The sequence below is a fragment of the Pseudomonas sp. M2(2023) genome, from assembly GCF_030263955.1.
Taxonomy (GTDB): Bacteria; Pseudomonadota; Gammaproteobacteria; order Pseudomonadales; family Pseudomonadaceae; genus Aquipseudomonas; species Aquipseudomonas asiatica.
Genome location: NZ_CP127114.1, coordinates 1096577 through 1549985 on the forward strand (window position 1 = coordinate 1096577; position 453409 = coordinate 1549985).

Annotated in this window: 408 protein-coding genes, 5 tRNA genes, 7 pseudogenes and 1 riboswitch (2 of these 421 cut by a window edge); of the genes and pseudogenes, 245 read left to right on the forward strand and 175 right to left on the reverse strand. The window is 62.7% G+C overall.

All coding sequences use genetic code 11. The features are described 5' to 3' along the window. Nucleotides 1-637, reverse strand: the beginning of a protein-coding gene (gene arcD, locus QN085_RS05100) for an arginine-ornithine antiporter (RefSeq protein ID WP_015269087.1). Its footprint begins 791 nt before the window's first position; the window shows 637 of its 1428 coding nt (coding positions 1-637); the start codon lies at nucleotides 635-637; the stop codon falls past the left edge of the window. A 435-nt stretch (nucleotides 638-1072) separates the two neighbouring features. On the opposite strand from arcD (QN085_RS05100), the gene arcD (QN085_RS05105) reads away from it, so the two are divergent. Then, nucleotides 1073-2500, forward strand: coding sequence for an arginine-ornithine antiporter (arcD, locus tag QN085_RS05105; RefSeq protein WP_013971114.1), 1428 nt, complete (start codon nucleotides 1073-1075; stop codon nucleotides 2498-2500). Here arcD (QN085_RS05105) and QN085_RS05110 read toward each other — a convergent pair. The 6 genes from QN085_RS05110 to gap form a co-directional block, all read right to left on the reverse strand. Then, a complete protein-coding gene (locus QN085_RS05110; RefSeq protein WP_013971115.1) occupies nucleotides 2480-2896 on the reverse strand; it encodes a YbaN family protein in 417 nt (138 codons plus the stop codon). The two genes, arcD (QN085_RS05105) and QN085_RS05110, sit on opposite strands and share 21 nt — an antisense overlap. Nucleotides 2897-2952: 56 nt before the next feature. Beyond that, nucleotides 2953-3546, reverse strand: coding sequence for a biliverdin-producing heme oxygenase (locus QN085_RS05115; RefSeq protein ID WP_013971116.1), 594 nt, complete (start codon nucleotides 3544-3546; stop codon nucleotides 2953-2955). A 221-nt stretch (nucleotides 3547-3767) separates the two neighbouring features. Further along, complete coding sequence (locus tag QN085_RS05120) at nucleotides 3768-6371, reverse strand: TonB-dependent receptor (RefSeq protein ID WP_013971117.1); 2604 nt, start codon at nucleotides 6369-6371, stop codon at nucleotides 3768-3770. A gap of 267 nt (nucleotides 6372-6638) precedes the next feature. Next, a complete protein-coding gene (locus QN085_RS05125) occupies nucleotides 6639-7601 on the reverse strand; it encodes a FecR family protein (RefSeq protein WP_031324456.1) in 963 nt (320 codons plus the stop codon). Nucleotides 7602-7672: 71 nt separating this feature from the next. Then, entirely contained in the window at nucleotides 7673-8185 is a 513-nt protein-coding gene (locus tag QN085_RS05130; protein ID WP_023661111.1) for an RNA polymerase sigma factor, read from the reverse strand. A 269-nt stretch (nucleotides 8186-8454) separates the two neighbouring features. Further along, a complete protein-coding gene (gap, locus tag QN085_RS05135) occupies nucleotides 8455-9456 on the reverse strand; it encodes a type I glyceraldehyde-3-phosphate dehydrogenase (protein ID WP_041506241.1) in 1002 nt (333 codons plus the stop codon). Nucleotides 9457-9721: 265 nt separating this feature from the next. On the opposite strand from gap, the gene edd reads away from it, so the two are divergent. The 11 genes from edd to QN085_RS05190 all read left to right on the forward strand — a co-directional run bounded on the left by edd (nucleotide 9722) and on the right by QN085_RS05190 (nucleotide 23085). After that, on the forward strand, nucleotides 9722-11548 hold the full coding sequence (gene edd, locus QN085_RS05140; RefSeq protein ID WP_013971120.1) for a phosphogluconate dehydratase: 1827 nt from the start codon (nucleotides 9722-9724) through the stop codon (nucleotides 11546-11548). Continuing rightward, nucleotides 11545-12504: a glucokinase gene (locus QN085_RS05145; RefSeq protein ID WP_013971121.1), complete on the forward strand. Its 960-nt coding sequence runs from the start codon at nucleotides 11545-11547 to the stop codon at nucleotides 12502-12504. The genes edd and QN085_RS05145 overlap by 4 nt, the downstream gene beginning before the upstream one ends. A gap of 70 nt (nucleotides 12505-12574) precedes the next feature. Continuing rightward, nucleotides 12575-13300, forward strand: coding sequence for a two-component system response regulator GltR (gltR, locus tag QN085_RS05150; protein ID WP_003257963.1), 726 nt, complete (start codon nucleotides 12575-12577; stop codon nucleotides 13298-13300). Then, the gene (locus QN085_RS05155) at nucleotides 13281-14735 is read left to right on the forward strand and encodes an ATP-binding protein (protein ID WP_023663606.1); all 1455 of its coding nucleotides are present in this window, start codon (nucleotides 13281-13283) and stop codon (nucleotides 14733-14735) included. Before gltR ends, QN085_RS05155 begins: the two co-directional genes overlap by 20 nt. A 241-nt stretch (nucleotides 14736-14976) precedes the next feature. Beyond that, complete coding sequence (locus QN085_RS05160) at nucleotides 14977-16227, forward strand: D-mannose isomerase (protein ID WP_023663605.1); 1251 nt, start codon at nucleotides 14977-14979, stop codon at nucleotides 16225-16227. A 104-nt stretch (nucleotides 16228-16331) separates the two neighbouring features. Further along, nucleotides 16332-17618 (forward strand): ABC transporter substrate-binding protein, encoded by a 1287-nt coding sequence (locus QN085_RS05165; protein WP_023663604.1) that lies wholly within the window; start codon nucleotides 16332-16334, stop codon nucleotides 17616-17618. 197 nt (nucleotides 17619-17815) lie between these two features. Beyond that, entirely contained in the window at nucleotides 17816-18724 is a 909-nt protein-coding gene (locus QN085_RS05170; RefSeq protein WP_013971125.1) for a carbohydrate ABC transporter permease, read from the forward strand. Next, the gene (locus QN085_RS05175) at nucleotides 18717-19562 is read left to right on the forward strand and encodes a carbohydrate ABC transporter permease (RefSeq protein ID WP_285689754.1); all 846 of its coding nucleotides are present in this window, start codon (nucleotides 18717-18719) and stop codon (nucleotides 19560-19562) included. Before QN085_RS05170 ends, QN085_RS05175 begins: the two co-directional genes overlap by 8 nt. A gap of 3 nt (nucleotides 19563-19565) precedes the next feature. Then, entirely contained in the window at nucleotides 19566-20720 is a 1155-nt protein-coding gene (locus QN085_RS05180; RefSeq protein ID WP_013971127.1) for an ABC transporter ATP-binding protein, read from the forward strand. A gap of 101 nt (nucleotides 20721-20821) precedes the next feature. Continuing rightward, nucleotides 20822-22114 carry a carbohydrate porin gene (locus QN085_RS05185; protein WP_230397116.1) on the forward strand — a complete coding sequence of 431 codons (1293 nt, stop codon included), beginning with the start codon at nucleotides 20822-20824 and terminating at the stop codon, nucleotides 22112-22114. 116 nt (nucleotides 22115-22230) lie between these two features. After that, complete coding sequence (locus QN085_RS05190) at nucleotides 22231-23085, forward strand: D-hexose-6-phosphate mutarotase (RefSeq protein WP_013971129.1); 855 nt, start codon at nucleotides 22231-22233, stop codon at nucleotides 23083-23085. On the opposite strand, the gene hexR is transcribed toward QN085_RS05190, so the two are convergent. Continuing rightward, nucleotides 23078-23941 carry a DNA-binding transcriptional regulator HexR gene (hexR, locus tag QN085_RS05195; RefSeq protein ID WP_169774905.1) on the reverse strand — a complete coding sequence of 288 codons (864 nt, stop codon included), beginning with the start codon at nucleotides 23939-23941 and terminating at the stop codon, nucleotides 23078-23080. The two genes, QN085_RS05190 and hexR, sit on opposite strands and share 8 nt — an antisense overlap. Nucleotides 23942-24152: 211 nt before the next feature. Between hexR and zwf the strand changes: the two genes are divergently transcribed. The 3 genes from zwf to QN085_RS05210 are packed head-to-tail and all read left to right on the forward strand — an operon-like array spanning nucleotide 24153 to nucleotide 27020. After that, on the forward strand, nucleotides 24153-25622 hold the full coding sequence (gene zwf, locus QN085_RS05200; RefSeq protein ID WP_013971130.1) for a glucose-6-phosphate dehydrogenase: 1470 nt from the start codon (nucleotides 24153-24155) through the stop codon (nucleotides 25620-25622). Beyond that, nucleotides 25609-26322: a 6-phosphogluconolactonase gene (gene pgl, locus QN085_RS05205; protein WP_024086368.1), complete on the forward strand. Its 714-nt coding sequence runs from the start codon at nucleotides 25609-25611 to the stop codon at nucleotides 26320-26322. Before zwf ends, pgl begins: the two co-directional genes overlap by 14 nt. Before the next feature lie 17 nt (nucleotides 26323-26339). Continuing rightward, nucleotides 26340-27020: a bifunctional 4-hydroxy-2-oxoglutarate aldolase/2-dehydro-3-deoxy-phosphogluconate aldolase gene (locus QN085_RS05210; protein ID WP_015269102.1), complete on the forward strand. Its 681-nt coding sequence runs from the start codon at nucleotides 26340-26342 to the stop codon at nucleotides 27018-27020. 239 nt (nucleotides 27021-27259) lie between these two features. Here the strand turns inward: QN085_RS05210 and leuA are convergent, their stop codons facing one another. The 4 genes from leuA to QN085_RS05230 form a co-directional block, all read right to left on the reverse strand. Beyond that, a complete protein-coding gene (leuA, locus tag QN085_RS05215; RefSeq protein WP_013971133.1) occupies nucleotides 27260-28933 on the reverse strand; it encodes a 2-isopropylmalate synthase in 1674 nt (557 codons plus the stop codon). Nucleotides 28934-29356: 423 nt separating this feature from the next. Continuing rightward, on the reverse strand, nucleotides 29357-30184 hold the full coding sequence (locus QN085_RS05220) for a M23 family metallopeptidase (RefSeq protein ID WP_013971134.1): 828 nt from the start codon (nucleotides 30182-30184) through the stop codon (nucleotides 29357-29359). A 3-nt stretch (nucleotides 30185-30187) separates the two neighbouring features. Beyond that, nucleotides 30188-31567, reverse strand: coding sequence for an exodeoxyribonuclease VII large subunit (gene xseA, locus QN085_RS05225; RefSeq protein WP_038408915.1), 1380 nt, complete (start codon nucleotides 31565-31567; stop codon nucleotides 30188-30190). 313 nt (nucleotides 31568-31880) lie between these two features. Next, a complete protein-coding gene (locus QN085_RS05230) occupies nucleotides 31881-32759 on the reverse strand; it encodes a LysR family transcriptional regulator (protein ID WP_013971136.1) in 879 nt (292 codons plus the stop codon). 97 nt (nucleotides 32760-32856) lie between these two features. Between QN085_RS05230 and QN085_RS05235 the strand changes: the two genes are divergently transcribed. The 4 genes from QN085_RS05235 to guaA all read left to right on the forward strand — a co-directional run bounded on the left by QN085_RS05235 (nucleotide 32857) and on the right by guaA (nucleotide 37433). After that, on the forward strand, nucleotides 32857-33612 hold the full coding sequence (locus tag QN085_RS05235; protein WP_013971137.1) for a sulfite exporter TauE/SafE family protein: 756 nt from the start codon (nucleotides 32857-32859) through the stop codon (nucleotides 33610-33612). A gap of 51 nt (nucleotides 33613-33663) precedes the next feature. Then, entirely contained in the window at nucleotides 33664-34221 is a 558-nt protein-coding gene (locus QN085_RS05240; RefSeq protein ID WP_003257977.1) for a hypothetical protein, read from the forward strand. 86 nt (nucleotides 34222-34307) lie between these two features. Then, nucleotides 34308-35777: an IMP dehydrogenase gene (gene guaB, locus QN085_RS05245; RefSeq protein WP_013971138.1), complete on the forward strand. Its 1470-nt coding sequence runs from the start codon at nucleotides 34308-34310 to the stop codon at nucleotides 35775-35777. A gap of 78 nt (nucleotides 35778-35855) precedes the next feature. After that, nucleotides 35856-37433, forward strand: a complete 1578-nt coding sequence (gene guaA, locus QN085_RS05250; RefSeq protein ID WP_013971139.1) for a glutamine-hydrolyzing GMP synthase — start codon at nucleotides 35856-35858, stop codon at nucleotides 37431-37433. A 65-nt stretch (nucleotides 37434-37498) separates the two neighbouring features. On the opposite strand, the gene QN085_RS05255 is transcribed toward guaA, so the two are convergent. Next, nucleotides 37499-38443, reverse strand: a complete 945-nt coding sequence (locus QN085_RS05255; protein ID WP_013971149.1) for a helix-turn-helix transcriptional regulator — start codon at nucleotides 38441-38443, stop codon at nucleotides 37499-37501. Nucleotides 38444-38618: 175 nt separating this feature from the next. Between QN085_RS05255 and QN085_RS05260 the strand changes: the two genes are divergently transcribed. The 5 genes and pseudogenes from QN085_RS05260 to QN085_RS05280 form a co-directional block, all read left to right on the forward strand. Beyond that, nucleotides 38619-39053 (forward strand): hypothetical protein, encoded by a 435-nt coding sequence (locus QN085_RS05260; protein WP_031325854.1) that lies wholly within the window; start codon nucleotides 38619-38621, stop codon nucleotides 39051-39053. Nucleotides 39054-39072: 19 nt separating this feature from the next. Then, nucleotides 39073-39732: a hypothetical protein gene (locus QN085_RS05265; RefSeq protein WP_013971151.1), complete on the forward strand. Its 660-nt coding sequence runs from the start codon at nucleotides 39073-39075 to the stop codon at nucleotides 39730-39732. Next, the gene (locus tag QN085_RS05270; protein WP_013971152.1) at nucleotides 39725-40390 is read left to right on the forward strand and encodes a hypothetical protein; all 666 of its coding nucleotides are present in this window, start codon (nucleotides 39725-39727) and stop codon (nucleotides 40388-40390) included. Before QN085_RS05265 ends, QN085_RS05270 begins: the two co-directional genes overlap by 8 nt. Further along, complete coding sequence (locus QN085_RS05275; protein ID WP_013971153.1) at nucleotides 40387-41835, forward strand: M48 family metallopeptidase; 1449 nt, start codon at nucleotides 40387-40389, stop codon at nucleotides 41833-41835. The genes QN085_RS05270 and QN085_RS05275 overlap by 4 nt, the downstream gene beginning before the upstream one ends. A 110-nt stretch (nucleotides 41836-41945) precedes the next feature. Next, nucleotides 41946-42115: pseudogene (locus tag QN085_RS05280) on the forward strand (multicopper oxidase family protein); the annotation flags it as partial. Nucleotides 42116-42148: 33 nt separating this feature from the next. Here QN085_RS05280 and tri1 read toward each other — a convergent pair. Both tri1 and QN085_RS05290 read right to left on the reverse strand, forming a co-directional pair. Next, on the reverse strand, nucleotides 42149-43216 hold the full coding sequence (gene tri1, locus QN085_RS05285; RefSeq protein WP_023662556.1) for an ADP-ribosylarginine hydrolase Tri1: 1068 nt from the start codon (nucleotides 43214-43216) through the stop codon (nucleotides 42149-42151). Then, entirely contained in the window at nucleotides 43213-44688 is a 1476-nt protein-coding gene (locus QN085_RS05290; protein ID WP_023662555.1) for a DUF6861 domain-containing protein, read from the reverse strand. Before QN085_RS05290 ends, tri1 begins: the two co-directional genes overlap by 4 nt. Nucleotides 44689-45025: 337 nt before the next feature. Here QN085_RS05290 and QN085_RS05295 point away from each other — a divergent pair, with 337 nt between their 5' ends. Next, a complete protein-coding gene (locus QN085_RS05295; RefSeq protein ID WP_013971156.1) occupies nucleotides 45026-46408 on the forward strand; it encodes a multicopper oxidase family protein in 1383 nt (460 codons plus the stop codon). After that, nucleotides 46408-46887: a tRNA adenosine(34) deaminase TadA gene (tadA, locus tag QN085_RS05300; RefSeq protein WP_013971157.1), complete on the forward strand. Its 480-nt coding sequence runs from the start codon at nucleotides 46408-46410 to the stop codon at nucleotides 46885-46887. The genes QN085_RS05295 and tadA overlap by 1 nt, the downstream gene beginning before the upstream one ends. A gap of 110 nt (nucleotides 46888-46997) precedes the next feature. Here the strand turns inward: tadA and mltF are convergent, their stop codons facing one another. After that, nucleotides 46998-48455: a membrane-bound lytic murein transglycosylase MltF gene (mltF, locus tag QN085_RS05305; RefSeq protein WP_013971158.1), complete on the reverse strand. Its 1458-nt coding sequence runs from the start codon at nucleotides 48453-48455 to the stop codon at nucleotides 46998-47000. Nucleotides 48456-48811: 356 nt separating this feature from the next. Here mltF and purL point away from each other — a divergent pair, with 356 nt between their 5' ends. Together purL and QN085_RS05315 are read left to right on the forward strand one after the other, a co-directional pair. Beyond that, complete coding sequence (gene purL / locus QN085_RS05310) at nucleotides 48812-52711, forward strand: phosphoribosylformylglycinamidine synthase (protein WP_013971159.1); 3900 nt, start codon at nucleotides 48812-48814, stop codon at nucleotides 52709-52711. A gap of 3 nt (nucleotides 52712-52714) precedes the next feature. Further along, nucleotides 52715-53026 (forward strand): YqfO family protein, encoded by a 312-nt coding sequence (locus tag QN085_RS05315; RefSeq protein ID WP_013971160.1) that lies wholly within the window; start codon nucleotides 52715-52717, stop codon nucleotides 53024-53026. A 103-nt stretch (nucleotides 53027-53129) separates the two neighbouring features. Here the strand turns inward: QN085_RS05315 and tatC are convergent, their stop codons facing one another. Genes tatC through tatA form a run of 3 tightly spaced genes read right to left on the reverse strand, consistent with a single transcriptional unit; the run spans nucleotide 53130 to nucleotide 54426 of the window. Then, nucleotides 53130-53891, reverse strand: a complete 762-nt coding sequence (tatC, locus tag QN085_RS05320; protein WP_013971161.1) for a twin-arginine translocase subunit TatC — start codon at nucleotides 53889-53891, stop codon at nucleotides 53130-53132. After that, entirely contained in the window at nucleotides 53888-54193 is a 306-nt protein-coding gene (gene tatB, locus QN085_RS05325; RefSeq protein ID WP_024086372.1) for a Sec-independent protein translocase protein TatB, read from the reverse strand. Before tatB ends, tatC begins: the two co-directional genes overlap by 4 nt. Beyond that, the gene (tatA, locus tag QN085_RS05330) at nucleotides 54193-54426 is read right to left on the reverse strand and encodes a twin-arginine translocase TatA/TatE family subunit (protein WP_013971163.1); all 234 of its coding nucleotides are present in this window, start codon (nucleotides 54424-54426) and stop codon (nucleotides 54193-54195) included. The genes tatB and tatA overlap by 1 nt, the downstream gene beginning before the upstream one ends. A 145-nt stretch (nucleotides 54427-54571) precedes the next feature. Between tatA and gspK the strand changes: the two genes are divergently transcribed. Then, complete coding sequence (gene gspK / locus QN085_RS05335; protein WP_023662533.1) at nucleotides 54572-55537, forward strand: type II secretion system minor pseudopilin GspK; 966 nt, start codon at nucleotides 54572-54574, stop codon at nucleotides 55535-55537. 191 nt (nucleotides 55538-55728) lie between these two features. After that, nucleotides 55729-55989 (forward strand): annotated as a pseudogene (locus QN085_RS05340) (RHS repeat-associated core domain-containing protein); the annotation flags it as partial. Between the two features lie 710 nt (nucleotides 55990-56699). Here QN085_RS05340 and QN085_RS05345 read toward each other — a convergent pair. Then, nucleotides 56700-58253: pseudogene (locus QN085_RS05345) on the reverse strand (PhoX family protein); the annotation flags it as partial. Here QN085_RS05345 and gspF point away from each other — a divergent pair. The 4 genes and pseudogenes from gspF to QN085_RS05365 form a co-directional block, all read left to right on the forward strand. Next, nucleotides 58243-59235 (forward strand): annotated as a pseudogene (gspF, locus tag QN085_RS05350) (type II secretion system inner membrane protein GspF); the annotation flags it as partial. The pseudogenes QN085_RS05345 and gspF overlap by 11 nt on opposite strands. Before the next feature lie 17 nt (nucleotides 59236-59252). After that, nucleotides 59253-59687, forward strand: a complete 435-nt coding sequence (gene gspG / locus QN085_RS05355; protein WP_013971171.1) for a type II secretion system major pseudopilin GspG — start codon at nucleotides 59253-59255, stop codon at nucleotides 59685-59687. A 3-nt stretch (nucleotides 59688-59690) separates the two neighbouring features. Then, nucleotides 59691-60128, forward strand: coding sequence for a type II secretion system minor pseudopilin GspH (gene gspH, locus QN085_RS05360; protein ID WP_024086378.1), 438 nt, complete (start codon nucleotides 59691-59693; stop codon nucleotides 60126-60128). Beyond that, nucleotides 60125-60493: a type II secretion system protein GspI gene (locus QN085_RS05365; RefSeq protein ID WP_015269126.1), complete on the forward strand. Its 369-nt coding sequence runs from the start codon at nucleotides 60125-60127 to the stop codon at nucleotides 60491-60493. The genes gspH and QN085_RS05365 overlap by 4 nt, the downstream gene beginning before the upstream one ends. A 63-nt stretch (nucleotides 60494-60556) precedes the next feature. Here QN085_RS05365 and QN085_RS05370 read toward each other — a convergent pair whose 3' ends face one another. The 7 genes and pseudogenes from QN085_RS05370 to QN085_RS05395 form a co-directional block, all read right to left on the reverse strand. Next, nucleotides 60557-61216 carry a type II secretion pathway protein GspN gene (locus tag QN085_RS05370; RefSeq protein WP_024086381.1) on the reverse strand — a complete coding sequence of 220 codons (660 nt, stop codon included), beginning with the start codon at nucleotides 61214-61216 and terminating at the stop codon, nucleotides 60557-60559. Next, nucleotides 61213-61599, reverse strand: a complete 387-nt coding sequence (gspM, locus tag QN085_RS05375; protein ID WP_023663552.1) for a type II secretion system protein GspM — start codon at nucleotides 61597-61599, stop codon at nucleotides 61213-61215. Before gspM ends, QN085_RS05370 begins: the two co-directional genes overlap by 4 nt. Next, nucleotides 61596-62135 (reverse strand): annotated as a pseudogene (locus QN085_RS25835) (type II secretion system protein GspL); the annotation flags it as partial. The pseudogene QN085_RS25835 and the gene gspM, both read right to left, overlap by 4 nt. Next, nucleotides 62136-63479: pseudogene (locus tag QN085_RS05380) on the reverse strand (filamentous hemagglutinin N-terminal domain-containing protein); the annotation flags it as partial. A gap of 27 nt (nucleotides 63480-63506) precedes the next feature. Next, complete coding sequence (locus tag QN085_RS05385; protein ID WP_013971178.1) at nucleotides 63507-65189, reverse strand: ShlB/FhaC/HecB family hemolysin secretion/activation protein; 1683 nt, start codon at nucleotides 65187-65189, stop codon at nucleotides 63507-63509. Between the two features lie 160 nt (nucleotides 65190-65349). Further along, a complete protein-coding gene (locus QN085_RS05390) occupies nucleotides 65350-65904 on the reverse strand; it encodes a L,D-transpeptidase family protein (protein ID WP_013971179.1) in 555 nt (184 codons plus the stop codon). 22 nt (nucleotides 65905-65926) lie between these two features. Next, entirely contained in the window at nucleotides 65927-66478 is a 552-nt protein-coding gene (locus QN085_RS05395; RefSeq protein ID WP_013971180.1) for an NUDIX hydrolase, read from the reverse strand. A 124-nt stretch (nucleotides 66479-66602) separates the two neighbouring features. On the opposite strand from QN085_RS05395, the gene QN085_RS05400 reads away from it, so the two are divergent. The 5 genes from QN085_RS05400 to purT all read left to right on the forward strand — a co-directional run bounded on the left by QN085_RS05400 (nucleotide 66603) and on the right by purT (nucleotide 69888). Next, nucleotides 66603-67202 (forward strand): CoA pyrophosphatase, encoded by a 600-nt coding sequence (locus QN085_RS05400; RefSeq protein WP_003252125.1) that lies wholly within the window; start codon nucleotides 66603-66605, stop codon nucleotides 67200-67202. A 44-nt stretch (nucleotides 67203-67246) separates the two neighbouring features. Continuing rightward, nucleotides 67247-67771, forward strand: a complete 525-nt coding sequence (locus QN085_RS05405) for a gamma carbonic anhydrase family protein (RefSeq protein WP_013971182.1) — start codon at nucleotides 67247-67249, stop codon at nucleotides 67769-67771. Beyond that, nucleotides 67761-67958 carry a DUF1289 domain-containing protein gene (locus QN085_RS05410; protein ID WP_013971183.1) on the forward strand — a complete coding sequence of 66 codons (198 nt, stop codon included), beginning with the start codon at nucleotides 67761-67763 and terminating at the stop codon, nucleotides 67956-67958. Before QN085_RS05405 ends, QN085_RS05410 begins: the two co-directional genes overlap by 11 nt. 204 nt (nucleotides 67959-68162) lie before the next feature. After that, nucleotides 68163-68630, forward strand: coding sequence for a 7-cyano-7-deazaguanine/7-aminomethyl-7-deazaguanine transporter (locus QN085_RS05415; RefSeq protein WP_003252131.1), 468 nt, complete (start codon nucleotides 68163-68165; stop codon nucleotides 68628-68630). Nucleotides 68631-68706: 76 nt separating this feature from the next. After that, complete coding sequence (purT, locus tag QN085_RS05420) at nucleotides 68707-69888, forward strand: formate-dependent phosphoribosylglycinamide formyltransferase (RefSeq protein ID WP_023661835.1); 1182 nt, start codon at nucleotides 68707-68709, stop codon at nucleotides 69886-69888. A gap of 114 nt (nucleotides 69889-70002) precedes the next feature. Here purT and QN085_RS05425 read toward each other — a convergent pair whose 3' ends face one another. The 3 genes from QN085_RS05425 to QN085_RS05435 form a co-directional block, all read right to left on the reverse strand. Continuing rightward, nucleotides 70003-71304 (reverse strand): MFS transporter, encoded by a 1302-nt coding sequence (locus QN085_RS05425; RefSeq protein WP_023663601.1) that lies wholly within the window; start codon nucleotides 71302-71304, stop codon nucleotides 70003-70005. A gap of 275 nt (nucleotides 71305-71579) precedes the next feature. Then, the gene (locus tag QN085_RS05430; protein ID WP_024086384.1) at nucleotides 71580-72785 is read right to left on the reverse strand and encodes a transporter associated domain-containing protein; all 1206 of its coding nucleotides are present in this window, start codon (nucleotides 72783-72785) and stop codon (nucleotides 71580-71582) included. 9 nt (nucleotides 72786-72794) lie between these two features. Beyond that, nucleotides 72795-73604 (reverse strand): cytochrome C assembly family protein, encoded by an 810-nt coding sequence (locus tag QN085_RS05435; RefSeq protein ID WP_013971188.1) that lies wholly within the window; start codon nucleotides 73602-73604, stop codon nucleotides 72795-72797. A gap of 324 nt (nucleotides 73605-73928) precedes the next feature. Here QN085_RS05435 and ffh point away from each other — a divergent pair, with 324 nt between their 5' ends. The 12 genes from ffh to QN085_RS05495 all read left to right on the forward strand — a co-directional run bounded on the left by ffh (nucleotide 73929) and on the right by QN085_RS05495 (nucleotide 83830). Continuing rightward, nucleotides 73929-75305: a signal recognition particle protein gene (gene ffh / locus QN085_RS05440; protein WP_013971189.1), complete on the forward strand. Its 1377-nt coding sequence runs from the start codon at nucleotides 73929-73931 to the stop codon at nucleotides 75303-75305. 259 nt (nucleotides 75306-75564) lie between these two features. Beyond that, nucleotides 75565-75816: a 30S ribosomal protein S16 gene (gene rpsP / locus QN085_RS05445; protein WP_003259424.1), complete on the forward strand. Its 252-nt coding sequence runs from the start codon at nucleotides 75565-75567 to the stop codon at nucleotides 75814-75816. A 5-nt stretch (nucleotides 75817-75821) separates the two neighbouring features. Further along, on the forward strand, nucleotides 75822-76358 hold the full coding sequence (gene rimM, locus QN085_RS05450; RefSeq protein ID WP_013971190.1) for a ribosome maturation factor RimM: 537 nt from the start codon (nucleotides 75822-75824) through the stop codon (nucleotides 76356-76358). A 3-nt stretch (nucleotides 76359-76361) separates the two neighbouring features. Then, nucleotides 76362-77114 carry a tRNA (guanosine(37)-N1)-methyltransferase TrmD gene (trmD, locus tag QN085_RS05455; RefSeq protein WP_003252146.1) on the forward strand — a complete coding sequence of 251 codons (753 nt, stop codon included), beginning with the start codon at nucleotides 76362-76364 and terminating at the stop codon, nucleotides 77112-77114. Nucleotides 77115-77156: 42 nt separating this feature from the next. Beyond that, nucleotides 77157-77507, forward strand: coding sequence for a 50S ribosomal protein L19 (rplS, locus tag QN085_RS05460; RefSeq protein WP_003252148.1), 351 nt, complete (start codon nucleotides 77157-77159; stop codon nucleotides 77505-77507). 94 nt (nucleotides 77508-77601) lie between these two features. After that, nucleotides 77602-78009, forward strand: a complete 408-nt coding sequence (locus QN085_RS05465) for an acyl-CoA thioesterase (protein WP_023660491.1) — start codon at nucleotides 77602-77604, stop codon at nucleotides 78007-78009. A 170-nt stretch (nucleotides 78010-78179) separates the two neighbouring features. After that, entirely contained in the window at nucleotides 78180-79076 is an 897-nt protein-coding gene (gene xerD / locus QN085_RS05470) for a site-specific tyrosine recombinase XerD (protein ID WP_013971192.1), read from the forward strand. Nucleotides 79077-79229: 153 nt separating this feature from the next. Continuing rightward, the gene (locus tag QN085_RS05475; protein WP_003259432.1) at nucleotides 79230-79973 is read left to right on the forward strand and encodes a DsbC family protein; all 744 of its coding nucleotides are present in this window, start codon (nucleotides 79230-79232) and stop codon (nucleotides 79971-79973) included. Nucleotides 79974-80056: 83 nt separating this feature from the next. Continuing rightward, nucleotides 80057-81361 carry a homoserine dehydrogenase gene (locus tag QN085_RS05480; protein ID WP_003259434.1) on the forward strand — a complete coding sequence of 435 codons (1305 nt, stop codon included), beginning with the start codon at nucleotides 80057-80059 and terminating at the stop codon, nucleotides 81359-81361. Nucleotides 81362-81419: 58 nt separating this feature from the next. After that, nucleotides 81420-82829: a threonine synthase gene (thrC, locus tag QN085_RS05485; RefSeq protein ID WP_010952565.1), complete on the forward strand. Its 1410-nt coding sequence runs from the start codon at nucleotides 81420-81422 to the stop codon at nucleotides 82827-82829. A gap of 220 nt (nucleotides 82830-83049) precedes the next feature. Next, a complete protein-coding gene (locus QN085_RS05490) occupies nucleotides 83050-83469 on the forward strand; it encodes an ANTAR domain-containing protein (protein WP_013971194.1) in 420 nt (139 codons plus the stop codon). Between the two features lie 79 nt (nucleotides 83470-83548). Then, nucleotides 83549-83830, forward strand: a complete 282-nt coding sequence (locus tag QN085_RS05495; RefSeq protein WP_013971195.1) for a DUF3509 domain-containing protein — start codon at nucleotides 83549-83551, stop codon at nucleotides 83828-83830. Nucleotides 83831-84080: 250 nt separating this feature from the next. On the opposite strand, the gene QN085_RS05500 is transcribed toward QN085_RS05495, so the two are convergent. Together QN085_RS05500 and QN085_RS05505 are read right to left on the reverse strand one after the other, a co-directional pair. Beyond that, nucleotides 84081-84956, reverse strand: a complete 876-nt coding sequence (locus QN085_RS05500; RefSeq protein WP_041506239.1) for a TIGR02285 family protein — start codon at nucleotides 84954-84956, stop codon at nucleotides 84081-84083. Nucleotides 84957-84976: 20 nt separating this feature from the next. After that, the gene (locus QN085_RS05505) at nucleotides 84977-86176 is read right to left on the reverse strand and encodes a CaiB/BaiF CoA transferase family protein (protein ID WP_013971197.1); all 1200 of its coding nucleotides are present in this window, start codon (nucleotides 86174-86176) and stop codon (nucleotides 84977-84979) included. Nucleotides 86177-86309: 133 nt separating this feature from the next. On the opposite strand from QN085_RS05505, the gene QN085_RS05510 reads away from it, so the two are divergent. Beyond that, a complete protein-coding gene (locus QN085_RS05510) occupies nucleotides 86310-86852 on the forward strand; it encodes a YaeQ family protein (RefSeq protein ID WP_013971198.1) in 543 nt (180 codons plus the stop codon). A gap of 8 nt (nucleotides 86853-86860) precedes the next feature. Further along, the gene (recJ, locus tag QN085_RS05515; protein WP_041506238.1) at nucleotides 86861-88570 is read left to right on the forward strand and encodes a single-stranded-DNA-specific exonuclease RecJ; all 1710 of its coding nucleotides are present in this window, start codon (nucleotides 86861-86863) and stop codon (nucleotides 88568-88570) included. A gap of 657 nt (nucleotides 88571-89227) precedes the next feature. Here recJ and QN085_RS05520 read toward each other — a convergent pair. Further along, nucleotides 89228-89491, reverse strand: coding sequence for a DUF3077 domain-containing protein (locus tag QN085_RS05520; RefSeq protein WP_023660495.1), 264 nt, complete (start codon nucleotides 89489-89491; stop codon nucleotides 89228-89230). 547 nt (nucleotides 89492-90038) lie between these two features. Between QN085_RS05520 and QN085_RS05525 the strand changes: the two genes are divergently transcribed. Beyond that, nucleotides 90039-91145 carry an NADH:flavin oxidoreductase/NADH oxidase gene (locus tag QN085_RS05525; protein ID WP_013971201.1) on the forward strand — a complete coding sequence of 369 codons (1107 nt, stop codon included), beginning with the start codon at nucleotides 90039-90041 and terminating at the stop codon, nucleotides 91143-91145. Between the two features lie 164 nt (nucleotides 91146-91309). Here the strand turns inward: QN085_RS05525 and QN085_RS05530 are convergent, their stop codons facing one another. The 7 genes from QN085_RS05530 to ydcS all read right to left on the reverse strand — a co-directional run bounded on the left by QN085_RS05530 (nucleotide 91310) and on the right by ydcS (nucleotide 97507). Continuing rightward, nucleotides 91310-91642 (reverse strand): type II toxin-antitoxin system HicB family antitoxin, encoded by a 333-nt coding sequence (locus tag QN085_RS05530; RefSeq protein ID WP_013971202.1) that lies wholly within the window; start codon nucleotides 91640-91642, stop codon nucleotides 91310-91312. Beyond that, nucleotides 91639-91893 carry a type II toxin-antitoxin system HicA family toxin gene (locus QN085_RS05535; RefSeq protein WP_013971203.1) on the reverse strand — a complete coding sequence of 85 codons (255 nt, stop codon included), beginning with the start codon at nucleotides 91891-91893 and terminating at the stop codon, nucleotides 91639-91641. The genes QN085_RS05530 and QN085_RS05535 overlap by 4 nt, the downstream gene beginning before the upstream one ends. Nucleotides 91894-92022: 129 nt before the next feature. Continuing rightward, nucleotides 92023-93447, reverse strand: a complete 1425-nt coding sequence (locus QN085_RS05540; RefSeq protein ID WP_013971204.1) for a gamma-aminobutyraldehyde dehydrogenase — start codon at nucleotides 93445-93447, stop codon at nucleotides 92023-92025. 17 nt (nucleotides 93448-93464) lie between these two features. Beyond that, nucleotides 93465-94271, reverse strand: coding sequence for an ABC transporter permease (locus QN085_RS05545; RefSeq protein ID WP_013971205.1), 807 nt, complete (start codon nucleotides 94269-94271; stop codon nucleotides 93465-93467). Continuing rightward, nucleotides 94261-95172 carry an ABC transporter permease gene (locus QN085_RS05550; RefSeq protein WP_013971206.1) on the reverse strand — a complete coding sequence of 304 codons (912 nt, stop codon included), beginning with the start codon at nucleotides 95170-95172 and terminating at the stop codon, nucleotides 94261-94263. The genes QN085_RS05545 and QN085_RS05550 overlap by 11 nt, the downstream gene beginning before the upstream one ends. Before the next feature lies 1 nt (nucleotide 95173). Next, the gene (locus QN085_RS05555) at nucleotides 95174-96205 is read right to left on the reverse strand and encodes an ABC transporter ATP-binding protein (protein ID WP_013971207.1); all 1032 of its coding nucleotides are present in this window, start codon (nucleotides 96203-96205) and stop codon (nucleotides 95174-95176) included. A gap of 150 nt (nucleotides 96206-96355) precedes the next feature. Then, nucleotides 96356-97507, reverse strand: a complete 1152-nt coding sequence (gene ydcS / locus QN085_RS05560; protein WP_013971208.1) for a putative ABC transporter substrate-binding protein YdcS — start codon at nucleotides 97505-97507, stop codon at nucleotides 96356-96358. A 218-nt stretch (nucleotides 97508-97725) separates the two neighbouring features. Here ydcS and QN085_RS05565 point away from each other — a divergent pair, with 218 nt between their 5' ends. From QN085_RS05565 to QN085_RS05635, 15 genes are all read left to right on the forward strand, one after another. After that, nucleotides 97726-98418 carry a tellurite resistance TerB family protein gene (locus tag QN085_RS05565; RefSeq protein ID WP_013971209.1) on the forward strand — a complete coding sequence of 231 codons (693 nt, stop codon included), beginning with the start codon at nucleotides 97726-97728 and terminating at the stop codon, nucleotides 98416-98418. 256 nt (nucleotides 98419-98674) lie between these two features. After that, nucleotides 98675-100297 (forward strand): methyl-accepting chemotaxis protein, encoded by a 1623-nt coding sequence (locus tag QN085_RS05570; RefSeq protein WP_013971210.1) that lies wholly within the window; start codon nucleotides 98675-98677, stop codon nucleotides 100295-100297. Nucleotides 100298-100302: 5 nt separating this feature from the next. Continuing rightward, nucleotides 100303-100809 carry a chemotaxis protein CheW gene (locus tag QN085_RS05575; RefSeq protein WP_013971211.1) on the forward strand — a complete coding sequence of 169 codons (507 nt, stop codon included), beginning with the start codon at nucleotides 100303-100305 and terminating at the stop codon, nucleotides 100807-100809. Then, nucleotides 100806-102080, forward strand: coding sequence for a CheR family methyltransferase (locus tag QN085_RS05580; RefSeq protein ID WP_015269157.1), 1275 nt, complete (start codon nucleotides 100806-100808; stop codon nucleotides 102078-102080). The genes QN085_RS05575 and QN085_RS05580 overlap by 4 nt, the downstream gene beginning before the upstream one ends. Then, nucleotides 102077-102739, forward strand: a complete 663-nt coding sequence (locus QN085_RS05585; RefSeq protein ID WP_013971213.1) for a chemotaxis protein CheW — start codon at nucleotides 102077-102079, stop codon at nucleotides 102737-102739. The genes QN085_RS05580 and QN085_RS05585 overlap by 4 nt, the downstream gene beginning before the upstream one ends. After that, nucleotides 102736-105033: a hybrid sensor histidine kinase/response regulator gene (locus QN085_RS05590; protein ID WP_013971214.1), complete on the forward strand. Its 2298-nt coding sequence runs from the start codon at nucleotides 102736-102738 to the stop codon at nucleotides 105031-105033. Before QN085_RS05585 ends, QN085_RS05590 begins: the two co-directional genes overlap by 4 nt. After that, nucleotides 105030-106043: a Wsp signal transduction system protein-glutamate methylesterase WspF gene (gene wspF / locus QN085_RS05595; RefSeq protein ID WP_013971215.1), complete on the forward strand. Its 1014-nt coding sequence runs from the start codon at nucleotides 105030-105032 to the stop codon at nucleotides 106041-106043. Before QN085_RS05590 ends, wspF begins: the two co-directional genes overlap by 4 nt. 51 nt (nucleotides 106044-106094) lie before the next feature. Continuing rightward, nucleotides 106095-107099 (forward strand): Wsp signal transduction system regulator diguanylate cyclase WspR, encoded by a 1005-nt coding sequence (gene wspR, locus QN085_RS05600; RefSeq protein ID WP_003258607.1) that lies wholly within the window; start codon nucleotides 106095-106097, stop codon nucleotides 107097-107099. A 111-nt stretch (nucleotides 107100-107210) separates the two neighbouring features. Next, a protein-coding gene (gene prfB, locus QN085_RS05605; RefSeq protein ID WP_108480361.1) for a peptide chain release factor 2 occupies nucleotides 107211-108306 on the forward strand; the annotation gives its coding sequence in 2 pieces (ribosomal slippage) (nucleotides 107211-107282 and nucleotides 107284-108306; 1095 coding nt in all). Nucleotides 108307-108398: 92 nt separating this feature from the next. Beyond that, on the forward strand, nucleotides 108399-109901 hold the full coding sequence (lysS, locus tag QN085_RS05610) for a lysine--tRNA ligase (protein ID WP_013971217.1): 1503 nt from the start codon (nucleotides 108399-108401) through the stop codon (nucleotides 109899-109901). A 205-nt stretch (nucleotides 109902-110106) separates the two neighbouring features. After that, complete coding sequence (locus QN085_RS05615) at nucleotides 110107-110811, forward strand: TetR/AcrR family transcriptional regulator (RefSeq protein WP_013971218.1); 705 nt, start codon at nucleotides 110107-110109, stop codon at nucleotides 110809-110811. A 29-nt stretch (nucleotides 110812-110840) separates the two neighbouring features. Next, entirely contained in the window at nucleotides 110841-111389 is a 549-nt protein-coding gene (locus tag QN085_RS05620; protein ID WP_003258915.1) for a hypothetical protein, read from the forward strand. 135 nt (nucleotides 111390-111524) lie between these two features. Then, complete coding sequence (locus QN085_RS05625; RefSeq protein ID WP_013971219.1) at nucleotides 111525-112802, forward strand: flavohemoglobin expression-modulating QEGLA motif protein; 1278 nt, start codon at nucleotides 111525-111527, stop codon at nucleotides 112800-112802. Next, the gene (locus QN085_RS05630) at nucleotides 112774-113697 is read left to right on the forward strand and encodes an alpha/beta hydrolase (protein ID WP_023661516.1); all 924 of its coding nucleotides are present in this window, start codon (nucleotides 112774-112776) and stop codon (nucleotides 113695-113697) included. Before QN085_RS05625 ends, QN085_RS05630 begins: the two co-directional genes overlap by 29 nt. Then, entirely contained in the window at nucleotides 113694-114020 is a 327-nt protein-coding gene (locus tag QN085_RS05635; RefSeq protein ID WP_003252219.1) for a PA3694 family proteiin, read from the forward strand. Before QN085_RS05630 ends, QN085_RS05635 begins: the two co-directional genes overlap by 4 nt. 161 nt (nucleotides 114021-114181) lie before the next feature. Here the strand turns inward: QN085_RS05635 and lptF are convergent, their stop codons facing one another. The 3 genes from lptF to QN085_RS05650 form a co-directional block, all read right to left on the reverse strand. Then, nucleotides 114182-114973 carry a lipotoxin F family OmpA-related lipoprotein LptF gene (gene lptF / locus QN085_RS05640; protein WP_013971222.1) on the reverse strand — a complete coding sequence of 264 codons (792 nt, stop codon included), beginning with the start codon at nucleotides 114971-114973 and terminating at the stop codon, nucleotides 114182-114184. A gap of 50 nt (nucleotides 114974-115023) precedes the next feature. After that, nucleotides 115024-115437, reverse strand: a complete 414-nt coding sequence (locus QN085_RS05645; protein WP_003258911.1) for a DUF4398 domain-containing protein — start codon at nucleotides 115435-115437, stop codon at nucleotides 115024-115026. A 275-nt stretch (nucleotides 115438-115712) separates the two neighbouring features. Then, the gene (locus QN085_RS05650) at nucleotides 115713-116057 is read right to left on the reverse strand and encodes a type 1 pili tip component (RefSeq protein ID WP_013971223.1); all 345 of its coding nucleotides are present in this window, start codon (nucleotides 116055-116057) and stop codon (nucleotides 115713-115715) included. A 283-nt stretch (nucleotides 116058-116340) separates the two neighbouring features. Here QN085_RS05650 and ppc point away from each other — a divergent pair, with 283 nt between their 5' ends. The 7 genes from ppc (at nucleotide 116341) to QN085_RS05685 (ending at nucleotide 123565) form a co-directional block, all read left to right on the forward strand. Further along, nucleotides 116341-118968: a phosphoenolpyruvate carboxylase gene (ppc, locus tag QN085_RS05655; protein ID WP_023662498.1), complete on the forward strand. Its 2628-nt coding sequence runs from the start codon at nucleotides 116341-116343 to the stop codon at nucleotides 118966-118968. Between the two features lie 257 nt (nucleotides 118969-119225). Continuing rightward, nucleotides 119226-119876: an adenylate kinase gene (gene adk, locus QN085_RS05660; protein WP_003259830.1), complete on the forward strand. Its 651-nt coding sequence runs from the start codon at nucleotides 119226-119228 to the stop codon at nucleotides 119874-119876. A gap of 171 nt (nucleotides 119877-120047) precedes the next feature. Continuing rightward, nucleotides 120048-120722 (forward strand): tRNA (adenosine(37)-N6)-threonylcarbamoyltransferase complex dimerization subunit type 1 TsaB, encoded by a 675-nt coding sequence (gene tsaB, locus QN085_RS05665; RefSeq protein ID WP_024086388.1) that lies wholly within the window; start codon nucleotides 120048-120050, stop codon nucleotides 120720-120722. Nucleotides 120723-120853: 131 nt separating this feature from the next. Continuing rightward, on the forward strand, nucleotides 120854-121144 hold the full coding sequence (locus QN085_RS05670; protein WP_013971226.1) for a hypothetical protein: 291 nt from the start codon (nucleotides 120854-120856) through the stop codon (nucleotides 121142-121144). A gap of 3 nt (nucleotides 121145-121147) precedes the next feature. After that, nucleotides 121148-122017, forward strand: a complete 870-nt coding sequence (locus QN085_RS05675) for a DUF72 domain-containing protein (RefSeq protein WP_013971227.1) — start codon at nucleotides 121148-121150, stop codon at nucleotides 122015-122017. A 28-nt stretch (nucleotides 122018-122045) separates the two neighbouring features. Then, a complete protein-coding gene (locus QN085_RS05680) occupies nucleotides 122046-122876 on the forward strand; it encodes an isocitrate lyase/PEP mutase family protein (RefSeq protein ID WP_013971228.1) in 831 nt (276 codons plus the stop codon). After that, on the forward strand, nucleotides 122876-123565 hold the full coding sequence (locus QN085_RS05685) for an extensin-like domain-containing protein (RefSeq protein WP_013971229.1): 690 nt from the start codon (nucleotides 122876-122878) through the stop codon (nucleotides 123563-123565). The genes QN085_RS05680 and QN085_RS05685 overlap by 1 nt, the downstream gene beginning before the upstream one ends. A 12-nt stretch (nucleotides 123566-123577) precedes the next feature. On the opposite strand, the gene QN085_RS05690 is transcribed toward QN085_RS05685, so the two are convergent. Next, the gene (locus QN085_RS05690) at nucleotides 123578-124198 is read right to left on the reverse strand and encodes a hypothetical protein (protein WP_023662151.1); all 621 of its coding nucleotides are present in this window, start codon (nucleotides 124196-124198) and stop codon (nucleotides 123578-123580) included. Between the two features lie 103 nt (nucleotides 124199-124301). On the opposite strand from QN085_RS05690, the gene QN085_RS05695 reads away from it, so the two are divergent. After that, a complete protein-coding gene (locus QN085_RS05695) occupies nucleotides 124302-125078 on the forward strand; it encodes a class I SAM-dependent methyltransferase (RefSeq protein WP_024086389.1) in 777 nt (258 codons plus the stop codon). 129 nt (nucleotides 125079-125207) lie between these two features. Here QN085_RS05695 and QN085_RS05700 read toward each other — a convergent pair whose 3' ends face one another. Further along, complete coding sequence (locus QN085_RS05700) at nucleotides 125208-125849, reverse strand: TetR/AcrR family transcriptional regulator (protein WP_013971232.1); 642 nt, start codon at nucleotides 125847-125849, stop codon at nucleotides 125208-125210. 193 nt (nucleotides 125850-126042) lie between these two features. On the opposite strand from QN085_RS05700, the gene QN085_RS05705 reads away from it, so the two are divergent. Continuing rightward, nucleotides 126043-127143 carry an efflux RND transporter periplasmic adaptor subunit gene (locus QN085_RS05705; RefSeq protein WP_041506236.1) on the forward strand — a complete coding sequence of 367 codons (1101 nt, stop codon included), beginning with the start codon at nucleotides 126043-126045 and terminating at the stop codon, nucleotides 127141-127143. A 6-nt stretch (nucleotides 127144-127149) separates the two neighbouring features. Continuing rightward, entirely contained in the window at nucleotides 127150-130215 is a 3066-nt protein-coding gene (locus QN085_RS05710) for an efflux RND transporter permease subunit (protein WP_013971234.1), read from the forward strand. Between the two features lie 253 nt (nucleotides 130216-130468). Here the strand turns inward: QN085_RS05710 and QN085_RS05715 are convergent, their stop codons facing one another. The 5 genes from QN085_RS05715 to plsB all read right to left on the reverse strand — a co-directional run bounded on the left by QN085_RS05715 (nucleotide 130469) and on the right by plsB (nucleotide 135406). Then, on the reverse strand, nucleotides 130469-131158 hold the full coding sequence (locus QN085_RS05715) for a DUF4197 domain-containing protein (protein ID WP_013971235.1): 690 nt from the start codon (nucleotides 131156-131158) through the stop codon (nucleotides 130469-130471). 33 nt (nucleotides 131159-131191) lie between these two features. Further along, nucleotides 131192-131590 (reverse strand): YbaY family lipoprotein, encoded by a 399-nt coding sequence (locus QN085_RS05720; RefSeq protein WP_023662357.1) that lies wholly within the window; start codon nucleotides 131588-131590, stop codon nucleotides 131192-131194. A 121-nt stretch (nucleotides 131591-131711) separates the two neighbouring features. After that, nucleotides 131712-132425, reverse strand: a complete 714-nt coding sequence (locus QN085_RS05725; RefSeq protein WP_024086392.1) for a hypothetical protein — start codon at nucleotides 132423-132425, stop codon at nucleotides 131712-131714. Between the two features lie 39 nt (nucleotides 132426-132464). Continuing rightward, nucleotides 132465-132839, reverse strand: a complete 375-nt coding sequence (locus QN085_RS05730) for a YbaY family lipoprotein (protein WP_013971237.1) — start codon at nucleotides 132837-132839, stop codon at nucleotides 132465-132467. An 80-nt stretch (nucleotides 132840-132919) separates the two neighbouring features. Next, nucleotides 132920-135406 carry a glycerol-3-phosphate 1-O-acyltransferase PlsB gene (gene plsB / locus QN085_RS05735; protein ID WP_013971238.1) on the reverse strand — a complete coding sequence of 829 codons (2487 nt, stop codon included), beginning with the start codon at nucleotides 135404-135406 and terminating at the stop codon, nucleotides 132920-132922. Nucleotides 135407-135637: 231 nt separating this feature from the next. Between plsB and QN085_RS05740 the strand changes: the two genes are divergently transcribed. Next, the gene (locus QN085_RS05740; protein WP_003252255.1) at nucleotides 135638-135847 is read left to right on the forward strand and encodes a cold-shock protein; all 210 of its coding nucleotides are present in this window, start codon (nucleotides 135638-135640) and stop codon (nucleotides 135845-135847) included. 122 nt (nucleotides 135848-135969) lie between these two features. Here the strand turns inward: QN085_RS05740 and QN085_RS05745 are convergent, their stop codons facing one another. The 4 genes from QN085_RS05745 to QN085_RS05760 all read right to left on the reverse strand — a co-directional run bounded on the left by QN085_RS05745 (nucleotide 135970) and on the right by QN085_RS05760 (nucleotide 141115). Continuing rightward, entirely contained in the window at nucleotides 135970-136344 is a 375-nt protein-coding gene (locus QN085_RS05745) for a hypothetical protein (protein WP_003257701.1), read from the reverse strand. A 17-nt stretch (nucleotides 136345-136361) separates the two neighbouring features. Continuing rightward, nucleotides 136362-137174, reverse strand: a complete 813-nt coding sequence (locus QN085_RS05750) for a putative RNA methyltransferase (protein WP_013971239.1) — start codon at nucleotides 137172-137174, stop codon at nucleotides 136362-136364. Next, entirely contained in the window at nucleotides 137174-138325 is a 1152-nt protein-coding gene (gene dapE, locus QN085_RS05755; protein WP_013971240.1) for a succinyl-diaminopimelate desuccinylase, read from the reverse strand. Before dapE ends, QN085_RS05750 begins: the two co-directional genes overlap by 1 nt. Nucleotides 138326-138523: 198 nt before the next feature. Continuing rightward, nucleotides 138524-141115 carry a glycosyltransferase gene (locus QN085_RS05760; RefSeq protein WP_013971241.1) on the reverse strand — a complete coding sequence of 864 codons (2592 nt, stop codon included), beginning with the start codon at nucleotides 141113-141115 and terminating at the stop codon, nucleotides 138524-138526. A 119-nt stretch (nucleotides 141116-141234) separates the two neighbouring features. Between QN085_RS05760 and tcdA the strand changes: the two genes are divergently transcribed. Further along, on the forward strand, nucleotides 141235-142044 hold the full coding sequence (gene tcdA, locus QN085_RS05765; protein ID WP_161795758.1) for a tRNA cyclic N6-threonylcarbamoyladenosine(37) synthase TcdA: 810 nt from the start codon (nucleotides 141235-141237) through the stop codon (nucleotides 142042-142044). Nucleotides 142045-142155: 111 nt separating this feature from the next. On the opposite strand, the gene QN085_RS05770 is transcribed toward tcdA, so the two are convergent. From QN085_RS05770 to graA, 5 genes are all read right to left on the reverse strand, one after another. Then, on the reverse strand, nucleotides 142156-142566 hold the full coding sequence (locus tag QN085_RS05770; RefSeq protein WP_013971243.1) for a SufE family protein: 411 nt from the start codon (nucleotides 142564-142566) through the stop codon (nucleotides 142156-142158). Next, nucleotides 142563-143768: a cysteine desulfurase gene (locus tag QN085_RS05775; RefSeq protein ID WP_013971244.1), complete on the reverse strand. Its 1206-nt coding sequence runs from the start codon at nucleotides 143766-143768 to the stop codon at nucleotides 142563-142565. The genes QN085_RS05770 and QN085_RS05775 overlap by 4 nt, the downstream gene beginning before the upstream one ends. 120 nt (nucleotides 143769-143888) lie before the next feature. Next, nucleotides 143889-144923, reverse strand: coding sequence for a 2,3,4,5-tetrahydropyridine-2,6-dicarboxylate N-succinyltransferase (dapD, locus tag QN085_RS05780; protein WP_013971245.1), 1035 nt, complete (start codon nucleotides 144921-144923; stop codon nucleotides 143889-143891). 31 nt (nucleotides 144924-144954) lie between these two features. Then, nucleotides 144955-145302 carry an ArsC family reductase gene (locus QN085_RS05785; RefSeq protein ID WP_013971246.1) on the reverse strand — a complete coding sequence of 116 codons (348 nt, stop codon included), beginning with the start codon at nucleotides 145300-145302 and terminating at the stop codon, nucleotides 144955-144957. Between the two features lie 126 nt (nucleotides 145303-145428). Next, a complete protein-coding gene (graA, locus tag QN085_RS05790; protein WP_004375387.1) occupies nucleotides 145429-145728 on the reverse strand; it encodes a type II toxin-antitoxin system antitoxin GraA in 300 nt (99 codons plus the stop codon). Nucleotides 145729-145914: 186 nt separating this feature from the next. On the opposite strand from graA, the gene QN085_RS05795 reads away from it, so the two are divergent. From QN085_RS05795 to QN085_RS05805, 3 genes are all read left to right on the forward strand, one after another. Beyond that, complete coding sequence (locus tag QN085_RS05795) at nucleotides 145915-146283, forward strand: hypothetical protein (RefSeq protein ID WP_031325085.1); 369 nt, start codon at nucleotides 145915-145917, stop codon at nucleotides 146281-146283. Next, entirely contained in the window at nucleotides 146284-146598 is a 315-nt protein-coding gene (locus QN085_RS05800; RefSeq protein ID WP_015269189.1) for a helix-turn-helix domain-containing protein, read from the forward strand. It abuts the gene before it with no gap. A gap of 190 nt (nucleotides 146599-146788) precedes the next feature. Beyond that, complete coding sequence (locus QN085_RS05805) at nucleotides 146789-148435, forward strand: Na+/H+ antiporter (RefSeq protein WP_285689850.1); 1647 nt, start codon at nucleotides 146789-146791, stop codon at nucleotides 148433-148435. A gap of 151 nt (nucleotides 148436-148586) precedes the next feature. Here the strand turns inward: QN085_RS05805 and dapC are convergent, their stop codons facing one another. The 3 genes from dapC to map (QN085_RS05820) are packed head-to-tail and all read right to left on the reverse strand — an operon-like array spanning nucleotide 148587 to nucleotide 153341. Next, entirely contained in the window at nucleotides 148587-149783 is a 1197-nt protein-coding gene (dapC, locus tag QN085_RS05810) for a succinyldiaminopimelate transaminase (protein ID WP_013971248.1), read from the reverse strand. A 30-nt stretch (nucleotides 149784-149813) separates the two neighbouring features. Further along, entirely contained in the window at nucleotides 149814-152516 is a 2703-nt protein-coding gene (locus QN085_RS05815) for a [protein-PII] uridylyltransferase (RefSeq protein ID WP_023662319.1), read from the reverse strand. Between the two features lie 42 nt (nucleotides 152517-152558). Next, entirely contained in the window at nucleotides 152559-153341 is a 783-nt protein-coding gene (gene map, locus QN085_RS05820; RefSeq protein ID WP_004375406.1) for a type I methionyl aminopeptidase, read from the reverse strand. Nucleotides 153342-153686: 345 nt separating this feature from the next. Here map (QN085_RS05820) and rpsB point away from each other — a divergent pair, with 345 nt between their 5' ends. From rpsB to ispD, 23 genes are all read left to right on the forward strand, one after another. Then, the gene (gene rpsB / locus QN085_RS05825) at nucleotides 153687-154424 is read left to right on the forward strand and encodes a 30S ribosomal protein S2 (protein ID WP_003252287.1); all 738 of its coding nucleotides are present in this window, start codon (nucleotides 153687-153689) and stop codon (nucleotides 154422-154424) included. A gap of 186 nt (nucleotides 154425-154610) precedes the next feature. Further along, nucleotides 154611-155474 carry a translation elongation factor Ts gene (tsf, locus tag QN085_RS05830; RefSeq protein ID WP_013971250.1) on the forward strand — a complete coding sequence of 288 codons (864 nt, stop codon included), beginning with the start codon at nucleotides 154611-154613 and terminating at the stop codon, nucleotides 155472-155474. A 180-nt stretch (nucleotides 155475-155654) separates the two neighbouring features. After that, nucleotides 155655-156398, forward strand: a complete 744-nt coding sequence (gene pyrH, locus QN085_RS05835) for a UMP kinase (protein ID WP_003252294.1) — start codon at nucleotides 155655-155657, stop codon at nucleotides 156396-156398. Further along, on the forward strand, nucleotides 156395-156952 hold the full coding sequence (gene frr, locus QN085_RS05840; RefSeq protein WP_013971251.1) for a ribosome recycling factor: 558 nt from the start codon (nucleotides 156395-156397) through the stop codon (nucleotides 156950-156952). The genes pyrH and frr overlap by 4 nt, the downstream gene beginning before the upstream one ends. A 15-nt stretch (nucleotides 156953-156967) precedes the next feature. Beyond that, entirely contained in the window at nucleotides 156968-157723 is a 756-nt protein-coding gene (uppS, locus tag QN085_RS05845) for a polyprenyl diphosphate synthase (protein WP_013971252.1), read from the forward strand. Continuing rightward, nucleotides 157723-158538: a phosphatidate cytidylyltransferase gene (locus tag QN085_RS05850; protein ID WP_013971253.1), complete on the forward strand. Its 816-nt coding sequence runs from the start codon at nucleotides 157723-157725 to the stop codon at nucleotides 158536-158538. The genes uppS and QN085_RS05850 overlap by 1 nt, the downstream gene beginning before the upstream one ends. Continuing rightward, nucleotides 158535-159725 (forward strand): 1-deoxy-D-xylulose-5-phosphate reductoisomerase, encoded by a 1191-nt coding sequence (gene ispC, locus QN085_RS05855; protein WP_024086395.1) that lies wholly within the window; start codon nucleotides 158535-158537, stop codon nucleotides 159723-159725. Before QN085_RS05850 ends, ispC begins: the two co-directional genes overlap by 4 nt. A gap of 71 nt (nucleotides 159726-159796) precedes the next feature. Next, complete coding sequence (gene rseP, locus QN085_RS05860; RefSeq protein WP_031324566.1) at nucleotides 159797-161149, forward strand: RIP metalloprotease RseP; 1353 nt, start codon at nucleotides 159797-159799, stop codon at nucleotides 161147-161149. Nucleotides 161150-161223: 74 nt separating this feature from the next. Beyond that, on the forward strand, nucleotides 161224-163584 hold the full coding sequence (gene bamA, locus QN085_RS05865; RefSeq protein WP_013971256.1) for an outer membrane protein assembly factor BamA: 2361 nt from the start codon (nucleotides 161224-161226) through the stop codon (nucleotides 163582-163584). Between the two features lie 44 nt (nucleotides 163585-163628). Further along, the gene (locus QN085_RS05870) at nucleotides 163629-164132 is read left to right on the forward strand and encodes an OmpH/Skp family outer membrane protein (RefSeq protein ID WP_015269197.1); all 504 of its coding nucleotides are present in this window, start codon (nucleotides 163629-163631) and stop codon (nucleotides 164130-164132) included. 1 nt (nucleotide 164133) lies between these two features. Then, nucleotides 164134-165189, forward strand: coding sequence for a UDP-3-O-(3-hydroxymyristoyl)glucosamine N-acyltransferase (gene lpxD / locus QN085_RS05875; RefSeq protein WP_013971258.1), 1056 nt, complete (start codon nucleotides 164134-164136; stop codon nucleotides 165187-165189). A 114-nt stretch (nucleotides 165190-165303) separates the two neighbouring features. Next, nucleotides 165304-165744, forward strand: coding sequence for a 3-hydroxyacyl-ACP dehydratase FabZ (gene fabZ / locus QN085_RS05880; protein WP_004375427.1), 441 nt, complete (start codon nucleotides 165304-165306; stop codon nucleotides 165742-165744). Then, nucleotides 165741-166517, forward strand: a complete 777-nt coding sequence (lpxA, locus tag QN085_RS05885; protein ID WP_023661474.1) for an acyl-ACP--UDP-N-acetylglucosamine O-acyltransferase — start codon at nucleotides 165741-165743, stop codon at nucleotides 166515-166517. The genes fabZ and lpxA overlap by 4 nt, the downstream gene beginning before the upstream one ends. 1 nt (nucleotide 166518) lies before the next feature. Beyond that, nucleotides 166519-167646, forward strand: a complete 1128-nt coding sequence (lpxB, locus tag QN085_RS05890; RefSeq protein WP_013971260.1) for a lipid-A-disaccharide synthase — start codon at nucleotides 166519-166521, stop codon at nucleotides 167644-167646. 1 nt (nucleotide 167647) lies between these two features. After that, the gene (rnhB, locus tag QN085_RS05895) at nucleotides 167648-168271 is read left to right on the forward strand and encodes a ribonuclease HII (protein WP_013971261.1); all 624 of its coding nucleotides are present in this window, start codon (nucleotides 167648-167650) and stop codon (nucleotides 168269-168271) included. A 251-nt stretch (nucleotides 168272-168522) separates the two neighbouring features. Beyond that, nucleotides 168523-172047, forward strand: coding sequence for a DNA polymerase III subunit alpha (gene dnaE / locus QN085_RS05900; RefSeq protein ID WP_023661472.1), 3525 nt, complete (start codon nucleotides 168523-168525; stop codon nucleotides 172045-172047). A gap of 106 nt (nucleotides 172048-172153) precedes the next feature. Continuing rightward, the gene (gene accA / locus QN085_RS05905) at nucleotides 172154-173101 is read left to right on the forward strand and encodes an acetyl-CoA carboxylase carboxyl transferase subunit alpha (RefSeq protein ID WP_023661471.1); all 948 of its coding nucleotides are present in this window, start codon (nucleotides 172154-172156) and stop codon (nucleotides 173099-173101) included. 141 nt (nucleotides 173102-173242) lie between these two features. Next, nucleotides 173243-174526 (forward strand): tRNA lysidine(34) synthetase TilS, encoded by a 1284-nt coding sequence (gene tilS / locus QN085_RS05910; protein ID WP_196183968.1) that lies wholly within the window; start codon nucleotides 173243-173245, stop codon nucleotides 174524-174526. 269 nt (nucleotides 174527-174795) lie between these two features. After that, nucleotides 174796-176424: a CTP synthase gene (pyrG, locus tag QN085_RS05915; protein ID WP_004375437.1), complete on the forward strand. Its 1629-nt coding sequence runs from the start codon at nucleotides 174796-174798 to the stop codon at nucleotides 176422-176424. 3 nt (nucleotides 176425-176427) lie between these two features. Beyond that, nucleotides 176428-177273 carry a 3-deoxy-8-phosphooctulonate synthase gene (kdsA, locus tag QN085_RS05920; RefSeq protein ID WP_013971265.1) on the forward strand — a complete coding sequence of 282 codons (846 nt, stop codon included), beginning with the start codon at nucleotides 176428-176430 and terminating at the stop codon, nucleotides 177271-177273. 153 nt (nucleotides 177274-177426) lie between these two features. Then, nucleotides 177427-178716 (forward strand): phosphopyruvate hydratase, encoded by a 1290-nt coding sequence (gene eno / locus QN085_RS05925; RefSeq protein WP_013971266.1) that lies wholly within the window; start codon nucleotides 177427-177429, stop codon nucleotides 178714-178716. A gap of 167 nt (nucleotides 178717-178883) precedes the next feature. Next, the gene (ftsB, locus tag QN085_RS05930) at nucleotides 178884-179165 is read left to right on the forward strand and encodes a cell division protein FtsB (protein WP_004375443.1); all 282 of its coding nucleotides are present in this window, start codon (nucleotides 178884-178886) and stop codon (nucleotides 179163-179165) included. Further along, entirely contained in the window at nucleotides 179162-179869 is a 708-nt protein-coding gene (ispD, locus tag QN085_RS05935; RefSeq protein WP_013971268.1) for a 2-C-methyl-D-erythritol 4-phosphate cytidylyltransferase, read from the forward strand. The genes ftsB and ispD overlap by 4 nt, the downstream gene beginning before the upstream one ends. 132 nt (nucleotides 179870-180001) lie before the next feature. Here ispD and QN085_RS05940 read toward each other — a convergent pair whose 3' ends face one another. Next, nucleotides 180002-180898, reverse strand: a complete 897-nt coding sequence (locus QN085_RS05940) for a LysR substrate-binding domain-containing protein (RefSeq protein WP_013971269.1) — start codon at nucleotides 180896-180898, stop codon at nucleotides 180002-180004. A gap of 107 nt (nucleotides 180899-181005) precedes the next feature. Between QN085_RS05940 and QN085_RS05945 the strand changes: the two genes are divergently transcribed. From QN085_RS05945 to rpoS, 8 genes are all read left to right on the forward strand, one after another. Beyond that, nucleotides 181006-182118 carry an S-(hydroxymethyl)glutathione dehydrogenase/class III alcohol dehydrogenase gene (locus tag QN085_RS05945; protein ID WP_013971270.1) on the forward strand — a complete coding sequence of 371 codons (1113 nt, stop codon included), beginning with the start codon at nucleotides 181006-181008 and terminating at the stop codon, nucleotides 182116-182118. Between the two features lie 8 nt (nucleotides 182119-182126). Continuing rightward, nucleotides 182127-182981, forward strand: coding sequence for an S-formylglutathione hydrolase (gene fghA / locus QN085_RS05950; protein ID WP_013971271.1), 855 nt, complete (start codon nucleotides 182127-182129; stop codon nucleotides 182979-182981). 176 nt (nucleotides 182982-183157) lie between these two features. Further along, nucleotides 183158-183631, forward strand: a complete 474-nt coding sequence (gene ispF / locus QN085_RS05955; RefSeq protein WP_013971272.1) for a 2-C-methyl-D-erythritol 2,4-cyclodiphosphate synthase — start codon at nucleotides 183158-183160, stop codon at nucleotides 183629-183631. Further along, complete coding sequence (truD, locus tag QN085_RS05960; protein ID WP_013971273.1) at nucleotides 183628-184686, forward strand: tRNA pseudouridine(13) synthase TruD; 1059 nt, start codon at nucleotides 183628-183630, stop codon at nucleotides 184684-184686. Before ispF ends, truD begins: the two co-directional genes overlap by 4 nt. After that, nucleotides 184674-185423 (forward strand): 5'/3'-nucleotidase SurE, encoded by a 750-nt coding sequence (gene surE, locus QN085_RS05965; protein ID WP_013971274.1) that lies wholly within the window; start codon nucleotides 184674-184676, stop codon nucleotides 185421-185423. Before truD ends, surE begins: the two co-directional genes overlap by 13 nt. A gap of 35 nt (nucleotides 185424-185458) precedes the next feature. Then, entirely contained in the window at nucleotides 185459-186097 is a 639-nt protein-coding gene (locus tag QN085_RS05970) for a protein-L-isoaspartate(D-aspartate) O-methyltransferase (RefSeq protein ID WP_015269209.1), read from the forward strand. 217 nt (nucleotides 186098-186314) lie between these two features. Beyond that, a complete protein-coding gene (locus QN085_RS05975; RefSeq protein WP_023662488.1) occupies nucleotides 186315-187172 on the forward strand; it encodes a peptidoglycan DD-metalloendopeptidase family protein in 858 nt (285 codons plus the stop codon). Nucleotides 187173-187280: 108 nt separating this feature from the next. Beyond that, a complete protein-coding gene (rpoS, locus tag QN085_RS05980; protein ID WP_013971277.1) occupies nucleotides 187281-188288 on the forward strand; it encodes an RNA polymerase sigma factor RpoS in 1008 nt (335 codons plus the stop codon). Nucleotides 188289-188904: 616 nt separating this feature from the next. Here rpoS and fdxA read toward each other — a convergent pair. Then, a complete protein-coding gene (fdxA, locus tag QN085_RS05985; protein WP_004375459.1) occupies nucleotides 188905-189228 on the reverse strand; it encodes a ferredoxin FdxA in 324 nt (107 codons plus the stop codon). 140 nt (nucleotides 189229-189368) lie between these two features. Further along, on the reverse strand, nucleotides 189369-191942 hold the full coding sequence (gene mutS / locus QN085_RS05990; protein ID WP_024086401.1) for a DNA mismatch repair protein MutS: 2574 nt from the start codon (nucleotides 191940-191942) through the stop codon (nucleotides 189369-189371). Between the two features lie 271 nt (nucleotides 191943-192213). Between mutS and QN085_RS05995 the strand changes: the two genes are divergently transcribed. From QN085_RS05995 to recX, 3 genes are all read left to right on the forward strand, one after another. Continuing rightward, nucleotides 192214-192696, forward strand: a complete 483-nt coding sequence (locus QN085_RS05995) for a CinA family protein (protein ID WP_013971338.1) — start codon at nucleotides 192214-192216, stop codon at nucleotides 192694-192696. A gap of 103 nt (nucleotides 192697-192799) precedes the next feature. Next, entirely contained in the window at nucleotides 192800-193867 is a 1068-nt protein-coding gene (gene recA, locus QN085_RS06000; RefSeq protein ID WP_013971339.1) for a recombinase RecA, read from the forward strand. Nucleotides 193868-193888: 21 nt separating this feature from the next. Then, entirely contained in the window at nucleotides 193889-194359 is a 471-nt protein-coding gene (gene recX / locus QN085_RS06005; RefSeq protein WP_015269215.1) for a recombination regulator RecX, read from the forward strand. 49 nt (nucleotides 194360-194408) lie between these two features. Here recX and QN085_RS06010 read toward each other — a convergent pair whose 3' ends face one another. Further along, on the reverse strand, nucleotides 194409-195527 hold the full coding sequence (locus tag QN085_RS06010; RefSeq protein WP_015269216.1) for an LOG family protein: 1119 nt from the start codon (nucleotides 195525-195527) through the stop codon (nucleotides 194409-194411). 162 nt (nucleotides 195528-195689) lie between these two features. Between QN085_RS06010 and QN085_RS06015 the strand changes: the two genes are divergently transcribed. Then, a complete protein-coding gene (locus QN085_RS06015; RefSeq protein WP_013971342.1) occupies nucleotides 195690-195899 on the forward strand; it encodes a hypothetical protein in 210 nt (69 codons plus the stop codon). A gap of 13 nt (nucleotides 195900-195912) precedes the next feature. Here the strand turns inward: QN085_RS06015 and QN085_RS06020 are convergent, their stop codons facing one another. Further along, the gene (locus tag QN085_RS06020; RefSeq protein ID WP_013971343.1) at nucleotides 195913-196332 is read right to left on the reverse strand and encodes a quorum-sensing-regulated virulence factor family protein; all 420 of its coding nucleotides are present in this window, start codon (nucleotides 196330-196332) and stop codon (nucleotides 195913-195915) included. Nucleotides 196333-196553: 221 nt separating this feature from the next. Here QN085_RS06020 and QN085_RS06025 point away from each other — a divergent pair, with 221 nt between their 5' ends. The 3 genes from QN085_RS06025 to QN085_RS06035 all read left to right on the forward strand — a co-directional run bounded on the left by QN085_RS06025 (nucleotide 196554) and on the right by QN085_RS06035 (nucleotide 198432). After that, nucleotides 196554-197264, forward strand: a complete 711-nt coding sequence (locus QN085_RS06025; protein WP_013971344.1) for a tRNA-uridine aminocarboxypropyltransferase — start codon at nucleotides 196554-196556, stop codon at nucleotides 197262-197264. Between the two features lie 78 nt (nucleotides 197265-197342). Further along, the gene (erdR, locus tag QN085_RS06030; protein ID WP_013971345.1) at nucleotides 197343-197993 is read left to right on the forward strand and encodes a response regulator transcription factor ErdR; all 651 of its coding nucleotides are present in this window, start codon (nucleotides 197343-197345) and stop codon (nucleotides 197991-197993) included. A 73-nt stretch (nucleotides 197994-198066) separates the two neighbouring features. Then, the gene (locus QN085_RS06035; RefSeq protein ID WP_004375479.1) at nucleotides 198067-198432 is read left to right on the forward strand and encodes a diacylglycerol kinase; all 366 of its coding nucleotides are present in this window, start codon (nucleotides 198067-198069) and stop codon (nucleotides 198430-198432) included. Here the strand turns inward: QN085_RS06035 and finR are convergent. Then, entirely contained in the window at nucleotides 198429-199355 is a 927-nt protein-coding gene (gene finR, locus QN085_RS06040; protein WP_285689891.1) for a LysR family transcriptional regulator FinR, read from the reverse strand. The two genes, QN085_RS06035 and finR, sit on opposite strands and share 4 nt — an antisense overlap. Before the next feature lie 121 nt (nucleotides 199356-199476). Here finR and fpr point away from each other — a divergent pair, with 121 nt between their 5' ends. Further along, nucleotides 199477-200256, forward strand: coding sequence for a ferredoxin-NADP reductase (gene fpr, locus QN085_RS06045; protein WP_004375483.1), 780 nt, complete (start codon nucleotides 199477-199479; stop codon nucleotides 200254-200256). A gap of 170 nt (nucleotides 200257-200426) precedes the next feature. On the opposite strand, the gene QN085_RS06050 is transcribed toward fpr, so the two are convergent. Both QN085_RS06050 and QN085_RS06055 read right to left on the reverse strand, forming a co-directional pair. Further along, nucleotides 200427-200921: a SprT family zinc-dependent metalloprotease gene (locus tag QN085_RS06050; protein WP_013971347.1), complete on the reverse strand. Its 495-nt coding sequence runs from the start codon at nucleotides 200919-200921 to the stop codon at nucleotides 200427-200429. Between the two features lie 132 nt (nucleotides 200922-201053). Further along, the gene (locus QN085_RS06055) at nucleotides 201054-201653 is read right to left on the reverse strand and encodes a Yip1 family protein (protein WP_003252385.1); all 600 of its coding nucleotides are present in this window, start codon (nucleotides 201651-201653) and stop codon (nucleotides 201054-201056) included. A gap of 262 nt (nucleotides 201654-201915) precedes the next feature. Between QN085_RS06055 and ttcA the strand changes: the two genes are divergently transcribed. Further along, nucleotides 201916-202740: a tRNA 2-thiocytidine(32) synthetase TtcA gene (gene ttcA, locus QN085_RS06060; RefSeq protein ID WP_012270926.1), complete on the forward strand. Its 825-nt coding sequence runs from the start codon at nucleotides 201916-201918 to the stop codon at nucleotides 202738-202740. Between the two features lie 4 nt (nucleotides 202741-202744). Further along, entirely contained in the window at nucleotides 202745-203416 is a 672-nt protein-coding gene (locus QN085_RS06065; protein ID WP_004375485.1) for a DNA-3-methyladenine glycosylase I, read from the forward strand. A 102-nt stretch (nucleotides 203417-203518) separates the two neighbouring features. Here QN085_RS06065 and QN085_RS06070 read toward each other — a convergent pair whose 3' ends face one another. The 3 genes from QN085_RS06070 to arsC are packed head-to-tail and all read right to left on the reverse strand — an operon-like array spanning nucleotide 203519 to nucleotide 204880. Then, complete coding sequence (locus QN085_RS06070; protein ID WP_013971349.1) at nucleotides 203519-203932, reverse strand: DUF2069 domain-containing protein; 414 nt, start codon at nucleotides 203930-203932, stop codon at nucleotides 203519-203521. Continuing rightward, on the reverse strand, nucleotides 203925-204530 hold the full coding sequence (gene wrbA / locus QN085_RS06075) for an NAD(P)H:quinone oxidoreductase (protein WP_013971350.1): 606 nt from the start codon (nucleotides 204528-204530) through the stop codon (nucleotides 203925-203927). The genes QN085_RS06070 and wrbA overlap by 8 nt, the downstream gene beginning before the upstream one ends. After that, on the reverse strand, nucleotides 204527-204880 hold the full coding sequence (gene arsC, locus QN085_RS06080; RefSeq protein ID WP_013971351.1) for an arsenate reductase (glutaredoxin): 354 nt from the start codon (nucleotides 204878-204880) through the stop codon (nucleotides 204527-204529). The genes wrbA and arsC overlap by 4 nt, the downstream gene beginning before the upstream one ends. A gap of 85 nt (nucleotides 204881-204965) precedes the next feature. On the opposite strand from arsC, the gene QN085_RS06085 reads away from it, so the two are divergent. Then, complete coding sequence (locus QN085_RS06085) at nucleotides 204966-205430, forward strand: TlpA disulfide reductase family protein (RefSeq protein WP_013971352.1); 465 nt, start codon at nucleotides 204966-204968, stop codon at nucleotides 205428-205430. A gap of 118 nt (nucleotides 205431-205548) precedes the next feature. Here the strand turns inward: QN085_RS06085 and QN085_RS06090 are convergent, their stop codons facing one another. From QN085_RS06090 to QN085_RS06105, 4 genes are all read right to left on the reverse strand, one after another. Beyond that, complete coding sequence (locus QN085_RS06090; RefSeq protein ID WP_004375489.1) at nucleotides 205549-205953, reverse strand: META domain-containing protein; 405 nt, start codon at nucleotides 205951-205953, stop codon at nucleotides 205549-205551. Further along, nucleotides 205950-206387, reverse strand: a complete 438-nt coding sequence (locus tag QN085_RS06095) for a hypothetical protein (protein ID WP_013971353.1) — start codon at nucleotides 206385-206387, stop codon at nucleotides 205950-205952. Before QN085_RS06095 ends, QN085_RS06090 begins: the two co-directional genes overlap by 4 nt. A 31-nt stretch (nucleotides 206388-206418) precedes the next feature. Then, complete coding sequence (locus QN085_RS06100) at nucleotides 206419-207408, reverse strand: 2-hydroxyacid dehydrogenase (protein ID WP_013971354.1); 990 nt, start codon at nucleotides 207406-207408, stop codon at nucleotides 206419-206421. Nucleotides 207409-207561: 153 nt separating this feature from the next. Further along, nucleotides 207562-210318 carry a response regulator gene (locus QN085_RS06105; RefSeq protein ID WP_024086406.1) on the reverse strand — a complete coding sequence of 919 codons (2757 nt, stop codon included), beginning with the start codon at nucleotides 210316-210318 and terminating at the stop codon, nucleotides 207562-207564. 193 nt (nucleotides 210319-210511) lie between these two features. On the opposite strand from QN085_RS06105, the gene QN085_RS06110 reads away from it, so the two are divergent. The 7 genes from QN085_RS06110 (at nucleotide 210512) to QN085_RS06140 (ending at nucleotide 218905) form a co-directional block, all read left to right on the forward strand. After that, a complete protein-coding gene (locus QN085_RS06110) occupies nucleotides 210512-211231 on the forward strand; it encodes a response regulator transcription factor (RefSeq protein ID WP_024086407.1) in 720 nt (239 codons plus the stop codon). Between the two features lie 3 nt (nucleotides 211232-211234). Beyond that, nucleotides 211235-212626 carry a sensor histidine kinase gene (locus QN085_RS06115; protein ID WP_013971357.1) on the forward strand — a complete coding sequence of 464 codons (1392 nt, stop codon included), beginning with the start codon at nucleotides 211235-211237 and terminating at the stop codon, nucleotides 212624-212626. Between the two features lie 159 nt (nucleotides 212627-212785). Continuing rightward, entirely contained in the window at nucleotides 212786-213685 is a 900-nt protein-coding gene (cysM, locus tag QN085_RS06120) for a cysteine synthase CysM (RefSeq protein WP_023662461.1), read from the forward strand. Continuing rightward, complete coding sequence (rlmD, locus tag QN085_RS06125) at nucleotides 213686-215044, forward strand: 23S rRNA (uracil(1939)-C(5))-methyltransferase RlmD (protein ID WP_085665681.1); 1359 nt, start codon at nucleotides 213686-213688, stop codon at nucleotides 215042-215044. It abuts the gene before it with no gap. 96 nt (nucleotides 215045-215140) lie between these two features. Next, entirely contained in the window at nucleotides 215141-217381 is a 2241-nt protein-coding gene (gene relA, locus QN085_RS06130) for a GTP diphosphokinase (protein ID WP_015269231.1), read from the forward strand. Between the two features lie 124 nt (nucleotides 217382-217505). Next, nucleotides 217506-218339: a nucleoside triphosphate pyrophosphohydrolase gene (gene mazG / locus QN085_RS06135; protein ID WP_013971361.1), complete on the forward strand. Its 834-nt coding sequence runs from the start codon at nucleotides 217506-217508 to the stop codon at nucleotides 218337-218339. 26 nt (nucleotides 218340-218365) lie between these two features. Further along, on the forward strand, nucleotides 218366-218905 hold the full coding sequence (locus tag QN085_RS06140) for a DUF2058 domain-containing protein (protein ID WP_013971362.1): 540 nt from the start codon (nucleotides 218366-218368) through the stop codon (nucleotides 218903-218905). A 45-nt stretch (nucleotides 218906-218950) separates the two neighbouring features. Here the strand turns inward: QN085_RS06140 and QN085_RS06145 are convergent, their stop codons facing one another. From QN085_RS06145 to purM, 4 genes are all read right to left on the reverse strand, one after another. Beyond that, on the reverse strand, nucleotides 218951-219133 hold the full coding sequence (locus QN085_RS06145; RefSeq protein ID WP_003257734.1) for a hypothetical protein: 183 nt from the start codon (nucleotides 219131-219133) through the stop codon (nucleotides 218951-218953). Between the two features lie 175 nt (nucleotides 219134-219308). Further along, nucleotides 219309-220019 carry a DUF3108 domain-containing protein gene (locus QN085_RS06150; protein WP_196183967.1) on the reverse strand — a complete coding sequence of 237 codons (711 nt, stop codon included), beginning with the start codon at nucleotides 220017-220019 and terminating at the stop codon, nucleotides 219309-219311. An 8-nt stretch (nucleotides 220020-220027) separates the two neighbouring features. Beyond that, a complete protein-coding gene (purN, locus tag QN085_RS06155) occupies nucleotides 220028-220681 on the reverse strand; it encodes a phosphoribosylglycinamide formyltransferase (protein ID WP_013971365.1) in 654 nt (217 codons plus the stop codon). Then, complete coding sequence (gene purM, locus QN085_RS06160) at nucleotides 220681-221739, reverse strand: phosphoribosylformylglycinamidine cyclo-ligase (RefSeq protein WP_013971366.1); 1059 nt, start codon at nucleotides 221737-221739, stop codon at nucleotides 220681-220683. Before purM ends, purN begins: the two co-directional genes overlap by 1 nt. Nucleotides 221740-222101: 362 nt before the next feature. Here purM and QN085_RS06165 point away from each other — a divergent pair, with 362 nt between their 5' ends. From QN085_RS06165 to QN085_RS06185, 5 genes are all read left to right on the forward strand, one after another. Then, the gene (locus tag QN085_RS06165) at nucleotides 222102-223169 is read left to right on the forward strand and encodes a DUF2066 domain-containing protein (RefSeq protein ID WP_013971367.1); all 1068 of its coding nucleotides are present in this window, start codon (nucleotides 222102-222104) and stop codon (nucleotides 223167-223169) included. A gap of 12 nt (nucleotides 223170-223181) precedes the next feature. Next, nucleotides 223182-224255, forward strand: coding sequence for an AI-2E family transporter (locus QN085_RS06170; RefSeq protein ID WP_015269237.1), 1074 nt, complete (start codon nucleotides 223182-223184; stop codon nucleotides 224253-224255). 294 nt (nucleotides 224256-224549) lie between these two features. Then, nucleotides 224550-225257, forward strand: coding sequence for a DnaA regulatory inactivator Hda (hda, locus tag QN085_RS06175; protein ID WP_013971369.1), 708 nt, complete (start codon nucleotides 224550-224552; stop codon nucleotides 225255-225257). Between the two features lie 125 nt (nucleotides 225258-225382). After that, complete coding sequence (locus tag QN085_RS06180; RefSeq protein WP_023663125.1) at nucleotides 225383-226036, forward strand: C40 family peptidase; 654 nt, start codon at nucleotides 225383-225385, stop codon at nucleotides 226034-226036. A 139-nt stretch (nucleotides 226037-226175) separates the two neighbouring features. Then, nucleotides 226176-226709, forward strand: coding sequence for a C40 family peptidase (locus tag QN085_RS06185; RefSeq protein ID WP_013971371.1), 534 nt, complete (start codon nucleotides 226176-226178; stop codon nucleotides 226707-226709). Here QN085_RS06185 and QN085_RS06190 read toward each other — a convergent pair. After that, nucleotides 226675-228021, reverse strand: coding sequence for a PQQ-dependent sugar dehydrogenase (locus QN085_RS06190; RefSeq protein WP_013971372.1), 1347 nt, complete (start codon nucleotides 228019-228021; stop codon nucleotides 226675-226677). The genes QN085_RS06185 and QN085_RS06190 overlap by 35 nt on opposite strands. Before the next feature lie 1172 nt (nucleotides 228022-229193). Here QN085_RS06190 and QN085_RS06195 point away from each other — a divergent pair. Beyond that, complete coding sequence (locus QN085_RS06195) at nucleotides 229194-229457, forward strand: DUF3077 domain-containing protein (RefSeq protein ID WP_112252663.1); 264 nt, start codon at nucleotides 229194-229196, stop codon at nucleotides 229455-229457. A 202-nt stretch (nucleotides 229458-229659) separates the two neighbouring features. On the opposite strand, the gene QN085_RS06200 is transcribed toward QN085_RS06195, so the two are convergent. Next, complete coding sequence (locus QN085_RS06200) at nucleotides 229660-230238, reverse strand: hypothetical protein (RefSeq protein WP_015269242.1); 579 nt, start codon at nucleotides 230236-230238, stop codon at nucleotides 229660-229662. 167 nt (nucleotides 230239-230405) lie between these two features. Continuing rightward, nucleotides 230406-230625, forward strand: a riboswitch (cobalamin riboswitch). Between the two features lie 120 nt (nucleotides 230626-230745). Between QN085_RS06200 and cobO the strand changes: the two genes are divergently transcribed. The 15 genes from cobO (at nucleotide 230746) to QN085_RS06275 (ending at nucleotide 243289) form a co-directional block, all read left to right on the forward strand. Next, on the forward strand, nucleotides 230746-231357 hold the full coding sequence (gene cobO, locus QN085_RS06205) for a cob(I)yrinic acid a,c-diamide adenosyltransferase (RefSeq protein WP_013971375.1): 612 nt from the start codon (nucleotides 230746-230748) through the stop codon (nucleotides 231355-231357). After that, nucleotides 231354-232649: a cobyrinic acid a,c-diamide synthase CobB gene (locus QN085_RS06210; RefSeq protein WP_196184208.1), complete on the forward strand. Its 1296-nt coding sequence runs from the start codon at nucleotides 231354-231356 to the stop codon at nucleotides 232647-232649. Before cobO ends, QN085_RS06210 begins: the two co-directional genes overlap by 4 nt. Then, the gene (bluB, locus tag QN085_RS06215; protein WP_085593449.1) at nucleotides 232646-233296 is read left to right on the forward strand and encodes a 5,6-dimethylbenzimidazole synthase; all 651 of its coding nucleotides are present in this window, start codon (nucleotides 232646-232648) and stop codon (nucleotides 233294-233296) included. Before QN085_RS06210 ends, bluB begins: the two co-directional genes overlap by 4 nt. Further along, on the forward strand, nucleotides 233293-234201 hold the full coding sequence (gene cbiB, locus QN085_RS06220; RefSeq protein ID WP_196184209.1) for an adenosylcobinamide-phosphate synthase CbiB: 909 nt from the start codon (nucleotides 233293-233295) through the stop codon (nucleotides 234199-234201). The genes bluB and cbiB overlap by 4 nt, the downstream gene beginning before the upstream one ends. Further along, the gene (gene cobD / locus QN085_RS06225; protein ID WP_024086410.1) at nucleotides 234194-235186 is read left to right on the forward strand and encodes a threonine-phosphate decarboxylase CobD; all 993 of its coding nucleotides are present in this window, start codon (nucleotides 234194-234196) and stop codon (nucleotides 235184-235186) included. Before cbiB ends, cobD begins: the two co-directional genes overlap by 8 nt. Then, nucleotides 235183-236637, forward strand: coding sequence for a cobyric acid synthase (locus QN085_RS06230; RefSeq protein WP_024086411.1), 1455 nt, complete (start codon nucleotides 235183-235185; stop codon nucleotides 236635-236637). The genes cobD and QN085_RS06230 overlap by 4 nt, the downstream gene beginning before the upstream one ends. Before the next feature lies 1 nt (nucleotide 236638). Continuing rightward, nucleotides 236639-237160: a bifunctional adenosylcobinamide kinase/adenosylcobinamide-phosphate guanylyltransferase gene (gene cobU, locus QN085_RS06235; RefSeq protein WP_024086412.1), complete on the forward strand. Its 522-nt coding sequence runs from the start codon at nucleotides 236639-236641 to the stop codon at nucleotides 237158-237160. After that, nucleotides 237157-238212, forward strand: a complete 1056-nt coding sequence (gene cobT, locus QN085_RS06240) for a nicotinate-nucleotide--dimethylbenzimidazole phosphoribosyltransferase (RefSeq protein WP_285689930.1) — start codon at nucleotides 237157-237159, stop codon at nucleotides 238210-238212. Before cobU ends, cobT begins: the two co-directional genes overlap by 4 nt. After that, on the forward strand, nucleotides 238209-238775 hold the full coding sequence (locus QN085_RS06245) for a histidine phosphatase family protein (protein ID WP_013971383.1): 567 nt from the start codon (nucleotides 238209-238211) through the stop codon (nucleotides 238773-238775). The genes cobT and QN085_RS06245 overlap by 4 nt, the downstream gene beginning before the upstream one ends. Nucleotide 238776: 1 nt before the next feature. Then, entirely contained in the window at nucleotides 238777-239499 is a 723-nt protein-coding gene (locus QN085_RS06250; protein ID WP_013971384.1) for an adenosylcobinamide-GDP ribazoletransferase, read from the forward strand. 225 nt (nucleotides 239500-239724) lie between these two features. Then, complete coding sequence (locus QN085_RS06255; protein WP_169775177.1) at nucleotides 239725-240840, forward strand: glycoside hydrolase family 5 protein; 1116 nt, start codon at nucleotides 239725-239727, stop codon at nucleotides 240838-240840. A gap of 60 nt (nucleotides 240841-240900) precedes the next feature. After that, nucleotides 240901-241305, forward strand: a complete 405-nt coding sequence (locus QN085_RS06260; RefSeq protein ID WP_013971386.1) for a MarR family winged helix-turn-helix transcriptional regulator — start codon at nucleotides 240901-240903, stop codon at nucleotides 241303-241305. A gap of 64 nt (nucleotides 241306-241369) precedes the next feature. Beyond that, nucleotides 241370-242572, forward strand: a complete 1203-nt coding sequence (locus QN085_RS06265; RefSeq protein WP_015269253.1) for an MFS transporter — start codon at nucleotides 241370-241372, stop codon at nucleotides 242570-242572. Next, nucleotides 242569-242691 carry a hypothetical protein gene (locus tag QN085_RS06270; protein WP_013971388.1) on the forward strand — a complete coding sequence of 41 codons (123 nt, stop codon included), beginning with the start codon at nucleotides 242569-242571 and terminating at the stop codon, nucleotides 242689-242691. Before QN085_RS06265 ends, QN085_RS06270 begins: the two co-directional genes overlap by 4 nt. 46 nt (nucleotides 242692-242737) lie before the next feature. After that, nucleotides 242738-243289 (forward strand): glutathione peroxidase, encoded by a 552-nt coding sequence (locus tag QN085_RS06275; RefSeq protein ID WP_196184211.1) that lies wholly within the window; start codon nucleotides 242738-242740, stop codon nucleotides 243287-243289. Nucleotides 243290-244072: 783 nt separating this feature from the next. Here QN085_RS06275 and QN085_RS06280 read toward each other — a convergent pair. Further along, nucleotides 244073-244333: a DUF2798 domain-containing protein gene (locus tag QN085_RS06280; RefSeq protein ID WP_013971390.1), complete on the reverse strand. Its 261-nt coding sequence runs from the start codon at nucleotides 244331-244333 to the stop codon at nucleotides 244073-244075. A 114-nt stretch (nucleotides 244334-244447) separates the two neighbouring features. Between QN085_RS06280 and QN085_RS06285 the strand changes: the two genes are divergently transcribed. Further along, a complete protein-coding gene (locus QN085_RS06285) occupies nucleotides 244448-245377 on the forward strand; it encodes a LysR family transcriptional regulator (RefSeq protein ID WP_013971391.1) in 930 nt (309 codons plus the stop codon). Between the two features lie 41 nt (nucleotides 245378-245418). Here the strand turns inward: QN085_RS06285 and QN085_RS06290 are convergent, their stop codons facing one another. The 3 genes from QN085_RS06290 to QN085_RS06300 form a co-directional block, all read right to left on the reverse strand. Next, a complete protein-coding gene (locus QN085_RS06290) occupies nucleotides 245419-246699 on the reverse strand; it encodes an OmpP1/FadL family transporter (RefSeq protein ID WP_013971392.1) in 1281 nt (426 codons plus the stop codon). Nucleotides 246700-246846: 147 nt separating this feature from the next. Next, complete coding sequence (locus QN085_RS06295) at nucleotides 246847-247329, reverse strand: hypothetical protein (RefSeq protein ID WP_003257336.1); 483 nt, start codon at nucleotides 247327-247329, stop codon at nucleotides 246847-246849. A gap of 249 nt (nucleotides 247330-247578) precedes the next feature. Next, nucleotides 247579-247803 (reverse strand): hypothetical protein, encoded by a 225-nt coding sequence (locus tag QN085_RS06300; protein ID WP_003257337.1) that lies wholly within the window; start codon nucleotides 247801-247803, stop codon nucleotides 247579-247581. Nucleotides 247804-248755: 952 nt separating this feature from the next. Between QN085_RS06300 and QN085_RS06305 the strand changes: the two genes are divergently transcribed. Together QN085_RS06305 and QN085_RS06310 are read left to right on the forward strand one after the other, a co-directional pair. Beyond that, nucleotides 248756-249175, forward strand: a complete 420-nt coding sequence (locus QN085_RS06305) for a tetratricopeptide repeat protein (RefSeq protein ID WP_024086418.1) — start codon at nucleotides 248756-248758, stop codon at nucleotides 249173-249175. Between the two features lie 292 nt (nucleotides 249176-249467). Continuing rightward, the gene (locus QN085_RS06310; RefSeq protein WP_161551463.1) at nucleotides 249468-250841 is read left to right on the forward strand and encodes a DNA recombination protein RmuC; all 1374 of its coding nucleotides are present in this window, start codon (nucleotides 249468-249470) and stop codon (nucleotides 250839-250841) included. On the opposite strand, the gene QN085_RS06315 is transcribed toward QN085_RS06310, so the two are convergent. Together QN085_RS06315 and QN085_RS06320 are read right to left on the reverse strand one after the other, a co-directional pair. Continuing rightward, complete coding sequence (locus QN085_RS06315; RefSeq protein ID WP_039614586.1) at nucleotides 250813-254289, reverse strand: hybrid sensor histidine kinase/response regulator; 3477 nt, start codon at nucleotides 254287-254289, stop codon at nucleotides 250813-250815. The genes QN085_RS06310 and QN085_RS06315 overlap by 29 nt on opposite strands. A 230-nt stretch (nucleotides 254290-254519) precedes the next feature. Then, nucleotides 254520-255698, reverse strand: a complete 1179-nt coding sequence (locus QN085_RS06320; RefSeq protein ID WP_196184197.1) for an MFS transporter — start codon at nucleotides 255696-255698, stop codon at nucleotides 254520-254522. A gap of 260 nt (nucleotides 255699-255958) precedes the next feature. On the opposite strand from QN085_RS06320, the gene QN085_RS06325 reads away from it, so the two are divergent. Further along, nucleotides 255959-257836 carry an MFS transporter gene (locus tag QN085_RS06325; RefSeq protein ID WP_013971398.1) on the forward strand — a complete coding sequence of 626 codons (1878 nt, stop codon included), beginning with the start codon at nucleotides 255959-255961 and terminating at the stop codon, nucleotides 257834-257836. Between the two features lie 9 nt (nucleotides 257837-257845). Here the strand turns inward: QN085_RS06325 and sugE are convergent, their stop codons facing one another. The 3 genes from sugE to rdgC form a co-directional block, all read right to left on the reverse strand. Next, a complete protein-coding gene (gene sugE, locus QN085_RS06330) occupies nucleotides 257846-258163 on the reverse strand; it encodes a quaternary ammonium compound efflux SMR transporter SugE (RefSeq protein ID WP_013971399.1) in 318 nt (105 codons plus the stop codon). Nucleotides 258164-258393: 230 nt separating this feature from the next. Beyond that, on the reverse strand, nucleotides 258394-259359 hold the full coding sequence (locus QN085_RS06335; protein ID WP_024086422.1) for a bile acid:sodium symporter family protein: 966 nt from the start codon (nucleotides 259357-259359) through the stop codon (nucleotides 258394-258396). 125 nt (nucleotides 259360-259484) lie between these two features. Beyond that, nucleotides 259485-260405 (reverse strand): recombination-associated protein RdgC, encoded by a 921-nt coding sequence (gene rdgC, locus QN085_RS06340; protein ID WP_013971401.1) that lies wholly within the window; start codon nucleotides 260403-260405, stop codon nucleotides 259485-259487. Between the two features lie 217 nt (nucleotides 260406-260622). On the opposite strand from rdgC, the gene QN085_RS06345 reads away from it, so the two are divergent. From QN085_RS06345 to QN085_RS06360, 4 genes are all read left to right on the forward strand, one after another. Then, nucleotides 260623-260698, forward strand: a tRNA-Val gene (locus QN085_RS06345). Nucleotides 260699-260711: 13 nt separating this feature from the next. Next, a tRNA-Asp gene (locus tag QN085_RS06350) sits at nucleotides 260712-260788 on the forward strand. A gap of 170 nt (nucleotides 260789-260958) precedes the next feature. Beyond that, nucleotides 260959-261034 (forward strand) — tRNA-Val (locus QN085_RS06355). A gap of 13 nt (nucleotides 261035-261047) precedes the next feature. Beyond that, nucleotides 261048-261124: transfer RNA gene (locus tag QN085_RS06360), tRNA-Asp, on the forward strand. A gap of 207 nt (nucleotides 261125-261331) precedes the next feature. Here the strand turns inward: QN085_RS06360 and map (QN085_RS06365) are convergent. Further along, nucleotides 261332-262180 carry a type I methionyl aminopeptidase gene (gene map, locus QN085_RS06365; RefSeq protein WP_080676024.1) on the reverse strand — a complete coding sequence of 283 codons (849 nt, stop codon included), beginning with the start codon at nucleotides 262178-262180 and terminating at the stop codon, nucleotides 261332-261334. 265 nt (nucleotides 262181-262445) lie between these two features. On the opposite strand from map (QN085_RS06365), the gene QN085_RS06370 reads away from it, so the two are divergent. The 4 genes from QN085_RS06370 (at nucleotide 262446) to pcaQ (ending at nucleotide 270774) form a co-directional block, all read left to right on the forward strand. Next, the gene (locus tag QN085_RS06370; protein ID WP_196184198.1) at nucleotides 262446-266471 is read left to right on the forward strand and encodes a bifunctional nitrate reductase/sulfite reductase flavoprotein subunit alpha; all 4026 of its coding nucleotides are present in this window, start codon (nucleotides 262446-262448) and stop codon (nucleotides 266469-266471) included. Nucleotides 266472-266775: 304 nt separating this feature from the next. Continuing rightward, entirely contained in the window at nucleotides 266776-269328 is a 2553-nt protein-coding gene (gene nirB / locus QN085_RS06375) for a nitrite reductase large subunit NirB (RefSeq protein ID WP_285689977.1), read from the forward strand. Continuing rightward, on the forward strand, nucleotides 269328-269690 hold the full coding sequence (nirD, locus tag QN085_RS06380; RefSeq protein ID WP_013971405.1) for a nitrite reductase small subunit NirD: 363 nt from the start codon (nucleotides 269328-269330) through the stop codon (nucleotides 269688-269690). The genes nirB and nirD overlap by 1 nt, the downstream gene beginning before the upstream one ends. 151 nt (nucleotides 269691-269841) lie before the next feature. Further along, entirely contained in the window at nucleotides 269842-270774 is a 933-nt protein-coding gene (pcaQ, locus tag QN085_RS06385; RefSeq protein ID WP_285689980.1) for a pca operon transcription factor PcaQ, read from the forward strand. 67 nt (nucleotides 270775-270841) lie between these two features. On the opposite strand, the gene QN085_RS06390 is transcribed toward pcaQ, so the two are convergent. Then, nucleotides 270842-272122, reverse strand: a complete 1281-nt coding sequence (locus tag QN085_RS06390) for a hypothetical protein (protein WP_280044871.1) — start codon at nucleotides 272120-272122, stop codon at nucleotides 270842-270844. A 290-nt stretch (nucleotides 272123-272412) separates the two neighbouring features. Here QN085_RS06390 and bamJ point away from each other — a divergent pair, with 290 nt between their 5' ends. The 4 genes from bamJ to QN085_RS06410 all read left to right on the forward strand — a co-directional run bounded on the left by bamJ (nucleotide 272413) and on the right by QN085_RS06410 (nucleotide 274725). Then, the gene (gene bamJ / locus QN085_RS06395) at nucleotides 272413-273177 is read left to right on the forward strand and encodes a BamJ family beta-barrel-assembly machinery protein (protein WP_003257347.1); all 765 of its coding nucleotides are present in this window, start codon (nucleotides 272413-272415) and stop codon (nucleotides 273175-273177) included. Nucleotides 273178-273469: 292 nt separating this feature from the next. Further along, entirely contained in the window at nucleotides 273470-273910 is a 441-nt protein-coding gene (locus QN085_RS06400; RefSeq protein WP_015269270.1) for a YkvA family protein, read from the forward strand. Between the two features lie 111 nt (nucleotides 273911-274021). Next, complete coding sequence (locus tag QN085_RS06405; RefSeq protein ID WP_003257349.1) at nucleotides 274022-274360, forward strand: helix-turn-helix domain-containing protein; 339 nt, start codon at nucleotides 274022-274024, stop codon at nucleotides 274358-274360. Further along, nucleotides 274357-274725, forward strand: coding sequence for a hypothetical protein (locus tag QN085_RS06410; protein WP_013971408.1), 369 nt, complete (start codon nucleotides 274357-274359; stop codon nucleotides 274723-274725). Before QN085_RS06405 ends, QN085_RS06410 begins: the two co-directional genes overlap by 4 nt. 48 nt (nucleotides 274726-274773) lie before the next feature. Here the strand turns inward: QN085_RS06410 and QN085_RS06415 are convergent, their stop codons facing one another. After that, complete coding sequence (locus QN085_RS06415) at nucleotides 274774-275754, reverse strand: EAL domain-containing protein (RefSeq protein ID WP_285689988.1); 981 nt, start codon at nucleotides 275752-275754, stop codon at nucleotides 274774-274776. 116 nt (nucleotides 275755-275870) lie between these two features. Further along, nucleotides 275871-277952, reverse strand: a complete 2082-nt coding sequence (locus QN085_RS06420) for a carboxy terminal-processing peptidase (RefSeq protein ID WP_013971410.1) — start codon at nucleotides 277950-277952, stop codon at nucleotides 275871-275873. A 144-nt stretch (nucleotides 277953-278096) separates the two neighbouring features. On the opposite strand from QN085_RS06420, the gene QN085_RS06425 reads away from it, so the two are divergent. Next, nucleotides 278097-279059 carry an NAD(P)H-quinone oxidoreductase gene (locus tag QN085_RS06425; protein ID WP_013971411.1) on the forward strand — a complete coding sequence of 321 codons (963 nt, stop codon included), beginning with the start codon at nucleotides 278097-278099 and terminating at the stop codon, nucleotides 279057-279059. A gap of 123 nt (nucleotides 279060-279182) precedes the next feature. Here QN085_RS06425 and QN085_RS06430 read toward each other — a convergent pair whose 3' ends face one another. The 6 genes from QN085_RS06430 to QN085_RS06455 all read right to left on the reverse strand — a co-directional run bounded on the left by QN085_RS06430 (nucleotide 279183) and on the right by QN085_RS06455 (nucleotide 284492). Then, nucleotides 279183-279836 (reverse strand): HAD family hydrolase, encoded by a 654-nt coding sequence (locus QN085_RS06430; protein ID WP_013971412.1) that lies wholly within the window; start codon nucleotides 279834-279836, stop codon nucleotides 279183-279185. A 14-nt stretch (nucleotides 279837-279850) separates the two neighbouring features. Next, nucleotides 279851-280840, reverse strand: a complete 990-nt coding sequence (locus tag QN085_RS06435) for an ABC transporter ATP-binding protein (protein ID WP_013971413.1) — start codon at nucleotides 280838-280840, stop codon at nucleotides 279851-279853. A gap of 1 nt (nucleotide 280841) precedes the next feature. Beyond that, nucleotides 280842-281636 (reverse strand): ABC transporter permease, encoded by a 795-nt coding sequence (locus tag QN085_RS06440; RefSeq protein ID WP_013971414.1) that lies wholly within the window; start codon nucleotides 281634-281636, stop codon nucleotides 280842-280844. After that, nucleotides 281626-282477 carry an ABC transporter permease gene (locus QN085_RS06445; protein ID WP_013971415.1) on the reverse strand — a complete coding sequence of 284 codons (852 nt, stop codon included), beginning with the start codon at nucleotides 282475-282477 and terminating at the stop codon, nucleotides 281626-281628. The genes QN085_RS06440 and QN085_RS06445 overlap by 11 nt, the downstream gene beginning before the upstream one ends. Continuing rightward, entirely contained in the window at nucleotides 282474-283280 is an 807-nt protein-coding gene (locus QN085_RS06450; protein ID WP_013971416.1) for an alkaline phosphatase family protein, read from the reverse strand. The genes QN085_RS06445 and QN085_RS06450 overlap by 4 nt, the downstream gene beginning before the upstream one ends. 147 nt (nucleotides 283281-283427) lie before the next feature. Next, nucleotides 283428-284492: an ABC transporter substrate-binding protein gene (locus QN085_RS06455; protein WP_013971417.1), complete on the reverse strand. Its 1065-nt coding sequence runs from the start codon at nucleotides 284490-284492 to the stop codon at nucleotides 283428-283430. A gap of 315 nt (nucleotides 284493-284807) precedes the next feature. On the opposite strand from QN085_RS06455, the gene phnR reads away from it, so the two are divergent. Next, nucleotides 284808-285521: a phosphonate utilization transcriptional regulator PhnR gene (gene phnR / locus QN085_RS06460; protein ID WP_013971418.1), complete on the forward strand. Its 714-nt coding sequence runs from the start codon at nucleotides 284808-284810 to the stop codon at nucleotides 285519-285521. A 100-nt stretch (nucleotides 285522-285621) separates the two neighbouring features. On the opposite strand, the gene QN085_RS06465 is transcribed toward phnR, so the two are convergent. From QN085_RS06465 to minC, 7 genes are all read right to left on the reverse strand, one after another. Continuing rightward, nucleotides 285622-287751 (reverse strand): mechanosensitive ion channel family protein, encoded by a 2130-nt coding sequence (locus QN085_RS06465; RefSeq protein WP_013971419.1) that lies wholly within the window; start codon nucleotides 287749-287751, stop codon nucleotides 285622-285624. Between the two features lie 44 nt (nucleotides 287752-287795). Next, on the reverse strand, nucleotides 287796-287963 hold the full coding sequence (locus QN085_RS06470; protein WP_003260099.1) for a hypothetical protein: 168 nt from the start codon (nucleotides 287961-287963) through the stop codon (nucleotides 287796-287798). Between the two features lie 188 nt (nucleotides 287964-288151). Further along, the gene (locus tag QN085_RS06475) at nucleotides 288152-289441 is read right to left on the reverse strand and encodes a M18 family aminopeptidase (RefSeq protein ID WP_013971420.1); all 1290 of its coding nucleotides are present in this window, start codon (nucleotides 289439-289441) and stop codon (nucleotides 288152-288154) included. 169 nt (nucleotides 289442-289610) lie between these two features. Continuing rightward, nucleotides 289611-290246: an RluA family pseudouridine synthase gene (locus QN085_RS06480; RefSeq protein ID WP_011532730.1), complete on the reverse strand. Its 636-nt coding sequence runs from the start codon at nucleotides 290244-290246 to the stop codon at nucleotides 289611-289613. Nucleotides 290247-290406: 160 nt separating this feature from the next. Further along, nucleotides 290407-290661: a cell division topological specificity factor MinE gene (gene minE, locus QN085_RS06485; RefSeq protein WP_003252572.1), complete on the reverse strand. Its 255-nt coding sequence runs from the start codon at nucleotides 290659-290661 to the stop codon at nucleotides 290407-290409. Between the two features lie 3 nt (nucleotides 290662-290664). Next, nucleotides 290665-291477, reverse strand: a complete 813-nt coding sequence (gene minD, locus QN085_RS06490) for a septum site-determining protein MinD (protein ID WP_013971423.1) — start codon at nucleotides 291475-291477, stop codon at nucleotides 290665-290667. A gap of 101 nt (nucleotides 291478-291578) precedes the next feature. Beyond that, a complete protein-coding gene (minC, locus tag QN085_RS06495; protein WP_013971424.1) occupies nucleotides 291579-292337 on the reverse strand; it encodes a septum site-determining protein MinC in 759 nt (252 codons plus the stop codon). Nucleotides 292338-292448: 111 nt separating this feature from the next. Between minC and QN085_RS06500 the strand changes: the two genes are divergently transcribed. Both QN085_RS06500 and QN085_RS06505 read left to right on the forward strand, forming a co-directional pair. Continuing rightward, a complete protein-coding gene (locus QN085_RS06500) occupies nucleotides 292449-293384 on the forward strand; it encodes a lipid A biosynthesis lauroyl acyltransferase (protein WP_024086430.1) in 936 nt (311 codons plus the stop codon). 149 nt (nucleotides 293385-293533) lie between these two features. After that, entirely contained in the window at nucleotides 293534-294682 is a 1149-nt protein-coding gene (locus QN085_RS06505) for a patatin-like phospholipase family protein (RefSeq protein WP_285690009.1), read from the forward strand. 79 nt (nucleotides 294683-294761) lie between these two features. On the opposite strand, the gene QN085_RS06510 is transcribed toward QN085_RS06505, so the two are convergent. Both QN085_RS06510 and mlaY read right to left on the reverse strand, forming a co-directional pair. Next, nucleotides 294762-295505: an MlaA family lipoprotein gene (locus QN085_RS06510; protein WP_043936071.1), complete on the reverse strand. Its 744-nt coding sequence runs from the start codon at nucleotides 295503-295505 to the stop codon at nucleotides 294762-294764. A gap of 73 nt (nucleotides 295506-295578) precedes the next feature. After that, nucleotides 295579-296877 carry a lipid asymmetry maintenance lipase MlaY gene (mlaY, locus tag QN085_RS06515; RefSeq protein ID WP_003260096.1) on the reverse strand — a complete coding sequence of 433 codons (1299 nt, stop codon included), beginning with the start codon at nucleotides 296875-296877 and terminating at the stop codon, nucleotides 295579-295581. 190 nt (nucleotides 296878-297067) lie between these two features. On the opposite strand from mlaY, the gene QN085_RS06520 reads away from it, so the two are divergent. Next, nucleotides 297068-297436, forward strand: a complete 369-nt coding sequence (locus QN085_RS06520; protein ID WP_024086431.1) for a hypothetical protein — start codon at nucleotides 297068-297070, stop codon at nucleotides 297434-297436. Nucleotides 297437-297521: 85 nt separating this feature from the next. Here QN085_RS06520 and QN085_RS06525 read toward each other — a convergent pair whose 3' ends face one another. Further along, nucleotides 297522-299087 carry a glycoside hydrolase family 17 protein gene (locus QN085_RS06525; protein ID WP_169774987.1) on the reverse strand — a complete coding sequence of 522 codons (1566 nt, stop codon included), beginning with the start codon at nucleotides 299085-299087 and terminating at the stop codon, nucleotides 297522-297524. A gap of 197 nt (nucleotides 299088-299284) precedes the next feature. On the opposite strand from QN085_RS06525, the gene QN085_RS06530 reads away from it, so the two are divergent. From QN085_RS06530 to QN085_RS06540, 3 genes are all read left to right on the forward strand, one after another. After that, nucleotides 299285-300145 (forward strand): glycine betaine ABC transporter substrate-binding protein, encoded by an 861-nt coding sequence (locus QN085_RS06530; RefSeq protein WP_054573879.1) that lies wholly within the window; start codon nucleotides 299285-299287, stop codon nucleotides 300143-300145. 242 nt (nucleotides 300146-300387) lie between these two features. Next, entirely contained in the window at nucleotides 300388-300699 is a 312-nt protein-coding gene (locus QN085_RS06535; RefSeq protein ID WP_003260090.1) for a DUF485 domain-containing protein, read from the forward strand. Continuing rightward, nucleotides 300696-302360 carry a cation acetate symporter gene (locus QN085_RS06540; protein ID WP_013971432.1) on the forward strand — a complete coding sequence of 555 codons (1665 nt, stop codon included), beginning with the start codon at nucleotides 300696-300698 and terminating at the stop codon, nucleotides 302358-302360. Before QN085_RS06535 ends, QN085_RS06540 begins: the two co-directional genes overlap by 4 nt. 55 nt (nucleotides 302361-302415) lie before the next feature. Here the strand turns inward: QN085_RS06540 and QN085_RS06545 are convergent, their stop codons facing one another. Beyond that, the gene (locus QN085_RS06545) at nucleotides 302416-302568 is read right to left on the reverse strand and encodes a DUF3309 family protein (protein ID WP_013971433.1); all 153 of its coding nucleotides are present in this window, start codon (nucleotides 302566-302568) and stop codon (nucleotides 302416-302418) included. Between the two features lie 312 nt (nucleotides 302569-302880). On the opposite strand from QN085_RS06545, the gene QN085_RS06550 reads away from it, so the two are divergent. Continuing rightward, nucleotides 302881-303690: an SDR family oxidoreductase gene (locus QN085_RS06550; protein WP_013971434.1), complete on the forward strand. Its 810-nt coding sequence runs from the start codon at nucleotides 302881-302883 to the stop codon at nucleotides 303688-303690. Between the two features lie 120 nt (nucleotides 303691-303810). Further along, on the forward strand, nucleotides 303811-303999 hold the full coding sequence (gene csrA, locus QN085_RS06555; protein WP_003259056.1) for a carbon storage regulator CsrA: 189 nt from the start codon (nucleotides 303811-303813) through the stop codon (nucleotides 303997-303999). Nucleotides 304000-304113: 114 nt separating this feature from the next. Here csrA and QN085_RS06560 read toward each other — a convergent pair whose 3' ends face one another. From QN085_RS06560 to mnmC, 5 genes are all read right to left on the reverse strand, one after another. Further along, on the reverse strand, nucleotides 304114-304341 hold the full coding sequence (locus QN085_RS06560) for a YheU family protein (RefSeq protein ID WP_013971435.1): 228 nt from the start codon (nucleotides 304339-304341) through the stop codon (nucleotides 304114-304116). Nucleotides 304342-304423: 82 nt separating this feature from the next. Beyond that, nucleotides 304424-305608, reverse strand: a complete 1185-nt coding sequence (locus QN085_RS06565) for an osmoprotectant NAGGN system M42 family peptidase (RefSeq protein WP_013971436.1) — start codon at nucleotides 305606-305608, stop codon at nucleotides 304424-304426. A gap of 128 nt (nucleotides 305609-305736) precedes the next feature. Further along, complete coding sequence (gene ngg, locus QN085_RS06570; RefSeq protein WP_047594872.1) at nucleotides 305737-307482, reverse strand: N-acetylglutaminylglutamine synthetase; 1746 nt, start codon at nucleotides 307480-307482, stop codon at nucleotides 305737-305739. 3 nt (nucleotides 307483-307485) lie between these two features. Then, nucleotides 307486-309273 (reverse strand): N-acetylglutaminylglutamine amidotransferase, encoded by a 1788-nt coding sequence (locus QN085_RS06575; RefSeq protein WP_013971438.1) that lies wholly within the window; start codon nucleotides 309271-309273, stop codon nucleotides 307486-307488. A 166-nt stretch (nucleotides 309274-309439) separates the two neighbouring features. Continuing rightward, nucleotides 309440-311404 carry a bifunctional tRNA (5-methylaminomethyl-2-thiouridine)(34)-methyltransferase MnmC2/FAD-dependent 5-carboxymethylaminomethyl-2-thiouridine(34) oxidoreductase MnmC1 gene (gene mnmC / locus QN085_RS06580; protein ID WP_013971439.1) on the reverse strand — a complete coding sequence of 655 codons (1965 nt, stop codon included), beginning with the start codon at nucleotides 311402-311404 and terminating at the stop codon, nucleotides 309440-309442. A 153-nt stretch (nucleotides 311405-311557) separates the two neighbouring features. Between mnmC and pap the strand changes: the two genes are divergently transcribed. Together pap and QN085_RS06590 are read left to right on the forward strand one after the other, a co-directional pair. Continuing rightward, complete coding sequence (gene pap / locus QN085_RS06585; RefSeq protein WP_013971440.1) at nucleotides 311558-313051, forward strand: polyphosphate:AMP phosphotransferase; 1494 nt, start codon at nucleotides 311558-311560, stop codon at nucleotides 313049-313051. A gap of 254 nt (nucleotides 313052-313305) precedes the next feature. Continuing rightward, nucleotides 313306-314268 carry a DMT family transporter gene (locus tag QN085_RS06590; RefSeq protein WP_169775072.1) on the forward strand — a complete coding sequence of 321 codons (963 nt, stop codon included), beginning with the start codon at nucleotides 313306-313308 and terminating at the stop codon, nucleotides 314266-314268. Between the two features lie 123 nt (nucleotides 314269-314391). Here QN085_RS06590 and QN085_RS06595 read toward each other — a convergent pair whose 3' ends face one another. Beyond that, a complete protein-coding gene (locus QN085_RS06595; RefSeq protein ID WP_285690031.1) occupies nucleotides 314392-315786 on the reverse strand; it encodes a class II fumarate hydratase in 1395 nt (464 codons plus the stop codon). Between the two features lie 155 nt (nucleotides 315787-315941). On the opposite strand from QN085_RS06595, the gene QN085_RS06600 reads away from it, so the two are divergent. The 7 genes from QN085_RS06600 (at nucleotide 315942) to QN085_RS06630 (ending at nucleotide 323934) form a co-directional block, all read left to right on the forward strand. Next, the gene (locus tag QN085_RS06600) at nucleotides 315942-316466 is read left to right on the forward strand and encodes a DUF2059 domain-containing protein (protein WP_003259051.1); all 525 of its coding nucleotides are present in this window, start codon (nucleotides 315942-315944) and stop codon (nucleotides 316464-316466) included. Between the two features lie 10 nt (nucleotides 316467-316476). Further along, nucleotides 316477-316773: a BolA family protein gene (locus tag QN085_RS06605; protein WP_003252644.1), complete on the forward strand. Its 297-nt coding sequence runs from the start codon at nucleotides 316477-316479 to the stop codon at nucleotides 316771-316773. Nucleotides 316774-316992: 219 nt separating this feature from the next. Beyond that, the gene (gene trhO, locus QN085_RS06610) at nucleotides 316993-317925 is read left to right on the forward strand and encodes an oxygen-dependent tRNA uridine(34) hydroxylase TrhO (RefSeq protein ID WP_013971443.1); all 933 of its coding nucleotides are present in this window, start codon (nucleotides 316993-316995) and stop codon (nucleotides 317923-317925) included. A 3-nt stretch (nucleotides 317926-317928) separates the two neighbouring features. Beyond that, nucleotides 317929-318561, forward strand: a complete 633-nt coding sequence (locus QN085_RS06615) for a DsbA family protein (protein WP_013971444.1) — start codon at nucleotides 317929-317931, stop codon at nucleotides 318559-318561. Further along, nucleotides 318554-320386 carry an ABC transporter ATP-binding protein gene (locus QN085_RS06620; protein WP_013971445.1) on the forward strand — a complete coding sequence of 611 codons (1833 nt, stop codon included), beginning with the start codon at nucleotides 318554-318556 and terminating at the stop codon, nucleotides 320384-320386. The genes QN085_RS06615 and QN085_RS06620 overlap by 8 nt, the downstream gene beginning before the upstream one ends. A 275-nt stretch (nucleotides 320387-320661) precedes the next feature. Then, a complete protein-coding gene (locus tag QN085_RS06625) occupies nucleotides 320662-323118 on the forward strand; it encodes an EAL domain-containing protein (RefSeq protein WP_044046904.1) in 2457 nt (818 codons plus the stop codon). 30 nt (nucleotides 323119-323148) lie between these two features. Then, nucleotides 323149-323934, forward strand: coding sequence for an iron-containing redox enzyme family protein (locus QN085_RS06630; protein WP_015269299.1), 786 nt, complete (start codon nucleotides 323149-323151; stop codon nucleotides 323932-323934). Nucleotides 323935-324060: 126 nt separating this feature from the next. Here QN085_RS06630 and QN085_RS06635 read toward each other — a convergent pair whose 3' ends face one another. The 3 genes from QN085_RS06635 to ubiG all read right to left on the reverse strand — a co-directional run bounded on the left by QN085_RS06635 (nucleotide 324061) and on the right by ubiG (nucleotide 326326). Further along, nucleotides 324061-324801, reverse strand: coding sequence for a YciK family oxidoreductase (locus QN085_RS06635; protein WP_013971448.1), 741 nt, complete (start codon nucleotides 324799-324801; stop codon nucleotides 324061-324063). A gap of 152 nt (nucleotides 324802-324953) precedes the next feature. Further along, nucleotides 324954-325625: an N-acetylmuramic acid 6-phosphate phosphatase MupP gene (mupP, locus tag QN085_RS06640; protein ID WP_024086445.1), complete on the reverse strand. Its 672-nt coding sequence runs from the start codon at nucleotides 325623-325625 to the stop codon at nucleotides 324954-324956. A 2-nt stretch (nucleotides 325626-325627) separates the two neighbouring features. After that, complete coding sequence (gene ubiG, locus QN085_RS06645) at nucleotides 325628-326326, reverse strand: bifunctional 2-polyprenyl-6-hydroxyphenol methylase/3-demethylubiquinol 3-O-methyltransferase UbiG (RefSeq protein WP_003260863.1); 699 nt, start codon at nucleotides 326324-326326, stop codon at nucleotides 325628-325630. Between the two features lie 111 nt (nucleotides 326327-326437). Between ubiG and mtnA the strand changes: the two genes are divergently transcribed. From mtnA to QN085_RS06785, 28 genes are all read left to right on the forward strand, one after another. Beyond that, nucleotides 326438-327514: an S-methyl-5-thioribose-1-phosphate isomerase gene (gene mtnA / locus QN085_RS06650; RefSeq protein WP_169775068.1), complete on the forward strand. Its 1077-nt coding sequence runs from the start codon at nucleotides 326438-326440 to the stop codon at nucleotides 327512-327514. Between the two features lie 366 nt (nucleotides 327515-327880). After that, nucleotides 327881-330646 carry a DNA gyrase subunit A gene (gene gyrA / locus QN085_RS06655; protein ID WP_285690045.1) on the forward strand — a complete coding sequence of 922 codons (2766 nt, stop codon included), beginning with the start codon at nucleotides 327881-327883 and terminating at the stop codon, nucleotides 330644-330646. A gap of 247 nt (nucleotides 330647-330893) precedes the next feature. Then, the gene (serC, locus tag QN085_RS06660) at nucleotides 330894-331979 is read left to right on the forward strand and encodes a 3-phosphoserine/phosphohydroxythreonine transaminase (RefSeq protein ID WP_285690047.1); all 1086 of its coding nucleotides are present in this window, start codon (nucleotides 330894-330896) and stop codon (nucleotides 331977-331979) included. Further along, entirely contained in the window at nucleotides 331979-333073 is a 1095-nt protein-coding gene (pheA, locus tag QN085_RS06665) for a prephenate dehydratase (protein WP_013971453.1), read from the forward strand. The genes serC and pheA overlap by 1 nt, the downstream gene beginning before the upstream one ends. A gap of 211 nt (nucleotides 333074-333284) precedes the next feature. Next, entirely contained in the window at nucleotides 333285-335492 is a 2208-nt protein-coding gene (locus QN085_RS06670; RefSeq protein ID WP_285691225.1) for a bifunctional prephenate dehydrogenase/3-phosphoshikimate 1-carboxyvinyltransferase, read from the forward strand. Continuing rightward, the gene (gene cmk / locus QN085_RS06675) at nucleotides 335489-336175 is read left to right on the forward strand and encodes a (d)CMP kinase (protein ID WP_280044682.1); all 687 of its coding nucleotides are present in this window, start codon (nucleotides 335489-335491) and stop codon (nucleotides 336173-336175) included. Before QN085_RS06670 ends, cmk begins: the two co-directional genes overlap by 4 nt. A 124-nt stretch (nucleotides 336176-336299) precedes the next feature. Next, on the forward strand, nucleotides 336300-337976 hold the full coding sequence (gene rpsA / locus QN085_RS06680) for a 30S ribosomal protein S1 (RefSeq protein WP_003252673.1): 1677 nt from the start codon (nucleotides 336300-336302) through the stop codon (nucleotides 337974-337976). A gap of 362 nt (nucleotides 337977-338338) precedes the next feature. Then, entirely contained in the window at nucleotides 338339-338638 is a 300-nt protein-coding gene (gene ihfB / locus QN085_RS06685) for an integration host factor subunit beta (RefSeq protein WP_013971456.1), read from the forward strand. Nucleotides 338639-338657: 19 nt separating this feature from the next. Further along, nucleotides 338658-338921, forward strand: a complete 264-nt coding sequence (locus QN085_RS06690) for a lipopolysaccharide assembly protein LapA domain-containing protein (RefSeq protein ID WP_016715026.1) — start codon at nucleotides 338658-338660, stop codon at nucleotides 338919-338921. 101 nt (nucleotides 338922-339022) lie between these two features. Next, nucleotides 339023-340444: an MBL fold metallo-hydrolase RNA specificity domain-containing protein gene (locus QN085_RS06695; RefSeq protein ID WP_285690055.1), complete on the forward strand. Its 1422-nt coding sequence runs from the start codon at nucleotides 339023-339025 to the stop codon at nucleotides 340442-340444. A gap of 279 nt (nucleotides 340445-340723) precedes the next feature. Then, nucleotides 340724-341866, forward strand: coding sequence for an LPS O-antigen chain length determinant protein WzzB (locus tag QN085_RS06700; RefSeq protein ID WP_285690057.1), 1143 nt, complete (start codon nucleotides 340724-340726; stop codon nucleotides 341864-341866). Nucleotides 341867-341914: 48 nt separating this feature from the next. Beyond that, a complete protein-coding gene (locus QN085_RS06705) occupies nucleotides 341915-343165 on the forward strand; it encodes an oligosaccharide flippase family protein (protein ID WP_285690059.1) in 1251 nt (416 codons plus the stop codon). A 47-nt stretch (nucleotides 343166-343212) separates the two neighbouring features. Next, nucleotides 343213-344214 carry a glycosyltransferase family 2 protein gene (locus QN085_RS06710; RefSeq protein WP_285690061.1) on the forward strand — a complete coding sequence of 334 codons (1002 nt, stop codon included), beginning with the start codon at nucleotides 343213-343215 and terminating at the stop codon, nucleotides 344212-344214. A 3-nt stretch (nucleotides 344215-344217) separates the two neighbouring features. Continuing rightward, a complete protein-coding gene (locus QN085_RS06715; protein ID WP_285690063.1) occupies nucleotides 344218-345243 on the forward strand; it encodes an EpsG family protein in 1026 nt (341 codons plus the stop codon). Between the two features lie 70 nt (nucleotides 345244-345313). Continuing rightward, the gene (locus QN085_RS06720; RefSeq protein ID WP_285690065.1) at nucleotides 345314-346525 is read left to right on the forward strand and encodes a glycosyltransferase; all 1212 of its coding nucleotides are present in this window, start codon (nucleotides 345314-345316) and stop codon (nucleotides 346523-346525) included. Continuing rightward, nucleotides 346518-347552: a polysaccharide biosynthesis protein gene (locus tag QN085_RS06725; protein WP_285690066.1), complete on the forward strand. Its 1035-nt coding sequence runs from the start codon at nucleotides 346518-346520 to the stop codon at nucleotides 347550-347552. Before QN085_RS06720 ends, QN085_RS06725 begins: the two co-directional genes overlap by 8 nt. Nucleotides 347553-347556: 4 nt before the next feature. Then, nucleotides 347557-348675, forward strand: coding sequence for a UDP-2-acetamido-2,6-beta-L-arabino-hexul-4-ose reductase (gene wbjC / locus QN085_RS06730; protein WP_285690068.1), 1119 nt, complete (start codon nucleotides 347557-347559; stop codon nucleotides 348673-348675). Between the two features lie 21 nt (nucleotides 348676-348696). Beyond that, on the forward strand, nucleotides 348697-349827 hold the full coding sequence (wecB, locus tag QN085_RS06735) for a non-hydrolyzing UDP-N-acetylglucosamine 2-epimerase (protein ID WP_285690070.1): 1131 nt from the start codon (nucleotides 348697-348699) through the stop codon (nucleotides 349825-349827). Nucleotides 349828-349841: 14 nt separating this feature from the next. Further along, entirely contained in the window at nucleotides 349842-351092 is a 1251-nt protein-coding gene (locus tag QN085_RS06740; protein WP_285690071.1) for a glycosyltransferase family 4 protein, read from the forward strand. Beyond that, on the forward strand, nucleotides 351092-352057 hold the full coding sequence (locus QN085_RS06745) for a UDP-glucose 4-epimerase family protein (RefSeq protein ID WP_285690072.1): 966 nt from the start codon (nucleotides 351092-351094) through the stop codon (nucleotides 352055-352057). Before QN085_RS06740 ends, QN085_RS06745 begins: the two co-directional genes overlap by 1 nt. Further along, the gene (locus QN085_RS06750) at nucleotides 352054-353064 is read left to right on the forward strand and encodes an MraY family glycosyltransferase (protein ID WP_285690073.1); all 1011 of its coding nucleotides are present in this window, start codon (nucleotides 352054-352056) and stop codon (nucleotides 353062-353064) included. The genes QN085_RS06745 and QN085_RS06750 overlap by 4 nt, the downstream gene beginning before the upstream one ends. Nucleotides 353065-353127: 63 nt before the next feature. Then, nucleotides 353128-355125, forward strand: a complete 1998-nt coding sequence (locus QN085_RS06755; protein WP_285690074.1) for a polysaccharide biosynthesis protein — start codon at nucleotides 353128-353130, stop codon at nucleotides 355123-355125. A 99-nt stretch (nucleotides 355126-355224) separates the two neighbouring features. Beyond that, nucleotides 355225-355767 (forward strand): dTDP-4-dehydrorhamnose 3,5-epimerase, encoded by a 543-nt coding sequence (rfbC, locus tag QN085_RS06760; protein WP_285691227.1) that lies wholly within the window; start codon nucleotides 355225-355227, stop codon nucleotides 355765-355767. Between the two features lie 119 nt (nucleotides 355768-355886). Then, nucleotides 355887-356957 carry a dTDP-glucose 4,6-dehydratase gene (gene rfbB / locus QN085_RS06765; RefSeq protein WP_285690076.1) on the forward strand — a complete coding sequence of 357 codons (1071 nt, stop codon included), beginning with the start codon at nucleotides 355887-355889 and terminating at the stop codon, nucleotides 356955-356957. Then, the gene (rfbD, locus tag QN085_RS06770) at nucleotides 356954-357850 is read left to right on the forward strand and encodes a dTDP-4-dehydrorhamnose reductase (protein WP_285690078.1); all 897 of its coding nucleotides are present in this window, start codon (nucleotides 356954-356956) and stop codon (nucleotides 357848-357850) included. Before rfbB ends, rfbD begins: the two co-directional genes overlap by 4 nt. A gap of 5 nt (nucleotides 357851-357855) precedes the next feature. Beyond that, nucleotides 357856-358737, forward strand: coding sequence for a glucose-1-phosphate thymidylyltransferase RfbA (gene rfbA, locus QN085_RS06775; RefSeq protein WP_285691231.1), 882 nt, complete (start codon nucleotides 357856-357858; stop codon nucleotides 358735-358737). Nucleotides 358738-359058: 321 nt separating this feature from the next. After that, nucleotides 359059-366558 (forward strand): type I polyketide synthase, encoded by a 7500-nt coding sequence (locus QN085_RS06780; RefSeq protein WP_285690079.1) that lies wholly within the window; start codon nucleotides 359059-359061, stop codon nucleotides 366556-366558. Nucleotides 366559-366567: 9 nt separating this feature from the next. Beyond that, entirely contained in the window at nucleotides 366568-367920 is a 1353-nt protein-coding gene (locus QN085_RS06785; RefSeq protein ID WP_285690081.1) for an aminotransferase class I/II-fold pyridoxal phosphate-dependent enzyme, read from the forward strand. A 10-nt stretch (nucleotides 367921-367930) separates the two neighbouring features. Here the strand turns inward: QN085_RS06785 and QN085_RS06790 are convergent, their stop codons facing one another. From QN085_RS06790 to QN085_RS06830, 9 genes are all read right to left on the reverse strand, one after another. Next, a complete protein-coding gene (locus QN085_RS06790; protein ID WP_280044700.1) occupies nucleotides 367931-368386 on the reverse strand; it encodes an REP-associated tyrosine transposase in 456 nt (151 codons plus the stop codon). Between the two features lie 2145 nt (nucleotides 368387-370531). Then, entirely contained in the window at nucleotides 370532-371575 is a 1044-nt protein-coding gene (locus QN085_RS06795) for a phytanoyl-CoA dioxygenase family protein (RefSeq protein WP_280045017.1), read from the reverse strand. A 3-nt stretch (nucleotides 371576-371578) separates the two neighbouring features. Beyond that, complete coding sequence (locus QN085_RS06800) at nucleotides 371579-373717, reverse strand: capsule polysaccharide biogenesis protein (protein WP_285690085.1); 2139 nt, start codon at nucleotides 373715-373717, stop codon at nucleotides 371579-371581. Further along, the gene (locus tag QN085_RS06805) at nucleotides 373707-374285 is read right to left on the reverse strand and encodes a GNAT family N-acetyltransferase (protein ID WP_352230951.1); all 579 of its coding nucleotides are present in this window, start codon (nucleotides 374283-374285) and stop codon (nucleotides 373707-373709) included. The genes QN085_RS06800 and QN085_RS06805 overlap by 11 nt, the downstream gene beginning before the upstream one ends. 4 nt (nucleotides 374286-374289) lie before the next feature. Continuing rightward, nucleotides 374290-375843, reverse strand: coding sequence for an LTA synthase family protein (locus tag QN085_RS06810; protein WP_352230960.1), 1554 nt, complete (start codon nucleotides 375841-375843; stop codon nucleotides 374290-374292). Nucleotides 375844-375850: 7 nt separating this feature from the next. Continuing rightward, nucleotides 375851-376627, reverse strand: a complete 777-nt coding sequence (locus QN085_RS06815; RefSeq protein WP_280045013.1) for an SDR family NAD(P)-dependent oxidoreductase — start codon at nucleotides 376625-376627, stop codon at nucleotides 375851-375853. Further along, nucleotides 376624-377943 carry a capsule polysaccharide biogenesis protein gene (locus QN085_RS06820; RefSeq protein WP_285690091.1) on the reverse strand — a complete coding sequence of 440 codons (1320 nt, stop codon included), beginning with the start codon at nucleotides 377941-377943 and terminating at the stop codon, nucleotides 376624-376626. Before QN085_RS06820 ends, QN085_RS06815 begins: the two co-directional genes overlap by 4 nt. Continuing rightward, nucleotides 377883-379904, reverse strand: coding sequence for a capsule polysaccharide biogenesis protein (locus QN085_RS06825; RefSeq protein WP_285690094.1), 2022 nt, complete (start codon nucleotides 379902-379904; stop codon nucleotides 377883-377885). The genes QN085_RS06820 and QN085_RS06825 overlap by 61 nt, the downstream gene beginning before the upstream one ends. Before the next feature lie 265 nt (nucleotides 379905-380169). Then, on the reverse strand, nucleotides 380170-381246 hold the full coding sequence (locus QN085_RS06830; protein WP_285690096.1) for a phosphotransferase family protein: 1077 nt from the start codon (nucleotides 381244-381246) through the stop codon (nucleotides 380170-380172). A 783-nt stretch (nucleotides 381247-382029) separates the two neighbouring features. Here QN085_RS06830 and QN085_RS06835 point away from each other — a divergent pair. Continuing rightward, nucleotides 382030-382962, forward strand: coding sequence for a KpsF/GutQ family sugar-phosphate isomerase (locus QN085_RS06835; protein ID WP_285691234.1), 933 nt, complete (start codon nucleotides 382030-382032; stop codon nucleotides 382960-382962). Nucleotides 382963-383161: 199 nt separating this feature from the next. Here QN085_RS06835 and QN085_RS06840 read toward each other — a convergent pair whose 3' ends face one another. From QN085_RS06840 to QN085_RS06905, 14 genes are all read right to left on the reverse strand, one after another. Then, nucleotides 383162-385114 carry a hypothetical protein gene (locus QN085_RS06840; RefSeq protein ID WP_285690098.1) on the reverse strand — a complete coding sequence of 651 codons (1953 nt, stop codon included), beginning with the start codon at nucleotides 385112-385114 and terminating at the stop codon, nucleotides 383162-383164. A gap of 107 nt (nucleotides 385115-385221) precedes the next feature. Next, nucleotides 385222-386508, reverse strand: a complete 1287-nt coding sequence (gene kdsB / locus QN085_RS06845; protein WP_285690100.1) for a 3-deoxy-manno-octulosonate cytidylyltransferase — start codon at nucleotides 386506-386508, stop codon at nucleotides 385222-385224. A 28-nt stretch (nucleotides 386509-386536) separates the two neighbouring features. Beyond that, nucleotides 386537-387379 (reverse strand): 3-deoxy-8-phosphooctulonate synthase, encoded by an 843-nt coding sequence (kdsA, locus tag QN085_RS06850; RefSeq protein ID WP_285691236.1) that lies wholly within the window; start codon nucleotides 387377-387379, stop codon nucleotides 386537-386539. A 4-nt stretch (nucleotides 387380-387383) separates the two neighbouring features. Further along, complete coding sequence (locus tag QN085_RS06855; RefSeq protein WP_285690102.1) at nucleotides 387384-389009, reverse strand: tetratricopeptide repeat protein; 1626 nt, start codon at nucleotides 389007-389009, stop codon at nucleotides 387384-387386. Then, the gene (locus tag QN085_RS06860) at nucleotides 389003-389845 is read right to left on the reverse strand and encodes an FkbM family methyltransferase (RefSeq protein WP_285690104.1); all 843 of its coding nucleotides are present in this window, start codon (nucleotides 389843-389845) and stop codon (nucleotides 389003-389005) included. Before QN085_RS06860 ends, QN085_RS06855 begins: the two co-directional genes overlap by 7 nt. Nucleotides 389846-389898: 53 nt before the next feature. Further along, complete coding sequence (locus QN085_RS06865; protein ID WP_285690106.1) at nucleotides 389899-391284, reverse strand: glycosyltransferase; 1386 nt, start codon at nucleotides 391282-391284, stop codon at nucleotides 389899-389901. Beyond that, complete coding sequence (locus QN085_RS06870; protein WP_285690108.1) at nucleotides 391275-392297, reverse strand: hypothetical protein; 1023 nt, start codon at nucleotides 392295-392297, stop codon at nucleotides 391275-391277. Before QN085_RS06870 ends, QN085_RS06865 begins: the two co-directional genes overlap by 10 nt. 44 nt (nucleotides 392298-392341) lie before the next feature. Continuing rightward, nucleotides 392342-393754: a mannose-1-phosphate guanylyltransferase/mannose-6-phosphate isomerase gene (locus QN085_RS06875; RefSeq protein WP_285690110.1), complete on the reverse strand. Its 1413-nt coding sequence runs from the start codon at nucleotides 393752-393754 to the stop codon at nucleotides 392342-392344. Between the two features lie 28 nt (nucleotides 393755-393782). Continuing rightward, nucleotides 393783-394874: a polysaccharide biosynthesis/export family protein gene (locus QN085_RS06880; RefSeq protein WP_285690112.1), complete on the reverse strand. Its 1092-nt coding sequence runs from the start codon at nucleotides 394872-394874 to the stop codon at nucleotides 393783-393785. After that, nucleotides 394867-395973 (reverse strand): KpsE/RkpR family capsule polysaccharide export protein, encoded by a 1107-nt coding sequence (locus QN085_RS06885; RefSeq protein ID WP_285690114.1) that lies wholly within the window; start codon nucleotides 395971-395973, stop codon nucleotides 394867-394869. The genes QN085_RS06880 and QN085_RS06885 overlap by 8 nt, the downstream gene beginning before the upstream one ends. Before the next feature lie 55 nt (nucleotides 395974-396028). Then, complete coding sequence (locus tag QN085_RS06890) at nucleotides 396029-396682, reverse strand: ABC transporter ATP-binding protein (protein WP_280044990.1); 654 nt, start codon at nucleotides 396680-396682, stop codon at nucleotides 396029-396031. A 13-nt stretch (nucleotides 396683-396695) separates the two neighbouring features. Then, on the reverse strand, nucleotides 396696-397487 hold the full coding sequence (locus tag QN085_RS06895) for an ABC transporter permease (RefSeq protein ID WP_280044989.1): 792 nt from the start codon (nucleotides 397485-397487) through the stop codon (nucleotides 396696-396698). Nucleotides 397488-397999: 512 nt separating this feature from the next. Then, nucleotides 398000-399361, reverse strand: coding sequence for a phosphohexomutase domain-containing protein (locus tag QN085_RS06900; RefSeq protein WP_280044988.1), 1362 nt, complete (start codon nucleotides 399359-399361; stop codon nucleotides 398000-398002). A gap of 304 nt (nucleotides 399362-399665) precedes the next feature. Continuing rightward, nucleotides 399666-400055 (reverse strand): hypothetical protein, encoded by a 390-nt coding sequence (locus QN085_RS06905; RefSeq protein WP_280044987.1) that lies wholly within the window; start codon nucleotides 400053-400055, stop codon nucleotides 399666-399668. Nucleotides 400056-400491: 436 nt separating this feature from the next. Between QN085_RS06905 and QN085_RS06910 the strand changes: the two genes are divergently transcribed. Then, nucleotides 400492-401226 carry a hypothetical protein gene (locus QN085_RS06910; RefSeq protein ID WP_285690118.1) on the forward strand — a complete coding sequence of 245 codons (735 nt, stop codon included), beginning with the start codon at nucleotides 400492-400494 and terminating at the stop codon, nucleotides 401224-401226. Nucleotides 401227-401343: 117 nt separating this feature from the next. On the opposite strand, the gene QN085_RS06915 is transcribed toward QN085_RS06910, so the two are convergent. Both QN085_RS06915 and wecB (QN085_RS06920) read right to left on the reverse strand, forming a co-directional pair. Beyond that, nucleotides 401344-401619: a DUF3077 domain-containing protein gene (locus tag QN085_RS06915; RefSeq protein ID WP_280044985.1), complete on the reverse strand. Its 276-nt coding sequence runs from the start codon at nucleotides 401617-401619 to the stop codon at nucleotides 401344-401346. Nucleotides 401620-402012: 393 nt separating this feature from the next. Next, on the reverse strand, nucleotides 402013-403149 hold the full coding sequence (gene wecB / locus QN085_RS06920; RefSeq protein ID WP_285690121.1) for a non-hydrolyzing UDP-N-acetylglucosamine 2-epimerase: 1137 nt from the start codon (nucleotides 403147-403149) through the stop codon (nucleotides 402013-402015). Between the two features lie 430 nt (nucleotides 403150-403579). Between wecB (QN085_RS06920) and QN085_RS06925 the strand changes: the two genes are divergently transcribed. Then, complete coding sequence (locus QN085_RS06925; RefSeq protein ID WP_285690124.1) at nucleotides 403580-403915, forward strand: ComEA family DNA-binding protein; 336 nt, start codon at nucleotides 403580-403582, stop codon at nucleotides 403913-403915. An 83-nt stretch (nucleotides 403916-403998) separates the two neighbouring features. On the opposite strand, the gene QN085_RS06930 is transcribed toward QN085_RS06925, so the two are convergent. Then, on the reverse strand, nucleotides 403999-404166 hold the full coding sequence (locus QN085_RS06930) for a DUF2897 family protein (RefSeq protein ID WP_280044982.1): 168 nt from the start codon (nucleotides 404164-404166) through the stop codon (nucleotides 403999-404001). 183 nt (nucleotides 404167-404349) lie between these two features. On the opposite strand from QN085_RS06930, the gene pyrF reads away from it, so the two are divergent. Further along, on the forward strand, nucleotides 404350-405051 hold the full coding sequence (gene pyrF / locus QN085_RS06935) for an orotidine-5'-phosphate decarboxylase (protein WP_084854940.1): 702 nt from the start codon (nucleotides 404350-404352) through the stop codon (nucleotides 405049-405051). Nucleotides 405052-406876: 1825 nt separating this feature from the next. On the opposite strand, the gene QN085_RS06940 is transcribed toward pyrF, so the two are convergent. After that, on the reverse strand, nucleotides 406877-407878 hold the full coding sequence (locus QN085_RS06940) for an NADP-dependent oxidoreductase (RefSeq protein ID WP_103443888.1): 1002 nt from the start codon (nucleotides 407876-407878) through the stop codon (nucleotides 406877-406879). Nucleotides 407879-408053: 175 nt separating this feature from the next. Between QN085_RS06940 and QN085_RS06945 the strand changes: the two genes are divergently transcribed. Then, entirely contained in the window at nucleotides 408054-408815 is a 762-nt protein-coding gene (locus tag QN085_RS06945) for an SDR family oxidoreductase (protein WP_103444820.1), read from the forward strand. Between the two features lie 272 nt (nucleotides 408816-409087). On the opposite strand, the gene QN085_RS06950 is transcribed toward QN085_RS06945, so the two are convergent. Then, nucleotides 409088-409831, reverse strand: a complete 744-nt coding sequence (locus QN085_RS06950; RefSeq protein ID WP_280045075.1) for a hypothetical protein — start codon at nucleotides 409829-409831, stop codon at nucleotides 409088-409090. Between the two features lie 958 nt (nucleotides 409832-410789). Between QN085_RS06950 and QN085_RS25930 the strand changes: the two are divergent. Further along, a pseudogene (locus QN085_RS25930) lies at nucleotides 410790-411269 on the forward strand (methyl-accepting chemotaxis protein); the annotation flags it as partial. A 204-nt stretch (nucleotides 411270-411473) separates the two neighbouring features. Then, nucleotides 411474-412178, forward strand: coding sequence for a methyl-accepting chemotaxis protein (locus tag QN085_RS25935; protein WP_410479880.1), 705 nt, complete (start codon nucleotides 411474-411476; stop codon nucleotides 412176-412178). Nucleotides 412179-412321: 143 nt separating this feature from the next. On the opposite strand, the gene QN085_RS06960 is transcribed toward QN085_RS25935, so the two are convergent. Continuing rightward, nucleotides 412322-413512 carry a benzoate/H(+) symporter BenE family transporter gene (locus QN085_RS06960; RefSeq protein WP_044046915.1) on the reverse strand — a complete coding sequence of 397 codons (1191 nt, stop codon included), beginning with the start codon at nucleotides 413510-413512 and terminating at the stop codon, nucleotides 412322-412324. Between the two features lie 146 nt (nucleotides 413513-413658). On the opposite strand from QN085_RS06960, the gene QN085_RS06965 reads away from it, so the two are divergent. After that, nucleotides 413659-414261, forward strand: coding sequence for a glutathione S-transferase family protein (locus QN085_RS06965; protein WP_013971500.1), 603 nt, complete (start codon nucleotides 413659-413661; stop codon nucleotides 414259-414261). Nucleotides 414262-414392: 131 nt separating this feature from the next. On the opposite strand, the gene QN085_RS06970 is transcribed toward QN085_RS06965, so the two are convergent. The 5 genes from QN085_RS06970 to QN085_RS06990 all read right to left on the reverse strand — a co-directional run bounded on the left by QN085_RS06970 (nucleotide 414393) and on the right by QN085_RS06990 (nucleotide 417107). Continuing rightward, complete coding sequence (locus tag QN085_RS06970; RefSeq protein WP_013971501.1) at nucleotides 414393-414764, reverse strand: glutaredoxin family protein; 372 nt, start codon at nucleotides 414762-414764, stop codon at nucleotides 414393-414395. A gap of 59 nt (nucleotides 414765-414823) precedes the next feature. Next, a complete protein-coding gene (gene folE, locus QN085_RS06975) occupies nucleotides 414824-415369 on the reverse strand; it encodes a GTP cyclohydrolase I FolE (RefSeq protein ID WP_013971502.1) in 546 nt (181 codons plus the stop codon). Between the two features lie 70 nt (nucleotides 415370-415439). After that, a complete protein-coding gene (locus tag QN085_RS06980; RefSeq protein WP_013971503.1) occupies nucleotides 415440-416000 on the reverse strand; it encodes a Smr/MutS family protein in 561 nt (186 codons plus the stop codon). Between the two features lie 109 nt (nucleotides 416001-416109). Next, on the reverse strand, nucleotides 416110-416430 hold the full coding sequence (locus tag QN085_RS06985; RefSeq protein WP_013971504.1) for a hypothetical protein: 321 nt from the start codon (nucleotides 416428-416430) through the stop codon (nucleotides 416110-416112). A gap of 86 nt (nucleotides 416431-416516) precedes the next feature. After that, nucleotides 416517-417107, reverse strand: a complete 591-nt coding sequence (locus QN085_RS06990) for a cysteine hydrolase family protein (RefSeq protein ID WP_015269349.1) — start codon at nucleotides 417105-417107, stop codon at nucleotides 416517-416519. 180 nt (nucleotides 417108-417287) lie between these two features. Here QN085_RS06990 and prmB point away from each other — a divergent pair, with 180 nt between their 5' ends. After that, nucleotides 417288-418196 carry a 50S ribosomal protein L3 N(5)-glutamine methyltransferase gene (prmB, locus tag QN085_RS06995; protein WP_015269350.1) on the forward strand — a complete coding sequence of 303 codons (909 nt, stop codon included), beginning with the start codon at nucleotides 417288-417290 and terminating at the stop codon, nucleotides 418194-418196. A 109-nt stretch (nucleotides 418197-418305) separates the two neighbouring features. Here prmB and QN085_RS07000 read toward each other — a convergent pair whose 3' ends face one another. Continuing rightward, nucleotides 418306-419088: a hypothetical protein gene (locus tag QN085_RS07000; RefSeq protein ID WP_013971507.1), complete on the reverse strand. Its 783-nt coding sequence runs from the start codon at nucleotides 419086-419088 to the stop codon at nucleotides 418306-418308. Between the two features lie 206 nt (nucleotides 419089-419294). Further along, a complete protein-coding gene (locus tag QN085_RS07005) occupies nucleotides 419295-420257 on the reverse strand; it encodes an alpha/beta hydrolase (RefSeq protein ID WP_013971508.1) in 963 nt (320 codons plus the stop codon). Between the two features lie 236 nt (nucleotides 420258-420493). Between QN085_RS07005 and aroC the strand changes: the two genes are divergently transcribed. The 3 genes from aroC to QN085_RS07020 all read left to right on the forward strand — a co-directional run bounded on the left by aroC (nucleotide 420494) and on the right by QN085_RS07020 (nucleotide 423520). Beyond that, on the forward strand, nucleotides 420494-421585 hold the full coding sequence (aroC, locus tag QN085_RS07010) for a chorismate synthase (RefSeq protein ID WP_003260967.1): 1092 nt from the start codon (nucleotides 420494-420496) through the stop codon (nucleotides 421583-421585). A 244-nt stretch (nucleotides 421586-421829) separates the two neighbouring features. Then, a complete protein-coding gene (locus tag QN085_RS07015; protein ID WP_015269353.1) occupies nucleotides 421830-422984 on the forward strand; it encodes an MFS transporter in 1155 nt (384 codons plus the stop codon). Continuing rightward, nucleotides 422984-423520 (forward strand): oxidase, encoded by a 537-nt coding sequence (locus QN085_RS07020; protein ID WP_024086505.1) that lies wholly within the window; start codon nucleotides 422984-422986, stop codon nucleotides 423518-423520. The genes QN085_RS07015 and QN085_RS07020 overlap by 1 nt, the downstream gene beginning before the upstream one ends. A 61-nt stretch (nucleotides 423521-423581) precedes the next feature. Here QN085_RS07020 and QN085_RS07025 read toward each other — a convergent pair whose 3' ends face one another. After that, nucleotides 423582-423854: a DUF3509 domain-containing protein gene (locus QN085_RS07025; RefSeq protein ID WP_013971511.1), complete on the reverse strand. Its 273-nt coding sequence runs from the start codon at nucleotides 423852-423854 to the stop codon at nucleotides 423582-423584. A 265-nt stretch (nucleotides 423855-424119) separates the two neighbouring features. Between QN085_RS07025 and QN085_RS07030 the strand changes: the two genes are divergently transcribed. Then, nucleotides 424120-424644 (forward strand): ankyrin repeat domain-containing protein, encoded by a 525-nt coding sequence (locus tag QN085_RS07030; RefSeq protein WP_013971512.1) that lies wholly within the window; start codon nucleotides 424120-424122, stop codon nucleotides 424642-424644. Nucleotides 424645-424704: 60 nt separating this feature from the next. Continuing rightward, nucleotides 424705-425235: a hypothetical protein gene (locus QN085_RS07035; protein WP_013971513.1), complete on the forward strand. Its 531-nt coding sequence runs from the start codon at nucleotides 424705-424707 to the stop codon at nucleotides 425233-425235. A gap of 124 nt (nucleotides 425236-425359) precedes the next feature. Here the strand turns inward: QN085_RS07035 and QN085_RS07040 are convergent, their stop codons facing one another. Continuing rightward, nucleotides 425360-426298 carry a ZIP family metal transporter gene (locus tag QN085_RS07040; RefSeq protein WP_013971514.1) on the reverse strand — a complete coding sequence of 313 codons (939 nt, stop codon included), beginning with the start codon at nucleotides 426296-426298 and terminating at the stop codon, nucleotides 425360-425362. 125 nt (nucleotides 426299-426423) lie between these two features. On the opposite strand from QN085_RS07040, the gene QN085_RS07045 reads away from it, so the two are divergent. From QN085_RS07045 to QN085_RS07060, 4 genes are all read left to right on the forward strand, one after another. After that, on the forward strand, nucleotides 426424-426615 hold the full coding sequence (locus tag QN085_RS07045) for a PLDc N-terminal domain-containing protein (RefSeq protein ID WP_012271091.1): 192 nt from the start codon (nucleotides 426424-426426) through the stop codon (nucleotides 426613-426615). A 241-nt stretch (nucleotides 426616-426856) separates the two neighbouring features. Then, nucleotides 426857-428932 carry an LTA synthase family protein gene (locus QN085_RS07050; RefSeq protein ID WP_285690159.1) on the forward strand — a complete coding sequence of 692 codons (2076 nt, stop codon included), beginning with the start codon at nucleotides 426857-426859 and terminating at the stop codon, nucleotides 428930-428932. Between the two features lie 219 nt (nucleotides 428933-429151). Beyond that, complete coding sequence (locus tag QN085_RS07055) at nucleotides 429152-429388, forward strand: hypothetical protein (protein WP_013971517.1); 237 nt, start codon at nucleotides 429152-429154, stop codon at nucleotides 429386-429388. A 176-nt stretch (nucleotides 429389-429564) separates the two neighbouring features. Then, a complete protein-coding gene (locus tag QN085_RS07060; RefSeq protein WP_023661860.1) occupies nucleotides 429565-429897 on the forward strand; it encodes a ribonuclease E inhibitor RraB in 333 nt (110 codons plus the stop codon). Nucleotides 429898-429951: 54 nt separating this feature from the next. Here the strand turns inward: QN085_RS07060 and QN085_RS07065 are convergent, their stop codons facing one another. Next, on the reverse strand, nucleotides 429952-430752 hold the full coding sequence (locus QN085_RS07065) for a c-type cytochrome (protein ID WP_024086506.1): 801 nt from the start codon (nucleotides 430750-430752) through the stop codon (nucleotides 429952-429954). 528 nt (nucleotides 430753-431280) lie between these two features. Between QN085_RS07065 and QN085_RS07070 the strand changes: the two genes are divergently transcribed. Next, on the forward strand, nucleotides 431281-432015 hold the full coding sequence (locus QN085_RS07070) for an amidotransferase (RefSeq protein ID WP_285690163.1): 735 nt from the start codon (nucleotides 431281-431283) through the stop codon (nucleotides 432013-432015). 101 nt (nucleotides 432016-432116) lie between these two features. On the opposite strand, the gene QN085_RS07075 is transcribed toward QN085_RS07070, so the two are convergent. The 3 genes from QN085_RS07075 to QN085_RS07085 all read right to left on the reverse strand — a co-directional run bounded on the left by QN085_RS07075 (nucleotide 432117) and on the right by QN085_RS07085 (nucleotide 434743). After that, complete coding sequence (locus tag QN085_RS07075; protein WP_015269363.1) at nucleotides 432117-433088, reverse strand: magnesium and cobalt transport protein CorA; 972 nt, start codon at nucleotides 433086-433088, stop codon at nucleotides 432117-432119. Nucleotides 433089-433152: 64 nt separating this feature from the next. Further along, nucleotides 433153-433872 carry a lysophospholipid acyltransferase family protein gene (locus QN085_RS07080; protein WP_003260398.1) on the reverse strand — a complete coding sequence of 240 codons (720 nt, stop codon included), beginning with the start codon at nucleotides 433870-433872 and terminating at the stop codon, nucleotides 433153-433155. A gap of 181 nt (nucleotides 433873-434053) precedes the next feature. Then, complete coding sequence (locus QN085_RS07085) at nucleotides 434054-434743, reverse strand: crotonase/enoyl-CoA hydratase family protein (protein WP_013971521.1); 690 nt, start codon at nucleotides 434741-434743, stop codon at nucleotides 434054-434056. Between the two features lie 198 nt (nucleotides 434744-434941). On the opposite strand from QN085_RS07085, the gene QN085_RS07090 reads away from it, so the two are divergent. Beyond that, nucleotides 434942-435031, forward strand: a tRNA-Ser gene (locus tag QN085_RS07090). Nucleotides 435032-435197: 166 nt separating this feature from the next. On the opposite strand, the gene QN085_RS07095 is transcribed toward QN085_RS07090, so the two are convergent. From QN085_RS07095 to QN085_RS07110, 4 genes are all read right to left on the reverse strand, one after another. Beyond that, nucleotides 435198-437330, reverse strand: coding sequence for a TonB-dependent siderophore receptor (locus QN085_RS07095; RefSeq protein ID WP_285690171.1), 2133 nt, complete (start codon nucleotides 437328-437330; stop codon nucleotides 435198-435200). 203 nt (nucleotides 437331-437533) lie between these two features. Then, a complete protein-coding gene (locus QN085_RS07100; protein WP_015269367.1) occupies nucleotides 437534-437914 on the reverse strand; it encodes a hypothetical protein in 381 nt (126 codons plus the stop codon). A 120-nt stretch (nucleotides 437915-438034) separates the two neighbouring features. Continuing rightward, the gene (locus tag QN085_RS07105) at nucleotides 438035-439222 is read right to left on the reverse strand and encodes an MFS transporter (protein ID WP_285690174.1); all 1188 of its coding nucleotides are present in this window, start codon (nucleotides 439220-439222) and stop codon (nucleotides 438035-438037) included. Between the two features lie 237 nt (nucleotides 439223-439459). Beyond that, on the reverse strand, nucleotides 439460-440209 hold the full coding sequence (locus QN085_RS07110) for a 3-oxoacyl-ACP reductase family protein (protein WP_038409113.1): 750 nt from the start codon (nucleotides 440207-440209) through the stop codon (nucleotides 439460-439462). Between the two features lie 118 nt (nucleotides 440210-440327). Here QN085_RS07110 and QN085_RS07115 point away from each other — a divergent pair, with 118 nt between their 5' ends. Then, nucleotides 440328-441266 (forward strand): LysR family transcriptional regulator, encoded by a 939-nt coding sequence (locus QN085_RS07115; protein WP_285690177.1) that lies wholly within the window; start codon nucleotides 440328-440330, stop codon nucleotides 441264-441266. Nucleotides 441267-441380: 114 nt separating this feature from the next. Here QN085_RS07115 and QN085_RS07120 read toward each other — a convergent pair whose 3' ends face one another. Next, a complete protein-coding gene (locus QN085_RS07120; RefSeq protein ID WP_013971527.1) occupies nucleotides 441381-441851 on the reverse strand; it encodes a GreA/GreB family elongation factor in 471 nt (156 codons plus the stop codon). A gap of 2 nt (nucleotides 441852-441853) precedes the next feature. Continuing rightward, nucleotides 441854-442252, reverse strand: coding sequence for a hypothetical protein (locus QN085_RS07125; RefSeq protein ID WP_038409118.1), 399 nt, complete (start codon nucleotides 442250-442252; stop codon nucleotides 441854-441856). A gap of 130 nt (nucleotides 442253-442382) precedes the next feature. Between QN085_RS07125 and earP the strand changes: the two genes are divergently transcribed. Next, a complete protein-coding gene (gene earP / locus QN085_RS07130; RefSeq protein WP_285690181.1) occupies nucleotides 442383-443510 on the forward strand; it encodes an elongation factor P maturation arginine rhamnosyltransferase EarP in 1128 nt (375 codons plus the stop codon). A gap of 48 nt (nucleotides 443511-443558) precedes the next feature. Continuing rightward, nucleotides 443559-444128, forward strand: a complete 570-nt coding sequence (gene efp, locus QN085_RS07135) for an elongation factor P (RefSeq protein ID WP_013971530.1) — start codon at nucleotides 443559-443561, stop codon at nucleotides 444126-444128. Between the two features lie 211 nt (nucleotides 444129-444339). On the opposite strand, the gene QN085_RS07140 is transcribed toward efp, so the two are convergent. The 3 genes from QN085_RS07140 to QN085_RS07150 all read right to left on the reverse strand — a co-directional run bounded on the left by QN085_RS07140 (nucleotide 444340) and on the right by QN085_RS07150 (nucleotide 446377). Beyond that, nucleotides 444340-444768 (reverse strand): organic hydroperoxide resistance protein, encoded by a 429-nt coding sequence (locus QN085_RS07140; RefSeq protein WP_013971531.1) that lies wholly within the window; start codon nucleotides 444766-444768, stop codon nucleotides 444340-444342. A gap of 141 nt (nucleotides 444769-444909) precedes the next feature. Next, nucleotides 444910-445365 carry a MarR family winged helix-turn-helix transcriptional regulator gene (locus QN085_RS07145; RefSeq protein ID WP_013971532.1) on the reverse strand — a complete coding sequence of 152 codons (456 nt, stop codon included), beginning with the start codon at nucleotides 445363-445365 and terminating at the stop codon, nucleotides 444910-444912. Between the two features lie 58 nt (nucleotides 445366-445423). Next, entirely contained in the window at nucleotides 445424-446377 is a 954-nt protein-coding gene (locus QN085_RS07150; RefSeq protein ID WP_013971533.1) for a LysR family transcriptional regulator, read from the reverse strand. Nucleotides 446378-446491: 114 nt separating this feature from the next. Here QN085_RS07150 and QN085_RS07155 point away from each other — a divergent pair, with 114 nt between their 5' ends. Further along, nucleotides 446492-447241, forward strand: a complete 750-nt coding sequence (locus QN085_RS07155) for a sulfite exporter TauE/SafE family protein (protein WP_285690187.1) — start codon at nucleotides 446492-446494, stop codon at nucleotides 447239-447241. 35 nt (nucleotides 447242-447276) lie between these two features. Here the strand turns inward: QN085_RS07155 and QN085_RS07160 are convergent, their stop codons facing one another. Further along, nucleotides 447277-448128: a LysR substrate-binding domain-containing protein gene (locus QN085_RS07160; RefSeq protein WP_285690189.1), complete on the reverse strand. Its 852-nt coding sequence runs from the start codon at nucleotides 448126-448128 to the stop codon at nucleotides 447277-447279. 96 nt (nucleotides 448129-448224) lie between these two features. On the opposite strand from QN085_RS07160, the gene QN085_RS07165 reads away from it, so the two are divergent. Both QN085_RS07165 and QN085_RS07170 read left to right on the forward strand, forming a co-directional pair. Further along, nucleotides 448225-448443, forward strand: coding sequence for a DUF1127 domain-containing protein (locus QN085_RS07165; protein WP_013971536.1), 219 nt, complete (start codon nucleotides 448225-448227; stop codon nucleotides 448441-448443). Nucleotides 448444-448588: 145 nt separating this feature from the next. Continuing rightward, the gene (locus QN085_RS07170) at nucleotides 448589-449809 is read left to right on the forward strand and encodes a winged helix-turn-helix domain-containing protein (RefSeq protein WP_285690192.1); all 1221 of its coding nucleotides are present in this window, start codon (nucleotides 448589-448591) and stop codon (nucleotides 449807-449809) included. Here QN085_RS07170 and QN085_RS07175 read toward each other — a convergent pair. Continuing rightward, nucleotides 449790-451136: a class II 3-deoxy-7-phosphoheptulonate synthase gene (locus tag QN085_RS07175; RefSeq protein WP_003247094.1), complete on the reverse strand. Its 1347-nt coding sequence runs from the start codon at nucleotides 451134-451136 to the stop codon at nucleotides 449790-449792. The two genes, QN085_RS07170 and QN085_RS07175, sit on opposite strands and share 20 nt — an antisense overlap. A 116-nt stretch (nucleotides 451137-451252) precedes the next feature. Here QN085_RS07175 and QN085_RS07180 point away from each other — a divergent pair, with 116 nt between their 5' ends. Both QN085_RS07180 and QN085_RS07185 read left to right on the forward strand, forming a co-directional pair. Continuing rightward, nucleotides 451253-452008, forward strand: coding sequence for a spermidine synthase (locus tag QN085_RS07180; RefSeq protein ID WP_285690195.1), 756 nt, complete (start codon nucleotides 451253-451255; stop codon nucleotides 452006-452008). 358 nt (nucleotides 452009-452366) lie between these two features. Continuing rightward, nucleotides 452367-453409, forward strand: the 5' portion of a protein-coding gene (locus QN085_RS07185; RefSeq protein WP_013971539.1) for a DEAD/DEAH box helicase. The gene runs 637 nt beyond the window's last position; the window shows 1043 of its 1680 coding nt (coding positions 1-1043); its start codon is at nucleotides 452367-452369; the stop codon falls past the right edge of the window.

Genomic DNA, 453409 nt, shown 5'->3' on the forward strand with positions numbered 1-453409 from the left:
CGATGAACACCCACACGGTGACCAGCATCATGTTGCGCACCTGGTTCATCACGCTGCCCAGCTCTGGCGTACCTACCGCCCAGATGTCGGCGGTGAAGATGTCGAGCTTGAAGGCGAACAGGCAGATCAGGGCGAACAGCAGCAGCGGCACCACCTTGGCCACGGTGGTGATCAGGTTGATGAATGCTGCTTCCTTGATGCCGCGCAGCACCAGGAAATGTACGGCCCACAGCAGCACTGATGCGCCGATGATGGCGGCCGGGGTGTTGCCTTCGCCGAAGATCGGGAAGAAGTAGCCCAGGGTACTGAACAGCAGCACGAAGTAGCCGACGTTGCCCAGCCAGGCACTGATCCAGTAGCCCCAGGCCGAGGAGAAGCCCATGTAGTCGCCAAAACCGGCCTTGGCGTAGGCATACACCCCGCCATCCAGGTCAGGCTTGCGGTTGGCCAGGGTCTGGAACACGAACGCCAGGGTCAGCATGCCGACCGCGGTGATCGCCCAGCCGATCAGTACAGCGCCAACCCCTGCGCTGGCAGCCATGTTTTGCGGCAGCGAGAAGATCCCGCCACCAATCATCGAACCGACGACAAGTGCAACTAACGCGCCGAGCTTTAGTTTTCCGGATGAATCAGACATTTAACAACTCCTGCCAGGAGAAAGTTGACGACAGAGTAAATCCGACGCCGCTGCCATTCGCTGACTTGGGTCAGTTCATGGCGACGTGAAGTAGGAAAATTCCTTCACGAAGCTCCTGGAGAGTGCCGACAACTTATGCCGCAGGCCCTGCATGCTGGCACCTCCATGTCCATCTAGAGCAAACGCTCTGTTCAGCCTGCGATGCTTGACGCTAGCCGTTTTTGCCGCTTTCGCAAATTTTTCACAAGAATTTCGAGTTTTATCGGATTCTTTTCTAGTTGCTCCGGAGCTGCTAGGTTTTACTCAAAAGCTGGCATAGACAAAGCAGTTATTAGTGCTATAGCTTCATTGGTCAGGATCATTATAAGTAGCAACACTTATATGGACTGCATGGCTGTTTCAAGCCCATGACAGTGCGCAAAAAAAGGAAGGCTCATGAGCGAACCGGGACAGAAGCTGCGCCTGGGCGCGCTGATCGCATTGGTGGTCGGCTCGATGATTGGAGGCGGGATCTTCTCGTTGCCGCAGAACATGGCGGCGCGTGCCGATGTGGGGGCTGTGCTGATCGGTTGGGGTATCACCGCAGTCGGCATGTTGGCCCTGGCTTTCGTATTCCAGACCCTGGCCAATCGCAAGCCGGAGCTGGACTCGGGAGTGTACGCCTACGCCAAGGCCGGCTTTGGCGAGTACATGGGTTTTTCCTCGGCCTGGGGCTACTGGATCAGTGCCTGGCTGGGCAACGTCGGCTACTTCGTGCTGCTGTTCAGCACCCTGGGTTTCTACTTCCCGGTATTCGGCGAGGGCAACACGCCAATCGCCATCGGCTGCGCTTCGCTGCTGCTCTGGGCGGTGCATTTCCTGGTGCTGCGCGGCATCAAGGAAGCGGCGTTCATCAACCAGGTGACTACCGTCGCCAAGGTGGTACCGTTGCTGATTTTCGTGGTGATCGCGGCGTTCGCCTTCCGCGCCGATATCTTCACACGTGACATCTGGGGCCTGAGCAACCCGCAGTTCGGCAGCGTGCTGGAGCAGGTGCGTAACATGATGCTGGTCACCGTGTTCGTGTTCATCGGCATCGAGGGCGCCAGTGTGTATTCCGGGCGCGCCCAGCGCCGCTCGGATGTGGGCAAGGCTACGGTGATCGGTTTTCTGGGAGTGCTGGCGCTGCTGGTGCTGGTCAACGTGCTGTCGCTGGGGGTGATGACCCAGCCGCAACTGGCCGGGCTGCAGAACCCGTCACTGGCTTCGGTGCTGGAGCATATCGTCGGGCCATGGGGTGCCTTGTTGATCAGTATCGGCCTGGCGGTTTCGCTGCTTGGCGCGCTGCTGTCGTGGGCGTTGCTGTGTGCCGAGATCCTCTACGCCACGGCGCGGGACAAGACCATGCCGCGTTTCCTGGCCAAGGAAAACGCCAACCATGTACCGGCCAACGCCCTGTGGCTGACCAACTGCATGATCCAGGGCTTCCTGCTGATCACGCTGTTTTCCGCCGGTACCTATACCAGCCTGATCTACCTGGCCTCGTCGATGATTCTTGTGCCCTACCTGTGGTCGGCGGCCTACGCCGTGCTGTTGGCGGTACGTGCAGAAACCTACGACGAGCAGCCGGCCCTGCGCCGCAAGGACCTGCTGGTGGCGCTGGTTGCCCTGGTATATGCCGTGTGGCTGTTGTACGCCGGCGGGCTGAAGTACCTGCTGCTGTCGGCGCTGCTGTACGCCCCGGGCGTGATCCTGTTCGCCAGGGCCAAGCATGAGCAGGGTAAAACCTTGTTCACCACTTGGGAAAAGCTGATTTTCGCTGCCGTGCTGGCAGGTGCCGCGCTGGCGGCCTATGCCCTGTACTCAGGGCTGCTGAGCTTGTGACGGGGCAGGGCAGGGGGCGTGCTCGGGGCGGGACCAGATCCACAGGTTGCCCAGGGTCATGCCGGCAATGGCCAGGAACACCGGCCAGCGGTGTTCCAGGAACGTCAGCATCAGGCCCGCGCACAGCAGCATGCTGAGGGTCGCGCTGACCTTGGCCCGGCGCTGGATCACCTTGCCATTGCGCCAGTTGTGCAATATCGGCCCGAAGAGCCGATGGTTCTCCAGCCAGGCAGACAGGCGCGGCGAACTGCGTGTGGCCGCCCAGGCAGCCAGCAGGATGAATTCGGTGGTCGGCAGGCCGGGAATGACGATCGCGACCAGGCCCACGCCCAGGCTCACGTAAGCCAAGGTCGCATACAGCAGGCGGGCGAGTTTCGAACGGGCGGGTCGGGTCATGGTCTCACTGCATGGAAGCGGTTCGGCCACCGGTAGGGTGGCCGGGGTATGGCGTGTCAAACCAGCGCGGCATCTGCAGCATAGGCATGCTTGAGCAGCTTGGTGAAGCGCTCGAAGGCAGCAATTGCGCCGCGTTCGGCAGCGGCTTCCTCTTCGGCCGACAGGGCCAGGCCATCAAGAATGCGGGTGAACTGTTTCCAGCCTTCGGCACGGCCACCGGCCGGTTCGCCCAGGTGTCGGGCACCGAAGCTGTCGGACAGTTCCAGGGCCACGGCACGCTTGATCAGAAACGCAGCGCCCAGTTTGGAGCCTTCGGAGACGAAGATCCAGCCCATTGCCTCGCCCAGGCTCGGGTTGCGCAGGGCGCCCGGCACGGCTGGTGGTATTTCGGTGTCAAGGTCGGCGAGGTCCAGACGGGCCTGTTCGGCACGGCAGCGCTCGGCAAGGTCGGGGATGATGGCGATCAGTTGCGGGTCGTTGTACAGGGCCTGCAGCTCGGCCTGGAACAGGTACTGGGCGACCACGAAGCGGGCGAAGCTTTCGCGGCTGTCGAAGGGCGCGTGGGCTTTGACCAGGGCATCAAGTTCGGCGTGGGGGGCGTGGGTGATCTGGTTGAGGCGCTGGGAGCGCAGGGCTGGGCGGTCGGTCATGGGGCAGTCCTTGGAAAAGGGGCGTCTAGAGACAAGACGAAATAGCGGGGGCGGGACAGTAAAAAAAGCTGGTATTTGTGCTGGTAGTGCTGGCCTCTTCGCGGGTAAACCCGCTCCCACAGGGACATCACAGGCCCGAGGTCTGCGCGATACCTGTGGGAGCGGGTTTACCCGCGAAGAGGCCGGCACTGACGAAACAAACCTGTCAGCGATAATCCAGGTCAGATATCCCAAACCACATTGATGCCGAAGTTGCGCCCCGGCATGGTCAGGCGGTCGATGTTGGCCGGCTGAGTCACGGCCGCTTCACCCTGGCCGTCGTAGCTGCGTACCGAATCCCACTGCCAGTACTTCTTGTCGGTGAGGTTGTACAGGCCGGCGTTGATGGTCACGTCGTCGGTGACCTTGTAGTAACCGGTCAGGTCCAGCACCCCGTAGCCCGGGGTGCGGAACTTGGAGCTCGAACCGTCGGGCGAGTAGAAGGTGCTGTCGTCGACGCGGGTCTTGCGCTTGACCAATGTCCAGCTCAGCAGGCCGCCGTAGTGTTGTTGTTCGTAACCCAGGCCGAACACGCCCTTGAGCGGGTTGACGCTGTTCAGTGGCTCGCCGGTGTCATCGTTGCGGCCATAGGTGTAGGCGATCGAGCCCTGGGTATACAGGCCCTGCGGCGCACCGAAGTGGTCCAGGTTCAGGCGGCCCTTGACCTCGGTACCCTTGATGGTGGCGTGCTTGATGTTGTTGGCCTTGAAGGTCTGCTCCAGGTTGGCGCTTTGTACGGCATCTTCGTCGATGAAGTCGCGGTACTTGTTGTAGAACACCGCCACGTCGAAATTACCGGCGTCGAAGTTGCCACGCAGGCCGGTTTCATAGCTTTTGCTCTTTTCGGGTTCGAGACCCGGGTTGCCTTCGACGCGGTAGCCTTGCTCGATGTTCTCAAACTTCCCGTACATGGATTTGGCAGTCGGGGTGCGGAAACCTTCGGCGTACTGGCCATACCAGGTGTAGTTGTCGTTGAAGGCGTAGGTCAGGCCGAACTTGGGCGAGACGCGATGCCACTTCTTGTCCGAGTCGTCCTGGGAGATAGGTGCGGTACCGCTGGACTCCAGGCCACGCAGGAATTCCTCGGTGAACCTGGGCTCCATGCGCGTGTAGTCGTAACGAGCACCAGGCATGAAGGTCCAGTTGTTCCAGCGGATTTCATCCTGCACGAACAGGCTGTAGGTGTTCACCGTCGGGTCCGGGAAGTCGCTGACCAGGGCCTGGCCGTCTGCCGGGCGCTCGGCGCCAGCGCCAGAACAACCTGAACCAACGGCCAGGCAGGTGCCAGTGCCGCTGCGCGAACCGGTGACCTTCTCGTGCTTGAGGGTGGTGCCGTAGGTCAGCAGGTGGTCGGTGGCGCCGAGGCTGAAGGCCTTGTCCAGCTGGGCGTCGAATACCCACTGGCGGTCCTTGTACAGAGTGTCTCGGGTACGCAGTACCTGACGGCCAGGCGGTGCGTAGACTTCCTCGGTGTGCTGGTCGGTCTTGGCGATCTGGTAGTTCAGGCTCCACTTCACATGGTCGGCGACCAGCGAATCCAGGCCGAACTCATGGTTGATGCCAAGGCGTTCGCGGGTGACGGTGTCGTTGCCGTTACGCGCCTTGTAGTAACCTGGGGCACCAAAGCCAGGAATGAAAGGCCCGCCCACCGCACTGAGGATGTTCTGGTCGCGATCATCCTTGTAGCGCTCGTAGGTGAAGCCCAGGCGCGCTTCGTCGGCGTAGTTCCAGCCCAGCTTGGCCAGCACGTTTGTGGTGCGCACGTCCATCGGGTTGGCTTCGGTACGCGCCAGGCCGTCACCGCTGTGGCCGCCGTGGGTCTCGGTTTCGTGACCGTTGCGCTGGCTCAGGTGCAACAGGCCGTCGAAGTCGCCCTGGCGGCCGGCGACGGTGGCGGAGGTCAGCCAGCTTTCGTCGGCCGAGCTGTAGCCGGTCTTCAGGCGGGCACCGGCGTCCTTGCCAGGCTTGATGATGTCGTCCGGGTCGAGGGTGAAGTAGCTCACCGCTCCGCCGATGGCGTTGCTGCCATACAGCACCGAGGCCGGGCCGCGAAGGATTTCCACACGCTTGACGATCTCCGGGTCAACGTAGTTGCGCTGGGTCTGGGCGTAGGGGCCGAAGAAGAAGCTGTCGGGGATCGACACGCCGTCCACCTGGGTGAGGATGCGCTCGCCATCGATACCACGGATGTTGTAGCCGTTCAGGCCGCTGCGCTGGCCGGTGCCGGCTACCGACACACCTGGTTCGTAGCGCACCAGGTCCTGGATGTTGTTCACGTTCTGCCGGTCCAGTTGCTCGCGGGTCTGCACGCTGACGGTGCTCGGCACCTGGCTGACGTCCTGGGCGCTGCGGGTGGCGCTGACGGTCACCTGCTGCAGGGCAATCACATTGGCGCTGGCCTGGCGTTCGAGCACCACATTGCCGTTGCTGATCTTGCGAAAGCCCAGGCCGGTGCCGTGCAGCAGGCGCTTGAGCGCGGCTTCCGGCGGTAACGAACCCTGCACCCCTGGCGATGCCACGCCGTCGGCCAGTTCGGCGCTGAAGCCGACCTGCCAGCCGGTGACCTGGCTGAAAGCATTGATGGCCGAAACCAGCGGCTGCTGGCCGATGCTGAAGCGGTAGTCGCCCATGCGCGGGCTGCTGGCCTGTGCCGGTTCGGCGGCCAGTGCCGGCAGGCTGATGGCGCCGCTGGCGAGCAGGGCGAGGTTCAGTAGGGAAAGGCTCAGGAGGGACAGTTGCCCTCCATGGCGAGGAAGGGTGGAGGGGCGGGTAGGACCTGTGGACATCGGAAGCGCTCCCTGACGCGCGGACTGTTATAGGTGATGGCTGTCCTCGTTTTCAAACGAGAATCAGTTGCATTGGCTATAACGAGACGGGCGGGGTAGCGTGACTGCGTAAAAAAAGTTGGATTGCGGTTTGGCGGTCTGTATCGCGATTTCTGTGGGAGCGGGCATGCCCGCGAAACAGGCACCGCGGTGGATGGCACGGGCGTTGCCCGTGTTCGCGGGCACGCCCGCTCCCACAGGGACCGTGTCGGGTTTCAGATTTGCGGATCAGTTCAGAATGACCAGCGCCGGGTACTCATGCAGCTGTGCCGAGGTGATGTGGGCCAGCGCACGCAGGGTTTCCAGCGGTTGGTCGAGGCGGTAGTTGCCGGTGACCGCCATGTCTTCCAGCTGCGCATTGCGGTTGATGATCCAGCCCGGGTAGTAGCGCTGCACCTCGGCCAGCACCTGGCTCAGCGGGCAGTTCTCGAACACCAGGCGGCCGTCGACCCAGGCCAGGTCCTTGTGCATGTCGGGGCGCTGGCGCTTGCCGAATCCCTGGGGGCCGACGCTGATGCTGTCGCCGGCGCTCAGGCGGATGCGCTGGTCGCGGGCCCCCTGCAGGTCGACATCGCCGCGCTGCACCCGCACCTGTGCCTCGCCGTCGAGGTAGCGCACGGCAAAGTCGGTGTCGCGCACCTGCGCGCGCAATGGCCCGGCCTGCACTTCCAGTGGCAGCAGCGCGCCCTCGGGGACCTGAAAATAGGCCTCACCCTGCAATAGGCGGGCGACCTGGCGACCATCACGCTGCTCGCTGGCAAATGCCGAATTGGTGTTGAGCAGCACTTTCGCCCCATCTTCCAGCTGCAGGCGCTGGCGTTCTCCCACCACTGTCAGGTGGTCGGCCTGCAGGCGCATGGGCAGGTTGCCGAGGGTGAACAGCCCGACCAGCAGCAGCGCTGCCGTGGCCAGGGGTTTCCAGTGGCTGCGCAGGCGCCCGCGCCACGAGCGGCGCTGTTGCTTATGCATCTGTACGGCCACCTGGTGCAGCGGTGTGCCGTTCCACAATGCTTCTGCCTCGACATAGGCCTCGGCATTTTCCGGCGCTGCGCTCAGCCAGGCTTCGAAGGCCTGGGTGTCCTCGGCGTCGGCGCATTGCAGGCGTACCAGCCAGTCCAGCGCCTCGTCCATGGCACGAGCACGGGCGCTGGGCCCGGCGGGTGACGGGCGAGGGGCAGGGCTGTTGGTCACGGTGAATCCTTGAATGGTTTTTTTCGAATGATCAAGGCTGAGGCGGAGTGTGGCAAGGGCTTTGGGTTGCCTCACTTGAGGCGGTCGGCGACACCCATGCAGATCGCCATGATCAGTTTCAGTTCCTTCTGTACCGTGCTGGGCGAAACATTCAGTTGTCTGGCGATTTCCAGGTAGGTGGCGCCATGCAGCCGGCTTAGTATGAAGATGCGCTGCTGACGTTCGCTCAGCTGTTTGAGGCTGATACTCAGGTGCTTGAGCAACTGCTCGGCATGGGCCGCATCCTCGCTGCTGGTGGCCGGCGCGGCCACGCTGTGCAGGACCTCGTCGGGCACGTCGTCGACCAGCATGCGCGATTGCACCCGGCGCGCGCGCAGATGGTCGAGGGCCAGGTTGCGCGCGGTCTGGAACACGAACGGCTCGATGTGTTCGATGGGCCGCTCACCGAGCGCGCGGGAAACCCGCAGGTAGGTTTCCTGCAACAGGTCCTCGGCCGTATTGGGGTTGCCCACCATGCGTTGCAGGGTGCGCAGCAGGGTAAGACGCTGGACGAGGAAGATAGAGTTGAACCGGGACTGACTCACAGGGGGACCTGGCCGACGAAAGGTTAATGATAATGCTTATCATCCTCCTCGAAGGTCAAGCCTGGAAATGTTAGGAAAAGGTAAAGATTGTGAGTGGCAGGCGCCGGCATGCTTTTTGTGGGAGCGGCCTTGCGTCGCGAAAGGGCCGCAAAGCGGCCCCGGAGGTCTCAGCACCACCGCTGAGGTCCGAGGGCTGCTTTGCAGCCCTTTCGCGACGCAAGGCCGCTCCCACAAGGGGCACACCCACATTGGCCGCCAGGCTGAGAAGCTCAGCGGGCGCGGCACAACGCCAGGCAGTTATCCAGCATGCGGTTGGAGAACCCCCACTCGTTGTCATACCAGGCCAGCACCTTGAGCATGCGCCCGTTGGCCCGGGTATGGTTGGCATCGAAGATCGACGACAGCGGGTTGTGGTTGAAATCGCAGGAAACCAGCGGCAAGGCGTTGTAGCCCAATACCCTGGAATGCTTGCTGGCCTCGAGGAACAGCTGGTTGACCTGTTCGGCCGTGGCCTCGCGCTTGAGGTTGACCGTGAGGTCCACCAGCGACACGTTGATCACCGGCACCCGTACCGCCATGCCGGTCAGCTTGCCGGCCAGCTCCGGCAATACCAGGCCCACGGCCTCGGCAGCGCCGGTCTTGCTCGGGATCATCGACTGGGTTGCCGAACGCGCACGATACGGGTCGCCGTGGTACACATCGGTCAGCACCTGATCGTTGGTATAGGCATGGATGGTGGTCATCAGGCCCTGTTCGATGCCGAACTCGCGGTGCAGCACCTGGGCAATCGGTGCCAGGCAGTTGGTAGTGCAGGAGGCATTGGAGATGATCTGGTGCGAGGCCCGCAGGATGTCATGGTTGACCCCGTACACCACGGTGGCATCGGCGCCTTTGGCCGGTGCCGAGACAATCACCTTGCCAGCCCCCGCAGCCAGGTGGGCGGCGGCCTTGGCACGCTCGGTGAACAGCCCGGTGCATTCGAACACCACGTCGATCGCCTCGGCCTTCCAGGGCAGTTCGGCCGGGTTGCGGATGGCACTGACCGCGATACGGTCACCATTGACCGTGAGGCTTTCGTGGTCGGCCTCGACACTGGCGTCGAAGGTACCGTGCACGCTGTCGTACTTGAGCAGGTGGGCATTCATGGCGCTGTCGCCCAGGTCGTTGATGGCGACGACCTGCAGGTCCTGGCGGTAGCCTTGGGTATACAGTGCGCGCAGGACGTTGCGCCCGATGCGGCCGAATCCATTGATGGCGATGCGTAGGGTCATGGCAGTACCTCTGGCAGTCCGAGTGAAAGCTGTGGCACAAAGGAGCTTCACTGAAACGGTTTTGTTGTTGGAATTACAAGATTATTCACCTGACGATAGAAAACAAGCCTTTTTAGTGGCAGTATTTTGTTTAAATATACAACGAGTGGTTGGGCGACGTGCCTCCACCGATGCAGCGGGCTCCTCTACCTTGAGCCTAGGCCGCAATCGTTTGGAGGGGAAATGCCCGGCAAACCGCCCTTACAATTAGCCTGGAGTCCAGTACATGCATCCGCGCATCCTTGAGGTCACCCAGCGGCTGGTCGAACGTAGCCGTGCCACCCGCGAACGCTACCTGCAACTGATTCGCGGCGCGGCCAGTGACGGCCCCATGCGTGCCAGCCTGCAGTGCGCCAACTTCGCCCATGGCGTGGCCGGTTGCGGCAGCGACGACAAGCAGACCCTGCGCCTGATGAACGCGGCCAACGTGGCCATTGTCTCGGCCTACAACGACATGCTTTCGGCGCACCAGCCGTATCAGCACTTCCCCGAGCAGATCAAGCAGGCCTTGCGTGAAGTCGGCTCGGTCGGCCAGTTCGCCGGTGGCGTGCCAGCCATGTGCGATGGCGTGACTCAGGGCGAGCCGGGCATGGAGCTGGCCATCGCCAGCCGCGAAGTGATCGCCATGTCCACTGCCGTGGCCCTGTCGCACAACATGTTCGACGCCGCGCTGATGCTGGGCATCTGCGACAAGATCGTCCCCGGCCTGATGATGGGGGCGCTGCGCTTCGGCCACCTGCCGACCATCTTCGTTCCGGGCGGGCCGATGGTCTCCGGCATTTCCAACAAGCAGAAGGCCGATGTGCGCCAGCGCTACGCCGAAGGCAAGGCCAGCCGCGAAGAGCTGCTGGAGTCGGAGATGAAGTCCTACCACAGTCCTGGCACCTGCACCTTCTACGGCACTGCCAATACCAACCAGTTGGTGATGGAGGTGATGGGCCTGCACCTGCCGGGCGCCTCGTTCGTCAACCCGTACACACCGCTGCGCGACGCGCTCACCGCCGAGGCCGCGCAGCAGGTCACGCGCATGACCAAGGCCAGCGGCAGCTTCATGCCGCTGGGTGAAATCGTCGACGAGAAGGCGTTGGTCAACTCCATCGTCGCCCTGCATGCCACCGGCGGCTCGACCAACCATACCCTGCACATCCCGGCGATTGCCCAGGCTGCGGGTATCCAGCTGACCTGGCAGGACATGGCCGACCTGTCCGAGGTGGTGCCGACCCTGTCCCACGTCTACCCCAACGGCAAGGCCGACATCAACCACTTCCAGGCCGCTGGCGGCATGGCCTTCCTGATCCGCGAGCTGCTCGATGCCGGGCTGCTGCACGAAGATGTCAACACCGTGGCCGGCCATGGCCTGCGCCGCTACACCCAGGAGCCGTTCCTCGACAACGGCAAGCTGGTGTGGCGCGAAGGGCCGCAGCACAGCCTGGACGAAAGCATCCTGCGCCCGGTGGCGCGGCCGTTCTCGGCCGAAGGCGGCCTGCGGGTGATGGAGGGCAACCTCGGCCGCGGCGTGATGAAGGTGTCCGCTGTTGCCCCCGAGCACCAGGTGGTCGAGGCCCCGGCGCGGGTGTTCCACGACCAGCAGTCGCTGGCCGATGCGTTCAAGGCCGGCGAGCTGGAGCGTGACTTCGTCGCCGTGGTGCGCTTCCAGGGCCCGCGCTGCAACGGCATGCCGGAGCTGCACAAGCTCACACCGTTCCTCGGTGTGCTGCAGGACCGTGGCTTCAAGGTGGCGCTGGTCACCGACGGTCGCATGTCCGGTGCCTCGGGCAAGATCCCGGCGGCCATTCACGTTTGCCCCGAGGCTTATGACGGCGGCCCGCTGGCACGGGTGCGCGATGGTGATATTGTGCGGGTCGATGGTGTCGAAGGCACGCTGCGGGTAATGGTGTCGGCTGAAGAATTGGCCAGCCGCGACCTGCCGCCAGCGCCACAGGGCAACGACCTGGGCTGCGGGCGCGAGCTGTTCGGCTTCATGCGCATGGCGTTCAGCCCGGCAGAGCAGGGCGCCAGTGCGTTCACCTCGGCCCTGGAGAACCTCAAATGAAGGACCTGCTGGTTGGCGACATCGGCGGCACCAATGCCCGTTTTGCGTTGTGGCGTGACAACCAGCTGCATGAAGTGAAGGTCTTTGCCACCGAGGACTACACCAGCCCGGAACAGGCCATCGAGGCTTACCTCGAAGGCTTGGGCATTCCCCGCGGCGGCGTGACTGCTGCCTGCCTGGCGGTGGCCGGGCCGGTCGATGGCGATGAGTTCCGCTTCACCAACAACCACTGGCGCCTCAGCCGCGTGGCCTTCTGCCAGACATTGCAGGTCGAGCGGCTGCTGCTGATCAACGATTTTACCGCTATGGCGCTGGGCATGACCCGCCTGCGCCCCGGCGAATTCCGCGAAGTATGCCCAGGCCAGGCGGACCTGTCTCGGCCGGCATTGGTCATTGGCCCGGGTACCGGGCTGGGCGTTGGCGCGTTATTGCGCCTGGGCGAACAGCACTGGCATGCCTTGCCGGGAGAGGGCGGGCACGTCGACCTGCCGGTGGGCAATGCCCGCGAAGCGGCGATTCACCAACAGATTCACGGGCAGATCGGCCATGTCAGCGCCGAGACCGTGCTCAGTGGCGGTGGCCTGCTGCGCCTGTACCAGGCAATTTGCGCGCTGGACGGCGACACACCCCGACACAAGACCCCGGCACAGATCACCGATGCCGCGCTCGGCGGCGAGCCGCGGGCGCTGGCGGTGATCGAGCAGTTCTGCCGGTTCCTCGGCCGAGTCGCTGGTAACAATGTTCTGACGCTGGGCGCACGGGGTGGGGTCTATATTGTCGGCGGCGTGATCCCGCGCTTTGCCGAGCTGTTCCTGCGCAGCGGGTTTGCCGCGAGTTTTTCCGACAAGGGCTGCATGAGTGGCTATTTCGCTGGCGTGCCGGTTTGGCTGGTGACGGCGGAGTTTTCCGGGTTGCTGGGGGCCGGGGTGGCTTTGCAACAGGCGCAGGTTCACTGACTGGGGCCGCAAAGCGGCCCCAATAAAAACAGGCAACAAAGACCTGTAACTAACAAAAGGACGGACCACCTTGAGCACTGCCGGCAAATCAATCCTGATGGTCGACGACGACCAGGAAATCCGCGAACTGCTGCAAACCTACCTGAGCCGCTCCGGCTTCCAGGTGCATGCCGAAGCCGACGGAAAGGGCTTTCGCCGCGCGCTGGAAACCACCCCCTGCGACCTGGTCATCCTCGATGTCATGCTGCCCGACGAAGACGGCTTCAGCTTGTGCCGCTGGGTACGCCAGCACCCGCGACAGGCACGGGTACCGATCATCATGCTCACCGCCAGCTCCGACGAAACCGACCGGGTCATCGGCCTGGAGCTGGGCGCCGACGACTACCTGGGCAAGCCATTCAGCCCCCGCGAACTGCAAGCGCGGATCAAGGCCCTGCTTCGCCGCGCCGAGTTCGGCCAGGCGGCGCCGGGCAGTGCGGTGCTGGCCTTCGACGACTGGCGCCTGGACACGGTCAGCCACCGCCTGTTCCATCGCGACGGTGAGGAAGTGATTCTCTCCGGCGCCGACTTCGCCCTGCTCAAGCTGTTCCTCGACCACCCACAGCAGATCCTCGACCGCGACACCATCGGCAACGCCACCCGTGGTCGCGAGCCGATGCCGCTGGACCGCATCGTCGACATGGCGGTCAGCCGCCTGCGCCAGCGCCTGCGCGATACCGACAAACCACCCCGGCTGATCCGCACCGTACGCGGCAGCGGTTACCTGTTGGCTGCCCATGTCTGCAATGCGCCCTGAGCGGCGCTGGCGTCTGCTGCCGCGTTCGCTACTGGGGCGCATGCTGCTGCTGACCCTGCTGGTAGTGCTGCTGGCCCAGGGGTTGTCGAGCATCATCTGGGTTGCCCAATTGCGCGCCAGCCAGTTGCAGGGCCTGCGTGCCAGCGCCAGCAGCCTGGCTCATTCGATGAGTGCCAGTGTCAGCTACTTCCGCTCGTTGCCGGTGGCCTACCGGCCGATGGTCCTCGACCAGCTGCGCAGCATGGGCGGCACGCGCTTTTTCGTGTCCCTCAACGCCAAGCCGCTGGACATGCCGCTACTGCCCGTTACCCCACGCAAGCAGGCGGTGATCGATGTGTTCCAGCAAGTGCTGCATGAGCGCCTGGGTTCGCAGATGGAAATTTCCGTGGAGTTCGTGGGGCCGGACGACCTGCGTATCTTCAACAGCGGGCTGAAGCTCGACGAACTGCCACGGTCCTGGGCCCATTACTCGCTGACCCTGGAGCCACTCAACCCGCCGGTGCTGGTAACCCAGATCCGCCTGGGCGAGGGTGAGTGGCTGTACATCGCCTCGCTGCTGCCCGAACCCTACACCAGCCTGGAGGCCGAGCGCCTGCCGCGTCAACAGATCGGCTTCATCGTGCTGACCACGGCCTTGCTGCTGTTGTTCATCGGCTTGCTGGTGCACTGGCAAAGCTGGCCGCTCAAGCGCCTGGCGCGGGCTGCGCGGGAGATGTCGCTGGGCGCCGATGTAGCGCCGGTGGCCGAAGGCGGTGGCAGCGAGGTGGTCGAGGTGGGGCGTGCGTTCAACAGCATGCGCGAGCGCATCAGCCGATACCTGACCGAGCGCAGCCAGCTGTTCAGCGCCATTTCCCACGACCTGCGCACACCGATCACCCGCTTGCGCCTGCGCGTCGAGCTGCTGGAGGACGAGCGCCTGCAGGCCAAGTTCAGCCAGGATCTGGACGAGCTGGAACTGCTGGTCAAAGGCGCGTTGCAGTGCGTGAAGGACACCGACATCCACGAGAACATCGAGCCGGTCGATCTCAACCAGGTGCTGGAAATCCTGGCCGAGCCTTACCTGGGCGATGGCCGCATAACGCTCGAAGGCCGGGCGCTGGCGCCGTACCCGGGCAAGCCGCTGGCGTTGCGGCGCTGCATCGGCAACCTGATCGACAATGCCATCAAGTACGGCGAGCGGGCACGGTTGCGCATCATCGACAATGCCGAGGGGTTTGTCCTGCAGGTGGATGACCAGGGGCCGGGGGTGCCGCAGCAGCAGCTGGAGCAGGTGTTCGAGCCGCACTTCCGTCTGGCCGGGAAGCAGCAGGGGTACGGGCTGGGGTTGGGGATTGCGCGCAACATTGCCCATAGCCATGGCGGGGAGGTGAGCTTGCTGAACCTGCGTGAGGGCGGGTTGCGGGTGACCTTGTATCTGCCGCGGGGCATGGACTGAAGGGTTGTATTGCCTCTACCGGCCCCTTCGCGGGTAAACCCGCTCCCACAAAGACCTCACAGGTCCATACAGACTCCGAGGCTAACGCAAAAACTTGTAGGAGCGGGTTTACCCGCGAAGAGGCCGGCACAGGCAACACAAATGTCACTGGCTGGTGACAAACCCACCCTCCTTGGTGACATTCCCATCCAGGCCCGCTCACTAGAATTCGCAGACGACTGGCAAGGATCAAGCTGGCCCCATGAGCACCTCCAACCTGGCTTCCACCCGCTGGCTCGACGCCCCGGCCCACAACGCCTGGCGCATGGCAGAAGGGCAACGCCTGCTGGCCTTCGCCACGGCTTCGAAACTGCCCGATGGCTTCGGTAGCCTCGACGCCGCAGGCCTGCTTGCACCCGGTGCCCGCGCCGAAACCCTGATCACCGCCCGCATGACCCACTGTTTTGCCCTGGCCCACCTGCAAGGGGTGCCCGGCTACCTGGCCTATGCCGAACACGGCGTGGCCGCACTGCGTGGCGCGCTGCAGGATGCCACCTACGGCGGCTGGTTCGCTCACCCCGGTGGCCATGACGACAGCGGCAAGGCGGCTTACCTGCATGCCTTTGTCGCCCTGGCCGCCAGCTCGGCGGTAATGGCAGGTGCTGGTGGTGCACCAGCCCTGCTGGCAGACGCGGTGCAGGTGCTCGAAGCGCATTTCTGGAGCGAAGAGGAGGGTGCCCTGCGGGAAGCCTTCTCCCGCGCCTGGCAGTTGCCCGAGCAGTACCGTGGCGCCAACAGCAACATGCATGCGGTCGAGGCCTTCCTGGCCCTGGCAGACGTAACTGGCGACAACCTGTGGCTGCAACGCGCCTTGCGCATCGCCGAACGCATCATCCATACCCATGCCGCCGCCAACGGCTACCGGGTCATCGAGCATTTCGACGCCCTCTGGCAGCCGCTGCCGCACTACAACCAGGCGTACCCGGCAGACCACTTCCGGCCTTATGGCTCCACGCCCGGGCATGCCCTGGAGTGGGCGCGGTTGCTGCTGCACCTGGAGGCCAGCCTGGAACGGTCCGGCCTGCAAGCCCCGCGGTGGCTGCCAGACTGCGCCCGCGCATTATTCGACACAGCCTGCCAGCAGGCCTGGAACGTCGATGGCGCGCCCGGTTTCGTCTACACCCTGGACTGGGACGATCGCCCGGTGGTGCGCGCACGCCTGCACTGGGTACATGCCGAAGCCTGCGCCGCCGCAGCAGCACTGTTGCAGCGCACGGGCGACAGGCACTACGAACAGTGGTACCGCCGTTGCTGGGACTTCATCGCCAACCATTTCATTGACCATGGCGCTGGCAGCTGGCACCACGAACTCGATGCGCACAACCAGCCGGCCGCGACCATCTGGCCAGGCAAACCCGACCTCTACCATGCCTACCAGGCGCTGCTGCTGCCGGGCTTGCCACTGGCACCCAGCCTGGCCTGCAGCTTTGCCGGCAATGTAACCAAACGATGACATTCACGCATCGCTTCGTTACCTGGCGAGGCGAGCACGCTGTTTAGACTTCATGCAACGCAAGCGATCGACTTGCACGGCATAACAACAAGAAAGGTGCTTCGATGAATTCCACGCTCCGTCTCGCTGCCGCAATCTCACTGGCCTCCTTGTTCCCGCTGAGTGCCTTGGCTGCCGATGCCAAAGGCAGTGTCGAGGTCGTGCACTGGTGGACCTCCGGTGGTGAAAAAGCGGCGGTCGATGTGCTCAAGGCCCAGGTCGAAAAAGATGGCTTCACCTGGAAGGACGGCGCCGTCGCCGGTGGTGGTGGTGCCACCGCCATGACCGTACTCAAGAGCCGCGCCGTGGCCGGCAACCCGCCGGGTGTCGCGCAGATCAAGGGCCCGGACATCCAGGACTGGGCTGCCACCGGCCTGCTCGACGCCGATGTGCTCAAGAATGTGGCCAAGGAAGAAAAGTGGGACTCACTGCTCGACAAGAAGGTCGCGGACACCGTCAAGTACGACGGTGACTATGTCGCCGTGCCGGTGAACATCCACCGCATCAACTGGCTGTGGATCAATCCCGAGGTCTTCAAGAAGGCCGGGATCGACAAGGCGCCAGCCACCCTCGACGAATTCTATGCCGCCGCCGACAAGCTCAAGGCCGCCGGCTTCATCCCGCTCGCCCATGGCGGCCAGCCGTGGCAGGACAGCACCGTGTTCGAAAGCGTGGTGCTGGCGGTCATGGGGGCCGATGGCTACAAGAAGGCCCTGGTCGACCTCGACAGCACGGCCTTGACTGGCCCGCAGATGGTCAAGGCGCTGACCGAACTGAAAAAGGTCGCCACCTACATGGACCCGGATGGCAAAGGCCAGGACTGGAACCTGGAAGCGGCCAAGGTCATCAACGGCAAGGCCGGCATGCAGATCATGGGCGACTGGGCCAAGAGCGAATGGACCCTGGCGAAGAAGACCGCCGGCAAGGACTACCAGTGTGTGCCGTTCCCCGGCACCGAAAAGGCCTTCCTGTACAACATCGACTCGCTGGTGGTGTTCAAGCAGAACGACGCCGGCACGTCTGCCGGCCAGCAGGACATTGCCCGCAAGGTGCTGGGTGAGGACTTCCAGAAGGTCTTCAGCAGCAACAAAGGCTCGATCCCGGTGCGCAACGACATGCTGGCCGACATGGGCAAGTATGGTTTCGACGCCTGCGCGCAGACCTCTGCCAAGGACTTCCTGGCCGATGCCAAAAATGGCGGCCTGCAGCCGAGCATGGCGCACAACATGGCCACCACGCTGGCCGTGCAGGGCGCGTTCTTCGATGTGGTGACCAACTACATCAACGACCCCAAGGCCGACCCGGCCGATGCGGCGAAGAAGCTGGCGGCGGCGATCAAGGCTGCCCAGTAAGCAGCTCGGAGGCTAACGCAGCCTGACTGTGGGAGCGGCCTTGCGTCGCGAAAAGGACCGCAAAGCGGTCCCAGAACCAGGCAGCGCAGTCCTTCCAGAACAGTTTCGTTCATCAGGCCCCCGGGGCTGCTTCGCAGCCCTTTCGCGACACAAGGCCGCTCCCACAAAAGCGGGCCGTTGTGCCTTTGAGGTGAACCATGACCACAGCAACCGCCCAACTGCGGGCCTCACCCCTGGACGCGCTACAGCGCTGGCTGCCCAAGCTGGTGCTGGCGCCTAGCATGTTCATCATCCTAGTGGGCTTCTACGGCTACATCCTCTGGACCTTCGTTCTGTCCTTCACCACCTCGACCTTCCTGCCGACCTACAAATGGGCCGGCCTGGCGCAATACGCCCGGCTGTTCGACAACGACCGCTGGTGGGTGGCAAGCAAGAACCTGCTGCTGTTCGGCGGCCTGTTCATCGCCATCAGCCTGGTCATCGGCGTAGTGCTGGCGGTCTTGCTGGACCAGCGCATCCGTCGCGAAGGTTTCATCCGAACCATCTACCTGTACCCCATGGCGCTGTCGATGATCGTCACCGGTACCGCCTGGAAGTGGCTGCTCAACCCCGGCATGGGCCTGGACAAGCTGCTGCGTGACTGGGGCTGGGAGGGCTTTCGCCTGGACTGGCTGATCGATCCCGACCGGGTGGTGTACTGCCTGGTGATCGCCGCCGTGTGGCAGGCCTCGGGTTTCATCATGGCAATGTTCCTTGCCGGCCTGCGTGGCGTCGACCCGTCGATCATCCGTGCCGCGCAGATCGACGGCGCCAGCCTGCCGCGCATCTACTGGCGCGTGGTACTGCCCAGTCTGCGCCCGGTGTTCTTCAGCTCGCTGATGATCCTCGCGCACATTGCCATCAAGAGCTTCGACCTGGTGGCGGCCATGACTGCCGGCGGCCCAGGCTACTCGTCCGACCTGCCGGCGATGTTCATGTATTCGTTCACCTTCAGCCGCGGCCAGATGGGCATGGGCTCGGCCAGCGCCATCCTGATGCTCGGGGCGATCCTGGCGATCCTCGTGCCTTACCTGTACTCGGAGCTGCGGAGCAAACGCCATGCATAGCCCTCTCGACAAAGCGGTGCTGAGCCCGAGCCGCATCGCCATCCACGCCGTGCTGTTGCTGGCGGTGCTGCTGTACCTGGTACCGCTGGTGGTGATGCTGCTGACCAGCTTCAAGACCCCGGAAGACATCAGCACCGGCAACCTGCTGAGCTGGCCGGCAGTATTTACCAGCATCGGTTGGGTCAAGGCCTGGAGCACGGTCAGCGGTTACTTCTGGAATTCGATCATGATCACCGTGCCAGCGGTGCTGATCTCCACTGCCATCGGCGCGCTGAACGGCTATGTGCTGTCGATGTGGCGCTTCCGCGGTTCGCAGCTGTTCTTCGGCCTGCTGCTGTTCGGCTGCTTCCTGCCGTTCCAGACTGTACTGCTGCCGGCCTCGTTCACCCTCGGCAAGCTCGGCCTGGCCAGCACCACGACCGGCCTGGTGCTGGTACACGTGGTCTACGGCCTGGCCTTCACCACGCTGTTCTTCCGCAACTTCTACGTAAGCATCCCCGATGCGCTGGTCAAGGCCGCGCGTCTGGACGGTGCCGGGTTCTTCACCATCTTCCGCCGCATCATCCTGCCGATGTCCACGCCGATCATCATGGTCTGCCTGATCTGGCAGTTCACCCAGATCTGGAACGACTTCCTGTTCGGCGTGGTGTTCTCCAGCGGCGATTCGCAACCGATTACCGTGGCCCTGAACAACCTGGTCAATACCAGCACCGGGGCCAAGGAATACAACGTCGACATGGCGGCGGCGATGATCGCCGGCCTGCCAACCCTGCTGGTCTACGTGGTGGCAGGCAAATATTTCGTCCGCGGGCTGACTGCTGGCGCGGTAAAGGGGTAAGTCATGGCAACGCTCGAACTTCGCAATGTGAACAAGACCTACGGCAGCGGTTTGCCGGACACCCTCAAGGACATCCAGCTGTCGATCAAGGATGGCGAGTTCCTGATCCTGGTCGGCCCCTCGGGCTGCGGCAAGTCGACCTTGATGAACTGCATCGCCGGGCTGGAGCAGATCACCGGCGGCGCGATACTCATCGACCAGCAGGACGTCAGCGGCATGAGCCCCAAGGACCGCGACATCGCCATGGTGTTTCAGTCCTACGCGCTGTACCCGACCATGAGCGTGCGCGAGAACATCGAGTTCGGCCTGAAGATCCGCAAGCTGCCGCAAGCTGCAATCGACGAGGAAGTGGCGAGGGTGGCCAAGCTGTTGCAGATCGAGCACTTGCTGGCACGCAAGCCGGCGCAGCTGTCCGGTGGCCAGCAACAGCGCGTGGCCATGGGCCGGGCGCTGGCACGGCGGCCGAAGATCTACCTGTTCGATGAACCGCTGTCCAACCTCGATGCCAAGTTGCGCGTCGAGATGCGCACCGAAATGAAGCTGATGCACCAGCGCCTGAAGACCACCACCGTGTACGTCACCCATGACCAGATCGAGGCCATGACCCTGGGCGACAAGGTGGCGGTGATGAAGGACGGCATCATCCAGCAGTTCGGCACCCCGCAGCAAATCTACAACGATCCGGCCAACCAGTTCGTCGCCAGCTTCATCGGCTCGCCGCCGATGAATTTCATCCCGGTGCGCCTCACGCAACAGGACGGGCGCCTGCTGGCCGTGCTCGACAGCGGCCAGGCGCGTTGCGAGCTGCCCTTGGGAATGGCCGCGGACGAGATGGATGGCCGCGAGGTGATCCTCGGCATCCGCCCCGAGCAGATTGCCCTGGGCGCAGCCGAGGGCAATGGCCTGCCCGGCATTCGCGCCGAGGTGCAGGTGACCGAGCCCACCGGGCCAGACCTGCTGGTATTCGTCACCCTCAACCAGACCAAGGTCTGCTGCCGCCTGGCGCCGGATGTGGCGTGCCGGGTCGGCGATAACCTGAACCTGCAATTCGACCCAGCCCGGGTGCTGCTGTTCGACGCCGCCAGCGGCGAGCGCCTGCACCTGGCCACCACTGCTGCAACCATGAAAGACAACGTGGCGCACTTCAAGGGCCGATAACTCGTCTACACCATCAAATAAGAAAAAGAGGACGCAAAGGGATGGAACAGCGCAAACGCATCAGGACATTGGGCTCGCTGGCCTTGCTCGCGCCACTGGCGATGGCTGTTGGCAGCAGCGTTCAGGCTGCCGAAGCTTTCTCCAGCGAATCGAAGTGGATGACCGGCGACTGGGGCGGCACCCGCACCGAGTTGCTGGAAAAGGGCTATGACTTCACCCTCGATTACGTCGGCGAGGTTGCCGGTAACCTGCACGGTGGATACAACGACGACAAGACTGCGCGCTACAGCGACCAGTTCGCCCTCGGCGCGCACCTGGACCTGCAGAAAATCTTTGGCTGGCACGACGCCGAGTTCAAGCTGGCGATCACCGAGCGCAGCGGCCGCAACCTGTCCAACGACCGCATCAGCGACCCGCGCGCCGGGCAGTTCAGCTCGGTGCAGGAGGTGTGGGGCCGCGGCCAGACCTGGCGCCTGACCCAGATGTGGGTCAAGCAGAAGTACTTCGACGGCGCACTGGACGTGAAATTCGGCCGCTTCGGCGAGGGCGAGGACTTCAACAGTTTCCCCTGCGACTTCCAGAACCTGGCCTTCTGCGGCTCGCAGGTGGGCAACTGGGTTGGCGGCATCTGGTACAACTGGCCGGTCAGCCAGTGGGCGCTGCGGGTGAAATACAACATCACCCCGGAATTCTTCGTTCAGGTCGGTGCCTTCGAGCAGAACCCTTCCAACCTGGAAACCGGCAACGGCTTCAAGCTCAGTGGCAGCGGCACCAAAGGCGCGATCCTGCCGGTGGAAGCGGTGTGGTCACCCAAGGTCAATGGCCTGCCGGGCGAGTACCGCCTGGGTTATTACTACAGCACGGCCAAGGCCGACGATGTGTTCGATGACGTCAACGGCAACCCGCAGGCGCTGACGGGCGAGGCCTTCAAGTCGCACTCCAGCAAGCATGGCTGGTGGGTGGTGGCACAGCAGCAGGTCACTGCCCATGGCGGCGATGTAAACCGTGGCCTGAGCCTGTTCGCCAACTTCACCGTGCACGACAAGGCCACCAACGTCGTCGACAACTATCAGCAACTGGGCTTGGTCTACAAAGGCGCATTCGACGCCCGGCCCAAGGACGATATCGGCTTCGGCGTGGCGCGCATTCATGTGAATGACGATGTGAAGAAACGCGCCGAACTGCTCAACGCCCAGAGCGGCATCAGCGATTACGACAACCCAGGCTTCGTGCCGCTGCAGCGTACCGAGTACAACGCCGAGCTCTACTACGGCTTCCACGTCACCAACTGGCTGACCGTGCGGCCCAACCTGCAGTACATCAAGAGCCCCGGCGGCGTGGATGAGGTGGACAACGCGCTGGTCGCAGGGTTGAAGATTCAGTCGTCATTCTGAGAGCAATTGTTGTAAATTTACGCCAATCCACTTCGGTACCCGGCAACCACTGGTCTTCAGTGGTTGTCGGGGATAGGCCGAGACAGCGCTATCTCAAACAACAAGAGCTCTGAACCATGCCCGAACATCCGCTCCATCGCTTCTTCACCTCGCAGCGGCCCCGGCCGACATTCGAGTGGGAGCGTTACCAGCAGCGCGATGTGCTGATCATCGACCATCCCCGTTGTCAGGCGGTGTTCAGCCGCCAGGGTGCGCAACTGCTGCATTTTCAACCAGCGGGTGAACGGCCCTGGCTGTGGTGCGCCGAGCAGTGGCCGCAGGTGGGGGCGATCCGCGGTGGCGTGCCGGTGTGCTGGCCATGGTATGGCCGCCACCCCAGCGAGGACTTGTGGCCCGCCCATGGCTGGGCGCGCCTGCTCGACTGGAAGCTGGTGGACAGCCGTGAGGACGAGGAGGGCGTAACCCTGAAATGGCGGCTGGACCTGTGCGACTGGCAGGTCGACCTTCATGCCCGGTTGGGTAGCCGCATGGAGCTGAGCCTGAGCACCGAGCACCAGGACAGCGAACCCTGTCAGCTGAGCCATGCCCTGCTGGCCTACTGGCGCATCAGTGACGTGTCCGAGATAGCGCTGTCCGGGCTGGAGGATATCGAAGGCTACGACCGTCTGAACCGCCAGGCCTGCCGTGAAGATGGCGCGCTGAAGCTCAAGGGCGGTTGCCAGAAGGTCTACCCCGGCACGCCGCGGGTGCAATTGCAGGACCCGGCCTGGCAGCGCGAGCTGTGCATCGATACCGGTGACAGCGACGACACGGTGGTGTGGCACCCGGGCAACCGCCCGCTGATGGGCGTGACCGGGCGTGAATGCCAGCGCTTCGTCTGTGTCGAGGCCGCCAGCGGCAGTGGCGAGGGCCTGAGCCTGGCGCCGGGGCAGCGTGCACACCTGCGCCTGCAGGCACACCGGCTCAGTTGAGCTCGTCGTCCTCGATCGGGTAGCGGCTGGCGTTGAGGCTTTCCTTGATCTTGCGCAGGTGAGGCTGGAAGTCCACGCCGCGACGCAGGGTCATGCCGGTGGCCAGCACATCGAGCACGGTCAGCTGGATGATCCGCGAGGTCATCGGCATGTAGATGTCGGTGTCTTCCGGCAGCGGAATGTGCAGGCTCAGGCTGCAGGCATTGGCCAGTGGCGAACCGGCAGCGGTCAGGCCCAGTACCGAGGCGCCGTTTTCCCGGGCCAGGCGGGCCACCTCGACCAGTTCGCGGGTGCGCCCGGTGTAGGAGATGATCACGAACAGGTCGCCGGTGTGCGCCACCGAGGCCAGCATGCGCTGCATCAGCACGTCGGCGTGGGCCGATACTGCCAGGTTGAAGCGGAAGAACTTGTGCTGGGCGTCCAGCGCCACCGGGGCCGAGGCGCCCAGGCCGAAGAAGTGGATCTGCCGGGCCTGGATCATCATGTCCACGGCACGGCTGACCTGTTGCGGGTCGAGCTGCTGGCAGGCGCTGTCGAGCGAGGCGATGGCACTGGCGAAGATCTTCTGGGTGTAGGCTGCCGGGTCATCGTCAGCCTCCACCGCGCGGCTGACGTAGGCGGCGCCGCTGGCCAGGCTCTGCGCTAGCTGCAGCTTGAGCTCGGGGTAGCCGCTGACGCCGAATGAGCGGCAGAAGCGGTTGACGGTCGGTTCGCTGACCTTGGCCGCCTGGGCCAGCGCAGCGATGCTGAAACGGGTGGCTTGTTGCGGATTGAGCAGGATGACTTCGGCGACTTTGCGTTCGGCCTTGTTCAGCTCGTCGAGGCGGCCCTGGATCTGTTCCAGGAGGTTTCGCACGCGGTCCATGGGTGTGTCCTTGGGTCGGGAAGACAGCCGGCTGTTGGAGCAGCAGGCTTTTTGCACGGTCGTCTATCGTACTGTCGGCGCGGTTGACGTACCACTTGTCTGTAACACTTGTGTGTAATGTTGTGGTTTTTACTACATTATCCCTTGAAAACCGTATGTGAAAGCGGTATTCCTAGACCAACTTTAGGAAAGAACCAACATCATGGCTGCGATCAGTGTCGAACCTTGCACCTTTGCCCTGTTTGGCGCCTTAGGCGACCTGGCATTGCGCAAGCTGTTTCCTGCCCTCTATCAGCTCGACCGGGCCAACCTGCTGCACCCGGAAACCCGCCTGCTGGCGTTGGCCCGCGAGGCCGGTAGCGCGCAGGGTCACCTGGACAGCATCGAGGCGCACCTGCGCCGGCATGTGCCCGAGGCCGATATCGAGCCCGCCGCACTGGGCCGTTTCCTCGCCAGGCTGAGCTACCAGCACCTGGATTTCCTCCAGCCCGAGGGCTATCAGGCCCTGGCCGAGCAGTTGCCGGACGAGCTGCCGCTGATTGCCTACTTCGCCACCGCTGCGGCGGTGTACGGGGCCATCTGCGAAAACCTCGACAAGGCCGGGCTGGCCGCACGCACCCGAGTGGTGCTGGAGAAGCCCATTGGCCACGACCTGGAGTCGTCGCGCCGGGTCAATGATGCTGTGGCTCGGTTCTTCCCAGAGAGCCGGGTCTACCGCATCGACCACTACCTGGGCAAGGAAACAGTGCAGAACCTGATCGCCCTGCGTTTCGCCAACAGCCTGTTCGAAACCCAGTGGAACCAGAATTCCATCTCCCATGTGGAGATCACCGTCGCCGAGAAGGTCGGTATCGAAGGCCGCTGGGGCTACTTCGACAAGGCCGGCCAGCTGCGCGACATGATCCAGAACCACCTGCTGCAGCTGCTGTGCCTGATCGCCATGGACCCGCCCAGCGAACTGTCGGCCGACGCCATCCGTGACGAGAAGGTCAAGGTACTCAAGGCCCTGGCACCGATCACCGGCGAAGGGCTGAGCACCCGTGTGGTGCGCGGCCAGTACATCGCCGGCTACAGCGATGGCAAACCTGTGCCCGGTTACCTGGAAGAAGACAACGCCAACGCCCAGAGCGACACCGAAACCTTCGTCGCACTGCGTGCCGACATCCGCAACTGGCGCTGGTCGGGGGTGCCGTTCTACCTGCGTACCGGCAAGCGCATGCCGCAGAAACTGTCGCAGATCGTCATCCACTTCAAGGAAACGCCTCACTACATCTTCGCTCCGGAACAGCGTTTGCAAATCGGTAACAAGCTGATCATCCGCCTGCAACCGGACGAAGGCATTTCTTTACGGGTTATGACCAAGGAGCAGGGCCTGGATAAAGGCATGCAACTGCGCAGCGGCCCGTTGCAGCTGAATTTCTCCGATACCTGGCGCAGTGCAAGGATCCCGGATGCCTACGAGCGGCTGTTGCTCGAAGTGATGCGCGGTAACCAGAACCTGTTCGTGCGCAAGGATGAAATCGAGTATGCCTGGAAGTGGTGCGACCAGCTGATTGCTGGCTGGCGTAACGCAGGCGATGCGCCCAAGCCGTACGCCGCAGGCTCCTGGGGGCCGATGAGCTCGATTGCACTGATCACACGCGATGGGAGGGCGTGGTATGGGGATATCTGAACTGAAACTGCCAGCGACTGTGACGGTACATGAGCTGGCGGATGCCAAGGCTCTGGCCGCAGCCCAGGCCCATGACGTGGCCGAGCGCCTGCGCGCAGCCATTGCCGCCAAGGGCCAGGCCTGCGTGGTGCTATCCGGCGGCCGTAGCCCGGTACCGTTTCTCGAGAAGCTGGCCAGCGAAAACCTCGACTGGGCCAAGGTCACCGTCAGCCTGGCCGATGAGCGCTGGGTGCCGGTGGAGCATGCCGACAGCAATGCCGGCCTGCTGGCGCGCCACCTGTTCAAGGGCGCGGCGGCCAAGGCCCGCTTCGTTGGTCTTTACCAGCAGGCGGAGAACCTTGATGCCGCTGCAGGCAAGGCCGATCAGGCCTTGGCCGAGCTGCCGCCAATTGACGTACTGGTGCTGGGCATGGGGGATGATGGCCATACAGCTTCGCTGTTCCCCGCCAGCCCCAACCTGGAAGCAGGCCTCGACCTGGCCAACCCACGCCGCTGCCTGCCTTTGCTGGCACCGAGCGTACCGCGCCAGCGCCTTTCGATGACCCGCTCGCTGCTGGCCAGTTCCGCCTTTACCGCGCTGTCCCTACAAGGGCAGGGCAAACTCGCTACCCTGCGCGCCGCGCTGGCTGGCACCGACCTTTCCGAAATGCCGATACGCGCTTTTCTTCACGCCCCCCTGGACATCTACTGGTGCCCATGAGCCAAGGATCCACAGTCATGACCACCCTCGAACGCCCACAGCCCAAGCTCTCGATGGCCGACAAAGCCGCACGGATCGACGCCATTTGCAAAGAGGCGCGCATCCTGCCGGTGATCACCATCGCCCGTGAGGAAGACATCCTGCCGCTGGCTGACGCCCTGGCCGCCGGCGGTATCCGTACCCTGGAAGTGACCTTGCGCTCGCAATATGGCCTGAAGGCCATCCAGGTGTTGCGCGAGCAGCGCCCGGAGCTTTGTGTCGGTGCCGGCACCGTGCTCGATCGTGGCATGTTCGCCGCGGTTGAAGCTGCGGGTGCGCAATTCGTCGTTACGCCAGGCATTACCCAAGACATTCTCGAAGCTGGTGTGGACAGCGAGATCCCGCTGCTGCCAGGCATCAGCACGCCGTCCGAAATCATGATGGGCTACGCCCTGGGCTACCGCCGCTTCAAGCTGTTCCCGGCGGAGATCAGCGGCGGGGTAGCGGCGATCAAGGCCTTTGGCGGCCCGTTCGGCGATATTCGTTTCTGCCCTACGGGCGGGGTGAACCCGGCCAACGTGCGCAACTACATGGCGTTGCCCAATGTGATGTGCGTGGGTGGTACCTGGATGCTCGACAGCAGCTGGATCAAGAACGGCGACTGGGCGCGGATCGAAGCGTGCAGTGCGGAAGCGATGGCGCTGCTGGACGCCAACTGAATTTGTTGTGTGCTTTACGGCTTGTGGGGCGCTTGGTCGGCGCCCCTTTTTTTTGCCTGGAGATCTTGCAGCGCCTGTACCGGCCCTTTCGCGGGTGAACCCGCTCCCTCAGGTACTGTACAGATGCTAAGTGCAGCGCGATCCCTGTAGGAGCGGGTTCACCCGCGAAGAGGCCGGCACAGGCCAACAAAAAAGCCCGCATCAAACGATGCGGGCTTTCTCATTCATTGCGGTACGGCTCAGGCCGCCTTGGCTTCCTGCTGGCTCAGCGAGCGATTCAGCGCGCTGAACAATGCCTTGAAGCTGGCCGTGGTGATGTTTTCATCGATACCCACACCATGCACCGGGCGGCCACCGGCCACGCGCAGTTCGATATAGGCCGCGGCCTTGGCATTGGTGCCGGCGCCAATGGCATGCTCGTTGTAGTCCATGATCTCCACGGCAATCGGCAGGCCGGCCACCAGTGCTTCCAGTGCACCGTTGCCCTTGCCGCGCCAGTGCAGGGTGGTTTCGCCTTCACCAGCGACTTCCACTTCCACGGCGCTGTGGCCGTTCTCTTCCTGCAGACGGTGGCTGACCAGCGCATACGGGGAGTTGGCCTGCAGGTATTCCTTGTGCAGCAGGCTGTAGATCTGCTGGGCGGTCATTTCCAGGCCCAGGCGGTCGGTTTCGCCCTGTACTACCTGGCTGAATTCGATCTGCATGCGGCGCGGCAGGCTGATGCCGTATTCCTGCTCGAGCAGGTAGGTGATGCCGCCTTTGCCCGACTGGCTGTTGACGCGGATTACCGCCTCGTAGCTGCGACCGATGTCGGCCGGGTCGATCGGCAAGTAAGGTACTTCCCACAGTTCGCCTTCCTGCTGCTTGGCGAAGCCCTTGCGGATGGCGTCCTGGTGCGAGCCGGAGAACGCGGTGTGGACCAGGTCGCCCACGTACGGGTGGCGTGGGTGTACCGGCAGCTGGTTGCACTCTTCGACCACCTTGCGCACGCCGTCGATGTCGGAGAAGTCCAGCAGCGGGTCGATGCCCTGGGTGTAGAGGTTCAGCGCCAGGGTCACCAGGTCGACGTTACCGGTACGCTCGCCGTTGCCGAACAGGCAGCCCTCGGCACGATCGGCGCCGGCCATCAGGCCCAGCTCGGTGGCGGCAATGCCGGTGCCACGGTCGTTGTGGCAGTGCAAGCTGATGATCACGCTGTCGCGACGGCTGACATTACGGCAGAACCACTCGATCTGGTCGGCGTAGATGTTCGGGGTGGACACTTCCACGGTGGCCGGCAGGTTGAGGATGATCTTGTGCTCGGGGGTCGGGTTCCACACCTCGATGACCGCGTCGCAGACTTCCTTGGCGAACTCCATCTCGGTGGCGCTGAAGGTTTCCGGCGAGTACTGGAAGGTCCACTGGGTTTCCGGCTGCTGGGCGGCATACTTGACGAACAGCTTGGCCGCGTTCACCGCGATGTCCTTCACGCCTTGCTTGTCCTGGTTGAAGACGATGCGGCGGAACGACGGGCTGGTGGCGTTGTACAGGTGGACGATGGCCTTCTTCGCCCCGCGCAGCGACTCGAAGGTACGGGCGATGAGGTCTTCACGGGCCTGGGTGAGCACCTGGATGGTGGTGTCGTCCGGGATGTGGCCGTCTTCGATCAGCATGCGCACGAAGTCGAAATCGGTCTGCGAGGCGGATGGGAACGAGGCTTCGATTTCCTTCACGCCAACCTGCACCAGGGTCTTCCAGAAGCGCAGTTTCTTCTCCGAATCCATCGGCTCGATCAGCGACTGGTTGCCATCACGCAGGTCGGAGCTGCACCAGATTGGCGCGGCGGTGATGGTCTTCGACGGCCAGGTACGGTCAGGCAGGTCGATGGTCGGGAAAGCGCGGTATTTCTTCGAAGGGTCTTTGAGCATGGTCATGGAAGCAATCCTTTTGTGTGCGGCCGAGATCGGGCCTGCCGAGCGATAACGAGATAAAAGGCGAGGCGACGCGATTCAGCCTGGTAGTCGGGCGCTGACCAGGCAGAGGCTGCGATGTTGTCGGAGCAGGATGAGGGTGCTGTAGGTTTTCATGCCTTCAACCCTAACCAGTGGGGTGGGTGATGGCAAGCGTTCAGAAAAAATTGAGAGGAATGCTTAAAAAAAGCTGAAAGGCGAGATTTTATGGCATGAAAGAAAGGCTGGCTTATTGATTGTTGCGCAGTATTTTTCGATGGCGCAACACAGTTGAACTGATGTCGACTGTGCTGGCCCTTTCGCGGGTGAACCCGCCCCCACAGGTGCAGCGCCATCCCTGTGGGAGCGGGTTTACCCGCGAAGAGGCCGGCACAGGCAGTACCGCTCTCAGGGTTGGAACGCACCAATGAAAATCGCCGGATCCACCCGTGCATCGTTCAGGCTGACGTTCCAGTGCATGTGCGGCCCGGTAGCCCGCCCGGTCGAGCCCACGCGCCCGACCACCTCGCCCCGGCGCAGTTGCTGCCCCACTTGCACATCGATCTTCGACATATGGCAGAACATGCTGATAAAGCCCTGCCCGTGGTCGACGAACACCGTGCGGCCGTTGAAAAAGTAATCGCCCACCAGGATCACCTTGCCATTGGCCGGGGTCTTGATTGGCGTGCCGGCCGGCACCGCGAAGTCCAGCCCGGCATGCGGGTTGCGTTCTTCGCCATTGAAGAAACGGCGCACGCCGAACTTGCTCGACAGCGGGCCACTGACCGGCTTGTCGAGAATCAGATTGCTGGGCAGGGTCGGGCTGAAGCTGCGGTAAGCCTTGATCTGCTCGGCCAGCTCACGATCGATGCGCTTGAGGTCGGCCGGGTTCGGGTTGACCTGGCGGGTGTTCTTCAGGGTGATGCGCTGCTCGGGGTATTTCTTGCTACCGACCGTGAAGGGCAGGGTACGGCCGCCCTGGCTCAGCGTCGCGGTGCCGGGCTTCTGGGTCAGCGGGATGCCGACGATGGCCAGCCAGTTGTCCTGCTCCTTCACCACCAGCACCGGTTTGCCGTCGAAGCGGGCGCTGGGCGCGCTGGCGGCGGGGCCGAGGTCGACCACCGCCACGCCGCCGGGTACCGGCTTGTTCAGCGTGCGGGTGATGTAGCTGGCCTGGGCGCCGCCGGCCAGCAGCAGGATGCAAAGGGCAAGCAGGGGCGCGAGCAGGCGGGGCATGTGTCAGTCCAGAAGTGAGAGGGTGACCGGGGTCAGGTGGTTGTCTTCGACCCGCACCAACAGCTCGCCTTCGTTCAGGCGGGCGGTCAGGCGCTGGCCATTTCGGGTCTGTTCGGCGCTGCGGATGGCCTGGCCCTGTTCGTCCAGCAGGATGCTGTAGCCGCGGGCGAGGGTGGCCAGCGGGCTGACCACCTGCAGCGTCTGCAACTGGGCCTGGAAGCGCTGGCGGCGGTCCTTGAGCACCTCGCGCATGGCCCGTGGCAGGCGCTCGGCCAGGCTGTCCAGGCGTTGGCCCAGCAGTTTCAGGGTTCGCCCCGGGTGCTGCGCGGCGAGGCGGGTGTCCAGGCGTGCCAGGCGCTCGTGTCGCTGGTTGAGGTTGAGCATGAACGCGCGGCGCAAGCGCATGTCCAGGTCGTCCAGGCGTTGGGCCTGCTGGCGCAGGCGCTCGCCCGGGTGGCGCAGGCGCCGGGTCAGCGACTCCAGGCGCAGGCGGTCGTGGGTCAGGCGGTTCTGAATGCGCAGCAGCAGGCGCCGTTGCAGGCCATCCAGACGTTGCTGCAGGCCACTGTTGTCGGGGGCCAGCAGCTCGGCAGCGGCAGAGGGTGTGGGCGCGCGCACGTCGGCGACAAAGTCGCTGATCGAGACATCGGTCTCATGGCCCACGGCGCTGACAATCGGCGTGACACAAGCGGCCACGGCCCGCGCCACGGCTTCTTCGTTGAAGCACCACAAGTCTTCAAGCGAGCCGCCGCCCCGGGCCAGGATCAGCGCATCGAACCCCAGGCTATCGGCCAGGCGGATCGCGCGCACGATCTGTGCAGTGGCTTCGCGGCCCTGTACTGCGGTGGGGATCAGGTTCAGTTCCACTTGCGGGGCGCGGCGACCGAACACACTGATGATGTCGCGGATCACTGCGCCGGTGGGCGACGTAATGATGCCGATGCGCTGCGGGTGGGCCGGCAGCGGCTGCTTGCGTTCGGCGCTGAACAGCCCCTCGGCACCGAGCTTCTCTTTCAATGCCTCGAAGGCCAGGCGCAAGGCGCCATCACCGGCCGGCTCGACGGTGTCGAGAATCAGCTGGTAATCGCCACGCCCTTCGAACAGCGAAACCTTGCCGCGTACCCGCACCGCCAGACCGTCGCGCAGGGCCTGGCGCACCCGCGTGGCGTTCTGCCGGAACAGCGCGCAGCGTACCTGTGCGCCGCTGTCCTTGAGGGTGAAGTACATGTGGCCGGACGCCGGGCGGGCGAGGTTGGAAATCTCGCCTTCCACCCACACGCTGCGGAACACGTCTTCCAGCAGCACGCGGGCGCGGCCGTTGAGTTGGCTGACGGTAAGGACCTCGCGGTCCAGGCCGAGTCGTTCGAAAGGGTCTCTGATCATGGCGGGCATCATAAAGGACATCGGCCCCGGTTGTCTGTCCCGGCCCTATCGCCGGCAAGCCGGCTCCCATAGGTATCGCGCTGGCTTGGGCCTCATGCTGTCCCTGTGGGAGCCGGCCCAGCCCTTTGGGCTGCGCTGTCGCGTAGATAACTGAAAGTGCAAGCAGTCCGCATACCCTGTGGGAGCGGCTTTAGCCGCGAAGAATCCAACGCGGTGCATGGCACCGGCTGCGCCGGTGTTCGCGGCTAAAGCCGCTCCCACAGGGCCCCTGCTAATTCAATGAGTTAAGTGCAGTTCTATGGGGGCCGGCCTTTCAAGCCTGCATCGCCGTCACGAACTGGCGCACCATCGAACCTGCGTCACGCCTGCAAGCCATCGCCACAGTACTCTCACACCCTCCTTCCAGTGCCACGAAGCTGACTGAGGCTGGCGCAATCTCTCGCATGCATTCCGGCAACAACGCCACCCCAAACCCCGCCTGAATCAACTGCAACTGGGTGGTCTTGCGCGACAGCACCTGCGCTGCTCGCGGGAAAAAGCCTGCCTCCATGCACATCGAGGCCGACAGGTAGCTCAGCCCGCCACGGTCCCGGTGCGGAATGGAAATGAAGCGCTCTTCCCGCAGTTGTTCCAGTTTCACCTGTGGCGCGCTGGCCAAGGGATGCGCGGCGGCGACCGCCAGTAGCAGGGGTTCGCTGAACAGTTCATGCAGCACCACCCCTTCATGCTGGCGCAGCACCGGCAAGCGCAGCAGGCCGATATCCAACCGCCCGGCAGCGATATCCTCCAACTGCGCCTCCGACGACTGCTGGGCAATTTCCAGCGAAACACCTGGGTTGTCGCGCAAGTAACCGCCCAGGCGAGCCAGCAGCGGGCCGGTCAGCGGCACTGTACTGGAGTGGTTCAGGCGCAGACTGCCCTGCAGCCCTTCGCCAATGTCGCGGGTTACACGCTCGGCCTGCGCCAAGTCGGCCAGCAAGCGCCGCGCCCGTTCCAAAAAGGCCTGGCCAGCCAGTGTCAGGCGCGGGAGGCGCGCGGTGCGTTCGAACAGCGGCGTGCCCAGTTGCTGCTCCAGTTCCTTGATCTGCCGGCTCAGCGCCGACTGGGCGATGTACAGCCGCTCGGCGGCAGCGCTGAAGCTGCCGCATTCGGCGATTTCCACGAAGTAACGCAATTGGCGGATCGACGTCATGTCATGCCTTTTCGAGATGAGTGTGGCGACAAAGGCATATTAGTCGGCATGGCTCATGGCTGGCTAACCTTTGCCTGTCTTCCCAGGAACTGCTGTCATGCTCGCCCAACTGTCGTTTTCCGGCCTCGACTGGCTGCCTATCCTGCTTGGTGTCGGCGCTGCCTACATCGTCTTCGGCATCGCCGGTTTCGGCACCGCGCTGGTGGCCGGCCCAGTGCTGATCCACTTCATGCCGCTGTCGCGGATCATTCCGCTGCTGGTGCTGCTGGACTTCGTCGCCGCCTTCGGCAACCTGCTGCCCTCGCGCCGCGATGTCGTGCGCGGCGAACTGTTGCGGCTGCTGCCGTTCATGGCCATTGGCTGCGCGCTGGGTGTGGTATTCCTGCTACAGCTGAAGTCAGACCTGTTGCTGCTGCTGATGGGGCTGTTCGTCACGGCGTATGCCCTGTACGGGCTGGCGGTGAAGGTACGGCCGGCCAGTCTGTCGGGTTTCTGGGCAATGCCGATGGGCACGGCAGGCGGGCTGTTCGGCGCCTTGTTCGGCAGCGGCGGCTTCCTTTATGCGCTGTACCTGAGCGCGCGGCTGGAGGTGAAGGAGCAGGTGCGCGCTACCCAGAGCGCGCTGATCAGTTGCAGTACGGTGGTGCGGCTGACGCTGTTCCTTATCGCAGGCGTCTATGCCGACCAGAGCCTGCTGTTGCTCGCCGCCTGCCTGTTGCCGGTCATGCTCGTCGGCCTCTGGGCAGGGCGCAGGCTTACCCATCGGCTGTCTCGCGAAGCCTTTGTGCGCCTGGTCACCTGGCTGGTGCTGGCCAGCGGCCTGGCGCTGATCGGTCGCTACCTGAGCGCCTGAGCAGGCGGTAGAATTGCGCTATTACCGCAGTTTTTCAGGCTTGTCCCGTTCATGAACACCCAGAGCATCATCGTTCCCAAGCTGTCTACCGTCCCGGTGCACGAAGCCCGTGCCCGCGCCATCCTGCGCTGGCTGGTGCGCGAGAAAGTCGTCGAGGAACAGCTGACCACCTGTGGCCGCACCGGCAACCGCATGGGCCATGCCCTGGCCGAAGGTGCCCGCAAAGTGGCCCTGCATCCGGAGAAACTGCCCTTCGGCGAACAGGTCAACGGCCTGGAGGTGATGCTCAAGCGCTGCATCTATACCCCTACCGAAGGTTTCCTCGAAGAGGCCGGTTGCCCCGAGTGCCGGCGCGAGGTGGGTGAGCCGCTGTTCGAAAGCCTGGAAGAATGGATGCCGGCAGTTAGCGACAACTTCACCTGCCCGTTGTGCGGCTTCGAAGATGACATCAATGGCTTCATTTACCTGCAGCCATGTGCCTTTTCCAACCTGGGGTTCATCTTCAACAACTGGGGCGAGGCCGGGTTCACCCAGGCCTTTCTCGACAGCTTCGCCGACTGGCTCGACCAGCCGGTGGCCGTGGTACAGGTAAAACTGCCACAAGGCTGACCGAAGGCCCTTATTTTGCATTGAGCGGCGCGCCGTGCATGAGTATAATGGCGCGCTTCCATTTTTCCCGCCCGGGAGCCCCCGCGATGCTGCGTATCAGCCAAGAAGCCCTGACCTTCGACGATATCCTCCTTGTACCTGGCTATTCCGAGGTACTGCCTAATGAAGTCAGTCTCAAGACCCGTTTGACCCGTGGCATCGAGCTGAACATTCCGCTGGTATCCGCTGCCATGGATACCGTGACCGAAGCGCGCCTGGCCATTGCCATGGCCCAGGAAGGCGGCATCGGCATCATCCACAAGAACATGACCATCGAACAACAGGCCAGCGAAGTCCGCAAGGTCAAGAAGTTCGAGGCTGGCGTGGTCAAGGACCCGATCACCATCGACGCCGATGCCACCGTGCGCGACCTGTTCGACCTGACCCGCCTGAACAACATCTCCGGCGTTCCGGTGCTGGCGAATGGCGACCTGGTCGGCATCGTCACCTCCCGTGACGTGCGCTTCGAAAGCCGCCTGGACGCCAAGGTCCGCGACGTGATGACCCCCAAAGAGCGTCTGGTCACCGTCCGCGAAGGCGCCGACAAGAACGAAGTCCGCGAGCTGCTGCACAAGCACCGCCTGGAAAAAGTCCTGATCGTTGACGACAAGTTCAACCTCAAGGGCATGATGACCGTCAAGGACATCGAAAAGGCCAAGGCCTACCCGCTGGCCAGCAAGGACGACCAGGGTCGCCTGCGCGTCGGCGCCGCGGTCGGCACCGGCAAGGACACCGGCGAGCGCGTTGCCGCCCTGGTGGCTGCTGGCGTTGACGTGGTGGTGGTCGACACCGCCCACGGTCACTCCAAAGGTGTGATCGACCGCGTTCGCTGGGTCAAGGAAACCTACCCGCAAGTGCAGGTGATCGGCGGCAACATCGCCACCGGCGCTGCCGCCAAGGCTCTGGCCGAAGCAGGCGCTGACGCGGTCAAGGTCGGTATCGGCCCAGGCTCGATCTGCACCACCCGTATCGTTGCCGGCGTAGGCGTGCCGCAAATCAGCGCCATCGCCAACGTTGCCGCTGCACTGGAAGGCACTGGCGTGCCACTGATCGCCGACGGCGGCATCCGCTTCTCGGGTGACCTGTCCAAGGCCATCGTTGCCGGTGCTTCCTGCGTGATGATGGGTTCGATGTTCGCCGGTACCGAAGAGGCTCCGGGTGAAGTCGAACTGTTCCAGGGCCGTTCCTACAAGGCCTATCGCGGCATGGGCTCGCTGGGGGCCATGGCACAGGCGCAAGGCTCGTCCGACCGCTACTTCCAGGACTCCTCGGCCGGCGCCGAGAAGCTGGTACCGGAAGGCATCGAAGGCCGTGTTCCCTACAAGGGCGCGCTGGCCGCGATCATCCACCAGCTGATGGGCGGCCTGCGTTCGTCCATGGGCTACACCGGCAGCGCAACCATCGAAGAGATGCGCACCAAGCCGGAATTCGTGCGCATCACCGGTGCCGGCATGGCCGAGTCCCACGTGCATGACGTGCAGATCACCAAAGAAGCCCCTAACTACCGCGTAGGCTGAGGCTTCCAGCTACAACAGAAAGCGGGGCTGTCATGACAGCCCCGCGTCGTTTCCGATTTCCACTGACGAGATTGAGTCATGGCCCTCGACATTCACGCTCACCGCATCCTGATCCTCGATTTCGGTTCCCAGTACACCCAGCTGATCGCCCGCCGCGTGCGCGAAATCGGCGTGTACTGCGAGCTGCATCCGTTCGACATGGACGATGAAGCGATCCGCGAATTCAACCCGCGCGGCATCATCCTCGCCGGCGGCCCCGAGTCGGTCCACGAAGCCAACAGCCCGCGCGCCCCGCAGGCGGTGTTCGACCTGAACGTACCAGTGCTGGGCATCTGCTACGGCATGCAGACCATGGCCGAGCAGATGGGCGGCAAGGTCGAAGGTTCCGACCTGCGTGAATTCGGTTATGCCCGCGTGGATGTAGTCGGCAAGAGCCGCCTGCTCGACGGCATCGAAGACCACATCGACGCCGACGGCGTGCTGGGCCTGGACGTGTGGATGAGCCACGGCGACAAGGTCACCCAGATGCCGGGCAACTTCCACGTGCTGGCCAGCACCCCGAGCTGCCCGATCGCTGGCATGTTCGACGACGCGCGCGGTTACTACGGCGTGCAGTTCCACCCGGAAGTGACCCACACCAAGCAGGGCGGTCGCATCCTGTCCCGCTTCGTGCAGGACATCTGCGGCTGTGAAGCCCTGTGGACTCCGTCCAACATCGTCGAAGACGCCATTGCCCAGGTGCGTGAGCAGGTCGGTTCGGCCAACGTCCTGCTGGGCCTGTCCGGCGGCGTCGACAGCTCCGTCGTTGCCGCACTGCTGCACCGCGCCATCGGCGACCAGCTGACCTGCGTATTCGTGGACAACGGCCTGCTGCGCCTGCACGAAGGTGACCAGGTGATGGCCATGTTCAAGGAGAACATGGGCGTCAAGGTCATCCGCGCCGACGCTGAAAAGCAGTTCCTCGACAACCTGGCCGGCGAAGCCGACCCGGAGAAGAAGCGCAAGATCATCGGCCGCACCTTCATCGACGTGTTCGATGCCGAAGCCAGCAAGCTGGAAAACATCCAGTTCCTCGCCCAAGGCACCATCTACCCGGACGTGATCGAGTCGGCGGGCGCCAAGAGCGGCAAGGCCCACGTGATCAAGTCGCACCACAACGTCGGTGGCCTGCCGGAGGAAATGAACCTCAAGCTGGTCGAGCCGCTGCGTGAACTGTTCAAGGACGAAGTGCGCAAGATCGGCCTGGAGCTGGGCCTGCCGTACGACATGGTCTACCGCCACCCGTTCCCGGGCCCGGGCCTGGGCGTGCGTATCCTGGGTGAAGTGAAGAAGGAATACGCCGACATCCTGCGTCGCGCCGACCACATCTTCATCGAAGAGCTGCGCAAGGCCGACTGGTACCACAAGACCAGCCAGGCATTCGTGGTGTTCCAGCCGGTCAAGTCGGTAGGCGTCGTCGGCGACGGCCGTCGCTACGCCTGGGTCGTGGCCCTGCGTGCCGTCGAGACCGTGGACTTCATGACCGCGCGCTGGGCGCACCTGCCGTACGAGCTGCTGGAAACCGTCAGCGGCCGTATCATCAACGAAATCGACGGCATCTCGCGCGTTACCTACGACGTGTCGAGCAAGCCGCCGGCGACTATCGAGTGGGAATGATCCCTACCCGCCGCTGAACGAGAAGGGCCTGCATTGCAGGCCCTTTTCATTTGCGCGAGGAAAACCTATTCGCTACCCGGAGGGTGGCCGAAATAGGCCTTGTAGGCATGGCAGAAGTTGGCGGGGTTGGCATAGCCGACATGGTAGGCCACCTGCGAGACCTGCCAGAGCCGCTGCAGCAGCAGGCTGCGGGCCAGTTCCAGGCGTTGTTGCCGCACGTATTGCAGGATAGGCCGGCCAAATTCTTCGCGGAAAGCACGGCGCAACGTGGTCTCGCCCACGCCCAGCTGGCGCGCCAGGCTGGCGGCGGTTGGCGGGGCGCTCAGTTGCGCGTCGAGCAGGCGGCGCGCTTCGATGGCCAGGTCGCGTAGCCCGCGATCCGGCCTGCTCGTGGCTTGCGCAGGGCCGATCAGGTGGCGGGCCAGTTCCAATACGATGGCCAGGCTCAGGCTTTCGCAATGCAGGCGCCTGAGACCGCCGGTATAAGGTGACAGATACAGCTGCTGCAGCAGGCGGCTTACTGCCGGGCAGTGTGGTAACTGATCGAAACGCATGCCGTCTGCCGTCAAGGCCAGCAGGGGTATCAGCTGCGCTTCGTCCCGGGCCAGCTCATGCAGGTAGTCACCGGCAATACGCACGCCCGCCATGCGCGCATGGCTATCGGCAGGCAACTGGTCCTGCGCCTCCAGACTCTCGCCGAGGCCTAGCAGGTGCAGCTGGCCTGGCGTGTAACGGTTCAGTGTGCCATCGACCTTGTGCTGCCAGGCGCCATCGAACAGTTGCACGATGCACAGGCTCTGCGGCAGCACCTTGTCGATCTTCAGCGGCTCCGGGAACTGCAGGTTGCAATCGAAGTACTGCAACCCTGTGTGTACCGTCTGCGCCCGATAGTGCCCGGTTGCGCTACCCATTATCCGCGCCTTGCGGCTGTCCAGCACACCGGCTTCGGCGAGCGACCCCGGGCTGTCGAAGGAGAAGTCGGTGTCCAGGTAGGGGCTGGTCGATGGCATGAGCGCTAAGCATCCTTGGTCGGCGGCGGCATGAGCACAAATGGTAACCCGCGCACATTTTCGGCAACAGCCATTGTGCGCGACGGGCCGTCTTTTGTGCGAACCGGCCATGGGGGTTGGCAGTGACGGCGGTGCTGTTTTCAATGGTCGATCGTTTCGCATCAGGATGGAAAAGATGTTCGCTTATCGCAAATGGGTTGCCTTGCTGGTGGCCTCGCTCATCTTCTGGCTGAGCCAGGCCCACGCAGAACAACGGCCGGATGTGGCCGAGCAGGTTGTCGCCTACATGGGGACAGAGGGCGTCAAAGTGTGGACGCTGCGCATTGGCGAGCGCGCCGCCAATGAAGCACTGGTTCAGATCGAAGGGGTTGATCACGACTGGGACATGCGCATCCAGAAGATGCAGGTGGAGAAGACCACAAAGGACACCCGTTACTCGACGACGGTTGACGGCAAGAAGTTCGTGGTACTGGTCGTTCAAAGCGGCTGGGGCGGTGAACTGTACCTGCCCGGCGAGCCGCAACCGATGCAGGTTGGCTATTCCGAGGGGCTGTCGCGTCAAGGCAATGCCCAGGCATTCCTGACCGATTACCTGGCCAAGCAGCAATGAGCAGGGAGAACGACTGACCATGGTTGAACCTAACGATCCGCTGTCCGAGCTTTCCGGCTCGCTCGGCGAAGCCTATGACCAATCCCGTGCAGCCCAGCGCGACCGGGTAATCGCCGAGCTCAAGCAGGTGATCGAGCGCGTACCGCCGCAAAGCGAGTTCACCAATTCCCGCCGTTACAAGGTCTGGGGGCCGATAATCCTGGTGGGCGCCCTGATCTTGCTGGGCGTCACCTTCAATCTGCAACGCATGGGTGCGGTCGCCGCGGGTGTCTTCATCGTCTGCATTGCTGCCGCGGTGACCTGGCAGCACCGCAATGCTGGCACCCAGGTGTTCATGCGCCTGACACGTCGGCAGTTGTTCGTCGATACGCTGGATGCTCCGGTTGATATGGCCGAAGTCGAGGACATCGCGGTCAAGGATGAAGGCCTGGTCATGGTGCAGACGCTGGAAATGAGCAGCGACGCCGCGCTGCCGAAGCATCGTGTGGTCAAGCTGCAGTTCTTCGGTAACCAGGCGATGGCACTGAAAAAACCACGACCGCAGATCCGTATCATGTCCGCCGGCCTGGCCTGCAATGGTCGCAAGCTGGACAACGAGGAAGTGCTCGCAATGCTGGCGGCCTACCGCGATGCGGCCCACGCGCAGCGGCAACTGGAACTGATGCAGGCAGATGGATAATGCCGAGCGCGAAGCGCATCTGGCGTACCTGCAGGCACAGGCCGACGGTCCCCACGACAGCTTCGAACTGCTGGAGCGTTCGTTCGGCAAAGCGCTGACTTGCGCCCTAACCGGCCTGTTGCTCTGCGGCCTGGGCGCCTGGCTGGTCTGGTTGGCGTTGCTGTTCGGCGCTCAGGCCAGCAGTGGCGCGCTGTGGCTGCTTGCGGGCTGCGGCCTTGGCCTGCTCGCTGTGGGGCTGGCCGCTCTGGCCTGCTCCGCCGCGCTGTACCGCCGGCAGGGCAAGCGGGTATTGAGCGTGACACCCGATACCTTGTGCTTTGCCAACGCCCAGGCACCGACCCCCTTGCATGCGTTCGACGGCTTCGAGGTCCAGCAGGGTTATTCCAGCACCCGCCTGATCTTCACACTAGCGGCTTCCAGCCTCGCGCCCGCGCTGCTTCCGGCCAGTTTCAATGGGCTGGCTTCGCCTGACGCGATCACTGTGGCCGGTGGCTTGCGCGTGCGTGTGTGGCTGTGCACGCCGGTAGTGAACGGGCGTCGCCTTGACCTGCAGGAACTGGTGGACATGCTCTTTGCCTACCTGCAAGCCGCGCAGGCCAGGCACACCCTGGCACAGTTGTTTCCGGGCGTGGCACGGCTGGGCGTAACGGCTCCATGAAGCGCCTGGGGTGGGGCCTGGTCATGCTGCTGTTGCCGCTGGCGCTGTTCGGCTGGGCCACTGTGCAGCACTGGCGGGCGGAGACGGCGCAAGAGCAGGCGCGGATCACCCGGCAATGGCTGGCGGCACCCAGCGATACCCTGCTGCAGGCACTGCCTTGGGCTGCACGCAAGCAATTTGCCGGGCGCGTCGACACGCGTGAGGTGCTGCAGCGGCAGTTGGACGAACTCGACAGCGACCGTCACTGGTCGAGCATGCGCAAATCCATGGCCTGCCTCGGCGGCTGGCTGGCGCTGGGCGCTCTGGTCGCCGGCATTGGCGCCTGGCTCAGGCTCAGGGTCGACGCCTGGCGCGCCTTGCGCTCGGCGCACTACCTGCATCAACGCATGACGGCCAGCTGGCGGGTGCTGGTGTGTTGGCTGAGCGCCTACATGGGCATGCTCGCAGGCTCGCTTTGCCTTTTACTGCTCTATGAAACCAGCGCCGGCTTGAGTCACGCTGCGCAGGGCGGCTTGACCGCACTGGTCGTGGTACTGCCGCTGGCTTCAGTGCTGGCCGTCTGCCTGCGTACCCTGCAGCGAATGCGCCAGCAGTGGCCGCGCATGGGGGCTTCCACTGCTGGCTTTCTCGGCCGTGAGCTTGAACGGCAAGGGGCTGTGGCGCTGTGGCAATGGGTCGAAGGCCTGGCTGCGCACCTGCAGGCGCCGGTGCCGGACCATATCGTGGTCGGGATCGACCAAGGCTTTTTCGTCACCAGCGTGCCGATTGTGCTGCAGCCTGGCCAGTCGGCGCTCAGCGGACGAACCTTGTACTTGTCATTGCCGTGTCTCAGCGTCTTGAGCCAGCAAGAGGCCGCCGCGCTCATTGGTCATGAGCTTGGCCATTTCCGCAGTCGAGATACGGAGCAGGGCAGTGAAATCAATGCGCGCTTCAGCATGATGTGCGCACAGTTCTCGGCCATTGTCGACGCCGAGCGCGCCGTGGACTGGGTGGCCCGGCCAGTGGTGTGGATGGCCGGGCAGTTCCTGCATCACTTCCAGATCGCGGTGCATCACTGGGGGCGCGCGCAGGAATTGTTGGCGGATCGGGCCGGGGCCGAAGTGCATGGTCCGAAGCTGTTCGTTCAGGCGCTGCTGCGGGCAATTGCCTTGGGCAGGGTGGTCGATGCATTGCTGCTCGAACGCGGTGGCGAAGGGCTGCTTGCAGCGCTGACCCGGTACCTGCAGCAGGTGCCGTTGCACTTGGGCGAGGAAGTGCTCGGGCTGACAATGCCCCATCCCTTCGACACGCACCCACCCATCGCCGCGCGCCTCGACAATCTGAACGTGATGCTTGACGCGGCGCTGGTGCAGGCCGCCATGCGCGAACCCTCTGGCCATGACCGGCAGTGGTTCAACAAGCTCTGCGGGGCTCCTGCAGCCAAGGTATGGACAGACTTCACTTAATATTTCCCATTTGCAGGTGTATCGTATTCGCCCTTCATCGCCAGCCGTGCTGGCAGCTTGATTGCGCAGAACGCGAGGTACCCGCACCGATGTCCTTCACCCGTCGATGAATGCTCAAGGGCCCGACCGGCCTGGTTGTGGTTGGCCTGGGCGCTGGTGGCGCGGCGCGTTACTGGCTGGGCAAGGTCCAGGACGAAACGCCGGGCATGACTACGAACTGATCGCCGCGCCGCTTGACGTCGAGCTGGTGCCGGGGTTCAAGACCGAGGCCTGGGCCTTTATCATTCAGCTGTCTGCCCCGACGGGCGCATCATCACAGCGAATAGAACGGGTCGTTTTCAGGCGCCTGGTCGTGCAACGCTTGGGCGAGGTCCTGGATGTGTTCAGACCACGCCACTGTCTTTACCCATTCCTCGGGCATGCCGGATACCCCGTACAACGCTCCGGCCAGCTGCCCAGCCACGGCTGCCACGCTGTCGGCGTCATCTGCCAGGTTTGCCGCCAGTAGCACTGCGTCTCTGAAATTGTCGGTATTCCAAACCGCCCATAGCGCAGCTTCCAAGGTGTCGATGACATACCCTGAGGAGCGGATCTGGTCGCGGCTTTTTTCCTTGTATTCGCCAGCGTTGATGATGGTGGCGCGGGGCTGTAGCGGGCGGACCATCGGGCGGCACATTTCATCCTTGTCGGCGCCGTTCAGGGCGAGGTGCAGCTGCGCGCCCAGCAGTTCGCAGCCACTCACTGCTTCGGGCGCCCGATGGGTGGCCCGACTCTGGCTTTGGGCTTCGCGCCACGTGGATGGCAGCATGTGGCGCCTGAATATGGCGGTGGGGGCGAGCCGGATGATGGAGCCATTGCCGGCCGTATTCGGCTCTGTGTTGCCTATCCAGTCCAGGCCATGGCGTAGCCACCCTTCCAAGGCAAGGCGTGTAGCATTGCCGATGTCGAAACAGACACCGTTTGCGCTGTTTTCCCCTCGCTTGTACCACCTGCACAGTCGCTCGAGATAATCTGCATGGTCGAATCGCATGCAAGCCAGGTACGAGTCCGCCAGGCAAAGCGCCATGCTCGTATCATCGGTCCACTCACCTGGCTTGAGCCTGAACGGCCCGCCGCCGACCATGTCATCGACGTGTGCTTTATCGCGAGGCAGGAACTCCAGGGTGGTGCCTACGGCATCGCCAATGGCCAAACCCAGCAACGCACCTTTGGCTCGGTCGAGCGATTGTTCGGGGGTTAATGTGCAAGCGCGCGATTCTTGCCATTGCGGGTGCACGTAGGCACGGCCTGCGGACTCGCGTGGGGTGGGCGCTGGTAGCAAGTGGTTGTACCGGTAGGCATACTCGGTAACTTCAAGGGTAGGGCTGTGCAGGTCGATCATAGAACTTCTTCTAATAAGAGATGAGTCGTGGGGCCTTGCTCAATCCGGTTCAGTACCCTGAAAGAAGTACCCGGCGGGTACAGTACTTCCGCCTCGGGAATTTGCGTCAGGAAACTGATGTCCTTGCCGGATACGCCGCGTACGACCATCTGGGTATTGCCTGCGAATGGTGTTGTCGCGGATGAGCTGAAGAATGCCATGTCGGTCTCCACTGCGCCCATTTGCATCCGATTGAGCACATCCAGTGGCAGATCCGTTCCACGGTAGGTTTCAGCGCCAACGTAGCGAGGCAAGCGTGCCAGACCTTCGGTTGCATGCTCGGCAAAAGCCATGATTTCAGGCGTGGCTGTGCCTTGGCGCATCGCCAGGTTATACGCCTTGTACACATCGTTGGTAGAGTAACCGTAAAGTGCGCCTATTTGATCGTCGCTGAGCAGTTTCGAAAGCTCCGGGGCCCGAACATCTGCCCGGGCGCGGCCTTCGGCAATCCATCGCTCTGCCATGTCCTTGCCCACTGCCTCTCGCAGGCTCATGAGCTTCTTGGGCGCCGCCGCAATGTTTTTTTCAGTGGCTTGCTTTGCTGGCGGCAGCTCTGGCTCGGCTTTCTGCAGCGGTGTCGCGGCCTTCATCTGCAACTCAGGTTCAGCCAGCAGCCTGCTTTCGTTCTTCGCCAGCCAGTTGGCCAACTGTTTGTTGGAGATTTCGGCCTGAAGCTTGGCACTACGGCTGGCGATGCTTTCCACGCTGCTCATCACGCCGGCTTTCATCTGCCCGCGGGTCAGGTAGGTCACAATTGCCATCAGCAAAAGCATCACCAGCTGCTCTTGCCCACGGGCCAGTTGCTTTGCAGCGTGTTCGGTACGCTCTTGAACCAGCGCCGCCGAGCCGCCCGAAGGGTCGAGACCGGAGGGTTTCAAGCCGTCTTCGGCAGTCCACGCGGTAGCAAGCCCCTCTTGCATGGAGGCCAGGCACGCGGGAAGCCCTTGATAGAAATACTCCGCGATGGCGGCCAGGCCCAGCGCCATCAGGATCAGGTTGCCGACCTGCAGGCCGATACCGCTGCCTGCGACCACCCCAGGTGCCGCACCGACGCCAAAGGCGAGAGAACCCACGGCGCCGCCGATAGCGCCGCCTAGCGCGACGCTGCCGCCGAGAATCATCACCACTTCCTGCACGAGCTTGAGCAGTACGGGCAAAATCTGGTCGATATTGATGGACGCCCATTTGCGCGACAGATTTGACTGCATCATGGGATAGGACAAAGCCATCGCCTGCCGGACATTGTCTATCCGGTGTCCGCCTACAGCGCCATAAGCCTGGCTGGCGCCATCGCTTACGCGGCGGGTGAAGCCGTCCCAGCTGTCATGGACATTGCGCAAGCCGCTGCTGACGCTTTGATTGAGGACGCTGAATTTTTGGTCCAGGTTGCGTTCGATGTCGCCCCAGCTAGGGACGTGAGTTGATAAGTCCATTTACCATTGCATTCCTTTAGAGAAGGCAGGTGAGTGTGCGGGCGGCAGGCGATTCTTTCCCATGCACCACGCTGACGGTCAAGCCAGCCGCCAATCGAGCTGCCGATTGCATTGCGAGGCATTTTCTCATCTGAGGTGCCTCTGGCAATGGTGTCAATTTGATCTCGTGCTTGTCGGTCAGTTCCGTTAAGTCTGCCGAATGGCCAATAGAGTGGCTAAAGCAAACGATGGCTGGATACTTCACTTAATATTTCCCATTTGCAGGTGTATCGTATTCGCCCTTCATCGCCAGCCGTGCTGGCAGCTTGATTGCGCAGAACGCGAGGTACCCGCACCGATGTCCTTCACCCGTCGACAAATGCTCAAGGGCCTGACCGGCCTGGTTGTGGTTGGCCTGGGCGCCGGTGGCGCGGCACGTTACTGGCTGGGCAAGGTCGAGGACGACAACGCCGGGCATGACTACGAGCTGATCGCTGCTCCCCTGGACGTCGAGCTGGTGACGGGCTTCAAGACCGAGGCCTGGGCCTTCGGCCCTTCGGCGCCAGGCACCGAGTTGCGTGTGCGCCAGGGCACCTGGCTGCGGGTGCGCTTCATCAATCACCTGCCGGTGGAAACCACCATCCACTGGCATGGCATTCGCCTGCCGCTGGAAATGGACGGTGTGCCCTATGTGTCGCAACTGCCAGTCAAGCCGGGCGAGTACTTCGACTACAAATTCCGTGTGCCGGACGCCGGCAGCTACTGGTACCACCCGCATGTCAGCAGTTCCGAAGAGCTGGGCCGTGGCCTGGTCGGCCCGCTGATCGTCGAGGAGCGCGAGCCGACCGGCTTCCAGCATGAACGCACGCTCAGCCTGAAGAACTGGCACGTGGACGAGCAGGGCGCCTGGTTGCCGTTCAGCATCCCGCGTGAGGCGGCGCGCAACGGCACCGCCGGGCGCCTGATCACCATCAATGGCCAGGCCGATTCGGTCACCGAGTTGCCAGCCGGCCAGGTTGTGCGGGTGCGTCTGCTTAACCTGGACAACACCTGGACCTACCGCATCAACCTCAAGGGCAACTGCGAGGCAAAAATCTATGCTCTGGACGGCAATCCGGTAACCCCGCGCCCATTGGACGATGACTACTGGCTCGGCCCAGGCATGCGTATCTGCCTGGCTGTCCGTATTCCTGTGGAGGGTGAGGAGATCTCCCTGCGCGACGGTTTCGTGCGCCTGGGCACCCTGCGTTCGGTTGCCAGCAACGACGCGCCAAGTGACTGGCCGCCGGCGCTACCGCCCAACCCGATCGCCGAGCCGGACCTGGAGAATGCCGAAAAGCTCAACTTCAATTTTGAGTGGGCGGCGAAAGTCTCGGTCACTACGGACCAGGATAAGCCGTCGAGCATGTGGCAGATCAACGGCCAGGCCTGGGACATCACCGACAAGACCTGCGCCGAGCGCCCCATTGCCACGTTGCAGAAGGGCAAGAGCTACATCTTCGAGCTGAAGAACATGACCCAATACCAGCACCCGATCCACCTGCACGGCATGAGCTTCAAGGTGATCGGCTCCAACCGTCATGACATCAAGGAGCCGTGGTTCACCGATACCTACCTGCTGGGCAAGAACGAGCGCGCCCAGGTGGCGCTGGTGGCGGATAACCCGGGCACCTGGATGTTCCACTGCCACGTCATCGACCACATGGAAACCGGCCTGATGGCCGCGATCGCGGTGGTCTGATGCGCCCGCAGATCATCGATCGCAGCCGCGATCAGGAATTCATGCGTCTGGCCCTGGCCCTGGCCGCCGAAGGTGCGGCCATGGGCGAGGTGCCGGTGGGCGCAGTACTGGTGCAGCATGGGCAGGTGATCGGGCAGGGCTTCAACCGGCCGATCATCGACAGTGACCCCAGTGCGCACGCCGAGATGGTGGCCATTCGCGCGGCGGCGAAATCCGCCAGTAACTACCGGCTACCCGGCAGCACCCTGTATGTGACCCTGGAGCCGTGCAGCATGTGTGCGGGGTTGATCGTGCATTCGCGGGTGATGCGGGTGGTATTCGGTGCGCTGGAGCCCAAGGCGGGGATCGTGCAGAGCCAGGGGCAGTTCTTCGGGCAGGGTTTCCTGAACCACCGGGTGATGGTGGAGGGCGGGGTGCTGGCGGAGGAGTGCGGGCAGATCCTCAGTGACTTCTTCAAGGCTCGCCGAGCCAAGTCTTGACCTGTTCCGGCCCCTTCGCGGGCACGCCCGCTCCTACAGGTACACCGCAGGCCTGAGGAGATTGATATTCCTGTGGGAGCGGGCGTGCCCGCGAAGAGGCCGGTGCAGGCCTACATCGGCGGCGACTGCTCCGCCGGCTTGTCCTTGTTCACCCCGGGCACATGCAGGCTGCCCTCGGCCACCTGGCCTTCGAGCTGCGGCTGGGTCACCCAGGTGAGGATGTCGTAGTAGCGACGGATGTTGGCCACGAAATGCACCGGCTCGCCGCCACGTGCATAGCCGTATTTGGTCTGGCGATACCACTGCTTCTGCGACAGCCGCGGCAGCATCTTCTTCACGTCCAGCCACTTGTTCGGGTTGAGCTTCTCGCGCTTGGCCAGGGTGCGGGCGTCTTCCAGGTGGCCGGTGCCGACGTTGTAGGCAGCCAGGGCGAACCAGGTGCGGTCCGGTTCCTGGATGCTGTCGTCGAGCTCTTCCTTGATCTTCATGAAGTACTTGGCGCCGCCCTGGATGCTCTGCTTCGGGTCCAGGCGGTTGGACACGCCCATGGCCTGGGCGGTGCGCTGGGTCAGCATCATCAGGCCGCGCACGCCGGTCTTGGAGGTGACCTCGGGCTGCCACATCGATTCCTGGTAGCCGATGGCGGCCAGCAGGCGCCAGTCCACCTGCTCAACCTTGGCGTAGCTCTTGAAGTGCTTCTCGTACTTGGGCAGGCGCTGCTGCAGGTGCTGGGCGAAAGTGTAGGCACCCACATAGCCCAGGACGTCGACATGGCCGTAGTAGCGGTCCTTCAGGCGTTGCAGGGTGCCGTTCTTCTGCGCCTTGTCGAGGAACTCATTGACCTCGTTGAGCAGGCTGTTGTCTTCACCGGCCGCCACCGCCCAACGCTGGTCGCGGGTGTCGCCAAGGTCGAAGGCAACCCGCACGTTGGGGAAGTACACCTGGTTCATCGCCAGCTCGTTGGAGTCGACCAGGGTCAGGTCGATCTGGCCTTCATCGACCATGCGCAGCAGGTCGACCACCTCGACGGCGTCGGATTCCTCGTATTCCAGGCCCGGGTACTGCTTTTTCAGCTCGGCCAGCTGGTCGGCATGGCTGCTGCCCTTGAGCACCATGATCTTCTTTCCGACCAGGCCCTTGGCGTTGGTGGGGCGCGTGCGGCCGTTGCGGTAGATGACCTGTGGGGTCACTTCCAGATAAGGGTGGGAGTACCTGACCTGGGCCTTGCGCCGTTCGCTGGTGACCAGGCCGGCCGCTGCCAGCACCGGGCCGGAGGGCTTGCCGAGGCTGTCATACAGCTCGTCGAGGTTGTCGGCGGTCTCGATCTGCAGCTTCACGCCCAGATCTTCGGCGAAATGCTGGACCAACTCGTATTCGAAGCCGGTTTCGCCGTTGCGGTCCTGGAAGTAGGTGGCCGGGCTGTTACGGGTGATCACGCGCAGCACGCCATCCTCCTTCACGCGCTCGAGGGTGCTGGGTTTTTCAACGCAGGCACCGAGCAGCAGAAAGAGTCCGGTTGCGAAAAGCCATCTGGCGCAACGCTGGCGCAAAGCAGTGTGGGCGAACATAGGTTGCAGTATACGCAAAGGACTGGCCCAACCATATCTCGACAACTGTTAGCTTGTCTGGTAGCGCTTTATGTGCAATGGCGGCCCAGTCCCCTTGTAGGAGCGGCCTTGTGTCGCGATGGGGCGCGCAGCGGCCCCCAGATTTTAAGCTCCGCCGCAGATATCCCTGGGGTCGCTGCGCGCCCCATCGCGACACAAGGCCGCTCCTACAGGGCGCTAGGCAGGTGTATTTTTTTTGACCCGCAAGTCCGGTTCCGCCGCCCGGCAGCCGTGGCTTAGAGCGGGTGCCGAAACCCTTCGAATTAGGCTAGAATGCACGGCCTCTAAGCACACCCCTTCCTGAGGCTGTCCCGACGATGTTGATCCTGCGCGGCGCTCCTGCCCTTTCTGCCTTTCGCCACGGTAAATTACTCGAGCAACTGAGCCAGAAAGTCCCCGCTGTTACTGGTTTGTATGCCGAATTTGCCCATTTCGCCGATGTCGACGGCGAGCTGACTGCCGACCAGCAGCAGGTGCTGGGGCGTCTGCTCAAGTACGGCCCGAGCGTGCCGGTACAGGAGCCGAGCGGCCGCCTGTTCCTGGTCGTGCCGCGCCTGGGCACCATTTCGCCGTGGGCCAGCAAGGCCAGCGACATTGCTCACAACTGCGGCCTGCAGTCGATCCAGCGCCTGGAGCGCGGTATTGCCTACTACGTTGCCGGCAGCCTGAGCGAAGCCGACGCCGAACTGATCGCCGCCGAGCTGCACGACCGCATGACCCAGCGCGTGCTCGGCCAGCTGGAGCAGGCCGCTGACCTGTTCAGCCATGCCCAGCCCAAGCCGATGACCTCGGTGGACATCCTCGCCGGTGGCCGTGACGCCCTGGCCAAGGCCAACATCGACCTGGGCCTGGCCCTGGCCGAAGACGAGATCGACTACCTGGTCAACGCCTTCCAGGGCCTCAAGCGCAACCCGAACGACATCGAACTGATGATGTTCGCCCAGGCCAACTCCGAGCACTGCCGCCACAAGATCTTCAACGCCAGTTGGGACATCGACGGCCAGGCTCAGGAAAAGAGCCTGTTCGGCATGATCAAGAACACCTACCAGATGCACAACGAAGGCGTGCTGTCTGCGTACAAGGACAACGCCTCGGTGATCGTCGGCAACGTTGCCGGCCGTTTCTTCCCGAACCCTGAAACCCGCCAGTACGGCGCGGTGCAGGAGCCGGTGCACATCCTGATGAAGGTCGAGACGCACAACCACCCGACCGCCATCGCCCCGTTCTCCGGCGCCTCCACCGGCTCCGGCGGCGAAATCCGCGACGAAGGCGCGACCGGCCGTGGCGCCAAGCCCAAGGCTGGCCTGACCGGCTTCACCGTGTCCAACCTGCGTATCCCGGGCTTCGAACAGCCGTGGGAGCAGGCCTACGGCAAGCCTGAGCGTATCGTCGACGCCCTCGACATCATGATTGAAGGCCCACTGGGTGGCGCTGCGTTCAACAACGAATTCGGTCGCCCGGCCCTGACCGGCTACTTCCGTACCTTCGAGCAGGCCATCAACACCCCGCACGGTGAAGAAGTTCGCGGCTACCACAAGCCGATCATGCTGGCCGGTGGCATGGGCAACATCCGTGAAGACCACGTGCAGAAAGGCGAGATCACTGTCGGCGCCAAGCTGATCGTGCTCGGCGGCCCGGCCATGCTGATCGGTCTGGGCGGCGGCGCCGCTTCGTCGGTGGCGACCGGTGCCAGCTCGGCTGACCTCGACTTCGCTTCGGTACAGCGCGAAAACCCGGAAATGGAGCGCCGTTGCCAGGAGGTCATCGACCGCTGCTGGCAGCTGGGCGACAACAACCCGATCGCCTTCATCCACGACGTTGGCGCCGGTGGTATCTCCAACGCCTTCCCAGAACTGGTCAACGATGGTGGCCGTGGTGGCCGCTTCGAACTGCGCAACGTGCCCAACGACGAGCCGGGCATGGCCCCGCACGAAATCTGGAGCAACGAATCGCAGGAGCGTTACGTGCTGGCCGTCAGCGCCGTCGACTTCGAGCGCTTCAAGGCAATCTGCGAGCGTGAGCGTTGCCCGTTTGCCGTAGTGGGTGAAGCGACTGAAGAGAAGCACCTGACCGTAAGCGACAGCCATTTCGGCAACACGCCGGTAGACATGCCGCTCGACGTACTGCTGGGCAAGCCGCCACGCATGCACCGTTCGGTTACCCGCGAAGCCGAGCTGGGCGATGACTTCGACCCGAGCAAGCTGGACCTGGACAACGCCGTTCAGCGCGTCCTCAGCCACCCGGCCGTGGCCAGCAAGAGCTTCCTGATCACCATCGGCGACCGTACCATCACCGGCCTGGTAGCCCGTGACCAGATGGTCGGCCCGTGGCAGGTACCGGTGGCCGACTGCGCCGTCACCGCCACCAGCTTCGACGTCTACACCGGTGAAGCCATGGCCATGGGCGAGCGCACCCCGCTGGCTCTGCTGGATGCCCCGGCGTCCGGCCGCATGGCAATTGGCGAGACACTGACCAACCTGGCTGCCTCGCGCATCGAGAAGCTGTCCGACATCAAACTGTCGGCCAACTGGATGTCTGCCGCCGGCCACCCAGGTGAAGACGCCCGCCTGTACGACACCGTCAAGGCTGTCGGCATGGAGCTGTGCCCGGAGCTGGGCATTACCATTCCGGTCGGCAAAGACTCGATGTCGATGAAGACCAAGTGGAGCGACGAGGGCGTAGAGAAGAGCGTTACCTCGCCAATGTCGCTGATCATCACCGGCTTCGCCCCGGTCACCGACATCCGCAAGACCCTGACCCCGCAACTGCGCATGGACAAGGGCGAGACCGACCTGATCCTGATCGACCTGGGCCGCGGCAAGAACCGCATGGGCGCTTCGATCCTGGCACAGACCTACGGCAAGATCGCTGCCCAGGCACCGGACGTCGACGACGCCGAAGACCTGAAGGCGTTCTTCGCCGTGATCCAGGGCCTGAACGAAGATGGTCACCTGCTGGCCTACCATGACCGTTCCGACGGCGGCCTGGTCACCACCGTGCTGGAAATGGCCTTCGCCGGCCACTGCGGCCTCGACCTGCACCTCGACCCGCTGACCGACAGCAAAGGCGACGTGCCGGCCATCCTCTTCAACGAAGAACTGGGCGCGGTCATCCAGGTTCGCCAGGATGCCACCCCGGACGTACTGGCACAGTTCAGCGCCGCTGGCCTGGGTGAAGGCTGCGTCGCGGTGATCGGCAAGCCGGTCAACAACGGTGAAGTGTCCATCAGCCTGAACGGCGAAGTGCTGTTCGACGACGACCGCCGCATGCTGCAGCGCCAGTGGGCCGAGACCAGCTACCAGATCCAGCGCCTGCGTGACAACGCCGACTGCGCCGACCAGGAATTCGACCTGCTGCTCGAGGAAGACAACCCGGGCCTGTCGGTCAAGCTGGGCTTCGACGTCAACGACGACATCGCCGCCCCGTACATCAAGAAGGGCGTGCGTCCGCAAGTGGCCATCCTGCGCGAGCAGGGCGTCAACGGTCAGGTCGAGATGGCAGCCGCCTTCGACCGCGCCGGCTTCGCCGCCATCGACGTGCACATGAGCGACATCCTCGCCGGCCGTGTCGACTTCGAGGCCTTCAAGGGCCTGGTCGCCTGCGGTGGCTTCTCCTACGGTGACGTGCTGGGTGCCGGTGAAGGCTGGGCCAAGTCGGCGCTGTTCAACAGCCGCGCCCGTGACGCCTTCCAGGCCTTCTTCGAGCGCACCGACAGCTTCGCCCTGGGCGTGTGCAACGGTTGCCAGATGATGTCCAACCTGCACGAACTGATCCCGGGCACCGAGCACTGGCCGCACTTCGTGCGCAACCGCTCGGAGCAGTTCGAGGCGCGTGTGGCCATGGTCGAAGTGCAGAAGTCCAACTCGATCTTCCTGCAGGGTATGGCCGGTTCGCGCATGCCGATCGCCATCGCCCACGGTGAAGGCCATGCCGAGTTCGCCAGCGAAGAGGCACTGCTGGCTGCGGACATGTCCGGCTGCGTGGCCCTGCGCTACGTCGACAACCACGGCAAGGTCACCGAAGCCTACCCGGCCAACCCGAACGGCTCGCCGCGTGGTATCACCGGCCTCACCAGCCGCGACGGCCGCGTGACCATCATGATGCCGCACCCGGAGCGTATGTTCCGTGCCGTGCAGAACTCCTGGCGCCCGGATGAGTGGCAGGAAGATGCCGCGCTGATGCGTATGTTCCGTAACGCACGGGTGTGGGTGAACTAAGGCGTGTACAAGCTCGCCTTCTTCGTCCCCGCCAGCCACGTCGAAGTGGTCAAGGCCGCTGTGTTCGCCGCTGGTGGCGGGCGCATCGGTGACTATGACCACTGCGCCTGGCAGACGCTGGGCCAGGGCCAGTTCCGCCCGCTGGACGGCAGCCAGCCGTTCCTCGGGCAAACCGGCCAGGTCGAGGCGGTGGAAGAGTGGAAGGTGGAGCTGGTGGTGGCTGACGATCTGATTGCCCAGGTCGTCGCTGCACTCAAGCAGAGCCACCCGTACGAGACGCCAGCCTACGAAGTCTGGCGGCTTGCCGAGTTCTAGACTGCATCAAGGCTATTCGCGGGCAAGCCCGCTCCTACAGGAATATCGCAGTCATAAGAACCTGTGATATCTCTGTGGGAGCTGGCTTGCCGGCGATAGGGCCCTACAATCCAGCCACAATCTCCTTGCCCTGCCCAGGCCGCTTCAACCACCCACAAGCCAGCAACCCCACCTCGAACAGCACCCACATCGGCACCGCCAGCATCGTCTGTGAAAACACATCCGGCGGCGTCAGGATCATCCCCACCACGAAGCAGCCGACGATCACGTAGGGCCTGCTGCGCCGCAATGTAGCCACATCGGCCAACCCCACCCAGACCACGATAAACGTCGCTACCGGGATCTCGAACGCCAGCCCGAACGCCAGAAACAGCGCAAGGATGAAGTCCAGGTACTGGCTGATATCGGTCATCATCGCCACCCCCTCCGGTGTCACGCTGGCAAAGAAGCCGAACATCATCGGGAACACCAGGAAAAAGGCGAAGGCCATGCCGGCGTAGAACAGCACGATGCTCGATACCAGCAACGGCAGGGCAATGCGCCGTTCACGGCGGTACAGCCCCGGCGCCAGAAAGCCCCAGGCCTGGTGCAGCAGTAGTGGCATGGCGATAAACACTGCGCACATCGCAGTCAGCTTGAACGGCGTCAGGAACGGCGAAGTGACGCTGGTGGCGATCATGCTCGCACCTTCCGGCAAGAAGCGCCGCAGCGGTTCGGAGATCAGCGTGTACAACGTCTGGGCGAAGGGGAACAGGCCGGCGAACACCAGCGCCACCAGCGCCAGGCAACGCACCAGGCGTTTGCGCAGGTCGCGCAGGTGTTCGGTCAGCGGCATGCTCGCCACCGGATCCATGGCAATGCTCATGAAAGGTTTTCCTTGGGGGGCGCGACCGTGGCCGCATCATTGGCCGGCTCCGCTTTCAGGCTGATGCCTTGGCGGATCTCCTGTTCCAGGCGCTGCAAAGGCGTACTGTCGAGATTGGGTAGCTCGACAGCGGGCAGTTCGATCTCCCGCTCCACCTGCCTGCGCAGGGCGTGCATGGCCCTGCGCGCCTGGCCCAGGCCGCGCCCGAGGGTGCGTGCCGCCACCGGTAGGCGCTCCGGGCCTAAAACCAACAGCGCGACGATGCCGACCAGCAGCAACTCGCTGAAGCCTACCTCGAACATCAGGGCTGACGATCCGCTTGCGGTTGCTGCGTACCCTGACCTGTCAGCGGGCACTGTTGCTGCACCTGCGTATGCGCTGGGGGAGTGGCGTCGGTGTCACCGCCCATGGACTTGCGAAAACCCTGGATCGCCTCGCCCACATCGCTACCCAGGCCCTTGAGGCGCTTGGTACCAAACAGCAGGAATACGATCAGCAGTACGATCACCAGTTGCCAGATTCCAATGCCACCCATTGCGACCACTCCTCTAAGGTCATGAAAAGGAAAGACAATCCTGCCGCGCGCAGATGACGTACACATGACGAACGGTCACTGCCATCTACCTGCAACACCGGGCGTGTTGACTGGCGTCTTTATTCGGCGACAGAGGCAGGCAAGGATGGGTGGCAGGCAACAGCAGGGCGCGGCCCTGTTGATGGTGATGGTTGTGCTGGCGATGCTGGCGGCGGGCATGGCCTGGCTGGTGGAAGATGGCCGACGCCAGGTCGATGATGTGCGCCTGTTGCACCAGCGGGTGCAGGCGCGCGCGATGGAGCAGGCCGGCCTGGCCTATGCCGAGCAGGCCCTGCGTGACCCCAGCTGGCGGCTTAGCCCGCTGTTCTGGCAGGCCTTGCGCGGGCAGCCGTTGAACTACGATTTTGGCGCCGGCCAGGCGCAGTTGCGGGTGCGCGACCAGCACAGCTGTTTCAACGTCAATGCGCTGCTTGGCGCTGACGGCGAGCGTGCTGCGCGCCAGTTGCGTTACCTGCTGGGCGACGACATGGCTGCCGAGCGCCTGGTCGATGCCCTGGCCGACTGGCTGGATGCCGACAGCGATGCCCGCCTGCAGGGCGCCGAGAGCGCCCAGTACCTGCGCCAGCAACCACCGCGCCTGGCTGCCAACCAGCCGATGCTCGATACCAGCGAGCTGAATCTGCTACTGGAGCCGGACGCCAGCCGCCAGGGCCGTTACCCGATGCTGTGCGCCTTGCCGCAGACCACCGGCTGGCGGCTGAATGCCAATGCCCTGGGGTTGGAGCATCTGCCGTTGCTGGAGGCGCTGTATGAAGGGCGTTATCCGCGCTCGTTGCTCAGCCGCATCATCAGCGGCCGGCCGGCGTCGGGGTATGTGGATGCAACTGCGCTACGCCAGGCCCTGGGGGCGGTGGATGACGAAACCTTCGAGCGCTTGAGCGAAGGGCTGCTGCTGAACAGCGGGTATTTCCTGTTGCAGTTGTCTTTCGCGGAGGAGGGGCGGGTGATACGCAGCGAGTTCCAGGTGGAGGCATTGGGGGTGGTGCAATGGCATGCCCGGGTACCGGCGCAGCAAGTGCGGGTGCGTAGCCGCGAGCCGATAGCCTGGTAAGGGCTGCTCTGCAGCCCAATCGCCGGCAAGCCAGCCACATACGGGAATTGCACGGTATTCAGGACCTGTGATCGTGAGCTGAAACCAGCCGCGTGTACTGATAATCTTGCTAGTTGCGCCTGGCCTCGGAAAGACCAAAACTTTCAGCTCGCCGTCTTGCGAGGCCAAACTTTGTGTCAGTAGCTCTGCGTGCCTATTGCCCTTACGGGCACCACCAAAACCAAGGTAGCTCGGCATTCATGCTTGGCTACAATGGTGAGCGAGAAGACTGCCGTTCCGGCACCTACCTGCTAGGCAATGGTTATCGGGCTTACAGCCCAGCCCTGAGGCGATTTCTTTCACCTGATGGCTGGAGCCCTTTTGGTGCAGGCGGACGAAATGCTTATAGCTATTGCTCAGGAAATCCAGTCATGGGGTCGGATCCAAGTGGTCACGCGGATCTAAGCGGTCTGCGTAAAGTACCGCAAAAGCTATTGAAGCAACCGCGAAGGGCAGGGGCCCAACACGCTCAGCGGCAGACTGCAGCACAGCGTGTGGAGGCACTACGTGCCAGACTACAGCGGCAACAAACACAAGCCGATATGCCCACACAAGCTGTTACGCAAACACTGAGAAACCCTATGGCTCAGCGGGGTACAGAGTATCTGGCTAACCGTCGTGCACCAGCAGGTAGTACAGATCAACAGCTGCCATCGGCCAACGGGGTTCGAACTCCGCCCCGCCATGAAACTGCGGGACCACAGCTACTTGACCTCGATCAGGCAGAGATTCTGTATCAGCAACTTATTGACATTAATCGGCACGAACAAGTCTTTAGTCAGAATATTTCATATGTGGCAGAAGGCACCGAACTACGTTTAGATTATGAGCGAACCATGTCCAATATCAGAGAGCGCGCAGACCAAATCCGTAGTCGACTTGGTGTTGACGCACTCAGTTGGTTTCACTTCTGAGGAAATGGTTTGCCGGTGATTGGGCAGTTCCACGGGTACCGCGCAGCAAGTGCGGGTGCGTGGCTCAAATCCAATAGCCTGGTAGGGTAGCCGGGGCTGCTTTGCAGCCCATCGCGACACAAGGCCGCTCCTACAGGGGAATGCGATCCCTTGTAGGAGCGGCCTTGTGTCGCGATAGGGCCGCAAAGCGGCCCCCGTGCGCAGATCGATCAGGCGGTGCCGATCTCCCCGCCATCGATACGCTGGATCACCACGGTCGCAGCCCGCGGCCTTACCGTGGCACCTGCCGGGGTGGCATCGGTGGCCTTGTCGGTATACGGCCAGTTATCCGGGTGCTGGATGTTGACGAACAGCGTCTTGTTGTCCGGCGTAAAGGTAATCCCGGTCACTTCGCAGCCATTCGGTCCGACGAAGAAGCGGCGCAGGTCCACCTGGTTCTGCGCGTTCACCGGCACCTGCTTGCCGCTGGCATCCACCAGATTGGTGGGGATCACTGCCAGCAGCTGGTCGTTGGTGTAGTCGGTCACGGTGCTCTCGCCGTTGTCGGTCTCGAACCACAACACGCCACGGCTATCGAAGCTCATGCCGTCCGGGCTGGCGAACTGGTTCAGTTCGGTCAGGCCGGAGCGGTTGATGTCGGCGGTGCCCGCAGCGTTGGCGCCGAACACGAAGATGTCCCAGGTGAAGCTCAGCTGGTCGTCGCTGTCGTGCCAGCGGATGATGTGGCCCTGACGGTTCGGGCCGCGCGGGTTGGCTGCATCGACCTTTTCCGGGGTGCGCGCGCTGTTGTTGGTCAGGGTCAGGTACACGTCGCCGTTCAGCGGGTTGACCGTGGTCCATTCCGGGCGGTCCATCGGCGTTGCGCCCACCGCATCGCCAGCACCACGGGTGTTGAGGATGATGCCCGGCAGGTCGCCATACAGCGCACCCAAGGTGCTGCCGCCAGTGGTCGCAGTGCCTACGTCCAGCAGCAGCCAAACGCCAGTGCCGTCGGCATTGAAGCGGGCCACGTACAGCTTGCCCTGGTCAAGGTACTTGGCGCCGGTGGCCAGGCGGTCGGCCGGGTTGGCGTCGGCGGCGTCCCACACCGCGGTGGAAACCCACTTGTACAGGTACTCGTTGTTCGAGTCGTCACCCATGTACCAAACCAGCGGCTTGCCAGCGACGGGCAGGCCCGGGGCGCAGCCTTCGTGGCGGAAACGGCCCAGCGCGGTGCGCTTGGTGGCCAGTGTGGCGCTGTTGTACGGATCGATCTCGACGATGTAGCCGTAGGTGCTGGCTTCGTTGCGGTAGTCGTCGGTAGCGCTGGCGCCTTTTACGGTGACGTCGAAACGGGCGAACTCATCTGCCACTTCGCTGCTGTCACCGGCTGCGGTTTCCCACTTGTACTGGCCGCTGGAGGTACCCACGCCAATGCGGCGCTGGTCTTCAGGGCGGGTACCTTTGTTGACGAAGATGCCTGGCCAGTTCTCTTCACAGGTCAGGTAGGTACCCCAGGGGGTGTAGCCGTTGCCGCAGTTGTTGTTGGTGCCGCGGCAGTGGGTGCCGTCCGGCGAATACTTGGTCTTCACGTGATCGGTGCCGCGCAGGGGGCCGGTTATTTCCATGCGCGAGGCGGTAGTGAAACGGCGGTTGAGCGGGTCGTTGTCGACCACCTGCCAGCGGCCGCCGATTTTCTGCAGGCGCACCACGCCGGCGCCGTGGGCGTTGATTTCCTTGCGCACTTCCTCGACCGGGCGCTTGCCGTTCACATCGGTGACCGGTGCCGGTATCCCTCTGGTCGACGCCCTGGCTACCCTGGAACGGCAACTGCGCCAGCCCGCCCTGCACAGTGTGCTGGTGGCCTTGTGCGGCTCGTTGGCCGAAGGCCTGGGCCTGGCTCGCAGCCTGGCACGTCAGGGGGCACCGTTTACCGGCCTGTACTGCGCGCTGGTCGAGGCCGGCGAGCGGTCCGGCCGCCTGGCCCAGGTGCTGACCCGCCTCGCCGACCATCTGGAGCAGGTTCAACGACAGCAGCACAAGGCACGTACCGCGCTGATTTACCCCGCCGTGTTGATGGGGGTGTCGCTTGCCGTGGTGGTAGGCCTGATGACCTTCGTCGTACCCAAGCTCACCGAACAGTTCGCCCATGCCGGGCAAAGCCTGCCGCTCATTACCTCGTTACTGATCGGCCTGAGCCAAGGGTTGGTGCAGGCCGGGCCCTGGCTTTTGGCGCTGGCCCTGTTGCTTGGAGCGCTCGGCGGCTGGTTGCTGCGCAAGCCGCACTGGTGCCTGCGCCGTGACCAGCTGCTGCTACGCCTGCCACATATAAGCAACCTGCTGCAGGTGCTGGAAAGCGCGCGCCTGGCACGCAGCCTGGCAATCCTCAGCGGCAGTGGCGTGGCCCTGCTCGAAGCCCTGCAAGTGGCCACCGAAACCGTCGGCAACCGGCGTATCCGCCTGGCCATGGAGCAGGTGCGCCAGCAAGTTCAGGGCGGCACCAGCCTGCATCGCGCGCTGGATGCCAGCCAGCAGTTCCCGCCGCTGCTGGTGAACATGGTCGGCAGCGGCGAGGCCAGCGGCACCCTGGCCGACATGCTCGAGCGCGTGGCCGATGACCAGGAGCGCGGTTTCGCCCGCCAGGTCGATACCGCCATGGCGCTATTCGAACCCCTGATGATCCTGGTGATGGGCGCCGTGGTGCTGTTCATCGTGCTGGCGGTGCTGTTGCCGATCATGCAACTCAACCAGGGCCTGCAACTGTGACGACAAGGAGTACTGCCATGCAGCATCGACGTAACCGCCAGCGCGGTTTCACCCTCATGGAAATCATGGTGGTGATTTTCATCATCGGCCTGCTCATCGCCGTGGTCGCGCCCAGCGTGCTGGGCAACCAGGACAAGGCCATGAAGCAGAAGGTGATGGCCGACCTGGCCACCCTGGAGCAAGCGCTGGACATGTACCGCCTGGACAACCTGCGCTTCCCCAGTAGCGAGCAGGGCCTGGCCGCGCTGGTGAAAAAGCCGGCCCAGGAGCCGCTGCCACGGGCCTGGCGCAGCGACGGCTACGTGCGCCGCCTGCCGGAAGACCCGTGGGGCACCCCTTACCAGTACCGCATGCCCGGCGAACATGGCCGGGTCGACGTGTACTCGCTGGGTGCCGACGGGCTGCCGGGCGGCGAAGGCCAGGATGCCGACCTGGGTAACTGGGAACTGTAACGGGTGCGTCGTCAGCGGGGCTTCAGCCTGATCGAATTGCTGGTGGTGCTGGCCATCGCCGGGCTGATGACCGGATTGGTGGTGGCCGGGTTCGGCAACAGCCAGGCCAGTGTCGACCAGGCGCTGCAACGGCTGGCGAGCGAGGCCCGGTCGCAGGCTGCGCTGGCCCGGCATGCCGGGCAGCTGCGCGGGCTGCGCTGGAATGGCCAGCGTCCGGAGTTCGTCCGGCGCGAGGGTAATGGCTGGGTGGTCGAGGCAGTCGCCCTTGGTGACTGGCCCAAGGGGCTGCGCCCGGACTGGCCGGCCAGCCCGCAGCCGCGCCTGTTGTTCACTCCGCATGGCTGGGCGCAACCAGGCAAGGTGTGCTGGCGTTGGGCCGATGGCAGCCAGCAGTGGGCCTGGAGCCGCGATGGCCGCTTGCAGGTGGTGGTCGCCCCATGAAGCGACATCAGCGTGGCTTCACCCTGCTGGAGGTGACCGTGGCCCTGGCGATTGCCGCGGTGCTGGCGGTGATCACCAGCCAGGTTTTGCGCCAGCGCCTGGCGGTGCAGGACAACCTGCAGCAACACCGCCTTGGCCTGCTATGCGCGCGAGAACTGCAAACCCGCTTTGCCGTCGAGCAGTACTGGCCGGCGGAAAACCAGGTTGGCGGTGAACTGAGCCAAGGCGGCCAGCGCTGCCACTGGCAACTGCAACTGCGCCGCACCGGCGTACGCGACCTGCGTCGTGGCGAGCTGCTGTTGTTCGCCGACCGCGACCAGCGCCTGCCGCTAGGCCAGTACACCGTGTTCCTGGAGCGGCCATGAGTTACAGAAACCGTGAAGCTTGTGCGGTCCCTGTAGGAGCGGGTTGCCGGCGATAACACCTGTCTACCAGCGCAAATCCCGCTGCCCTGCCAGCGCCTGCGGTCCAAGCCACTGCACCCCACGCAGCAAAGGCGTCAGCGCCGCCTCCGGCTGCAACTCGACCACCACCTGCGCCCGGCGCGCGGGCAGGTCAGCATCCACGGCCAACTGATGCTGCCCCTGCTGCGCCAACTGCCCGCGCAGGTGCCAGCCGCTGCGGCAGTCCATTTCCAGCCAGCCCTGCCCCAAGCCCAGTGACCAAGGCTCGCTCAGGGCAAGGTCGGTTACCGTCATGCGGCCTTCGCTGGCACGGCATTGCCGCCCTGCCCCCTGCACCCGCAACGTGCCCTGCCACTGGCCGGCCAAACGGTAATCCGTCGCCACCGTCGCCTGGGCCCCCATGGCCGTCGCCTCCAGCCGCCAACGCCATGGCCAGCCTTCGGCGCGCAACTGCCAGGCCTGGCTCTGGAAGCCGAGCTGCGCGTTCGCCTGCATGCGCCAGGGCTGCACCACCCAACGCAATGGCCCGACCGGCCCCAGTTGCTGCGCCTGGCCTTGCCACAGGCTGCCGCTGACCTCACGCGCAGGCAGGCCTATCCCGCGCACCACCCAGCTAGCCGGTAGTTCCACCAGCAATGTCACGGTGAATACCAACAGCACCCACGCCACACTTCTTCGGCTCATGGCCGCACCACCAGGTCGAAGCGCAATCTCTTTTCATGCTGTTCCAGCCCCCACTGCAATGGCTGTACGCCTTCTGCACGCAGGGTCTGCAACCAGCCCTGCAGCACTCGCTCGTCGGCCACCTGCCCACGCAGTTGCCAGGTCTTGCCCTGCGCATCGACCTCGGCCAGTTCGATCTGCCGCGCCTGGGCCGACTGGCGTAGCCGCTCCAGGCTCAACCCCGGGCCGCCTTGAAGGCTGGCCGCCTGTTCGGCCAGCCCGCGCCACTGGCTGAGCTCGCGCCATTGCTCAAGGCCTGCGCGCAGGGACAGGAAGGCCAGCAAAACAGCAATCAGTAGCCAGGCGAACTTCAAACGGTGACGCTGTATCCAGTCCCGGTTCATGAGGCTGCTCCCAGGTCGAACACCACTTGGCCGTCCTGCACCTGGACAGAGGCCCCGGCGGCTGTCGCCATGTCGCTCCATGGCGGCGCACCGCCCTCGCCTTCCAGCCGCAAGTGCCAGCGCTGGCCATCGAAGCGCACCGCTTGCAGGCGCCAGCCGGGGTGGTCACGCAGCCAGGCCTGCAACGCAGCCTGCAGGTCTTCGAGCTGGCGCGTGCGCAGCTGCTGTTGCAATTCACTTTCGCGCAGGCGTTTGAGGGCCTGCGCGGCGTGCCGGGGGCTGGCCTGCTCACCGGTCACGGCGATGACCTGGCTGCGCCAGAGTTGCGCCTGGGCCCACTGCTTGCTCAACCACAGCCCGCCCCAGACGGCAGCCAGTACCAGGCAGGCCGCAAGCAACCGTTGCTGCAGCCGGGACACCACCGGCAGCGAACGCACCTTGCGGGTACGCTCGAACAGGCCGGGCAATGAATCGAGCGGTGCCAGCGTACTGGGCCAGTCGCCGCTCAGCGAAACCTTTTGCAGCTCCGCCCACGGTTCCTTGTACTGGTCGGTATCACTGTCACCGCGCCACAAGTCCTTGCGGTGGCGAACCTGCTCTTCGGTGTGCTGGCTGTCGATGCCGGCAGCGATGGCCAGGTTGGCGCCGCTGTCGAGGGTCAGCTCATTGCCAGCATCCACCTTGGCAGCCACCAGGCGCATGTCGTCAGCGGATTGCAGCAGCACGCTGTCCTTGCCTTGCAAGCGGCTGCCCTGTTGCTGCTGCTGGGTGGTGGTAGTTTCGCGGTTGTAGGTTTCGCGGGTGACGAACAGGAACTTCTTGTTCCAGCTGTCGCTGTCGCGCTCGATGTTCTCGCGGGTTGTGGCATCCAGAGTGAGCTTCTTGCCCGCCTTGGCCTCGATTCGCCGAGCCTGCCCATCGACGGCTTCGAGTGTCAGGTCATCGGCAGCGGTCAGCCGCAGATCGCCCTGTTCGCTATGCAGTTCGACGGGGCTGTCGGCCTTGCCGCTGACCTGCAGGGCGCCGGCCGACTGGATGTCGACCCCGTCGATGCCAAGCAGCTGCGATGCCCCCACACGCACACCAGCACCTTCTGCGGTGCTCACCACGCGAATGCGCCCGGCGCGCATGGCACCGAACAGGCTGGCATCGATGCTGGAAGGGGTGCCGGGCAGGTGCTCGACAATTTCGCCGCTGCTGCTGTCGATACGGTTGCGACCCACTGTGATATCGATGGAGTTGCGCGCCATCAGCAGCCCTTTGCTGTCCACGCGCGGGGCAATCAGCTCGAGGGCGCCGTTGGGGTTTCGCTGGCCGCCCTCGAGCACTTGCAGGGTACCGCTGGCGTTGAGCGTGTCGAGGTACTTCAGTTGCTGGCCCTCGAACTCGGGGGTACCCACCACGAAGCCGGCGCGTGTGGTGTTGATGAAACTGCCGCCGTTGAGGGTGATGCCATTGGGGTTGGCCAGTATGTAGTCGGCCGGGCGGCCGAAGATTTCCTGCGGCCCTTCGATCAGCGAGGCGTTGCGGCTGACCACCTCGTTGAGGATGGTCGAGGCGGCCTGGCCCTGGAATTGCGGGTTGGCCGCCAGGGCACCGGCCAGTTCCGACTGCCCGGCCTGGGTGGCATTGTTCAGCACCAATCCTGAACGGTCGACGTTGTAGTCGAGGAACTGGTTGTGCGACAGCCCGTTGGCGTTTGGCGCGACAATATCGATGACCGGGACGCCGTGGCCGTCGTTGATGACCGGTGTACCACCGGGGCCGCTGGTTGCTGCCAGGCCGCCCTGGGCCAGTGCGGCGCCGGGCCCGAGCAGGGCGAGGAAGATGGCCCAGCGCAAGGTATCTGGGCGGGAAGACGACTGCGAGAGTGTTTGCATGTTCTCGTTCTCTTTGTTGTGGGTGAATCAGATGTTCAGGGCCAGTTCCACTACCCAGAAACCGGGTTCCAGCAGCGGGCGGGGCGAGTCGCTGGCGTACAGTGCCCGTTGGTAGCCCAGGCGCAGGTGGCTGCCGGGCAGGCTCAGTTCGGCACCGGCAGTGGCCCCGGCGAGGCGTTGTGAAGGCTTGCCTTCGGCAGTGCGGGTCCAGCCCAGGTCCAGGCCGATGTAGGGGCGTACCTGCAGGGGAGCCGTCCAGCGCTCCGGCAGCGGCTGACTGACGGTGTTGCGCCAGACGGCGCTGCTGGCACCTGAGTAGGTACGCAGGCGAAACCCGCGCACGGCCGAATCGTCGCTGGCCAGCAACTGCTCGACGGCGGGTAGCGGGTCACTGCTGTATTGCAGAGCCAGTTCGCTCTGCCAGCGCCATGGGTGGCTGGCCGGGCCCTGGCGCAGGTGCAGCAGGTTGGCGCGGTACTTGCGAAAATCCGGGCGCAGGCGTTCCGCTCCCAGCGGTGAGCGGTCGGCGCCGAAGGCATCGACGCCCTGGGCGACACCGAGGTAGCCATTCCACAGGCCGCCCTGGAGCCACAGCAGGTTGATACCCGCTTCCAAGGAGACCAGGGTGGGGCTCTGCTGGACGATCACCGCGCCCGCGCTGCGGTTGACCATCTGCTTGCGGTCCAGCCGGGCGCTGGCGCTGAGCATGCCTTGCTGGTTGCGCCACAGCACCCGCTCGACGCTCAGGCCCTGGTAGCTGCTGCTGCCGTCGGCTACCTGGCGGCTGTGGGGGAGCGGCGCCTCGTAGCGCAGCTCGCTGGCGCTGAGCGCGAAGGTCCAGGCGCCGTAGGGGATGCTGTAGTACAGCGAGATGCCTTGGCTTTGCCCGGGCGCATCAAGCACCGTGCCGTACAGCGACAGGCGCAGGTCATCATTGAGGCCCAGCGGGCTGTCCAGGCCGAAGCCTAAGTTCAGGCGATGACGCCCGGTCAGGTCGCTGCCGCGGTTGTCGAAGCGGCTGTCCAAGTGCCCGCGCGAGGCCACCTTGCGCGGCTGCACGACAACCCGGGTGCCGCCCTGCAGTTCGCCGGGCAGCAACTCTGCGGACAGGTCATAAGCGCGCAGCCGGTTGAGCTGGTCGAGGCCTTGCTCCAGGGCTGGCAGGAACAGTGGCTGCCCGAGCAGGCCGGGAAACGCGCCGGGGAGCGACAGGGGCAACTCGGGGCCGGCCATTTCGATGGACTCGACGAACCCCTCGACGATGACCAGATTCAGCGGTGCGCCGTTTTGTGGAGGTTGCTGCAGGTAGGGCCGGCTGGTCGGGTATCCGGCTTGCACATAGCGCTGGGTGATGGCTTTCAGCAGCCCGTTGATTTCCGCGATACCCATGCACGGGGTAATGAACCTGCGGAGGGTTGGCGTTAGCGCCGAGTCGGAAAGCTCGCGGTTGCCGGCCACGCGTACGCCGGTGATGGCCCAGCAGCGCTGGTCGTGCGGGAGGGGGGCGGTGGTGTCGTGGCTTTCAGCCGGGGCGGGCTGGCGCTGCCAGCGTTCCAGGCGCTGTTGCTGTTCCAGCTGTCGCAGCCCGCGCTGCTGATCGCGCAGTTGCTGGCTGGCCGGGTCGTCGGCCAACGCCTGTGGTGCGGCCAGCAAACCTGACAGGCAGCAGGTGAGCGCCCAGCAGGTGGCGCGATGAATGTGGAACGGCATTGAAGCACCCCGCAAATGATGTACGGATTTCGTACTCGTCTGCGTGGATGCTAAAAATTAAGGGGTTCGCCTGGATGCAGTACCCGGCCTAAGCGCTTGTAGGGCGCGTTCTTGCCTGATGGTGGGAAGCTTCCTACAGCATCAGTTGAAAGGCCCGCTATCAGGGCCGAATTTCGATCAACGTGCCATCCCGCACCAGGTCCCACACTTCCTGCATGTCGCGGTTACGCATGGCAATACACCCATCCGTCCAGTCCAGGGTGTGGAAGTACCACTCCGGATACTCGTCGTTGATCGGCGTGCCATGGATCATGATCATGCTGCCGGCACTCACCCCTTCACGAGTGGCACGGGCCGCGTCGTTGATGTTCGGGTAGTTGATGTGTATGGCCAGGTTGAAACGGTCGCTTTGCTTACGCCAGTCCAGCCAGTAAAGGCCCTCGGGGGTTTTCTTGTCGCCTTCGCGCTCCTTGGCACCCTTTGGCTGCTTGCCCAGCGAGATGCGGTAGGTCTTCAGCGGTTCGCCACGGCTGATCAGTTGCAGACGGCGCTCGGACTTGATCACCAGCACCTTGTCGATCAGCGGTTGCATGGCCTGCTGCGAAGGCGACGGGGTTTGCACTGCCGGCTGGGGCTTGCGGATGATGGTCTCGGTGAAGGCCGCCTGGGACACCGAGGTAACGCAAAGGCAGAAAAGGGCAAGCAACCAGCGCATGTAACGGTATCCCTAAAGGCTTCTAGGTGGTGGGCGAGACGTTCATCGGCGGCAGGTATTCATGGCCTATGGGGTAGTGCTGCCCGATGCGATCGCGATAGTAGCATTCTAGTGTGCGAGTGACGGTGCGGAAAGCCAGCTCGCCCCACGGAATCTCATGTTCCTCGAACAGCCGCACCTCCAGGCTTTCGACACCGACAGCGAAATCAAGGTCCGCAAGCTCGGCGCGGAAGAACACGTGCACCTGGTTGATGTGTGGCAGGTCGAACAGCTGGTACAGGCTCATGCTGCCGACCCGGGCGCAGGCCTCCTCGACGGTTTCGCGACGGGCGGCCTGGTCCAGGGTTTCGCCGTTTTCCATGAAACCGGCGGGCAGGGTCCAGAAGCCGCGGCGTGGCTCGATGGCGCGCCGGCACAGCAACACCTGGCTGCCCCAGGTCGGCAACACGCCGGCGACGATGTTGGGGTTCTGGTAGTGGATGGTCTGGCAAACCCCGCAGACATACCGCAGGCGGCTGTCGCCCTCGGGGATCCGCTGAGTGACCGGCTGGCCGCACGCGCTGCAGAATTTCATGTGTCGTTCCTTTTGCTTCGGGCTATCTTGGCGCGCCGGCCGTGCCGTCGCAAGCGCACGGGGCTTGGGTGCTTCGCGCCTTTGGTGCATCATGCAAGGCAGGCCTTGGATATGAGCGTGCGCAATGCTGGACGAGCTACTTCGCCGAATGAGCAACCACCAACCCGCATCACTGGAAACCGACCGGCGGTTCCCCGAAGCGGCGGTCCTCTTGCCCATTACCCGCAGCGAAGCGCCCGAGCTGGTCCTGACCCTGCGCGCCAAGGGCCTGTCCACCCACGGCGGCGAAGTGGCCTTTCCCGGTGGCCGCCGCGACCCGGAAGACCCGGACCTGGTGTTCACCGCGCTACGTGAAGCCGAAGAAGAAATCGGCCTGCCACCAGGCCTGGTGGAAGTGATCGGCCCGCTCAGCCCGCTGATTTCGCTGCACGGCCTGAAAGTGACGCCATTCGTCGGGCTCATCCCCGATTTTGTCGAATACCGTGCCAATGATGCCGAGATCGCGGCAGTATTCACCGTGCCGCTGGAATTCTTCCGCCAGGACCCGCGCGACCATACCCACCGTATCGATTACCAGGGGCGCAGCTGGTATGTGCCCAGCTATCGCTATGGCGAATACAAGATCTGGGGGTTGTCGGCGATCATGATCGTCGAACTGGTCAACCTGCTGTTCGATGCCGGCATCAGCCTGCACCAGCCCCCTGAGCGTTACATCGAAAACTGAGCGGGGCCAACCCCGTCGTCTGCGTTGCAGCCTGAGGAGCAAGCATGAAATACCGCCTGGGCGACCTGCGGGTCGAGAGCCACCCCACCAGTTGGGCCGCACCCAACGCCACGCTGATCGGCAAGGTGCGCCTGCAGGCCGATGCCAGCGTGTGGTTTGGCGCGGTGCTGCGCGGGGACAACGAGCTGATCGACATTGGCGAAGGCAGCAACGTGCAGGATGGCACGGTGATGCACACCGACATGGGCTCGCCGTTGACCCTGGGCAAGGGCGTGACCGTTGGCCACAACGCCATGCTGCATGGTTGCACGGTGGGCGACTACAGCCTGGTTGGTATCAATGCGGTGATCCTTAATGGCGCGCGCATCGGCAAGCATTGCATCATTGGCGCCAATGCGCTGATTGCAGAAGGCAAGGAGATCCCCGACGGTTCGCTGGTGGTGGGTTCGCCGGGCAAGGTGGTGCGCGAGCTGACCGAACAGCAGAAACGCATGCTCGAAGCCAGTGCCGCGCATTACGTGCACAATGCCCAGCGTTATGCACGGGAGTTGGTGGTTGATGATGAGTGATGTAGTGGAGCGCCCGGTAGCCTCGCCGTGCGTGAGTATCTGTGCGTTGGACGAGCAGGATATCTGCACAGGTTGCCAGCGAACCGTGGCCGAGATCGGCCGCTGGGGGCGGATGGACAACGACGAACGCCGGGCGGTGCTCAAACTTTGCCATGAAAGGGCAGTAGAGGCCGGCCTCATCCTGTAGGGCTGACTCGCCCCCCCTGTGGGAGCGGGTTCACCCGCGAACACCGGCGCAGCCGGTGCCATCCACCGTGTTGGATTCTTCGCGGGTGAATCCGCTCCCACAGGTACTGCGCAGCCCTCGAACCTGAAGCTGTACCTTTGAGAGCGGGTTTACCCGCGAACCAGCCAGCGGTAATCTGTGCGGCTTGCCCACAGACTACCCGCCATGTTCTATCTGATTGCCTACATCAGCAGCGTAGTGCTGATCAACTACGCCTTCTCCAGCGCGCCACACCTGGACATCATCTGGTCCGCCTGGGGCGGCCTGGTGTTCATCCTGCGCGACATGGTGCAAACCCGCTTCGGCCATGGCGCTCTGGTCGCCATGCTGGCGGCGCTGGTGCTGTCCTACGTCACCTCGGAACCGGCCATAGCCCTGGCCAGCGCCACCGCCTTCTTCATTTCCGAACTTATCGACTGGCTGGTGTTCAGCATCACCCGCCGACCGCTGCGCGACCGCCTGTGGCTGAGCTCGGCGCTGAGCATCCCGGTCGACACCTTCATCTTCTTCGGCATGATCGGTGCCCTGACCCCAGCCGTGATCGGCACCGCCATGGCCTCGAAATTCGCTGGTGTCACCGCCGTGTGGCTGGCCATGGCATTTCGCGCCCGGCGGGCCGCCGTGGCGGGTTGATGGTGTAGAATAGCGCTCCTTTTTCAGCGGGCGGCGCCAAGCCTGGTGCGGCCCCGGACGCCTTCGAGGACCTGAAATGACCCGTATCGGAACCCCCTTGTCGCCCACCGCGACCCGTGTACTGCTCTGCGGCTGTGGCGAGCTGGGCAAGGAAGTGGTGATCGAGCTGCAGCGCCTGGGCGTCGAAGTGATCGCCGTCGACCGCTACGCCAATGCCCCGGCAATGCAGGTGGCGCACCGCAGCCACGTGGTCAACATGCTCGATGGCGTGGCCCTGCGCGCGGTGATCGAGGCCGAGAAGCCGCACTACATCGTCCCTGAAATCGAAGCCATCGCCACCGCCACCTTGGTCGAGCTGGAAAACGAAGGTTTCAACGTGGTGCCGACCGCCCGCGCCACCCAGCTCACCATGAACCGTGAAGGCATCCGCCGCCTGGCTGCCGAAGAGCTGGACCTGCCAACCTCGCCGTACCACTTCGCCGACACCTACGAAGACTACGCCAAGGCCGTGGCCGATGTCGGGTACCCGTGCGTGGTCAAACCGGTGATGAGCTCGTCGGGCAAGGGCCAGAGCCTGCTGCGCAGCGATGCCGACTTGCAGAAGTCGTGGGCCTACGCCCAGGAAGGCGGCCGCGCCGGCAAAGGCCGGGTCATCGTCGAGGGCTTCATCGACTTCGAATACGAAATCACCCTGCTGACCGTGCGCCACGTCGGTGGCACCACCTTCCTCGAGCCAGTCGGCCACCGCCAGGAGAAGGGTGACTACCAGGAATCGTGGCAGCCGCAGGCCATGAGCCCGAAGGCGCTGGCCGAATCGCAGCGGGTGGCCAAGGCGGTCACCGATGCCCTGGGCGGTCGTGGCCTGTTTGGCGTGGAACTGTTCGTGAAGGGCGACCAGGTGTGGTTCAGCGAAGTCTCGCCACGCCCGCATGACACCGGCCTGGTGACCCTGATTTCCCAGGACCTGTCGCAGTTTGCCCTGCATGCCCGTGCCATTCTTGGCCTGCCGATTCCGGTAGTGCGCCAGTTCGGCCCTTCTGCTTCGGCGGTGATCTTGCCCGAGGGGCAGTCGCAGCAGACCAGCTTTGCCAACCTGGGTGCGGCGCTGAGCGAGCCGGATACCGCCATTCGCCTGTTCGGCAAGCCGGAAATCAACGGTACCCGCCGCATGGGCGTGTGCCTGGCGCGTGATGAGTCGGTCGAAGCGGCGCGTGCCAAGGCGACCCATGCTTCGCAGGCGGTCAAGGTCGAGTTCTGATCCGATTGGGGCTGCGTTGCAGCCCTTCGCGGGCACGCCCGCTCCCACAGGTTTCGGCGCTACCCCTGTGGGAGCGGGCGTGCCCGCGAAGGGCCGCAACGCGGCCCCAATTACTTACAGCTGCGTATTGCGGGTCTCTTTCAGGCACAGCACGGCAATCAAGCTGATCAACGCCGCCACCGACACATAACCCCCCACCCAGCTCAACCCACCCATGCTCACCAGCTTCTGGGCAAAGAACGGTGCCGCCGATGCGCCGACGATGCCGCCCAGGTTATAGGCCGCCGAAGCGCCGGTATAACGCACGTGGGTCGGGAACAGTTCAGGCAGCAGTGCCCCCATCGGCGCAAAAGTCACGCCCATCAGGAACAATTCGATGGCCAGGAACAGCGCCACACCTGCGGTCGACCCCGAAGTCAGCAGCGGCTCCATGGTAAAGCCCGAGGCCACTGCCAGCAGGCCGCCGACGATCAGCACCGGTTTGCGCCCGTAGCGGTCGCTGAGCCAGGCCGACAGTGGTGTGGCCAGGGCCATGAACACCACCGCGAAGCACAGCAGGCCAAGGAACGTTTCGCGGCTGTAGCCCAGCGTGGTCACGCCATAGCTCAGCGAGAACACCGTGGAGATGTAGAACAGCGCGTAGCACACCACCATCGCCGCTGCGCCCAGCAGGGTCGGCAGCCAGTATCTGGAAAACAGGTCGACCACCGGCATTTTCACCCGCTCGTGGCGGGCGACGGCCTTGGCGAACACCGGGCTTTCTTCCAGCTTCAGGCGCACATACAGGCCCACCAGGACCAGCGCGGCGCTGAGCAGGAACGGAATGCGCCAGCCCCACTCGCGGAACTGCTCGTCGCTGAGCACCAGGGCCAGGGTCAGGAACAGGCCGTTGGCGGCCAAAAAGCCGATCGACGGGCCCAGCTGCGGGAACATGCCGAACCAGGCGCGCTTGCCTTCGGGCGCGTTCTCGGTGGCCAGCAAGGCCGCGCCACCCCATTCGCCACCCAGCCCCAGGCCTTGGCCAAAGCGCAGCAGGCAGAGGATGATCGGCGCCCATACACCAATGCTTTCATATCCTGGCAGCACACCGATGGCCGTGGTGGACACGCCCATCAGCAGCAGCGAGGCGACCAGGGTCGACTTGCGGCCGATACGGTCGCCAAAGTGGCCGAACAGTGCCGAGCCTAGCGGGCGCGCCAGGAAGGCGATACCGAAGGTGAGGAAGGCCGCCAGCATCTGCGCGGTGCCTGACCCGGACGGGAAGAACACCGGGCCGATCACCAGGGCGGCGGCAGTGGCGTAGACGTAGAAATCGTAGAACTCGATGGCGGTGCCGATGAAGCTGGCGGTGGCTACCCGCGCGGGCGAGTTGACCGGCGCGGCAGGCGCTTCGGCATAGGTGCTGCTGGTTGTCATTGAATAGGTCCCTGACAGTCTGGTCCGGCTCCATTGGGATAAGCCCCGCGGCGTGCAATGCAAAAGGGCAGGCACGGTGGCGCGGGCGCCGGAGCGTTTTGTTGTTGTGTGCGCCCGACTGACGATAGCCCAAGGGGGATAGGGGCGGGGGCGGGCACTGTTCGGGGTGTTGAAGCAGGACCGCGGGGCGTGTCAGTGGAGCGGACTGGCCGTGGAGCGCCGGGTGCGGGTAGCAGGCGGGACGGCGGGGCTGGGTAAGCGTGACCCGAGTATAGCTATCGGGTCACGGTCCACACCAGTACCTTGCTGGCACAATTGTCCTCTGTTTCGAGGATTTCCAGGCGATAGCGGCCGATCTTCAGGCAAACGGCGCTTTCCGGGATACTTTCCAGCGCTTCGGTGACCAGCCCGTTGAGGGTTTTCGGCCCGCCGTCGCAGGGCAGGTGCCAGCCCAGACTGCGGTTGATTTCACGCAGCGAAGCGGTGCCGTCAATGACGAAAGTGCCATCGGGCTGTGGGTGCACGTGGGGGTTGTCCAGGCTGTGTTCATCCTCGAACTCGCCAACGATCTCTTCGAGGATGTCTTCCAGGGTGACGATGCCCAGCACCTCGCCGTATTCGTCCACCACCACGCCCAGGCGGCGCTGCTGCTTGTGGAAGTTCAGCAGCTGCATTTGCAGGGGCGTGCTCTCGGGTACGAAATAGGGCTCGTAGCAGGCGCCGAGCAGCATCTCCAGGGTCAGCTCGGCCTTGGGCAGCAGGTGGCTGATCAGCTTGGTATTGAGGATTGCTTCAACCTGGTTGATGTCGCTGTGGTACACCGGCAGGCGGGTGTGGCGGCTGACGATCAGTTGCTCGATGATGCGCTCGATCGGCTCGTCGAGGCTGATGCCGTCCACTTCGTTGCGCGGTACCAGGATGTCGTTGACGGTCATCTTGTCCAGTGACTGCAGGCCGTCGAGCAGGCCGTGGCGCGGTGCTTCGTGTTCCTCATCCTCGTCGAATTCGTCGGCTTCCTGCGGGTGCAGGGCCACGGCCGTGGGTTGCACGCGGAACGGACGCAGGATCAGCTTGGCCATGCCATCCAGCAGGCAGGCCAGCGGTTGCAGCAGGGCGAGGGGTACTTTCAGCAGGCTGGTGCCGAGGCTGACGAACGCTTGCGGGTTGCGCCGGGCCAGGCGCCGCGGCAGGTATTCGGCAAACACCAGCAGGACGAGGGTGGCGGCCAACCCGGCCAGCCAGAAGCCGTGCTCGCCGCTATGGCGCTGGCCGAGCAGGCAGGCCAGGCCCAGCACCAGCAGCTTGCCCAGGCTGGCGCACAGCACCAGGGCCTGGGCCGGCAGCACGGGCTGGCCGTCCTCGCCGGTGCGCAGCGTGCCATTGAGTTGCAGGCGGGCGGCGTCCACCGCGGTGAACAGCGCCGACCACAACAGGGCCAGTGCCAGGGTGCCGAATAGCGGTGCGTACGGCAGGGTATCCATGGGCGGCCGTCAGATATGCAGGATGAATTCGCGAACCAGCTTGCTGCCGAAATAGGCCAGCATCAGCAGGCAGAAACCGGCCAGCGTCCAGCGGATGGCCTTGTGGCCACGCCAGCCCAGGCGGGTGCGGCCCCACAGCAGCACGCTGAACACCACCCAGGCGATACAGGCCAGCAGGGTCTTGTGTACCAGATGCTGGGCGAACAGGTTGTCGAGGAACAGCCAGCCGGAGATCAGCGACAGCGACAGCAGGCACCAGCCAGCCCAGAGGAAGCCGAACAGCAGGCTTTCCATGGTTTGCAGCGGCGGGAAGTTGCGGATCAGCCCGGACGGGTGCTTGTTCTTCAGTTGGCGGTCCTGCAGCAGCAACAGCAGGGCCTGGAACACCGCAATGGTGAACAGCCCATAGGCCAGGATCGACAGCAGGATATGCGCGAGGATACCGGGCTCTTCGTTGACCAGCGGCACCGTGCCGGGGGGCGCGAACTGGGCCAGCAGCGCGGTCACCGCGCCCAGCGGGAACAGCAGCACCAACAGGTTTTCCACGGGTATGCGCAAGCAGGCCAGCAGGGTCAGGGCGATGACCGCCACGGCGATCAGGCTGGCGGCACTGAAGAAGTCCAGGCTCAGGCCCAGCGGGGTGATCAGCTGGAAGAACAGCGCACCGGCCTGGGCGAGTACCGCGAAGGCACCCAGCAGGGCAAGCAGGCGCTTGTCGGCCTTGCGGTTCTGGGCAAGGTAAGAGCCCTGGTAGATGGCCGCAGCTATATATAGGCCGGCGGCGATCAGGTTGGGGATGAGGCTGGGTGAGGAGAACATAAGTCCTGGTTGGCGAGCCTTAAAGAGACGGAGTTTGGCATAGATCGCGCTGGTCTAGGAAGACTGGCGGACCGCGGTACGGCATTCGCGGGTGAACCCGCTCCCACAGGTACGGCGCCGGTTTCGAATGTGGTGCAGGCCCTGTGGGAGCGGGTTCACCCGCGAAGAGGCCGGCACAGCCACCGAATATCTACCAGGCCGCCAGCAAGGTGTGCGCCGCCGCCGCACTTCGCTATAATCGCCGCCTTGCTGTGCCCGGCGGGTATGCATTCCCCCCTGGGCGCCTGACAAACCTCGGCTTTTACTGGGCCTGAAAGGATCACCATGTTCGAAAACCTGACCGACCGCCTGTCACAGACGCTGCGCCATGTCACCGGCAAGGCCAAGCTGACCGAAGACAACATCAAGGACACGCTGCGCGAAGTGCGCATGGCCCTGCTCGAGGCCGACGTTGCCCTGCCGGTGGTCAAGGATTTCGTCAACAGCGTCAAGGATCGTGCAGTCGGCACCGAGGTGTCGCGCAGCCTGACCCCGGGTCAGGCGTTCGTGAAGATCGTCCAGGCCGAGCTGGAAAGCCTGATGGGCGCGGCCAACGAAGACCTCGCACTGAACGCCGCTCCGCCAGCCGTGGTGCTGATGGCCGGCCTGCAGGGTGCCGGTAAGACCACCACCGCCGGCAAGCTGGCGCGCTTCCTCAAGGAGCGCAAGAAAAAGAGCGTGATGGTGGTGTCCGCCGACGTCTACCGCCCGGCGGCGATCAAGCAGCTGGAAACCCTGGCCAACGACATCGGCGTCACCTTCTTCCCGTCCGACATCAGCCAGAAGCCGGTGGCCATCGCTGAAGCGGCCATCCGCGAAGCCAAGCTGAAGTTCATCGACGTGGTCATCGTCGACACCGCCGGCCGTCTGCACATCGACGCCGACATGATGGACGAGATCAAGGCACTGCATGCCGCGGTCAAGCCGATCGAGACCCTGTTCGTGGTCGACGCCATGACCGGCCAGGACGCCGCCAACACCGCCAAGGCCTTTGGCGAGGCGCTGCCGCTGACCGGCGTGGTGCTGACCAAGGTCGACGGTGACGCCCGTGGCGGTGCCGCGCTGTCGGTGCGTGCCATCACCGGCAAGCCGATCAAGTTCATCGGTATGGGCGAGAAGACCGAAGCCCTCGAACCGTTCCACCCCGACCGCGTCGCCTCGCGCATCCTCGGCATGGGTGACGTGCTCAGCCTGATCGAGCAGGCCGAGCAGAACATCGACAAGGCCAAGGCCGACAAGCTGGCCAAGAAGCTGAAGAAGGGCAAGGGCTTCGACCTCGAAGACTTCCGTGACCAGCTGCAGCAGATGAAGAACATGGGCGGCCTCGGCGGCCTGATGGACAAGCTGCCGAGCATCGGCGGGGTCAACCTGTCGCAGATGGGCAACGCCCAGGGCGCCGCCGAGAAGCAGTTCAAGCAGATGGAAGCGATCATCAACTCCATGACCCCGGCCGAGCGCCGTGATCCGGAGCTGATCAGCGGCTCGCGCAAGCGCCGCATTGCCATCGGTTCCGGCACCCAGGTGCAGGACGTCGGCCGCCTGATCAAGCAGCACAAGCAAATGCAGAAGATGATGAAGAAATTCTCCGCCAAGGGCGGCATGGCCAAGATGATGCGCGGCCTTGGCGGGATGCTGCCGGGCGGCGGCATGCCGAAGCTGTAACCCCTATTCCGGGGGCCTGCCGTTTGTCCGGCAGGCGTCCAGAACCCCCGCCGTGGCGGGGCAATGGCCGCGGATTTCGCGGCTCAACCGGCAGATCTGGACGGCAGGGCAGGGCCTTGCCGAAAAAGTCATTTGCAAATGTCCGTGTATTCCCCGAGAATATGCGGCCTTTTGGGCACCCGTGTGCCTATTTGGCATTCAGATTTGCAGTACCAGCTGCTGTATCAACTGCAGCACCGACTATAGGAACGATGTTCACATGGTAACCATTCGTCTGGCCCGTGGCGGCTCGAAAAAGCGCCCATTCTACCACCTGACCGTGACCAACTCGCGTAACGCCCGTGACGGCCGTTTCGTTGAGCGCGTAGGTTTCTTCAACCCGATCGCTGCTGGCGCCGAAGTCAAGCTGTCGGTCAACCAAGAGCGCGTCAACTACTGGCTGAGCCAGGGTGCACAGCCGTCTGAGCGCGTTGCTCAGCTGCTGAAGGACGCTGCCAAGGCTGCTGCCTGAGTAGTATGAACGCGACGCCAGAAAAGGCTGACGACCTCATCGTCGTTGGCAAGATTTTTTCGGTTCACGGCGTTCGCGGCGAGGTGAAGGTGTATTCCTTTACCGATCCGATTGAAAACCTGTTGGATTATCCGCGCTGGACGCTTCGGCACGAAGGCAAGGTAAAGCAGGTCGAGCTGGTCAACGGTCGTGGCTCCCAGAAGGGCCTGGTCGTGAAGCTGAAAGGCCTCGATGATCGCGATGAAGCCCGTCTTCTGAGCGGTTACGAAATCTGCATTCCGCGGAGCCTTTTGCCCAACCTGGCTGCTGACGAGTACTACTGGTACCAGTTGGTCGGCCTGAAGGTCATCAACCAGGACGAACAACTGTTCGGCAAGGTCGATCACCTGTTGGAGACCGGTGCGAACGATGTAATGGTGGTCAAGCCCTGCGCAGGCAGCCTGGATGATCGCGAGCGTCTGTTGCCCTATACGGCGCAATGCGTGCTCGACGTCGACCTGGAAGCAGGCGTGATGCGGGTTGAATGGGACGCGGACTTCTAAACGATGGGTAACCTTCGCGTAGACGTCATCACGTTGTTCCCCGAGATGTTCTCGGCCATCACGGAGTACGGCATTACCAGCCGCGCGGTGAAACAGGGGTTGCTTCAGGTGACTTGCTGGAACCCGCGGGACTACACCACAGATCGTCACCACACGGTGGATGATCGGCCGTTTGGCGGTGGTCCGGGCATGGTAATGAAAATCAAGCCTCTGGAAGACGCCCTGGTTAGCGCCAGGCAAGCGACCGGAGCAGCGGCGAAGGTGATCTACCTTTCGCCACAAGGCCGCAAGCTGACTCAGCAGGCGGTCAAAGGCCTGGCCGAACAGGAATCGTTGATCCTGATCGCCGGTCGTTATGAAGGCATCGACGAGCGCTTTATCGAGGCTCATGTCGATGAGGAGTGGTCGATTGGCGACTATGTGCTTTCCGGTGGCGAGCTGCCGGCCATGGTACTGATCGATGCGGTTACACGGCTGCTGCCCGGAGCTTTAGGGCATGTGGACTCGGCGGAAGAAGATTCCTTCACCGACGGTCTGCTCGATTGCCCGCACTACACCCGACCTGAGGTGTATGCGGATCAGCGTGTTCCCGACGTGTTGCTAAGTGGCAACCATGCACACATCCGGCGTTGGAGAATGAAGCAGTCCCTTGGTAGGACCTTCGAACGACGCGCCGATCTTCTGGAAAGTCGCTCGCTTTCTGGAGAAGAGAAGAAGCTGCTCGAGGAATATCTCCGCGAGCGGGACGATAGTTAAACGTATCGATGGTGGATCACGTATCCATCTTAGGAGCACAGCATGACCAACAAGATCATCCAGCAGCTCGAAGCCGAGCAGATGAGCAAGGAAATCCCGACCTTCGCACCAGGCGACACCGTTGTCGTTCAGGTTAAAGTGAAGGAAGGTGAGCGTTCCCGTCTGCAGGCGTTCGAAGGCGTCGTTATCGCCAAGCGTAACCGCGGTCTGAACAGCGCCTTCACCGTGCGCAAGATCTCCAGCGGCGTTGGCGTAGAGCGTACCTTCCAGACCTACAGCCCGCAAATCGACAGCCTGGCCGTGAAACGTCGTGGTGACGTGCGTAAAGCCAAGCTGTACTACCTGCGCGACCTGTCCGGCAAAGCCGCTCGCATCAAGGAAAAACTGTCCTGAGTGCAGTTTGCCCGGTGGCCGAGGCCGCCTAGCGAGAAAAAAGCAGCCTTCGGGCTGCTTTTTTGCGTTTTGACCCCCCGAAGATGTGATTGCCATGACTACCCGAGACCAGGAAATCCTGCGCCGCACAGAGCTGTCGGTGACCCGCGTGACCAAGGCGGTGTTCCCCAACACCACCAACCACCACAACACCCTGTTCGGCGGCACCGCCCTGGCCTGGATGGACGAAGTGTCGTTCATTGCTGCCACGCGCTTCTGCCGCCTGCCACTGGTGACCGTGTCCACTGACCGCATCGACTTCAAGCACCCGATACCGGCGGGCTCGATCGTCGAGTTGGTGGGGACGGTCATCAAGGTGGGTAATACCAGTTTGCAGGTGCAGGTGGATGTGTTCGTCGAGAACATGTACCTGGATGGGCGCGAGCGAGCGATTCACGGGGTGTTCAGCTTCGTCGCCATCGACGAGGACAAGCGGCCGGTGCCGGTTTTGCCCCAGGCCTGAGTTCTCCTGCACTGGCCCTTTCGCGGCTAAAGCCGCTCCCACAGGGATCGCACATACCTCAAGGGCGGTGATATCTCTGTGGGAGCGGCTTTAGCCGCGAAGAGGCCAGTACAGACAACAATTATGCTGCTGTGAAACACTAAGCCACCTCCAACACCCAGCAGCCCCGAATGCCCGCCCTAGACCACCCCCTGATCGACCAGTTCCTCGACGCCCTGTGGCTTGAAAAGGGCCTGTCCGACAACACCCGCATGTCCTACCGCAGCGACCTGGCCCTGTTCAACGGTTGGCTGCAGGAACACGGCGTCAGCTTGCCCGACGCCGGCCGCGACCTGATTATCGACCACCTGGCCTGGCGCCTCGACCAAGGCTACAAGCCGCGCTCCACGGCACGCTTCCTGTCCGGCCTGCGCGGTTTTTTCCGCTACCTGCTGCGGGAAAAGCTGGTGGCCATCGACCCGACCCTGCAAGTCGACATGCCGCAACTGGGCAAGCCGCTGCCCAAGTCGTTGTCCGAAGCCGACGTCGAAGCCTTGCTGCAGGCCCCGGACCTGGGCGAAGCCATTGGCCAGCGTGACCGCGCCATGCTCGAAGTGCTTTACGCCTGCGGCCTGCGGGTCACCGAACTGGTCAGCCTGGCCCTCGACCAGGTCAACCTGCGCCAAGGCGTGCTGCGGGTGATGGGCAAGGGCAGCAAGGAGCGCCTGGTGCCCATGGGCGAAGAGGCGGTGCTTTGGTTGCAGCGCTACCTGCGCGATGGCCGCGCCGAACTGCTCAATGGCCGTCCCAGCGATGTCTTGTTCCCCAGCCAGCGTGGCGAGCAGATGACCCGCCAGACCTTCTGGCATCGCATCAAGCACCATGCCCGGGTCGCCGGTATCGACAAACCGCTGTCGCCGCATACCCTGCGCCATGCCTTCGCTACTCATCTGCTCAACCATGGTGCCGACCTGCGCGTGGTGCAGATGCTGCTGGGCCACAGTGACCTTTCGACCACGCAGATCTACACCCATGTCGCCAAGGCCCGCCTGCAGCAATTGCATGCCCAGCACCACCCGCGTGGATGAATGTTTTTCATGTTCCGCCGACCGGTCCTTGCAAGGCCCTTCACCGGCGGTGTGATGTGGTAGGCTTGAGCGGTTTGCACCAAGGGCCGCACGGTCACCGCGTATTTTCCGCAGGTGGCGCCCTCCGGCCCCTGTCCGCCTTCAGGAGTTCCCATGCGCGTGACCCAGTTTTTCGCCGCCGCCGCGTTGGCGCTGGCCAGTACCTTTGCCGCTGCCGCGGCAACCGATAGCAATGCTGCTGCCGAGCAGGCCATCCGTAAGTCATTGCAGAACCTTGAGCTGGAAGTGCCCGTCGAAAGCGTGGCCAGCAGCCCGGTCAGCGGCCTCTATGAAGTCAAGCTGCAGGGCGGCCGCGTGCTGTATGCCAGCGGCGACGGCCAGTTCGTGATGCAGGGCTACCTGTTCCAGATCCAGGACGGCAAGCCGGTCAACCTCACCGAGAAGACCGAGCGCCTGGGCATTGCCAAGCTCATCAACGGCATTCCAGCCGCCGAGATGGTGGTTTATCCTGCCAAAGGCGAGACCAAGTCGCACATCACCGTGTTCACCGACACCACCTGCCCGTACTGCCACAAGCTGCACGCCGAGGTGCCCGAGCTCAACCGCCGCGGTATCGAAGTGCGCTATGTCGCCTTCCCGCGCCAGGGCCTCGGTTCGTCGGGTGACCAGCAGTTGCAGGCTGTCTGGTGTTCCAGCGACCGCCGTGCGGCGATGGACAAGATGGTCGAGGGTGAGGAAATCAAGGCCGCCAAGTGCGCCAACCCGGTCAGCAAGCAGTTCCAGCTGGGCCAGTCGATCGGCGTCAATGGCACGCCGGCGATTGTCCTTGAAAGCGGCCAGGTCATTCCGGGCTACCAGCCGGCACCGCAGGTCGCCAAGCTGGCACTGGCCAAGTAATCCAATTCAGTACGCCGTCGTCATGGGGTGACGGCATGTTTCACGGTCGGCATAGGTGCCGGCCGTTCAATGGGGAGTTCACAGTGAAACCGGTCAAAGTAGGCATCTGTGGGTTGGGGACCGTCGGTGGCGGAACCTTCAATGTACTTCAGCGCAACGCCGAGGAGATCGCCCGCCGTGCCGGGCGCGGTATTGAAGTGGCACAGATTGCCATGCGCTCGCAGAACCCGAACTGCCAGATTACCGGTACCCCCATTACCGCTGATGTGTTCGAAGTTGCGAGCAACCCGGAGATCGACATTGTCATCGAGCTGATCGGTGGCTACACCGTGGCCCGCGAACTGGTGCTCAAGGCCATCGAAAACGGCAAGCACGTGGTCACCGCCAACAAGGCGCTGATTGCCGTGCACGGCAACGAAATCTTCGCCAAGGCCCGCGAGAAGGGCGTGATCGTCGCCTTCGAAGCGGCCGTGGCCGGTGGCATCCCGGTGATCAAGGCCATCCGCGAAGGCCTGTCGGCCAACCACATCAACTGGCTGGCCGGCATCATCAACGGCACCGGCAACTTCATCCTCACCGAAATGCGTGAGAAGGGCCGCGCCTTCCCGGACGTGCTGGCCGAAGCCCAGGCGCTGGGTTACGCCGAAGCCGACCCGACCTTCGACGTTGAAGGCATCGATGCCGCGCACAAGTTGACCATCCTGGCCTCGATCGCTTTCGGCATCCCGCTGCAATTCGACAAGGCCTACACCGAAGGCATCACCCAGCTGACCACTGCTGACGTGAACTATGCCGAGGCCCTGGGCTACCGCATCAAGCACCTGGGTGTGGCCCGCCGCACTGCCGAAGGTATCGAGCTTCGCGTACACCCGACGCTGATCCCGGCCGACCGCCTGATCGCCAACGTCAACGGCGTGATGAACGCCGTCATGGTCAACGGCGACGCCGCTGGCTCCACCCTGTACTACGGCGCCGGTGCCGGCATGGAGCCTACCGCTTCGTCGGTGGTCGGTGATCTGGTGGATGTGGTCCGTGCCATGACCTCCGACCCGGAAAACCGCGTGCCGCACCTGGCCTTCCAGCCGGATTCGCTGTCGGCCCACCCGATCCTGCCGATCGAAGCCTGCGAAAGTGCCTACTACCTGCGCATCCAGGCCAAGGATCACCCTGGCGTACTGGCCCAGGTGGCCAGCATCCTCTCGGAGCGTGGCATCAACATCGAGTCGATCATGCAGAAGGAAGCCGAGGAACAGGACGGCCTGGTGCCGATGATCCTGCTGACCCATCGCGTGGTCGAGCAGCGCATCAACGACGCCATCGTCGCCCTGGAAGCCCTGCAGGACGTCATCGGCAAGGTCGTGCGCATTCGCGTCGAGCAGCTCAACTAACAATAGTGCCGTGGGGCCGCCAGCGCGGCCCCGGCCCCAGTATCGAAGGTTTGCACCCATGCGCTATATCAGTACCCGCGGCCAGGCTCCGGCCCTCAATTTCGAAGACGTCCTGCTGGCTGGCCTGGCCAGCGACGGCGGCCTGTACGTCCCGGAAAACCTGCCACGCTTCACCCAGGAAGAAATCGCCTCGTGGGCTGGCCTGCCGTACCACGAACTTGCTTTCCGGGTGATGCGCCCGTTCGTCGAAGGTAGCATCGCCGACGCCGACTTCAAGAAGATCCTCGAGGAAACCTACGGCGAGTTCGCCCACGCCGCGGTTGCCCCGCTGCGTCAATTGAACAGCAACGAGTGGGTGCTGGAGCTGTTCCACGGCCCGACCCTGGCGTTCAAGGACTTCGCCCTGCAACTGCTCGGCCGCCTGCTGGACCACGTGCTGGCCAAGCGCAACGAGCGCGTGGTGATCATCGGCGCCACCAGCGGTGACACCGGTTCCGCCGCCATCGAAGGTTGCCGCCGTTGCGACAACGTCGACATCTTCATCCTGCACCCGCACCAGCGCGTGTCGGAAGTGCAGCGCCGGCAGATGACCACCATCTTCGGCGACAACATCCACAACATCGCCATCGAAGGCAACTTCGACGACTGCCAGGAAATGGTCAAGGCCAGCTTCGCCGACCAGTCGTTCCTCAAGGGCACCCGCCTGGTTGCGGTCAACTCGATCAACTGGGCGCGGATCATGGCCCAGATCGTCTACTACTTCCACGCTGCCCTGCAGCTGGGTGGCCCGGCGCGTTCCGTGGCGTTCTCGGTGCCGACCGGCAACTTCGGCGACATCTTCGCCGGTTACCTGGCACGTAACATGGGGCTGCCGGTCAGCCAGCTGATCGTCGCCACCAACCGCAACGACATCCTGCACCGCTTCATGAGCGGCAACCAGTATGTCAAGGAAACCCTGCACGCGACCCTGTCGCCGTCGATGGACATCATGGTCTCGTCCAACTTCGAGCGCCTGCTGTTCGACCTGCACGGCCGCAACGGCGGCGCCATTGCCGAGCTGATGGCCAACTTCAAGCAAGGTGGCGGTTTCAGCGTCGAGCAAGACCGCTGGACCGAAGCGCGCAAGCTGTTCGACTCGCTGGCAGTGAGCGACGAGCAGACCTGCGAAACCATCGCCGAAGTGTTCGCCGCTACCGGCGAAGTGCTCGACCCGCACACCGCTATCGGCGTCAAGGCCGCCCGCGAGTGCCGCCGCAGCCTGGACACGCCGATGGTGGTGCTGGGTACCGCGCACCCGGTCAAGTTCCCGGAAGCGGTGGAGAAGGCCGGTGTTGGCAAGGCGCTGGAGCTGCCAGCGCACCTCAGCGACCTGTTCAGCCGTGAAGAGCGTTGCACGGTGCTGGCCAATGACCTGAAGGCCGTGCAGGGCTTTGTCAGCCAGCATGGTAACCGCGGCAAGCCTTTGTAAGCATCGGGGCCGCACTGCGGCCCATCGCCGGAAAGCCAGCTCCCACCCCGACCACATAGACCCAAGGTCATGTGCAATCTCTGTGGGAGCTGGCTTGCCGGCGATGGGCTGCGGAGCAGGTCTAATTATCCGAATCTTCCCACTGCTCCATCAGAAACATCCTATTCAGGTCGCCCAGCGCAACGCCTAAATTAGCCGGTCCTCCCATCAGGAGCGGCTCATGCACCAGCCCTACGTGTTGATCCACCAGGCTCGCCCATCCCATCAGATCCTCCTGCACCAGGCCCTCAACGCTCAGGGCATGTTCCATGTGCGCATCAGCGAAACCAGTGCAGACCTCGACGCCTGCCTGAACGCCGATCACCGCCCCGATCTGCTGATCCTTGACCACGCCATGCCAACCCGGGCCGGCCTTGCCTTGCTCGAACAGCAGCACCGAACTCGTGCTTTGCTGTTCGTCGGCCAGGCTACCCCCGAGCGCCGCAACCTTGCCCAAGAGGCCAGAAACCGGGGCCTGTGGGTGCTCGCCGAACTGCCCTGGCCGCTGTCGATGCCAAGCCTGCAGCGCGCTCTGCAGGCACTGCAGGTGCGCCCGTGGCGGCGTATTCAAACTGTCACGTCCGCCCCGCATGCTCACTGAAGCAGCCGCGGTGTAACGAACTTTCCGCTGCGTCTGTTGGTCAGTTCCTCTATATCCCACCACGCAGCGAGTGATCCGGATGGAAAGAATCTGCAGACTGCTCAACGAAGCCCTGACCCCTTATCAGACCCACCTCGGCATAGCCGATGCCCAGGGTAATCGCCAACTGACCGTTCATGACCGCCTCGCCGGCATTACCTTGCGACGCACGGTGAGCGAACGCCAGTTGCAGGAACAACGCCTGTTGGTCGACCTGGTGGATGGCCTTCACCGTGACCTGCAGATCGCCGAAGGGCGTTTGCAGCCCTGTGTGATCGCGGCATTGCAGCAGCGCCAGCAACCCCATGGAACCTTTGCCTGAGTGGTTTATCAGACACTGTAGGGGCAGCCGGGCCAGTGCTTTGCTCCGGCGCTGGCAAGGCTGCACGGGAAGCCCCCAAGGGCTTTCGCTTGGCCCCGGGCGTGTTTCCCCAGCGTCCGGGGTTTCTTTTTGAGTTGCCTGCACCGGCCCTATCGCCTGCAATCCATCTCCCACAGTTACTGCACATGGCTTGAGGTTGATGCGGTCGAGGTGGGAGCTGGCTTGCCGGCGATAGGGCCGGTGCAGGCAATCAGCGGTCTTCGAAGAAGCGCTTGCTCTCTTCCAGATAGTCTTCCTGCAACGCCGGGTCCAGCCAGCGTGCATACAACTCCGGCAACACATCCCGACGCAGGGCAGGCAGCAGCTGGTCGATGTGCGCAATGGCTTCATGCCCCAGCTCGCTGTTTGAACAGCCCACATGCAGAAACTGGTAGCGGTTTACCCCTTTCACAGGGTGAAACTGGTAGTCAGCCAGTGCCCCGCCTTGCAGGTCGACCAGGTAGCGCACCTCGGGCCAGTAGCCGAGCACCATGCGCAGGCGCCCGAGCTGTTGCATCTGCAGCAGGTTGGCGGTGGCGTCGTTGCCGTAGTGGCGGCTGAACGCGGTGTCGGGCAACTGGCGCAGGATGGCGTCGATCTGTGTGCCATAGCTGCGCTCGGCGACAACACCCAGCTTCAGTGGGGTCTTGCTCAGCAGGTTGAGCAGGTCTACCTCCTGGCCGTCGAGGTAAGGCGCCACCAGCGCCTCGCTGTCCTTGCGCAGCACCAGGCCGCCACTGAGCACGCCCAGGGAAGGCACGGAAAACCTCACATATTCGGCGCGTTCCGGCGTCCACAGCAGGGTCGGGTCGCAGGTGAAACTTTTCGGGTCCTGCAGCATCTGGATGCCGCGGGCGCGGTTGACCCGCAGGATGCTGTGGTCGTACTCGGGCATCTGCCTGATCAGCAGGGGCAGCAACTGGTCGATCACCCCTTGGCCTTTTTCCGGCCCTTCTAGAATGGTAAACGGCGGCAGGTCGCGCACCAGCCAGAAGAGGCGCTCCTTGGCGCTGGCAGGCTGCAACAGCAATGCGGGCAGCAGCCCGCACAGCAGGGCCAGGTGGCGTAGGCAACGGGCAGCGCGCATGGACCAGGGCCGCGCCAGGGTCAGACCGTGCCTGCTTCGCGCAGGCTGGCGATGGCCGCCGCGTCGTAGCCCAGGTTGCCGAGCAGTGCCTCGGTGTGTTCGCCCAGCGCCGGGCCTACCCACTCGGTGGAGCCGGGGGTGTCCGACAGCTTGGGCACGATGCCCGGCATGCGGAATGGCTTGCCGTCCGGCAGCTTGGCCTGCAGGAACATTTCGCGTGCCAGGTACTGCGGGTCGTTGAACATGTCCTCGGCCGAATAGATGCGGCTGGCCGGCACTTCGGCGGTGTTCAGCACCTGTATCAGTTGCTCCAGCGGCAGGCTGTTGGCCCAGCGGTCGATTACCCCGTACAGCTCGTCACGGCGCAGGTCCCGGCCATCGTTGGTGGCCAAGGTCGGGTCGTCGGCCAGGTCGGTGCGGCCAATGGCTTGCATGAAGCGCTTGAAGATCGCATCGCCGTTGGCGCCGATCTGCACATGCTTGCCGTCGGCGCTGGTGTGAATGGAGGAGGGCGTGATGCCTGGCATGATGTTGCCGGTACGTTCGCGGATAAAGCCGAACACATCGAACTCCGGGACCATGCTTTCCATCATGGCGAATATCGCTTCGTACAGGGCCACGTCCACCACCTGGCCCTGGCCGCCGTTGACTTCCCGGTGTCGCAGCGCCATCAGTGCACCGATCACACCCCACAGGGCAGCAATCGAGTCACCGATGGAAATGCCCGTGCGCACCGGTGGGCGGTCGTCGAAGCCGGTGATGTAGCGCAGGCCGCCCATCGACTCGCCCACGGCGCCGAAGCCCGGCTGGTCCTTCATCGGCCCGGTCTGGCCGAAGCCCGACAGGCGCACCATTACCAGGCGCGGGTTGAGCGCGTGCAGCACGTCCCAGCCCAGGCCGAGTTTTTCCAGCACGCCTGGGCGGAAGTTCTCGATCAGGATGTCGGCGTCGGCCAGCAGGCGTTTTAGAATCTCGCGCCCCTCTGGGTGCTTGAGGTTGAGGGTGAGCGACTGCTTGTTGCGGGCCTGCACGAACCACCACAGCGAGGTGCCCTCGTACAGCTTGCGCCATTTGCGCAACGGGTCGCCGCCATCGGGCGATTCGACCTTGATCACCTCGGCGCCGAATTCGGCACAGATACGCGAGGCGAACGGGCCAGCGATGAGGGTGCCGAGTTCGACAACCTTGAGACCGGCGAGGGGTTTGCTGGGCGTAGTCATGGGGCATCCGTGGCAGCTGGGCAGATGCGTGGTTTTATCATAGGTCCGAAGCGGCAGATACTGCTGCGGGGCAACGAAGGGCAGTATCGGTTAGACTGTGTCACTTTTTCTCTGCGCAAGAAGCCCGTCGACCATGGCCCAGCCGTCCACCACCTACAAATTCGAACTGAACCTGACCGACCTCGACCGCGGCGTGTACGAAAACGTCCGTCAGACCATTGCCCGCCACCCTTCGGAAACCGAAGAGCGCATGGCCGTACGCTTGCTGGCCTACGCCCTCTGGTACAACGAAAACCTGTCGTTCGGCCGTGGCCTGTCCGACGTGGACGAGGCGGCGCTGTGGGAAAAGAGCCTGGACGATCGCATCCTGCACTGGATCGAGGTAGGCCAGCCGGACGCCGACCGACTGACCTGGTGCTCGCGCCGCACCGAGCGTACCAGCCTGCTGGCCTACGGCAGCCTGCGCGTATGGCAGAACAAGGTGGTAGACGCGGTCAAGGGGCTGAAGAACCTGAGCATCGCCGCCGTGCCGCAGGAGGTGCTGGAAACCCTCGCCACCGACATGCCCCGCACCATCAAGTGGGACGTGATGATCAGTGAAGGCACGTTGTTCGTCACCGACGACCGTGGCCAGCACGAAGTGCAGCTGGAGTGGCTGCTTGGTGAGCGTGGCTGAAGCCCCTCATGCGTATCGAACCTCGCCCGCTGCCGCCCACCCTGCCATTCCTGGGTAACCTGCCACCCTTGCTGACCCGCCTGTACGCCGCGCGCGGCGTGCAGAGCGAGGCCGAGCTGGACAAAAGCCTCGCGCGCCTGCTGCCGTACCAGCAGCTCAAGGGCATCGAGGCCGGCGTGGATCTGCTGGTCGAGGCTATCGACCAGCGCCAGCGCATCCTCATCGTCGGCGACTTCGATGCCGACGGCGCCACTGCCAGTACTGTCGGCGTGCTGGGCCTGCGCCTGCTGGGCGCGGCCCACGTCGACTACCTTGTGCCCAACCGCTTCGAGTACGGCTACGGCCTGACCCCGGAGATCGTCGAGGTGGCGCTGCAACGCCAGCCGCAGCTGCTGATCACCGTGGACAATGGGATTTCCAGCGTCGACGGTGTGGCAGCCGCCAAAGCCGCCGGGCTCAAGGTGCTGGTCACCGACCACCACCTGCCGGGCGCGGAGTTGCCCGACGCCGACGCCATCATCAACCCCAACCAGCCGGGCTGTAGTTTCCCGAGCAAGGCGCTGGCTGGGGTAGGGGTGATCTTCTACGTGCTGATGGCCCTGCGTGCGCGTCTGCGCAGCCTGGGCCGCTATGAAACGCAGCCGCAGCCGAACATCGGCGAATTGCTCGACCTGGTGGCCCTGGGCAGCGTCGCGGACGTGGTGCCATTGGATGCCAACAACCGCATCCTGGTGCACCAGGGCCTCGAACGCATTCGTGCCGGCCGCGTCCGACCGGGGCTGAAGGCCATTCTTGAAGTGGCCCGTCGCGATCATCGGCGCATCACCTCGACTGACCTCGGCTTCATCCTTGGCCCGCGGCTGAATGCTGCCGGGCGCCTGGACGACATGAGCCTGGGCATCGAATGCCTGCTGTGTGAAGACGCGGCCCTGGCCCAGGACATGGCCCAGCAGCTGGACGACCTGAACCAGGACCGCAAGTCCATCGAACAGGGCATGCAGCGCGAGGCCCTGGCCCAGCTCAAGGACCTGCCTGTCGAGTCGATGCCATATGGCCTGTGCCTGTTCGATGCCGACTGGCACCAGGGGGTTATCGGTATTCTGGCTTCGCGCCTGAAGGAGCGTTACCACCGGCCGACCATCGCTTTCGCCGACGCTGGCGAGGGCATGCTCAAAGGGTCGGCGCGTTCGGTGCCGGGGTTCCATATTCGCGATGCGCTGGATGCGGTGGCGGCGCGCCACCCGCACCTGATCAGCAAATTCGGCGGCCACGCGATGGCGGCGGGGTTGTCGTTGCCCGAGGCCAATTTCCCGGCATTTGCCGCGGCGTTCGATGAAGAAGTACGACGCCAGCTACGCGAAGAGGACCTGACCGGTCGGCTGTTGTCCGACGGCAGCCTGGCGGTGGAGGAGTTCCACCTCGACCTGGCCAAGGCCCTGCGCCATGCCGGGCCCTGGGGGCAGCACTTCCCCGAGCCGCTGTTCCATGGCGTGTTCCAGCTGGTGGAGCAACGCGTGGTGGGCGAGCGGCACCTGAAGGTGGTGCTCAAGAGCGAGTGCGGCTCGGTGCGGTTGGACGGCATTGCCTTTGGCATTGACCGCGAAGTGTGGCCGAACCCGACGGTGCGTTGGGTCGAGTTGGCATACAAGCTGGATGTGAACGAGTTCCGTGGCAATGAAAGTGTGCAGTTGATGATTGCCCACATGGAGCCGCGCTGACGGTAGATACCGCCGCTGCTGACGGCCTGGCGCTGACCCGTTGTGGGAGCGGGTTCACCCGCGAACACCGGCGAACCCGGTGCCATCCACTGCGTCGCCTGCTTCGCGGGTAAACCCGCTCCCACAGGGCCTGCGGCGGGCTTGAAACTTGCGCTGTACCTGAGGGAGCTGGCTTGCCGGCGATCACCGGCGAAGCCGGTGCCATCCACCGCGTCGCTGCTTCGCGGGCATGCCCGCTCCCACAGGGCCTGCACCGGGCTCAAGGCTTGCGCTGTACCTGTGGGAGCGGGTTTACCCGCGAACACCGGCGAAGCCGGTGCCATCCACCGCGTCGCCTGCTTCGCGGGTAAACCCGCTCCCACAGGGCCTGCGGCGGGCTTGAGACTTGCGCTGTACCTGTGGGAGCTGGCTTGCCGGCGATCACCGGCGCAGCCGGTGCCATCCACCGCGTCGCTGCTTCGCGGGCATGCCCGCTCCCACAGGGCCTGCACCGGGCTCAAGGCTTGCGCTGTACCTGTGGGAGCGGGTTTACCCGCGAACACTGGCGAAGCCGGTGCCATGCACCAAGTCGCATTCTTCGCGGGTAAACCCGCTCCCACAAGGCTCTGCGGCGGGCTGGCTAATGTGCTCCATGTGCGATCGATGATCACATCAAACTCAGCGCGCCATACCTAACTCGGCATCATCCATCAGTGCCTTGGCCATCGCACTGAGATAGTGCGCAGCCCAGATCATCATGGGTTTCTCATCCATTAGCCCGACGATGGTCAACTCCCGCACATAGCCCATCAATTCCGAAGCCTGATCACGGGCGTCTCGGCACGGAATGCCCGCTTCGATGCGAAATAATGGGTGAGTCTGGTTTTCACCCTGAAAGAAAGTGGTCTTGCCGACGGTGAACTGGGTGTCTTCTGTAATCATTTTTCTAGCAATTCCTTGAAGGTTAAAGGAGTTGCCACCGCCGTTTCCACACGAAGGGCGGCAACTGTATGCAGGGTGGAAAACCGGCCTTCAAGGAACCCGGTAGGCCAAACGGCCTCCCGCACACAGCTGCCATTACGACAGGAACTTGAAGGTTGACCGAGTTTCCACACCCGCATCGCTGGATTTCAGCGACTCAGAAAGCCTAAGTGGCAGTGTTTCCAGGAACAATCAGACGCCTGTCGACAGAACATGTAGGGTATTTCCTCAGGCCAGGTATCACCAGATCCAACTCGTAGGGGATATCTGAAATGCCTGTCAGAGTGCTTGCCTGTAGCGGAGCTCAGGGCTGCCAGGTACCTGCCTTGAGAGCGATCTCATAGGCGACATCACCCTCGATCCAAACCCCCGCACCCCACGCGAAATCCCATGGAACCTCCCCCCCAACCATTCTGGTCTAGTCTGAAGTTATGACCGGACCTGGGCCAGGGACGTGCAATTGAGTGTCCGGGCCGGATCACCATTGGAGTCCTTGGGAGGTGCCCTCATGAGCCTGCTGCTCGAGCCTTACACCCTGCGTCAGCTGACCCTGCCCAACCGCATCGCCGTTTCGCCGATGTGCCAGTATTCCGCCGTCGATGGCCTGGCCAACGATTGGCACCTTGTCCATTTAGGCAGCCGCGCCGTGGGCGGCGCTGGCCTGGTAATCACTGAAGCCGTGGCGGTGACCGCCGATGGCCGCATCACCGCCGAAGACCTCGGCCTGTGGGACGACGCTCAGATCGCCCCGCTGCAACGCATCACCCGTTTCATCACCGCCCAGGGGAGCGTGCCCGGCATCCAGCTGGCTCACGCCGGGCGCAAGGCCAGCACCTATCGCCCATGGCTGGGCAAGCAAGGCAGCGTCAAGCTCGAGGAGGGCGGCTGGCAACCGGTGGGCCCGTCGAAAATCGCCTTCGACCCGCAACACACGACGCCGCACGAGTTGAACCACAATGAGATTCAGGCTGTGATCTCCGCCTTTGTCGCCTCTACCGAGCGCGCCCTGAAGGCCGGTTTCAAGGTGGTCGAAATCCACGCCGCCCACGGCTACCTGTTGCACCAGTTCCTGTCGCCGCTGAGCAACCAGCGTCGCGACGAATACGGCAGTTGCTTCGAAAACCGCATCCGCCTGACCCTGCAGGTGGTCGAGGCCGTGCGCAAAGTCTGGCCTGCCGAGTTACCGCTGTTCGTGCGGGTGTCGGCGACCGACTGGGTCGAGGACGGCTGGAACCCGGATGAAACCGTCGAACTGGCCCGCCGCCTGCGTGGTTTGGGCGTCGACCTGATCGATGTGTCCTCCGGCGGCACCTCGGTCAACGCCGAAATCCCCACCGGCCCGGGCTACCAGACGCGCTTCGCCGAGCGTGTGCGCAAGGAATCGGAAATCGCCACCGGCACCGTGGGCATGATCACCGAACCGGCCCAGGCCGAGCACATTCTGCGCACTGGCCAGGCCGACATCATCTTCCTCGCCCGCGAACTGCTGCGCGACCCGTACTGGCCGCTGCACGCCGACGACGACCTGGGCGGCAACAAAGCTACCTGGCCTGCGCAGTACCAGCGCGCCACCAGCCGGGCCAACCCGATTCACGAGTCGGACCTGCGGGATTGACCTGACCCAAGCATTACACGGTCGTTATAGGAGCGGCCTTGTGTCGCGAAAGGGCTGCGAAGCGGCCCCAGGTTTCCAGCTCCGCCGCTGATATTGCCGGGGCCGCTTTGCGGCCCTTTCGCGACACAAGGTCGCTTCTACAACGACCGCGTCGGCATCTCAATTCAGCTATAGGCAGCCTTGCTGAGAATATCGCTTACCCACTGGTTGATACTTTTCTCGGCCAACTCGGCCTTGGCCGCCACACTGGCATGAAGGGTAGGCTCCAGGCGCAGGCTGAGCTTGCCGGAGTAGGTTTTCTGTGGCTCACGGCCCAGGCGTTGGCAAGTCTCAAGATAATCGTCCACGGCGTCTTCGAATGCTTGGCGCAGCTCACTGATCGATTCGCCATGGAAACCGATCACATCGCGAATACCTGCGACATGGCCGATCAGTAACTGGTCTTCGTCGCTGTATTCGATACGAGCGGCGTAGCCGCGGTAGGTCATGACATTCATGGTATTACTCCTGCCTGCTCGAGGAACTGGCGGGCGTCTCTTAGTTGATAGGGCTTGGCGTGCCTGTCCGGATGAGGGCGATGGAAGGTTGCTACTGCGCCATTGAGTTCAAAGCGAACCCGTGACCCTCTTCCTTCGATGATCCGGGCACCCAGTGATACCAACATTGACTCCAGTCGCACCCATTCCAGCGTCCTGGGAACCGGCTTTTTCAGTACTGCTTCAAGTGTGGCTTGCTGATGGTTATTCATGGTATCAGATTATGATACCAATGAGAGGGGCTCAATGGATGCGTAGTAGGATGGAGGGGATCGTGCTTGAAGGAAATGTCTGAGATGTTGATCGAGGGGATGCAAAAGCCCCTCGATCAACACGACCGCTCAATGCTTGATCATCACATGCCGCACACAGGTGTAGTCCTCCAGCCCATACATCGACATGTCCTTGCCATACCCCGAATGCTTCTGCCCGCCATGGGGCATTTCGCTGACCAGCATGAAGTGGGTGTTCACCCAGGTGCAGCCATACTGCAGGCGCGCCGCCAGGCGGTGGGCGCGGCCGGTGTCGCGGGTCCATACCGATGAGGCCAGGCCGTAGTTGGAGTCGTTGGCCCATTCCAGCGCCTGCGCTTCGTCGTTGAAGCGGGTCACCGACACTACCGGGCCGAACACTTCGTTACGCACGATTTCGTCGTCCTGCAGGGCGTCGGCCAGCACTGTCGGCTCGAAGAAGAAACCGTCGCCATCAATCGCCTTGCCACCGGTCACCAGGCGAATGTGTGGCTGGGCAATGGCCCGTTGCACCAGCCCTGCGACCTTGTCACGGTGTTGGGCACTGATCAGTGGCCCCAGTTCGGTGTCCTCGGCTTCCTGCAGGCCCGGTTTGAGGCTGGCCACCGCGGCCCCCAGGCGTTCGACGAAACGCTCGTAGATGCCATCCTGCACGTACAGCCGACAGGCGGCGGTGCAGTCCTGGCCGGCGTTGTAGAAGCCGAAGGTACGGATGCCGTCGATGGCGGCATCGATGTCGGCATCGTCGAACACCAGCACCGGGGCCTTGCCGCCCAGTTCCATGTGCATGCGTTTCACGCTGTCGGCGGTGGCGCTGATGATGTGCGCGCCGGTGGGGATCGAGCCGGTCAGCGACACCATGCGCACCTTGGGGTGGTTGACCAGCGGGTTGCCGACCGTCTGGCCACGGCCGAAGAGGATGTTCAGCACCCCCGGTGGCAGCAGGTCCCGGGCCAGGTCGCCGAGGCGCAGGGCGGTCAGCGGGGTCAGCTCGGAGGGCTTGATCACCACCGTGTTGCCGGCGGCCAGGGCCGGGGCGATCTTCCACGCCAGCATCATCAACGGGTAGTTCCACGGCGCGATCGAGGCCACCACGCCCAGCGGGTCGCGGCGGATCATCGAAGTATGGCCCGGCAGGTACTCGCCAGCTGCCGAGCCGCCCAGGCAGCGCGCCGCACCGGCGAAGTAGCGGAACACGTCGGCAATTGCCGGGATCTCGTCATTCAGCGCGGCGCTCAGCGGCTTGCCGCAGTTCTGCGATTCCAGTCGGGCCAGTTCGTCGCCATGGGCTTCGATAGCGTCAGCCAGTGCCAGCAAGGCTTGCGAGCGTTCCTTGGGGCTGGTTTGCGACCAGCTGTCGAAGGCCTGGTCGGCGGCGCGCACGGCGCTGTCCACCTGGGCCTCGCTGGCTTCGTTGATCTGCGCCAGGGCACTGCCCAGCGCCGGGTTGAGCACCGTCCAGGCCGGGCCTTCGCCAGCGACCAGCTGGCCATTGATCAGCATCTGCGTTTGCATCGGGGACTCCTCCAGGGTCATTTGCCGCTGCCCGCGACGCTTTCGCCGCCACGGGTCAGGTAATAGGCGCCAAGTATCGGCAGCATGGTCACCAGCATCACCAGCATGGCGACCACGTTGGTCACCGGCACGTCGCGCGGGCGGCTGAGCTGGTTGAGCAGCCAGATCGGCAGGGTGCGTTCGTGGCCGGCAGTGAAGGTGGTGACGATGATTTCGTCGAACGACAGGGCAAAGGCCAGCATGCCACCGGCCAGCAGCGCCGAACCGAGGTTGGGCAGGATGATGTAGCGGAAGGTTTGCCAACCGTCGGCACCGAGGTCCATCGAAGCTTCGATCAGGCTCTGCGAAGTGCGCCGCAGGCGGGCGATCACGTTGTTGTAGACGATAACCACACAGAACGTGGCGTGGCCGACCACGATGGTGAACACGCCGGGCTCGATCCCCAGGCTCTTGAACGCCGAGAGCAGGGCGATGCCGGTAATGATGCCAGGCAGGGCAATAGGCAGTATCAGCATCAGCGAAATGCTCTCCTTGCCGAAAAAGCTGCGCCGGTACAGCGCCGCCGAGGCCAGCGTGCCGAGCACCAGGGCGATCAGCGTGGCCAGGCAGGCCACCTGCAGCGACAGCTTTATCGCTTCCAGCACATCGGGCCGGGCAAAGGCCACGGCGAACCACTTCAGGGTAAAGCCCTTGGGCGGGAAGCTGAACGCCGCGTCTTCGGTGTTGAAGGCATACAGGAAGATGATCAGGATCGGGAAGTGCAGGAACAGTAACCCGCCCCAGGCCGCCAGGCGCAGCCCGGTCGAGGCTTTTTCAGAGTGCATCGAAGGCTCCCAGTCGCTTGACGATGGACAGGTACACCGCGATCAGCACGATCGGCACCAGGGTGAACGCGGCGGCCATCGGCATGTTGCCGATCGCCCCTTGCTGGGCATAGACCATGCTGCCGATGAAATAGCCGGGCGGGCCGATCAGCTGCGGCACGATGAAGTCGCCCAGGGTCAGCGAGAAGGTGAAGATCGAACCGGCGGCAATGCCCGGGATCGACAGCGGCAGGATCACCTGCACGAAGGTCTGGCCGGGCCTGGCGCCCAAGTCTGCCGAAGCTTGCAGCAGCGACGGCGGCAAGCGTTCCAGCGAGGCCTGGATCGGCAGGATCATGAACGGCAGCCAGATGTACACGAACACCATGAAGCGCCCCAGGTGCGAAGTCGACAGCGTGCTGCCGCCCACGCCCGGGACCGCCAGCACCATTTGCAGCAGGGCATCCAGGTGCAGCTGCTGGACGAACCACTGGGCCACGCCGCCCTTGGCCAGCAGCAAGGTCCAGGCGTAGGTCTTGACGATGTAGCTGGCCCACATCGGCATCATCACTGCGATGTAGAAAAATGCCTTGGTCTTGCCGCTGGTGTAGCGCGCCATGTAGTAGGCGATGGGGAAGGCCAGCACCGCGCTGGCCAGCGACACCGCCAGCGCCATTCCCAGGGTGCGCAGGATGATGTCGAAGTTCGACGGGTTGAACAGCGCGGCGAAATTGCCCAGGGTCAGGTCCGGGGTCACCGCCATGGTGAAGTCGTCGAAGGTATAGAAGCCTTGCCACAGCAGGTTCAGCAGCGAGCCCAGGTAGATCGCGCCGAACCAGGTCAGCGGTGGGATCAGCAGCAGGGCCAGGTACAGGTTGGGGCGCCGGTACAGCAGGTTGGACAGGCCGCGCAGCGTGCTCATGTCAGCGGCCCTCCGTTTCCTGCAGCACCGTCATGGCTTCGCGGGGCCAGTGCGCCTGTACTCGTTGCCCGGGTTGCCAGGCCTGTGCCTGGGCCTGCCAGCGGTCGTTGGCCTGGCTCACCGCCAGCAACTGGCCGCTGTCCAGTTGCAGCTCGTAGCGGGTGGCACTGCCCTGGTACTGGATATCGCGCAGCTGGCCGCTGACCTGGACGTGCTGGCCGGCTGTGGCCGGGTCGCCGAGGCGGATGTGTTCGGGGCGAATGGAGAAGGGCGCCGGGCTGCCATTGAGCAAGGTGGCCAGTTCGCCGCGCACAACGTTGGAGGTGCCGACGAACTCGGCTACGAAGGTGGTGGCCGGCTGCATGTACAGGTTGCGCGGGGTGTCGACCTGCTCGATACGGCCGCGGTTGAACACTGCGACGCGATCGGACATCGACAGCGCCTCGGTCTGGTCGTGGGTGACGAAGATGAAGGTGATGCCCAGCTGGCGCTGCAGCTTTTTCAGCTCGCCCTGCATCTGTTCGCGCAACTTCAGGTCCAGCGCGCCAAGCGGCTCGTCCAGCAGCAGTACTCGTGGCCGATTGACCAGCGCGCGGGCCAGGGCCACGCGCTGGCGCTGGCCACCGGACAACTGCGCCGGCTTGCGCGCGCCGTAGCCGGCCAGGGCCACCATCGCCAGGGCTTCTTCGGCGCGGCTGTGGCGTTCGGCCTTGGCAACGCCTTTTACCTTCAGGCCGTAGGCGATGTTGTCCAGTACGTTCATGTGCGGGAACAGGGCGTAGTCCTGGAATACGGTGTTGACGTCGCGCTGGTAGGGCGGTACGCCCGCAGCCTCGACACCGTGGATGCGGATCGAACCGCTTGTGGGTTGCTCGAAGCCGGCGATCAGGCGCAGGCAGGTGGTCTTGCCCGAGCCAGAGGGGCCGAGCATGGAGAAGAATTCGCCATCGATGATGTCGATGCTGACCTGGTCGACGGCCTTGACCTCGCCGAAGGTGCGGGAAACGTGGGTGAACTGGACGGCTAGGGGCATGCGTGTGCTCCGGACAACTGGCTTACTCCTGTGCCTGCCTCTTCGCGGGTGAACCCGCTCCTACAGGTTCATCACCGCCTGTAAGGGTGGTGCTCTACCTGTGGGAGCGGGTTCACCCGCGAAGAGGCCGGCACAGGCATTCAGGCAACCTCAGCGCCCGCCCATGATCGCAATGTAATCCTGGGTCCAGCGGCTATACGGCACGAACTTGCCGCCCTGGGCCTGCGGGGTTTTCCAGAAGGCGATCTTGTCGAAGTTGTCGAAACCGTTGGTCTTGCAGCCCTCGGCCCCCAGCAGCTCGTTGCCGGTGCAGGCCGCCGGCACCGCCGGCAACGAACCGAACCAGGCCGCCACGTCACCCTGTACTTTCGGCTGCAGCGACCAGTCCATCCATTTGTAGGCACAGTTGGGGTGCTTGGCCTCGCTGTGCAGCATGGTGGTGTCGGCCCAGCCGGTCGCGCCTTCCTTGGGAATGGTCGAGGCCACGGGCTGCTTTTCGGCTTTGAGGCCATTGACCATGTAGCCCCAGGAGCTGGAGGCAACCACGCCTTCGTTCTTCACGTCGCTCATCTGCACCGTGGCGTCATGCCAGTAGCGGTGGATCAGCGGTTGTTGCTGGCGCAGCAGTTCCAGCACGGCCTTGTATTGTGTTTCGCTCAGCTCGTACGGGTCCTGGATGCCCAGTTCCGGTTTGGCCGTCTTCAGGTACAACGCCGCATCGGCGATGTAGATCGGCCCATCGTAGGCCTGCACGCGGCCCTTGTTCGGCTTGCCGTCGGGCAGGTTCTGCGGCTCGAACAGCACACCCCAGGTGGTGGGCGCCTGCTTGAACACGTCGGTGTTGTACAGCAGCACGTTCGGGCCCCATTGGTACGGGGTGCCGTAGACCCGCTTGTCGACCACGTACCAGCCACCGTTCTGCAGCCGTGGGTCGATGTTCTTCCAGTTGGGGATCAAGTCGGTGTTGATCGGCTGTACCCGCTTGCCCGCGATCAGCCGCAGCGAGGCATCTCCCGAGGCGGTGACCAGGTCGTAGCCGCCCTTGGTCATCAGGCTGACCATTTCGTCCGAGGTGGCGGCGGTCTTGACGCTGACCTTGCAGCCGGTTTCCTTCTCGAAGCCGGTCACCCAGTCGTAGGCCTTATCGCTTTCACCGCGCTCGATGTAGCCGGGCCAGGCGACGATGTCCAGGCGGCCCTCGCCGGGCCCCAGGGCCTTGGGCGGTTCGGCAGCCTGCAGGCTGGCGCTGGCCAGCACGGCGCAGGCGGTTGCGCCGAGCAATGCGGTCTTGTGCACTGACATGGTGTTCCCTCTTCTTGGAGATTTTGGTCGGGGCAGTCATCAAGCAAGCCGTGAAGCGAGCGTTATAGGCGTAGTGCGGTTTACGCGCGGTATTGGCGATATCGAGTCTAGTTGGCTTTTTGCCAGCCAATGCAACATCCGGAAGCAAATCCCCCCATGGCGATCGAGCGGGCAGGGCTTAACCTGACGGTTCCCTTGGCCAACGTGGAGACCGTTTGATGAACACCCGGGGATTGCTCGACCAGTTGCTCAAGTCCGGCCAGGACTTGCTCGCCAGCCAGGCCGGCAAGGGCAGCTCTGGCAAGCCAGGCGCCAGTGCCGGCGGCCTTGGCAGCCTGCTTTCCGGTGCCGGTGGTGGTGCCCTGGCAGCGGGTGCCATGGGTTTGCTGCTGGGCAACAAGAAAGCCCGCAAATATGGCGGCAAGGCCCTCACCTATGGCGGCCTGGCCGCGCTCGGTGTGCTGGCCTACAAGGCCTACGGCAACTGGCAGGCGCGCCAGCAGGTGGCCGCCACCGAGCCACAGACCGTCGACCGCCTGCCGCCGGCCCAGGCCGAGCTGCACAGCCAGGCGGTACTGCGGGCGCTGGTGGCGGCGGCCAAGTCCGATGGCCATATCGACGAACGCGAGCGTGCGCTGATCGAGGGTGAATTCACCCGCCTGGACAACGACCGCGAGTTGCAGCACTGGCTGCATGCCGAGCTGAACAAGCCGCTGGATCCGGCCGAAGTGGCCCGTGCCGCGCAAACGCCGGAAATGGCCGCCGAGATGTACCTGGCCAGCGTGATGATGGTCGACCAGGAAAACTTCATGGAGCGCGCCTACCTGGACGAACTGGCCCGCCAGCTGCGCCTGGACCCGGCCCTGCGCCAGGAGCTGGAAAGCCAGGCAAGGCTTGCCGCCGGCCAGTGATGGGGGCTGCGTTGCAGCCCATCGCCGGCAAGCCGGGTCCCACATGGATCACACATGACCTGAGGTCATGCGGTCGAGGTGGGAGCCTGGCTTGCCGGCGATGGGCCGCACAGCGGCCCCAATGGCGTTGGGCACAAATGACCGGTCTGTCGGCAAGGTTACCTGGTCACCCCACATTTCAGCCGCATGAGCACTGGGCGCCTGGGCTATACTTCGGCGATTTTTCCCGCTCGTTGTGAATTCCTGAGGGCTGAATGTGAAGAACTGGACCTTGCGCCAACGGATCCTGGCAAGTTTCGCCGTGATCATCGCCATCATGCTGCTGATGATCGTGGCCGCCTACTCGCGGTTGGTGACCATCGCATCCGCCGAACAGGCAGTGGGGACCGACAGCATTCCCGGCCTCTACTACAGCTCGATGATCCGCAGTGCCTGGGTCGACGGTTACGTGGCTAGCCAGCAGTTGGTAGGCCTGTCCAACCAGCGTGAATTCACCTCGGCCGATGCGGAACTGTTCAAGAGCTTCCAGGACCGCCTGAAAGAGCACATGGCCAGCTACCAGGGCACCATTCAGGATGATGACGACCAGGCGCGGTTCGATGCCTTCATCCAGATGGAGGTTGCCTACCTCAAGATCATCGAGCAGGTGCTGGAAGCCTACCGAAAGCACGACTATGCCGAAGCCCAGCGGTTGATCACCGATGTGCTGACCCCGGCCTGGGTGGACGGCCGCAAGCTTCTGAACGAAGTGATCGAGCACAACCGTGCCGCTGCTGACGCCGACACCAACGAGATTGTCGGTGCCGTGAGCACCGCCAAGGGCAGCATGATGGTTTCGCTGCTGCTGGCGATCATCGCCGCCGGTATCTGCGGCCTGTTGCTGATGCGCGCCATCACCGCGCCCATGCAACGCATTGTCCATGCCCTCGACAAACTGCGCTCCGGCGACCTGAGCATGCGCCTGAGCCTGGACCGCAAGGACGAGTTCGGCGCCATCGAAAGCGGCTTCAACGAAATGGCCGAGGCCCTGGCCAACCTGGTGGCCCAAGCCCAGCGTTCGTCGGTGCAGGTGACCACCTCGGTGACCGAAATTGCCGCAACCTCCAAGCAACAGCAGGCCACCGCCACCGAAACGGCTGCCACCACCACCGAAATCGGCGCCACCTCGCGGGAAATCGCCGCCACCTCGCGTGACCTGGTGCGTACCATGACCGAAGTCACCTCGGCCGCCGACCAGGCCTCCAGCCTGGCCGGCTCCGGCCAACAGGGCCTGGCACGCATGGAAGAAACCATGCACCAGGTGATGGGCGCCGCCGACCTGGTCAACGCCAAGCTGGGCATCCTCAACGAAAAGGCCAGCAACATCACCCAGATGGTGGTGACCATCGTCAAGGTTGCCGACCAGACCAACTTGCTGTCGCTCAATGCTGCCATCGAAGCGGAAAAGGCCGGCGAGTACGGCCGCGGCTTTGCCGTGGTGGCCACCGAAGTGCGCCGCCTGGCCGACCAGACCGCCGTTGCCACCTACGACATCGAGCAGATGGTGCGCGAGATCCAGTCGGCGGTGTCGGCCGGGGTCATGGGCATGGACAAGTTTTCCGAAGAAGTGCGCCGCGGCATGTTCGAGGTGCAGCAGGTGGGCGAACAGCTCAGCCAGATCATCCACCAGGTGCAGGCTCTGGCGCCGCGCGTGCTTATGGTCAACGAAGGCATGCAGGCCCAGGCCACCGGTGCCGAGCAGATCAACCAGGCGCTGGCCCAGCTCAGCGATGCCAGCACCCAGACAGTCGAGTCGCTGCGCCAGGCCAGTTTCGCCATCGATGAGCTGAGCCAGGTGGCCGCTGGCCTGCGTGGCGGCGTATCGCGCTTCAAAGTCTGACCGCGATGAACGACTTGCAACCGCGCGCCGCGCGGACGGGCAACGCCAAGGGGGCGTTGTACCTGCAGTTTCGCATTCGGGAGCAACGCTTTGCCCTGAGCGTGCACGAGGTGATCGAGGTGCTGCCGCGCCAGCCGCTGAAACCGATCGCCAAGGCACCTGCCTGGGTCGCAGGCATCCTTGCGCACCGAGGCCTGTTGGTACCAGTGGTCGACCTGGCGGCATTGAGCTTCGGCCAGCCGGCAGCGCAGCGCACCAGTACCCGCCTGGTTCTGGTGCACTACCGAGTCGGCCTGCAGCTTGGCCTGATACTGGAGCAGGCCACCGAAACCCTGCGTTGCCACCCCGACGAGTTCCAGCCGTATGGCGTGGACAGTGGCGAGGCCCCGTACCTGGGCCCGGTGCGTCAGGATGAGCAGGGCTTGTTGCAGCGCATCGAAGTCAACGACCTGCTCCCCGATGCCGTGCACGAGTTGCTGTATGCGGGTGATCCGACAGGGATGCCGACATGAACGAACAGCATTTCTTCCGCTACTTGCGCGAGCGCATAGGCCTGGACGTGGAGTCGGTGGGCGCGCCCATGGTCGAGCGTGCGCTGCGCCAGCGTTGCGTGGCCGTGGACGCCGCGGACCTGGATGATTACTGGCTGCATCTGCAGCAGTCGACGGATGAGCAACAGGCGCTGATCGAAGCGGTCATCGTCCCGGAAACCTGGTTCTTCCGTTACCCCGAATCCTTCACCGCCTTGGCCAGCCTGGCGCACAAGCGCCTGGCCGAGCTGGCCGGGGCGCGCCCGCTGCGCTTGCTCAGCCTGCCTTGCTCGACCGGCGAGGAGCCCTATTCGCTGGCCATGGCCTTGCTCGATGCCGGTATCGCGCCGGGGGCGTTCATGATCGACGGCATGGACATCAGCCCCAGTTCCGTGGCCAAGGCCGGGCAGGCCGTGTACGGGCGCAATGCCTTCCGTGGCAGTAACCTGGGCTTTCGCGAGCGTTACTTCGATGCGCTCGACGAAGGCCACCTCCTGCATGAGCGGGTGCGTGACCAAGTCAGCCTGCAGGTGGGCAACGTACTCGACCCGGCGCTGGCCAGCCGCGATGGCCTGTACGACTTCGTGTTCTGCCGCAACCTGCTGATCTATTTCGACGTGCCGACCCAGCAACGGGTGTTCGAAGTGCTCAAGCGCTTGCTGCATCCACAAGGCGTGCTGTTCATCGGCCCCGCCGAAGGCAGCTTGCTGGCGCGGTTGGGCATGCGCCCGCTGGGGATTGCCCAGTCGTTCGCCTACGTGCGCCAGGAGGGCGGTAGCGCTGCGCTGGCTACGCCCCCGGTCCAGCCCTTGCGGCGCACGTCGCCAGCACCTGCCAAGCCAGGCTCTCCGTTACCGAGCGCAGCGTTGCCGCGCCCATTGCGGGTGCTCCCCTTTGCCGCCAAGCCAGCACCGGCGCGCGAGCACAAACGCGAGGATGCAACTGAGTTGCTGGCCAGCATTGCCCGGCTTGCCAACGCCGGTGCCAGCGAGCAGGCCCGTGCCGAATGCCAGCGCTACCTGGGCCAGTTCGCGCCTTCGGCGCAGGTTTACTACTGGCTGGGGCTGCTCAGCGACACCGAAGGCGATGCGCAGCAGGCTCTGACCCACTATCGCAAAGCCCTGTACCTGGAACCGCAGCACTCCGAGGCGCTGGTACACCTGGCTGCCTTGCTGGCAGCCCAGGGTGACCTGGCCGGTGCCCGGCGCCTGCAGGAGCGCGCCGCGCGGGTTGGCCGGGAGTCTGAACGATGAAGGAATCCGCGATGCAATTGCTCGCCGAGGCTGACACGCACGTCGATGACTGCTGGAACCGTATTGGCGTGCACGGCGACAAGCAGTGCCCATTGCTGGAGCGTCATGTTCACTGTCGCAACTGCGAGGTATATGCCGCAGCGGCCACACGCCTGCTCGACCGCTACGCACTTATGCAGGACCACCAGGCAGCCGTGGCTGCGCCGGTGGAGGAAAACACCGGCCGCTCCATGCTGCTGTTCCGCCTTGGCGAAGAATGGCTGGCGCTGCCCACCGCCTGCCTGGCCGAAATTGCCCCGCTGCAGGCGGTGCATTCGCTGCCGCACCAGCGCTCGCGGGTGCTGCAGGGGGTGGCCAACGTACGTGGTGCGCTGGTGCCGTGCCTGTCACTGGCTGACTTGCTGGGTGTGCAGGCCAGCGCTGCCGAGCAACGTGGCGGCCGGGCGATGCCACGCATGCTGATCCTGGCCGCGGAGGGCGGGCCGGTGGTGATGGCGGTCGAGGAAATCGACGGCATTCACCGGCTCGACCCGCTGCTGCTGAACAGCGGGCAGGACGCCTCCCACTTCACCGCAGCGGTCCTGCAATGGCGTGGCCGCAGCGTGCGGGTGCTGGACGATCAACATTTACTGTCTGCCGTGCAGCGGAGCCTGTCATGACCCCAGAGCAAATGCGCGACGCATCGTTGCTCGAACTGTTCAGCCTGGAGGCCGAGGCGCAGACCCAGGTGCTCAGTGCCGGCCTGATGGCGCTGGAGCGTAATCCCACGCAGGCCGACCAGCTCGAGGCTTGCATGCGCGCGGCCCACTCGCTGAAGGGCGCGGCGCGGATCGTCGGAGTGGACGCTGGCGTCAGTGTCGCCCATGTCATGGAGGACTGCCTGGTGGCAGCCCAGGAGGGTCGCCTGCGGCTGAGCGCCGAGCATATCGATGCCCTGTTGCAGGGCACCGACCTGTTGATGCGCATCGCCACGCCTGGCGATGCCGGGGCGCAGGCGACCCTGCCGGTGTTCCTTGCGCAAATGGCCAACCTGCTCGACCCGGGGGCGGCAGCCTTGCCCCCCGCGCCGCCAGCCGTGCCAGCGCTGCCGGAAGCGCCGGCGCAAACCGTGCAAGCCAAACCGTTGCCGCTGCCCGTCGAACCCTTGGAGCCTGAGCCCGAGCTGGCCCCGCGTCGCAAGGCCGGCAAGCGCACCGGCGAAGGTACGGAGCGGGTGCTGCGGGTCACCGCCGATCGCCTCAACAGCCTGCTCGACCTGTCCAGCAAGTCGCTGGTGGAAACCCAGCGGCTCAAGCCTTACCTGGCCACCCTGCAGCGCCTCAAGCGCATGCACGGCCAGGGCATGCAAGCGCTTGATGGCCTGCGCATGCAACTGGAGGACAGTGGCCAGAGCAGCGAGGTGCTCGAGGCCCTGGCACAGACCCAGCGCCTGCTGGCGGAAACCCAGCAGATCCTGCAGCAGCAGGCTGCCGACCTGGACGAGTTCGGCTGGCAGGCCAGCCAGCGCGCACAATTGCTGTACGACACCGCGCTGGCCTGCCGGATGCGGCCGTTTGCCGATGTGCTGACCGGCCAGAGCCGCATGGTGCGCGACCTTGGCCGTTCGCTGGGCAAGCCGGTGCGGCTGCTGGTGGAAGGGGAGAAGACCCAGGTCGACCGTGATGTGCTGGAAAAGCTCGAGGCACCGTTGACCCACCTGTTGCGCAACGCGGTCGACCACGGCATCGAGCTGCCCGAGCGGCGCCTGCTGGCGGGCAAGGCGGAGGAGGGCGTGATCCGCCTGCGGGCCTCGCACCAGGCCGGTATGCTCAGCCTGGAACTGATTGACGACGGTGCCGGCATCGACCTCGAACGCCTGCGCAGCAGCATTGTCGAGCGCGCCCTGTCGCCCGCTGACACGGTGGCGCGCATGAGCGAGGAAGAGTTGCTGACATTCCTGTTCCTGCCCGGTTTCAGCCTGCGCGACAAAGTCACCGAGGTGTCTGGGCGCGGTGTCGGCCTGGATGCGGTGCAGCACATGATCCGGGAGCTGCGCGGTTCGATAGAGCTGACCCAGCTGGCCGGGCAGGGCTGCCGTTTCCATTTGCAGGTGCCACTGACCTTGTCGGTTGTGCGCAGCCTGGTGGTCGAGGTGGGTGGCGAGGCCTATGCCTTCCCGCTCGCTCATATCGAACGCACGCTCGAAGTAAGTGCCGAAGAGATCGTGCAGATCGAGGGGCGCCAGCATTTCTGGCACGAAGGCCGGCACATAGGCCTGGTCGCGGCCAGCCAACTGCTCAATCGCCCGGCCGGGCAAACGCAGGAGAGCAACCTGCGCGTGGTGGTGATCCGCGAGCGCGAGCAGCTGTACGGGGTAGCCGTGGAGCGACTGATGGGCGAGCGGGTGCTGGTGGTGATGCCGCTCGACCCACGGCTGGGCAAGGTGCAGGACATCTCTTCCGGCGCCCTGCTCGACGACGGCTCGGTGGTGCTGATCGTCGATGTGGAGGACCTGCTGCGTTCGGTGGAGAAGCTGCTCAGCACTGGCAGCCTGGAACGCATTGACCGCGGCAGCAGCGGCACCCGTGGCGTGGCGCGCCAGCGCATCCTGGTGGTCGATGATTCGCTGACCGTGCGTGAACTGCAGCGCAAGCTGCTCGGCAACCGTGGCTACGACGTGGCCGTTGCGGTGGATGGCATGGACGGCTGGAATGCCTTGCGTGGCGAGGACTTCGACCTGCTGATCACTGACATCGACATGCCACGCATGGACGGCATCGAGCTGGTCACCCTGGTACGCCGCGACCAGCGCCTGCAATCGCTGCCGGTGATGGTGGTGTCCTACAAGGACCGTGAGGAAGACCGACGGCGGGGCCTGGATGCCGGCGCCGACTACTATTTGGCAAAGGCCAGTTTCCATGACGATGCGTTGCTGGATGCTGTGGTTGAGCTGATCGGAGGTGCTCAGGGATGAAGATCGCCATCGTCAACGACATGCCCATGGCCGTCGAGGCGCTGCGCCGGGCGGTTGCCCTCGAACCGGCGCACCAGGTGGTGTGGGTGGCCAGTAATGGCGCCGAGGCGGTGCAGCGCTGCACCGAGCAGCAGCCAGACCTGATCCTCATGGACCTGATCATGCCGGTCATGGATGGCGTCGAGGCCACCAGGCGGATCATGGCCGAAACCCCTTGCGCCATCGTCATCGTCACGGTCGATCGCAAGCAGAACGTGCACCGGGTATTCGAGGCCATGGGCCACGGCGCCCTCGACGTGGTCGACACGCCGGCGCTGGGGGCGGGCGATCCGCGTGAAGCGGCAGCGCCACTGCTGCGCAAGATCCTCAACATAAGCTGGTTGATTGGTCAGCAGCGCGCACCGGCCGCACGCCCGGTCGCCGCACCCGTGCGGGCGGCGTCACAGCACCGCGGGCTGGTCGCGATCGGTTCGTCCGCTGGCGGCCCGGCGGCCCTCGAAGTACTGCTCAAGGGCCTGCCGGCGGCGTTTCCGGCGGCCATCGTGCTGGTCCAGCATGTGGACCAGGTATTTGCCGCGGGCATGGCAGAATGGCTCAGCAGCGCCGCCGGCTTGCCGGTGCGCCTGGCCCGTGAGGGCGAGCCACCACAGCCGGGGCAGGTATTGCTGGCCGGCACCAATCACCACATCCGCCTGCTACAGAACGGCCAACTGGCCTACACTGCCGAACCTGTCAATGAAATCTACCGGCCCTCGATCGATGTGTTCTTCGAGAGTGTGGCGCGCTATTGGACCGGCGATGCGGTGGGTGTGTTGCTTACCGGCATGGGCCGCGATGGTGCCCAGGGCCTGAAGCTGATGCGCCAGCAGGGTTTCCTGACCATTGCCCAGGACCAGGCCAGCAGCGCGGTATACGGGATGCCCAAGGCCGCTGCGGCCATCGATGCCGCAGTGGAGATCCGCCCGCTGGAACGCATAGCCGGGCGCTTGATGGAATTTTTCGCAAAATGACGAAGTGTATTGAATCACGCCGCCAGGCCGGCAGTGATCGGGTGAACAGGTATGAATGATTTACCGATCGAAGGTTTCACGACCCCCAACGAGAACTCGGCGATGGTGCTGCTGGTCGACGACCAGGCCATGATCGGCGAGGCGGTGCGGCGTGGCCTGGCCAACGAAGAGAACATCGACTTCCACTTCTGCGCCGATCCGCACCAGGCAGTGGCCCAGGCCGTGCGAATCAAGCCTACGGTGATCCTCCAGGACCTGATCATGCCTGGCCTGGACGGGCTGACCCTGGTGCGTGAATACCGCAACAACCCGGCGACCCAGGATATCCCGATCATCGTCCTGTCGACCAAGGAGGACCCGCTGGTCAAGAGCGCAGCCTTTGCTGCCGGGGCCAACGATTACCTGGTCAAGTTGCCGGATACCATCGAGCTGGTGGCGCGCATCCGCTATCACTCGCGTTCCTACCTTACCCTGTTGCAGCGCGACGAGGCCTACCGTGCTTTGCGCGTCAGCCAGCAGCAACTGCTCGATACCAACCTGATGCTGCAGCGGCTGATGAACTCCGATGGCCTGACCGGGTTGTCCAACCGCCGCCATTTCGACGAGTACCTGGAACTGGAATGGCGCCGGGCCATGCGTGAGCAGCAGCAGTTGTCGCTGCTGATGATCGACGTGGATTACTTCAAGGCCTACAACGACAGCTTTGGCCACCTGGCCGGTGACGAGGCCTTGCGCCAGGTGGCCGAGGCGATCCGCGGCTCGTGCTCGCGGCCGACCGACCTGCCGGCGCGCTATGGCGGCGAGGAATTCGTCCTGGTATTGCCCAACACCTCGCCGGGTGGGGCACGCCTGGTGGCCGAGAAGCTGCGCCAGACCGTGCTCGGCCTGGGCATCCCGCACACCGCGCCGGTGCCCGACTCGTATCTGACCGTGAGCATTGGCCTTGCCACCCAGACTCCGTCCATCGGCAGCCATAGCCGGCAACTGATCTCGGCTGCGGACAAAGGCCTGTACCAGGCCAAGAATGGCGGGCGCAACCAGGTTGGCATCGCCTGACAGGGCCTGCACGGTAATTGCGGCCATTCGGCGCCCGGCGGGTCTGCCGCCCTGCGGCGGACTCGGTTATACTCGCAGGCTTTTCACCGAATTCGTGCGAGTAGCCAGCCCATGGAAATCCAACCGATCCTGAACACCATCAAGGACCTCACCGAGCGTTCCCAGTCCATTCGGGGGTATCTTTGACTACGATCACAAGCATGACCGCCTGATCGAAGTCAACCGCGAGCTGGAAGACCCCAACGTCTGGAACAAGCCCGAGTACGCCCAGGCCCTGGGCCGCGAGCGTGCCATGCTGGCACAGGTTGTCGAGACCCTGGACAAGCTGTCCGGCGGCCTGGCGGACTGCCAGGACCTGCTCGACATGGCCGTCGAGGAAAATGACGAAGGCGCCGTCGGCGACGTCGTGACCGAGCTGGAAGGCCTGGAAGAAAAACTGGCCCAACTCGAGTTCCGTCGCATGTTCAGCGGCGAAATGGACATGAACAACGCCTACCTGGATATCCAGGCCGGCTCCGGTGGTACCGAGGCGCAGGACTGGGCCAACATCCTGCTGCGCATGTACCTGCGCTGGGCCGACAAGCGTGGTTTCGATGCCACCATCATCGAGCTTTCCGAAGGTGAAGTCGCCGGCATCAAGGGCGCCACCGTGCATATCAAGGGCGAGTATGCCTTCGGCTGGCTGCGCACCGAGATCGGCGTGCATCGCCTGGTGCGCAAGAGCCCGTTCGACTCCGGTGCCCGTCGCCACACCTCGTTCTCGGCGGTGTTCGTGTCGCCCGAGATCGACGACAAGGTCGAGATCGAGATCAACCCGGCCGACCTGCGTATCGACACCTATCGTTCCTCCGGTGCCGGTGGTCAGCACGTGAACACCACCGACTCGGCGGTGCGTATTACCCACGTACCGACCAACACCGTGGTGGCCTGCCAGAACGAACGCTCCCAGCACGCCAACAAGGACACCGCCATGAAAATGCTGCGGGCCAAGTTGTACGAGCTGGAAATGCAGAAGCGCAACGCCGCCTCGCAGGCGCTGGAAGATAGCAAGTCGGACATCGGCTGGGGCCACCAGATCCGCTCCTACGTGCTGGATGACTCGCGTATCAAGGACCTGCGTACCGGTGTAGAGCGCAGCGACTGCCAGAAGGTATTGGACGGCGACCTCGACCAGTACCTGGAAGCGAGCCTCAAGCAAGGGCTGTAAATCGCACACAACCGCCGCGGTACCTGGCATGGGCCGGTACCGCGTGCCCTGCCCGAAAGGGGCACCGAACACCTGATGGAAAGAATGACGAAATGAGCGACCTCAAGACCGAAGCGCAAGACCTGCAACAGGAAGAAAACGCCCTGATCGCCCTGCGCAAGGAAAAGCTTGCCGCCGAGCGCGCCAAGGGCAATGCCTTCCCCAATGACTTCCGTCGCGACAGCTACTGCAACGACCTGCAGAAGCAGTATGCGGACAAGACCAAGGAAGAACTGGAAGCTGCAGCGATTCCGGTCAAGGTTGCCGGCCGCATCATGCTCAACCGCGGCTCGTTCATGGTCATTCAGGACATGACCGGCCGTATCCAGGTCTACGTCAACCGCAAGACCCTGCCGGAAGAAACCCTGGCCGCGGTCAAGACCTGGGACCTGGGCGACATCATCAGCGCCGAAGGTACCCTGGCCCGTTCCGGCAAGGGCGACCTGTACGTCGAAATGACCAACGTGCGCCTGCTGACCAAGTCGCTGCGCCCGCTGCCCGACAAGCACCACGGCCTGACCGACACCGAGCAGCGCTACCGCCAGCGTTACGTCGACCTGATGGTCAATGAAGAAACCCGCCACACCTTCCGTGTGCGTTCGCAGGTGATCTCGCACATCCGCAAGTTCCTCATCGAGCGCGACTTCCTCGAAGTCGAGACGCCGATGCTGCAAACCATCCCGGGCGGTGCCGCGGCCAAGCCGTTCGAAACCCACCACAACGCCCTGGACATGGCCATGTTCCTGCGCATCGCGCCGGAGCTGTACCTCAAGCGCCTGGTGGTTGGTGGCTTCGAGAAGGTGTTCGAGATCAACCGCAACTTCCGTAACGAAGGCGTTTCGACTCGTCACAACCCTGAATTCACCATGCTCGAGTTCTACCAGGCCTACGCCGACTATCGCGACAACATGGACCTCACCGAGGAACTGTTCCGCGAGCTGGCGCAGCTGGTACTGGGCACTACCGACGTGCCGTATGGCGACAAGGTGTTCCACTTCGGCGAGCCGTTCGCCCGCCTGTCGGTATTCGACTCGATCCTCAAGTACAACCCGGAGCTGACCGCTGCCGACCTGCAGGACGTCGACCGCGCCCGCGACATCGCCAAAAAGGCCGGTGCCAAGGTGCTGGGCCACGAAGGCCTGGGCAAGCTGCAGGTGATGATTTTCGAAGAGCTGGTCGAGCACAAGCTGGAGCAGCCGCACTTCATCACCGAGTACCCGTTCGAAGTATCGCCGCTGGCCCGTCGCAACGACGACAACCCGGCTGTTACCGACCGTTTCGAGCTGTTCATCGGTGGCCGCGAGATCGCCAACGCCTACTCCGAGCTCAACGATGCCGAAGACCAGGCCGAGCGCTTCCTGGCCCAGGTGGCCGAGAAGGACGCCGGTGACGACGAAGCCATGCACTACGACGCCGACTTCGTTCGCGCACTGGAGTACGGCATGCCGCCGACTGCAGGTGAAGGTATCGGTATCGACCGCCTGGTGATGCTGCTGACCAACTCGCCGTCGATCCGCGACGTGATCCTGTTCCCGCACATGCGTCCGCAGGCCTGAGTGAATTGAATGAGCCGCCTTTCGAGGCGGCTTTTTCTTGCCTGAAGCTTTATGTTGTCAGTACCGGCCTCTTCGCGGCTAAAGCCGCTCCCACAGGGATCCCACTACCCTCAGGCTGGTGCGGTCCCTGTGGGAGCGGCTTTAGCCGCGAAGAGGCCGGCACTGACGAAACACTGTCCATGAGGTACCCCCCGTGACACCCGCAATGCCTCAACAGGGCGCCGCCGGCATCGCCACCGCCGTCGCCGAAAGCGTGCAATACCAAGGCCGCAAGACTGCCCGGCAGGGCAGCGAGCAGCGCCGCCAACTGATCCTCGACGCCGCCATGCGCATTGTCGTGCGCGATGGCGTACGCGGTGTGCGCCATCGCGCCGTCGCCGCCGAGGCCGGTGTGCCATTGTCGGCCACCACCTACTACTTCAAGGATATCGAGGACCTGCTGACCGATACCTTCGCGCAGTACGTCGAACGCAGCGCCGCCTACATGGCCAAGCTGTGGGCCAATACCGAGGTGGTGTTGCGCCAGTTGCTGGCCCAGGGTGACGGCAGCCCGCAGGCGCGGGCGCGGTTGGCTGACGAGGTAGCACGCATGACTGCCGACTACGTGCAGCGACAACTGCTGAATCGCCGCGATTTCCTGATGGCCGAGCAGGCCTTCCGCCAGGAGGCGCTGCTGTGCCCGCGCCTGGCTCAACTGGTGTGCGCCCATGACCAGATCCTGCTGCATGGCACCCGCCAATTGCTGCAGGTGGTGGGCTCGCAGCAACCGGAACAGGACGCCCAAATGTTGACGGCGATTATCGAGCAGATGGAATATCAGGGCCTGCTCAAGGATGCGAACGCGCAAGCCGATGGGCAGATGCTCGCTATGCTTAGCCGATACCTGCAGCTGGTGCTGGCATCGGCCTGAGCCGAGACCGACTTTTCAAGGAGAACCTGATGAAAGCCTGGCGTGTGGTGTTGTTGACTTTGTCATTCCTGCTGCTGGGCGGTTGTCTGGTGACCTTCCACGAGCCGTTGCCGAGCAACCAGGCGGCGCCCAAGGCCCTGCTGGGCAAGTGGAGCAGCAAGGACGCCTGGGGCGAGCCGCTGAAGCTGGTGATCAGCCGTAGCGGCGGTGATGCCTACAAGGCGGTGGCCACGGCCAAGGGCAAGGCCCCTGAGGAATACGTGTTCACCGTGTCGCGCCACGGTAACCGCTGGTACCTGTCGGCTGGCGTGCCGAAGCGCCTGGGTGGCAACTTCCTGATCGGCGGTTTCGATATCGTCGATGGCAAGGAACTGGTGGTCTACAACCTGGATGTCGAGCAGGTGCAGCAGGCGGTGGACAAGAAGGAGCTGACCGGGCGCAGCACCGAAGTGCCGGAAGACAACGGCGACGGCGTGCTGATCGACAGCCCGTCGGCGCGGGTGCTGGCGTACCTGGACGACCCGGCCAACTCCGACCTGTTCGTTGAAGTGGCACGGTTCCAGCGCTCCGGCAAATGACCGTGCTGGCTTCTTCGCGGCTAAAGCCGCTCCCACAGGGACCGCACCGGTTTCGAGCCTGATGCAGTACCTGTGGGAGCGGCTTTAGCCGCGAAGAGGCCGGTACAGGTTTCTTGTACTAGAAAGGAGTCCCCGGTGGACGAATACCAGCAAACCATCCGTGCCCTGTCCGACCGCATCGTTGCGGCGCAGACCCCGATCCGGGTTCTGGACGCGGTGAAGTGGGACGACAACATCCGCCAGGGGTTCCTCAAGGCCAAGGGCAAGGAGCCGCCGGCTGTCGACCGTGCCTACTACCAGTCGCGCCCGCTGGCGTTCGATTCCAGCGCGGTAAAGGCCGAGTTTCAGGGCATCGAGCGCGACATCATTCGCCAGCTCGGCCAGTTCAACCCGGTCGGGCAGATCATGAAGCGCATGTGCCGCGAATACCGCATGGTGGTGCGCATGCTCGAAGCGCGTGGCACCGAGGATTTCGGGCTGATCTCCCAGGAACTGTACGGCGCTGCCTCGGATGCCTTCCACGCTGGTGATCCGACCTTGGCCGACCTTGGCCTGATGCTGTCGGACTACCTGAACAACATCGATGGCCGTGGCGACCTCAAGGACGAGCCGAAGAACCTCACTGCCAAGGAAGCCGTGGAAATCCTCCAGCACCGGTTGAACAAGGTATTCGGCGAGGCCGAGGAGACCATCCGTGTGTTCGAGTCCGACGGTATCGTCGCCGATGCCGCGGCCGGGGCCGACTACATCAAGGTGCGTGCCGACGCCATGTTCAACTCCCGTGACGTGCGCGCCCTGGAGGTGCACGAAGGGCTGGTGCATGTCGGCACCACGCTCAACGGCCTGAACCAGCCGATCTGTACCTTCCTGGCCAAGGGCCCGCCCTCGTCGACGGTCACCCAGGAAGGCCTGGCCATCCTCATGGAGGTGATCGCCTTCGCCTCCTACCCCAGCCGCCTGCGCAAGCTCACCAACCGCACCCGCGCCATCCACATGGTCGAGGAGGGTGCCGATTTCATGCAGATCTACAACTTCTTCCGCGAGCAGGGGTTCGAGATGGCGCAGAGCTACAGCAACGCCAGCCGTGTGTTCCGCGGGTCGGTGCCCAATGGCCTGCCATTTACCAAGGACTTGTCCTACCTCAAAGGCTTCATCATGGTTTACAACTACATTCAGTTGGCCGTGAAGAAGGGCAAGCTCGAACAGATCCCGTTGCTGTTCTGTGGCAAGACCACCCTGGAAGACATGCGTACCCTGCGACAGCTGGTCGAGGAAGGCCTGGTCGAGCCGCCCAAGTATCTGCCCGAGCAGTTCCGCGACCTCAATGCGCTGTCGGCCTGGATGTGCTTCTCCAACTTCCTCAACCACCTGAGCCTGGACCGTATTGAAGCCGATTACGCGAACATTCTCTGAGTGCTGCCGCCTGCTGGCCCTGGGTTTGATCCTGCTGGGCCTGTGCGGTTGCAGCAGCCTGCTGTTCTATCCCGAGCGCGGCCAGCCGTTCACGCCCGAGCGGGCCAGGCTCGAGTACCGCGATGTCACCTTGATCACTGCTGATGGTATCCGCCTGCACGGCTGGTGGTTGCCGGCCAAGGCCGGGGTGGAGGTCAAGGGCACGGTGCTGCACCTGCATGGCAATGGCGGCAACCTGCCTGGGCACCTGGGCGGCAGCTACTGGCTGCCGGAGCAGGGCTACCAGGTTTTGATGATCGATTACCGCGGCTATGGCCTGTCCCAGGGCGAGCCGAGCCTGCCCGAGGTGTACCAGGACATCGCCGCGGCCATGGCCTGGCTGGAGCAGGCGCCCGAAGTCAAGGGCAAGCCGCTGGTGCTGCTGGGGCAGAGCCTTGGCGGGGCCATGGCCATTCACTACCTGGCGGCCCACCCGGAGCAGCGCCAGCGTTTCAGTGCTTTGGTATTCGACGGTGTGCCGGCCAGTTACCGTGCGGTCGGGCGCTTTGCCCTCAGCACCTCGTGGATTACCTGGCCGCTGCAGGTGCCGCTGTCGTGGCTGGTGCCGGACGGTGACAGCGCGATCCGCTCGATCGAGCAGCTGAGCAGCCCGCCCAAGCTGTTCTTCCACAGCATCGACGATACCCTGGTGCCGATGGACAACGGCATCCGCCTGTACCAGCACGCGCCAGCGCCGCGGGTGCTGCAACTGACCCGTGGTGGCCACGTGCAGACCTTCGCCGACCCGACCTGGCGCCAGGTGATGCTGCGTTTCCTCGACGACCCCAGCCATTTCAACGGCCTGCGGCGGCTGGCCGAAGTGCCCAATTACCCTGACGAGAAGAACAAGCAATGAGTGAAGAACGCAACGCCATCCCGCTGATCCTGACCGGTGTCGGCAGCATCATCGTGACGGTGGGGGCCTTGTGGTACTACGGTTACCTGCATTTCGCCAAGCCCGAAGATGCCCTGTTGCTGCAGGACTTCACCATGCTCAAGACCATCCCCGGCGAGGACTACAAGGTCTCGCTGGACCCGGCGCCACAAGTGGCTCAGTGCGTCGACGGCGTGTTGGTGCTGTTCGATACCCAGCAGAAAGGCCTGACCGGGGTGCTGGTGGACAACCGCAAGCGTGCTGTGCGTTGCATGGGCGAGGAAACGCCGCAGCAGGTGCAGTGAGCCATTATCTCTGCTGCCTGTGCTGGCCCTTTCGCGGCTAAAGCCGCTCCTACAGGGACCGCGCCAGTCCCTGTGGGAGCGGCTTCAGCCGCGAAAGGGTCGGAACAGGCAAAAGAAAGCCCCGCTTCGATCGCGGGGCTTGTCAGTTCAGCTAGCCAGCCTTACCGCTGTACCTGGCTCACAGAGCGAGGTGCCACCGGCTGGTTGTCGTTGGAGATGGTCACCTCCACCCGGCGGTTCTGCGCACGCCCCGAATTGCTCGAGTTGTCCGCGACCGGGTACTCCTTGCCATAGCCCTGGGCGACGATGCGCGCTGGGTCGACGCCGGCACGTACCAGTGCCATGCGTACGCTGTTGGCGCGGCGCTCTGACAGGCCCTGGTTGTAGTTGGCCGAGCCGACGCTGTCGGTGTAACCCTCGACGATCACCTTGCGTTCCGGGTTTTCCTGGAGGAATTGCGCCAGCTTGGTGACGTTCGGGTAGGCGTTGCTCTTTAGTTCGGCCTTGTTGAAGTCGAACAGCACGTCTCCGAAGGTGACCAGCGTGCCGCGGTCGGTCTGCTTGGCGTTGAGGCTGTCCTGCAGCTTGGCGATCTGTGCGTCGCGTGCGTCAAGCTTGGCCTGGGCGCGCTGGGCTGAAGCGTTTTTCAGTTCGCTTTCGGCAGTGCGCAGGGCGATGGTCTGCTTGGCCACTTCGACGCGCTGGTTGGTCAGGTAGGCCAATTGGTCGACCTTCTTCTCGTCTTCACGGTCCATGTAGGCCTTGTCGGCCTTGTTCAGCCAGTCCTGTGCGTCCTTGGTCTCCAGCGCCGCAACCTTGCTCGATTGCGGGTCGCTCTGCAGCGAGGAGAAGTTGGTGCGGGCCGATTCGAGGTTGGCGTTAGGGTCGTGCGAGCAGGCGGCAAGGCCGACGCTCAGGGCCAGCAGGGCGGGAATCATGACGTAGTTGCGCATAGTGTTCATCCTTTGATCGTGTGCGAAGACCGAGGTGGGCAGGGCAGGGCTCACTGAGCGCTGCGCAGGCCTTCCTCACGTACGTCCTGAACGCCCTGGCGGGCATCCTGCACGGCCTTCTGGGCCTTGGCCGCCTGGGCCTTGCGTTCGGCGAGGCGGGCGTCCCATTCGGCCTGTTCGGCCAGGCGCCTGGCGTCGTCGTACTTCTTGTCATGCATGGCGATCTCGGCCTGCTTGAACTTGTCCTGGGCCGCTTTCATTTCCACGGCGGCGAACTCGGTGCCGCCAGCGCTGACGGCCGAGTTCACGGCGGACTGGGTGACTGCATACTGCTCGGTGGGCGGGTTGCCCGCACAGCCGGCCAGGACCAGGCTGCTGCCCAAGGCCAGCGCTGCCAGCTTGAACCCGCGCACATGAGTGGATGAGGGTTTGTAGATGCGGGTGTTCTTGGTGGTCAGTTCCATTGGATCACTCCTGTTTACGACGTTGTCCGTAGCAGTCCATCGCTCGTTCCCTGACACGTGCACGCGCTTCAGCTCAACGGTGCACAACGGCAGGTGTGCAGGGTTTTAGCGTGATGGCTATTGGCTGTGACTGACGCGTTTTTCGGATAGTTCAGAAAAAATCATCTTGAGCGGATAACTATTTCTGACTAATCGGTCAGTGCGATTCGCCTGGAACTTTCGCGGGGCGTAGCGGTATTCCGGGCCTTTGCCAGGCCCGGAGCGGGGGCGGCCGGTTACTTCTCGCTGTCGGCTGCTGGGTTGCTCAGGGCGTGCAGATGCTGTCGCGACAGTGACAGAAAGCGCGGAGTAGGGCCGATGTCCTCGTACAGCGGGTCGCCTTCCTCGTCGGTGGCAATGACCTGGCGGCCTTGCACATAGGGGAAGCTGGCTTCCAGTTCCTCGAGGGCTGCCGCGACGAGCTCACCGAGCAGTTCCTCGGCGGTGCGCTTGGGGTACATGTCGATCAGCGCGGCCAGGCGCGCTTCGGACTCAAGGTCCAGATGCAGGACATGGCCCGTGGGGCTGAGGGTGCCGGCGGCATTCTGTTCCCAGTGCTGGGCGAGTTCACGGATTTTCATGCTGACCTCTGTTGACGCCTGAAAGGGCTGCAATGCATGGGAGTGTCGTGCTTTCACTTTAGTTTGCTTTGGCCGATCACGGCTTGCCATCGGCGCCTGGCTGTGGGCACTCTTGGAGCGAATACCGAGCCCCCCTGTGGGAGCGGGTTCACCCGCGAACACCGGCGCAGCCGGTGCCAGGCACCGCGCTGGATGCTTCGCGGGTGAACCCGCTCCCACAGGGGATCGCGTAAGGGCTGAAAAAGGGATGCAATGCGCCAGAGCCGCGCCGGAGAGAGGGCCAATGACCGATATCGATGTGCGTTTGCGTGAAGATGTCCATGTGTTGGGTGAACTGCTTGGCGATACCATTCGCCTGCAGCATGGCGAGGCGTTCCTGCAGAAGATCGAAGACATCCGTCACAGTGCCAAGGCCGACCGCCGTAGCGCCGGCGAGCAACTGAGCTCGACCCTGGCGGACCTGGCCGATGAAGACTTGCTGCCCGTGGCCAGGGCCTTCAACCAGTTCCTCAACCTGGCCAACATGGCCGAGCAGTACCAGTTGATCCGCCGCCGCGACGCCGACCACCCCGAGCCGTTCGAGGCCCGGGTGCTGCCCGAGTTGCTGGCGCGCCTGAAGCAGGCCGGGCACAGCAATGATGCCCTGGCCCGGCAATTGGCCAAGCTCGACATCCAGCTGGTGCTCACTGCGCACCCCACCGAAGTGGCCCGCCGCACCCTGATCCAGAAGTACGACGCCATCGCCGGCCAACTGGCTGCCCAGGACCACCGCGACCTGACCCCGGGGGAGCGCCAGCAGGTGCGCGAGCGCCTTCGCCGGCTGATCGCCGAGGCCTGGCACACCGAAGAAATCCGCCGCACCCGACCGACGCCGGTAGATGAAGCCAAGTGGGGCTTTGCGGTAATCGAGCATTCGCTGTGGCACGCCATTCCCAGCCACTTGCGCAAGGTCGACAAGGCCCTGCTGGAGGCTACCGGCCTGCGCCTGCCGCTGGAAGCGGCGCCGATCCGCTTCGCCTCGTGGATGGGCGGTGACCGTGATGGCAACCCCAACGTGACCGCAGCGGTCACCCGCGAAGTCCTGCTGCTGGCGCGCTGGATGGCTGCCGACCTGTTCCTGCGCGACATCGATGCGCTGGCTTCCGAGTTGTCCATGCAGCAGGCGGACGATGCGCTGCGTGAGCAGGTCGGCGACAGTGCCGAACCCTACCGCTCCCTGCTCAAGCAACTGCGCGATCGCCTGCGAGCAACGCGCGCGTGGGCGCATTCGGCATTGACCAGCAGCCAGCCGGCCAGCGCCGAGGTGCTGGTGGACAACCGCGACCTGATCGCGCCGCTGGAGCTGTGCTACCAGTCCCTGCACGCCTGCGGCATGGGTGTGATCGCCGAAGGCCCGTTGCTCGACTGCCTGCGCCGCGCCGTGACCTTTGGCCTGTTCCTGGGCCGCCTGGACGTGCGCCAGGACGCCGCTCGCCACCGTGATGCGTTGAGCGAGATTACCGACTACCTGGGCTTGGGGCGTTATGCCGACTGGGATGAAGAGCAGCGCATCGAGTTCCTCCAGGCCGAGCTGAAAAACCGCCGGCCACTGCTGCCCGCGCACTTCAAGCCGCAGGCCGATACCGCCGAGGTACTGGCCACCTGCCGGGAAATTGCCGCTGCGCCGGCCGCCTCGCTGGGCTCTTACGTCATCTCGATGGCCGGTGCTGCCTCGGATGTGCTGGCGGTGCAGTTGCTGCTCAAGGAGGCCGGCCTGACTCGGCCCATGCGCGTGGTGCCGCTGTTCGAGACCCTGGCCGACCTCGACAATGCCGGCCCGGTGATGCAGCGCCTGCTCGGCCTGCCAGGCTACCGTGCGAACCTGCGCGGCCCGCAGGAAGTGATGATCGGCTATTCCGACTCGGCCAAGGACGCTGGTACCACGGCTGCGGCCTGGGCGCAGTACCGGGCCCAGGAAAACCTGGTGCGTATCTGCGCCGAGCACCAGGTCGAATTGCTGCTGTTCCACGGCCGTGGCGGCACGGTAGGCCGCGGCGGCGGCCCGGCCCACGCAGCGATCCTGTCGCAGCCACCAGGGTCGGTGGCGGGGCGCTTCCGCACCACCGAGCAGGGCGAGATGATCCGCTTCAAGTTCGGTTTGCCGGGCATCGCCGAGCAGAACCTGAACCTGTATCTGGCTGCGGTGCTGGAGGCCACCTTGTTGCCACCGCCACCACCGCAGCCGGCCTGGCGCGAGGTGATGGACCAACTGGCCGCCGATGGCGTCAAGGCCTACCGCGGCGTGGTGCGGGAGAACCCCGATTTTGTAGAGTATTTCCGCCAGTCCACCCCGGAGCAGGAACTGGGGCGCCTGCCGCTGGGCAGCCGACCGGCCAAGCGCCGCGCCGGTGGCATCGAAAGCCTGCGGGCCATCCCGTGGATTTTCGGCTGGACCCAGACCCGCCTGATGCTGCCAGCCTGGCTTGGTTGGGAAACGGCATTGAACAATGCACTGGCGCGTGGCCAGGGTGAACTGCTGGCGCAGATGCGCGAGCAATGGCCGTTCTTCCGCACCCGCATCGACATGCTCGAGATGGTGCTGGCCAAGGCCGATGCGCAGATCGCCGAGGCCTACGACGAACGTCTAGTGCAACCTCACCTGCTGCCTTTGGGTGCGCACCTGCGCGACCTATTGTCGCAGTCGTGCCAGGTGGTACTGGGCCTTACCGGGCAGCCGGTGCTACTGGCGCACAGCCCCGAGACGCTGGAATTCATCAGCCTGCGCAATACCTACCTGGACCCGTTGCACCGCCTGCAGGCCGAGTTGCTGGCCCGCTCGCGCAGCCGCGAAGCCGCTCTGGACAGCCCGTTGGAGCAGGCCTTGCTGGTGACTGTGGCGGGTATCGCAGCCGGCCTGCGCAATACCGGCTGAAGGTAGGCCCGGGGCGCACAGGGCAGGTGCCGTGCGGGGGATGCAAGTGGGCGAAGAGGGTGGTTGCGCCGGGCGCAACCGCCTGCCAGGCCAGCCGTAGGTGGCGCAATCCTGCAACTTTGGGACGCTTGTCTGGCTGCCGGGCGCTGTGTATCTTGAGCAGCCTTCTGACCGATTTATGGTCATACCCGATTTTCCGGACTTGGCCCTGGTTGCCGAATCCATTGAATTTCATAACAAAATTTGAGGAGCACGAGATGCGCGTAATTCTGCTGGGAGCTCCCGGGGCCGGTAAAGGTACTCAGGCAAAGTTCATCACCGAAAAGTTCGGTATCCCCCAGATTTCCACCGGTGACATGCTGCGTGCCGCCGTCAAGGCTGGTACCCCGCTGGGCCTGGAACTGAAGAAAGTCATGGATGCCGGCCAGCTGGTCTCCGACGAGTTGATCATCAGCCTGGTCAAGGAGCGCATCGCCCAGCCTGATTGCGCCAAGGGCTGCCTGTTCGACGGCTTCCCACGCACCATCCCGCAAGCCGAAGCCATGGTCGCTGCCGGTGTCGACATCGACGCCGTGGTCGAAATCGCCGTGGACGACGAAGAAATCGTCGGCCGCATGGCTGGCCGCCGCGTGCACCTGGCTTCGGGCCGCACCTACCACATTCAGTACAACCCGCCGAAAGTGGAAGGCAAGGACGACGAGACGGGTGAAGACCTGATCCAGCGTGATGACGACAAGGAAGAGACCGTTCGCCATCGCCTGTCGGTTTACCACAGCCAGACCAAGCCGCTGGTGGACTTCTACCAGAAGCTGTCGGCCGCCAATGCCGGCAAGCCGAAGTACAGCCACATCGAAGGCGTCGGCTCGGTCGAAGCCATCACCGCCAAGGTCCTGGCAGCCCTGAGCTGATCCAGCACCCGACGCACCTCGACAACGGCCCGCTTGCGGGCCGTTGTCGTTTGTGGGTCGCGCTCCCACAGAGACCGCGTCAAAGGGCCGTACAGCTGCCCCTTCGGGACACAACGCCGCCGCTGCTCTATACTGCCGCTCTTTTCCCCCTTGTACCTGGATACCCGTTCGATGACCACCCTCCTGGCCCTGGATACCGCCACCGAAGCCTGTTCCGTCGCACTGCTGCATGACGGCAAGGTAACCAGCCATTACGAGGTGATCCCGCGCATGCATGCCCAGAAGCTGCTGCCGATGATCAAGCAGCTGCTGGCCGAGTCCGGCGTGACGCTGAATGCGCTGGATGCCATCGCCTTTGGCCGTGGCCCGGGCGCTTTCACCGGCGTGCGCATTGCCATCGGGGTGGTCCAGGGCCTGGCCTTCGCACTGGAACGCCCGGTTTTGCCGGTGTCCAACCTGGCCGCACTGGCCCAGGGCGCGCTGCGCGAACACGGTGTACAGCAAGTGGCGGCCGCCATTGACGCGCGCATGGATGAAGTGTATTGGGGCTGCTATCAGGCCGCCGAAGGTGAAATGCGCCTGGTCGGCCAGGAGGCAGTGCTGCCGCCCGAGCAGGTGGCGCTGCCGGCGGGCAGCGCTGGCGAGTGGTTCGGTGCCGGTACCGGTTGGGGCTATGCCGAGCGCCTGGCGGTGCAGGTGGCCGCCAGCAATGCCAGTGCCTTGCCCAACGCCCTGGACATCCTTAGCCTGGCCAGCTTTGCCTGGGCACGCGGCGAGGCGATCGTTGCCGAACAGGCGCAACCGGTCTACCTGCGCGATAATGTAGCGACACCCAAGAAGCGCTGAGTGTTGTTCGTCGGTTATCGCCGATGACACTAAAACCTTTTGCGCGATCTGTGGTCCAGTTATCACTCGAGCATTAGCGATGGAACCCTGATGCTGCTAAATTGCCATCATTGGTTCTGAGTGCTCATGCCATGCGTATCGACGGTTTCTCATCGCAGTCCTATCCGATCAAGCGCACCCCGCGCAAGGCAGCGGTACGTGACGAGGCCATCGATGATGCCGAGGTGATCGAGGAGGTCGAAACTGCCCCTCAGGAAGCCACCGCCCGCCGTCGCAGCGATGGCCTGCCAGCCCGCCAGCAGGACATGATTTTCCCCCGCGCCCGTGACCGCCGCACCGCTACCGCATTGGCCAGCTACCTGAGCACTGCCGGTTTTACCGACTGGGACATGGAAGTACTGGGGCTCGACCTGTACATTTAGTGGATGAGTCCATCACCACTGCCTTATTTTCTCGGTTGCCCGTCATGGAGCGAAAACGCCTGGCGCGACTATCTGTATCCCGCCGACGCCAACAGCGGTGAAATGCTCGGCTACTACAGCCAGGTGTTCAACGCCGTCGAGGGCAATACCACTTTCTACGCACGTCCCGCACCCGGCACCATTGCGCGCTGGGCGCAGATCATGCCCGAACACTTTCGCTTCACTGCCAAGTTCCCCCGGGACATCAGCCATGAAGGCGACCTGCGTGATCAGCTGGAACCGGCCTTTGACTTCACCCGCCTGATGGCCCCGCTGGGCCAGCGCGTAGCGCCGTACTGGCTACAGTTGCCGGCCCAGTTCAGCCCCGCACGGCTGGGCGAGCTTTGCCACTTCCTTGACGAAGTCGGAGTGCCGGTGGCCGTGGAGGTGCGCAACCAGGCTTTCTTCGCCAAGGGTGAAGAAGAGCGGTTGCTAAACCGCCTGCTGCATGAGCGTGGCGTGGAACGTATCTGCCTGGACCCGCGCGCCTTGTTCAGCTGCACCTCTCGTGAACCTGCCGTGCTGCATGCGCAGGCGAAGAAGCCCAAGGTACCGCCACGCCCGGCAGCCTTCAGCCAGCACCCGCAGGTGCGCTTCATCGGCCACCCGCAGCTGGAGGCCAACGAGGCCTTTCTTACCCCCTGGGTGGACAAGGTCGCCGCCTGGATCGAGGAAGGCCGCAACCCCTACATCTTCCTGCATACCTCGGACAATCGCCTGGCCGCGGCACTGGCCCAGCGCTTTCATCAACGCCTGATGCAGCGCCTGCCGGGCCTTGCCGCGTTGCCGGAATTGCCGCGCACCCCCGAGGTCGAACAATTGGGGCTACTCTGACCTTCCCCTGACTGCCGGAGGTTGAACCATGGATGTGCAAACCCTGCGAGCCGAAGCCTTCAAGGCCCTGCACGAGCGCGACAGCGCCTTCGTCATCCCCAACCCGTGGGATGCCGGCTCGGCTAAGTTGCTGGCCAGCCTGGGCTTCGAGGCGCTGGCCACCACCAGTGCAGGCCTGGCTTTCAGCCTGGGCCGTCCGGACGCCGAAGGCGCCTTGAGCCTGGACGATACCCTTGATAATGCCGGGGAGATCGTCGATGCCACCCCGCTGCCGGTGGCTGCCGACTTGGAGAACGGCTTTGGTGACCTGCCCGAAGATTGTGCCCAGACCATCCTGCGCGCTGCCGAGGGTGGCCTGGTAGGCGGTTCCATCGAAGATGCCAGTGGCCGCAGTGAAGCGCCCATCTACGACTTCGGGCTGGCCGTGGAGCGCATTCGTGCAGCTGTGCAGGCAGCGCGTAGCCTGTCGTTCCCGTTCACCCTGTGCGCCCGGGCAGAGAACCTGCTGCACGGGCGCATGGACCTGGACGACACCATCCGGCGCTTGCAGGCCTATGCCGAGGCCGGTGCTGATGTGCTCTACGCGCCAGGGCTGCGTACTGTCGAGGAAATCCGCGCGGTGGTGCAGGCCGTCGCGCCACGGCCGGTGAATGTGCTGATGGGCATGGCGGGCGTGCCGCTGAGCGTCAACCAGTTGCAGGACCTGGGTGTACGCCGCATCAGCGTCGGCTCGTCGCTTGCCCGTGCCGCGTTGGGGGCCTTCCACCGTGCCGCGCTGGAGATTCGCGATGAGGGCACCTTCGGCTATGGGGAGCAGGCGCTGCCGTTCGCACAACTCAACGACCTGTTCCGCCGCTGATGAGGGCCGTGCTGGCGTTGCTGGCCAGCCTGTCGCTGCTTGCGGGGCTGGCCTGGCACCTGGGTTGGCGGCTGCCCGCCGCGTGGAACCCGTGGGCGCCGCTGGACGTGCGTCAGCCCCCCAACCTGCTGACCCCATACAAGTTGTCCCGCCTTCGCGATGACCCGACGCTGTGTCGCCTGGCACTTCAAACCAGCCAACTGCGCTACCGGGCACAAGCCGACAGTTCGGCTACTGCCAACTGCCCATTGCGGAATGTATGGCGTATCGACGGTGGTCAGGCGCGGCTCGGCGGCAGCTTCCTGGCCAGTTGTCCGTTGGCAGTGGCGTATGCACTGTTCGAAAACCATGGCCTGCAGCCTGTGGCGCAACGGGTGTTGGGGCAGTCGGTGGCTCAGGTCGACCACCTGGGCAGTTTTGCCTGCCGCAATGTCTACCACCGCAAGCAGGGCCGGCTGAGCCAGCACGCCACGGCCGATGCCCTGGACATCAGTGGCTTTCGCCTGCGAGACGGCCAGCGCATCGTCCTTGCGCGGGACTGGCAGGCGGGCGGGCAGAAAGCGGAATTCCTTCGTCAGGTGCAGCGGGCGGCTTGTGACAGCTTCAGCACGGTACTTGGGCCGGACTACAACGCTGCACACCACAACCACTTTCATGTGGACATGGGCCGCTGGCAGATCTGTCGCTGAGCCTGGGCGCGTTCAGGCGTGGGCGCGCACGTTGTTAAGCACCACCGGGCGTGCCCAGTGAATGTCGAACTCCAGGTCGTTCTGTTGCTTGGCCAGGGTGGTGTCATCGAACGGTTCGGGCGCCGGGTCCAGCAGGTTGGTCTCGAACTCGGCGATCGGCAGGAACAGCGAGCGCGGAACAGGGCCGGGGCCGGGCTCGGCAATCGGGTGACCTTGGCTCATCACCACCGGGCGTAGCCAGCTGTTGCTGATATCGAGCTGGCGCTGCTGCTCGATCAGCTCGACTGCGCTGAACGGTTCGGGGGCGGGCGGCAGCAGGTTGGCTTCGAGTTCTGCCTTGGGCAGGAACAGTGGCTCGGGCGGTGCCACGATGGTGTCATGCACCGGGCAGGCACGCTGGGCGTCGATCAGGGCTAGCGCCCGGGCGCCGCCGATCGGCTCGCCACTGCTCTGGTCGTATTGCACGAACGACTGGCTGACGCTGTCTACGGGCTCTTCCTGCTGCTCGGCCATGGCCCGGGCAAAGAAATCCTGCCACAGGTGGCTGACGCCCCCGAGTGCCTGAGTGTTGTGCTGACTGTAGTTGCCGACAGGCGACAGGTAGGTCAAGCCGATGGGAAGAGTATCTGACATGGCAGTCGCGCGCGTTGTGCTCTGGCAGAATAGCGGGATATTGCCTGTATCGGCCGAAGTAGCCGATACATTAAGGGCTGGGTTTAATTTCTAGGTGTGAATGATGGAAGAGCAGGGCACAGGTATCCGGGTCGAGGCGCTGTCGGCTGAATTCGAGGCGCAAGCCGCTGCGTGGGCACAGCGCCTGGAGTTGCCGCTGCAGGACGATGCTGCCGGGTTTGCCGTACAGGTGGGCGTCGATGGCTTGCAGATCCAGCAATTGGGCCCGCAGGCACCGGGGCCGGTGCGGGTGGACTTTGTCGAAGGCCAGGCCGCGCACCGGCGCCTGTTCGGTGGTGGCAACGGGCAGATGATCGCCAAGGCGGTGGGCATTGCCCAGGGCGTGCGTCCGCAGGTGCTGGATGCCACTGCCGGTCTGGGCAAGGACGCGTTCGTGCTGGCCAGCCTGGGCTGCCAGATGACCCTGATCGAACGCCAGCCGCTGATTGCCGCGCTGCTGGAGGACGGCCTGGCGCGGGCCCGTGCGGATGAAGAGGTGGGGCCGATCGTGGGGCGCATGCGCCTGCTGACCGGCAACGCCATCGAGCGCATGCGCGCCTGGGAAGGCGAGGCGCCCCAGGTGATCTACCTCGACCCGATGTTCCCGCACCGGGACAAGAGTGCGCTGGTGAAGAAGGAAATGCGTGTGTTCCGCCCATTGGTCGGTGATGACCTGGATGCCCCGGCCCTGCTCGAAGCCGCCCTGGCGCTGGCCAGCCACCGGGTGGTGGTGAAGCGGCCGCGCAAGGCGCCGATCATTGACGGGCCCAAGCCGAGCCACAGCCTGGAGGGCAAGTCGAGCCGGTATGACATTTACCCGAAGAAGGCGCTGAAGGCCTGATTTGGCTATGCCTGTTCGGGCCTCTTCGCGGGTAAACCCGCTCCCACAGGTGCTGTACAAACTTCAAGATCACATCGACCCTGTGGGAGCGGGTTTACCCGCGAAGAGGCCCGCACAGGCAGCCTGATATCAGGGCTGGAATGCCCGCAAGAACACCCCAACCACCTCGCGCACATGCGCCTCGGCCTCATCCCCCTCCAGCGGCCCCGCGCACCCCAGCAGCAACCGGTAATCCGGTGCGCCCTTGACCAGGCAGAAGAAGTGCTCCGCCGCACGCAGCGGGTTGTCGATGCGCAGCAGCCCGCGCTCGTGCGCCCCTCGCAATAGTGCCTCCATCCCCGCCAGCACGCGCTTGGGCCCGGCTTCGTAGAAGTACTCGCCAAAGCTCGGGTCCAGGCTGCCCTGGGCCATGATCAAGCGGCTGAGCTTGACTGCCTCATCGCTGCTGATCAGCGCCTGGAAGCCACGGGCAATGGTCAGCAGCACCTCTTCCACCGGCACCCCCTCGGGGTACTCGAACAGCATGTCGGGCAACTGGATCTGGCAGGTTGCCATGACCGCCGAGCCGAAAAGCGTCTGCTTGTCGGTGAAGTGGCTGTATACGGTGAGCTTTGAAACACCTGCCGCCGCAGCGACCGCATCCATGCTGGTGTTGGCGTAGCCGAGGCTGAGGAAAAGGGCTTTGGCTGCTTCGAGAATTGCCTCGCGTTTGGCCAGGTCCTTGGGCCGGCCCGGGCCGATGGGTGCGTCGTTGGACATTGTGGTCTGCATCTGGTTGAAGAATCGCTCATCTTAACGGGTCAGGCGCCAGCCTTCGAGTTGAACCGTTCTGGCGTGTCAGGCGAACAGGGCTTCGGCCATATCCTGCAAAAACCAGTGCATCCTACCTTCCCGGCGCCGGTTGCCTGACTTAATATACTCCCCAGTACAAATATTGAATGTACCCATCGCGAAAGGATTCATCATGTTGCGCCCTGCCTTGTTCATTGCTCTGTCTGCCGCTGCCGCGATGTTGCTGGCGGCGTGCGGCCAGGAAGCCGCCCCACCGGCTGCGCCGCGCCCGGCGCTGGTGGTGCAGCCGCAGCCGGCCGAAGCCGCTGCCGACAGTTACCCCGGCGAAGTGCGTGCACGCTTCGAGCCGGAACTGGCTTTCCGCATAGGCGGCAAGGTCAGCAAGCGCCTGGTCGAGGAGGGGCAGCGGGTAAAGGCCGACCAGCCGCTGGCCGAACTGGACCCGCAGGATGTGCGCCTGCAACTGGAGGCCAACCGTGCCCAGCTGGCAGCCGCCGAGGCCAACCTGTCGCTGGTGCGCGCGGAGCGCGATCGCTACCAGAAGCTGCTGGACCGGCAAATGGTCAGCCATTCCCAGTTCGATAACGCCGAAAATCTCTACCGTGCCGGCCTGGCCCGGCTGAAACAGGCCAAGGCCGAGTTCGACGTGGCTGGTAACCAGGCTGAATATGCTGTGCTGCGCGCCCCGCAGGCCGGGGTGATCGCCAAGCGCCAGGTGGAAGTGGGCCAGGTGGTCGGCGCAGGGCAGACCGTGTTCACCCTGGCCGCAGATGGCGAGCGGGAAGTCGCCATCGGCCTGCCGGAGCAGCAGTTCGCCCGCTTTGCCGTGGGCCAGCCGGTGAGCGTGGAGCTATGGTCGCACCCGCAGGAGCGCTTCCAGGGGCGTATCCGCGAGCTGTCACCGGCTGCCGACCCACGTTCGCGCACTTTCGCTGCCCGCATCGCCTTTACCTCGGCCGACACCCCGGCGGAGCTGGGCCAGAGCGCCCGGGTGTTCATCGCCCACGAAGGGCTGATCCCGTTGGCGGTGCCCCTGTCGGCAGTCACAGCGGAAAACGGCCAGGCCTACGTCTGGCGGGTCAACAAGGACAGCCGCCTGGAGCGGGCAGTGGTGCGCCTGGGGCCCTACGGCGCCGACAGCGTACCCGTGCTCGAAGGCCTCGCCCTCGGCGACTGGGTTGTCGCCGCGGGTGGCCATGTATTGCGCGAGGGCCAGGAGATACGCCCCGTGGACCGTACCAACCGCGTAGTGAACCTGACGGCCAAGGAGTAAGTCCCGATGGGTTTCAACCTTTCTGCCTGGGCGCTGCGCAACCGCCAGATCGTCCTGTTCCTGATGATCCTGCTGGCGGCCATTGGCGCCATGTCCTACACCAAGCTCGGCCAGAGTGAGGACCCGCCGTTCACCTTCAAGGCCATGGTCATTCGTACCCTGTGGCCCGGTGCCACCGCTGAGGAAGTGTCGCGTCAGGTCACCGAGCGCATCGAAAAAAAGCTGATGGAAACCGGCGAGTACGAGCGGATCGTCTCGTTCTCCCGCCCGGGCGAATCGCAGGTCACCTTCATGGCCCGCGACTCGCTGCATTCCAGGGACATCCCCGAGCTGTGGTACCAGATCCGCAAGAAGGTCGCGGACATCCGCCACACCTTGCCGCCGGAGATCCAGGGCCCGTTCTTCAATGACGAGTTCGGCACCACCTTCGGCAATATCTATGCACTGACCGGTGAGGGCTTCGACTACGCGGTGCTCAAGGACTATGCCGACCGTATCCAGATCCAGTTGCAGCGGGTCAAGGACGTGGGCAAGGTCGAGCTGATCGGGCTGCAGGACGAGAAAATCTGGATCGAGCTATCCAACGTCAAGCTGGCCACCCTCGGCGTGCCGCTGGAGGCCGTGCAGCAGGCCCTGCAGGAGCAGAATGCGGTCAGCACCGCCGGTTTCTTCGAAACGCCCAGCGAGCGCCTGCAACTGCGGGTGAGCGGGCGCTTCGACAGCGTCGAGCAGATCCGCCAGTTCCCCATCCGCATAGCTGAACGCACCTTCCGTATCGGCGATGTGGCCGAGGTGCACCGCGGCTTCAACGACCCGCCCGCACCGCGCATGCGTTTCATGGGCGAGGATGCCATTGGCCTGGCGGTTTCGATGAAGGACGGCGGCGACATCCTGGTGCTGGGCAAGGCATTGGAAAGCGAGTTCGAGCGCCTGGCACGCAGCCTGCCGGCCGGCATGGAACTGCGCAAGGTCTCGGACCAGCCGGCGGCGGTCAAGGCCGGCGTGGGCGAGTTTGTCCAGGTGCTGGTCGAGGCGCTGGTCATCGTGCTGTTGGTAAGTTTCTTCTCGTTGGGCTTGCGCACGGGGCTGGTGGTGGCGCTGGCCATCCCGTTGGTGCTGGCCATGACCTTCGCCGCCATGCACTACTTCGGTATCGGCCTGCACAAGATCTCCCTCGGCGCGCTGGTGCTGGCCTTGGGCTTGTTGGTCGATGATGCGATCATTGCCGTGGAGATGATGGCGATCAAGATGGAGCAGGGCTACGACCGCCTCAAGGCGGCCAGCTACGCCTGGAGCAGCACCGCGTTCCCGATGCTCACCGGCACCCTGATCACGGCGGCGGGTTTCCTGCCCATTGCCACGGCGGCCTCCAGTACGGGCGAATACACCCGTTCGATTTTCCAGGTGGTGACCATCGCCTTGCTGACCTCCTGGGTCGCCGCCGTGGTATTCGTGCCTTACCTGGGCGAGCGCCTGCTGCCGGACCTGGCCAAGCTGCATGCCTCCCGTCATGGCAAGGACGGCCACGCGCCAGACCCTTACGCCACACCGTTCTACCAGCGTGTACGGCGTGTGGTGGAGTGGTGCGTGCGGCGGCGCAAGACGGTGATCCTGCTGACCATTGCCGCCTTTGTAGGAAGTATCCTGCTGTTCCGTTTCGTGCCCCAGCAGTTCTTCCCGGCCTCAGGGCGCCCGGAGTTGATGGTCGACCTGAAACTGGCCGAGGGTGCCTCGCTGGCCAACACCGCCGAGCGGGTCAAGCAACTGGAGGCGTTGCTCAAGCAGCAGGAAGGTATCGACAATTATGTGGCCTACGTGGGCACCGGTTCGCCGCGTTTCTACCTGCCACTGGACCAGCAGCTGCCGGCGGCCAGCTTCGCCCAGTTCGTGGTACTGGCTAAGTCGATGGAGGACCGCGAGCGCCTGCGCAGCTGGCTGATCAGCACCATGGACCAGCAGTTCCCCGACCTGCGTGCCCGGGTCACCCGCCTGGAAAATGGCCCGCCCGTGGGGTACCCAGTGCAGTTCCGGGTGACTGGCGAGCACATCGAGAAGGCCCGTGCGCTGGCCCGTGAAGTGGCCGACAAGGTGCGCCAGAACCCGCATGTGGTGAATGTGCACCTGGACTGGGAAGAGCCGAGCAAGGCGGTGTTCCTCGAAATCGACCAGGACCGCGCCCGCGCCTTGGGCGTGAGCACCGCTCACCTGTCGAGCTTCCTGCAAAGCTCGCTGACCGGCACCACGGTCAGCCAGTATCGCGAGGACAACGAGTTGATCGAGATCCTGCTGCGCGGCACTCGGCAGGAACGCAGCGAGCTGGGCAACCTCGGCAGCCTGGCACTGCCGACCGACAATGGCCAGAGCGTGGCGTTGTCGCAGGTCGCGACTCTGGAGTACGGCTTCGAGGAGGGCATCATCTGGCACCGTAACCGCTTGCCGACGGTGACCGTGCGCGCCGATATCTACGACAAGGAGCAGCCGGCGACGCTGGTGAAGCAGATCGAGCCGACCCTGCATGACATCCGCGCCAAGCTGCCGGACGGCTATTTGCTGGAAGTGGGCGGCACGGTCGAGGACTCCGAGCGCGGGCAGAAGTCGGTGAATGCCGGCATGCCGCTGTTCGTGGTGGTGGTGCTGAGCTTGCTGATGATCCAGCTGCGCAGCTTCTCGCGCACGGTGATGGTGTTCCTCACTGCGCCGCTGGGGCTGATTGGCGTGACCTTGTTCTTGCTGGTATTCCGCCAGCCGTTCGGCTTTGTCGCCATGCTTGGCACCATTGCCCTGGCGGGGATGATCATGCGCAACTCGGTGATCCTGGTGGACCAGATCGAGCAGGACATCGCGGCGGGGCTGGATCGCTGGCAAGCAATCATCGAAGCCACGGTGAGGCGCTTCCGCCCGATCGTACTGACTGCTCTGGCGGCGGTGCTGGCGATGATCCCGTTGTCGCGCAGTGTGTTCTACGGGCCGATGGCGGTGGCGATCATGGGCGGGTTGATCGTGGCCACCGTGCTTACCCTGCTGTTCCTGCCGGCGTTGTATGCGGCTTGGTTCAGGGTGAAGAAGGGCTGAAGGCCGCAGGGGAGGGCTTTGCCCTCGAATCGCCGGCAAGCCAGTTCCCACAGAACTGCACATAACTCGTTAGCAGGGACACTGTGGGAGCGGCTTTAGCCGCGAACACCGGCGCAGCCGGTGCCATACACCGCGTTGGATTCTTCGCGGCTAAAGCCGCTCCCACCTCGACCGCATTGTCCTCAAGCCATGCGCTATCTCTGTGGGAGCTGGCTTGCCGGCGATGGGCTGCAAAGCAGCCCCCAGGGGGCCCTCAGAGGGCGCCGAAGACCTTCTTGGCCAGGCTTGTAGCCGCTTCGGCCGGGTTCTGACGAATGCTCTGCTCCTGCTTGGCAATCATTTCAAACAGGCCATCCAGTGCCTTTTCAGTCACGTAGTTCTCGATGCTGGCGCTCTTGGCATCGACCACACCCAACGCCACTGCCTGCCCGGCAAAGTTGTTGTACTGCTGAGCCAGGCCAACCTTGTCGGTAGCCTGCTTGACGATCGGCAGGAACTTGGCGCGGATCTGCTCGCGGCTGCTCTTGTTCAGGTACTGGGTGGCCGAATCGTCACCGCCGGCGAGGATGCCCTTGGCATCGGTCACGCTCATGTTCTTCACGGCATCTACCAGAATCGCCTGGGCCTGCGGCACAGCAGCCTCGGCGGCCTTGTTCATGCTGGCTTCCAAGGCCTCGACCTGTTCACCCTTGCCGAACATCTTCATCGCCTTGGCGGCCTTGCCCAGGTTGCCAGGCAGTTCGATGCGCACGTCGGGGTTGTCGCTGAAGCCGCCGGGGGTGCTCAGCTGCTTGACGGCCAATTGTGCGCCTTGGGTCAGGGCATCCTTCAGGCCGCCAGTGGCGTCTTTCTGGGTCAGATCGCCCAGCGACAGGGCCAGGGCACTGGCCGACAGCAGCAGGCCGGCACACAGGGTGGTGAAGCGCAGGGAAGTGCGGATCATGAAGCTTTCCTTGTAAACAGATGAATACGGGTGTCAGCGGACCGGATCGACCTTGATCCGCACGGGCTGAGGGTCACTGCCGTCGAGCATGACACCGTGGTGCTCGGTGTTTATGAACAGCAGCTTGCCGCCCAGCTCGATGCGCGCGCTTACCGCATAGCGGTGGCCTGGCTTGACCTGGGCCGGGTCGTAGATGAGGTGGAATGGCAGCGGTACGTTGCCTTTGACCGGGCCAGCCTGGCGGGCCAGGGTAACCGCCGGGGCGTCCATCAGCGAGACGTCCTGCAGCTCCACGCTGAGGGTGGCGGCCGGTGGCAGGGCACTGCGTTGCAGGTAGAAGACTTCGCCATCCAGGCTGGCCTGGTTGGACGGGGTGTGGCTGGAGCAGGCTGCGAGCAAGGATGCGCAACACAGCATAAAGAGCTTTTTCATGGTATCTCCGAAGTCCTTGGCGTTGGCTTGTGGCCAACCCCAGGGACTTTAGCGGATTTCTTCTGATGGGTCCTTGATGAAGATGCGACAAGGAGGGGGAGAGCAAGGCGAAGCGCAATATTCAGCTGCGGCGCGGCGGTCGCAGGCTGATTGCCTCCAGTTCGGTAACGCTTTGAAGGGTCAGGCCGCGCAGCGTTCTCCCGGCGTACGGGGTCATGGTATGTGGGTCGTAGTAGGCCACGCGCAGATGCAAGGGTTCGTCGTCATTGACTGTGTTGCCATCCAGGTACGTGGTAAGCGTCACAGGTCCCTGTGTCGGCCACAGGGCGGCACCGGCAATGTAGCTGGAGCTTCTGTTGCTGTAACCGTCTTCCTGGGTCCGATACAGGCCGAACGTCATGAGCGCCTGTGGCCTTAGCAACTCTTCGGGAATCTCGATGATGTTCTTCATCTCGATGATCGCGGGCGACAGGGGCTGCTGACTTTGCTCGCCAGGCTGGGCGGGTATCCTCAGGACCATGGGAGGGTTTGGCTCAGGCTGGTCGATTGCAAGTGGCATCGACAGGCTCAAGCCGTTTGGCTCTTCATTGACGCCAACACCATAACTGGCCACTAGCGTTGGTTCGGCACCTTCCGGCAGGCTATTGCGGTCCAGCAGCAAGTTGAAAGGCATTGCGACGCCAAGCGTCTGGCACCCCCAGGCGGCCAGGATGATCTTGTTCTCATCCGTGCCCAACTGCACGCGTACGCCAAGGTGCGGTGCGCCTTCAGCTGTATGGATGCACGACGGGACAAGCACGGTCCCGCGGATCTCGATGAAGTTGGCGGGTAGCATGTTGGTTTTCCTCGGTTCGGTCATGGGTACAGGTGCCAGTCACTCAGCGAGGTTGTCGCTGAACTGGCGACCGTTTTCGGTGGCAATCTGGTCGACAGTCACCCGTTGTGTACCCGATACCGTGGCTGGTTCTATCGAGTGACGGCTGGTGGTGATGTAGCGCAGTTGGCCGTCTATCTCGATGCGCGCGGCGAGGGCATAGCTGCGGCGTGGGTCGATAAGGCTGGTATCAAACGTCAGCGGCAGTTTGATCGGCATCAGGCCGCCACAGCGCAGACGCAACTCGGCAAGGCTGATGGAGCGCGCATCTGCCTTCGAAATATCGATCAGCTTCAATTCAACCAGGCCGGACGGTGCGAGCGTGTTATCGCCAGAGGAAACGATTTCAACGTCCAGCGTTTTCATTTGAGTCATTTTGGTGCTCCTTGAGAGGGATGTGCTGAAGTAGCACCGTGATCCTGATCCCTCCCAAGGGCTGAGAGCAGCCTGAAAAGTTACCGCTGTATAACCTCCGCAGGCTCATCGCGGTGCAATGCCACCTGGCGGATCGACAGGCGCAGTTCCGCAGACAGCACGCGCTTGGCCACGCCTTCGGCCAGCTCGCCGAGCTTGTTGCGATAACCGAGCTTGCCTTGGGCGTCAGCATGCAGCACGCCTTGCTCGACCAGGGTCTGGATGAAGTGGCGGAACAGGGTCTTGTCGAAGAATTCCGGGGCGTTCAGGCCGTGCAGGATCGACAGGCGCTGGGCCATCATCACGCACAGGTCTTCCAGTTCTTCGGCGCTGAGGCTGTTCTGCCCGCTGTTGAGCAACAGCGAGGTGGCCATGTAGAAACGCTGCAGGGTCTGGGTGATAGTGCGGGCGAGCAGGGTCAGCAACACGAACTGCCGCGAGCTGGGCGCCGGGCGAATGTAGATGGCGTTGTCCTGGCGCAGCAGCCCTTGCTCGACCAGTGCGGCCAGCCACTGGTCGATCACCGCGTCCAGTTGTTCCGGCGTCCAGCGCAGGAACAGTTCGGCCTGAAGGTAGGGATACAGCGCGTGTACATACTGGCCCAGCAGTTCGCGGCTCATGCGCGAGCTGCTGAGGAAGAAGCTGGCCAGCAGCGCCGGCAGGGCGAAGATGTGCAGCACGTTGTTGCGGTAATAGGTCATCAGTACCGCGTTGCCTTCATCCAGGTACAGGATGCGGCCCAGGGCGTCCTTCTGCTCGGCCACCAGGTTCATCCCGCGCACATGCTCGATCAGCGCCTGGCCGTCGCCGTCGGGCAGGGTGGTGTGCGGCGAGTAGGGTACCTGGCGCAGCAAGGTCAGGTACAGGTCGAGCACGCGGGTCAGGGCGCGCTCGTCCAGGGCCAGGCGGCTGGTGGACAGCAGCGCCAGCGCCACCAGGTTGACCGGGTTGATAGCGGCCGCCTCGTTGAGGTGGCGGGCAACGGTTTCGCCCAGGCGGGTGGTGGTGGCGTTGAGCCAGGCCGGGCGGTACTGCGGGCCGTGGTCCTGTTCACGCCAGCCGGGTTGTTGCTGGTCGAGGAAACCGGCCAGGCGGATCGGCTCGCCAAAGTTCACGTACACCTGGCCAAATCGCTGCCTGAGCGCGCCGAACACCTTGAAGATATCGAAGATCGACTCTTTCTTCTTGCTGGCACCGCGCAGCTCGCCCAGGTAGGTGCGGCCTTCGAGCACGCGCTCGTAGCCGATGTAAACCGGCACGAAAACGATTGGCGTACGCGATGAACGCAGGAAGCTGCGCAGGGTAATGGCCAGCATCCCGGTGCGCGGCTGCAGCATGCGCCCGGTGCGCGAGCGCCCGCCTTCGACGAAGTACTCGACCGGAAAGCCCTTGGTGTACAGGGTGTGCAGGTACTCGTTGAACACCGCGGTGTACAGCGGGTTGCCCTTGAACGTGCGGCGCATGAAGAAGGCGCCGCCACGGCGTAGCAGGTTACCCACCAGCGGCATGTTGAGGTTGATGCCCGCGGCCACGTGCGGCGGCGTCAGGCCGTTGCGAAACAGCAGGTACGACAGCAGCAGGTAGTCGATGTGGCTGCGGTGGCACGGCACATAGATCACTTCGTGGCCGGGTGCGATGCCTTGCACCTGCTCGATGTGGTTGACCTTGATGCCGTCGTAGATCTTGTTCCAGAACCAGCTCAGCACCACTTCGAGGAAGCGGATCGCGGTGTAGGTGTAGTCCGAGGCAATCTCGTTGCCATAGCGCAGGGCCTGGGCTTCGGCCTTGGCCAGCGGCAGGTTTTCCCGCTGCGCCTCATCGACGATGGCCTGGCGCACCTGGGGCGCGTGGATCAGGCCTTTGACCAGGTTGCGCCGGTGCGAGATGTCCGGGCCGATGACTGCGGTCTTCAGGTTGCGAAAGTGCACGCGCATCACGCGCTGGGCCATGCGTACGGTGCGTTCGTGGCCCTTGTTGTGCTGTACCAGTTCGCGCAGGTGAATGGGCGCGGAGAACTGCACCCGGGTCTTGCGCCCGAGGATCAGTACGGTCAGCAGCCGGCGCAGGCGCCCGGTAACCGCCCAGCTGTCGGCGAACAGCAACTTCCACGGGCTGGATTCACTTGCCGGGGTCTGCCCCCAGAACACACTGACCGGAATGATCTGCGCATCCTCTTCGGCATGCTGACTGATGGCGGCGACCAGGCGCTCCAAGGTGGGTGGGGCACCGCGCTTGTCATGGCGGCCGAGCCAGTCCGGGTCCGGGGTGAGGTAGAAGAATGCCGCAGGCTCCTGCAGCGGGCCAACCGCCACCGGCAGCACCGGGCGCGGCAGGCCCGCCTTGGTGCATTCATGGTCGAGCACGACCAGGTCGGTGAGCGCGGGCGAGGGCAAGGCATAGAATACCGGCCGGCTGCGGTCGAGCTTGAGGGTGAGGGAAGACTGGTTGATGGTCTCGGAGCGCACCCACAGGTACAACAGGCGACGCAGGGCGCCGAAGATCAGGCGGCGCAGGGGGGAACGGGTCATGGGGTGTGTGCCCTGGGGGTGGTTTTCAGGTGGGTATCCAGCCAATTAGTCTGCCGTATCCGCGCAAGTTCAGCAAAAATCGCCGAACGGCGCGACGTTCATCAAATTTTTTTGTTCTGTGTCATATACTCGGCCTGCCACTTGCAAGATATTTGCGCAAGCGGCGTCGACACAGGGAGGGACTCTGTGTCTGCAAGGCGATCTTCACAATAAAAATCCGGAGTAGTTCAGATGTCGTCTCGTGAGACTGGGAATGTAAAGTGGTTCAACGATGCCAAGGGTTATGGCTTCATTCAGCGCGAAGGTGGTGCGGATGTATTCGTCCACTATCGGGCGATCCGCGGTGAGGGGCATCGTACCCTGGTCGAAGGTCAGCGGGTGGAATACGCCTGCGTGCAGGGCCAGAAAGGCCTGCAAGCCGAGGACGTGGTAGGCCTCTGAGCCTCATGCGGTAAGGCTTGTTGTGGGAGCTGGCTTGCCGGCGATCACCGGCGAAGCCGGTGCCAGGCACCGTGTTGCCTGCATCGCCGGCAAGCCGGGCTCCCACAAAGAATGCAGTGCATTCAGGTGCGCCAGGTGATTTCCTCTTCACCGTCGGCGCTGATGCGGACCCAGCGGTCGGCATCTTCTTCCCCATCTTCCTCCACCCAGCCACCTGGCGCGCAGCGCACTTCCACGCCCAGTGCGGCAAATGCGGCGCGGGCGCAGGCAACGTCATCGGCCCACGGCGTCTGGTCGCTTTCCAGGTACAGGCTGTTCCATTTCCCTACAGCCTTGGGTAACCAGGTGACCGGAATGTTACCGGCCTGGCATTTGAAGGTATGGCCTTTCTGCTTCCATTCGCTGCATGGGCCGATTGCCTGGGCGAGCCACTCGGCAATCTGCTTGTGGTCGACGTCGGCGTCCTTCAGGTAGATCTCGATATCAGGTTGGCGCATAAGGGCTCCGGGTGTGCTCAGTCTTGGCGCACGAAATAGTCATAACGCATTGAAACCGTGACTTCGAACGGCTCGGGCTGGTCAATCACCCGGGCACGCTTTTCGGCACTGGCGCGCCAGCCGTGCGGGGTCATGGCCAGCAGGTCGGCGCGGGCCTTGGGCGCGGCCAGGCTCAGGCGGAACTCCAGGGTTTCGCTGTGGGCGTGGACCATGCCTTCGGGGACCAGGGCCAGGTGTTTGTCGTCGGCGTAAGGGCGTACTTCATCGTAGAGCACTTCGCGCAGCTCCATCAGGTGGCCGCTGGTGGGGCCGACCCGCATCAGGCCGCCGCCGGGACTGAGCAGGCGCTTGGCCTCGGCCCAGTCCAGCGGGCTGAATACGCTGGCGATGAACTGGCAGCTGGCGTCGGCCAGCGGCACGCGGGCCATACTGGCGACCATCCAGGTAACCTCGGGCGCTCGGCGGCAAGCACGCTTGACCGCCTCACGGGAGATGTCCAGGGCGTAGCCGTCGGCGGCCGGCAGGGCCTGGGCGATCTGCGCGGTGTAGTAACCCTCGCCACAGCCGATGTCCAGCCAGGCCCCGGGCTGGCGCTCGGCGGCCAGCTCGGCCAGGCGGCGCGCCACCGGCGCGTAGTGGCCGGCGTCGAGGAAATCGCGGCGGGCTTCGACCATGGCCTGGTTGTCACCCGGGTCGCGGCTGTTCTTGTGCTGCACCGGCAGCAGGTTCAGGTAACCCTGGCGGGCCCGGTCGAAGCGGTGGCCGGCCGGGCACACCACACCGTTGTCGAGCCGGCTCAGTGGCGCCTGGCAAAGAGGGCAGGCGAGCATCAGGCGAGCAACCGGACCAGAGTCTGGTAATAGATTTCGGTCAGCAGATCGAGATCGCTGGCCAGGATCCGCTCATCCACCTGGTGGATGGTGGCGTTGACCGGGCCGAGCTCGACCACCTGGGTGCCCATGGTGGCGATGAAGCGCCCATCGGAGGTACCGCCGCTGGTCGACGGCTGGGTGTCGCGGCCGGTGACGCCCTTGATGCTGGCCGAGACGGCGTCCAGCAATTCGCCCGGTTCGGTAAGGAACGGCAGGCCCGACAACGCCCAGTCGATCGACCAGTCCAGCTCATGCTTGTCGAGGATCGCCGACACCCGCGCCTGCAGGCCTTCGACGGTGGACTCGGTAGAGAAACGGAAGTTGAACAGGGCGGTCAGCTCGCCGGGGACCACGTTGGTGGCGCCGGTGCCGGAATTGAGGTTGGAGATCTGGAAACTGGTCGGCGGGAAGAACGCGTTGCCTTCGTCCCAGTGCTCGGCCGCCAGTTCCGCCAGGGCCGGAGCGGCCAGGTGGATCGGGTTGCGCGCCAGGTGCGGGTAGGCCACATGGCCCTGCTTGCCGCGCACGGTCAGCTTGGCGCCCAGCGAGCCACGGCGGCCATTCTTGACCACGTCACCCAGCAGGGTGGTGCTGGAGGGTTCGCCGACGATGCACCAGTCCAGGCGCTCGTTGCGTGCTTTCAGGCGCTCGACCACGGCCTTGGTGCCATGGTGGGCCGGGCCTTCCTCGTCGCTGGTAATCAGGAACGCGACCTTGCCGCGGTGGTCCGGGTAGTCCTGCACGAAGCGTTCGCTGGCAATCACCATGGAGGCCAGGCTGCCTTTCATGTCGGCGGCGCCACGACCGCAGAGCATGCCGTCGGCGTCGATCAGCGCTTCGAACGGCTCATGCTGCCATTGCTGCACCGGGCCGGTGGGTACCACGTCGGTGTGGCCGGCGAAGCACAGCACCGGGCCATCCTGGCTGCCGTGGGTGGCCCAGAAATTGTCGACGTCCTCGATGCGCATCGGCTCGAGCTGGAAGCCTACGGCGCCCAAGCGGTTCATCATCTGCGCCTGGCAGTCGGCGTCGACGGGGGTGACCGAGGGGCGACGGATCAGGTCGCAGGCCAGTTGAAGGGTAGGCGAGAGCTCGGCAGGGGCCGTCATGGGGAACTCCGGGGCAAGGCAAGGCGGGGAAATCTGAGGGCGTTATCTTATATCAAACCGATGGGCCATTGGGGCCGCTTTGCGGCCCTATCGCGACACAAGGCCGCTCCCACAGGATCACCACAGCCCATCAGGCGTGTGCAATACCTGTGGGAACGGCCTTGTGTCGCGAAAGGGGCGCAAAGCGGCCCCAGGATCTCAGGCCTGCTGCGCCTCGGCGGCCTTTTCCCCAGGCTTGGGCAGCGAAGACAGGAACGCCATCACCAGCGCCGCCACATAAGGCAACGATTGCACCAGCAACATCGCCACCCAGAAGCGCATGTCCGAGCTCGGCAGCCCCTGTACCAGGTAGATGCCCAGCGCTGCGCCCCACAGCAGCAACATGATGAACAGCTCTTCCCGCGCCTCGGAAATCGCCACCAGCAGCCCGTGGCTGTCGGCGTTCTTCGGTGTGCGGAAGAACGGCATGCTGCTGGTGAAGAACCCGTACAGCACCGCCTTGGCGATGGTATGCGACAGTGCCAGCCCGGCCAGCGCCGCAGCAAAGGCATCTTTCAGGTTCACCCCTACCGCGCGGCGGTAGAGGAAGATGATCTTGCCGACCTTGAAGAAGAACAGTGCCAGCGGCGGAATGGCAAAGATCATCAGCGGCGGGTCGACCCGGTGCGGCACGATGATCATCGCCGCCGACCACAGCAGCGCGCCGATGGTGAAGAAGATGTTCATGCCATCGGCGATCCACGGCAGCCAGCCGGCCAGGAAGTGGTAGCGCTGGCCGCGGGTCAGCTCGCTGCCCTTGCCGCGCAGCAGGGCGCTGGCGTGGTGCTTGATGATCTGGATGGCGCCGTAGGCCCAGCGGAAGCGTTGCTTCTTGAAGTCGATGAAGGTGTCGGGCATCAGGCCCTTGCCGTAGCTGTTGTGGGCATAGGCGGCCGACAGGCCCTTTTCGAATACCCGCAAGCCCAGTTCGGCGTCCTCGCAGATGCACCACTCGGCCCAGCCCAACTCTTCCAGCACGCTGCGGCGGGTCATGGTCATGGTACCGTGCTGGATGATCGCGTCACGGTCGTTGCGGGTGACCATGCCGATGTGGAAGAAGCCCTTGTACTCGCTGTAACACAGCTTCTTGAAGGCGCTTTCGTGCTGGTCGCGGTAGTCCTGCGGCGACTGCACCACGGCAATCTTCGGGTCGGCGAAGTGCGGCACCATGTGCTTGAGCCAGTTGCGGTCGACGCAGTAGTCCGAGTCGATCACCGCGATCACTTCGGCGTCCTTGGCGGTATGCGGGATCAGGTAGTTCAATGCGCCGCCCTTGAAACCGGCCAGGGGCGCGACGTGGAAGAACCTGAAGCGCTCGCCGAGCTTCTCGCAATGGGCCTTGAGCGGCTCCCACACGGCCGGGTCCTTGGTGTTGTTGTCGATCACCAGCACTTCGTAGTCGGGGTAGTCCAGCGCGGCCAGGGCATCGAGGGTTTGTTTGACCATCTCCGGCGGCTCGTTGTAGCACGGCACATGCACCGATACCTTGGGCCGGTAGGCGCTATCGGCCTGCACCGGCAGGAATTCGCGCCGGCGCTTGTGTATCCATACTGCCTCGGCCAGTTCGTGGGCCTCGGTCAGCAGCACGATGAACACGCCCAGCGCGCCGAGGGCAAGCAGCACGCCTACGGTCAGGCTGAACCAGGTGCTGTATTGCTGGCTGTAGTCGTAGGCGATCCATACCAGCACCGACCCGCACAGGAAGGTGATGAAGGTCAGGAAGGTGCGGCCGCGCTGGCGCAGGGCCGAACCGTCGATGAACAGTACCATCAAGGCGATCATCGCCAGCACTACCGAGGCCACCGCCAGGGCGCGCCATTGCGGTATTGCCACCACCGGGCCGTCAAAGTTGAATTTTTGCTGGCGTTCGGCGTTGTACACGCCCCAGTAGGCGCCCACCGAGCCTTCGTCGCTGGCCTTCCACGGCTGGTCGTAGGCTTCGATGACGAAGTAATTGTAACCACGGCGGTTGAGGGTGTTGACCAGGGTACGCAGGTAGATGGCCTGGTCAGCCTGGGTGGCATCGGCGCCGCCGCGCATGCGGCCGTTGCTCGGCCAGCCGACTTCCGACAGCAGCAGGGGTTTGCGCGGGAACTGGTGCTTCAGCTCGCGGGCACGGTCGAGCACGAACTCGACCGAATCCTTCATAGGCACGAACTCCCAGTACGGCAGGATGTGCGCGGCAATCAGGTCGACGTGCTTGGCCAGCTGCGGGTTTTCCTTCCAGATGTGCCATTGCTCACTGGTGGTCACCGGCACCTTGACCGCTGCGCGTACCCGGTCCAGGTACTTGATCAGGTTTTCCGGGGTGACTTCTTCGCGGAACAGCGCCTCGTTGCCCACCACCACCCGCACCACGCTGCGCGAGGTGTTGGCCAGCTGGATGGCCGTGGCGATTTCGCGTTCGTTGCGCTCCAGGTCCGGGCTGATCCAGATGCCCAGCGTCACCCGCAGGCCGAATTCCTCGGCCAGGCGCGGGATATCCGCCTGGGTGCCCTCCACGGTGTAGATCCGGATGCTGTCGGTCAGTTTGCTCAACTGTTCCAGGTCCTGGCGCATCTCGTCGTCACTGGGGTACTGGCCCTTCTGCGGGCTTTCGCCCAGGCGGAACGGTGAATACGAGAAGCCAGAGATCTGCTCTGGCCAGGCGGGGGCGGAGACCGGGCGGTTGATCAGTGCCCAGAACCCGGTGAACAACGCGGCGATGGCCAGGACCACGACCAGGTTCAGGCCGAATTTACGTGAAGACATTGTCGTCCATATGTGTCGAAGTGATAGGACATTAAAGCAGGGTTGGTAGTCTCTTTCCTAACGATGCAGGCCATGGGCCCGCTGGCATATAATGCGCGCCGGTTTTTTGGGGTATGAACATGAGCACAGAAGATCCACGCTTCGCCGGCGTTGCCCGGCTGTATGGCGACCAGGGGTTGCACCGTCTGGGCCAGGCCCATGTGGCCGTGGTCGGCATTGGCGGAGTAGGCTCGTGGGCGGCGGAAGCGCTGGCACGCAGTGGCGTGGGCGAGATCACCCTGTTCGACCTTGACGATGTGTGCGTCAGCAACACCAACCGCCAGGCCCATGCTTTGGAAGGGCAGGTGGGGCGGCCCAAGGTCGAGGTCATGGCCGAGCGCCTGCGGGCGATCAACCCGGGGTGTACGGTGCATGCTGTCGCTGACTTCGTCACCCGCGACACCATGGTCGAGTACATCACCGAGAACCTCGACTGTGTGATCGACTGCATCGACAGCGTCATGGCCAAGGCGGCGCTGATTGCCTGGTGCCGGCGGCGCAAGATCGCCATCGTCACCACGGGGGGCGCCGGTGGGCAGATCGACCCGACACAGATCCAGATCGCCGACCTGAACAAGACCTTCAACGACCCGCTGGCCTCGCGGGTGCGTTCCACCCTGCGCCGCGACTATAACTTCTCGCGCAATGTCAGCCGCAACTATGGCGTGCCATGCGTGTTCTCCAGTGAACAGCTGCGCTACCCCAAGGGCGATGGCAGCGTTTGCCTGCAGAAAAGCTTCGTGGGCGAGGGCGTGCGGCTGGACTGCTCGGGTGGCTTTGGCGCGGTGATGATGGTGACCGCGACCTTTGGCATGGTGGCAGCGAGCAAGGCGGTGGAAAAACTGGTAGCGGGGGCGCGGCGGCCTTCGGAGCGGGTCAAGCCTGAATAGACCGCGTGGGCTTCTTCGCGGGCTTGCCCGCTCCCACAGGTACTGCATCTCTCTCAAGATAGGTGAAGGTCCTGTGGGAGCGGGCGAGCCCGCGAAGAAGCCAGCACCGATTCAACGGTTGGACGCCAGCTCCGCCATCCGCTGCAACACCGCATGCAGCCCATTGCTGCGCGATGGCGAAAGCTGGCGCTCCAGGCCCAGCTGAGTAAACCACTCACGCAGATCGAGCCCGGCAAGTTCTTCACTGGCCAACCCCTGCACCCGCACCAGCAACAACGCCAGCAGCCCGCGCAACAGGCGTGCATCGCTGCTGGCCTTGAACCGCCACAAACCCTCGGCCTGCTCGGCCACCAGCCATACCAGGCTTTCGCAACCATGCACCCGGTTGGCCTCGGTCTTTTCAGTATCAGCCAGCGGTTCCAGCCGATCGCCCCACTGCATCAGCAGCCGCGCACGCTGTTCCCAACCCTTGCCCTGCTCGAAAGCTTCCAGCGCCTGGCGCGCCTGATCGGGCAAGGTCATCGCAACAGCTCCAGGCCTTGATCCAACGCCTCGAAGAAACGCTGCAAGTCATCGCTGTCGTTATACAGCCCCAATGACACGCGGATCGCGCCCTCCAGGCCCAAGCCCTTCAGCAGCGGCATCGCACAGTGGTGCCCGGCACGCACGGCAATGCCTTGCTCGGTCAGCAGGTGGGCGATGTCGGCGTTGTGCACGCCTTCGATGACGAAACTGGCAAGGGCCGCCTGTGGCGTCCCCAGGATGCGCACGCCATCGCGGTCTGCCAGGCCGCGCAGCAAGTGCTGGTGCAGGCTGGTTTCATGGGCTACGAGTGCCTGGGCATCGAGGCTGGCCAGGTAGTCCAGGGTCGCACCCAGGCCGATCACCCCGGCGATCGGTGGCGTGCCAGCCTCGAACCCCAGCGGCGCCGGGCGGAAGCTGGCGCTGTGGTACTCGGCCAGTTGCACCATCTCGCCGCCGAACTGCCAATGGTGCAGCAGCTCCAGCGCCTGGCTGCGGCCGTACAGCACGCCCACGCCTTCCGGGCCGTACAGCTTGTGACTGGAGAACACATAGAAGTCGCAGCCAAGCTGCTGCACATCATGGCGGCCATGCACCACGCCCTGGGCACCGTCGACCACTGTCAGCGCGCCTTGCGCACGGGCATGGGCCAGCAGTGCCGGTAACGGTTGCCAGGTGCCCAGCACGTTGGACAGCTGGCTCACCGCCAGCACCCGGGTGCGCGGGCCGATCAGTTGCAGCGCCTGGTCCAGGTCGATGCGGCCATGGGCATCCAGCGGCAGCACCACCAGACGCAGGTTGCGCCGGCGCGCCAGCTGTTGCCAGGGCAGCAGGTTGGCATGGTGCTCCAGGGCACTGACGGCAATTTCGTCACCGGCCTCGAAGCGGTGTTCCAGGCCATAGGCCAGCAGGTTCAGCGCCGAAGTGGCACCGTGGGTGAAGATGATCTGCCGCGAGTCTGGCGCATTGAGCCAGGCGGCAACCTTGTCGCGGCTGGTTTCGAAGGCCTGTGTGGCCAGTGCGCCGGGCAAGTGCTGGGCACGGTGCACGTTGGCTGCGCCATGGCCGTAGTAATGGCTCAGGGCATCGAGCAGGGCTTGCGGCTTCTGGGTGGTGGCGGCGCTGTCCAGGTAGGTCTGGTGCTGCCGTTGCAGGGCGGCGATGGCGGGAAAATCGGCACGCCAGGGGGAGGGCTGAAACATGGTCGCGGGGCCTGGAATGAAAATCGGGTCTGGCGTGGTGCCAGACCCGATCTTAACATTTCAAACGCTGAGAATCCGCTGTTCGCGAGCAAGCTCGCTCCGGCAGCGGTTGAAGGGGTCTCAGTTGTGCGCGTGCAGCGCCTCGTTCAGCTCGATGGCCGACTTGTGGGTCTTGCACTCCACCGCGCCGTTCAGCGAGTTGCGGCGGAACAGCAGGTCGGTCTGGCCGGCCAGGTCGCGGGCCTTGACCACTTTGACCAGCTGGTTGTTCTCGTCCAGCAGGTTCACCTTGGTACCGGCGGTGATGTACAGGCCGGCTTCGACAGTGTTGCGGTCGCCCAGCGGAATGCCGATACCGGCGTTGGCGCCGATCAGGCAGCCTTCGCCAACCTTGATGACGATGTTGCCGCCACCGGACAGGGTGCCCATGGTCGAGCAGCCGCCGCCCAGGTCCGAGCCCTTGCCAACGAATACGCCAGCGGAAACGCGGCCTTCGATCATGCCCGGGCCTTCGGTGCCAGCGTTAAAGTTGACGAAGCCTTCGTGCATGATGGTGGTGCCTTCGCCGATGTAGGCGCCCAGGCGCACGCGGGCAGTGTCGGCGATACGCACGCCGGCCGGGACCACGTAGTCGGTCATTTTCGGGAACTTGTCCACCGAGAACACTTCCAGCAGCTCGCCCTTCAGGCGCGCTTCCAGTTGCAGTTCAGCGAGTTCGGCCAGGTCGACCGCGCCCTGGTTGGTCCAGGCCACGTTCGGCAGCAGCGGGAAGATGCCAGCCAGGCTCACGCCGTGCGGCTTGACCAGGCGGTGCGACAGCAGGTGCAGCTTGAGGTAGGCCTCTGGCGTCGAGGTCAGCGCGGCGTCTTCGGCCAGCAGGGTGGCGACCAGTGGCTTGTGGCTTTCGGCCAGGCGGGTCAGCAGGGCGGCTTGGGTGGCATCCACACCTTTCACGGCTTCGGCCAGTTGAGCGGCCTGGGCGTTGCTGAAGGCGATGGCCTGGTTGCCACCTTGGTAACCGAGAACAGGGGCTACTGCAGCGACCAGTTCGGCGCTCGGGTTGAGCAGCGGTTGTGCGTAGAACACTTCCAGCCAGGCGCCCTGGCGGTTCTGGGAGCCGACACCGAAGGCCAGGCTGAACAGGGTATTGGACATGTGATTACCTCGTGCGAAATAGGGTAGGGGCTCAGGCCAGGGCAGCGGCGTACAGGTCGGGCTTGAAGCCCACCAGGGTACGCGCGCCAAGGTCGAGCACCGGGCGCTTGATCATCGACGGCTGGGCCAGCATCAGCTCGACGGCCTTGGCCTGGTCGAGGTCGGCCTTGCTGGCGTCGTCCAGCTTGCGGAAGGTGGTGCCGGCACGGTTGAGGATGACTTCCCAGCCGTGTTCCTCGCACCAGCGGTTCAGGCTGTCACGGTCGATGCCTTGGGCCTTGTAGTCGTGGAATTCGTAGGCGATGGCCTGGTCTTCGAGCCAGGTACGTGCCTTTTTCATGGTGTCACAGGCTTTAATGCCGTAGAGCGTGTAGGTCATTGTGTGCATTGGGGATCACAGGCTGCCCCAATCTCTCCGTTTTCCGATTTCAGTCGCGGGATTATGCGGGAACGATCCTCGCGGCGCCACGCCCGTGGTGCCCATGTTTACTGATCAAGGTATGTCTCAAGCGACCAGGCGCTGTACCGAACCGATGATCTCATCACCGTGTTGCTGTTCGGCGGTGCGCAGATCGAAGGCGGTCTGCAGGTTGAGCCAGAACTCGGGGGTGGTGTCCAGGCAGATGGACAGGCGCAGCGCCATGTCGGCGGAAACACCGCCCCGTTCACGCAGGATGTTGTTGACGGTTGGCGTGGCAACGCCTAGCGCCCGGGCCAGTGCCGCGGCGCTGAAACCCATTTCTTTCTGGAAGTCCTCACGCAGGACTTCTCCGGGATGAATCGGACGCATACCGTTCTTGAGCATGGCGTACCTCAGGGCTGAATGCTTAACGTTCTTCGTTAAGGGTGATTGTATGACCGGATGCCGACAATTCAAGGCCTGATCCGGCCGTTGATGGCGTCCCCGGAACTATTGTGCGGCGGTCCTTTTGGCGACAGGCAGGTAATGGTGAAGGTTGCTAAGCATGTGCAACTTGCGTATGGTTTTTCCATGGAAGCCATTTTCTTCGAGACGTCCTTCTTCACCGCTACTGTGTCGGACTACCTGAGCGATGACGAGTACAAAGAGCTGCAGCAGGAGCTGCTGAAAAACCCTGAGTGCGGTGATGTGATGCCTCGTACCGGTGGCTTCAGGAAGCTTCGCTGGGGAGACAGGCGTCGTGGCAAAGGAAAGCGTGGCGGCCTGCGAGTCATCTATTACTGGCTGTCCAGCGATGGGCAAATGTGGATGTTCGCGATTTATGACAAGGATGAACTTGAGAATCTCACCTGCGATCAGGAGAGGGCTCTGAAACAGGCTATCACTGTGGAAGTCGAGGCGCGAAAAACGAAGCGATCGGTCAAGCAGAGGAGCAAATGAATGAAAAAGCGTGATTTGTTTGCCGAAATGATGAGCGGCATCGACGAGATGAAAGCGCAGCGCGAGGGGAAGATCACCCTGCGCCAGCATCATGTAAAGGCATTGGATGCACCCAAGGTTACTCCGCAGGAGATTGTCGCCATACGTGAGGGGCTGCGTATGTCGCAGGAGGTATTTGCCAGGTGCATCAGGACGAAGGCAGCAACGCTCCGGAACTGGGAGCAGGATAAAGCCAGCCCGAACCCTCAGGCGGCAATGTTGCTCAAGTTGGTCGAAAAATACCCGGATATGCTGGAGCGGCTTGAAGCCGTGTAAACATTTGGAATTACCCAGACCCGCTTCGGCGGGTCTATTTTTTCGCTTGAGACGCATCGTGTTACATATTCGTGCTTCCCTTGCGACTATCGTGCAGCGGCCCCGAATCGCCCGCCGCCGCTAACATATTGTTTCAATGGCGATGTTTCGCCCTGTTGTCGTTTCTGGTTCACAAAGGAAGCTTTCCCGGATGCAGTCCGCCTACACCGTCCTCATCCTGCTGACGCTGGTCAGCGTGTCGAAGCTGGTCGGCCGCATGATTCCGCTGCCCTTGCCGCTGGTACAGATCGCCGCCGGTGCCTTGCTCGCTTGGCCGACGCTGGGCTTGCATGTGGCACTGGACCCCGAGCTGTTCCTGTTCCTGTTCCTGCCGCCGTTGCTGTTCGCCGACGGCTGGCGCATTCCCAAGCGCGAGTTGTGGCGCATTCGTGGGCCGGTGGTGGCGCTGGCCGTGGGGCTGGTGCTGTTTACCGTGGTCGGGGCCGGTTACTTCATTCACTGGCTGCTGCCGAGCATCCCGCTGCCCGTGGCCTTCGCCCTGGCCGCAGTGTTGTCGCCAACCGACGCCGTGGCGGTTTCGGCCATTACCCAGGACCGCCTGCCCACCCCGCTGATGCACATGCTCCAGGGCGAGGCCCTGATGAACGATGCCTCGGGCCTGGTGACCTTCAAGTTCGCACTGGCGGCGGCGATCACCGGGGTGTTCTCGCTGACCGACGCAAGCTTCAGCTTCGTATTGGTCGCCCTGGGCGGCCTGGCGGTGGGCGTGGCCCTGAGCTGGCTGATCGGCCGCCTGCGTGCCTGGATGATTGCTCGCGGCTGGGACGACCCGGCCACGCATGTGGTGTTCATGTTGCTGCTGCCCTTCGCTGCCTACGTGCTGGCCGAGCGCCTGGGCATATCGGGCATCCTTTCGGCGGTGGCCGCCGGCATGATGCAGAGCTGGCTCGACCTGCTGCCACGGCAGACCAGCACGCGCCTGCTCAACCGCAGTGTGTGGTCGCTGCTGGAGTTCGCTTTCAACGGCCTGATCTTCCTGCTGCTGGGCCTGCAGTTGCCGGACATCATCAAGGCCGTGGTCAGCCATGAACCCACCGTATGGCCGACCTTGGCCTGGCGCTGCCTGGACGTGGTGGCGATCTTTGTGGCGCTGATCTTGCTGCGGTTCATCTGGGTCCAGAGCATCTGGCGCTCGATCGGTGTGGTACGCCGCTGGTGCGGCAAGCCGGCGCTGGTGCTGATGCCCACGGCGCGCTCCTGCTGGTTGCTGACCCTGGGTGGTGTGCGCGGTGCGGTCACCCTGGCCGGCGTGATGTCGATCCCGTTGCTGATGGCAGCAGGCAAGGCCTTCCCGGAGCGTGACTTGCTGATCTTCATTGCGGCCGGTGTGATCCTGTTGTCATTGATCAGCGCCTGTATCGCGCTGCCGCTGTTGCTGCGCGGGGTGACCAAGAGCCCGGACGAGCGCTTGCACCAGGAAGTGCAGGAGGCCTGGCGACGCACGGCCGAGGCGGCGATCCATGCGCTGGAGGCAGAGGAAGTGATCGACAGCAATGCGCCGCAGGATGCCGCGCAGGCGACCCTGGCGACCGAGTTGAAGGCGCGCTTGATGGCGGAATACCGCGATGAGCTGGACAGCTACAACGACAGCGCCGAGGCCAAGGCCCTGGCCGAGCAGATGGACCTGCTGGAGCGGCGTTTGCGCCTGCGGGCGCTGCGGGCCCAGCGGCTGGAGCTGTATGAACTGCATCGCCAGCATCTGGTGGGGGATGAAGTGGTGCGGCAGGTGCTGGGTGAGCTGGACATGAGTGAAGCGAACCTGGGGTCAGTCAGGTAGACCCCAAGGGGCCGCTTTGCGGCCCTGTGGGAGCGGGTTTACCCGCGAATCAGGCGACGCGGTGCATGGCACCGGCTGTGCCGGTGTTCGCGGATAAACCCGCTCCTACAGGTACTGCACAACACTCGAGAGTTGTACGGCCCCTGTCGAATCAGCGGTTCTGCAGGAATTCGCGAATCCGCTCCGCCGCCTCGATGCACTCGGCCAGCGGTGCAACCAGTGCCATGCGCACACGCCCGGCGCCCGGGTTCACGCCATCCACTTCACGCGACAGGTACGACCCCGGTACCACCGTCACATGCTGGGCCTCGAACAGGTCGCGTGTGAACTCGGCATCGCTGCCGGGCACCTTGGCCCACAGGTAGAAGCTGCCATCCGGGCGCTGCACATCCAGCACCGGCTGCAGGATATCAAGCACGGCGTCGTACTTGGCGCGGTACTGGTCGCGGTTCTCACGCACATGCGCCTCGTCCTGCCAGGCAGCGATACTGGCCAGCTGGGTTTGTACCGGCATGGCGCAGCCGTGGTAGGTACGGTACAGCAGGAACGGCTTGATGATCTCGGCGTCACCGGCGACGAAGCCCGAGCGCAGGCCCGGCAGGTTGGAACGCTTGGACAGGCTGTGGAATACCACGCAGCGCTTGAAGTCGCTGCGGCCCAGTTCCGCACAGGCAGTCAGCAGGCCTGGTGGCGGGGCATCCTCGTCGAAGTACAGCTCGCTGTAGCACTCGTCGGCGGCAATCACGAAGTCGTGCTCGTCGGCCAGGGCAATCAGCTTCTTCAGGGTGTCCATCGGCACCAGTGCGCCGGTGGGGTTGCCCGGCGAGCACAGGAACAGGATCTGGCAACGCTTCCACACTTCAGCCGGCACGGCGTCGAAGTCGGGGTTGAAGCCGTTGCTTTCCAGGCATGGCAGATAGTGCGGGGTGGCACCGGCCAGCAGCGCTGCGCCTTCGTAGATCTGGTAGAACGGGTTGGGGCTGACCACCAGGCCGTCATCGGCGCGGTTGACCACGGCCTGGGTGAAGGCGAACAGCGCTTCACGGGTGCCGTTGACCGGCAGGATGTGGCGGTCGGCATCCAGCCAGCCGGCCGGTACGCCGAAGCGCCGCTCGCACCACTGGCCGATGGCCTGGCGCAGGGCGGGCAGGCCGATGGTGCTCGGGTACACCGCCAGCTTGTCGAGGTTGTCGGCCATGGCCTGGGCGACGAACGCCGGCGATTCGTGCTTCGGCTCACCGATCGACAGGGCGATGGCGCGCTTGTCCGCCGCAGGTGCAACGCTGCCCAGCAGGGCGCGGAGTTTCTCGAACGGGTAGGGCTGAAGCTGGGTCAAGGCATGGTTCATCGGCGCAAGGTCTCGTCAATCGTCTAATCGTTAAAAGGTCACGCGGGTAGGGCTGGCATCGCTGGCCTGGCCGGCCTGCAGCTGCTGGACGATGGCTTCCTGCAGTCGGCTGCACAGTTGCGGGTCGGACAGCGGCTGGTTGTCGGCATCGGTGATGAAGAACACGTCTTCCACCCGCTCGCCGAGGGTGGCGATCTTGGCGTTCTGCAGCGACAGGTCGAACTCCAGGAAGATCCGCCCCAGCCGGGCCAGCAGGCCAGGGCGGTCAGGTGCGGTGATTTCGAGGATGGTCACCGGCCGCTGGGCATCGTTGAGGATGGTCACCTGTGGCGGGAAGTCGAAGTGCTTGAGCTGGCGCGGTACCCGGCGCTGGATGATGGTCGGGTAGTCCTCGGGGTTGCGCAGCGCTTCGGTCAGGCCGTCGCGAATCTGCTTGACCCGCTGCGGGTTGTCGCCGATCGAGCCGCCGTCGTTGTCCAGCACGATGTAGGTATCGAGGGTGAACTGGCTGCTCGAGGTGATGATCCGCGCGTCATGAATGTTCAGGTTCAACTGCGACATCGCCGCCACGGTCACGGCGAAGAAGTCGTGCTGGTCGGGGGCATAGATGAAGATCTGCGTGCCACCCTCGAACTCGCGCTGGGTGGTTTCCTTGATCAGCACCAGCGGCCCGCCATCGGCCGGCTGCTGGAGGATCGCGTCACTGTGCCAGGCCACGTCGGCGGCGGTGTGCTTGAGGAAGTAGTCATCGCCCAGCTGCGACCACAGCTGCTCGACGTCGTCCGGGTCGGTGCCTTCGCGCACCAGGATATCCAGCGCTGCCGATTGGGTCTGGCGAATCTGCTCCTCGCGGTCCAGCGGGTTTTCCAGGCCTCGGCGCAGGGCGCGTTTGGTCTCGGTGTACAGCTGGCGCAGCAGGCTGGCCCGCCACGAGTTCCACAGGCTGGGGTTGGTGGCGTTGATATCGGCCACGGTCAGCACGTACAGGTAGTCCAGGCGTGTCTCGTCGCCCACGTGCAGGGCAAAATCGTTGATTACCTGAGGGTCGGACAGGTCCTTGCGCTGGGCGGTGGTCGACATCACCAGGTGGTTCAGCACCAGCCAGACGATCAGCCGGCTGTCCCAGGCCGGCAACTGGTGGCGCTCGCAGAACTTCTGCGCATCCACCGCACCCAGCTCGGAATGGTCGCCCTGGCGGCCCTTGCCGATGTCGTGATACAGGCCGGCCAGGTAGATCAGCTCGGGCTTGGGCAGGCGGCCCATGAGCTTGCTGGCCAGCGGGAATTTCTCGGACACCGGGGTGTATTGCAACTTGCGCAGGTGCTTGATGAGGTTGAGGGTGTGCGCATCGACCGTATAGATGTGGAACAGGTCGTGCTGCATCTGCCCGACGATCAGGCCGAACTCCGGCAGATAGCGGCCAAGGATGCCGTAGCGGTTCATCCGCCGCAGGTTGCGGTGGATACCGATTTCACACTTGAACAGCTCGATGAACAGGCTGGTGTTGCGGATATCGGTGCGGAAAGTGTCGTCGATCAGGTGCCGGTGTTCGCGCAGCAGCCGCACCGTATCGGCGCGTACGCCCTTGATCTCGGGATGCTGAGCCATCAGCACGAAGATTTCCAGCATGGCGAACGGTGTGCGCCTGAACACGTTCGGCCTGACTGCCTCTATATAGCCATCATGCAGGCGGAAGCGCGCATTCAGCGGCTGGGTGGTGCCGCTGTCGTCATCGGCGAGGATGACCTCCTCGAAGTGCTGGATGATCAGGTCGCACAGCTGGCTGATGCTCATCACCACCCGATAGTACTGCTGCATGAACTGCTCGATCGCCCGCTTGGGGTTGTCGTCGCTGTAGCCCAGCAGCGCGGCGATGCTGCGCTGGTGGTCGAACAGCAGGCGGTCCTCGGCGCGCCCGGCCAGCATATGCAAGGCGTAGCGCACCTTCCACAGGAAGTCCTGGGACGAGGCCAGCAGCTCGTTCTCGCTTTCCAGCAGGAAACCTTCGCCGGCCAAGGCGTGCAGGTTGAGTGTGCCGTACTGGCGGCGGGCCACCCACAGCACTGTCTGGATGTCGCGCAGGCCACCGGGTGAACCTTTCACGTTGGGTTCGAGGTTGTACTCGGTATCGTTGTACTTGTGGTGGCGGGCCTTGAGTTCGGCGCGCTTGGCCAGGAAGAAGTCCTTGCTCGGCCACATGTGCGCAGTGCTGGTCACCTCAAGCATGCGTTGGCGCAGCGCCTCGGGGCCGGCAATGGTGCGGCTTTCCATCAGGTTGGTGATGACCGTCAGGTCGGCGCGGGCCTGCTCGGCGCACTCGTCGACGGTGCGCACGCTCTGGCCCACTTCCAGGCCGATGTCCCACAGCAGGGTGAGAAACCTCTCTATGGCGTCGCGGTACTGCTCGTGTTCGGCAGCACCCAGCAGGATCAGCAGGTCGATGTCCGAATGCGGGTGCAGCTCGCCGCGCCCGTAGCCACCCACCGCGACCAGGGCGATGCCGCTCTGGTCGCCCCAGTCGAACTGGTTCCAGGCCTGTTGCAGGATGTTGTCGACGAGCCAGGCGCGGGCCTCGATCAGTGGGCGGATTTCGCTGCCACTGCGGAAACGCTTGTCGAGCACCTCGCCGGCCTGGCGGATGGCTTTCTTGAAGGCGGCGATGGGGCTCGCCTTGAGGGCCAGTTCCGCCTGGAACTGGCCGCGGTCGAACAGCTCGGGGTCCACCTGGGGCATCGCGTCACGTTCCTGTCGTGGGGGTGGCCTGTGGGAGTGCGGTCAGGCCGAGGTGCGCGGGATGGTGTCGTCCTTGCGCAGGGTGAAGATCTCGTAGCCGGTTGCGGTCACCACCAGGGTGTGCTCCCACTGGGCCGAGAGCTTGCGGTCCTTGGTGATGGCGGTCCAGCCGTCGCCCAGCACCTTGGTGTCGGCCTTGCCCTGGTTGATCATCGGCTCGATGGTGAAGGTCATGCCTTCCTTCAGCTCCATGCCGGTGCCGGCGCGGCCGTAGTGCAGGATCTGCGGCTCTTCGTGGAACACCTTGCCGATGCCGTGGCCGCAGAACTCGCGCACCACCGAGAAGCCGTTCTTTTCAGCGTGCTTCTGGATCACTTCGCCGATGTCGCCCAGGCGGCAGCCCGGCTTGACCAGTTCGATGGCCTTGTACATGCACTCCTGGGTGACCTTGGACAGGCGCTCGGCCCATACCGGCACGGTGCCGACGTGGAACATGCGGCTGGTGTCGCCGTGGTAGCCGTCCTTGATCACGGTGACGTCGATGTTCAGCGTGTCACCGTCCTTGAGCGGCTTGTCGTTGGGGATGCCGTGGCAGACCACATGGTTGATCGAGGTGCAGATCGACTTCGGGTAGCCCTTGTAGTTGAGCGGTGCCGGGATGGCCTGCTGGACGTTGACGATGTAGTCGTGACACAGGCGGTCCAGCTCTTCGGTGGTGACACCGGGCTTGACGTGTTCCTCGATCATTTCCAGCACCTCGGCGGCCAGGCGGCCAGCGATGCGCATCTTCTCGATGTCTTCTGCGGTCTTGATGGTGACGGTCATTACAGGCTCTCTACAGCGCCGTGCACGGCGCGAACAAACGGGAAAGGCCGGATTCTAGCAGAGCAGGGCGCCGATCGGTCGGATAAAGGCGGCAATGCTGCTGTCTACAGCTGGCATTCTGGCGCGAAAGCCGGGGTGCTGCAAAAACCGCTGACGGACGCAACAGTATCCGGGTTCCGTTCGGTCGCGGTCTGTGGTATAAAATGCGCCGCTTTCGGGGACGACCCCGTCAGCACTTAACCCACACACGTGTCGACACGATGACCTGGGTGCCCCGAGTTGCAGAATTCGCGGGTTGGTCATTGGGATACGTGGAGGCCCAACCCGACTTATCAAGGAACTATCATGTCCCAAGTCAACATGCGCGATATGCTGAAGGCCGGTGTGCACTTCGGCCACCAGACCCGTTACTGGAACCCGAAAATGGGCAAGTACATTTTCGGCGCGCGTAACAAGATCCACATCGTCAACCTGGAAAAAACCCTGCCAATGTTCAACGACGCTCTGTCGTTCGTAGAGCGCCTGGCTCAGGGCAAGAACAAGATCCTGTTCGTCGGCACCAAGCGTTCCGCCGGCAAGATCGTCGCCGAGCAAGCTGCTCGTTGCGGTTCGCCGTACGTTGACCACCGTTGGTTGGGCGGCATGCTGACCAACTACAAGACCATCCGCGCTTCGATCAAGCGTCTGCGCGACCTGGAAACCCAGGCCGAAGACGGCACTTTCGCCAAGCTGACCAAGAAAGAAGCCCTGATGCGCTCCCGCGACCTGGAAAAACTGGATCGCAGCCTGGGCGGCATCAAGGACATGGGTGGTCTGCCAGACGCTCTGTTCGTTATCGACGTTGATCACGAGCGCATCGCGATCACCGAAGCCAACAAGCTGGGCATCCCGGTAATCGGCGTTGTCGATACCAACAGCAGCCCGGAAGGTGTTGACTACATCATCCCAGGTAACGATGACGCCATCCGCGCTATCGAGCTGTACATGACTTCGATGGCTGACGCAGTCATCCGCGGCCGCAACAACGTTGCCGGCGGCACCGAAGTTTACGCTGAAGAAGCGGCTGCACCTGCTGCCGAGTAATTAGACGCTAGCGTCGACTTGGCACGCAAAAAGGGGGCTCTGCCCCCTTTTTGCCACCTTGAAATCCTGCTGTCAGCATCGGCCCCGCATCATGGGCCCGCTGAGATAAACACAGTGGATTTGCAGAATTGAACGCCCGTGACGAACGGGTGGAATGGTTGAAAAACTTTCCAAGAGGATTTTGAAATGGCAGCAATTACTGCAGCGCTGGTCAAAGAACTGCGCGAGCGTACCGGCGAAGGCATGATGGATTGCAAGAAGGCCCTGGAAAAGGCCGGCGGCGACATCGAAAAAGCCATTGACGACATGCGTGCCTCGGGCGCCATCAAGGCCGCCAAAAAGGCTGGCAACGTCGCTGCTGAAGGCGCTATCGCCGTCAAGACCGACGGTAAATCCGCCGTCCTGCTGGAAGTGAACTCGCAGACCGACTTCCTGGCCCTGCAAGACGACTTCAAGAACTTCGTTGCCGACAGCATCGAAGAAGCCTTCGCCCAGAAGCTGACCGACGCTGCTCCGCTGATCGCTTCGCGTGAAGCTGCTCGTGAAGCCCTGGTTGCCAAGTGCGGCGAGAACGTCAACATCCGTCGCCTGGTGCGCGTTGAAGGTGACGTTGTCGGTGCCTACCTGCACGGCAACAAGATCGGCGCTGCCGTTGTCCTGAAAGGCGGCGACGTCGATCTGGCCAAGAACATCGCCATGCACGTTGCAGCTTCGAACCCTGAGTTCCTGCTGCCGTCGGAAGTATCGGCCGAAGCCATCGAGCGCGAGAAGGGCGTCTTCCTGCAGCTGAACGCTGACAAGATCGCCGGCAAGCCGGAAAACATCGTCGAGAACATGATCAAAGGTCGTATCTCGAAGTTCCTGGCCGAAGCCTCGCTGGTCGAGCAAGCCTTCGTCATGAACCCGGAAGTCAAGGTTGGCGAGCTGGCCAAGAAAGCCGGTGCTGAAATCGTTTCCTTCACCTACTTCAAAGTAGGCGAAGGCATCGAGAAGCCAGTCGACGACTTCGCTGCTGAAGTTGCCGCTCAGGTAGCTGCTGCCAAGCAGTAAGACAGCCCCGTCTGTCGCCCCGAAGAGGCTGCCCGCTCACGCGCGCAGCCTCTTTGTCAAAACGGCGAAGGGTTTATAAGGCCCGTCGCCGCTGGCACCGAAGCGGTGCCACGCTACAGTTAGCAGGCTGCAAACAGCCCGCACGAATTTTCTAAAAGTACGCCGCAGGAGAGACTCGCAATGGCTCAGCAGGTGAGTGGTCGCCAACCTCGCTATAAACGCATTTTGCTCAAACTTAGCGGCGAGGCCCTGATGGGCTCGGAAGACTTCGGGATCGACCCGAAAGTGCTGGATCGCATGGCCCTCGAAGTTGGCCAGCTGGTAGGGATCGGTGTCCAGGTCGGCCTGGTGATCGGTGGTGGCAACCTGTTCCGCGGTGCCGCGCTCAGCGCAGCCGGCATGGACCGCGTCACCGGTGACCACATGGGCATGCTGGCCACCGTGATGAACGGCCTGGCCATGCGCGATGCGCTGGAGCGCTCGAACATCCCGGCCCTGGTAATGTCGGCCATTTCCATGGTCGGTGTCACCGATCATTACGATCGTCGCAAAGCTATTCGCCACCTCAACTCCGGGGATGTGGTAATTTTCTCCGCCGGTACCGGCAACCCGTTCTTCACCACCGACTCCGCCGCCTGCCTGCGCGCCATCGAAATCGATGCCGACGTGGTGTTGAAGGCGACCAAGGTCGATGGTGTGTACACTGCCGATCCATTCAAGGACCCGCATGCCGAGAAGTTCGATCACCTGACCTACGACGAGGTCCTGGATCGCAAGCTGGGTGTAATGGACCTGACCGCAATCTGCCTGTGCCGTGACCACAAGATGCCATTGCGGGTATTCAACATGAACAAGCCTGGCGCCCTGCTGAACATTGTGGTGGGTGGCGCTGAAGGTACTCTGATCGAGGAAGGCCAAGCATGATCAACGACATCAAGAAAGACGCGCAGGAGCGCATGACCAAGTCCCTCGAGGCCCTGGCTCGCAACCTCGCGGCAATCCGCACCGGTCGCGCCCACCCAAGCATCCTGGACAGCGTCAAGGTCACTGCCTGGGGTAGCGAGATGCCGCTGAACCAGGTGGCCGCGATCACCGTCGAAGATGCCCGCACCCTGAAGATCGTCGCGCACGACAAAAACCTTAGTGCTGCCATCGAAAAGGCCATCCTCACCTCCGACCTGGGCCTGAACCCGTCCAGCGCCGGCACCACCATCCGTGTGCCGATGCCGGCCCTGACCGAGGAAACCCGCAAGGGCTACACCAAGCAGGCCAGCGGCGTTGCCGAGGATGCCAAGGTGGCTGTGCGCAACGTGCGCCGTGACGCTCTGGCCGACCTGAAGAAGCTGACCAAGGACAAGGAAATCAGCGAAGACGAAGAACGTCGCGCCGCTGACGAGATCCAGAAGCTGACCGACAAGTACGTTGCCGAAGTCGATGCCGCCTTCAAAGCCAAGGAAAAGGACCTGATGGCCGTCTAAGGCCGGGGTTTTTTAATGGAAAAGACCAAGCCAGCGGCACCGTCCTCGGTGCCGCGTCATGTCGCGATCATCATGGATGGCAACAACCGCTGGGCGAAAAAACGCCTGTTGCCCGGTGTTGCCGGGCACAAGGCGGGTGTCGACGCCGTTCGCGCGGTCATCGAAGTCTGTGCCGAATCCGGGGTCGAGGTGCTGACCCTGTTCGCCTTCTCCAGCGAGAACTGGCAGCGTCCCGCCGAAGAGGTCGGTGCGCTGATGGAACTGTTCTTCTCGGCCCTGCGCCGCGAGGCCAAACGCCTCAACGAGAACAACATCAGCCTGCGTATCATCGGTGACCGTTCGCGCTTCCATCCCGAGCTGCAGGCCGCCATGCGCGAGGCCGAGGCGCTGACCGCCGGCAACAACCGCTTCATCCTGCAGATCGCGGCCAACTACGGTGGCCAGTGGGACATCGCCCAGGCCGCCCAGCGGCTGGCGCGGGAAGTGCAAGCCGGGCACCTGCGCCCGGAAGACATCACCCCGGGCCTGCTGCAGACCTGCCTGGCAACCGGCGAGCTGCCGCTGCCGGACCTGTGCATCCGCACCGGTGGCGAGCACCGCATCAGCAATTTCCTGTTGTGGCAGCTGGCCTACGCCGAGCTGTACTTCTCCGACCTGTACTGGCCGGACTTCAAACACGAGGCCATGCGCACCGCCCTGGCCGATTTCGCTTCGCGCCAGCGCCGCTTCGGTAAGACCAGCGAGCAGGTCGAGGCTGGAGCTCGTGCTTAATGCTTAAACAACGCATCATTACCGCGCTGATCCTGCTGCCGATCGCGCTGGGTGGCTTCTTCCTGCTCAACGGTGGGGACTTCGCCCTGTTCATCGGCTTCGTGGTGACCCTCGGCGCCTGGGAGTGGGCGCGTCTGGCCGGGCTCATGGCCCAGCCGCTGCGCATCGCCTATGCCGTGGTCGTCGCCGGAGCGCTGATGCTGCTGTACATCCTTCCGGAGCTGGCGCCCTGGGTGCTGGGCGCTGCGGTGATCTGGTGGGGGTTGGCCACCTGGCTGGTGCTTACCTATCCACGTAGTAGCGAGCTGTGGGCCAGTGCAGCCTGCCGGTTGCTGATCGGCCTGCTGGTTTTGCTGCCGGCCTGGCAGGGTCTGGTGCTGCTCAAGCACTGGCCGCTGGGTAACTGGCTGATCCTGTCGGTCATGGTGCTGGTTTGGGCTGCCGATATTGGCGCGTACTTCTCTGGCCGTGCCTTCGGCAAGCGCAAGCTGGCGCCTCAGGTCAGCCCTGGCAAGAGCTGGGAAGGCGTGTATGGCGGCCTGGCGGTCAGCCTGGTGATTACCCTGGTGGTCGGAATCAGTCGCGACTGGGGCTTCGGCCAGATTCTGCTGGGCCTGTTGAGTGCCGCGCTGGTGGTCATGTCTTCGGTGGTGGGTGACCTGACCGAAAGCATGTTCAAGCGCCGCTCCGGCATCAAGGACAGCAGCAACCTGTTGCCTGGCCATGGTGGGGTGCTCGACCGCATCGACAGCCTGACTGCGGCGATCCCGATTTTCGCCGTGCTGCTGTGGGCTGCCGAATGGGGTGTGATGTGAGCCGTCCGCAGCGTATTACCGTGCTCGGGGCCACCGGCTCCATCGGCCTGAGCACGCTGGATGTCATCGCGCGCCATCCTGACCGTTATCAGGTGTTCGCCCTGAGTGGCTATTCGCGTATCGACGAATTGCTTGCGCTGTGCGTGCGCCATCGGCCGACATTCGCCGTGGTACCTAATGCCGAGGCGGCCGCGCGACTGCGCGAAAGCCTGGTTGCGGCAGGTTGCGCCACCGAGGTGCTGGAAGGCGAGGCCGGGTTGTGCCAGGTGGCTTCTGCGTCGGAAGTGGACGCGGTGATGGCGGCCATCGTCGGCGCCGCCGGCCTGCGCCCCACCCTGGCGGCGGTCGAGGCGGGCAAGAAGGTGCTGCTGGCCAACAAGGAGGCGCTGGTGATGTCCGGCGCGCTGTTCATGGAGGCGGTGCGGCGCAGTGGTGCCGTGCTGCTGCCGATCGACAGCGAGCACAATGCGATCTTCCAGTGCATGCCCGGCGACTACGCGCGCGGACTGAGTGCCGTCGGCGTGCGCCGGATCCTGCTCACCGCATCCGGTGGCCCGTTCCGCGAGACCCCCGTCGAGGCGCTGCTGGACGTCACCCCGGAACAGGCCTGCGCGCACCCCAACTGGTCCATGGGGCGCAAGATTTCCGTGGATTCGGCCAGCATGATGAACAAGGGCCTGGAGCTGATCGAGGCCTGCTGGTTGTTCGATGCTGCACCGGCCAAGGTCGAGGTGGTGGTGCACCCGCAGAGCGTGATCCACTCCCTGGTGGATTATGTGGACGGTTCGGTGCTGGCGCAGTTGGGTAACCCGGACATGCGCACACCCATCGCCAACGCCCTGGCCTGGCCCGAGCGGATCGATTCCGGGGTGGCGCCGCTGGACCTGTTCGCCATCGCCCGTCTGGACTTCCAGGCGCCCGACGAACAGCGCTTCCCTTGCCTGCGCCTGGCGCGGCAGGCTGCCGAGGCCGGCAACAGCGCACCGGCCGTGCTCAATGCGGCAAATGAGGTCGCAGTCGAGGCATTTCTCCAGCGGCGTATCCGCTTCCCGGAGATCGCGGGTATGATCGAACAGGTGCTCGATCAGGAGCCCGTCGTACCGCTGCCGTCGCTGGACGCGGTGTTCGCCGCCGACCAGCGTGCCCGGGAGCTTTCCCGTGAGTGGCTGAGGCGTCACGGTCGCTGATGCAGGCCCGCCACGGTTCACGAGGGGGCTGGGCATGATGCCAGCCCGCTGAACATCATTCGGAGATGGATATGACAGCGCTCTACATGATTATCGGCACCCTCGTAGCCTTGGGTGTGCTGGTCACTTTCCATGAATTCGGCCACTTCTGGGTGGCACGCCGCTGCGGTGTCAAGGTGCTGCGCTTCTCGGTGGGCTTCGGCACGCCGCTGCTGCGCTGGCATGACCGCCATGGCACCGAGTTCGTGATCGCGGCGATCCCGCTGGGTGGCTACGTCAAGATGCTCGACGAGCGCGAGGGGGACGTGCCGCCAGCGCTGATCGAACAGTCGTTCAACCGCAAGACCGTACGCCAGCGCATCGCGATCGTCGCGGCGGGCCCGGTTGCGAACTTCCTGCTGGCCATCCTGTTCTTCTGGGTGCTGGCGATGCTGGGTACCCAGCAGATCCGCCCGGTGATCGGCGCGGTCGATGCGGGCAGCCTGGCAGCATCGGCAGGCCTGACCGCAGGTCAGGAAATCGTCTCCATCGATGGCAAGCCGACCAATGGTTGGTCTGCGGTCAACCTGCAACTGGTTCGCCGCCTGGGCGAGAGCGGCACCTTGCAGGTTGGCGTGCGTGAAGAGGGCGCCAGCGCCGAGCGCCAGCTGCAGGTGAAGCTGGACAGCTGGCTCAAGGGCGCCGACGAGCCCGACCCGATCCAGTCCCTCGGGCTGCACCCTTGGCGCCCGGCGATCTTGCCGGTGTTGGCCGAGATCGATCCAAAGGGGCCGGCTGCCGCTGCGGGCCTGAAAACCGGTGACAAGCTGCTGGCGCTCGATGGCGTGGCAGTGAGCGAATGGCAGCAGGTGGTCGATGCCGTGCGGGCTCGCCCGCAAGCCAAGGTTGTGGTGCGCGTCGAGCGCGATGGTGCTGTGCTGGACGTCCCGGTCACCCTGGCGCGCAAGGGCGAGGGCAAGGCGGCCGGCGGCTATCTGGGCGCCGGGGTAAAAGGTGGCGAATGGCCTGCCAACATGCTCCGCGAAGTCAGCTACGGCCCGCTGGATGCGGTGGGTGAGGGCTTGTCACGCACCTGGAACATGAGCGTCCTGACCCTTGAATCGCTGAAGAAAATGCTGTTCGGGGAGCTCTCGGTAAAAAACTTGAGCGGACCGATAACCATTGCTAAAGTGGCGGGCGCTTCAGCCCAGTCCGGCGTGGGGGATTTCCTGAATTTCCTGGCCTACCTGAGCATAAGCTTGGGGGTTCTTAACCTGCTGCCCATCCCGGTTCTGGATGGGGGGCATTTGCTGTTTTACCTGGTCGAGTGGGTGCGCGGTCGTCCGCTGTCGGATCGGGTGCAAGGTTGGGGGGTCCAGATCGGTATCAGTTTGGTCATAGGGGTGATGTTGCTCGCCCTGATCAACGATCTGGGTCGACTATAAAGCTTCGCTCAATTGCGAAACCTGCCGTCTTGTCGCGGCGGGCTGTTTATTGCCAGTTGGAATAAAAGGACTTCATGAAACGTCTGCTGCTAACTGCGGTCATGTCCGCACTGATGATCGCTGAAGTTCACGCCGAGTCCTTCACCATCTCCGATATCCGCGTCAACGGCCTGCAGCGGGTTTCCGCCGGCAGTGTCTTCGGTGCCTTGCCGCTGAACGTCGGCGACCAGGCCGATGACCGCCGACTGGTGGAGTCGACCCGTTCCCTGTTCAAGACCGGCTTCTTCCAGGACATTCAGCTGAACCGCGATGGCAATGTCCTGATCATCAACGTGGTCGAACGCCCGTCGGTGTCGAGCATCGAGATCGAAGGCAACAAGGCGATCAGCACCGAAGACCTGATGAAAGGCCTGAAGCAATCCGGCCTGGCCGAAGGCGAGATCTTCCAGCGTGCCACCCTCGAAGGTGTGCGTAACGAACTGCAGCGCCAATACGTGGCCCAGGGCCGCTATTCGGCCGAGGTCGACGCCGAGGTGGTGCCGCAGCCGCGCAACCGCGTGGCGCTGAAGATCAAGATCAACGAAGGCACCGTCGCCGCCATCCAGCACATCAACATCGTTGGCAACAACGTGTTCGACGACGAGACCCTGGCGCAGCTGTTCGAGCTGAAGACCACCAACTGGCTGTCGTTCTTCAAGAACGACGACAAGTACGCCCGCGAAAAGCTCTCCGGTGACCTGGAGCGCCTGCGTTCCTACTACCTGGACCGCGGCTACATCAACATGGACATCGCCTCCACCCAGGTGTCCATCACGCCGGACAAGAAACACGTCTACATCACCGTCAACATCAACGAAGGCGAGAAGTACACCGTCCGTGACGTGAAGCTGTCCGGTGACCTGAAGGTGCCGGAAGACCAGGTCAAGTCGCTGCTGCTGGTGCAGCCTGGCCAGGTGTTCTCGCGCAAGGTGATGACCAGCACCTCCGAGCTGATCACCCGCCGCCTGGGTAACGAAGGCTACACCTTCGCCAACGTCAACGGCGTGCCGCAGCCGAACGATGAAGACCACACCGTCGACATCATGTTCGTGGTCGACCCGGGCAAGCGTGCCTACGTCAACCGCATCAACTACCGCGGCAACACCAAGACCGAAGACGAAGTGCTGCGTCGCGAAATGCGCCAGATGGAAGGCGGCTGGGCCTCGACCTACCTGATCGACCAGTCCAAGACCCGCCTGGAACGCCTGGGCTTCTTCAAGGAAGTGAACGTCGAGACCCCGCCGGTGCCGGGCACCGACGACCAGGTCGACGTCAACTACAGCGTCGAGGAACAGGCCTCCGGCTCGATCACCGCCAGCGTCGGTTTCGCCCAGAGCGCCGGCCTGATCCTCGGTGGTTCGATCAGCCAGAGCAACTTCCTCGGTACTGGTAACAAGGTATCCATCGGCCTGACCCGTTCGGAATACCAGACCCGCTACAACTTCGGCTTCGTTGACCCCTACTTCACTGCCGATGGCGTGAGCCTGGGTTACAACGCCTTCTACCGCAGCACCGACTACGACGACCTCGACGTCGACGTGGCCAGCTACGCGGTGGACAGCTACGGTGCAGGCGTCAGCCTCGGCTACCCGATCAGCGAGACCTCGCGCCTGACCTATGGCCTGAGCGTGCAGCAGGACAAGATCAAGACCGGCAAGTACACCGTTGACGAGATCTTCGATTTCCTCGAAGAGGAAGGCGACAGCTTCCTGAACTTCAAGGCCTCGATCGGCTGGTCGGAGTCGACCCTGAACAAAGGCGTGCTGGCGACCCGTGGTCACTCGCAAAGCCTGACCCTGGAATCCACCATTCCGGGCAGCGACCTGTCGTTCTTCAAGCTCGACTACCGCGGCCAGCTGTTCAAGCCGATTACCAACGACTACACCCTGCGCCTGCACACCGAACTGGGCTATGGTGATGGTTACGGCAGCACCTCCGGCCTGCCGTTCTACGAGAACTACTTCGCGGGTGGCTTCAACTCCGTCCGTGGCTTCAAGGACAGCAGCCTGGGCCCACGCAGTACCCCAAGCCGCGGCGAGGCCAATGGTGGCAAGCCAGGCACCATCGCCGACCCGGACCAGGATCCGTTGCCGTTTGGTGGCAACGTGCTGGTACAAGGTGGTGTGGAGCTGCTGTTCCCGCTGCCATTCGTCAAGGATCAGCGTTCGCTGCGCACGTCCGTGTTCTGGGATGTGGGTAACGTGTTCGACACCAATTGCGGCAACCAGCCTGATTGCGAGAAGGTCGGTTTCTCGGGTATGGCCAGCTCGGTCGGCCTGGGCGTGACCTGGATCACCGCACTGGGCCCGCTGAGCTTCAGCCTGGCAATGCCGGTCAAGAAGCCGGACGATGCCGACACCCAGGTGTTCCAATTCTCTCTGGGCCAGACCTTCTGAGGTCGGCCCTCGCTTAATGACAACGGTTTATCCAGGAGTGCATCGTGCGTAAGTTGACCCAACTGGCCGTAGTGGCCGCGGCGCTTGTCGCCACCCCGGCTTTCGCCGAAATGAAGGTTGCTGTCCTGAACTATCAGATGGCCCTGCTGGAGTCGGACGCCGCCAAGAAATACGCGGTGGATGCCGAGAAGAAGTTCGGCCCGCAACTGACCAAGCTGAAAAGCCTGGAAAGCAGCGCCAAGGGCATCCAGGACCGTCTGATCAAGGGCGGCGACAAGATGCAGCAGCAGGAGCGCGAGCGCCTGGAACTCGAGTTCAAGCAGAAGGCCCGTGACTTCCAGTTCCAGTCCAAGGAACTGAACGAAGCCAAGGCCGTTGCTGACCGCGACATGCTCAAGCAACTGAAGCCGAAGCTGGATGGCGCTGTCGAGGAAGTGATCAAGAAAGGTGGTTACGACCTGGTCCTCGAGCGTGGCGCGGTCATCGATGTCAAGCCTCAGTACGACATCACCCGCCAGGTCATCGAGCGCATGAACCAAGCCCGTTGATATGACCGTGACCATGACGCTAGGCCAGTTGGCCGAGGCCCTCGGCGCCACTCTCAAGGGCCCCGAGGCGCTGCAGATTACCGGGCTGGCCACCTTGCAGGAGGCTGGCCCAGGTCAGTTGAGCTTCCTCGCCAACCCGCAGTACCGCAAGTTCCTGGATAGCAGCCAGGCGGCTGCGGTGCTGCTGAAGGCGGCGGACGCCGAAGGCTTTGCCGGCAATGCGCTGATCGTCGCCGACCCGTATCTGGCCTACGCGCGCATCTCCCACCTGTTCGACCCCAAACCCAAGGCTGTGGCGGGTATTCATCCCAGCGCCGTGGTGGCCGAGGACGCGCAGGTGGACGCCAGTGCCAGCATCGGGCCGTTCGCGGTCATCGAAAGCGGTGCGCGCATCGCGGCCAATGTCAGTGTGGGTGCACACTGTGTGGTCGGTGCCCGTTGCGTGATCGGTGAGGGCGGCTGGCTGGCCCCGAGGGTCACCCTGTACCATGATGTGACCATCGGCAAGCGTGTGGTCATCCAGTCAGGTGCCGTGATTGGCGGTGAAGGCTTCGGTTTTGCCAACGAGAAGGGCGTGTGGCGCAAAATTGCCCAGATCGGTGGTGTTACCATCGGCGACGACGTGGAAATCGGTGTCAACACTGCGGTCGATCGCGGGGCACTGTCGGATACGCGCATCGCTGATGGGGTCAAGCTCGACAACCAGATCCAGATCGCCCACAACGTGCAGATCGGTGAGCATACGGCCATGGCTGCATGTGTCGGGATTTCCGGCAGCACGCGCATCGGCAAGCATTGCACCATTGCCGGAGGTGTCGGCATGGTGGGTCATATCGATGTCTGTGATAACGTTTTCGTGTCTGGGATGACCATGGTGACCCGTTCGATCACCGAACCGGGTGCCTATTCTTCCGGCACTGCCATGCAGCCACTGGCTGAATGGCGCAAGAGCGCCGCGCGTATCCGCCACCTGGACGACATGGCCAAGCGTCTCCAGCAGCTGGAAAAACGCGTCGATACCGTGACCTCAGGTGGCCAGCCGACATCAGAAGGCTGATACCATTCCCTGAGCAAGAGTGAACAGTCGCTAGCTGGCTCCTCTTTGGACTGCAAAAGGAGCGTGTGGTCAGCACCTGCGCTCCCTATTCTTATTACAGGCTTCCCCCCCGAAATGATGGACATCAACGAGATTCGCGAATACCTGCCTCACCGTTACCCGTTCCTGTTGGTGGACCGCGTGACGGAGCTGGACTACGAGGCCCAGAGCATTCGTGCCTACAAGAATGTCAGCATCAACGAGCCGTTCTTCAACGGCCATTTCCCGGCGCACCCGATCATGCCGGGCGTCCTGATCATCGAAGCCATGGCACAGGCCGCGGGTATCCTCGGTTTCAAGATGCTCGACGCCAAACCGGCCGATGGCACCCTGTACTACTTCGTCGGCTCCGACAAGCTGCGTTTCCGTCAGCCGGTACTGCCAGGTGACCAGTTGGTGCTGGAAGCCAAGTTCCTCAGCCGCAAGAGCATGATCTGGAAATTCGAGTGCCGCGCCCTGGTCGACGGCAAGCCGGTTTGCTCGGCAGAAATCACCTGCGCGGAACGCTCCCTATGAATTCGATTGATCCTCGGGCCATTATCGACCCGTCGGCCAGGCTGGCCGATGGTGTCGAGGTCGGCCCCTGGTCGATCGTTGGCCCTGATGTGGAGATCGGGGAGGGCACCGTTATCGGCCCGCATGTTGTGCTCAAAGGGCCGACCCGCATCGGCAAGCACAACCGTATCTTTCAGTTTTCCTCGATCGGCGAAGACACCCCGGACCTCAAGTACAAGGGTGAGCCGACGCGCCTGGTGATCGGTGACCACAATGTGATCCGCGAAGGGGTGACCATCCACCGCGGTACCGTCCAGGACCGTTCTGAAACCACCGTCGGTGACCATAACCTGATCATGGCCTATGCCCACATCGGCCACGACAGCGTTATCGGCAACCACTGCATCCTGGTCAACAACACGGCCTTGGCCGGCCATGTGCACGTGGGGGATTGGGCGATCCTGTCCGGTTACACCCTGGTGCACCAGTACTGCCATATCGGTGCCCACGCGTTTTCCGGCATGGGCACGGCGATCGGCAAGGATGTCCCGGCCTTCGTCACCGTGTTCGGCAGCCCGGCCGAAGCCCGCAGCATGAACTTCGAAGGCATGCGCCGCCGGGGTTTCAGCGACGAGGTGATCCATGTGCTGCGCCGTTGCTACAAGATCGTCTATCGCCAGGGCCTGACCGTCGAAGACGCGCTCAAGGAGCTGGACGAACTGGCTGCGAAGCACCCTGAGGTCGATCTGTTCCGTCAGTCGATCGTGAACTCCGCCCGCGGCATCACCCGCTGACATGGCCCAGCTTTGCGTAGCCTTGGTCGCAGGTGAGGCCAGCGGCGATATTCTCGGTTCAGGCTTGATGCGTGCCATCAAGGCACGCCACCCCGATGTACGGTTCATCGGCGTTGGTGGTCCCTTGATGGAAGCCGAAGGCCTGCAATCCTATTTCCCCATGGAGCGCCTGGCCGTCATGGGCCTGGTCGAAGTGCTGGGGCGCCTGCGCGAGCTGCTCAAGCGGCGCAAGCTGCTGATCGAGACCCTGATCGGTGAAAAGCCCGATGTGTTCATCGGCATCGATGCCCCCGACTTCACCCTCAACATCGAACTGAAACTGCGTCAGGCCGGGATCAAGACCGTGCACTACGTCAGCCCGTCGGTATGGGCCTGGCGGCAGAAGCGTGTGCTGAAGATTCGCGAAGGCTGCGACCTGATGCTGACGCTGTTGCCATTCGAGGCGCGGTTCTATGAAGAGCAGGGCGTGCCAGTGCGCTTCGTTGGCCACCCGTTGGCCGATACCATCCCGCTAGAAGCCGACCGTCCTGCGGCGCGTGCCGCGCTGGGCTTGGGCGAAGGGCCGGTAGTGGCGTTGATGCCGGGCAGCCGGGGCGGCGAAGTAGGGCGCCTGGGGGCACTGTTCCTGGATGCTGCCGAAAGGCTGCGCCAGCAGGTACCGGGCGTGCGTTTCGTACTGCCCTGTGCCAATGCCGCGCGGCGCGCCCAGATCGAGCAGATGCTCGAAGGGCGTAAGCTGCCGCTGACCCTGCTCGATGGCCAGTCGCACCAGGCCCTGGCGGCCTGTGACGCGGTGCTGATCGCCTCGGGTACTGCCACCCTCGAAGCGCTGCTGTACAAGCGGCCGATGGTTGTGGCCTATCGCCTGGCGCCCCTGACCTACTGGATCCTCAAACGCCTGGTAAAGAGCCCCTACGTTTCGTTGCCGAACCTGCTGGCCCAGCGTGCGCTGGTACCCGAGCTGCTGCAAGATGACGCCACCAGCGAAGCACTGGCCAATACCCTGGCGCCGCTGGTAGCCGATGGCAGCCGGCAGACCGAAAGTTTCGACGAAATTCACCGCACCCTTCGCCGTGACGCCTCCAACCAGGCGGCCGAGGCGGTACTGGCCTTGCTCAAGGACCGCTGACATGCAAATTGGACTGGACTTCAACCTGGTCGAAGACCTGGTCGCCGGCGTCGACGAAGTGGGCCGTGGCCCGCTGTGCGGTGCAGTCGTGACCGCGGCGGTGATCCTCGACCCGGCGCGCCCGATCCTCGGCCTGAACGATTCGAAGAAACTCACCGAAGCCAAGCGCGAAGCGCTGTTCGACGAGATCTGCGAAAAGGCCTTGAGCTTCTGCATTGCGCGTGCCGAGGTCGAGGAAATCGACCGCCTGAACATCCTGCATGCGACCATGCTGGCCATGCAGCGCGCGGTGGAAGGCCTGCACATTACACCGAAGCTGGCCCTGATCGACGGTAACCGTTGCCCGAAACTGGCCGTACCGGCGTCGCCGGTAGTCAAGGGCGATAGCCAGGTGCCGGCCATCGCGGCGGCGTCGATCCTGGCCAAGGTGACCCGTGACCGGGAGATGAGCGCATTCGAGCTGATCTACCCGGGCTATGGCATTGGCGGGCACAAGGGCTACCCGACCCCGGTGCACCTCGAGGCGCTGGCACGGTTGGGGCCTACGCCCATTCATCGGCGCTCCTTTGCCCCGGTGCGGGCCGCGTGGGACGCACGTGAAGGCGTTACCGACTCCCTGATCTGACCTATTAGTTCGTTGCTGCAGATGTCACGCTATCCTCTGTGGGAGCGGCTTTAGCCGCGAACACCGGCGCAGCCGGTGCCATACACCGCGTTGGATTCTTCGCGGCGGTTCGACGCCTCGATGAACCCGCTCCCACAGTGGGGCGGTGCGCGCACATTCTTTATTCTCTGGCCGACACCGCAATCCCAAATCCTATCCCCATTTACGCTACAATCCCGCCCTTGTCGTTCAGCACTGCTACAGGATCTTCCATGTCGGTTCCCTTCGTTCACCTGCGCGTCCACTCCGAATTCTCGCTGGTCGACGGCCTGGTGCGGATCAAGCCGCTGGCCAAGGCGCTGGCCGGGATGAACATGCCGGCGGTGGCGATCACCGACCAGAGCAACATGTGCTCGCTGGTAAAGTTCTACAAGACTGCCATGGGCGCGGGCATCAAGCCGATCTGCGGCGCCGACCTGTGGCTGGCCGCTGCCGACCCGGAAGCACCGCTGTCGCGTATCTGCTTCCTGGCCATGAACCCCAAGGGGTACCGCAACCTCACCGAGCTGATCTCGCGCGGCTGGACCGAGGGCCAGCGCAACGGCCTGGTGATCCTTCAGCGTGAATGGATCGCCCCGGCCAGCGAGGGCTTGATCACCCTGTCCGCAGGCAAGGAAGGTGACATCGGCATGGCCTTGCTGGCGGGGCGGCAAGATGAAGCCGAGGCCCTGCTGCAGGACTGGATGGCGATGTTCCCCGAGCGCTTCTATGTCGAGGTGCAGCGCACCAACCGCGCCCGCGACGAGGAATATGTGCACGCCGCCGTGGCCTTGGCCGACAGGTTCGGCGCTCCGCTGGTGGCAACCAACGATGTGCGTTTCATCAAGCAATCGGACTTCGATGCTCACGAAACCCGCGTATGCATCGGTGAGGGCTGGACCCTCGACGATCCGCGCCGGCCAAGGATGTACAGCGACCAGCAGTACCTGAAGTCGGCCGAAGAAATGACCGAACTGTTCAGCGACCTGCCCGACGCCATTGCCAACACCGTCGAGATTGCCAAGCGTTGCAACATCCAGGTGCAGTTGGGCAAGTACTTCCTGCCCGACTTCCCCACGCCCAATGGCATGGGCATCGATGACTACCTGCGGCATGTGTCCCACGAAGGCCTGGAAGAGCGCCTGGCAGTGCTGTGGCCGAAAGAGACCACGCCCAACTACGAAGAGAAGCGCCAGGTTTACCTGGACCGCCTGAAGTTCGAACTGGACATCATCATCCAGATGGGCTTCCCCGGTTACTTCCTGATCGTGATGGACTTCATCAAGTGGGCCAAGAACAACGGTGTGCCTGTCGGCCCGGGCCGGGGGTCGGGTGCTGGCTCGCTGGTGGCCTATGTACTGAAGATCACCGACCTCGACCCGCTGGCCTACGACCTGCTGTTCGAGCGCTTCCTCAACCCTGAACGGATTTCCATGCCCGACTTCGACGTCGACTTCTGCATGGATGGCCGTGACCGGGTGATCGACTATGTGGCCGAAGCCTATGGCCGCAACGCGGTCAGCCAGATCATCACCTTCGGTACCATGGCGGCGAAGGCGGTGGTGCGGGACGTGGCGCGGGTACAGGGCAAGTCATACGGTCTAGCCGACCGCCTGTCGAAGATGATCCCGTTCGAAGTGGGCATGACCCTGGAAAAGGCCTACGAGCAGGAAGAGATCCTGCGCGACTTCCTCAAGGGTGACGAAGACGCCCGCGAAATCTGGGACATGGCCCTGAAGCTCGAGGGCGTGACACGCGGTACCGGCAAGCACGCCGGTGGTGTGGTCATCGCCCCGACCAAGCTCACCGACTTCTCGCCGATCGCCTGTGATGAAGAGGGCGGCGGCCTGGTAACCCAGTTCGACAAGGATGACGTCGAGGCCGCCGGCCTGGTGAAGTTCGACTTCCTCGGCCTGCGGACCCTGACCATCATCAAGTGGGCGATGGAGATCATCAACCGCGAGCAGGCCAAGAAGAACCTGCCCGATGTAAACATCGACTTCATCCCGCTGGACGACCGCAAGACCTACGAGCTGTTGCAGAAGGCCGAAACCACGGCGGTGTTCCAGCTTGAATCGCGGGGCATGAAAGAGCTGATCAAGAAGCTCAAGCCCGACTGCCTGGAAGACCTTATCGCACTGGTGGCGTTGTTCCGCCCAGGCCCGCTGCAGTCGGGCATGGTGGACGACTTCATCAACCGCAAGCACGGCCGCGCCGAGCTCGCCTACCCCCATCCGGACTACCAGTACGAAGGCCTGAAGCCGGTGCTGGCACCGACCTACGGCATCATCCTGTACCAGGAACAGGTGATGCAAATCGCCCAGGTGATGGCTGGCTATACCCTCGGCGGCGCCGACATGCTGCGCCGTGCGATGGGTAAGAAGAAGCCCGAGGAGATGGCCAAGCAGCGCGGTGGTTTCATCGAAGGTTGTGCCAACAACAATATCGATGCAGACCTGGCTGGTAACATCTTCGACCTGGTGGAAAAGTTCGCCGGTTACGGCTTCAACAAATCCCACTCCGCCGCCTATGGCCTGGTGTCGTACCAGACCGCGTGGCTGAAAACCCACCACCCGGCGCCGTTCATGGCTGCGGTGTTGTCGGCGGATATGCACAACACCGACAAGGTGGTGGTGCTGGTCGAGGAAGTGCGCAGCATGAAGCTGCGCCTCGACGCGCCCGACGTGAACTTCTCCGACTTCAAGTTCACCGTCAACAATGACGGGCGCATCGTCTACGGCCTGGGCGCCATCAAGGGCGTCGGCGAGGGCCCGGTGGAGGCGATCGTCGAGGCCCGCGCCCAGGGTGGCCCATTCAAGGACCTGTTCGACTTCTGTGAGCGCATCGACCTCAAACGGGTCAACAAGCGCACCCTCGACGCGCTGATCCGCAGTGGTGCGCTGGACCGCCTGGGCCCACACTTCCATGACGAGATCAAGGCCTACCACGCCAACATCGACATCAACCGTGCAACTCTGCTCTCGGCGCTGGGCGAGGCAATCAAGGCTGCCGAGCAGGCCGCCCACACCGCTGACAGTGGGCACGTCGACCTGTTCGGCGGCATGTTCGAAGAGGCGGATGCCGACGTCTACGCCAACCACCGCAAGGTGCGCGAACTGACCCTCAAGGAACGCCTGAAGGGCGAAAAGGACACCCTTGGCCTGTACCTCACCGGCCACCCGATCGACGAGTACGAGACCGAGATCCGCCGCTTCGCCCGCCAGCGCATCATCGACCTCAAGCCGTCACGCGATACCCAGACTATCGCCGGCATGATCATTGCCCTGCGGGTGATGAAGAACAAGAAGGGTGACAAGATGGGCTTCGTCACCCTGGATGACCGCTCCGGGCGCATCGAAGCATCGCTGTTTGCCGATGCCTTCATGGCGGCACAGTCCTTGCTGCAGACCGATGCCATGGTGGTTGTCGAAGGCGAGGTCAGCAACGACGATTTCTCCGGTGGCCTGCGCCTGCGGGTGAAGCAGGTGATGACCATGGAGGATGCGCGCACCAAGCTGGCCGAGAGCCTGCGCCTGAAGGTGGCACACGAAGCGCTCAAGGGCGACCGGCTGAAGTGGCTGGGCGAGTTGATTACCCGCCATCGCGGCGCTTGCCCGATCACCCTCGAATACACCGGCAGCGACGCCAAGGCCATGCTGCAGTTCGGCGAGCAGTGGGCTATCGACCCTGCCGATGGGCTGATTCAGGCGCTGCGTGACCAGTTCGGGCGTGAGAACGTCTTCCTGCAATATCGTTGAACCGACAAAAATTTAATCTCGACCTGAATGCGCCTGATCCCTTAAGGTAGGGCGCCAAACGGATCAACCGGCCGGCCGCCTGGCCGTAGACCCAAGACGGATGACTATGAACCCGAATTTTCTCGATTTCGAACAGCCGATTGCCGACCTGCAAGCCAAGATCGAAGGCCTGCGCCTGGTAGGCAACGACAACTCGCTGAACATCAGCGATGAAATTGCCCGTCTGCAAGACAAGAGCAACACCCTGACCGAAAGCATCTTCGGCAACCTGACCAGCTGGCAGATCGCCCGCCTGGCTCGTCATCCGCGTCGTCCTTACACCCTGGACTACCTGGAGCACATCTTCACCGAGTTCGAAGAGCTGCACGGCGACCGCCATTTCTCCGACGACGCTGCCATCGTCGGCGGTACTGCGCGCCTGGACGGCAAGCCGGTCATGGTCATCGGTCACCAGAAGGGCCGCGAAGTGCGCGAGAAGGTACGCCGCAACTTCGGCATGCCGCGCCCTGAAGGCTACCGCAAGGCCTGCCGCCTGATGGAAATGGCCGAGCGCTTCAAGATGCCGATCCTGACCTTCATCGACACCCCGGGCGCCTACCCGGGCATCGACGCCGAAGAGCGCAACCAGAGCGAGGCCATCGCCTGGAACCTCCGCGTGATGGCGCGCCTGAAAACCCCGATCATCGCCACCGTGATCGGTGAGGGTGGTTCCGGCGGTGCGCTGGCCATCGGTGTGTGCGACCAGTTGAACATGCTGCAGTACTCCACCTACTCGGTGATCTCGCCGGAAGGCTGCGCCTCGATCCTGTGGAAGACTGCCGACAAGGCAGCCGACGCAGCCGATGCCATGGGCATCACCGCCGAGCGCCTGAAGAGCCTGAACATCGTCGACAAGGTCATCCAGGAGCCGCTGGGCGGCGCCCACCGTGACCCGGCGAAGATGTCGGAAAGCATCCGTGCCGACCTGGTACAGCAGCTGGACATGCTCGGCAAGCTCGACCATGACGCGCTGCTGGCCCGCCGTTACGATCGCCTGATGAGCTACGGTATCTGATAGCGAGATGAATGGCACCGGCTTCGCCGGTGTTCGCGGGTGAACCCGCTCCCACAGGTACTGCGCAGCCCTCTGAAACGGCGCGATCCCTGTGGGAGCGGGTTCACCCGCGAATGCATTCTCGAATTGAGTGCGGGTTCGATGATCAACCTCACCCCTTGGCTCAACGCCCCAGCCTGGTACATCGCCTTCTCCGGCGGCCTCGATTCCACCGTCCTCCTGCACCTGCTGGCCGACTACGCCCGCAATCACGCATCCCCTCCATTGCGCGCCATCCACGTCCACCATGGGCTGCAACCCGCCGCCGATGCCTGGCCCGCCCACTGCCAAACCGTCTGCGACAATCTCGGCATCGAACTCCAGGTCATCCACGTCCAGGTCATCCCCGGCGCCAGCCTCGAACAGGCCGCCCGCGACGCCCGCTATGCTGCCTTCAGGCAAGCCCTCGGCCCAGGCGACATCCTGTTCACCGGCCAGCACCGCGACGACCAGGCCGAAACCCTGCTGTTCCGCCTGCTGCGCGGCGCAGGCCTGCGTGGCATGGCTGCAATGCCGGGGCAGCGGGCGCTAGGGCAGGGTAGCCTGGTCAGGCCGTTGCTGGGCTGTTCCCGCCAGCAACTGCAGGACCACGCCCAGGTCAATGGGCTGGCCTGGATCGAAGATCCGACGAACGCTGACACACAATTTGCCCGCAACTACCTGCGCAGCGAAGTCTTTCCGCTGCTTCGGCAACGTTGGCCGCAGGCCAGCCAGAACCTTGCCCGCGCCGCCGAGCACCTGAGCGAAGCCCAAGGCCTGCTGGACGAGCTTGCCCAGGACGACCTGGCGCTCGCCGGGGAGGGCGCGCCGCTGGCTTGGCCGGGGCTGGACTCCCTCGATCTGGCCAACCTGGTGGCGCTGTCGCCGGCCCGTCAGCGCAATGCCCTGCAGTACTGGCTGAGCCACCGTACCCGCCTGCCCGACACCCGACACTGGGTCGGCTGGGCGGACCTGCGCGATGCCGCGGCCGATGCCCGGCCCGCCTGGCAGCTTGCCGATGGGCAGTTGCTGCGCAGTCATGGCCGCATCTGGTGGTTGAGTGGTGACTGGCTGCAGCTGCCCGTCGGCGAACTGCCCTGGGCCGATCCCACCAAGCCTTTGCTGTTGCCGGGTAACGGCAGGGTGCGTCTTGTTGGCGCAGCGCCGCTGGGCGGCTTGCGCATTGCCTACCGCCAGGGCGGTGAAGTGCTGGATGTCCCCGGCCGCGGCCGACGCGACCTCAAGCGCCTGTTAAACGAACTGCAGGTGCCGCTTTTCCTGCGCCCGCGCCTGCCACTGCTGTACCAGGGCGAACGCTTGCTGGCGGTGGCCAACCTGCCCGGGCTGGTGCAGGCTGATTGCCAGCTGTCCTGGCAGTTGCCGACGAACGCGCAAGGTTTGAGCTGAAGGGTACATTCGGGTAGACTACCCTCCCTTCTTGATACAGCTTCTGTGGGTTCCGCGAAAACACAGGAGTTGCCGATTACCAAGCAGTTTTTTGCTGGGCTGATTCTGGAAATGACGAGCGAGCTCCATGCCGGGGATACCCCTGGTCTGTACAGACGCGGCAGTTTTTCGAGATGCACTGTGATTGACGCAGGTGATCGGGGGCTTCGGCCTTCCTTCGCTTTCTCCGGCGGCGCTGGCCGCCTTAACGCAGACTTCTAGGGTTTTTCATGACGCGCTACATATTCGTCACGGGCGGTGTTGTTTCTTCATTGGGGAAAGGCATTGCCTCGGCTTCCCTGGCGGCCATCCTGGAAGCGCGGGGCCTGAAGGTCACCATGCTCAAGCTGGATCCGTACATCAACGTCGATCCGGGCACCATGAGCCCGTTCCAGCACGGTGAAGTGTTCGTCACCCACGATGGCGCCGAGACCGACCTCGACCTGGGCCACTACGAGCGGTTCATCCGCACCACCATGACCCAGAACAACAACTTCACCACCGGCCGCATCTACGAGCACGTACTGCGCAAGGAACGTCGTGGTGACTATCTGGGCGCGACCATCCAGGTCATCCCGCACATCACCGATGAAATCAAGCGTCGCATCATCAAGGGCGCCGGCGATGCCGACGTGGCCCTGGTGGAAATCGGCGGTACCGTGGGTGACATCGAGTCGCAGCCGTTCCTCGAAGCCATCCGCCAGCTGCGCGTCGAAGTGGGCTCCAAGCGCGCCATGCTGATGCACCTGACCCTGGTCCCGTATATCGCCACCGCTGGCGAGACCAAGACCAAGCCGACCCAACACTCGGTCAAGGAGCTGCGCTCCATCGGCCTGCAGCCTGACGTGCTGATCTGCCGCTCCGACCACCCGGTCGATGCCTCGTCGCGTCGCAAGATCGCGCTGTTCACCAACGTTGAAGAGCGTGCGGTGATTTCGCTGGAAGACGTCGACACCATCTACAAGATCCCGGGCGTGCTGCACGCACAGGGCCTGGATGACTTCGTCGTCGAGCGTTTCGGCCTGCAGTGCAATGGCGCCGACCTGTCCGAGTGGGACAAGGTGGTCGATGCCAAGCTAAACCCTGAGCACGAAGTGACCATCGCCATGGTCGGCAAGTACATGGAGCTGCTGGATGCGTACAAGTCGCTGATCGAAGCGATGAGCCACGCCGGCATTACCAACCGCACCAAGGTCAACCTGCGCTACATCGACTCGGAAGACATCGAGAACCAGGGCACCAGCCTGCTCGAAGGTGCCGATGCCATCCTGGTGCCGGGCGGTTTCGGCCTGCGCGGCGTGGAAGGCAAGATCACCGCGGTGCAATACGCCCGTGAGAACAAGGTGCCGTACCTGGGTATCTGCCTGGGCATGCAGGTGGCCGTGATCGAATTCGCCCGTAACGTGATGGGCTGGAAGGACGCCAACTCCACCGAGTTCGACCGCAACAGCGGCCACCCGGTAGTCGGCCTGATCACCGAGTGGGCCGATGCCACCGGTGCCGTCGAAACCCGCAGCGAAGCCTCCGACCTGGGTGGCACCATGCGCCTGGGCGCACAGGATTGCCAGCTGGCGGCCGGTTCCAAGGTGCACGATTGCTACGGCAAGGACGTGATCACCGAGCGTCACCGCCATCGCTACGAAGTGAACAACAACCTGTTGCCGCAACTGATCGATGCCGGCCTGGTGGTTTCCGGCCGCTCTGAAGACGGCGCGCTGGTGGAAGTGGTCGAGTCCAAGGACCACCCATGGTTCGTCGCCTGCCAGTTCCACCCGGAATTCACCTCGACCCCGCGTGACGGCCACCCGCTGTTCAGCGGTTTCGTCAAGGCAGCCCTGGCTCAGAAGAACAAGGCCTGATCAATGACCCAGAAGATCATTCGCGTCGGTAACATCGAGATCGCCAACGACAAGCCGTTCGTCCTGTTCGGCGGCATGAACGTCCTGGAGTCCCGTGACCTGGCAATGAAGGTCTGCGAAGAGTACGTGCGGGTGACCGAGAAGCTTGGTATCCCGTACGTGTTCAAGGCCAGCTTCGACAAGGCCAACCGTTCGTCGGTAACCTCCTACCGTGGCCCTGGCATGGAAGAGGGGCTGAAGATCTTCGAAGAGATCAAGCGCACCTTCAACGTGCCGGTCATCACCGACGTACACGAGCCTTATCAGGCCGAGCCTGTAGCCAAAGTGTGCGACATCATCCAGCTGCCGGCATTCCTGTCGCGCCAGACCGATCTGGTGGTGGCCATGGCCAAGACCGGCGTAGTGATCAACATCAAGAAGGCCCAGTTTCTCGCGCCTCAGGAAATGAAACACATCCTGACCAAGTGCGAAGAAGCCGGTAACGACCAGTTGATTCTCTGCGAGCGTGGTTCGAGCTTCGGCTACAACAACCTGGTGGTGGACATGCTCGGCTTCGGCATCATGAAGCAGTTCGAGTACCCGGTGTTCTTCGACGTGACCCACGCCCTGCAGATGCCGGGTGGTCGCGCCGATTCCGCCGGTGGTCGCCGCGCCCAGGTCACCGACCTGGCCAAGGCCGGCATGAGCCAAGGCCTGGCCGGTCTGTTCCTCGAAGCCCACCCCGATCCGGACAACGCCAAGTGCGATGGCCCATGTGCCCTGCGCCTGGACAAACTGGAGCCATTCCTGGCCCAGCTCAAGCAACTGGACGACCTGGTGAAAAGTTTTCCGACGGTAGAAACCGCGTAAAGCTCGATTCTCGGGTAAAGTACCGCCCGATCCACCCCTGACCAGTCGGTCAGGGGTTCCCTTCACCCGGCCTGCCCACTGCAAGTCCGCCCGGTGAACGGCTGGAATTTCCTAAGCTAAGTTGTTTTCGTCAATTCTGGAGTGCTTACAACAATGGCAAAAATCGTCGACATCAAAGGTCGTGAAGTTCTCGATTCGCGTGGCAACCCCACCGTGGAAGCCGATGTACTGCTCGACAACGGCATCATCGGCAGCGCCTGCGCGCCGTCCGGTGCTTCCACTGGCTCGCGCGAAGCGCTGGAGCTGCGTGATGGCGACAAGAGCCGTTACCTGGGCAAGGGCGTGCTGAAGGCTGTTGCCAACATCAATGGCCCGATTCGTGACCTGCTGCTGGGCAAGGACCCTGCCGACCAGAAGGCCCTGGACCGCGCCATGATCGAGCTGGACGGTACCGAGAACAAGGCCAAGCTGGGCGCCAATGCCATCCTGGCCGTTTCCCTGGCTGCCGCCAAGGCCGCTGCCCAGGACCAGGACCTGCCGCTGTACGCGCACATCGCCAACCTGAACGGCACCCCTGGCCAGTACTCGATGCCGGTACCGATGATGAACATCATCAACGGTGGCGAGCACGCCGACAACAACGTCGACATCCAGGAGTTCATGGTACAGCCGGTTGGCGCCAAGACCTTCTCCGACGGCCTGCGCATGGGTACCGAAATCTTCCACCACCTCAAAGCCGTGCTCAAGGCCCGTGGCCTGAACACCGCCGTTGGTGACGAAGGTGGTTTCGCCCCTAACCTGGCTTCCAACGAAGACGCTCTGGGCGCCATCGCCGAAGCCGTTGAGAAAGCCGGCTACAAGCTGGGCACCGACGTGACCCTGGCCTTGGACTGCGCGGCTTCCGAGTTCTACGAAGACGGCAAGTACAACCTGTCCGGCGAAGGCAAGTCGTTCGACGCTGAAGGCTTTGCCGAGTACCTGAAAGGCCTGACCGAGCGCTTCCCGATCATCTCGATCGAAGACGGCCTGGACGAGTCCGACTGGGCTGGCTGGAAGATCCTCACCGACAAGATCGGTGCCAAGGTGCAGCTGGTTGGCGACGACCTGTTCGTGACCAACACCAAGATCCTCAAGGAAGGCATCGAGAAGGGCATCGGTAACTCGATCCTGATCAAGTTCAACCAGATCGGTTCGCTGACCGAAACCCTGGAAGCCATCCAGATGGCCAAGGCTGCTGGCTACACCGCAGTGATTTCGCACCGCTCCGGTGAAACCGAAGACTCGACCATTGCCGACCTGGCCGTGGGTACTGCTGCCGGCCAGATCAAGACTGGCTCGCTGTGCCGTTCCGACCGCGTTTCCAAGTACAACCAACTGCTGCGCATCGAAGAGCAACTGGGTGCCAAAGCGGTTTACCGCGGTCGTGCCGAGTTTCGCGGTTAAGCAAGAGATGGTAAAAAGACAGCAGCCGGAGTTGTGGGAACGTTCGTACTGAACTTTCCTACATTTCAACGGGTTTCTGTCGACGAAGCCTGGCCTCGGCCAGGCTTCGTGCTATTCGAGGCCCGGAAGTAAAAATACCCGGCAGCCTTTTTAACCTGGATAACGTGATGCGCAGTCCCTATTGGTTGTTCCTCGTCCTGCTCCTGCTGCTGGGTGGCCTGCAGTACCGCCTGTGGGTGGGTAATGGCAGCCTGGCGCAAGTGACCGAGCTGAAGCAGCAGATTGCTGAGCAGCATGCCGAAAACGAGCGCTTGCTCGAGCGCAATCGCGTGCTCGATGCCGAAGTGCTGGAGCTGAAAAAAGGCATGGAGACCGTTGAAGAGCGGGCTCGCCACGAATTGGGAATGGTCAAAGAGGGCGAAACCCTCTTCCAGTTGCCACAGAAATGATCGAAACCTTACCGGCCTTCTGGGCCGTGATTCCTGCTGCGGGCGTAGGTGCCCGCATGGCTGCCGACCGCCCCAAGCAGTACCTGGAGCTGGCCGGGCAAACCATTATCGAGCACAGCCTCGACTGTTTTCTTGGCCACCCGATGCTCAAGGGCGTGGTGGTCAGCATTGCCGAAGATGACCCGTACTGGCCTCGCCTGCGCTGCGCCAGCGACCCGCGCATCCAGCGTGCCGCGGGTGGTCGAGAGCGTGCCGACTCGGTGCTCAATGCCTTGCTGGTGCTGCATGCTCTCGGGGCTGCGGACAGTGATTGGGTGCTGGTACACGATGCTGCACGACCGAACCTGGCGCGCAGCGATCTGGACAAGCTATTGTCGGAGCTGGCGGACGACCCGGTGGGTGGCCTGCTGGCGGTGCCGGCGCGCGATACCCTCAAGCGGGCCGATGCTGATGGCCGGGTGGGCGCTACCGTAGACCGCAGTACCATCTGGCAGGCCTATACACCGCAGATGTTCCGCCTTGGGGCGTTGCATCAGGCGCTGGCCGAGTGTCTTGTGTCGGATGTGCTGGTGACCGACGAGTCCTCTGCCATCGAGTGGTCCGGCCAGGCGCCGCGGCTGGTCGAAGGGCGCAGCGACAACATCAAGGTGACCCGGCCGGAAGATCTGGAGTGGTTGCGCCAGCGTTGGGCAGGGCGCCGCTGAATTTCTTGCTCCTGTGCCGGCCTCTTCGCGGGTAAACCCGCTCCCACAGGTATCGCACATCCCTTCAGGTTTGCGCTGTACCTGTGGGAGCGGGTTTACCCGCGAAGAGGCCAGAGCAGCCAGCACAAGGTTTCAGTTCAAGCGATACTCCGGCAACCCCGCCAACCCTTCTTTCAGGTAATCCACCAGCCGCCGTACCTTCGGCGACAGGTGCCGCTGCTGCGGATACAGCGCCCACACCGCGGTATTCGGTGGCTGGTGCGCCTCAAGCAACGACACCAGCGCACCACTGTTCAAGTGCTCCAGCACGTAGTAATCCGGCAACTGGCACAACCCCATCCCCTGCAGCGCTGCGTCCAGCACCGCCTGCCCGCTGTTGCAACGCCAGTTGCCCTGGACTCGCTGGCTGATCTCGCGGCCGTCCTGCTGTAGCGCCCACAAATCCGAACTGCCTACCAGGCAGTTGTGCCGCGCCAGTTCCGACAGGCTGTGCGGCCGACCATAACGTTCCAGGTAGTCCGGCGAAGCACACAGGTACATGCGCCGGGGCGCCAGGCGGGTTGCCACCAATCGCGAGTCGGCCAGCCGGCCCAGGCGGATGGCCAGGTCCATGCCTTCATGCACCAGGTCGAGGGTATGGTTGCTCAGTTCCACTTCCACCCGCAGCTGCGGGTACAGCGCCATGAACCGCGTCACCAGCGGCACGATGAAACGCTCGCCGTAGGCCACCGCGCAGGTCATGCGCAGCAGCCCCTTGGGCTCGCTGGCCAGATCGCCCATGGCGCGCAGGGCTTCCTCGCGGCCATCCTGCAAGCGCTGGCAGTGCTGCAGGAACGTCTGCCCGGCCTCGCTCAGGGTCACCCGCCGGGTGCTGCGGTACAGCAGGCGCGTCTGCAGCCGTTCCTCCAGTCGGGCGATCTGCCGGCTGATGTGCGACGAGGAAACCCCCAGACGCTCTGCGGCCGCGGTGAACTGGCCCGACTCGGCCACGGCGACGAACTCGTCGATGCCTTCCCAGCGGCTGCTCATTGATTATCCCTGTATGGCAATAATGTTTTGTCTTTGGCCTGATTATTCATCAAAAAGCGGTGAATTACACTGCCAGACTGAATCGACACTCTGTCTGGAGACCTTTGATGATCAAGTCCCGTGCTGCTGTAGCTTTCGAAGCTAAGAAACCCCTGGAAATCGTCGAAGTCGACGTGGCCATGCCCAAGGCCGGTGAAGTGCTGCTGCGCGTGGTCGCCAGCGGTGTCTGCCACACCGACGCCTACACCCTGTCGGGCGCCGACCCGGAGGGCATCTTCCCGTCGATCCTCGGTCACGAAGGTGGCGCGATCGTCGAGGCGGTAGGCGAGGGCGTCACCTCGGTCGCCGTCGGTGACCACGTCATTCCGCTGTACACCCCGGAATGCGGCAAGTGCAAGTTCTGCCTCTCGGGCAAGACCAACCTTTGCCAGGCCATCCGCGCCACCCAGGGCAAGGGCCTGATGCCGGACGGCACCACGCGCTTCTCCTACAAAGGCCAGCAACTGTTCCACTACATGGGTACCTCGACCTTCTCCGAGTACACCGTGCTGCCGGAAATCTCCGTGGCCAAGATCCAGAAAGAAGCGCCGCTGGAAAAGGTCTGCCTGCTGGGTTGCGGCGTCACCACCGGTATCGGCGCGGTGCTCAACACCGCCAAGGTCAAGGCGGGTGACACCGTGGCCATCTTCGGTCTGGGCGGCATCGGCCTGTCGGCAGTGATCGGTGCGGTCAAGGCCAAGGCGTCGCGCATCATTGCCATCGATATCAACCCGGCCAAGTTCGAGATCGCCCGTCAGCTGGGTGCTACCGACTGCATCAACCCGAAAGACTACGACCGCCCGATCCAGGAAGTGATCGTCGATCTCACCGACGGCGGCGTGGACTTCTCGTTCGAGTGCATCGGCAACGTGCAGCTGATGCGTGCTGCGCTGGAATGCTGCCACAAGGGCTGGGGTGAGTCGGTGATCATCGGCGTGGCCGGTGCCGGCCAGGAAATCGCCACCCGTCCGTTCCAGCTGGTTACCGGTCGCGTATGGCGTGGTTCGGCGTTCGGTGGCGTGCGTGGTCGTAGCGAGCTGCCGAGCTACGTGGAAATGTCCGAGAAGGGCGAGATCCCGCTGGATACCTTCATCACCCACACCATGGGCCTGGAAGACATCAACAAGGCCTTCGACCTGATGCATGAAGGCAAGAGCATCCGCAGCGTCATCCACTTCTGAGGTTTGCCATGAGCCTGGATAACATCTCCTGCCAGAAGAGCTTCGGCGGCTGGCACAAGCGTTACCGGCATCACTCCAAGGTGCTGGGTTGCGACATGGTGTTCGCCGTCTACCTGCCGCCGCAGGCCGAACAGGGCGAGAAGCTGCCGGTGCTGTACTGGCTCAGCGGCCTCACCTGCACCGACGAGAACTTCATGCAGAAAGCCGGCGCCCAGCGCCTGGCTGCGGAGCTTGGGTTGATCATCGTAGCCCCCGACACCAGCCCGCGTGGTGAGCAGGTGCCGAGCGACCCGGACGGTGCCTGGGACTTCGGCCTGGGTGCCGGGTTCTACCTCAATGCCACTCAGCAGCCCTGGGCCCAGCACTACCGCATGCACGACTATGTGGTGGAGGAATTGCCCGCGTTGATCGAGGCGCACTTCCCGGCTTCGGGCGAGCGCAGCATCAGTGGCCACTCCATGGGTGGGCATGGCGCGCTGGTGTGCGCCTTGCGCAACCCGGGGCGCTACCGCTCGGTGTCGGCGTTCTCGCCGATCAGCAACCCGATGGATTGCCCGTGGGGCGAGAAAGCCTTCAGCCGCTACCTGGGTGAAGACCGGGCGCGCTGGCGCGAGTGGGATGCCAGCGTGCTGCTGGCCGAGGCTCCGGCCGGCGAATGCCCGCCGTTGCTGGTGGACCAGGGCGACCGCGACGACTTCCTCGAGAAGCAGCTTAAGCCTGAAGCCTTGGAGCAGGCGGCACGCAAAGGTGGGCATGAACTGACCCTGCGCCTGCAGCCTGGCTATGACCACAGCTACTACTTCATCGCCAGCTTCATCGAGGAGCACCTGCGTCATCATGCGGTGGCCTTGGGGCGGGTGTAAGGCGTAGCTGTGGTGCTTGCTTCATCGCTGGCAAGCCAGCTCCCACCTCGACTGCATGGCCCTCGGGCCCTGTGCCATACCTGTGGGAGCTGGCATGCCGGCGATGGGCTGCGAAGCAGCCCCAATGCCTCAAAAGCAGGTAGAATCACGCCCTGACTCATTCAGGGCGTTTTTCTATGCGTATTGGCCACGGCTACGATGTGCACCGTTTCTGCGACGGTGATTTCATTACCCTGGGCGGGGTGCGTATCCCCCACAAATACGGCCTCCTGGCCCACTCCGATGGCGACGTGCTGCTGCACGCCCTGAGCGATGCCTTGCTTGGCGCGGCAGCGCTGGGTGACATCGGCAAGCATTTCCCCGACACCGACCCGCAGTTCAAAGGCGCCAACAGCCGTGTTCTGCTGCGCCATGTGGTCGGCATCGTCCAGGCCAAGGGCTGGAAGGTCGGCAACATCGACGCCACCATCGTCGCCCAGGCGCCGAAGATGGCACCGCACATCGAAACCATGCGCAAACTGATCGCCGAAGACCTGCAGGTCGAACTCGACCAGGTCAATGTCAAGGCTACCACCACCGAGAAGCTCGGCTTCACCGGCCGCGAGGAGGGCATCGCCGTGCATTCGGTAGCCCTGTTGCTGCCAGCATGACCGAACTGGAACTGTTGGGCCCGCGTGCATCGGGCGAACCACTGGGTACCGCCGTTCTCAAGGCAGTGGCCGAAGATTTCCAAGTCGACGAAGTGCTGGACATCCCGCTGTCGGGACAGGGCGAGCACTTGTGGCTGTGGGTCGAAAAGCGTGACCTGAACACCGAGGAGGCGGCCCGCCGCCTGGCCCGTGCCGCAGGGGTGCCGGTGCGCACGATCAGCTACGCCGGCCTCAAGGACCGCCAGGCCCTGACCCGCCAGTGGTTCAGCCTGCACCTGCCCGGCAAGGCCGACCCGGACCTGTCGCGTGCCGAGGATGCCAGCCTGCGTGTGCTCAAGCAGGTGCGCCACCAGCGCAAGCTGCAGCGCGGTGCGCATTCGGCCAATGGCTTCACGCTGCGCCTGACTGCCCTGGCTGCCGATCACCAAGCGGTGGATGCGCGCCTGGAACAGCTCAAGCAGTACGGTGTGCCGAATTATTTCGGCACCCAGCGCTTCGGCCACGGTGGCGGCAACGTTCACGACGCTCTTGATTGGGCCGCACGCAATGCCCTGCCCGAACAGCGCAACGTGCGTTCGCGGTTGCTCTCGGCCGGGCGCAGCTACCTGTTCAACCAGGTGCTGGCAGCCCGTGTTGCCGACGGCAGCTGGGCGCGTGCGCAGGTGGGCGACCTGTTGGCGTTCACCACGAGTCGTAGCTTCTTTCCTGCTGGGGAGTCGGAATGTTCCGATCCTCGGCTGGCGATTCTTGACCTGCATCCGACCGGCCCGCTGTGGGGGGCAGGCGATTCGCCGGCTACGGGGAGTACTGCGCAACAAGAGGATGCGATCGCCGCACGGCAGCCGGCACTTTGCCAGTGGCTGGCCCTGGCGGGCATGGATCACGAACGACGCATTCTGCGGCTCCCTATTGGCGGTCTTACGTGGCATTATCCCGAGCCTGATATCCTGCAACTGGAATTCGTCCTTCCGGCCGGATGTTTCGCCACCGTGGTGGTGCGCGAAATCGTGGATCTGGTGTCGGCGGGGCAGACGGACAGCTCATGCGTATTCTGATTTCGAACGACGACGGTGTTACCGCACCCGGCATCGCCGCGCTGCATGCTGCGCTGGTGGATTACGCCGAGTGCGTGGTTATTGCCCCGGATCAAGACAAGAGCGGCGCCAGCAGTTCGCTGACGCTGGACCGGCCACTGCACCCGCAGACCTTGGCCAATGGCTTCATCAGTCTCAACGGCACGCCGACCGACTGCGTGCATCTGGGGCTCAATGGGCTGTTGCCACAGGCGCCGGACATGGTTGTGTCGGGGATCAACCTCGGTGCCAACCTGGGTGACGACGTGCTCTATTCGGGCACGGTCGCGGCCGCGTTGGAAGGCCGTTTCCTCGGCGGTACCTCGCTGGCGTTTTCGCTGTTGTCGCGCCAGCCGGACAACCTGCCCACCGCGGCCCACATCGCCCGCCGCCTGGTCGAGGCTCAGTCGCGCCTGGCCTTGCCACCGCGCACCGTGCTCAACGTCAATATCCCCAACCTGCCGCTGGAGCACATTCGTGGCATCCAGCTCACCCGCCTCGGTCACCGGGCGCGGGCGGCGGCGCCGACCAAGGTGGTCAACCCACGCGGCAAGGAAGGCTACTGGATCGCTGTCGCCGGGGATGCCGAGGACGGTGGCCCGGGGACCGACTTCCACGCGGTGATGCAAGGCTATGTATCGATCACTCCGCTGCAGCTCGACCGCACCTTCAGTGATGCCTTCGAGCAGCTCGACGGTTGGCTGGAGGGCCTGCTCTGATGCGTGAGGACGATATGCTGCGGCGTGGCATCGGCATGACCTCCCAGCGCACCCGGGAGCGGCTGATCCAGCGCCTGTGCGAGGAGGGCGTTTCGAACACCAAGGTGCTCGACGTCATCCGTCGTACCCCGCGCCACCTGTTCGTCGACGAGGCGCTGGCGCATCGCGCCTACGAAGACACCGCGCTGCCGATCGGCCACAACCAGACGATCTCGCAACCGTTCATGGTTGCCCACATGAGTGAACTGCTGCTCGAGGCCGGGCCGCTGGACAAGGTGCTCGAGATCGGCACCGGCTCGGGCTACCAGACGGCAATCCTGGCTCAGTTGGTCGAGCGGGTGTTCTCGGTGGAACGCATCAAGGTGTTGCAGGACCGGGCCAAGGAGCGCCTGGTGGAGCTGAACCTGCGCAACGTGGTGTTCCGCTGGGGGGATGGTTGCGAAGGCTGGCCGGCGCTGGCGCCGTACAACGGCATCATCGTCACCGCCGTAGCGCCGGAAGTGCCGCAGGCACTGCTCGACCAGCTTGCGCCGGGTGGCCGTATGGTGATCCCGGTGGGCCCAGCCGGCGAAACCCAGCAGCTGATGCTGATCGTGCGCGAGGAGCATGGATTCTCCCGCCGCGTGCTGGGGGCCGTGCGCTTCGTACCGCTGCTCAACGGCCCGCTGGCCTGAACACTGCTGGTTCGAGTCGCGCGATATTTTTGCGCCAGCACCGAATTCTTGCTGCAACGCCCTGTCTATCTGGCGGGGTGAAGCGCTAGCGCACAGCGTGTTGCAAGGCTTTGCAGCAGTCTTTCACCAACCCTGCCAATGCGGGCGGGCTTGGTTATAATTGCAATAATATTGCATTTGTTGTCATTTCGTTTTCGGCACCATGAGGGGAGCGCGGGTGGGTCACACAGTCATTCGGCAGCGCAAGGACGGGTCGGGTTTCACGCTTCTGGTGATTGCACTGGCCATGGGCACGCTACTGGTAGGTTGCTCGAGCACCAGCAGCAACAGCGCGCGGGTGGTCGACCGCAACAACACCGTGCCCAAGCGCCCGGCAGTAACCACCGGGCAGTACATCGTCAAACCTGGCGATACGCTGTTCTCCATCGCCTTCCGTTATGGCTGGGACTACAAGGAGCTGGCTGCGCGCAACGGTATCGCGGCGCCCTACACCATTCGCCCGGGGCAAGCGATTCGTTTCAGCAGCGGCTCTACCGGCAGCACCACGGTGGTGTCCAGCCCGTCGTCGTCGAGCAAGACCACGGTCATCCGGCGGCCTGTGGGAAGCACCAGCACACCTCCTGGCAACACCAGCAAACCGGCCACGCCGGCAGCCTCCAGCAGCGCCCCGGTGGTCGCCACGGTGCCTGCCGCGGAGCGTGCGGTAGGTGGCTGGACCTGGCCCGCCAACGGCGTGCTGATTGGAAAATTCGCTTCAAACGGTAGTTTGAATAAAGGCATTGATATCGCCGGTGATTTGGGACAGCCTGTTTTTGCTGCGTCTGATGGTGCAGTGGTGTACGCCGGGAGTGGCTTGAGGGGCTACGGCGAACTGATCATCATCAAGCACAGCGATACCTACGTCAGTGCCTACGGCCATAACCGCAGGCTGTTGGTTCGGGAGGGGCAGCAGGTCAAGGCAGGGCAGTCGATTGCTGAAATGGGGTCCACGGGCACAGATCGGGTGAAGCTGCATTTCGAGATTCGCCGCCAGGGCAAACCCGTCGATCCGCTCCAGTTCCTGCCACGTCGTTGACCGTTGTACCCGGCCTGTTCCTGTGATGTAGAGGGGACAGGCTCCAGCGCTGCCAAGGAGATAGGTGCCGCTCGAGTCTGAGTTCGAACTCAGCAAAGGACTATAACAATGGCTCTCAGTAAAGAAGTGCCGGAGTTTGACATCGACGATGACCTGCTTCTGATGGAGACGGGTATCGTTTTGGAAACGGATGTGGTGTCAGACGAACCTGCTGTATCTTCGGTTCGGACGAGGGCCAAGTCGGGCTCTTCGCTCAAGCAACACAAGTACATCGATTACAGCCGGGCGCTCGATGCCACCCAGTTGTATCTCAACGAGATAGGATTCTCGCCTCTGCTTTCGCCGGAAGAGGAAGTGCACTTTGCGCGCCTGTCGCAAAAGGGCGACCCTGCCGGCCGCAAGCGCATGATCGAAAGCAACCTGCGCCTGGTTGTAAAAATTGCCCGTCGTTACGTGAACCGCGGCCTGTCGCTGCTCGACCTGATCGAGGAGGGCAACCTTGGGCTGATCCGTGCGGTCGAGAAGTTCGACCCGGAGCGTGGTTTCCGGTTCTCGACTTATGCGACCTGGTGGATTCGCCAGACCATCGAACGGGCGATCATGAACCAGACCCGCACCATTCGCCTGCCGATCCACGTGGTCAAGGAACTGAACGTCTACCTGCGCGCTGCGCGCGAGCTGACCCAGAAACTGGACCACGAACCCTCGCCAGAAGAAATAGCCACGCTGCTGGAGAAGCCGGTCGCCGAGGTCAAGCGTATGCTGGGCCTGAACGAGCGGGTGTCTTCGGTGGATGTGTCGCTCGGCCCAGACTCGGACAAGACCCTGCTCGATACCTTGACCGACGACCGCCCGACCGACCCATGCGAACTGCTGCAGGATGATGACCTGTCGCAGAGTATCGACCAGTGGCTGGGCGAGTTGACCGACAAGCAGCGTGAAGTGGTGGTGCGCCGCTTTGGCTTGCGCGGGCATGAAAGCAGCACCCTGGAAGATGTTGGACTGGAGATTGGCCTGACCCGCGAACGGGTGCGGCAGATCCAGGTCGAGGGGCTCAAGCGTTTGCGTGAGATTCTCGAGAAGAACGGCCTGTCCAGTGAGTCGTTGTTCCAGTAGCGGAAGTCTGTAACACAAAGCGCCCCGATGATTTCGGGGCGTTTTTGTATGTGGCGATCAGAGGTGTCCCATTCAAAATTGCGGGGGCGCTTTGCGCCCCTTTCGCGACACAAGGCCGCTCCCACAGGTATTTCATCGCCTTTGAATGCACCACTATCCTGTGGGAGCGGCCTTGTGTCGCGAAAGGGCTGCAAAGCAGCCCCAAGACATTATGTACTGCGCTACCCCAATAACATCGCGTGTAAGCCTTTGCTTACTTGTTCTGTAAGCCTTTTATGCACGCTTCAGTAAATCATTGTCGTATCCAGATCCTGCGTTTTCCCAACTCATTGAAAATCCGGACTTATTCAGCTGTGAGGAGATGTGTCACCTGCAACACCCTGTGAGGTTTCGCGGTTGCCGGCCAGGCTCAAGTCGCTAGTATTCGAACTGTGCACAGGGACATGCACAGGCTTTCAGGAGGAAAGCCAGGGACATCGCAAGACGCGATTTCATCAGGATGATGTTTGGGACAAGCAGGGACTACGGAAAAAATGTGGGCGGGTCAAACCGCCCCTTTTTTTGCCCGCAGAAAACAAAAAAGGCCCCAAAGGGCCTTTTTAGTGTCCGGACGCTATCAGCGCTCCAGATCGGCAATCTTGCCAGTCTTGCCATCCCATTCCTCAGCGTCCGGCAGGGCGTCCTTACGCTCGGTGATGTTCGGCCAGATTTCCGCCAGTTCGGCGTTCAGCTCGATGAAGTTTTCCATGCCCGCAGGCACTTCGTCTTCCGAGAAGATGGCTTGCGCTGGGCATTCCGGCTCGCACAGGGCACAGTCGATGCACTCGTCCGGGTGGATGACCAGGAAGTTCGGGCCTTCGTAGAAGCAGTCCACCGGACAGACTTCCACGCAGTCGGTGTATTTGCATTTGATGCAGTTGTCGGTGACGACGAAGGTCATTTCTAATTCTCTCCTCAGGCGACGGCGGCGGCCCTTCCTCTCAGGGCCGCGCGGTTTACGGGTATGTGGCTGCAGGCCAGGCTAATAACCTGCAGCACCAGCAAACCGCGGCGGATTCTACCAGCTTGTAGTGGGCGCCGTTATAACAGGTTCTTTAGTTGATATAGCATTTCGATAGCTTGACGCGGTGTCATTTCGTCCAGCTGCAGCTTGCCCAGCTTCTCTATGGCCGGGTGTGGCAGGCTGGCGAACAGGTCGCTCTGGTGCGGGACCTGTGGCACGTCCTTGGCCTTTTGGGCCGTGGGTTGTTCATGCGGCAGGCTGGTGGTTTCCAGCCTCGCCAAGTGTTCACGGGCACGCTGGATGACGGCCGTCGGCACGCCGGCCAGCTGCGCCACGGCCAGACCGTAGCTCTGGCTGGCAGGACCAGGCAGCACGTGGTGCAGGAATACGATGCGTTCGTTGTGTTCGGTGGCGTTCAGGTGCACGTTGGCCACCAGTGGCTCGCTTTCCGGCAGCACGGTGAGTTCGAAGTAGTGCGTGGCGAACAGCGTGTAGGCGCGCAGCTGGGCCAGGCGCTCTGCGGCGGCCCAGGCCAGCGACAGGCCGTCGAAGGTACTGGTGCCGCGGCCCACTTCATCCATCAGCACCAGGCTGCGGTCGGTGGCGTTGTGCAGGATGTTGGCGGTTTCGCTCATCTCGACCATGAAGGTCGAGCGGCCACCGGCCAGGTCGTCGCTGGAGCCGATGCGGGTGAAGATGCGGTCGACCAGCGACAGCTCGCAGCTGGCAGCCGGCACGAAGCTGCCGATATGCGCCAGCAGCACGATCAGGGCGGTCTGGCGCATGTAGGTGGACTTACCGCCCATGTTCGGGCCGGTGATGATCAGCATGCGCGTGCTGTTGTCCAAGCCTAGGTCGTTGGCCACGAAGGGTGTGGTCAGTACCTGTTCCACCACTGGGTGACGGCCCTGCTCGATGCGCAGGCACGGCTCGTCTACGAAGCGTGGGCAGTTCAGGTCGAGGTTCAGTGCTCGTTCGGCCAGGTTGCTGAGCACGTCCAGTTCGGCCAGGGCGGCGGCGCTGTCCTGCAGCGGTGCCAGGTGGCTGATCAGGGTTTCCAGCAGGGCATCGTAGAGCATCTTCTCGCGTGCCAGGGCGCGGCTCTTGGCCGACAGTGCCTTGTCCTCGAACGCCTTCAGCTCCGGGGTGATGAAGCGCTCGGCGCCCTTTAGGGTCTGACGGCGGATGTAGTCACCCGGGGCCTGCTCGGCCTGCTTGGTCGGTAGTTCGATGAAGTAGCCGTGCACCCGGTTGTAGCCGACCTTGAGGTTGGCAAGGCCAGTACGGGCCTTTTCCCGCGCTTCCAGATCGATCAGGAATTGGCCGGCGTTTTCGCTGATCGCCAGCAACTCGTCCAGTTCGTTGTCATAGCCGGCCTTGAGCACGCCGCCATCGCGGATCACCGCCGGCGGGTTGTCTATGATCGCCCGCTCCAGCAGGCTAGCCAGTTCGGGATAGGTGCCGGTAATGGCGGCCAGACGCGCCAGGTGCGGTGCCTCCAGCTCGGCCATGGCATTCTGCAACTCGGGCAGCGCCCCAAGTGCATCGCGCAGGCGTGCCAGATCGCGTGGGCGGGCATTGCGCAGGCCGATACGGGCGAGAATCCGCTCGATATCGCCAATTTCCTTGAGCTGCGGCTGCAGCTTCTCGAAGCGGTAGCCGTCGAGCAGGCAGCGGATCGAGTCCTGGCGCGCCTGCAGCACCTTGAGATCGCGCAACGGGCGGTTCAACCAGCGGCTCAGCAAACGGCTGGCCATGGCGGTCTGGCAGCGGTCGATCACCGACTGCAGGGTGTTGTCTCGGCCGCCGGCCAGGTTGATGTCCAGCTCCAGGTTGCGGCGGCTGGCACCGTCGAGAATGACCGTGTCGTCCAGGCGTTCGTGGCGCAGGCTGCGCAGGTGTGGCAGGGCGGTGCGCTGGGTTTCCTTGGCATAGATCAGCAGGCAACCGGCGGCACCGATGGCCAGGGTCAGCTTGTCGCAGCCAAAGCCCTTGAGGTCCTTGGTCGCGAACTGCTGGCACAGGGCCTTGCGCGCCGAGTCGCGGTCGAAGTCCCATGGCGCACGGCGACGGGCGCCCGGTCGTTTCTCGGCCGGCAGGTCGCGCGGCCAGTCGTCGGGGATCAACAGCTCGACCGGGTTGAGGCGCTCGAGCTCGGCCAGCAGGTTTTCCCAGCCCTTGATCTCCTGCACGCTGAAGTTGCCACTGGTGATGTCCAGTACGGCCAGGCCGAACAGGCGCTCGTCCCCGAGCAGCGCGGCAATCAGGTTGTCGCGACGCTCGTCGAGCAGGGCCTCGTCGCTGACCGTACCCGGGGTGATGATGCGCACAACCTGACGTTCCACCGGGCCCTTGCTGGTGGCAGGGTCGCCAATCTGCTCGCAGATCACCACCGATTCGCCGAGCTTGACCAGCTTGGCCAGGTAGCCTTCCAGCGAATGGAACGGAATCCCGCACATTGGGATGGACTGGCCGGCCGACTGACCGCGCGCGGTCAGGGTGATGTCCAGCAGTTTCGCGGCTTTTTTCGCATCTTCGTAGAAGATCTCGTAGAAGTCGCCCATGCGGTAGAACATCAGCTGGTCCGGGTGCTGGTTCTTCAGCTTCCAGTACTGCTGCATCATTGGGGTGTGTGCGGAAAAATCGGAAATTGCTTTATTCATCAAAGGCTTAGAAAGTAGGTCTCAATATTGTGGGGCAAATTGGGGCGTTCTGTGTTGCATGCGCGACGCCGAGACCCACCGGATTTTCAAGCCGCATAGGTTAACACGGCTACCCGGCGGGCTGTACCTGCGATATTCCGCCCGGCGCCCCTGCCGTGGCCGGTAGTGGCCTGGAACAAGTGATGTGCGAGACCGAAGCGGGCGCCCATCCCACCTCACCAAGATGCTAGGGTAGAAGCCTGCCTCCAAGGAGCCCGACATGGACCCGATCACTACGCTTGCCACCCGCCTGGGTGAACACCTGCGCCGCTTCAACGCGCAGGTGACCACCGCCGAATCCTGCACCGGTGGCGGCATCGCCGAGGCCATCACCCGCGTGCCCGGCAGCTCGGCCTGGTTCGAGGCTGGGTACGTGACCTATTCCAACATCCAGAAAACCCGTCAGCTGGGAGTGCCCGCAGCGTTGTTCGGCCAGGTTGGCGCGGTCAGCCAGGAAGTGGTCGAAGCCATGGTCCGCGGCGCCCAGGCCGCCAGCGGCGCGCGCTTTGCCGTGGCGGTGAGCGGCGTGGCCGGGCCGGACGGTGGTTCGCCGGCCAAACCGGTGGGCACCGTGTGGCTGGCCTGGGCCGATGGCAACCATGTATTCAGCGAGCGGCGCCAGTTCGACGGCGACCGCGAGGCGGTGCGTCGACAGACGGTGATCGCCGCGTTAGACGGCTTGTTACAGCTTGGTGCCGAGTAAATCGACGACAGGGGTTTGCGCGGGCGCCTGCCTGTGGAATAATACTGGCTACTTATACAGGTATTCCGGCCGTCAGGGCCAAGTCGAACACGTGAGGATTTCAATGGACGACAACAAGAAGCGCGCCTTGGCTGCGGCCCTGGGTCAGATCGAACGCCAATTCGGCAAGGGCGCCGTCATGCGCATGGGCGACCACGAGCGCCAGGCTATCCCTGCCATCTCCACCGGCTCGCTGGGCCTGGACATCGCCCTGGGCATCGGCGGCCTGCCAAAAGGCCGTATCGTCGAGATCTACGGCCCGGAGTCGTCGGGTAAGACCACGCTGACCCTGTCGGTCATCGCCGAAGCCCAGAAAAACGGCGCCACCTGTGCCTTCGTCGACGCCGAACACGCCCTCGACCCCGAGTACGCCGGCAAGCTGGGCGTCAACGTCGACGACCTGCTGGTTTCGCAGCCGGACACCGGCGAACAGGCCCTGGAAATCACCGACATGCTGGTGCGTTCCAACGCCGTTGACGTGATCATCGTCGACTCCGTGGCCGCCCTGGTACCGAAGGCCGAGATCGAAGGCGAGATGGGTGACATGCACGTGGGTCTGCAGGCGCGCCTGATGTCCCAGGCGCTGCGCAAGATCACCGGTAACATCAAGAACGCCAACTGCCTGGTCATCTTCATCAACCAGATCCGTATGAAGATCGGTGTGATGTTCGGCAGCCCGGAAACCACCACCGGTGGTAACGCCCTGAAGTTCTACGCCTCGGTGCGTCTGGATATTCGCCGTACCGGTGCGGTCAAGGAAGGCGACGAGGTGGTCGGTAGCGAAACCCGCGTCAAGATCGTCAAGAACAAGGTTTCGCCGCCATTCCGTCAGGCTGAGTTCCAGATCCTCTACGGCAAGGGTATCTACCGTAACGGCGAGATCATTGACCTGGGTGTTTCCCAAGGCCTGGTCGAGAAATCCGGTGCCTGGTACGCCTACCAAGGCAACAAGATCGGTCAAGGCAAAGCAAACGCCGCGAAGTACCTTGCTGAGAACCCGGCTATTGGCGCCGAGATTGAGAAGCAGATTCGCGAGAAGCTGCTGACCGCTGGTGCTGTTGCGGCTGCTGGCAAGGCTGCTGCTGCCGAAGCCGATGCCGATGACATGGCCGACGCTGACGCCGGCTATTGATTGCGCGGTAGATAGCCGAACATGTCCGCCGTACTCGACACCCCCGTCGCCATCCGGCGGACAGCCATGGACCTGCTTGCGCGACGTGAGCACGGTCGCGTCGAGCTGACGCGCAAGTTGCGTCAGCGCGGCGCTTCGGACGAGTTGATTGGGCCTGAACTCGATCGGCTCGCCGAAGAAGGGTTGCTTAGCGAAGCCCGCTACCTCGAAAGTTTCATCCGGTACCGTTCAAGCTCCGGCTATGGCCCTGCGCGTATTCGCGAAGAGCTAGGCCAGCGCGGTTTGGCGCGTGCTGATATCGAGCAGGCGCTACGCGAGAGCGAGGTGGACTGGGGCGAGCGCATGCGTGACGTATGGCAGCGCAAGTTTGCCGGGCAGCGCCCGCAAGATCCCCGCGGCCGTGCCCAGCAGACCCGGTTTCTGGCTTACCGGGGTTTCCCCATGGACATGATCGGCCGGCTGCTCAGTGGGCGTGATCGCGACGATTACTGAGGGCTGGGGCCGTTTTGCAGTCCTTTGCGGGAGCGGACCTGTGTCACGATCAACTGACCTTCAACGCCTCCCTGGCCCGCTGCGTCGTATGCATGGGCTGCGGCTTGGCCCAGTTCTCCGGCAGGTTGATGAAATCCACCAGCTCGCGCAGCCTGCCCTGATCCCGGCCATTGAAGGCAAATGACAAGCGGGTCAGGTGGTTGAAGTTGCCCACTTCGTGCTCGGCGCTGCTGTCAGGTTGCTGGTGGTACTTGCCACTCAAACGCAAATCGGCAAAACCTTCCTGGATGTCATACAGCGCCGCTTCGCTGAGCGGGTGATGCATGCGGATCACGAACTGGCTCTTCAGCCAGCGGCTGGAGTGGTAGTTGCTGTAGAACTGGTTGATTTCCTCCACTGCCTCGTCAGCGCTGTGCACCAGGCGCAGCAGTTTCAGGTCGCTGGGCAAGATGTAGCGGTTTTCCTCCAGTTGGCGGCTGATGAAGTCCAGGCAGTCGCGCCAGAAGCTGCCACCTGGTGAGTCCAGCAGCACCACCGGTACCAGCGGGCTCTTGCCGGTCTGGATCAGGGTCAGCACCTCCAATGCTTCATCCAAAGTGCCGAAACCACCCGGGCACAGCACCAGGCCATCGGCCTCCTTGACGAAGAACAGCTTGCGGATGAAGAAGAAATGGAACGGCAGCAGCTTGTCGGTGCCATCTACCGTGGGGTTGGCGTGTTGTTCGAAGGGTAGGGTGATGTTGAATCCGAGGCTGTGGTCGCTGCCGGCGCCTTCGTGGGCGGCTGCCATGATGCCGCCGCCGGCACCGGTTATGACCATCAGGTCGGAGCGCGCCAGGGTTGCGCCCAGTTCGCGGGCCAGGGCGTACATCGGGTGTTCCAGCGGGGTGCGCGCCGAGCCGAACACGGTCACCTTGCGGCGGTCCTTGTAGCGTTCCAGGGTGCGGAACGAGTGGTCCAGTTCGCGCAGGGCCTGCAGGGTGATCTTGGCGCTCCAGCGGTCGGTGTCGTCATGGGCCATGCGCAGGATGGTCAGCATCATGTCTCGGTACAGCGCCAGGTTGGGGCTGTTCGGTGCCACCAGTTGCAGTTGTGCGTCGATGTTGCTCAGGTCGATGTTGTTGTCGCGGAAATGGCTGAACAGCAGTTCACTCGATTGGTAAGGCATGCAACGTCTCCTTCTGCACCTATACCTCTGACCTCAATCTAGACCCTTGCGCTCAATCCTGCCGGGGGTGTTCGCCACAGCCGCCCGTCGGCATGCAGCCACGGGGAATGCGGGTTTGGTTAACTGGGTAAAGCGAAACGTGTCGATGCAGGAGGTGGCGGTATGCATCGCTTGATCATCGAAGTTGACCGGCAGCTTTACCAGCAGCTGGAGAATGCGGCCCAGGTGCATCACCTGAGCCTGGAGGCCGAGTGTCGGCGCAGGCTGTCGGGGCTGGAATGCCAGTCGCGCTACCTGCAGGCGCTGCTGGCAGAGATGCGCGCCGATGCCGCTGAGGGGCGCTGGTGCGCCCGTGAAGACGAGAAGGCGTAGCGATCCGAGCTGGTTACTTCTTCTTGTTGCCGGCCACGCAGCTGGCGTTGTCGAATGCCTGGTCCATGATCGGTTGGTTGGTCTTGTATACCGTGAAGCGGTAGACCATCACCGCGCCTTTGGACATCAGGTTACGGAAACCGCTGTTACGGCAGACGCTATCACCCAGCTGGCTGCGGACCTGTTCGGGGTTGGCCTGCATGCGCGCGGCATGGTCCTGGCGCACGCTCAGGTGGTTGACCAGTGCCTTGCCTTCCACCGTGTAACCCTGATCGAGGATGTCCTCGTTGATGGCTCGCGGGGTGCCGACACTGCTCTCTTTGGCAACCTTCTGCAACATGTTGTTCAGGTCGTATTCCTGCTTGGAAGCCGCCTGGGCTGCCAGAGGCAGGGCGAGCAACAGGCTCAGGGCGGGGACGATACGGCGCAGCATGAATCTCTCCTGGTTCGATGACTGGCGCTTTGACATGCGCAGGTCGACGGCGTTCCCTGAAAATCGCGCAGGCGCGAGGCTGGGGTACGGTAAAAGCAGCGATTATAAGGACCGCGTCGCCACCTGCACAGCAATTGCCCCCTGTTCTGGTAGACTGGCGCCCTTAGTTTTCTCCGAGTCATCCTTGTGTCCATTCCCAACCTGTCCAGAGGCCTGCCGGCATGAGCCATGCGGTAGCGCGCCTGCGCGCCGAACGCCTGGCTCGCAGCAACAAGCCCTTCATCGCCCGTGGTTCACGTGCCGAACGCTGCCCCGATTGCCGGGTCATTGCCACTCATTGCCTGTGCGCCTGGAAGCCCCGGGTGCAGGCCGAGTCCGGCGTGTGCCTGCTGATGCATGACACCGAGCCGCTCAAGCCCACCAATACCGGTTGGCTGATTGCCGACCTGATCGAGGACACCTCGGCTTTCGGCTGGCTGCGCACTTCGGTAGACGAACGCTTGCTGGCGTTGCTTGACGACCCGCGTTGGCAGCCCTACATCGTCTTCCCCGGCGAATTCGTTGCCCAGGAGCGAGTGGTCAGCGAGGTAGTGCGTGAGCCCGGCAAGCGTCCGCTGTTCATCCTGCTGGATGCCACCTGGACCGAAGCGCGCAAGATGTTCCGCAAAAGCCCGTACCTTGATCGCTTCCCGGTGTTGAGCCTGCAGGCCGAGCAGATGTCCCGCTACCGCCTGCGCCGCTCCAAGCGCGATGATCACTTCTGTACCGCGGAAGTCGCGGCCATGTGCCTGGACCTTGCCGGCGATACCCAGGCCTCGCAGGCGCTGGACGCCTACCTGGATGTCTTCAGCCTGCATTACCTGAGCGGCAAGCGTCGTCTGCCGCTGGACGAGCAGGACGACACCCACCAGCGTTTGCATACCTTCCTATAGTCCAAGGGGCACAACCCCTGCTTTGGTTCATAATGACCCTTACCCGAGTGCCCGACACAGAACAGGATCCCCAGATCGATGGCCACTTACGAAATCCTGATTGCCGATGACCACCCGCTGTTTCGTGGCGCCTTGCGCCAGGCCGTTACCCTCGGCCTGGGCCCGGATGTACGCCTGGTAGAAGTTGCCAGCATTGCCGAACTGGAAACCCGTCTGAGCGAAAAAGACAACTGGGACCTGGTGTTGCTGGACTTGAACATGCCGGGTGCCTATGGTTTTTCCGGGCTGGTGCTGCTGCGCGGGCAATACCCGCAGATCCCCGTTGTGATGGTATCGGCGCAGGAAGAGGCTGCAGTGGTGGTCAAGTCCCGCGAATTTGGCGCCAGTGGCTTCATTCCCAAGTCCAGCACCCTGGAAGTGATCCAGGATGCAGTGCGCAAGGTGCTCGATGGTGAGGTCTGGTGGCCGCCGCAGGCGTTCGAAAGGGTCGATGTCTCGGCCGAAGCCAAGGCCGCCAGCGAAGGCCTTGCCAGCCTCACGCCGCAGCAGTTCCGGGTGCTGACCATGGTCTGCGAAGGGCTGCTGAACAAACAGATCGCCTATGAGCTGAACGTGTCGGAAGCAACCATCAAGGCTCACGTGACGGCGATCTTCCGCAAGCTGGGTGTGCGTACCCGCACCCAGGCGGCGTTGTTGCTGCAACAACTTGAATCGGTTGCCAGCAGCTGAGTGGGCGTGGCTTCACGCTTTTTTTACCCGTGCCGGTCTAGTCTGCTGGCCTTTCCGCTGTGAAGTGACTCACATGACATCGCCATTCAAGGGCCAGACTGGCCTCAAACGTATCTTCAACGCCGCCGGCTATTCGCTGGATGGGCTGCGCGCTGCCTTCAAGGGTGAGGCCGCGTTCCGCCAACTGGTGCTGCTCAACGTGCTGCTGGTCCCGATTGCCTTCTGGCTGCCGGTCAGCCGTGCAGAGCGTGCAATCATGATCGCCGTGTGCCTGTTGGGCTTGATCGTCGAATTGTTCAACTCGGCGGTGGAGGCAGCCATCGATCGTATTTCGCTGGAGCGCCACCCGCTGTCGAAAAACGCCAAGGACATGGGCAGCGCCGCGCAACTGGTGGCATTGACCATGGTGGCGCTGGTGTGGGGTGTGATCCTGCTTTAAGCGATCGGTGGCAACACGATCTCGTCACTGCGTGTGAAACCCGCGGTGAAGTTGCGGCACAGTTCGAGAAATTCGCGCATGGCCGAGGTCTGGTACTTCTGTTTGTGCCAGATGAAGTAGAACTGGCGCATCAGGTCCAGCTCCGGGGTTTCCACCGCTACCAGGCTGCCGCGGCGGAAGGCGTCACGCAGGGCAAGGCGCGAGATGCAGCCGATGCCCAGGCCCGATTCCACCGCGCGCTTGATGGCTTCGGTGTGTTCCAGCTCCAGGCGGATGTTGAGGTTGGTGCGGTGGTGGCGCATGGTCTGGTCGAAAGTCAGGCGCGTGCCTGAGCCCTGTTCGCGCAGGATCCACGCCTCCTGGGACAAGGTCTGTACATCGGCGCGTCCCAGTTTGGCCAGCGGATGCTGTGGCGCGCAGAACACCACAAGTTCGTCCTCGACCCAGGGCTGCACTTCCAGGTCCGGGTGGTTGCAATCGCCTTCGATCAGACCCAGATCAATTTCGTAATGCGCCACCTGTTGCACGATATGCGCGGTGTTCTGCACATGCAGCTTCACCTGGCTTTCCGGGTGCACCTGCATGAAGCTACCGATCAGCAGGGTGGCCAGGTAGTTGCCGATGGTCAGCGTGGCGCCGACTGCCAGCGAGCCGAAACCGGACTTGCCGTTGAGCAGGTCTTCGATTTCCTTGGCCTGGTCGAGCAGGGCCACTGCCTGCGGCAACAGTTGCTGGCCCAGGGCGTTGAGGCTCAGGCGCTTGCCGGCCCGGTCGAACAGCTGGCAGCTGGACTGTCGCTCAAGCTCGGTGATCGAGGTGCTGGCGGCCGACTGCGACAAGGCCAACACACTGGCGGCGCGGGAAACGCTCTGGTGCTGGGCCACGGCAACGAAGACTTGCAGTTGACGAAGTGTAAATCGCATATCGATATAACCGATAACACATATCTTGATAATCCAGTTAACAGATATTGTCGCTGCCCCTAAACTATCGCGCAACTGCGCGTCTTGCGCGCGCCGCGTCTTTCTTCAGGAGCCCCATTAAATGAGCAACATGAACCACGAACGTGTCCTCAGTGTGCACCACTGGAACGACACCCTGTTCAGCTTCAAGTGCACCCGCGACCCGGGCCTGCGCTTCGAGAACGGTCAGTTCGTGATGATCGGCCTGCAACAAGAAAGCGGCCGTCCGCTCATGCGCGCCTATTCCATCGCCTCGCCGAACTGGGAAGAGCACCTGGAGTTCTTCAGCATCAAGGTGCCGGACGGTCCGCTGACCTCGCAGCTGCAGCACCTGAAGGAAGGCGACGAGATCATCATCAGCAAGAAGCCTACCGGTACCCTGGTACTCGACGACCTGAACCCGGGCAAGCACTTGTACCTGCTGAGCACCGGCACTGGCCTGGCACCGTTCATGAGTGTCATCCAGGACCCGGAAACCTACGAGCGCTTCGAGAAAGTGATCCTGGTGCACGGCGTGCGCTACGTGAACGAAGTGGCCTACCGCGAGTTCATCACCGAGCACCTGCCGCAGAACGAGTTCTTCGGTGAGTCGGTTCGCGACAAGCTGATCTACTACCCGACCGTGACTCGTGAACCGTTCGAGAACCAGGGCCGCCTGACCGACCTGATGCGCAGCGGCAAGCTGTTCAGCGACATCGGCCTGCCACCGATCAACCCGCAGGACGACCGCGCGATGATCTGCGGCAGCCCGAGCATGCTCGACGAAACCAGCGAAGTGCTGGACAGCTTCGGTCTGAAGATTTCCCCGCGCATGCGCGAGCCGGGTGACTACCTGATCGAGCGAGCCTTCGTCGAGAAGTAAGGCGCAGGCTGATGCACAAGAAAGGCGACCCTGGGGTCGCCTTTCTTGTGCCTGTGATTCATATATCGCCAGCACTGGCCTCTTCGCGGGTAAACCCGCTCCCACAGGGCAGTGGTACCCCTGTGGGAGCGGGTTTACCCGCGAAGAGGCCGGAACAGGCAAGACACAATCTATTCGACGCGCGTCTCGCCGCTATACACCAATATCTCCCGACACCGCTTGCACAGGTAGCGCCGCCCTTGGCGCACCAGCTTGTGTCGTTGCGCGGTAAACGGGAAGTCGCTCTGCGGGCAGGGGCAGCGGTAGATGTAGCGGGTCACCACGCGCCTTTGCACTTCGTAGTTGTGGCAACGGTTGGGCGGCAGTTCATACACCCCGCGCATGATCAGCTGCCACTCTTCGCCATGGGCCTGGATTCGGTCGCCGAACAGATGGTGGGCCACCAGGTGCGCCACCTCATGGGCCACGGTCTGGCGCAGGAAGTCTTCCTGGTTTTCGCGGTAAAGCTGCAGGTTGAAGCGCAGCAGGTTCTCGTGCAGGTGGGCGACGCCGGCTTTTTGCCCGCGCAGCTTGAAGCTGATTTCCGGGCGTGGGAAGGGGCGTTTGAAGAAGGTTTCAGCTTGCTGGTAACAGGTTTCGACGCGTTGTCTGAGCAGCTCGGGCATGGCGGGGTGGTTCTCCTGACCGGACATTATGCCGCAACCCCGGGCAACCTGCCGAGCCACCGGTCAGCGCACAGCCAGAGGCCGCCTTGCGGCGGCCCCAGGTTTGATGCCCCAGTGTTGGTCGAGTCTGTTCTAGTTGGTGTAGACGGGCCCCACGCCCAGTCCCCAGATGATCACCGTGGCGGCCATGATCGCCACCAGTACCACAAGGCCTACCGCCAGCACCGAGCTGGAGAACAGGAAGCCTTCGTCGGACGGTATGTTCATGAACGTCGGCAAACCGACGTACAACAGGTACACGGTGTAACAGATGGCGGCCGTGCCGATCAGCATGCCCAGCCACAGGTGAGGGTACAGCGCCGCCAGGCCGCCGATGAACAACGGTGTGGCGGTGTAGGTGGCAAAGGCGATGCACTGAGCCATGGACGGGTTGGCATCATAGGTGCGGGCCATCCAGTGGATGAACGCCCCCATTACCGCCACCCCGGCAAGCATCGCCAGGTACGACATGATGCTCATCCAGATGGCGCTTTCCATGGTCAGCATCACCGCTGGCCGGTCGCCGATTACCCAGCCGACCTGGGTTGTACCGATGAACGCCGAAACGGCGGGGATCGCAGCCAGGATCAGGGTGTGCGTCAGGTACATGTGGCTGATGGTTTCTTCTTCGCCACGAATTTCCCGCCATTCCTGGTCGGGATGGGTAAACAGCCCCACAACGTGATGAATCATGCCGATCACTCCTCTCAATGTTGCCAAACGCCCCCCAGATGGAGCGCAAGCGGCCCTAGGCCCGAACACCGAAGCAAGCGGTAATGTGGCCTTATGTCGCAGTATAGGAAGCGGTTACCCGCATAAACCGTGCTTTTTAGAGCAAATTGCGCTGTAAGGCGCGCTGTTGATTACAATGAAGTCTTTATCGGAATGCCTACAGCGCCGCCGCGTTTGTGCGTAAAATAGTCGGCTTTTGTCACACCTCGCGGATCCAAGCGCTATGGGCACCCTCTCGGTCAACCAGAACAAACTGCAAAAACGCCTGCGTCGTCTCGCCGGCGAAGCCATCACCGACTACAACATGATCGAGGATGGCGACAAGGTCATGGTCTGCCTGTCCGGCGGCAAGGACAGCTACACCATGCTCGACGTTCTGTTGCACCTGCAGAAGGTGGCACCGATCAAGTTCGAGATCGTCGCGGTGAACATGGACCAGAAGCAGCCGGGGTTCCCCGAGCATGTGCTGCCGGCCTACCTGAAGGAACTGGGTGTCGAGTACCACATTGTCGAGAAGGACACCTATTCGGTGGTCAAGGAGCTTGTCCCCGAGGGCAAGACCACCTGCTCGCTGTGTTCGCGCCTGCGCCGTGGCACCCTGTACACCTTTGCCGACGAAATCGGCGCGACCAAGATGGCGCTGGGGCACCACCGCGACGATATCGTCGAAACCTTCTTCCTCAACATGTTCTTCAACGGCGCGCTCAAGGGTATGCCGCCGAAGCTGCGCGCCGACGATGGCCGCAATGTGGTGATCCGCCCGCTGGCCTACTGCAGCGAGAAGGATATCCAGGCCTACTCGGACATGAAGGAATTCCCGATCATCCCGTGCAACCTGTGCGGTTCGCAGGAAAACCTGCAGCGCCAGGTGGTCAAGGACATGCTGGTGGAGTGGGAGCGCAAGCACCCGGGGCGTACCGAGAGCATCTTCCGTGCCCTGCAGAACGTGGCACCGTCGCAGTTGGCCGACCGCAACCTGTTCGACTTCACCAGCCTGAAGATCGACGAGAATGCCACTCCGCGTTTCCTTGACGTGCTGAACATCTGAGCCCATGCGCGATTACCAGTGGTTGCACGAGTACTGCCTGAACCGCTTCGGCTCGGCTCAGGCCCTGGAGGCCTTCCTGCCGCAGCCGCGCACACCGGCGCAACTGCGTGATATCAGCGACGACCGCTACCTTTCGACCTTGGCCCTGCGCGTGTTCCGCGCCGGGCTCAAGCACAGCCTGGTGGATGCCAAGTGGCCGGCGTTCGAGCAGGTGTTCTTCGGCTTCGACCCGGAGAAGGTGGTATTGATGGGCGCCGAGCACCTCGAGCGGCTGATGCACGACGAGCGCATCATTCGCCACCTGGGCAAGCTCAAGAGCGTGCCGCGCAATGCGCAGATGGTTCTTGACGTGGCCAAGGAGAAGGGCAGTTTCGGCGCCTTCATCGCCGACTGGCCGGTGACCGACATCGTCGGTTTGTGGAAGTACCTGGCCAAGCACGGCAACCAGCTGGGCGGGTTGTCGGCACCGCGTTTCTTGCGCATGGTCGGCAAGGACACGTTCATCCCTACCGATGACATGGCTGCGGCGTTGATTGCGCAGAAGGTGGTCGACAAGCCGCCGACCAGCCAGCGGGACCTGGCCCTGGTGCAGCAGGCGTTCAACCAGTGGCATGCGGAGAGTGGGCGGCCGCTGTGCCAGTTGTCGGTGATGCTGGCGCATACCGTCAACCATTGAGAGTTGTGCTGGCCCCTTCGCGGGCATGCCCGCTCCCACAGGTACAGCGCCGACCTCAAGTGTGGCGCGAACCCTGTGGGAGCGGGCAAGCCCGCGAAGAATCTAACTGCCTTCGCCCGCCATGCGCCGCTCATGCTGGAACTTCCAGCGCACATACAGCAGCCCGGAAATGAACAGCCCCAGGCTCACCAGTACTTCAACCCAGCCAAATACCGCCCGCGCCGGGTCGAACGCCGCCAGCACGCCCTTGATGAAATAGATATTCACCACGAAGCAGCTCCAGGCATGTGCCCGGGCGCTGCCTGTCAGCATGCCCGGCAGCAACAGCAGCAACGGCACCAGTTCGATCGCCAGGATCACCTCGACCCGCGCCCCGTGCAGGTTGGCGAACCACAGGTTGTTCGCCACCAGCAGGGCGATCAGGCCGAAGAAGAATGCCAGGCTCAGCGCCCGCGTCAGGCGCAGGCGAGGCGCCAGCCACTCAAGCGGCGGCAATACCTTGGGCTTCTTAGCCACGTGCAGCCTCCAGGGCCTTTGCAGTGGTCGCCAGGCGTTGGCCAAGGGCGCGGCACAGGGCTATCTCGTGCTGGTCGAGCTCGCGCTTGCCATCGGCGCCAGCATGATGGCTGGCGCCATACGGGGTGCCGCCGCCACGGGTATCGAGCAATGCCGATTCGCTGTACGGCAGGCCCATCACCAGCATGCCGTGGTGCATCAGCGGCAGCATCATCGACAGCAGAGTGGTTTCCTGCCCGCCGTGCAGGCTGGCGGTAGAGGTGAACACGCCTGCCGGCTTGCCGACCAGTTCACCGCCCAGCCACAGGCTGCTGGTGCCATCCAGGAAGTACTTGAGCGGCGCCGCCATGTTGCCGAAGCGGGTCGGGCTGCCCAGTACCAGGCCGGCGCAGTGGCGCAGGTCATCCAGGGTGGCGTACAGCGCACCATTGGCAGGGATGTCCGGGGCCACTGCTTCGCACTCGGTGGAAATCGCCGGTACCGTGCGCAGGCGGGCTTCCATGCCGGCCAGCTCGATGCCGCGGGCGATGTGCCGGGCCATCTCGCTGGTCGACCCATGGCGGCTGTAATACAGCACCAGGATGTAGGGCTCGCTCACGGCAGGATCTCCAGTACTTTCTCGGGTGGTCGGCCGACTACGGCCTTGTCGCCAGCGATGAAGATCGGCCGCTCGATCAGTTTGGGGTGCCGGGCCATGGCGTCGATCAGTTGCGCGTCGGTAAGCGACGGGTCGGCCAGGTTCAGCTCCTCGTACTCGTCCTCGCCGGTACGCAGCAGCTGGCGCGGGGCGATGCCCAGCTTGCCGAGCAGAGACTTCAGGGTGGCCGCGTCGGGCGGGGTCTCGAGGTAGCGCACGATTGTCGGCGCCAGGCCGCGAGCTTCGAGCAGTTCCAGGGCGCCGCGGGATTTCGAGCAGCGCGGGTTATGATAGAGCGTGAGGTCGGTCATGTCGGGTCGCATCCAGCAGGGTGTGGCGGCTATTCTAACCGCAGCGACTGACCAATTTGCTTTAAAACTCGAGAAGGATTGACCCATGGCAAGGCGTCTGGCAGCAGTACTGGCCATCACCGCGAGCCTGTTGCTCGGTGGTTGCGGTGCCGATTATGGCGTGGACCAACACGGTAAGACGGTTAAGGCCGAACAAATCGACGGGCACTGGCTGGTGCTCAACTACTGGGCCGAATGGTGCGGGCCGTGCCGTACCGAAATCCCTGAACTGAACGCGGCAGCCAAGCAGTGGGCGGCCGATGGTATCAAGGTGGTGGGGGTGAACTTCGATGGCTTGCAAGGGCAGGAGCTGAAGCAGGCTGCCGAAACCCTGGGGATCGCTTTCACCGTATTGGCGCAGGACCCGGCCGAGCGCTATGACCTGCCGCGTAGCGAGGCATTGCCGGTGACCTATATCATCGATGACAAGGGCAAGGTGCGGGAACAATTGATGGGCGAGCAGACCCTGGAAGGGCTGCAGGCCAGGATCAAGGCACTGAAGGGCGCCTGATGCATTTTGGGGCTGCTTTGCAGCCCATCGCGACACAAGGCCGCTCCTACAGGGGGATGCGATCTCCTGTAGGAGCGGCCTTGTGTCGCGATGGGCCGCACAGCGGCCCCGGCAATATTCAGCCTTCCTCAGGCCAGAAGCGCAGTGGCTTGCCTTCGGCCGGCCAGAAACGCATCTGCTCGATAGGCGACACATCCCAGCGCTGCACTGTTTCCAGCGCCTGCAGGAAGCGTTTTTCCTGTTCCATCAACGCCGGCGCGCAGAGCTTGCGGGTCTTGCCGACCTTGCCGAAGCTAAGGTGCTCGCCGTCCAGTGTGTATGGCGCGAACCAGTGGTTGCAGCCGCCATTGCCATAGGCACGGCCATCGCTGGCCAAGGTCAGGGTCAGGTGGCTGTAGTCGATCAGCGGCCGTTCGCCAATCCACTCCAGCACATAGCTGCGCTCCTGCTGCAGCTTGGAAGGTTCTGCGGCGCAGCCGAGCAGGCCGGTGGCAATCAGCACGCCGGTCAGCAGATTTTTCACTCGGCGCTCTCCTGGCAACGCGGGCACAGGTGTTTTTCGCCACGGCTGGCCCAGCCCAGCTCGGCAATGCGTGCGCTGGCGGCAGGCTGGCGGGCTTTCTTGCCCAGCTTGGCGTCCACCGCGAACTCGAAGTCCAGCACGGCGTCGCAGCTGTCGCACGCGACCTGCCAGGTGAGGATTTCCAGCTCGTTGAACACCGGGCCGCTGGCCACGGCAACCCACTGGCCGCGCGGGTTGATCAGGTGGCGCACGCTCTCCACTGTCAGGCGCATGGACAAGTCCTTGCTGCCCTTGAGGGTGACCAGCAGGGTGTCGCCTTTGTGCATCGAGCCGCCGTTGCCGGTGACCTGGTAGCGGCCCGGCACCAGGGCGCGGCACTCGATCAGGGTATGTTGCGGGTTGAAAAGGGTGTAGCGGAAATCGTGCTCGACCATGGGTCCTCCAGAAATGCCGCGTATCCTAGCACTAACCCATCACCAGATTCTGTGGATTGCCTGCCGCCCAGCGGTTGATGTTGTCCAGCGTGGTCGCGGCGATGGCATCCAGTGCCTCGCGGGTAAGGAACGCCTGGTGGGCAGTGATGATCACGTTTGGGAAGGTCAGCAGACGGGCCAGCACGTCGTCCTGCAGCGGCAGGTCGGAGCGGTCCTCGAAGAACAGCTGGGCTTCTTCTTCGTATACGTCCAGGCCCAGGTAGCCGAGCTGACCGCTCTTCAGCGCGTCGATCAGCGCCGGGGTGTCGACCAGCGCGCCGCGGCCGGTGTTGATCAGCATGGCGCCGGGCTGCAGCTGGGCCAGGCTTTGTGCATTGATAAGGTGCCGGGTGTGCTCGGTCAGCGGGCAGTGCAGGCTGATGACGCGCGCTTCACGCAGCAACTCGGGCAATGGCAGGTAGCGCGCGCCCAAGGCCAGCAGCTCGGGGTTGGGGTAAGGGTCATAGGCCAGCAACTGGCAGCCGAAACCGGCCATGATGCGGGCAAAGGCGGTGCCGATCTGGCCGGTACCGACCACGCCGACGGTCTTGTCGTGCAGGTCGAAGCCGGTCAGCCCGTGCAGGGTGAAGTCACCCTCGCGGGTGCGGTTGTAGGCCCGGTGCAGGCGCCGGTTCAGGGCCAGGATCAGCGCCACGGCGTGTTCGGCCACGGCGTGCGGCGAGTAGGCCGGCACTCGCACTACGGTCAGGCCCAGGCGCTGGGCGGCGGCCAGGTCGACATGGTTGTAGCCGGCCGAGCGCAGGGCGACCAGGCGCGTGCCGCCTGCGGCCAGGCGCTGCAGCACCTGGGCGTCGAGCTCGTCATTGATGAAGGCGCAGACCACCTCGTAGCCATCGGCCAGGGTAGCGGTATCGAGGGTCAGGCGGGCGGGCTGGAAGTGCAGGTCCAGTGTGGTGCCGCTGGCGGCACGGGTGAAGCTTTCCTGGTCGTAGTGCTGGCTGCTGAACAACAGGGCGCGCATGGTGGGTTCCTTTTCCAGTGCAGGAGGTACAGCATACCTTGAATATGGCGCGGGCCACTGTGGGAGCGGGCGTGCCCGCGAAGAAGACTTCGCGATGGATGGCACGGGCTTCGCCCATGTTCGCGGGCACGCCCGCTCCCACAGGGAACTGTGTCAGGCGCTCAGTCTGGCCTGCGCCGCCAGGCGGTTGATTGCCGCATCCAGTTCGTCCAGTGCCTGCTGTGCCAGCGGGTTTTCCTGCTTGAGCAAGGTTTCGCTGCGCTGGCACGCGGCCCGCAACTGCGGGACGCCGCAATAACGTGAGGCGCCGTTCAGGCGGTGCACCTGTTCGATCAGGCGGTTGCGGTCGTCGGCCTCGCGGGCGGCGCGTATGGCTTCGCGGTCGGCTTCCAGCGAGCCCAGCAGCATGCTTAGCATATCGGCCGCCAGGTCCGCTTTGCCGGCGGCCAGGCGCAGGCCTTCCTCAGGGTCCAGCACCTTCAGGTCATCACCGTTGGCCAGTTGCTCGGCCAGGCGTTCCTGCTCTGGCGCACCCAGGCTCAGGCCGGTCCATTTCATTACCACCTGGGCCAGCTGCCGTTCGCTGATTGGCTTGGTCAGGTAGTCGTCCATGCCTCCATGCAGCAACGCGCGTTTCTCGTTGGCCATGGCGTGGGCGGTGAGGGCGACGATCGGCAACGGGTCGCCGCTTTGGGTGTTTTCCCACAGGCGGATCTGCTCGGTGCAGGCGCGGCCGTCCATGCCGGGCATCTGCACGTCCATCAGCACCAGGTCGAACGGTTCGTTCTGTACCGCCTGTACTGCCGCATAGCCGTTGTCGACGGCCAGCACCTCGGCGCCCAGGTCTTCGAGCAGGGTCTGCACCAGCAGTAGGTTGGCGGGGTTGTCGTCGACGCAGAGAATCTTCGGCTGGCGCTGGCCGTTGATGCTGTTCACCTCGCCCTGCGGGCGGCGCGGTTGCACCAGTTCCAGCAACAGGCGGCGCAGTTTGCGCGTGCAGGTCGGCTTGGACAGCAACTGGCCATGGCCGTTGGGCAGGTACGGGTGGTACAGCGCCTGCTCGGTGGTCGGGCACAGCACCACGCACTGGCAATGGTAGCGCTCGAGCTGCTGATGGTAATGGCCCAGCTGCTCGGGCGACAGGTTGCCAAGGTTGGCCCCGAGCACGGCGAACTCGAACGGCAGGCCGGCCTGGCTGGCGGCTTGCACGCCCTGCAGCAGTTGGTCGAAGGAGGCGAACAGGCTGACGCTGAGGCCGAAGTCTTCCAGCTGGTGCTCCAACGCCTGGCGCGCCAGTTCGTGGCCATCGACGATGGCTGCGCGGCGGCCCAGCAGCGGTTGCAGCGGCAGCTCCTCGACACCATCGTGGGCCTTGGGCAGGTTGAGGCTGATCCAGAACTGCGAACCCTCGCCCGGGGTGCTGTCGACGCCGATTTCGCCGCCCATCTGCTCGATCAGGCGCTTGGAAATCACCAGCCCCAGGCCGGTGCCGCCAGGCTGGCGGGCCAGCGAGTTGTCGGCCTGGCTGAAGGCCTGGAACAGCGTACGCACATCCTGCGGCGACAAGCCGATGCCGGTGTCCTGCACGCTGATGCGCAGCTGCGCACTGTCCTCGTGCTCATCTTCGAGCATGGCGCGTACGACGATGGTGCCCTCGCGGGTGAACTTGATTGCGTTGCTGACCAGGTTGGTAAGGATCTGCTTGAGCCGCAACGGGTCGCCGATCAGCGACGACGGGGTATCGCGGTAGATCAGGCTGAGCAGTTCCAGCTGCTTGGCGTGGGCGGCCGGGGCGAGGATGGTCAGGGTGTCCTGGATCAGGTCGCGCAGGTTGAAGGGGATGCTGTCGAGCACCAGTTTGCCGGCCTCGATCTTGGAGAAGTCGAGGATCTCGTTGATGATCCCGAGCAGGTTGTCGGCAGACTTCTCGATGGTGCTCAGGTAGTCGAGCTGGCGCGGTGTCAGCTCGCTTTTTTGCAGCAGGTGGGTGAAACCGAGGATACCGTTGAGCGGGGTGCGGATTTCGTGGCTCATGTTGGCCAGGAACTCCGACTTGATGCGGCTGGCCTCCAGGGCTTCCTTGCGCGCCATGTCCAGCTCGATGTTCTGGATCTCGATGGTTTCCAGGTTCTGGCGTACGTCCTCGGTGGCCTGGTCGATGCTGTGCTGCAGTTCTTCGTGGGCGTTGTGAAGGGTTTCGGCCATGCGGTTGATGCCGCGCGCCAGCTCGTCCAGCTCATGGCTGCCCATGGCCGGCAGGCGTTCCTCGAGGTGGCCGTCCTTGAGCTGGTTGACCGCATGCTTGATGCGCTTGATCGGGTCGTTGATGGTGCGGCTCATGCGCAGTGCCAGCAGGCCGCTGAGCACCAGGCAGGCGAGAATCAGCAACAGGCTGGTGAACAGGTTGCGGTAGCCGCGCAGCAGGGTGCCGTCGTGGGACAGCTCGATCTCGACCCAGCCCAGCAGGCGTTCGGCTTCGGTCGGCACGGCATCGGTGGCCAGGTCGCGGTGGTGGCCGAACACTGGCATCAGATAGCGGGTGGCGTCATTGCCGCTGCGTTGCAGCAGCTGGGTGCCGGTGCCGCCGCTGGGCGGCTGGTTGAGCATGCTCGGGCCGGCATGGGCCAGGCGCGTGCGGTCCGGGGCCAGAAAGGCGACTGCGCGCACATCGGCCTGCTCCAGTGTTTGTGCGGCAATGCGCTCAAGTTGTGCCGGTGCCAGCTTGGCCATGGCGGGCGCGGCCAACGGCGCCAGCTGCTCGGCGATCATCTTGCCGCGTTGCAGCAGCTGGGTGCGCAGGTCGTTCTGTTGCAGCCAGGTGAAGTAACTACCCAGCACCAATGCCATCAGGCCGGCCGGCAGCAGGGCCAGCAGCAGGACCCGGCTGCGAATTCCCAAGCGATCGAGCACACTCGCCTCCTGTCATGTGCCTGGACACCGTCAAGCGATGACGGCCAAGCCGGGAAGTTACTCCGCCTGCCGTGCTATTGCACCTCTTTAGTACGTGTTTTGTGCCCTTGCAGCGGCATTGGTCGCAGGGCGGTTGCCTGGCAGGCGCTGGATACTCAATAATCACCCAATTGAGAATGCATGGCAGTTGCCAATGAATCCTGTAGCTATTCACAACTCCAATATCCTCGCCATCGAGGATGATCCGGTCCTCGGTGCCTATCTGCACGAAGAGCTGCAGCGCGGCGGCTTCCAGGTGACTTGGTGCCGCAACGGCCTGGAGGGCCTTGAAACGGCGGGACGCCATGCTTTCGACGTGGTGCTCATGGACATCCTGCTGCCCGGGCTAAACGGCCTGGATGCCCTGGCGCAGTTGCGCAAGCGCAGCGCCACGCCGGTGATCCTGATGTCGGCGCTAGGTGCCGAAGCCGACCGCATCAGCGGCTTCCAGCGTGGTGCCGACGACTACCTGCCCAAGCCGTTCAGCATGGCAGAGCTGCGGGTGCGCATCGAGGCTATCCTGCGCCGTGTGGCCCTCGAGCGGCGCCATCACGCCCCGCAGGTGCAGGAAGGCGGTGGCGAGTTGCAATATGACGAGGCGCTGTGCGACGTGCGCCTGGATGGCCACCTGGCCGGCCTGACACCCAGCGAATACCGCCTGCTCGACATTCTCAACCGCAACCTCGACGAAGTCCTGAGCAAGCCGTTCCTTTACCAGCAAGTGCTACAACGAGGCTATTCGCGGCATGACCGCAGCCTGGACATGCACGTCAGCCAGATACGCCGCAAGCTCAAGGGCATCGGCTATCACGAACGGCAGATCCGTACCGTGTGGGGCAAGGGCTACGTGCTCAGCGCCAGCGAGGCGGAGTAACCCATGCTCGACCGCCATTCGCTGTTCTGGAAGCTGGCGATCCTGCTGGTGGGCTTCTGCCTGCTGATGATCGGCCTCAGTTACACCTGGGGTCGGCACATGGAGACCCAGAACGCCTTCCTTTCGGAGCCGGCGCGGCAGGCTTTGCGTGGCTATGCCGCCGAGGCAGAGCAGGCATGGCGCAGTGGTGGGCGGGCAGGGCTGGACCGCTGGGTGGCGACGATGCACCAGCGCGAACGCGGCTGGGTTGGCGTGCTCGACCTGAACCTGCGGCCGCTCGACAGCGCCAGCCTCGACCCGCAGATCATGCAGCGGTTGACCCGCCTGCGCGGTGTCGACTGGCCGATGAGCCGGCGCAGTGTCGACCAGCCTTGGTTGCGCATACCGTTCCCGGGGGCACCGGAGCAGGGCATGTTGGTGATCGAACTGCCGCAGCGCTTCAACCCCGGCCAGTACCGGATGCTGTGGCGTATCGTCACCAACGGCATTATCCCGGGTCTGTTCACCCTGCTGTTGTGTGTTGGCCTTTATCGCATGCTGATCGTGCCGTTGAACCAATTGCGCGAGCAGGCCAATGCCTGGCGCGCCGACCAGTTGTCGGCTCGCCTGGACTCACGCACCATCGCCCGGCATGACGAGCTGGGTGAACTGGCCCGTGCCTTCGACCAGATGGCCGAGCGGCTGCAGGGCACGGTAGCCATGCAGCAGCAGTTGCTGCGTGATCTGTCTCACGAAATGCGTACGCCACTCAGCCGGCTGCGGGTGGCCTGCGATGGCGAAACCGACCTGCTGCGCCTGCGTGAACGCCTGGCGCGGGAGGTGGACTGCATGCAGCAGTTGGTCGAGGATACCCTGCAACTGGCCTGGCAGGACGCCGAACGTGCGCCGATGAACCTTGAGCCGATCGAGGTGCAGGCGCTGTGGGAGCTGCTGGCCGAGAATGCCAGGTACGAAAGCGGCTGGGCACCGGCGCGGCTGCGCTGCGAAGTGCCGGCGGACTGCTGGGTGCAGGGCAACCTGAACTACCTGGCCCAGGCGCTGGAGAACATGTTGCGCAATGCCATTCGTCACTCGCCGGCCGAGGGTGTGGTGCGCCTCGGTGGGCAGCGTGAAGGCGAGTATTGGCGGTTGTGGCTGGAAGACGAAGGCGGTGGCGTGGCTGAAGAAGACCTGGAGCGGATCTTTGCACCGTTCTCACGGCTGGACGGTTCGCGGCCCGGGGATGGTGGTTTCGGCCTGGGGCTGAGCATCGCCCGCAGTGCCATCCAGCGTCAGGGTGGCACCTTGTGGGCGCAGAATGGCAAACGCGGGCTGCGGTTGTGGATGCGCTTGCCAATACATGTCCCGGCCCCTTCGCGGGTGAACCCGCTCCCACAGGTTCATCACTACTCTTGAGGCTAGTGGAGTCCCTGTGGGAGCGGGTTCACCCGCGAAAGGGCCGGAACAGGCTATCGATATAGCTTGTAGCTATATTCATCACAGATTGCGTGATATGGCCGGGAAGGGTTTGCCGGTATGATAGGCACCCCTGCCGTCCGGATTGTGAAATACGCCATGACCTTGCAGTACCCAACCATCGCCGATTGCGTCGGCAATACGCCCCTGGTTCGCCTGCAGCGTATCGCTGGCGAAACCAGCAACACCCTCCTGCTCAAGCTCGAAGGTAACAATCCCGCCGGCTCGGTGAAGGACCGCCCGGCATTGTCGATGATCACCCGCGCCGAACTGCGCGGCCAGATCAAGCCCGGCGATACCCTGATCGAAGCCACCTCCGGCAACACCGGCATCGCCCTGGCGATGGCTGCGGCGATCAAGGGCTACAAGATGATCCTGATCATGCCTGACAATTCCACCGCCGAGCGCAAAGCCGCCATGACCGCCTACGGCGCCGAGCTGATCCTGGTGACCAAGGAAGAGGGTATGGAGGGCGCCCGTGACCTGGCCGAGAAGCTGCAGGCCGAAGGCCGCGGCCTGGTGCTGGACCAGTTCGCCAATGGCGACAACCCCATCGCCCACTACAACAGCACCGGCCCCGAGATCTGGCAGCAGACCCAGGGCACCATCACCCATTTCGTCAGCTCCATGGGTACCACCGGTACCATCATGGGCTGCTCGCAGTACCTCAAGGAACAAAACCCGGCGGTGCAGATCATTGGCCTGCAACCAATGGAGGGCTCGGCAATTCCGGGCATCCGCCGCTGGCCCGAGGAATACCTGCCGAAAATCTTCGACGCCAGCCGTGTCGACCGCGTGGTCGACATGTCGCAGCAGGAAGCCGAGGAAACCACCCGCCGCCTTGCCCGTGAAGAGGGCATTTTCTGCGGCGTGTCTTCCGGTGGTGCAGTCGCGGCCATGCTGCGCCTGTCCCGCGAGGTGGAAAATGCCACGATGGTCGCGATCATCTGCGACCGCGGCGACCGTTACCTGTCCACCGGCCTGTTCGACCCGAGCTAAATGTCAAAGAAAAAAAGCAACAGCGGCCTGCGCTTCCAGCCGGCTGGCGGCAACCGCAGCCCCCAGGTCCCGGTGGGCAAGAAGCAGCGCCTGGAAATCGAGCGCCTGGCCGGTGACGGCCGGGGCATTGCCTTCCACGAAGGGCGCACCTGGTTCGTCAGCGGCGCCCTGGCCGGTGAGGCCGTCGAGGCGCGGGTGCTCAATGCCCGTGGCAAAGTGGTCGAGGCCCGCCTGGAGCGCCTGCTGCAGGCCAGCCCCGAACGCCGTCAGGCACCGTGCCGGCATTACGAGCGTTGCGGAGGCTGCAACCTGCAGCACCTGCCGCACGAAGCGCAGCTGGCGCTCAAGCAGCGCACCCTGGCAGAGCAGCTGCAGCGGGTGGCCGGCGTGCAGCCCGAGGAATGGGCCGCACCGCTGAGTGGGCCGGAGTTCGGCTACCGGCGCCGCGCCCGCGTGGCCGTGCGCTGGGACGCCAAGGCGCGTCAGCTGGAGGTCGGCTTCCGTGCCGAAGCCAGCCAGGACATCATTGCCATCGACGATTGCGCGGTGCTGGTACAGCCCTTGCAGTCGATTCTGCGCCATTTACCGACCGTGCTGCGCTCGCTGAGCAAGCCGCAGGCGCTGGGCCATGTGGAACTGTTCAGCGGTACTGCCGAGGCGCTGCTGGTGCGCCATGTCGCGCCGTTGCCCGCCGAAGACCTGGCCAGGCTGCAGGCGTTCTGCGAACAGGCCAATGCCCAGTTGTGGCTGCAGGGCGAAGGGGAGCCGGCGCCAGTGGACCCGGCCGCGCAGCTGGGCTTTGCCTTGGCGCCCTGGCAGTTGGAACTGGCCTGGCGCCCAGGTGACTTCGTACAGGTAAATGCCCAGGTCAACACGGCAATGATAGAGCAGGCGCTGGCCTGGCTCGCACCGCAGGCCGACGAGCGCGTGCTGGACCTGTTCTGCGGCCTGGGCAACTTCGCCCTGCCACTGGCCCGGCAGGCGCGCGAGGTAGTGGCAGTGGAAGGAGTGCAGGCCATGGTCGATCGGGCCGCGGCCAATGCCCGGAACAACAATGTGCATAACGCACGGTTTTTTCAGGCCGATTTATCGCAGCCTTTGGCGGGTGCCGGATGGGCCGCCGAGGGCTTTTCTGCGGTACTCTTGGATCCACCGCGCGACGGTGCTTTCGAGGTGGTGCAAGGCATCGCCCGCCTCAAGGCCAGAAGGCTGGTCTATGTATCGTGCAACCCGGCCACGCTGGCGCGAGACGCGCAGGTGCTGGTCGGCCAGGGGTACCGGTTAAAAAGGGCCGGGATTCTCGACATGTTTCCTCAGACGGCGCATGTCGAGGCCATGGCGTTATTCGAAGCGGGCTAGCTGACTGGCCCCTTGGTGCGGCTTTCATGGAATGGTGGCCGCACGGTGATCGCCAGCGCACCCGTGTGGTGTGCTGTATGGAAAGGTAAAACAAAGATGGTACAGGTGAGAGTGCACCAGCCGGTCAACACCGACGGCAGTATCAATCTCGAAGCATGGTTGGACCATGTGGTAAGCGTCGATTCGGCACTGGATCGCGCAGCGCTGAAAGAGGCCTGCGAGTTTGCCCATGAAGTCGAGAAAAAGGGCAACCCGGCCAAGCATTCCTGGGCGGACGGTACGTCCAGCTTCCAGGCGGGCCTTGAGATCGCGGAAATCCTAGCCGACCTCAAGCTCGACCAGGATTCCCTGGTGGCGGCGGTCATCTACCGCTCGGTGCGCGAGGGCAAGGTGACGCTGGCCGAGGTCAGCCAGCGCTTTGGCCCGGTAGTGTCCAAGCTGATCGACGGTGTGCTGCGCATGGCCGCCATCAGCGCCAGCCTCAGCCCGCGCCAATCGCTGGTGCTGGGCTCGCAGGCGCAGGTCGAGAACCTGCGCAAGATGCTCGTGGCCATGGTCGACGACGTGCGCGTGGCGCTGATCAAGCTGGCCGAGCGCACCTGCGCGATCCGTGCGGTGAAGGCCGCCGACGACGAGAAACGCCTGCGTGTCGCGCGCGAGGTGTTCGATATCTATGCGCCGCTGGCGCACCGCCTGGGTATCGGCCACATCAAGTGGGAGTTGGAAGACCTTTCCTTCCGCTACCTCGAACCCGACCAGTACAAACAGATCGCCAAGCTGCTGCACGAGCGCCGGTTGGACCGCGAGCGGTTCATCAGCGAGGTTATGAACCAGCTGCAGAACGAGCTGCTGGCCACTGGCGTCAAGGCCGACATCAGCGGCCGGGCGAAACATATCTATTCGATCTGGCGCAAGATGCAGCGCAAAGGCCTGGAATTCAGCCAGATCTACGACGTGCGCGCGGTACGCGTGCTGGTGCCGGAAATTCGCGACTGCTACACCGCGTTGGGCATCGTGCATACCCTGTGGCGGCATATCCCCAAGGAGTTCGACGATTACATCGCCAACCCCAAGGAGAACGGCTATCGCTCCCTGCACACCGCGGTGATCGGCCCCGAGGGCAAGGTGCTGGAAGTGCAGATCCGTACCCACGGCATGCACGAGGAAGCCGAGCTTGGGGTATGTGCCCACTGGCGCTACAAGGGCACCGACGTCAAGTCCAGTTCCAACCATTACGAAGAGAAGATCTCCTGGCTGCGCCAGGTGCTGGAGTGGCACGAAGAGCTGGGCGACATCGGTGGCCTGGCCGAGCAGCTGCGGGTCGACATCGAGCCGGACCGGGTCTATGTGTTCACCCCGGACGGCCACGCCATCGACTTGCCAAAAGGTGCCACGCCGCTGGACTTCGCCTACCGCGTGCACACCGAAATCGGCCACAACTGCCGCGGCGCCAAGATCAACGGGCGCATCGTGCCGCTCAACTACAGCCTGCAGACCGGCGAGCAGGTCGAGATCATTACCAGCAAGCACGGCAATCCCAGCCGTGACTGGTTGAACTCCAACCTGGGCTACGTCACTACCTCGCGGGCACGGGCCAAGATCGTACACTGGTTCAAGCTGCAGGCACGCGATCAGAACGTCGCTGCCGGCAAGACCTTGCTCGAACGCGAGCTCAGCCGCCTGGGCCTGCCGCAGGTGGATTTCGAGCGCCTGGCCGAGAAGACCAACGTCAAGACCGCCGAGGACATGTTCGCCTCGCTCGGTGCCGGCGACCTGCGCCTGGCGCACCTGGTCAACGCCGCCCAGCAGCTGCTTGAGCCCGAGCGCATCGAGCAGATCGAACTGGTACCGCGCAAGCCTACCGGGCCGCGTACCGGCAAGCGTGGCGACATCCAGATCCAGGGTGTCGGCAACCTGCTGACGCAGATGGCCGGTTGCTGCCAGCCGCTGCCTGGCGACGCCATCGTCGGCTACATCACTCAGGGCCGCGGTGTGAGCATCCACCGCCAGGACTGCGCTTCGGTGCTGCAGTTGGCGGGCAAGGAACCGGAGCGCATGATCCAGGTAAGCTGGGGGCCGATCCCGGTGCAGACCTACCCGGTCGACATCGTCATCCGTGCCTACGACCGCCCGGGCTTGCTGCGCGATGTGTCGCAAGTGCTGCTGAACGAAAAGATCAACGTGCTGGCGGTGAACACCCGCTCGAATAAGGAAGACAACACCGCGCTGATGTCGCTGACCATCGAGATTCCAGGCCTGGATGCGCTGGGGCGCCTGCTTGGGCGGATCTCGCAGTTGCCCAACATCATCGAGACGCGGCGTAATCGTACACCTTGAGACTGCGGTGCCTGCTTCGCGGGCTTGCCTGCTCCCATAGGCAAGATGCAGATTTCGAAACCTGCATGCATCCTGTGGGAGCGGGCAAGCCCGCGAAGAAGCCACCACCGAAGGACCTGCCTGAATGACCTACACCCTCGAAGACCTGCTGCACCTCATGGCCCGCCTGCGCGACCCGCAGTACGGCTGCCCGTGGGACCTGAAGCAGAACTACGCGAGCATCGTCCCGCACACCATCGAAGAGGCCTACGAGGTTGCCGATACCATCGAGCGTGGCGACTTCGAGCACCTGCAAGGTGAGCTGGGCGACCTGCTGTTCCAGGTGGTCTACTACAGCCAGCTGGCCCGCGAGGAGGGGCGTTTCGAGTTCGACGGCGTGGTCGACAGCATCACCCGCAAGCTCATTCGCCGTCACCCGCATGTATTCCCCACCGGCGAGCTGTATGCGCCGGTGGACACCCCCAGCCTGAACGAGGCCCAGGTCAAGTCACGCTGGGAAGAAATCAAGGCTGAAGAGCGCGCGGAAAAGAGCCAGCCCGAACAGCTGTCGTTGCTCGACGACGTACCAGCGGCATTGCCGGCGTTGTCGCGGGCAGCCAAACTGCAAAAGCGCGCAGCCACGGTTGGTTTCGACTGGCCCGCGGCATTGCCGGTGCTGGACAAGGTGCGCGAAGAGCTGGACGAAGTGCTGCAGGCCATGGCCGACGGCGATGCCGATGCGCTCGAGGATGAAATCGGCGACCTGCTGTTTGCCGCCGTCAACCTGGCCCGCCACCTCAAGCATGACCCGGAACACGCCCTGCGCCGTGCCAATCGCAAGTTCGAGCGGCGTTTCCGCTTCATCGAACAGGCATTGCGCGACAGTGGCCGCCCCATCGAAGATTGTAACCTTGATGAACTGGATGCCCTTTGGGGTGAAGCCAAACGTCAGGAAAAGAACCTGCCCAGCTGCGGCTGAGCTGTTGCATAAGTGAGTGAACATTCATGAGCCTTTCCCTTCGCGACCAACTGCTCAAAGCCGGTCTGGTCAACCAGAAACAGGTTTCCCAGGCCAACAAGGCCGAGAAGAAACAGAAACGCCTGGAGCACAAAGGCCAGGTCGAGGTGGACGACAGCCAGCAGCGCATGGCCAAGGAAGCCATGGCCGAGAAGGCCAAGCGTGACCAGGAACTGAACCGCCAGCAGCAGGAAAAAGCCGAGCAGAAGGCCCGCGCGGCGCAGATCAAGCAGTTGATCGAAGCGACTCGCCTGCCGAAGCTGAGCACCGAGGACTACTACAACTTCGTCGACGACAAGAAGGTCAAGCGCATTGCCGTCAATGCTCTGATGCGGACCAAGCTGAGCAATGGTGCGCTGGCCGTGGTGTCGTTTGCCGGCGGCTATGAGGTGATCCCTCGTGAGGCGGCATTGAAGATCCAGGAGCGCGACCCTGGCCGTGTCCTGCTGCTGAACACCCATGTCGAGGAAGCGGACGAGGACGACCCGTACGCAGCCTACAAGATCCCTGATGATCTGATGTGGTAACCACGAAAAACCCCGCCTTGGCGGGGTTTTTCATTTGAAGATGGGTCATTGCGTGGCGCGCTGGTTTTCCAGGTTTTCCAGCTCTGTACGGTACTGATGCGCTTCATGTTCGTTGTGGAACATCCCCACCAGTTGGCCCTGTTGGTGCACATCCCAGATCCGCACACCAGCGGCCAGGCCTTCGTGGGACATTTTCGATTCGTCGCGTTCGGTTACTTGGACTGTCATCGTTAAACTCCACTGTTTCAGTTGGCTGCGACACTGTGTCGCACAACCTCTTTATAGAGTTTGTTAGCAGGCTAAGTAAATAAAACCGGCATGAAACAAGTTTCATGGAAGCCGGAGCGCAATCAAAAAAAGCCCCGCACAAGGCGGGGCTTCGGGTACTGCTGGCAGCGCTGGCTCAGTTGCCCTTCACCGGCTTGCCATCGACCGTGCCATCCTGCAGCACGATCACGTATTCCTTGCCATCGGTCTCGACCTGGCGCAGTTGCACCAGCAGGTAGTCCCAGTTCTTGGCGAACCACAGCTCGGTGATGCGCTTGCTCTGGCTTGGGGCGCGCACGCGCTCGACCTTCACCGCATCGACCTGGCCAGTCTTGGTAGTGACCTTTTCGGTGCCCAGCACGCGGAAGTCGTAGGTGTCGATCTCGTCACCATCGACCACCTGGTAGGTCATGCTCTTCTTGCCGGCGGCCAAGTCATGTTGCAGGGCCAACTGGTAGGACGACTTGTCCAGCACACCACGGTTCAGCGGCAGGTTGATGGCATCGCCACGGTCGCTGCCGGTGACCTTTTTGCTGTTCCAGTCGAAAGTCAGGTCGACCTTCTTGGCCTTGCCCAGGCCACCGCGCTCGAAGTGGTACTTCTGTGGCAGCAGGGTGTCGTTGTCCATGCGCAGGGTGCTTTGCTCGGTCAGGCTGGCGATCATCATGGAAGCCTTGAAATTAAGGTCCCAGGTACCGTTGGCATTCTTGACCAGGCTGCGCTCGGCGGTGCCGCTCATGGGCAGTTGCTTCCAGTCTGCGGTATAGCTGGCCGAGAAAGGCTTCAGATCAGCTGCCTGGAGGGGCAGGGCGAGCACGGCGAGAGCCAAGAGCAGGGCGCGACGCATAAATTCTCCTAGGATCGAATCAAGTGACCGCTGGCCGCCAGTGGCTGGCCATCCAGTAATGCACCCTGTTCGCCAAGACGCAAGCGCCCTTCGGCGAACCAGCGCACCGCCAGCGGGTAAATCAGGTGTTCCTGGCGGTGTACCCGCTGGGCCAGGCTTTCGACGGTGTCGTCAGGCACCACCGGCACCACAGCCTGTACGACCAGAGGGCCGCCATCGAGTTCCTCAGTCACGAAGTGTACGCTGCAGCCGTGCTCGCCGTCGCCTGCCTCCAGCGCCCGACGGTGGGTATGCAAGCCCTTGTACTTGGGCAGCAGCGACGGGTGGATGTTGAGCAGGCGGCCCTGGTAGTGGCGCACGAAGTCGCCACTGAGGATGCGCATGAAACCGGCCAGCACCACCAGGTCGGGGGCGAAACCGTCGATGCGCGCCATCAGCGCGGCATCGAAGGCTTCACGGCCGTCGAACTGGGTGTGCTCGAGCACGACGCTGTCTATGCCGGCCGCCGCGGCGCGTTGCAGGCCGTAGGCATCGGCGCGGTTGGAAACCACTGCACGGATGCGCACCGGGCTGTCCTGGCCTTGGCAGCTGTCGATCAGGGCTTGCAGGTTGCTGCCGGAGCCCGACAGCAGTACCACTACATTGCAGGTCTTGCTTGGCATCAGTGTGCCTTGAGGTTTTGCAGCTCGACCTGGGCAGCGCCTTCGGCGGCTTCGGCGATGTGGCCGATCACCCATGGCTGCTCGCCAGCGGCGCGCAGTTCGTTCAGGGCTGCTTCTACCTGGTCCTGGGCCACGCAGATGACCATGCCGACGCCGCAGTTCAGCACGCGGTGCATTTCATGCTCGTCGACGTTGCCTTTTTCCTGCAGGAAGTCGAATACCGCCGGGCGCTGCCAGCTGGCCACGTCGATGACCGCCTGGGCGTTGGCCGGCAGTACGCGCGGGATGTTGTCCAGCAGGCCGCCACCGGTGATGTGGGCCATGGCCTTGACCGCGCCGGTGTTCTTGATCAGTTGCAGCAGCGGCTTGACGTAGATGCGGGTCGGCGCCATCAGCAGGTCGGTCAGCGGCTTGCCGTCCAGCTGGGTGTTCTCGATGTCGGTGGCGGACACTTCGAGGATCTTGCGGATCAGCGAGTAGCCGTTGGAGTGCGGTCCCGAGGACGGCAGGGCGATCAGTGCGTCGCCGGTGGCAACCTTGGAGCCGTCGATGATCTCGGCCTTTTCCACCACGCCGACGCAGAAGCCGGCCAGATCGTAGTCTTCGCCTTCGTACATGCCAGGCATTTCGGCGGTTTCACCACCGACCAGCGAGCAGCCGGCCAGTTCGCAGCCGGCACCGATGCCGGTGACCACGGTGGCGGCCACGTCGACGTTCAGTTTGCCGGTGGCATAGTAGTCGAGGAAGAACAATGGCTCGGCGCCGCACACTACCAGGTCGTTGACGCACATGGCGACCAGGTCCTGGCCGATGCTGTCGTGCTTGTTCAGGTTCAGTGCCAGACGCAGCTTGGTGCCGACGCCGTCGGTGCCGGAGACCAGCACCGGCTGCTTGTAGCCGGCCGGGATCTCGCAGAGGGCGCCGAAGCCGCCCAGGCCACCCATGACTTCAGGGCGTGCGGTGCGTTTTGCCACGCCCTTGATGCGTTCGACCAGTGCTTCGCCGGCGTCGATGTCTACACCGGCGTCCTTGTAGCTCAGGGAGGGTTGCTTGCTCATTGATCCAGGCCTTTAGGAGGGAGGGATTCTTAAAAACGACCATGACGGCCAAGGCCGGCTGGTAAGCGGCGGCTGCCTGAAACGTCAGTGGTCTGTGAAGGCGCGCGATTTTATCAGGGTTGCCGGGCAGCGGCCATCCTCAGGCCGACGGGCAGGGCATGAAAATAGGTAAAAAGTTGGGGGTGTACGCCACAAGGGCCGCGCCATGCACGCGCAGGCGCTGAACCTGTTGCGGCGAGCACCTGTCAGACCATCACATTTCCCAGGCAATCTCCGCAACCAATCTTTCATCCTCGCGACTGGTTACCTTTCGCCCCCGTGTATAAGGTATAGGCATTGCGGTAAATGGACAGGAATCCTCCATGCGTCTCTTCAATATTCTGGCAGCCGGTTGCCTGGCCCTGATCTCGGCCACTGCCCAGGCTGAAAATGTCACCGGCCTTTACCAGGTGCGCGAGCCGGTGACAGGGCAGGGCGCCGAAGCCCGTGCCGCGGCTACCATCCAGGCTCTCGATACCCTGGTAACGCGCCTGACCGGCGACCCCAAGGCGGCGCAAAGCCCGGCATTGGCCGCTTTGCGCAAGGACCCGCAGCAAATCATCAACCAGGTCGCCAGCGAAGCCGGGCCACCCGAATCGGTGCTGGTCGAGTTCGACCCTGGCAGTACCGAACGGGCCTTGCGCAAGGCCGGCCTGGCATTGTGGGGCAGCAACCGACCCTCGATTCTCGGCTGGTGGCTGAACGACAGTGTCGAAGGCAGCAACCTGGTAGGTGACGGCCAGGCCAGCGCCCAGCCCCTGCGTCGTGCCGCCCAGCACCGTGGCCTGCCGTTGCGGCTGCCGCTGGCCGACCTGCAGGAGCAATTGGTGGCCAATGCCGAGCAGATCGAAGGCAGTGACCCTGCGGCGCTGCGCGAAGCCTCAGGGCGCTACGGCGCCGATGCCTTGCTGGCGGTGCATGCCCGGGAAGCCGACGGCAAATGGCAGGGCAAATGGCAGCTTTGGCTGGGCGACCAGCGTGAACATGGCACTGCCGAGGGTGCCGACCCGGCAGCACTGGCCGACGCCGTGATGCTGGCGCTCAGCAGCAGCCTGGCGCCGCGCTACGTCACCCGCCCGGGCGCCAGCAGCCAGTTGCAGGTGCAAGTGCAGGGGATGAACCTGCAGCGCTACGCCGAGCTGGCCCGCGTGCTCGAACCCTTTGGCCCGCGCCTGCAGATGGCCGAAGGCAGCACCCTGACCTACGGCGTGACCGCCAACCGCGAACAGCTGCGCGCCCAGCTTGGCCTGGCCAAGCTGCAGGAAGTACCGGTAGAGCAGGCGCCCGCTGTGCAGCCCCCTCCAGCTCCGGCAGACGCTGCCGGCGCTGGGCAACCAGTGCCGGCCCAGCCAGCACCCAAGCCGTTCGACGGTTTGCGTTTTCGCTGGTAAGAGGAGCACACCGTGACCGACGTACGTCGTTGGATCTGGCTGGGCGTTGCCCTGCTGGTCGCCGTGCTGCTTTACAGCCTGCACAACATTCTTACCCCGTTCCTGGTCGGCGTGCTGCTGGCCTATCTGGCCGACCCGCTGGTTGACCGCCTGGAGCGCCTGGGGCTGTCGCGCACCTGGGGCGTAGTGGTGGTGTTCGGCCTGTTCACCTTGCTGTTGCTGGCCTTGCTGCTGGTTTTGGTGCCGCTGCTGGCCAAGCAGCTGGTGCGCCTGTACGAACTGGCGCCGCAGATGCTCGACTGGCTCGAGCACGTGGCGCTGCCCTGGGTGCAGAGCCGCCTGGGCCTGGCTGACGGCTTCTGGAAGTTCGACAAGATCAAGGCCGCCATCGGCACGCACATGGGCCAGACCACCGATATCGTCGGTGTGCTGCTGTCCCATGCCACTGCCTCGAGCCTGGCGCTGATGGCCTGGCTGGCCAACATGGTGCTGATCCCGGTGGTGGGTTTCTATCTGCTGCGCGACTGGGACCTGATGATGGCCAAGCTGCGTGGCCTGCTGCCGCGCCAGCGTGAGCCGCAAGTGATGGGCCTTGCAGGCGAATGCCATGAGGTGCTGGGGGCGTTCGTGCGCGGGCAATTGATGGTGATGGTGGCCCTGGGCATCATCTATTCGGCCGGGCTGATGCTGGTGGGGCTGGAACTGGGGCTACTGATCGGCATGCTCGCCGGGTTGGCTGCCATCGTGCCGTACATGGGTTTCATCATCGGCATCGGCGCGGCCTTGGTGGCTGGCCTGTTCCAGTTTGGCGGCGACCTGTACCCGATGCTGGGTATCGTCGCAGTGTTCATGGTCGGCCAGGCGCTGGAAGGCATGGTGCTGACCCCGCTGCTGGTCGGTGACCGCATTGGCCTGCACCCGGTTGCGGTGATTTTCGCGATCCTGGCCGGCGGTGAGCTGTTCGGCTTTACCGGGGTGTTGCTGGCGCTGCCGGTGGCGGCGGTGATCATGGTGCTGCTGCGGCATGTGCATGACTTGTACAAGGAATCGGACATGTATGCCGGGGATATCGACCCGGAGTTGTGATCCCAGGGCCGCCTTAATGCCGGCCAGTTAAGAAAATTGGGGCCGCGTTGCGGCCCTTCGCGGGCTTGCCCGCTCCCACAGATGTGTCGCTGAGCCCATGATTTACGCGCCCCCTGTGGGAGCGGACAAGCCCGCGAAGGGTTGCAAAGCAGCCCCAAAATAGCCAAAAAAAGCGCAACTCATTGATTTTACTTGTGCTATCCGCTGCCGTGATTGTGCGCCCCGCGCTGCGGGTATAGACTTTGCACATTGTTCACCAAAGGCCCCCTGCGGTCCTGTCGACCGCCCGCGAGCATGAAACCACCGATCCAGTTGCCCCTGGGTGTGCGCCTGCGCGATGACGCCACCTTCATCAACTACTATCCGGGCGCCAATGCTGCGGCATTGGGCTACGTCGAGCGGCTATGCGAAGCCGACGCCGGCTGGACCGAGAGCCTTATCTACCTGTGGGGCAAGCAAGGTGTTGGCCGTACCCACCTGCTACAGGCCGCTACCCACCGCTTCCAGCAACGCGGCGAGCCAGCCGTCTACCTGCCGCTGGCGCAATTGCTCGATCGTGGCGTAGGGCTGCTCGACTACCTGGCCCAGTACGAACTGGTGTGCATCGACGACCTGCACGTGATCGCCGGCAAGGCTGACTGGGAAGAGGCCATGTTCCACCTGTTCAACCGCCTGCGTGACAGCGGCCGGCGCCTGCTGCTGGCCGCCTCGGCATCGCCGCGCGAACTGCCGATCAAGCTGCCGGACCTGAAGTCGCGGCTGACCCTGGCCCTGGTGTTCCAGATGCGTGGCCTGTCCGATGAAGACAAGCTGCGTGCCCTGCAACTGCGTGCTTCGCGCCGTGGCCTGCACCTTACCGACGAAGTCGGCCACTTCATCCTCACCCGCGGGGCACGCAGCATGAGCGCGTTGTTCGACCTGCTGGAACGCCTCGATCAGGCCTCGTTGCAGGCACAGCGCAAGCTCACCATCCCTTTCCTCAAAGAAACCCTGGGCTGGTAGCCCCGAAAACGCTGGGCCAGAGCGGCAAAACGAAAAAGTCACATCTTTTTCGATAAAATTTGCAAATGGCCATGATAGAGGGCATAGTTTCACCCTTCTAAAGGATTACAGACACGGTCGTGCCCATGCTGAAGCGCTTCGCACCCCTCGTGCCACTCGCACTCGTGACCCTGCTTTTTGGCTGCGCGGCCCAAGGCCCAGCTTCTCATTCAGAGCTGCAGTCCCAGGATCACTCCCCGATCGCCGCACAATCGGCCTTCAAGGCCAAAGCCTCCTCCTCGTCGGTATTCGGCGAGCCGGAAGAGCTGGCTACCGAAGATGACCTGGAGGCCTTCTCCAGCAGCAAGCCTTACCAGTTGCCAGCTCTGGCTGACAGCATTCTCGAGCGCGGCATGTCGCTGATCGGCACTCGCTATCGCTTCGGCGGTACCTCGGAGAAGTCCGGCTTCGACTGCAGTGGTTTCATCGGCTATCTGTTCCGCGAAGAGGCGGGTGTGACCCTGCCGCGTTCCACGCGTGAAATGATCAACGTCGATGCCCCGAAAGTGGCCCGCAACAAACTCAAGCCAGGTGACCTGCTGTTCTTCAGCACCAATGGTCGCGGCCGAGTCAGCCATGCTGGCATTTACCTGGGTGACAATCAGTTCATTCACTCCAGCAGCCGCCGCAGCGGTGGTGTGCGCATCGACAGCCTCGGTGACCGCTACTGGAGCAAGACCTTCATCGAAGCCAAGCGTGCCTTGGCCATGGCGCCGACCACCAATATCGCGCGCAACTGATAGCAAAATGATGTACCCTGCCGCGGCGGCGATGCTTTGAAAAAAGCTCGCCGCCGTGCGCATTTATAGAAAGCGTCTAATCTAATTTCTCAACTCTTTTCGGCTGCGGCCCAGCGGACTCAGACAGGATGTTCTGGCCATGGTAAAGATGGCGCGCTTCGCATTTCTCTCCTTGGCAGCCTTGCTGGCTGCCTGCTCCAGCCGTGCGCCTGCGCCGGCCCCTGTGGTACAGCCGCAGGTAACCTATAGCCAGCCCAGCCCTTCGCCGATTGCCGATGACGTGCTGATGCGTGCCATCGGCCTGGTGGGCACGCCTTATCGCTGGGGTGGCAATACGCCGGACTCCGGTTTCGATTGCAGTGGCCTGATCAAGTACGTCTATCGTGATGCTGCCGGCATAAGCCTGCCGCGTTCGACGCGTGAGATGATCGTAATGCGCGCGCCAACCGTGGATGCCAAGTCGCTGCAGTCCGGCGACCTGGTGTTCTTCGCCACCAGTGGCGGCTCGCAGGTCAGCCATGCGGGCATCTATGTCGGGGAAGGGCGCTTCGTGCATGCACCTTCCAGCGGTGGCACGGTGCGTCTGGACTACCTGTCCAACAGTTACTGGGCCAAGGCTTACCTGCAGGCCAAGCGCGTCATTCCGCAAGGGCATCTGGCGCAGAACCCCTGAGGACAGGCGGGGCTTTGCTCACCCGCCAGACCACGTTGCCGACATCATCGGCTACCAGCACGCCGCCACGCCCGTCGGTGATTACGCCGACCGGGCGCCCTTGGGCCTTGCCATGCTCATCCAGAAAACCGGTAAGCAGGTCTACGGGCTTGCCCGAGGGCTTTCCTGATGGGTCGAACGGTACGAAAATCACCTTGTAGCCACTGTGTGGCTTGCGGTTCCACGACCCGTGCTGGCCCACGAATGCCCCTTGTTCGAAGGGCGGTGGTAGCCCGTTCGGTTCGGCGAATGCCAGCCCTAGCGATGCCGTGTGTGGGCCTACGGCGTAGTCGGGCACCAGCGCCTGGGCTACTTTTTCAGGCGCTGGCGGTTGCACGCGCTCGTCCACGTGGCGGCCGTAGTAGCTATAGGGCCAGCCATAGAAACCGCCGTCCTTCACGGAAGTGATGTAGTCCGGTACCAGATCGCTACCGATCTCGTCACGCTCGTTGACTGCCGTCCACAACGTACCGCTGTGCGGCTCCCAGGCCAGGCCGTTAGGGTTGCGCAGGCCGGTGGCGAACAGGCGGTGCTGGCCGCTGGTGGGGTCCACTTCCCAGATCGCGGCGCGTCCCTGTTCCTTGTCCATACCGTTTTCGCCTACGTTGCTGTTGGAGCCGACCGTCACGAAAAGCTTCTTGCCATCAGGGCTGGCGATCACGTTCTTGGTCCAGTGGTGGTTGAGCGGCCCGCCTGGCAACTCGACCACTGGCTGGCCTTCATTGCGAATTTGCATGGCACCGGGCTCATAGTGAAAGCGCATCAACCTGTCGGTGTTGGCGATATACAGGTCCTTCCCGACCAGCGCCATGCCGAACGGTGAGTTGAGCTCTTCGATGAAGGTCGTACGGATTTCAGCCACGCCGTCGTGGTCGGCGTCACGTAACAGGGTAATGCGGTTTGCGCTGGGTACGCCTGCGCCTGCCCGCTTCATCACCTTCTTCATGACCCAGCCGCGCAGGCCTTTGCCATCTTCGGGCTTGGATGGGGCATTGGTTTCGGCTACCAGGACGTCGCCGTTGGGCAGCAGGTATAGCCAGCGAGGGTGGTCGAGCCCGCTGGCGAATGCTTTCACCTGAGTGCCTGGTGCTACCTCGGGCTTGGCGTCCTTGGGCCAGCCCACTGCCGGGGCGATATTCACGGTGGGGAGGGTTGTCTTGACCGGAGCAGGCAGCTGGGGGGTTGGACCACTGCCGTCGAGTACATTCAGCAGGGCGGTTTCGCCGCAGGCAGTCAGGCTGGCGGCCAATAACCAAGGCGTCAGGTGTTTCATGGGGCGGCGTCCTCCTAACAGGGCCTATGAATTGAGAGGTCGGTGACATTCGCCAGGTTCCCGGCAACTTTCCAACTGCCGTTGCCGTTGCTTTTGCTTCTAAGCGCGCGATAGTTCAGGCGCCACCGATTGCGACTTCAGGAGGCCGAGCGAAGGGACTGCGGAGGGAGGTGACGGGCATGGATGCCCGTCAAGCGCTGAGGCCCCATGGATGGGGCCTGCAGCGCGTACTCCCGGGAGCAGGCCCGTAGCGAGGGGACCCCGGAGCGCAGCGTAGGGGCCGGATGATAGGAGCCAGCGTTTTTTGGTTACTTTTTGTCGCGTTTGACAAAAAGTGACCCGCCGTAAGGGCGGAAAGGTGATTAAGCGCCACCTTCGAAAATGAATGTTGACCTTGTTGTTGATGCCCACGCTTGAAAGCGAAGAGCGAAGAGCGAAGAGCGAAGAGCGAAGAGCTGAAAAAGTACTGGTCTTGATCGCGCGCATAGTCCATTTACGATGGCGACGCATACTCACCTTTTCGCCCTTACGGCGAGTCACTTTTTGTCAAACGCGACAAAAAGTAACCAAAAAACGCTGCGCTCCCATCATCCGGCCCCTCCGCTACGCTACGGGGTTCCCTCGCGCCGGTCTTGCTCCCGGGAGTACGCGCTGCAGGCCCCATCCATGGGGCCTCAGCGCTTGACGGGCATCCATGCCCGTCACCTCCCTCCGCAAGACCTCTGCTCGGCCTCCTGAAGTCGCGAAGATCAAGAGCAAGAGCAAGAGCAAGAGCAAGAGCAAGAGCAAGAGCATGCAGGTCTGGTGGTGACTCAATGTGCCAGTGAGATGCGCTGTGGCGTCGGGGCGAGACCAAGAATCAGATTTAACACCTTTCTTGTAGGCCGTTTCCCAAAGATACTCTTAACACCTATTCTCCGTTGCGCGCGCCAAATGCGGCCTCTAGTCTCGGCATGTCGTTGACCTTCAATGACCGGGTTAGCCGCCCGAAATCGTCAGACACCGCAGCTGAGCAATACCGAGTAATCGGCATTGACGCCTTATGGCGGCTGTGCGTGGGGCACCTGCGGGTGCGCCGGGTGCCTGACGTCCCGGTCGGCTAACCCACGTACAGCTGCCACCATACTGTTTAGCCGCGGTTGGTGGTCGCTTCACTACGACAGGAGCCTTAAATGACCACCGAAGACACGAAATGCACAGTCGGCAAAACCATATTCTTTCAAGGTGAAAACCAGACCCACCCCCTGTTCCGCATCGAACCCGGCATCTCCTGCCAGAACGCCCGCGAACAAGCCTCGGAATTGATCGGCTATGCGCGGGACCTGACCATCGACGGCCTGATGGAAGACAAGCCAAAGCTGATCTGGGCCGCGCACTACCTTTGCGCCTTGGGCAAAGCGCTGCTGGATGATGCCGAACTCGGCATGATGCGTTAGGACCTGAAACGCGCGCAGGCCATTCGCGGCGCGGGCCGCGCTCTCATGGAGCCGCATATAACTGAAAGATTTAGCAGGGGCTCTGTGGGAGCGGGCGCGCCCGCGAACACCGGCGCAGCCGGTGCCAGCCACCGCGTTGGGTTCTTCGCGGGCACGCCCGCTCCCACAGAAGCCACGTCGCCCGGCCCGAGCCGAAGTTGCTTCAAGCCTGCTTGAGCAACAACGCCACCCCCGGGAAATACTGCCCCAGCTCGTTGTGCAACTTGCGGTAGGCATACGGGAAGTACCAGGCGATGGCACAGGCGGTATGTTTCTGCAGATCGTCGACCAGGTCCTGCAGTTCCTCGGGGCTGGCATGCTGGCCAGCCTTCCACGGGCTGATGAACAGCGCACCAGCTTTCAACTGGCTGGGGTAGGCCACCTGGCGCGCGAGGGCAGTGGTTTGCTGCAGGGCGTCGGCCATGTCCAGCCTCGCGATTCTTGGCCAGCGCTGACTGACACTGAGGTACAGCGCTTCATCGGCACTGCTGATCGACAGGTCGCAGCGCCCTTCGTGTTCACCTTCGTCGCGCTGCTTCTTGCCGGCAAACTGCTGCAGCGCCGCCAGTTCGGCTTGCCAGGCCGCTGCGGCAAGCAGCCCCGTATTGGCGGCGGCGCCATGCCAGTAAGGTGCTTCGGCATCGCCAGCAAACTGGTTGAAGCGGTCGATACAGTCGCCCCAGCGCTCCAGCACCGGGGCAAGAAACTCCAGGCGCGGGTTGTTGATGATCTGGCCTCGCATGCTGCGCTCTCCTGTTGTAGTTGTGATCGCGTTCAGCTGAAAGTGATGGCTATGTGATATCACTGTATTCAGTGTGGCACAACCAGGTGAATTGGCCATTACCCGGGCGGTGCCTGTTCGACTGCAAAGCGGCCCGCTTCGATTGACGCTCCCGGTGCAACCCTCTAACCTTCGCGCGTGTTTCAGGTGCCCTGCCAGCCCCGACTGGGCAGGGTGAAACTGGGAAGCCGGTGGGTGCCAGCATGGCGCGATTCCGGCGCTGCCCCCGCAACGGTAGGTGAGTCACGGCCGCGCAGGGCCACTGGGTGCAAGCACCCGGGAAGGCGCGCAGGCCTGGGCCAAGGCCCGCTCACAAGCCCGGAGACCGGCCTGATACTGCCAACGGCATCACGGAGGGTGATGCGCGGTGCACCGTGGCGTACGGCCACGGCCCCTGCGCGTTCTCCGTCTGCCCGCCTTTTACCTGTCGCCGCGCGTTGCCGTGGCGCCAGCCAGCGGAGAACCCTGATGAGCGAATCCACCGAACGCGACGAACGCCACCTGGCGCGCATGCAGCGCAAGAAGGCGATCATCGACGAACGCATCGCCAATTCCCCCAACGAATGCGGCCTGCTGCTGGTGCTGACCGGCAACGGCAAGGGCAAGAGCAGCTCGGCCTTCGGTATGCTCGCGCGCGCCCTGGGCCATGGCATGCAGTGCGGTGTGGTGCAGTTCATCAAGGGCCGCAACAGCACCGGCGAAGAGCTGTTCTTCCGCCGCTTCCCCGAGCAGGTGCGCTACCACGTGATGGGCGAGGGCTTTACCTGGGAAACCCAGGATCGCCAGCGCGACATTGCCGCCGCCGAAGCAGCCTGGGCCGTTTCGCGCCAGTTGCTGCAAGACCCGAGCGTGCAGTTCGTGGTGCTCGATGAACTGAACATCGCCCTCAAGCACGGCTACCTCGACCTTGACCAGGTGCTGTCCGACATCCAGGCCCGCCCACCGATGCAGCATGTGATCGTCACTGGCCGTGCCGCGAAACCCGAGATGATCGAGCTGGCCGACACAGTGACCGAAATGGGCATGCTCAAGCACGCCTTCCAGGCCGGTATCCGTGCACAGAAGGGCGTGGAACTGTGAGCCAGCCGCGCCAGTGCCCTGCCGTGCTGATCGCGGCGCCGGCCTCAGGCCAGGGCAAGACTACTGTCACCGCTGCCTTGGCCCGGCTGCACCGCAACCTCGGGCGCAAGGTCCGGGTGTTCAAGTGCGGGCCCGACTTTCTCGACCCGATGATCCTTGAGCGGGCCAGCGGCGCGCCGGTGTACCAGCTCGACCTGTGGATGATCGGCGCCGATGAAAGCCGCCGCCTGCTGTGGGAAGCCGCCGGCGAGGCCGACCTGATCCTGATCGAAGGGGTGATGGGGCTGTTCGACGGCACGCCGTCCAGCGCCGACCTGGCGCGCCACTTCGGCGTGCCGGTGCTGGCGGTGATCGACGGCACGGCCATGGCCCAGACCTTCGGCGCGCTGGCCCTGGGCCTGGCACGCTACCAGGCGGACCTGCCGTTTGCCGGTGTGTTGGCCAACCGGGTGGGCAGCCTGCGCCACGCGCAACTGCTGGAAGGTAGCCTGACCGAAGGCCTGCGCTGGTATGGCGGCTTGTCCCGCGAGCGCGGTATAGAGCTACCCAGCCGCCACCTGGGGCTGGTCCAGGCCAGCGAGCTGAACGACCTGGACGCTCGCCTGGATGCCGCTGCCGAGGCGCTTGGCGCCAGTTGCGATGCCGCCTTGCCGCCGCCAGTGACCTTTGCCGAACCCGAGCCGCAAGCCACTACCGCCTCGTTGACCGGTGTGCGCATTGGCGTGGCGCGGGACGAGGCCTTTGCCTTCACCTATGGCGCCAACCTCGACCTGCTGCGCAACCTGGGCGCGCAGCTGGAGTTTTTCTCGCCGCTGCATGACCGCGAACTGCCAGCAGTGGACAGCCTGTATCTGCCAGGCGGTTATCCCGAACTGCACCACCACGCCCTGGCTGCCAACGCGCCAATGAGCGAGGCGATCCGTGCCCATCACGCCCAGGGCAAACCGTTGCTGGCAGAGTGCGGCGGCATGCTGTACCTGCTTGATGCCCTGACCGACGTGGTCGGCGAGCGTGCCGAGCTGCTCGGCCTGCTGCCGGGCGAAGCGACCATGCAGAAGCGCCTGGCTGCCTTGGCCCTGCAGGCGGTGGAACTGCCGGAAGGCACCCTGCGCGGTCACACCTATCACCATTCGTTGACCAGTACCGTACTGGAGCCGATCGCACGTGGTCTGAGCCCCAACGGCGGGCGTGGCAACGAAGCGGTGTATCGTCTGGGTCGGCTGACGGCTTCCTACGTGCACTTCTACTTTCCCTCCAACCCTGATGCGGCGGCGGCGCTGTTGCGACCATGAGCGAACACGCCTACAGCGACGCCGAGCGCGCCGCGATCTATCGGGCCATCGGCGAACGCCGTGACATGCGCCATTTCGCCGGTGGCGAGGTAGCCCCGGAACTGCTGGGCCGCCTGTTGGCTGCCGCGCACCAGGCGCCCAGCGTCGGGCTGATGCAGCCCTGGCGTTTCATCCGCATCACCCAGCGCGACCTGCGTGCGCGCATCCAGGCCTTGGTGGAAGCAGAGCGGGTGCGTACCGCCGAAGCGTTGGGCGAACGCTCCGACGCCTTCATGAAACTGAAGGTGGAGGGCATCAATGACTGCGCCGAGTTGCTGGTGGCCGCCCTGATGGACAACCGCGAGCCGCATATCTTCGGCCGCCGCACCCTGCCGGAAATGGACCTGGCATCGCTGGCCTGCGCCATCCAGAACCTGTGGCTGGCAGCCCGTGGCGAAGGCCTGGGCATGGGCTGGGTGTCGCTGTTCGACCCGCAGGCGCTGGCGGCGCTGCTGGGCATGCCGGCCGGGGCCAAGCCGGTCGCGGTGCTGTGCCTGGGGCCGGTAACCGAGTTCTACCCGGCACCGATGCTGGTGCTGGAAAACTGGGCCGAGGAACGGCCCTTGAGTGAAATGCTCTTTGAGAACCAATGGGGAGAGCGCCAATGAGCGTGGCCTTGCTGACCGTGGCCGGGGTGGCCCTGGATGCCTTGCTGGGCGAACCGCAGCGGCGCCATCCGCTGGTAGCCTTCGGCAACATGGCCAGTAACCTCGAGCGCCGCCTGAATGCAGGTGGGCGCGGCTGGCGCAGCCACGGGGTGAGCGCATGGTTCCTGGCCGTGGTGCCGCTTACCCTGGTGGTACTGATCCTCTCCTGGCTGCCGTACATCGGCTGGCTGGTCGACGTGCTGGCGCTGTACTGCGCCGTCGGGCTGCGCAGCCTGGGCGAACACGTGTTGCCAGTGGCCAGTGCCTTGCGCCAGGGTGACCTGCAAGAAGCGCGGCGCCGTGTGGGCTACCTAGTCAGCCGCGAAACCCGTGAACTGGACGAACCTGCGGTTGCCCGGGCGGCCACCGAATCGGTACTGGAGAATGGCAGCGATGCTGTATTCGCCGCGCTGTTCTGGTTCGTGGTCGCCGGCGCGCCGGGCGTGGTGCTGTACCGCCTGAGCAACACCCTGGACGCCATGTGGGGCTACCGCAACGAGCGCTTCGAACGCTTCGGCTGGTGCGCGGCGCGCGTCGACGATGTGCTCAACTATATTCCCGCCAGGCTGGTGGCGTTGACCTACGCGCTGCTGGGCAAGACCCGCCTGGCCCTGGCCTGCTGGCGCAAGCAGGGCCCGCTGTGGGACAGCCCCAATGCCGGGCCGGTGATGGCCGCCGGTGCTGGTGCGTTGGGGGTGGAACTCGGTGGCCCGGCGGTGTACCACGGCGAGCTGCATGAGCGGCCACGCCTGGGTGACGGGCCAATGGCCGACGCCGACGCCATCGATCGTGGCTGGGGCCTGGTGCAGCGCGGCGTATGGCTGTGGCTGCTGGTGATCTGCCTGGGGGCCTATATCAATGCTTGAACACGGAGGCCGCCTGCTGCGGGCGGTACGGCAATACGGCATCGCCCGCGAGCAGTGGCTCGACCTGTCCAGCGGCATTGCGCCATGGCCTTTCCCGATTCCACCGATCCCCATGGAGGCCTGGGCCCGCCTGCCGGAGACCGAGGACGGCCTGGAGGACGCCGCGCGTGCGTATTACGGCGCCCGCCAATTGCTGGCGGTGGCCGGTTCCCAGGCCGCGATCCAGGCCTTGCCGCTGTTGCGCGCAGCCGGCCGGGTAGGGGTGTTGACGCCATGCTATGCCGAGCATCCATACGCGTGGCAACGGGCGGGGCACCAGTTGCTGGAGCTGGATGAAGCGCAGGTCGAGGCGACGCTCGACAGCCTCGACGTACTGGTGCTGGTGAACCCCAACAACCCTACCGGCCGCCGGGTGCCGCGTGAACGCCTGCTGGATTGGCACATGCGCCTGGCCGCCCGCGGTGGCTGGCTGCTGGTCGATGAAGCGTTCATGGACAACACCCCGGCGCAAAGCGTGGTCGATTGTGCCGAGCGCCCGGGGCTGATCGTGCTGCGCTCGTTCGGCAAGTTCTTCGGCCTGGCTGGTGTGCGCCTGGGGTTCGTTGCCGCCGAACGCAGCCTGCTGCTGCGCCTGGCCGAGTTGCTCGGCCCGTGGACTGTCAATGGCCCGACCCGGGTGCTGGCCCAGGCCAGCCTGGCCGACCACGTCGCCCAGCGTGTGCAGGTCGAACGCTGCGCTGCCGCCAGCCAGCGGCTGGCTATGCTGTTGCGCAGCGCCGGCCTGGCGCCCAGCGGTGGTTGCGATCTGTTCCAGTACGTACGCAGCGAGCACGCTGCGCAACTGCATGACTTTCTCGCCCGCCGCGGCATCTTGGTGCGGCTGTTCGAGCAGCCGCAGGCGATACGCCTGGGGCTGCCAGCCTGTGCGGCGGACGAACAGCGCCTGGCCCAAGCCCTGGCGGCCTATCAGAAGGAAACGGCATGACCACCCTCATGGTGCAAGGCACCACCTCCGACGCTGGCAAGAGCACGCTGGTGACCGCACTGTGCCGCTGGCTGTTGCGCCAGGGCGTCGGCGTGGTGCCGTTCAAGCCGCAGAACATGGCGCTGAACAGCGCGGTGACCGCCGATGGCGGTGAAATCGGCCGGGCCCAGGCGGTGCAGGCCCAGGCCTGCCGGCTGCAACCACACACCGACATGAACCCGGTGCTGCTCAAGCCCAACAGCGACACCGGCGCCCAGGTGATCATCCATGGCCGTGCCGTTACCAGCATGAACGCGGTGGCCTACCACGACTACAAGGCTATCGCCATGCAGGCGGTGCTGGCTTCGCACCAGCGTCTGAGTGCTGCCTGGTCGGTGGTCATGGTCGAAGGCGCGGGCTCGCCGGCAGAGATCAACCTGCGTGCCGGTGACATTGCCAACATGGGCTTTGCCGAAGCGGTGGACTGCCCGGTGATCCTGGTTGCCGACATCAATCGTGGTGGTGTGTTCGCCCATCTCGTCGGCACCCTGGAACTGCTATCGCCCAGTGAGCAGGCGCGGGTAAAGGGCTTTGTCATAAACCGCTTCCGCGGCGACATCGCCTTGCTGCAGCCGGGGCTGGACTGGCTGGAACAGCGCACCGGCAAACCGGTACTGGGCGTGCTGCCGTATGTTAACGACCTGCATCTGGAAGCCGAAGACGGCATCGACGCACGCCAGGGGGCAAAGGCCGAGCGCGTGCTCAAGGTGATCGTCCCGGTGCTGCCGCGTATCAGCAACCACACAGACTTCGACCCACTGCGCCTGCACCCCCAGGTGGACCTGCAGTTCATCGGCCCGGGCCAGCCGATCCCGGCCGCCGACCTGATCATCCTGCCGGGTTCCAAAAGTGTGCGCGGCGACCTGGCGCAACTGCGTGAGCGCGGTTGGGACAAGGCCATCGACCGGCACCTGCGCTATGGCGGCAAGCTGATCGGGATCTGCGGTGGCCTGCAGATGCTGGGCCGCGAAGTGCATGACCCGCTTGGTCTCGAAGGGGCTGCTGGCTCCAGCCCGGGGCTTGGCCTGCTCGATTACGCCACGGTGCTCGAAGCCGAGAAGCAACTGCGCAACGTTGCCGGCACACTGAACCTCGAAGCAGTCCCGGTTGCCGGTTATGAAATTCATGCCGGCGTCACCACGGGGCCTGCCGTGGAGCAGCCAGCCGTGCAACTTGCCGATGGCCGTTGCGATGGTGCTGTCAGTGCTGATGGCCAGATACTTGCCACCTACCTGCACGGCCTGTTTGAAGGCAGCCAGTCGTGCGCGGCGCTGCTGCGCTGGGCTGGGCTGGATGATGTGCAGGCCGTCGACTACCAGGCCCTGCGCGAACGCGATATCGAACGCCTGGCCGACCTGGTGGAAAAGCACCTGGACACCGCGCGCCTGCGCCAGCTCTGTGGGGTGGCCTGACATGCTCAACCTGATCCTCGGCGGCGCCCGCTCGGGCAAGAGCCGCCTGGCCGAACGGCTGGCCAGCGCCAGTGGCCTGCCGGTGACCTACATCGCCACCAGCCAGCCGCTGGATGGTGAAATGAACGAACGCGTGCTGCTGCACCGCCAGCGTCGCCCCGATGGCTGGGGGTTGATCGAAGAACCCCTGGCCCTGGCCGCGGTACTGCGCGCCGAAGCGGCCGAAGGGCGATGCCTGCTGGTGGATTGCCTGACCCTGTGGCTGACCAACCTGCTGATGCTCGAAGACGACCAGCGCCTGGCCGAGGAGCGTGATGCGCTGCTGGCCTGCCTGGAACAGTTGCCGGGCACGGTCATCCTGGTCAGTAACGAAACCGGACTGGGCGTCGTGCCCATGGGCGAGCTGACTCGTCGTTATGTCGACCTGGCCGGCTGGCTGCACCAGGCCGTGGCCGAACGCTGTCAGCGCGTGGTGCTGACTGTGGCCGGCCTGCCCCTAATGCTCAAAGGACCTGCACTATGATCCAAGCCTGGTGGCGTGACGCCTGCCAACCTATCGACAACGCCGCCATGGACCAGGCCCGCGTCCGTCAGCAGCAGCTGACCAAACCTGCCGGTTCGCTAGGCCAACTGGAAGGATTGGCCATTCAGCTGGCCGGCCTGCAGGGGTGTGAACGGCCGACCTTGGATAACGCCGCAATCAGCATTTTTGCCGGTGACCACGGCGTGGTCGAGGAAGGCATCTCGGCCTACCCGCAAGCGGTGACCGGGCAGATGCTGCGCAACTTCGTCGGTGGTGGCGCGGCAATCAGCGTGCTGGCGCGCCAGCTGCAGGCGAGTCTGGAAGTGGTCGACCTGGGCACCATCGACCCGCACCTGGAACTGCCTGGCGTGCGCCATCTGCGCCTGGGCGCCGGTACCGCCAACTTCGCCTGCCAGCCAGCAATGACCGAGAGCCAGCTGCAGGCCGCCCTGCAGGCTGGCCGCGATAGTGCCCTGCACGCCGCCGAACAGGGCGCGCAGCTGTTCATCGGGGGCGAGATGGGTATTGGCAACACCACGGCTGCCGCTGCCCTGGCCAGCGTGTTGCTCGGCTGCCCGCCGGCTGAATTGAGTGGCCCGGGTACCGGCCTGGACCACGCCGGGGTGCGGCACAAGGCCGAGGTCATCGAGCGTGCGTTGAGCCTGCATGGCCTTAGCGCCAACGATCCATTGCAGGCACTGGGCTGTGTCGGTGGTTTCGAGATCGCGGCCTTGGCCGGTGCCTACATTGGCTGTGCGCAGGCGGGTATCGCGGTACTGGTGGACGGCTTCATCTGCAGTGTCGCCGCGCTGCTGGCGGTGCGCCTCAACCCGCAGTGTCGGGCCTGGTTGCTGTTCGCCCACCAAGGCGCAGAGCCTGGGCACAAAGCCTTGCTCGACGCCTTGCAGGCCGAGCCGTTGCTGGCCCTGGGCCTGCGCCTGGGCGAGGGCAGTGGGGCTGCCCTGGCCGTACCGCTGTTGCGCCTGGCCTGTGCGTTGCACGAGCAGATGGCGACCTTCGCCGAGGCTGCGGTGGCGGACCGCCCGGCATGATCCTCGACCTGCTGCGCCATGGCGAAACGGAACAGGGCGGCCTGCGTGGCAGCCTTGATGATGCCTTGACCGACAAGGGCTGGGCGCAGATGCGTCAAGCCGTGGCCGAAGCCGGCCCGTGGGAGGTGCTGGTCAGTTCGCCGCTGCAGCGCTGTGCGTGTTTTGCCGAGGAACTGGGCGAGCGGCTGAACCTGCCTGTGCAGCGCGAAGCGGCATTGCAGGAGCTGCATTTTGGCGACTGGGAGGGCCGTAGTGCGGCGCAGATCATGGAAGACCAGGCGGACGCGCTGGGGCGCTTCTGGGCGGACCCTTACGCGTTTACACCGCCCAATGGCGAGCCGGTCGAGGCGTTCGCCGAGCGTGTGCTGGCGGCTGTCGAGCGCCTGAGCCAGCAGCATGCTGGCAAGCGTGTGCTGCTGGTCACCCATGGCGGCGTGATGCGGCTGCTGCTGGCCCGTGCCCGTGGTTTGCCAAGGGCGCAGTTGCTGCAGGTCGAAGTCGGCCACGCTGCGCTCATGCGATTGGTGCCGGGTGACGACGGCCAGTGGGTCGAGGGGCGCTGACATGTTGCCGTTGTGGATTGCCTTGCAGTTTCTCAGCAGCCTGCCGGTGAGTCTGCCGGGCATGCCGGCGCCGCGCGAGGTGGGGCGCTCGCTGCTCTGCTACCCGCTGGTCGGGTTGCTGTTCGGCCTGTTGCTGTGGCTGGCCAGCTACCTGCTGCAGGGCACGCCTGCGCCGCTGCACGCGGCCCTGCTGCTCACGTTGTGGGTGTTGCTCAGTGGCGCCTTGCACCTGGATGGCCTGGCGGACAGCGCCGACGCTTGGCTTGGCGGTTTCGGTGACCGCGAACGCACCTTGCTGATCATGAAGGACCCACGTAGCGGGCCGATTGCCGTGGTCACCCTGGTGCTGGTGCTGTTGCTGAAGTTCTGCGCTTTGTGGGTGGTGGTCGAGCAGGGCATTGGCGCACAGTTGCTACTGGCACCGTTGATCGGGCGGGCGGCGATGCTCGGGCTGTTCCTGAGTACACCTTATGTACGGCAGGGCGGTTTGGGGCAGGCGCTGGCCGAGCACCTGCCCCGGCAGGCGGCCGGCTGGGTGCTGCTGGGCTGTGTGCTTTTCTGCCTGGTCCTGGGCGGGTGGATCGTGGTGCTGGCGTTGGCGGTGTTTGCCTGGTTGCGGCACCTGATGTGCCGGCGCCTGGGCGGGACTACCGGCGATACCGCTGGTGCAATGCTGGAGTTGCTCGAACTGGCCGTGGTGCTGGGGTTGGCGTTGGGCCTCTGAGCCTTGCTCTGGGCCCTGCAGGAGCGCAATCAGATGTGTCTGTAGGGCGTTTCTGAGCCTAACGTGTCGGTAAATTCCTGAAAAAACTCAGCAAGAACCGGCATCTTTTCACTGGCGTATGCTTGCCCCTCCCGCAAACTGTCGAGGAGTGTCGGCACCATGCGTCATGTCATTCTTGCTGCGTTTTTGTTGGCCATGGGGCCTGCCGCCGTGGCAGCCGATCTCATGGCTTTCTGGAACTACCCCCGCCACGGTGGCAACAGCTTCAACCGGCTGCCACCTGACCAAGCCTACTTCGACGCCTTGAGCGGTTATGGCGCGACCTGGGTGCGGCTGTCCTACGACAAATGGCAGCCGGCGGAACGCGATTTCCTCATCGGCGATGCCGATGCCTACCAAGGCCTGCCTGCCGCCGACCTGGCCACGCTGCGAGCTACCCTCGACCGCGCCCACCAGGCCGGCCTCAAGGTGGTCATCTCACCGCTCTCGTTACCCGGCATGCGCTGGTCGCAAAACAACCAGGGCCAGTTCGACGACCGCCTCTGGCAGGACAAACGCTACTGGTTGCAGTCTGCGGCCTTCTGGCGGGATCTGGCCCGTGAGCTGAAAGGTCACCCGGCCATCGCCGCCTACAACCTGGTCAACGAGCCCGCTCCGGAGAAGCACGGTGGCCTGGCCGAGCATGCCGACCTTGGGCGAATGCAGCAATGGTATGCAGGGCAGCAGGGCAGTGCGCGTGATCTGCCGGCTCTGTATCGGCAGTTGATAGCGGCCATTCGCGAGGAGGACGCGGACACGCCGGTCATGCTCGATGCCGGCTGGTTCGCCGCCGCCGACGCCTTCGGTTACTGGCCGGCTCCCCTGGAAGACCAGCGGGTGCTGTACAGCGTGCACATGTACGAGCCCTATCTGGTGACCAGTGCACCGAACATGACGCGCAAGCAACCCATCGCCTATCCCGGCCCGGCACCGTTTGCGGGGCAGACGCAGCAGTGGGATGGCCAGCGTGTGGCGCAATACCTGCGCCAGCCGCTGGATTGGGCTGCGGCCATGAACGTGCCCCGCTCGCGGCTAGTGGTGGGTGAGTTCGGCTGCATGCGCAGGCTGCCGGGCTGCCGGCAATACCTGGAAGACGTGCTCAGCGTGCTGGATCGCCACCGGTTGCACTGGGCCTTCTACAGCTTCCGTGAAGACAACTGGGATGGCATGGACTACGAACTGGGCTCGACCAAGGTGCCGTGGCGCTATTGGCAGGCAATCGAGCAGGGCACTCCAGACCCGCTACCGCGCAAGGCCACGGTTGAGTTCGAGCCGATTCGCAAGCGGCTGAACCCAGGCTGAGGTGTCTGACAGTCGTGAAAACTCTTGCAACACAGATGACGCGGGTATATACACGTATCCATGTTGACCAGTGAATGCATCTGCACCCATCTGCGTCGCGCCGCCCGTGGGGTGAGCCGGCATTACGACGAGGCCCTTGCCAGCTTTGGGGTCAATGTCGCCCAGTTTTCCCTGTTGCGCCATCTGCAGCGGCTCGATCGTCCTAGTATCACCACCCTGGCGGAGGCCATGGGCCTGGAGCGCAGTACCCTGGGCCGCAACCTGCGGGTGCTGGAGGCTGAAGGGCTGGTGGCCTTGGCCGATGGTGACGACCAACGCAACCGCGTGGTGCTGCTGACCGAGGCCGGTACCCAATTGCTGCACGCGGCCCATCCGGCCTGGGAACAGGCACAGGCAGAGTTGGTGGAGCGGCTGGGGGCAGGGCAGCGGGATGAACTGGTCCGTTTGCTCAATCAGCTGGCTTGAAATTGATACGACTATAAGCGGGTATATACCCGTAAAACCTTGCGATGTGCTGGAGATAACGACAATGACTTCGGTGTGGCGAACCAGCGGGTGGGTATTGGTGGGGGCAGCGCTGATCCTGGCGCTATCCCTGGGTGTGCGGCACGGCTTCGGCCTGTTCCTGGCGCCTATGAGCGCGGACTTCGGCTGGGGGCGTGAGGTGTTTGCTTTCGCCATTGCCTTGCAGAACCTGATCTGGGGGCTGGCGCAACCGTTCGCCGGCGCCCTGGCCGACCGCATGGGTGCGGCGCGGGTGGTGATCATTGGCGGTATTCTCTACGCTGCCGGGTTGGTGTTGATGGGCATGGCCGACTCGGCCTGGTCGTTGTCGCTGAGTGCCGGCTTGCTGATCGGTATCGGTCTGTCCGGCACCTCGTTCTCGGTCATCCTCGGCGTGGTCGGGCGTGCCGTGCCGGCGGAAAAGCGCAGCATGGCCATGGGTATTGCCAGCGCTGCCGGTTCTTTCGGCCAGTTCGCAATGTTGCCGGGCACTCTCGGCCTTATCCAGTGGCTGGGCTGGTCCGCAGCGTTGCTGGTACTGGGCCTGATGGTGGCGCTGATCGTGCCCTTCGTCGGCCTGCTGCGCGACCGGCCTCTGCCCACTCATGGAGCCGAACAGACCCTGAGCCAGGCTTTGCGCGAGGCTTGCTCGCACTCAGGCTTCTGGTTGCTGGCGCTGGGCTTTTTCGTTTGTGGTTTCCAGGTGGTGTTCATTGGCGTGCATCTGCCGGCCTACCTGGTCGACCAGCATCTGGCCGCGACTACCGGCACCACGGTGCTGGCGCTGGTAGGCCTTTTCAATATCGTCGGTACCTTCACTGCCGGCTGGCTGGGTGGGCGCATGTCCAAGCCGCGCCTGCTGACCGGGTTGTACCTGCTGCGTGCGGTAGTGATCGTGCTGTTCCTCTGGGCGCCGGTGACCGAATTCAGTGCTTATCTGTTCGGCATCGCCATGGGCCTGCTGTGGTTGTCCACGGTGCCGTTGACCAACGGTACCGTTGCCACCGTATTCGGCGTGCGCAACTTGTCCATGCTTGGCGGTATCGTCTTCCTGTTCCACCAGCTGGGTGCCTTCCTGGGCGGTTGGTTGGGCGGGGTGGTGTATGACCGCACCGGCAGCTACGACCTGGTCTGGCAGATTTCCATCCTGCTCAGCCTGCTGGCTGCCGCCCTCAATTGGCCCGTGCGCGAACGCCCGGTTGCCCGCCTGCAGGCCCAGGCCGCATGAACCGCTACCTGGCTCGAGGGCTACTGGCCCTCGCCGCCCTGTCGTTGCTGGCGCTGGTGTGGTGGGGCTGGCACAAGGGCGGGATGGCGTTGATGCAACTGGGCATGAGTGTTTGTTAGGCGCTACCCTGCAAGTTCGAGGATTGTCTTGCGGGAGAAAAGAGTCATGCGTGCACATTGGTTGACGGTGCCGGTGCTGGCCCTGGTTGCCAGCGCATCGAGCTGGGCTGCCGATTGCCCGGCGTTGTTGCAGGGCAGCCTGCCAGAGTTGCGAGGCAAGGGGCAGGTGGACCTGTGCGAGCGCTTTGCCGGCAAGCCCTTGGTGGTGGTGAATACGGCCAGTTACTGCGGTTTCGCGCCGCAGTTCGAGGGGCTTGAAGCGACCTACAAGGAGTATCACGGGCAAGGCTTGGAAATGCTTGGCGTGCCGTCCAATGACTTCAAGCAGGAGGACGCCGACAGCGAGAAGACAGCCAAGGTATGTTATGCCAACTATGGCGTTACCTTTACCATGACCAAGACACAGTCGGTGCGGGGGGCGGATGCGATACCGCTGTTCGCGGAGCTGGCAAGCCAGAGCAGTGCGCCGAAGTGGAATTTCTACAAGTACGTGGTGGACCGCAAGGGCAAGGTGATTGATAACTTTTCCAGCCTGACCAAGCCGGATGATCCAGCATTCCGGGCAGCGATCGAAAAGGCCATTGCCTCCCAGCCATAACCTAGCAGCTCTTGCTCTTGCTTCGGCTTTTGCTTCTAAGTGCGCGATAGTTCAGGCGCCGCCGATTGCGACTTCAGGAGGCCGAGCGAAGGGACTGCGGAGGGAGGTGACGGGCATGGATGCCCGTCAAGCGCTGAGGCCCCATGGATGGGGCCTGCAGCGCGTACTCCCGGGAGCAGGCCCGTAGCGAGGGGACCCCGGAGCGCAGCGTAGGGGCCGGATGATAGGAGCCAGCGTTTTTTGGTTACTTTTTGTCGCGTTTGACAAAAAGTGACCCGCCGTAAGGGCGGAAAGGTGAATAAGCGCCACTTTCGAAAATGAATGTTGACCTTGTTGTTGATGCCCACGCTTGAAAGCGAAGAGCCAAGAGCGAAGAGCGAAGAGCGAAGAGCGAAGAGCGAAGAGCGGAAAAGTACTGGTCTTGATCTCGCGCATAGTCCATTTACGATGGCGACGCATACTCACCTTTTCGCCCTTACGGCGAGTCACTTTTTGTCAAACGCGACAAAAAGTAACCAAAAAACGCTGCGCTCCCATCATCCGGCCCCTCCGCTACGCTACGGGGTTCCCTCGCGCCGGTCTTGCTCCCGGGAGTACGCGCTGCAGGCCCCATCCATGGGGCCTCAGCGCTTGACGGGCATCCATGCCCGTCACCTCCCTCCGCAAGCCCTCTGCTCGGCCTCCTGAAGTCGCGAAGATCAAGATCAAGATCAAGATCAAGATCAAGATCAAGATCAAGAGCAAGAGCAAGAGCAGGGGGCTTGCCTGGGCTTTGGGGTTACTTCACTTTGCATGCACAGTAATCGCCACCAACCGCACAACCACCGGCCTGACCATCAATACACAGACGAACGCCACAGGCATCGCCAACTGGTAAGCCTTCAGCACGTTGCCAAGGTATTCAGGGTTGACCCCCCCATTCGCTGCCGTGATCACGAAACACATCAATAGCGCCATGATCGACGACATGTAGAAGGCAAAAACGTAGGGCGTGGCGCCCGGGTGCAATTTGCGTCGGCCGCGTGCCTGGGACAGGTTGCTCATGCGAACTCCTGAAAAGTAAGTAGAGGCGCAGGTTAGCAACGCACCCGGCAGCAGCTGTAGACCAGCCGCATTGAGTTCTTTATAAAGAGATTCTTACGAATCCAAGGGCTCAGCATGGACCTGCTCAACGCCATTCGCAGTTTCATCAAGGTGGTCGAAGCCGGCAGCATCGCCGCCGGTGCCCGCAACCTGGGCCTGAGCCCGGCCGCGGTTAGCCAGAACCTGGCACGCCTGGAAGGCCACTTGCAGGTTCGCCTGCTCAGCCGCACCACCCGCAGTATGGCGCTGACACCCGCCGGCACCCAGTATTACGAACGCGTCAGGCACATCGAGCGCGACCTGGCCTTGGCCGAGCAGGCCGTCACCACCCCCGACAGTGAGCCCCAAGGGCGGCTGTGCATTGCCTCGACGTCCGCCTTCGGTCGCCACGTGCTGGCGCCATTGATACCCGCGTTCAGCGCCCGCTACCCACTGCTTTCGATAGAGTTGGTAACGACTGATCGCCGGGTCAACCACGCGCGGGAGGATGTGGACGTGAGCCTGCGCATTGCCCCGCAACTCGAAGACCAGTTGCTGGCCCGGCATATCGCCCGTATACCGTTCATTTGCTGTGCCTCGCCCGGTTACCTGCAAAGCGCCGGCGTGCCGGCCACGCCCGAGGCCTTGCGTGAGCACCGCTGCCTGGTGTTCCGCTACCCGGTGGATGGACGCTTCCTGCGTTGGGGGTTCATGCGCGACGGGCTGCGGTTCGAGGCAGAGTTCGGTAGTGTCCTGATCAGCGACGACATCGATGCCCTGACCCAGATGGCGCTGCACGATGGCGGCATCACCCGCCTTGCCGAGTTCATCGTAAGGCCGCATCTGGATAACGGGGCGCTGGTGCCGTTGTTCGAATACAGCGATAGCGGCCAGGCCTATGCCCAGACCGAACCGATGGATATCTATCTGTGCCTGGCCGACCGCTTTGCCATGACCGCAAAAGTACAGGTGTTCATGGACTACCTGCGCGAATGCCTGGGCGATGACTGGCAGGTGAAGGTGTAAAAAAACCGCCACGAGGGCGGTTTTCATGTCACGCGTATGAATCAGAAGCGGTAGGTAAGGGATGCACCAATACCGTGAGCACTGTTCTCATACTTGGCCTGATAGGTGCCTTTCAGCGCCTGTTGTGTCGGCGAGCCGGACACATTGTTCACCTTGGTATCCTCTTCCCACAGATACGAGTAGGCAACATCGATGGTCATGTCGTCGTTCGGGCTCCAACCGGCACCAAAGCTGACAGCCTTGCGGTCGCCGGTAGGAATGCGCGGCGAGCGATCATGGTTGTTGGTGGGCGACTGGTCGACGGAGAAGCCTGCACGCAGGGTCCACTCCTTGTTCACCTTGTAGGCAGCACCAATGGCGTGTGCCCAGGTGTCATGCCAGTTTTGCTCTTCGGTGATGGTCTGCAGTGGGTAGCCCGCCGGTGCTTCGTTCTTGACAACGATGCTCTCCAGGCGGCTCCAGCGAGTCCAGGTGCTACCCGCATAGAGTGTCCACTGGTCATCCAGTTCATGGGTGATCGAGAAGTCCACCGATTCTGGCGTCTTTATTTTCAGGCTGGCGTCGAATTTGCCGTTCAGACCGAGGGCTGCAATCGGGTACGACACTCGCGTGTCGCCTTCAAGCTTGTAGTCGACCATCGAGTGATAGGTCAGGCCCAGGCGGGTACGGTCTGTAGCTTGTACGAGGACGCCAATGTTGTAACCGATCGCGGTGTCGTCGCCCTTGATCTTGATTTCGCCATCCGGCCCGTTCGGGCCCAGCAGCGCCTTGCTGGACAGATTCGAGCCCAGTTCACCCTTGATACGGTTGATGGTCGGACCGAAACCGATCGACACCTTGTCGTTGAAGGCATAGCTGATGGTTGGCTGGAAGGTGACGACCTCGACCTTGCTCTTCTTGCCCCAGTAGCGTGCCGCGTCGTCGCTGCCGTAGTCCGTGATCAGGCCGTATGGCACGTAAACGCCGAAACCGACGCTCCAGTGATCATCGATCGGTTTGACGTAATAGCCCATGGGTACACCCACGACCGGGACCATGTCGCCATCGGTTTCCCCCCCGAAATTGCTACCACGACCCGAAATATCAGTTTTGGCAATGACAGCCGCGCCACCCACGGTGACCTGTTCGCGCTTGAGGCGAGACATGCCCGCAGGGTTGCCATACACCGTGCTGGCATCTTCGGCAGAAGACGAACGTCCCGCAAACCCGGTTCCCATGCCGCTGATGCTTTGTTCGTTCAGCGCGAAACCTGCGGCGAGCAGTTGGCTGGAAGCAAGTGCAACGGCTACGCCGAGGGAGGCTTTGAGCATTACTTTTTTCATTATTAGAAAACTCCTTGGGATCTCCGGGGCGAAAAGCTACCAACAAATCACGCGCCGCGCTATAGCCTCAATCGCAGGAGATAGAGCGGTTTTGTAGGACAATCCGACCAAAATTCCCTTTTTTCCGGGCACGTTGTAGGACGCGTCTTAAGATGCCTGCGGCAATCTCTGATCTATGCAGGTATGCCAGGCGTGTGTGAAGTCGCGCAGGCGACCTTGAGGGTTGAAAATCTGTCGCCAGATTCGCGCAAGCGCAAGGAGGTCATCGGCGGCAGGCAGTGGCGTGGCCTGCTCTTCGATGAGCATCCAGGCAATCGCGGTTGAATAACGCAGGTTGACGGTGAGTTCCAGGTGCGGGCCGCCGAGGAAGGCGTGCTGGCTGGCCAGGCCGCGGACCAGGCTGGCCAGGTCGGGGTCACGGGCAAGATAGTCGTCCCAGATAGCCTGGTGACGGTGTTCGCCGATACGGTACAGACCGTGCCCACGACGGTCGTGCAAGGCCGACCCCAGGGCCGACTGGCTGGCGGCGATGCCAAGCAACAAGGCTTCGGCGCTGGCGCAGTGACGGTTCAGGTAGACCAGGGTGGGTCGGATCACATACTGACACAATTCATTCGCCGCGATACCCATGATGCCCTCGAGCAATTAAGGGCCGGACGGGCGCTGGAGCTTGGCAGCTGGTGAGTGATCAGGCCCGCCGGAAGCGGCAAGCACCGCTCGAGTTGAAGTGTAGTGTGATAATCGTGGTGTAAAGGGCTGTTTTTAAATCGATTGCTGCCTGACGTACTTGGCTATATACCTTAAGGCAATTACGCCACGAACGTTCAGGCAGGCTTGCGATGGCATGATTCAGCGCTTGAATACCGCAGCATTCGCCGCTCACGCGGTGAGCGACTGGCGGGTTCGGGCGATGACCGCCTGCAGCGGTTCACTGCGGCTGTACTGTTCGGGGTACAGGCGCTCGGTGTGGCAGGCGACGCCGTGTTCGTCTACCAAGGTGAAGCTGAAGCTGCCTTTGCGAGGGGCAACGATAAGGCACTTCAACGGCGAGAAGGCCTGGGAGAGGGTGCCAATGGCAGCCTGAATCTGATGATGAGTTTGCATATTGTTGGAGGTTCCTGCTTTAAACACGGGGGTTATGATCCGTGCATGATAGAAACGTTCCAGTGACGCCTTTATTAAGGGACGAACGAACCTGACTGGAACAGGGCAGCCAGAGGGAGCGCAATCAAAGGTGGGCGCGTGGGCTGACTGGTAGGTACTTCAGAGGGCAGGCAGCACGCCGGGGCCAAGGTTCTAGGCCGTCGGGGTGGGATCCTGATCAATCTGTCACGTGATTCGTGCTTGAACAGCGCTGGGCTAGCGAGTGAATCATCGAATGGGCCGGTCCTGGTTTCAGCAGCGCCACCCTTGGGAGGAGTGTGTCTGCAAGGACGCTTGAGGCCAGAATTGACTTTCAGCTTGGTACTAACGATGCGCACCTTAACGAAAATACAGGTGCTTGGCAAGGACTTCGTGCAAGTACAGGTTAGCCGCGCAGTATGGCGCGTATTTTCCCTGATGGGAAGGGGCTGCAAAAGGCCGTTATCCGGGCTGATGTACCGATTTCGTGCATTCAATTGAAGGTTTTTGGTGCACTTGTTCACATTTGAAGCAGCGCTTGCAACTGCCTTGCAGCATGCCATGACAGCCTCGCCAATGCCTTGACTGGCCGGTTAAGTCAATGAAAAAAAACACTATTTTTAGCTGGTGAAAAAATCGTCAGTTTGAGCGAAAGCCCCAATTCATAGGGGTTTGCGGGGGATGCCAGGGGGTTGTCCACCGAGTTATCCACAGGAACTGTGGATTGTCCCTGGCGCTTGCTCTAGGACGGGCGTGCCAGCAATACAGTGAACTGTCCGACAATCGACATGCTTCAGAAGGCCAGTTGGTCATCCACTTGAAAACGTCAAGAAAAGATCATTGAAAATTTTTTCAATCCTGCAGAAATCGGAAGGCCATGTCGCAAAAAAAAGGGTAGAGTGGCGCGCCTTTCGAGTTGCCAATCCTGTTGCTCATGAAGTTTCGCGGTAAACACCTCGCCAGCCCTGCTGCATCGACGCCTGCGCCTCCCCCCAAACGTTTCTCCCTCAAAGTGGCCTTGTGGCTGCTCGACAACCCGCGCCTGGGTGACAAGCCGCAGGTCAAGCACTTGGCCGGGCGCCTGTTGAAACAGCCGGCGCGTCAGGGTGTGGTAGTGGCGCAAAGCCGCCTGGGACAGATGTTGTGCCGTGATTGCGGCAACGCCCGTGACCGGCGTATTGGCCATGAACTGCTGCGCCAGGCGGCCCGCGCCGGTGATCGGCGCGCGCAACTGGAGTATGCGCGGCTGTGCCAGCACAACGAGCCGGAGCAGGCGCGGTACTGGCTGGAGCTGGCGGCGGGGCAGGGGTCGCAGGAAGCGCGGCGGCTTTTGCGGCAGTGGTTCCATGCCTGAGGTGTGTTGCCAGCACTGGCCTTTTCGCGGGTAAACCCGCTCCCACAGGAATAGCTATACCTCGGATACTGTGCAATCCCTGTAGGAGCGGGTTTACCCGCGAAGAGGCCTGAACAGGCAACACGCCGCTCAGGCTGATAAGCTGCGATGCATTCATCCAGGATCATTCGGGGTAAGCATGACAGTGGATCTGGCCAGCATTCTGCTGGGCTTGGTGGCAGGTGCATTACCTTGCCTGGGTTGGGTCATGCAGGTGCAGCGTCGCCAGGGCACGCGGCAAGGCGAGCAGGCTTTGCTCGAAGAGCGCCTCAATGCTGCCCAGCTGGCTCTGGCCGGCCTGCAGGCGCAACTGGACGCCAGCCGCGATGAAATAAGCGATCTCAGCGAAGCCAACACCGTCAAGCAGACCCAGCTGGCCGCCCAGGGCCGTGAGCTGGAACTGCTGCAGATCGACCGTGACAATGCCCGTGATGCCGCTCACGCCTGGAACCTCGAACGTGCCAACCGCGAAGCCGAACTGCGTCGCCTGGAGGCCCAGACCGCACGCCTGGACGCCGAACTGCGTGAGCAGCAGGAAAGCCACCAGCAGCGCCTGGAGGACCTGCAGGAAGCCCGCGACACCCTGCGCGCCCAGTTCGCTGACATGGCTACCAAGATCTTCGACGAGCGCGAGCAGCGCTTCGCCCAGACCAGCCAGCAGCATCTCGGCCAGTTGCTCGACCCGCTCAAGGAGCGCATCCAGGCCTTCGAAAAACGCGTGGAAGAGAGCTACCAGCAGGAAGCCCGCGAGCGCTTCTCGCTGGGCAAGGAGCTGGAGCGCCTGCAGCAACTCAACCTGCGCCTGTCCGACGAAGCCACCAACCTGACCCAGGCGCTGAAGGGCCAGAAAACCCAGGGCAACTGGGGTGAGCTGATCCTCGAACGGGTATTGGAGCATGCCGGCCTGGAAAAGGGCCGCGAATACCAGACCCAGGTCAGCTTGAAGAGCGCCGATGGCGAGCGCTTCCAGCCTGACGTTCTGATCATGCTGCCCGGCGACAAGCAGGTAGTGGTGGATGCCAAGGTCAGCCTCACCGCCTACCAGCAGTTCGTCGCCGGCAACGACGAGGCTGCGCTCAAGCAGCATGTGCAGTCGCTGCGCAGCCACGTCAAAGGCCTGTCGAGCAAGGACTACAACCGCCTCGAAGGCCTGCACAGCCTGGATTTCGTGCTGCTGTTCGTGCCGATCGAGGCCGCCTTCTCGGCAGCCCTGCAGGCCGAGCCTAACCTGTTCCAGGAAGCCTTCGACCGGCAGATCGTGATCGTCAGCCCGACCACATTGCTGGCCACCTTGCGGGTGATCGACAGCCTGTGGAAGCAGGAACGCCAGGGCCAGAACGCCCGCGAGATTGCCGAACGCGCCGGCTGGCTGTACGACAAGTTCGTGCTGTTCATCCAGGACCTGGACGAGTTGGGCAGCCGCCTGCAGCAGGTGGACAAGGCCTATGCTGCCGCGCGTAACAAGCTATGCGAAGGGCGCGGCAACCTGGTCAGCCGCAGCGAACAGCTGAAGCTGCTGGGCGCCCGCGCCAGCAAGAGCCTGCCGGCCGACCTGCTGGAGCGGGCGCTGTCCGATGAGGCGTTGCCGGACGAAGCGCTTACTGAACCAGGCTCAGATGGCGATTGAGCATGGCACGCAGGGCCGCCGGCTTGACCGGCTTGGCCAGGTAGTCCAGGCCAGAGGCATGCACCATGGCGATGGTTTCCTTGCTGCCGTCAGCGCTGATCACCACGCCCGGCACCGGCTCGCCAAGGCGCGCGCGTAGCCAGCCCATCAGCCCGGTACCAGTTTCGCCGTCGTCCAGGTGGTAGTCCACCAGCGCCAGGTGCGGGCGCATGCCCTTGGCCAGCAGAGCTTCGCATTCGGCGCGGTTGCGCGCGGTCCACACCTGGCAACCCCAGCGGCTGAGCAGGCTGTTCATGCCGATCAGGATGCTGTCTTCGTTATCCACGCACAGTACCTGCAGCCCGGCCAGTGGCTGGCCGCCCTGTTCCACCGGGGCGGCGGGCGCCGGTGCGGCCTGGTGGGCAATTGGTACGCTGACGCGGAACACCGTGCCCTTGCCCGGCCACGAGCGCACTTCCAGCTTGTGCCCCAGCACCCGGCACAGGCCGTCGGCGATCGCCAGGCCCAGGCCCAGGCCCTTCTCGGCGCGGGTCTGGTGGCTGTCCAGGCGCTTGAACTCCTGGAAGATCACCTGCAGCTTGTCGTCGGCGATGCCGGGGCCGCGGTCCCACACTTCAAGCCACAACTGTTCACCCTGGCGCCGTGCGCCCAGCAGGATCGGGCTCTTGCCGTAGCGCAGGGCGTTGGTCAGGAAGTTCTGCAGCACCCGGCGCAGCAGCTTCATGTCACTGTCCACCCGCAGGCGGCTGCCGCGCAGGCGAAATTCCAGGCCCTTCTCGGCGGCCAGCACCTTGAATTCGGCACCCAGGGTGTCGAACAGCTCGTTGAGGGCAAAGGGTTTGGCATCCGGGGTAATCTTGCCGTTTTCAAGGCGTGAGATGTCCAGCAGGTCGCTGATCAGCTCTTCGGCCGAGCGCAGCGAACTGTCCATGTGCTGCACCAACTGCCGGGCCTCTTCATTCATGCCCTCGGCCTGTTGCGACAAGGCGGCGGAGAACAGCCGGGCCGCGTTCAGCGGCTGCATCAGGTCATGGCTGACCGCAGCCAGGAAACGGGTCTTGGACTGGCTCACCGCTTCGGCACGGCTCTTGGCTTCGGACAACGCCTGGTTCAGTTGCGACAGCTCCTGGGTGCGTTCCGCCACCCGTTGCTCCAGGCGTTCGTTGGCATCGCGCAGGGCCTGCTCGGCCTCACGGAACGGGGTGATGTCGGTGAAGCTCATGACGAAACCGCCGCCCGGCATCGGGTTGCCGATCAGCTCGATCACCCGGCCATTGGGGAACAAGCGCTCGGAGGAGTGCGCACGGCCCTGACGCATCCAGTGCAGGCGCCGCGCCACGTGCACCTGCGCCTCGCCCGGGCCGCACAGGCCACGCTCGGCGTTGTAGCGGATGATGTCGGCGATCGGCCGGCCCACGCTGATCAGCCCGTCGGGGTAGTTGAACAGTTCCAGGTAACGGCGGTTCCAGGCCACCAGGTGCAGGTTCTGGTCGACCACGCTGATGCCCTGGTTGATGTTCTCGATGGCCCCTTGCAGCAGGGCGCGGTTGAACTGCAGCACCTCGCTGGCTTCGTCGGCGATACGCACCACGTCTTCCAGCTGCATGTCGCGGCCTTCGATGGCGGCCTTGACCACGGCGCGGGTCGACGACGTGCCGAGTACGCCGGCCAGCAGGCGTTCGGTATGTTCGATCCAGTCGCCGTCGGCGTTCTGGTTGGGGTTGAAGCCCTTGCCCTGGCGGTAGGCGAAACGGATGAAGCTCTGCCGGGCGCGTTCTTCACCAACGAAGCGCGAGGCCAGGGTCAGCAGGTCGTCGATCTGCACCGCCAGCAGCGGCTTGCTGCTGGGCCTGGCGCTAGTCTGCTGGCCGATGAAGCGGCCGGCCTGCCAATGCTCGGAAACCCGCGTGCGCGAAAGCACGGAAACCCAGGCGAACAGCGTGAAGTTACCCGCCAGCGACAGCACCACGCCTTGGGTCAGCGGGCTGATCGGCAGGTTTAGCGGATTGCCGTGCAGCCACGCCAACCCCGGAAACAGCTGCAGCGACCATCCCAGGCTGTGCGCCGCGATCGGCAGGACGAGGGTGTAGAACCAAAGGAAGATACCTGCAGCCAGGCCGGCGAATACGCCGCGGCGGTTGGCCTGCTTCCAGTACAGTGCACCGAGCATGGCCGGGGTCAGCTGGGTCACGGCGGCAAAGGCGATCTGGCCGATGGTCGCCAGGCTGGCGGTGGAACCCAGCAAGCGGTAGCTGACATACGCCAGCAGCAGGATCACCACGATGGTCACCCGGCGTACCGAGAGCATCCAGTGGCGGAATGCCTCGAACGGCCGCTCGGCGTTGGTACGGCGCAGCAGCCAGGGCAGCAGCATGTCGTTGGAGACCATGGTCGACAGCGCCACGGCCTCGACGATGACCATGCCCGTGGCCGCCGATGCACCACCGATGAATGCCAGCAGGGCCAGGCTTGGGTGTGCCTCGGCCAGAGGAAGGCTGATGACGAACGAATCGGAGATCACCGTGCCCGGCAGCAGCATCTGCCCGGCCAGGGCGATCGGCACCACGAACAATGCGGCGAGCGCCAGGTACATCGGGAATACCCAGCGCGCCAGGCGCATGTCCTGGGGTTCGATGTTCTCCACCACGGTAACGTGGAATTGCCGTGGCAGGCAGATGATCGCCATCATCGCCACGGCGGTCTGCACCACCATCGACGGCCAGTTGATGGTCTCCTGCCAATAGTCCTGGAGGTGGATCGACTGGCGGGCCTGGCTGAACAGGTCGTCGAAGCCGTCATACAGGTTGAAGACGACGAAGATGCCCACGGCGAGGAAGGCCAGCAGCTTGATCAGTGATTCGAAGGCAATCGCCAGGACCATGCCACGGTGGTGTTCGGTCACGTCCAGGCTGCGGGTACCGAAGACGATGGCGAACAGTGCCAGCACCAGGGATACAACCAGTGCGGTGTCCTGTACGCGGGTGCCGGTGGCGTCGGCGTTGGCGCCGATCAGCAGGTTCACGCCCAGCACGATGCCCTTGAGTTGCAAGGCGATGTACGGCAGCACGCCTACCAGGCAGATGAGCGCCACGACCACCGCCAGGGACTGTGACTTGCCATAGCGCGCGGCGATGAAGTCGGCAATCGAGGTGATGTTCTGTTGCTTGCTGATCAGCACCATCTTCTGCAGCACCCAGGGCGCGAAGATCAGCAGCAGCACCGGGCCCAGGTAGATCGGCAGGAATGCCCAGAGCTGTTCGGCGGCTTGGCCGACCGCGCCGAAGAAGGTCCAGCTGGTGCAGTACACGGCCAGCGACAGGCTGTACACCCAGGCACGCAGCTTCGGCGGCAACGGCGTGCTGCGGCGGTCGCCGTAGAAGGCGATGGCGAACATGATGGCCATATAGGCCAGGGCGACCACGGCGATCAGCCCGCTGGACAACGACATGAAGACTCCGAAGCAAAAAGATAACGCGGTCCCGATCAATCAGTCTGGCACGCAGGTGCCGCTTCGTCAGCGCAGACGATGGTCGCAGTGGCAGGTGGTCGCAGGGTTCTCTTTAACCTGTGCCGGCCCTTTCGCGGGTGAACCCGCTCCCACAGCTACTGCACAGGCTTCGAAAGCGGCGCTGTTCTGTGGGAGCGGGTTCACCCGCGAAGAGGCCAGCAGAGCAGACATCATCCTTTGCGGGTACCCAGCCAATAAAACAACCCCGCCAGTATCACCGACAACACCAGCAGGTAGAAGATCGCCCCCGGCCACAGATGTACCAGGGCAAACCCCACCATCACCGGCCCCAGCGCCGCACCGAGGTTGGACAGGTTCTGCGCACCGTAGTACACCCCACGCAAGTGCTCCGGCGCGATCAGGTCGATGAACATGTACTCGGCCGGGATCACGATGATCTCGCCCAGGGTGAACACCAGCATCGCCAGGCACCACGCCAGCGCCGAACCGGCCAGGGCAAAGCCCAGCAGCCCGGCGATGAACAGGCCCATGCCGGCCAGCAGCCAGGGCATCAGGCGCTGGCGGCTGATGCGCCGGCCGATCAGGTACTGCAGGGCAATCACCGTCACCGCGTTGGTGGTAACCAGGTAACCGATCAGGCGCGCCGCCTCGGCCGGGCTGCTGGTTACCACCAGGTACTGCGACAGGTAGGCAGTGAACTGGCCGAATACTACCGCGCTCAGCACCCCGCCCAGGGTGAAGCATATCAGCCGTCGGTCACGGGCCAGACCCAGCGCCACCTGGCCAAAGCCGACCCCGGGTTTGTCCGGCACACTGGCCTGCAGGCCGCGGTCCCCCAGGCGCCAGTAAGTCAGGCACATACCCAGGCCGAGCAGGGCGGAGGCAATGAACGGCATATGGTCGTTCAGTTCCAGCATGGCCACGCCCAGCAGCGGGCCGGCGGCGTAGCCGACGTTGCTGAGGGTGTACTTGATGGCGAACACTTCGGCCCGTTCCTCCACCGGCAGCAAGGCGCAGAAGCCCGCCTTGGCAGCGATGTCGACCACTGCCAGGGCCAGGTTGATCAGTACCAGGCAGATAAAGAACAGCAGCGCCGAGTTGCTGGCGACCGCGCCGACGAAAGCCAGGGCAAACAGCAGGGTGCTGGCGCTGACCAGGGTGTGGTTGCGCAAGGTATCCACAAGGTGGCCGCCATACAGGCTCAGCAGCGAGGCGATGATCAGCGCACCACCGATCAGCAGGCCGATCTGGCTGATCGGCAGCTGGAAGTTGTCAGCCAGGTACACCACCAGGTAGGGCAGGGTAAGGGCACGGGCGACGGTGAGGGTGAAGGTGGTGCCGAGCAGCAGGCGCACACTGTGCGGGTAGCGTTTTATGGCGGCGAGCATTACACATCCTTGTTGTTCTGTTTTGCCGGGGGCCAGCATATGCCAACAGAGGCCTGCTGCGCAGGCCTTTCGCGGCCACACCCGCTCTCACATGCCCTCAAGGCATGTGATATCCCTGTGGGAGCGGGCGTGCCCGCGAAAGGGCCGGTACAGCCCTCCAAAATCCTTGAGCGCTTGCCAGTCAGTGCATTTCCCATGCAGATTTGTGGCTTGTCGCGCCCTGCGCGCCTCCAATTGAAAAGCCCTCAGGACCAAGGACGATGAGTCACTCCTCGCAATTCACCTTGCTCGGCAAGCGGCGTTTCCTGCCGTTTTTCATCACCCAGTCGCTGGGTGCCTTCAACGACAACCTGTTCAAGCAGTCGCTGATCCTGGCGATCCTGTTCAAGCTCAGCCTGGGCGACGGCGACCGTTCCATCTGGGTCAACCTGTGCGCCCTGCTGTTCATCCTGCCGTTCTTCCTGTTCTCTGCGCTGGGCGGGCAGTTTGGCGAGAAGTTCGCCAAGGATGCGCTGATCCGGGCCATCAAGCTGGCCGAGATCGCGATCATGGCGGTAGGCGCGCTCGGTTTCATCACCAACCACCTGGCGCTGATGCTGGTGGCGCTGTTCGGCATGGGAACCCACTCGGCGCTGTTCGGCCCGGTGAAGTACTCGATCCTGCCGCAGGCCCTGCGCGAGGAAGAGCTGGTCGGCGGCAACGGGCTGGTGGAAACCGGTACCTTCCTGGCCATCCTCGCCGGCACCATCGGCGCCGGGGTGATGATGTCGGCCGACAGCTATGCCACCGTGGTGGCTGGTGGCGTGGTCGGCACTGCCGTGCTCGGTTACCTGGCCAGCCGCTGGATCCCGCGGGCCGCTGCCGCTTCACCGCAAATGCTGCTGGACTGGAACATCTTCAGGCAGTCGTGGGCGATCCTGCGCATGGGCCTGGGGCAGCCGCCGGCGGTGTCGCGCTCGATCGTCGGCAACTCGTGGTTCTGGTTCGTCGGTGCCATCTACCTCACGCAGATCCCGGCCTACGCCAAGGACTGGCTGCACGGTGACGGCACGGTGGTGACACTGGTGCTGACCCTGTTCTCGGTGGGGATTGCCTTGGGTTCGCTGCTGTGCGAGCGGCTCAGCGGGCGCAAGGTGGAAATCGGCCTGGTGCCGTTCGGCTCGTTCGGGCTGAGCCTGTTCGGCCTGCTTTGGTGGTGGCACTCCGGCGATGTGCCGGCTGCGGCGGCACCGCACGACTGGCTGGCGCTGTTGGGCATGGGCCAGGCCTGGTGGATCCTGCTGTCTATCGTCGGCCTTGGGGTGTTCGGCGGCTTCTATATCGTACCGCTGTATGCACTAATCCAGGCCCGCACCGCCGAAGACCAGCGCGCCCGGGTGATCGCGGCCAACAACATCCTCAATGCCCTGTTCATGGTGGTGTCGGCAGTGCTCACCATCATCCTGCTGGGCCTGGCCAAGCTGACCATCCCGCAACTGTTCCTGGTGGTGTCGCTGCTCAATATCGCGGTCAACGCCTATATCTTCAGGATCGTGCCCGAGTTCACCATGCGCTTCCTGATCTGGCTGCTCAGCCATTCGATGTACCGCGTGCAGCACCGCGACCTCGAGCGCATCCCCGACGAAGGCGCGGCGCTGCTGGTTTGCAACCACGTGTCGTTCGTCGATGCGCTGCTGCTGGGAGGGGCGATTCGCCGGCCGATACGCTTCGTCATGTACTATAAGATCTACAACCTGCCGGTACTCAACTTCGTGTTCCGCACCGCAGGCGCCATCCCGATTGCCGGGCGCAACGAAGACCTGGCCATCTACGAACGTGCTTTCGCGCGCATTGCCGAGTACCTGGCCGATGGCGAGTTGGTATGCATCTTCCCTGAAGGCAAGCTGACCGGGGATGGCGAAATCGACGTGTTCAAGGGCGGCGTCAACCGCATCCTCGAAGAAACCCCGGTGCCGGTCATTCCGTTGGCCTTGCAGGGGCTGTGGGGCAGCTTCTTCAGCCGTGACCCGGCCAAGGGCTTTTTCAAGCGCCTGTGGTCGCGGGTGACCATCGTGGCAGGCGCCGCCATCCCGGTGGAGGCGGCGCAGCCAGAAGCCTTGCGTGAGCAGGTCAGCCGCCTGCGCGGCAACCTGCGCTAGGGAAGGGCGTCAGCTGGCGCTGACTTTCAGGCCGACCAGGCCGGTAATGATCAGCGCCACGCTGACCAGGCGTACCAGGGCCATGGACTCGCCGAACAGGATGATGCCGGCGATCACCGTGCCGACGGCGCCGACGCCGGTCCAGATGGCATAGGCGGTGCCCAGCGGCAGCTCTTTCATGGCCAGGCCCAGCAGACCCAGGCTGATGGCCATGGCGGCGACGGTGAGGATGGTGGGCAGTGGCTTGCTGAAGCCGTCGGTGTATTTCAGGCCGACGGCCCAGCCGACCTCGAACAGGCCGGCGAAGAACAGGATGATCCAGGACATGGTGCGTCTCCATCGTTGTGAATGATGGGGCCGTCCCCGGAATGGTCACGCGGTGCGTCGTGAGGTCGTCCTCACAGTGGGTGCCATGGTGCACATATGCAGCGCTCTGGGCAAGCCTGCGCGGGCCTCTTCGCGGGTAAACCCGCTCCTACAGGGTTCTCCACAATTTTCAGACCTGTGCAGTACCTGTGGGAGCGGGTTTACCCGCGAAGGGGCCAGTGCAGGCAACATCAATGCCTGGCCGGCTCCCCACCTTCGGCTTCTGCCACAGGTTCCCCCATGCGCCGGAACCAGGTAGACAGCAGCGCCCCGGAAATATTGTGCCAAACGCTGAACAACGCACTCGGCACCGCAGCCAGCGGCGAAAAATGCGCCGCCGCCAGTGCCGCGCCCAGCCCGGAGTTCTGCATGCCCACCTCCAGCGCCAGCGACTTGCGCTGTGCCAGCGGCAGCTTGCACAGCTTGCCGGTCAGGTACCCCAGCAAGTAGCCGAAGCTGTTGTGCAATATCACCACCGCCATGATCAGCAGCCCTGACTCGGCGATCTTCGCCTGGCTGGCCGCCACCACCGCGCACACGATCATCACGATACTCACCACCGACACCAGCGGCAGTACCTGCACCGCCGCCTGCACCCGCGCGCCAAGCAGCCGCTGGGCCAGTACGCCGAGCACGATCGGCAGCATCACCAGCTGCAGGATCGACCAGAACATGTCCATGAAGGACACCGGCAGCCAGGCCGAGGCCAGGAACCAGATCAGCGCCGGGGTCAGCAGCGGGGCGAGCAGGGTGGTCACCGCAGCGATGGCCACCGCCAGCGCCAGGTCGCCACGGGACAGCCAGACCATCACGTTCGATGCCGTGCCGCTCGGGCAGCAGCCAACCAGGATCACGCCCACGGCGATTTCCGGCGGCAGGTGGAACAGCTGGCACAGCAGCCAGGCCATGCCCGGCATGATCACGAAGTGCGCGACCACCCCCAGCATCACCCGCCAGGGCTGGCGGGCGAGGGCGGCGAAGTCATCGAGCTTGAGGGTGAGGCCCATGCCGAACATCACCAGCCCCAGCAGCGGCACGATGGCCACCTTCAGGGCGATGAACCATTGCGGTTGCAGGAAGGCCAGTACGGCGAACACCAGCACCCACAGGGCGAAGGTATTGCCGACGAAGCGGCTGAGGGTGGCGAGGGCACGCATGGGGGGCAATTCCTTTTTGTTTTATCGCTTCAATAATTTCACTGGCCTCTTCGCGGGCAAGCCCGCGAAAGGGCCAGTACGGTCTGAGGATATCTCCCAGGCCAGCACCGGCATTTCAAAACCAGTCAGACCCCTTGCGGAATCTCTTCTCCACCCAGCGCCTCGAACAGCACCGGCAGGAATTCGGCAAAGGTCATCATCATCAGTTGGAAGCTGGCATCGAACTGTTGCGCAGCCTCATCGCCACCATCCTGTTCGGCCTGCTCCTGCAGCAGCTCTTCGAACTTCAGGCGCTTGATCACCATCTTGTCATCCAGAATGAACGACAGCTTGTCCTGCCAGGCCAGGGCCAGCTGGGTGACCACCTTGCCAGTGCTCAGGTGCAGCTGAATTTCCTCGCCGGTCAGGTCCTGGCGCTTGCAGCGCACGATGCCGCCGTCTTCGGCAGTGTCGCGCAGTTCGCACTCGTCCAGCACATAGAAGCCTTCGGCAGCTTCCTGCGACTTGACCCACTCGGTCATGGTGGCAACCGGTGCGATTTTCACGGTGGCCGGGCGCACCGGCAGCGAGCCCATCACTTCACGCAAGGTCGACAGCAGGTCTTCGGCACGCTTGGCGCTGGCCGAGTTGACCAGGATCACGCCCAGGCGCGGGGCGATGGCGGCGAAGATCATCGAGCGGCGGATGAACGCGCGCGGCAGGAAGGCCTGGATGATCTCGTCCTTGATCTGGTCGCGTTCCTTTTTATAGACCTTGCGCATCTGCTCGGTCTCGATCTCTTCGACCTTTTCCTTCACCGCGTCGTTGACCACGCTGCTGGGCAGGATGCGTTCTTCCTTGCGCGCGGCAATCAGCAGGTACTCGCCGCTGACATGCACCAGGGGAGCGTCTTCGCCCTTGCCGAATGGCGCGACGAAACCATAGGTGGTCAGCTCCTGGCTGGCGCAGGGGCGGGCCGGCTTGCTGGCCAGGGCCGCTTCCAGCGCTTCAGGCTCGAACGGGACTTCCTGGGTCAGACGGTAGGTCAGCAGGTTCTTGAACCACATGAGGGGCAATCTCTCCTTAATGCATAAGGCGGGCATTATTCTCCGAGCGGTGCTCTCAGGCCAACCCTGTCGGAGTGCCAGTAGCTGTAGCTGAATGTAAAGATGCACGTGGCAACGCTAGGTCTTTGAAAGGCCTGAGGTTTTTTTTGAAAAAAGTTAAAAAAGTGCTTGCCAGGGTACGGGGCCGTCCGTAGAATGCGCGCCACACCGAGACGAAGGGTGATTAGCTCAGCCGGGAGAGCATCTGCCTTACAAGCAGAGGGTCGGCGGTTCGATCCCGTCATCACCCACCACTCGATGTTTAGCGCAGCGGTAGTTCAGTCGGTTAGAATACCGGCCTGTCACGCCGGGGGTCGCGGGTTCGAGTCCCGTCCGCTGCGCCATATTTCACTTCCAGGGCCTACTGAACACCCGGAAGTAACAAGGAAAGCGACCTCAGGGTCGCTTTTTTTGTGCCTGCGATTTGGTGTTTTCGCGAATTTTGCAAAAAGTTCGATAAGTGCTTGCCAGAGCGCGAAGTCGCCCGTAGAATGCGCGCCACACCGAGAGACATGGGTGATTAGCTCAGCCGGGAGAGCATCTGCCTTACAAGCAGAGGGTCGGCGGTTCGATCCCGTCATCACCCACCACTCGATGTTTAGCGCAGCGGTAGTTCAGTCGGTTAGAATACCGGCCTGTCACGCCGGGGGTCGCGGGTTCGAGTCCCGTCCGCTGCGCCATATTCCACTTCCAGGGCCTACTGAACACCCGGAAGTAACAGAGAAAGCGACCTTAGGGTCGCTTTTTTTGTTTCTGCAAAAAACCATCAGGCACTGCCTGGCCCCTGTGGGAGCGGGTTTACCCGCGAAGGATGCGACACGGTGCATGGCATCGGCGTTGCCGGTGTTCGCGGGTGAACCCGCTCCCACAGAGGATCTGTAGCAATTTCAGCGGCGACGCTCTTCTTCCCGTAAGGTCAGCACCTCGACCCCATCCTCGGTCACCGCCACGGTATGCTCCCACTGCGCCGACAAGCTGTGGTCGCGGGTAATCACTGTCCAGCCGTCCTTCAGTGTGCGCGTCCCGCGTCCGCCCTGGTTGATCATCGGTTCGATGGTAAACACCATCCCCGGCTTCAACTTCAGGCCCATCCCGCGCTGGCCAATGTGCAGCACCTCGGGCCCTTCATGCATCTGTTGGCCAATGCCATGCCCGCAATACTCACGTACGACGCTGTAGCCCGCCGCTTCGGCATGGGTCTGGATGGCATGGCCAATATCACCCAGCGTAGCCCCGGGGCGTACCTGTTCGATGCCTTTCCATAGCGCGTCATAGGTGGTGTCGACCAGGCGCTGCGCCTCATCGCTGATCGGCCCGATGCTGTACATCTTTGACGAGTCGGCGATATAGCCGCCTTGTTCCAGAGTGATGTCGACGTTGATGATCGAGCCTTCCTTCAGCACTTCATCGACCTTGGGCATGCCATGGCACACCACATGGTCCACCGAGGTGTTGAGCGAATAGGGGAAACCATACTGGCCCTTGCTCGCCGGGCGGGCCTTGAGCGTGCCGACGATGAACGCCTCGGCGCGGTCGTTGATCTGCATGGTGGTCACGCCGGGGCGGATGAAGCTGTCGAGGTCGGCGAACACCTGGGCAAGCAGCTGGCCGGCGCGGCGCATCAGGTCGAGTTGGGCGGGGGTCTTGATAATCACCTGGGACATGGGGGGAGGGCAGTGGCTCATGCTGGAATGTGCCCCAGCATAGCGCCATGGGGTGCGGGGTTGCCATCGCATGGTGCACTCCTGTGCCGGCCCCTTCGCGGGTAAACCCGCTCCTACAGGTACATCACTGCCCTCAGGCCTTGCTATACCTCTGTGGGAGCGGGTTTACCCGCGAAGGGGCCGGCACAGCTGGCCCATTAATTGCTGATCTACCGCTACCCAGGGCTATCAACGTCGACAGCCCACAAAACTTCACGACAAAGGCGCCGTGTTGCCCCGCTTGCCCAGCAAGCAGGGGCAGCCGGCGCCTTTTTGCGTTCCCTACAGGAGCCCGCCCATGGCCAACAGCGAAGTACGCAGCGTCTGCCCCTACTGCGGCGTCGGTTGCGGCATCGTCATGAGCGTCGCCGATGGCAAGGTCGGCAAGATCAGCGGCGACAAGCAGCACCCCAGCAACTTCGGCCGCCTGTGCACCAAAGGTCTCACCGCACACCTGCCGCTGACTGCTGCCGGGCGCATGGAGGATGCCTATGTGCGCCAGCAGCGCAGCCAGCAGCCAGCGCGTACCGGCATCGACCAGGCCATCGCCGCAGCCGCCGGTCGCTTGCGCGGCATCATCGACCAGCACGGCCCCGACGCCGTGGCGCTTTACGTGTCCGGGCAGATGTCGCTGGAGGCCCAGTACCTGGCCAACAAGCTGGCCAAGGGCTTTATCCGCACCCGCCACCTCGAGTCCAACTCGCGCCTGTGCATGGCCAGTGCCGGCAGCGGCTACAAGCTGTCGCTCGGTGCCGATGGCCCGCCCGGCAGCTACCAGGACTTCGAGCACGCCGACGTATTCCTGGTGATCGGCGCCAACATGGCCGACTGTCACCCGATCCTGTTCCTGCGCCTGCTCGACCGGGTCAAGGCGGGGGCCAAGCTGATCGTCGTCGACCCGCGGCGCAGTGCCACCGCCGACAAGGCCGACCTGTTCCTGCAGGTGCGCCCCGGCAGCGACATGGCCTTGCTCAACGGCCTGTTGCACCTGCTGCTGCGTAACGGCCACACCGACCCTGATTTCATCGCCCGCCATACCGAAGGCTGGGATGAACTGCCGGCCTTTCTCGATGACTACACCCCTGACCACGTGGCCGCCATCACCGGGTTGGCCGAGGCCGACATCATCAAGGCCGCCGAATGGATCGGCAGTGCCCGCAACTGGATGAGTTGCTGGACCATGGGCCTGAACCAGAGCATCCATGGTACCTGGCACACCAATGCGATCTGCAACCTGCACCTGGCCACGGGCGCGATCTGCCGCCCGGGCAGCGGCCCGTTCTCGTTGACCGGCCAACCCAATGCCATGGGCGGACGCGAGATGGGCTACATGGGCCCCGGCCTGCCAGGCCAGCGCTCGGCGCTGGTAGCGCAGGACCGTGCCTTCGTCGAGCAACAGTGGCAACTGGCCCCGGGCAGCCTGCGCAGCGAAGGCGGCGAGGGCACGGTGGCGCTGTTCGAGCAGATGAAAAGCGGCGTGGTAAAAGCCTGCTGGGTCATCTGCAGCAACCCGGTGGCCAGTGTCGCCAACCGCCAGCAGGTGATCGACGGCCTGCGCCAGGCTGAACTGGTGATTACCCAGGATGCCTTCCTCGACACCGAGACCAACCGCTACGCCGACATCCTGCTACCAGCTGCGCTGTGGGCCGAAGGCGAGGGCGTGATGATCAACAGCGAGCGCAACCTCACCCTCATGCCACGTGCCGTCGAACCGCCCGGGCAGAGCCTGCCGGACTGGCAGATCATCGCCCGGGTCGCCTGTGCCATGGGCTATGCCGACGCCTTCGACTACCCCGATGCGGAAGCTGTGTACGAGGAAATCCGCCGCTTCCACAACCCGGTCACCGGCTACGACCTGCGGGGCATCGGCTATGCCGAACTGCGCGAGCAGCCGCACCAGTGGCCCTGCGCCCCGGGCAACAACAACCCGCGAAGCCCGCTGCGCTACCACAACGACGGCAGCAGCCAGACGCTGTTGCGCGATGCACAGGGCGAGCGCCCGGTGTTGGCCTTCCCGACCGCCAGCGGCAAGGCCCGCTTCTTCGCCCGGCCCTGGTTGCCGGCGGCGGAGTTGCCGGATGGCAATTACCCCATGGTGCTGAATACCGGCCGCGTGCAGCACCAGTGGCACACCCTGACCAAGACCGGCAAGGTACCGGCGCTGAACAAGCTGGAGCCCGGCCCCTTCGTGGAAATCCACTGCGACGATGCTGCCCGGCTGGGCATCGCCGAAAAGGACCTGGTGGCCATTCGCTCGCGCCGCGGGCAGGCCGTGCTACCCGCGCGAATCAGCGACCGGGTCATGCCTGGCAACTGCTTTGCCCCGTTTCACTGGAATGACCTGATCGGCGAGCAACTGGCGATCAACGCCGTGACCTGCGATGCGGTCGACCCGCTGTCGCTGCAGCCGGCGTTCAAGCATTGTGCCGTGACCCTGGAGCGGGTCGCCGGTGAGCGCATCGAAGCCCTTGATCTGAACACTGCCAATCCGGAGCCTGCCCGCATGCCGACCGCCACCCTGTCCCGTCTGCTTGGCCTGGACACCCTGCCAGCTCCGGTGCTGGCCGAGGAAGAGCGCCATTACCTGCAAGGCTTTCTGCTGGGCCTGGACCAGGCCCGCGCCGAGGGCGTGCCCTGTCTGCCGGCCAGTGCGCCGCTGGCCGCCAACCGCCGGTTGTTCGTCGATGGCTTGCTGGCCGGGCTGTTCGCCCAGCCGGCGGTGCTGCCCGATGCGGCGTTGATGGCACCACGGCACCAGGTGCTGTGGGCTTCGCAAACCGGCAACGGCGAGCTGTTGGCCGAACGCTGTGCCGAGCGCCTGCGCGGTGCCGGCCTCGACGTGCAGCTCAGCTGCATGGAAACGGTCAGCCCGCGCCAGCTGCAGGGCGCCGCCAGCGTGGTGCTGATCGCCAGCACCTTTGGCGATGGCGACGCGCCCGACAGCGCAGCGGCATTCTGGCAAGCCTTGCAAGGCGAGGAGGGCGCCCACTGCGCCGAACTGCCTTTTGCCGTGCTGGCCCTGGGCGACTCCAGTTACGACCAGTTCTGCGGCTTTGGCCGCAAACTCGACCAACGCCTGGCCGAGCTGGGCGGGCGGCGCCTGCTGCAGCGGGTGGACTGCGAGCCGGACTTCGACGACGCCTTCGCCGCCTGGCTGGATGCGCTGCTGCCCACGCTAAGCAGCGCTGCTGCACCGCAACCGGTCACCGAGCCTGCGCCCGTGGCGGCCTATGGCAAGCAGCAACCCTGGGCTGCCACCTTGCTGGAAAACCGCCTGCTGAACGGCCCGGGTGCTACCAAGGAAACCCGTCAACTGGTGTTCGACCTCAGCGGCAGCGGCTTCACCTATGCCGCCGGTGATGCCCTGGGCGTGTGGCCGCGCAACTGTCCCGCCCTGGTCGATGAGCTGCTGGCGCTGATACAGCTCAATGGCAAGACCATGGTCGAGCTGAAAGGCCAGCCCGCCATGCCGCTGACCGAAGCCCTGCAAGCGCACCTGGAAATCGCCAAGGTCACCACGCAGCAGCTGCAGGCCTTCGCCGGCAATGCCCCGGACCTGCAGCGCCTGCTGCAGCCCGAGTGCAAGGCCGAGCTGCAGGACTGGTTGTGGGGGCGGCAACTGGTCGATGTGCTGCGCGCCTTCCCCCAGCAACTGCCGCTGGCCAGCTGGCTGGAGCTGCTCAAGCCGTTGCAGCCGCGCCTGTATTCGATCAGTTCCAGCCCGCTGGCGCACCCGCAGCAGGTGCACCTGACCGTTTCCACGGTGCGCTATGGCGCGCGCAAAGGGGTGTGTTCAAGCTTCCTTGCCGACCGTGCGCAGGCGCTGAAGGTAGCCATCTTCCCGCAAGTGTCGAAGCACTTTCGCCTGCCCGAGGACGACAGCGTGCCGGTGATCATGGTCGGTCCCGGCACCGGCATTGCGCCGTTCAGGGCCTTCCTCGAAGAGCGAGAGGCACGTGGGGCGAAAGGGGCTAACTGGCTGTTCTTTGGCGAGCAGTATGCGGCCACCGATTTCTATTACCAGGAGCAGCTGCAGGCTTGGCAGGCTGCAGGGCACTTGCGTCTGGACACAGCGTTCTCGCGCGACCAGGCCGAGAAGGTCTACGTGCAGCAGCGCATGCTCGAACAGGGCGCGCAGGTGTGGCAATGGCTGGAGGTGGGTGCGTATTTCTATGTGTGTGGCGATGCGCAGCGCATGGCCAAGGATGTGGATGCGGCGTTGCGGGCGATCGTGGCCGAGCATGGCGGCATGGATGCAGCGGCGGCTGCGGCTTATGTCGAAGCGCTGGGCAGGGCCAAGCGGTATCGGCGGGATGTTTATTGATGTGCACCGGGATGGGGTGTTGTGCACTGTGAATGTGCATGACCTGTGCCGGCCTCTTCGCGGGTAAACCCGCTCCCACAGGTACTGCACCGGTCTGAAAATTGTGGAGATCCCTGTGGGAGCGGGTTTACCCGCGAAGAGGTCGGCACAGGCAACCCAGTTGGCACACTCCCTGCTTTACCCTGGTTACAACAAAGCCCACTGATCAACGGCGATCAACCCGGGCCCCCTACCGTGATGAATACAGGCAAAGGCGCCTGGAGCTTCGGCTCCAGGCGCTTTTTTTTTGATCGAGGATCGGCTTATGAAGGCAACAGCGAGCAGCGGGCAACGAGAGCAACTGGTCATCGTCGGCAACGGCATGGTCGGCCATCATTGCGTCGAACAACTGGTCAGCCGCGGCGCCTTGCAGCGCTTCGAAGTGCATGTGTTCGGCGAAGAGCGCCAACGCGCCTACGACCGCGTGCACCTGTCCGAGTACTTCGGCGGCAGCTGTGCCGAAACCCTGGCCCTGTGCGGGCAGGACTTCTACGGTACCAACGGTGTGCACCTGCACCTCGGCGAAGCGGTGCTGGAAATCGACCGTGAGCACGCCGAAGTGGTCACCGCCGAGGGCCGTTACGGCTACGACCAATTGGTGCTGGCCACGGGTTCCTATCCCTTCGTGCCACCGATCGAAGGTTCCAGCGGCAATGCCCGCCTGGTCTACCGCACCCTTGGCGACCTCGACGCCATCCGCGCTGCCGCAGCCAGTGCCCGCCGTGGCGTGGTAGTGGGCGGTGGCCTGCTTGGCCTGGAAGCAGCCAACGCCCTCAAGTCGCTGGGCCTGGAAGCCCACGTGGTGGAGTTCGCCCCACGGCTGATGCCGGTGCAGCTGGACGGCGAGGGCGGTGCCGCGCTCAAGGCACAGATCGAAGCGCTGGGCGTTGGCGTGCATCTGTCGCGCGCCACCCAGTCGATCAGTGGGGGTGAAGACTACCGCTACCGCATGAACTTCGATGGCGGCGAGCACCTGGAAACCGACCTGATCGTGTTCTCCGCAGGTATCCGCCCGCAGGATGCCCTGGGCCGTGCCTGTGGCCTGGACATCGCCGCGCGTGGTGGCGTGGTGATCGACAACCACTGCCGCAGCAGCGACCCACGCATCTTTGCCATCGGCGAGTGCGCCTCGTGGAACGGCAGCGTGTTCGGCCTGGTCGCCCCGGGCTACAGCATGGCGCGCAACCTGGCGGCATTGCTGATGGGTGAAGCCGCTGGCGAATTCACCGGTGCCGACATGTCGACCAAGCTCAAGTTGCTGGGCGTGGATGTCGGCTCGATCGGCGATGCCCATGGCGCCACTCCGGGCGCACGCAGCTACCGCTTCATCGACGAAGCCAACAGCGCCTACCGCCGGCTGGTGGTGGATGCCAGCGGCAAGCACGTGCTCGGTGCGGTGCTGGTGGGCGACAACAGCTACTACGACACCCTTCTGCAATACGTCCAGAACGGCATCGCCCTGCCAGCCGACCCGGCGGCACTGATCCTGCCGCAAGGCGGCGGAGCACCGGCCCTGGGGGCCGAAGCGCTGCCCGACAGCGCGACCATCTGCTCCTGCCACAACGTCAGCAAGGGCGCGGTCTGCGCCGCCATAGACAGCGGCTGCGGCGACCTTGCCGCAGTCAAGGGCTGCACCAAGGCCGCCACCGGTTGTGGTGGTTGCGCGGCACTGCTCAAGCAGGTGTTCGAGCACGAGCTGACCGCCCGCGGCGTGGCGGTGGACAAGAGCCTGTGCGAGCACTTCGCCTACACCCGTCAGGAGCTGTACGGGCTGGTGCGGGTAGAGGGTATCCGCACCTTCAACGAACTGCTCGAACGCCACGGCAAGGGCCACGTTGGCTGCGACATCTGCAAGCCGGCGGTGGGCAGTATTCTCGCCTCGTGCTGGAACCAGCCGATCATGGACCCGGCGCTGGTGCCGCTGCAGGACACCAACGACACCTTCATGGCCAACATGCAGAAGAACGGCACCTACTCGGTGGTGCCGCGCATCCCCGGTGGTGAAATCACCCCCGACAAGCTCATCGTGATCGGCCAGGTGGCGAAAAAGTACGACCTGTACACCAAGATCACCGGCGGCCAGCGCATCGACCTGTTCGGCGCCCAGTTGCACGAGCTGCCGCTGATCTGGGGCGAGCTAATCGAGGCCGGCTTCGAAACCGGCCACGCCTACGGCAAGTCGACCCGCACGGTAAAGTCGTGCGTCGGCAGCACCTGGTGCCGTTATGGCGTGCAGGATAGCGTCGGCATGGCCCTGCGCCTGGAAGACCGCTACAAAGGCCTGCGCAGCCCGCACAAGCTAAAGTTCGCGGTGTCCGGCTGCACTCGCGAATGCGCCGAGGCACAAAGCAAGGACATCGGCGTGATCGCCACCGACAAGGGCTGGAACCTGTACGTGTGCGGCAACGGCGGCATGCGCCCGCGGCACGCCGAACTGTTCGCCACCGACCTCGACGACGAAACCCTGGTGCGCCTGATCGACCGCGTGCTGATGTTCTACATCCGCACCGCCGACAAACTGCAGCGCACCTCGGTGTGGCGCGAGAACCTGGAAGGTGGGCTGGACTACCTGAAGCAGGTGATCCTCGACGACAGCCTGGGCCTGGCCAGCGAGCTGGAGGCGCAGATGCAGCATGTGGTCGACCAGTATGAATGCGAATGGGCCAACGCCCTCAACGACCCCGAGAAGCTCAAGCGCTTCCGTACTTTCGTCAACGACCGCCGCGCCGACCCGGACGTGCACTTCGTGCGCGAACGCGAACAGCGCCGGCCTGCTGCGCCACTGCACCTGATCCCAACCGTCGAGGAGGCTGTCTGATGAACTTGTCCAATGCTGCTGTGAAAACCCACGAGAACTGGCAGGTGGTGTGCCAGGCCGATGACCTGGTGGCTGATTCCGGGGTGGTGGTCTGGCTCGACGGGGCCCAGGTGGCGCTGTTCTACCTGCCGGGGCAGGCGCAGCCGCTGTACGCGGTGGACAACCGTGACCCGCGATCCGGCGCCAACATCATCGGCCGCGGCCTGGTTGGCAGTGTGCAGGGCGAGCTGGTGGTGGCCGCGCCGTTGTACAAGCAGCACTTCAGCCTGGAGAGCGGGGAGTGCCTGGAGGATAGCGGGCAGCGCCTGCGGGTGTGGCCGGTGCGGTTGAACGGGGAGGCGGTGGAGTTGGCTGTGGCCTGATATTCATCTGCCGCCTGCACCGGCCTCTTCGCGGGCACGCCCGCTCCCACAGGTACTGCACAGGTCTGGAGAACTGCGGAGATCCCTGTGGGAGCGGGTTCACCCGCGAAAGGGCCGGTACAGGCTATCTGCGTGCGGTAAGCTTGAGCCCATGAACCTCGACACCCGCATCAAGTACCGCCACCTGCTGTGCTTCCTGGAGATTGCCCGGCAGGGCAGCCTGGCCAGGGCTGCCGACATCCTGGCAATCAGCCAGCCAGCCATCTCCAAGACCCTCAAGGAACTCGAAGACCTGCTGGAAACGCGCCTGTTCGCGCGCAGCCGTCAGGGCGTCGAGCTGACCCCGGCCGGCACGCGTTTCATGCGCTACGCCGGGCCCAGCGTGCAGGCCCTGCGCGATGGCGTCAGCAGCCTGCGTGGCGAGGCGCGGGCGCCGTCGCAGGTGCGCATCGGTGTGCTGTCCACGGTCGAAGGCCTGCTCATGCCCGAAGTGCTGTGCCGCCTGCACCAGCGGCATGAGGCGCTGGTGATCAGTGTCGTCACCGGAGTCAGCGCGCAGCTGCTCGGCCAGTTGCGCCTCGGCGAACTGGAACTGGTGGTCGGGCGCATGACCGACAGCCCGCAGATCCAGGGCCTGTCGTTCGAGCACCTGTACAGCGAGTCGATGAGCCTGGTGGTGCGGCCAGGCCACCCGCTGCTGGCCAGCAAGCCAGTAGAGCGCGGGGAGGTTGGACATTACCCGCTGGTGCTGCCGCCAGCCGGCACCACCATCCGCCAGCATGCCGACAGCCTGTTCGTGCAATGTGGCATCCAGATGCCCGCCCAGCGCCTGGAAACCCTGTCGCTGGCGCTGAGCCGGCGCTACCTGCTGGGCAGTGATGCAGTGTGGGTTGCGCCGCGCGATGCGGTGCTGCTCGACCTGCGCCGGGGCGAGCTGGTCGAGCTCGACCTGGGTGTGCGCGAGCCGGGCGGCTCGGTCGGCATCTGTCGCAATGCTGCCTTGCCGCAGAGCCTGCCGGGGCAGTGGGTGTGCGAGGTGCTGCGTGAGGTGGCAGGGCAGTACCGCGAGGGGGCCTACCCTTGAGCCCGCTCCCTCAACAGGGCACTGAGTGCCTTGAGTTTGTCGTCGCTCAGGCTGCCGCTGGCCGCCATCAGGAGTAGGCAATTGCGGCTATCACGGCATCTACGCTTTTGTCATCGTTGTAAAAATTCTGCCCGCAAACCAGCATGCGTCCAGGGTTGGCTACAAAGGCAACAGAGGCGTCATAATCGGGTTCGAATCCACCAGCACCGGGTGGTACACCGAGCATGCCATATCCGTCAGGTGGAACGAAGCTTGTATCCAGTTGGCCTTCAAGTGTGTAGCAAACAGCGCGATTATGCGTGTAGAAACCACCCCATCCCATCAGGCGGCCCTCGAACTCGTGCATGTGATCCCAGGCACCGGGATCGGTGAATCGAAGGGGGTTACCCTCGTTGAACTTCTCGTGAGGCTTGCCGTCTGCGTCTAGCCTCTGCACCTCAGGAAACTCTGTTTTAAAGTCGTCAAACGTATGGGAGCCGTAGACAGTGATCACCTGCGATGGCGCATCGACGGACAAGTTGTGGTACAGGGTGCCGTGTTCTGCCGTATAGCGACCGCGGTCCGCAAATTGGGTATCAAGTTTTCCATCGTGGGCTATTTTGACCACTTGGGAGTAAAAGTTATCGTCAGCATCGTTCAGGATCGCTGTTACGATGCAGTTTCGGCCCAAGACAGCCATGCACAGTCCCAAGCTGCCGATGACGGGCTGCGAAAATATGGACGCCAGATCGACGGTTCCACGTTGTCCAAAGTCCTCGTTGATACTTCCATTCGACGCCAGTGCAAGCAACTTGTATGTCCCACTCTGGCCAGTAACAAAGTACCCGTCGGCGCTTGCCCAGATCTGAATGAGGCCCGACAGATTGAGGTCATCAGCTTCGATGTAACCTTTGCCTGCAAAGCCGGTGTCCAAGGAACCATCATCATTGAACCGCCAGATACGACTGGCGGTGCTATCGTGCACAGTTGCGGTACCAAGGCACAGTATTTTACCGTTTGCGTCTGCAATCAGCTGCTCAGGCCAGAACGTTCCTTCACTCAGATGATCCTGGATCTTCACGAGGCGTTTTTCGACCTTGCCGTCCGCATCAAGGCGCACGATGAATGTGTCATTTTGGTTGTCTGCAGTTCGATAAAATTGTGCCACAGAATAAAATACGCCCGCTTTGATCGGGCTTTGAACGATGTCGGCACACAGCGAGTGGCGCGCGGAGTCCTGATCCACCAAATAGCAGTAACCCTGGTCACCAAAATTCTCATCCACCGGGGCCACTTGCAGTTTTGCCGCGCTGGGGCGGCGTGGTTGTAGGCGGGTTTTGAAATGTTCGACCTGGTACTTGGTTGACATGGCTGTTAGCTCCTATGCTTGGGCTTTCGCATCGATATTTTCAACTTGCCCTTCGATTAGGCGCCTGCGCATCGGTTGGTGCTACTGGCAGAAATGCCAGTTGCCAAGGAAGAAGACAGTGTCAAGTACCATACTGGCCAGTGGCTGCAATCGGGAGAATGAAGATGTCTTCACTTACTGAACTTCCTTACCAAAACTCGCTCCTATGCCGGTAGCCATTGGTCATGGCCGCCTGCTAAGCTCGCGGCTTTACCCTGATTGCCCTTTTGGCGCATGAACAAGGAAATAGCATGAAACAGCATCGTTTGGCGGCTGCGGTTGCCCTGGTAGGCCTGGTACTGGCTGGCTGTGATCAACAGACCAGCAGCCCCGAGCTGAAGACTCCGGCACAGAAAGCCTCCTACGGTATCGGCCTGAACATGGGCAAGAGCCTGGCTCAGGAAGGCATGGAAGACCTTGATTCGAAAGCAGTAGCCCTCGGCATCGAAGACGCCGTTGGCAAGAAGGAACAGCGCATCAAGGACGAAGAGCTGGTAGAGGCCTTCACTGCGCTGCAGAAACGTGCCGAAGAGCGCCTGGCCAAGGCCAGCGAAGAAGCCGCCTCCGCCGGCAAGAAATTCCTCGAGGAAAACGCCAAGAAGCCAGGCGTGGTCACCACTGCCTCGGGCCTGCAGTACGAAGTGGTCAAGAAGGCCGATGGCCCGCAACCCAAGGCGACTGATGTGGTCACCGTCCACTACGAAGGCAAGCTGATCGATGGCAAGGTGTTCGACAGCTCCGTCGAGCGCGGCAGCCCGATCGACCTGCCGGTCAGCGGCGTGATCCCGGGTTGGGTCGAAGGCCTGCAGCTGATGCACGTCGGCGAGAAGTACAAGCTGTTCATCCCGGCTGAACTGGCTTACGGCGCACAAAGCCCAAGCCCGCTGATCCCGGCCAACTCGGTACTGGTGTTCGACCTGGAACTGATCGCCATCAAGGATCCGGCCCAGCTGCAGGGCGCCGAGCCGGAAGCGGAAGCTCCTGCTGAAGCCCCGGCCGAAGCGCCTGCCAAGTAACACTGGCTGGCTCACGCAAAACGCCCCGTCCTGACGGGGCGTTTTCGTTTGTGCCGGGTAGTTGGACGAACCTGCAACTGCTGATACTGTCCGAGGAAATGCAGCGTGAAGCAGCAGGATGCTTCTGACGCAAATCGTTTGCGGCGTACGCACCCACGGTGTGAAACGACTGTGTAAAAAACGCCCGATCTGACCGAGGCCCTTGCCTGGCAGGCACCTGGGGTCAGAAACGTCGCCCTGTTCACAAGGTTATCCACAATAAATGTGGATAACCTTTTCCTCTGGAGGCTCCATGAGCGCACCCTGGAATTTTGCCCGTTTCCTGCCGTTGGCCGAGCGCCTGCTCAGCCGCGGCCGGTTGCCCGCCTTGCTGTTCGCGGTAGCTCGCAAAGGCCCGCGCATCGGCCAGCTGCGCGAAGACGTGAAGCTGCTGCAGTCGTTGTGCCTGGCCTGGTGGCGCGGCGAGTACCGTGCCATCAGCCCCAAGGCGCTGGTCACCATCGTCGCCGGGCTGCTGTATTTCGTCAGCCCCATCGACGCCATCCCCGACTGGCTGCTGGGCGTGGGTTTCCTCGACGACATCGCGGTCCTGGGCTGGGTACTGAAGACCGTGGCTGACGAACTGGCGCGCTTCAAGGCCTGGCGCGACAGCCAGGCGCCCGAACGGCTGCGCGTGGTCGAGCGCCTGCCGGCTACCCCCGAAGCGCTGCGGTTGGAACGCAACACGCAGTGAAACTGGCCGCAACCGCAGCGCAACTGCACAGACCCCAGAGTTGGTAATATAATTGGCATAAGGGTTATGCCTACGGATTACATGCTGTAATCCTTTTTAAAGGGGTTTGTAATGGGTATTCAGGTCATCAGCCGGGACGGTCAACCCGAGTACGCCGTCGTTCCCTGGGAACAGTACCAGGCACTGCTCAAGGCCGCTGGGCAGGCACCAGCCGAGGTGCTTGCCAGTGAAGCGCAGGGCGATGTGGCCAGTGCGCCATTGCCGGCCTTCAGCGAAGTGGCACAGATTCGCCAGGCCAAGGGCATTGCCCCTGAGCAACTGGCGCGCAATGTCGGGGTAAGCCCGGCATACCTGGCCATGATCGAATCAGGTGAACGCCAGCCGGATGCTGCTATCCGCCGTGCCCTGGCCTGGCATCTGGGGGTGGCTGGCTGGAGCGAACCATCATGAGCCAGGTCAGGATCAGCCGTCAGCACTGGGATAACCTGCTGGGCGAGCTTGACCTGGCCCGTCGTCAACGTCACTTGCTGACCTATCGAGCGCTGATCGAGCGTTTGCAGTTGCCCAGCCCGGCCATGCAGACGCTGACAGCCGCGCTGGAGTACCTGGCGGTGCTGGATGCCCGCGCAGAGCAGCCATTGCGCAGCTCGCTGGTGATCAGCCAGGGTGCCAGCCGTTTGCCGCGTACCGGGTTTTTTGAGTGCGTTGAACGGTTGGGCCGATTTTCCGGGCCGGTCGACGGCATGGAAGCGGCCTCATGGCATGCCTCCGAGGTGGTCAGGGTGTTCGAGTACAGCTATCCCGAAACGGCCTGATTCGTTGCCTGTCCCGGCCTCTTCGCGGGTAAACCCGCTCCCACAGATTCACCACAGGTCTTGAGCCTTGTGTTGTACCTGTGGGAGCGGGTTTACCCGCGAAGAGGCCGGAACAGGCAAAGCATCTCTGTGGATCAGCCCACAAGCCCTGCCATCGGCATCTACCACCTCCAATACCTCCAGGTGCCGGTGCCGGCCAAACAACTCCAGCAACTGCCCAATCGTCGCGTTGAGCCGCACCGTCGGCTGTTCGGCCTGCGGAACGTTCATCAGCCCCGGTAGTGGCCGGCTTTCGCGCGCCCCCAGCTCCTGCGGCCGCCCCAGCAGGTAGCCCTGCACCAAGTCCACCCCCATCTCCACCAGCACCGCCAGCTCCTCCGCCATCTCGATGCCTTCGGCAATTACCTGCGCCTTCGACGCCCGGGCAATCTGCAATATCGAACCGACGAACTCACGCTTGAGCGGGTCGCGGTGGATGCCGTCGATGAAGTGGCGATCGATTTTCACATATTCGGGGCGCAGCTCCGACCACAGGCGCAGGCTCGAATAACCCGCTCCCAGATCGTCGATGGCAATCGAGAAGCCCATGTCCCGGTAGTGGTGCAGCGCATTGGACAGCAGCTGAAAGTCGTCGGTCGGGGTATGTTCGGTCAGCTCGATCACCACCCGGCTGGGTGGCAGGCCGACTTGTTCGAGCAGTTTCAGGGTCTGCCCGGAGGGGTAGTGCGGCTCCAGCAGCGATTCAGGCGAGATGTTGAGAAACAGCTTGCCCTGCAACTGCTGTTCGCTGAAACGCCGGCAGGCGCTTTCCCGGCAGGCAGCCTCCAGTTCGGTCAGGCGGCCGGCCTGGCGGGCGATGGTAAACAGGTTCAGCGGTGCGTGCAGCGGGCTGTTGGACGGCCCGCGGCTCAACGCCTCATGGCCGAAAACCCGTTGCTCGCTCAGGCACATGATCGGCTGGAACAGACTGTGGATGCTGCGTTGAGCCAGGATGGCACTCAAGGCACTGAGCTGTTCGGCGACGGTCATGGCGTATTCCTGAAAATGAAAGGGCCGGGCGATTCCACGCCCGGCCCCTCTATTTCACGACAGCGCGATGACTGTTTGATGACAAGTAAAGCTAATTTGCCATCATTGCCACAGTCTTACTTCTTGGCCACCTTGGTGCTTGCACTCAGGTAGTCGATAAGGATGCGGCCGGTTTCCGACAGGTAGGCATCGTCTTCCGGCTTGGTGTTTTCATCCTCGGTCGGCAGCGCGTCCTCGTCCTCTTTCTTCAGCTCCTTCAGCGGCTCTTCACCCTTGGCCTTGCGGCGGATGTTCTCCAGTGCAAGCTGCTTGGCCTCGATTGCATCGTGGCGTGCACGACGGTCCTGCTCGTTGAGGCTGACGGTCTTTTCGTTCATCAGCTTCTGGGTCAGGGCCAGGCGGTCGCGGATGTAGGTGAACTCTGCATCCTTGTCGCTGCGCGCTTCATGCTGCGCCTTGAGTTGGGCCAGGAACGGCTTGAACGGGTCGGCCGCCGGCTTGACCACCGGGCGAATGGTGTCCCACGGCATGGCCTCGGGCAGGGCGCTCTCGCCGATCTCCTTGGTATCGATGATCGACGGGTAGTCGATGTCCGGCAGCACGCCCTGATGCTGGGTGCTCTGCCCGGAAACCCGGTAGAACTTGGCCAGGGTAAGCTTCAGCTCGCCATGGTTGAGTGGCTGGATGGTCTGCACGGTGCCTTTGCCGAAGGTCTGGCCGCCGATGATCAGCGCACGGTGGTAGTCCTGCATGGCACCGGCGAAGATCTCCGAAGCCGAGGCCGACAGGCGGTTGACCAGCAGTGCCAGTGGGCCCTTGTAGAAGGCACCGGGGTTTTCGTCTTCCAGCACGTCGACACGGCCGTCGCTGTTGCGCACCAGCACGGTCGGGCCTTTCTCGATGAACAGGCTGGTCAGCTCGGTGGCTTCCTGCAGCGAGCCGCCGCCGTTGTTGCGCAGGTCGATGACCACGCCGTCGACTTTTTCTTTCTGCAGCTCGGTCAGCAGCTTCTTCACGTCACGCGTGGTGCTCTTGTACTCCGGGTCACCGGCGCGATAGGCCTTGAAGTCGAGGTAGAAGGCCGGGATCTCGATGATGCCCAGCTTGTAGTCACGCCCGTCCTGCTTGAGCTTGAGCACCGACTTCTTCGCTGCCTGCTCCTCGAGCTTCACCGCCTCGCGGGTGATCGACACGATCTTGCTGGTCTGGTCGCTAGGCGCGTTACTGGCGGGGATGATCTCCAGGCGCACCACCGAGCCTTTCGGGCCGCGGATCAGCTTGACCACTTCGTCCAGGCGCCAGCCGACCACGTCGACCATCTCCTTGTTGCCCTGGGCCACACCGATGATCTTGTCGGCCGGTGCCACCTGCTTGGTCTTGGCCGCCGGGCCTGCCGGCACCAGACGCACGATCTTGACCTGGTCGTTGTCGCTTTGCAGTACTGCGCCGATGCCTTCCAGCGACAGGCTCATGTTGATGTCGAAGTTTTCTGCGTTGTCCGGCGACAGGTAGTTGGTGTGCGGGTCGTAGGACTGGGCGAAGGTGTTGATGTAGGCCTGGAAGATGTCCTCGGCACGGGTCTGGTCCAGGCGCGACAGTTGGTTCTTGTAGCGCTTGGTCAGGGTTTCCTGGATCTGCTTGGGTTCCTTGCCGGCGATCTTCTGGCGCAGCACTTCGTCCTTGACGCGTTTGCGCCACAAATCGTCGAGCTCGGCCTGGTCCTTCATCCACGGGGCGTCCTTGCGGTCGATCAGCAAGGTTTCCTTGGCGTTGAAGTCGATCTTGTCCACGCCCTTGTTCAGCTCGGCCAGGGCGAAGTCCAGACGTTGCTTGACGCGGTCCAGGTAGCGTTTGTAGATGGTGAAGCCCGGGTCCAGGTTACCGCTCTTGAGGAAATCGTCGAATTGCGTTTTCCATTTGTCGAATTCGGCGATGTCGGCAGCGGTGAAGTAGCTGCGCGCCGGGTCCAGCAGCTTGATGTAGCTGTCATAGATGATGACCGAACGGGCGTCGTCCAGCGGCGGCTTGCTGTAGTGGTGGCGCTTGAGCAATTCCACCACGTTGAGGCTGGCGACGATCTCGTCGCGGTCCGGCTGCAGGCTGTCCCATTTGTTGGCGGCCGCCGCATTGCCGCCGAGCGTGAGGCTGCCCAGGCCGATCATCAGCGCCAGGGCGGTGCTTGGGAGGAAATGCTTCATGCTGATTCGACGTGGAGACAATTGATCACGCATAGTAGGCCGTCTTTTCTGTTCACCGGTTGCAAAAAACCGGATGCATACTGCAAAAAGCCTGGGGACTTGGCGTTCCCAGGCTCGGTCATATGATTCAACTATGGAGGCACTGTGAAGGCATTGCAAGGCGTTGACGGACATGTGGCTTGGGTCGAGGCCGAGCGCCCGGCCTGCGACGCGGGTCAAGTGCGCATTCGCGTGGCTGCTGCGGGGCTGAACCGCGCCGATCTGCTGCAGATGAAAGGTTTGTACCCACCACCGCCAGGCGCCAGCCCGTACATGGGCCTGGAGTGCTCCGGGGTGATCGAGGAAGTGGGGGCCGGTGCCGACTGGCGGGTGGGTGACCGGGTGTGCGCACTGCTGGCCAGCGGCGCCATGGCCGAGGAAGTGGTGGTGGATGCCCGCCACGTGCTGCCGGTGCCCGAAGGCCTGAGCCTGCACGAAGCGGCGGCGTTGCCGGAGGTATATGCCACTGCCTGGCTGAACATCTTCCAGCTGGGTGGCGTGAAAGCTGGCGAGAAGGTGCTGGTGCACGCTGGCGCCAGCGGCGTTGGCTCGGCCGCCATCCAGCTGTGCAAGGCGTTCGGCAGCCCGGTATGGGTAAGCGTCGGTTCCCAGGACCGCCTGGCCTACTGCGAGGCGCTGGGCGCCGCCGGTGGTGTGGTACGTAACGAAAACCTGGAAGCGCTGGAAGGTTTTGGCCCGTTCGACGTGATTCTCGACCCGGTGGGCGCCAGCTACGGCGAGCTCAACCTCAAGTTGCTGGCGCGTGACGGGCGCTGGGTGATCATCGGTCTGATGGGCGGGCGCAAGTTCGAGCTGGACCTGGCACAGGTACTGGGCAAGCGCCTGGAGATTACCGGTTCCACGCTGCGTAACCGCGATGACGGCTTCAAGGCCGAACTGCTGCGCGAGTTGCAGCAGCAGGTGTGGCCGCTGTTTGCCGAAGGGCGCCTGTCGCCGCAGTTGGTGGACACCTACCCGGTGGAGTTTGGCCAGGCGGCGTATGCCGAGCTTGAGACCAACCAGGTGTCGGGCAAGCTGGTGATGGTGATAGACCCTAGCCTGATGTAAGCAGGCCTGGCCTCTTCGCGGGTGAACCCGCTCCCACAGGGATTACCACAGGCTTGAAAACTGTGTGGTCCCTGTGGGAGCGGGTTTACCCGCGAAAGGGCCGGTGCAGGCAATGCGATTACCTCAGGCCCAGCTCAGGATCGGCCACTTGTTGATCTCGGCATGCTCCCGCAACACCGCATCCGGGTTCACCACATGCGGATGATCCACCTTCAGCAACAGCGGCAAATCGTTGCGCGAGTCGGAATAGAAAGTCGCGCCTTCCAGGTTCTCCTGCTCCTGGTCCAGCCATTCCAGCAACCGCGTGATCTTCCCTTCGCGGTAGGTCAGCACCCCGTGGGTCTTGCCGGTATAAACCCCGTTCACCGCCTCCAGTTCGATCGCCAGGTATTCGTCCACCCCCAGCCGCGCCGCAATCGGCCCGACCAGGTGCGTACCCGACGCCGAAATGATCAGGATGCGATCCCCGCGCTTGCGGTGCTCGGCAATGCAGCGGCAGGCGTCGCCGTAGATGATTGGCTCGATCACCTCTTCGACCCACGGTGCTACCAGGTGCTCGACCTCTTCCAGGGTGCGCCCGGCAATCGGCTCCAGGCTGAAGGCCATGTAGTCCTCCATCCGCAGGTGGCCCTTGCCATAGGCTTCCATCAACTCATGGTCGCGGCGCAGGAAGGCTTTACCGTCGACCCAGCCTAGCCGGGCCATCTGCTCGCTCCACAGTGAGGCGCAGTCGCCGTGGATCAGGGTTTCGTCCAGATCGAAAATTGCCAGTGCCATGGTGTTGATTCTCCTTAGGCCACTTCCCGTAGCGCCGTGGGGTCGATCGACAAGCTTACCCGTTGCCCGTCCGCGTGCAGGTCGGACGGTGAGCGGTTGAGCACGTCGACCACCAGTTCCACCTCGCGCACCCGCACCCGGTAGCGGATCACGTTGCCCAGCAGGCTGTGGCTGCGCACTTCGGCGTCCAGTTCACCGTTGATGCCCAAGGTAATCGACTCGGGGCGTATCGCCAGGCGGCTGGCCACCGGGCGCTGCAACAGGCGGCTGGCGCTGTCGGCGTCGAGCAGGTTGTAGTTGCCGATGAAGCCGGCGGCAAACAGGTCCACCGGCGCGGTGTAGAGGGTTTCGGCATCGCCGCTCTGGACGATGCGCCCCTGGTTCATCAGGAAGATGCGATCGGACATGGTCAGCGCCTCCTCCTGGTCGTGGGTGACGAAGATGGTGGTCAGCCCCAGCTCGCGCTGGATGGCGCGGATCTGCTCGCGCAGGTGCTTGCGGATGCGCGCATCCAGCGCCGACAGCGGCTCGTCGAGCAGCAGCAGGCGCGGGCGGGTGACCAGCGAGCGGGCCAGGGCAACGCGCTGGCACTGGCCGCCGGACAACTGGTGCGGGTAGCGCCCGGCGAAGTTGCCCAGTTCCACCAGTTCCAGCGCCTCGCGTACCCGGGCCTGGCTTTCGTCGGCCTTGACCTTCTGCATGCGCAGGCCGAAGGCGACGTTCTGCTCCACGGTCATGTTGGGGAACAGCGCATAGCTTTGAAACACCATGCCGATGCCACGCTTTTGCGGGCTCAGCGGTACGATGTCATGGCCGTCGAGCAGGATCTGCCCGCTGTCCACCGGGGTCAGCCCGGCGATGCAGCGCAGCAGCGTGGACTTGCCGCAACCGGACGGGCCAAGCAGGGTGACGAACTCACCGCGTTCGATATGGCAGTCGATGTTCTCGAACACCGGGCTGCCGGCGTAGCTTTTTTGCAGTTTCTGTACGCTGACGAAGCTCATGTCAGGTCTTGTCCTTGTTCAGGCGGTTGGCGACCCAGGTCAGTACCAGCACGAAGGCGAAATACGAGATCACCAGCGCGCTGTTGAAGTGGCCGCTGCTGTTGCGCATGTTGTTCAGGTACACCTGCAGGGTCTCGTAGCGGGTGCCGACCAGCAGGTTGGCGAACACGAACTCGCCGAACAGGAACGAGAACGACAGCAGCAGTGCCACCATCAGGCCCTTGCGCAGGTTCGGCAGCACCACCAGCAGCGCCGCCTGCCAGGTGCTGGCGCCCAGCAGCTGGGCGGCGTCCATCAGGTCGCGCAGGTTGATCGCCTGCAGGTTGTTGGTAATGGCCCGGTACATGAACGGCAAGGCGATGGTGAAATAGCAGCCGATCAGGATCCACGGTGTACCGACCATGGCCATGGGCCCGCTGCCATACAGCTGCAGCAGCCCCACCGACGACACCACCGGCGGCACCGCGAACGGCAGCAGGATGAGGATGTTCATCAGCGCATCGAGCCTCGGGAAGTGGTAGTGCACCACGAACAGCAGCGGCAGGATCAGTACCACCGACAGCAGCAGCGCGCCCACGCACACCAGCAGCGACTGGCCGAAGGCGGCCAGGAAGCGCGGCTCGCTCCACAGCGCGATGTACCACTTGAAGGTCAGGCCGCTGGGCAGCAGGCTGGCCGACCAGCTGGTGGCCAGCGAGTAGAGCAGGGTGCCGGCCAGCGGCAGCAGCAGGATGAGGAACAGCAGGTAGACCACGGCGCGGTGGTACCAGCCGCCGGAACGGGCGTCAGCGCGCATGGTAGCTCCTTTTCAGCAGCCATTGGTGCATCACCGTGACCAGCGTCATCAGCCCCACCAGTACCATCGCCAGGGCGCTGGCCAGGTTGGGATCGAGGCTGATGTCACCGGCCACCAGGCCGGCGATGCGGATCGGCAGTACGTTGAAGTTGCCGGTTGTCAGCGCGTACACGGTGGCGTAGGCACCGAGGGCGTTGGCCAACAGGATGACGAAAGTGCCCAGCAGTGCCGGGGTCAGCACCGGCAGGCCGATGTGTCGCCAGAATTGCCAGTGGCTGGCCCCCAGCAGTGCGGCCGACTCGCGCCAGTCTTCGCGCAGTGCGTCGAACGCGGGGTACAGCAGCAACACGCCAAGCGGGATCTGGAAGTAGGTGTACACCAGGATCAGCCCGCTCTTGGAATAGATACTGAAGTCCTCCAGCAGGCCGACCTGCTTCAGCAGCAGGGTCAGCGCGCCGTTGAAACCGAGCAGGATGATGAAGGCGAAGGCCAGCGGCACCCCGGCGAAGTTGCTGGTCATGTTGGCGAAGGCGCTGACGAAGTCGCGCAGCTTCGAGTCCACCTGGCGCAGCGAGTAGGCGCCCAGAGTGGCGATGACGATGCCGAACAGGCTCGACCAGAAGCTGATCTCCAGGCTGCGTTGCAGGGCCTGCAGGTAGAACTTCGAGGCGAATACCTTGCTGAAGTTGTCCACGCCCCAACCCGCTTCCGATTGCAGGCTGTTGATCGCCACCCAGGCCAGCGGGGCGATCTGGAAGATGACGAAGAACACGGCGAACGGTAGCAGGCAGAGCAGGGCCAGGTAGCGGCCACGGGTGTTGCTGCTCTTGGGTGTGGTCACTTCAGCAGCTCCCGGCAGACGGTCTTGTCATGCGGCGCGCCGAGCAGCTCGCAGATGGTCCCGCACAACTCGGTCTGCAGCGGTTTGGCCGCAGGGTCGAGGCTGAAGGCATCGCCGAAGACGAACAGCGGCACTTCGCGCTCCTCGGTCAGCAGGCCATTGTGCGAGCGGTCGTTGTTCATGCCGTGGTCGGCGGTGACCAGTACCTGGTAGCCCTCTTCGAGCCAGCCTGGCAGGTAGTCGGCCAGCAGGATGTCGGCGCTGCGCGCGGCGTTGCGGTACTGGCTGCTGTCCAGGCCGTGATGGTGGCCGACATCGTCGATGCTCATCGGGTGCACCAGCAGGAAATTGGGGGCGTGGCGGCGGCGCAGGTATTCGCCATCGGCCAGCAGGTGCGAATCGGGGTAACGGTCGTCCCAGTAGAACAGCCCGTGCTGGATCGGCAGCTTCGGTGCGTGGGTATGGCGGTCGCGCTGCGGGTCGAAGGGCGAGCGGTTGTACAGCTCGCTCATCCAGTGATATGCCGCAGCCGCAGTGCCCAGGTTGGCCTCGCGGGCGTAGTGGAACACGCTGCGCTGGTTGGACAGACGGTTGACGTTGTTGTGCACGATGCCGCTGTCGATCGGCGGTACACCGGTGAGGATGCACTCGTACAGCGGCCGCGAAAGCGACGGCAGTTCGCATTCCACGCGGTATAGCGCGGCACGGTCGGCCTCGACGTAGGCGTGCAGGTGGCCCATGGCATGATGCGCGACCTGGTAGTTGAGGCCGTCGAGCAGGACCAGAATGACGTTGTGTTGCATGGTGGCTCCAGTCATAAACCGCGTTGGCTTCTTCGCGGGTAAACCCGCTCCTACAGGGTCATGCGCCGGCCTTGAGGTGTGCGCTGTACCTGTGGGAGCGGGTTTACCCGCGAAAGGGCCCGTCCAGGCGCTAGAGAAACTAGCCCCTTACTCCATCTCGATGATCACCTGCTCCTGCCACATCTGCGGCAGTTTCTTCGAGCTCGCTTCCCAGGCCTCGGCATTCTTGATCGGCTGTGCAGCCTTGTACTGTTCGTTGGGCAGCAGCTTGGCCTGCACATCGTCCGGCAGCTTCAGGTGCTCGGCACGGATCGGCCGCGCATGCCCTTTGGCCAGGTTGATCTGCCCGGCATCGCTGAAGATGTATTCACGTGTCAGCTTGGCCGCATTCGGGTGCTTGGCGTACTTGTTGATGATGGTGGTATAGCCGGAGATCACCGAGCCATCCGACGGGATCAGCACTTCGAAACGCTTGGGGTCGATCTGTTCACGGTAGCTCAGGCCGTTGAAGTCCCACACCACGCCCACTTCCACCTCGCCCTTCTCCAGGGTCTGGATGGTCGGGTTGGCCAGCGACAGGCGCTTCTGCTGGGCCAGCTTGGTGAACAGTTGCAGGCCCGGTGCCAGGTTGGTCTCGTCACCCTTGTAGGCGATAGCCGCTGCCAGCACGCCGTTGGCGGCCTGGGCTGCGGTGCCGACGTCACCGATGGCAACCTTGTACTTGCCTTTTTCCAGGTCGTGCCAGGTCGTTGGCCGCTCGCCTTCCTTGACCAGGTCCTTGTTGATGATGAAGGCGATGGTGCCGGTATAGGCCAGCGCCCAGTGGCCGTCCTTGTCCTTGGCCCAGGTCGGCACCTGGTCCCAGGTGCTCGGCTTGTACGCTTGGCTCACGCCCTTGCTCACGGCGATCGGGCCGAAGGCGGCACCCACGTCGCCGATGTCGGCGCTGGCGTTGTCCTTCTCGGCTTCGAACTTGGCGATTTCCTGGGCCGAGCTCATGTCGGTGTCGCTGTGCTTCAGGCCGTACTTGCTGGCCAGGTCTTCCCAGGTGCCTTTCCAGTTGGCCCAGGCATCGGGCATGCCCACGCTGTTGACGTTGCCTTCCTTGCGGGCGGCGTCTTCCAGGGCCTTGAGGTCGGTATCGGCGGCCATTGCCGTGGTACACAGGGCGATGGCCGAACCGAGCAGTGACGCCATGAACAACTTTTTCATCCGAAGCTCCTTGGTGGGTGCCTTTAGCGATGGTTGTTATGAGTGAAGCCGTTGTCTGGTGACCGTTGGTCTAGGTCAGCAAACCTTGAGCCAAGGTAGGCTGCTTGCGTGACAGTTTGATGTAGGGAAGGGCCGATGAAGGCCCTGAAGCTACAGCGTAGACCACTGAACCGCCCCGGTTCTGCTGGCTTGGCGCGTTTCTGGCAGTGTCTGGTCAAAGCCTTGTCACAGGATGTTCATCAGCCCTGCCTAGGCTTGCACTATTCTCCAAGTGCCCTGTTCTGGGGCTGGACTAGTCCAGATAGGTAACCTTTGATGCAGCCGATGCCACCGCGTGCGGTAACAGCCATCTGTCACGCCCTGCAGGAACAGATAGAGCACGGCCTGCTGGCGCCGGGCGGCAAGCTGCCGGCCGAGCGCAAGCTCAGCGAGGTGTTCGATACCACGCGCATTACCCTGCGTGAGGCGCTGGTGCAGCTGGAAGCCCAGGGGCTGATCTACCGCGAAGAGCGTCGCGGCTGGTTCGTCGCGCCCGAGCGGCTGACCTACGACCTGATCGAGCGCAGCCACTTCCATGCCATGGTCCGCGACCAGGGGCGGGTGCCCAGTACCGAACTCTTGTCAGCTCGGCTGCAGCCGGCGTCGGCGGCCATCTGTGCGCGCTTGCAACTGCCTGCGTTGTCCAGCGTGGTACGTATCTGCCGGTTGCGGCGGATCGATGGGCGGGCGGTGCTGTATGCCGAGCACTACCTCAACCCCAGGTACTTCCCGGAGATTCTCGAGCAGGACCTGGCCCAGTCGCTGACCGAGATTTATGGGCGGGTGTACGGCATCCAGTATGGGCAGGTGTGCTTCGAGATCTTGCCGACGGCGTTGCCGGTGGAGGCAGCCGGTGCCTTGAAGGTGTCGGCGGGAAGCCCCGGGTTGCATATCACCCGGGTCAACAGTGACCAGCATGGGCACCTGATCGACTGCGACCTGGAGTATTGGCGGCATGATGCCATCCGCATCCGCGCCCAGGCGGGTTGAGGTGTTGGCTTCTTCGCGGGCTCGCCCGCTCCCACAGGGGCCGCACAGGTTTCAGCCTTTGCACAGTACTTGTGGGAGCGGGTTCACCCGCGAATAGGCCTTAACTGGAAGAACCGGCAGTCACTACCTGCACTGACAACCGTGGCGTTGCCAAATCCAGCCCGGCCTCATCCAGCTGCCGCTTCAAAGCCAGGTTGAAGGCCCGCGACACTTCCCACTGCTTGATCGGCGCAGTCTTGAACCGCGCTCGCAAGATCGCCGACCCCGACTCGAAGCTCTCCACCCCTTGCAGCTCCAGCGGCGACCAGATGTTGCGGCGCATCAGCGGGTCGTTGCGCAGCTTCTGCCCCACTTCGCGAATCAGCGTGATGGCCTGGTCGATGTTCATGCTGTGCGGGATCGCCACGCGGAAGATCGCGTAGCCGAACTCGCGCGAGTAGTTCTTGATGCTCTTGATCTCGCTGAACGGGATGGTATGCACGATGCCGTCGATGTCACGCAGGCGTACGGTACGGATGGTCAGCCCCTCCACCGTGCCCAGGTGGCCGCCCACATCCACGTAGTCGTCGATGGCCAGCGAGTCCTCGATGATGATGAACAAGCCGGTGATCAGGTCGGCCACCAGCGACTGGGCACCAAAGCCGATGGCCAAGCCGATCACACCGGCACCCGCCAGCAGCGGGGTGACGTTCATGCCCATGTTGGCCAGGGCGACAATCACCGCGATGATGAAGATGACCACGAACATCACATTGCGGATCAACGGCATCATGGTTTGCGCGCGGGCGTTGGCCAGGCCCCGGCGCGAACGCACCAGGGCGTGGTGCACGGCGGTGTCGGCAAGGATCCACACCAGCCAGGCGACGATCAGCGTGCCGGCCAGGCCCAGCAGGCGCACGCTTATGTCGTGGCCGTCGCCCTCGGCGAAGCTGATCATCGACAGGCCCCACACACGCAGCCCCAGTTCGATGAACACCAGCCAGATGAACAGGTGCACCAGCAGGTAGCCGAAGTTGCGCAGGCGTTCGGCGTACACCGCCTGGCGCTTGCTGGCGCGCTTGGGGTTGGCGGCGTGGCGGCGCACCAGGCCGTTGAGCACCATGCACACCACCACCAGCACCGTGCACATCAGCGACTGGCGCAGGGCGGTGCTGGTGTCGCCGGCCGAGATAAAGGTTGCGAACAGCGAAATCGCCACCAGGATCAGTGCCGGCACGAACCAGAAGCTGCCGAGGATCTCGATGGTGTCGCTGAGGGTGCGCCGGGTCAGGCGCCGTGACAGCGGCTGGTTGCGGATCAGGTGGGCGATCGGGCGACGGAAGCGCAGGATGAACAGCCCGGTGCACAGCGCCGCGATCACGTTGGCCAGGGTAGCCAGGGCGTGGGCCAGGTGGGTGCCGAGGGCGACCATCAGGCGCGGGTCGCTCATCGCTTCGCCAAACGCGGCGAAACTGCCGATCAGCCACAGCGGGCGGAAGGCCTGGTGGCGCAGGATGTACAGGGCGCGGTGGCGGTGGGGGCCGTCGAGCAGCGAGAAGGCAATCACGCAGATGGCCGAGAAGCAGGTGCCGACCACCAGTGCGTAGGCCAGCACCATGGCCAGCGACTTGCCCAGCGACGGCGGCAGCACGAAGCTCAGGTAAACGGTGAACACCAGCGCCACCAGCCATGGGCCCAGCTTGCGCAGGGCAAAGCGCACCAGATCCCAGGTGCGTGGGTGCTGCGGCAGTTCCTCGCTCAGGCCAAAACGCAGGCGTACCCGATGCCCGACCCAGTTGAAGGCGTAGGCCAGCACGCTCCAGACGGCGATGACGGCGGCAAAGCCGAACAGAATGGCCGGCCACTGGTGCACCGGCACCATCAACTCGGTCAGTTCGGCCTGGGCCTGTTCGATTTCCGCGGCCCAGCGATGGAACGGGCTGGCATCGCCGCTGAACTGCTTTTCGAAGTCCTGCAGGGCGCCGCCGATCAGGCCGAGCACGCCCTGTTCGACGGTGGGTTGCGATTGCCTGGTGGCGTCGCGCAGCTTTTTCAGGTCGGCCAGGAGCTTGGCCCGCTGCTGGTCGTTTTCCAGGTTCTTGATCACCTCGTCCAGCGACTTGCCCAGCGGTTCGCTGGCTTCTGGCTGCGCGGGCGCGCTGCCACCCAGCAGGCCTGGCAGGCCCGCAGCCTGTAACGGGGTGACAAACAGGAACAGCAGCAGGAACAGGCAACGCAGGAGAGCAGGCACTGGCAAAACTACCTCAGGTCAAACGATTGACCGAGTGTAGAGGTTCACGACGGCAGTTGCTCCAGGATTTTCCAGCAGGTGAGGCCGAAGATACCCAGTGTGCCGACCCACATCATCACAACGCCGATATTGCGCTCGCGCAGGCTGAAACCGATGGTCAGCAGCAACAGGAACAGAAACACCGGCACGAACAGGGACAGGAACGGGGACATGGACAGCAATCCTTTTGCAGTGGGGCCATGTAACAAGCATAGCGGGTAGCGGGCGAAGCGGGATTGACCTTCAGCAGGTGCAAGCAGGCCCGGCCTCTTCGCGGGTGAACCCGCTCCCACAGGAACTGTGCGGTACCTGTGGGAGCGGGTTTACCCGCGAAGAGGCCGGGCCTGCTTGCATCAAGGCATCAGGGCAACTCGCGGCAACGGTAGAAGGCGCTCAGCACCTTCACAAGGTGCGCCAGGTCATGGCTGCCGCACAGTTCGCGAATCGAATGCATGGCAAAGGTCGGCAAGCCGATATCCACCGTACGCACGCCCAGGTGGCTGGCCGCAATCGGCCCGATGGTCGAACCACAGCCCATGTCGCTGCGTACCACGAAGCTCTGCACCGGCACTTCCTCGGCCATGCACAGGTGACGGAAGAACCCGGCGGTTTCGCTGTTGGTAGCGTAGCGCTGGTTGTTGTTCACCTTGATTACCGGCCCGGCGTTGAGCTTGGGCCCGTGGTTGCCGTCGTGCTTGTCGGCGTAGTTGGGGTGCACGCCGTGGGCGTTGTCGGCCGACACCATCAGCGAGCGCTGGATGGTGCGCACGTAGGCGTCGCCATCCGGCAGCAGGCGTTGCAGGGTCTGCTCCAGCATCGGCCCGTCGGCGCCACAGGCCGAGCAGCTGCCGACTTCTTCATGGTCGTTGCACACCAGTACGCAGGTCTCGTCGCTGTCGGCGGCCAGCAGTGCCTGCAGGCCGGCATAGCACGACAACAGGTTGTCCAGGCGCGCGCCGGCGATGAAGTCGCCGTTCAGGCCGACCAGCGCGGCGTTTTGGGTGTCGTAGAAGCTCAGCTCGTAATCCAGCACCACGTCGGCGATCAGCTCGTGCTCGCGGGCCAGTTGCTCGGTGAGCAGGGCGCGGAAGTCGATGCGCTCGTCACCCGCCACCTGGGCCAGGATCGGCGGCAGCTCGTTCTGCGGGTTGATCGCCCAGCCTTCGTTGGCGGTGCGGTTGAGATGGATTGCCAGGTTGGGAATGACCGCGATCGGCAGCTTGAAGTCGATCAGCTGGCTTTCGACCTTGCCGTCTCGGCGATATGTGACCCGGCCGGCCAGCGACAGGTCGCGGTCGAACCATGGCGCCAGCAGGGCGCCGCCATACACTTCGACGCCCAGCTGCAGGAAGCCCTGGCGCTGCAGCTCGGGCTGCGGCTTGACCCGCAGGCACGGGCTGTCGGTGTGGGCACCGACCATGCGGATGCCGTTCAGCAACGGTGCCTGCTTGCCCAGCTTGATGGCGATGATCGACGAGTCGTTACGGGTGACGTAGTAGCGGCCGCCAGGTACCGTGACCCAGCTGTCGCGCTCGTCCAGGCGCTGGTAGCCGGCAGCTTCCAGGCGCTGGGCCAGGCTGGCGGTGGCATGGAAGGGCGTGGGGGAGGCCTTGAGGAAGTCGATAAGGCCAGAATTCAGTGCGTCGCGCATAGCTCACTCCAGACAGCAGTGGCGCGAGTTTAGCGTATTAGGTCGACAAATTGTGTCTGCCTCTTCGCGGCTGAAGCCGCTCCCACAGGTACTGCACAACCGTCGAAAGCGGTGCGGTCCCTGTGGGAGCGGCTTTAGCCGCGAAGAGGCCAGTACAGGCTGTACACAATCAGAAGGGCGCAGGGCACTCGAACTTCAACCGCTCCCCGGACACCGGGTGGGTAAAGCTCAGCATCGATGCATGCAGGCACAGCCGTTCATGGGCAGCCAGTGCCTCGGGGTTGGCATACAGCCGGTCGCCCAGCAGCGGGTGCCCGATCGACAGCATGTGCACGCGCAACTGGTGCGAACGCCCGGTAATCGGTGTCAGCTCTACCCGGCAGTAATCACCGCAGCGCTCGACGATGCGCCAGAAGGTCAGCGCATGCTTGCCCTGCTCGTGGTCCACCACATGCCGTGGCTTGGTCGGCGGGTCGTAGCGCAGCGGCAGGTCGATGCTGCCGCTGTCCAGCGCCGGCTGGCCCCAGCACAGCGCGGTGTAGGCCTTTTCGGTTTCGCGGTCGTGGAACTGGCGCGACAGCTCACGATGGCTGTCGGCATCCCGTGCCAGCAGGATGATGCCGGAAGTTTCCCAGTCCAGGCGGTGCACGATCAGCGCGTCGGGGTAGCCGTTTTCCTGCAGGCGAGTGATCAGGCAGTCCTTGTTGTCCTCGGCGCGGCCGGGTACCGACAGCAGCAGGGTCGGCTTGTTGATCACCAGGATGGCGGCGTCTTCGTGCAGGATCTGGATGTTGGACAGCGGCATTGCTTGGTCTCGGTTATATCGGGGAAAACACTGGGGCCGCCTTGCGGCCCATCGCGACACAAGGCCGCTCCTACAGGGGAAATGCATAACCCTTGTAGGAGCGGCCTTGTGTCGCGATGGGCTGCAAAGCAGCCCCAATGATCAAAACCTGGTCGCCGGATCAGCGATCCGGCAAGGTGATGTTCAGCTCCAGAATCGAGCAGCTACCCTGGTTTTCCAGCTCGATATGCACATCATCGTTGCCGATGTTCACATATTTGCGGATCACTTCCAGCAGTTCTTTCTGCAGCGCTGGCAGGTAGTCCGGTTCGCTGCGTTGGCCGCGCTCGTGCGCCACGATGATCTGTAGACGCTCTTTCGCTACCGACGCGCTGGTCTGTTTCTGTCTGCCACGAAAGAAGTCAAAAAGGTTCATGGTTTACTTGCCTCCAAACAGGCGCGCGAAGAATCCTTGCTTCGGCACTTCGATGAACCGCAGGGGCTTTTCTTTGCCCAGCAGACGGTCGACGGTATCGCTATAGGCCTGGCCGGCATCGCTCTGGTCGTCGAGGATGACCGGGATACCCTGGTTGGAAGCCTTGAGAACTGCCTGGCTCTCGGGGATCACACCCTTGAGCTTGATCGCCAGGATCTCTTCGACGTCGGCGATGCTCAGCATTTCGCCCTTTTCCACGCGCTCCGGGTGGTAGCGGGTGATCAGCAGGTGTTCCTTGATCGGCTCTTCGCCGTTCTCGGAGCGGCGCGACTTGCTCGACAGGATGCCCAGCATGCGGTCGGAGTCTCGTACCGAGGATACCTCGGGGTTGGTGACCACGACGGCTTCGTCGGCAAAGTACATGGCCAGGTGTGCGCCTTTCTCGATACCGGCCGGCGAGTCGCAGATGACGAAGTCGAAGTCTTTCTTCAGCTCCATCAGGACCTTTTCCACGCCTTCCTGGGTCAGCGCGTCCTTGTCACGGGTCTGGCTGGCGGCCAGCACGTACAGGTTCTCGAGGCGCTTGTCCTTGATCAGGGCCTGTTGCAGGTTGGCTTCGCCGTTGACCACGTTGACGAAGTCGTACACCACGCGGCGTTCGCAGCCCATGATCAGGTCGAGGTTACGCAGGCCCACGTCGAAGTCGACGATGACGGTCTTGTGGCCACGCAGTGCGAGGCCGGTACCAATGGCGGCGCTGGTGGTGGTCTTGCCCACACCCCCCTTGCCGGAAGTAACCACGATAATCTTGGCCAAGGTGTTTCACCCCTAAAATAATCGGGACACACGTCCCTGCAAAAATACAAATAAATGGCAACGGTAAGAAAAGTTGCACTAAAAATGCTGGCAAGTATCCGTTAAAGACGGGTGATGTTCAACACGTCGCCAGACAGGCTGACTTGCACGCCGGTACCCCACAGCGGGTCGCGGCGCAGGTCCTCGCAGACCTTGTACTGGCCGGCGATGGAGACCATTTCGGCGGTCATCTGCTGACAGAAGATACGTGCCTTGGTGTTGCCTTTGATGCCGGCCAGGGCGCGGCCGCGCATGGCGCCGTACACATGGATGTTGCCATCGGCCAGAAGTTCCGCCCCCGGGCTGACCGAAGCGGTCACCACCAGGTCGCCGCCCTGGGCGTAGATCTGCTGGCCGCCACGTACTGGCGTAGTGATGATGCGGGTCGGGCGTACCTCGGGTTCGAGGATTGGTGGCGGGACAGGGGCCGGCTCGGGCTTCTTCACCTCGGGTTCGGGCTCCAGCGGCCGCTCGCGCGCGCCGGATGGCGGCAGCACCGGCAGGTCGATGGCGATGGCGGCGGCGATGTCCTCGATGCGGTTGGCACGGATGGCCAGGGTACGCAGGCCGTGGTGGCGGCAGATCCGCATCAAGCCGGGCAGGTCGATTGCCCCCTCGTCGGCCGGCAGCTTGTCCAGCGCCAGCACCAGTGGCGTGTTGCTGAAGAAGTTCGGTGCCTGGGCGACTTTGGCCGCCAGTTGGCGGTCGAGGGCTTCAAGGTCATTGCGCGCCAGCTCCAGCACTGTAATGGCGAGCATGCTGCCCTTGAGCTGGAACACGGAGGCGGTGTCGGGTGTGTGGTTTGGGCTCATGGTCTGCATAGACGGCTTGTTGCGAAAAAAGTGCCCTGACTTATAACGATAAGACCGGTTGCCCGCAACATGCGCTGATCCGTTGTAGAATGCGCGGCCTTTGTCTTTCCGGAAGCTTCAATGGAACGCCCGCGTTTTCGTCCCTATTTCCTTCACCCACGTTTCTGGGGCCTGTGGCTGGGCCTGGGCCTGCTGTGGCTGGTGGTCCAGTTGCCGTATCGGGTCCTGTTGAAAGTCGGTGCCGCGCTGGGAGCGGTGATGTACCGCTTTGCCGGTGAGCGGCGGCGCATTGCCGCGCGCAACCTGGAGCTGTGCTTCCCGGAGCTGTCGGTCGACGAACGGCAGCGCCTGCTCAAGGCCAACTTCGCCTCCACCGGTATCGCCTTCTTCGAAATGGCCATGAGCTGGTGGTGGCCCAAGGCCCGGTTGGCGCGCTTGGCCCATGTCGAGGGGCTGGAGCACCTGCAGGCCGCCCAGCAGGCGGGGCAGGGGGCCATCCTGATGGCGGTGCACTTCACCACCCTGGAAATCGGCGCCGCACTGCTGGGCCAGCAGCACACCATCGACGGCATGTACCGCGAGCATGGCAACCCGCTGTTCGACTTCATCCAGCGCAGCGGCCGCGAGCGGCATAACCTCGACTCGCTGGCGGTGGAGCGCGAGGATGTGCGCGGCATGCTCAAGCTGCTGCGTTCGGGCCGGGCGATCTGGTACGCACCCGACCAGGACTACGGCGCCAAGCAGAGCCTGTTCGTGCCGCTGTTCGGCATCCCGGCGGCGACGGTGACCGCTACCACCAAGTTTGCCCGGTTGGGCAAGGCGCAGGTGATTCCGTTCACCCAGAAGCGCCTGGAGGACGGCAGCGGCTATCGCCTGGTGATCCACCCGCCGCTGGCGGATTTCCCCGGGGAGAGCGAAGAGGCTGACTGCCTGCGAATCAACCAGTGGGTGGAAAGCGTGTTGCGCGAATGCCCCGAGCAGTACCTGTGGGCGCATCGCCGGTTCAAGTCGCGACCCGAAGGGGAGCCGCGGCTGTATGACAAGAAGAAGCGCTGAATTTTGTTTTGCCTGTGCGGGCCCTTTCGCGGGTAAACCCGCTCCCACAGGTATTGCACAGCCTTCAAGGCCGGTGAAGAACCTGTAGGAGCGGGTTTACCCGCGAAAGGGCCAGCACTGACAGCACATCAACCCCAGGAAGGACTCCAATGGCCCCACCCCCGGTAACCGGTCTTATCCTTTCTGGCGGCGGCGCCCGCGCCGCCTACCAGGTGGGCGTGCTGGCCGGCATTGCCGAATTGCTGCCCGCCGGCGCGCGCAACCCGTTCCCGGTCATCGTGGGCACCTCCGCCGGGGCCATCAACGCCGTCACCCTGGCCAGCGGCGCCACCCATTTCAGCGATGCCGTACAACGGCTCACCGCCTTCTGGCAGAACTTCCGCAGCCACCTGGTCATCCGCAGCGACTGGCCCGGTGTAGTCCGCCAGGCCAGCCGCTTCGTCGCCCACAACCTGCTGGGCGTGGGTGGCCCGGCGCCAGTGGCGCTCCTGGACAGCAGCCCATTGCGCGGCTTGCTGCAGGCGCACCTGAACCTGGACGGCATCGCCCACTCCCTGGCCGCCGAGCAACTGCGCGCCGTCGCGGTGACCGCGTTTGGCTACGAGTCCGGCCAGGCGGTGACCTTCTACCAGGGCCGCGGCACCATCGAAGCCTGGTTGCGCCATCGCCGTATCGGCATGCCCACGCCATTGACCATCGATCATCTGCTGGCCAGCGCGGCCATCCCGTTGCTGTTCGCCCCGGTGCGGCTGGGTGATGAATATTTCGGCGATGGTGCGGTGCGCCAGTCGGCACCGATCAGCCCGGCCCTGCACCTGGGCGCCAGCCGGGTACTGGTAGTCGGGGTCAGTGGCAACCCGCAGCGGCCGGCGCCACCGTTGCCGACCCAGCGCGTGTTCAGCGGCCAGCAGCCGAGCCTGGCGCAGATCGGCGGGCACATGCTCAACAGTACGTTCATTGACAGCCTGGAAGACGACATCGAGCTGCTGCAGCGCCTCAACCACCTGAGCCACCTGTTGCCGGCGCACCTGGACGCCCGGCGCTTGGGCCTGGCGCCGATCGACGTGCTGGTGGTGGCGCCCAGCCAGCCGCTGGACGAGATTGCCGCGCGACATCGGCGCGAGTTGCCGGCGGCGTTGCGCATGTTCCTGCGTGGGCCGGGGGCGACGCGTACCAGCGGGGCGGGGGTGTTGAGCTATTTGCTGTTCGAGGCCAGTTACTGCAGCGAGCTGATAGAGCTGGGGCGAAAGGATGCCTTGGCCAAGAAGCGGGAGCTTTGCCAGTTCCTGGGGATTTGATGTTGCTTGTGCCGGCCTCTTCGCGGGTAAACCCGCTCCCACAGGGATCGCACGATACCCGCGAAGAGGCCTGGCCTGCCTACTCGGCTATCTGCAACTTGCGCGCCTGGGTATACACATACCGCACCTTCTCGTACTCGAACGGCGAGTTGAGCTGGCCATAGCGGAATTTGGTGCTGTAGCGCTTGTCCACCACGCGCAGCACGGAGATTTCCGGGTGGTCGCTGCTGGCTTCGGCCACGTTCAGGTAGTTGATCGCCTGTTCGCCTGCATAGTCCACCACCAGCCCGGTGGTATCGCGCAGGTTCGAAGGCCCCAGCACCGGCAGCATCAGGTACGGCCCGTCCGGTACGCCATAGAAGCCCAAGGTCTGGCCAAAGTCTTCACTTTGCCGCGGCAGGCCCATCTTGGTTGCCGGGTCCCAAAGCCCACCCACGCCGATGATGGTGTTGAACATCAGCCGCGCGGTGATCTCGGCCGAGCGCTTGGCCTTGAGCTGCAACACGCTGTTGAACAGGTTCGGCACGTCGCCCAGGTTGTTGAAGAAGTTGGTCACCCCGGTGCGCACGAAGCGCGGGGTGACGTATTGGTAGCCGCTTACCATCGGCAGCAGCACCCATTGGTCCAGACGGTAGTTGAAGTGATAGACGCGCCGGTTGATCGACTCCAGCGGGTCGTACACGTTCAGCGCTTGCAGGGTGGAGCGCTCGAACTCGCGCTGGTCCAGCCCCGGGTTGAATTTCAGCTCACGCAGCGGGTCGAGGAAACCATCGGTCTCGGGCGCCAGTGGCGCTTCGGTGACTTGCGGGTCGGCCTCGACCACGCTGGCCCGGGGGGCGGTTTCGGCAGCCAGGGCGTGGCCGGCGGCGAACAGGGCAGTGGCGAAGAGGAGTTTGTTAACCACGGAAGAACTCCAGCATGGCGTCACTGTTGACGCGGTAATTGAGGTTGCCGCAATGGCCGCCATGGGGGTAAAGGGTCAGACGCTCACCGAACACCTTGCGCAGGAAGCCGATGTCACCAGGGCCGAGGATGACGTCGTCGGCGTTGTGCATCACGGCGATCTTGTCGCTGCTGCTCAGGTAGTCTTCAAGTGCATACAGGCTGACCTGGTTGACCAGTTGCAGGATGCTGTTGCCGTCGGTCCGGGCGCGCCACATGGGGATGACCTGCTCGGTCATGTAGCAGTCGAAGTCGCACTGCAGGGCACGCTTGAAGAATGGCGTGAGGCTGCTGCCCTCGGTGATCGGGAACTTCGGCGGAATGATCAGGCCGCGGCGGTTGATCAGGTCGGAGGTAAAGGCAATGTCGGCTGCCGAGAAGCGGAACGAGGTGCCGATCAGCATGGCCATCTGCTCGTTGGACAGGTGCTGGCGCGACTGCTGGAAGTCGTACAGCAAGGCCTCATTGAGGTCGATGTAGCCCTTTTCCTGGAAGTAGCGGGTCAGCTTGGCCAACATCAGCTCGTAGAAGGTGGTGCTGCGGTCGATGCCCTTGACCTGGGTCTGCACCAGCTTGTCCAGGTTGTTGATCGAGGTGTACAGGTTGACCGGCGGGTTCAGCAGCAGTACACGCTTGAAGTTGAAGCTGCGGCGGGTTTCGTCCAGGTGGCTGACAAAGGCAGCGTCGAGTGCGCCCAGGCTGTAGCCGGTGAGGTAGAACTCGCTGATCGGCAGGCGCGGGTGCTGGGCACGCACGGCCTGCATCACCCGGTACATGTCTTCGGCATCCTCCTGGCTGACGCCTGGGGTGGCGAAGCGCGAGGCGGCGCTCATGAAGTCGTAACTGGTTGGCGACGACAGCTGCACCACGTGGAAGCCGGCCTGGTAGAACAGCTTCTTCAGGTATTCGTTGATGCTGCTGGTGTAGGGCGCACCGGTGCCGGCGATGATGAAGATCAGCGGCGCCTCGCGGTCCTGGCGGGCCAGGCGGTACTTGAGCTTTTTCACCGCCCAGAAATTGTCCGGCAGAGTGAATTCACGGTCCGGGCGCAGGTTGAGGCTGTAGTCGGACTGGTTGATTTCGTCATCTTCGGGCAGGGTGGGGCGCTGGTCCGGTGGCGTGGTGGCGATGGTTGCCTCGAACGGGTTGGTCAAGGGGAAACCATAGCTCGCGGCGTCGATATCCCGCGCCGAAGCGGCCACAGCCATGAGCAGGCCACCGAGCAAGGCAGCGAGGCGCAAAGATCGAAGCATGTAATCCCCCAAAAGAACGCAAGGTCGAGCAGTGTGCAGGCTAGGACCACAACGGGCCGGGCAAAGTTGCCAGGTGCGGTGGTCTTTGGTGTGCTTGTTATCTGCAACATAGCTGCAGGGATGTGATTTTGCCTTACAACTGGGCATAAGCGATCATGGATGCTTTCGATTACCGCTATTGGAGAGCTGGATGTCTCGTTCGCTGCCGGCTGCGCTGCTTGTGCTGTTTCTGGGGCTCTGGCTTGCTGCCAGTTATGGCGTGCGCTATGGGCTGATGGAGGACGGGCAGTGGGTGGGGCTGTGCACGGCGCCGGCGGCGTACTGGCAGTGTGAGGTGCGGTCTTTGTTGGGGTTGGGCATTCATCATCAGGTGATGGCCTGGAGCGGGCTGGGGCTGGCGCTGCTGGCGCAGGTCGTTGCCGGCCGTGGCGGCTGGTGGCTGGCGGTGGTGGCGTTGGTGTTCGCGGTGCCGGCACTGGTGCTGTATACCGCCAGCATTGCCGTGTTCGCGCTGGTGTTGGCGGGGTTGCGGTTGGTCAGGTCGCCGGATCAAGGCTGAAAGGGGCCGCTTTGCGGCCCATCGCAGGCAAGCCAGCTCCCACAGGAGTTAAGCTGCCTATGAAATCGGCGCGGTCCCAAAGATATCAGGCCGGGCGCAGCCGCAAGCTCCGCCACAAGGCCGCGGTCATCAGCACACTGACCACTGCCCACCCCCAGGCCTGTCGGTTCTCCAACCCTTCCACAAACAACTGCGGCGCCACCCCGGCACCGACGATGAACGCCAGTAACGCTACCTCCGCACGCCGCGCCCGCACCGGCCACACTGCAAACACCAGCGCCGGCAACGCCAACGCTGCGCTGGGGAAGCTGCGGTAGCGTGGGTCGAACACCATCGCCAGCATGCTCACCGCCGCGGCAAAACCCGCCGCCAGCAACAGCCAGCCGGCCCGCGCCTGCAACCAGGCGTACAGGCGTTCGCGCCAGCCCGCGCGCCGTGCCAGGGCCAGCACGGCATGGGCCAGCACCAGCAGGTTCAGCCCTGCCAGCAGCACCGCCCACAGCCACTCCCCGTCAAAGCGCGCATGGGTGCGCATCAGCTCGCCCCAGAGCCCCAGGCAGCCTGCCCCAAACGCTGCCAGCAACGGCAGCAGCATGGCTGCCGTCGGGGTGGCAGGGCGCCCGGCAAGCATCAGCATCAGCACCATCAGCACGGCACTGGCCAGCAACCACTGCGGCCAGTAAGGCAGGTTGCTCACCGGCCCTTCGAGTACGCCCTTGTCCTGCCGGTCGGCATCGTAAAGCCCCCAGTAGCCGCCAACCGCCCCCTCATTGGCGCGCTTCCATGGCTGGTCGAACGCCTCGATCAGGTTGTAGTGCCAGCCGTTGCTTTCGGCCATGGCCACGAACCCGCGAATGAAGCGCGCCTCGTTGACCCGGCTGGGCTGCGCGGTTTCGCGCTGGCGGCCTTCGCTGGGCCAGCCGGTTTCACCGATCAGAATGTCCTTCGGCGCGAAGCGCGTGCCGAACACCCGGCGCACATCGGCGACGTGGGCCAGGGCTTCGTCGATGCCCCGCGGGTCGTCTTCCCAGTAAGGCAGCAAGTGGATAGTCAGGAAGTCCACCGCAGGCGCTACCTGCGGGTGCTGCAACCAGAATTCCCACACATCGGCGTAGGTTACCGGCACCTTGACCTGGCTTTTCACCCGGGCGATCAGCGTGGCCAGGTGCGCGCCAGTCACTTCCTTGCGCAGCAGCGTCTCGTTGCCGACGATCACCGCGCTGACCACGTCGGGGTTGGCATTGGCGGCGGCGATCAGCAGCTCGATTTCTTTCTCGGTGTCGGCCGGGTGGGCGTTGACCCAGGCACCTAGCATCACCTTCAGGCCATGCTTGCGCGCCAGCGCCGGAATTGCCTCAAGACCGGTCTGGGAATAGGTGCGGATGCACTGGAAACGCTCGGCCAGCAACGCCAGGTCGGCATCCATGCGGGCCGGGCGCAGGCGCAACGGTTGGTCGTAGGGCGACTGGTCCTTGTCGAACGGGGTATACGAGGCGCATTGCAGCTTGTGCGTCGGGCTGGCCGCGTCGGGCAGTTGCACCGGCTTGCCAAGCCCGTACCAGAGCCCTCCGAGCCCGAGCAGGGCGAGCAGGCAGGCAAGCAGGTACAACGGCAGCAGCAGGCGGGTAGAACTGGGCATCGGGCGGTCCATCGTCAGGCGCAAAAGGGTAGATAGTAGCCCGGCGCCAAACTTTTGGCATGCAAGGATCGCGCAGGGCGGCATAGGCCGATGGCGCTAATGGCATAGTGCTGTCGCATATGGGGCGGATATAGGTCGTAGCTGGAGCAGGTCGACTATTGTTGCAGGACGATGATGCAAATTCCGAGACCTGACGAGGGGATGCTTTGATGGCTGCTAATACAAAAATGCGACGTTTCCTGGGTGTGGGCACCGCCATGGTACTGGCCATGGGCGCGGCACAGGCAATGGCCAAAGAAGTCAGCATTGGTTACGTGGATGGTTGGGCTGACAGCGTGGCGACCACCAACGTGGCCGCCGAAGTGATCAAGCAGAAACTCGGCTACGACGTGAAGTTGCAGGCCGTGGCCACCGGGATCATGTGGCAGGGCGTGGCAACCGGCAAGCTCGACGCCATGTTGTCGGCGTGGTTGCCGGTAACCCATGGCGAGTACTGGGCCAAGAACAAGGACAACGTGGTCGACTACGGCCCGAACTTCAAGGACGCCAAGATTGGCCTGATCGTCCCTGAGTACGTCAAGGCGGTGAGCATCGCCGACCTCAAGACCGATGACACCTTCAAGCAGAAGATCGTCGGCATCGACGCCGGCTCCGGCGTAATGCTCAAGACCGACCAGGCCATCAAGGACTACGACCTGACCGGTTACAAGCTGCAGGCCAGTTCCGGCGCAGCGATGACAGCAGAACTGGGCCGTGCCTATGCCAAGCAGCAGTCGATTGCGGTGACCGGCTGGGTACCGCACTGGATGTTCGCCAAGTGGAAGCTGAAGTTCCTCGAAGACCCGAAAGGCGTGTATGGCGCCGCGGAAACCGTGAACAGCATCGGCAGCAAGGAACTGGCGACCAAGGCCCCGGAAGTGGCGGAGTTCCTGAAGAAGTTCAACTGGCAGTCGAAGGACGAGATCGGCGAAGTGATGCTGGCTATCCAGGAAGGCGCCAAGCCTGAAGCGGCGGCCAAGGACTGGGTGGCCAAGCACCCTGATCGCGTGAAGGAGTGGACTGGCAAATAACAACCTGTCAGGGCCAGTTTTGCTGCTTCGCGGGTGAACCCGCTCCTACAGGGATATCACTGCCTTCCGGGCTAGTGATGCCCCTGTGGGAGCGGGCGTGCCCGCGAATGGGCCATCACTTTGTTACGCAACCGGTAAAACACCGTTGCATCTAAGACTAAGGTCGTCTGGTTGGCGTCCGATAGCCGCATAAAGTAAGGGTCGTGGGTTCCACCCCTATCTGTGCTGCTAGGACAAAAACAATGAACGACAGCATCTACCTCTCGATACAAAACAGCCCCCGCTTCAAGGAGCTGGTCACCAAACGCGAACGGTTCGCCTGGATTCTCTCGGCGATCATGCTCGGCCTGTACTGCGCCTTCATCCTCCTGATCGCCTACGGTCCTCAGATCCTGGGCACCAAGCTCAGCCCTGAGTCGTCGATTACCTGGGGCATCCCCCTGGGCGTCGGCCTGATCGTCTCGGCATTCGTCCTGACCGCCATCTACGTACGCCGCGCCAACGGCGAATTCGATGAGCTGAACAAGGCCATCCTGAAGGAGGCGCAACAATGATTCGCCACGCCAAAGCCCTGGCCGTACTGGCCTGCGGAGCCTTCGCACCCGCCGTGTGGGCCGCCGATGCCCTGACCGGCGAGGTGCAGAAGCAACCGCTGAACGTCTCCGCGATCGCCATGTTCGTGGCCTTCGTCGCCTTCACCCTCGGTATCACCTACTGGGCCTCCAAGCGCAACAAGTCGGCGTCGGACTACTACGCCGCCGGGGGCAAGATCACCGGCTTCCAGAACGGCTTGGCGATTGCCGGTGACTACATGTCGGCCGCCTCGTTCCTGGGTATTTCCGCACTTGTGTTCACCTCTGGCTACGACGGCCTGATCTATTCGATCGGCTTCCTGGTCGGCTGGCCGATCATCCTCTTCCTGATCGCCGAACGCCTGCGCAACCTGGGCAAGTACACCTTCGCCGACGTGGCCTCGTACCGCCTTGGGCAGAAGGAGATCCGCACCCTGTCGGCCTCCGGTTCGCTGGTGGTGGTGGCGTTCTACCTGATCGCGCAGATGGTCGGTGCCGGCAAGCTGATCGAGCTGCTGTTCGGCCTGGACTACCACGTGGCGGTGATCCTGGTGGGTATCCTGATGTGCCTGTACGTGCTGTTTGGCGGCATGCTGGCCACCACCTGGGTACAGATCATCAAGGCCGTGTTGCTGCTGTCCGGTGCCAGCTTCATGGCGCTGATGGTAATGAAGCACGTGGGCTTCGACTTCAACACCCTGTTCTCCGAGGCAATCAAGGTGCACGCCAAGGGCGAGGCGATCATGAGCCCGGGCGGCCTGGTCAAGGACCCGATCTCGGCATTCTCTCTGGGCCTGGCGTTGATGTTCGGTACCGCCGGCCTGCCGCACATCCTGATGCGCTTCTTCACCGTCAGTGACGCCAAGGAAGCGCGCAAGAGCGTGCTGTACGCCACCGGCTTCATCGGCTACTTCTACATCCTCACCTTCATTATCGGCTTTGGCGCCATCCTGCTGGTCAGCACCAACCCGGACTTCAAGGACGCCGCTGGCGCCCTGCTGGGTGGCAACAACATGGCAGCGGTGCACCTGGCCAACGCCGTGGGTGGCAGCGTGTTCCTCGGCTTCATCTCGGCTGTTGCCTTCGCCACCATCCTGGCGGTGGTCGCCGGCCTGACCCTGGCCGGTGCCTCGGCGGTGTCCCACGACCTGTACGCCAGTGTATGGCGCAAGGGCAAGGCCAACGACAAGGACGAGATCCGCGTGTCGAAGATCACCACCGTCGCCCTGGGCGTACTGGCGATCGGCCTGGGCATCCTGTTCGAGAAGCAGAACATCGCCTTCATGGTCGGCCTGGCGTTCTCCATCGCGGCCAGCTGCAACTTCCCGGTACTGCTGCTCTCGATGTACTGGAAGAAGCTGACCACCCGCGGTGCCATGATCGGCGGCTGGCTGGGCCTGGTGAGCGCGGTGACGCTGATGATCCTCGGCCCGACCATCTGGGTGCAGATCCTCGGCCACGAGAAGCCGATCTACCCGTACGAGTACCCGGCGCTGTTCTCGATGCTGATCGCCTTCGTCGGTATCTGGTTCTTCTCGGTCACCGACAAGTCCAAGGCTGCCGAAGACGAACGTGCGCTGTTCTTCCCGCAATTCGTGCGTTCGCAGACTGGCTTGGGCGCTTCGGGTGCTGTTTCGCACTGATCCTTCCGGCAATGAAAAAACCGCGCTTCGGCGCGGTTTTTTTGTGTTTTCGCTGCTAGATCATGCCTAGTAGCAACAAAACCAGCAGAACTACCAGCACCACGCCGATGATGCCGGACGGGCCATAGCCCCAACTGCGCGAGTGCGGGAAGACCGGTAAGCCACCAATCAGCAGAAGGATCAGGATGATGATGAGAATCGTGGTCATGACGGAGTCCTTGCGTGGTTGAGGGTCAAGGGCCTCGGACTGCTGGCCTCTTGTAAATAAGGACCGGTGGTGAGTGTTAAAGATTCCATTTGAATGGTTGCCAGTACCGGCCTCTTCGCGGGTAAACCCGCTCCCACAGGGACAGCGCAACCCTCAGGCTTTTGATGATCCTGTGGGAGCGGGTTTACCCGCGAAGAGGCCGGTACTGACCACACAGTCATGCCCCTCCATTCACTACCTTGATGAACCCTGCCTGCCCATCAGGCCTTGATTAGACTGGTTGCACAACCCATCAGAACAAGGCCAGCCACCATGCAAAACCGCATCATGATCACCGGCGCCGGGTCCGGCCTCGGTCGCGAGATCGCCCTGCGCTGGGCGCGCGAGGGCTGGCGCCTGGCGCTGGCCGATGTCAACGAAGCCGGCCTGCGCGAAACCCTGGAGCTGGCCCGCGCAGCCGGTGGCGATGGCTTTGCCCAGCGTTGCGACGTGCGCGACTACAGCCAGCTCACCGCCCTGGCCCAGGCCTGCACCGAGCAGTTCGGTGGTATCGATGTGATCGTCAACAACGCCGGCGTTGCTTCGGGCGGGTTCTTCGCCGAACTGTCGCTGGAGGACTGGGACTGGCAGGTCGCAGTCAACCTGATGGGCGTGGTCAAGGGCTGCAAGGCCTTTCTGCCGCTGCTGGAGCGCAGCAAGGGGCGGATCATCAACATCGCCTCGATGGCTGCGCTGATGCAGGGGCCGGGCATGAGCAACTACAACGTGGCCAAGGCCGGCGTACTGGCCCTGTCGGAAAGCCTGCTGGTCGAGCTACGCGAACTGGAAGTGGCGGTGCACGTGGTGTGCCCGTCTTTCTTCCAGACCAACCTGCTGGACTCGTTCCGCGGGCCGAACCCGGCGATGAAAGCCCAGGTTGGCAAGCTGCTTGAAGGCTCGCCGATCAATGCGGCGGAGATCGCCGAATACATCCACCGGCAGGTTGCCGCTGGTGAGTTCCTGATCCTGCCCCATGAAGCCGGGCGCCAGGCCTGGCAACTGAAGCGTCAGGCACCTGAGCGGCTGTATGACGAGATGGCTGAGATGGCGGTGAAAATGCGGGCCAAGGCTCGGTCGCGATGATTCGTCTGTAAGGAAAGTTACCGGCAGATGTAGGGTGCTTCTGAATCACGGCAGAACTATTGAGTAGCCCTATGCCGTCAAGGCAGGCTCTGGTTTTCCCTTTCGCTGGAGGAACGGAGCATGCTGGTAATAGGGCGCGAAGTGGGAGAGATCATCGTGATTGGTGATGACATTCGGATCATGGTCGTGGAAACGCGGGACGGGATGGTGCGCTTTGGCGTGGACGCACCGCGGCAGGTACCGGTGCATCGGGCCGAGGTGTACAAGCGCATCAAGGAAGGGCAGCAGGCCAAAGCCCGCAGGGTTTGATGTTGCCTGTGCCGGCCTCTTCGCGGGCACGCCCGCTCCCACGGGTACTGCACCGCCCTCAAGACTTGTGAAATGCCTGTGGGAGCGGGCGAGCCCGCGAAGAGGCCAGGCCTGTTAGTCGAGCAGCTCGCGGGGCACATCATGCTTGGCCAGCAACTGGCACTGCTGGCTTTCCGGGTCGAACAGGATGAACGCCTGGCCCTTGGCCAATGCCTGGCGCACCCGCAGCACGCGGGTTTCCAGCGGGGTGTCGTCGCCGTTGTCGGTACCGTCACGGGTGACGAAGTCCTCGATCAGGCGGGTCAGGGTTTCGGCTTGCAGTTGGTCGTAAGGGATCAGCATGTTGGCGTTGCCTAGGGTGTTGGTGGGGGCATGCTACGCGAAACATTCGAGATTTTGGGGCTGCAACACAGCCCCCATGGCCTCAAGCCTTGTTGCCAACCAGGCTATCCACCGCCGGCACCCGCGTATCGCTCTCCATCTGTGCATCATGTTCCAGCTGGTGGCTGAAGCGCTCCAACGACGCATTGGCCGGCTGCGAATCACTGGCAAACACCGGCGGGCTAAGCAGGTACGCCGACAACAAGCGGCTCAACGCCGCCAGGCTGTCGATGTGTGTTCGCTCGTAGCCATGGGTGGCATCGCAACCAAAGGCTACCAGCGCGGTACGAATATCGTGCCCCGCCGTCACTGCCGAATGGGCATCGCTGAAGTAGTAGCGAAACAGATCGCGCCGCACCGGCAGGTCGTGGTCGCCGGCCAGTTTCAGCAGGTGCCGGGACAGGTGGTAGTCGTAAGGCCCCGACGAGTCCTGCATGGCCACGCTCACCGCATGCTCACTGGAGGCCTGCCCAGGCGCCACCGGGGCGATGTCGATGCCGACGAACTCGCTGACGTCCCAGGGCAGGGCGCCAGCCGCTCCCGAGCCGGTCTCTTCGGTGATGGTGAACAGCGGGTGGCAGTCGATCAACGGTTGGCGGCCGCTTTCCACCACGGCTTTCAGCGCCGCCAGCAGCGCTGCCACGCCGGCCTTGTCGTCCAGGTGGCGGGCGCTGATGTGGCCGCTTTCGGTGAATTCGGGCAGCGGGTCGAAGGCAACGAAATCACCGATGCTTACACCCAGCGCCTCGCAGTCGGCGCGGGTGGCGCAGTAGGCGTCCAGGCGCACCTCAACGTGCTCCCAGCTGACCGGCATCTGGTCGATGGCGGTGTTGAAGGCATGCCCGCTGGCCATCAGCGGCAGCACGCTGCCCCGGTATACGCCGGTATCGGTGAACACGCTGACCCGGCTGCCTTCGGCGAAGCGGCTGGACCAGCAACCGACCGGCGCCAGGGCCAGGCGGCCGTTGTCCTGCAACTGGCGCACGCTGGCGCCGATGGTGTCCAAGTGAGCGGATACGGCGCGGTCGGGCGAGGTCTGGCGGCCCTTGAGGGTGGCGCGGATGGTGCCGCGGCGGGTCAGTTCGAAAGGGATGCCCAGTTCGTCCAGGCGCTCGGCCACGTAGCGCACGATGGTGTCGGTGAAGCCGGTGGGGCTGGGGATGGCGAGCATCTCCAGCAGCACGCGCTTGAGGTAGTCGAGATCGGGTTCGGGATGTCGGTCGGACATGGTTGGGGACTCCTTTACTCCTGAGCCGGCCTCTTCGCGGGTAAACCCGCTCCCACAGGGCCCCACAGAGCCCGAGTGCAGCACCGTACCTGTGGGAGCGGGTTTACCCGCGAAGAGGCCAGCAGCGGTTACGCCAAAGGCCGGCTATGCGGAAACAGCAGATCGATAAAACGCTCGGCGGTCGGTTGCGGTTCATGGTTGGCCAAGCCGGCACGCTCGTTGGCCTCGATGATCACGTACTCAGGTTGCCCGGCATCGCGCACCATGAAGTCCAGCCCCACCACCGGGATCTCCAGCGCCCGTGCAGCGCGCACGGCGGCGTCGGCCAGCACCGGGTGCAGGCGTTCGGTCACGTCTTCCAGGGTGCCGCCGGTGTGCAGGTTGGCGGTGCGTCGCACGGCCAGGCGCTGGCCGGCGGGCAACACGTCGTCGTAGCCAAAGCCCGCCGCGCGCAGGGTGCGCTCGGTTTCGTCATCCAGTGGAATGCGGCTTTCGCCACCGGTTGCGGCCTGGCGCCGACGGCTCTGGGCATCGATCAGCTCGCGGATGCTGTGCTTGCCATCGCCCACCACTTGCGCTGGGTGGCGGATGGCTGCCGCCACCACTTCATAGCCGATCACCACGACGCGCAGGTCATGCCCGGCATGGAAGCTTTCCAGCAACACGCGGCTGTCGAACTGGCGGGCATGCGCCACGGCTTGGGTGATGTCGTCGATGCAGGTGAGGTTCACCGCCACGCCCTGGCCTTGCTCGCCATCGACCGGCTTGACCACCACCGCGCCATGCTCTTCGAGAAACGCCAGGTTGTCGTCGGCATTGCCGGCCAGCTGCTGCGCCGGCACCTGCAGCCCGGCATTGTGCAAGGCATGTTGGGTAAGGCGCTTGTCCTGGCACAGGGTCATGGTCACGGCGCTGGTCAGGTCGCTGAGCGACTCACGGCAGCGAATGCGGCGCCCGCCCAGGCTGAGGGTGAACAGGCCGCCGGCGGCATCGTCGACTTGTACCTCGATGCCTCGACGCAGCGCTTCGTCGACGATGATGCGTGCGTAGGGGTTGAGGTCGGCTTGAGGCCCCGGCCCCAGAAACAGCTGTTCGTTGATGCCGTTCTTGCGCTTGACCGCGAAGGTCGGCAGGTTGCGAAAACCCAGCTTCTGGTAAAGGCGCTTGGCCTGGCGGTTGTCGTGCAGCACCGACAGGTCCAGGTAGGCCAGGCCGCGGCTCATGAAGTGTTCGATCAGGTGGCGCACCAGCACCTCGCCCACGCCGGGGCGGGTGCAGTGCGGGTCTACCGCCAGGCACCAGAGGCTGCTGCCGTGCTCGGGGTCGTCGAACGCCTTGGCGTGGTTCAGGCCCATGACGCTGCCGATCACCGCGCCGCTGTCTTCGTCCTCGGCCAGCCAGTACGCCGGGCCGCCCAGGTGCAGAGGCGTAAGCAGCTCGGCGTCGACCGGCAACATGCCGCGCGCCTGGTACAGGGTGTTTATCGCCTGCCAGTCGCCCGGGTTCTGCGCCCGGCGCACACGAAAGCCGCGGAACACTCGCTGCGCCGGGCGGTAGTCGGTGAACCACAGGCGCAGGGTATCGGACGGGTCGAGGAACAGTTGTTGCGGGGCCTGGGCCAGCAGCTGCTGCGGCGCGGCCACGTACAGGGCGATATCGCGCTCGCCGGGGCGTTCTTCCAGCAGGTCGGCGGCCAGGTCGGCCGGGTTGGGGTAGGTGTGGCCGATCAGCAGCCGGCCCCAGCCGCAATGTACGGCGCGCGGCTGGTCGTGGGGCTGGCTGCCGTCGCCGGCCAGGCGCGCCTGCAGGCGCTCGTAGGACGGCGCCTGGCCGCGCAGCAGGCGCTGACCGTAAGCGATTTCATGGGCTTTCATCGGTCAGATTCCTTGTTCGCTCAGCCACAGGTTCAGCGCCGCCAGCTGCCACAGCTTGGAGCCGCGTAGCGGTGTCAGCTGGCCGTGCGGGTTGCTCAGCAGGCGGTCGAGCATGGCCGGGTTGAACAGCCCGCGGTCTTGGCTGGGGTCGGTCAGCAGTTCACGTACCCAGCCGAGGGTGGCGCCTTCCAGATGCTTCAGGCCCGGCACCGGGAAGTAGCCCTTCTTGCGGTCGATCACCTCGTGCGGGATCACCCGCCGCGCCGCCTGCTTGAGCACCTGCTTGCCGCCGTCGGGCAGCTTGAAGCGTGCCGGAATGCGTGCCGAAAGCTCCACCAGCCGGTAGTCGAGGAATGGCGTGCGCGCCTCCAGGCCCCAGGCCATGGTCATGTTGTCGACCCGTTTGACCGGGTCGTCGACCAGCATCACCGTGCTGTCCAGGCGCAGCGCCTTGTCTACCGCATCGGGGGCGCCAGGGCGGGCGAAGTGTTCACGGACGAAGTCGCCCGCTGCGTCGCTTTCCAGCAGCCAGGGTGCCTGCACGGTGTCGCGGTACTCGGCGTGGCTGCGATCGAAGAAGGCTTCGCGGTAGGCGGCAAAGGCATCCTCTGCGCCGTCCACCTGCGGGTACCAGTGGTAGCCGGCGAACAGCTCGTCGGCGCCCTGGCCGCTTTGCACGCCCTTGCAGTGCCTGGCCACTTCCCGCGACAGCAGGTAAAAGGCGATGCAGTCATGGCTGACCATGGGTTCGCTCATGGCGCGGAAGGCGGCTGGCAACTGGTCGATGATTTCGTGCTCGGCAATGCGCAGCTGGTGGTGACGGGTGCCGTAGTGCTTGGCGATCAGGTCGGAGTACTGGAACTCGTCGCCGCGTTCGCCACCGGCGTCCTCGAAACCGATGGAGAAGGTCGACAGGTCATCCACGCCCACTTCGCGCAGCAGGCCGACCAGCAGGCTGGAATCGACCCCGCCAGACAGCAGTACACCTACGTCCACTGCTGCCCGTTGGCGAATGGCCACGGCGTCGCGGGTGGCGTCGAGCACGCGGGTGGTCCAGCCTTCCAGGTCCAGCTCACGTTCATCGGGGTTGGCGCCGTAGTGCAGCTGCCACCAAGTCTGGCGTTCCACTTCGCCATGACGATCGATGCGCATCCAGGTACCGGGTTCCAGCTTCTGCACGTTGGCCAGCAGGGTGCGTGGCGCCGGCACCACGGCGTGGAAATTCAGGTAGTGGTTGAGTGCCACCGGGTCGAGCATCGGGTCGATGTCACCCCCCTTGAGCAGCGCTGGCAGGGTCGAGGCGAAGCGCAGGCGCTCGCCGTTGCGCGACAGGTACAAGGGCTTTACGCCCAGGCGGTCGCGGGCGAGGAACAGGCGCTGGTTGTCGCGTTCCCAGATGGCCAGGGCGAACATGCCATTGAGCTTGGGCAGCAGGGCCGCGCCCCAGGCGTGGTAGCCCTTCAGCAACACCTCGGTGTCGCCGTCGGACCAGAAGCTGTAGCCCAGGGCCTGCAGCTCCTGGCGCAGTTCGGGGAAGTTGTAGATGGCGCCGTTGAAGGCCAGCGACAGGCCCAGGGTGTTGTCCACCATCGGCTGGGCAGAGCCGTCGGACAGGTCCATGATTTTCAGGCGCCGGTGGCCGAGGGCGATCGGGCCTTGGCTATGGAAGCCCCAGGCATCCGGGCCGCGGGGCGCCAGGTGGTGGGTTATGCGCTCTACCGCAGCCAGGTCGGCTGGGCGAGGGGCTTGGTCGATGGGTGTAAAACGCAACTCTCCTGCTAATCCGCACATAGGTCCTTACCGGTTTTTCCGTTGGGGAGGGGGTGCCCCGGATTAGGGCACCTTAAGGAACTGACCCATGTGGTTTGCGAGAGTTTTAGATCGATCTGTTATATGGGGCTGCTGCGCAGCCCTTCGCGGGGTCGCCCGCGAAGGGCCGCACAGCGGCCCCAATCCCCTATTTCCCGCGAATCAACCTGCGCAAGGCAAACCGATTCGGGTGGCACGCCTCCGCCACCGCCCGTGGCAACGGCAGCGGTTCCCCGCACACCCACGCCGCCACCAGTTCGCCGCTCAACGGCGCCGTGATCAACCCGCGCGAGCCGTGCCCGCTGTTCACATACAACCCATCCAGCCAGGGGCAGGCCACATCCGGCACCTGCCGCGCATCCCGGCTCAGTACTGCATAGGCCTGGGCGAACGCCTGCGCATCCGCCACCGGCCCAACGATCGGCAGGTAATCCGGGCTGGTGCAACGGAACGCTGCACGCCCCTGCAATTGCCCGGGGTCCAGTTCGGTGCTGCCCAGGCGCTGGGCCAGATCGACCGAAATCTCGTCCAGCAATGCCAGGTTGCCCTGGTGCTCGGTCACCGTCGGCGCCAGGTCTGTGCTGTGGAAGTCGAAGCTCGCGCCCAAGGTGTGTTCATCGCCGCGCGGCGGCGCTACATAGCCTTCCGCACACACCACGGTGCGCAGCGCGCGGCTGCTGGGGGTGGCCGGCAGGCGGGTGATCTGCCCGCGGATGCGCTTGAGCGGCAGCTGCGCGCATGGTTCGAAGCGCAGTACGTCGGCGGCACCGGCCAGCACCACCACCGGCGCGCTGGCCAGCAAACGTTCGCCAGCCCAGGCTTGCCACTGCCCGTCGACCTTGCGCAGCTCGAGCACCTCCTGGTGCGTCAGCAGGCGAATACCCGGGTGCTGCAACTGCTGTTGGCACAGCGCCGGCGGGTGCACCCAGCCACCTTCGGGATAGAACAGCCCGCCAGCCGGCAAGGCCACACCTGCGATGGCTTCGGCTTCTGCACGTTCCAGCGAGTGCAGCAGGCCATGTTCGAAGGCCCCAGCCAGTTTGCCCTGGCGTTCGGCTTCCTTGCTGTCGAAGGCCAGTTGCAGCACGCCGCAGGCATCCCAGTCATGGCCACGTTGCAGGCGCTGCAGCTGGCGCCGGGTGTAACCGAAACCGGCCAGGATCATCTGCGACAACGCCGTGCCATGGGCGGACAGCTTGAGGTACAGCACCCCTTGCGGGTTACCCGAAGCTTCCCGAGCCGGCGTGTCGTGGCGTTCCAGCACGGTAACCTGCCAGCCACGCCGTGCCAGGCTGGCGGCGGTGGTGCTGCCGGCGAGCCCGGCGCCTATCACCAGCGCTTCACGCGGCCCCGCAACGGCAGCCGGGCGCGCATACCATGGCGCACCGGGGCTGGGCACAGGGCCGACATAGGCGCCGCTCATCACTTCCCATTTCTTGCCGATGCCCGGCACCTTCTTCATGGCGAAGCCGGCATCGACCAGGCTGCGGCGTACCCAGCCGGTGGTGGTGAAGGTGCCCAGCACCGTGCCCGGGTGTGACAGCCGTGCCAGTTGCGCGAACAGCTCCGGGGTCCACATGTCGGGGTTCTTGGCCGGCGCGAAGCCGTCGAGGAACCACACATCGATCTGCGCATCGAGTTGCGGCAGCTGCTCCAGTACGTCGCCTACCAGCAGGGTGAGGGTGACCCGGCCGTTGTCGAAGGTGAACTGCTGGAAGCCAGGGTGCACCGCCACGTACTGCTCCAGCAGGGGCTGGCTGTAGGCCGCCAGTTCCGGCCACAGGCGTATGGCACGGGCCAGGTCGTCGCGACCGAGGGGGTATTTTTCGACGCTGACGAAATGCAGGCGGGCCTCGGCATGGGCGTGCTGCTCGAACAGTTGCCAGGCGCAGTAGAAATTCATGCCGGTGCCGAACCCGGTTTCGCCGATCACCACGCAGGCGTGCGGGGCGAGGTTGGCAAAGCGCTCGGCCAGACGGGTTTGCCCGAGAAACACGTGCCTGGTTTCTTCGATGCCTTCGTTGACTGCGAAATAGACGTCGTCGTATTGCCGCGAATGGGGGCGGCCCTGGTCGTCCCAGTCGATCTGGGCGTGCTGGAGGAGGGTGGACATGGTTGGCTCGGTTGCAGCGGATGGGCGGATTTTATGCCATCTGAGGATTTTGCGCTGGCTGTGCCGGCCCTATCGCCGGCACGCCCGCTCCCACAGGTACTGCACAAGCCTTCAAATCCGCTAGTCTTGCTTATCCATTGAAGGAGCCAGTGCATGTTCGAATCCGCAGAAATCGGCCACAGCATCGACAAGGAGGCTTACGACGCCGAGGTACCCGCTTTGCGCGAGGCCCTGCTCGAAGCCCAGTACGAACTCAAGCAGCAGGCGCGCTTCCCGGTGATCGTGCTGATCAACGGTATCGAAGGCGCCGGCAAGGGCGAGACGGTCAAACTGCTGAACGAGTGGATGGACCCGCGCATGATCGATGTGCTCACCTTCGACCAGCAGACCGACGAAGAGCTGGCCCGCCCGCCGGCCTGGCGCTACTGGCGGGCCCTGCCACCCAAGGGGCGGATGGGCGTGTTCTTCGGCAACTGGTACAGCCAGATGCTGCAGGGGCGGGTGCACGGGGTGTTCAAGGATGCCGTGCTCGACCAGGCCATCACCGGCGCCGAACGCCTGGAAGAGATGCTGTGCGACGAAGGTGCGCTGATCATCAAGTTCTGGTTCCACCTGTCCAAGAAGCAGATGAAGGCGCGGCTGAAATCGCTCAAGGACGACCCGCTGCACAGCTGGAAGATCAGCCCGCTGGACTGGCAGCAGTCGGAAACCTACGACCGTTTCGTGCGCTTTGGTGAGCGCGTGCTGCGCCGCACCAGCCGCGACTACGCGCCATGGCATGTCATCGAGGGCGTCGACCCGAACTACCGCAGCCTGGCGGTAGGGCGCATCCTGCTGGAAAGCCTGCAGGCGGCACTGGACAACAACCCCAAAGGCAAGCACCAGGGCAACGTCGCCCCGCTGGGCCGCAGCATCGACCAGCGCAGCCTGCTCGGCGCGCTGGACATGACCCTGCGCCTGGACAAGTCCGACTACCAGGAGCAACTGGTCACCGAGCAGGCCCGCCTGGCCGGCCTGCTGCGCCACAAGCACATGCGCCGGCATGCCTTGGTGGCGGTGTTCGAAGGCAACGACGCTGCCGGCAAAGGGGGCGCCATCCGCCGCGTGGCGGCAGCGCTGGACCCGCGCCAGTACCGCATCGTGCCCATTGCCGCACCCACTGAAGAAGAACGCGCGCAGCCATACCTGTGGCGGTTCTGGCGGCACATTCCGGCGCGTGGCAAGTTCACCATCTTCGACCGTTCCTGGTATGGGCGGGTGCTGGTGGAACGTGTGGAAGGATTCTGCAGCCCGGCGGACTGGATGCGTGCCTACAGCGAGATCAACGATTTCGAGGAACAGCTGGTGAATGCCGGCACGGTGTTGGTCAAGTTCTGGTTGGCGATCGACCAGCAGACCCAGCTGGAGCGTTTCGAAGAGCGCGAGCAGATCCCGTTCAAGCGTTACAAGATCACCGAGGATGACTGGCGCAACCGCGACAAATGGGACGACTATGTCCAGGCGGTGGGCGACATGGTCGACCGCACCAGCACCGAAATTGCGCCGTGGACGCTGGTGGAGGCCAACGACAAGCGCTGGGCGCGGGTGAAGGTGTTGCGCACCATCAACCAGGCGCTTGAGGCGGCGTTTGCCAGGGACAAGAAATAATCGAAGTTCCTGTTTGCCTGTGCCGGCCTCTTCGCGGGTGAACCCGCTCCCACAGGAATACCACAGGGCTGAATCTTGCGTGATCCTTGTGGGAGCGGGTTTACCCGCGAAGAGGCCAGAACAGGCAGCACAACTGCCAAGCCATGCCACAGAAGAATGACCTGATGAATTCTTTTCCCGGCACCCACCACCGTCCCCGCCCTCCAAGCCCGTAGAATTCAACCACCCCCACCACGGGCTCGATCGAGGATTTTATGCACACCATTACCGGCCGCTGGGGCTATGGCCTTTTCCTGGCACTTTTGACGGCGTTGCTCTGGGGCATCCTGCCGATCAAGCTCAAGCAGGTGCTGCAAGTGGTCGACCCGGTCACCGTCACCTGGTACCGCCTGCTGGTCTCCGGCGGCCTGCTGTTCGCCTGGTTGGCCGCCAAGCGCAGGCTGCCTTCCTTCAGCAAGCTGACGCCCAAGGGCAAAGGCCTGGTGGTAGTGGCCGTGCTTGGCCTGATGGGCAATTACGTGCTGTATTTGATCGGCCTGAACCTGCTCAGCCCGGGCACCGCGCAACTGGTCGTGCAGATCGGCCCGGTGCTGTTGCTGGTGGCCAGCGTGTTCGTGTTCCGCGAGCGCTTCAGCCTGGGGCAGGGCGTGGGCCTGCTGATCCTGCTGGCGGGGTTCGGGCTGTTTTTCAACCAGCGCCTGGAAGAGCTGCTGACCTCGCTCGGCACCTATACCACCGGCGTGCTGACCATCCTGCTGGCCACCAGCGTCTGGGTGTTCTATGCGCTCAGCCAGAAGCAGTTGCTGACGGTGTGGCATTCGCAGCAGGTAATGATGGTGATCTACCTCAGTTGCGCCGCGCTGCTGACACCCTGGGCCCACCCGTTGGAGGCGTTGCAGCTGACCCCGGTGCAAGGCTGGCTGTTGCTGGCCTGTTGCCTGAACACCCTGGTGGCCTATGGCGCGTTCGCCGAGGCGCTGGCGCACTGGGAGGCGTCGCGGGTGAGTGCCACGCTGGCGCTGACCCCGCTGGTGACCTTTGTCGCGGTGGCACTGGCGGCGTTGGTGTGGCCTGAGTATGTGCACGCCGAGGACATCAATGCCCTGGGCTATGTGGGGGCGGTGACCGTGGTGCTAGGCTCTGCGCTGGTGGCACTGGGGCCTTCGCTGGTGGCCGGGTGGCGCGCCCGCAGGGCGCGGTTGGCCCAGGCTCAATGATCGCCTGTACCGGCCTCTTCGCGGGTGAACCCGCTCCCACAGGCATCCCACAATATTCAGCCTTGTGGTAATCCTGTGGGAGCGGGTTCACCCGCGAAAGGGCCGGTAAAGGCAGTGCACGACTCAGCCCTTGCCCCCCGGAGCCAGCATGTTCTCCGGCCTCACCCACTGGTCGAACTGCTCATTGGTCAGGTACTTCAACTCCAGTGCCGCCTCGCGCAAGGTCTTGCCTTCGCTATAGGCCTTCTTGGCAATTTCTGCCGCCTTGTCATAGCCAATATGCGGGTTCAGTGCCGTCACCAGCATCAACCCCCGCTCCAGGTGTGCCGCCATCTGCTCGGCATCCGGCTCGATGCCCGCCACGCAGTGCTGCTGGAAGTTGCGGCAGCCATCAGCCAGCAATTCGATCGACTGCAGCAGGTTGTGGATGATCACCGGCTTGAACACGTTCAGTTGCAAATGCCCCTGGCTGGCGGCAAAGCCGATCGCCGCGTCGTTGCCCAGCACCTGACAGGCCAGCATCGACAGCGCCTCGCACTGGGTAGGGTTGACCTTGCCTGGCATGATCGAGCTGCCTGGCTCGTTGGCCGGCAGGCGTACCTCGGCCAGCCCGGCGCGCGGGCCGGAACCCAGCAGGCGCAGGTCATTGGCGATTTTCATCAGGGCCACGGCCAGGGTCTTCAGGGCGCCGGCCAGGCTGGTCAGCGGCTCGTGGCCGGCGAGGGCAGCGAACTTGTTCGGCGCAGTGACGAACGGCAGGCCGGATAGCGCCGCCAGCTCGGCGGCGATGGCTTCGGCAAAACCATGCGGGGCGTTGAGCCCGGTACCCACGGCAGTGCCACCCTGGGCCAGTTCGCACACCGCCGGCAGGGTGGCGCGGATGGCACGCTGGGCGTAGTCGAGCTGCGCGACGAAGGCCGAGACCTCCTGGCCGAAGGTGATCGGCGTGGCGTCCATCATGTGCGTGCGGCCGGTCTTTACCAGCTTGTGGTGGCGTGCCGACAGCTCGGCCAGCCCCGAGGACAGCTCGGCGATGGCCGGCAGCAGCTTTTCGTGCACCGCCTGCGCCGCAGCGATGTGCATGGCGGTGGGGAAGCAGTCGTTGGAGCTCTGCGAGCGGTTGACGTGATCGTTGGGGTGTACGGGCGCCTTGCCGCCACGGCCTTTGCCGGCCAGTTCATTGGCCCGCCCGGCGATCACTTCGTTGACGTTCATGTTGCTCTGGGTGCCGCTGCCGGTCTGCCAGACCACCAGCGGGAACTGGTCGTCATGCTCGCCGCCCAGCACTTCGTCGGCGGCCTGTTCGATCAGCCGGGCGATGTCGGCCGGCAAGTCGCCGTTGCGGTCGTTGACGCGTGCCGCGGCCTTCTTGATCAGCGCCAGGGCATGCAGCACCGCGATGGGCATGCGTTCCTTGCCAATGGCGAAGTTGATCAGCGAACGCTGGGTCTGCGCACCCCAGTAGGCGTCCTCAGGAACTTCGACCGGGCCCAGGCTGTCTGTCTCGATACGGCTCATTCTGTACTCACTCCCTTGTAGTTCGAAATCGCAGTTTAGGCCCTGATTCGACCGAGCGGTTCCGTCGCTCGTCGTGCCACTTGAGCACATCGCCACCACGGCGCAGAATGCTCTACTCTGAGGTACCCGCCTCCCTCTCTTCTGAAGGAAATGCAATGACCCGTCTCCGTGTCCTTTGTGCCGCCGTTGCCCTGGCTTGCGCCAGCGGCCAGGTACTCGCTGCCACCGCCAGCCACAACGCTGCTGCCGAGAAATTCCTGACCCTGGCCAACGCCGACAAGCTGGGCACCCCGGTGTACATGCAGGTCCAGCAGATGTTCGCCCAGCGTTTCGCCCAGACCAAGGCCCCGGCCACCAAGCAGCCGGTGCTGGAAAGCTACCAGGCCAAGGCCAACGCCGCGCTGGACAACGCCATCGGCTGGAACAAGCTGAAGCCGAAGATGGTCGACCTGTACACCCAGACCTTCACCGAGCAGGAGCTCAAGGACCTGGTCAAGTTCTACGAATCGCCGCTGGGCAAGAAAGTGCTGCGCGAAATGCCCAAGGTCACCCAGCAGTCGGCCCAGCTGACCCAGCAGAGCCTGGAGCCAGCGGTACCGGTGGTTAACAAGCTGCTGGACGACATGACCAAGGAACTGGACCCGAACGCTGGCAAGGCCGCCGCCCCGGCGAAGAAGTGAGTACGCCGCGATGACCATGCAACAGCGTATCGAACAGCAGCTGGCCGCCCTGGCGCCGCAACACCTGCAAGTGCTCAATGAAAGCCACATGCACAGTCGTGGTCAGGAGACCCACTACAAGGCAGTGATCGTCAGCGAGCAGTTTGCCGGGTTGAACAGCGTCAAGCGCCACCAGAAGGTGTACGCCACCATGGGTGAGCTGATGGGCGAGATCCATGCCCTGGCCATCCACACCTACACCGCCGAAGAGTGGGCCAAGGTCGGCGTTGCACCGGCCTCGCCGGTGTGCGCGGGCGGCGGGCACTGAAACCTTGTTGTTGTTCTGGTAGAATCCGCAACATCCCAAAAGGGGGCTGCTGTGCAGCCCATCGCCGGCAAGCCGGCTCCCACAGGTAAAGTGCCCTTCTTGAGTGTGGCGCAATACATGTGGGAGCTGGCTTGCCGGCGATGGGGCGCGCAGCGGCCCCCTGTTTCTTGTGTAACCCGGTCCGCCCCTTACGAGGGCAACCACTGGAGATCCTGCTTCATGTCCCAACCCATCGTCGTCGCGGCGCTTTACAAGTTCGTCACCCTGGAAGACTACGTCGAGCTGCGCGAGCCGCTGCTCAAGACCATGCTCGACAACAACGTCAAGGGCACCCTGCTGCTGGCCCACGAGGGCATCAACGGCACCGTGTCGGCCACCCGCGAAGGCATCGACGGCCTGCTGGCCTGGTTGCGCAACGACCCACGCCTGGCCGATGTCGACCACAAGGAGTCGTACTGCGACGAACAGCCGTTCTACCGCACCAAGGTCAAGCTCAAGAAAGAGATCGTAACCCTCGGCGTACCGGGCGTGGACCCGAACCAGGCGGTCGGCACCTACGTCGAGCCCAAGGACTGGAACGCGCTGATCAGCGACCCGGAAGTACTGCTGATCGACACCCGCAACGACTACGAAGTGGCCATCGGCACCTTCAAGGGCGCCATCGACCCGAAGACCGAAACCTTCCGCGAGTTCCCCGACTACATCAAGGCCAACTTCGATCCCAGCAAGCACAAGAAGGTTGCGATGTTCTGTACCGGCGGTATCCGTTGCGAAAAAGCCTCCAGCTACATGCTCGGTGAAGGCTTCGAGGAGGTCTATCATCTTAAGGGCGGCATCCTGAAATACTTCGAGGAAGTGCCTCAGGAAGAAAGCCTGTGGGACGGCGACTGCTTCGTCTTCGACAACCGCGTCACGGTGCGCCATGACCTGAGCGAAGGCGAGTACGACCAGTGCCACGCCTGCCGCCACCCGATCAACGCAGAGGAGCGCGCGTCCGAGCACTATTCGCCAGGGGTCAGCTGCCCGCACTGCTGGGACACCCTGAGCGAGAAGACCCGGCGTAGCGCCATCGACCGGCAGAAGCAGATCGAGCTGGCCAAGGCCCGCAACCTGCCGCACCCGATCGGTTACAACTACAAAGCCGAGGCTTGATGCATGTCTGCCCGCCTGATCTATGTGATGGACCCGATGTGCTCCTGGTGCTGGGGTTTCGCACCCGTGGCCGCGGCCCTGATCGCCCAGGCGCGTGACGCAGGCGTGCCTACCCGCCTGGTGCCGGGCGGGCTGCGTACCGGCGGCAGTGCCCTGGACAGCTCTACCCGCAAGTACATCCTTGAACACTGGCAGGCGGTGGCCGACGCCACCGGCCAGCCGTTCCGCTTCGAGGGGGCCATGCCCGACGGCTTCGTCTACGACACCGAGCCGGCCTGCCGTGCCCTGGTCACCGCCCGCGAGCTGGACGCCGAACGCGTCTGGCCGCTGCTGGCGCTGATCCAGCGTTCGTTCTACGAGCAGGGCGTGGACGTCACCATTGCGCCGCATCTGGTCGACCTGGCCGAACAGGCAGGCTTCGACCGCACCGTGTTCGCCGAGGCCTTCGCCTGTGCCGACACCCGCGCCGCCACTGTAGCCGATTTCAGCTGGGCCCAGGACCTGGGCATCGCCGGTTTCCCGACCTTGCTGGCCGAACGCAATGGCCAACTGGCCCTGCTGACCAACGGCTATCAGCCGCTGGAGCGCCTGCAACCCTTGCTCGGCCGCTGGCTGCAGCAGGCCGCCTGTGCTTGATGTGCCTGGGTCACCCGACCCGGTGCCGGGCAAGCCCCACACTGCGGCCGATCGACTGAGCTGGGCGGAAATCCGCCGCCTGGCCCTGCATCACAAGAAAAACCTCTGGTCCGCCAACTTCATCGCCGTATTGGCGGCCTGCTGCAGCGTGCCCATCCCGCTGTTGCTGCCGCTGCTGGTGGACGAAGTGCTGCTGGGCCACGGCGATGCCGCGCTGAAGTGGATGAACCACCTGCTGCCGTCCAGCTGGCAGGTGGCGGCGGGCTACATCGGCCTGATGTTGCTGCTGACCCTGTGCCTGCGCCTGGCCGCGCTGGCGTTCAACGTGATCCAGGCCAAGCTGTTTGCCGGCCTGGCCAAGGACATCGTCTATCGCCTGCGCATTCGCCTGATAGAGCGGCTCAAGCGCATCTCGCTGAAGGAATACGAAAGCCTGGGTAGCGGCACGGTAACCACCCATCTGGTCACTGACCTGGACACCCTCGACAAGTTCGTCGGCGAAACCCTGAGCCGCTTCCTGGTGGCCATGCTGACCCTTACCGGCACGGCGGCCATCCTGATCTGGATGCACTGGCAGCTGGCCATGCTGATCTTGCTGTTCAACCCGCTGGTGATCTATTTCACCGTGCAGCTGGGCAAGCGCGTCAAGCACCTGAAAAAGCTCGAGAACGACAGCACCGCACGCTTTACCCAGGCGCTGGCGGAAACCCTCGACGCCATTCAGGAAATCCGTGCCGGTAACCGCCAAGGCTACTTCCTCGGTCGCCTTGGCCTGCGCGCCCGCGAAGTGCGGGACTACGCCGTGGACTCGCAGTGGAAGAGCGATGCCAGCGGCCGCGCCAGTGGCCTGCTGTTCCAGTTCGGCATCGATATCTTCCGCGCCGCGGCCATGCTCACCGTGCTGTTCTCCGACCTGTCGATCGGCCAGATGCTGGCGGTATTCAGCTACCTGTGGTTCATGATCGGCCCGGTGGAGCAGCTGCTAAACCTGCAATACGCCTACTACGCCGCCGGCGGTGCATTGAGCCGCCTCAACGAACTGCTGGCACGTGCCGACGAGCCGCAGTACCCGGCGGCCAGCGACCCGTTCGCCGGCCGCGAGACGGTAGGTATCGAAGTACGCGACCTGCGCTTTGCCTATGCCGACGAGCCGGTGCTCGAGCACCTCGACCTGTCCATCGCCCCGGGCGAGAAGGTGGCGATAGTCGGCGCCAGCGGTGGCGGCAAGAGCACCCTGGTGCAGCTGTTGCTGGGGCTTTACAGCGCCCAGGCCGGCACCATCCGCTTTGGCGGTGCCAGCCTGCAGGAAATCGGCCTGGAAACCCTGCGTGAAAACGTCGCGGTGGTGTTGCAGCACCCGTCGTTGTTCAACGACACCGTGCGCGCCAACCTGACCATGGGCCGTGACTGCAGCGACGAGGCCTGCTGGCAGGCACTGCGCATCGCCCAGCTGGATGCCACCATCGCCGCCTTGCCGCAGGGCCTGGACAGTGTGGTGGGGCGCTCCGGCGTGCGCTTGTCCGGTGGCCAGCGCCAGCGCCTGGCCATTGCCCGCATGGTGCTGGCCGAACCCAAGGTGGTGATCCTCGACGAAGCCACCTCGGCCCTGGATGCCGCCACTGAATACAACCTGCACCAGGCCCTGGCGCGCTTCCTCAGCGGCCGCACCACACTGATCATCGCCCACCGCCTGTCGGCGGTGAAACAGGCCGACCGGGTGCTGGTGTTCGACGGCGGGCATGTGGCCGAGGATGGCGACCACCAGCAGCTGATTGCCGAGGGTGGGTTGTATGCCAAGCTTTACGGGCACCTGCAGCAGAGCTGAATTTGTGTCTGCCTGTGCGGGCCCCTGTGGGAGCGGCCTTGCGTCGCGAAAGGGCCGCAAAGCGGCCCCAGACAATCAAGGCAGATGCAGAAATTGCCGGGGCTGCTTTGCAGCCCTTTCGCGACGCAAGGCCGCTCCCACAGTGCCAGTTCAGGCCATATGCAAATCACCCCCCTTTCCTGCCATAAAAAACCCAACCGCCGGGATGGCAAATGGCCTACGCTGTGCTTTGTCTGGGTTGATTTGCGCCTTATCTGCTCTGTGACAGGGACTCCATGAAGGGACATCGCACTCTAGAAGCGCCAAAGTTGCTCGGCATCACCTGGCCCTTCATCGCCGTTGTGGTCTTCCAGGTAGCCTTGGGCAGCCTGAGCCTTTATACGCTCTCGGCCGTGCGTGCCTACGTCGCGGGCGAAAGCCTGTGGTCCAAGGCGCAGAAAGACGCCATCTACTACCTCAACCTGTACGCCGAAACCCGCGACGACAGCACCTATCAGCGCTATCGCCAGGCCATCACCGTGCCCCAGGGCGACCACCAACTGCGCGAAGTGATGGACCAGCCCAGCCCCGACCTGGATGCCGCACGCCAGGCCGTGCTGCAAGGCGGCAACCACCCCGACGATGTCGAGCGGATCATCTGGTTCTACCGTAACTTTCGCAACGTAAGCTACATGCAGACGGCCATCGACTACTGGGACATCGGCGACGACTACCTGGGCAAGCTGGATATGCTGGCCGTGGAAATGCGCAGCAGCTTCGCCGCTGGCTCGGTCGACGCCCGCACGGTCAGCGACTGGAAGGCGCGCATCGTCACCATCAACGAAGGGGTAACCCCGGCCGCCAAGGCGTTCAGCGATGCCTTGGGCGAAGGCTCGCGCATGCTGCTGCGGGTGCTGCTGATCACCAACCTGCTGACCGCGATGTTCCTGATTGCCATTGCCTGGCGCCGCTCCAGCAAGCTGCTGGCCCAGCGCCAGGCCTTTGCCAGCGCCCTGCAAGAAGAAAAGGAGCGGGCGCAGATTACCCTGCAGGCCATTGGCGATGCGGTGATTACCACCGATGTGGAGGGCAGTATCGGCTACATGAACCCGGCCGCCGAACAACTGACCCACTGGCAGGCCGGCCAAGCCCAGGGCCTGCCGTTGTCGGCGCTGTTCAGCCTGGTGGACGAGCAGGCCGAGGAAGACGGCCGCAGCCTGGTCGAGCAGGTGCTCAGTGGCAGCCTCAAGGGCGGCGCCGAGCATGCCCGGCTGATCCAGCGCCTGGACGGCAGCACTGTGTCGGTCAACCTGGTCGGCTCGCCGATCGTCAATGACGGCCAGGTCAGCGGTATCGTGCTGGTGCTGCACGACATGACCCAGGAGCGCCAGTACATCGCCAACCTGTCCTGGCAGGCGACCCATGACGCCCTGACCGGCCTGGCCAACCGCCGCGAGTTCGAATACCGCCTGGAGCAGGCGCTCAATGACCTGGCGCGCCAGGCCGGGCGGCATTCGCTGATGTTCCTGGACCTCGACCAGTTCAAGCTGGTCAACGATACCTGCGGGCATGCCGCCGGCGACGAGCTGCTGCGGCACATCTGCGCCGTGCTGCAGTCCGGCCTGCGCGAGGGCGATACCCTGGCCCGGCTGGGTGGTGACGAATTTGGCGTGCTGCTGGAAAACTGCCCGCCCGACCAGGCCGAGCGCATTGCCGAGCAGCTGCGCCAGCTGGTGCAGAGCCTGCATTTCGTGTGGAAAGGGCGGCCGTTCGTCACCACCGTCAGTGTCGGCCTGGTGCACATGGCCCAGTCCCCCGGCACCCTCGAAACCTCGCTGCGCGCCGCCGACATGGCTTGCTACATGGCCAAGGAAAAGGGCCGCAACCGCGTGCAGGTGTACCATGCCGACGACAGCGAGCTGTCCATGCGCTTTGGTGAAATGGCCTGGATCCAGCGCTTGCACGTGGCCCTGGAAGAAAACCGCTTCTGCCTGTACGCCCAGGAAATCGCCCCGCTGAAAACCTTCGAAGGCCCCGGCCATATCGAGATCCTGCTGCGCCTGCACGACGAAAGCGGGCGTACCATCCTGCCCAGCAGTTTCATCCCGGCGGCCGAGCGCTACGGCCTGATGACCGCGCTGGACCGCTGGGTGGTGCGCAATGTGTTCCTGGTCATCCGCCAGTGCCTGGACGAAGGGCGCGAGGGGCCGCTGTCGATCTGTGCGATCAACCTGTCGGGGTCGAGCATTGGCGATGACAAGTTCCTCGAGTACCTGCAACGCCTGTTCGTCGAATACGCCATTCCGCCGCGGATGATCTGTTTCGAAATCACCGAAACCAGCGCCATAGCCAACCTTGGCAGCGCCATCCGTTTCATCAACGAGTTGAAGGGGCTGGGTTGTCGCTTCTCGCTCGACGATTTCTGCGCCGGCATGTCGTCGTTCGCCTATCTCAAGCATTTGCCCGTGGATTACCTGAAGATCGACGGGAGTTTCGTCAAGGACATGCTCGACGACCCGGTCAACCGGGCCATGGTCGAGGTCATCAACCACATCGGTCACGTAATGGGCAAGCGCACCATTGCCGAATTCGTCGAAACACCCTTGATCGAGCAGGCCTTGCAGGAAATCGGCGTGGATTACGCCCAGGGCTACCTCATCGAACGCCCTCAGGTGTTCACCTGTGACAGTCTGCAGCGCCAACGGATCGCCGCCCGGCCTCTGTTGCAGCGGGCACCTGGCACGTTTCGCTAGCTAGAAATCACAAGGATCAAGGAGCTGAAAGTGATTGACGCATTCGTTCGTATCGGGCCTTTGATGGATCCCGCCAGCTACCCCCAATGGGCCCAGCAACTGATTGAAGACTGCCGCGAGAGCAAGCGCCGGGTAGTCGAGCATGAGTTCTACGCGCGCCTGCGCGATGGCCAGTTGAAGCAATCGACCATTCGCCAGTACCTGATCGGTGGCTGGCCGGTGGTGGAGCAGTTTTCGCTGTACATGGCCCACAACCTGACCAAGACCCGCTATGGTCGGCACCAGGGCGAAGACATGGCGCGGCGCTGGCTGATGCGCAACATCCGTGTCGAGCTCAACCACGCCGACTATTGGGTGAACTGGTGCCAGGCGCATGGCGTGCACCTGCACGAGCTGCAGGCCCAGGAAGTGCCGCCTGAACTGAACGGCCTGAACGACTGGTGCTGGCGCGTGTGCGCCACCGAGAACCTGGCCATTTCCATGGCGGCGACCAACTACGCCATCGAAGGTGCGACCGGTGAATGGTCGGCGGTGGTGTGCTCCACCGACACCTATGCGCTGGGCTTCCCGGAGGACCAGCGCAAGCGGGCGATGAAGTGGCTGAAGATGCATGCCCAGTATGACGACGCGCACCCGTGGGAGGCGCTGGAGATCATCTGCACCCTGGCGGGCGAGAACCCGACCCTGGGGCTGCGCAATGAACTGCGCAAGGCGATTTGCAAGAGCTACGACTGCATGTACCTGTTCCTGGAACGGTGCATGCAGCTGGAAGGGCGCCAGCAGGGGCGCATGCGCCCGGTGTTGGCAGCGGGCTGATCGCTCTTCTGTCCCGGCCTCTTCGCGGGTAAACCCGCTCCCACAAGTATTGCGCTGCCCTCATGGGCGGTGAATAACCCTGTGGGAGCGGGTTCACCCGCGAAAGGGCCAGTACCGGCAAAAGCCTTATTGGGCGTTGAACGCCTGCCCATTCACCCCTTTGCTGTCCGGCCCCATCAGGTACAGGTACACCGGCATGATCTCTTCCGGCAGCGGGTTGTTCTGCGGGTTTTCGCTAGGGTAGGCCTGTGCCCGCATCGCCGTGCGCGTGGCGCCCGGGTTGATGCTGTTGGAGCGCACCGGTGCCACGCCTTCCAGTTCATCGGCCAGGGTTTGCATCAGGCCCTCGGTGGCGAACTTGGACACGCCATAGGCGCCCCAGTAGGCCCGGCCCTTGCGCCCGACACTGCTGCTGGTGAACACCACCGAAGCGTCTTCCGACAGCTTCAGCAGCGGCAGCAGGGTGCTGGTGAGCATGAAGGTGGCATTGACGTTGATGTGCATCACGCGCATGAAGTTGTCACCCGACAGCTGCTCCAGCGGCGTACGCGGGCCGATGATCGAAGCGTTGTTCAGCAGGCCGTCGAGGCGGCCGAACTGGTCTTCGATCATCACCGCCAGTTCGTCGTACTGGTGGGGCAGGGCGGTTTCCAGGTTGAACGGGATCACCACGGGTTGCGGGTGCCCGGCGGCTTCGATCTGGTCGTAGACCTCGTTGAGATTGGACTCGGTCTTGCCCAGCAGCAGCACAGTAGCGCCCAGCGCAGCGTAGGCCTTGGCGGCAGCGGCGCCGATGCCGCGGCCGGCACCGGTAACCAGGATGACCCGGCCTTGCAGCAGGTCGGGGCGGGCGGTGTAGTCGAACATGGTAGGTCCTTCGAGTTCGTTGGCGCGGCACCGTCCCCTGTGGGAGCGGGTTTACCCGTGAATGCGTACTATCAGACGCTGGTATCGCCTGGGCTGGCGCATTCGCGGGTGAACCCGCTCCCACAGGGGCTGTGCTGCGGTCTAGACGGGGTTCAGCAGCCGCACAGCGCGCTGTCGATCACCTTGCGCAGTTCCAGCGGGTGGTCCACCACCACATCGGCGCCCCAGTTGTTGGGGTTGTCCTCTGGATGAATATAGCCGTAGCGCACTGCAGCCGTGCGAGTACCGGCGTCGCGGCCAGACTCGATGTCGCGCAGGTCGTCGCCGACGAACAATACGCTGGCCGGGTCCAGGCCGAGGGTCTTGCAGGCGAGGATCAGCGGCTCGGGGTCGGGCTTGCTGTTCTTGACGTGGTCCGGGCAGATCAGCAGCGCCGAACGCTCGGCCAGGCCCAGTTGCTGCATGATCGGCTCGGCAAAGCGCACCGGTTTGTTGGTGACCACGCCCCACAGCAGGTTGCCTTTCTCGATGTCGGCCAGCAGCTCGGCCATGCCGTCGAACAGCTTGCTGTGCACCGCGCAGTCACGCTGGTAGCGCTCGAGGAACTCAAGGCGCAGGGCTTCGAAGCCCTCGGCCTCCGGGCTGATGGCGAAGGTCGCGGCGACCATCGCGCGGGCACCGCCGGAGATCACGTCGCGGATCACCTTGTCATCGACGGCCGGCAGGCCGCGCTCGGCGAGCATGGCCTGGCAGATGGCGATGAAGTCCGGCGCCGTGTCGAGCAAGGTGCCGTCCATGTCGAAGAGTACTGCTCGCAAACTCATGTTTATTCCTCGCGCAGGGTCTGGACCATGTAGTTGACGTCGACGTCGCTGCTGAGCTTGTAGTGCTTGGTCAGTGGGTTGTAGGTCAGGCCGATGATGTCTTTCACCTGCAGGCCGGCAACGCGGCTCCAGGCGCCCAGCTCGGACGGGCGGATGAACTTCTTGAAGTCGTGGGTGCCGCGCGGCAGCATCTTCAGGATGTACTCGGCGCCGACGATGGCCAGCAGGTAGGCCTTGGGGTTGCGGTTGATGGTGGAGAAGAACACCTGGCCGCCAGGCTTGACCATGCGGTAGCAGGCGCGGATGACCGAAGACGGGTCGGGCACGTGCTCGAGCATTTCCAGGCAGGTGACCACGTCGAACTGTTCGGGCATTTCCTCGGCCAGGGCTTCGGCGGTGATCTGCCGGTATTCCACCTGCACACCCGACTCCAGCTGGTGCAGCTGGGCCACGGCCAGTGGCGCCTCGCCCATGTCGATGCCGGTGACCGTGGCGCCGCGCAGGGCCATCGCCTCGCTGAGGATGCCGCCGCCGCAACCCACGTCCAGCACCTTCTTGCCGGCGAGGCTGACGCGCTCGTCGATCCAGTTGACGCGCAGCGGGTTGATTTCGTGCAGCGGCTTGAACTCGCTTTCGCGGTCCCACCAGCGGTGGGCCAGCGCTTCGAACTTGGCGATTTCGGCGCGGTCGACGTTGCTCATTAGAACAGTCCTCTGAAACTTCGCAAAATTGCGCCGGAGTATACCCGAGCGCTCGGCCCCGAGGGTCGCTATAATCGCCGGCTTTTGATATCCGAACGACGGGGAGAGGCGATGCGCGAGCGACTTTTGGCGGCGGAGAAGGTGACCGGGATCCGCTGGCAGGGCGGCGTCCTGCACCTGCTCGACCAGCGCCTGCTGCCGTCGGAAGAGCGCTGGCTGGCCTGCGACAATGTCGCGCAGGTTGCAGCGGCGATCCGCGACATGGCCGTGCGCGGCGCCTCGGCCATCGGCATTGCCGCGGCCTATGGCCTGGTGCTGGCCCTTGAGGAGCGGCTGGCCGAGGGCGGCGACTGGGAAATGGACCTGGAGGAAGACTTCCTTGTCCTGGCTGAAGCGCGCCCTACCGCCGCCAACCTGTTCTGGGCGCTGAACCGCATGCGTGAGCGCCTGCAGCGCCTGCGTCCGGACGAAGACGTGCTGGCGGCGCTGGAGGCCGAAGCGGTGGCCATCCACGAGAGCGATCGCGAGGCCAACCTGACCATGGCCCAGTACGGTATCGAGCTGATTCGTCGCCACCAGGGCAACGCCCAGATCCTGCTCACCTATGGCAACGCCGGCGCCCTGGCCTGTGGTGGTTTCGGTACCGCACTGGGGGTGATCCGTGCCGGTTACCTGGAGGGCATGGTCGAGCGTGTATACGCTGGCGAGACCCGCCCCTGGTTGCATGGCTCGCGCCTGACCGCCTGGGAGCTGGCCAACGAGGGCATCCCGGTGACCCTGTGCGCCGACTCGGCGCTGGCCCACCTGATGAAAAGCAAGGGCATCACCTGGGTGGTGGTGGGCGCGGACTGCATCGCCGCCAACGGCGATGTGGCCAGCAAGATCGGCACCTATCAGCTGGCGGTCAGCGCCATGCATCACGGCGTACGGTTCATGGTGGTGGCGCCGAGCACCAGCATCGACCTGAACCAGGCCACGGGCGAGGACATCCCGCTGGAAGAGCGCGCTGCCGACGAGTTGCTGGACATTGGCGGCACCCGCGTGGCGCCGGATGTCGAGGTGTTCAACCCGGTATTCGACGTGACCCCGGCCGACCTGATCGACGTGATCGTGACCGAGCGCGGCATCGTCGAGCGGCCGGATGCCGCCAAGCTGGCGCAATTGATCTGCCGCAAGCGGCTGCACTGATATTCGTGGCGCCTGTGCCGGCCTCTTCGCGGGTAAACCCGCTCCCACAGGGATAGCACAAGGCCTGAGGATGGTGGTGTACCTGTGGGAGCGGGTTTACCCGCGAAGAGGCCGGCACAGGCTATAAAAAATCCAGATTCAACCTCGTGTGAGGCCACCTGCCACATCTCCCCACCGCCCCTGCCTTTGTGATAACATCCGGCAGTTTCCAAGACCGCCCACCACGGCGGCCTTCATTGCGCAGATCCATGGCACAACTCATTGATTTGTCGTAAGTCGTCGCACCCTTATGCGCTGCGGCGGCGAGCTTCGTTCGGCCCTTGATGGAGCTGCGAAGTTTCACCAGAAAAAGGAATCAGGCTTCTCATGGGCGAACTGGCCAAAGAAATCCTCCCGGTCAATATCGAAGACGAACTGAGACAGTCTTACCTCGACTACGCGATGAGCGTGATTGTCGGGCGAGCGCTGCCCGATGCGCGTGACGGCTTGAAGCCCGTGCATCGTCGCGTTCTCTATGCGATGAGCGAACTGGGCAACGACTGGAACAAGCCGTACAAGAAATCCGCCCGTGTGGTCGGTGACGTGATCGGTAAGTACCACCCGCACGGCGACATCGCGGTCTACGACACCATCGTGCGTATGGCCCAGCCGTTCTCGCTGCGCTACCTGCTGGTCGACGGCCAGGGCAACTTCGGTTCGGTGGACGGCGACAACGCCGCAGCCATGCGATACACCGAAGTGCGCATGGCCAAGCTGGCCCACGAGCTGCTGGCCGACCTGCACAAGGAGACCGTCGACTGGGTGCCCAACTACGACGGCACCGAGCAGATCCCGGCGGTCATGCCGACCCGTATTCCCAACCTGCTGGTCAACGGTTCCAGCGGTATCGCCGTGGGCATGGCGACCAACATCCCGCCGCACAACCTCGGCGAGGTCATCGATGGCTGCCTGGCACTCATCGACAACCCCGAAGTCACCATCGATGAGCTGATGCAGCACATCCCTGGCCCGGACTTCCCGACTGCCGGCCTGATCAACGGCCGCCAGGGCATCATCGAGGCCTATCGCACCGGCCGTGGCCGCATCTACATGCGCGCCCGTTCCGAGATCGAAGACATCGACAAGGTCGGTGGTCGCCAGCAGATCGTGGTTACCGAGCTGCCGTACCAGCTGAACAAGGCTCGTCTGATCGAAAAGATCGCCGAGCTGGTCAAAGAGAAGAAGATCGAAGGCATCACCGAGCTGCGCGACGAGTCCGACAAGGACGGCATGCGCATCGTCATCGAGCTGCGTCGCGGCGAGGTGCCGGAAGTGGTGCTCAACAACCTCTACCAGCAAACCCAGCTGCAGAGCGTATTCGGTATCAACGTGGTGGCCCTGGTCGACGGCCGTCCGCGTCTGCTCAACCTCAAGGATCTGCTCGAAGCGTTCGTGCGTCACCGCCGTGAAGTGGTAACCCGCCGTACCGTGTTCGAGCTGCGCAAGGCCCGCGAACGCGGCCATATCCTCGAAGGCCAGGCGGTCGCGCTGTCCAACATCGACCCGGTCATCGCCCTGATCAAGGCCTCGCCGACCCCGTCCGAGGCCAAGGAAGCCCTGATCTCCACTGCCTGGGAATCCAGTGCCGTGCAGGTCATGGTCGAGCGCGCCGGCGCCGATTCCTGCCGCCCCGAGGACCTGCCGGAGCAGTACGGCCTGCGTGAAGGCAAGTACTACCTGTCGCCGGAACAGGCCCAGGCCATTCTCGACCTGCGCCTGCACCGCCTGACCGGCCTGGAGCACGAGAAGCTGCTGGCCGAGTACCAGGAAATCCTCGAGCAGATCGGCGAACTGATCCGCATCCTCAGCAGCGCCGAGCGCCTGATGGAAGTGATCCGCGAAGAGCTGGAAGCCATCCGCGCCGAATATGGCGATGCCCGCCGTACCGAAATCCTCGATGCGCGCCACGACCTCAACTACGGCGACATGATCCCGGAAGAAGAGCGCGTGGTGACCATCTCCCACGGCGGCTACGCCAAGACCCAGCCGCTGTCCGCCTACCAGGCCCAGCGCCGTGGCGGCAAAGGCAAGTCGGCTACTGGGGTGAAGGACGAGGACTACGTCGAGCACCTGCTGGTTGCCAACAGCCATGCCACCTTGCTGTTGTTCTCCAGCAAGGGCAAGGTGTACTGGCTGAAGACCTACGACATCCCTGAAGCGTCCCGCGCCGCTCGCGGCCGCCCGCTGGTCAACCTGTTGCCGCTGGAGGAAGGTGAGCGCATCACCGCCATGCTGCAGATCGACCTCGAGGCCCTGCAGCAGAACGCTGACGCCGACGAAGAGCTGGAGGACGCGGAAGACACCGTGCTCGAAGGCGAAGTGGTCGAGGCCGAGGAAGTGGACGAGGAAGACGGCGACACCCCTGAATGGGTGGCCGAGCCGACCGGCGCCTACATCTTCATGGCCACCGCTTCGGGTACCGTGAAGAAGACCCCGCTGGTGCAGTTCGCCCGTCCGCGCTCCAACGGCCTGATCGCCCTGAAGCTCAAGGAAGGTGACACCCTGATCGCCGCGGCCATCACCGACGGCGCCAAGGAAGTCATGATGTTCTCCGACGCCGGCAAGGTGATCCGCTTCGCTGAAAGCGTGGTGCGCGAGATGGGCCGTAACGCCCGTGGCGTGCGCGGCATGAAGCTGGGCAAGGGCCAGCAGATCATCTCCATGCTGATCCCGGAATCTGGCGCGCAGATCCTCACCGCCTCCGAGCGTGGCTTCGGCAAGCGTACTCCGCTGTCCAAGTTCCCGCGTCGCGGCCGTGGTGGCCAGGGTGTGATCGCCATGGGCACCAAGGGGCGCAACGGTCTGCTGATCGGTGCCATCCAGGTGCAGGAAGGCGAGGAGATCATGCTGATCTCCGACCAGGGCACGCTGGTGCGTACCCGCGTTGGCGAGGTGTCCAGCCTGGGTCGTAACACTCAGGGTGTGACCTTGATCAAGCTGGCTACCGACGAGACGCTGGTGGGCCTGGAGCGTATCCAGGAGCCTTCCGAGGACGAACTCGATGATGTGATCGAGGCGGACGTAGAGGGCGTCGAGGCTGAAGCGCCAGACAACGAAGAAGCTGCTGGTGCCGAAGAGGCCCCGCAGGAGTAAGCAAGCGTAAAACCCGAACGGGGCGACCAAGGTCGCCCCGTTTGACTGATCAGGCCAGGTATCACTTGCTTTTTGTGGGAGCGGCCTTGTGTCGCGAAAGGGGCGCGAAGCGGCCCCAGGATTTCAGCGACACTGCAAAATTGCTGGGGCTGCTGCGCAGCCCTTTCGCGACACAAGGCCGCTCCCACAGGGGCCGTGTGTGGCATGCAACAATGAATTTGTACCATTTGGCAGAGCGAGAGTGGATGTGAGCAAACGAGCCTTTAACTTCTGCGCAGGCCCTGCCGCGCTTCCTGATGCTGTTCTGCAGCGCGCCCAGGCCGAGATGATGGATTGGCGTGGCAAGGGCTTGTCGGTGATGGAAATGAGCCATCGTAGCGACGATTACGTGGCCATCGCCGAAAAGGCCGAGCAGGACTTGCGTGACCTGCTGTCCGTCCCCTCCAACTACAAGGTGCTGTTCCTGCAGGGCGGCGCCAGCCAGCAGTTCGCCGAAATCCCGCTGAACCTGCTGCCGGAAAACGGCACCGCCGACTACATCGAGACCGGCATCTGGTCGAAAAAGGCCATCGAGGAAGGGCGCCGCTTCGGCAACATCAACGTCGCCGCCAGCGCCAAGCCCTACGACTACCTGGCCATCCCGGGCCAGAACGAGTGGAAGCTGACCAAGAACGCTGCCTACGTGCACTATGCGTCCAACGAGACCATCGGTGGGCTGCAGTTCGACTGGGTGCCGGAAACCGGTGACGTGCCACTGGTGGTCGACATGTCGTCCGACATCCTCTCGCGCCCGATCGACGTGTCGCAGTACGGCCTGATCTACGCCGGCGCGCAGAAGAACATCGGCCCGAGCGGCCTGGTAGTGGTGATCGTGCGCGAAGACCTGCTGGGCCGCGCCCGCAGCAGCTGCCCGACCATGCTCGACTACAAGGTATCGGCCGACAACGGCTCGATGTACAACACCCCGGCCACCTACTCCTGGTACCTCTCGGGCCTGGTGTTCGAGTGGCTGAAAGAGCAGGGTGGCGTCGATGCCATGGAACAGCGCAACCGCGCCAAGAAGGACCGCCTGTATGGCTTCATCGACAGCAGCGAGTTCTACACCAACCCGATCAGCCACAATGCCCGTTCGTGGATGAACGTGCCGTTCCGCCTGGCTGACGAGCGCCTGGACAAGGCCTTCCTCGCCGGCGCCGATGCCCGTGGCCTGCTCAACCTCAAGGGCCACCGTTCGGTAGGCGGCATGCGCGCCTCCATCTACAACGCCCTGGGCCTTGAAGCAGTCGAAGCCCTGGTGGCCTACATGGCCGAATTCGAGAAGGAGCACGGCTGATGTCCGAGCACGAACTGAAGGCGTTGCGCGTTCGCATCGACAGCCTCGACGAGAAGATCCTCGAGCTGATCAGCGAGCGCGCCCGGTGCGCCCAGGAAGTGGCCAAGGTCAAGACCGCCTCGCTGGCGGAAGGCGAAAAACCGGTGTTCTACCGCCCCGAGCGTGAAGCCGCCGTGCTCAAGCGCGTGATGGAGCGCAACAAGGGGCCGCTGGACAACGAAGAGATGGCGCGGCTGTTCCGCGAAATCATGTCGTCGTGCCTGGCCCTGGAAGAGCCGCTGAAAATCGCCTACCTCGGCCCTGAAGGCACCTTCACCCAGGCTGCGGCCATGAAGCACTTCGGCCACGCGGTGATCAGCCGGCCGATGGCGGCCATCGACGAAGTGTTCCGCGAAGTGGCGGCCGGTGCCGTCAACTTCGGCGTGGTGCCGGTGGAAAACTCCACCGAAGGTGCTGTCAGCCACACCCTGGACAGCTTCCTTGAACACGACATGGTGATTTGCGGCGAGGTCGAGCTGCGCATCCACCACCACCTGCTGGTGGGCGAGAACACCAAGACCGACAGCATCACTCGCATCTACTCCCACGCCCAGTCGCTGGCCCAGTGCCGCAAGTGGCTGGACGCGCACTACCCGAACGTGGAGCGCGTGGCCGTGTCTAGCAATGCCGAGGCCGCCAAGCGGGTCAAGGGCGAGTGGAATTCGGCGGCGATCGCCGGCGACATGGCGGCCAACCTGTACGGGTTGACTCGCCTGGCCGAGAAGATCGAAGACCGCCCGGACAACTCCACGCGTTTCCTGATGATCGGTAACCAGGAAGTGCCGCCGACCGGCGACGACAAGACCTCGATCATCGTTTCGATGAGCAACAAGCCGGGTGCCTTGCACGAGCTGTTGGTACCGTTCCACCAGAACGGCATCGACCTGACTCGCATCGAGACCCGCCCGTCGCGTAGCGGCAAGTGGACCTACGTGTTCTTCATCGACTTCGTCGGCCACCACCGCGACCCGCTGATCAAGGCGGTGCTCGAGCAGATCAGCCAGGAGGCTGTGGCGCTGAAGGTGCTGGGTTCGTATCCGAAGGCGGTGCTTTGATTTGAGATGGTTGGGGCCGCTTCGCGCCCCATCGCGACACGAGGCCGCTCCTACAGGTATTGTGCAGGCCTCGAAACTGTACTGGCCCCTGTAGGAGCGGCCTTGTGTCGCGATGGGCTGCAAGGCAGCCCCAATGGCCCTCACAGGCTGTCTAGATTTCTGAACAGGGTTCGCACCAGTGGTAAAAGCAGTAACAATCAAACCCGCGCCAATCATCAACCGCCTGGTCGTGGTCGGCCTCGGCCTGATCGGTGGCTCGTTCGCCAAGGGCCTGCGTGAAAGCGGCCTGTGCCGCGAAGTGGTCGGTGTCGACCTGGACGCCCCCTCGCGCAAGCAGGCCGTGGCCCTGGGCGTGGTCGATCGCTGCGAAGAAGACCTTGCCGCCGCCTGTGTCGGTGCCGATGTCATCCAGTTGGCCGTGCCGATCCTGGCCATGGAAAAAGTCCTGGCCCGCCTGGCCAAGCTCGACCTTGGCGCTGCCGTCATCACCGACGTCGGCAGCGCCAAGGGCAACGTCGTGCGTGAGGCGCGGGTGGTCTTTGGGGAGCGCTTGCCGCGCTTCGTCCCCGGCCACCCCATCGCCGGCTCCGAGCAGAGCGGGGTAGAGGCCTCCAATGCTGCCCTGTTCAGCCGACACAAGGTCATCCTCACGCCGCTGGCCGAAACCGACCCGGCCGCCCTGGCCCTGGTCGACCGCCTGTGGCGTGCGCTGGACGCCGATGTGGAGCACATGTCGGTCGAACGCCACGACGAAGTGCTTGCCGCCACCAGTCATCTGCCGCATCTGCTGGCCTTCGGCCTGGTCGATTCGCTGGCCAAGCGCAATGAAAACCTCGAGATCTTCCGGTACGCTGCGGGAGGCTTCCGCGATTTCACGAGAATCGCCGGCAGCGACCCGACCATGTGGCACGACATCTTTCTCGCCAACCGCGACGCTGTCCTGCGCACGCTTGATACATATCGCAGCGATCTCGACGCCTTGCGCGACGCGATCGCTGAAGGGGACGGGCACCAGCTGCTGGGTGTATTCACCCGCGCACGCGTTGCCCGCGAGCATTTCAGTAAAATCCTGGCCCGCCGGGCCTATGTGGACGCTATGAACGCCAACGATCTGATTTTCCTGGCCCAACCGGGTGGCCGCCTGTCCGGGCGAATCCGCGTACCGGGCGACAAGTCGATTTCCCACCGCTCGATCATGCTCGGCTCGCTGGCCGAAGGCACCACCGAGGTCGAAGGCTTCCTCGAAGGTGAGGACGCGCTGGCGACCCTGCAGGCATTCCGTGACATGGGTGTGGTCATCGAAGGCCCGAACCACGGTCGCGTGACCATTCACGGTGTCGGCCTGCACGGCCTCAAGCCACCACCCGGGCCGCTGTATGTGGGCAACTCGGGTACCTCGATGCGCCTGCTGTCGGGCCTGCTGGCCGGCCAGCCGTTCGACGTGACCATGACCGGCGACGCTTCGCTGTCCAAGCGCCCGATGAACCGCGTGGCCAACCCGCTGCGCGAAATGGGTGCCGTGGTCGAGACTGGTCCTGAAGGCCGCCCGCCGCTGACCATCCGTGGTGGCCACAAGCTCAAGGCGCTGACCTACACGCTGCCGATGGCCAGTGCCCAGGTCAAATCCTGCCTGCTGCTGGCCGGCCTGTACGCCGAAGGCAAGACCACCGTCACCGAGCCTGCACCAACCCGTGACCACACCGAGCGCATGCTGCGCGGCTTTGGCTACAGCGTCGAAAGCAACGGCCCGGTGGCCTCACTGCAGTCCGGCGGCAAGCTCACTGCTACCCGTATCGAAGTGCCGGCAGACATCTCCTCGGCGGCGTTCTTCCTGGTGGCAGCGTCCATTGCCGAAGGTTCCGAGCTGGTGCTGGAGCACGTTGGCATCAACCCGACCCGTACCGGCGTGATCGACATCCTGCGCCTGATGGGTGGCGACATCACTCTGGAAAACCAGCGTGAAGTCGGCGGCGAACCGGTAGCCGACCTGCGTGTGCGCGGCGCCAAGCTGAAGGGTATCGACATTCCTGAAGAGCTGGTGCCACTGGCCATCGACGAGTTCCCGGTGCTGTTCGTCGCCGCTGCCTGCGCAGAAGGGCGTACCGTGCTGCGTGGTGCCGAAGAGCTGCGGGTGAAGGAATCCGACCGTATCCAGGTCATGGCCGACGGCCTGATCACCCTTGGCATCAAGTGCGAGCCGACCCCGGACGGCATCATCATTGATGGCGGCCAGTTGGGCGGCGGCGAAGTGCATGGCCACGGTGACCACCGTATCGCCATGGCCTTCAGTGTTGCCTCGCTGCGCGCCAGCGCGCCGATCCGCATCCACGATTGCGCCAACGTCGCAACCTCGTTCCCCAACTTCCTGGCGCTTTGCGCCGAAGTGGGCATCCGCGTGGCGGAAGAGGGCAAGTCGTGAGTGCCCTGACGCCGGTTATCACCATCGATGGGCCAAGCGGTTCGGGCAAGGGTACGGTCGCCGGGCTGCTGGCCCGCGAGCTGGGCTGGAAGTTGCTGGACTCTGGCGCGCTGTACCGTCTGCTGGCGTTCAACGCCAGCAACCATGGCGTCGATCTGACCAACGAAGAGCTGCTGACCAAGCTTGCCGCCCATCTGGATGTGCAGTTCATCGCCGCCGAGCCCGGTAAGCTGCAACAGATCATCCTCGAGGGCGAGGACGTCAGCAACGTCATCCGCACCGAGACCGTTGGTGCCGGTGCCTCGATGGTTGCTTCGCTGCCAGCCGTGCGTGATGCGTTGTTGGTGCGTCAGCGCGAATTCCGCGAGGCGCCTGGCCTGATAGCCGACGGCCGCGACATGGGCACCGTGGTGTTCCCGGATGCGCCGTTGAAAGTCTTCCTCACCGCCAGCGCGGAGGAGCGAGCGCGTCGCCGCTACCTGCAGTTGAAGGGCAAGGGTGAAGATGTTAGTCTGTCGAGTCTGCTGGATGAGATTCGTGCGCGTGATGAGCGCGACACCCAACGTGCAGTGGCCCCGCTGAAGCCAGCGGTCGATGCCATTCAGTTGGACTCTACCGAGTTGTCCATCGAGCAGGTGTTGCAACGTATCAGGAGCGAGATCGCACTGCGCGACCTTCTCTGATAGCCAGGAAAGCAGGCAGGGGCACCAGTCAACGTCCTGCCGGCTTTCCTTTACTTAAAACAAACCCACATTGTCTGGAATGTGGCTATGGGCGTCTGTTTCGCCCGAATCTACAGGAATTAAAATGAGCGAAAGCTTTGCAGAACTCTTTGAAGAAAGCCTGAAAACCCTCAATCTTCAGCCGGGTGCCATCATCACCGGTATCGTTGTCGACATCGACGGCGACTGGGTTACCGTACACGCTGGCCTGAAGTCCGAGGGCGTCATCCCGCTCGAGCAGTTCTACAACGAAGCTGGCGAGCTGACCATCAAGGTCGGTGACGAAGTTCACGTTGCGCTGGACGCGGTCGAAGACGGCTTTGGCGAAACCAAGCTGTCCCGTGAAAAAGCCAAGCGCGCCGAGTGCTGGATTGTTCTGGAAGCAGCTTTCGCCGCCGAAGAAGTGGTCAAGGGCGTTATCAACGGTAAGGTTAAGGGCGGCTTCACTGTCGACGTTAACGGCATCCGTGCGTTCCTGCCGGGCTCCCTGGTTGATGTCCGCCCTGTGCGCGACACCACCCACCTGGAAGGCAAAGAGCTGGAATTCAAGGTCATCAAGCTGGACCAGAAGCGCAACAACGTTGTCGTTTCCCGTCGCAGCGTGCTGGAAGCCGAGAACAGCGCCGAGCGCGAAGCCCTGCTGGAAACCCTGCAGGAAGGCCAACAAGTCAAAGGTATCGTCAAGAACCTCACCGACTACGGCGCCTTCGTGGACCTGGGCGGTATCGACGGCCTGCTGCACATCACCGACATGGCTTGGAAGCGCATCAAGCACCCATCGGAAATCGTTAACGTTGGCGACGAAGTCGACGTACGCGTTCTGAAGTTCGACCGCGAGCGCAACCGCGTTTCGCTGGGTCTGAAGCAGATGGGCGAAGATCCGTGGGTAGCTATCACTGCCCGTTACCCAGAAGGTACTCGCGTACAGGCTCGCGTTACCAACCTGACCGACTACGGCTGCTTCGCTGAGCTGGAAGAAGGCGTTGAAGGTCTGGTACACGTTTCCGAAATGGACTGGACCAACAAGAACATCCACCCGTCGAAAGTCGTTCAGGTTGGCGACGAAGTGGAAGTCATGGTTCTGGACATCGACGAAGAGCGTCGTCGTATCTCCCTGGGCATCAAGCAGTGCAAGTCCAACCCATGGGAAGACTTCTCCGGCCAGTTCAACAAGGGTGACAAGATCACCGGTACCATCAAGTCGATCACCGACTTCGGTATCTTCATTGGTCTGGACGGCGGCATCGACGGCCTGGTTCACCTGTCCGACATCTCCTGGAACGAAACCGGCGAAGAAGCCGTACGTCGTTTCAAGAAGGGCGACGAGCTGGAAACCGTCATCCTGTCGGTTGACCCAGAGCGCGAGCGCATCTCCCTGGGCATCAAGCAGCTGGAAGACGATCCGTTCTCCAACTTCGTTGCTGTCAATGACAAGGGCGCTATCGTCAAGGGCATCGTGAAAGAAGTTGACGCCAAAGGCGCCATCGTCACTCTGGCCGACGACATCGAAGCTACTCTGAAAGCTTCCGAAATCAGCCGTGACCGCGTCGAAGACGCGCGTAACGTCCTGAAGGAAGGCGAAGAGATCGAAGCCAAGATCATCAGCGTTGACCGCAAGTCCCGCGTTATCAGCCTGTCGATCAAATCGAAAGACGACGCTGAAGAGCGCGAAGCCATCCAGAGCCTGAAAAACGCTCCGGAAGCGGCTGCCGACACCACCATGGCTGCGCTGCTGCGCGAAGCAATGGCCAAGCAGAACTGAGTTCTGTTTGATCGGTAAAAAAGGGCGACCCTCGGGTCGCCCTTTTTTTTTGGGGCGTGGATTCAGGTTTGGGTTTGCGTTGTTCGTCGTGGGCTTTGTGGCGTCCGGCAGATCAAGCGGCGGGCGCGGCGCTGGATTTACCCAGGCGATGCACGCCTACCGCCATACCCGCAGGCCCCCGGTGGCTGCCGGCCTGCCACCAATCATTCCAACCCCGCCAGCCCCCACGAGCTAGACCATTCCTGTAAAACTTCAATCTTGAATTTTTTTATTAAGTCAAGAACCACCCTGTTCAAATCCTTCCCAGCGTGCTACAAACTGGTTAAGCAATGATCTAGCTGCTTGATAACGAAGGGAAAAATATGACGAAGTCGGAGCTGATCGAACGTATTGTCACCCATCAGGGGCTGCTCTCGTCCAAGGACGTGGAGCTGGCCATCAAGACCATGCTTGAGCAGATGTCACAATGCCTTGCCACCGGCGATCGCATCGAGATCCGCGGTTTTGGTAGCTTCTCGCTGCACTATCGCGCACCTCGTGTAGGCCGCAACCCTAAGACCGGCCAGTCGGTCAGCCTCGAAGGCAAGTTCGTGCCGCACTTCAAGCCCGGTAAAGAGTTGCGCGATCGGGTCAATGAAGAAGAGCATGAGGCCCACACCTGATTCCACAAGGAGCAATCTGATGCGTAACCTCAAGCGCGCCCTGGCGGCGGTATTCGTGCTGCTGTTGGCGGCTGTGGTGCTGTTCTTCGTGCTGGAGAACCAGCAAACTGTCTCGTTGGTACTGTTCGGTTGGGCCGCCCCGGCCATGCCGGTTGCCGTGCTGGTGTTGGCCGCCCTGGTCATTGGCCTGGCAGTCGGGCCGTTGCTGGGTGCCTACGGCGTGCAGCGAAGCAAACGCAAGATCAGGGCGTCTGCCCGGCAAGCTGCACTGAGCGGCAACTAAAGAAATATCCTACGCACTTTTAGGAAAGGCTCACCTATGCGTCAGTCGGCTGTCGTGGAGTAATAGCCCACTTCATTTTCGGCCAGGCGAGTGTGCGTAGCATGGAGTACCCCTGTCTTTCCCATCACGGTGGTACCCGGGGTGTCACCGGGTCCTGTCACCAACTGCACCTGGACCCGTCCACCAGCTTGCTGGTCGACTGCGGCCTGGAACAGGGTGCCGATGCGCCGCCCGGTTCAGAAACCGCCCCGCTCGGTTTTGATATCCAGGGCATTCGGGCGCTGGTCATTACCCATGTGCACCTCGACCATGTCGGCCGCATACCCGCTTTGCTGGCCGCGGGCTACCGAGGCCCGATATTCTGCAGCGAGCCGTCCGCCCGGTTGCTGCCACTGGTGCTTGAAGATTCCTACAAGCTCAGCATCAGCAGCGAGCCCGCCCATGTGGCGAGGTACCTCGATTTCATTCGTGACCTGATCGTGCCCCTGCCTTTCGAACAATGGCACACCCTGGTCAACCAACCCGGCCTCACGTGCCGCGTTCGCCTGCAACGTGCCGGCCATCTGCTAGGTTCGGCATATGTTGAATGCGACATGCAGCATGCGCAGGCCAATACACGCTATGTGTTCTCTGGCGACCTTGGCGCCTGTGGCAATCCCTTGCTGCGCCCCGTGCAGCCCCCGGAGAGGGCTGATGTGCTGGTACTCGAAAGCACCTATGGCGACCGCGTGCACCCGCCTGCAGGCGACCGTCAGCAGCGGCTCGAGGCGGCCATCGACCGTGCTCTGGCCGACCAGGGCACGCTGCTCATTCCTGCCTTCAGCCTTGGCCGCACCCAGGAGTTGCTGTACGAGCTCGAAGGTATTCTTCATCGCAAGGCCCTGAACAAGGCCGGCCCGGCTCCTGATGACGAACCGCTGGACTGGTCGCAATTGCCCATCATCCTTGACTCACCTTTGGCCCAACGCATCACCGGTGTGTACCGCCAGCTGCACGACTTCTGGAATGCCGAAGCCAGGGCGCGCCTTGCCGAAGGGCGCGACCCGTTGGGGTTCAGCCAGCTGATCAGCGTGGACACTCATACCCGCCACCAGCAGGTGGTCAATTACCTGAAGAGCACCGGTCGGCCGGCGATCGTGATTGCTGGCAACGGCATGTGTTCGGGTGGGCGCATCGTCAATTACCTCAAGGCCATGCTGGGGGACTCGCGGCACGAGGTAATGTTCGTCGGTTACCAGGCCAAGGGCACGCCGGGTGCGGTGATACAGGCGAGTGAAGGGGCGGAGGGGTTCGTGCAGATTGATCTGGATGGGCAGATGCATGAGGTGCGAGCCAAGGTCATGACGCTGCCGGGATATTCCGGGCATGCAGATCAGCAAGGGCTCTTGCGGTTTGCCTTGCATGGGCAGCAGCCTGCGCGTCGGGTAGTGCTTGTGCATGGCGAAGCGAAGGCGAAGCGAGCGTTGGCGGTGGCTCTTCGCCGCGGTGCGCACGACATACTGGAGGTTGGTATACCAGATTGATGGCAGACCAATGGTAATCCTGATCAGGAACTTTTAGAACTTTATGGTCTCTACCTAGGTCTTGGGGCGGATACACTGAGCAGTGACGTTCTAGGTCTAGCTTGGAGTATTCAAAAAGCCATTTGATGAGATAGGTTCTCATTGCGAGGTGGTAAATTGCCATCACCCTTGCTATTACTTTCGTATGGGATATCCTAGCGATGCGAAGCCTGCGGGTAAGAGTGACGCCTTGCCCCTTACTTCTTGGATAGTAACATTTCCCTCCCTTGCGGATGTTTTGTGTCCGCGGTTTTTATATTTCTCTCGTATTTTGGCTGTTGGCTGGCGGCTGGGGAGGGGGCGAAAGTAGCAGTGCTGGTGAAAAAGGATAAAAAACGAATGGCTACCGCGCAGTATGGCAGTGGTGAGGAAGTAGATCTTGGCGAGCTCTTTAAGAGCTTGTGGAAACAAAAATTTTTGATAGCTGCATTGGCAACAGCGGCCTTGCTACTTGCAACTCTTTACGCTTATACGCGCCAGCCTGTTTATCAGGCAGATCTGGCTATCGTTGCGCCATCTCATAACGATATTTCCGCGCTTAATTTTGGTCGCGGTGATGCTACCGGTCTGCCGTTAATTTCTGTTCGTGAAGTATATGATTTATATGTTCGCCAACTTTATTCTGAGAATGTGCAGCGGAAAGTGTTCGAAAGTGCCTATCTTCCTTCCCTGCCTGAAAGTCAGAGAGCATTGCCCCAAAATGTACTGTTTAAACAATTTTCTCGCTCGATTTTGATCAGCAAGGCGGGTGATGGAGACGCAGCACGTTATGTGGTTAGTGTGAATGACTCTGAACCGGCCGCGGCGGCGAAGTGGGCGGATATGCTTGTTGATACAGCTGCCGAGATGACCAGAAATGAGCTGCTGAAGAACATCTTGTCAGATGCTTCCATGCGCGCGGCTATGTTGGATAAAGAAATATCGGGTAAGCGTGAGGTAGCACGGAAGAAGCGGGAAGACCGACTGAGCAAATTGAAAGAAGCATTGTCGATTGCATTGGCGGTTGGCTTGAGGAAGCCGCCTATTATTACAGGAAGTGCTTCGGGGCTCGCGGTTCAGATGGATGGAGACCTCGCGTATATGCGTGGTAGCGATGCAATTCAGGCTGAAATTGACAATATTATCAAACGTCAGTCGGAAGACCCGTATATCGTTAATTTGCGTCAACTTGAAGAGCGCATGGCGTTTTATCGCGATTTGAAGATAGATGAGAGTGCGCTTCGCGTTTATCAGCGGGACGGAGTGCTGGCAATTCCGGACCAACCCGTCAAGCCCAGGAAGGCCTTGATTATCGGGGGTGGCTTTGTGGTCGGTACCGGGCTGGGTATCTTTTTCGCGCTCATTCGTTTCTTTGTGCGTGGGAAAAAAGAGCGGTTTGGTTAAAGGATGACTTGTATCGATTAGCTGTCGATACTGTGAAAGGGGCGTAAATTGAATTTTGTTCAGGTTAGAGCGCTGTACAAGAACAACCTGAAGGTAATTAGTAATTACCTGCATATGACGATGTTGCAGGTCTTGAATTCGTTCTTTTACTTGCTGATCTATCCTTATGTTATTCATTGCTTGGGGGTAGAAGGTTTTGGTTTGTATGTGTTTGCCTCCGGTATTGCCATGTACTTCATGGTCTTCGTGAATTTCGGGTTCGATATTCATGCGGCCAAGCTGGTTTCGCTAGAGCAGGATAATCAGGCTGCACATGCCGGTCTCATGGCTCGTGTGCTCATCGCAAAGTGCTGGCTTGCCTGTGCTGGTACAATTGTTTTTCTTGTGCTGATGAGTTTTTTTGAGTTCATGCAGACCCATTGGCTGGTTTTTTCCTTGGCATACGCCAATGTATTGTCCAGCGTGTTTTTGCCGCTTTGGTATTTCCATGGCATGCAGAGGATGAAAGTATTAACGATCATTCAATTGGCGTTGAAGGTTTTGTCACTGCCGTTGATTTTTCTGCTGGTTACCCAGGCGGCTGATTTGGTTGTTTACACTGCCATTGTTGTCGGTGTCAATGTGCTTGCCAGCTTGGTGGCCTTTGCCTTTGCAGTCCGAGCTTGTGGAAGCCTGGCGTTACCGGTTTATCAGGACGTGAAGGCGTTGCTGTTGGACGTGCAGCCATTCTTCTGGTCCACGGCCGCCAATACCTTCAAGCAAAAAAGTATTGAGGTCATCATCGGTAGCCTTTTCGGAATGAAAGAGGTTGCGATTTATGATTTGGCGAACAAGATTTTCTCGGTACCGAGCCTTCTGGCGTCAAATATTAACGCTGCGTTGTTTCCCGCGCTTATCCGCAATGCTCAACGAGAGTTGATCAGTAAAATCATAAAAATCGAACTCGGTGTTGGCCTGCTTTGTATTTTGTCGGTTGTACTTGCCGGGTACTGGGTTGTAGAGTTGATTGCGCCGCCAGGTATGGAGCAGGCCTATTATCTCTCAGTCTTGCTTAGCTTTAGTATTTTGACTTATCTCATTGTGGGTAGTCATATTTATTTTATTTATGTTCCCAATCAATGCTATGGTCTAGTGCTCAAGAATCAGATTGTTTCGATCATCTCGTTCTATGTTTTTTGTGCGCTTTATCTGAGTGTGAATTGGGATATCAGTTCTGTGGTCCTCGGCTTGGTGAGTTCAGCCATGCTGGAGATAGTCTATAGTTATAGGCTTGTAAAAAAAGTTCCTGAATATCAATAGGTTTTCTGGGCTTGACGCCATGTCATGAAGTGGAAGGTAGGCGATTTATGGAGAGATTCGACGTTCCAGTAGCTTTGTTCTTGTTCAAGCGCATCGACAAGCCTCTGGAAATCATCAAGCAGCTGGCCAACATTGCGCCGGCGCGTCTTTACCTGCTTTCTGATGGTGGGCGGAATGACGATGAGCGACGTCTGGTCGCTGAGTGCCGCGAGGCGATAGAGCAGGCTGTAACCTGGGATTGTGAAATAGTCAGGAAGTACGAAGCCAATAACGTAGGCGTTTATGAAAATATTGCAGGTGGCGCGAAATGGGTGCTGCAGCGAGAGCCATTTGCCATATTTCTGGAAGACGACAACTTTCCAGAGATTACCTTCTTTCGGTTTTGCAAAGAGCTGTTGGAAAAGTATGAGCACGATACGCGTATCTTGTGGATTTGTGGAACGAACTATCTGAAAACCTATGCGCCACAGGATGGCTCCAGTTACCTGTTCTCCAAGAACATGATGCCGTGCGGTTGGGCATCCTGGGCAAGTAAGTTCATACCTTTCTATGATGGTGAGCTTGCTCTCTGGCAGGATCCATATGTGCGTGAACGTATCCGTCGGGAATATGCATATGAGAAGCTCTACTACCAGGATCGTTACAATATAGAGTATGAGCTGGATGCCATGGCCACATCTGGGCGTTTCTACTCGTGGGATTACCAGATGAGCTTTTCTATTCGGGCCCATAATTTATATGGTATTGTCCCGGCATATAATCAGATCACTAACATCGGTGTGGACAGTGATTCGACGCACGGCGGTACGTCGATGGAGGATGTCATGACGAAGCGATTCTGCGGTCTTCCAGTACGACCCATGGAGTTTCCATTGAAGCACCCCAAGACACTTTTGGTTGATGAGGCTTTTGAAGTTGCCGTTGCCAAGATTATCCTTCATCCTGATTTTTTCTCTTTAAAATCAAGGCTTTCTCGTGGTGTGCGCAAACTGCTCGGTATCCGCAAGACTGAAAGTATTCTCGGTTACTTCAAGAATAAGATAGCCTGAATCATGTCGCCGATGCAGAGCCGGTACCTTTCGATAGTCTTATCCTTTCCAGTATTTTTGCTGATGTGGGGACTATATGGGTGGAATACCTGGAACGGCGATCGTGAAGGATATGAGCTGTACTACAATACGCGTGTTACGTTGGCCAGTTGGGGTAAAGAGATCGGTTATGGGTATCTTAATATCCTGGCGAATCGTTCGGGTGTATCCTTTGGCCTTTTTCAGATTGTTTTATCGCTGGTGACATTGCTTTGCCTCTATCGCTATGTGCTTAAGAAGTCAGTCGCTCCTGTGGCATCATTGCTGGCATATTTTGTATGTTTTTTCGCATTGGACTTTGTTTTGATGCGTAACTTTTTGGCATTTGCCATATGCCTGCAGGCGATCTTGTGTTTGTGCGAAGGAGGGTGGAGAGGCCGGCTTGCCTACGCGATGCTGATCCTGTTGGCAACCAGCGTACATCAGTCTTCGTTGATCTACATGGTGTTTGTAGTAATGCCTTTGGGTCGGGCGCTGCCGCTGACTCGTTTTTTGCTGTTCTACTGCACCTGCATCGGTTTCTACCTGTTGATTCGATATTTTGTACCGCTTCCGGACGCAGTTGCTGCGCATTTCAGTTACTACACTACTTCGTTAAAGAGCTCGATCTTCAATTCGGTGGTTCATCTCTTTTCCGTTTTGTTTCTGGCATTGGTTGTAGTGGGGGAGCGAAGAAGTATTTTGCGGTGTAGCGGCGCAGATGAGCGGGGCAAAGAATTGATTTTTGTTTACAACATGAATCTCCTTTCATTGTTGTTCATTCCGCTCTATTTTGAGTCGGAAATTTTCATCAGATTGTTTCGCTTTGTTCTGTTTTTCAATGTTTTGCATTGCGTAAATGCTTTGTTTGTGTGGCGGAAGACTCATTTTCTTATAGTGGGTTATCTGTCTTTTTTGATGCTATATCTCGTTATATTTTTCCTGGTTCCGGTGGCTGAGTACTCGGTGATACCATTGTTCAAGAATAATGCACTGTTAGGGCTGGGTTGATGGGAGTGTACACGATGCAACAAGGTCTCTTTGGTGCAGGGCGCGGCGTATTCGAAGTTGAGGCTTACTCATGAAAGTAGTTTTTCTGGGTGGGGTGTTCACCGATGCGGACCGCGCATCAATTGTCAGTCACTCGCAGGGCAGCATCCAGTTCGCAGCGGATACGTTGCAGAAGAACTATATCCGCGGCTTCAGTCAGCGTCCTGAAGTCAGCGAGGTGAAGGTAGTCAACCTTCCGTTCATAGGTGCCTACCCACGACGATATAAAAAATTGTTCTATTCGCCAGCAGTTACGCGGGAAAATTTGAATGGAGCTACTGTCAACAATCGCTCTTTTCTGAATTTGACGATTATCAAGAACCTGCACAAGGTGCTGGTTGCTTACCGAGGCATACAAGATAATCTTCCCAAGGTTGAAGGTGAGCGCTCATTGCTGGTCTGCTATTCAATGCACCTTCCGTTTCTTGTTGCGTGCAGGCTGGTTCGGGCAGTGCGTAAAGACGTGGATTTTTGCGTCATCGTTCCGGATCTTCCGGAATATATGGCAGTACGCTCCGGCCTCTCCAAGCTTGTGTTTCATACGTTGGCGCGGCTTTCGTACCGCATTGTGAACGGTGCTGATAGCGTGGTCGCAATCACCGATGCCATGCTGGACGTGTTTTCACCTAAGCTTAAAAAAGTTGTCGTGGAGGGGATTGCCGACAGCGATTACGTCAGTCGCCCATCCTCGCCAGTACGTAAACCTTATTTCCTGTATAGCGGCACCTTGGACAGGCGGTATGGGATCCGCAAGCTACTGGAGGCATTTGTCGCGGCCAATATTGAGAATTATGAACTCTATATCTGCGGTGATGGTGATGATCGCGCCAATGTGGAAAGTGTCTCGGCAGCCGACGCTCGGGTAAAATATCTCGGGCAGCTTGATAGAAATGCCGTTCTCGCACTGCAGCGTGAGGCCTCGCTGTTGATCAATCCACGTGACAACGAATCAGCGTTCACCAAGTATTCGTTTCCGTCCAAAATAATTGAATACATGTCGTCCGGTGTGCCGGTCATGATGTATGCGCTTGACGGTATACCGGCGGAATATTATTGTTTTTGCTATCTGGTTCCACCTGGCGCAGATGGGCTGCAAGAGATGCTGACCAAGGTGGCTTCGTTCGGTGCCGATGAACTCGTCAAAATGGGGGAGTCGGCAAAAAAATTTGTTGAAGATCATAAAATGCCCAGTGCTCAGGTCGCCAAGGTGCTGGATGCCATAAAAGGGAAAACTCATGTTTAAAGGCAAAAAATTACTTATCACCGGCGGAACCGGATCGTTTGGCAATGCTGTTCTTAAGCGTTTCCTGGACACGGATATCGCGGAAATCCGTATCTTCAGCCGGGATGAGAAGAAACAGGATGACATGCGAAAGCGCTACGCTAGCTCAAAGCTGAAGTTTTATATCGGTGATGTGCGTGATTACCAGAGTGTTTTGAATGCGACCCGTGGTGTGGACTACATTTTTCATGCGGCCGCATTGAAGCAGGTCCCATCTTGCGAATTTCACCCAATGGAGGCGGTCAAGACCAACGTGATCGGCACGGAAAACCTCCTGGAAGCCGCTATTCAAAACGAGGTACGCCGGGTTGTCTGCCTGAGCACTGACAAGGCTGTCTATCCAATCAATGCCATGGGTATTTCCAAGGCGATGATGGAAAAGGTGATGGTTGCAAAATCCCGCAACGTTGATGAAAGAAAAACGGTGATTTGCGGTACACGCTACGGCAACGTGATGGCTTCTCGTGGTTCGGTCATCCCGCTGTTCATCGAGCAGATTCGTGCCGGTCAGCCACTGACCTTGACTGACCCCAACATGACGCGTTTCATGATGACCCTGTCCGATGCTGTCGACCTGGTGCTGTATGCCTTTGAGCATGGCAACAATGGCGACCTCTTCGTACAGAAGGCCCCCGCCGCAACCATCGAAGTACTGGCAAAGGCGCTGACCGAGTTGGTTGGCAAACCGGAGCACCCGATCAATGTCATTGGTACCCGTCATGGCGAAAAACTCTACGAGGCCCTGCTGAGCCGGGAAGAGTTGGTTTGTGCCGAGGACATGGGTGACTACTATCGCGTACCGCCAGATCTGCGCGATTTGAACTATGCGAAGTTCGTGGAAGAGGGCGAAACCCAGATCTCCATCACCGAGGACTATAACTCGCACAACACCCAGCGCCTTGATGTCGCCGGCATGCAGCAATTGCTGCGCAAGCTCGACTTCATCCGTGCCATCGAGCGTGGCGAGCATGCGACCCCAGAGGAGTAAGACCATGAAAGTACTGGTCACCGGGGCCAATGGCTTCGTAGGGCGAAACCTGCTGGTGCACCTTGGCGAGCGCAAGGACATCGAGGTTGTGCTGTTCACCCGAGAGCATGCTCTTGATTCGTTGACCGACAAGGTTCGCGATGTCGACTTCGTCTTCCACCTGGCGGGGATTAACCGGCCAAAGGACCCGGAGGAATTCAAAGTTGGCAATGCCGACCTGACTGTGGAGTTGTGCCGCGCGATCGAGGCAAGCGGGCGTAAGATTCCTGTCCTATATACCTCATCGAGCCAGGCTGAGCTTGATAATGCCTATGGTGCCAGTAAGCGCTCCGCCGAGCAGGCGTTAGCCGAACTGCAGGCGCGGCATGGCTCTGCCGTTCACCTGTTCCGTCTCCCCAACGTGTTTGGCAAGTGGGCGCGACCTAACTACAACTCCGCGGTCGCCACCTTCTGCCACAACATCGTGCACGGTCTGGACATCACCATCAATGACCCGCAGGCGCGAATCAACCTTGTCTATATCGACGATGTGGTCAAGGCGTTCATTCAGGTGATGGATGGCGTGCAGTCTGGCACGCCTTTCGCTCAGGTCGAGCCCCAATACAGCATTACGGTCGGAGAGCTGGCTGATTTGCTGCGCACGTTCCGTGACAGCCGCGCGAGCATGGTTACAGAGGCGGTGGGCACTGGTTTGTTGCGCGCCCTGTATTCTACTTATTTGAGCTACATGCCCCCCGAAAACTTCACTTATACGGTCCCAAAGCATGGCGACCCGCGGGGTGTGTTCGTCGAGATGCTGAAAACCAAGGACAGTGGCCAGTTTTCCTACTTCACTGCGCATCCAGGCATTACCCGAGGTGGGCACTACCACCACACCAAGACCGAAAAGTTTCTGGTGATCAAAGGAAAAGCGTGTTTCCGCTTCCGCCATGTGGTCTCAGGGGCTTTCCACGAACTGATCACGTCTGGCGATGAGCCCGAGATTGTCGAGACTGTCCCTGGCTGGACCCATGACATCACCAACGTAGGGGATGATGAAATGATCGTCATGCTATGGGCCAACGAAATTTTCGACCGTGAAAACCCCGATACCTACGCTCGGCCAGTAGGCACCGAAGCCTGAATGGCCCGAGAGGATGAATTGATGAAAAAACTGAAAGTTGTCACTGTCGTTGGTACCCGGCCGGAGATCATCCGGCTGTCGCGTGTGATCGCGCGCCTTGATGAGTACTGCGAGCACATTCTGGTACACACCGGCCAAAATTATGACTACGAATTGAACGAAATTTTCTTTCAGGACTTGGGTATCCGCAAACCGGACCACTTCCTGAATGCCGCAGGTGCGAGCGGTGCCGAGACCATCGGTAATGTGATCATTGCAGTGGACAAGGTACTGGCGGAGGTCAAGCCAGAAGCCCTGCTGGTGCTGGGCGATACCAACAGCTGCATGGCCGTATTGCCGGCCAAGCGCCGGAAAATTCCGACCTTCCATATGGAGGCAGGCAACCGCTGTTTCGACATGCGCGTGCCGGAAGAAATCAACCGCCGCATCGTTGACCATACCGCCGACATCAACCTGACCTATAGCACCATCGCCCGTGATTACCTGCTGCGCGAAGGTCTGCCAGCTGACCAGATCATCAAGACCGGCAGCCCGATGTTCGAGGTGCTCGAACATTACCGCAGCGGTATCGAGGCTTCGGATGTGCTGCAGCGTCTTGGCCTGGAACCAGGCAAGTTCTTTGTCGTGAGTGCCCACCGGGAAGAAAACATCGACTCCGACAAGAACTTCCTCAAGCTGGTTGATGTACTCAACACCGTGGCGGCAGAGTTCGACCTACCGGTGATTGTGTCCACCCACCCGCGTACCCAGAAGCGCGTCGACGCCATGGGTATCAACTTCCACGCCAACGTGCGGTTGCTCAAGCCGCTTGGGTTCAAGGACTACAACAAGCTGCAGTCCGAAGCCCGCGCCGTGCTTTCCGACAGTGGCACGATCAATGAAGAGGCATCGATCCTTAACTTCCCGGCATTGAACATCCGCGAGGCGCACGAGCGTCCTGAAGGGATGGAGGAAGCTGCGGCGATGATGGTTGGCCTTGAGGTGGAGCGTGTGCTGCAAGGGTTGGGCATCCTCGAGCGGCAGGCGCGTGGGGCCACCCGCAGTCTGCGTCTGGTTGCCGACTACAGCATGCCGAATGTTTCCGACAAGGTTGTGCGTATCCTGCACAGCTATACCGACTATGTTAACCGCGTAGTCTGGAAGCGCTACTGAACCGGAAGCTATCGATGGCAGCTGAAAAATTGCGCGTACTGGTTGTAACGCAGTACTTCTGGCCGGAAAACATGCGGATCAACGATATGGTTCGCGACTTCACCGCCAGGGGTCATGAAGTGACGGTACTGACAGGTCTCCCCAACTATCCGGAGGGGAATGTTTACCAGGACTACAAGGCTAGCCCAGAAGCGTTTTCATCCTATGAGGGGGCACAAGTTGTTCGCGTGCCTCTGGTGCCCCGTGGCAAACGTAGTGTGCAGCTGGTGCTGAACTACCTGTCGTTCTGCGTGCTGGCATCCTTGCTGGGTGCCTTCAAGTTGCGCGGGCGCAAGTTCGATGCTGTCTTCGTTTATGCCGTTTCGCCCATTCTGGCGGCCATTCCGGCTGTTGTAATTGGGCGGCTGAAGCGTGCGCCGGTGTTTGTATGGGTGCTCGACTTGTGGCCGGAAACGTTGCGGGCGGTGAACGTCATTCATAACCGCCGCTTGTTGGACTTGGTAGGCAAGGCGGTATCGTGGATCTACAACCGCACCGACTATTTGCTACTGCAGTCTCGCGGCTTTTTCGACAATGTGCGCCGCTACTGCACACGAACAATCGATGAAGAGCGATTGGTGTACTTCCCCAGTTGGGCGGAAGACGATTTTTCGGCACAAATGGATACACCCTGCACGTTAATTGCTCCGGATAGCTCGGTGTTCACGGTTGTCTTTGCCGGAAACATAGGTGAAGCACAAGATTTTCCAGCTATTCTTGACGCCGCACAGGCATTGCGTGGTGATGTTGCCGTTCGTTGGGTCATTGTCGGTGACGGACGTATGAGCGCCTGGTTGGCTGACGAAGTGCGTAAGCGCGCCCTCGACAATGTTCATCTGCTAGGCCGCCATCCACTTGAGGCCATGCCACCACTCTTCGCCCAGGCAGATGCGTTGCTGGTATCACTGCGTACTAATGACGTGTTCGAACAGACCATCCCTGGCAAAGTGCAGGCGTATCTCGCTTCTGGCAGGCCGATACTGGGCATGATCAACGGTGAGGCAGCGCGGGTCATCGACGCAGCGGGTGCTGGCTATACCTGTGCGTCCGGAGATGGGAAAGGACTGGCAACCATAACCCGAAAGATGGCTACCCTTGCGACTGAACAGCGCAAGGCTCTAGGGGAAAGCGGGCGTCGCTTCTATGAACAGGAGTTCGCTCGCCAAGTGCTGCTGACGCGTCTTGAGCAGCTTTTTGGTGATGCCACCATACGAAGGGCAAGTTGATGAATCATCGTATATTCCTCACCGGGGCTAGTGGCTTCGTGGGCAGTGCCTTACTGCACCGGCTGGTGAACGACGGTCTGCCAACCGTGGCTACAGTACGCAGTGATAGCCCGATGTTGCCAGCCAACGTGCAAACGGTGCGCTTCGAAACATTCGATGATGCCAGCCAATGGGGCGAGGCTTTGCAGAAATGCGACACCGTCATTCACTGCGCTGCTCGTGTTCATGTGATGAATGATACCGAGGTCGACCCGCTTGCTGCGTTTCGCAAGGTTAACGTGCGAGGGACGTTAGCGTTGGCTCGTCAGGCGGTAGCGGCAGGGGTGAAACGCTTCATTTTTGTTAGCTCGATCAAGGTCAATGGCGAGGAAACTGCACCTGGACAGCCCTACACTGCAGACGACCGCCCGCAACCTCAAGACCCTTATGGCATTTCCAAGATGGAAGCAGAGGTTGAATTGCAGGCGTTGTCAAAAGCGTCCGGATTGGAGGTGGTTATCATCCGGCCTGTGCTTGTATACGGCCCTGGGGTCAAGGCCAATTTCGAAGCCATGATGCGCTGGTTGAACAAAGGTATGCCCTTGCCGTTCGGGTCCATTGACAATCGTCGCAGCCTGGTTGCACTCGACAACTTGGTGGACCTGATCGTGACCTGCATCGATCACCCGGCTGCTGCTAACCAGGTGTTTCTGGTAAGTGATGGCGAGGACCTTTCCACCACCGCGCTGTTGCGCCGAATGGGCCAGGCCCTGGGGGCTGCGCCTCGCTTGCTGCCGGTACCTGCCTGGGTCCTGACCAGTGGTGCTCGCCTTCTTGGCCGTACGGCGTTGTCCAAAAGGCTATGTGGGTCTTTGCAGGTGGATATCGAAAAAACGCGTAAGGTACTTGGCTGGCAGCCGCCGCTGAGTGTCGATGCCGCACTCGGGGCAACTGCGCAACATTTTAAGGAATCGTCGAACAAATGATGTTTTGGTGGCTTTTACCCGTTGTGCTTTTGTGTTCGCTGGCCATGACCGGGACATTGCGACGTTATGCATTGGCCAAGAACATCATCGATGTCCCCAATGCCCGCAGTTCGCATTCTATCCCCACGCCCCGCGGCGGGGGTGTGTCGATCGTCGTGGCATTCCTGGCTGCATTGGCCGTGATGGCATTCCAGCCTGGCGCTCAGGCTGACACATTGATCGCATTGGGCGGGGCGGGCGCGGTGATCGCGGTGCTGGGCTTCATGGATGATCACGGTCATATCGCGGCACGCTGGCGGCTGCTGGGCCATTTTGCCGCAGCTATATGGATTCTGTTCTGGTTGGGTGGGTTACCGACACTACAAGCCTTCGGTTGGGCCATCGATCTTGGCTGGGCTGGTGCAGTACTTGCAGCTGTGTACCTGGTATGGCTGCTCAACCTGTACAACTTTATGGATGGAATCGATGGTATCGCCAGCGTCGAGGCAATCACTGTTTGTCTCGGGGCCAGCCTTCTTTACTGGTTGTGCGGTCAGCCGGGCCTGGTGGCCTTACCGTTATTGCTGGCTGCTGCAGTATTGGGCTTTCTGGTGTGGAATTTTCCCCCTGCAAAAATTTTCATGGGTGATGCGGGCAGCGGTTTCTTAGGGATTGTGCTGGGCGGTTTGTCTCTTCAGGCAGCTTGGTCATCTTCCCAGTTGTTCTGGTGCTGGCTGATCTTGTTGGGGGTGTTTATTGTTGATGCCAGCTATACGCTCGTTCGTCGATTGATGCGCGGCGACAAGGTTTATGAGGCGCACCGCAGTCATGCTTACCAGTTCGCCTCACGTCGTTATGGCAGGCACTTGCCGGTAACCCTTGGTGTCATCGTGTTGAATGTGTTTTGGCTGCTGCCGGTCGCCCTGTGCGTCCTGCTATTGCAGCTAGATGGCTTACTAGGCTTGATCGTTGCCTACGCGCCATTGGTGCTGATCGCGGCCTATTACCGCGCCGGAAGCCTGGAATAGTCGCTTAGCGGTACATCTGACAAGAATCGGTTAATGAGAATCACTAGAGAACTCTGGGAGCCTATGGACAAGGTGCGCAAAATACTGCTCGGGCTACCGCGTAGACACAAGCGACTACTGCAGGTGCTGACTGATGTAGTACTGGTGTGGTTCGCTCTTTGGCTGGCGTTTTTGGTGCGGCTGGGTGTTGATGATTTGGCCAATCCTGTGATCGACCATACCTGGTTGTTTTTGTGCGCTCCGGTGGTTTCCATTCCCTTGTTCGTCCGCTTTGGCTTGTATCGGGCGGTCATGCGCTATTTTGGAAATGATGCTCTCATTGCCATCATCAAGGCTGTCACGCTTTCAGCGCTAATTCTCGGGTTCATAATCTACTGGGCCAGCAATCACCAGAATGTTGTGCCACGCTCGATAATGTTCAACTATTGGTGGCTAAGCTTGATTCTGGTGGGTGGACTGCGTTTGGCCATGCGACAGTATTTTCTCGGTGACTGGTTCACCGCCGCGGTCCAGCATGTTCCATTCACCAGTCGCGACGACGGTCTACCTAAAGTCGCCATCTATGGCGCCGGCACCGCGGGCAATCAGCTAGTAGCGGCCCTGCGAATGGACAAAGTCATGCGCCCGGTTGCTTTCATCGATGACGATCCCAGCCTTACCGACCGTGTAATCGCGGGTTTGCAGGTTTATCATCCGAAGCAATTGCAACGGCTGATAGACGTAACGGGGGCCCAAGAAATCCTGTTGGCGATTCCTTCTTCAACGCGCGCTAGGCGTCGGGAGATCCTTAACTTCCTTGAGGGCTTTCCACTGCATGTACGCACTGTGCCTGGCTTTATGGATCTGGCCAGCGGGAGAGTAAAGGTCGACGACATCCAGGAAGTGGACATTGCCGACCTGCTGGGCCGGGATGCCGTACCGGCACAAGCCGACCTTCTGGAGCGCTGCATTGTTGGGCAGACAGTGCTGGTTACCGGGGCCGGTGGGTCGATCGGCTCGGAACTGTGCCGGCAGATTGTTAGCCAGTCACCGAAAACCCTGCTGCTGTTCGACCACAGCGAGTTCAACCTGTACAGCATACTGTCCGAACTGGAGCAGCGCGCTGCCCGCGAGTCATTGTCGGTTTGCCTGGTGCCGATTCTGGGATCGGTCCGTAACCAGGCGCAGTTGCTCGACATAATGGGCACCTGGCGGGTCGACACCGTTTACCATGCCGCCGCCTACAAGCACGTGCCGATGGTGGAACACAACATTGCCGAAGGCCTGATGAACAATGTGATCGGCACCCTGCACACTGCCCAGGCGGCATTGCAGGCAGGCGTTTCCAACTTCGTGCTGATTTCTACAGACAAAGCTGTGCGCCCGACCAATGTGATGGGGAGTACCAAACGCCTGGCAGAAATGACATTGCAAGCCCTGAGCCGTGAAATGGCGCCTGTGCTGTTCGGTGATAGCGTTAACGTTTCCCAGGTCAACAAGACCCGTTTCACCATGGTGCGCTTTGGCAATGTGCTGGGTTCGTCAGGCTCGGTGATTCCGCTCTTTCATAAACAGATCAAGGCCGGCGGCCCGCTGACCGTCACTCACCCAAAAATTACCCGCTACTTCATGACCATTCCCGAAGCAGCGCAGCTGGTGATCCAGGCAGGCTCGATGGGCAAGGGCGGTGACGTGTTCGTGCTGGACATGGGTGAGCCGGTTAAAATTGTGGAGCTGGCCGAGAAGATGATTCATTTGTCTGGTTTCAGCGTGCGTTCAGAGCGTAATCCGATGGGCGATATCGCGATTGAGTTCACCGGATTGCGGCCTGGCGAGAAGCTCTATGAGGAGTTGCTGATTGGCGATAATGTGATTGCCACGCGGCATCCGATGATCATGAGCGCCAACGAAGACTTCCTGCCTTGGGACTCGCTCAAGGACGCCTTGCGGCAACTGCTGGCGGCAATCCAGGCTGATGATTTCATGCGGGTGCGGCAACTGTTGCGTGAAACCGTCAGCGGCTATTCGCCGGAGGGCGAGATTGTGGACTGGATTTACCAGCAGCGGCGCCTGGAGCCTTGACCCGCCAAGATGTAGTGTAAAAAGGGTCGCCAAGCGACCCGACATTGCATGGCGCATTACAGAGGACAACCGGCATTTACTTTTTTCCAGGGCAGTTCAATGCAAGCAACACCGCTCGCGATACCCGAAGTCCTTCTGCTCGAGCCAGACGTATTCACTGATGACCGCGGGTTCTTCTTCGAAAGCTTCAATCACACCGACTTCGAACGCCTCATACGGCGTTCCGTCAACTTTGTTCAGGACAATCACTCTAGTTCGCGTCAACACGTCTTACGTGGCTTGCACTACCAGGTTCATCAACCACAGGGCAAGCTGGTAAGGGTAGTGGTCGGTGAGGTTTTCGATGTCGCTGTAGACTTGCGCCGCTCATCAAGTACTTTCGGGCACTGGGTCGGGGCCCACCTATCAGCAGAAAAGAAGCAGCAAATGTGGATCCCGGAAGGTTTTGCCCACGGCTTCGTTGTATTGTCCGACCATGCGGAATTCCTGTACAAGACCACAGATTATTACGCCCCCCAATTCGAACGTTGTCTTGCCTGGAATGACCCTGCAGTTGGCATCCAGTGGCCGGTTGAGCGGCCGTTCTTGTCCCCCAAAGATCAAGCTGGCACAGCGTTGCGGGATCTGGACTGCTTCGATTGAGTAACTCACCGCGATAAGAACAACATCACGATGACATCATTTTTGCGCTCGGCTGCGTTGCCGAGCGTCTAGAATCCATAAGACGGAAAAGCAGGCCACGACTTCGGAAGCAGACGAACATGACCATTATGGTAACGGGTGGTGCAGGCTTCATAGGCGCGAACTTCGTGCTGGACTGGCTAGCCGGTAATGACGAGCCTTTGGTCAACCTCGACAAACTCACCTACGCAGGCAACCTGCAGACCCTGAGCAGCCTGCAAGGCGATGCGCGGCACATTTTCGTGCATGGAGACATCGGTGATTCCGCGCTGGTGGAGCAGTTGCTGAAAACCCACCAGCCACGCGCCATCGTCAACTTTGCCGCCGAGTCGCACGTAGACCGTTCGATCCACGGCCCGGAAGACTTCATCGAAACCAACATCGTCGGCACCTTCCGCCTGCTTGAAGCCGTACGCGCCTACTGGGGCGGCCTGGCGGAGTCTGCGCGCCAGGCGTTCCGTTTCCTGCATGTGTCCACCGACGAAGTGTATGGCTCGCTGGCCGCCGACGAACCGGCCTTCACAGAGACCCACCAGTACCAGCCCAACAGCCCGTACTCGGCCAGCAAGGCTGCCAGCGACCACCTGGTGCGCTCGTACCATCACACCTATGGTCTGCCGGTACTGACCACCAACTGCTCGAACAACTACGGCCCGTACCACTTCCCGGAAAAGCTCATCCCGCTGATGATCGTCAATGCCCTGGCCGGCAAGCCGCTGCCGGTGTACGGCGACGGGCAACAGATCCGCGACTGGCTGTATGTAAAGGACCACTGCAGCGCCATCCGCCGTGTGCTGGAAGCCGGCAAAACCGGTGAGGTGTACAACGTCGGCGGCTGGAACGAGAAGCCCAACCTGGAAATCGTCAACCGCGTGTGTGCCTTGTTGGACGAGTTGCGCCCGCGTGACGACGGCAAACCTTACGCTGAACAGATTAGCTACGTTACCGACCGCCCCGGTCACGACCGCCGCTACGCTATCGACGCGCACAAGCTGGAGCGCGAATTGGGCTGGAAGCCAGCCGAAACCTTTGAAACGGGTATTCGCAAGACCGTGGCCTGGTACCTCGACAACCAGCAATGGGTGCAGAATGTTCAATCCGGCAGCTACCGCGACTGGGTTGAAAAGAACTACGCAGGGCGCTCGGCATGAAGATTTTGCTACTGGGCAAAGATGGCCAGGTGGGCTGGGAGTTGCAACGCAGCCTGGTCCCGCTTGGCCAGGTGCTGGCGTTGAATTCGCGCAGCCAGGCCCATTGCGGCGACCTGGCTAACCTGCGAGGTTTGGCCGAAACCGTACGCAGCTACGCCCCTGATGTAATCGTCAATGCTGCTGCCTACACCGCCGTTGACAAGGCTGAGAGCGAGCGTGAACAAGCGTTCAAGATCAATGCCGAAGCCGTAGGCGTACTGGCTCGCGAGGCTGCCGATTGTGGCGCGCTGCTGGTCCATTACTCCACCGACTACGTGTTCCCGGGGTATGGCAATCAGCCTTGGCGGGAAGATGATGAGACCGGTCCGCTGAACACCTACGGTGAAAGCAAGCTGGCCGGCGAGCAAGCCATACAGGCAGCTGGCTGTCAGCACCTGATCTTCCGTACATGCTGGGTGTATGCGGCACGTGGCAATAATTTTGCCAAGACCATGCTGCGGCTGGCTGCCGAGCGCGAAAGCCTGGGAGTGATCGACGACCAGTTCGGTGCGCCCACCGGTGCCGAGCTGATCGCCGACATCACCGCCCATGCCATCGCCGCTACCTGCGCCAACCCGGCCCTCGTCGGCATTTACCACTTGGCGGCCAGCGGTGAAACTACATGGTGCGGCTATGCTCGGTATGTTCTCGAGCAGGCCGTTGCCCAAGGTGTGCAGTTGAAAGCTCATGCCGAACAGGTCAGCCCGTTGACCTCCGATGCCTACCATACCCTGGCCTCGCGGCCGGCCAACTCGCGTCTGGATACTCACAAGTTGCAGAAAGCCTTTGCCCTGAGCCTGCCAGACTGGCGTGAAGGGGTGGCTCGCATGCTCATGGAAATACACGAGAGATGACCATCATGAAGCGTAAAGGCATCATCCTGGCGGGCGGGGCGGGTACCCGCCTGCACCCTGCGACCCTGGCGATTTCCAAGCAACTGCTGCCGGTGTACGACAAACCGATGATCTACTACCCGCTGACCACCCTGATGCTGGCGGGTATCCAGGACATCCTGATCATCTCCACCCCACAAGACACGCCGCGCTTCGAGCAACTGCTGGGTGATGGTCACCAATGGGGCATAAACCTCACTTACGCCGTGCAAGCCTCGCCAGACGGCCTGGCGCAGGCGTTTCTGATCGGTGAGAGCTTCATCGGCAATGATTTGTCGGCCTTGGTGCTGGGCGACAACATCTATTACGGCCATGATTTCCAGGTGCTGCTGGACAATGCCATGGACCGTAGCGAGGGGGCGAGTGTATTTGCCTACCATGTTCAAGACCCCGAGCGTTATGGCGTTGTGGAGTTCGATGAACAGGGCAAGGCGATCAGCCTGGAAGAGAAACCGGCCAAGCCAAAGTCCAACTACGCTGTGACCGGCTTGTATTTTTACGACAAGGATGTGATCGAGATTGCCAAGGGCATCACACCTTCGGCTCGCGGTGAGCTGGAAATTACCGACGTGAACAGCTTTTACCTGAACCAGGGGCGCTTGTCTGTGGAGATCATGGGGCGTGGCTACGCGTGGCTGGACACCGGCACCCATGATTCGCTGCTGGAGGCCAGTGGCTATATCGCCACCATCGAACGCCGTCAGGGCTTGAAGGTGGCGTGTCCCGAAGAAGTGGCGTACCGCCAGGGCTGGGTCGATGCCCAGCAGCTGGAAAAGCTGGCTGCCCCTCTGGCCAAGAACGGCTACGGTCAGTACCTCATGCGCCTGCTCCAAGGCAAGGTATATTGAGGAAATGAACTCCCGGTAGCCACTCACTGCATTGCCAACCCTAAGTGCTCTGGCAAGCCCGCTTCTACACCGATCCGTGAGCCACCACTCACCCCAGGGTTTTCCCACCCCTGCAACCCGCGTATCATCCGCACACATAAATCTGAACGATTCCACGCCAGCTGCGGACTAAGCGTCTTGCGCCCCACCGCGTGCATGCTGCTTCAGGTAACCAGACAATCATCAGTGACATATAAAGACCGGCCAGCTTCATGGCCAGGCCAGGCATGCCGGCTGTCCGACGGATGGGACGGTGCCCGATGAGATTTGAAGGAATAGGTTTTGATCAAGCGTAGAAAGGTTGCAATCGTTGGCAGTGCGTACCGCTTCCCCGGCTCTTCCAATGCCGGCTTCTGGCAAAACCTGATGGAAGGCCGCGACTTGGTGACCCAGGTCGACCCGTCGCGTTGGGACAAACGCCAGTTCCAGCATCCTGACAAGGCCAGCCCTGCAACCAGCTATACCTTCGCCTCCGGCACACTGGGCGATATCAGCGCGTTCGACGCCGGCTTCTTCAGCATCTCGCCGCGCGAAGCAGCAATGATGGACCCGCAGCAGCGCATACTGCTGGAAATGTGCTGGGAAACCTTCGAAAACGCCGGCATCAAGCCGTCCAGCGTGCGTGGCAGCAACTGTGGCGTGTATCTGGGCATTGCCAGTGTCGAGCAGTCCTACCGGTTGCTCGAAGACCTGCCGTCCATCGACGGTGCCACGGCCACCGGTAACACCATGAGCATTGCGGCCAACCGCCTGTCGTTTTTCTTCGACCTGCGCGGGCCAAGCATGGCCATCGACACGGCCTGTTCGTCGTCGCTGGTAGCGTTCCACCAGGCCTGCCAGGCCATCCTCAGCGGGGACGTGGACCAGGCGGTGACCGGCGGCATAAGCCTGCACATGCACCCGTTCGGTTTCATGATTTTCGCCAAGGCGACCATGCTGTCACGCACCGGTCGCTGCCAGTCTTTCGACGAAAACGGCGACGGTTATGCCCGGTCGGAAGGCGGCGGGCTATTCCTGCTCAAGGACTACGACCAGGCCGTGGCCGACGGCAATACCATCCTTGCAGTGGTGGCGGCCAGTGCGGTGAACACCGACGGGCGCAAGTCCAGCCTGACCCTGCCCAATGCCGAGGCCCAGGCTGCCTTGCTAAAGCGCGCCTACGCCCTGGCCGGCATCGCCCCTGAGCAGCTGGACTACCTGGAAGCGCACGGCACCGGTACTGCCGTGGGTGACCCGATCGAAACCCGCGCCATCGGCGAGGCACTGGGCCAGGCGCGGGGCGCCGGCAACCCGCTGCCGATCGGTTCGGTGAAGAGCAACCTTGGCCACCTGGAAGCAGCCTCCGGCGTGGCAGGCCTGGTGAAGGCGCTGAATTGCCTGAGCGAGCGCACCGTGCCCGCCACTATCGGCGTGCAGGCACTGAACCCGAACATCGCCTTTGCCGACCTCAACCTGCAGGTGGTCACCGAGCCGTTGCCGCTGAAGGCTGAGGGGCAGCTGACCGTAGGCGTGAACTCGTTCGGCTTTGGCGGGGCCAACGCCCACGTCATCCTGCAAAGCACCGAGCCGCAGGCGCCTGTTGCGCCAGTGGCCAATGCCCGGCGCGTGCCGTTGCTGCTCAGCGCCAAGAGCGAAGAAGGCCTGCGCGCAACTGCCGAACGCTTTGCTGCCTACCTGGCCGCGAACCCGCAGGCCGACTATTACGATGTCGCCTACCAGGCCATGTACCGCCGTGATGCGCACAGCCACCGCCTGCTGCTGATCAGTGACAATGCCGCCGAAGCCGCCCAAGCGCTGGACGACTATGGCCAGGACCCAACCCTCAGTGAGCTGAGCGCGGTGCTGGAGGCCGGCCAGGCGCTGGATGTCGCCTCGGCACCGGTGTTTGTCTATTCCGGCAACGGTTCGCAGTGGCAGGGCATGGGCCGGGCAATGCTCGACCAGCCGCTGTTCGCCGCCGCAGTAGATGAAGTGGACGCCCTGTTCCAGCCGCTGGCCGGCTACTCGCTGCGCGCCGAACTGCTGGGTGACAACGGTGAAGGCCGCTATGCCCGTACCGAAATTGCCCAGCCAGCGCTGTTTGCCCTACAAGTGGCCGTGACCAAGGTCCTGGCTGCCGAAGGCATTCAGCCGGTGGCGGTGATCGGCCACAGTGTGGGCGAAGTGGCCGCCGCCTGGGCCAGCGGTGCGCTGAGCCTGGAAGACGCTACCCAGGTCATTTACCACCGCAGCCGCCTGCAAGGCCTGACCCGTGGTACCGGGCAGATGACGGCGGTCGGCCTTTCGGGTGAGGCTACGGCGCAACTGATTGGCGAACTGAAACTGGAAGGCCGCCTGGTAGTGGCCGGGGAAAACAGCGCCCGCGGCGCTACCGTGGCCGGTGAGGTCGATGCCCTGGCGTTGCTGGAAGAGGCCTTGGGCGAGCGCCAGATGTTCGCCCGCCGCCTGGACCTGGACTACGCCTTCCACTCGCCGGCCATGAACCCCATCGAGCAGGCGGTCATCGCCGACCTCGCGCACATTCGCCCGCGAGCCACGCACATCCCGTTCTACTCCACTGTGGTCGGTGGCCAACTGGACGGAGAGCGCCTGGACAGCCAGTACTGGTGGCAGAACATCCGCTTCCCGGTGCTGTTCCAGGGCGCCCTGGCAGCGCTGATGCGCACTGGCCTGAACCTGTTCGTCGAAGTCGGCCCGCATGCGATCCTGCGCAGCTACGTCACCGACGTGCTGGCCGAGTGCGAGCAGCCGGGGCGGGTGATTGCCACCCTCCAGCGCAACGACCACAGCCCGCTGCTGTTGGAGCGTACCGTCGCCCGCCTGCAGATTGCCGCTGTCGAGCCACAGTGGCAGGCACGCTTCCCCGTGGCAGGGCGCCCGCTGCGCCTGCCCAACTATGCCTGGCAGCATGACCACTTCAGCTTGCCGGTGAGTGCCGAGGCCAATGGCGCGCTTAGCCATGAGCGTGTGCACCCGCTGCTTGGCTACCCGTTACCGGACCGCGCACTGACCTGGGAAAACCGCCTGGATACCCAGCAGTACCCGACCCTGGCCGACCACAAGGTCGGCGAGTCGGTATTGTTCCCGGGGGCAGGCTTTACCGAATTGGCCCTGGCCGTGGCGCAACTTCACCAGCCGGGCGAATTTGTTGATATCGAAGAGCTGGAGATCCACAACCCGCTGCTGTTGAGCGCCGACAACAGCAAGAAAGTGCGTGTACAGGTGGAAGAGGCTGACGGTACCTTGCGCATCAGCTCGCGCACGCTGATGCACCGCGAAGACTGGGTGCAGCACGTGGTCGCCCGCCTGCCGGGCGAAGCCCGCGGTGTGCTGCTGGATGCCCGGGCCCCGGCACTGCCGGCGCGGCCGGCAGACTTTACCGGCGAGCAGCACCTGGCGATGACCCGCGCGGTGGGCCTGAACTACGGCCCGGCCTACCAGACCGTAGCCGCCGCCTGGGTAGCGCAAGGGCAGGTGCTGGCCCAGCTGGCCGTGCCGGCTGTCATCGAACATGAGCTGGCCGGCCTGCACCTGCACCCGGCCCTGCTGGACGGTGCCTTCCAGCTGATTACCGAATTGCTGGCCAGCCGCCCTGGCCGCAACGACGGCCTGGCCTTCATCCCGGTCAAGCTGGGCCGCATAGCCTTCACCAACGCCGGTGGCGTGCCGGTGCTGGCCGAGGTGCGCCAGCGCAAGCGCACCGCGCATTCGCTGCTGGTCGACTTCACCCTGTTCGACGCCAGCGGCGCTGCCGTGCTGGCAATCAAGGACGCGCGCATGCGTGCCGTACGCCTGCAGTACGACCGCAGCGGCGATATCAAGCGCATGGGCCATGTGGGCCTGGCGGCGCCGGGCAAGGTGGTGCCGCTACAGCGCCACGCGGTGGCGCGCACGCCGCTGGCCGAAGCCCTGCAGCGCCTGGCCGATGAGCCGGCGCAGCTGCGTTACCTGAATGAAGTGGAACCGCTGCTGGACGTGCTGTGCAGCAGCTTTGTGCTGGACGCTGTGGAGCAGGCCGGCGGCCGCCTGAGCGCCGAGCAGGTGGCGCTGTGGTCGCAGGCCCAGGGCGACTTCCTGGCAGCCTTGCTGCGCCATGCCGAGCAGGACGGTAGCCTGCTGCGCAGTGGCGACGGTGGCTGGCAACTGGCCGACCTGGGCGAGCGCCCAACGTCGGAAGCCATCTGGCAAGAGCTTTTCCAGAGTTACCCCGAATACTTCCAGATCATCCATACGGTGGGCCGTATCGGCCGCCACCTGCCGGCCTTGCTCGATGGCAGCGTGCTGTTCGACAGCCTGCAACCACGGGAAACCAGCGCCGCCAACCTGGCGCGCCTGGTGCTGGGCGCGGTGGGGCAGCAGCAGGTGCTGAGCGGCATCGGCCAGACCTTGGCCGAGCGCATGGCGCAACTGCCGGCTGGCCAGCGCCTGCGGGTGCTGGAAATCGGCTTTGGCGGTGCCTCGTTTGCCGAACTGCTGTACGCAGGCCTGGATTTCGACCGCCTCGACTACACCTATTGCGTTGCCGAGCCTGAGCTTGAGCAGCGCCTGCGGGACGATTGCCCGGCGCTGGAGGTGCTTGGCCTTGAGCAACTGGCCGAAGCCGGCAGTTTCGATTGGGTGCTGGTGCCTACCGACCTGGGCGCACTGGGAGCGGTGGGCGATGCCCTGCGCCTGGCCTGTGCCCAACTCAACCCGCATGGCCAACTGGCACTGCTGGGCCAGTACCCGGCCCGCTGGGTCGACTTCGTCTTCGGTGCCCAGCCCGAGTGGTGGCTGGCCGGCCCGCAGCAGGCGTTGTCGCGCCAGCAGGCCCCGGCGTTCTGGAAACATGAATTGCAGCGCCACGGCCTGACGGCGCTGCCCACGCTGGAGGCGTTGCCGGGCAGCGCCTGCGGCAGCTACCTGTTGCTGGCCGACAAGCCGGATGTGGCCGCGGCCGCGCCAAGCGTGGCCGTGCAGCGCTGGGCAGTGCTGAGCGAAGCCGGGCAGGGCGCGGCCCTGGGCCTGGCCGAGCAACTGCGCGCCCACGGCCAGCATGTCGACCTGCTGCTGCCGGGTGACGCCCAGGCGCTGGCTGCCCAGTTGGGCGCCTTGGCCCAGGCCCCGGAGCATGTGCTGCACCTGGCCGGTTTCGACAGCGGCACCGGCCTGGATGGCCAGGCCGAGCGCTGCATGCTGGCGGCCGCGTTGGTACAGGCCTGTGAGTCGCTGGCCATCGCCCCGCAGTGCTGGTTGTTCAGCCGCGGTGCTGCCGCGCACCTGTACAGCGGCAACAGCGCTGCAGACGTGGCGGGCATTGCCGATGCCGCGTTCTGGGGCTTCGGCCGTACCCTGGCCAACGAATCACCGAACTGCCGCATTCGCCTGCTCGACCTGGCGCAGGCAGCGCCGATCGAACTGGCGTTGCCAGCGCTGCTGCAGGCCGACCACGAAACCGAGCTGGCCCTGGACTCCGAAGGCCGTCGCTATGTGCCACGCCTGCGGGTACTGGCCGACCAGCCGCGCCCCAGCGGCAGCGAAGCGCAGTGGGTATGCCTGGGCTTCGACCTGCCTGGCCAGCTGCGCAATCTGCGCTGGGAGGTGCGCGAGCCGCGCCAGCCAGCGGCAGACGAGCTGGATATCGCCGTGCGCGCCACCGGCCTCAATTTCCGCGACGTGATGTTCGCCCTTGGCCTGCTGTCGGACGAAGCCATCGAGAACGGATTCTCCGGTCCCACCCTGGGCTTCGAATTTGCCGGTGTGGTGGAAGGCAAGGGGGCCGACGTGGTCGGCGACTTTGCCCCGGGTGACCGGGTGGTGGGCTTTGGCCCATGCAGCTTCGCCAACCGCCTGGTAACCAACGCCAACGCCGTGGCGCGTATTCCTGAAGGCATGTCGTTCGAGGCCGCGGCGACCATTCCAAGTACCTTCTTTACCGTGTACTACGCGCTGCATCACCTGGCGCGCCTGGAGCCGGGCGAGAAGGTGCTGATCCACGGCGCTGCCGGTGGCGTGGGCATTGCCGCCATCCAGATCGCCAAGTGGCTGGGTGCGGAAATCCATGCCACCGCTGGCAGCGACGAGAAGCGCGACTTCCTGCGCCTGCTGGGTGTAAACAACATCTACGACTCGCGGTCGCTGGCCTATGCCGACCAGGTGCTGGCGGCTACCGGCGGGCGTGGCGTGGACGTGGTGCTCAACTCGCTGGCCGGTGAGGCCATCAATCGCAACTTCCAGGTGCTCAAGCCGTTTGGCCGCTTCCTCGAGCTGGGCAAGCGCGACTTCTACCAGAACACGCGCATCGGCCTGCGCCCGTTCCGCAACAACATCAGCTATTTCGGTATCGATGCCGACCAGCTGATGAGCGAACGCCCAACGCTTACCCGCCGGCTGTTCGCAGAAATGATGGAGCTGTTCGCCAAAGGCATCCTGCACCCGCTGCCGTTCCGTGAATTCGACGCCAACCAGGTGGTCGAGGCCTACCGCTACATGCAGCAGGCGCGCCAGATCGGCAAGGTAGTGGTGACCTACGCCAACCCCATCCACCGGACTACCGACACCCGTGCGCAGCCGGCGCGGGCCTTGAAGCTGGCCGCCGATGCCAGCTACCTGGTCACTGGTGGCCTGGGCGGTTTTGGCCTGCGTACGGCGCAATGGCTGGTCGACAAAGGTGCCCGTCACCTGGTGCTGCTGGGCCGTCGTGGCCCGGCCAGTGCCGAAGCCCAGCCACAGTTGGCGCTGTGGCAGGCCCAGGGCATCGACGTGCAGGCAGTGGCCTGCGACATCACCGACCGCGAGCAACTGCAGGGCGTGTTCGAGCGCATCGCCGCCAGCCCATGGCCGCTGCGTGGCCTGGTGCATGCGGCGACGGTGATCGACGACAGCCTGATCCGCAACCTTGAGGCGGACCAGCTGCGCCGCGTGCTGGAGCCCAAGGCCAAGGGGGCGCAATACCTGCATGAACTGTCTCACGGCCTGGCGCTGGACTTCTTCGTGATGTTCTCCTCGGCCACCACCCTGTTCGGCAACCCTGGCCAGGCCAACTATGTGGCCGCCAACCACTGGCTCGAAGCCCTTGCGCGGCACCGTCGTGCCCAGGGCCAGGCGGCCACGGCCGTGCTGTGGGGCGCCATCGACGATGTCGGCTTCCTGGCACGTAATAGCCAGATCAAGGATGCCCTGCAAAGCCGAATGGGCGGCGCCGCATTGCGCGCCGACGTCGCCCTGGCCCAGCTCGAGGCCATGCTGCTGGACGATGACAACGGCCATGGCGTGCTGGAACTGGACTTCAAGGCGCTGGCGCGCTTCCTGCCGAGTGCCGGCACGCCACGCTTTATGGAACTGGCCCGCGCCTATGGCGGTGACCAGGAAGACGAAGGCAGCAGCGAGGACATCCAGCGCATGCTGGCAGAGCTTGACGATGCCGAGTTGCTCGAGCGCTTCGCCGAAATGCTCAAGCACGAGGTGTGCGAGATTCTGCGCCTGCCGCCGGCCCGCCTGGATGCCCAGCGACCGCTGCAGGAGCTGGGGCTCGACTCGTTGATGAGCGTTGAGCTGGTGGTGGCGCTGGAGGAGCGTTTTGGTATTCGCCTGCCGGTGATGGAACTGAGCGATAGCTCCAGCATCGACAAGCTTGCCGTGCGCCTGCTGGAGTTGTTGCGTGGTGAGGCAGGCAGCAGCGAAGAGCAGCTGGCGCAGAATGTGCTTGCCCGCCATGGCAGCGAGCACAGCGCCGAAGAGTTGGCGCAGATGGCCGCGGCCTTGGCCGACAGCAGCGCGGCACCTAACCGATTGATTGATTAAGAGCGCCAGATGACAGCTAGAACCCCGACCGGCCTTGGTGGCGATGCCAAGCAACGCCTGATCCAGCAAGCCCTCGCCCGGCGCCGCAATGTGGCTGCCGAAGGCGAGCAGGGCGCTACTCTGGAGCAGGTGCAGCAGGCTGCCCTGAAAGTGCCCGAGGCGCATTATCGTTTTGACCTGCACCCGGGGTATCAGCAACTGCGGGTGATCCAGCAGGGCGGCATGCGCCTGGGGTTGAGCAATCCGTTTTTCCGCCTGCACCAGGGCACGGCTGGCGCACAGACGCAGATTGGCGAGCAGCAGTACCTCAATTTTTCCAGTTACAACTACCTGGGCTACTCCGGCCACCCGAGCGTTGCCGAAGCGGCCAAGGCTGCGATCGACCGCTACGGCACCTCGGTATCGGCCAGCCGCCCGGTTTCCGGTGACCGCCCGCTGCACCGCGAGCTCGAGCGTGAGCTGGCCAGGTTATACGACGTGGACGACGCGGTGGTGATGGTCAGCGGCCACGCCACCAACGTCACCACCATCGGCTACCTGTTCGGCCCGCGCGACCTGGTGGTGCATGACGAGCTGATTCACAACAGCGTGCTGCAGGGCATTCAGCTGTCGGGCGCGCGCCGCCTGAGTTTTGCCCACAACGACTGGCAGGCGCTGGACCGTTTGCTGGGCGAGCAACGCCAACATTTCGAGCGCGTGCTGGTGGTGGTGGAAGGCATCTACAGCATGGATGGCGACTACCCCGAACTGCCCCGGTTCGTTGAGCTCAAGCACAAGCACAAAGTCTTCCTGATGGTGGATGAAGCGCATTCGCTGGGGGTGATGGGGGCGACCGGCAAGGGCATTCGCGAGCATTTTGGCCTGGCGGGTAATGACGTTGATATCTGGATGGGGACGTTGAGCAAGACCCTGGCCAGTTGCGGCGGTTACATTGCTGGCAGTATCGCCTTGATCGAGCACCTGAAGTTCCTGGCGCCGGGTTTTCTGTACAGCGTGGGCATGCCACCGGCGGTTACCGCTGCTGCGTTGGCGGCGTTGAAATTGCTGGCCGATGACTGCGAGCGTGTAGCGCAGGTGCAGGCGCGTGGTGAGCTGTTCCTGCGCCTGGCGCGGGAAGCGGGGCTGGACACCGCGACCAGTACCGGTTTGGCGGTGATCCCGGTGATTACTGGCAGCTCGTTCAAGGCCGGGCGCTTGTCCAGCGCCCTGTTCGAGCGCGGCATCAATGCCCAGCCGATCCTTTACCCGGCGGTGCCGGAGCATTCGGCGCGGGTGCGGTTCTTTGTGTCTTGCGAGCATACGGAAGAGCAGATTCGGCATACCGTGGCGGTTGTGGCGGAGGAGATGGCGCGGTTGGGGTGAGCCGGCGCTGCTACAGCCAGATTGCATCCCAATGCGGGTAGTCGCCCACATTGGGTGCCAGGCCAGCCCTGACCGGGTTGGCGATGATGTACCGCGCCACGGCGAGCAGATCATCGTCCTTGCGCAGTGCGCGATCACAATAGCCTGCTTGCCAGATGGGGGCAGGCGTTACCCCTGCCGTGCGCAACGCATGGCTCGACCTTGATTTGAAGCGGCGCATCAAGGTGGCCAAGGTGACTTCCTTCAGTTCTATCAACCAATGGACATGATCAGGCATGACGACCCAGGCCAGTGTCAGGCAGCTGTTTTCCCTGTCGGCTTGGCGCAGGTGTGTGACCACCAGCCTGGCAAAGTTGAAGTTGTGGAACAGAGGACGACGCTGTTGCGTGACTGTTGTCAGCATATAGAGCCTGCCGGGGTGCGAAGCCCGATGGCGGCGCAGGTGGTGGGCATGGGCGTAGTGCATGTGGTTTTCCTTGAGTGCACGTTTACCGAAGCAGCGTAGCCGCCACTACCGCGCCGACCATGATTCAACCATTGCAAATTGTGGCCCCCCACCGCCCGTTGTAGGAGCGGGCTTGCCCGCGAATGCGTTGGTACCCGCAACGGTGAACGCCCGTGCGATATTGGCCGGGAGGCCCGGCCTATTCGCGGGTAAACCCGCTCCTACACCGACGGTGTGTGCCGCCCCGCGGATGCGTTGGTGCCCGCAACGGTGGACGCCCAGGCGATATTGGCCGGCAGGCCCGGCCTGTTCGCGGGTGCGCGGGTGTGTTGCCACCACGCCCGTTGTAGGAGCGGGCTTGCCCGCGAATGCGGTGGTGCCTGCAACGGTGAACGCCCAGGCGATATTGGCCAGCAGGCCCGGCCTATTCGCGGGTAAACCCGCTCCTACACCGACGGTGTGTGCCGCCCCGCGAATGCGATACTGACCGGCAGGCCCGGCCTGTTCGCGGGTGGCGCGGGTGTGTTGCCACTACGCCCGTTGTAGGAGCGGGCTTGCCCGCGAATGCGGTGGTGCCTGCAATGGTGGACGCCCAGGCGATATTGGCCAGCAGGCCCGGCCTATTCGCGGGTAAACCCGCTCCTACACCGACGGTGTGTGCCGCCCCGCGGATGCGTTGGTGCCCGCAACGGTGGACGCCCGTGCGATATTTGCCGGCAGGCCCGGCCTGTTCGCGGGTGTGTTGCCACCACGCCCGTTGTAGGAGCGGGCTTGCCCGCGAATGCGTTGGTACCCGCAACGGTGAACACCCAGGCGATATTGGCCAACAGGCCCGGCCTATTCGCGGGTAAACCCGCTCCTACACTGACGGTGTGTGCCGCCCCGCGAATGCGTTGGTGCCCGCAACGGTGAACGCCCGTGCGATATTTGCCGGCAGGCCCGGCCTGTTCGCGGGTGTGTTGCCACCACGCCCGTTGTAGGAGCGGGCTTGCCCGCGAATGCGTTGGTACCCGCAACGGTGAACACCCAGGCGATATTGGCCAACAGGCCCGGCCTATTCGCGGGTAAACCCGCTCCTACACCGACGGTGTGTGCCGCCCCGCGGATGCGTTGGTGCCCGCAACGGTGGACGCCCGTGCGATATTTGCCGGCAGGCCCGGCCTGTTCGCGGGTGTGTTGCCACCACGCCCGTTGTAGGAGCGGGCTTGCCCGCGAATGCGTTGGTACCCGCAACGGTGAACACCCAGGCGATATTGGCCAGCAGGCCCGGCCTATTCGCGGGTAAACCCGCTCCTACACCGACGGTGTGTGCCGCCCCGCGAATGCGATATCGGCCGGCAGGCCCAGCCTGTTCGCGGTTGGCGCGGGTGTGTTGCCACCACGCCCGTTGTAGGAGCGGGCTTGCCCGCGAATGCGGTGGTGCCTGCAACGGTGGACGCCCAGGCGATATTGGCCAGCAGGCCCGGCCTATTCGCCGGTAAACCCGCTCCTACACCGACGGTGTGTGCCTCCCCGCGAATGCGGTGGTGCCTGCAACGGTGGACGCCCGTGCGATATTTGCCGGCAGGCCCGGCCTGTTCGCGGGTGTGTTGCCACCACGCCCGTTGTAGGAGCGGGCTTGCCCGCGAATGCGGTGGTGCCTGCAACGGTGAACGCCCAGGCGATATTGGCCAACAGGCCCGGCCTATTCGCGGGTAAACCCGCTCCTACACTGACGGTGTGTGCCGCCCCGCGAATGCGTTGGTGCCCGCAACGGTGAACGCCCGTGCGATATTTGCCGGCAGGCCCGGCCTGTTCGCGGGTGTGTTGCCACCACGCCCGTTGTAGGAGCGGGCTTGCCCGCGAATGGGGTGGTGCCTGCAACGGTGAACGCCCAGGCGATATTGGCCAGCAGGCCCGGCCTATTCGCGGGTAAACCCGCTCCTACACCGACGGTTTGTGCCGCCCCGCGAATGCGTTGGTGCCCGCAACGGTGAACGCCCGTGCGATATTTGCCGGCAGGCCCGGCCTGTTCGCGGGTGTGTTGCCACCACGCCCGTTGTAGGAGCGGGCTTGCCCGCGAATGCGGTGGTACCCGCAACGGTGGACGCCCAGGCGATATTGGCCAACAGGCCCGGCCTATTCGCGGGTAAACCCGCTCCTACAATAACGGTCTGCGCCGGCTGTTCAGATATGCGGCGCCTCATACGCATTCAACTGCTCAACAAACTTCCAATGGCTCTTCTTCCCAAACCCCATCAACCGCTTCAGCCGTATATCCCAGCGCATGTGATGATTGGCGATCCACGGCAGCGCAAACAGGTGCGCCCCGCGCCACGGAATGAACGGGTTACGCCGCAGGCTGGCGTAAATTTCCACGCGGTGGCTGGCCTGGTGGCTGGCGCACCGTGCATGGAAACCCGAAGTGTCTGCCACCACCAAAGTGTTGGCCGGTACCGCAAAGCGGCGGGGCGGCGGCAGGCCGAGGGCGGCCAACTCGGGCTCGTTGATGCGGAACGAACCCTCACGGTGCATCTGCTCGCCAGAACACGCCGCCCCCAGGCTTTGGCGATACTCCCACGCCAGCCGTTCCGGGGTCAGGCGATGTGAACCCGGCACGTAACTGAATGGCCCTTGGTCATCCTCCACATCATCCAGGAACAACCACGCCTTGGCCGTGGGGTGGAAGGTGTCGGCATGCAAACGCGTTTGCGGGTCCTGGTCGGCATTGGCCGCATCGATCACGATCGACTGCAACTGGTAGGTAATGCCACCGGTATTGGACGACGCGTACGCAATCAGGTCGCGCACCCCCCGGTCCGCCACGAACGCCGCACTGGCCGGGTTGCGCGCCAGCACATCCTGGTCAAGGCTGACCCGGCGGGTGACCGCACGCCCCTGGCGCATTTCCCAACCGGTACTGCGCAACCCACCCAACTCGGCGCGCAAAGCCGCGAACTGCTCGGCAGGCAGGGCGTTTTCACGGATGAAAAAACCATTCTGCTCAAAATGCTCACGCTCAGCGGCATCCAGCCGCGACGCCAGCGCCTGGCGACGGTAACCGGCCATGGCCATGGCCAACTGGCGGCGCTGTACATGCAGACCCAGGGCGTTGAGCCGGGCGCTGCCAAGCACCGGGTTGTTCTCGAACGACTTCGCATGGGTGGCCAGCTGCAAGCAATGCCAGGGAAGTGCCGCGTAACGGCGGATGTCCTTGATCGAAACAGGCATGTTCTAGTCCTTTGATGGGGCCAGTGGCCGGCCGCAGCCGAGCATGGTCCGGGTGTAGTTGAGCAACGGCGCCACCCGCCGGTGCGCCAGCCAGTGCACCGGACGGGGCGCACTGAGGCAGGCGAGGGCGTGCCAGGCATCGCAGGGCAAGTCGTGCTGGGCGTCGGCATAGCTCGCATAGCGCAGCAAGGCGCCGGCTACCAACTGGTCCAGAGTCAGGCGCCGGGTACGGCGCGGTAATGGCTGATGGTCCTGGGTCAGGCCCCAACCGGCATAGAACGGCGTGCCGTAGGTGACCACTGGCACACCGCGCAGCAACGCCTCGAAACCGGCAGTGGAACTGAGCGTGTGCAGGGCGTCGACCTGGCCATACAGCCCGGCAATATCCACCCCCGCCAACACCTGGTCGGCCAGCCCGACCAGCTGCGCAGGGGCAATGGCGCCGCGCCGTTTGCCGGCTTCTACATCCGGGTGTGGTTTGTACAACACCCAGGCATCCGGCAGCTGCGCCCGTACCTGCTGCAACAGGCGCAGGTTGCACCCCGCACCGCCACCGCTGCACAGCGCCGAGGCGTCGTCCTCGACCTGCCCCACCACCAGCACGCGCGGCTGGCCCGGGCGGCCTAGCAGGGTTGGCTTTGCACCGCTGCGCAAGTTGAACTTGCTGGCGCCGCTGGCCACGATCTGCTGCCGCAGCCGTGCGGCTTCGGCGAGGGTGCCGGCATCGAAAACACCGTGTTGCAGCAGCTGCTCCAGGTCACTGGGCGACTGAGCGTCGTAATGAATACCCCCGCGGTCCAGCACCAGCGACAGCGCCGGGCTGTTGGTGGCGCCCAGCCCTGTTGAACGCAAGAAGCCGTCCTCGACCCGCCACAGTGGCACACCCGCCTGGCGCGCACGTTCCGCCAGGCCGGCCGGCTCGCGCGCCGCCCATACCAGCAAGCGGCCCTGCTCGGCGGCTACCTTGCTGACCAACTGCGGGTCGTCGACGCTGAAGCGCAACTGCCCCCAGCGGCTGGCAAAAAAGCGCCGGATGTTGTGCTGTTTGTGCCGCTTCACGCCCAGTACCGTCGTCGGCCCGGCAAACGCCGCGTCGCGGGCTTTCTTGCTGGCCAACTGGCGGGCCACGGTAAGGGCATCGGTCAGCTGGCCGGTCAACGGGTCGACATAGCGGCAATAACGCACATAAGCTGCCGCCACCAGTTGCACCAGGTCTGGCCGGGCCTGCCGGCGAGGGATGGCCATACGGTCATCGGTGAGCCCCCAGCCGGCATAGAACGGCAGCCCGAAGCAGGTGACCGGCACGCCCTGGATCAACGCCTCCAACCCGGCCTGGCTGGTGCCCACGTACACCCGCCGGGCACGCCGGGCCAGTGACGCCCAAGCCACCGGCCGCGCCTCCAGCGTTACCCCACGGGCCCGCGCCGCATCCAGCAGGCAGCTGGGTTTCTGCCCGCCCAGGCAGTCAGGGTGAATGCGCACACGTACGTCGGCGCCCGGGTTTTCTGCCAGGGCCTCATCCAGCATGCGCACATAGTCGGCTTCGCACAGCCCACCACCCGGGATCGAATAATCCCCGGCCGTCTGGTCCACCACCAGCACCAGCGGCCGCTCGCGGCCTAACGGGTCATCGGCGGGTAGGTCCTGGGCATTGTTGTACTTGCCGATGCCACTGCTGCGCATCAAGGCAATCAGCTCGCGGGCACAGCCCAGCTCGTAGGCGCTGAGCGTTTCAGGCTGCTGCAGGATGTTTTCCAGCAGCGAAGGCCGGTCGGCCAGGTAGTGGATACCCACCGGGTCGACCACCATGGACATCGGCGTATCACCCTCGATACCCAACGAGGACGAGCGCAAAAAGCCGTCTTCCAGCGCAATGTACGGCAGCCCCCAGCGCTGGCAGAGCACCCGGGCATGGGCCGACGACTGCTTGTAGCCGATACCGGCAATGGCCTTAAGCCCCTTGGGCGCCTTGCGGCCACGGCGCCACAGCCAGAAGGGCGGGCCTTCCGGGCCGAGGAATTGCGGCAGATGCAGCACCTTCCAGGCCACCCACTGCGACATGATGCCGACCCAGCCGGGGCCGTCCACCAGCGCTTGTGGCGGCGTGAAATGGCCGGTGTTGGCTGGCAACTCAGCGCTCATGGCACACCGCCCGCCACATGTTGCGCACCGGCGGGAATGGCACCCAGCGTTTGCGGCGCAGGGCGAAACCATTGTGCAGGTACAGGCGTTGCGCGCGCGGGTTGTTCAGCGGTACTTCCAGCTCGACCTGGGCAAAGCCCAACGCAGCGGCATGCGCGCAGCACGCCTGCACCAGCGCGGCGCCCACGCCCTGCTGGCGCGCGGCCTTGCTGACCCGCAGCCCGTACAGCAGGAATGGGTAGCGCCACTCGCGCAGCTCGCTCAGGCAAAAGCCGACAAACCGCACCCAGCCACTGAGCAGGCCAAACTCCCGAATGAACGGCCGCCAACGCATGGCAAACGGCCCGCGCCGGCCATGCTTGACCGCCGCAAAGCCCAGCGCCTGATCGCCATCGAATGCCAGCAGCACACGGTCCCAATGGATAGCCGCCCCCAGCAGGCGATAGCGGCAGGCAGTATTGCCGATCAGAAACGCCAACGACCCACGCCCCTCGGCCAGCAAGCGGGCCAAGGCGGGGTCTGCGGCGCGCTCCGGCGCCAGGTCCGATCCCAGCACGATACGCACCACGTTGTCAGGCTACCCCGGCGGTGGCCACGGGCGCCTGGCGGCCCGCCACAGTCGCCTGGGCGTGGGCCAGCAAGGTGCTGGACAACTGCTGCACCGCCAGTGCACTGGCGCGGCAGCCCGGCTGGTGGCGGTTGGACCAGACCAGGTAGTCGGTGTCGCCCGCCGGGGCACCGATTGCCTGGTACACCTCAGGCAAGATCGGCACATGGTCACCATAGAAGCACAGCAGCGCCGGCTTCGGCAGGGCCAGCAGCGTTTCACGCAGCATGCCCAGCATGCGGTCGGCGTTGCAGATATGGCGCAGGTAAGGGGCCAGGTCCTGCATGCCCGGTTGCAGCGGGCGGTCGAACCAGGCAGGCAGCTCGTGTGCCGCCACGCTCTCCAGATGCAGCGGGCCGTGGTTCTCCATGGTTACCGCATGGATAAACAGCGGCTGGGTACGGCCAGGTGCCTGCAGCAGCTCGCGGATTTTTTCTGCCACGGCGCAATCACCAATGAACGGCCCGGCTTTTTGCGAAGCATTGAACGCCTTTACATCGATGAACTCATCGAAGCCCAGCGCCGGCAGCACCTTGTTGCGCCCATAGAAGCCACCGTCATAAGGGTGGATGCAGATGGTGCGATAACCCTGTGCCTTGAGCCTGGAGGCAATGCTGGGCAGGCCCCGGCGGGCGAGCACGCGGTAGGGGTTGAAGCGGTGCACCCCAAGCCGCCCGGTGGGGATGCCGGTAAGGTAGGCGAACTCGGTACGCACCGTATTGGCGCCCCAGGCTGCGACCTGCAGCTTGCCCCGGGCTAGCGCCTGGCTGGCCAGCAGATCGTACTGGCCGAGCACTTGCTGGCGCACGCCAGGCCACAGGTCACGCACATCGAAGAACGACTCGCTCTGCACCGAGACCAGGTCTGGCAACGAGCTTGCCGGGGGCTGGGTGTGCTGAGCCGACGCATTCGCAGGGCAAGCGGCCTCCACCGGCTGCCCCCCAAACGGCGAACCCAGCGCCTCCCGATCCACCGGCGCCCGCGCTGCCCAGAAGTACCGCCACAAACTGGCCGCCAAGCCCCAGCCTCGCACGTCCCGTTCGGCATCAAAGCTCGGTTGCACCGGCCGATGGCCCAGACGCAACAAGCCCAACCCGACCACCAGCGGCAACAGCGCCGCAAGCCGCGCGCCCGGTACCTCAAAACTCAGGCCCGCCCAAAGGTAGACCAGAAAGCCCACCGCCAGCATTGCCGCCTTGGTAAGTCCGAAAAACGGCAGATACAAGCGCGGAAACTTCACTGCATCGCTGAAATATTCAAAGTCTGCACACACAAACGGCTCGCGCAGCGAGTGATACTTCGCATTGCTTACCAGCACGATCAGCAGCCACAGCAACAGCAGGTTGACGCCGCTGAACAACGGCCGCGCCGTCAGCGCATACAGCAGCCCAAAGCCGACGCACCACAGCCCGGTATGCAGCATCCAGCAATCGGCCGGGCGGCGCAGGGCAGGGCGCGGGTGCAGCAGGCGCTCGACCGCCACGGTCAAGCCAAGGCCGATCACTGCAACCGGCAACAAAGAAACTTCAATCACTGTACTTCAGCCCACGCAGGATCATCGAAGAAAGCCACTGCGGGATAAGCCCCAGCAGCCAGGTGCCCAGGTTGAGCGGGAACGGAAAACTGATACGTGCCTGGTTCGCCGCCAGCCCGCGCTTGATGCGCCGGGCCGCTTTTTCGGCGGTCCACAAAAACGGTTTTGGCCCGGGCATTTCGAAGCACATCTTCGACTCCACATACCCCGGCACAATCACATTCACTTTCACCCCTTCCGGCGCCAGCCAGTCGCGGATGGCCTCGCCATACACGCGGATGGCAGCCTTGCTGGCGCTGTAGGTAGGCGTTACCGGCAAGCCGCGCCAACCCGCCAGCGAGCTGAACAGGGCGATCTGCCCATTGCCACGGCTGCGCATGGCCGGCAAGGCAGCCTCGACGGTGGCCAGGGCGGCCAGCACGTTCACTTCCATCAGGGCGCGGCTATCGTCCCAGACTTCTGCTTCGCCATTGGCGCCCACGGCCGTGTTCAGCCCGGCGCCGACCAGTACCAGGTCCGGCTGATGCTGCTCGCTGACCCGCCGCACCATCGCCCGCAGGGCGTCCAGGTCGCGCACATCGAGGGCTTCGAGCAGCACCTGGGCACCCAGGGCGCGGCACTGCTCGGCCATTTCGGCCAGGCGCTCGTGGCGCCGGCCTTGCAGGATCAGGGTTACGCCCGGGGCCGCATAGGCCGGCGCCAACGCGCCGCCGATACCGCCCGTGGCGCCGGTGATGAGGATGCAGCGGGGAGAGGCATGCGAACTCATAGGTATTTTTCGATTCTTGAGGTTTTCGCCATCAGCACTTCCAGGCAGTTGGCCACGGCCATGTCCATGCCACAGGCGGTGTAGAAGCCGCCGTTGACCTGGGTGGTGTGGATGACGGTGTTGCGGAAGCGCTGGAACAAGGTGTTGTCGGGCGCCTCGGGCTGCTGCCAGAAGTCGTCCAGCCCGCCCTGATGGGTAAGCCCCGGCATGGCATAGATCGGCTCGGCAAGCGTGCAGGTCGGGCGGTGGTGCAGGATAGCCGAGGCCCCTGCAGTACTGTTGACGGTGATCATACCGGTAATGTGCGAAAGCAGCGTGGGCATGTGCCCGCTTTCCATGAAGTCGACACGCTCGGCCACGTCATACTTGCGCGCCAATTGCTCGGTCACCTTGCGATAGTTGATCAGCCCCGGCGTCAGCGGGTGGTTTTTCACCAGCAGGCGAGCATCGAACGGCGCGTTGAGCGAGAACGAGTCGATCACATGCTCGATCACCTGGGTCATGTTTTGAAACGGCGAGTGATCGCGAATTTGCGCATCGCTGTCCAACTGCAAAGGCAGCAGGAACGTAGGGTGCCGCTCCCGGGCCACTTCTGCCACCAGCGCGTCATCGTGCACACGGGCGCGCAGCAAGCGCATGCCCTGGCGAATGAAGCCGGCATACTCCACGGCAGCGTTGAACGGCGCATGGGTGCGGTAGCGTGGGAAGCACAGCCGGTTTAGCGCACCGCCTGCGTGGTACAGCACATCGTGCGTGGCCCGGGCGGTGAACGACAGCTTGAACGGGTTGCCATTCTGGTAGCGCGGAATGTGCTTGCCCACCTCGCGGTACCATTGTGGGTCACGTGGCAGGCGCGAGTTGTTGTTCACCCCGTCGCGCTCCAGCGTCACCCAGTAGGGCCGGAAATAGCCTTCCTCGAACACATGCACGCGAATCCCCGACAACCGCGCCAGGGCCACGGCCGGGCGGTGCACCGGGCGGCAGTCACCAAACAGCACCAGGTCGGTGATGTCGTGCTGGCGGAACACCTGGGCATACCAGGCCTCCATGTCTTCGGGGCGATGCGGACAGGTCAATTGCGCGCCACGCGGGCCGTACAGTGCATCACCGACATTGAAGCGCACGCTGTGCACCCGCTGGCCGATATCACGCAGCCCTTTGGCAAGGCGGCTGAAGAAGGGCGAACTGACACCCTGTAGAAACAAAAAGTTGTGAGACGGGATACGCAGCAGCGGACCACGCGTCGCCCTTGCATTCAGTTGGTCAGGCGCTTCATGCCCAACAAACTGCTCAAGCGTCGTTTCAAGTCCTGCCATCGGGAGGGAGCTCCAGGCTGCGGTAAGGCGTGCCAGTTTTGTAGTTCGTATAAGGTTTGTTCGGCGGTGGTGAAGCGGTTGGTCACCAGGCTTACATAAGTGGGGTACAGCAGCAGCGTGCCCGCCACCAACTGGTCCAGCGTCAGTTTCCGGCTGCGCCGCGCCTGTACCGCTGCTTGCAGGTCGAGGTCGCGGGTAAGCCCCCAGCCGGCGTAGAACGGTTGGCCATAGGTGGTCACCGGTACTCCGCGCAGCAGGGCCTCGAAGCCCGACTGCGAGGTCAGCACATGCAATTCGTCGACCACTTCCAGCAACTGCTGCAGGGGTGTATCGCCGATCACTTCATCGCACCAATGCACGGTTTGCGCTTCGTCGTCACCACGGGCGCGGGTACCGGCCAGCACTTCAGGGTGGGGCTTGTACAACAGCCACGCATCAGGGTTTTGTTCACGCACTGCGCGCAACAGGTGCAGGTTGCTGCGGATACGGTTGCCACCAAAGCGGATGGACGCATCGCCCTCCACCTGGCCAGGCACCAGGATTACCCGCTGCGCATGCTGCGGGCGCTGCCAGTGGCTGCCAGGCAAGTTGTACTTGGTCAGCCCTGCAGCGCAGATGGCCAGGCGCAATGCCTGTGCACGGGCCAGCAACTGCGGGTCGAATGGCTCGTCGGCCAGAATGCGCTCCAGGCGCGAAGGCCGGGTGGCGTCGTAGTAGATGCCCAGGTCATCGACCACCCACGACAACGGCCGCGCCTTGCCGGCACCAAGGCCGACCGAGCGCAGAAAGCCGTCTTCTACCCGATTGACTGGCAGTGGGTGGGCAGAAAGATCAGTGTCGTGCTTGCAGCCCCAGGACACTACCGGCACATCTTGCGCCAGCGGTTGCTCGGGCTTGACGAAGCGAATGGCCGCGCCATTGAAAAACAGGTTTGCCAGCGGTTCTTTCCAGCGGCTGAACCCCAGCATTTGTACGGCGCTCGGCAACACGCTGCGGTGCCGCCGTTGCAGCCCCAACCAGTTGATCAGCACCTCTGGCGTGCAGGGCTGACCACGTTCCGGGCACACATAGCGCGGGTAAGCCACCAGGCTGGCGTGAATCAGCTGTGCCAGGGGCACCGGTTTACGCCGCGCGGGCGCTGGCAAACGGTCATCGGTAAGGCCCCAGCCGGCATAGAAGGGCATACCCCAGGTATGCACCGGCACGCCCCACAACAGGGCGTCGAAGCCCAACTGCGAGGTCATCACGAATACCGCACGCATGCGCGGCAGCAAATCGGCTGGGTGAATATTGTGCGCCAGTACCTGCACGCGCGGGTTGTTGGCCAGTGCCGCCAGGTCGAAGTGCCCGGCCTTGCGACCAGCCACCACGTCAGGGTGCACCTTGAGCACGATGGTGCTGTGCGGGTAGCGTGCCAACGCCGCATCCAGCATGGCCCGGAAGTCGTCGACGCTGGCGCCCTGCAGCGAAGCATCGCCACAGGTCTGGTCTGCCACCAGCACACAGTCTGCTGGCAGCGCGGGCAGCTCGATGCGCGCGTCGTTGTATTTGGACACCCGTTGCTGCTGCCACAAGCTACGCAACGCCAAGGCGCGCTGGGTTTGTTCGGCATCGAGGGGCGTGGCTATCAGCTGTTCGAGGCGCGATGGCTGGGTAGCGTCGTAGTAGACACCTACGTCGTCGACGATCAGGGATAGAGGCGGTTCATCTGGCCCCAAGCCTAATGATCGTACGAACCCATCCTCAAGTGTAACTACTCGCTTACCTGCCTTGCCTGCTTTAACAATTGCTTTGATCGCGCTCGGCTTACGTCCCCAGGCCATCACGCAATCTGCTTGAGCTACATACCGCACACCACCATATTGCAGCGCGTAATCGGGCAGCAGGGCGGGGAGGGTACTTATGCGCTGGGCGCCTTTTGACAGGACCAGTAGGCGAGGGCGAGGCGAAACTTCATCCATAAATGTGGAACGGTATCCATTCAACAAGGGGCGGCAGGGGCCAGTAGCCCTGCGGGTCCGGTGGAAACGAGAAGGGAGGAATCTTAATACAAATTCAGTTTTGTAGGCGTGCCGCTGGTAAAAAAACGCAAAAAGAAATTAGACAATCCGCGCAAATGCTGACGTATGGCATCAAAATGCTATCCATACTTCGCAAACTCCCTAAAAGCGGCTGCAGCGTGCCCACGTCATAGGTGCGGACTTGCTAGCGAACCTGCCAGGTCTTCTACCCATGATCTCCAATCTGCGTGCCTTCCATCAGCCCTAACAAATACGTGTATTTCTCCTGCAGCAATGCCATACGGTCTCGCTCTCGGTACTCCGCGACCGTCTCTGGACGCAGGCAATGAAACAGTGCTGTGAGCAGAAACATGTAACGCAAGTTCTCCAACGCTTGCTCTGCATCGAAACGCTCTGGCAAGGCTGCACGGTACGCCTCGATAAACTCAGCCTGGGCTGCCAGGAACACCTTCATGTCTTTGCGTCGGAACAGGCTGCCAAGGTAGGCTCCGCCGTCGAATCCTACCCGCCCAACCTTCACCTCGCTCCAGTCGATCAGGTGCAACTGGCCCTTGTCGACGAACAAGTTCTTGCGCAGATAATCCATGTGGCTGATGCAGCGCGAACTGCGTCGGGCTCTGGCTGCCAACTTGCGAGTCAACGGGACAAAGGCTTTGAAGCGCTCAGCTAGGCCGGCGAACCGATCATCTTCGAGCCCGAGTCTTTCCAGTGATGGGAGGCAGCGGGCGAAGTTAAAGCGCGGTCGTAGCAGAAACCAAGGCCTGTAGAAGTCCATGCTCCAGAGCAAAAGCGCCTTGGTCCACGGTTGTGAGTGAAGATAGCTATGGCTCAGACCTTCCAGTTCGGCAATACCCAGTGCCAACTGCTTGGCAATTGCGTGCATGTGAGGTGGTTTGCCGCGTACGAATTCGGTGAAGATCAAGCTCTCCCATGGTGTCTCGATCACACCCAGGCAAGAGGGGTAAAGGAAGTGCGTGCTGCCCGCTAGCATGCCTTCGGAGCGATGAAAGCGAGCTTCCTGACTCCCGATGAATGCTACCTTGCGAATGGACTTTTCCACAATCTCCACGGGCAGCCCGGTGCAAGGATCCAGGAAACGATGGTGGCGCACATAGTTTACGAACGACGCGTTTGCCCCCAGCGCTTCACTACTGATCTCCAGTGCCTTCCCGTACCATTGGGGCTTGAGCGCCCGCAGGTGATCTTCGAGAGAGGCGGGTTGCCAGCGGTAGAGTGTTTTGCTGGTTATGTGCTGGCTCGTGGGGGGATTCGTTACATCCATGTTGGCAGTGCCATACGTCCAATTTGAAGCTGCGAAAGGGGGCTATGCTGCTGTATGAGAGGCCTGCGCACAACGAAAAGTTACAACAAGGCATTGATTTGGAAGGGGCGAGGGGTGAGTCGCCTGCTGCGAGGGCTATTCCGGGTGTGAATTTTTCTGCGAGTTCTGGCGAGCCTCTGGGCGTTTTCTCACCCCATCACGGTGCCTTCAGCCTTGAAGCAAGGCATAAATCAAGGCATCAAAAACGGAAGCGAGTAGTAGCAGTGTTGAATCGCCAGATAGCTGTAGATGCGGCGCGCTTCTGCTTGGGGAGCTGCCAATCGGTTGGTGTGGTAGGGCGCTAGTTGTGCGTTGGATGGAAATCTAGATTGCAAGTAGTCCTGGGGCTTTAGGGCTCTATCGTGCCAGCTGCCATGGCGGCATTCACTTATACATTTCCGGATCTGTGCATCGGACTCGTGCCGAGTCGAGCCCAAGCCTAGGTGGCAGGGCTATCAGGTAGGGACGCCCAGACGTGTATTGGTCGAGGAGCGGGGTCTTGCTATGGCTAAAATCAACTAGCTGTTGGATGCCGAAATACTCACGTGCAATGAATGCAGGCGGTAGGAGTGAAGTCGATATCACAATGCCATGAGTGGTGGTGAGGCTGCCTATGCCGTGCTGCTAAGTAAGAACCGCCGTCAGTCAGATTGTTCACAGATGGCCACCCCGCACTTTGCTTCCCGTTACAAAAACCTTAACATCCGCGGTTTCGCACATATTCAGCTGTCGTCAGGGACGAAAATGAATCACCTCAGCATCGCTAAAGAAGCCCTCATTGCCCAGGCTCAAGCCGTTACTCAGCTGGCCGATCGCATTGACGGCGAGTTCCAAAGTGCCGTTGAACTGATCCTCGGCTGCCAAGGCCGCACCGTGGTGTGTGGCATGGGCAAGTCTGGTCTGATCGGCAAGAAGATGGTCGCCACCTTTGCTTCCACAGGCACACCCAGCTTCTTCCTGCACCCAGCCGAAGCCTTCCATGGCGACTTGGGCATGCTCAAGCCGATCGATGTACTGATTCTCATCAGTTACAGTGGCGAAACTGAAGAACTGATCAAGCTGATTCCTAGCTTGAAGTCGTTCGGTAACAAAATTATTGCGATGACCGGCAATGGTAAGTCCACTCTTGCCAAGCACGCAGACATCTGGCTTGACATCTCGGTTGAGCGTGAGGTTTGCCCGAACAACCTGGCTCCGACCACTTCGACTCTGGCGACCATGGCCATGGGCGATGCGTTGGCTGTAGCGCTGATCGAAGCAATCCAGTTCAAACCGATGGACTTTGCTCGTTACCACCCCGGTGGCAGCTTGGGCCGCAAGCTTCTGACTCGTGTGTGCGATGTCATGCATTCGCCCGCTCCTGTTGTTGCTCCGTCTACTAGCTTCCATGATTGCCTGTTGGTCATGACCCGCAGCCGCTTGGGTATGACGGTAGTAATGGATAACGACAAGTTGGTTGGCATTGTTACTGACGGGGACTTGCGTCGGGCGTTGTTGGAAGATGAGAGCATTATTCAGGCCTCGGTTGATCAGTTCATGACTGCTAGCCCACACACTATTTGCGAAGATTCACAGCTTTCAGAGGCTGAGGCCTATATGCTGGACAACAAGATTCGGGCGTTGGCTGTGACTGACGCTGAGGGGGCTGTTGTAGGTGTAGTAGAAATTTTCGATTAAGTCGCTGTAGAAAAGCCGGGTCCTGCCCCCGGCTTTTCTAATGTGCTTAGACTCTAAATCTATTTATGCGTATTTTGGGGGTAAAAGTTGGGCTTACTGGGTGTCAGTGAGCTGGATTTTTGAGGTCTAGAATTTTAGATTTACTACCTCTGAGCCTGGCTGTGCTTTGTTGGCTAACCCAATATAGAAGTTGGAGAATCTAATTTAGGTGGGCGGTTATAAGTAGTTCACCCTGTTCTTCGCTTAGAATTGCGCCGGTTAGCGAGATGGTGTTTGTCGAGATTTTTTTAACGCCAACATTGAAGACGGGATAGCCTGCACCTTTCCAGTACGATGAGATTTGAATGTCCTTTATTGTCGGGATGCGCCAAAGGTTGTGCTCCAGTGTTGTTTCATCTAATTGTCCGGATTTAGAAACTTTGATGCTCGCTGACGCTCTAGCCTTGTTGTAAAACCTTTTCCTTTCGGACAGAATTTCTATTGCCCATGAGCCGATGTTGTCCAGTGCGATAAAATTCTTATTTGAAATTACTGAGTCCGTTGCGCTGCCTTTTGCTACGCCCTCTAGCGCTATTTGACTTTTTCTTAATTCGATCAAGCCGCTCAAGACGGTGCCGCGCATATTTTTCCCCAGATTGAGAATTCCGCGGTCGCAATTATTCAGATAGACTCTATCGATTTGCCAGTCTCTTGAGCCGGCTTCAATGGTGATGGCTGTACCGGTGGTACTGTCGTCGCTTCTTACGTTTCTTAGATCAATGCTTTGGTAGTGGCCGCCAATATTATTTTTGCCGATCCTTAATCCGTTGCCGGCAATAAATCTATTGTCTACGCAATCGATTCGGCCAATAAATATTCCCGCATCATCATAAATAAAGTCTCCCCTGCCTTTGGGTGTGTTGCTAGTCCTTCTAGTGGAGACATGAAGTATAGATATTCTTGATTTGCTGCGTCCGGCTTGGGCGTCGAAACGAATTTCAAGATAAGGTAGGGTTTGGTTGTTATGTGAGAAACTGTTTTGTTGAAGAAGCAGGCTGGAAATTGAGCCGTATGCAGAGCCCTCTATTAATGCCCCTCCCCAAGAAGATGATGTGATGATGCAATCAGCATGAAACCTAGTGTTTTTTGCAACGTACAGTGACCTTCCGTAAATAGCTCCATTCAGATTTGCATAAGATATTTTGCATGGAGATTGAATGCGGACAGAATGTATTTCCTCCCCTGGGAACAATAGGGATTTGCGATTTGGTGGGGGAGGGGCTGCGCGCGAGGTCCAGCCGCAGTAATTAGTGCTCAGGTTCCAGATGGGGATGTCAGCAGGGCCCTCAAACACAAATGATTCATATAGAGTGTCAGAAATATTTATGTTTTTTATGTCGTAGGGTGCGGCTAGCGATAAAGGACTGCCTTGAAGGGGGGCGCTTGAATCCTGTGTATTTCTGAATGAGTTAACTAGGCTTTTATTGAACGCTAATCTGATTCCAACTCCATTTATATTATGGATTTGTAGCCAGCCAATTTGAAATCTATGTGAGTGGATTTTTAGGCCGTACGTCAGGTCTTTTTCTGATGAGGGAAATATTTTCTGGTTTTGGGCGTTTCCGTCAATGATGATGCCATCAATACCCCCATCTAATGTGTAGTTATTGTCCGCCCCACCTTTCCATTCTTTCCAATTGTCAAAAGAGTCGCTTTCAATAACGCTACAATTTGCATTGTCCATCAGTGTGATCTTGCACTGGCCCTGCGCGCCCTTTAAGTAGGCCCCTCCTTTCCATACAAGTGGCTCAGATAGAACTATTTGAAGGTCCTGCAGATCTATCACTGTAGGCTGGTTTTTTGCTTTGTCTAATTCGCTCTGCAAAATGGCCCAGTCGATAGACTGCTGCAATGAGTTAATGAAGGGGAAAGCGTTTTGTGCATCTTGCAAGCTTGAGTATTTTTCTGAGAGGGCATGGTATCTACCGTCGCCGATTAAGCCTATCTGATTTCCAGTTTTTATTTGAGCGATGGAAGATGAAGAGAGTTTGCTATCCAGTTTCTTTTCTGTTTCGGGCGCCAAGGTTGACGCTGTTACTAGCCCGCTACTGGTAGCTGCGACGCCAAGAATTGTGGTGCCGAGGAATTTTCTACGTTCGAGAAGTAAAGGCATGCTCACGTATCTCTGATGGGACTAAGTGAGTAGTTTGGATGTAGGAAGTTAGAAATAGTTCAGATTTTATGTAGGTGTGTGGCAGCTTGTGCGCTGCCACGCTCGGTTTATTGCGCCATTTTGTTCATGACGCTTGCATATCCTTCTGCGGTTGTGATTGTTGCCATCTTATCTTGCGCAAACAAAATGGCATCAGCCACTTCGCGGAAAGCTCCAGTGCCACCCGAGCTATTTAATACCCGCGTTGCAGCAGATTTCACGTACAGAGGTGCATCCGCTACAGCAAATGAAATGCTACAAGCTGCGAATGCTGGTAGATCGATGCAGTCATCACCAATACAGGCAGCTTGCTCAGCTGTAACACCTGCCTCGGCGATCAATTGTTTACAGGCTGCTAACTTATCTTTCACGCCGAACTGGCAGAGCGTAACACCTAGATCAGAAACCCGTTTCCGCAAAGTCGCAGAGTCTCGACCAGACAAGACTGCTACTCGTACGCCATTTTCTTCGAGAAGGCGCATTCCCATGCCATCGCGAACATGAAAACGCTTGAGACATTCTCCGGTGGCGTCGTAGTAAATGCCGCCATCTGTCAAAACGCCATCCACATCGGTGATAACCAGTCGGATGTCTGCCAATGAGGGTTTTGCTGAAGGAGATCTACCTTCAATCAGTGCTCGCACCTGCTCCAGGCACTCCGGTGTGTCGACGCCCGGACCAGTCGGTTCGACTATATAAGCACGAATACAGTACCCGGCAGACATCAAACGCAGTTGCTCCAGCTTCTCTGCGTGTTCCATCATAGGCTGCTGTAAAGTTGTGTACTCAGCTAGTACTTCCCGACGATATGCGTAAACGCCAACATGCTTCAGATAGGTGGCTGCGCTGCTGTCGCGGGGATACGGGATGGGCGAGCGGCTGAAATACAGTGCGTTGCCATTATTGGCAAGCACAACCTTGACGGTGTTGGGATTCATCGCTTCGGTCGCGTCAATAGTGTGGCACAGTGTACCAACGCTGACGCTGCTATCGAGTAGCATCCCAGCAGCCAGGGCTTCAATATCCGCTGGTCGTACCAGTGGTTCATCTCCCTGTAGATTGATGTAGATATCTGCATCAATCTGGGTCATGACTTCTGCAAGACGATCAGTACCAGATGGGTGATCTGCTGAAGTCATTACGCATTCACCACCAAAACCGCGAACGGCATCGGCGACACGTTGATCATCAGTAGCAATGACTACGACATGCGCATTGGAAACTTGGAGCGCACGTTCGTAGACGTACTGAACCATCGGCTTTCCAGCAATATCGGCTAACGGTTTACCTGGTAACCGTGTAGAGCCGTACCGGGCCGGAATAATAATCGCAACCCGTTGGGAAAAATTTGCCATGTTCACAATCCTTGCTTTCAGCGCTTCCTTACGAAATTTTCAGAGCAGGGAAGGATTTAATTAAATCGTCTAGTGCTTTGATTTGAGCCAAGAATGGCTCAAGCTTCTCTAGTGGAAGTGCGCTTGGTCCATCGCATTTAGCCTCATTCGGATTAGGATGTGCTTCCAGGAAAAGACCAGCGAGACCAACAGCCATACCTGCACGCGCGAGGTCGACAACTTGCTCGCGGCGGCCACCCGAGGCGGCGCCAGACGGGTCACGATTCTGCAATGCGTGAGTTACATCGAAGATAATTGGCAGATCTTCGCAGGTGCGCTTCATAACGCCAAAGCCAAGCATATCCACAACTAAGTTGTCATATCCCATGCATGAGCCGCGATCGCACAGAATAAGTTTGTCGTTTCCAGCTTCCTTGAACTTATGCACGATATTTTGCATTTGTGAAGGGCTAAGAAATTGTGGCTTCTTAATATTCACTGGCTTATTAGTTTTGGCCAGTGCAACTACCAAGTCAGTCTGCCGAGCCAAGAAGGCTGGAAGTTGTACTACATCAACGACCTCAGCAACTGGTGCGGCTTGATAGATTTCATGAACATCAGTGATGATAGGGACGCCAAATTCAGCTTTCACTTTCTCGAAAATACGCAGGCCTTCTTCCAAGCCTGGCCCGCGATAGGAGTGAATGGAGGAGCGGTTAGCTTTGTCAAAGCTGGCTTTAAATACATATGGAATGCCCAGCTTCTCAGTGACGCGGACATACTCGGCGCATGCAGTAAGAGCTAAATCTTCGCACTCAAGTACATTGATGCCGCCAAACAAAACAAACGGAGCGTCGTTAGATACAGAGATGGCGTCGGTAATTTTAATCATGTCTTTATTCACTTGTGACAAAAATTTTTTTTGTGTACGAGAGGTGATTTTGGAACGCAGTTGCACTGGGAGAGAGGTCAGCTGCTAATTGTGCATGCTTGATCGCTCTGTTGGCGTCTTTAAGGTCAATCCAGATGCGGCTGGCCTGAACATGCGTCCAAGGTGAGTCTGGGTCTATGTTGAAAGTTTCTTCGAGGTTGGCAATCGCCTCGTCATAGTCCTGAGTATTTCGCAAAATGTTTGTGTAGTTGTTTCTGAAGCTGATATTGGTCGGATCACCAATTACTGAGATCTTGGCATGATCAAGTGCAGCGCCGAAGTTTTTTAGTACGCTATAGGTGGCGCTTATTTGGAAATTCAAATTTGGGTGGTCGGGCTGAACTTCATGAGCTAGAAGCAAGGTTTCAAGAGCGGCTTCAGTCTTTCCAATCTTGCGTTGGATATCACCCAAATTGATCAAGTAGATTATGTTGGACGGGTTCAAAGAGACTGCTTTACGAGCGAGATCCAGTGCATCGTCCAGCTTGCCTGCACGCGCCAGCTGTTTGCTTGTTATGAAGTTGTCTTTTGCTCTGCCAGGCTCTGGGGTGGCGGCTTCTTTTCTCTCTTTCAATAAATCCTGAAGATGAAAGCTAGTGTGCCAGAGGGTGTTGACTACCTTATAAAGTTCTGATGTTTTATCGGAAATGGCAAAGTTGTTTGTGTTGAAGAAGCTTAGAGCTAAATCAAGTATGAAGTACAGTACGGATTTGTTGTCGGTGCTGTTATGCCCACCAGGCGTAGAGTAAAGCCAAGTGAGGATATTATTGCTTGATGATAAACCATACTGCGCGTTATGGCCGACTTGGCTGCAGAACGGCAGGAAGTGATCAGAGCAATCGTCGTGGGACAAGGCGTTTTGAATCACAAAGTACTTAGATGACTTATTCTTGGCAACGGCTTCGCCGGCAAAATTTCGCAGGCGTTGATCGTGAACTTCCAAGTCAATGTTGGTGTGCTCAGTAAAGCTATTTGCAGACCCCCACTTAAAAAGCTGGGTTTGGGGGTTAATTGAAATAGCGAAACTATCAGGGAGGCGGGCAGCCAACTGGAGAGCGGCATAACCACCGCCCGAGCTACCATAGAATATGATTTTTGCAGCATTGATCTTTTTTTGTACAGCTTTGACGATGTTTAGCGTCGATTCAAGGTAGTCTACGTCGCTAGTGCCGTAATACCAACCGAGGTTTAGTGTCTCATATTTGTAGAGCATCGGATCTTCAATGAAAAGCGTGCTTCCATTGAATAGTTGATGCCAAGACCATCTGCCGAATCGAGGGATTGGCGCGAAGCTGTTCAGATCCTCGCCGCGGGAACCATTGAGGAAAACATACAAATATTCGGTATCGGGCTTTTCGTGGAATAGGCAATCAAATCTAGCCTCGCCTTGCCAGATTCTGAAACGACCGTTGCCGAGCGTCGATTTCTCAAATTCGTTGAGTGTATCGTAAATTAGCTCTTCAGATTTAATGATTTTTTTGTCTGCAGGTTTGAATATTTCATTCTTTTCAAGTTGAGTGAAGATATTTTCAAGTTCGTTCGCGTCATATTTGCCGATTTCTGTGAAGCGCAGCTTGTTATCTTTCAGCATTGATAAGTCTCGCTTTTCATAAGCAGGGATACAGACGCAAGATCATTAGTAAACAAATAAGTTGGGCTGGTTTTTATTGCGTTAGGGCTAATAGGTTCGTCAGGAGATTGTAATTTAAGATCGTATGATTTAGAGTCCAAGTAGACTCTGTAGCGCAACGGAAAGCGATCGCCCAAAACTTTGTTTATTTCTTCAGTGCCAGTGTACGATTCGAGCACAATTGTACGCAGACTTCGACGACTCAGAAGCTTTTTTGCACCAATTAATACCTCTGTCTCAAGGCCCTCGACATCGATCTTTATGAAATTAATATCGCGGTCAGAAAAAAAATAATCAAGTGGTAGTACTTTGCTTCTCTGTTTGCTTGGCTGGTCGCCAAATACTTGAGGAAAAAGCTCGATCATTTCATTTGAATATGTCGACCCTTGATTATGGCTTGAAGAAATAATGATTTCTGCTTGGGCGCGGGTAGACGATAGTCCGAAGTTGTGAGCTACGATTTTATCGGTTTGTATTTGGGAGAGTCTATTAAATAGCTCTTTTACAGGTTCAAAACAGTATACTTTCTTTGCGCCAGCGGCAATCATTTGAAGTGCGGAGAAGCCAATATTTGCTCCGGCATCAATAATGAGATCGCCAGGCTTTATAAAATTCTGAAAGAGAAATTTGTCAATATCTGCTTGAGGATATTTAATACCTGCAGCACAGTTTGCAGCATACTGTCGCTCGTGCTTGTTGGTAAGATGAAGGCTTAGTTTTACTTCACCGATTGTTATTGTAAATTCACCCTCGGTTTTGATCAGAGGTAGTAGTTGTTCTGTTTGATCATTTGGCATCTATCTAGGCCTTGTTTAATTGACATCCTCCTTCGCTAGGAAGGAGGGGTCTATCAAGAAACTTGACCGTTTATATGCTGAGCGAGGCGGTCGAAGTGAGATTTCCACTGCCACGGAGCGTAACGCGTCACATCACTGAGCGCAACCTCATATTGTTGCTTGATGTAGTACGCATCCAAGTGGGAGTGGAATTCATCCACGTTGTTGAACTCAAAGAATCGAGCTGTATTTCTCGTTACTTCCCTATGTGCAGCCACGTCAGTAGCAATCACTGGCGTGCCGTAGCTAAGGCTTTCGGCGAGCGGCATTCCCCAGCCTTCTACCTCCGCTGCGGTTACATAAGCTTTTGCCTGGGACAAAGTAGTTTGAATTAGTTCGTCGCTAGCACCGCTTATGATTTCGATATTGCTTTTTTTAGCTAGCTTTTGGAGTTCGCTTAGTTCTTTGTCCTTCAGCCAGCCAACTTTACCAAAGATTATCAGCTTGTCTTCTTTGACCTTGTTTGGATTCTTTTGGCAGTAAGAATCCCAGGCGCGAACTAGCCAAAGATAATTCTTTCGCGGCTCAATTGTCCCAATTGAAACGAAGTTCTTTCTTTGGTTGGCTGCAATTACCGATTTCTTGGTTAGCTCTTGAGATCCGATTTCGAGCACGCCTGCAACTGAAGAGCTACCATAGAGTTCTTCGAATTTTTCTTTGGTGTAGAACGAGTTCGCAAAAATTAAGTCTGAAAACGCTGCCATGTTGTCCATTCGGACTTTATGGGTTTTGTCTGTGCCTTCGACAAATAAATGAGGATGCGTCATCGGCAACAAATCGTGAAGGTAAAGGGCGACTTGAACGCCACTCGCCTTAACATGCTCAAATAGTGCCTTTTTCTCGAGTCCAGTATGGCCCACATTCAGGTAGCATGCTCTCTCGAATACTTTGTTCCAATGAATGCCTGTTGGAGCATTAACGGTATTCGCTGCCTCAAATTTTTTGAGGATTTTATCGTGAAATAAAGCTACGAAGAGCGTGGCAATACTGCTAGGGACCTGCGGAGCTTTCTTTTTGATGTAGTCGGCTTCAGATCTGACTGCTGACAGTCTTTCCTTGAATGTTTTTCCTTTAAGCTCCCTCAGGAACTTAACGGTGCCGGTCGGCTTTGGCATTGGTTTTAGACGCAGCGATTTAGCCCACTCTTTAATTGAATGCTCAACTCTGGGGTCTTCCTCGCGACCTTTTTCCCAGCGCTCGGCCAAATATGCTACTACCATTTCTACAAGGTAGCGGGGGGCGCTGAAAAGTTCATTCCTTTTTTGATAGGCAAAAAAGTGACCCTTCTCGAGCGAGTTTTTTGCATACTCGAACTCAACACGGTCAATGCCTGTCGGCGAGGATGCATTAACCCTGTTGAAAATTCGGGTGATATCTAAGTAAATCATGGTCAGCCCCATGACAGTCCTGATGCTGTGCGATACGGAGTATTAGGGAGCGGGTAAACCGGTGCTGGGCATTCGGCACCCTTCAATACGTATTCCCAGAAGCGCTTATCAATAATGTTGCTCGGTAGAATATTGTACTGGCCAAGTGCAATTTCTTCTCCAAGGATCGGGAACAGCTCTGGATTCGGTAGGAACTTTGTTGGCTTGCAACCAAAGTAGGCGGCTTCGTGGCAAATACCGGAAGAAAGTGCGCAAAGGCGCAGGCCAGAGATGCTCAGCAAGTCATAGGTTTCTGTAGGGATGACCTTACCTTTCATTTTTTCCAGGGCGGAAGTAAGTGCGCTGGACATTTTTTCGTGTGGGTGATGTTTCAAGTAAAGGTTCTTAGGCTTCATTTCGTCGAGTGTTCTTTCGAGCGATTGAATGATGTAGGAGTCATCAATAATTTCGCCGTTCTTGATTCGCGACGAGTCGACTGCAATTTGTGCGAAGAATACAAGGCCTTGTTCTGGGTTCATGCGGCGATGGTAGCGACGCGCGGCACGTGCTTTCATCAGGCCAACGTTCTGCTCAATGTAGTCGCGTGTTGGTGCGACCGACTTCAGTCGGCTGTGAATTTGCGGATCGTTTGTCGCAGCTGCGAGGAAGTAGTCAGGAGCGAACCGAAGCGGGTGCGTGCAGAGGTTGATGTAGCGTTTTCCCGCTTTATCAATGGCTTGCAGCTGAGCTCTTGACAGTTCGTAGCCAATTACCAGCTCCGAGGAGCACGACTCTAAGAAGAAGTCGTGAGCGATCGAAATTCGCTCAAGATTATCGTACAGGTAGGCCCAGCTATGTTGGTTCATAGCCATACCAGATGCTTTGTAAACTGACTCCACACGGCGGATGTTATCGGAGGGTTCTACAGACGAGTTGTCTACCAGGCCAGTGGAATACAGGAAGTTTTGCAACCAGCCAGCATTGCGAAGAAGAACGCCGTTGTCGCCATCTTTGTTACGGAACCAGTCGAGCACTAATTTGTTCAAGATCTTTCCCTGCTACGGATCTAAGGCTTAAAGTGTGAGTTGTGTTAAGCGGTGATACGGCCGTACCGATCTTCAAATCGCACGATATCATCTTCGCCGAGATACGTGCCTGATTGAACTTCGATCATCTCAAGTGGGATTTTGCCTGGGTTTTCAAGGGCATGGACCACTCCCACTGGGATATATGTGGATTGGTTTTCTGTCAGAAGAACATCTTCGCCGCCGATGGTGACTTTTGCTGTGCCAGTCACTACGATCCAATGCTCTGCGCGATGATGGTGCATCTGTACAGATAACTTTTGCCCTGGTGCGACAGTGATGCGCTTCACTTGATAGCGTGTGCCATTATCAATCGAGTCGTATGCACCCCACGGCCGGTAAACCTTCCTATGGTTGGTTGCTTCTGAGCGTTTGCTTTTCTTGATCCGGTCAACTAGCAGTTTTACGTCTTGCGCTTTTTCTTTTGAAGTTACCATCACAGCGTCAGCGGTTTCGACAACTACAACGTCATCCAAACCAAGCACGCTTACCATACGATGCTCAGCATGCACGTAGGCGTTGCGAGTTGCTTCCAAGATTACATCGCCTTGGGAGGCGTTGCCCTCTGCATCTTTGTTCGTGATTTCCCAGACGGCTGACCAAGAGCCCACGTCGTTCCAGCCAGCATCTAGAGGCAGCACCGCAACCTTGTCAGAGCGTTCCATGACGGCGTAATCGATGGAAATATTCTCTGCACACCCGAATGCTTCTGCATTGAGTCGAGTGAAATCCAGGTCACTCGTTGCGGTTTCAAGAGCGGCCTCGACAGATTGAAGAACCTGTGGAGCGTGAGCGCGCAACTGCTCCAGCATGACTGACGCTTTGAAAAGGAACATACCGCTGTTCCAGTAGTAGCGTCCGTCTTCCAGATAGCCTTGCGCCGTCTCGAAGTCAGGTTTCTCGACAAATGCTTCTACTGGTTGTGCAGATTCACGCTTTTCTGCGACTCGAATGTAACCATATCCCGTTTCAGGTTTGTTGGGTACGATTCCAAAGGTCACGATATTACCGTCGTTAGCGGCTATGGCACCTGCTTCAAAAGCAAACTGCAGTGCTTCGATATTATCGATGGCATGGTCAGCCGGCAGGACCAAAAGTAGATCGTCTTTGCCTGTGCTGAGCGCCTTGACTACAGCTGCCGCAATAGCCGGAGCAGTATTTCTACCACAGGGCTCAAGCAGGATAGCACTTGGCGCCACGCCCAGAGCCCGACACTGTTCTGCGACAAGAAAACGATGGTCCTCGTTGCTCACGATGATAGGAGTCAGCGAGATGCTATCGATCTTAGCTAAACGCATCAGCGTAGATTGGAATAGTGAGTGTTCACCACCAATGCTGAGGAATTGCTTTGGATGCATGGCACGTGAGAGTGGCCAGAGGCGAGAACCAGAGCCGCCAGAAAGTACGACGGGGATCATCTTAATTTCCCTATTGCCGATGAAAAAATTATTTATAAGCGCCGGTGGCGCGGCCGAGCAGCATAGTCTGTACGATTGGAGAAATTACTTTCTGCCACTCGTATACAGCTGCGTTTGTTACGTAAATAGTGTCATCAGGCTTGATGGCAATCTGTCGTGCATAAAACACTGCAGCCGGATCGCGCATGTTCAGACGAAGCACGGTTGGCTTCGCATTAGTACCGCTCGCCATGCGGAACACGAATACGCCTTCCGGGTTGGCATTCGCTTCACGCAGGCCGCCTACGCTGCCCAGTGCGTCCAGCAAGCTGGTGTTTTGGCTTGGAAGGTCTTTCAGGCCTGGCTCTGCTACCGCTCCCATCGCTACAAAGCGCTGACGTGCGCGATCAAGTACTACTTCCGAGTTCGGGCGCAGCACCATGTTGTTGCCCGAAAGCACATCTTCATAATTGAACTGTTGTATCTGGGTACCAGTACGCACAGTCACGTTGACCAGGTGTGGCTCCATTACAGGGCCGCCTGCCTGGTTGACAGCATCCAGCAGGGTTAGTGGGCCTTGCAGGGTGCTGAAGCGCCCAGGGGTCTTGACTGCTCCGGCAACCAGCACCGAGCCCGACAGGTCGCCGACAAGCTCAACGTGTGTCTGCACGTCAGTTGTGATGCCCTTTAGCTGGCGGCGAATCATGGCCTCAACTTCGTTGAGGGTCATGCCCGCAACGAACTGACGGCCCACATAAGGGAGCGACAGCATGCCCTGAGCGTCAATACGCGACTTCAACTGGGTGCCGCCGGTTGCTAGAGGGGCAAACAGGGCGGACTCTGCCGGAGCGGTGTCGGCAATCAGCACATTCAAGGTGTCGCCTGCCGCCAGGCGCACTTCAGGTGGCTGCGGCTTGGTCACTGTAGCCAGCGAGGCGCGTGGTGCGCCTGCCAGATACGGGCCAATGGTGCTGGCGTTGATATCCACGAGGTTGTAGGCCTCGTTCTTGTCTTCAATCGTGCCCTTGTATGGCCCGGCACCGGACATGGTGCCGCCACAACCCGCCAGGCCCAAGGTCGCCAGCGCCAAAGCAGCCAGTTTCATATTGAATGTCTTGGAGACAGCCAGGGATTTAATCACGATGATCCTCGATCGAAGCCAGAATGAAGCGCGTGATGCCATAAAGCATCAATAGGCCGAGCAAAATGGTTGCTAGGTTGTACCAGCGCTCCGGGTAGAGAGCGAGCTGGGGGGTATTGGGGCTGACTACGGTCACCAGAGTGCGAATCTTCTTGCTCGCTTCAACGCGGGCATTGTCCAGCGCGGCAACAGCGGTTTTGTAGGTTTCCTCGGCGATGCCGGCGTCTAGGGTCAGTTGCTGGAAGCGCGAAGCGATCACGTTTGCCTGCGAGCCTTGCGGGGACGAAACCAGCAAGCGTTTTTCTTTGGCCAACTGATGGGTGATGGCTTCCACCTTCTGCTTCTGCTGACGGACTTGGGGGGCGTCAGCGCGCAGCTTGAACGACATCTCGGTCAGTACGGCCTGTTCCTTGGTGTACTGGCTTTCAAGGTCGGCAATGATGGTGGCACGGCTCTGTGCGGAGTTACCGCCATCCAGTACCTTGTTTTCGTTCTGGAAGTTCAGCAGCTGGGTCTTGCGCTTGGAGTAGTTGGCGCGTGCGGTCTCCAGTTCGCCTTGGGCAAATTTCATCTGCTCACGGGCAATGTTGTGGCTGACTTCGTTGACGAAGTGCTCGCTGGCCTGAAGGATGACGCGCAGCATTTTCTCGGACAGCTCAGGGGTGAATGCCTGAACCTCGACGCGCAGCAGGCCGGTGGTTTCGTCGTAGTGGGCCGAAACCATGCGCTGGTAGTACTTGAGCAGGTCTTCGCGTGGGGCGTCCTTGTCAAGCCAGAAGAACACGTCGCTGCGCTGGGCGGCAAATTGTTCAATCCACTGCACCTTGTCTTCAAGCAGCAGCATCATGTCCATCGAGGTGATGTACTCGCGCAAGTAAAGGGTCTCTTCCCGCGAGGCCGGGTTGGTGCCAGTCAGCAAGGTAGCAAGGCCGGGCATCTGCGCGCCTTGATTGTTGCCATCCTGGCGTACCACCACCTGGGCGGAGCTGACAAAGCGGTCAACGGCGAAGATGCCGTAGTAAACACCTGCCAGGATCATCGGCAAAACCACCATGGCGATCGCCAGGCGCCAGCCCTTCTTTTTACCCGTACTGCTCATAGTTGGATGCATCCTTGAAGTCGAACGGTGCTGCTTAAAATTGGGAATGGATTGATTAGCTGCTGTAAGCCTTGATGCCTTCGGATACGTCGTCGTATACCTGGATTTCGCCATTGCGCACCAACAGGACCACGTCGCAGAGTTTTTCGACTTCGGACATGGTGTGGGTAACCAGCACGACGTTGGACTTCTGCAGTTTTTCCTGGAAAACCTCATTGCACTTGCGTTTGAACTGCGCATCACCCACCGACATAACTTCGTCGATCAGGTAGTAGTCGAAGTCGAATGCCATGCTCAGGCCGAACGCCACGCGTGAGCGCATGCCCGAAGAGTAGGTTTTGATCGGCTCGTCGATCCAGTCACCGATTTCGGCGAACTCCTGGACGTAGCGAATCTTCTCGCGCATCGCTTCGCCGGTTGCACCATAAATGCGGCAGACAAACTTGATGTTGTCGCGCCCGCTCATGCTGCCCTGGAAGCCGCCCGTCAAACCGACCGGCCAGGAAATGCTGCGGTCAGTAATGATGGTGCCTGAGTCGGGCACGTCTGCGCCGCCAAGCAGGCGCATGAGCGTGGACTTGCCGGCACCGTTGCGGCCGATAAGCCCGATGTTCTTGCCTGGCGGGATCGCCAGCGACAGGTTGCGGAAGACATACCGACGGCCATGGGGCGTGAGGTACGACTTGGTTACGTTTCTGAGCTCGAACACGTTTGGCCTGTACTTAACCGTTCTTGGTGGAAATCAGGTGCATCCTGCGAGCGCGGTAGGCGCCCAAAGATAGGAACAGCAATACCAGGGTGAAGCTGATCACATAGGTTTCGGACACGCCGTCGACCGGGGTGTAATGCGGCAGTACCTCGGCACGAATCAGTTCGAGGATGTGCAGGAACGGGTTGAGCAGCAGCACCGGCATCATGGCCTGGGGCAGGTAGGATGCAGGTATCAGCACCCCGGAAATAAAGTACAGCGGGAAGAAGGCCATGCGGATGACAATCTTCACGCTGGGAAGGGCGTGGGTGACCAAGGCCAGCAGCATGCCGAGGCCAAAGGCGAACAGCAGGCCCAGCAGCAGGGTGGCAACCCATTGCAGCGGGCTGTGGATCGACATGTCGAAGCCGGCCCAGGCAAAACCGAATACGAGGATGGCGTACACCGTTACTGCAATGCAGGTTTCTACAATGACGCGCGCAATGTAAGTATCCAGTGGTTTGATCTGCTTGTAGCCGAACAGCGAACGGTTTTCGCGAAGGCTGTCCATCAAGCGCAGAGCGGTATTGCGGTAAAGCAGGAAGGGTGCCATGCCGACTAGGATGAACACCGGGTATTCAACGCCGGATACTGTGCGGCCACGGAGCATTGCAAACAGCAGCGAGAAGAGTAGGAGGTGAACCAGCGGCTCCAGCAGCATCCACAAGGCGCCCAGGCGGGTGTCGCCAACACGTGCGCGCGCTTCGCGCAGGACTAAAGCGAAGATGACCGATTTCTGGATCTGTAGAGACGAACGAGCTTTCAAGATGGCGACCGCAAAGCAATGCAGCGCGCCTAGGCACGCCGGAATTCATCTTCAGGAAAGCTCGCCGTAAGGCGATTTCAGACGGTTATTCCGGAAACTTCCCTGTTCTAAGGGGCAGAAGAGTAAGCGTCAGAGGGCATAAGCGTCAAGCGAAGCGCTGTATATGTGTTCGAAAGTACTAATCCATTAGCAGTCTTCGAGACAAATTGCATTGATAGAATGATGGCACAATGATTTCACGCTGGGAAGTAGTGTGCCGTCCGATTTTCTACGGTTTGCAGCTTACGCTGGGCGCGCAAATGCGTAGGTGAACGGGTTCACATTGCGTGGCAAAAAGCGTTGGTACTTGCTGGTCATCCGCTGACTAGACGGTCTCCTGCCGAAAATGCAATTGAGCGTACGGCATACGGTGACAGGGTAGTCCGTGGGCTGCGTGGCAGCCCCGGAATGTCGAGGTGTGCGTTGAGCGCGCTTGCATACGCCCAGACGCACCAACAATTTGCTGACTCGGATTATTCCTGAATCAGGCAGGCGATTTCAGCCACGCGTTCAGTGACCAGCGCCTCGTTGGCCCGGCTTTCGACGTTCAGGCGCAGCAGTGGCTCGGTATTGGACCCACGCAGGCTGAAGCGCCAGTCAGCGAATTCGACGCTGATCCCGTCTGTGCGGTCGACGCTAGGCCCATGCGGCAAGTAGAACGCCAGAATCTTCTCGATGGTGCCCTTCACATCAGCTACTTCGTAGTTGATTTCACCACTGCACGGGAACGCCGCGATACGCTCATCCACCAGTTGTGCCAGGCTTTTGCCGGTGTGGCTCATCAATGCAGCGACCAGCAGCCATGGGATGTTGCCACTGTCGCAGTACGCAAAATCGCGGAAGTAGTGGTGCGCGCTCATTTCGCCACCGTACACAGCATCTTCAGCGCGCATGCGCTCTTTGATGAAGGCATGGCCGGTCTTGCTCTGAATGGCCTGACCACCTGCGGCACTGACCTGCTCGATGGTGTTCCAGGTCAGACGTGGATCGTGAATGATCTTGCTGCCTGGGTGCTTGGCCAGCAGCATTTCGGCCAGCAGGCCGACCACGTAGTAGCCCTCGATGAAGCGGCCCTGGTTGTCGAAGAAGAAGCAGCGGTCGAAATCGCCGTCAAAGGCAATACCCATGTCCGCGCCGGTTTCCAGAACGGCCTGACGGGTGAGGTCGCGGTTTTCCGGCAGCAGTGGGTTGGGGATGCCGTTGGGGAAGTTGCCGTCCGGCTCGCCATTGATGATGGTGATATCCAGCGGCAGGCGTGCCTTGAGCAGCTCCAGTACGGGGCCTACAGCGCCGTTGCCTGGGTCTGCCAGTACTTTCAGCGGCTTGAGTGCGCCCAGGTCGATGTAGGTCAGCAAGTGGTCGATGTAGGCAGACTTGTCGAATGCCTGGCGCACATTGCCTGGCGTAGCCGCCTGAACACCGAGGTCGCCTGCTTCAACGCGCTGGCGAATGTCGTTCAGGCCGGTATCACCGCTGATCGGGCGCGACTGCTCGCGCACCAGTTTCATGCCGTTGTAGCCCTTTGGGTTGTGGCTGGCAGTGACCATGATGCCGCCATCAGCCTGGTAATGGCTGGTGGCAAAGTAGACTTCCTCTGTGCCACACAGGCCGATGTCGATCACGTCGGCGCCGGCTTCGGTCAAGCCCTGCATCAAGGCACGGGACAGGCCCGGGCTTTCAAGACGCATGTCACGGCCGACCACGTAGGTGCGTCCGCCCAGCTGTGCCACCAGGGCGCGGCCAATTCGGTAGGCAATGTCGTCGTTGAGGTCGGTCGGCACTTGGCCACGGATGTCATAGGCTTTGAAGCAACGGGTTTGGATAGGTGCGTACATACATCTCTCATATGCGATGCCGACTGCAGGCGCCGTCTAGAAGGGGATGGTGGGTAAAATGATTAGCCGCGTTAGTTTTGCTGCGCTGCTCGCCGAGACAGACGGAGCCGGCTTGGTTATTGCCACGAATGTTCTCGCCCGTGAAGGGGACAACGGGGTTATCCACGGTGAAAGGGCCGCCGCTCTGCACTTCGATCAGGACCGGGGCATCATAGCTGGACTTTTCAGAGGATGCTCGGGGCGTCATGAAGTAAGAAGCGCTTGTGCTTCTGCAGGTGAGTGGGGCGGCAGCGAACATCAGGTTCTAGTGTGCGATGTCCATGGGGCCTGAAGAGGTGGGCCGGATGATCGCGATGTCCACATGGTAATTGGCATACTCGGTGGAGCGAGCGTCCGTACGCAGGGTCGCGCTCAATACCACCTCTTGCTGGCGGTTGATATCTGCCAAGTAATTTTGGAACTGATGCTCTTTTACCATTATCAGTGCCACGCAGTTGGCGCCTTGTGAAAGATGGTCTTTCATCTCTGCCGTGCTGAACGCAATTGCCACGTTACGTTGGTAGCTCTCTACCAAGTCGCGAGTTGAAGTGGTGTCCATGGACAGCGACCCAGTGAAGCCGCGGCGATTTGCCATCCTGGCTTGGGTCAGCACATGACTACACATTTGTAAAAAAAGCGACTCGTACCACTCCACAGCCTTCTCCCTGGGTCGAAAGGGCGACATTGATACAGCAGATTGCATCAGGTTGCCAGCTTGAGGGGATAGTTGGTTTAGACGAGTCTGCGGGCAGCAGTGAGGTTTGGTTAAGCTTGCATTGCAGAGTACGGCCCAGAGGTTTCTTTTTTTGATGCGCAGCTAGTTGTCGATTTGCGCGATGCTGGTTCGAATCGCTTGGCATAGCGCTAATCGCTTGGATGAACAGGGCGGTGCACTTCGCCGGCGTTGCGGTTCGTCATTGACAATGGCGCTCTTGCTCTGAGGATTCTTCTCTTCGACATTGGTCGCGGACTCCACCACTTTTCAGCAAAATCCTCAAAATTATGGCACTCTGCCAGACCTCGCTAGCCTTCTGGCTCGACTTGTACCCGTGCGGGCCATCTGCCTGGCACATCTGCCTGACCGTGAAACGATGAACATCCCTAACTTCAAGAAGTTGTTTATGCCTGATATTTCAGCAGACACAGCCAGCCTTATCCACGCCATAGCCTCTGCCACCGCCGTCATCGCCGCGCTGATCGCCGCCAGTGCAATGATCTTTGCCCACATGACCTCGGATGTAAAAAACCAGCACTCCGAAGTGAGCCTTTCGCGGGCCACGCAGGAGGTCACCGTGGTCAACGAGTCGGACATGCAGGCGCAGCTGGAAATTCAGCAGTTGCTGGAAGAGAACGACGCGCTGAAGGCCGAACTTGAACGTGAACGGGCTAAACTGGAGCAGGAGCGGGCCGAGCGGCTCAAGCTGGAGGCCAGCCTTAAGCCCCGCACGCTGCCGCCGCAGGCGCACGATGCATTCAAGGCATTGGCGGGCGAGCTGAAGGCTAAAACCCTGGCACCAGTGGTGCTGCTGAATATCCACAAGGATGACAAAGAGGCGGTTCGCTTTGCCAAGGAAATTGCCGTAGCGCTGACCAAGTCGGGTGTTCAGGTGCAGATCAAGCAGCTGCCCCTGCAGAAGCACAACACCGGTACCCAGGTGGTTGTGTATACCGGGGTGGGCAGCGATGAGTTGGAGCAGGCGTTCAAGGCTGCGGAGTTTGCAACCGATATCAAACGCTCGGGGCAGAGCCCGCGGGTGAAGGTTGATGATGGGGATGCGATTTCCATTTCGGCGTTTATCAGTGTTTACCCTCGCACGGTAATTTGAGGGCCGGCTGATTGAAGCCGGAAATTTTAGTGGGGATGGAGTGGATGGCACCGGCTGCGCCGGTATTCGCAGGGCAAGCCCGCTCCCACAACGCCCCCCAGTTCTTGCGAGAGCGCTTCAGTGGCGCTTGTTCTTCGCAATCTCGATGTCGTTCATCAACGCTTTGGCCATTGCCAGCAGGTAATCGGCTGCGCCCAGCATCTTGTGGTCGTCTTCCATGTCGCCTTCGCGCACCAGGTGCTTGCAATAGCCCAGCAGAACCGAGACGTGCTCATACGCATCATCGACGGGGACGCCGGGTTGGACGCGAAGCAGGTCCAGGGTGGGGTTGCCGGCTTCAAGGAAGGTTTCGATGCCTGCGGTGAGGATGGGGGATTGGTTGTTGTTTTTCATGGTAGTAGCTCCTGAACAGTGGAACTGCCACGCGAATCTTTCTCACGGACCAGGGCGGCAGTCGTACACGGGGTGAGAAACCGAGGGAGCTACAAAGCCCGGCCAGACCGAAGTCTGCCCGCGTACGACCGCCATGACAGGCAAGTCAGGTAACTCGCATCAGGTTCTCACACCCGGTCACCAACTTGGCGACCCGGTGAAGTTATCCCTGGGGCATTTCCCCGACAATTCAGCTGCTTCTGACTGGTGTGTAGGATAGTTCGCCCGGTTATCTGAGCTGAAGGGGTGGGGCGAGGTTTCAGGAAAGTCTGACGCGCTGTGTGTGCCGTGGGGGCAAAGGGGATTGCTCCGCATGCCCTGGCAAATGTCTTCGCTGCGATAGCTTCGGCGGGGCTATGCCGTTCGCCCCAGATGTGTCGCGAGTGCTTCGCGTATGCGTGCACAAGCGTGTCCGTCACCATAGGGGTTATGTGCAACGCTCATCTCGCGGTACACCGCCTCATTGGTCAGCAATGTATTCAGCTCCCTCACAATCGAGTCCACTTGTGTTCCCACCAGCCGCACCGTACCCGCCGCCACAGCTTCAGGCCGCTCGGTGGTGTCGCGCATCACCAGCACCGGTTTACCCAGCGCCGGTGCTTCCTCCTGGATGCCCCCAGAGTCGGTCAGGATCACGTACGCGCGGGTCATCAGGTACACGAACGGCAGGTAATCCAGTGGCTCGATCAGGTGGATGTTGCGCACATCGCCCAGCAGCCGGTTGACCGGCTCGCGCACGTTGGGGTTTAGGTGCACCGGGTACACCACGTCCAGCTCGGGGAATTGCCGCGCAGTGTGCACCAGCGCTTGGCAAATGCGCTCGAAGCCGCCACCGAAGTTCTCGCGGCGGTGGCCAGTCACCAGCAACAGGCGGCGGTCGGCGGCCAGGTAGCTGAAGTGCCGGGCAAAGCGAGCATTCAGCTCAGGGCTTTGCAGCTTCTTTTCCACTTCCAGCAAGGCGTCGATCACGGTGTTGCCCGTGGTGAAAATGTGCGTCGGGTCGGTGCCTTCACGCAGCAGGTTCTCGCGCGAGGTGGTGGTTGGGGCAAAGTGCAGCGCGGCCAGGGCGCCGGTGAGACGCCGGTTGCCTTCCTCGGGCCAGGGTGAATACAAGTTGTTGGTGCGCAGCCCGGCTTCTACATGGGCAATGGGGATTTGCTGGTAATAAGCCGCCAGGCTGGTGGCGAAGGTAGTGGCGGTGTCGCCGTGCACCAGCACCACGTCGGGCTTGAAGTCGGCCAGCACGGGCTTGATGCCTTGCAGGATGGCGGTGGTCACGCCGGTCAGGTCCTGGCCGGCCTTCATGATGTTCAGGTCGTAGTCGGGGGTAATGCCGAACAGCTCCAGCACCTGGTCGAGCATTTGCCGATGCTGGCCGGTGACGCACACGCGGGCTTCGAAGCGGCTGTCCTGGGCTAGCTGAAGGGCCAGGGGGGCCATCTTGATGGCTTCTGGGCGGGTACCGAAAACGGTCAGGGTCTTGAGGGGCACGGCGGTGATCCTCTTGCTCGGGTCCTTGAAGCAAAGCGGTTTTCCATTGCTGAAGAAATCTAGCAGGCGGGGGGTGGGATGCCAGTTTGCACCGCAGATGCGTGTCGGCCGGTGGCAGGACGGTTTGCGCGTCAGGTGTTGTTCGGCGGGCACTGTAGGAAAGCGGCAGGGTGTGGGTAGGTAGTGGTAATCGGACCAATGGGCATTTGCTTACAGGCACGGGGCCAAGGCCTTGAGCTGCCGGGGGTGGGCCGCTGGCGATGAAATGGCCGTAGTTGGTGGGTGGGCGAAGCTGGCGGTTTTGCTGACTGATTCGGTAACCATTCGCCGGGGGCGGCGGGTGTTTTGCTGTCGGGTTAATCGCTAGGGTTGTTCGCGCAGCCGAAGGAAAACGGCTGCTGATAAATCGCCAACCTAAGGAGTGTTGACCATGCGCAATAACGTTCTGTCGTACCTGCTGCTGCCGCTGTTCGCCAGTTTGTCCTTCTCGCTCAGTGCAGCCCCGGCCAGTGCCACGGCAGTGGCCGAGCCGGTACCGGTGGTGGCCCAGGCGCAGGCCCAGCAGGCGCCGCAGCTGGACCTGAACACGGCGGATGCACTGACCTTGCAGAAGGAGCTGAACGGGATCGGCAAGGCCAAGGCCGAGGCGATCGTCGCCTACCGTGAAGCCAATGGGCCGTTTGCTTCGGTGGATGAGTTGCTGGAGATCAAGGGGATTGGCAATGCGTTGCTGGAGCGTAACCGGGACAAGGTGATGGTGAAGTAAGGGGGAGGGGCCGGGGTTGATGCCCTGGCCCGGCCTTCAAAAAACAGAGCGGCTCGAGGGAACCAGCCCACAGTGCTGGCCTTCTAGCGGTCTTGCGCGTCCTTGGCATCGGCCTCGGCATTGCGCTCACGCACCTTGCGCAGTTGTTCTTCGGTCAGCGGCACTTTTTTGGCTGTGTCGCGCAGCAGCATCAACCCGCCGACGATGGAGCCGAGGGCTATGATGAGTATTAGCCAGGCATACCAGGGCATTGTCGTTCTCCTTAAATCGGGCGATGGGCAACGCGTGTATGAAATTTGAGCAGTTACCCGTTCCGTTGGTTCAATTATAGGTGCCAGGCCTTGCTGGGCCAATTCCGTGACCTGCGGGCCCCAAAGCCTGCGTCACTTCGTTTACAATGCGCGCCGTTTTCGACTTGCCAAGAGACCCTGCCCATGTCCGCCTGCCAGACGCCCCTGATCGTCGCCCTGGATTTCCCTACCCGTGAGGCCGCCCTGAAGCTGGCTGACCAGCTTGACCCTGCGCTGTGCCGGGTGAAGGTTGGCAAGGAGCTGTTCACCAGCAGCGCTTCGGGCATTGTCGAAACCCTGTGTGAAAAGGGCTTCGAAGTGTTCCTGGACCTCAAGTTCCACGACATTCCCAACACCACCGCCATGGCGGTAAAGGCTGCCGCCGAGATGGGCGTGTGGATGGTTAACGTGCATTGCTCCGGTGGCCTGCGCATGATGGCGGCCTGCCGTGAAGAACTGGCCAAGCGCAGCGGCCCGCAGCCGTTGCTGATTGGCGTGACCGTGCTGACCAGCATGGAGCGTGAAGACCTGGCCGGCATTGGCCTGGATGTCGACCCCCAAGAGCAGGTGCTGCGTTTGGCGGCGCTGGCGGAAAAAGCGGGTATGGACGGTTTGGTGTGCTCGGCGCTCGAGGCCCCGGCACTGAAGGCGGCGCACCCATCGCTGCAACTGGTGACCCCGGGCATTCGCCCGGCGGGCAGCGCGCAGGATGACCAGCGCCGTATCCTCACCCCACGCCAGGCACTGGATGCCGGTTCGGACTACCTGGTGATCGGCCGGCCGATCAGCCAGGCTGCAGACCCTGCGCAAGCGTTGGCAGCGGTGGTGGCGGAGATCCGTGGGTAATTAACCTGCGGCTGTCCGACAACGGCCTGGACGGCTGGTGGAAATTGGCCGGCAGGGCTGGCCCTTTCGGGCCACCGATGCCTGTGTCGAACCACTGATGTGGCTGCACCCCGATCCGTGTAGGAGCGGGTTTACCCGCGAATACGGTGGCGGCGGCAACGGTGGACGGCCGGTGGAAATTGGCCAGCAGGCCCGGCCCTTTCGCGGGTAAACCCGCTCCTACGACGGCCTGTGTCGAGCCACCGATGTGTGTCCCCGTGAATACGGGGCGGCGGCAACGGTGGACGGCTGGTGGAAATTGGCCGGCAGGCTCGGCCCTTTCGCGGGTAAACCCGCTCCTACGACGGTCTGTGCCGAACCACCGGTGTGTGTCCCCGTGAATACGGGGCGGCGGCAACGGTGGACGGCTGGTGGAAATTGGCCGGCAGGCTCGGCCCTTTCGCGGGTAAACCCGCTCCTACGACGGCCTGTGTCGAGCCACCGATGTGTGTCCCCGTGAATACGGGGCGGCGGCAACGGTGGACGGCCGGTGGAAATTGGCCGGCAGGCTCGGCCCTTTCGCGGGTAAACCCGCTCCTACGACGGCCTGTGTCGAGCCACCGATGTGTGTCCCCGTGAATACGGGGCGGCGGCAACGGTGGACGGCCGGTGGAAATTGGCCGGCAGGCTCGGCCCTTTCGCGGGTAAACCCGCTCCTACGACGGCCTGTGTCGAGCCACCGATGTGTGTCCCCGTGAATACGGGGCGGCGGCAACGGTGGACGGCTGGTGGAAATTGGCCAGCAGGCTCGGCCCTTTCGCGGGTAAACCCGCTCCTACGACGGCCTGTGTCGAGCCACCGATGTGTGTCCCCGTGAATACGGGGCGGCGGCAACGGTGGACGGCCGGTGGAAATTGGCCGGCAGGCTCGGCCCTTTCGCGGGTAAACCCGCTCCTACGACGGCCTGTGTCGAGCCACCGATGTGTGTCCCCGTGAATACGGGGCGGCGGCAACGGTGGACGGCTGGTGGAAATTGGCCAGCAGGCTCGGCCCTTTCGCGGGTAAACCCGCTCCTACGACGGCCTGTGCCGAGCCACCGATGTATGTCCCCGCGAATACGGGGCGGCGGCAACGGTGGACGGCCGGTGGAAATTGGCCGGTAGGGCTGGCCCTTTCGGGCCTCCGATGCCTGTGTCGAACCACTGATGTGGCTGCACCCCGATCTGTGTAGGAGCGGGTTTACCCGCGAATACGGTGGCGGCGGCAACGGTGGACGGCCGGTGGAAATTGGCCGGCAGGCTCGGCCCTTTCGCGGGTAAACCCGCTCCTACGACGGTCTGTGCCGAACCACCGGTGTGTGTCCCCGTGAATACGGGGTGGCGGCAACGGTGGACGGCTGGTGGAAATTGGCCGGCAGGCTCGGCCCTTTCGCGGGTAAACCCGCTCCTACGACGGTCTGTGCCGAACCACCGGTGTGTGTCCCCGTGAATACGGGGTGGCGGCAACGGTGGACGGCTGGTGGAAATTGGCCAGCAGGCTCGGCCCTTTCGCGGGTAAACCCGCTCCTACGACGGCCTGTGTCGAGCCACCGATGTGTGTCCCCGTGAATACGGGGCGGCGGCAACGGTGGACGGTCGGTGGAAATTGGCCGGCAGGCTCTGCCCTTTCGCGGGTAAACCCGCTCCTACGACGGTCTGTGTCGAGCCACCGATGTGTGTCCCCTCGAATACGGGGCGGCGGCAACGGTGGACGGACGGTGGAAATTGGCCAGCAGGCTCGGCCCTTTCGCGGGGGAACCCGCTCCTACGGCGGCCTGTGCCGAGCCATCGGTGCCGTGCAGGGGCGTTTAAACCTTCAACACCAACTTGCCAAAGTTCTCCCCGCTGAACAGCTTCAACAAGGTCTCGGGGAAGGTCTCCAGCCCCTCCACCACATCCTCCTTGCTCTTCACTTGCCCGCTGGCCAGCCAGCCGGCAATCTCCAGCGCGGCCTTGCCGTAGTCCTTGCTGTGGTCCATCACCACAAAACCTTCCATGCGCGCACGGTTCACCAGCAGCGACAGGTAGTTGGCCGGACCTTTCACCGCTTCCTTGTTGTTGTACTGGCTGATCGCGCCGCAAATCACGATGCGCGCCTTGAAGTTGATGCGTGTCAGCACCGCATCGAGGATATCGCCGCCGACGTTGTCGAAATACACGTCCACGCCTTTGGGGCATTCACGCTTCAGGCCGGCCAGCACGTCTTCGGCCTTGTAGTCGATAACCCCGTCGAAGCCCAGTTCGTCCTTCAGGTACTGGCACTTCTTGGCGCCGCCGGCAATGCCGATCACGCGGCAGCCTTTGATCTTGGCAATTTGCCCGACAATGCTGCCCACCGCGCCGGCTGCGCCGGAAATGACCACGGTTTCACCAGCCTTGGGCTGGCCGACCTCCAGCAGGGCGAAATAGGCGGTCATGCCGGTCATGCCCAGCGCCGACAGGTAGCGCGGCAGCGGCGCCAGGTTGGGGTCGATCTTGTGCAGGCCCTGGGGTTCGCCAGTGAAATAGTCCTGCACACCCAGCGCACCGCTAACGTGGTCGCCTGGTTTGAACCCTGGGTGGTTGGAGGCCACCACTTCACCCACGCCCAGTGCGCGCATCACCTGGCCCAATGCCACGGGCGGGATGTACGACTTGCCTTCGTTCATCCAGCCACGCATGGCCGGGTCCAGCGACAGGTACAGGTTGCGCACCATCACCTGGCCTTCACCGGGTTGTTCGGCGGGTACGGCCTCGAAACTGAAGTCGTCTCGGCGCACGGTGCCGACCGGGCGTTTGGCAAGCAGGAAGCGGCGGTTGGTGTAGGTCATGGCAGGTCCTTGTGGGCAGTGGAAGGGGGAGGCGTCAAATCTACCCTGTTGATGTAGGCAGGTCGTTAACATCACTGACAAGCATGGTAGCCCAACCGGTGGAGTGATGATGCTGCCAGGCCGGGTAGTGGCTGACTATGCTCTGAACCCCACCAAGCACGCTTTGGAGCACGCGATGAGCATGACCTTTTCCGGCCAGGTAGCCCTGGTCACCGGCGCCGCCGCCGGCATCGGCCGGGCAACCGCCCTGGCTTTTGCCCGGGAGGGCCTGAAGGTGGTGGTGGCCGACCTTGACCCGGCCGGTGGCGAGGCCACTGTGGCGCTGATCCACGCTGCGGGCGGGGAGGCGCTGTTCATTGCCTGCGACGTTACTCGTGAGGCCGAGGTGCGCCAACTGCACGAACGCCTGATCGCCGCCTACGGGCGGCTGGACTATGCCTACAACAACGCTGGTATCGAGATAGAGCAAGGCCGCCTGGCCGAGGGCAGCGAGGCGGAGTTCGATGCCATCATGGGCGTCAACGTGAAGGGTGTTTGGCTGTGCATGAAGTACCAGCTGCCGTTGCTGTTGGCCCAGGGCGGTGGGGCCATCGTCAATACCGCTTCGGTGGCGGGCTTGGGCGCGGCGCCGAAGATGAGCATCTACAGCGCTTCCAAGCACGCGGTGATAGGCCTGACCAAGTCGGCGGCCATCGAATACGCCAAGAAGGGCATCCGGGTGAATGCGGTGTGCCCGGCGGTGATCGACACCGACATGTTCCGCCGCGCCTATGAGGCCGACCCGCGCAAGGCCGAGTTTGCCGCTGCCATGCATCCGGTGGGGCGTATTGGCAAGGTCGAGGAAATTGCCAGCGCCGTGCTGTACCTGTGCAGTGATGGCGCAGCGTTTACCACAGGGCATTGCCTGACGGTGGATGGTGGGGCTACCGCGATCTGAACCGGAACCGCGTGGCCTGCGACGCGGGTAACGCCGTTGCTACGGGGGCGTAGGCGCGTGTGGCTATGTCGCATATGGGCAGGAAGCGCGCGCCCAAGCCCTTATTGTGCCGGCCTGGGCGTGCGCCCGCCTAGGCTCTGTACGAAAAGCCTTGATACTTGTCCATGCTGCGTTGAAAACAGCCTCGGAATGCTCATGTACTCCAGTACACTCCGCTTCCTCGGCTGTTTTCGCCTTGCCTGCCCTGCGTCTCAAGACTTTTCGTACAGAGCCTAGAAGCTGACGCCTACTTTCAGGCCATATTCGTCGCGGGTCTGGTCGTCCGAATCGGTCATCATGAACTGCCCGTCCAGTTCATAATTGTAGCGGCTCATATAAAGCGCGACGAGTATTGGCACGTTGCCTTGCTGATTGAACAGTACGCTAAGTTCGGCAAAGGGGTTGCTGGTATCTTTCAAATCTACATCTTCACTGCTGAGGCCATGTATTTCCAATTGCGCATCGCCATTGATCAACTGGCGCACCCCGGCTTCGAAGCGCAAGGTGGCATTATTGAAACGGTAGTTGTAACCCGCGGCAATCTTGGCGAACGGTGTACGGTTGGTCAGGTCGACGTCATACCGGCGGGTATTGGGTGACAGCCGGTTCCATTTGTAACCGGTACCCAGCAGCAGGTCGACGGAGTGGCGTTCGGCCAGGGCCAGGCGCCAGCCCAGGTCGAGGTCGGCCTGGCCGTCCTTGAGCTTCTGGTCCTGCTTTTTCGAGTACATGCCGCTGGCTTCGGCCTGGTAGATAAGCCCGTCCTTTGCCGTCATCTTGTTGCCGTAGTTAATAAATAGCCCGCCTTCTGGCATATCTTCTGTTTCATTGCCACGCCCGTTCAACTCCAATTGGGTATAACTTCCTTGCAAACCAATGGTTAATAGCGGTGCAGTGGAAGTTTCAGCATGCCCCACCGTTGGTAGCGTAACAAACAGCAACGGGGTGACCACAGCAGCAAGGAGGGCTGTTTTCATGGAAAACTCCAGACGGGCTCTACGTGGCCGAAGGGGTGGGCCAGTTACCTATTACGATAGCGGTGTTTTCAATTTGAATAGTGGCCATTTAATATTTTTTCTTGCTCCAACATTGGCGCAGAATTAATGGCGCCAAATTTATTTTACAAATAGTAATTGGAATAAACTGATAGAAACTTGCTTCCACTTTATTGGCCGTGGTCCGCTCGGGGGGCGCCGTGCTGAACTAAAATTAATGGCTCGCTGCTGGCGCCTGCCGTGGCTGGCAAAAACCGACCTTGATACAGCTAAAAACGACAAGCCATAGCTATTTGACACCATTCTGACGCCAGGCCCTTGTCCATCGGCTGGCAACGTTGCCACCCTTGGCTTTCGGGATAACCTCGCACGCAGAAGGGGAATCGGCATGGGCGCGAGCAAGCACGGTATGCTGGCCAACCTGGGCATGGCCCGCAAACTCGGCCTGGGCTTTGCCTTGGTGCTGGTGCTGACCCTGGCGGTGGCCGGCATTGGCATTGCCGCGCTGCACAGCGTTAGCCAGCGCTTCGACAGCTTGCGCCAGCTGGCCCAGTTCAATACTGACCTGCTGCGCTTGCGCCAGCACGAGCAGGCATTTGCCCTGCGCTCCGACCTGCAGCAGGCCGAGGCCTTGCGCAGCGGCTTGCAGGGTCTGGTCGAACGCGCCCGTGGCCTGCCGGCGCTGGCGGCGGCGGAAACCGACCTGGCAGCCTATGGCCAGGCGTTCGAGGCCTTTGTCGAGGCGGTGCAGGCCAAGGAGCTGGCGCTGGACATGGCCAGTTGGTCGGTGTCCAGCGTGGCCAACAACCTCGACGTACTGCAGGCCGGCCTGGCTGACGACGGCGTGTATACCCTCAAGCAGTCCCAGGGCCAGCAGGGCGGCGCGTTCCTCGAGCAGGCCACGCAGGTGGCGCAGGTGTCGCGGCTGATGCTGCAGGCCATGGACGAAGCGCGGGTACGCCTGGAAAAAAGCCGCAAGGGCGAAGAGGGCGTCAGCCAGGAGCGCATTGCCCAGACCGTCGAAGCCGCCAGCCTGGTCAGCCAGTTGCAGGGCGCTGTCAGCGATGCTGGCTACCAGAGTGTGTTGGGCGAAGTGGCGGGGCACATTGGCAGCTTCTCGGAAAAGCTCAACGAATACACTGACCAGCTAGCCCGCGAGCAGGGCTTGAAGGCGCAGTTGCAGGCCAGTGCCGAGCAAGTCACCAGTCGGGTCGACCAGGCTTACCTGGGGCAGGAGCAGGCCCTGCAGGGCGAATTGCAACGCAATGCCGTGGCCATCGGCCTGGCTACCGCATTGGCGCTGCTGGTAGGTGTGCTGGCCGCCTGGCTGATCACCCGCGCCGTGGTCGGGCCGCTCAAGCATGTGATTGCCCGCGCCCAGCGCATCGCTGCCGGCGAGCTGAGCTTCGACGCCCAGGCACCGCGCCGGGACGAAGTAGGGCAGTTGATGCAGGCCATGCAGCAGATGGCGGCGGGCCTGTCGGGCATTGTCAGCGGTTTGCAGCAGGGCATCGAGCAACTGGCCGGCAATGCGCAGGCGCTGTCGGCGGTGACCGAGCAGACCAACCGCGAGGTGGGCAGCCAGAAGGAAGAGACCGAGCAGGTGGCTACCGCCATGCAGCAAATGACCGCCACCGTGCACGATGTGGCGCGTAATGCCGAGGAGGCGGCCCAGGCGGCCCAGGCTGCGGATGAGAAGGTTGATTCCGGGCAGCAGGTGGTGCGCCAGAGCATGCAGCGCATCGAGCAACTGGCGTCGGCGGCGGAGACGGCCAGCGCCGGTATCGACAGCCTCAGTGCCGAGATCCACACCATTGGCGACGTGCTGGAAGTGATCAAGAGCGTGGCTGAGCAGACCAACCTGTTGGCGCTGAATGCTGCTATCGAAGCCGCCCGCGCGGGTGAGCAGGGGCGTGGTTTTGCCGTGGTCGCTGACGAGGTGCGTGCGCTGGCGCGGCGTACCCGGCAGTCTACCGAGCAGATCGAGACCTTGGTCGCCAGCCTGCGGGGCAATGCCCAGCAGTCGGTGGCGCAGATTCGCGGCAGTACCGAGTTGGTGCGTTTGGCGGTGGCTGATGCACTGCAGACCGAAAGCGCGCTGGGCAGCATTGCGGCGGCGGTTTCATTGATCCAGCAGATGAACCAGCAGATTGCCGCGGCGGCCGAGCAGCAGAGTTCGGTGGCAGAAGAGATCAGCCGCAGCGTCACGCAGATCCGTGGTAGTGCCGATCAGGCGGCGTTGGCGATGCAGGACAATGCCCGGTCGAGTATCGAGCTGGCGCAGTTGGGTTCCGACCTGAAGGGGATGGTGGGGCATTTCAGGTTGTGATCTGGGCCTGGGCTTTGTGTGGCCTGAACGGGCCTCTTCGCGGGTAAACCCGCTCCTACAAGGAATACCGCAGGGCTGAATGTTGTGTGATCTCAGTAGGAGCGGGTTTACCCGCGAAGAGGCCCGTTCAGGCTATAAAAAACTCAGGCTCTGCGCGGGTTGAGAATCATCAGGGCCAGTACCCCCGCCACAATCCCCCAGAACGCCGAACCAATCGAGAACAAGGTCAGCCCCGAAGCGGTAACCATGAAGGTGATCACCGCAGCCTCGCGCTCACGCGCTTCGCTCATGGCCACGGTCAGCCCGTTCATGATCGAGCCGAACAGCGCCAGCGCCGCAATCGACAGCACCAGTTCTTTTGGCAGCGCCGCAAACAGCGCCGCCAAGGTCGCGCCGAACACCCCGGCAATGCCATAGAAAATCCCGCACCACACAGCCGCGGTATAACGCTTGGCCGGGTCTTCATGGGCATGCGGCCCGGTGCAGATCGCCGCGCTGATCGCCGCCAGGTTGACCCCATGCGAACCAAACGGCGCCAGCAGCAGCGAGGCAAAACCGGTGGCCGAGATCAGTGGCGAGGCCGGCACCTGGTAGCCGTCGGCGCGCAGCACGGCCACACCCGGCATGTTCTGCGAGGTCATCGCCACCACGAACAGCGGAATGCCAATGCTGATGGTCGCCGCCAGCGAGAAGCTTGGCGTGGTCCACACCGGCGTGGCCACTTCCAGCCGGAAGCCGCTGAAGTCCAGCAGGCCCAGGGCGCCGGACAGCGCCGTACCCACCAATAGCGCGGCCAGCACGCAGTAACGCGGCGACAGGCGTTTGACCAGCAGGTAGCTGAAGAACATGCCCAGTACCAGCAGGGTGCGATGCTGGGCGGCAACGAAGATTTCGCTGCCGATCTTGAACAGGATACCCGCCAGCAGCGCCGAGGCCAGCGAGGCCGGGATGCGCTTGACCAGGCGCTCGAAACTGCCGGTCAGGCCACAGATCAGCACCAGCACGGCACAGGTGATGTAGGCGCCGATCGCTTCGCCATAGCTGACCCCGCCCAGGCTGGTGATCAGCAAGGCGGCGCCGGGGGTGGACCAGGCCACGGTGATCGGTGTGCGGTAACGCAGCGACAGGCCGATGCTGCACACCGCCATGCCGATCGACAACGCCCAGATCCATGAGGAAATCTGCGCGGTGGTCAGCCCGGCTGCCTGGCCGGCCTGGAACATCAGCACCAGCGAGCTGGTATAGCCGGTGAGCATGGCGATGAAGCCGGCGACCACCGCCGACGGGGAGCTGTCTGCCAGGGGCCGCAGGCGTATGGAAGTGGCATCGGTCATGAACAAAATCCTTGTAAAGGTGTAAGCAGTTTTTTCAGACTACAGCGAGCAAGGTTGATCCTTGCCATACAGCGACCATTGCTTTTAGCCGTACAGTCGCCAACTATTGGGTGCAAATGCAGAACTGCTTGGGAGTGGAGGGGGCGATGTACAAGGTCTACGGCGACTACCAGTCGGGCAACTGTTACAAGGTCAAGCTGATGTTGAGCCTGCTGGGCCGGCCATATGAATGGCACCCGGTGGACATCCTGAAGGGCGAGACCGAAACGCCCGAGTTCCTGGCGATGAACCCCAACGGCAAGGTACCGGTGCTGGAGCTGGAAGACGGCAGCTACCTGTGGGAGTCCAATGCCATTCTCAACTACCTGGCCGACGGCAGCGAGTTCCTGCCCACCGAGCCACGCCTGCGCACCCAGGTGCTGCAGTGGCAGTTCTTCGAGCAGTACAGTCATGAGCCCTACATTGCCGTGGCGCGTTTCATCCAGTTCTACCTGGGGTTGCCGGACGAGCGAGTGGAGGAATACCGCAAGCTGCACAAGGGGGGTTACAAGGCACTGAAGGTGATGGAGCGGCAGTTGCAGATGACGCCGTACCTGGTCGGCGAACAGTATTCGATTGCCGATGTGGCGTTGTATGCCTACACCCATGTGGCGCAGCAGGGTGGGTTCGACCTGGCCGACTACCCGGCAGTGAGGGCCTGGCTGGAGCGGGTCAGCAGCCACCCGCGGCATGTGCCGATGGTGGGCTAGTTTATAGCCTGTGCCGGCCTCTTCGCGGGTAAACCCGCTCCCACAGGGAAATCACAGGGCCTGAGGGTAGCGGAGTACCTGTGGGAGCGGGTTTACCCGCGAAAGGGCCAGTACAGGCCACCTGCAAACGGTCAGGCCGACGCGAACCGCTCATCCAGGTAGGCAATGATCGCCTTGGACTCATACATCCAGGTCACCTTGCCCGCTTCTTCAATACGCAGGCACGGCACTTTCACCCGGCCGCCACCTTCCTGCAGGGCCTGGCGGTGTACTGGGTCGTTCTTGGCATCGCGCAGCGCCACCGGCACGTTCAAACGGTGCAGGGTGCGGCGTGTCTTGACGCAGAACGGGCAGGCGTGGAACTGGTACAGCGCCAGGCCCTTGGCCGCTTGCTCGACGCGAGCCTGGGCGGTGGCGTCGCGTTTGCGCTTGGCCGGGCGGCTGATCCAGTCGCCGAACACGATGAGCTGGCCGAGGCCAACCCGCAGGGCTTTGACGATCATGGGCAACTCCTGAAATGAAAAAGCCGACCCGGCAGGGTCGGCTCGGGGTCAGCAGCCAATCACTTGATCAGGCTGAGGAACTCGCTGCGGGTGGCGGCGTTTTCGCGGAACTCACCCAGCATCACCGAGGTGATCATGGTCGAGTTCTGCTTCTCGACACCGCGCATCATCATGCACATGTGCTTGGCTTCGATGACCACGGCAACGCCGGCGGCACCGGTTACCTGCTGCACGGCCTCGGCAACCTGGCGGCTGAGGTTTTCCTGGATCTGCAGGCGGCGAGCGTACATGTCGACGATGCGCGCCACCTTCGACAGGCCCAGTACCTTGCCCTTGGGCAGGTAGGCCACGTGCGCCTTGCCGATGAACGGCAGCATGTGGTGTTCGCACATCGAATACAGCTCGATGTCCCGGACCAGCACCATTTCGCTGTTGTCAGAGCTGAACAGCGCGTTGTTGGTGACTTCTTCCAGTGTTTGCTCATAACCGCGGCAAAGGTACTTCATCGCCTTTGCAGCCCGCTTGGGCGTGTCGAGCAGGCCCTCACGGGAGACGTCCTCGCCAATCTGGCTGAGGATCTCGGTGTAGTTCTGTTCCAGGGACATGGATCTACCTGTGGGAAAAAATCGCAAAAACGAAGGTTACGGCGGTGAGGGCGGCGCTGCAAGCGCGGCGTTACTCGTCGCGGCCTTCGAGCATGGTTCGTTTGAGCATCACATACACCGCGCCGGTGCCGCCGTGGCGGGCGCTGCACGAGGCAAAACCGAGCACCTGCGGGTGCTGGCGCAGCCAGGTGTTGACGTGGCTCTTGATCATCGGGCGCTTGCCGTCCAGGCGCGCGGCCTTGCCGTGGGTAACCCGCACGCAGCGCACTTCCAGTCTGGTGGCCTCGGCGATGAAATCCCACAGGGTTTCGCGGGCCTTTTCCACGGTCATGCCGTGCAAGTCGAGGCTGCCCTCGAACGGGATCTGCCCCAGCTTCAGCTTGCGCAGCTGGCCTTCCTGTACGCCATCGCGGCGCCACAGCAACTCGTCTTCGGCACCAACGTCGATGACGAACTGGTCGGACATGCCGTCGATCACCAGCGCCTTGTCACTGCGCACGGTCGCCGCCTGACGCAGGCCGGCCAGCTTCTGGCGGTCGGCCTTGGGCTTGCCGACTTCGGCGCGGTCGTGCCTGATCGGTTTGACACCGCGCACTTCGGCCTTGAACAGGGAAAAATCGTCGTCTTGCATGATGCCTCCACGTGGGCGGCGTAGTTTACGCGACTGTGGGGCCTTGTGCAGCCTGTGCCGGCCCTTTCGCGGGTAAACCCGCTCCCACAGGGACCGCGTCAGCAGTGCCTCAATCGTGTTTTTTCATCAGGTGCGGCGACAGGTTCAGTTCCCGCCCGCGGCGCAGGCGAATGCGGCTGCGCCGCCAGAAGCGCACGCCCAGCCACAGCAGCAGCAAACCGGCCACGGTGAGGATGCCGGCCAGTGGTTTGTTGGCATTGAGCTCCGCCAGGGCAGGGTAGTTGCCCAGCAAGCCAGCAACGCCGGCCATCGCCAACAGCACGCCAAGGGTCGCCAGCATGGCCGCCAGGCCGGCCGCCAGGCGGGCACCCCAGTTACGCGGTTCGCGCGGGCGCAGGCGCTTGGCGTCGAAACTGCCTTTGAGCTTCATTCCGCTCTCCTCTGTGGATATCCGGAATTCGACCTGGGGCCGCCCATCGGGTTCCGCCCGGCTGCCGGGCGGTTGTACTCAGCCGCTCAGATCAGGCTGGCGGTGGGGGCCACGCAAGCGAAGTTGTCGGCCATCACGGCCATTTCGCACTGGTGGATCTGCGCGGCCGGGATCACCCTATCCTTGAATGCCAGGTCGCGGGTCGCCGAAGCGTCTTCCACCAGGGTGCAGCGGTAACCATAGTCCTTGGCGCGGCGTACCGTGGTGCTGACGCTGGAGTGGCTCATGAAACCGCAGACGATCAGGTCCAGGTGGCCCAGCGCCTGCAGGGTCTCATGCAGCTGGGTGTTCTTGAATGCATTGGGCATGCGTTTTTCGATGACGATTTCGCCTTCCAGCGGCTCCAGCCCCGGAATGAACTGGCCGGCCGGCCCTTGTGGGTCGAAGCGGCCACCGACAGTGCCCAGGTGGCGAACGTGGATGATCGGACGGCCGCTCTTGCGCGCGGCGTCGAGCAACCTGGCGATGTTGGCCACGGCCTCGTCCATGCCCGACAGCGCCAGGGGCCCGCTGAGGTACTCCTTTTGCGCATCGATGATGATCAGGCTGGCGTGGCTCAGCTTGGCCGGCGGGTAGTCGCGGCCAGTGAGGCGAAACATCGTGGTTGGAACGGACATCAAGGGCTCCTTGGATAGGGCTTTTGTATACCTATTCTCCCCTGCCTTGGCGCCAATGGGAATGGTTGACAACGCAAGCGGCATGGTTACTGGCTTGTGGCTAGCCATTGGGTAAGGCAAAGGAACAAATGTGCGGGTGGGGCTGTTAGACTTTTGTCCGGTCTGAATTAGGAGTACCCCGTGATCACATCCCGCCTGCGCACGCTGCGCGACTACATCCGCTGGGCGGTCAGCCGCTTCCACGAGCACGACCTGTTCTTCGGCCACGGTGCCGACAATGCCTGGGACGAGGCCCGCCTGCTGGTACTGGGGGCGGTGCACCTGCCGTGGGAGGTGGCCGACAGCTACCTGGACTGCATGCTCGAGGACGACGAGCGGGTACGCCTGCAGCACCTGCTCAAGCGCCGTATCGAAGAACGCGTGCCGGCCGCCTACCTGTTGGGCGAAGCCTGGTTCTGCGGCATGTCGTTCATCGTCGACGAGCGCGTGCTGGTGCCGCGTTCGCCGATTGGCGAGCTGATCGAGAAACGCTTCGAGCCGTGGCTGGCGAGCGAGCCGGCGCGCATTCTCGACCTGTGCACCGGTTCTGGCTGCATCGGCATCGTTGCCGCCGACGTGTTCCCCGAGGCCGAGGTAGTGCTGGCCGACCTGTCGTTCGAAGCGCTCGAAGTGGCCAACCAGAACATCGAACGCCACGGCCTGGACGGGCGCGTGTACACCGTGCAGGGCGACGGTTTTGGTGGTTTGCCGGGGCAGCGTTTCGATCTGATCCTGTCCAACCCGCCGTATGTCGATGCCGAAGACTTCGACGACATGCCGGCCGAGTACCACCACGAGCCCGAGTTGGGCCTGGCCTGCGGCAACGATGGCCTGGACCTGGTGCGGCGCATGCTGGCCGAGGCGGCAGACCACTTGACCGACAAGGGCTTGCTGATTGTCGAGGTGGGCAACAGCCAGGTGCATGTCGAGGCGCTATACCCCGAGGTGGACTTTGCCTGGCTGGAGTTCGAGCGCGGTGGGCACGGGGTGTTCATGCTGACCGCCGAGCAGTGCCGCCAGCATCAGGAACTGTTCAAGGCCCGGGTCTGATTCCAGGGCCTCTTCGCGGGTAAACCCGCTCCCACAGGTATAGCGTTGCCCTCAGGTGCGACGCGGACCCTGTGGGAGCGGGTTTACCCGCGAATTAGGCGACGCGGTGTCAGCGCGTGGCAATCCAGATCAGCAACCCCGCCTGGAACACCGCAAACGCCACCAGACAGGTAATGGTAAAGCGCAACCCGCTGTCTTCACGCTGGTACTTGGCAACCCGTTCATCTCGCTCACGCAGTTGCCCTTCCTTCTCCTGCAACTGCTGGTCAGCCTGCTGCAGCAGGCCGGCAGCGTCCAGTATCCCCACTCGCTGCAAGCGCTCGCTGTTCCACGCCCCCTTGAGCTCGCCCACCGTCATTTCCACGGTACGGCCCTTCAGATGCTGGCTATCCTCGTACTCCACCTCGATACCCATCCCGCGCAGGCAGTGGTCACGGCGCAGGCGTGAGTCTTCGTTCAGCGCATCCTTGCTCGGCAGCGCCATGCCCTCGATCCGGTAGTGCGACCACTTGCGCTGCAGCCATTGCGCGGCCTGGGCCAGCAGGAAGCGGCCGATGCCACGGTTCAGCGGCTCCAGTTGCAGGCCATGTTCATTGCCAATGCGCACCAGGCGCGCGGAGTGGTCGACGCGAATGTCCAGGCGGTTCTGTTCCTTGTGCACCTTCTGCCCGGGCAGCTGGATTTCCATGCGCAGCAGGCTGTGGGCCTTGTCGTGGCGTTCGGCATAGCCGAACTGCACGAAGCGCAGGGGCCGCGCGCCGGTGTTGCGGTCGGTGGGCAGGGCGGCCAGGCGCAACAGCTGGAAGTGTTCGGCGGCCAGCTCGGCCCAGGGCAGGGCAGGGCTTTCCTCGGGCTCTTCGGCTGGCTCTACGGCGGCGGGGGCGGTTGTCATCAGGGCTTGTCCTCAAGTGCGTGCCGGCTGCAAGAGGGGGCACTGCGTGCCCCTTTCGCGACGCAAGGCCGCTCCCACAGGGACGGCGCCGAGCCTGAACCTGGCACTGTCCCTTTGGGAGCGGCCTTGCGTCGCGATGGGCCGCGCCGCGGCCCCAATCTTCGCCGTTACTCCCTTTATCGGCCGTACCGTCCAAGACCTGAGGGTCAGGCAGAAGGCAAATGCTGGATAAACGTCACAATCTGCTCGCCCAGCTCCCTTGCCAGCGGCAACCCAGGGTTGAGGTAGCTGTCGCGCTGCTGGCTCATTGCCTTGGGGCTGATGCGCAGCATGTGGTTCATGCCATCGATCAGCACCAGTTGTGCATCCGGCTTGGCCGCCTTCAGTCGTTCGGCGTCGATCACGCCTACCTGCACGTCGTTGCGCCCCTGCACGATCAGCGCGGGCATGGGCAGGCGGGCGAAGGCCGCCGCTGGGTCTTGCTGGAACAGCGAAATCAGGTAGGGCTGCACGCTGGGGCGGAACACCTGACGCAGCGGCGCCGGTACCTCCAGGCTGGTCTGCCCGGCCTGCAGGCGGTCGAGCAGGGCGCTGCCGCCGGCCAGTTGTGCCGGCGGCAGGCGCTGTGCCAGCTGTTCGCGCAGCACGTCGGCCAGCGGTCGGCCGCTGCCAGCCAGGGTAATCACCGCGCTGGCGCCGGCCTGCTCGGCGGCCAGGCTGGCGATCAGCGCGCCTTCGCTGTGGCCGATCAGGATCAACGGGCCGAAGCGCGGGTCGGCCTTGAGCTTGCGGCTCCAGGCGACCACGTCGGCTACATAGCGCTCCACGCTCAGGTCACGCTCGTCGGGCGTGGCCGGCTGGCTGGCGGCCACCCCGCGCTTGTCGTAGCGCACGCTGGCGATGTGTTCGTTGGCCAGCAGCAGGGCCAGGCGCTTGAGGTTGTCGACCCGGCCTGACGCCGGGTTGTTGCCGTCTCGGTCGGTGGGGCCGGAGCCGGCGATGATCAGCACCACCGGTGGCGGGGTTGGCTGTTGCGGCAGCAGCAGGCTGCCGTGCAGCACGCCCTGGCCGGTGTCGAGGTCGATCGGGCGTTGTAGCACGGTGGGGGCGGCGGCCTGGGCCAGGCCGGTGCACAGCAGGAAGAAGAGGGCGACGAGGCGCGACATCATTCGGTACTACATGGGGAGATGAGGGTTTGACCCAGTGTTTGCGGGAAGGTTCGAAGGGGAGGTTGCCTGTACTGGCCTCTTCGCGGGTAAACCCGCTCCCACAGGTACAGCACAATTTTCGCATCTTGTGATGACCCTGTAGGAGCGGGTTTACCCGCGAAGAGGCCAGCACAGGCGATCAATCCATCTGTATACTGCCGCTTTCGTTCACTTCAGGCAGATCTCGCGGAGCGTCCATGTCCGGCAATACCTACGGCAAGCTGTTCACTGTCACCACCGCTGGCGAGAGCCATGGCCCGGCGTTGGTCGCCATTGTCGATGGATGCCCACCGGGCCTGGAGATTTCTCTCGACGACCTGCAGCACGACCTTGACCGGCGCAAGCCCGGCACCAGCCGGCACACCACCCAGCGCCAGGAAGCCGACGAGGTGGAAATCCTCTCCGGCGTGTTCGAAGGCCGCACCACCGGCTGCTCGATCGGCCTGCTGATTCGCAACACCGACCAGAAGTCCAAGGACTACTCGGCGATCAAGGACCTGTTCCGCCCGGCCCACGCCGACTACACCTACCACCACAAGTACGGCGTTCGCGACTACCGCGGCGGTGGCCGCAGCTCGGCGCGCGAAACCGCCATGCGCGTGGCCGCCGGTGCCATCGCCAAGAAATACCTGGCCACCCAAGGCATCACCGTGCGCGGCTACATGAGCCAGCTGGGCCCGATCGAAATCCCGTTCCAGACCTGGGAGTCGGTGGAGCAGAACGCCTTCTTCAGCCCTGACCCGAGCAAAGTGCCGGAGCTGGAGGCCTACATGGACCAGCTGCGCCGTGACCAGGACTCGGTGGGTGCCAAGATCACCGTGGTCGCCGAAGGCGTCATGCCGGGCCTGGGCGAGCCTATCTTCGACCGCCTCGATGCCGAACTGGCCCACGCGCTGATGAGCATCAACGCGGTCAAGGGCGTGGAAATCGGCGCCGGCTTCGCCAGTGTGGCCCAGCGCGGCACCGAGCACCGTGACGAACTGACCCCGGAAGGCTTCCTCAGCAACAACGCTGGCGGCATCCTCGGCGGTATTTCCTCGGGCCAGCCGATCGTTGCTCACCTGGCGCTGAAGCCGACCTCCAGCATCACTACCCCGGGCCGCTCCATCGACATCGACGGCAACCCGGTGGACGTCATCACCAAAGGCCGCCACGACCCGTGCGTGGGCATCCGCGCCACGCCGATCGCCGAGGCGATGATGGCCATCGTGCTGATGGACCACCTGCTGCGCCACCGCGCGCAGAATGCCGATGTGAAGGTGAATACCCCGGTGCTGGGCCAGCTCTGATTCGCCAGTACCGGCCTCTTCGCGGGTAAACCCGCTCCCACAGGAATATCACTGGGCCTGAGGGCAGTGGGGTACTTGTGGGAGCGGGTTTACCCGCGAAGAGGCCGGTACAGGTCCCCACAAGGCCACCCCATGCAACCAATCCCCTCCCACAGGAATATCACTGGGCCTGAGGGCGGTGAGGTACCTGTGGGAGCGGGTTTACCCGCGAAGAGGCCGGCACAGGTCCCCACAAGGTCACCCCATGCAACCAATCCCCTACTGGCGCCTGTCCAGCTTCTACCTGTTCTACTTCGCCCTGCTCGGCTCCACCGCCCCGTTCCTGGCGCTGTACTTCGACCACCTGGGCTTCTCTCCGGCACGCATCGGCGAGCTGGTGGCCATACCCATGCTCATGCGCTGCATCGCCCCCAACCTGTGGGGCTGGCTGGGTGATCGCACCGGCCAGCGCCTGCTGATCGTGCGGCTGGGCGCATTGTCGACCCTGGCCACCTTCGCCCTGATCTTCCTTGGCAAAAGCTACGCCTGGCTGGCGCTGGTCATGGCCCTGCACGCGTTCTTCTGGCATGCGGTGCTGCCGCAGTTCGAGGTCATCACCCTGGCCCACCTGCACGGGCAAACCGCGCGCTACAGCCAGGTGCGCCTGTGGGGCTCGATCGGCTTCATACTCACCGTGGTCGGCCTGGGCCGGCTGTTCGAGTGGCTGAGCCTGGACATCTACCCGGTGGCGCTGGTCACGATCATGGCCGGCATCGTCGCCGCCAGCCTGTGGGTGCCCAATGCCCAGCCGGTGGAGCAGGGCGAGCGCAGTGGCGCGGGCGGCTTCCTGCAGCAACTGCGGGCGCCGGGGGTGGTCGCGTTCTACGCCTGCGTGGCACTGATGCAGCTCAGCCATGGGCCGTACTACACCTTCCTCACCCTGCACCTGGAGCACTTGGGCTATGCCCGGGGTGCCATCGGTCTGCTGTGGGCACTCGGGGTGGTGGCCGAAGTACTGGTGTTCATGGCCATGAGCCGTATCTTCGCGCGCTTTTCGGTGCAGCGGGTGCTGCTGGCCAGCTTCGTGCTGGCGGCGCTGCGCTGGCTGTTGCTGGGCAACCTGGCCGGCGAGCCGGCGGTGCTGGTGTTTGCCCAAGTGTTGCACGCGGCCACCTTCGGCTGCTTCCATGCCGCCAGCATCGCTTTCGTGCAGGCCAGCTTCGGCGCCCGCCAGCAGGGCCAGGGCCAGGCGCTGTATGCGGCGCTGTCGGGCACTGGCGGTGCGCTGGGGGCATTGTATTCGGGTTACAGCTGGAAACTGCTGGGACCCACCTTCACCTTTGGTATGGCCAGTGCCGCAGCCTTGGCTGCAGCCGTTATCATTGCCCTTTGTTCGCAACCGACCAGGACCCGCCCCTGATGAGCATTCTCAGCGTTTTCCACCCCTCCAGCCCGGAACTGCCGAACAAGGTGTTGACCCACCACGACGATATCGTTGCCACTCTGGCCGAGCAGGGCGTGCGCTTTGCCCATGCCGAGCATGGCCTGCGTGTGCGCCCTGGCACCGCCCAGGAGGAGGTACTGGAGGCCTGTCGCGAGCACCTTGACCAGTTGATGACGGCGCATGGCAGCAAGGCTTTCGTGTTACTCAACCGTGAGGGTGAGGCCCCTGCGCAGGTGGACGTTCGCGATGAGCATGTGCATGACGCCGACGAGGTGTTTGCCGTGGTCAGCGGGCGGGCTCAGGTTGGCCTGCGTGCGGGGGATTGGGTGTATTCGGTGCTGTGCGAGAAGGGCGACCAGCTGGTGCTCCCGGCGGGGACTCGGCGCTGGGTCGAGCTGGGCGATACACCGTTTTGCTTGGCGTTGCGGTTGTACAGCAGCGAGGAAGGGATGCAGCCGAGGTTTACCGGGGATGTGACTGCGCGGGCGTTTCTGGGCATCGACGAACTGTAATGGCTTTACCGGCCTCTTCCCGGGCGAGCCCGCGAAGAGGCCAGATCAACCAATACAAAACTCAGCGATAAGTCGGCAAGGCAAACCGCTGCTGGCTCTGCAGCATCGAAATCACCGGCAATTCACTGGCCTGCTCGGCCAAATCGCGGCGAATCGCACTGATCGCCCAGGACAGCTGCTCGGCACTGTGCAATTGCGCGTAGGTCAGCACGCGGCGGGTGACCTTGCCATCAGCTGCGCGCAGAGTCAGCAGCACACCGCCGTCTGGGCGGGCCTGGGTATTCACCTGGTAGGCCGAAAATACCGAAACGAACTTTTCCTGGATGAGGTCCATATCAACTCCTGGCTGTTGCGTGGCAGACGTGAGTTGATCGTTGCAGTGACCGTGCCAGGAAGCTTTTTCTGAAAAAATCCTTTAATTTCAGTAGGTTACGTATTTTTCGTCGAGGCGCTTTCGTGCAACCTGCATGGTCGTGCATTTTGCACAGTGCATATTGCACGACCCGCGGCCAGCTATCAGCCCGATAGAATCTGAACCTTTGACCCGGCAGCCTTGCCTGACAAAGACTTGGGCAACGATTTCTGCCAGGAGGTTCCAAATGTCCAGCCAACCCACGCCCACCACCATGACCGACGACGAAACCGCCGCCTTTGCCGAGCAGGTGTTCGAACGTGCCCGCCAGGGCGATGCCGAGATGCTCGGGCGCCTGCTGGCCAGCGGCCTGCCGGCCAACCTGCGCAACCACAAGGGCGACACCCTGCTGATGCTGGCCAGCTACCACGGCCACCACGACGCAGTGCGTGTGCTGCTGGCGCATGGCGCCGACCCGCTGATTGCCAACGATAACGGCCAACTGCCCATCGCCGGCGCCGCGTTCAAGGGTGACCTGGCCATGATTCGCCTGTTGCTGGAGCACGGCGTACCGGTGGACGCCGCCGCGCAGGATGGCCGCACCGCACTGATGCTGGCAGCCATGTTCAACCGCAGCGAAATCCTCGAGTACCTGCTGGCCCAGGGTGCCGACCCGGCCCGTCAGGATGCCCGTGGTATCACCGCACTGGTGGCAGCGCAAACCATGGGGGCCGTGGACGCCGCAGCGCGCCTGCAAGTGCTGGCCGGCTAACCGCAAGGGGGCATTTGCGGCTATCCTTGGCGACTTTTCACCCGTCGCAGGCCCCCTTTCATGAAAACTCAGTTGCTCGAATTCATCAGCCTCATTGGCGCTGGCTGCATGCGCGAGGAAGACATCGAGCGCATCGCCGACGAGGCCGCCCAGGCCTACGCCGACCCCGCTGCCTTCCTGGCCGCCAACCCCGACATCAACTACGACGACAGCTTCCCCATTCCGCTGGGCGAATGGGTGGTGCTGGGCAGCCTGCCGGACACCGTGGTGTTTCAGGCCGACAGCTACCAGGACCTGTTCCAGCAGATCAGCGACTCGTTCGACCAGAGCGTGCCCTTCACCCTCAAGCCCAAACAACTGGCCCGCACCGAGCCGCTGACCGCGCTCAATCGCATTCAGGTGCAGATGGGGGCGCTGAACAAGGAGGCGGGTGGGTATGTGCTGCTCAACTTCAGCCAGTTGCTGGATGACGAGCTGCAGATGGTGATGGTAGGGCAGAACGACCTGGCGCGGGTGCTGGAGCTGGGTGCTGAGGTGGGGATCAAGGTCGAGCCGGCGCTTGAGGCGTTGAAGGTCGCCGTACACGTCTGATTTCCGCGTTTGCTTCTTCGCGGGTAAACCCGCTCCCACAGGGATATCACTTCCCTCGGGCCCAGTGAGATCCCTGTGGGAGCGGGTTTACCCGCGAAGAGGCTGGTACAGGCAGCTTCAATCTTCAGCCCAGCGCGGTATCGAGGAACATCATCACCGCAAACCCACCCATCAACCCCAGGGTCGCCGCCGTCTGGTGCCCATTGCGGTGGGTTTCGGGAATCACCTCGTGGCTCACCACAAAAATCATCGCCCCCGCCGCCAGCCCCATGCTGACCGGGTAGGCCAAGGCAAAGCCGGTCGAAATCCCCAGGCCGATCACCGCACCCAGCGGCTCCATCAGCCCCGACCCGATCGCCACCAGCGCGGCTTTCAGGTTCGACAACCCGGTAGCGCGCAAGGCCAGCGCCACGGCCAACCCCTCGGGGATGTCCTGAATTGCGATGGCGCTGGTCAGCGGCAGGCCGATGTTCATGTCGCCATTGGCAAAGCTCACGCCAATGGCCATGCCCTCAGGCAGGTTGTGCAGGGTAATCGCCAGCACGAACAACCACACCCGGCTGATGCGCTCGGCCTCCGGGCCGCAAGGGCCGGTGCTTTCGTGTTCATGCGGGGTGAAGCGGTCCAGGCCCAGCATCAGCAGCACGCCCAGGCCCATGCCCAGCACCACGGTAAAGGCCGCGGCCGGGCCGTTGCCGGTAATTTCGCGGGCGGCATCCAGGCCCGGCAGAATCAGCGAAAACGAACTGGCCGCCAGCATCATGCCGGCGGCAAAACCCAGCATCACATCCTGGGTGCGGGCCCTGACATCGCGCAGCACCACTGCCAGCACCGCGCCCAGCGCCGTGGCGCCAAAGCCGGACAACCCGCCCAGTGCGGCCAGGTGCAGGTTTTCGGCGTGGTCGCCGTTCACTGCGTTCCACAGGCTGGCGGCCAGCAGTAGCAACACCGCCAGCAGGCTCAACCCCAGGCCGGCGCTGAGCCACGGGGTGTTCACGGCTTGCTGGCGCCAGGCGTTCAGCAGCGAGGTCGGGGCGGCGCTTTGAGTGTGGGCGGGGGGCATGTGAACCTCGAATCAGTGATTAACGGCAGTCTACTCAGGGACCTGCGGCAATCGCCAAGGATTCCCTTCTATCGCCTTGATAGCTGACTATGCTGTGCAGCAAAGCCTTTGACAGGAGTTTTGGCATGGGGTCGACGTTCAACAGCCTGGTCGGGCTGATCATCCTGGCGCTGGATATCTGGGCCATCCTGAATGTGATCAAGAGTGGCAGCGAAGTGGGCATCAAGGTGTTGTGGATCCTGCTGATCGCCTTGCTGCCGGTGGTGGGGCTGGTGATCTGGGCGATCGCCGGGCCACGGGGGAATGTGCGGATCTGAATGGCTGTGCTGGCCTCTTCGCGGGTGAACCCGCTCCCACAGGGGGATCACTGGACCTGAGGGCAGTGATCCCCCTGTGGGAGCGGGCGTGCCCGAGAAGAGGCCGTAACAGACAAAAGCGGCAACACCCCCGTGACAAAATTTTCACATTGGTTTAAACAGAATCCGCACCCGCACAATGCTGCGTTGGTATACACCTGCGCCATCTCCGCAAACCCGCAATCCTAGGACCTTCCCATTCATGGCTAACCTGGACGCCTTGAAGCAACGGGGCGCGCGAGCGTCGTTCTCGCCCACTCTGAAATCCCACCTGGCCTACACGCTGCTCAGCGGCCTGGTGATCATGCTGATGCTCAGCCTCGTGCGCCTGGCGCTGCTGGTCTACAACAGCGACATGATCGGCGATACCCCCAGCGCGACCGTCGCAGAAGGCTTTCTCAATGGCTTGCGCTTCGACCTGCGGGTAGTGGTGTACATCAGCATTCCGCTGCTGCTGGCCATCCTCAGTCCCTGGGCCATGGCCCGGCGTGGCCTGTTCCGTTTCTGGCTGACCATCACCTCGAGCGTGGTGATGTTCCTCGGCCTGATGGAAATGGACTTCTATCGCGAGTTCCACCAGCGCCTCAACGGTTTGGTGTTCCAGTACATCAAGGAAGACCCGAAGACCGTGCTGAGCATGCTCTGGTACGGCTTCCCGGTGGTGCGCTACCTGCTGGCCTGGCTGTTCGGCACCTGGCTGCTGAGCCTGCTGTTCAAGGGCATCGACCGCATGACCCATGGCAACGGTGCCGGCGAGGTCACCCTGCAGCGCCGTGCAGCGCCGTGGTACAACCGCCTGGCGGTGTTCATGGTGATCCTGCTGGTGGCCGTGGTCGCCGCCCGTGGCACCCTGCGTCAGGGCCCGCCGATGCGCTGGGGTGATGCCTTCACCACCGATTCCAACTTCGTCAACCAGCTGGGCCTGAACGGCACCCTGACCCTGATCGATGCTGCCAAGAGCCGCTTCGGCGAAGACCGCGCCAACATCTGGAAGCCGGTGCTGGAGCAGGACGTAGCCACGCAGAGCGTGCGCGAGCAGCTGCTGACCGCCCACGACACCCTGGTCGATGCCGACGAGGCTGCAATCCGCCGCGACTTCGTGCCGCCGGCCGAGCGCACCCTGCCGATCAAGAACGTGGTGGTGATCCTGATGGAAAGCTTCGCCGGCCACTCGGTGGGCGCGCTGGGCAGCCCCAACAACATCACCCCGTACTTCGACAAGCTGGCCAAAGAAGGCCTGCTGTTCGACCGCTTCTTCTCCAACGGCACCCATACCCACCAGGGCATGTTCGCCACCATGGCCTGCTTCCCCAACCTGCCAGGCTTCGAGTACCTGATGCAGACCCCGGAAGGCGGCCACAAGCTCTCCGGCCTGCCAGCCTTGCTCAGCGCCCGCGATTACGACGACGTTTACGTCTACAACGGCGACTTTGCCTGGGACAACCAGTCCGGGTTCTTCGGCAACCAGGGCATGACCACCTTCATTGGCCGTAACGACTTCGTCAACCCGGTGTTCTCCGACCCGACCTGGGGCGTGTCCGACCAGGACATGTTCGACCGCGGCGCCGAAGAGCTGGCCAAGCACGATGGCAAGAAGCCGATCTACGCGCTGCTGCAGACCCTGTCCAACCACACCCCGTACGCACTGCCCAAAGACCTGCCGGTAGAGCCGGTAACCGGCCAGGGCCGCCTGGACGAGCACCTCACTGCCATGCGCTATTCGGACTGGGCGCTGGGGCAGTTCTTCGAGAAGGCGCGCAAGGAGCCGTACTTCAAGGAAACCCTGTTCGTCATCGTTGGCGACCATGGCTTTGGCAACCACCAGCAGGTCACCGAGCTGGACCTGGGCCGCTTCAACGTGCCGCTGCTGCTGATTGCCCCAGGCATCCAGGAGAAGTTCGGTGCGGTCAACCACACCGTGGGTACCCAGGTCGACATCGTGCCGACCATCATGGGCCGCCTGGGTGGCCAGGCCCGTCACCAGTGCTGGGGCCGCGACCTGCTCAACCTGCCTGAGGGCGACCAGGGCATGGGCATGATCAAGCCATCGGGCAGCGAGCAGATCGTCGGCCTGGTACAGGGCGACCGTATCCTGATCGAGTCCAAGGACATGACCCCGCGCATGTACCGCTACCAGCTGGGCAGCGAGTTCAAGGCCGAGCTGATCGAAAGCCAGGACCAGCCGGAAATGCTGAAGAAGCTGGAAGCGTATATCCAGACTGCGACCAAGAGCTTGCTGGATAACACTGCCGGTGTAGTGCACGGCACGCCTAAGTAAGGCTGCACCAGGGGCCGCTTTGCGGCCCATTCGCGGCGGTTCGACGCATCGATGAACCCGCTCCCACAGGGATATCACTGCCCTCAGACCCTGTGAAATCCCTGTGGGAGCGGGTTTACCCGCGAAGAGGCCGGCACAGACTGAACATTCTCCCCACCTCAAGGTCACTTGTTTCAGGCATCACACACCCGGTGTTCGTTGACTTAGAGGGTTCGTTCAATGAAAGAGTGGGAAGTCATCTTTGCCGACCAGAAGGGCGTGCTCACCACCCTGACGCTGCACGGCGACCAGTGCCCCAGCGAGGAGGACGCCGCGCGGGCCATCCGTTCGCACCTGTTCCCGGTGATGGACGAGCTGGACCTCAACGACTTCCAGGACCGCACCATTTCCCCCACCGCACGCTGGCTGAAGGAGCAGAGTGGCGTGACCATCACCAGCATCCACGAAACGCCCTGAACCACACGTTTGCGTGGTGCCCTTGCAGGCACTACGCTGCATGAAGGTGCTGGCCTATTCTGCGGGTCGGCACCGCATCCCTTCGCGTCTTGCATCAGCTCGAACTGCCCGGCCGCTGCCGGCAGGTGCGTAGTGCACGGAAAGTCTATCCATCGCATTATTCAGGAGGACGTTTCATGAGCAGCCAGAACGACGATATCAGCAGCAACGTCCTGCGCCAGATGAAGGCAGGCGGTTTCGACTTCACCCAGATCCATCCCATCGAGTTCTACGCCATATTCCCCGACGAAGCAGGGGCCCGCCGTGCGGCCGGGCAGTTTCGTGGGGAATCGCTGAATGCCCAGGTCAAGGAGATGGGCGACGGTGCATGGCATCTGGAACTGAGCAAGGTCATGTATGCCACCCATGGCGGGATTGGCGACTTTGAAGAGGCCTTCGAGCAGCTGGTGACACCTTATGGCGGTGAGGTGGAAGGGTGGGGGGTCAAGCAGGAGCGGCCCATAGCCTGAGAGTTTTGTGTTGCCTTCTTCGCGGGCAAGCCCGCGAAGAAGCACACACAGCCCTCAAGGCCTGCGCCCAGCCATATGCCCCAGGTAAGCCAGCAATTCATCCAGCTCCGCTTCACTCAAGACACTCTCTGCAAACCCCGGCATCTTCGCCTGCGGCCACTGCCGCAGGCTTTGCGGGTCACGAATCAGCTGGCGTAGATATTCCGGCCGAAAATACTCGGTCGGGTTATGCGGCACATTCAGGTCCGGCCCCACCTGTGCATCCCCTGCGCCATTCAACCTATGACACGCCAGGCAATTCTGCTGGAACAAGGCAAAGCCTCGGCGCACCGGGCTGTCGGCCGGCAACTTCGGGTCGGGCAGCAGCGCCGGAAAACGCGCTTCGACGGAGGCCAGCTTGCGAATCGTGGAAATCTGGAACGGCCACTGCTCCGGGCGGATACCGCTGGCCTGCGGTGCAGTCCACACCAGGTAGAACGGTCCCGCACTCGGCTTGCCTTGGCCCAGTGGTGGCCATGGCCGGTCAGTTTCCTCCACCGCCAGCCAGGCCTGTGCCGGCCCCTGCTGCAACAGTGGCGCTGCGGGCATTTCGGCGGCAAAACCGTCCAGCGCCACTGCCTGCAGGTGGTCGCTGGCGCTCACGCCGTCCAGCAGCGCGGCCAGCGGCACAGCCCGATAACGCATGGGCTGCTTGTAGGAAACGTCCTGGTCGATGCTGATGTCCCGGGCCTGCGGGTGGTCGAGCAGTTCTTCACTGCTCCATTGGCGCGTCGTAGCGCCCAGTTCAAGGTGCAGTTGCGCCGCCGACAGCGGCAGGCTCAGGAGCAACACTAACAGTGCAAGGCAGTGGCGCATGGGTAATCTCCGACCATCAAGGCCAGCAGGTTACCTGTGCGTTGCCTGTTGGCGCCACAGCGGCAGTCAGCCGAACAAACGTGTAAGGTTCGGCAGGATCAGCAGCAAAGTCGTGGCGAAGAGAATGAGCCCAGCTTGGCGAATTTTCGATTGTCTGAACATGGCGGACCGCCTTCTTGTTGTTATTCCTGAATACCCGTTGGCTTCCCTGTCGCGCTTCGGGTCGATCGCAGTGGCGTTGCGTGACGCCTGAACTGCCTGCCTCTTGAAAGTGGATATACAACCAACAGTAGGGTGTGCGTCATCCATGTTTGAGAACCCTTTGTTCTAATGTGGTCGGTCATTAATTTCTTCGGGCTATGAGGCCAAGTGCCAGCCGGCTGGCATGCTCTCGCTAGACGGTGGCGCAAGTGCCAGCAGGGCACCGATGAAATGTGACCGTTCGTCAGTGCGGCCTACTTGCTTGTACGTGCCTTTCGCGTCAGTCTCTACAGCAGATTCCCACCCATGTCGTTCAGGACTATCCCTATGTCGTTACGCATCTGCATCCTTGAAACCGATGTCCTGCGACCGGAGTTGACCGCGCAGTACCAGGGCTACGGCAGGATGTTCGAGCAGCTCTTCTCGCGTCAGCCGATCGCCGCCGAATTTCGTGTGTACAACGTGATGAACGGCGATTACCCCGCCGACAACGAAGTGTTCGATGCCTATCTGGTGACGGGCAGCAAGGCCGACTCGTTTGGTACCGACCCGTGGATCCAGACGCTCAAGGCCTACCTGCTGAAGCTGTACGAGCGCGGCGAGAAGTTGCTGGGTGTATGTTTCGGCCACCAGTTGCTGGCGTTGACCCTGGGTGGCAAGGCCGAGCGTGCCGAGCAGGGCTGGGGCGTGGGTATCCACCGCTATTCGCTGGCGGCCCATGCGCCGTGGATGGACCCGGAGGTGTCGGAGCTGACCTTGCTGATCAGCCACCAGGACCAGGTGACCGAGCTGCCGGAAGGCGCCACGGTGATCGCCTCCAGCGATTTCTGCCCGAACGCTGCGTACCACATTCGTGACCAGGTGCTGTGCTTCCAGGGGCACCCCGAGTTCGTGCACGACTACTCCCGCGCGCTGCTCGATGCGCGCCAGGAGTATCTGGGTGATGAGGTGTACCACAAGGCCGTGGCCAGTCTGGCCACCGAGCACCAGGGCGACCTGGTGGGGGAGTGGATGTTGCGGTTTATCCAGCACCCATCGAAGGCCGGTGACAGCGCAGCGTAATCGGTTGCAACCATTCGCGGGCACGCCCGCTCCCACACGTAATCCACAATTTTCGAACTTGCGATAATCCTGTGGGAGCGGGCGTGCCCGCGAAGAGGCCCTTAAAGCCAGCCAGACTTCTTGAAGCTGGCATACAACGCGGTACAGCCCAGCCCGATCACCCCCAGTACCCCGAAGTACCCATAGTGCCACCCCAACTCCGGCATGTTCTGGAAGTTCATCCCGTAAACCCCGGCAATTGCCGTGGGGAACGCCAGGATCGCCGCCCAGGCTGCAAACTTGCGCTGCACGATGCTCTGCCGTGACGACTCCAGCAGCATGCCGATCTCGATGGTCTGGCTGGCGATGTCACGGATACCGGCCAGGTCTTCCATCTGCCGCGTCACGTGGATTTGCACGTCACGGAAGTACGGGCGCATGTTCTTGTCGATGAACGGGAAGCTCAGGCGCTGCAGTTCCTCGCTCACTTCCACCATCGGTGCCACGTAGCGGCGCAGGCGCAGGATGTCGCGGCGCAGGCTGTGCAAGCGGCGGATATCGTCCTCTTGCAGCGAACCGCCAAGCACGCTCTGCTCCAGCTCTTCGATCTCGCCATGAATGGCCTCGCTGACCGGCTGGTAGTTCTCGGTGACGAAGTCGAGCAGGGCGTACAGCACAAAGTCTTCGCCGTGCTCCAGCAGCAACGGCCGAGCCTCGCAGCGTTGGCGCACCAGGGCATAGGATTTGGAGTGGCCGTTGCGGCAGGTGATGATGTAGCCGTTGCCGGCGAAGATGTGGGTTTCGATGAACTCCAGCTTGCCTTCGTGGCGCACCGGCGAATAGGTGACGATGAACAGGGCGTCGCCGAAAGTTTCCAGCTTGGGCCGGCTGTGCTTTTCCAGGGCGTCTTCGATGGCCAGTTCGTGCAAATTGAACTGACATTGCAGGTTGGCCAGTTCCTCAGCGTTGGGCTCTTCCAGGCCAATCCACACAAAATGCCCTGGCTTGCGTGCCCATTCGCTGCCTTCGTCGATGCTGATGTTGGTGACCTTTCTGCCGGCGCTGTATACCGCCGATGCCACGACTCGACCCATGGTTGTTCGCTTATTCCGGTTGGACACGGGTTACAGCTTGGGCTGTAGTGGGCTCAAGAGCAACCTAGCTCTTGGCCAGTTCCCCTTCCATGCGGTCGATGCATTGCTGCATCTGCCCGCGGCACTGTTCGATCAGCGCCGGCAGGTCCTGCAGGGTCATGCCCGCCGTGGCGATCGGTGGCAGCGAGCGCACGATCACCGTGCGCTGGCGCCAGCTGTTCAGGCTGAGGCGCCCGGCATAGCGGCTGACGCATACCGGCACGATCGGCACTCCGGCCTCGATGGCCATGTGAAACGCGCCTTTCTTGAAGGCCAGCAAGTGCTCGCCGGGATTGCGCGTGCCTTCGGGGAAAATCCAGATCGAGGTGTCGTCCTGCAGTACCCGGGTGGTCTTCTGCATGGCCTTGCGTGCCTGGTAGGCATTCTTGCGGTCGACCAGCACGTTGCCACCCAGCCAGAACAGCTGGCCGAACAGCGGGATCCAGCCCAGGCTTTTCTTGCCGATGGCGACGGTGCGCTGCGGCACCACCTGGCCTAGCACGAACAGGTCGAAGTTGGACTGATGGTTGGCGACGATCACGCAGCCTGGCGGCTGATCCCACAGCGGGCCGACTTCGGCCTTGACCCTGATGCGCATCAGCCAGGTGGCCGGCAGGCTGTAGAGGCGTGCGAACACGCGGCTGTTGTCGGGGTTGAAGGGGCGGCACAGGCCAATGACCAGGCCCAGGGCCCCAACCACAAGGAAATGCAGCGCCAGCAGGAACATGCGCAATGAATAAAGCATGGTACGACTCACACCAGACAGTCGCCGGGCAGTGTACGGATGTGCACTGGTCGGGGCAAACCCTGGTGCAAGCCTGTACTGGCCCTTTCGCGGGTGAACCCGCTCCCACGGGTACCTCACTGCTCTTGAGGCGTGCGATATCCCTGTGGGAGCGGGTTCACCCGCGAAGAGGCCGGTACGGTCAACCTGTATAGTGCTGATCCAGCTCGATCGCCTTGTCCAGCGCCTCCAGCAGCTCTTTGCGCACCTTCAGCTTGGTGTGCTTGTGCGCCAGCATGTTCAGCTTCTTCAGCTCCCGCGCTTTCTCCAGTGCTGCATCCTGCAACTGCTCGGCCGGCACTACCTTGTCGAGGAAGCCGGCATCCACCGCGCCCTGCGGGTCAAACACCTCGGCATTGATCACCGAGCGGTGGAAGGCCGAGCGGCGCAGGCGGTCGCGGGCCAGTTCGATGCCGGCATGGTGCATGGTCATGCCGATCTGCACTTCGTTCAGGCACACCTTGTACGGCCCTTCGACGCCAATGCGATAGTCGCCCGACAGCAGCAGGAAGGCGCCCTTGGCCACGGCGTTGCCCGGGCAGGCGACCACTACCGGGAACGGGTGCGACAGCAGGCGGCGGGCGAGGGTGGAGCCGGCGGTGACCAGGCTGATCGCCTCCTTGGGGCCGCTGGTCATCACCTTGAGGTCGTAGCCGCCAGACAGGATGCCGGGCTGCCCGGTGATGATCACCACCGCGCGCTCTTCGGTGGCGCGGTCGAGCGCGGCGTTGAAGGCGGCAATGACGTCTGGCGAGATGGCGTTGACCTTGCCGTTGTTCAGGGTCAGGGTGACGATGCCGTCTTCGGCGTGGTAGGTAATCAGCTCGCTCATGGCAGAGTCCTTTTGTTGGCGTGGCGACGACGTTACCCAGCGCCAGGGGCGAGGTAAAGCAGTAAGGCTGACTGGTCGGTCAGCGTTCGCCGGGGCTCAAATGCAAATGCATGAAAAAATTGAAAAAAATGCTTGCCAAAGGGAAGGTCTTTCACTAAATTAGCGCACCTCGACAGGCTGCAAGGCTTGAAGAGAAACGGTGAAGTGTCCGAGTGGTCGAAGGAGCACGCCTGGAAAGTGTGTATACGAGAAATCGTATCAAGGGTTCAAATCCCTTCTTCACCGCCACATTCTACGAAGAGCCCCCGAGCTGAAAAGCCGGGGGCTTTTTGTTTTTGGGCCTTTGGGGGCCGCTTTGCGGCCCTTTCGCGACACAAGGCCGCTCCTACAGGGACCGCGTACGCCTGTAGGAGCGGCCTTGTGTCGCGAAGGGGCGCAACGCGCCCCCAAAATTCTAGAAGCTGACCGAAGCCGAAAGCCGAGCCGTCCGCGGCGCCCCCTGGAACAGGTAGTTATCCCCCAGGTAATCCCCCACATCACGCCAATAACGCTTGTCGAACACGTTATCCACAGTCAGCCGCAGCACCGTGTCATACCCCCCGATGCGCGTACGGTAGCGGCTACCCACATCGAACACCGTATACCCACCAACTTCCACATTCCCCGCCTGGCTCGCATATTTGCTGGCGCTGTAGCGCGCCCCACCCAGCAGTGCCAACCCCGGTACCGGCAGGGTGTATTCCGCCTGCAACGCCGCCCGGAACCTGGGCACGTTGATCGCCTGGTGGCCCTCATAGGCATCGGTATCGCTGTTCTGCACCCGCGCCCGAATCGCCGCAGCGCTGGCCTGTACCTGCAGGTTCGAGGTCACCCAGCCGCTGGCGCCCAGTTCCAGGCCGGTGTTCTTCTGCTGGCCTTGTTGGACATAGGTAAAAGTGCCGGCTCCGTCCGGGCGCGCGTATTGGTATGCCTGGCGTATCTGGAACAGTGCGGCGCTGAAGCTCAGGCCTTGCCAGTCGTGCTTTAGGCCCAGTTCCAGCTGGTGCGAGGTCGTTGGCGCGAGGATTTCGAAGCTGTTCTCGGCGAACCAGGGTGCAGTACCGCCTGCCGACAGGCCTTTGGAATAGCTGGCATATACCGTGGTATCCGGCTGCGGCTTGTAGATGAGCGCGGCGTTGGGCAGCAGTTCGTACTGCCGGGTATGGCGGCCGGCAACGCCGTCCTCATTCCAGGTTTTCTCGTCCAGGCGTACTTCCCGGGCACCCAGTATGGTCTGCCATTGCTCGTTGAAGCTGATGCGGTCGCTCACGAACAGCCCGTACTGGCGGCTGTCCAGGCGACGTTCGCTAGACCTGATGGGCTTGTCGGATGGATCGAAGGCCGGCGCACCGGTGTGGATATTGCCTGTACCTACCCATTCCATATAGCTGGGGCGCTGATCCAGCGTGCGCCGCTGCGCACTGGTGCCCACGGTCAACTCATGCCCCACGCCCAGCGCATCGAAACGCCCGTTGAGCATGGCCTGCGCCTCATCGGTACGGCGGGTGTCGTCCGGGCTGCGGAAGTCGTAGATGTCGTAGTCGCCGTTGCTGCCGAAGAACGCGCCTTCGCTCGAGCCCCAGGCAAACGAGCTGTAGTCATCAATCACCACCTTGCTGCGCGAGGCACTCAAAGTCCCGGTCCAGGCTTCGTTGAAACGGTACTCGAAGCGCCCGCCCAGGTTCAGCGAATCGTTCTGCACCGGCTTGGCCGAGTGCTGGTAGGCCAGGCGGTCGTCCGGGTCGATGCCATGGGGTACTTCGCTGCCACCGAGCAACTGGTAACCCGGCACCGAGCGTTGTTCACGGTGCTGGTATTCGGCATCCAGCTGCAGGGTGGCATCCGGGTTGATCTGCCAGTCGAAGGCCAGCGAGGCGAAGTCGCGCTTGCCGTCGGCGTGGTCGACGTAGGAGCGGATGTCTTCATGAGCCAGGTTGGCCCGCAGGCCGAACTGTCGCTCGCTGCCGAACCAGCCGCCCAGGTCGGTGGCCAGGTAGCGTTCGCCTTGTTCGTTGGTCGACACCGTGACGCTGCGCACGTCTTCGGCGCGCTTGGTCACGTAGTTGATCAGGCCGCCCGGCTCCGATACGCCGCTCTGCAGCCCGGACAGGCCCTTGAGCAGCTCCACCTGCTGCTTGTTTTCCAGGGCCACGTTCTGCTCGCCGGCGATGGTCTGGCCATTGATTCGGTAGCTGCTGGCGGCATTCAGCTCGAAGCCGCGCACGTTGAAGTTTTCGTAGTAGCCGATGGGGGCGTAGCTTTCGCCCACCGAGGCGTCGCTTTGCAGCACTTCGCTAAGCTGGCGTACCTGGCGGTCTTCCAGCAGTTGCTGGCTGAATACGCTGATCGAGGCCGGGGTGTCGAGCAAGGGGGCGGGCTGGAAGCCGCCTACTGCTGCCTGGCGTGCCTGATAGCCGTCGTTGGTGTAGGTATCGGAGACCTGCAGCGGGGCCAGTAGCACGCTGTCTTCGGCAAGCACATGGGGGCAATGCAGGGCCAGGCCCAGGCTGAGCAGGCTCAGGGGCAGGCGGGGGTGACGCGGGGGCATGCGGTGGGGCTCCTGGATGCGCGACACCTGCGCCGGCCTCTTCGCGGGTGTACCCGCTCCCACATGAACAGCGCTGCCCTTGAGAGTGGCGCAGTTCCTGTAGGAGCGGGTTTACCCGCGAAGAGGCCAGTACAGGCCATGAAAAAAGGCGGCATCTTACAGCCGCCTTCAACATAAAACGATCCGGGCCCTGCGATATCCCGTCAGCCTTTGCTGGCCGGCCGCCTGTGCTGCTTCCAGTTGTCGTCGATCTTCGACCAGGTCTTGCCATCGGTAATGGCCATGAGCTTGCGCCCGTCCTTGAAAGTGGCCAGGAAGGTGGCTTCCTCTTCTTTGCCACCCAGCCACAGCCCGGCCAGCAACCCCACCGGCCCGGCCACCAGGGCCCCGGCCACGCCCCAGCCCAGGGCACTGCCCAGGCTGCGGCTGGATTCCAGGCTGGCCAGCCGCAGGTCGCTGATGCGTGCCAGGGAAATCCGCTCGCCCGGGGAGGGGCTGCGCGGGGTCTTGAGTGTGAGCGATCCATTGCGATACTCGCCTTCACCTTGCAAGAAATCGCCGGATTGCACCGTGAGTCTTGTCATAACGTTGTCCTGTCAGGGAAAGGGCATTGACCAGCGCCTACTGAGCGCTGACCCGGCAGGCAAGTCAACGGCCATGCGACGGAGGGTCGTGCGGTGCATTGTCGCTCAGGTCAATGGGCTTCAGGCGATCTGCAAAGCGTTCTTGCGCTTGCGCTCGGCCAAACCCCACGCCAGCAACGCCAGCCCGCCAATCACCAACCCGGCCAGCACAATCCCCATCCAGCCCTGGCGTTGGAACAGCTGCGTGCCCAGCAGCGATCCCAAGGCCCCGCCAATGAAGTAGCAGGTGATATACCCGGCATTCAGCCGCGTGCGCGCCTCGGGTCGCAGGGCAATTACCGCATTCTGGTTGCTCACGTGCACCAGTTGCACTGCCAGGTCGAGCATCAGTACGCCCAGCAGCAACGCCAGCAACGACTGCTCGGCGAAGCCCAGCGGCACCCACGACAGCAGCAATACCACCAGGCCCACGGTGGTGCCCAGCGAACCCTTGCCACGGTCGGCCAGGCGCCCCGCCCAATTGGCCGACAGTGCACCCGCTGCACCGGCCAGGCCGAACAGGCCTATCACCGCGTCCGAATAGTGATACGGGCCTTTCGCCAGCAGGAACGCCAGTGGCGTCCAGAACAGGGCGAACAGGCTGAATGCCAGCAGGCCGAGCAGAGAACGCAGGCGCAGCACCGGTTCTTCGACGAACAGGCGGAACACCGAGCCGATCAGCGCTGGGTATTTCAGCCCGGCATGGCTGTGGTGTTGTGGCAGGCTGCGGTACAGCGCCACGGCGGTGATGGCCATCAGCAGCGCGGCCAGCACGTAGATGCTGCGCCAGCCACCCAGTTCGGCCATGAACCCGGCGGCGGTGCGCGCCAGCAGGATGCCCAGCAGCAATCCGCTCATCAAGGTGCCGACCGCCCGCCCGCGCTGGTGTGGCTCGCTGAGGGTCGCGGCCATGGGCACGAGGATCTGTGCCACCACCGAGAACAGCCCGGTCAGCGCGGTGCCAAGTATCAGCCAGGGAAGGCTCGGTGCGCAGGCGCTGATGACCAGGCCAAGGGTGGAAATGGCAGTCATCACGGTGATCAGCCGGCGCTGCTCGAACAGGTCGCCCAGGGGCGCCAGCAGCAACAGGCCGGCGCCGTAGCTCAGTTGCGCGGCGATGACGATGCTGCCGGCACTGGCGGTGCTCAGGCCGAACTGCTGGGCGATGCTGTGCAGTAGCGGTTGCGCATAGTAGTTGCTGGCCACGGCCAGGCCGGTGGCGGTGGCCATCAGCAGAATCAGGGCACGGCTGAGCGTGGGGGTATTCATGGGGTTCTCGTGGCGGGCAGGAGTAAAGGGGGGATTATCGGAAAGTGTCGGGCACTACATCAACGCATTGTGCGGCAGAGCAGAGCGGGGGGGCTGGAGGTCGGGGATCGGTTAAGCCTGTGCTGGCCTCTTCGCGGGTAAACCCGCTCCCACAGGTACACCATTGGGCTCGGGGCCTGTGATATCCCTATGGGAGCGGGTTTACCCGCGAAGAGGCCGGAACAGGCAACCCTTCATTCAGGCTGCAAACCCGCCATCAACCGTCAGGCTGGCCCCAGTGATATACCCCGCCTCAGGCCCTGCCAGGTAAGCCACAAAGCTGGCAATCTCATCCGCCTCGCCATAGCGCCCGATCGCCATCAGCGGGATCAGGCTGTCAGCGAACTCGCCGCTGGCCGGGTTCATGTCGGTGTCCACCGGCCCTGGTTGCACGTTGTTCACGGTAATGCCTTTCGGCCCCAGGTCACGGGCCATGCCGCGAGTCAGGCCGACCAGCGCCGATTTGCTCATGGCATAAGGGGCGCCACCGGCAAACGGCATGCGCTCGGCATTGGTACTGCCAATGTTGATGATGCGCCCGCCTTGGCCCATGTAGCGTGCCGCGGCCTGGCTGGCGACGAATACGCTGCGCACGTTCACCGCCAGCATGTGGTCGAAGTCGGCCAAGTCGAATTCGGTCACCGGCGCTACCGCCAGCACGCCGGCGTTGTTGACCAGGATATCCAGCCGGCCGAAGGCCTTCACGGTGTCATCCACGGCCAGTTGCACGGCCGCCGCGTCGGCACTGTCGGCCCGCAGGGCCAGCGCCTTGCCGCCGGTTTTGGTAATTTCCTCAACCAGCTCCTGCGCCGGACCGGCGGAACTGACATAGGTGAAGGCCACCTGTGCGCCTTCGCGGGCCAGGCGTCGCACGATGGCTGCACCGATGCCGCGGGAACCGCCCTGTACCAGGGCCACCTTGCCTTCGAGTGAGTGTTGCTTGGACATGTTGATCTCCTGCTGGAAGCCAGGCCGGAATGCCTTGGATGGGCGCAGTATCGGCGCTTGATTACCTGCTGATAAGATGGCAATCACTATCAGCAGAGTAAACCTTTGGTTGCTAATAATGGCCATGGAATCATTCAACGCGTTGGAATGCTTCATCCGCAGTGCCGAAGTCGGCAGCTTTGCCGAAGCCGCCAGGCGCCTCAGCATTACCCCGGCTGCCGTGGGCAAGCATGTTGCCCAGTTGGAAGCACGCCTGGGGGTGCGGTTGTTCCAGCGTAGTACCCGCAAGCTGACCCTGACCGAGGCAGGGCAGCGATTTCTGGGGGAGGTCAGTGACAGCTTCCGCACCATCCAGTACGCCGTGGCCAACCTGGCCAGCAGCGAAGGCCAGCCGGCCGGGTTGTTGCGGGTGAGCATGGGCACGGTTTTCGGGCGCTTGTATGTGTTGCCATTGCTTGGTGAGTTCCTGCGTCGCTACCCGGCCATTACTCCGGACTGGCATTTCGACAACCGCCAGGTCGACCTGATTGGCCAGGGCTTCGATGCGGCGATTGGTGGAGGCTTCGATTTGCCACCAGGGGTGGTGGCTCGCAAGCTGACCCCGGCGCACAGGGTGCTGGTGGCGGCGCCGGCGTACCTGGGGCGGCACGCGCCGATCGACGACCCGCAGGTATTGCAACGGCATGACGGTATCCTGATCCGCTCGCCGCAGACTGGGCGGGTGCGGTCATGGCCGTTGACCAGCCGTTGGCAGGTGCAGCAGCCATTGCAGTTGCGCCAGACGATGACCATGAGCGATTCGGATGCGGCTTGCGCGGTGGCCGAGCAGGGCTTGGGAATTGCCTTGGTGAGCCTGCCGTTTGCCGTGCCGTACCTGGAAGGCGGGCGGCTGCGGCGGGTGCTGCCGGACTGGTATGTGGATGATGGGCATATCAGCCTGTATTTCGCCGAGCACAAGCTGTTGCCGGGCAAGACCCGGGCGTTTGTCGATTTTGTGGTGGAGCAATTCGAGGAGCAGGGGCTGGCGCGGCGGTTCGATGCCTTGCAAACCCTTTAGAAGTGTATTGCTTGTAGCGGCCCTATCGCCGGCAAGCCAGCTCCCACAGGTACCCCACAGTATTTGGGCTTGTGGTAATCCTGTTGGAGCTGGCTTGCCGGCGATAGGGCCGGTTCAGACAACATCAACAATGAACAATGCCTGTGCCCCCAGGTTTACCTCATCATCAACCTTCTTGCCGACCAGTTGTTGCCCCAGCGGCGAGCGCGGGGTAATCACCGTCACCAGCCCATCCCCCTCGCCAATCTTCAACCCCGCCGCCTCGGGCCCGAGGAACAGTCGGCGCTGCCCGCCATCTTCATCCTCCAGCGTCACCAGGTTGCTCACCTGCACCCCGCGTGCCGGGTCGTAATCGCGCAGCAGCAGTTGCTGGTAGGTCAGCAGCGCCTTGCGGATCTCGGCGCTGCGGCGGGCCTGGCCGGTGGCCAGGTACGAGGCCTCCAGGCCCAGGGTGTCGTACTTGTTCTCGGCGATGTTCTCTTCGGCAGTGGCGGCTTCGTACGCAGTTTGCGCTGCGCGGGTCAGCACATCCAGGTCATGTTCGAGGGTGGCGACGATCTGTGCCAGCAGGCTGGGCTTGTCCATGGTCAGTAACAGAACTCCAGCACGTTGGCCTGGCTTTTGTCGGTGGGCGCGGTGCGGTTCTGCTGCAGCCAGAACTGGCACTTGGGGCTGTTGAGGTTGCGCGGGCTGCCCTGGGCGGCCTCGGCGGCCTGTTGCAGCTCCTGCTTGTGCAGGATGTCCTTGTAGCGTTCGAACATTTCCGCCTGGGCATCCGCCGCAGGGGCTGGCGCTGGCGGCGCGGCAGGCCGGTACGCGGCGGGGGCCACGGTTTGGGCCAGTGGCTGTACCTGCTGTGGCCACAGTTGCAGGGCCAGCCACAGGCTGGCGGCGATCGCCACGGCGCCCAGCCACAGGCCAAAGGCAACGCACACGATCAACGGCAACGGCTTGAGGGTGATTTTCAATTCACGGTGGCGCGCCATGGCAGCCTCCTGGCAGGGTGTTCGGGGTGCATTGTCGCATGCGCCTGGGCATTTTTCCGCGCAGGTGCTTTTGTCAGCGACAATTTATACGCAGAATGCGCGGTTTTTCCGCTGGGCGAGGGCAGGGCACATGAAAGCCACTTGGGACATCTTCTGCAGCGTCGTCGACAACTACGGCGATATAGGCGTGACCTGGCGCCTGGCCCGGCAGCTGGTGGCCGAGCACGGCCTGGCTGTGCGCCTGTGGGTGGATGACCTCAATGCATTCACGCCCATGTGCCCCGGGGCCGATGCCACCGCCCCGCAGCAGTGGCAGCACGGTGTGGATGTGCGCCAATGGCCGGTAGCCTGGTTGCCGGTGGCGCCGGCTGATGTGGTAATCGGTGCCTTCGCCTGCCAATTGCCAGCAGCCTATGTGGAGGCAATGCGTGCTCGTGTCACGCCGCCGCTGTGGCTGAACCTCGAATACCTCAGTGCCGAGGACTGGGTGGAAGGTTGCCATGGCTTGCCTTCGCCGCAGCCCAATGGCTTGCGCAAGGTATTTTTCTTTCCGGGCTTCACCAAAAAAACCGGTGGCCTGCTGCGCGAGGGCTCGCTGCTGGCGCGGCGTGATGCGTTCCAGCAAGGCGCACGGCAGGCCTTCTTGCACGGGCTTGGCGTAAACCCTGAAGCGGGGGCGTTGCTGATTTCCCTGTTCGCCTACGAAAACCCGCAATTGGGCAACTGGCTTGAGGCCCTGGCCTCAGGCGAGCAACCTTGCCACCTGCTGGTGCCGGAAGGGCGCGTTGTCGCGGGGCTCGGCCAGTGGCTTGGCGAGGCTTCACTGCAAGTGGGCAGCGTGCGCAAGCGCGGGGCGCTGACCCTGCAGGTGCTACCTTTCGTCAGCCAGGACGACTACGACCGGTTGCTGTGGAGCTGTGATTTCAATGCCGTGCGCGGCGAAGACTCGTTCGTGCGCGCGCAGTGGGCCGGGCAGCCGATGCTGTGGCACATTTACGTGCAGGACGAGAATGCCCATTGGGAAAAGCTCGAAGCGTTTCTCGCGCATTATCGACAGGGGTTGTCAGGCGATGCCGATGCCGCCCTGCTTGGCCTGTGGCGTGCCTGGAACATGGACCGCGACATGGGCCAGGCCTGGCAGGCAGCCCGTCAGCACTGGCCGGAACTGCAGCAGCATGCCCGGCTTTGGGCGGCGCGACAGGCCGCTCAGCCGGACCTTGCCACAGCGCTAGTACACTTTTACCGAAATTCGCTATGATACGCGGCCTCGATTTTTATAAATCCATCCAGATTCGGATACTTCGTAATGAAAACTGGTAAAGAACTGAAACCCGGTACCGTCCTGCGGATCGACAACGACCCGTGGCTGGTTCAAAAAGCTGAGTTCACCAAGTCGGGCCGTAACAGCGCGATCATGAAGACCAAGCTGAAGAACCTGCTGACCGGCTACAAGACCGAAACCGTCTACGGTGCAGACGACAAGCTGGACGACGTGATCCTGGATCGCAAAGAAGCGACCCTGTCGTTCATCAACGGTGACGAATACACCTTCATGGACACCACCGACTACACCATGTACGAACTGAACGCCGAGGACATCGAAGCCGTTCTGCCGTACATCGAAGAAGGCATGGAAGACGTCTGCGAAGCCGTGTTCTTCGAAGGCCGCCTGGTATCGGTTGAACTGCCGACCACCATCAGCCGCCAGGTTGTCTACACCGAGAACGCTGCACGCGGCGACACCTCGGGCAAGGTCATGAAGCCTGCCAAGCTGAAGAACGGTACCGAGATCTCGGTTGCCGACTTCATCCAGATCGACGAGTGGATCGATATCGACACTCGCGACAACAGCTTCAAAGGCCGTTCCAAGAAGTAATCCTTCTTGTGAAACGCAAAAAACCCGGCCTAGGCCGGGTTTTTTGTGCCTGCGATTCCTGCAGATCTCGATGCGTGCTCTTGCTCTTGCTTTTGTGGGAGCGGCCTTGTGTCGCGAAAGGGCCGCAAAGCGGCCCCGGCAATATCAAGGTGTACCCGAGATTCCGGGGCCGCTTCGCGCCCCATCGCGACGCAAGGCCGCTCCCACAGCCTTACACGGTCACGTGCAGGCGCACATCCACATTGCCGCGGGTGGCGTTGGAGTACGGGCACACCTTGTGCGCCTTTTCCACCAGCCCTTCGGCATCGGCCTGGGCCAGGCCCGGCAGGTTGATGTGCAGGTCGATGTCCAGGCCGAAACCACCTGGAATCTGGCCAATGCCCACTTTCGCGGTGATCGAGGCGTCCGCCGGCAGGGCTTTTTTCTCCTGCCCGGCCACGAACTTCAGGGCACCGATGAAGCATGCCGAGTAACCGGCGGCGAACATCTGCTCGGGGTTGGTGCCGTCACCGCCTGCGCCGCCCAGTTCCTTGGGGGTGCTCAGGCTGACTACCAGCTTGCCGTCACTGGAGCGGGATTTGCCGTCGCGCCCACCGGTGGAGGTAGCTTCTGCGATGTACAGCGGAGTGACCTTTTGCATCTTGAGCCTCGCTAATGTGCTGTGCGCTCCCCGTCTGGAGGAGGGCGCGGGTTGGTGTGGGATTTAAATTAGCGCGCAATTAGTTAGTGCGCAAGATAAATCATCACCGTTCATCTGAACGGCCATCGCACAGCATAGCTGTCAGAGGGTTTTCTGCAGGTTCTCGCGCAGCGCCAGCAGGTCGGCCTGCAGTTGTTGCAGCTGTTCCAGGCTGCGCCCGCTGGCCTTGAGGATGCACTGCGGCACTTCTTTGGCCTGCTGCTGCAAGGCGCGGCCCTTGTCGGTCAGCTGCACCAGTACCACCCGTTCGTCCTCGCGGCTGCGGTTGCGCTGCAGCAGGCCTTCGCTCTCCAGACGCTTGAGCAGCGGTGTCAGCGAACCGGGGTCGGTGAGCAGGTGCTGGCTGATCTCGCCTACGGTCAGGCCATCGTGCTCCCAGAGCACGAGCATGGCCAGGTACTGCGGGTAAGTCAGGCCCAGGGCCTGCAGCAGCGGTTTGTAGACCTTGGTCATCAGCAACGAGGTGGAGTGCAGGGCGAAACAGACCTGGTTTTCCAGCAGCAGCTCGTCACAGGAGGCTTGGGTGTCGGCGTTCATGCAGGTCCTTGAAGGTAATCAATGGGAAAGTCTGGCACGCGGATCGTTAGTGCGCGCTTTATTCGCGCAGCTCACTGCGCAAGGCCAGGTCCCAGGGTGGAATCGGGCTGAAGCGGCTCTTGAGAAATTCGAGCAGCAAACGGCTGCGAGAGTTCGTTTCATGTTCCAGGCGAAGTGCGTAAATACCGCTGGTTTCCGCTTTGGGCAAGCCACCGTCGCAAAACAACGGTATCAACTCGCCGCGCAGCAGGTATTCGCTGATCAGCCAAGTAGGCAGGTGGGCTATGCCTAAGCCTGCGAGCGCACCGAACAGCAGGGTTTCGGCGTTGTTGGCGGCCATGCGCATGCGTGAGGGGCGGTACAGGCGGGTTTGCCCGGCCACGTTGAAACGCCAGGCGAATGGTGGCGCAAGGCCGTCCCAGTCCAGGCCGTCGTGCCCTGGCAGCTCGCTGGGGCAGCTGGGCATGCCGCGGCTGGCCAGGTAGGCCGGGCTGGCGCAGGCGATGCGCACCATGTAGGCCAATGGCGTGGCGACCAGCCGGGTGTCGGCCAGGGGGCCGGCGCGCAGCACCAGGTCGACCTCGCCCAGGTGGCTGCCATGCAGGTCGACGAAGCTGTCGATCAGGCGCAGTTGCACATCCAGGCCCGGGTAGGCGACCAGGAAATCGGCGATGGCCGGGGCCAGGTGACGGCGGCCGAATGCGGCGGGGGCGTCGATGCGGATCAGGCCTTCGGGGGCATTGCTCAGCGACACCGCTTCAGCGCGGGCCAGGCGCAGTTCCTCGATGATGCGCCTGGCCCGTTCGGCAAAGGCGTTGCCGGCAGGCGTGGCGCGCACGGCGTGGGTGCTGCGGGTGAACAGGCGGCTGCCCACGGCGCTTTCCAGGTTGTCGATGCGGCGGGCCACGGCGGAAGGCGTCAGCGGGTGGCGGCGGGCGGCGGCAGAAAAACTGCCGGTTTCCAGCACATCGAGGAACAGGCTTAGCTGGTCGGTCAGGGTATCGGGGCTCATGGCTGCCTTGCTTTTGCGAAAAACGCATAGCCATTGTGCGCTGCTGTGCGTTTCCCCACCAGCCCGCAATCGATAGCATGCTCGCATTATGTGTACAGGTGGATGAGGCCCCTGATGATCGAGTGGTTGTTGTATATCGTGTTGGGCGCAGCCCTGGGGACCATGGGTGGCCTGTTCGGCATTGGCGGCGGGCTGATCGCGATTCCGGCGCTGGGCGTGCTGTTCGGCCTGGACCAGCAGTTGGCGCAGGGCACTGCGCTGGTGATGGTAGTGCCCAATGTGCTGCTGGCGCTGTGGCGTTATCACCAGCGTAATCGCATCGAGTTGCGCCATGCGGTACCGCTGTCGCTGTGCAGCTTCGGGTTCGCCTGGCTGGGGTCGATCTGGGCGGTCGGGCTGGATGCGCATTCCATGCGCCTGGGCTTCGTCGGCTTCCTGGTGGCCCTGGCGGTGTGGAACGTTGCGCGGATGTTCATGAAGGTAACGCCGCCCAGCGCCGAGTTGCGCTATGCCTGGCCTTGGCTGGGTGTACTGGGCAGCTTTGCCGGGACCATGGGCGGCTTGTTCGGGGTGGGTGGGGCCGTGGTAGCCACGCCGATTCTGACCAGTGTGTTCGGTACCACCCAGGTGGTGGCGCAGGGGCTGTCGCTGGCGCTGGCGGCGCCGAGTACCTTGGTAACCCTGGTGACCTATGGGGTGCACCACAGTGTTGACTGGGGGGTGGGGGTTCCATTGGCGGTGGGCGGCCTGCTGAGTATCAGCTGGGGTGTGAAATTGGCCCATGCGTTGCCGGAGAAGGTGTTGCGGGCGATGTTTTGTGTGTTTTTGGTGGGGTGTGCGGTGATGCTCGGGTTCGAGCTTTGATTCTTGAACATTTGGGGCCGCAAAGCGGCCCCAAGTTACTTGAACCCTTCGACAATGTAGTCGGCCATGCAATCGGTAATCGGCGAAGGGTTCTGGGTACTGCGCACCAGCATCACATTGGCCACCGGTAACTGCGGCAACCCTTCGTTTTCGCCCAGAATGCGGATATTCCCGCCAATCAGGCTCTGTAACTGTGCGGTCACCGCCAACCCAGCGGTGACGATGGCAAAGATCGCTGCCAGGCTCGGGCTGGTATAGGCGATGCGGTAGTCGATGCCCTGGGCCTCCAGGGCATTGCAGGTCCAGGCCCGGCAGAAGCAGTCGGTGTTGAACAAGGCTACCGGCATGGGGCGTTGCTCCTGCGGGCAGAAGCCTTCCGCGGCGGCCCAGACCAGGCGTTCCTGGCGCAGCAGCTGGCCAATCTCGTTACCCGGCTCACGGGTGACGATGGTCAGGTCCAGGTCCTGGCGCAGCATCAGTTGTTTGGAGGAGTCGCAATGCACCTCCACCTGCACCAGCGGGTAAGCCTGGGCAAAGCTCGACAGGATGGTCGGCAAAAAGCGCATGGCATAGTCGTCCGGCGTGCCGATGCGTACTACCCCGACCATGTGCGGCATGCGCAGGGTGTTGAACACTTCCCCATGCAACTTGAGGATGCGCCGCGCATAGCCGAGCAGCATCTGGCCCTCGGCGGTCAAGCGCACTTGGCGGCCATCGCGCTCGAACAGCTGGCGCTGGAGGATGTCCTCTTCCAGGCGTTTCATCTGCATGCTCACCGCCGACTGGGTGCGGTTGACTACCTCGCCGGCGCGGGTGAAGCCACCCTGCTCGGCGATGGCCACGAACGTGCGCAGTACGTCCGCGTCGAGGCTCTGGTACTGGGACATTGCATCAATCTCCGAGATGCATGGCATCAGAAACATTCGTTGGATTGATCTTATGCCTGGCAGGAGACTGGAGCCATCAACACGGAGGGCTTCACGATGAAAGGTCATGTCAGCAGCATCCAGCAACCTGCCTTTTCCCTGAACCACCTGTGGCATGCCGCCCTGCAGCGCCCTGCGCGATGGCTGCAGCTATACCGCCAGCGCCAGGAACTGGCCAGCCTGAGTGATGCGACCCTGCACGACCTGGGGTTGAGCCGGGCGGATATCCAGCAGGAGGCCGAGCGGCATTTCTGGGATGATCCGCTGCGGAAATAGGCTAAGTTTGTCGGTGGAACCACTGGCCTCTTCGCGGGTGAACCCGCTCCCACAGGAACTCCACATTGCCCGAGACCAGTGGGATCCCTGTGGGAGCGGGTTCACCCGCGAAAGGGCCGGAACAGACACTACAAGGAGTTCAGGCTTGCCCCTCAAGCTGTCCATCAACCAGGCCCGCCGCCTGGCCCTTTCTGCCCAAGGTTTCGGCAAACAGCCGGAAACGGCGCCGACCCTGCCGGCACTCAAACGCATGCTGCAACGCCTGGGCGTGTTGCAGATCGATTCGGTCAACGCCCTGGTCCGCTCCCACTACCTGCCGCTGTTCTCCCGCCTGGGCAGCTACTCGCCTGCCGTCCTCGACCAGCTCGCCTGGGGCCGTGGCCGCCAACGCCTGTTGTTCGAGTACTGGGGGCACGAAGCCTCGCTGCTGCCGCTGAGCCTGTACCCACTGCTGCGCTGGCGCATGGCCCAGGCCGCCGATGGTCGTGGCATCTATCGCCAGCTCGCGCAGTTTGGCCGTGAACGCCAGGACGTTATCACTCGGGTACTGGCAGCGGTCCGCGAACAGGGCGCCCTTGGCGCGGGCAGCCTGTCCACCCGCGAGGAGCGGGCTGGCCCTTGGTGGGACTGGAGCGAGGAAAAGCACGCGCTGGAATGGCTGTTCGCCGCAGGGGAGGTGACGGTCGCTGGCCGGCGCGGCTTCGAGCGGCTCTACGATGTACCGGAAAAGGTCCTGCCAAGGTCGATCCTCGACCAGCCACTGCCCAGCGAGACCGAGGCGCATCAGGGCTTGATGCTGCACGCCGCCACCGCCCTGGGCGTAGCCACCGAGCGCGACCTGCGCGACTACTTCCGCCTGGACCCGGGGCAGGGCAAAGCGGCACTGGCCGAACTGGTGGCTGATGGCCGCCTGCAAGCGGTCGAGGTGCAGGGTTGGAAGCAGCTTGCCTACTGCGCCGGCGCGCCGCGCATCCCCCGGCGCATCGAGGCCAGCGCCCTGTTGTCGCCGTTCGATTCACTGGTCTGGGAACGCAGCCGTACCGAGCGCTTGTTCGACTTCCGCTACCGCCTGGAAATCTACACCCCGGCGCACAAGCGGGTGTACGGCTACTACGTGCTGCCGTTCCTGTACCGCGAACGCATCGGCGCGCGCGTGGACCTGCGCGCCGAGCGCGCCCAGGGGCAACTGGCAGTGCACGCCGTGCATGTCGAGGCAGCCGGCCTGGACGAAGAGGGTTACCAGGCCTTGGCCGGCAACCTGCTGTGCCTGGCCAGCTGGCTGGGGCTGGAGAAGGTGCAACTGAACTGCCCGCGTACCGAGGGCAGCCAGTTGCGCCAGGCGTTGCTCAGCGCCGCACCTGCTTGAGGGTTTCGGCAATCAGGAACGCCAACTCCAGCGACTGGTCGGCATTCATCCGCGGGTCGCAGTGGGTGTGGTAACGGTCGGACAGCGCATCCTCGGTGATCGGCCGGGCGCCGCCGATGCATTCGGTGACGTTCTGCCCGGTCATCTCGATGTGAATGCCGCCGGCGTGGCTACCCTCTGCCTGGTGCACCTGGAAGAACTGCTTCACCTCATCCAGGATCTGCGCAAAATCGCGGGTCTTGTAGCCGCTGCTGGCCTTGATGGTATTGCCATGCATCGGGTCGGAGCTCCACAGCACCTTGCGCCCTTCGCGTTCGACCGTGCGGATCAGCCCCGGCAGGTGGTCGCCGACCTTGCCGGCACCCATGCGCACGATCAGGTTCAGGCGCCCTGGGTCGTTGGCCGGGTTCAGCGTGTCGATCAGGCGGATCAGTTCTTCGGGGTTCATGCTGGGGCCAACCTTGACCCCGATCGGGTTGTGCACGCCGCGCAGGAACTCCACATGGGCACCGTCCAGCTGGCGGGTGCGGTCGCCGATCCACAGCATGTGCGCCGAGCAGTCGTAGTAGTCGCCGGTCAGGCTGTCCTGGCGCACGAAGGCTTCTTCATAGTTCAGCAGCAGTGCTTCGTGGGCGGTGAAGAAGCTGGTTTCGCGCAGCTGCGGCGCGCTGTCCAGGCCGCAGGCGCGCATGAATGCCAGGGTTTCGTCGATGCGGTTGGCCAGCTGGTGGTACTTGTCGGCCAGCGCCGAATTGGCGATGAAGTCCAGGTTCCACTTGTGCACCTGGTGCAGGTCGGCGAACCCGCCTTGGGCGAAGGCGCGCAGCAGGTTGAGGCTGGCGGTGGCCTGGTGGTAGGCCTGCAGCAGGCGTTCCGGGTCGGGGATGCGGCTTTTCGCGTCGAAGCCGATGCCGTTGACGATGTCGCCACGGTAGGCGGGCAGGGTGATGTCGCCGATGGTTTCATCGCCCGATGAGCGCGGCTTGGCGAATTGCCCGGCCATGCGCCCGACCTTGACCACCGGGCAGCCGGCGGCGAAGGTCATGACAATGGCCATCTGCAGCAGCACTTTGAAGGTGTCGCGGATTTTCGCCGCCGAGAACTCGGCGAAGCTCTCGGCGCAGTCGCCACCCTGCAGCAGGAAGGCGCGGCCTTCGGTGACCTCGGCGAACTGCCGGCGCAGCTCGCGCGCCTCGCCCGCGAACACCAGCGGCGGGTAGCTGGCCAGGGTCTGTTCGACCTTCAGCAGGTGCGCGGCATCGGGGTAGGTCGGTTGCTGCTGGATCGGCAGGGCGCGCCAGCTGTCGGGGCTCCACGGTTGGTTCATCTCGGGCTCGGTCTTGTCGGTTGTAGGCTATGGGCCATGGTAACAGTTGGCGCTGCGCTTGTTGCATCGAGGGTGTTGGCGGACAATGCGCGTTTTTGTGCGGGTAGGTGGTGAGCATGGCGGCGGAACGGGAAGAGCGGCTACTGGCACGGGTGCAGGACGCCTTTGGCGTCATCAGCGTGTATGAAGTCGACGACTACCGCTTTCTGGAATTCGGCGATGCGATCGAGCAGAGCTGCGTGTTCACGGCCGACCCCAGCTGGCTTGAGTACGACTATACCCGCGCCATGCTGGTGGGGGCGCTGTGCCACGAGCAGCCGGAGAGCGCGCTGTTTCTCGGCCTGGGTGCCGGCACGCTGACCCAGGCCTGCATGAAGTTCCTGCCGCTGGACGACATTGAGGCCATCGAACTGCGCCCGGACGTACCGCGCCTGGCCATGGAGTACCTGGGCCTGGACGACGACCCGCGGCTGTATGTACGCATCGGCGATGCGCTGGAGCTGTTGCCCACGGCGGAGAAGGCCGACCTGCTGTTCGTCGACTTGTACACCGACCATGGGCCGGGGGTGGGCCACCTGGCGTGGAACTTCCTGGAGAACTGCCAGCAGCAACTGAACCCGGGTGGTTGGCTGGTGATCAACCAGTGGGCCACCGACGACGGCAAGCCGCTGGGCGCGGCGTTGCTGCGCGGGTTGTACCACCGGCATTACTGGGAGCTGCCGGTGAAGGAGGGCAATGTGATCCTGCTGGTGCCGGCGGACCTGAAGCAGACGCTGGACCTGGATGGGCTGAAAGCCCGGGCCCAGGCGCTGGCGCCGCGCCTGGGGTACAGCCTTGAGGGGCTGATCCGCGAGATTCGGCCGGCTACCTGATGAATCTGTGGCGAGGCTGCCGGCGATGAGGCCGGTACAGGCCATAAAGAATTATCGATTCAGCTCCAGGTGATTGATGGCCCGACACTGGCCAGGCACCCTGAAAATATTCCTCACGTCTGCGCACGATTTCGGGTATAGTACGCGCCGGTCTTTTAGCGGACCGCAAAATCAGGTGGTGCAAACCCTCCGAGTCCAGCTTCGGCTGCACGTCCGCTAGGCGGACTTTCCCACGTTTTCTTTTTCAATCGTTTTCGCAAATCCCCGCCGCCAAAGCTGCCTGGGTGACCTGTCGGTCTTTCATGGCTTGTGCAGCTTTGGAGCATGGGTCTTTGCGGATGCACCTAGAGGCAGACCCATGACCCAGGAAACCGGCGGCTTCGCCGCTCTCGATCTCAATCCGAATATTGTTGCTGCCGTTCTGGCGACCGGCTACGAAGAGCCGTCCGCCATTCAGCAACAATCGATCCCGATCATCCTCGCCGGTCACGACATGATCGGCCAGGCGCAGACTGGCACCGGCAAGACCGCTGCCTTCGCCCTGCCGATCCTCAACAAGATCGATGTGAGCAAGCGCGAACCGCAAGCCCTGATCCTGGCGCCAACCCGTGAGTTGGCGCTGCAAGTTGCTACCGCTTTCGAAACCTACGCCAAGCAGATGCCGGGCGTGAACGTGGTCGCCGTCTACGGTGGTGCCCCGATGGGCCCACAGTTGCGTGCGATCCGCAACGGCGCGCAAATCGTCGTGGCCACCCCTGGCCGTCTGTGCGACCACCTGCGTCGTGACGAAAAAGTCCTGTCGACCGTGCAGTACCTGGTACTGGACGAAGCCGACGAGATGCTCAAGCTGGGCTTCATGGACGACCTCGAAGTGATCTTCGATGCCATCCCGGCCAGCCGCCAGACCGTGCTGTTCTCCGCCACCCTGCCGTCGTCGATCCGCTCGATCGCCGAACGCCACCTGCGCGAGCCCAAGCACGTCAAGATCCAGAGCAAGACCCAGACCGTTACCGCGATCGAGCAGGCCCACCTGATGGTCCACGCCGACCAGAAGATCCCGGCTGTGCTGCGTCTGCTGGAAGTGGAAGAGTTCGACGCGCTGATCGCCTTCGTGCGTACCAAGCAAGCCACCCTGGACCTGGCCTCCGCGCTGGAAGCCAAGGGTTACAAGGCTGCCGCGCTGAACGGCGACATCGCCCAGAACCAGCGTGAGCGCGTGATCGACTCGCTCAAGGATGGCCGCCTGGACATCGTTGTCGCTACCGACGTCGCTGCCCGTGGCCTGGACGTACCGCGCATCACTCACGTGTTCAACGTCGACATGCCGTACGACCCGGAGTCCTACGTACACCGTATCGGCCGTACCGGCCGTGCTGGTCGCGATGGCCGTGCACTGCTGCT

What these genes read in the sequence shown, in the direction of transcription:
- QN085_RS05705 (WP_041506236.1), top strand. Translation starts at nt 126,043, where the DNA reads ATGTTGCGCCCTGCCTTGTTCATTGCTCTGTCTGCCGCTGCCGCGATG.
- map (WP_080676024.1), bottom strand. Translation starts at nt 262,180, where the DNA reads ATGCGATGGCAACCCCGCACCCCATGGCGCTATGCTGGGGCACATTCC.
- ttcA (WP_012270926.1), top strand. Translation starts at nt 201,916, where the DNA reads ATGGGCACCCTCTCGGTCAACCAGAACAAACTGCAAAAACGCCTGCGT.
- kdsA (WP_013971265.1), top strand. Translation starts at nt 176,428, where the DNA reads ATGACCCAGAAGATCATTCGCGTCGGTAACATCGAGATCGCCAACGAC.
- pcaQ (WP_285689980.1), top strand. Translation starts at nt 269,842, where the DNA reads ATGAACCTCGACACCCGCATCAAGTACCGCCACCTGCTGTGCTTCCTG.
- pyrF (WP_084854940.1), top strand. Translation starts at nt 404,350, where the DNA reads ATGTCCGCCTGCCAGACGCCCCTGATCGTCGCCCTGGATTTCCCTACC.
- QN085_RS05230 (WP_013971136.1), bottom strand. Translation starts at nt 32,759, where the DNA reads ATGACGTCGATCCGCCAATTGCGTTACTTCGTGGAAATCGCCGAATGC.
- QN085_RS06265 (WP_015269253.1), top strand. Translation starts at nt 241,370, where the DNA reads ATGACTTCGGTGTGGCGAACCAGCGGGTGGGTATTGGTGGGGGCAGCG.
- wspR (WP_003258607.1), top strand. Translation starts at nt 106,095, where the DNA reads ATGAATGATTTACCGATCGAAGGTTTCACGACCCCCAACGAGAACTCG.
- QN085_RS05535 (WP_013971203.1), bottom strand. Translation starts at nt 91,893, where the DNA reads ATGAATAACCATCAGCAAGCCACACTTGAAGCAGTACTGAAAAAGCCG.
- QN085_RS05120 (WP_013971117.1), bottom strand. Translation starts at nt 6,371, where the DNA reads ATGTCCACAGGTCCTACCCGCCCCTCCACCCTTCCTCGCCATGGAGGG.
- mnmC (WP_013971439.1), bottom strand. Translation starts at nt 311,404, where the DNA reads ATGTCCACCCTCCTCCAGCACGCCCAGATCGACTGGGACGACCAGGGC.
- nirD (WP_013971405.1), top strand. Translation starts at nt 269,328, where the DNA reads ATGAACTTGTCCAATGCTGCTGTGAAAACCCACGAGAACTGGCAGGTG.
- eno (WP_013971266.1), top strand. Translation starts at nt 177,427, where the DNA reads ATGGCAAAAATCGTCGACATCAAAGGTCGTGAAGTTCTCGATTCGCGT.
- kdsB (WP_285690100.1), bottom strand. Translation starts at nt 386,508, where the DNA reads ATGGCAAATTTTTCCCAACGGGTTGCGATTATTATTCCGGCCCGGTAC.
- QN085_RS07155 (WP_285690187.1), top strand. Translation starts at nt 446,492, where the DNA reads ATGATCGAGTGGTTGTTGTATATCGTGTTGGGCGCAGCCCTGGGGACC.
- ispD (WP_013971268.1), top strand. Translation starts at nt 179,162, where the DNA reads ATGATCGAAACCTTACCGGCCTTCTGGGCCGTGATTCCTGCTGCGGGC.
- wspF (WP_013971215.1), top strand. Translation starts at nt 105,030, where the DNA reads ATGAAGATCGCCATCGTCAACGACATGCCCATGGCCGTCGAGGCGCTG.
- cbiB (WP_196184209.1), top strand. Translation starts at nt 233,293, where the DNA reads ATGAGCGTGGCCTTGCTGACCGTGGCCGGGGTGGCCCTGGATGCCTTG.
- cobO (WP_013971375.1), top strand. Translation starts at nt 230,746, where the DNA reads ATGAGCGAATCCACCGAACGCGACGAACGCCACCTGGCGCGCATGCAG.
- pap (WP_013971440.1), top strand. Translation starts at nt 311,558, where the DNA reads ATGTTCGAATCCGCAGAAATCGGCCACAGCATCGACAAGGAGGCTTAC.
- QN085_RS25935 (WP_410479880.1), top strand. Translation starts at nt 411,474, where the DNA reads ATGACCGCCACCGTGCACGATGTGGCGCGTAATGCCGAGGAGGCGGCC.
- tcdA (WP_161795758.1), top strand. Translation starts at nt 141,235, where the DNA reads ATGAGCACAGAAGATCCACGCTTCGCCGGCGTTGCCCGGCTGTATGGC.
- gspG (WP_013971171.1), top strand. Translation starts at nt 59,253, where the DNA reads ATGCAGCATCGACGTAACCGCCAGCGCGGTTTCACCCTCATGGAAATC.
- tilS (WP_196183968.1), top strand. Translation starts at nt 173,243, where the DNA reads ATGATCAACCTCACCCCTTGGCTCAACGCCCCAGCCTGGTACATCGCC.
- thrC (WP_010952565.1), top strand. Translation starts at nt 81,420, where the DNA reads ATGCGCTATATCAGTACCCGCGGCCAGGCTCCGGCCCTCAATTTCGAA.
- fghA (WP_013971271.1), top strand. Translation starts at nt 182,127, where the DNA reads ATGAGCCTGGATAACATCTCCTGCCAGAAGAGCTTCGGCGGCTGGCAC.
- leuA (WP_013971133.1), bottom strand. Translation starts at nt 28,933, where the DNA reads ATGACCATGCTCAAAGACCCTTCGAAGAAATACCGCGCTTTCCCGACC.
- wecB (WP_285690070.1), top strand. Translation starts at nt 348,697, where the DNA reads ATGAAAAAACTGAAAGTTGTCACTGTCGTTGGTACCCGGCCGGAGATC.
- QN085_RS05475 (WP_003259432.1), top strand. Translation starts at nt 79,230, where the DNA reads ATGCGCGTGACCCAGTTTTTCGCCGCCGCCGCGTTGGCGCTGGCCAGT.
- QN085_RS05775 (WP_013971244.1), bottom strand. Translation starts at nt 143,768, where the DNA reads ATGTTTCAGCCCTCCCCCTGGCGTGCCGATTTTCCCGCCATCGCCGCC.
- recX (WP_015269215.1), top strand. Translation starts at nt 193,889, where the DNA reads ATGTCCGCCGTACTCGACACCCCCGTCGCCATCCGGCGGACAGCCATG.
- sugE (WP_013971399.1), bottom strand. Translation starts at nt 258,163, where the DNA reads ATGTCCTGGATCATCCTGTTCTTCGCCGGCCTGTTCGAGGTCGGCTGG.
- purM (WP_013971366.1), bottom strand. Translation starts at nt 221,739, where the DNA reads ATGAGCAAGCAACCCTCCCTGAGCTACAAGGACGCCGGTGTAGACATC.
- QN085_RS05495 (WP_013971195.1), top strand. Translation starts at nt 83,549, where the DNA reads ATGGAAAGAATCTGCAGACTGCTCAACGAAGCCCTGACCCCTTATCAG.
- QN085_RS05500 (WP_041506239.1), bottom strand. Translation starts at nt 84,956, where the DNA reads ATGCGCGCTGCCCGTTGCCTACGCCACCTGGCCCTGCTGTGCGGGCTG.
- QN085_RS06280 (WP_013971390.1), bottom strand. Translation starts at nt 244,333, where the DNA reads ATGAGCAACCTGTCCCAGGCACGCGGCCGACGCAAATTGCACCCGGGC.
- surE (WP_013971274.1), top strand. Translation starts at nt 184,674, where the DNA reads ATGCGTATTCTGATTTCGAACGACGACGGTGTTACCGCACCCGGCATC.
- QN085_RS06435 (WP_013971413.1), bottom strand. Translation starts at nt 280,840, where the DNA reads ATGAGCTTCGTCAGCGTACAGAAACTGCAAAAAAGCTACGCCGGCAGC.
- xseA (WP_038408915.1), bottom strand. Translation starts at nt 31,567, where the DNA reads ATGATCAGAGACCCTTTCGAACGACTCGGCCTGGACCGCGAGGTCCTT.
- QN085_RS07085 (WP_013971521.1), bottom strand. Translation starts at nt 434,743, where the DNA reads ATGAGCGAGCTGATTACCTACCACGCCGAAGACGGCATCGTCACCCTG.
- lpxA (WP_023661474.1), top strand. Translation starts at nt 165,741, where the DNA reads ATGAATTCGATTGATCCTCGGGCCATTATCGACCCGTCGGCCAGGCTG.
- bamJ (WP_003257347.1), top strand. Translation starts at nt 272,413, where the DNA reads ATGAAACAGCATCGTTTGGCGGCTGCGGTTGCCCTGGTAGGCCTGGTA.
- QN085_RS05210 (WP_015269102.1), top strand. Translation starts at nt 26,340, where the DNA reads ATGACCACCCTCGAACGCCCACAGCCCAAGCTCTCGATGGCCGACAAA.
- QN085_RS05530 (WP_013971202.1), bottom strand. Translation starts at nt 91,642, where the DNA reads ATGAATGTCATGACCTACCGCGGCTACGCCGCTCGTATCGAATACAGC.
- rpsP (WP_003259424.1), top strand. Translation starts at nt 75,565, where the DNA reads ATGGTAACCATTCGTCTGGCCCGTGGCGGCTCGAAAAAGCGCCCATTC.
- QN085_RS06255 (WP_169775177.1), top strand. Translation starts at nt 239,725, where the DNA reads ATGGCTTTCTGGAACTACCCCCGCCACGGTGGCAACAGCTTCAACCGG.
- QN085_RS06410 (WP_013971408.1), top strand. Translation starts at nt 274,357, where the DNA reads ATGAGCCAGGTCAGGATCAGCCGTCAGCACTGGGATAACCTGCTGGGC.
- QN085_RS06270 (WP_013971388.1), top strand. Translation starts at nt 242,569, where the DNA reads ATGAACCGCTACCTGGCTCGAGGGCTACTGGCCCTCGCCGCCCTGTCG.
- QN085_RS06950 (WP_280045075.1), bottom strand. Translation starts at nt 409,831, where the DNA reads ATGAAAACAGCCCTCCTTGCTGCTGTGGTCACCCCGTTGCTGTTTGTT.
- QN085_RS07145 (WP_013971532.1), bottom strand. Translation starts at nt 445,365, where the DNA reads ATGAACGCCGACACCCAAGCCTCCTGTGACGAGCTGCTGCTGGAAAAC.
- nirB (WP_285689977.1), top strand. Translation starts at nt 266,776, where the DNA reads ATGAAGGCAACAGCGAGCAGCGGGCAACGAGAGCAACTGGTCATCGTC.
- QN085_RS06835 (WP_285691234.1), top strand. Translation starts at nt 382,030, where the DNA reads ATGAATCACCTCAGCATCGCTAAAGAAGCCCTCATTGCCCAGGCTCAA.
- QN085_RS06015 (WP_013971342.1), top strand. Translation starts at nt 195,690, where the DNA reads ATGCATCGCTTGATCATCGAAGTTGACCGGCAGCTTTACCAGCAGCTG.
- QN085_RS06150 (WP_196183967.1), bottom strand. Translation starts at nt 220,019, where the DNA reads ATGCGTCGCGCCCTGCTCTTGGCTCTCGCCGTGCTCGCCCTGCCCCTC.
- rimM (WP_013971190.1), top strand. Translation starts at nt 75,822, where the DNA reads ATGAACGCGACGCCAGAAAAGGCTGACGACCTCATCGTCGTTGGCAAG.
- dapC (WP_013971248.1), bottom strand. Translation starts at nt 149,783, where the DNA reads ATGAACCATGCCTTGACCCAGCTTCAGCCCTACCCGTTCGAGAAACTC.
- QN085_RS06985 (WP_013971504.1), bottom strand. Translation starts at nt 416,430, where the DNA reads ATGAAGCTCAAAGGCAGTTTCGACGCCAAGCGCCTGCGCCCGCGCGAA.
- QN085_RS06010 (WP_015269216.1), bottom strand. Translation starts at nt 195,527, where the DNA reads ATGCCTTACCAATCGAGTGAACTGCTGTTCAGCCATTTCCGCGACAAC.
- QN085_RS05160 (WP_023663605.1), top strand. Translation starts at nt 14,977, where the DNA reads ATGAGCACCTCCAACCTGGCTTCCACCCGCTGGCTCGACGCCCCGGCC.
- QN085_RS07035 (WP_013971513.1), top strand. Translation starts at nt 424,705, where the DNA reads ATGAAAACTCAGTTGCTCGAATTCATCAGCCTCATTGGCGCTGGCTGC.
- QN085_RS05580 (WP_015269157.1), top strand. Translation starts at nt 100,806, where the DNA reads ATGAACGAACAGCATTTCTTCCGCTACTTGCGCGAGCGCATAGGCCTG.
- QN085_RS06830 (WP_285690096.1), bottom strand. Translation starts at nt 381,246, where the DNA reads ATGGATGTAACGAATCCCCCCACGAGCCAGCACATAACCAGCAAAACA.
- xerD (WP_013971192.1), top strand. Translation starts at nt 78,180, where the DNA reads ATGCCCGCCCTAGACCACCCCCTGATCGACCAGTTCCTCGACGCCCTG.
- QN085_RS07060 (WP_023661860.1), top strand. Translation starts at nt 429,565, where the DNA reads ATGAGCAGCCAGAACGACGATATCAGCAGCAACGTCCTGCGCCAGATG.
- QN085_RS06910 (WP_285690118.1), top strand. Translation starts at nt 400,492, where the DNA reads ATGAACATCCCTAACTTCAAGAAGTTGTTTATGCCTGATATTTCAGCA.
- purN (WP_013971365.1), bottom strand. Translation starts at nt 220,681, where the DNA reads ATGCCAAGCAAGACCTGCAATGTAGTGGTACTGCTGTCGGGCTCCGGC.
- QN085_RS07180 (WP_285690195.1), top strand. Translation starts at nt 451,253, where the DNA reads ATGGCGGCGGAACGGGAAGAGCGGCTACTGGCACGGGTGCAGGACGCC.
- QN085_RS05995 (WP_013971338.1), top strand. Translation starts at nt 192,214, where the DNA reads ATGGACCCGATCACTACGCTTGCCACCCGCCTGGGTGAACACCTGCGC.
- trhO (WP_013971443.1), top strand. Translation starts at nt 316,993, where the DNA reads ATGTCCCAACCCATCGTCGTCGCGGCGCTTTACAAGTTCGTCACCCTG.
- QN085_RS05490 (WP_013971194.1), top strand. Translation starts at nt 83,050, where the DNA reads ATGCACCAGCCCTACGTGTTGATCCACCAGGCTCGCCCATCCCATCAG.
- QN085_RS06520 (WP_024086431.1), top strand. Translation starts at nt 297,068, where the DNA reads ATGTCTCGTTCGCTGCCGGCTGCGCTGCTTGTGCTGTTTCTGGGGCTC.
- QN085_RS06755 (WP_285690074.1), top strand. Translation starts at nt 353,128, where the DNA reads ATGGACAAGGTGCGCAAAATACTGCTCGGGCTACCGCGTAGACACAAG.
- QN085_RS07105 (WP_285690174.1), bottom strand. Translation starts at nt 439,222, where the DNA reads ATGAATACCCCCACGCTCAGCCGTGCCCTGATTCTGCTGATGGCCACC.
- ngg (WP_047594872.1), bottom strand. Translation starts at nt 307,482, where the DNA reads ATGAAAGCCCATGAAATCGCTTACGGTCAGCGCCTGCTGCGCGGCCAG.
- QN085_RS05710 (WP_013971234.1), top strand. Translation starts at nt 127,150, where the DNA reads ATGGGTTTCAACCTTTCTGCCTGGGCGCTGCGCAACCGCCAGATCGTC.
- QN085_RS05155 (WP_023663606.1), top strand. Translation starts at nt 13,281, where the DNA reads ATGTCTGCAATGCGCCCTGAGCGGCGCTGGCGTCTGCTGCCGCGTTCG.
- rfbA (WP_285691231.1), top strand. Translation starts at nt 357,856, where the DNA reads ATGAAGCGTAAAGGCATCATCCTGGCGGGCGGGGCGGGTACCCGCCTG.
- QN085_RS05725 (WP_024086392.1), bottom strand. Translation starts at nt 132,425, where the DNA reads ATGCTACCCGCCAACTTCATCGAGATCCGCGGGACCGTGCTTGTCCCG.
- finR (WP_285689891.1), bottom strand. Translation starts at nt 199,355, where the DNA reads ATGCGATTTACACTTCGTCAACTGCAAGTCTTCGTTGCCGTGGCCCAG.
- ppc (WP_023662498.1), top strand. Translation starts at nt 116,341, where the DNA reads ATGACCGATATCGATGTGCGTTTGCGTGAAGATGTCCATGTGTTGGGT.
- QN085_RS07020 (WP_024086505.1), top strand. Translation starts at nt 422,984, where the DNA reads ATGAGCATTCTCAGCGTTTTCCACCCCTCCAGCCCGGAACTGCCGAAC.
- QN085_RS06290 (WP_013971392.1), bottom strand. Translation starts at nt 246,699, where the DNA reads ATGAAAAAAGTAATGCTCAAAGCCTCCCTCGGCGTAGCCGTTGCACTT.
- QN085_RS05695 (WP_024086389.1), top strand. Translation starts at nt 124,302, where the DNA reads ATGGAAGAGCAGGGCACAGGTATCCGGGTCGAGGCGCTGTCGGCTGAA.
- lptF (WP_013971222.1), bottom strand. Translation starts at nt 114,973, where the DNA reads ATGCGCAACTACGTCATGATTCCCGCCCTGCTGGCCCTGAGCGTCGGC.
- QN085_RS05170 (WP_013971125.1), top strand. Translation starts at nt 17,816, where the DNA reads ATGACCACAGCAACCGCCCAACTGCGGGCCTCACCCCTGGACGCGCTA.
- QN085_RS07120 (WP_013971527.1), bottom strand. Translation starts at nt 441,851, where the DNA reads ATGGACAAGCCCAGCCTGCTGGCACAGATCGTCGCCACCCTCGAACAT.
- QN085_RS06745 (WP_285690072.1), top strand. Translation starts at nt 351,092, where the DNA reads ATGAATCATCGTATATTCCTCACCGGGGCTAGTGGCTTCGTGGGCAGT.
- QN085_RS06455 (WP_013971417.1), bottom strand. Translation starts at nt 284,492, where the DNA reads ATGAAAAAGTTGTTCATGGCGTCACTGCTCGGTTCGGCCATCGCCCTG.
- QN085_RS05795 (WP_031325085.1), top strand. Translation starts at nt 145,915, where the DNA reads ATGGAAGCCATTTTCTTCGAGACGTCCTTCTTCACCGCTACTGTGTCG.
- QN085_RS06785 (WP_285690081.1), top strand. Translation starts at nt 366,568, where the DNA reads ATGACAGCTAGAACCCCGACCGGCCTTGGTGGCGATGCCAAGCAACGC.
- QN085_RS06300 (WP_003257337.1), bottom strand. Translation starts at nt 247,803, where the DNA reads ATGCAAACTCATCATCAGATTCAGGCTGCCATTGGCACCCTCTCCCAG.
- QN085_RS05760 (WP_013971241.1), bottom strand. Translation starts at nt 141,115, where the DNA reads ATGTCTTCACGTAAATTCGGCCTGAACCTGGTCGTGGTCCTGGCCATC.
- QN085_RS06230 (WP_024086411.1), top strand. Translation starts at nt 235,183, where the DNA reads ATGACCACCCTCATGGTGCAAGGCACCACCTCCGACGCTGGCAAGAGC.
- hda (WP_013971369.1), top strand. Translation starts at nt 224,550, where the DNA reads ATGAAACCACCGATCCAGTTGCCCCTGGGTGTGCGCCTGCGCGATGAC.
- QN085_RS05800 (WP_015269189.1), top strand. Translation starts at nt 146,284, where the DNA reads ATGAAAAAGCGTGATTTGTTTGCCGAAATGATGAGCGGCATCGACGAG.
- QN085_RS07030 (WP_013971512.1), top strand. Translation starts at nt 424,120, where the DNA reads ATGTCCAGCCAACCCACGCCCACCACCATGACCGACGACGAAACCGCC.
- QN085_RS06825 (WP_285690094.1), bottom strand. Translation starts at nt 379,904, where the DNA reads ATGGATGAAGTTTCGCCTCGCCCTCGCCTACTGGTCCTGTCAAAAGGC.
- QN085_RS06505 (WP_285690009.1), top strand. Translation starts at nt 293,534, where the DNA reads ATGGCCCCACCCCCGGTAACCGGTCTTATCCTTTCTGGCGGCGGCGCC.
- QN085_RS05685 (WP_013971229.1), top strand. Translation starts at nt 122,876, where the DNA reads ATGAGGGCCGTGCTGGCGTTGCTGGCCAGCCTGTCGCTGCTTGCGGGG.
- QN085_RS06855 (WP_285690102.1), bottom strand. Translation starts at nt 389,009, where the DNA reads ATGCTGAAAGATAACAAGCTGCGCTTCACAGAAATCGGCAAATATGAC.
- QN085_RS07080 (WP_003260398.1), bottom strand. Translation starts at nt 433,872, where the DNA reads ATGCTTTATTCATTGCGCATGTTCCTGCTGGCGCTGCATTTCCTTGTG.
- QN085_RS06545 (WP_013971433.1), bottom strand. Translation starts at nt 302,568, where the DNA reads ATGACCACGATTCTCATCATCATCCTGATCCTTCTGCTGATTGGTGGC.
- QN085_RS06885 (WP_285690114.1), bottom strand. Translation starts at nt 395,973, where the DNA reads ATGAGCAGTACGGGTAAAAAGAAGGGCTGGCGCCTGGCGATCGCCATG.
- QN085_RS06790 (WP_280044700.1), bottom strand. Translation starts at nt 368,386, where the DNA reads ATGCACTACGCCCATGCCCACCACCTGCGCCGCCATCGGGCTTCGCAC.
- QN085_RS07160 (WP_285690189.1), bottom strand. Translation starts at nt 448,128, where the DNA reads ATGTCCCAGTACCAGAGCCTCGACGCGGACGTACTGCGCACGTTCGTG.
- QN085_RS06320 (WP_196184197.1), bottom strand. Translation starts at nt 255,698, where the DNA reads ATGCTCGCCGCCATAAAACGCTACCCGCACAGTGTGCGCCTGCTGCTC.
- QN085_RS05175 (WP_285689754.1), top strand. Translation starts at nt 18,717, where the DNA reads ATGCATAGCCCTCTCGACAAAGCGGTGCTGAGCCCGAGCCGCATCGCC.
- mlaY (WP_003260096.1), bottom strand. Translation starts at nt 296,877, where the DNA reads ATGCTTCGATCTTTGCGCCTCGCTGCCTTGCTCGGTGGCCTGCTCATG.
- QN085_RS06295 (WP_003257336.1), bottom strand. Translation starts at nt 247,329, where the DNA reads ATGGGTATCGCGGCGAATGAATTGTGTCAGTATGTGATCCGACCCACC.
- QN085_RS05510 (WP_013971198.1), top strand. Translation starts at nt 86,310, where the DNA reads ATGGCCCAGCCGTCCACCACCTACAAATTCGAACTGAACCTGACCGAC.
- QN085_RS06865 (WP_285690106.1), bottom strand. Translation starts at nt 391,284, where the DNA reads ATGGGGCTGACCATGATTTACTTAGATATCACCCGAATTTTCAACAGG.
- QN085_RS05525 (WP_013971201.1), top strand. Translation starts at nt 90,039, where the DNA reads ATGAGCCTGCTGCTCGAGCCTTACACCCTGCGTCAGCTGACCCTGCCC.
- QN085_RS05730 (WP_013971237.1), bottom strand. Translation starts at nt 132,839, where the DNA reads ATGACTCAAATGAAAACGCTGGACGTTGAAATCGTTTCCTCTGGCGAT.
- QN085_RS06085 (WP_013971352.1), top strand. Translation starts at nt 204,966, where the DNA reads ATGGCAAGGCGTCTGGCAGCAGTACTGGCCATCACCGCGAGCCTGTTG.
- rlmD (WP_085665681.1), top strand. Translation starts at nt 213,686, where the DNA reads ATGTCAAAGAAAAAAAGCAACAGCGGCCTGCGCTTCCAGCCGGCTGGC.
- rnhB (WP_013971261.1), top strand. Translation starts at nt 167,648, where the DNA reads ATGCAAATTGGACTGGACTTCAACCTGGTCGAAGACCTGGTCGCCGGC.
- QN085_RS06475 (WP_013971420.1), bottom strand. Translation starts at nt 289,441, where the DNA reads ATGCGCGACGCACTGAATTCTGGCCTTATCGACTTCCTCAAGGCCTCC.
- QN085_RS06750 (WP_285690073.1), top strand. Translation starts at nt 352,054, where the DNA reads ATGATGTTTTGGTGGCTTTTACCCGTTGTGCTTTTGTGTTCGCTGGCC.
- QN085_RS06990 (WP_015269349.1), bottom strand. Translation starts at nt 417,107, where the DNA reads ATGTCCGTTCCAACCACGATGTTTCGCCTCACTGGCCGCGACTACCCG.
- QN085_RS05435 (WP_013971188.1), bottom strand. Translation starts at nt 73,604, where the DNA reads ATGTTCTCCTCACCCAGCCTCATCCCCAACCTGATCGCCGCCGGCCTA.
- QN085_RS06400 (WP_015269270.1), top strand. Translation starts at nt 273,470, where the DNA reads ATGAGCGCACCCTGGAATTTTGCCCGTTTCCTGCCGTTGGCCGAGCGC.
- QN085_RS06100 (WP_013971354.1), bottom strand. Translation starts at nt 207,408, where the DNA reads ATGCGCGCCCTGTTGTTCAGCAGCCAGCACTACGACCAGGAAAGCTTC.
- purT (WP_023661835.1), top strand. Translation starts at nt 68,707, where the DNA reads ATGACCCGTATCGGAACCCCCTTGTCGCCCACCGCGACCCGTGTACTG.
- QN085_RS05240 (WP_003257977.1), top strand. Translation starts at nt 33,664, where the DNA reads ATGAACACCCAGAGCATCATCGTTCCCAAGCTGTCTACCGTCCCGGTG.
- QN085_RS06420 (WP_013971410.1), bottom strand. Translation starts at nt 277,952, where the DNA reads ATGAAGCATTTCCTCCCAAGCACCGCCCTGGCGCTGATGATCGGCCTG.
- QN085_RS05785 (WP_013971246.1), bottom strand. Translation starts at nt 145,302, where the DNA reads ATGACCTACACGCTCTACGGCATTAAAGCCTGTGACACCATGAAAAAG.
- QN085_RS06635 (WP_013971448.1), bottom strand. Translation starts at nt 324,801, where the DNA reads ATGTTCGACTACACCGCCCGCCCCGACCTGCTGCAAGGCCGGGTCATC.
- tatC (WP_013971161.1), bottom strand. Translation starts at nt 53,891, where the DNA reads ATGAGCATTGCCATGGATCCGGTGGCGAGCATGCCGCTGACCGAACAC.
- fpr (WP_004375483.1), top strand. Translation starts at nt 199,477, where the DNA reads ATGAGCAACATGAACCACGAACGTGTCCTCAGTGTGCACCACTGGAAC.
- QN085_RS06055 (WP_003252385.1), bottom strand. Translation starts at nt 201,653, where the DNA reads ATGATTCATCACGTTGTGGGGCTGTTTACCCATCCCGACCAGGAATGG.
- QN085_RS06795 (WP_280045017.1), bottom strand. Translation starts at nt 371,575, where the DNA reads ATGCCTGTTTCGATCAAGGACATCCGCCGTTACGCGGCACTTCCCTGG.
- QN085_RS06535 (WP_003260090.1), top strand. Translation starts at nt 300,388, where the DNA reads ATGAACGACAGCATCTACCTCTCGATACAAAACAGCCCCCGCTTCAAG.
- QN085_RS06875 (WP_285690110.1), bottom strand. Translation starts at nt 393,754, where the DNA reads ATGATCCCCGTCGTACTTTCTGGCGGCTCTGGTTCTCGCCTCTGGCCA.
- QN085_RS07140 (WP_013971531.1), bottom strand. Translation starts at nt 444,768, where the DNA reads ATGCAAAAGGTCACTCCGCTGTACATCGCAGAAGCTACCTCCACCGGT.
- rplS (WP_003252148.1), top strand. Translation starts at nt 77,157, where the DNA reads ATGACCAACAAGATCATCCAGCAGCTCGAAGCCGAGCAGATGAGCAAG.
- QN085_RS05850 (WP_013971253.1), top strand. Translation starts at nt 157,723, where the DNA reads ATGCTTAAACAACGCATCATTACCGCGCTGATCCTGCTGCCGATCGCG.
- QN085_RS05970 (WP_015269209.1), top strand. Translation starts at nt 185,459, where the DNA reads ATGACCTCCCAGCGCACCCGGGAGCGGCTGATCCAGCGCCTGTGCGAG.
- QN085_RS06710 (WP_285690061.1), top strand. Translation starts at nt 343,213, where the DNA reads ATGGAGAGATTCGACGTTCCAGTAGCTTTGTTCTTGTTCAAGCGCATC.
- QN085_RS05400 (WP_003252125.1), top strand. Translation starts at nt 66,603, where the DNA reads ATGCTGGACGAGCTACTTCGCCGAATGAGCAACCACCAACCCGCATCA.
- QN085_RS06035 (WP_004375479.1), top strand. Translation starts at nt 198,067, where the DNA reads ATGACATCGCCATTCAAGGGCCAGACTGGCCTCAAACGTATCTTCAAC.
- cobD (WP_024086410.1), top strand. Translation starts at nt 234,194, where the DNA reads ATGCTTGAACACGGAGGCCGCCTGCTGCGGGCGGTACGGCAATACGGC.
- QN085_RS06690 (WP_016715026.1), top strand. Translation starts at nt 338,658, where the DNA reads ATGCGTAACCTCAAGCGCGCCCTGGCGGCGGTATTCGTGCTGCTGTTG.
- QN085_RS06720 (WP_285690065.1), top strand. Translation starts at nt 345,314, where the DNA reads ATGAAAGTAGTTTTTCTGGGTGGGGTGTTCACCGATGCGGACCGCGCA.
- QN085_RS05585 (WP_013971213.1), top strand. Translation starts at nt 102,077, where the DNA reads ATGAAGGAATCCGCGATGCAATTGCTCGCCGAGGCTGACACGCACGTC.
- QN085_RS06025 (WP_013971344.1), top strand. Translation starts at nt 196,554, where the DNA reads ATGAGCCATGCGGTAGCGCGCCTGCGCGCCGAACGCCTGGCTCGCAGC.
- QN085_RS05940 (WP_013971269.1), bottom strand. Translation starts at nt 180,898, where the DNA reads ATGAGCAGCCGCTGGGAAGGCATCGACGAGTTCGTCGCCGTGGCCGAG.
- QN085_RS06590 (WP_169775072.1), top strand. Translation starts at nt 313,306, where the DNA reads ATGCACACCATTACCGGCCGCTGGGGCTATGGCCTTTTCCTGGCACTT.
- mtnA (WP_169775068.1), top strand. Translation starts at nt 326,438, where the DNA reads ATGCGCGAGCGACTTTTGGCGGCGGAGAAGGTGACCGGGATCCGCTGG.
- QN085_RS05740 (WP_003252255.1), top strand. Translation starts at nt 135,638, where the DNA reads ATGTCGTCTCGTGAGACTGGGAATGTAAAGTGGTTCAACGATGCCAAG.
- zwf (WP_013971130.1), top strand. Translation starts at nt 24,153, where the DNA reads ATGGCTGCGATCAGTGTCGAACCTTGCACCTTTGCCCTGTTTGGCGCC.
- QN085_RS07000 (WP_013971507.1), bottom strand. Translation starts at nt 419,088, where the DNA reads ATGACAACCGCCCCCGCCGCCGTAGAGCCAGCCGAAGAGCCCGAGGAA.
- QN085_RS05220 (WP_013971134.1), bottom strand. Translation starts at nt 30,184, where the DNA reads ATGCCCCGCCTGCTCGCGCCCCTGCTTGCCCTTTGCATCCTGCTGCTG.
- tsf (WP_013971250.1), top strand. Translation starts at nt 154,611, where the DNA reads ATGGCAGCAATTACTGCAGCGCTGGTCAAAGAACTGCGCGAGCGTACC.
- guaB (WP_013971138.1), top strand. Translation starts at nt 34,308, where the DNA reads ATGCTGCGTATCAGCCAAGAAGCCCTGACCTTCGACGATATCCTCCTT.
- QN085_RS06615 (WP_013971444.1), top strand. Translation starts at nt 317,929, where the DNA reads ATGTCTGCCCGCCTGATCTATGTGATGGACCCGATGTGCTCCTGGTGC.
- QN085_RS06725 (WP_285690066.1), top strand. Translation starts at nt 346,518, where the DNA reads ATGTTTAAAGGCAAAAAATTACTTATCACCGGCGGAACCGGATCGTTT.
- pyrH (WP_003252294.1), top strand. Translation starts at nt 155,655, where the DNA reads ATGGCTCAGCAGGTGAGTGGTCGCCAACCTCGCTATAAACGCATTTTG.
- QN085_RS06695 (WP_285690055.1), top strand. Translation starts at nt 339,023, where the DNA reads ATGGAGTACCCCTGTCTTTCCCATCACGGTGGTACCCGGGGTGTCACC.
- tsaB (WP_024086388.1), top strand. Translation starts at nt 120,048, where the DNA reads ATGACCACCCTCCTGGCCCTGGATACCGCCACCGAAGCCTGTTCCGTC.
- QN085_RS06595 (WP_285690031.1), bottom strand. Translation starts at nt 315,786, where the DNA reads ATGAGCCGTATCGAGACAGACAGCCTGGGCCCGGTCGAAGTTCCTGAG.
- QN085_RS06930 (WP_280044982.1), bottom strand. Translation starts at nt 404,166, where the DNA reads ATGCCCTGGTATGCCTGGCTAATACTCATCATAGCCCTCGGCTCCATC.
- bamA (WP_013971256.1), top strand. Translation starts at nt 161,224, where the DNA reads ATGAAACGTCTGCTGCTAACTGCGGTCATGTCCGCACTGATGATCGCT.
- QN085_RS06415 (WP_285689988.1), bottom strand. Translation starts at nt 275,754, where the DNA reads ATGACCGTCGCCGAACAGCTCAGTGCCTTGAGTGCCATCCTGGCTCAA.
- QN085_RS06065 (WP_004375485.1), top strand. Translation starts at nt 202,745, where the DNA reads ATGCGCGATTACCAGTGGTTGCACGAGTACTGCCTGAACCGCTTCGGC.
- QN085_RS06190 (WP_013971372.1), bottom strand. Translation starts at nt 228,021, where the DNA reads ATGAAACACCTGACGCCTTGGTTATTGGCCGCCAGCCTGACTGCCTGC.
- rfbC (WP_285691227.1), top strand. Translation starts at nt 355,225, where the DNA reads ATGCAAGCAACACCGCTCGCGATACCCGAAGTCCTTCTGCTCGAGCCA.
- QN085_RS05545 (WP_013971205.1), bottom strand. Translation starts at nt 94,271, where the DNA reads ATGCACTCTGAAAAAGCCTCGACCGGGCTGCGCCTGGCGGCCTGGGGC.
- QN085_RS05575 (WP_013971211.1), top strand. Translation starts at nt 100,303, where the DNA reads ATGAACGACTTGCAACCGCGCGCCGCGCGGACGGGCAACGCCAAGGGG.
- QN085_RS07050 (WP_285690159.1), top strand. Translation starts at nt 426,857, where the DNA reads ATGGCTAACCTGGACGCCTTGAAGCAACGGGGCGCGCGAGCGTCGTTC.
- arcD (WP_013971114.1), top strand. Translation starts at nt 1,073, where the DNA reads ATGAGCGAACCGGGACAGAAGCTGCGCCTGGGCGCGCTGATCGCATTG.
- QN085_RS05615 (WP_013971218.1), top strand. Translation starts at nt 110,107, where the DNA reads ATGCCTCAACAGGGCGCCGCCGGCATCGCCACCGCCGTCGCCGAAAGC.
- minE (WP_003252572.1), bottom strand. Translation starts at nt 290,661, where the DNA reads ATGAACCTTTTTGACTTCTTTCGTGGCAGACAGAAACAGACCAGCGCG.
- QN085_RS06260 (WP_013971386.1), top strand. Translation starts at nt 240,901, where the DNA reads ATGTTGACCAGTGAATGCATCTGCACCCATCTGCGTCGCGCCGCCCGT.
- QN085_RS05405 (WP_013971182.1), top strand. Translation starts at nt 67,247, where the DNA reads ATGAAATACCGCCTGGGCGACCTGCGGGTCGAGAGCCACCCCACCAGT.
- QN085_RS06860 (WP_285690104.1), bottom strand. Translation starts at nt 389,845, where the DNA reads ATGCCAAATGATCAAACAGAACAACTACTACCTCTGATCAAAACCGAG.
- QN085_RS05750 (WP_013971239.1), bottom strand. Translation starts at nt 137,174, where the DNA reads ATGCTCGCCTGCCCTCTTTGCCAGGCGCCACTGAGCCGGCTCGACAAC.
- rpoS (WP_013971277.1), top strand. Translation starts at nt 187,281, where the DNA reads ATGGCTCTCAGTAAAGAAGTGCCGGAGTTTGACATCGACGATGACCTG.
- relA (WP_015269231.1), top strand. Translation starts at nt 215,141, where the DNA reads ATGGTACAGGTGAGAGTGCACCAGCCGGTCAACACCGACGGCAGTATC.
- QN085_RS07095 (WP_285690171.1), bottom strand. Translation starts at nt 437,330, where the DNA reads ATGCCCCCGCGTCACCCCCGCCTGCCCCTGAGCCTGCTCAGCCTGGGC.
- ihfB (WP_013971456.1), top strand. Translation starts at nt 338,339, where the DNA reads ATGACGAAGTCGGAGCTGATCGAACGTATTGTCACCCATCAGGGGCTG.
- QN085_RS06245 (WP_013971383.1), top strand. Translation starts at nt 238,209, where the DNA reads ATGATCCTCGACCTGCTGCGCCATGGCGAAACGGAACAGGGCGGCCTG.
- cysM (WP_023662461.1), top strand. Translation starts at nt 212,786, where the DNA reads ATGACCTTGCAGTACCCAACCATCGCCGATTGCGTCGGCAATACGCCC.
- QN085_RS06250 (WP_013971384.1), top strand. Translation starts at nt 238,777, where the DNA reads ATGTTGCCGTTGTGGATTGCCTTGCAGTTTCTCAGCAGCCTGCCGGTG.
- QN085_RS05505 (WP_013971197.1), bottom strand. Translation starts at nt 86,176, where the DNA reads ATGACTACGCCCAGCAAACCCCTCGCCGGTCTCAAGGTTGTCGAACTC.
- adk (WP_003259830.1), top strand. Translation starts at nt 119,226, where the DNA reads ATGCGCGTAATTCTGCTGGGAGCTCCCGGGGCCGGTAAAGGTACTCAG.
- QN085_RS05620 (WP_003258915.1), top strand. Translation starts at nt 110,841, where the DNA reads ATGAAAGCCTGGCGTGTGGTGTTGTTGACTTTGTCATTCCTGCTGCTG.
- QN085_RS07175 (WP_003247094.1), bottom strand. Translation starts at nt 451,136, where the DNA reads ATGAACCAACCGTGGAGCCCCGACAGCTGGCGCGCCCTGCCGATCCAG.
- QN085_RS06470 (WP_003260099.1), bottom strand. Translation starts at nt 287,963, where the DNA reads ATGTCCCCGTTCCTGTCCCTGTTCGTGCCGGTGTTTCTGTTCCTGTTG.
- QN085_RS06600 (WP_003259051.1), top strand. Translation starts at nt 315,942, where the DNA reads ATGACCCGTCTCCGTGTCCTTTGTGCCGCCGTTGCCCTGGCTTGCGCC.
- QN085_RS06275 (WP_196184211.1), top strand. Translation starts at nt 242,738, where the DNA reads ATGCGTGCACATTGGTTGACGGTGCCGGTGCTGGCCCTGGTTGCCAGC.
- QN085_RS06115 (WP_013971357.1), top strand. Translation starts at nt 211,235, where the DNA reads ATGCTCGACCGCCATTCGCTGTTCTGGAAGCTGGCGATCCTGCTGGTG.
- purL (WP_013971159.1), top strand. Translation starts at nt 48,812, where the DNA reads ATGTTGATCCTGCGCGGCGCTCCTGCCCTTTCTGCCTTTCGCCACGGT.
- QN085_RS05815 (WP_023662319.1), bottom strand. Translation starts at nt 152,516, where the DNA reads ATGCCCCAGGTGGACCCCGAGCTGTTCGACCGCGGCCAGTTCCAGGCG.
- QN085_RS06305 (WP_024086418.1), top strand. Translation starts at nt 248,756, where the DNA reads ATGAAGTTTCGCGGTAAACACCTCGCCAGCCCTGCTGCATCGACGCCT.
- rdgC (WP_013971401.1), bottom strand. Translation starts at nt 260,405, where the DNA reads ATGTGGTTCAAGAACCTGCTGACCTACCGTCTGACCCAGGAAGTCCCG.
- rfbB (WP_285690076.1), top strand. Translation starts at nt 355,887, where the DNA reads ATGACCATTATGGTAACGGGTGGTGCAGGCTTCATAGGCGCGAACTTC.
- gyrA (WP_285690045.1), top strand. Translation starts at nt 327,881, where the DNA reads ATGGGCGAACTGGCCAAAGAAATCCTCCCGGTCAATATCGAAGACGAA.
- truD (WP_013971273.1), top strand. Translation starts at nt 183,628, where the DNA reads ATGACCGAACTGGAACTGTTGGGCCCGCGTGCATCGGGCGAACCACTG.
- QN085_RS05590 (WP_013971214.1), top strand. Translation starts at nt 102,736, where the DNA reads ATGACCCCAGAGCAAATGCGCGACGCATCGTTGCTCGAACTGTTCAGC.
- QN085_RS06815 (WP_280045013.1), bottom strand. Translation starts at nt 376,627, where the DNA reads ATGAGTTCGCATGCCTCTCCCCGCTGCATCCTCATCACCGGCGCCACG.
- QN085_RS06195 (WP_112252663.1), top strand. Translation starts at nt 229,194, where the DNA reads ATGACCACCGAAGACACGAAATGCACAGTCGGCAAAACCATATTCTTT.
- gap (WP_041506241.1), bottom strand. Translation starts at nt 9,456, where the DNA reads ATGACCCTACGCATCGCCATCAATGGATTCGGCCGCATCGGGCGCAAC.
- QN085_RS06900 (WP_280044988.1), bottom strand. Translation starts at nt 399,361, where the DNA reads ATGTACGCACCTATCCAAACCCGTTGCTTCAAAGCCTATGACATCCGT.
- mltF (WP_013971158.1), bottom strand. Translation starts at nt 48,455, where the DNA reads ATGTTCGCCCACACTGCTTTGCGCCAGCGTTGCGCCAGATGGCTTTTC.
- QN085_RS06390 (WP_280044871.1), bottom strand. Translation starts at nt 272,122, where the DNA reads ATGTCAACCAAGTACCAGGTCGAACATTTCAAAACCCGCCTACAACCA.
- erdR (WP_013971345.1), top strand. Translation starts at nt 197,343, where the DNA reads ATGGCCACTTACGAAATCCTGATTGCCGATGACCACCCGCTGTTTCGT.
- QN085_RS05675 (WP_013971227.1), top strand. Translation starts at nt 121,148, where the DNA reads ATGAGTCCATCACCACTGCCTTATTTTCTCGGTTGCCCGTCATGGAGC.
- QN085_RS07065 (WP_024086506.1), bottom strand. Translation starts at nt 430,752, where the DNA reads ATGCGCCACTGCCTTGCACTGTTAGTGTTGCTCCTGAGCCTGCCGCTG.
- recA (WP_013971339.1), top strand. Translation starts at nt 192,800, where the DNA reads ATGGACGACAACAAGAAGCGCGCCTTGGCTGCGGCCCTGGGTCAGATC.
- uppS (WP_013971252.1), top strand. Translation starts at nt 156,968, where the DNA reads ATGGAAAAGACCAAGCCAGCGGCACCGTCCTCGGTGCCGCGTCATGTC.
- QN085_RS06530 (WP_054573879.1), top strand. Translation starts at nt 299,285, where the DNA reads ATGGCTGCTAATACAAAAATGCGACGTTTCCTGGGTGTGGGCACCGCC.
- QN085_RS06145 (WP_003257734.1), bottom strand. Translation starts at nt 219,133, where the DNA reads ATGACAGTCCAAGTAACCGAACGCGACGAATCGAAAATGTCCCACGAA.
- kdsA (WP_285691236.1), bottom strand. Translation starts at nt 387,379, where the DNA reads ATGATTAAAATTACCGACGCCATCTCTGTATCTAACGACGCTCCGTTT.
- QN085_RS05275 (WP_013971153.1), top strand. Translation starts at nt 40,387, where the DNA reads ATGAAGCGCCTGGGGTGGGGCCTGGTCATGCTGCTGTTGCCGCTGGCG.
- accA (WP_023661471.1), top strand. Translation starts at nt 172,154, where the DNA reads ATGAACCCGAATTTTCTCGATTTCGAACAGCCGATTGCCGACCTGCAA.
- tatB (WP_024086372.1), bottom strand. Translation starts at nt 54,193, where the DNA reads ATGTTCGAGGTAGGCTTCAGCGAGTTGCTGCTGGTCGGCATCGTCGCG.
- QN085_RS07100 (WP_015269367.1), bottom strand. Translation starts at nt 437,914, where the DNA reads ATGACAAGACTCACGGTGCAATCCGGCGATTTCTTGCAAGGTGAAGGC.
- QN085_RS05265 (WP_013971151.1), top strand. Translation starts at nt 39,073, where the DNA reads ATGGTTGAACCTAACGATCCGCTGTCCGAGCTTTCCGGCTCGCTCGGC.
- QN085_RS06110 (WP_024086407.1), top strand. Translation starts at nt 210,512, where the DNA reads ATGAATCCTGTAGCTATTCACAACTCCAATATCCTCGCCATCGAGGAT.
- rseP (WP_031324566.1), top strand. Translation starts at nt 159,797, where the DNA reads ATGACAGCGCTCTACATGATTATCGGCACCCTCGTAGCCTTGGGTGTG.
- QN085_RS05185 (WP_230397116.1), top strand. Translation starts at nt 20,822, where the DNA reads ATGGCTGTTGGCAGCAGCGTTCAGGCTGCCGAAGCTTTCTCCAGCGAA.
- QN085_RS05540 (WP_013971204.1), bottom strand. Translation starts at nt 93,447, where the DNA reads ATGCAAACGCAGATGCTGATCAATGGCCAGCTGGTCGCTGGCGAAGGC.
- cobU (WP_024086412.1), top strand. Translation starts at nt 236,639, where the DNA reads ATGCTCAACCTGATCCTCGGCGGCGCCCGCTCGGGCAAGAGCCGCCTG.
- QN085_RS06430 (WP_013971412.1), bottom strand. Translation starts at nt 279,836, where the DNA reads ATGGCACTGGCAATTTTCGATCTGGACGAAACCCTGATCCACGGCGAC.
- QN085_RS05745 (WP_003257701.1), bottom strand. Translation starts at nt 136,344, where the DNA reads ATGCGCCAACCTGATATCGAGATCTACCTGAAGGACGCCGACGTCGAC.
- frr (WP_013971251.1), top strand. Translation starts at nt 156,395, where the DNA reads ATGATCAACGACATCAAGAAAGACGCGCAGGAGCGCATGACCAAGTCC.
- wbjC (WP_285690068.1), top strand. Translation starts at nt 347,557, where the DNA reads ATGAAAGTACTGGTCACCGGGGCCAATGGCTTCGTAGGGCGAAACCTG.
- QN085_RS05465 (WP_023660491.1), top strand. Translation starts at nt 77,602, where the DNA reads ATGACTACCCGAGACCAGGAAATCCTGCGCCGCACAGAGCTGTCGGTG.
- graA (WP_004375387.1), bottom strand. Translation starts at nt 145,728, where the DNA reads ATGCTCAAGAACGGTATGCGTCCGATTCATCCCGGAGAAGTCCTGCGT.
- QN085_RS06325 (WP_013971398.1), top strand. Translation starts at nt 255,959, where the DNA reads ATGAGTCACTCCTCGCAATTCACCTTGCTCGGCAAGCGGCGTTTCCTG.
- QN085_RS07005 (WP_013971508.1), bottom strand. Translation starts at nt 420,257, where the DNA reads ATGATGTCGCGCCTCGTCGCCCTCTTCTTCCTGCTGTGCACCGGCCTG.
- QN085_RS05260 (WP_031325854.1), top strand. Translation starts at nt 38,619, where the DNA reads ATGTTCGCTTATCGCAAATGGGTTGCCTTGCTGGTGGCCTCGCTCATC.
- QN085_RS06020 (WP_013971343.1), bottom strand. Translation starts at nt 196,332, where the DNA reads ATGCTGCGCCGTATCGTCCCCGCCCTGAGCCTGTTGCTCGCCCTGCCT.
- QN085_RS06970 (WP_013971501.1), bottom strand. Translation starts at nt 414,764, where the DNA reads ATGATCGTCAAAGCCCTGCGGGTTGGCCTCGGCCAGCTCATCGTGTTC.
- QN085_RS05115 (WP_013971116.1), bottom strand. Translation starts at nt 3,546, where the DNA reads ATGACCGACCGCCCAGCCCTGCGCTCCCAGCGCCTCAACCAGATCACC.
- gspK (WP_023662533.1), top strand. Translation starts at nt 54,572, where the DNA reads ATGGGTGGCAGGCAACAGCAGGGCGCGGCCCTGTTGATGGTGATGGTT.
- QN085_RS06605 (WP_003252644.1), top strand. Translation starts at nt 316,477, where the DNA reads ATGACCATGCAACAGCGTATCGAACAGCAGCTGGCCGCCCTGGCGCCG.
- QN085_RS06440 (WP_013971414.1), bottom strand. Translation starts at nt 281,636, where the DNA reads ATGCGCGCTGACGCCCGTTCCGGCGGCTGGTACCACCGCGCCGTGGTC.
- QN085_RS05165 (WP_023663604.1), top strand. Translation starts at nt 16,332, where the DNA reads ATGAATTCCACGCTCCGTCTCGCTGCCGCAATCTCACTGGCCTCCTTG.
- dnaE (WP_023661472.1), top strand. Translation starts at nt 168,523, where the DNA reads ATGTCGGTTCCCTTCGTTCACCTGCGCGTCCACTCCGAATTCTCGCTG.
- earP (WP_285690181.1), top strand. Translation starts at nt 442,383, where the DNA reads ATGAAAGCCACTTGGGACATCTTCTGCAGCGTCGTCGACAACTACGGC.
- QN085_RS05145 (WP_013971121.1), top strand. Translation starts at nt 11,545, where the DNA reads ATGAAGGACCTGCTGGTTGGCGACATCGGCGGCACCAATGCCCGTTTT.
- QN085_RS06565 (WP_013971436.1), bottom strand. Translation starts at nt 305,608, where the DNA reads ATGTCCGACCGACATCCCGAACCCGATCTCGACTACCTCAAGCGCGTG.
- QN085_RS06335 (WP_024086422.1), bottom strand. Translation starts at nt 259,359, where the DNA reads ATGCGTGCCCTCGCCACCCTCAGCCGCTTCGTCGGCAATACCTTCGCC.
- QN085_RS05635 (WP_003252219.1), top strand. Translation starts at nt 113,694, where the DNA reads ATGAGTGAAGAACGCAACGCCATCCCGCTGATCCTGACCGGTGTCGGC.
- arsC (WP_013971351.1), bottom strand. Translation starts at nt 204,880, where the DNA reads ATGACCGACCTCACGCTCTATCATAACCCGCGCTGCTCGAAATCCCGC.
- QN085_RS06200 (WP_015269242.1), bottom strand. Translation starts at nt 230,238, where the DNA reads ATGCGAGGCCAGATCATCAACAACCCGCGCCTGGAGTTTCTTGCCCCG.
- ffh (WP_013971189.1), top strand. Translation starts at nt 73,929, where the DNA reads ATGTTCGAAAACCTGACCGACCGCCTGTCACAGACGCTGCGCCATGTC.
- QN085_RS07045 (WP_012271091.1), top strand. Translation starts at nt 426,424, where the DNA reads ATGGGGTCGACGTTCAACAGCCTGGTCGGGCTGATCATCCTGGCGCTG.
- QN085_RS06180 (WP_023663125.1), top strand. Translation starts at nt 225,383, where the DNA reads ATGCTGAAGCGCTTCGCACCCCTCGTGCCACTCGCACTCGTGACCCTG.
- guaA (WP_013971139.1), top strand. Translation starts at nt 35,856, where the DNA reads ATGGCCCTCGACATTCACGCTCACCGCATCCTGATCCTCGATTTCGGT.
- QN085_RS05110 (WP_013971115.1), bottom strand. Translation starts at nt 2,896, where the DNA reads ATGACCCGACCCGCCCGTTCGAAACTCGCCCGCCTGCTGTATGCGACC.
- QN085_RS06050 (WP_013971347.1), bottom strand. Translation starts at nt 200,921, where the DNA reads ATGCCCGAGCTGCTCAGACAACGCGTCGAAACCTGTTACCAGCAAGCT.
- QN085_RS06525 (WP_169774987.1), bottom strand. Translation starts at nt 299,087, where the DNA reads ATGGACCGCCCGATGCCCAGTTCTACCCGCCTGCTGCTGCCGTTGTAC.
- QN085_RS06095 (WP_013971353.1), bottom strand. Translation starts at nt 206,387, where the DNA reads ATGGTCGAGCACGATTTCCGCTACACCCTTTTCAACCCGCAACATACC.
- QN085_RS06980 (WP_013971503.1), bottom strand. Translation starts at nt 416,000, where the DNA reads ATGCAAGACGACGATTTTTCCCTGTTCAAGGCCGAAGTGCGCGGTGTC.
- edd (WP_013971120.1), top strand. Translation starts at nt 9,722, where the DNA reads ATGCATCCGCGCATCCTTGAGGTCACCCAGCGGCTGGTCGAACGTAGC.
- QN085_RS06940 (WP_103443888.1), bottom strand. Translation starts at nt 407,878, where the DNA reads ATGACCTACACCAACCGCCGCTTCCTGCTTGCCAAACGCCCGGTCGGC.
- lpxD (WP_013971258.1), top strand. Translation starts at nt 164,134, where the DNA reads ATGACCGTGACCATGACGCTAGGCCAGTTGGCCGAGGCCCTCGGCGCC.
- QN085_RS05410 (WP_013971183.1), top strand. Translation starts at nt 67,761, where the DNA reads ATGATGAGTGATGTAGTGGAGCGCCCGGTAGCCTCGCCGTGCGTGAGT.
- QN085_RS05555 (WP_013971207.1), bottom strand. Translation starts at nt 96,205, where the DNA reads ATGCCCCTAGCCGTCCAGTTCACCCACGTTTCCCGCACCTTCGGCGAG.
- QN085_RS05425 (WP_023663601.1), bottom strand. Translation starts at nt 71,304, where the DNA reads ATGACAACCAGCAGCACCTATGCCGAAGCGCCTGCCGCGCCGGTCAAC.
- QN085_RS05190 (WP_013971129.1), top strand. Translation starts at nt 22,231, where the DNA reads ATGCCCGAACATCCGCTCCATCGCTTCTTCACCTCGCAGCGGCCCCGG.
- QN085_RS07070 (WP_285690163.1), top strand. Translation starts at nt 431,281, where the DNA reads ATGTCGTTACGCATCTGCATCCTTGAAACCGATGTCCTGCGACCGGAG.
- fabZ (WP_004375427.1), top strand. Translation starts at nt 165,304, where the DNA reads ATGATGGACATCAACGAGATTCGCGAATACCTGCCTCACCGTTACCCG.
- QN085_RS05715 (WP_013971235.1), bottom strand. Translation starts at nt 131,158, where the DNA reads ATGATCCGCACTTCCCTGCGCTTCACCACCCTGTGTGCCGGCCTGCTG.
- lpxB (WP_013971260.1), top strand. Translation starts at nt 166,519, where the DNA reads ATGGCCCAGCTTTGCGTAGCCTTGGTCGCAGGTGAGGCCAGCGGCGAT.
- QN085_RS05415 (WP_003252131.1), top strand. Translation starts at nt 68,163, where the DNA reads ATGTTCTATCTGATTGCCTACATCAGCAGCGTAGTGCTGATCAACTAC.
- map (WP_004375406.1), bottom strand. Translation starts at nt 153,341, where the DNA reads ATGACCGTCACCATCAAGACCGCAGAAGACATCGAGAAGATGCGCATC.
- tatA (WP_013971163.1), bottom strand. Translation starts at nt 54,426, where the DNA reads ATGGGTGGCATTGGAATCTGGCAACTGGTGATCGTACTGCTGATCGTA.
- rfbD (WP_285690078.1), top strand. Translation starts at nt 356,954, where the DNA reads ATGAAGATTTTGCTACTGGGCAAAGATGGCCAGGTGGGCTGGGAGTTG.
- QN085_RS06450 (WP_013971416.1), bottom strand. Translation starts at nt 283,280, where the DNA reads ATGCAACACAACGTCATTCTGGTCCTGCTCGACGGCCTCAACTACCAG.
- QN085_RS05255 (WP_013971149.1), bottom strand. Translation starts at nt 38,443, where the DNA reads ATGCCATCGACCAGCCCCTACCTGGACACCGACTTCTCCTTCGACAGC.
- QN085_RS05295 (WP_013971156.1), top strand. Translation starts at nt 45,026, where the DNA reads ATGTCCTTCACCCGTCGACAAATGCTCAAGGGCCTGACCGGCCTGGTT.
- aroC (WP_003260967.1), top strand. Translation starts at nt 420,494, where the DNA reads ATGTCCGGCAATACCTACGGCAAGCTGTTCACTGTCACCACCGCTGGC.
- mazG (WP_013971361.1), top strand. Translation starts at nt 217,506, where the DNA reads ATGACCTACACCCTCGAAGACCTGCTGCACCTCATGGCCCGCCTGCGC.
- QN085_RS07025 (WP_013971511.1), bottom strand. Translation starts at nt 423,854, where the DNA reads ATGGACCTCATCCAGGAAAAGTTCGTTTCGGTATTTTCGGCCTACCAG.
- QN085_RS05650 (WP_013971223.1), bottom strand. Translation starts at nt 116,057, where the DNA reads ATGAAAATCCGTGAACTCGCCCAGCACTGGGAACAGAATGCCGCCGGC.
- fdxA (WP_004375459.1), bottom strand. Translation starts at nt 189,228, where the DNA reads ATGACCTTCGTCGTCACCGACAACTGCATCAAATGCAAATACACCGAC.
- QN085_RS07150 (WP_013971533.1), bottom strand. Translation starts at nt 446,377, where the DNA reads ATGAGCCCCGATACCCTGACCGACCAGCTAAGCCTGTTCCTCGATGTG.
- QN085_RS05235 (WP_013971137.1), top strand. Translation starts at nt 32,857, where the DNA reads ATGCTCGCCCAACTGTCGTTTTCCGGCCTCGACTGGCTGCCTATCCTG.
- pheA (WP_013971453.1), top strand. Translation starts at nt 331,979, where the DNA reads ATGTCCGAGCACGAACTGAAGGCGTTGCGCGTTCGCATCGACAGCCTC.
- QN085_RS05945 (WP_013971270.1), top strand. Translation starts at nt 181,006, where the DNA reads ATGATCAAGTCCCGTGCTGCTGTAGCTTTCGAAGCTAAGAAACCCCTG.
- tadA (WP_013971157.1), top strand. Translation starts at nt 46,408, where the DNA reads ATGCGCCCGCAGATCATCGATCGCAGCCGCGATCAGGAATTCATGCGT.
- QN085_RS05565 (WP_013971209.1), top strand. Translation starts at nt 97,726, where the DNA reads ATGAACACCCGGGGATTGCTCGACCAGTTGCTCAAGTCCGGCCAGGAC.
- pyrG (WP_004375437.1), top strand. Translation starts at nt 174,796, where the DNA reads ATGACGCGCTACATATTCGTCACGGGCGGTGTTGTTTCTTCATTGGGG.
- QN085_RS06315 (WP_039614586.1), bottom strand. Translation starts at nt 254,289, where the DNA reads ATGTCGTTGTCCAGCGGGCTGATCGCCGTGGTCGCCCTGGCCTATATG.
- QN085_RS06840 (WP_285690098.1), bottom strand. Translation starts at nt 385,114, where the DNA reads ATGCCTTTACTTCTCGAACGTAGAAAATTCCTCGGCACCACAATTCTT.
- QN085_RS05690 (WP_023662151.1), bottom strand. Translation starts at nt 124,198, where the DNA reads ATGTCAGATACTCTTCCCATCGGCTTGACCTACCTGTCGCCTGTCGGC.
- QN085_RS06800 (WP_285690085.1), bottom strand. Translation starts at nt 373,717, where the DNA reads ATGAGCGCTGAGTTGCCAGCCAACACCGGCCATTTCACGCCGCCACAA.
- phnR (WP_013971418.1), top strand. Translation starts at nt 284,808, where the DNA reads ATGCAGCCGATGCCACCGCGTGCGGTAACAGCCATCTGTCACGCCCTG.
- QN085_RS05670 (WP_013971226.1), top strand. Translation starts at nt 120,854, where the DNA reads ATGCGTATCGACGGTTTCTCATCGCAGTCCTATCCGATCAAGCGCACC.
- QN085_RS05385 (WP_013971178.1), bottom strand. Translation starts at nt 65,189, where the DNA reads ATGCCGTTCCACATTCATCGCGCCACCTGCTGGGCGCTCACCTGCTGC.
- QN085_RS05430 (WP_024086384.1), bottom strand. Translation starts at nt 72,785, where the DNA reads ATGGATACCCTGCCGTACGCACCGCTATTCGGCACCCTGGCACTGGCC.
- QN085_RS07110 (WP_038409113.1), bottom strand. Translation starts at nt 440,209, where the DNA reads ATGTCCAAGCAACACTCACTCGAAGGCAAGGTGGCCCTGGTACAGGGC.
- tri1 (WP_023662556.1), bottom strand. Translation starts at nt 43,216, where the DNA reads ATGATCGACCTGCACAGCCCTACCCTTGAAGTTACCGAGTATGCCTAC.
- QN085_RS07115 (WP_285690177.1), top strand. Translation starts at nt 440,328, where the DNA reads ATGGCCATGGAATCATTCAACGCGTTGGAATGCTTCATCCGCAGTGCC.
- QN085_RS05365 (WP_015269126.1), top strand. Translation starts at nt 60,125, where the DNA reads ATGAAGCGACATCAGCGTGGCTTCACCCTGCTGGAGGTGACCGTGGCC.
- QN085_RS07165 (WP_013971536.1), top strand. Translation starts at nt 448,225, where the DNA reads ATGAAAGGTCATGTCAGCAGCATCCAGCAACCTGCCTTTTCCCTGAAC.
- lysS (WP_013971217.1), top strand. Translation starts at nt 108,399, where the DNA reads ATGAGCGACCTCAAGACCGAAGCGCAAGACCTGCAACAGGAAGAAAAC.
- QN085_RS05805 (WP_285689850.1), top strand. Translation starts at nt 146,789, where the DNA reads ATGCAGTCCGCCTACACCGTCCTCATCCTGCTGACGCTGGTCAGCGTG.
- QN085_RS06915 (WP_280044985.1), bottom strand. Translation starts at nt 401,619, where the DNA reads ATGAAAAACAACAACCAATCCCCCATCCTCACCGCAGGCATCGAAACC.
- QN085_RS05700 (WP_013971232.1), bottom strand. Translation starts at nt 125,849, where the DNA reads ATGCAGACCACAATGTCCAACGACGCACCCATCGGCCCGGGCCGGCCC.
- ftsB (WP_004375443.1), top strand. Translation starts at nt 178,884, where the DNA reads ATGCGCAGTCCCTATTGGTTGTTCCTCGTCCTGCTCCTGCTGCTGGGT.
- QN085_RS06140 (WP_013971362.1), top strand. Translation starts at nt 218,366, where the DNA reads ATGAGCCTTTCCCTTCGCGACCAACTGCTCAAAGCCGGTCTGGTCAAC.
- QN085_RS05680 (WP_013971228.1), top strand. Translation starts at nt 122,046, where the DNA reads ATGGATGTGCAAACCCTGCGAGCCGAAGCCTTCAAGGCCCTGCACGAG.
- QN085_RS05720 (WP_023662357.1), bottom strand. Translation starts at nt 131,590, where the DNA reads ATGAAAAAGCTCTTTATGCTGTGTTGCGCATCCTTGCTCGCAGCCTGC.
- folE (WP_013971502.1), bottom strand. Translation starts at nt 415,369, where the DNA reads ATGTCCCTGGAACAGAACTACACCGAGATCCTCAGCCAGATTGGCGAG.
- QN085_RS06185 (WP_013971371.1), top strand. Translation starts at nt 226,176, where the DNA reads ATGGTAAAGATGGCGCGCTTCGCATTTCTCTCCTTGGCAGCCTTGCTG.
- QN085_RS05290 (WP_023662555.1), bottom strand. Translation starts at nt 44,688, where the DNA reads ATGGACTTATCAACTCACGTCCCTAGCTGGGGCGACATCGAACGCAAC.
- QN085_RS06165 (WP_013971367.1), top strand. Translation starts at nt 222,102, where the DNA reads ATGCGTCTCTTCAATATTCTGGCAGCCGGTTGCCTGGCCCTGATCTCG.
- QN085_RS07075 (WP_015269363.1), bottom strand. Translation starts at nt 433,088, where the DNA reads ATGGGTCGAGTCGTGGCATCGGCGGTATACAGCGCCGGCAGAAAGGTC.
- QN085_RS06965 (WP_013971500.1), top strand. Translation starts at nt 413,659, where the DNA reads ATGTACAAGGTCTACGGCGACTACCAGTCGGGCAACTGTTACAAGGTC.
- QN085_RS06370 (WP_196184198.1), top strand. Translation starts at nt 262,446, where the DNA reads ATGGCCAACAGCGAAGTACGCAGCGTCTGCCCCTACTGCGGCGTCGGT.
- QN085_RS05520 (WP_023660495.1), bottom strand. Translation starts at nt 89,491, where the DNA reads ATGATTACAGAAGACACCCAGTTCACCGTCGGCAAGACCACTTTCTTT.
- QN085_RS06715 (WP_285690063.1), top strand. Translation starts at nt 344,218, where the DNA reads ATGTCGCCGATGCAGAGCCGGTACCTTTCGATAGTCTTATCCTTTCCA.
- QN085_RS06405 (WP_003257349.1), top strand. Translation starts at nt 274,022, where the DNA reads ATGGGTATTCAGGTCATCAGCCGGGACGGTCAACCCGAGTACGCCGTC.
- QN085_RS06960 (WP_044046915.1), bottom strand. Translation starts at nt 413,512, where the DNA reads ATGACCGATGCCACTTCCATACGCCTGCGGCCCCTGGCAGACAGCTCC.
- mupP (WP_024086445.1), bottom strand. Translation starts at nt 325,625, where the DNA reads ATGAGTTTGCGAGCAGTACTCTTCGACATGGACGGCACCTTGCTCGAC.
- plsB (WP_013971238.1), bottom strand. Translation starts at nt 135,406, where the DNA reads ATGACCCGTTCCCCCCTGCGCCGCCTGATCTTCGGCGCCCTGCGTCGC.
- QN085_RS06925 (WP_285690124.1), top strand. Translation starts at nt 403,580, where the DNA reads ATGCGCAATAACGTTCTGTCGTACCTGCTGCTGCCGCTGTTCGCCAGT.
- QN085_RS07040 (WP_013971514.1), bottom strand. Translation starts at nt 426,298, where the DNA reads ATGCCCCCCGCCCACACTCAAAGCGCCGCCCCGACCTCGCTGCTGAAC.
- QN085_RS05390 (WP_013971179.1), bottom strand. Translation starts at nt 65,904, where the DNA reads ATGCGCTGGTTGCTTGCCCTTTTCTGCCTTTGCGTTACCTCGGTGTCC.
- QN085_RS07015 (WP_015269353.1), top strand. Translation starts at nt 421,830, where the DNA reads ATGCAACCAATCCCCTACTGGCGCCTGTCCAGCTTCTACCTGTTCTAC.
- efp (WP_013971530.1), top strand. Translation starts at nt 443,559, where the DNA reads ATGAAAACTGGTAAAGAACTGAAACCCGGTACCGTCCTGCGGATCGAC.
- QN085_RS06945 (WP_103444820.1), top strand. Translation starts at nt 408,054, where the DNA reads ATGAGCATGACCTTTTCCGGCCAGGTAGCCCTGGTCACCGGCGCCGCC.
- QN085_RS06575 (WP_013971438.1), bottom strand. Translation starts at nt 309,273, where the DNA reads ATGTGCGGATTAGCAGGAGAGTTGCGTTTTACACCCATCGACCAAGCC.
- gspM (WP_023663552.1), bottom strand. Translation starts at nt 61,599, where the DNA reads ATGAACCGGGACTGGATACAGCGTCACCGTTTGAAGTTCGCCTGGCTA.
- QN085_RS06560 (WP_013971435.1), bottom strand. Translation starts at nt 304,341, where the DNA reads ATGCTGATCCCTTACGACCAACTGCAAGCCGAAACCCTGACCCGCCTG.
- QN085_RS06550 (WP_013971434.1), top strand. Translation starts at nt 302,881, where the DNA reads ATGCAAAACCGCATCATGATCACCGGCGCCGGGTCCGGCCTCGGTCGC.
- QN085_RS06540 (WP_013971432.1), top strand. Translation starts at nt 300,696, where the DNA reads ATGATTCGCCACGCCAAAGCCCTGGCCGTACTGGCCTGCGGAGCCTTC.
- QN085_RS05770 (WP_013971243.1), bottom strand. Translation starts at nt 142,566, where the DNA reads ATGACCTTGCCCGATCAGGCGCGCCAGGCGCTGGAAGCTTTCGAGCAG.
- QN085_RS05180 (WP_013971127.1), top strand. Translation starts at nt 19,566, where the DNA reads ATGGCAACGCTCGAACTTCGCAATGTGAACAAGACCTACGGCAGCGGT.
- dapE (WP_013971240.1), bottom strand. Translation starts at nt 138,325, where the DNA reads ATGACGGCCCCTGCCGAGCTCTCGCCTACCCTTCAACTGGCCTGCGAC.
- recJ (WP_041506238.1), top strand. Translation starts at nt 86,861, where the DNA reads ATGCGTATCGAACCTCGCCCGCTGCCGCCCACCCTGCCATTCCTGGGT.
- QN085_RS07055 (WP_013971517.1), top strand. Translation starts at nt 429,152, where the DNA reads ATGAAAGAGTGGGAAGTCATCTTTGCCGACCAGAAGGGCGTGCTCACC.
- QN085_RS05645 (WP_003258911.1), bottom strand. Translation starts at nt 115,437, where the DNA reads ATGGAACTGACCACCAAGAACACCCGCATCTACAAACCCTCATCCACT.
- bluB (WP_085593449.1), top strand. Translation starts at nt 232,646, where the DNA reads ATGAGCGAACACGCCTACAGCGACGCCGAGCGCGCCGCGATCTATCGG.
- QN085_RS06480 (WP_011532730.1), bottom strand. Translation starts at nt 290,246, where the DNA reads ATGCCGCTGTCCAACATCCAGATCCTGCACGAAGACGCCGCCATCCTG.
- cobT (WP_285689930.1), top strand. Translation starts at nt 237,157, where the DNA reads ATGATCCAAGCCTGGTGGCGTGACGCCTGCCAACCTATCGACAACGCC.
- csrA (WP_003259056.1), top strand. Translation starts at nt 303,811, where the DNA reads ATGCTGGTAATAGGGCGCGAAGTGGGAGAGATCATCGTGATTGGTGAT.
- QN085_RS07125 (WP_038409118.1), bottom strand. Translation starts at nt 442,252, where the DNA reads ATGGCGCGCCACCGTGAATTGAAAATCACCCTCAAGCCGTTGCCGTTG.
- trmD (WP_003252146.1), top strand. Translation starts at nt 76,362, where the DNA reads ATGGGTAACCTTCGCGTAGACGTCATCACGTTGTTCCCCGAGATGTTC.
- QN085_RS06625 (WP_044046904.1), top strand. Translation starts at nt 320,662, where the DNA reads ATGAAGGGACATCGCACTCTAGAAGCGCCAAAGTTGCTCGGCATCACC.
- rpsA (WP_003252673.1), top strand. Translation starts at nt 336,300, where the DNA reads ATGAGCGAAAGCTTTGCAGAACTCTTTGAAGAAAGCCTGAAAACCCTC.
- ubiG (WP_003260863.1), bottom strand. Translation starts at nt 326,326, where the DNA reads ATGAGCAACGTCGACCGCGCCGAAATCGCCAAGTTCGAAGCGCTGGCC.
- QN085_RS05395 (WP_013971180.1), bottom strand. Translation starts at nt 66,478, where the DNA reads ATGAAATTCTGCAGCGCGTGCGGCCAGCCGGTCACTCAGCGGATCCCC.
- ispF (WP_013971272.1), top strand. Translation starts at nt 183,158, where the DNA reads ATGCGTATTGGCCACGGCTACGATGTGCACCGTTTCTGCGACGGTGAT.
- minC (WP_013971424.1), bottom strand. Translation starts at nt 292,337, where the DNA reads ATGCAGACCATGAGCCCAAACCACACACCCGACACCGCCTCCGTGTTC.
- QN085_RS05550 (WP_013971206.1), bottom strand. Translation starts at nt 95,172, where the DNA reads ATGAGCACGCTGCGCGGCCTGTCCAACCTGCTGTACCGGCGCCCCAAC.
- dapD (WP_013971245.1), bottom strand. Translation starts at nt 144,923, where the DNA reads ATGTCCAATACCCTGTTCAGCCTGGCCTTCGGTGTCGGCTCCCAGAAC.
- pgl (WP_024086368.1), top strand. Translation starts at nt 25,609, where the DNA reads ATGGGGATATCTGAACTGAAACTGCCAGCGACTGTGACGGTACATGAG.
- QN085_RS06740 (WP_285690071.1), top strand. Translation starts at nt 349,842, where the DNA reads ATGGCAGCTGAAAAATTGCGCGTACTGGTTGTAACGCAGTACTTCTGG.
- QN085_RS05370 (WP_024086381.1), bottom strand. Translation starts at nt 61,216, where the DNA reads ATGAGCCGAAGAAGTGTGGCGTGGGTGCTGTTGGTATTCACCGTGACA.
- QN085_RS06820 (WP_285690091.1), bottom strand. Translation starts at nt 377,943, where the DNA reads ATGGCAGGACTTGAAACGACGCTTGAGCAGTTTGTTGGGCATGAAGCG.
- QN085_RS06285 (WP_013971391.1), top strand. Translation starts at nt 244,448, where the DNA reads ATGGACCTGCTCAACGCCATTCGCAGTTTCATCAAGGTGGTCGAAGCC.
- QN085_RS05270 (WP_013971152.1), top strand. Translation starts at nt 39,725, where the DNA reads ATGGATAATGCCGAGCGCGAAGCGCATCTGGCGTACCTGCAGGCACAG.
- rpsB (WP_003252287.1), top strand. Translation starts at nt 153,687, where the DNA reads ATGTCCCAAGTCAACATGCGCGATATGCTGAAGGCCGGTGTGCACTTC.
- ydcS (WP_013971208.1), bottom strand. Translation starts at nt 97,507, where the DNA reads ATGTCAGTGCACAAGACCGCATTGCTCGGCGCAACCGCCTGCGCCGTG.
- QN085_RS06500 (WP_024086430.1), top strand. Translation starts at nt 292,449, where the DNA reads ATGGAACGCCCGCGTTTTCGTCCCTATTTCCTTCACCCACGTTTCTGG.